This window comes from Halomonas rhizosphaerae, from assembly GCF_030012485.1.
Taxonomy (GTDB): Bacteria; Pseudomonadota; Gammaproteobacteria; order Pseudomonadales; family Halomonadaceae; genus Halomonas; species Halomonas rhizosphaerae.
This window is the reverse complement of record NZ_JASCQQ010000027.1, coordinates 1-356,853: the sequence shown is the minus strand read 5'-3', so window position 1 is coordinate 356,853 and position 356,853 is coordinate 1. Positions and strand designations below refer to the sequence as shown.

The following is a 356,853-nucleotide window of genomic DNA, read 5'->3' as shown; positions in this document are numbered from 1 at the left end:
GCCGCCAGCGTTCAATCTGAGCCATGATCAAACTCTTCAGTTTAAAGTCTGATAGTTCCTAAGGTGGAACCAAACCTGGCTCAAGGTTCAAACGTTCTCAAAAAGACCCGAAGGTCCTTGACGAGTCGCTTGCCTTGAATGTTTCAGTGACTGGTCACCGACATCCCGACAAGCGCCCACATGAATTACCTGATCGATTGTTAAAGAGCGGCTCCGGACTCTCGAAGAGAGGGGAGCGTCTCGCTGTTGCCGTCGTGCCCGGCTGCTTCCGATGGAAGCGGCGGTCTCGCCGGCGCCCTGCGAGGAAGGCGTATTCTACGTGATCGGCTGTCGCTGTCAACCCTGCGAGGCGTTCCGAGGAAGCGTCCGGGGTGATCGACAGGCCATCGAGATGGCGGCCGATAGAGCCCTCAGCGAGCTCTTCAAAGGCCAACAGGCCTCCGTCACGAGTGGCGGACATTCTACCGAAGCCGGCGTCTCCGTCAAGCGGGAATTTCGCGAAACAACCCGAAAAACCCAAACAGAAACAACCACTTCTGCCACTCATTACCGCCTGCAACGTGTGCCCGTCGCCGGCAGCGGATGCGTACTTTACGATCTGACGCCGGAACACGCAACCCCCGTGCGTCAAAAAATATAGCCCAGTATTCACAGCCGCGCCATGCCGCTCGCCGGCTTGTTTCCCACGGGCCCAGGGACGTGCCCGAGGACAGTGGCCCTACCCGTGAGAACACTGCCTGCCGCGCGGCGACAGGACGGCGACGGGACACGCGGACGCTCAGATCACGAAGAGGTCGACGAAGCGGTTCACCGGGGTACGCTCCAGGCGTGCCTGCTCCTCGCACAGCGCCATGATCGTCTCGCATCGGCCTGCCGGGAAACGGGTCGCCAGGTTGCGCCGGAACTTGTCGACCAGCAGCGGAATCCCCTCCGCCCGACGACGACGGTGGCCCACCGGGTATTCGACCTCGACCTTCTCGGTGGCACTGCCGTCCTTGAAGAAGACCTGGATGGCATTGGCGATGGAGCGTTTCTCGGGGTCGTAGTAGTCCCTCGAGTAGGCCTCATCCTCGACCACCTGCATCTTGCCGCGCAACGCATCGATGCGCGGGTTCGCCTCGTGGAACTCGTCCTCGTAGTGCTCGGCGGTCAGGCTGCCGAAGATCAGCGGCACGGCGGTCATGTACTGCAGGCAGTGGTCGCGATCCGCCGGATTGGCCAGATCCCCCTCCTTGGAAATGATGCGTATTGCCGAGTCGTGGGTGGTCAACTCGATGCGGTCGATCTCGTCCAGACGATCCTTGACCTGGGGGTGCAGGGTGACGGCGGCCTCGCAGGCCGTCTGGGCGTGGAACTCGGCCGGGAAGGAGATCTTGAAGAGGATGTTCTCCATCACGTAGCTACCGAACTCGCGCTGGAAAGAGAACGTGCGCTCCGCTTCCGGCTTCAGGGCCAGATCCCGGTTGGTATGGCTGAAGAGGATGTCGTAGAACCCCCACTGCGGGGCGGAGAGCACCCCGGGGATGCCCATCTCGCCACGCATGGCGATATCGGCCAGGCGCACCGCGCGTGACGTGGCATCCCCGGCGGCCCAGCTCTTGCGAGAGCCGGCATTGGGGGCATGACGGTAGGTACGCAGGCTCTGGCCGTCGACCCAGGCGTGGGAAAGCGCCGAGAGCAACTGCTCGCGATCGGCCCCCATCAATTTGGCCACCACGGCGGTCGAGGCCACCTTGACCAGCACCACGTGATCGAGGCCCACGCGGTTGAAGGAGTTGTCCAGCGCCATGACGCCCTGGATCTCATGGGCCATGACCATGGCTTCCAGCACCTCGCGCATGGCCAGCGGCGAATCCCCCTGGGCGAGCCGCTTCTGGGAGAGGTGGTCGGCGATCGCCAGGATCCCCCCCAGGTTGTCGGAGGGGTGCCCCCACTCGGCGGCCAGCCAGGTATCGTTGTAGTCGAGCCAGCGGATGATGGCCCCGATATCCCAGGCCGCCTTGACGGGATCCAGCCGGAACGAGGTCCCCGGTACCCGGGCGCCATAGGGCACCACGGTACCCTCGACCAGCGGCCCGAGGTGCTTGGTGCACTCCGGGAAGCGCAGCGCCAGCAGGCCGCAGCCCAGGGTGTCCATCAGGCAATGGCGGGCGGTGTCCAGCGCCTCGCCGCTCTCGATCGTGAAGCCGAGGACATAGTCGGCGATCTTCTGCAGCTCGACGTCATAGTCCGGCCGCACGTTGGCTTCCACGGTACTCATGAACTTCTCCTGTCACCTTGTCGAGCAAACGCCTTGATGCGTGACCTTCACTATAGAAGACGCCCCGGGTCCTGGGACCCGGGGCGTCTTTATCCTTCAGCAGGACCCTGACCAGGCAGGCCCTAGAAACTGTCGCCGGGGATGCGGACCCAGCCCTCCATCAGCACTCGAGCGCTGCGGCTCATCACTGCCTCATCGATCACCCAGCGGCCATCCACCAGGCTCGCCTCGGCGCCGACCCGCAGGGTGCCGGAGGGGTGGCCGAAGGTCACCGCATTGCGCTTGCCGCCACCGGCGGCCAGGTTGACCAGGGTGCCCTCGATGGCCGCCGCCGAGGCGATGGCCACCGCCGCGGTGCCCATCATGGCATGGTGCAGCTTGCCCATGGAGAGCGCCCTCACCACCAGGTCGACCTCCTTGGCCTTGACCTGCCTGCCGCTGGAGGAGAGATACTCGGCCGGCGACGCCACGAAGGCCACCTTGGGGGTATGCTGGCGGGCCGCGGCCTCGCTGACGTCGGCGATCAGGCCCATCTTCACCGCGCCGTGGGCGCGAATGGTCTCGAACATCTCCAGCGCCCTGGCGTCGCCGTTGATCGCCTCCTGCAGTTCGGTGCCGGTATAGCCGAGTTCGACCGCATTCAGGAAGACGGTCGGGATGCCGGCATTGATCAGGGTCGCCTTGAGGGTGCCCACGCCCGGCACCTCCAGATCATCCACCAGGTTGCCGGTGGGGAAGATGGCGCCCTCGCCGTCCGCCGGGTCCTTGAAGGCCACCGGCACCTCGGCGGCCGGGAAGGTCACCCCGTCCAGCTCGAAGTCACCGGTCTCCTGCACCTCGCCGTCGCTGATCGGCACCCGGGAAACGATGGTCTTGCCGATATTGGCCTGCCAGATGCGCACCTCGGCCTCGCCGTTCTCCGGGATGCGCGCCGGGTCCACCAGGCCATTGCTGATCGCGAAGGGCCCCACCGCCGCGGAGAGGTTGCCGCAGTTGCCGCTCCAGTCGACGAAGGCCTTGTCGATGGAGACCTGGCCGAACAGGTAGTCCACGTCGTGGTCGGGACTCTCGCTCCGGCTCAGGATCACCGTCTTGCTGGTGCTGGAGGTGGCACCGCCCATGCCATCGATCTGCTTCTGGTAGGGGTCGGGACTGCCGATCACCCGCATCAGCAGGCGATCACGAGCCTCGCCGGGTAGCCGCGCGGCCTCCGGCAGGTCGGTGAGCTTGAAGAAGACGCCCTTGCTGGTGCCGCCACGCATATAGGTGGCGGGAATCCTGATCTGGGGTAGCCGGCTCATGCGCTCGCCACCTCCTCACTCCCCACACCTTCCAGGAAGTCCTTGGCGAAGCGCTGCAGCACGCCACCGGCGGAGTAGACCGTCACTTCCTCGGCGGTATCCAGGCGGCAGGTCACCGGTACGCGATCGACCTCGCCGGTCTTGCGGTGGATCACCAGTTCGAGGGTCGCGCCCGGGGCCGGCTTGCCCTCGACATCGTAGGTCTCGGTGCCGTCGAGCTGCAGGGTGTGGCGGGTGGTGCCCTCCTTGAACTGCAGCGGCATCACACCCATGCCGATCAGGTTGGTGCGGTGGATACGCTCGAAGCCCTCGGCGACGATCGCCTCGACCCCGGCCAGGGCCACGCCCTTGGCCGCCCAGTCACGGGAGGAGCCCTGGCCGTAGTCGGCGCCGGCAATGACGATCAGCGGCTGCTTGCGCTCCATGTAGGTCTCGATGGCTTCCCACATGCGGGTCACCTGGCCCTCCGGCTCGATGCGCGCCAGCGAGCCCTGCCTGACCTCACCGTCCTCGTCCCGCACCATCTCGTTGAAGAGCTTGGGGTTGGCCAGGGTGGCCCGCAGGGCGGTGAGGTGGTCGCCGCGATGGGTGGCGTAGGAGTTGAAGTCCTCCTCCGGCAGGCCCATCTTGTGCAGGTACTCCCCCGCCGCGCTGTCCATCATGATGGCGTTCGACGGCGACAGGTGGTCGGTGGTGATGTTGTCCGGCAGGATCGCCAGCGGCCGCATCCCCTTCAGTGCGCGCACGGCCGCCATGTTGCCTTCCCAGTAGGGTGGGCGGCGGATGTAGGTGCTCTGCGGGCGCCAGTCGTAGAGCGGACTCTCGGCCTTCTCCGCGGCGTCCAGGTCGAACATCGGGATATAGACCTGCTTGAACTGCTCCGGCCTGACGAACTCGCCGACGATGGCATCGATCTCCTCGTCGGAGGGCCAGAGGTCCTTGAGCGTCACCGGGTTGCCGTTCTGGTCGGTGCCCAGCACGTCCTTCTCGATGTCGAAGCGCACGGTACCGGCGATGGCGTAGGCCACCACCAGCGCCGGCGACGCCAGGAAGGCCTGCTTGGCATAGGGGTGAATGCGGCCATCAAAGTTGCGGTTGCCGGAGAGCACCGCGGTGGCATAGAGGTCGCGGTCGATGATTTCCTGCTGGATCTCGGGGTCCAGCGCGCCGGACATGCCGTTACAGGTGGTGCAGGCGTAGGCGACGATGCCGAAGCCCAGCTTCTCCAGCTCGGACAGCAGGCCGGCCTCCTCCAGATAGAGGCGCGCGACCTTCGAGCCTGGCGCGAAGGAGGACTTCACCCAGGGCTTGCGCACCAGGCCCAGCTCGTTGGCCTTCTTGGCCAGCAGGGCGGCGCCCACCACGTTGCGTGGGTTGGAGGTGTTGGTGCAGCTGGTGATGGCGGCGATGATCACCGCGCCATCGGGCATCCTGCCCGCCTTCTCTTCCGCCTGGGCCTTGTCGTAGTCCACGGCGATCCCGCGCTCGTGCAGGGCGCTGGTGGGCAGGCGGCGATGCGGGTTGGAGGGCCCGGCCAGGTTGCGCTCCACGCTTGCCAGATCGAAGGTCAGCACGCGCTCGTACTGAGCGTCGACCAGGCTGTCGGCCCACAGGCCGGTCTGCCTGGCGTAGGTCTCGACCAGCGCGACCTGCTCCGGCTCGCGGCCAGTGAGGGTGAGATAGTCGAGGGTCTGGTCATCGATGTAGAACATCGCCGCCGAGGCGCCATACTCCGGCGTCATGTTGGAGATGGTGGCGCGGTCGCCGATGGTCAGGCTGGAAGCCCCCTCGCCGAAGAACTCGAGATAGGCCCCGACCACCCGCTCCTTGCGCAGGAACTCGGTGATCGCCAGCACGATATCGGTGGCGGTGATACCCGGCTTGGGCTTGCCGGTCAGCTCCACACCGACGATATCGGGCAGGCGCATCATGGAGGGGCGACCCAGCATCACGGTCTCTGCCTCGAGGCCGCCGACCCCGATGGCGATCACGCCCAGGCAGTCGATGTGCGGGGTATGGCTGTCGGTGCCCACGCAGGTATCGGGGAAGGCCACGCCGTCGCGCGCCTGCACCACCGGCGACATCTTCTCCAGGTTGATCTGGTGCATGATGCCGTTGCCGGCGGGGATCACGTCGACATTCTCGAAGGCGGTCTTGGTCCACTCGATGAAGTGGAAGCGATCCTCGTTGCGACGATCCTCGACGGCGCGATTCTTGTCGAAGGCGTCCGGGTCGAAGCCGGCGTGCTCCACGGCCAGGGAGTGGTCGACGATCAGCTGGGTGGGCACCACCGGGTTGACCTTGGCAGGGTCGCCGCCCTGCTCGGCGATGGCATCGCGCAGGCCGGCCAGGTCGACGAGCGCCGTCTGACCGAGGATGTCGTGGCACACCACGCGGGCAGGATACCAGGGGAAGTCCAGGTCGCGGCGACGCTCGATCAGCTGCCGGAGCGAGTCGGTGAGCATCTCCGGCTCGCAGCGGCGAACCAGTTGCTCGGCCAGTACCCGCGAGGTATAGGGAAGGGTGTCATAGGCACCGGGCTGGACATCCTCGACGGCGGCACGCACGTCGAAGTAGTCAAGCTCGGTACCGGGGAGCGGCTTACGGTAGTTGGTATTCATGGCGTCGGACGGAGCCTCGTTGGCATCAGGGCGCGGGGTGGTGGAGAGAGGCGGTAGAAGGCGACCTCGCATGGGCCGCCTTGCCGCGGACGCGCGGAATCAGTCGCGCTGCCCGATCGGCACCCACTCGCTCTTCTCCGGACCGACGTAGTCGGCGCTCGGACGGATGATACGGTTGTTGGCGCGCTGCTCGAAGACATGGGCACACCAGCCGCTGACCCGCGAACAGACGAAGATCGGAGTGAACAGCTTGGTGGGAATGTCCATGAAGTAGTAGGCGCTGGCGTGGAAGAAGTCGGCGTTGCAGAACAGCTTCTTCTCGCGCCACATCACTTCCTCGACGCGCTCGGAGACCGGGTAGAGCACGCTGTCGCCCACGTCCTCGGCCAGCTGCTTCGACCAGTGCTTGATGATGGCATTACGCGGATCGGACTCGCGGTAGATCGCGTGGCCGAAGCCCATGATCTTGTCCTTGCGCTCGAGCATGCCGAGGATCTCGCGCTCGGCCTCCTCCGGCGACTGCCAGTCCTCGATCATCGCCATGGCCGCCTCGTTGGCACCGCCATGCAGGGGACCGCGCAGCGAGCCGATGGCGCCGGTCACGCAGGAGTGCATGTCGGAGAGGGTCGAGGCGCAGACGCGAGCCGTGAAGGTCGAGGCGTTGAACTCGTGCTCGGCATAGAGGATGAGCGAGACGTTCATCACCCGGGCATGCAGTTCGGAGGCCGGCTCGTCGCGAAGCAGGTGCAGGAAGTGCCCGCCGACCGACTCGTCATCGGTCTCGGTCTTGATGCGCACGCCATCGTGGCTGAAACGATACCAGTAGCAGATGATCGACGGCAGCACGGCCAGCAGGCGGTCGGAGACGTCCTGCTGCTCATCGAAGCTCTCCTCGGTTTCCAGGTTGCCCAGCATGGAGGCTCCGGTGCGCATCACGTCCATGGGATGGGCGTCCCTGGGGATCTGCTCGAGGACGGTCTTGAGCGCGTCGGGCAGGCCACGCAGGCCCTTGAGCTTGGTGATGTAGGCATCGAGCTCGGCCTGGTTGGGTAACTTGCCCTTGAGCAGCAGGTAGGCCACTTCCTCGAAGCGCGCCTTCTCGGCCAGTTCCTTGACGTCGAAGCCGCGATAGGTGAGGCCCGAGCCGGTCTTGCCGACGGTGCACAGGGCCGTGGTCCCGGCACTCTGGCCGCGCAGGCCGCTGCTGCTGACGGGTTTGTCTGCCATGTGGTGTCTCCTTGTGAGTCGGTTCTTGTCGGATTGACGGGCGGGCAGCGTTACGCCTCGCCGCCCTTCTCCGCGAACAGCGCGTCGAGCTTGCGCTCGAAGTCGTGATAGTTGAGGAAGTCGTAGAGCTCGTCGCGGGTCTGCATCAGCTCCACCACGTCCTTCTGGTGGCCCTTGTCGTGGATGCTCTGGTAGACCTTGAGTGCCGCCGCGTTCATGGCGCGGAAGGCGGACAGCGGGTAAAGCACCATGCGGCAGCCCACCTCGCCCAGCTCCTGCTGGGTGAACAGCGGCGTGGCACCGAACTCGGTGATGTTGGCAAGTATCGGCGCGTCGACGCGCTCGCAGAACGCCTGGTAGTCATCCAGGGTGTGCACGGCCTCGGCGAAGATGGCATCGGCACCGGCGTCGATGCAGGCGTTGGCCCGCTCGATGGCGGCATCCAGGCCGTCCTTCTGGAAGGCATCGGTACGCGCGATCAGGTAGAAGTCCGGGTCGAGGCGCGCATCCGCGGCGGCCTTGACGCGGTCGACCATCTCTTCCTGGGAGACGATCGCCTTGTTGGGGCGATGCCCGCAGCGCTTCTGGGCCACCTGGTCCTCGAGGTGGACGGCGGCCACGCCGGCGCGCTGCATCTCCTTGACGGTGCGGGCGATGTTGAAGGCGCCGCCCCAGCCGGTGTCGATGTCCACCAGCAACGGCACCTCGGTGGCACCGCAGATGCGGTGGGCATCCTCGACCACATCGTTCATGGTGGTCATGCCGAGATCCGGCAGGCCGAAGGAGGCATTGGCCACGCCGCCACCGGAGAGGTAGATGGCCTGGTGGCCTACGCGCTCGGCCATCATGGCGGTGTAGGCGTTGATGGTGCCGACGATAGGCAGCGGGCGGTGGGCCTCGAGGGCGGCGCGGAAGCGCGCACCAGGGGTCTGCTGAGTCATGCTGGATCTCCTAATGTTGGCCGGGTCGGCCTCAGGTGGTCGCCTCGGCTTCCTGCTTGAGCGTCGCGGCGTAGCGGTCGGCCACATTGGCCCGGGATGCGCTGACGTGGCGGCGCATCAGCAGCTCCGCCAGCTCGGCGTCGCCGGCCTCGATGGCATCGACAATGCGGTGGTGTTCGACGAAGGCGCGCTGGGGACGCGTGCCGCTGGCACTGAACTGGGTACGGTAGAGCCGCACCAGATAATAGAGGTCATCGCAGAGCATGCCCGTCAGCATCTTGTTGTGGCTGCCCTGGACGATGCGGAAGTGGAAGTCCAGGTCACCCTCGCGCTGATAGTAGGCCTCGCCGCGGCGCAGGTCGGCCTGACGCTCGTGCATGGCCAGCACCTCACGCAGCCCGGCGATCTCCTTGGGCGTCATGTGCTCGGCAGCGAGCCGGGCGGCCATGCTTTCCAGGGCCTCGCGCACGTCGAAGAGCTCGAGCAGCTCCTTCATGGAGAGCTTGACCACCCGAGCCCCGACATGGGGCACCCGTTGGATCAGGCGGTGCGCTTCGAGGCGGCGCATGGCCTCCCTGAGCGGCCCACGGGAGATCCCGTAGGTCCGGGACAATCCCGGCTCGGTGATCTTGCTGCCCGGTGCCAGCTCTCCCCTGACGATGGCATCCTGCAGCTGCTGAAAGACCCGTTCCGCCAGGGTGCGGACTTCGGGGTTCGTGACCTGTTCCGGCGCGACTGAGTTCATGGCAATTGTCGACAATCGAGTGATGGACGAACTTTAGACACTGCCTCCCCCGTGGTCAACAGGCCGGCAGGGCGGAAGGGCTTAACCTTTGGTTGTAGACAACTCGTGGTCCACCTCCATCAATGTCGACAATAATCGCGCGAGGGATGGAGCGGTCGCATGTCGACAGGGGATGTCGGCGGGAGGGACAAGTCGGCTCTCGACGCCTAGAATGGGACGCCTGTTCCGGGAAGACGCCGTGATGACACCACCGATCGAGATCACACCCCTGCCCTACCACGAGGATCCGCTGGGCTACTTCGCGTCCCTGCGCGACAGGCCCGGTGCCGTGCTGCTGGACAGCGGTCGTCCGACGGCGCCGGGTGGCCGCTACGACATCCTCAGCTGCGACCCCCTCGAACTGCTCGAGGTCGACGCTGCGGGCCATGTCCATGGCGACCCGGCGCTGGCGGGGCTCTCCCCCTTCGCCGCCCAGCAGGCGCTGCTCGACCGTCTGCCCGACAAGGTGCCGGACAGCCGGCTGCCGTTTCTCGGCGGCCTGATCGGCTACTGGAGCTATGACCTCGGACGGCGGCTCGAGCCGGTGGGCGGACAGGCCCGGCAGGCGGTCAGGCTGCCGGCCAGCCGGGTAGGTCTCTATGACTGGGCACTGATCCAGGACCATGACTGCCGGCAGAGCTGGCTGGTGGGCAGCGCCTCACGACGCCGCCAGGTGCTCGAGTGGCTGGAGGGTACGGCGCGTCCGGCAGCGGATTTCCGCCTCACCGCGCCCTTCGCCGCCGAGCTCAGTCGCGATGATTACCTGGCACGCTTCGCCACCGTGCAGGACTACATCCGCGCCGGCGACTGCTACCAGATCAACCTGGCCCAGCGCTTCAGCGCCCCCTTCGAGGGTGACCTCTGGGCGGCTTACTGTCGGCTGCGTGACACCACGCCCACTCCCTTCGCCGGCTACCTGGCCTGGGACGACAAGGCGATCCTCTCGCTCTCTCCGGAACGCTTCCTGCTCTGCCGGGAGGGCCGGGTCGAGACTCGCCCGATCAAGGGCACGCGGCCCCGGGGCGCGACCCCCGAGGAGGACCGTCGGCTGGCCGGGGAACTGGTCGCGAGTCTCAAGGACCGGGCCGAGAACGTGATGATCACCGACCTGCTCCGCAATGACCTGGGGCGGGTCTGCCGGCCCGGCAGCGTGCGGGTACCCCAGCTCTGCGGCCTGGAGAGCTACGCCAACGTGCACCACCTGGTGAGCGTGATCGTCGGCGAACTGGAGGCAGGCCGTCGGCCCATCGACCTGCTGGCCGCCGCCTTTCCCGGCGGCTCCATCACCGGCGCACCGAAGGTGCGGGCCATGCAGATCATCGACGAACTGGAGCCCAGCCGTCGCAGCGCCTATTGCGGCAGCCTCGGTTACGTCGATGTGCGCGGTCAGATGGACACCTCCATCGCCATCCGCACCGTGGTGGCCGAGGGCGGAGCGCTGCACCTGTGGGGCGGAGGCGGCCTGGTCGCCGACTCCCGGGGCGAGGACGAGTACACCGAGACCCTGGACAAGATCCGCCACCTGATGCGGGCCCTGATGTCGGCCGGCCCTGATGCTTTATGGAATAAACAAAGGCATCACTTACTTCAATAAGGAATAGATATCCAATGAATCGGTATTGGGGAAGGTCTCGCCGGCTCTGCTAGGGTAGCCCCAGACTCAAGATCACCTGCCCGGGAGCCCCGCATGGAGCCACAACTCGACGTCATCAAACGGGAGCTCGGCAACGACCCCGAGGCCCTGATCCGCTGGGCGCTGGATCAGGGGCAACGGCCGATCTGCACCACCAACTTCCGCCCCTTCGAGGCCGTGATCCTGCACATGGTCACGCGCCAGCAGCCGGATATCCCGATCGTGTGGATGGACAGTGGCTACAACACCGACGCCACCTACCGGTTCGCCGACGACCTGATCCAGCGCCTGGACCTCAACCTGGTGAGCTACCTGCCACGGCGTTCGCGGGCCCATCGTGAGGCACTGGAAGGCCCCGCACCGGGGATCGAGGATCCGCGCCATGCGGCCTTCACCCGGGAGGTGAAGCTCGAACCCTTCGAGCGCGCCCTGCGGGAGATGGCGCCGGATGTCTGGTTTACCGCCCTGCGTGCCGAGGACACCCCCGAACGTGCCCGCATGGCACCGGTGAGCCGCAACGGGGACGGGCTGCTGAAGGTCTCCCCCCTGCTGCACTGGACGGCCCGCGACCTCTATCAGTACCTGCAGAGCCACGACCTGCCCAACAACTTCGACTACTTCGACCCTACCAAGGTCGAGGAGAAACGCGAGTGCGGCCTGCACCTGCAGCACTGATGAGCGCGGTTGGCGTCGCGGGCGAGACCACCCGCGACAGGCTGGGCCGGGGAAGAGCGCCGCCGCTCAGCGCGAGGGTAGCGCGATATCCTTGAAGAGCGCCTCCTCGTGACGTGGGCCGGCGGCCAGAGCCTCGTCGACCAGGTCCCGAGTCAGATGGCCGGCAAAGCCTTCCAGGAAGTCATACATGTACCCGCGCATAAAGGTGCCACGGCGGATCCCGATCTTGGTGGTGGAACTCGCGAAGAGGTGACCGGCCTCCACCGCCACCAGGTCGGTGTCGTGCTCGGCATCCACGGCCATATGGGCGACGATGCCCACCCCCATCCCCAGCCGCACGTAGGTCTTGATGACATCGGCATCGGCCGCGGTGAGCACCACGTTGGGCGTCAGCCCACGGGCGCGGAAGGCATCGTCGAGCTGGGAGCGCCCGGTGAAGCCGAACACGTAGGTGACCAGCGGGTAGCCCGCCAGGGCCTCCAGCGTCAGGGTCTCCATCTCGGCCAGCGGATGTCCCTGGGGCACCAGGATGCAGCGGTTCCAGCGATAGCAGGGCAGCAACACCAGGTCGTTGAAGAGTTCGAGGGACTCGGTGGCAATGGCGAAGTCGGCCTGGCCATCGCTGACCATCTGGGCGATCTGCTTGGGCGTGCCCTGCTGCATGTGCAGCGCCACGTCGGGATACTTCTGGGTGAAGTCGCGGATCACCGGCGGCAGCGCATAGCGCGCCTGGGTGTGGGTGGTGGCGATCGCCAGGCTGCCACGGCGCTCGTCGCTGTGCTCCTGGGCGACCTCCTTGATGTTCTCGGCAAGCCTCAGTACCTGCCCGGCCAGTTCGATGATCGCCTGCCCCGCGGGGGTCACGCGGGTCAGGTGCTTGCCGCTGCGAGCGAAGATCTCGACACCGAGCTCGTCCTCGAGCAGGCGGATCTGCTTGGAGATGCCCGGCTGGGAGGTAAAGAGGCTCTGGGCAGTAGCCGAGACGTTGAGATTGTGGCGCGACACCTCCCAGATGTAGCGCAGCTGCTGAAGTTTCATGGCCGCCCTCCCTCGCGTGTCGTGGGGCTTTCAAAATACCCGCAAGACATAAGAAAATTACCCATGATCACTTTATAGCATAACCTGGCCGGGCAAGTGCAACCGCTTTCCTGCGCCCTGCCACACGGCGGGGATTTGCCACCACTTCGGTCGACCGCTAACATCGTCCGACCGGGCATGCCCTGCATGTCACCCCATCCGCTCGATGCAGCGCAACGAAACTGGAGAATCACATGGCCAACAACGTCGATGTCACCAATGCCAACTTCGAGCAGGAAGTCCTCAAGGCCGACACGCCGGTCCTGCTGAAGTTCTGGGCCCCCTGGTGTGGTCCCTGCAAGGTGATGGCGCCGGTGGTCGACGAGGTCGCCGAGGAACGCACCGGCAACCTCAAGGTCGTCAGCATCAACGTGGACGATGCCCCCGAGATCGCCGCCGAGCAGGGTGTGCGCGGCGTGCCGACCGTCATGCTGTTCAAGTCCGGCACCAAGGTCGCCTCCCTGGTCGGCGCCCAGTCGAAGTCACAGCTGAGCCAGTTCATCGACCAGAACGCCTGATCCGGCGACCCTCGGTCACTCCATCGCCCCGGCCACGGCCGGGGCGATGTCGTTTCCGGTCGGTTCAGGCAGAATCGTCCAGGCGCTCCAATGGTGGCCGGTCGGCCTTGTCAGGCTTCGGCCCGTCTGCGGGCCCCAGCAGATGAGCGATCCAACGGGTCTCGGGATGGCTGTCCAGGGCGATCTTCAGGGTCATGGTCAACACCACCGAGAGCAGCATCCCCACCGCCCCGAAGATCCAGCCCCACACCACCAGCGACAGGAAGGCCACGAAGGTCGAGAGCCCCAGGGCCCGGCCCATCACCCGCGGTTCGACGATATTTCCCAGCAGGAAGTTGACGGCCAGATACGCCGCCGCCAGCAACATCGCATCGAAGAAACCGCCCTCGGGATTCACCAACAACAGCAGCACCGGGGGAAAGGCGGCGATGGCCGAACCGATGTTGGGGATAAAGTTGAGTGCGAAGGCCATCACCGCCCAGAGCAGGGCAAACTCGACGCCAAGCAGCTTGCAGGCGACCCAGATCAGCGCGCCGGTCACCAGGCTGATCACTGTCTTTACCGCCAGGTAGCGCTTCAGGGTCAGGCTGAACTCGCTGAAACGTCGCAGGCTCGGCGCCGGATCATCCAGGGCGAGGAAAACCTTGGTGCGAAAACTGACGGTCTCGAACAGCAGGAACATCACTAGCAAGGCCACGATGACGCTCTGCATCATCAGGTTACCCACCTCACCGAGCACCGTCGGGATCCAGTTGCCGAACTGCTCGGCATCCAGCAGTTCCGCCAGGCGGTTGGTATCGATGGCAAGCCCCATCCCCGCCAGCCCGTCGAGGAGGCCCAGGTAGTACTGGTAGAGCTTCTGCTCGATCCCCGGCAAGGCATCGACGAAGGTACCGAAACTGTTCACCAGCAGCAGACCGAGCAGCGACAACAATCCACCAAGCACCAGCAGGGTCAGCCATACCGCCAGCCATGGACTCACCCCCAGCCGCGCCAACCATTGCACCGGTGCCGTGCAGACCACGGCAATGAATACCGCCAGCAGCAAGGGCACCAGCAGGCTCGAGCCGGCCTTCATGCCGGTAATGATGATAACCAGCGCGGCCAGTGCCAGGATCAGGTTGAGCGGGATGGTGCTCGAATTGCTGTCTTTGGGATGGGGCATGCCCGGACTCACGACCGTTGAAGGTCCCGTCATGATGCCGGGACGCGAGGCAAATGCAAAGGACGGGAACCATCCCCGACCCGCGGGCTCGAAGCCGGGGTGTCCGCTATGTGACAAGGAGAACGCCATGCCGATTGCCCGCCCCTTCCGCCCGCTGCTCGTGCCGGCCCTGGCCGCGCTGATGGTCGCGGCCTCGCCGCCGATGCTGGCCCACGCCCACGCCGAAGAGACGCCGCGCCGCCTGGAGGTCCAGGCCGAGGCCGACCTGCAGGTGGTGCCGGACCGTGCCACGCTCAACGCTCGCCTTTGGGAACACACGCCGGCCGTCGCCCAGCGCGAGGCTACCGCGAACGACCCGGATCTCCTGCGCGAGGCCCGCGACAAGCTGGAAGCCCGTGCCGCCGACCTGATTCGCGCCCTGGAAGAGGTGGGGCTTGCGCGCGAGGCGATCCGCGCCGGCTCCCTGAACGTGCAACCCGAGCACCTGCCGGGCGAGCGGCACGAGGAGGGCGAGCGCGAGACGCTGGTACGCACCCGCCTGGAGCGCCCGATTCGCCTCCAGCTCGATGACCTCGAGCAACTGCCTGTGCTGCTCGATGCGCTGACCGAGGCCGGCGTGGATGCCCTGGACGGCGTGAGCTATGACCTGGCCGACCGCGATGCCGCGACCGACGAGGCGCTGGTCAAGGCGCTGGAGAAGGCCCGCCACAAGGCCACCCTGATGGCCGAGACCCTGGGCATCGGCCTGGGTGAGGTGGTCTCCGTGAACGAGACCCGCTCGCCGATCTTCCAGCCGCGGATGATGGCCATGAGTGCCGACGCCCGGGAGAGCCTGCCCCAGGCCGAGTACCGCCCCGGCACCATTACCATCGAGGCAGGCGTCAGTGTCAGCTGGGAGATCGCGCAGTAGCGCCGCGGGGCGTCAAGCGTTAATGGTGTCGAGCCCGCCCATGTAGGGGCGCAGCGCCTCGGGGATGCCGATCGAGCCATCGGGGCGCTGGTGGTTTTCCATCACCGCCAGCAGGCAGCGCCCCACCGCCAGCCCGGAGCCGTTGAGGGTGTGCAGCAGCTGCGGCTTCTTCTGCTCGGGGTGGCGGAAGCGCGCCTGCATGCGCCGCGCCTGGAACGCCTCGCAGTTGGAGACCGAGGAGATCTCGCGGTAGGTGTCCTGACTCGGCAGCCACACCTCCAGGTCGTAGGTCTTGGCCGCCCCGAAGCCCATGTCGCCGGTGCAGAGCGTCACCACCCGATAGGGCAACTCCAGCGCCTGGAGGATCGCCTCGGCGTGGCCGCGCATCTCCTCCAGGGCCGCATAGCTGGTGGCCGGGTCGACCAGCTGCACCATCTCGACCTTGTCGAACTGGTGCTGGCGGATCATGCCGCGGGTGTCGCGTCCGTGGGAGCCCGCCTCGCTGCGAAAGCACGGGGTATGGGCGGTGAGCTTCATCGGCAGCGCCCTGTGGTCGAGGATCTCGTCACGGGCAAAGTTGGTCAACGGCACCTCGGCGGTAGGGATCAGGTGGTAGCCGCGCTCGTCGTCGAGGCGAAACAGGTCCTCGCCAAACTTGGGCAGCTGACCGGTGCCGTACAGCGACGCCTCGTTGACCATGTAGGGGACATAGCACTCCTCGTAGCCATGCTCGAGGGTCTGCTTGTCGAGCATGAATTGGGTCAGCGCCCGATGCAGCCGCGCGATGGGGCCGCGCATCACCGCGAAACGGGACCCGGTCAGCTTCGCCGCCAGCTCGAAGTCCAGGTGGCTCCTGAGCGCCCCCAGGTCGACGTGGTCGCGCACCGCGAAATCGAACGCGCGTGGCGTCCCCCAGCGGTGGAGCTCGACGTTGTCCTCCTCGCTCTCGCCCACCGGCACGCTCTCGTGGGGCAGGTTGGGCAAACCGCTGACCACGGCGTCCCACTCGGCCTGCACCTCGGCCAGGAGCACCTTGGCGGCGTCCAGGCGCTCGCCCAGGTCGGAGACCTCGTCGAGCAGCGGCTGGATGTCCTCGCCCTGGGACTTGGCCTTGCCGATCGCCTTGGAGCGGGTGTTGCGCTCGGCCTGCAGGGACTCGGTCTCGGCCTGCAGCTCGCGCCGACGGGACTCCAGCGCCTCGAGACGGTCGGTGTCGAGGACGAAGCCCCGCTTGGCGAGTCGTTGGGCGACAGCGTCGAGGTCGCTGCGCAGCAGTTTGGGGTCGAGCATGGCATCCAGTCCGTTGCAGTCGTGAAGTCGGGAGTCGCCAGGGCCGGGAGCGCCGGCAATGGCATCGGCAGACAGGGCAGCCATTGTAGGCAAAAGGCCACAGCGGCGCCACGCACCACCGCGTTCCGCCACCTGTCCCGGACGATCGCCCGGGGCAGGATGCGCGACACTGCCCTCTCGCGGTAAAGTAGCGCCACTCTCTCCTCCCCAGACAAGAGCGCCATGATCGCACGACTGGATACCGCCGACTCGCGCCGCATCGAGGGCCTCGACAACCGCTACCTGCGCTTCCTGGACGCCCTGCGCGACGCGGGCTTCGAGGGCGAGATCGCCCCGGACTATGCCGCCCGCACCGTGCTGGCCACCGACAACTCCATCTACCAGCGCCTGCCCCAGGCCGTGCTCTACCCCAGGCACGGCGCCGACCTCGAGCGCATCGCCCGGCTGGCCGGCCGTGACGAACACCGCCGGGTGGCGCTGACCCCGCGCGGCGGCGGCACCGGCACCAACGGTCAGTCGCTCACCGACGGCCTGGTGGTGGATGTCTCGCGGCACATGAACGCGATCCTCGAGATCGACGTGGAGCAGCGCCGGGTGCGGGTCCAGGCCGGCGTGGTCAAGGACCAGCTCAACGCGGCGCTCAAGCCCCATGGGCTCTTCTTCGCCCCGGACCTCTCCACCTCCAACCGCGCCACCATCGGCGGCATGATCTCCACCGACGCCAGCGGCCAGGGCAGCTGCGAGTACGGCAAGACCCGCGACCACGTGCTCGAACTCGAGACCCTGCTGCTGGGCGGCGAGCGGCTCATTAGCCGCCCGCTGGAGGACGCCGAGCTCGCCCGCCGGTGCGAGCGCCAGGACGTCACCGGGGCGGCCTACCGCACCGCGCGGGAGATCATCGATACCCAGGGCGAGCTGATCGAGGCCAAGTTCCCGCCGCTCAACCGCTGCCTGACCGGCTACGACCTGGCGCACCTGCGCGACGCCAAGGGTCGCCTCGATATCAACAGCCTGCTGTGCGGCGCCGAGGGGTCGCTGGGCCTGCTCGACGAGGCGGTGCTCAACGTGCTGCCGATCCCCAAGCACTCGACCCTGGTCAACGTGCGCTATGCCGGCTTCATGGACGCCCTGCGCGACGCTCGGGCCCTGATGGGCTCTTCACAAGACCAGCCGCAGGCGCTCGGCGCTTCAACAGCCCAGCCGCAGGCACAGCCCACCTCCATCGAGACGGTGGACGACAAGGTACTGATGCTGGCCATGGAGGACTTCGTCTGGGACAGCGTGGCGGAATTCTTTCCCTCGGGCGAGACGCCGGTGCGCGGCATCAACCTGATCGAATTCAATGACGACGACCCCGACCGGCTGAAGGACCGGGTCGCGGCCTTCTGTCGCCACCTGGAGGCCGATACGAGCGTGCCCCGCCTCGGCTATACGCTGGCCGAGGGGCGCGAGCAGATCCAGCGGGTCTACGGGATGCGCAAGCGTGCCGTTGGCCTGCTGGGCAATGCCAAGGGCGAGAAGCGCCCGATCCCCTTCGTCGAGGACACCGCCGTCCCGCCGGAGCACCTGGCCGACTACATCGCCGAGTTCCGCGCCGCCCTGGACGCCCGGGGCCTCGAGTACGGCATGTTCGGCCACGTGGATGCCGGGGTGCTGCACGTGCGGCCGGCCATCGACATGAAGGACCCGGCCCAGGCCCGGCTGATCCGCGAGGTCTCCGACGAGGTGGCCGCACTGACGAAGAAGTACCACGGCCTGCTGTGGGGCGAACACGGCAAGGGCGTGCGCTCGGAGTATGCCCCCCGCTTCTTCGGCGAACTCTATCCCAGCCTGCAACGGGTCAAGGCGGCCTTCGATCCCCACAACCAGCTCAATCCCGGCAAGATCGCCTCGCCGCTCTCTATCCCGCCCGATGCCGCGGGTAAGGCCTCACAAACCAGCGCCTCTGATCAAGAGGTAACGGTCAAGTGGGTCGATCCCAACCTGCTGACCATCGACGGGGTCCCCACCCGCGGCCAGTTCGACCGCACCATAGACGAGCGGGTCTGGCAGGCCCACGCGGCCACCGTCTACTGCAACGGCAACGGCGCCTGCTACAACTACGACCCCGATGACGCCATGTGCCCCTCCTGGAAGGCCACCCGTGACCGCATCCACTCCCCCAAGGGACGCGCCAGCCTGATCCGCGAATGGCTGCGCCTCCAGGGCGAGGCCGGCACCGACCTGGTCGATGAGTCGAGGAAGAAGAAGGCCGAGGGCGCCTGGGGCTTCGTCAAGGATTTCCCGCTGCGGCTCAGGAACACCCTGGCCAGGCGGCGCGGCGAGAAAGACTTCTCCCACGAGGTGTACGACGCCATGGCGGGGTGTCTCGCCTGCAAGTCCTGCGCCGGCCAGTGCCCGGTGAAGGTCAATGTCCCGGATTCCCGCTCGCGCTTCCTCGAGGTCTACCACGGCCGCTACCTTCGCCCGCTGCGCGACTACCTGGTGGGTGGCATGGAGTTCCTGGTGCCGACGCTGGCCCGGATGGCGCCGCTCTACAACGCCGCCCTGGGCAACCGCCTGGTCGACCGGCTGCTGGCCGGCCCGCTCGGCCTGGTGGACAGCCCGAAGCTCTCCCGCGCCAGCCTGAGGAAGCAGCTCGCCGCCTGGGGCGTGGCGGAGGCGACGCCGACGTCGCTCGGCCTGCTCACCGAGGCGCAGAAGGCGCGCAGCGTGGTGCTCGTCCAGGACGCTTTCACCAGCCACTTCGAGGCCAGGCTGGTGATGGACATCGTCGAGCTGCTCTCGCGTCTGGACGTGCGCGTCTTCGTCGCGCCCTACTCGCCCAACGGCAAGCCGCTCGATGTCCAGGGCTTCCTGGGCGCCTTCGAACGCACCGCCGAGAAGCAGGCCAGACGCCTCAGGACCCTGGCGGCGTTCGGCGTGCCGCTGGTGGGGATCGACCCGGCCATGACCCTGACCTATCGCCAGGAGTACGTGAAGGCGCTGGGACCGGACGCCGTGCCCGAGGTGCTGATGCTGCAGGAGTGGCTGGTGACCCAGGCCGCCCGGCTGGCGCCCCCGGGCCTGAGCCTCGACGATCCGGGCTACCGACTGCTCTCCCACTGCACCGAGAAGACCAACGCGCCCGGCAGCCCCAGGGCGTGGCAGCAGGTCTTCGCCGCCTTCGGCCTGGAGCTCGAGCTGGTCAGTACCGGCTGCTGCGGCATGTCCGGCACCTACGGCCACGAGGCGCGCAATCGCGAGACCTCCAGGACCATCTACGCCCAGTCATGGCAGCCGGTGGTGGAGGATAAGACCAGCGCCGGCCGCCTGCTGGCCACCGGATACTCCTGTCGCAGCCAGGTGAAGCGGTTCTCGGACCAGGGCCTGGCCCACCCGCTTCAGGGGTTGTTGCAGCAGCTGCGCATCGCTCGAGGTTGAGCGGCGAGTATCCCGGCCAATGGGACTCGCTGCCGTTCCTCGGGCCGAACCAGGCGCAGGATACCCCCTTGGCGGCAGGCTGACGCCCGATACTACAAGGAGAACCGTGACCATCATCCGTTCCACGCGCTGCTTCCTCGGCCTGGGCCTGCTGCTCGGACTCCCCGCCCCGCTGCTGGCCCAGGATGCCCTCGTCACCACCGCCCGGGTCGAGGAGCGCGTCATCGTGGAGACGATCGACATCAACGGCAGCGTGACGGCCCCGCGCACCGCACACCTTTCCAGCGATGTCGAGGGGCGCATCACGGCGTTGCCAGTCTCGCTCGGCGACGACGTGCAAACCGGCGACCGGCTGCTGAGCATCGATGCCGAGGAGATCGCGCTCCAGGCACGAAGCGCCGAAGCCGACGTCAGCGAAGCCCTGGCGGCAAGGGACAATGCCCGCCGGCGACTCCGGGAAGCCACCCGCCTGGGCGAAGGGCGCAACATTGCCAGCAGCGAGCTGAGTCAGCGCGAGACCGATATCGCCATTGCCGAGGCAACGCTCGAGCGTCGCCGCGCAGAGCGTGACCGCCTCCAGGTAGGCCTCGAGCGCCACCACCTGCGGGCCCCGTTCGCCGGCAGGCTCACGCACCGCGATGTGGCCATCGGCGAGTGGGCGGCGTCCGGCACGCCGATCCTGACGCTGATCGACCTCGAACGGCTGACGCTCGACTTCGCCGTGCCCATCGACCTGCATCACCGGCTCAGCGACGCCGAGATCGAAGTACGCCTGCCGGGGAGCGACGCCTGGCTAGCCGCCCGGCCCATCGCCGATGTCCCGCTCGAGGACGGCGCCTCGCGCCAGTTCCTGCTACGCGCCACCCTCGATGATCCCCCGCCCATGCTGCCGGGCATGGCTGTGCAGGGTCGGCTGCTGCTCAGCGGCGAACGCCGCCCCGCCGTGCCACGCGACGCCCTGATCCGCCGCCCGGACGGCAGCGTCAGCCTCTGGCTGGCCCGCGAGGAGGACGGCGAATGGCACGCCGACGAGCGACGCGTCACCACCGGGGCCAGCCACGACGGCCAGGTCGCCATCCAGCAGGGCGTCAGGGCCGGTGATCGTGTTGTCCTGAGGGGCAACGAGCGCCTGGAAGAAGGGCAGCGCCTCACCCTGGACGACGAATGAAGGAGCCCTGATTCCATGTTCGCGGCGATTATCCGTCATGGCGTTCTGGTCAGCGTCGTGGTGCTGATCCTGCTGGTGCTGGGCATTGCCGCCATCTGGCGGATTCCGGTGCAGATGATTCCCGACCTCGAGGTCCGCACCATCGGCGTCGAGACCCGCTGGCCCGGCGCCACACCCCAGGACATCGAGAAGGACATCCTCATCGAGCAGGAGGAATACCTGCGCAACGTTCCCAACCTGGTGCGGATGGAATCCACCGCCACCAGCGGCGCGGCGGAGATCGAGCTCGACTTTCCCTTCGGTATCGACCTCACCGAGACGCTGATTCGGGTCAACAACGCCCTGAGCCAGGTGCCCTCCTACCCGACCAACGTCGACCAGCCGCGCATCGTGGCCAACTCCTTCTCGGCCAACGCCTTCATGTATTTCAACGTGGCACCCCGCGAGGGCAACCCCCGCGACCTCGACACGGCGGCGCTGCGCGACTACCTGGAGGACAATGTCCGCCCGCGCATGGAGAGCGTGGCGGGCGTTTCCGAGGTAACCGTGTCGGGCGGCGCCGAACGGCAGATGCAGCTGCTCATCGACCCCGATGCCCTGGCCGACCACTCGCTGGGCATCGGCGACATTCGCGACGCCCTGCAGGCCCGCAACCAGGACGTCTCCGGCGGCGACCTGGAGAGCGGCAAGCGGCGCTACCTGCTGCGTACGGTGGGACGCTTCCAGGACATCCCCGAGCTCGAGTCGCTGATCCTCACGCGCCGCGGGGATACCGTGATCCGGCTCGGGGATGTCGCCGAGGCACGCCTCTCCCACGCCGAACTGAGCGAGCGCTCCTTCGATTCCCGGGGCGACCCGGTGCTCAGCGTCCAGGTGCGTCGCCAGCCCGGCTCCAACGTCATCGACATCAAGCGCGGCATGCTGGCAGAGGTCGAGTCGCTCAATGACGGCCTGCTCGCCGAGCAGGGCCTGCACTTGGCGCTCTCCAGCGACGACGTGCGCTATGTCGAGGCCTCGATCGCCAATGTCTGGACCAATCTCGGTCTGGGGGCACTGTTCGCCACCCTGGTGATGTTCGCCTTCCTGCGCTCGCCGCGCGCCACCCTTGCCGGCGTGATCGGCATCCCCATCTGCACCATCGCCGCCTTCCTGGGGCTGCTGCTGGCCGGCCGCAGCCTCAACGTGATCTCGCTGGCCGGGGTCGCCTTCGCCATCGGCATGACCATCGACAACACCATCGTGGTGCTGGAGAGCATCGAGACCCAGCGCCGCAACGGCCGTCAGCGCTTCGAGGCCGCCCTGGTGGGCGTGCAGCAGGTCTGGCCGGCGGTGCTCGCCTCCACCCTGACCACCGTGCTGGTGTTCGTGCCGATCTTCTTCATCGAGGAGGAGGCCGGCCAGCTCTACTCCGACATCGCCGTGGCCATCGCCACCTCGATCCTCGCCTCGCTGGTCGTGGCGATTACCGTGATACCGACCCTCGGCGCCCACCTCGATTTCCATGGGCGCGGCTCGTCCGCCGGCCACCAGGCGCCACGCTGGATGCGCGGCTGCCTGCGCCTGGTCGATGCGCTGATCGCCTCCACGGCGCGGCGCTGGGCGGCCATGGCCATGGCGCTCGCGGGCGGCCTGGCGATCTTCGCATGGCTGACGCCGCCGGCCGCCTACCTGCCGGAAGGGGAAGAGGCCAAGACCTTCGCCAGCATGAATGCCCCGGCCAGCTACAACCTCTCGACCATGGCGGCCATTGCCGAGGAGGTCCAGGCCGAGCTGCTGCCCCACGTAGGTGCCGACCCGAGCGACTTCGACGAAGGCAGAAGCGAGATTCCCGCCATACGCACCATGGGCACCCAGGTCGGGCCGCAGAGCCTGCGCATCATCGCCGAGACCCGCGACCCGGCGCATATCGAAGCGCTGATGGACGCCCTGACCCAGCGCTTCGAGGCCTATCCCGACATGCGCGCCTTCGCCTCGCGCGGTTCGATCATCTCCAGCAACGACGGCGGCACGCGCAGCATCACCCTGGACATCGCCGGCAACGACCTCGCCGAACTCTACGCGGCGGCCAACCGGCTGTACGCCCGCGCCGAGCAGGTCTTTGCCAGTCCGCGCATCCAGTCGCGTCCCTCGGCGCTGGACCTGGGGCAGCCCCTGATCGAGGTCTATCCCGACTGGGACCGTGCCGCCGAGGTGGGACTGGACGCCGACGACCTGGGCACCACCGTGGCCGCCCTGAGCAACGGCACCTACCTGGACGACGTCTACTTCGAGGGCGAGAAGATCGACCTCTACGGCTATGGCAACGGTGTGGACGCCGCCGCTCTGGACGACCTCGTCGACCTGCCGGTCCACACGCCCCTCGGCGTCACCCTGCCGCTCAGCAGCCTGGCGGAGATACGCGAGACCGTCGCCACCGCCACCCTGCGCCGCGTGGATGGCCGCCGCAGTGTGACCCTCGACATCATCCCGCCGCGCGACGTGCCCCTGGAGGCCGGGATCGAGCGGGTGAACCGCGAGGTGATCGAGCACCTGCGCGAGTCGGGGGCGCTGCCGGGGCATATCGATGTCACCCTCACCGGCGCCAGTGACCAGCTGGATGCCACCCGCGCCTCGCTGATGGACAACGGCCTGATCGCCCTGGTCCTCGTCTACCTGCTGCTGGTGGCGATCTTCGCCCACTGGGGCTATCCGCTGCTGATCCTGGCCACCATCCCGCTGGGTGCGGCCGGCGGCATCGTCGGCCTGGCATTGATGAACCTGGTGGGTGGCTGGCTGCCCCGGCTGGGGCTCGCCGAGATCCGCCAGCCCTTCGACATGATCACCATGCTGGGCTTTCTGATCCTGATGGGCACGGTGGTCAACAACCCCATCCTGGTCGTGCACCAGGCCCGCGTGAATCTGCGCGAGGCCACCGCGGACGTGCGCCAGGCGGTGCACGACGCCGTGGCCAGCCGCCTGCGCCCCATCGCCATGACCACCCTGACCACGATCGGCGGGCTCTCGCCCCTGGTCTTCCTGCCCGGCGAAGGGACCGAGCTCTACCGAGGGGTGGGTGCCATCGTGCTGTTCGGCCTGCTCGGCACCGCCTTCGTGACGCTGACCTTCCTGCCGGCGCTGACCGTCACCCTGCTGTCGCGAACCGGTCACCGCCGACACGGTCCCTTGAACCAGGCATAGGCGTGTCGGCCCGAGGAGGCGCTGCCCCATGAACCGCACCCTGATCCTGATCGGCCTCATCGTCGTCGCCGCGGGTCTGCTCTGGCCCTGGCTCTCCAAGCTGCCCCTGGGCCAGCTCCCCGGCGATATCGTCATCCGCCGCGAGAATGTCTCGTTCTACTTCCCGATCACCACCATGATCCTGGCGAGCCTGGTGGTCTCGGCCATCCTCTGGGTCTTCCAGCGCTGAGTTGAACTCGGCATGTGAGCCACTCCCGATGCCCGAAACCACAGCGGGCAGCCCGAAGGCTGCCCGCTGTCGCTTGCGCAGGACAGGCGATCAGAAGAACAGCCGCCGCAGGGCCTGACCGGGGTCGGCCTCACGCATGAAGGCCTCGCCCACCAGGAAGGCGTTGACGTCATGCTCGCGCATGCGCAGCACGTCGTCGCGGGTATGGATGCCGGACTCGGTGACCACGCTGACGCCGGCGGGAATCCGCGGCAGCAACTCCAGGGTAGTCTCGAGCCGGGTGTCGAAGGAGTGCAGGTCGCGGTTGTTGATGCCCACCAGGGCGAGGTCGAGCTTGAGGGCCCGGTCGAGCTCCAGGGCGTCGTGCACCTCCACCAGCACGTCCATGCCCAGCGCCACGGCCTGGCGATGCAGGTCCGCCATCCGCGCATCGTCCAGGGCGGCGACGATCAACAGGATGCAGTCGGCGCCGAGGGCGCGTGCCTCGCTGACCTGGTAGCCGTGGGTGATGAAGTCCTTGCGGATCACCGGCAGGCCACAGGCCTCGCGCGCCTCGATCAGGTAGTCCTCGTGGCCCTGGAAGAAGTCGGCATCGGTGAGCACCGAGAGGCAGGCCGCTCCGCCCTCGGCATAGCTCGCGGCGATCTCGCCGGGGCGAAAGTCCTCGCGGATCACTCCCTTCGAGGGCGAGGCCTTCTTGATCTCGGCGATCACCGCCGGATCGCCGGCCTGGATGGCGCGGTCGAGGGCGGCGACGAAGCCCCGCGGGGCGGCCTGCTCGGCGGCGAGGCGCAGCAGTTCCTGCTCGGAGACGACACGGCGCCGTGCGGCGACCTCCTCCTCCTTGCGGGCCAGGATGCGCTCGAGGATGGTGGGCAGGGGACGGGGTTCGGTCATGTCGGGCCTCACTGGGTGAACACGCGGGTAAAGTTGGCGAGCTCCCGGAGCTTCTCGAGCGGCAGCTTGGAAGCCTGGGCGTCCTGGGCCATGGCCACGCCCTCCGCGAGGCTGTCGGCCACCCCCGAGGCATAGAGGGCGGCGCCGGCGTTGAGCGCGACGATGTCCGCCGCCGGCCCCTCGCCCACCAGGGCCTGCTCGACCAGTCGCAGGCTGTCCTCGGCGGTCTTCACCCGTAGCGGGTCCAGGGACTGGCGGGCGATGCCGAAGTCCTCGGGGGTGATGGTGTACTCGCGGATCTCGCCCGCCTTCAGCTCGGCGACCAGCGTCGGCTGCGCCAGCGAGATCTCGTCGAGGCCGTCCTCGGCATGCACCACCAGCACGTGCTCGCTGCCCAGGCGCCGCAGCACCTCGGCCATCAGCGGCACCAGCTCGGGGGCATAGACCCCCAGTACCTGGTTGGGGGCGCCGGCGGGGTTGGTCAGCGGCCCCAGGATGTTGAACAGGGTGCGCACCCCCATCTCGCGACGCGGGCCCACGGCATAGCGCATCGCCGGGTGGTGGTTGGGCGCGAACATGAAGCCTACCCCCACCTGCTCGATGCAGCGGCCCACCTGCTCGGCATCCAGGTTCAGGTTGATGCCGGCCACGGCGAAGAGGTCAGCACTGCCCGACGAGGAGGAGACCCCGCGGTTGCCGTGCTTGGCGACATGGGCCCCGCCCGCGGCGACCACGAAGCTTGCCGCCGTGGAGACGTTGAAGAGGTTGGCGCCATCGCCCCCGGTGCCCACGATGTCGACCACGTTGTCGGCCTGCAGCCGGACCGGGTTCATCAGTTCGCGCATCACCTGGGCCGCGGCACTGATCTCCTCGGCGGTCTCGCCCTTCATGGCCATGCCCACCAGGAAGGCGGCGATCTGGGGATCGCTGGCCTCGCCGGTCATGATCTGGCGCATCACCTCATGGGTCTCGGCGAAGTTCAGGTTCTCGCGGCGCATCACCGCACCGATGGCCTCTCGCATCTGCATGACGTTGCTCTCCTCTGGCATGGGCGCGGCTCAGCGACGTTTCAGGAAGTTGGCCAGCAGCTCATGGCCCTGGCGGGTCAGGATCGACTCGGGGTGGAACTGCACCCCTTCGACATCCAGCTCACGGTGGCGCAGCCCCATGATCAGCCCCGGGGTGACATCGTCATCGTCGCACCAGGCGGTGACCTCGAGGCAGTCAGGCAGGCCCTCGCGCTCCACCACCAGCGAATGGTAGCGCGTTACCTCCAGGGGATCCTCGAGGCCCTCGAAGACCCCCTGGCCGAGGTGGCGGATCCGCGAGGTCTTGCCATGCATCACCTGGGGCGCGCGGACCACCTTGCCGCCATAGACCTGGCCGATGGCCTGGTGACCCAGGCAGATGCCCAGCACGGGGATCCGCCCGGCGAAGCGACGGATGGCCGCCATGGAGATGCCGGCCTCGTCGGGCGTGCAGGGCCCCGGCGAGATCACCAGGTGGCTCGGGGCCAGGGCCTCGATCTCCTCCAGGGTAATGGCGTCGTTGCGGTGGGTCACCACCTCGGCGCCCAGCTCCCCCAGGTACTGCACCACGTTGAAGGTGAAGCTGTCATAGTTGTCGATCATCAGCACGGACATGGCAGGCTCTCCGGCACTCGCCCGGCCAGCGCCGGACAACAGGAATCAGGGGTCACTCGAGGTTATCCAGGCCACGCTCGGCCATGGCCACGGCACGGAACAGGGCGCGGCCCTTGTTGAGCGTCTCCTGCCACTCCATCTCGGGCACCGAGTCGGCGACGATGCCCGCGCCGGCCTGGACGTGCAGTTGGCCATCCTTGATCACCGCCGTGCGGATGGCGATGGCGGTGTCCATGTTGCCGTGCCAGGAGAGGTAGCCCACCGCGCCGGAGTAGACGCCGCGCTTGACCGGCTCGACCTCGTCGATGATCTCGAGTGCCCGGATCTTGGGTGCGCCGGACACCGTGCCCGCCGGGAAGGTGGCGCGCAGCACGTCCATGGCGGAAAGCCCCGGCTTCAAGCGCCCGACGACATTGGAGACGATGTGCATCACGTGGGAGTAGCGCTCGACCACCATCCGGTCGGTCACCCTCACCGTGCCGGTCTCGCAGATGCGACCCACGTCGTTGCGCCCCAGGTCGATCAGCATCAGATGCTCGGCGAGCTCCTTGGGATCGGCCAGCAGGTCGGCCTCCAGGGCGCGGTCCTCCTCCTCGCTGTGGCCGCGCTTGCGGGTGCCGGCGATGGGCCGCACCGTCACCTCGCCCTCCTCCAGCCGCGTGAGGATCTCCGGCGAGGAGCCCGCCACCTGATGATCGCCCAGGTTCAGGTAGAACATGTAGGGCGAGGGGTTGAGGCTGCGCAGGGCCCGGTAGAGGTCTAGCGGCGGCGCCTGGTAGGGGATCGACATGCGCTGGGACGGGACGCACTGCATGACATCGCCGGCCAGCACGTACTCCTTGATGGTCTCCACGGCCGCCTTGAATCCCTCCTCGGTGAAGCCCGAGGTGAAGTGCCCCTCCTCCACCGCGGCGCGCCCGGTGCCGGGGCTGATGGTGTTGAGGGTGGCGCTGCGCAGGCGGACCTCCAGGCGTTCCAGCCGGTCCAGGGCGCGGGCGTAGACGTCCGGCTCGGCGGGGTCGGCATGCGTCCAGAGCGCCAGGCGGCCGGAGAGGTTGTCGAACACCACCAGGTCGTTGCAGACCATCAGCAGGATGTCCGGCACGCCGATCGGGTCGGGCTTCTCGACGCCTCGAAGGCGCGGTTCGATATAGCGGATGGTGTCGTAGCCGAAGTACCCCACCAGGCCACCGTCGAAGCGCGGCTGGTCATCGAGACGCGGCACCTTGAAGCGGGCCTGGAACTGCTCGATCCAGGCCAGCGGATCCTCCACCTCGCCGGCGCCCTGGAGCTCGCCATCGACGATATGGCTGACGGTGAAGCCACGGACCTCGAGGCGCTCTCGGCAGGGCAGCCCGATGATCGAGTAGCGCCCCCACTTCTCGCCGCCCTGCACGGACTCCAGCAGGAAGGTCCAGGGCGCGTCGGCCAGCTTGAGATAGGTGGAAAGCGGCGTGTCGAGGTCGGCCAGCACCTCGCGGGTAACCGGAATGCGGTTGTAGCCGGCGTCGGCCAGCTCGTGGAAGCGTTCGGGAGTCATCATGCCCGGGTCCTCGATGTGACGGGTTGGCGATGGCGGGCGCAGGGACGCCGCGGGTCAGGCTCGCGAGGCGAGCGTCACCATCGCCAGCCGCCGCGGGCAGGCGAACGGGGCAGGCGTCGGACGGCGGTCGAGAGGGGGTCCGGCTTCGTGCGGCTGATCATCGAGGGGTTTCCGCGTCTTATAGCAATAACATATTGATTGGGCCGCGCTTATAGCATTAGCCGGACTCACGTTAAACGAGTTCCGCCAGCGATTCAACCACGCCATCCGGGGCGCTATCGCGCACCGGCTCGCCGTGATTGTAGCCGTAGGGCACGGCCAGCGTGCGGAAACCCGCGGCGCGGCCGGCCTCGATGTCATGGCGCGAGTCACCGACCATCAGGCAGGCCGAGGGCGAGACGTCGAAGTGGGCCGCCACATGCAGCAGCGGGGCCGGGTCGGGCTTCTTCTGCGCCAGGCTGTCGCCCCCCAGGCAGAGGCCGAAGTGCGCCTGCAGGCCGAAGGCCTCGAGGATCGGCGCGATGAAGGCGCTGGGCTTGTTGGTCACCAGCGCCAGGGGCAGCCCCCGGTCGTGCAGGGCGTCCAGCGCCTGCCGCACCCCGGGATAGAGCCGGGTGCGGGCGCTGGGGTCGCGACCGTAGTGGTGGAGGAAGCCCTGGTGGGCCCGGGCCAGCAGCCCCGCCTCGGGGTCCCGGCCCAGGGCGTCCCGCAGGGCGCGCTCCATCAGCCTGAGCGAGCCATTGCCCACCCAGTCGCGGACCCGGGGCTCGCCGGGGGGCGCCAGGTCGAGATCCGCGAGGGCGGCGTCCACCGCCGCGGCCAGGTCGGGCACGGAGTCGACGAGGGTCCCGTCCAGGTCGAAGGTCACCAGACGGATGTCGTTCAGTAGGGGGTGCATGATGCCTCTCGCGATGCGGTCGGGCGAACATTATGCCGGACAGGCCATGGGCAGGAAATCGGGCAAGAGCTTATGCTGGAGACCCGTCCCTTATCTGGAGTCGCTGCATGAGTGTGCCAAGAATCGTCGTGGTCGGGGGTGGTGCCGGCGGCCTCGAACTGGTCACGCGCCTAGGCCGCAAGCTCGGCAGGCGCGGGCGAGCCGAGATCGTGCTGGTCGACCGCAATGCGACGCACATCTGGAAGCCGCTGCTGCATGAGGTCGCTACCGGGGCGCTGGATTCGGGGCTCGACGAGATCTCCTATCAGGGGCACTCCGCCGTCCATGGCTACCGCTTCCAGCGCGGCACCCTGTGTGATATCGACCGCGAGGCTCGCACCCTGAACCTGGCCCCCATCCTCGACGAGGACGGCAGCGAAGTGCTGCCCTCCCGCATGCTCGAGTACGACCTCCTGGTGCTGGCGCTGGGCAGCGTCAGTCATGACTTCGACACGCCGGGCGTCGGCGAGCATTGCCACTTCCTCGACAGCCCGCAGCAGGCCGAGGCCTTCCGCCGGGACATGCTCAATACCTTCCTGCGCTACAACAATCCGCGCCGGGACAAGCATGCGCGCATGGTCGTCGGCATCGTCGGCGCCGGCGCCACCGGGGTGGAACTGGCGGCGGAACTCCACGAAGCCTCGCGCATGCTGCAAAGCTACGGCGTCACGGACCTGGACAGTGACCACCTCGAGGTTCACCTGCTCGAGGCCGCCCCCCGCATCCTGCCGGCCCTGCCCGAGCGCATCAGCCAGGCGGTCCACCAGGAACTGGAGGGCCTCGGCGTGCGCCTCCATCCCGCCACCCGCGTGACCCGGGTGGAGGCCGACGCGATCCATACCGCCGATGGCAAGCGCATCGACACGGATCTCGCCGTCTGGGCGGCGGGCATCAAGGCCCCGCCCTTCCTCTCAGAGCTGGGACTGCCGACGGAGTCCAATCACCGACTCAAGGTTCACGCGACCCTGCAGAGCACGGAAGACCCCCTTGTCTTCGCCATGGGAGACTGTGCCAGCTGCCCCCAGCGCGATGGCAGCACGGTGCCCCCGCGCGCCCAGGCCGCCCACCAGCAGGTCGCGACGCTCTATCGCAACCTGCGGGCACAATTGGACGGCAGGCCGCTCAAGCCCTTTGTCTACCGGGACCGGGGATCGCTGATCTCGCTGGCGCACTTCGAGGCCGTCGGCAGCCTGATGCGCGGGGCCTCGGCACGGAGCCTGTTCATCGAGGGCCACCTGGCGAAGTTCTTCTACGCCTCGCTCTACCGCATGCACCAGCGTGCCATCCACGGCACGCTCAAGACGGGCCTCATCGTGGTGGTGGATGGCATCAACCGCTTCCTCAAGCCACGCATGAAGCTACACTGACCCAGCCCCTTCATCCGGACTGACCGTCAGGCCATCGGGACCTCTCCCGGCTCCACCTGCCGCTGTGCCAGCCAGGTGCGCTTGGCCCGCGCGGTCAGGCGCTTCAGGCGTGCCTCCAGGCGCAATGCCTCACCGCGGCTGCCGACGGGTTCCTGGTGACGAAGCACCAGCGGTCCCTTGCCGCGCAGCGCCTTGGCCCCCCGGCCGGCACGGTGTTCGGCCAGGCGCCGGGCCACGTCCGTGGTGATCCCGGTATACAGCGCACCGCCGGCCGTCTCCACCAGGTAGAGATGCCACAGGGGAGCAGGAACCGCCTCCTTCACGGGGCGCCCTATGCCCTGGCCAGCTGGTCGCGGAATTCGCGGATGACGCTGTCGTAGCGGTGCGGGTCGGCCTCGTTGCGCGCCTTGAACACCGCCGAGCCGGCCACGAAGGTATCGGCACCGGCCCGGGCGATCTCGGCGATGTTGTCGACCTTCACCCCGCCATCGATCTCCAGGCGGATCGGGCGACCCGAGGCATCGATGCGGCGGCGCGCCTCGCGCAGCTTGTCCAGGGTCCCAGGGATGAACGACTGGCCCCCGAAGCCGGGATTGACGCTCATCAGCAGGATCATGTCGATCTTGTCCATCACGTGGTCGAGATGGGAGAGCGGCGTGGCCGGGTTGAACACCAGGCCGGTCTGGCAGCCACCGTCACGGATCAGCTGCAGCGAGCGGTCGATGTGATCCGAGGCCTCCGGGTGGAAGGTGATGTAGCTGGCCCCGGCATCGATGAAGTCGCCGATCAGCCGATCCACCGGCTTGACCATCAGGTGGGCGTCGATGGGTGCGCTCACCCCGTGCTTGCGCAGGGCCTCGCAGACCATCGGCCCGATCGTGAGGTTCGGTACATAGTGGTTGTCCATCACGTCGAAGTGGACGATGTCGGCGCCAGAGGCCAGGACATCATCCACTTCCGCGCCCAGCCGGGCGAAATCGGCGGAGAGGATGGAAGGAGCGATGAGGAAGTCGCGGGTCGTGTCGGTCATGGAGTCGTCCGTCATGGGGGTGTGCAGGCGATCACGCGATCCCGGGCATTCTACCAGAGGCCCGCGAGGGTCAGGACCTCGCCCGGCGCCTCATGCGGGCTCCCGCCCTGCACCGCCGACGGTGCCGCGTCTCCGAGCATGGCGCCCCGTGCCGTCAGCGTGACCAGGCCATGAGCGACTCCTGCTCCCCGGTCTCCGGGTCCTCACGCTCATCGACGATGCTGAACCCCAGCCGCCGGTAGAAGGAGACGGCCCTCACGTTGCGCGAATAGACCCACAGGGTGATGCATTGGTGACCCTCCATGGCGTGGGCCATCAGGCCGGAACCATGGCCGAAGCTCTGCACCTCGGGATCCACGAACAGCGCCTCGAGATGATCACCGTGCATGGCGCAGAAGCCGATCACGCGTCGGCCGGCCTCCAGCACCTGCACCTCGCAGGCGGGAAGGCGGCGAAGCGCCATGTCATCGGCACGTGCCTTCCAGCAGGCCTCGGAGATGAAGGGGTGAGCCTGCTGGGAGGCGCGCAGCCAGATGTCGACAAGCTGCGGGAACTCCTCCCGGGTGGCGGGTCGGATCATGTCGCGGCTCCTGTGGCTATCACTGCAGTGTAACCCCTCGCACGGGACGGGTCGCCCCACCGGTTTCGGCCACCAGAGCCGGGGGATATACTCGGAGCCCTGCGATCATCGGGAGACTTTCCATGCAGCGTCGTCACTTCCTGGGTGCCTGTGCCCTGCTCCTCGCCACCGGCTGGCTGGCCGGCTGTGCCAGCCCTCACTATCTGCAGCTCGACCCCAGGCGTACGGCCCAGGTGCCGCAGAGCGGCAGCGGTCAGGAGGTCACCGTGACGGCCGTGGATGGTCGTGACAGCGAGGTGATCGGCACCCGGACCGGCAGTGCCATGTCCACCGCCGTGATCACCGTGAACGCCCACGAACTGGTGCCGCGGCTGCAGGCGGAGGCGGAACGCGCGGTGCGGGAAATGGGCTTCACCCCGACCACCGAGCGCGCCGAGGGACGACCCAGCCTGACGCTGACCCTGGACCACCTGGGCTACGAGCGTGGCGAGAGCCGTCCGGTCATCGACGAGGCACGGCTCGAGGCAGTGCTGGTCGCCGAGGCGATCAACGGCGGCAACACCTATACCGGCACCTATACCTCACGCCGCACCCAGAGCTATGCGGTGCGCCCCGACAAGGAGGCCAACACCCGCATGGTCAACGAGTTGCTCTCCGACAGCCTCGACCGTGCCTTCCGCGACCCCGAGCTGGGACGCCTGCTGGCACGCTGAACGCCTCAGGTCAGCGGGCCCCGGCGCTCCAGCGCCCAGGCACTCTCGCGAAAGCCGTTGGGCTCCGGCTCGCCGTCCTCCAGGTGGGTGATGCGGAAGTTGGGCTCGAACAGCTCGCGCACTTCCTCGGCGGACACGCTGAATGGTGGCCCCCCCGGGCCACGCGTCAGGCTGATCAGCAGCCCTCGAGCACCGGGGGGGATCAGCTGGGCCAGGTGGAAGGCGTAGCGCTGGCGGGTGGCCGCCGGCAGGGCGATCAAGGCGGCGCGGTCGTAGAAGGCCCCGATCTCCGCCGCCTGTTCGATATGGAAGTGGAAGAAGTCGCCGCTCCAGAGCTCCACGCTGCCCTGGCGACAGATGTCGAAACCGGCCTGACGGTAGCGGGTCACCTCCCCCACGCCCTCGGCGACGAACGCCTCGATGGCCTGCCCGGCCAGCTCGATGCCCAGCACCGGATGGTCATGGCGCGCCAGCCAGCGCATGTCCAGGCTCTTGCCGCACAACGGCACCAGCACCTTGGTGCCGGCCCGCACCCCCAGGCCGGGCCAGTAGCGGACCAGTAGCGGATGAGGCCGGTCACGGTGGAAACCGATGCGCCCCTCGCGCCAGCGCTCCAGCCATTCGTTGGCCATCACTCCCCCTGCCGGCCCGGCATCAGAACCAGCGATCTCGCTTGCGGCGACGACGCGGCAGGTGGGGCACGATCAGCCCCACCAGCAGGCCGGCCCCGGCGACCCCGCCACCGTACATGAAGTAGCGCATCAGCAGGTCTTCCTCCTGGGTATCCAGGCGGGCCTGGAGCTCGCGGATGGTGGAGCGCGACTGCTCGGTCTCCCCCTCGAGCGCCGAGTTGTGCGCCTCGAGCTCGGCGATGCGCCGCTCGCGGACCTCGAGGGTCTCGGTCATCGACGCGGTACGGCTCTCCCAGGTGTCGTTGATGCCGGAAAGCTCGTCGGTCAGCTCCTCCACCCGGGCTTCCAGCGCGGGCAGTTGCTGCTGGGCGCTGGGGTCCTCCTGCAGCTCGCTGCTGAGCACCCAGACGTCGTCGCCATCGGCGTCCTCCACCCGGCTGTAGTCGCCGCTGGTCTCGAGGACCGTCACCGGCTCGCCGGCGGTCAGGGTGCCGACGATCCGATAGCCGTCGGTCGGGCCACTGCGCACATAGGTGGTGAGCTCATCCGACACCCAGGCGGTGCCGTCGGCCGCCTCCTGGGCATGCAACATGGGGGGGAGCGTCGCGAGCGCCACGCCCAGTGTCAGAATCTTGAGTCTATGTATCGTCATGCCGTTATCCTGGCTGTCCAAGGCTCGCGTGTCGCGGCTCTGTCGCGTAGGGCGCACCACCTGCGGACGTCCCTGCCGGCCGCGGCGGCGATGCTGTTCGTGGTATCGGGTTACCCACAGCGACTGTGGACAACCATCGGGAAAACCGCTGGAAAGCCACCCGCAGCCGGCATGCCAACCGCCCCTTGCCGCTGCCGGTCACTTTCTGACCAGGGCACGCACCCGTGCCCGCCCCTTGAAGGCGCACAGGGTACCACAGTCGCGCCGGCCGTCAGCTGGCCCCGATGGCGGCCGCCGCGTATAATATGGGGTCTTGTCCGGGTGGCCATTCGGCCATCTGCCAACGTCCATCCACCGGTGCACCGTCGCGCCAGATGCCGCGACCTATTCTTATGGCGAAGAAACTCTTCATCAAGACGCATGGCTGCCAGATGAACGAGTACGACTCCGCGCGCATGGCGGATCTGCTCGGCGAATCCCATCAGCTCGAGCTCACCGACGACGAGCGCGATGCCGACGTCATCCTGCTCAACACCTGCTCCATTCGCGAGAAGGCCCAGGAAAAGGTGTTCCACCAGCTGGGGCGCTGGAAGAAGCTCAAGGAGGCCAACCCCGACCTGGTGATCGGCGTCGGGGGCTGCGTGGCCAGCCAGGAGGGCGAGGCGCTGCGCAAGCGCGCGCCCCATGTCGACATGGTGTTCGGGCCCCAGACCCTGCATCGCGTGCCGTCCATGCTCGACTCGCGGCGCAACGACCAGATCTCGGTGGTCGACGTCACCTTTCCCGAGATCGAGAAGTTCGACCACCTGCCCAAGCCGAGTTCCGACGGCGCCACCGCCTTCGTCTCGGTGATGGAGGGCTGCTCCAAGTACTGCACCTTCTGCGTGGTGCCCTATACCCGCGGCGAGGAGGTCTCGCGCCCCTTCGAGGCAGTGATGGAGGAGGTGATCCACCTGGCCGACCAGGGCGTGCGCGAGATCAACTTGCTGGGGCAGAACGTCAATGCCTACCGCGGCGAGAACCAGCTGGGCGACGAGATCGACCTGGCCGAGCTGATCAGCTGCGTGGCGGCGGTGGAGGGCATCGACCGGATCCGCTTCACCACTTCCCATCCCGTGGAGTTCTCCGACAGCCTGATCGAGGCCTACGGGGAGATCCCCGAGCTGGTCAGCCACCTGCACCTCCCGGTGCAGGCCGGGTCGGATCGCGTGCTCGCCGCCATGAAGCGCGGCCACACCATCGAGGAGTACGTCGAGAAGATGGAGCGCATCCGCGCACTGCGCCCGGACATCAGCTTCTCCTCGGACTTCATCATCGGCTTCCCCGGCGAAACCGAGGCGGACTTCGAGGCCACCATGGACCTGATCCACCGCATCGGCTTCGACCACTCCTTCAGCTTCGTCTACTCGGCACGCCCCGGCACGCCGGCAGCCAGCCTCGAGGACGACACCCCGCAAGGCATCAAGAAGCAGCGCCTGGCGATCCTCCAGGAGCGCATCAACCAGCAGGCGATGCAGATCAGCCGGCGCATGGTGGGCACCACCCAGCGCATCCTGGTCACCGGCTTCTCGCCGAAGGACCCGGGGCAGCTCTCCGGGCGCACCGAGAACAACCGCGTGGTCAACTTCCGTGCCGCCAACCCCTTCGAGCTGATCGGCTACTTCGTCGACGTGGAGATCAGCGAGGCGCTGCCCAACTCGCTGCGCGGCGAGCTGGCCTCCCCTGCTCGCTTCTGAGTGCCACGATTGCCCCGGCCAAGGCCGGGGCAGTAAGCTGACCCCCACATTCCCTTAAACGGATCCCCCTGCCTTGAGCCAGCCATCTTCCACGGCCAATCGCATCGTCACCCTGAACCTCGAGCCCAACGACCCCCGGCGCCTGGCCAACCTCTGCGGCCAGCGGGACGAACATCTCAAGCTGGTCGAGTCGCGGCTCGGCATCACCCTGCGCAACCGCGGTAACATCTTCCAGCTCGCCGGACCGACCCATCGCGTCAAGGCGGCCGCCAACGTGCTGGAACACCTCTATCGCGAGACCGAGGCCAGCGACCTGGAGCCGGACACCGTGCACCTCTTCCTGCAGGAGTCGGGCCTGGAAGCGCTGGACGAGGAGGAAGGTGGCGAGCCGGAGGACGAGGTGCTGCTGCGTACTCCGCGTACGCTGATCAAGCCCCGCGGCCTCAACCAGCAGGGCTACGTGCAGAGCATTCGCGCCCACGACATCAACTTCGGCATCGGCCCGGCGGGTACCGGCAAGACCTACCTGGCCGTGGCGGCGGCGGTGGAGGCGCTCAACCAGCAAGAAGTGCGCCGCATCCTGCTGGTTCGCCCGGCCGTGGAGGCCGGCGAGAAGCTCGGCTTCCTGCCCGGGGACCTGGCCCAGAAGATCGACCCCTACCTGCGCCCGCTCTACGACGCCCTCTACGAGATGATCGGCTTCGAGCAGGTGGCCAAGCTGATCGAGCGCCAGGTGATCGAGATCGCCCCGCTGGCCTACATGCGCGGGCGCACCCTCAACAACGCCTTCATCATCCTCGACGAGAGCCAGAACACCACCCGCGAGCAGATGAAGATGTTCCTGACCCGCATCGGCTTCGGCTCCACCGCGGTGATCACCGGCGACGTCACCCAGGTCGACCTGCCCCGCGGCCAGACCTCGGGGCTGATCCAGGTGCTCGAGGTACTCAAGGGGACCCCCGGCATCGGCGTGACCCACTTCGCCGCCAAGGACGTGGTGCGCCACCCGCTGGTACAGCGCATCATCGAGGCCTATGACCACTTCGAGGCCGAGCAGGAAGCCTCCGAGCGCGCCCAGCGCGAGGAGCGCGAGTCCCTGCGGCAGGAACGCCTGGAGCGCGCCCGGCAGGACAAGCAGCGCCACGACGACCAGGGGCCCGTCGACTCATGAGCGCCCTGCTCATCGACCGCCAGGTCGCGCTCGAGGTCGACGGCCTGCCGTCACAGGCCGAGCTCGAGGCCTGGGTGGCCGTGGTGCTGGCCCGTCATGCCGATGAGCCACGCCACGAGCTCACCATCCGCTTCGTCGATGACGCCGAGAGTCGGGCCCTCAATCGCGACTACCGCGGCAGGGACAGGCCCACCAACGTGCTCTCCTTCCCTTTCGAGAACCCGCCCGGGGTCGATCTGGGGCTGCTCGGTGACCTGGTGGTCTGCCACCCGGTGGTGGTCCGCGAGGCCGCGGAGCAGGACAAGTCGCTGCGCGCTCACTACGCTCACATGGTGGTCCACGGCACCCTGCACCTGCTGGGTCATGACCACCTGGAGGAGACCGAGGCCGAGGCCATGGAGGCCCTCGAGCGTGAGATACTCGCGTCGCTGGGGATCGCCGACCCCTATGCGCCGTCGAATCACGATTCCGATACCGAGGACGAGAGAGCCGACGCATGAGCGAAGACCGATCGAGCAGTCAGGGCAGCAAGTCCTGGCTCGACAAGCTGTTCAGTGCCCTGTCCAGCGACAGCGATGAACCCAGCTCTCGCGACGAACTGCTGGAGTTCCTGCGCCAGGCAGGTTCCCGCCTCAAGCTCGACCAGGACGCCATGATGATCATCGAGGGCGCCCTGAACATCAGCGACCAGCAGGTGCGCGAGGTCCTCATCCCTCGCTCCCAGATCACCGCCATCGCCCTCGACCAGCCCCTCGAGGAATACCTGCCGGTAATACTCGAGACCGGCCACTCCCGCTATCCGGTGATTGGCGAGAACCTCGACGAGGTCAAGGGCATCCTGCTGGCCAAGGACCTGCTCCCGCTGCTGCGTGGCGGCCAGGGGAACGGCATGCCCTTCCAGCTCGACGAGGTGCTGCGACCGGCCATGTTCGTGCCCGAGTCGAAGCGCCTCAACAGCCTGCTCAAGGAGTTCCAGGACACCCGCAACCACATGGCGGTGGTGGTGGACGAGTATGGCGGCACGGCGGGCATCGTCACCATCGAGGACATCCTCGAGGAGATCGTCGGCGAGATCGAGGACGAGCACGACATCGACGAGGAGATCGATATCCGCGAGCTGGGGGACGAGCGCTATGCGATTCGCGCCCTGACCACCATCGAGGACTTCAACGACCGCTTCGGCACCCGCTTCTCGGACGACGAGTTCGACACCCTCGGCGGCCTGGTGATGCAGCGCTTCGGGCACCTGCCGGGACGCGGCGAACACACCGAGATCGGTGGCTGGCGCTTCACGGTACTCAACGCCGACAACCGCCGCATCCGCCTGCTCGAGGCCGAACCCTGCGAGGAGAGCGCCGAGGAGTGACGCGGCCCCATGACCACGGATGGACACCATGGCTGACGCCCGACTGACCCCGGCACTGGGCTGCCTGGCGGCCCTGCTCGCCGGCGGCCTGACCACCCTCAGTGCCGCTCCCTTCGCGCTCTGGTGGCTGGGCCCGGTGGCCGCCGGTCTGGTCTACCTGGGACTGCATGCGTTGACGCCCGCCCAGGCGGCGCTTCGCGGCTGGTGCTACGGGCTGGGCCTGTTCGGCTCCGGGGCCTCCTGGGTCTACGTCTCGATCCATGACTACGGCTACACCGGCGTGCCCCTGGCGCTCTTGCTCACCGCGCTGTTCGTCGCCGGCCTGGCGCTGTTCTTCGCCCTCACCCTCTGGCTCTACCGGCGGCTGTGCGGGCCGCGCCTCGCCGCGCTGAGCTTCGCGGGCGCCTGGGTACTGGGCGAGTGGCTGCGCACCTGGCTGTTCACCGGCTTCCCCTGGCTGCTGCTGGGCAGCGCCCAGGTCGATTCTCCGCTGGCCCCCTGGGCCCCGGTGGGCGGCGTCTACCTGCTGACGCTGATCACCGCCCTCACCGGCAGCCTCGGCGTCGAGCTCCTTCGCCGCCGCGCCTGGGCCGCCGCGCCGCTCGCCGCGCTGTGGCTGGTGCCGCTGGCCCTGCCCGCCCAGTGGACCTCCCCCGCCGGCGAGCCGGTGCGCGTCGCCCTGCTCCAGGGCAACCTCCCCCAGCTGATCAAGTGGACCCCCGAGGGGCAGCGCCGCGCGGTCGACACCTATCTCTCGATGACCCGCGAACTGGAGACGGACGTCGACCTGGTGATCTGGCCCGAGGCCGCCCTGCCCATGTTCGAGGACCAGGCCGCCCCCCACCTCGACCGGGCCCGGGCCGGCCTGCCGAGGGACACCGACCTGCTCACCGGCATCCTGCAGCGTGACGACGAGGGCCGCTACTACAACAGCGTCGTCGGTCGGGGCGACGTGGAGGGCGAGTATCGCAAGGCCCACCTGGTGCCGTTCGGCGAGTACCTGCCGCTGGAGAGCCTGCTGCGCGGGGCCATCGCCTTCTTCGACCTGCCGGCGCCGACCATGGCCCCGGGACCGGCCAACCAGGCGCCGATCCGCGCCGGCGAGCTGACCATCGGCAACGCCATCTGCTACGAGATCATCTATGCCGACCTGGTGGCCTCGCGAGCCCGCGATGCCGGGGTCCTGCTCACCGTCTCCAACGACACCTGGTTCGGGCGCTCCATCGGGCCGCTGCAGCACCTGCAGATGGCCCGCCTGAGGGCCCTGGAGAACGGCCGCCCGGTGGTGCGTGCCACCAGCAACGGCGTGACTGCCCTCATCGACCCGCAGGGCAGGGTCACGGCCCGGGCCCCGCAGTTCGAGGCCACCGTCCTCGAGGGCGAGGTCACGCCCATGCAAGGCCTCACGCCCTTTACCCGCACGGGCAGCTGGCCAGCCTGGCTGCTGGCGGCCCTGCTGGTGCTGCCGGGGATTCAGCGCCGAGCGCCGAGCCAATAGCAGCCAAAATAGCAGCCAAGCAGCCAAGCAGCCAAGCAGCCAAGCAGCCAAGCAGCCAAGCAGCCAAGCAGCCATCAGTGTGTGCTGCTCCCGAAAAAAGCGAACCCCGAGGTCATGGCCTCGGGGTTCGCTTGTAGCTCGGCGCTTGTAGCTCGGCGCTTGTAGCTCGGCGCTTGTAGCTCGGCGCTTACTTCTCGCCCAGCACCTCGGGGATGGTCATGCGCACATAGCGCCCCGGGGCCGGCTCGAGGATATCGAGCTCGCCGTCACCGGGCTGTCGCGCCGGCACCAGCTTCTCGGTGTCCACATAGCCGTTCTCGGTGATCCACGCCTGCCAGTGGGGCCACCAGGAGCCCTCATGGGGCTCGGCGCCCTCCAGCCACTCCTCGGCGGTGCCCGGCAGCTCGTCGTTGGTCCAGTAGCCATACTTGTTCTTGCTGGGCGGATTGACGATCCCGGCGATATGGCCGGAGCCACCCAGCACGAACTTGACCGGCCCCTTGGGCAGCAGGGCGCCGTAGTAGGTGCTGTTCCACTTGGCGATGTGGTCTTCCCGGGTGGAGATGAAGTAGCTCGGCGTGGAGATCTTGCGCAGGTCGATCTTGACCCCGTCGAGCTCGATGCCACCCGGCTGGACCAGACGGTTCTCCAGGTACATGTGCCGCAGGTACCAGGCGTGGGTCCCGGCCGGCAGGTTGGTGCCGTCGGTGTTCCAGTAGAGCAGGTCGAAGGGGGCGGGTGCATCGCCCTTCAGGTAGTTATTGATGTAGAAGGACCAGAAGAGGTCGTTCTCGCGCAGCAGGTTGAAGGAGTAGGCCATGACCCGGCCGTCGAGGTAGCCATCCCGCTCGAGCTTGGCCTCGATGCCCTCGAGAACCGGCTCGGAGAGGAAGACACCGATCTCGCCCGGATCGCGGAAATCCTGCAGGGTCGCCATGTAGGTCACCGACTTGACCTTGCGGCCACGCCGGGTGCTGGTCAGGTAGGCCACGGTCGAGGCGGCGAGGGTCCCGCCGATGCAATAGCTCATCAGGTTGACCGACTTCTCGCCGGTGGCCTGCTCGATGGCCCCCATGGCGGCGATGGGGCCCATCTGCATGTAGTCGGCCCAGGTCAGGTCACGCTGGTCGGGGCCGGGGTTGCGCCAGGAGATCAGGAAGACGGTGTGGCCCTGCTCCACCAGCCAGCGCACCAGGGAGTTGTCCTGACGAAGATCGAGGATGTAGTACTTGTTGATCCAGGGCGGCACCACCAGCAGCGGGGTCTTGTAGACCTGCTCGGTGGCCGGCGTGTACTGGATCAGCTGGATCAGCTCGTTCTCGTAGACCACCGCCCCCGGGGTGACGGCGATGTTCTCGCCGATTTCGAAGGCGCTGCGATCGGTCATGGTGACATTGAGACCCTCGGCGGAGTTGGCCAGGTCCTCGCGCAGCCGGGCCAGGCCCTCGACCAGGTTCTGGCCACGGGTCTCCATGGTCTTGCGCATCACCTCGGGGTTGGTGGTGACGAAGTTGGTCGGCGCCATGGCATTGACCAGCTGGCGTGCATAGAACCCGAGGTTGCGTTTCTGGTCCTCCGAGAGGCCATCCAGGCGCTCGATCAGCTCTTCCACCATGCGCGAGAACAGTAGGTACTGCTGCATGATCGCCAGGTAGTAGGGATCATCGCGCCAGGCATCGTCCCGGAAGCGGCGGTCGCCCTTGTCCGGGGTGATCAGCGGCTCGACCTCCTCGCCGGCGAGGCTGCGCAGCGACTGCTGCCACAGCTGGAACTGGTCCTGGAGCAGCCGGGACTGGGTCTGCCACAGCAGGGGCGGGTTCTGCATCAGCGACTGGGCACCGGCCTGAAAGCACTGGCGCATGTCTTCATGGACCGATTCCGCGGCATCGCTGGGCACCATGCGTGCCAGCAGATCCTGCATCAAGGCCTTGTATTCCTCGCCGATCACGGCGAGCTGGGCATTCCACGCCTCGAGCTCGGCCTGTGTCGGTGCTTGCACCCCTGACTGCATTGACCCCTCCTGTTATTCATCAAGGCCGGTGTTGCTGACGGCCGGACACTGACACCGGCCTAAGGCCTTGTAGTCTGTTACCGCATCACCTTGCGACGGGCAAGGCTTGGCCAACCACGGCAAGGTCCGGCACCCGGGATCCGGGCACCGGACAGGCACGGCTAGCTTATCCTGTTATCAGCGCTTGCGCGACGAGGACTGGCTGGTCGCCTTGGCGGGCTCATCCGATTTCGGTGCCTCGCCCTTGGCGGCCTGGCCCGCCTTCTCGGCCTGCTCGGCGAGCTGCTTGCCCGACTCGGCATAGAGCTTCTCGAGCTCGGCCTTGAACTCCAGGCTCATCTCGCTCATCGCCTTGGCATCCTCGAGCATCTGCTTGGAGAGCTCGTTCATCATCTCGGCCTGGCGGGTGCCGAAGTCGCGCATGCTCTCGGCGTCGGTCACTTCGCCGGCGTCTCGCATGCGCTCGGTGCCCATCTGGCTGTAGCGCTTCATGGACTCCATCTGATACTGGGTCATCTTCTCCATGTTGTTCAGCATCAGGGAGTTGAGCTTGCGCATCGGTTCGAAGAACTGACGGGTCTGCTCGTTGAATGCGTTGATCATCTTGTCTTGGTCTTGCATGTCGAACTCCTCCTGGAGGATCGATAACGAACGGCTTGCTGCACTGCACAAAGCCTAGTCTGCCACCAGCTGTGTTGCAACCGTATTAATGGCGCCCCCCGCGAAGGTCGAATGCGCCCCGTCGGCTTCCGCCGTCAACTCTCGCGCTTGCTGCGGGAGCGGGCACTGGCCGTGGACTTGCGGGAGGTGCTGCCCGCGCTGGACTTCCCGGCTGAGCCACCGGACGACTTACCCGAACTCCCGGACTCCCCCGCGTCCGTCTTCTGGCCTCCCTTCTGGTCTCCGCTCGCTGTCCCGCCGCCGCTGCTCGCGGAACTGGCGGCCTTGGTCAGCATGTCGAGCATCATCTGCTGGTAGTTGCCGAAGCTGGACAGGCCCTGGGAGAGCCCCTGGGAGAGGTTCTGGGACAAGCCGGGCTGCTGCAGGAAGGGTTGCATCAGGCTCATCGGGTCATACCCTTCCGTACCCGACTCCATCTGCTTGTAGATCCGATTCAGCAGGTCCTTCTGGAAGGCCTCCACGTCCGGCAGGCCCAGCGCCCGGCGAAACTCCTCGGGGGTCAGGTCGAACTCGACGTTGATCTTCATGGCGTCACTCTTGTGGATGGTCCACTGAAGTGTAGCAGCCATGCCGGATAGCGCGGCTCAGCGCAATCGGGGCGTCGACACCTGGACCTCGGCATTCTGGCCGCGGTGACGCAGCAGGTGGTCCATAAGCGTCAGCGCCATCATCGCCTCGGCGATGGGCGTGGCACGGATGCCCACGCAGGGGTCGTGGCGCCCCCTGGTAACCACCTCGACCGGGTGGCCATGGACGTCGATGCTGCGCCCCGGCGTGGTGATGCTGGAGGTAGGCTTGAGCGCCAGATGGGCGATGATCGCCTGACCGCTGGAGATGCCGCCGAGCACCCCGCCGGCATGGTTGGAAAGGAAGCCCTCGGGGGTCATCTCGTCGCGATGCTCGCTGCCGCGGCTTGCCACGGCGGCGAACCCGTCGCCGATCTCCACGCCCTTCACCGCGTTGATGCTCATCAGGCCGTGGGCCAGTTCGGCGTCCAGGCGATCGAACACCGGCTCGCCAAGCCCCGGCGGCACGCCCTCTGCCACCACGCTGATCCTTGCCCCCACCGAGTCCTGGTCACGGCGCAGCTGGTCCATGTAGGCCTCGAGCTCCGCCACGCGATCGGGGTCGGGGCAGAAGAAGGGGTTCTCGTCCACCGCGTCCCACTGCTTGAAGTCGATGGCAATCGGGCCGAGCTGGCTCATGTAACCGCGGACGGAGATCCCCTGCGCGGCAAGATACTTCTTGGCGATGGCCCCGGCCGCCACTCGCATGGCGGTCTCCCGGGCACTGGAGCGCCCGCCGCCGCGGTAGTCGCGGATACCGTACTTGTGGTGGTAGCTGTAGTCGGCGTGGGCCGGGCGGAACTGGTCCTTGATCTTCGAGTAGTCCTTGGAGCGCTGGTCGGTGTTCTCGATCATCAGGCCGATGGTCGTGCCGGTGGTCACCCCCTCGAAGACGCCGGAGAGGATCTGTACCCGGTCGGGCTCACGCCGCTGGGTGGTGTGGCGGGAACTGCCGGGGCGACGGCGATCCAGGTCGCGCTGCAGGTCCGCCTCGGTGAGCGGCAGTCCCGGCGGGCAGCCGTCGACGATGGCCCCCAGCGCAGGCCCGTGGCTCTCGCCGAAGGTGGTGACGGTGAACAGCTTGCCGAAGGTGTTGCCGGACATGGGCGCTCCTCCTGGGTCGGGAGATGGAAATCAGGCGAAGGACGCCGCATGGGCGTCGAGTTCTGCAGCGGTCAGGGCAAACACCCCCTGGCCACCGCGTTCGAATTCGAGCCACAGGAAGGGCACCTCGGGGAAGGCAGCCTCCAGGTGATGGTCGGAGTTGCCGACCTCGACGATCAATACGCCCGCGTCGGTGAGGTACTCGCGAGCCTCGCGCAGGATGCGGCGCACGATATCCAGCCCGTCGGCCCCCGCGCCCAGCGCCAATGCCGGCTCGTGGCGGAACTCGGCGGGCATGGTGGTCAGGTCGCGGGTGTCCACATAGGGCGGGTTGCAGACGATCAGGTCATAGCGCTGGCCGGCGAGCCCCGCGAAGAGGTCGGACGCCACGGCACGAACCCGCTCGCCCACCTCGTGGCGGGTGATGTTGATACGGGCCACGGCCAGGGCGTCGGGGCTGATGTCGGCCAGGTCGACCTCGCAGCCGGGCAGGTGCAGCGCCGTGGCGATGCCAATGCAGCCCGATCCGGCGCAGAGGTCGAGCACGCGCCTCGGCGGCTCGACGGGGAACCAGGCGGCGAAGCCATGCTCGATCAGCTCGGCGATGGGCGAGCGGGGAATCAGCACCCGCTCGTCGACGCTGAAGGGGACACCGGCGAAGAAGGCCTCGCCCAACAGGTAGGGCAGCGGGCGGCGGGTCTCGATGCGGGCGCGAACCAGCGACACGATGCGGGCACGCTCCATGGGCAGCAGCCGCGCCTCGAGCACCGCCGGGTCGACGTTCCAGGGCAGGTGCAGGGCGCCCAGCGTCAGCGCCACGGCCTCGTCCCAGGCGGAATCGGTGCCGTGGCCGTAGAAGAGGCTCGCCAGGTGGAACTCGCTGGCGGCCCAGCGCAGGCAGTCGCGCAGGGTGACCAGGCCATCGGCGAGGGCCTCGTCGCTGAGCACGAGGGTGGAGGAAGACGCATCAGGGAGAGATTCAGCCACGGGGCATCCTGGAGTCGGAGGGTTCGGGTCGGGACGAGAGCCGATTGTAACCGGGCCCGCGGTTCACAGCCACGGCAGGGGCGGTATACTGGCGCTTTGCGTCACAAGCCGAATGCCCCATGAGTCGAGACCGCCATCCCTCGGACGAGGACGAGATCAGTGCCTTTCGCCAGGCCCTGAAAGAGGCCGGCGTGCGCCCGATCGCCAGCAACCGGGCCGATCCCGGGCGCCGGCGCCGGGGGGATCCCGCCGCGGCCGAGCGACGGGCCGCGGCGACCTCGGCCCCTGACGACCTCGCCGCGGCCGGTCGCACCTCGGATGGCCGGGTGGAGCCGGTGCGACCCTCCGAGTTCCTCGACTTCGCGCTGCCCGACCTGCCCTGGCGCACCCGCCAGCAGCTCAAGCGCGGGCGCATCGGCTGGGAGGCCGGGCTCGACCTGCATGGCCATACCCTCGAGGAGGCCCGGCAGGAACTGGAGGCCTTCCTGCGCGACGCCGCGAGCCGCCACCGGCGCTGCGTGCTGGTCGTCCACGGCAAGGCCTGGGGCACCACCAGCGACTATCCGGTGATCAAGAGCCACGTGAATGCCTGGCTGCGGGAGTGGCCGAGCGTGCTGGCCTTCTGCTCGGCGACCGCGATCGACGGCGGCACGGGGGCGGTCTACGTGCTGCTCAGGCGGCGCGGCAGTCAGGCCTGACACCGTTCAGGACACCCCCTCCCCTTCCTGGCCTTCCCTGGTCGGCGTTTCCACGACGATGGACGGGCTTCCCCAGCCGGGATGGGCACGTCCCTCGAAGCGGTCCAGCGCCTCCACGGCCAGGTGCCTGCCGAGACTGATCAACGCCTCGGCGCGGTGGAACTCATAGGCACCACAGACCGTCTTGGGTACCTCGATGAGCACATCCGGCGGATAGCCCGCTACCTTGTACTTGGCCAGGGCCGCCTGAGTGATGTCGAAGGAGGCCAGCACCATGTCCAGGCGTCCCCACTCGCGACGGCCGCGCTCCAGGGCCTCGTCCACCTCGCTCCTGCCGCCATTGGTACTGGTAGTGGCGTTGGTATTGCCGAAGCCATCGAACAGCCGACGGGTAGCCCCGCGGACCCCGTCGATCCAGCTGGCAAAGTCGACGCCACCGGCTTCCCGAGACTTCTCGCGCGCCTGCTCCTCGGCGACCTCCTCGGGGGGCAGCAACTCCTCCAGGGTCACCGGGCGCGGGCTATGCGCCGTGGCATTGACTGCCAGCACACAGTCCGCCTGGGCCGACACCGTGGGGATGATCGGCAGCGGGTTGAGCAGCCCGCCATCCACCAGCACCTGGTCGCCGCGATGCACCGGCGTGATCACCCCGGGCACGGCGATCGAGGCGCGGATCGCCTCGAGCAGCGAGCCGCTCTGGAACCACACCTCGCGCTGACGGGTCAGGTCGGTGGCCACGGTGGTCACGGGGATCTCCAGGTCCTCGATGCGGGTATCGCCGATCAGGCTCTCGAGCTTGCCCATCACCTTGTTGGCCCGCATGGCCCCCATGGGGCTCCAGGTGACATCGACCAGCCTGAGCACATCGAAGTAGTCCAGCCGGCAGACCCAGTCGCGGTAGGCGGCCAGCTCCCCTGCCGCGTAGACGCCGCCCACCAGGGCGCCCATGGAGCAGCCGGAGATCGCCACCACCCGATAGCCTCGCGCCTCGAGCTCCTCGATGACCCCGATGTGGGCATAGCCACGGGCGCCCCCGCTGCCGAGCACCAGTGCCACGCTCTTGCGCCCTGTGTTGTCGGCTTCCCGCTGCTGGCTCATGATGCGCCCCCCTTCTCGGCTCCCAGGATCAGCTCTCGTGCCACTCGACGATGGCCTCCACCACCCCTGCTGCGGCCGACGGCTCCAGGTGCAGGTGATGCCCTCCCGGCAGCACGCGGCGCGTCAGCCTCGCCACCGCCGCCCGGGCCTGGCGTGCCCGCGCCCGCTCTCCCAGGATGCCGGTTTCCCCCTCCACCAGCAGCACCGGGCAACGGATCGCTGCCAGCATGGCCCCCACCTGCTCGGGAGAGAGCCGCACCAGGGACGGGCGCAGCAGGCGGGCATCGGTGCGCAACTGCACGTGACCACCGGGCAACGATTCGAGGTTGCGTGACACCAGCGGGCGCGCCGTCTCCGCATCGATGGGCGTCGCCCCGCCGGCCACCCGTGCCGCCACGGCGGTCTCATTATCAGGATAGCGCGGCCCCGTCGAGAGGGGGCGCCGATCGGCGAGCAGGCCCTTGCGCAGCTGGCCAGGTGCCTCGCCGGCCTCGGTGGTCAGCGCCCCCAGGCCGTCGAGCAGCACCAGCGTCTCGACGCGCTCCGGCAGGGCGGCGGCCGTCAGGCAGGCCACCCCGGCCCCCATGGAGTGGGCCAGCAAGGGCACCCGCGCGAGGCCCAGGTGGTCACAGGCATCGAGGAGGTCGTGGCAGTAGTCCCACAGTGCATAGTCGCCACGACGGTGGTAGGACAGGCCATGGCCGGCAAAGTCGATGGCCACCACCCGGATGCCGAGGTCTGCGACCAACCGGGGGGCGAGGCGTGAAAAGCTGGCGGCATTGTCCAGCCAGCCGTGCAGCGCCAGCCAGGTGGGGGCCTGATCATCGCCCCAGGCCAGCGCCGCCAGGCGGCCGCCTGCCAGTCTCAGGGAGCGGGGCTCGCTCATGCCGGCGACTCCAGCAGGTCGTCGAGCAGGGCCAGCAGGGCCGAGCGGGTCTGGTCGGGGAACTCCATGGGGAACATGTGTCCGCCCGGGACCTGGGCCACGCTCACGCCCCGCCGTGCCAGACGGCGACGTCGACGCGGAGTGAGCAGGTCGGACTCGGCACCGGCCAGCACCCCCAGGGGCACCCTGACCCGGCCGGGGAGATCACCCAGGTGGTCCGGCAGGTGGCGGAAGACCTGCACCTCGATGTCGGGGTCGTAGAGCAGCACCACGCGACCGTCGTCCAGCTCCCGTGTACCGCCGTCCACGTAGTCGTGCAGGGCGGCCTCGGTGAAGCGCCGGAAGAATCCCCGCCGGCGCAGGTAGTGGAACATCGCCTGGCGGTCGGGCCAGCTGTCGCGACGGCCCAGGCTCCTGCCCGCGGGGGTCACCCGGTCGGCCAGGCCCAGGCGCTTGGCCGCCTTCATGACCCAGGCCTCCAGGCCCAGCATCAGCGGCGGGTCGAGCATCACCACGCAGCGGAACCTCTCGGGCGCGCGCTCGGCGGCCATGGCCATCAGCACGCCGCCCATGGAGTGGCCCACGCCGACCACCGGGCCCGGGAGGCGGGCCAGGTGCTCGAGCAGCTCGTCGCGCAGGGCCAGCCAGTTATGCCCGACGGGGAAGTCGGGATGATGGCCCAGCCGATCCAGCGGGTGCACGTCGAACCGCTCGGCCAGCGGCGCCAGGAAGCTGCGGTAGCTCTGCCCCGGGAAGCCGTTGGCGTGGGCAAAGACGAGGGGAATGCGCGAGGCGTGGTCGGATCTGCTCATGGACTCTTCCTGCTGGCGGGCGCCCGGCCGGCACCCTTCTGGCGATAGCAGGCTAACGGGATTACCATGATCCGCCAAGTCGCCCGGCGGCGACAGGCCAATCGACAGGAGCCCCTCGTGGAAGACCCCCGCAAGCCCATCCGTGATACCCGCACCCGCAATCGCGTGTTCCTGGTGACCGTGGTGGCCGCCATCGTCGTCGGCTTCTGGCTGACGCGCTAGGCCAGGCCCCATGGAGCTCTCCACCCTCTTCCTGCAGACCCTGGAGATCACCCTGCCGGTGTTCGCCATGGTCTTCATCGGCATTGGCCTGAAGCGCGCCGGCTGGATCGACCGCGCCTTCGTCTCCACCGCCTCGATGCTGGTCTTCAAGGCCACCCTGCCGACGCTGATCTTCCTCAGCATCATCCGTGCCGACCTGACGGCCACCCTGAACCCGGCGCTGCTCGGCTTCTTCGCCCTGGCAACCCTGGGCAGCTTCCTGTTCAGCTGGGGCTGGGCGCTTGTGCGCGTGCCCCGAGAGGAGCGCGGCGTCTATGTCCAGGGCGCCTTTCGCGGCAACTGCGGCATCGTCGGCCTGGCGCTCGCCGCCGGCATGTACGGCGACTACGGGCTGTCCGCCGGTGGCCTGCTGCTGGGGGTGGTGATCATCACCTACAACGCCTTCTCGGTGATCGCCCTGGCCAGCTACCAGGAGGGACGGCACACCGACTGGCGCAGCATCCTCGGGCATATCGCCACCAACCCGTTGATCCTCGCGGTGGTCGCCGCCGTTCCCGTGGCCGCCGTGGGGTTGCCCCTGCCCGGCTGGCTGATGACCTCCGGCGACTACTTCGCTTCCCTGACCCTGCCGCTGGCCCTGATCTGCATCGGCGCCACCCTCTCGCTTGGGGAGATCCGCGACTCGGGCCGGCTGGCGGTCAGCGCCAGCCTGATGAAGATGGTCACCGTCCCGGCACTGGCCACCGGCGCCGCCTGGGGGGCCGGCTTCGAGGGACGCGAGCTCGGGGTGATGTTCCTGTTCTTCGCCAGCCCCACCGCCGCCGCGGCCTTCGTGATGGCCAAGGCGATGGGCGGCAATGCCGCACTCACCGCCAACATCATCGCCCTGACCACGCTGATGGCCAGCCTGACCATCACCCTGGGTGCCTTCGGGCTCAGGGCCGTCGGCCTGATCTAGTCCAGGTCGGCGGGTGCCGTGAAACGCGCCAGCCTGGCGCAACCCGCCGCCCACACCTCGGCTTCCAGCTCGGCCACGGCGGCCGTGGGGAAGCCGGGGCCGCGATCGACCCGCCCTTCCACCAGCAGGCCGGTGAGGGCCGCGACCAGCGGCATATGGCTGACCAGCATCATGGGCCGCCCCTCCGGCTGCTCCAGTAGCCATTCGACCACCGCCTCGGGGGGATCGTCGGGGGTGATGATCGGCAGGGTCTCGACCACGAGCCCCAGAGGCTCGGCGATCCGCTCCGCCGTCTGTCGGGCCCGCACATAGGGACTGACCAGCAGGCGAAGCCGCGTGAGGTCCGGCTCCTCGCGGGCCGCGAGCCAGCACGCCATGCGGGCCGTCTCCCGGTCGCCCTGCCCAGTGAGCTCGCGTGCCGCATCCGGCCGGCCGTGGCCGGCCTCGCCGTGGCGCATGATCAGCAGCCGCTCAGCCAAGGCGTCCGCCCCTGTCGCGACGATCCTGCTGCACGTCCTTGCGGGGCAGCACGAACTCCACATCGCTGCTCTGCTCGCCGAGCATCAGCAGCCGCGCCATGTCGCGGGCCGGCACCCCCTTGAACAGCACCTGATAGAGGCCCTCGGCCAGCGGCATGTAGACGCCGTCCTCGTGGGCCTTGTCGCGCACCAGGCGCACGGTGTTGACCCCTTCGGCGACCTGGCCCAGGGCCTGTACCGCCTCGTCCAGGGTCTTGCCCTCGCCCAGGGCCTGGCCCACCCGATAGTTGCGCGACAGCGCCGAGGAGCAGGTGACGATCAGGTCGCCGACTCCGGCCAGTCCCAGGAAGGTCATGGGGTTGGCTCCCTGGTCGACCGCGAAGCGGCTCATCTCGGCAAGCGCCCGGGTCATCAGCATGCTGCGGGTGTTCTCGCCCATGCCCAGCGCCGCCGCCATGCCGGCGGCGATCGCGTAGATGTTCTTGAGCGCTCCGCCAAGCTCCACGCCGAAGCGGTCGTTGCTGGCATAGACCCGGAAGTAGTCGCAGCCCAGCGCGGTCTGCACGCGGGTACGCGTCTGCGGGTCGTCGCTGGCGATCACCGTGGCGGTGAGCTGCTTGTCGGCGATCTCCGAGGCCAGGTTCGGCCCGGAGATCACGCCGATATGCGCAAAGCCGGTCTCCTCTTCGAGGATCTGGCTCATCAGCTTGAAGCCCTCCTCCTGGATGCCCTTGGTGGTGCTGACCAGGATCTGGTCTTCGTGCAGGAAGGGCCGTGCCTGGCGTACCACCTCGCGGAAGGCCTTGGAGGGAATGGCCACCAGCACCAGTTCGGCGCCCTCGAGCACCTCGGCCATCTCGGTGGAGGCCACCACCGCGGCATTGATGGCGTAGTCGGGCAGGTAGCGGCCGTTGCGGTGCTCGCGAGTGATCTGCGCCGCCAGCTCGGGGTCGCGCAGCCATTGGCGCACCTCGGCACCGTTATCGGCGGCGATGCTGGCCAGGGCGGTGCCGAAGCTGCCGCCGCCGAGCACCGCCACGCGCATGGGTTGGTCTGACATGGTCGCCCCGGGAAGTTGGATGGATGAAGGGCAGTGTAACGAAAAACGCCCCGCGAAGGGGCGTGTCGGGAGGTCGAGGCCCGGGCCGGCGATTCGGCCCGGGCGCGCAAGGGTCAGTCGATCAGGTGCAGCAGCGAGTCGATGCTCGACCTGGCATCGCCGTAGAACATCCGCGTGTTCTCCTTGAAGAACAGCGGGTTCTCGATGCCGGAGTAGCCGGTACCCTGGCCGCGCTTGCAGACGAAGACCTGCTTGGATTCCCAGACCTTGAGCACCGGCATGCCGGCGATCGGGCTGTTGGGATCCTCCTGGGCGGCCGGATTGACGATGTCGTTCGAGCCGATGACGATCACCACGTCGGTGGTGGGGAAGTCGTCGTTGATCTCGTCCATCTCCAGCACGATGTCGTAGGGCACCTTGGCCTCGGCGAGCAGCACGTTCATGTGCCCCGGCAGGCGACCGGCCACAGGGTGGATGCCGAAGCGCACGTTCTTGCCGGCGCTGCGCAGCTTGCGGGTCAGCTCGCTGACCGCATTCTGGGCCTGGGCCACCGCCATGCCGTAGCCCGGCACGATGATCACGCTGTCGGCATCGTTGAGGGCGCTGGCCACGCCGCCGGCGTCGATGGCCACCTGCTCGCCTTCGATCTCCGCCGCCGGCCCCTGAGTGCCGCCGAAGCCGCCGAGGATGACGTTGATGAAGTTGCGGTTCATCGCCTTGCACATGATGTACGACAGGATGGCACCGGAGGAGCCCACCAGGGCGCCGGTGACGATCAGCAGGTCGTTGGAGAGCGTGAAGCCGATGGCGGCCGCGGCCCAGCCGGAGTAGCTGTTGAGCATCGACACCACCACCGGCATGTCGGCGCCGCCGATGCCCATGATCAGGTGGTAGCCGATGAAGAAGGCCAGCGCCGCCAGCACCAGCAGGGTCCAGAAGCCGGCACCGTTGAGATAGAGGATGGCCAGCAGCAGCGACAGGGCCGCCGCACCGGCGTTGAGCATGTGCCCGCCGGGCAACTGCTTCGGCTTGCCGTCGACCTTGCCGGCCAGCTTGCCGAAGGCGATCACCGAGCCGGTGAAGGTCACCGCGCCGATGAAGATGCCCAGCACCACCTCGACCTGCAGGAACAGCAACTCGTCCGGGGCCTTGGTGGCCACCAGGGCGGCGAAGGCCGAGAACTCCTCCATCGAGGCATCCACGGCCCGCGCCGCCATTACCCGGCGCCGCTCCAGGTCCGCGCTCCAGGCCACGAAGACCGCGGCCAGGCCGACGAAGCTGTGCAGTGCCGCGACCAGCTGCGGCATCTCGGTCATGTCGACCTTGCCGGCCACGTAGACGCCGACACCCGCCCCGATGATCATCATCGGGATCATCCACCAATAGCCGCCGATCCCCGGCCCGAAGGCGGTGAAGAACACCGCCACGGCCATGCCGACGATGCCGTACCAGACGGCACGCTTGGCCTTCTCCTGGTTACTCAGCCCACCCAGCGAGAGGATGAACAATACACTTGCCGCGATCGCCGCGGCAGATACGAATCCTTGACCCAACATGTCGTGTCTCCGCCGCTCAGGATTTCTGGAACATGGCCAGCATCCGGCGTGTCACCAGGAAGCCACCCACGATATTGATGGACGCGATCAGCACCGAGATCGCCGCGAGCACGCCGACAACGACGCTGCCGGAGCCGATCTGCAGGATCGCCCCGAGGATGATGATGCCGGAGATCGCGTTGGTCACCGCCATCAGCGGCGTATGCAGCGAATGGCTGACGCCCCAGATCACCTGGAAGCCGACGAAGCAGGCCAGCACGAAGACGATGAAATGCTGCATGAAGGAGGCCGGGGCCACCTGGCCGAGCAGCAGCATCAGCGCGCCGCCCACGGCGAGCAGGGTCACCTGGCGCTTGGTCTGCGCCTTGAAGGCGGCAAGCTCGGTGGCCTTCTTCTCCTCCGGCGTCGGCTCCTTCTCCTTGGGCTTGGGCTTGGCCGCGGCGATGGCCTTGACCTTGGGCGGCGGCGGCGGGAAGGTGACCTCGCCCTGGTGGGTCACAGTGGCGCCGCGGATCACGTCGTCTTCCATGTCATGCACGACCTTCCCGTCCTTCTCGGGCGTGAGGTCGGTGAGCATGTGACGGATGTTGGTGGAATAGAGCAGCGAGGACTGGGTGGCCATGCGCGAGGGGAAGTCGGTGTAGCCGACGACCGTCACGCCATTGTCGGTCACCACCTTCTCGTCCGGCCGGGTCAGGTCGCAGTTGCCGCCCTTCTCGGCCGCCAGGTCGACGATCACCGAGCCGGGCTTCATGGCCTCGACCATGTCCTCCAGCCACAGCTTGGGCGCCGGCTTGCCGGGGATCAGCGCCGTAGTGATGACGATGTCGACGTCCGGGGCCTGCTCGCGGAAGCACTCGAGCTGCTTCTCGCGGAACTCGGGGCTGGAGGGCGCGGCATAGCCGCCGCTCTCCGAGCCGTCCTGGCTCTCGTCGAAGTCGAGGAACAGGAACTCGGCGCCCATGGACTCGATCTGCTCGGCCACCTCGGGACGCACGTCGAAGGCGCGTACCACGGCCCCCAGGCTGGTGGCGGTGCCGATGGCGGAGAGGCCCGCCACGCCGGCGCCGATCACCAGCACCTTGGCCGGCGGCACCTTGCCCGCCGCGGTCACCTGGCCGGTGAAGAAGCGCCCGAAGTTGTTGCCCGCCTCGATCACCGCCCGGTAGCCGGCGATGTTGGCCATCGACGAGAGCGCATCCATCTTCTGCGCCCGCGAGATGCGCGGCACCATGTCCATGGCGACGACGGTGGCCCCCTGGGCCTTGCACAGCTCGAGCAGGGCCTCGTTCTGGGCCGGCCAGAAGAAGGCAATCAGCGTCTGGCCTTCACGCAACCGACGGGCCTCCTCCTCGGAGGGTTCGCGGACCTTGATGACCACCTCGGCCTCGGTCCAGAGCGCCTCTGTCCCGTCGACGACGGTGACCCCGGCCTCGCGGTAGGCGTCATCGTTGAAGCCGGCGGCCACCCCGGCCCCGCCCTCGATCAGGCACTCATGCCCCAGTTTCTGGATCTGCTTCGCGCTCTCGGGGGTCAGCGCAACACGCGCTTCCCCCCGGGCAGTCTCCTTCGGTGCGCCTATCTTCACGTTCCATCTCCTTGCTTCAGGCCGCCCTGGGCGGCCCCACAATGACTGAACCGGTGCCGATGCCCGGTGCCGAGAACCAGAACGCTATAGAGCACCACAACGCAGCCATCGGATCAAGGTGGCCTAGGGCGCCACTCGCCAAAACTCGGGCCCCGCTGCGCCCTCGGCAACGAAAAACCCCGCCGGCAGGGAGGGCCGACGGGGTAGTGGTCACTTACCGCAAGAAAGCGGTAGCGCCGGGGTATCAGGCGCTCAACAGGGCATTGAGACGCTTGACGTAGGTGGCCGGATCATCGAGATGACCGCCCTCGGCGATGATCGCCTGGTCGAGCAGGATGCGCGCCAGGTTCTCGAAGCCCTCGCCCTCGGTGCTCTCGAGGCGCGCCACCAGGGCGTGCTCGGGGTTGAGTTCGAGGATCGGCTTGACCTCGGGCAGCGACTGGCCGGCCGCCTCCATGATGCGTCGCATCTGGAAGCCCATCTCGTGCTCGGGCAGCACCACGCAGGCCGGCGAGTCGGTGAGGCGGTGGGTCACCTTGACCTCCTGGACCTCGTCCCCCAGTGCCGCCTTGACGCGCTTGACCAGGTCTTCCTTGGCCTTGGCGGTCTCCTCCTGGGCCTTCTTCTCCTCCTCGTCCTCGACGTCGCCGAGATCGAGCTCGCCCTTGGCCACGTCGACGAAGCGCTTGCCCTCGAACTCGTCGAGATGGCTCATCAGCCACTCGTCGATGCGGTCGTGCAGCAGCAGTACCTCGATGCCCTTCTTGCGGAAGATCTCAAGGTGCGGGCTCGACTTGGCTGCATTGAAGCCGTCGGCGACGATGTAGTAGATCTTCTCCTGCCCTTCCTTCATGCGCGAGACATAGTCGGCCAGCGACTGGTCCTGGGTAGCGCTGTCGGTGTGGGTGGTGGAGAAGCGCAGCAGGCCGGCGATCTTCTCGCGGTTGGCGAAGTCCTCCGCCGGGCCCTCCTTGAGCACGCTGCCGAAGGTGTTCCAGAAGGTCTGGTAGGCCTCCTTGTCCTTGGCCAGCTTCTTGAGCATGTCCAGGGCGCGCTTGGTCAGGGCGGACTTGATCTTCTCGACCTTGGGATCCTGCTGCAGCAGCTCGCGGGAGACGTTGAGCGACAGGTCGCGGGTATCCAGCACGCCCTTGATGAAGCGCAGGTAGAGCGGCAGGAACTGCTCGGCGTCGTCCATGATGAAGACGCGCTGAACGTAGAGCTTCACGCCCCGGGCCCCGTCGCGCTCGTAGAGGTCGAAGGGCGCGCGGCCCGGCACGTAGAGCAGGCTTGTGTACTCCAGCTTGCCCTCGACCTTGTTGTGGCTCCAGGTCAGCGGATCGCTGAAGTCGTGCGCCACGTGCTTGTAGAAGGCCTTGTATTCATCGTCGGAGATCTCGCTCTTGGGCCGTACCCAGAGGGCGGTGGCCTCGTTGACGGTCTCCCAGGTGGTGGTCTCGCTGCCCTCGATGTCGTTGCCGTCCTCGTCCTTGGCGGTCTCGACCCTGGGCATGCGCACCGGCACCTCGATATGGTCGGAGTACTTGCGCACCAGGCTCTTCAGGCGGAAGTCGTCGGCGAACTCGCGGGCATCCTCCTTGAGGTGCAGCACGATCTCGGTGCCGTGGACCTCGCGCTCGATGTCGGCGACGGTGAACTCACCCTCGCCCTTCGAGTGCCATTCGACGCCTGCGGCCTTGTCGCTGCCCGCCTTGCGGGTGCGCACGGTGATGTCATCGGCGACGATGAAGCCGGAATAGAAGCCCACGCCGAACTGGCCGATCAGCCGGGCATCCTTCTGCTGCTCGCCGGAGAGCTGCTTGAGGAACTCGGCGGTGCCGGAGCGCGCGATGGTACCGAGGTTCTCGATGACCTCGTCACGATTCATGCCGATGCCGTTGTCGCGCACGGTCACGGTGCCCGCCTCGGCGTCGTGGTCGATCTCGATGCGCAGCTCGCTGTCGCCCTCGTAGAGCGCATCGTTGTCCAGCGCCGCGTAGCGCAGCTTGTCGCAGGCATCGGCACCATTGGAAATCAGCTCGCGCAGGAAGATCTCCCGGTTGGAGTACAGGGAGTGGATCATCAGGTGCAGCAGCTGCTTGACCTCGGTCTGGAAGCCGAGGGTTTCCTCATGCGTGGCTGTGGTCATGTGTGTGGGACCCCTCTTTCGACATGCCATGGTGGCAGGAACCACCGGTTCGGAACTGTCGTCGATATGGGGCCCGGTAGCGGTTTTTCAAGCGCCTGGCTTGGCGGGATCACCGAGCACGAAGTGCAGCCTCGCGGTGGCCACCGGCACCGCCTCGCTCTCCTGCCAGGCACAGACATGCACATTGCCCATGCGCCGCCCCTCGCGCAGCAGGCTGCAGCGGGCCAGGGTCGGGGCCACCCGCGCCGTACGCAGATAGTCGATGGAGATGTCGACGATGCGCGGCAGGCGTGGCGCGCGGGTGGCGAGCATCAGGTCCAGGGTCGCCGCGGTCTCCATGAAGGCGGCCACCACGCCGCCATGCAGCGCCGGCAGCAGGACGTTGCCGACATTGCCCTCGCGAGGATCGAGGCGGAACAGCAGGCCCTCGCCCTGCGGGTCCGAAACCGCCGAGACCCCGATGCGCCGGGCATAGGGAATCATGGCCAGCCAGGCCTCGACATCGCCCTCGGCGCGGGTCCTCGCCAGCCACTCGACATTGTCGAAGCCATCACGCATGGTCGTTCTCCTCCGCAAAGAGCGCCTCGGCGAAGCCCTGGGGCGTATTGCGCGGCCCCAGCCGGACGAAATTGCCGATACCCCGCGCCAGCGGCCGGCCTGTCTCCTGCCACAGGGTGCCCTCGGTGAAGACCACCGACTCGGTGACCCGGACCACGCGCGCCTCGGCGAAAATCGCCCGCCCGGCCACTGCCGGCCGGAAATGGTCGACCCGCAGGTCCAGGGTCGGACAGACCTCCGGCGCCGGCAGGGCAGGCAACACCGCCGACCCGCAGACCGTGTCCAGCAGCATGGCCAGCACCCCGCCGTGCACCAGGCCCCGGGCGCTGTCGCCGAGCAGGTCGTCGCACCAGGGCAGGCGCATGGTGGTCCCCTCGGGCATCACCTCGAGCACCTCGAGGCCCAGTTCGCGGGTGTGCGGGATCACCGTGACGAAACGCGTCAGGGCGCGACGCCAGTCGGCGTCGCTCGGGGTCTGGCCGTGGGTCATCCGGGCCTCGCAGGCGGTAGCAGGGAAACGAAGATTTCAAACGATCGTATCAAGGCGGCGGTTCCACGTCGCCTCGACCTTCGCCGGAGGACGGATCACTCCCCTCCCGGCGCTCCCGCCAGGCACGATAGCCCGCCAGGCGCCGGTCGACCCGTGTCAGCAGCCAGCCGACGATCACCACATCGTCCACCAGCCCCAGCAGCACGAGCATGTCGGGTATCAGGTCAAGCGGCGAGACCAGGTACGCCAGGGCCACCAGCATCCACAGGAAGGCGCCCCAGGGCACCGGGCGATAGCGTCGCAGCAGCACATCGCGGGTCATGGGCAGGAACAGCCGCAGGGCGCGGCCCATCTGGCCCAGCACGTGGGCGCGGCGCCGCAGCCGCGCCACCAGGAAACCGCCACCGAATCTGGCCATCTCGAACTCCTTGCCGACCTGCGGGAATACCGCTACACGATAAGGTATCCCCACCATGACGGACAGTCGCTGCCTGTCGGGCAGCGGCGACACTACTCAAGTGCCCTGCCATCGGCCACCATGGCAGCTTGACGACCGCGAACCGCAAGAGGTCACGATATGTCCCTGTCATTCGGCCGCTGCAAGGCCTTGATCGCCGCTACCCTGTGCTGCCTGCCCCTGGCCAGCCAGGCCGATGACCGCGCCATGCGCGAGGCCCTGGAGGCCGCCCGCAACGCCCAGTGGGAAAAGATCGACCGGGACGCCATCGAGGATCATGTCCTCTCCGGCTATGTCGACTACCACCGCCTGCGCCAGCGCCTCCCGGAGGTGGATCCCGACCGGGTGCTGGCCTTCATCGAGCGCCACGAGGACTCCCCGCTCAGCGACTGGATGCGCGGCCAGGCGATCGCCAAGTACGGCCACGCCGGGCGCCCGGCCAGCCTGCTGGCGGTCGCCGACGGCGTGCCCGAGGGCACCGCCCGCCAGTGCTACTACTACACCGCCCTGCTCGATCGCGCGCCGGAAGACGCCGCCCGGGCCGGACGCGACCTCTGGCTCGTCGGCCGCTCCCAGCCGGATGCCTGCGACACCCTCTTCGACACCCTGCGGGCCCGGGGCGAGATCGGCCAGGCTCATGTCTGGGAACGCATGATGCTCGCCTGGCAGGCCGGCGAGACCGGCCTCATGAACTACCTGGGTCGGCAGCTGGATGCCGACTGGCAGTCCGCCAGGGCCAGCCTCGACCGGCTGCGCAAGGACTATGCGGCCGTGACGGAGGTACCGGCCTGCACGGGGCCCGGCTGCCGGGGCAGCGGGCCGCTGTTTGCCGCGGCCATGCACGGCTTCACCCGCGCCGACACCGAGGCGGCCCTGGAGGCCTGGCGCAAGGTATCCCCTCACCTCTCGCTGGAGGCCCGCCACCGCGACGCCATCGAGCGTGACCTGGCCTTCTACGCGATGGTGCGCGACGTCGACCAGCACGGCGCCTGGCGCGACGAGGTCGTGGCACGGCTCGGCGATGCCGAGCTGCTGGAGCTTCGCGTGCGTTCGGCCCTGGCCGAGCGTGACTGGCCGGGGGTCGTCGACTGGGTGCATCGCATGCCCGACGAGACCCGCCGGGAAGCCCGCTGGCAGTATTGGCTGGGCCGCGCCCTGGAACAGCAGGGCGACCCCGCCACCGCGGAGAGCGCCTATGCCGCGGCCGCCGGCGAACGCAACTTCTTCGGCTTCGCCGCTGCCGACCGGCTGGGTCGCCCCTACGCCCTGAACCTGGAGCGCAACGCCCTCGACGCGGCCACCCGCCGGGAAGTCGCCGAGTGGCCGGCGGTGAAGCGCACCGAGGCGCTGCGCCGGATCGACGAACCTGGCCTGGCCAACAGCGAATGGTACCGGGCCGTGGCCCGCGGCACCCCGGAGGAGGCACGGGCCCTGGCCGACTACGCCGCCGAGAAGGGCTGGCTCGCCGAGCTGGTGCAGACCACCATCGTCGGCCAGATGTGGGACGCCCTGGCCTGGCGCTTCCCCGAGGCCTATCGCGATGACTTCCTGCACTGGGGCGGCGAGGCCGGGGTCGACCCCTATCTGCTGATGGGCATCGCCCGGCGGGAGAGCGCCTACAACCCCGAGGCCCTCTCCCCCGCCGGCGCACGGGGCCTGATGCAGCTGATGCCTGCCACCGCGGCCCAGCTCGGCCGGCGCCTGGGGATCGGCGACCCCGGCCCCTATGGCGTCCTCGAGCCCGAGGTGAACATCCGACTTGGCAGCACCTACCTCGGCGAGCTGATCGACCGCTACAGCGGCAACCGGCTGGCCGCCGCGGCCGCCTACAATGCCGGCCCCGGCCGGGTCGATCGCTGGCTGCGCGATGCGCCGGAAGCGTTCGACCTCTTCGTCGAGAGCATTCCCTTCCGTGAGACACGCAGCTATGTGCAGGCCGTGCTCGCCTACCGGGTGATCTTCGAGAGCCTCTCCAGGGGCGGCGAGAGCGAGGGCGTCACGATGCTGAGCCCGACGGAGAAAACGGTGCGCTACGATCGCTCGCTGCTGGCCAGGAACTGAGCCGACGGCGTACAGGCCGCCCGCAGGAGGCCCCGGCAGCACCGGGGCCTCCTGCCTTGCGACACCCTCTCAGCCCGGCTGGCGCGTCAGCGCCAGCTTGATGCCGAAGCCGACCAGCACCGCGCCGGTGACACCATTGAGCCAGCGGGTGAAGGCCGGGCTCGCCAGCCAGCGACCGGCGCTGCCCACCATCACCACGATGCCCACCTGCCACAGGTTGGCGACCACGAAGTGCACCCCGGCCAGCCACAGCGACTTGGCCAGCGCCGGGTCGCCGGGCGCGATGAACTGGGGCAGGAAGGCCATGTAGAAGACCACCGTCTTGGGGTTGAGCACGTTGGAGAGCAGCCCCTCGCGCACCGGGCGCCACAGCGGCACGGCCTGCCGGTCGGCCTGCACGCCACCCACGGGCAGCCCCTGTCCTCGCCGGGCCGAACGCAGGCTGTTCACGCCCAGCCATACCAGGTAGGCGGCACCGGCCAGCTTGAGCAGGCCGAAGGCCCAGGCCGACTGCAGCAGGATCAGCGAGATCCCCAGGGCCGAGACCGTCGCGTGCACGAAGAGCCCGCAGCAGATCGCCAGGCTTGTGAGCACACCGTCGCGCACGCCGCCCCGGGCGGTATTGCGGATCACCAGCAGGGTGTCGACCCCCGGGCTCATGCTGAGCAGGGTGATGGCCACCAGGAAGGGCCAGAACTGTGCATCGAGGTACATGGGGTTAACCGCTGAAGATGCCGCGACGGGCATGGCGCACGGAGATCTGGTCGTTGAGGGTCCAGAAGTCGTAGAGCACCCCGAGGCCGAAGAGCCCGAAGGTCAGCAGGTAGAGGAGCCCGGTCAACCACTTGCCGAGGTAGAAGCGGTGCATGCCGAACACCCCGAGGAAGGTGAGCAACAGCCAGGCCAGGGAGTAGTTGGTGGGTCCGGCCTGGAAGCGCAGGTCCGCCTGGCGGTCCATGGCGGGGATCAGGAAGAGGTCGATCAGCCAGCCGATCCCCAGCAGCCCCAGGGTGAAGAACCAGATCGTGCCGGTGACCGGCTTGCCATAGTAGAAGCGGTGGGCACCGAGGAAACCGAACAGCCACAGCAGGTAGCCGATCAGCTTGCTGTGCGTGTCCCGGGAGGAAATTCGGGTATGGGTCATGGGGCTCTCTTCCATGGGTGAAACGGGCGAGATGGAGGCTGGACGCTCACAGGCTTTGCATCTACAGTGACCTTGCGGGCGCAGCGCCAGTCTCCCTGTGCCACCTTGTTGACGCAACCCTGGCGCTGTTGCACTATCCGCTGCGTTGGTCAGCAAGCAGAAAAGTCGTCAGTTGTACTTCGATTCCTTCGATGCACCCGGTGCGCACTTCCTTCTTGTCTTGCCCACGCATTACGGGTCTGCGGCGAGGATGTTCCCTGCCCGGCCCAGCACCATTATTTAGTTAGTTAAGGAAATCGACGATGGCAACTGGCACTGTCAAGTGGTTCAACGACACCAAGGGCTACGGCTTCATCTCCCCGGACGACGGCGGTGATGACCTGTTCGCTCACTTCTCCGAGATTCAGGCTGAAGGCTTCAAGTCCCTGCAGGACGGCCAGAAGGTCACATTCGAAGTGACCCAGGGCAAGAAAGGCCTTCAGGCCTCCAACATCCGGCCCGCCGACTGATCCTCGGTTGGTCCGGAAGCGACCGGTCGGCTCTGCCGCCCGGTCGCCACAGGGAAAGGCCCACCAGACGGTGGGCCTTTTTCGTCCCGAGCCTCGAGGGACGACGCCTCAGTCACCGGCGCCGTCGGTGTCCTCGAGATCGAGCTCATCGAGTTCCGATGACGCGCCGGGCGCCTGACGCTCCGCCTCCTCGAACTGCTCGTCGATCTGGCGACTCGCCTCCTCGAAGCGCTTCTCGGTCTCCTCGAGGATCGCCTCGATATCCGAGTCGGTGCTCTCCCCGGGCAACGCCTCCTGCTCGTCCAGGTCGCCGCCCGGCGACGCGTCGAGGTCGATGTCGGACTCGAACTCGGACGACTCCATGGGTTCGAGCGCAGGCGACTCCTCCATGGGCTCCAGCTCTGGCGTCCCCTCCTCGGCGCTCTCGAACTGCTCGTCGATGCGACGGCTGGCTTCCTCGAAGCGCCGCTCCGTCTCCTCGATGATGGCATCGACATCGGAGCGGGTCGTCTCGCCGGGCAGGGCCGCATCCTCGTCCAGGGTATCGGCCGGTGACTCGCCCAGGGTCTCGGCCTCTGCGTCTACCTCGCCCTCGGCCTCCAGGTCCACCTCACCCCCGACGTCGGTTTCACCCTCGACACCCGCCTCACCCTCGACGTCGGTCTCGTCAGGCACTTCAGACTGATCCTCCGCGGCCGACTCGGCCCCGTCGGTGACCGGCTCCTGATCGGTCTCCGCGGCCTGCTGAGCGGCCTCTTCCTGCGTCTCCTCGACCTCGGCCGGAGCAGGCTCGTCGTCACCGTTGCCGCAGCCGGCGAGTCCCATGGCCAGCGCCATGGCCGCAACCAGCGGCATCCAGGGTTTCATTGCCATTCTCTTGCTCCTGACGAAAAGGACGACATTGCACCAGAGCGTCCCCGCTCCCGCAAGGCGACGTGGTGTCTCAGGTGGCAAACAGCTGGCCGGCGATGTCGCGAAACGCCTTGAATTCGATGGCATTGCCGCTGGGATCGCGGAAGAACATGGTGGCCTGCTCGCCGGGTTCGCCACGGAAGCGGATATAGGGTTCGATCTCGAAGCGCACCCCCGCCGCGGTGAGGCGGTCGACCAGCGTCTCCCAGTCGGTCATTTCCAGCACTACCCCGAAGTGTGGCACCGGCACGCCGTGGCCATCCACCGGGTTGCGGTGATCATCGATCCCTTTCTCCCCCAGGGCAGGGTTCAGGTGACAGACGAACTGGTGGCCATAGAGATTGAAGTCGACCCAGGTATCGCTGGAGCGCCCTTCCGGGCAGCCCAGCAGTTCCCCATAGAAGCGGCGAGCCTCGGCCAGGTCGCGGACCTGCACGGCCAGGTGAAAGGGAGTCAGCATCACGGAGTCCTCCGGTTGGTGAGCGGGTTCGGCGCCTTCATCTTGCCGTCCCGGCGTCCGCCTGGCCAGCCGAACGCTCCGCGGACGGCAGCGGGCACCCCAGGGTCCAGGCCACGGCACTCAACAGTTCTGCCTCCTCGGGGTCGATCCGGCCATCATGCTCCACGCAACAGCTCATAGCCGTCAGCAAGGGGGCCCGCTCGGCCGGAACCAGGCGTACCAGACGCGCCATGGCCCAGTCGAGGTCGGTGGCAAGTGCCGGTTCACCGACGAAATCCAGGGTCACGCCCAGCACCGCCGAGAGCCGCTCGACGGCGGCCCGTGCCTGCCCCTCGTCCTGCTGGCCGGCCCGCGCCAACGTCGAGAGCAGCAGTGACAGCGGCCCGGCGAGGTCGCCCAGATGGCGATCGCGACGGGCTCGCCGCTCCCCCCGGATGCCCTGGACCACCAGCCGGTGCAGGGCCCACTGAAGGGCACCCGCATGCACCTCCAGCGCCATCAGCCGGCGCAGGCAAGCCTGGAAGCGGGCATGCTGGGCCGCGGAGAGCTGGCGCAGCGCCGGGAGTGCCAGCTCGATCAGCGGCAGGCGCTGTCCGGGCGCCAGCCCCGACAGGGGGGCATCGAGGGCCTCGAGCTCGCTGAGCACCTCGGGCAGCGCCTGGCCGTTCAGGGCCTGACGCTGCGCCTCGCGACTGCGGGGATCGGCGCCCATCAGGATCCCGTAGACCAGCGCCCGGGCGGCGAAGGGCTCGTGGGCGGCCTCGAACAGGCGTTCGTCGATCTCGCCGAGTCGGCGGCGGGCACGGGCGATATCCTCGGCGCTCGGCCGACCCACGCTGGCCACCACCGCGGCGGCCAGCGCCCCCGAGGCCAGGGTGTCGGCACCTCGCGAACCACCGGGAGCGGGAGCGCCGGCCTGGCGAGGTCGAGACGAGCGGATCGCCGGGGCAGGCGGCAGGCTGCCGTCCCAGCGGGGCAGCACACGACGAATCCGCGCCTCCACCGGGGGATGGGTGGCGGTCAGGCGCGACAGGGAGCGGACACCGCTGCCGAAGTAGAGGTGGCTGAACTCCGCGGCATGGGTGGCGAGTAGACGCGAACCGAGGCGGTGAGCGGCCAGTACCTTCAACGCCCCGCCGATGCCTTCGGGGTTACGGGTGTACTGCACGGCGCTGGCATCGGCCAGGAATTCGCGCTGGCGACTCACCGCGGCCTTGATCAGGTTGCCGCACAGGGTACCGGCATAGCCGACCACCATCAGCGCCGCCCCCAGGCCCAGCACCGCGGCTTGTCCCCTGCCCCTTCGGGAGCGCATGCGACGACCGCTGCCCGAGGCATGCAGCAGCATGCGACCGATCAGGCCGATCACCAGGATGCCGTGGAGCAGCGCCACCAGCCGCAGGTTGAGCCGCATGTCGCCGTGGAGGATATGGCTGAACTCATGGGCGATCACCCCCTGCAGCTGGTCGCGGTCGAGGGTCTCGATGGCGCCGCGGGTGACCCCGATGGCCACGTCGTCGAGCTCGTGTCCGGCCGCGAAGGCGTTGATGGCCTGATCCTCCAGCACATAGACCAGCGGGACCGGCATGCCGGAGGCGATGGCCATCTCCTCCACCACGTTGAGCAGTTGGCGCTCGTCCGCATCGCGGGTCTCCAGGTTGAGCGGGCGGCCGCCCAGGGCCTCGGCCACCGCACTGCCCCCAGCCCGCAGTTGCAGGTGCCGGACGAGGCTCCCCAGCCCCACCACCAGGATCACCGCCGTCGCCACCCCGACGAGCAGCCGCGGCTGCAGGGCACGCGCCAGGGGCTCGCCGGTGAAGGGACCGCCATCGAGCAGCACCACCGCGAGGGCCACCACCACGGAGGTGACGACGATCAGCGCCACCACCGCCAGCCCCAGCAGCAGGACCAGCCGCCCGGTCAGGCGCCGGGCGCGATCCTGGGCCGTGAAGAAGTCCATGAGTGCCGGCTCAGAAGCTCACCCGAGGCGCCGTCTGGATCTCGGCACTGTCGGCGAACTCCAGCAGGGCCGCATCCTGCTTGTGGCCGAAGGAGCCGGCCAGCAGCACCGGAGGAAAGCTCTGCCGATAGGCGTTGTACTGCATCACCGCATCGTTGAAGGCCTGGCGGGCGAAGGCCACGCGGTTCTCGGTACTGGTGAGGGTCTCGGAGAGCTGGCGCATGTTGTCGGAGGCCTTCAGTTCGGGGTAGGCCTCCATCACCACGTTGAGGCGTCCCAGGGCCGCGCCCAGCGCCCACTCGGCGCCGGCCAGCTCGGCCATGGCCCCGGGCTCGCCGGGGCGCGCCGCCGCATGCTGCAGGCCGACCTCGGCGTCGTTGCGCGCCTCGGTCACCGCCTGCAGGGTCTCTCGCTCGTGGCTCATGTAGGCGCGGGCGGTCTCCACCAGGTTGGGGATCAGGTCATGGCGACGCTTGAGCTGCACCTCGATCTGGGCGAAGGCATTCTGGTAGCGATTCTTCAGTGTCACCAGGCGGTTGTAGATGGCCACGCCGTAGACCAGCAGGGCGCCCAGCAGCACGACGGGAATGATCAGCGAGAGGTCCATGGTGTCGTGATTCCTTGTCGACAGAGGATGGGGCCGCCAGGGGGCGGTTGCCGTTAACCTTAGGCCTGACCGCGGGACCTTGCCTCATGGCGGGCGCGAGAAAAGCGGGCACGCCGGCGGCGCCGCCAGCATCAGCGCGCCGGGGCTGATGGCCACCTCGAACCCCCGTCGATGCCAGGACTCGCCATCCAGAGTCACCGGTAGTGTCTCCTCTGCCTCGAAGGTGAGCCAGTCCGTGCGGAAGGCATCGACGTAGTTGCCCCGGGCGGGACGCGACGCCAGCTCGCGGCGCATGGCGAACAGCCGTGCCAGGGAAGCGACATCATGCAGCAGCAGCACGTCGAGCTGGCCGTCGTCCAGCGCGGCGTCGGGCGTCAACGCCTGGCCACCACCCGACTGTCGGCCGTTGCCAATGGCCAGCATGAAGACCTCGGCACGGCGCTCGCCGCCCTCCCAGCGCAGCACCCCGGGATAGAGCCGGTAGTCCCAGGCCTTGAAGGCGCCGATCAGCGAGTAGGCGCCGCCACCGAGAAGGCGCTTGAGGGTCTTGGGAGTGGAGGAGGTGATATCGGCACCGAAGCCACAGGTGGCCATGTTGAGGAAGTGCCAGTCGTCCAGTCGCGGCACGTCGATGCGCCGCAGGGGAAGGTGCAGGGCCGAGGCCAGGGCGGACTCGCCGTCCAGCGGCAGGCCCAGCGAGGTGGCCAGGTCGTTGGCGCTGCCCAGAGGCAGGATCCCCAGGCCGGGCCGCTGCTCGGGCGACAGCCCCATCAGGCCATTGACCACCTCGTTGACCGTGCCGTCACCGCCGCCGGCGATCACCCGCCCGACCCCGTCACGGCCGGCCTGCTCCGCCAGGCGGGCGGCATCGCCCTGCTCCCAGGTAACCCTGACCTCGATGTCGTCCCCTGCCTCGCGGCGGGCGAAGACCGCCTCCCTCACCGCCGGCAGCTGCGCCGACTTGCCATTGAGGATCAACCTGGCCATGTGCGTTCCTCTCGCCTGCTTCGTTCCATCCTAATCATGACACCGCCACCGGATGACGGCATGCGCCGAATCATGAATGCCAATCACCTTACGATTTCCCTACACTATCTGTCTGCCGAAGCGTGCTGAACAGGGAGTGTGCATGATCGAACCGGCCTTTCTTGTTGCGGCCTTTCTGGGAGGCCTGACTGCCCTGGGGCTGCGTCTACCACCCATGGTGGGGTTCCTCGCCGGTGGCTTCGTGCTCAACGCCCTGGGCTACGACAAGACGCCGCTGCTCGAGACCCTGTCCGACATCGGGGTCACCCTGCTGCTGTTCACCATCGGCCTGAAGCTCGACGTGCGCACCCTGCTGCGGAGGGATGTCTGGGGGGGCGCCTCCCTGCACATGCTGGGATCGACGCTGCTGATGGTGGCACTGCTTTCCCTGTTCAAGTGGCTGGGACTGGGTCTGCTGGACGGCACGGGCTGGCACACCCTGGGCCTGCTGGGCTTCGCGCTCTCGTTTTCCAGCACCGTCTTCGTGGTCAAGGTGCTGGAGAAGCGCAGCGAGACCCAGACCGCCTACGGTCGCCTGGCCATCGGCGTGCTGATCATGCAGGACATCTTTGCGGTGATCTTCATCACCGCCTCCACCGGGGAGCTGCCCAGTCCCTGGGCCCTGGGCCTGGTACTGCTGATTCCCCTGGCGCCCGCCCTGCGTGCCCTGCTCGACCGGCTCGGCCACGGCGAGATGCAGATGCTGTTCGGCATGCTGCTGGCGCTGGTGCTGGGCTACGCCCTGTTCGAGTCGGTCGGCGTGAAGGGAGACCTGGGGGCGCTGATCATCGGGCTGCTGCTGGCCCCCCACCCCGCGGCGCAGACCCTCGCCCGCTCGATGTTCAGCCTCAAGGAGCTGCTGCTGGTAGGGTTCTTCCTGAGCATCGGGCTGACGGCGATGCCCAGCACCGAGATGCTGGGCATCGCCATGTTGCTGGTACTGATCCTGCCGTTGAAGAGCCTGATCTATCAGCTCGTCTTCATGCGCTTCCGGATGCGGCACCGCACCTCGCTGCTGGCCACTCTCAGCCTGACCAACTATTCGGAGTTCGGCCTGATCGTGGGCGCCATCGCGGTGTCCAGCGAGTGGCTCCCGGCGGAGTGGCTGGTGGTGATTTCGCTGGCGGTGGCACTGAGCTTCGGATTCTCGTCGATACTCAACGGCTTCAGCGAGCGACTCTACCGCTGGCTGGAGCCCCGGCTCCCGCCGGTCCCCGTGGAAGACCTCTCGCCGAGCGACCGACCGATCGAGGTCGGCGACGCCGAGGCCGTGGTGCTGGGCATGGGCCGCATCGGGCGCAGCGTCTACCGTCGCCTGCAGAAGGAATACGGGCTGCGCGTGCTGGGCATCGATAGCAACCCCCAGAGCGTCAAGAAGCTGGGGGCGAGGGGCTTCAATATCCTCGAGGGCGATGCCGTCGACTCGGACTTCTGGGACAAGCTGCTGATGTCCCATGGCGTCCAGATGGTGGTGCTGGCCATGCCGCACCATGCGGGCAACCTCTTCGCGCTGAAGCAGCTGCGCTCCCGGAAGTTCCCGGGCAAGATCACCGCCGTGGTGGAATACCCCGAGGAGATCGACCCGATCCGCGAGCTGGGCGCCAATGCGGTTTTCCACGTCTACGACGAGGCCGGACGGGCACTGGCGGACAGCGCCGCCGAGGAGGCCGGGGTCGTCTCCCGTGCCAGTCAACTGGGGTGACCGACTTGCCACCCCGGGGCGCTTCTCGCGATACTCGGGCCCTGGCGTGACGCCGACCGCCCCTCAGGCTGGCCCTGCGGGGCATGAAACACGACCGCTTCCTCTCAGACTGGAACTCGCCACCCATGGACGACGTCTTCGCCTTCATCGGCAACGCCTTCGGAGAATTCATCCGCTTCATCGTCGATGGCCTCACCGGCTTCTTTGCCAACATCGGCGATGCGGCCCGCAGCTTCATGCAGGGGCTCTCCGAGTCACTGGGCATCGCCCCCACGCTGATTAGCCTGGTGGTGCTGGTGATCGGCCTTTGGCTGCTGTGGAAGGGCGTCGCCGCGCTGATGCGCCGGGCCATCGTCGCCACCCTGATCTGGTGGCTGCTGGGGGTGACGGTACTGAGCTGGCTGATCAACTGACCCCTCCCTAATGCAACATGCTGCCCATTGGGCGGCACGTTTTTGGCATCAGGGAAGGAGGAATTTCCGTTGCGAGCGACGTTAGGCTGGCCGCCGCCGGAGCGCAGCTGCCGGAGTGTAGCCCGCTACATGAGGAGACGACCGGGCCGGCGGCCAGCTTCTTTTATAAGAGCCCGAGCGCAGCAGGAAATTACCCTTTCCTCATCAGGCCAGGGCCTTCTCCACCACCTCATAGACGTTCGGCGAGAGTTCCTCGGCGCGGATTCGCTCGAGCTCACCCTTCATCAGCGCCTGGCGGGTCTCGTCGAAGCGTGCCCAGCGCGTCAGCGGGGTGACCAGCCGGGCCGCGATCTCCGGATTGAGACGGTTGAGCTCGATCACGGTGTCGGCCAGGAGCCGATAGCCTGCCCCGTCGGCCCGGTGGAAGTTCACCGGGTTCTGGTTGGCAAAGGTACCGATCAGCGCCCGGACCTTGTTGGGGTTCTTCAGCGAGAACGCCGGGTGCTCCATCAGGAAGGTGACGCGGTCGAGCACGTCCGACTGCGGGCGGGTGACCTGGATGGCGAACCACTGGTCCATCACCAGCGGGTCGTGGGCCCAGGTCTCGCCGAAGGCCTTGAGGGCCGGGTCGGCGATATCGCCGCGGGAACTGTGCACCAGCAGGGTCAGGGCATGGCGCACGTCGGTCATGTTGTGGTCCGCCTCGAACTGCTCGCGGGCGAACTCCAGCCCCGCCTCGTCCTCGATGGCCATGAGGTAGGAGAGCGCCACGTTCTTCAGGCTGCGTGCGGCGATCTGCTCGGGCTCAGGCGCATAGGGGGCATCGATGCGATGCGCCTCGTAGACCCGCAGGAAGTCGTCACGCAGCGCCAGGGCGAGGCTCTGCTTGACGAAGGTGCGGGCGGCGTGGATGGCATCCACGTCGACCAGCGGCTGCTGCTCGGCGATGTAGGCCTCGGAGGGCAGGGTCAGCATCTGGGCCAGCACCGCCTCGTCGTCGGTCTCCGCCGCCAGCAGCGCACGGAAGGCCTCGACCACCCGCTGATCCATCACCTTCTCGACGCCGTTGCGATGGGCCGCGATCAGGTCGTCCAGGGCCAGCAGGGCCAGGCGCTGGCCGGCGTCCCAGCGGTTGAAGCCGTCGGAGTCGTTGGCCTGCAGGAAGGCCAGGTCCTCGCGAGCATAGGGGAAGTGCAGCTTGACCGGGGCCGAGAAGCCGCGCAGCAGCGAAGGCACCGGGGCCTCGCTGACGTCGGTGAAGAGGAACTCCTGCTCCTCCTCGCGCAGGTGGATCACCGCGTCGGTGCCAAGCGTTTCACCGTCCAGGGTCAGCGGCAGGTCGCGGCCGGACTTGGTGCCCACCAGGCCCAGGCGCACCGGGATATGCAGGGCCTGCTTGTCCGGCTGGCCCGGGGTCGCCGGGGTCCGCTGACGCAGGATGAGGCGGTACTCGGCGTTGGCGTAGTCGTACTCGCCGTGGGCGTCGATCTCGGGGGTCCCCGCCTGGGAGTACCAGCGCATGAACTGGGTGAGGTCCTGCCCCGAAGCCTCGGCCATGCAGCCCACGAAGTCCTCGATGGTCACGGCCTGGCCGTCGAAGCGCGCGAAGTAGAGGTCGCTGCCTCGGCGGAAGGCCTCCTTCCCCACCAGGTTCGAGAGCATGCGCACGATCTCCGCGCCCTTCTCGTAGATGGTCAGGGTGTAGAAGTTGCCGATCTCGATGTAGTGGTCGGGGCGCACCGGGTGAGCGGTGGGACCGGCGTCCTCGGCGAACTGCGCGGTACGGAAGAAGGAGACGTCCTCGATGCGCTTGACCGGCGCCGAGTTGGTCTCCGCCGAGAAGCACTGGTCACGGAACACCGTGAAGCCCTCCTTCAGGGAGAGCTGGAACCAGTCGCGACAGGTGACCCGGTTACCGGACCAGTTGTGGAAGTACTCGTGGGCGACGATGCCCTCGACGCGCTGGAAGGCCGCATCGGTGGCGGTGTGCGGATGGGTCAGCACCGCGGCCGAGTTGAAGATGTTGAGGCCCTTGTTCTCCATGGCGCCCATGTTGAAGTCGTTGACCGCCACGATCATGAAGAGGTCCAGGTCATACTCCCGGCCGTAGGCCTCCTCGTCCCACCGCATGGCGCGCTTGAGCGAGGCCATGGCATGGTCGGTCTTGTCGAGGTTCTCTTCCTCGACCCAGATCTGCAGCGTGACGTCACGCCCGCCGGCGGTGGTGAAGGTATCCTCGACCTTCCTGAGGTCGCCGGCCACCAGGGCGAACAGGTAGCTGGGCTTGGGGTGCGGGTCCTCCCAGGTGACGAAGTGGCGACCGCCGGGAAGCTCGCCGCGCTCCACCGGGTTGCCGTTGGAGAGCAGCACCGGCTCCTGCGCCGTGCGGCCGATCACCGTGGTGGAGAAGGTCGCCATGACATCGGGGCGATCCGGATAGAAGGTGATGCGGCGGAAGCCCTCGGCCTCGCACTGGGTGCAGAACATGCCGCTCGAGCGATAGAGCCCCGACAGGGCCGTGTTTCCGTCGGGGGCGATCTCGACCTCGGTGTCGAGCAGGAAGGCCTCCGGTACCCGATGCACGACCAGTCCGGCCTCGCCGACCAGGTACTCGTCCGGCGCCAGCGGCTGACCGTCGATGGCGATGGCCTTGAGCGCAAGCTGCTCGCCGTCGAGTTCCAGGGGAACCCCGGCCTCGCGCTCCGGATGGCGCTCGACGTGCAGGCGTGCCTTCACCCGAGTGGCGTTCGGGTCGAGGTCGAAGGTCAGTTCGGTACGGGTCACTCGGTAGGCGGGCGGACGGTAGTCACTCAGATAGATCGGCTGCGGTTCTGACATCGAGGATGGCTCCTGTCGGTGATTGCCATCCATTGTACGGCGCCCCGCACCCGGAGCTCAAAGCAATGCGGCAGGCGTCCGCGATCAGCGTACGGCGACCGGCTCGGGGCGCGACAGGATCCAGGCCCCCACCAGGCAGAGCCCGGCAATGAGCGACAGCTTGAGCCACCAGAGGCTCACGGTGAGGGCCAGCACCAGCATCGAGACGGCCAGCATGGCGGAGGCGAGCCACTTGGCGTGACGGGGAATCGCCCGCTCGCACTCCCAGGCCACCACGGCCGGGCCGAAGCGCGGGTGCTCACGGATCCAGGCGGCAAAGCGCGGGGACCCCTTCGAGGCCGCCCAGACCGCCAGCAGCATGAAGCAGGTGGTCGGCAGCAGCGGCAGGAAGGCCCCTACCACGCCCAGCCCGAAGCTGAACCAGGCCAGGGCCAGGTAGGCGACACGACGAACGACTGGCATCAACCGCTCACTCCCGGTAGTGAGTATCCTTCACATTGAAGAGCATACTGCCGCCCCGTGCCAATCGCCAACGCCTATGGACGCCATCGGACTGACCTGGATCAAGGCGCCCTCGGCGGCCGTCAGTCGCGGAAGTTGTCGAACTGCAGTGGCAGGTCGGGGCCGCCCTCCCCGCGCAGCAGGGCCATGACGGCCTGGAGGTCATCGCGCTTCTTGCCGGTGACCCGGACCTTCTCGCCCTGGATCTGGGCCTGGACCTTCAGCTTGCTCTCCTTGATGCGCTTGACGACGTCCTTGGCCTCCTTCTGGTCGAGCCCCTGCTTGAGGGTCACCTCCTGGCGGGCGCGGACCCCGGAGAGCACCGGCTCCTGGACGTCCATGCAGCGGGCGTCGATGCCGCGCGCGATGAGCTTGTTGCGCAGCACGTCGAGCATCTGCTTGAGCTGGAAATCGACCTCGGCCTCGAGGGACACGGTCTCGCCGTTGAGCTCGAAGCTCGCGGTCACCCCCTTGAAATCGAAACGGGTCTGAATCTCCCGGTTGGCCTGATCCACGGCATTGCTGGCTTCGTGCTTGTCGAACTCGGAAACGATGTCGAAGGAGGGCATGGGCATGTCCTGGTGGAGAGTTGGTGGCTGGTGAAGAAGCCGAATGGCGCGATTCTATCAGCCTTCGCGGACCTGCGCGGCCTCCTCAACGGGCAGCAGCGGCTTGGCCATCTGCCAGCCCGCACAGCCGTCCTCGTAGTAGTCGCCCAGCCAGCGCTCCGGGCGAAAGCCCATCCGCTGGTAGAGTCCCAGCGCCACGCGGTTGTCGGCACGCACCTCGAGGCCCAGCACCTCGGCATCCCGCGCCAGCGCCTCCGCTTCCAGGGCCTCCAGCAGCCGCCGGCCCAGCCCACTGCCGCGCGCATCGGGATGCACGCAGAAGGAGTAGAGCCGGGCACGACGGGTGCCGCGACGAAACAGCAGGGTACCGTAGCCCAGCAGCCTCGGGAGACCGCCGTCGGAAGCCCCACGCTCGGCGACCAGCGTCAGGGCATGCGCGCGGTTGAGCAGGTGCCAGAGCTGACGGCGACTGAAGCGGTCGCCGGTGAAGGCCACCTGCTCCAGGCGGTAGAGTGCATCCAGGTCGCGACCGAGGGCCTGGCGCAGGGTGACGGTCATCTCGAATCTCCAGAAATCTCGGCACGATTGTGATCATGGCCAATATCGCTGTCACCGGCGTTGACCATGAAATCTTTTCACCCGAACGCCGACTTGTCCGGGAGCGGGCTCAGGAGCATGCTGGCCGCATTCCGGCGGCACCCCGCCGCCCAGCACGGAAGCCCCACCATGTGCCCGCTGCGCATCGTCGTCGACCGACTGGAAGACTGGCGGCCCTACTATCCCTCCGAGGACCTGATCACCGCGGACGACTTCCTCGCCCAGGACCGGCAACACCGTATCGCCGACGACCAGGATCGCACCACCCATGTGATCAACCTGTGCAGCGAATTCGATTACCTGGGCACGGGCTACTATGTCTCGCTGCTGGCCCAGGCGCGGGGGCAGCGGGTATTGCCCGCGGTCGAGACCCTCAACGCCCTCGGGCGCAAGGCCCTGGTCGACCTTCAGCTCGATGGCCTGGCCCCGCTGCTCGGTGACCTGGCCCGCCAGGGCTCGCTGCCCGGCGACCAGCTGACCCTGCGGGTGCTGTTCGGCGAATGCCGGGAGCCGTGCCTGGCACGGCTGGCGCGCCGGCTCTTCGAGCGACTGCCCTGCCCGTTGCTCGAGGCGCGCCTGGTGCGGCGCCACGAGGTGTGGCGACTGTCGCGCCTGCGGCCACTGCGCCTGCGCGACCTGGCGCCGGAAGAGCAGGACCTGTTCGCCACGGCCCTCAATCGCCACTCCCGCAAGGTATGGCGCACGCCCAAGGCACGCCGCCGCTACCGCTTCGACCTGGCGATCCTGGTCGACCCGCAGGAGGCCCTGCCCCCCAGCAACCGCGGCGCGCTGAAGGCCTTCATCCGCGCCGGGCGCAAGCTCGGCATCGATGTCTCGCTGGTCACCCGCAAGGATGCCGGCCGGCTCGCCGAGTTCGACGCCCTGTTCATCCGCGAGACGACCGCGCTCGACCACCACACCTACCGCATGGCCCGGCGGGCGGAACACGAGGGGCTGGTGGTGATCGATGCTCCCCGGGACATCCTGCGCTGTACCAACAAGGTCTACCTGCACGCCCTGCTGCGGGCCCGCGGCGTTCCGGCGCCGCAGGGGGTCCTGCTCAAGCGCGGCGACCGCCGCCCGCTGGACGAACGGGTCGCCGGCCTCGGCTTCCCGCTGGTGCTGAAGATTCCCGACGGCGCCTTCTCCCGGGGCATCGTCAAGGTCGAATCGACGGAGCAGCTCGAACGCGAGGCCAGCCGGCTGTTCGCCACCTCGGCCCTGCTGCTGCTCCAGGAGTGGCTGCCCACCGAGTACGACTGGCGGATCGGCGTGCTCGACGGCCAGGTGCTCTTCGCCAGCCGCTACTACATGGCCCGCGGCCACTGGCAGATCTACGATCACTCCGGTGCCCGGGTGAAGAGCGGCGGCTTCACCACCCATGACCCCGCCGAGGTCCCGGCGGCAGTGATCAAGGCGGCGCTCAAGGCCACCCGGCTGATCGGCGACGGCTTCTACGGCGTGGATCTCAAGCAGGCCGGTGATCGGGTGGTGGTGATCGAGGTCAACGACAACCCCAACGTGGATGCCGGCATCGAGGACGCCGTGCTCGGTCGCGCGCTCTACGAGCGCATCATGACGGTCTTCCTGGCACGCATGGAGGCCCGGGTGCGCGAACAGGCGTGAGCCACAGGAGGCTGACGCCCGCCCGGTTCTGGCGTATGCTGTCGCTTTCCTTGACAAGCCTTGTACAAACCATGGAGCCCCGATGAGCGATCGCGACACCCGCCACCAGCAGGCCATGCAGAAACTCAAGTCTCGCGTCGACGAGAAGGTCGCCGAGGCCACCGAGCAGCGCGGGCTGCTGCTGGTCTTCACCGGCAACGGCAAGGGCAAGACCACCGCCGCCTGGGGCACCGTGACCCGAGCCCTGGGCTACGGCTACAAGGTCGGCGTGGTCCAGTTCATCAAGGGGCTCTGGGAGTGCGGCGAGCGCGAGCGGCTGGTCGAGGACCCCAACCTCGAGGTCGCCATCATGGCCACCGGCTTCACCTGGGACACCCAGAACCGCGAGGCTGACACCCGGGCCTGCCGCGAGGTATGGGCCGAGGCCGAGCGGATGCTCGCCGACCCGGACGTCTACCTGGTGGTGCTCGACGAGATCACCTACATGCTCAAGTTCGGCTACCTGGATATCGCCACCGTCAAGCAAGCGCTGATGAGTCGCCCCGCCGAGCAGACGGTGATCATCACCGGGCGCAATGCCCACCGGGAGCTGACCGCCACGGCGGATACCGTCACTGAGATGCAGGAGGTTCGCCACGCCTTCAATAGCGGGCTCCAGGCCCGCCGCGGCATCGACTACTAATCCCTTTATTTTCAACAGTTTAGTCAGCTTTCTGCCACGACCGTCGTCGCCAGGCAACACTTAACCGACTGATTTTAAAGGCTTGCCTTCCCCTCCCCGATAACCGTCCCTTGATGGCGACGGTTATCCCTTCCGCTGCCTCGGCCGAACGCGGTGACCTCGCCGCAGGCCGACCATAACCCATTGATCATGAAAACTTAGCCAAGACTGGCATGGACCTTGCTTACTGAATCGACCGAAAAGGAGAAGGTTCGTGGCCGCCCTGGGAGGGCGGCCACTCCGGTCATCGAGCAAGGAGACAGCGATCATGAGAATCACCATCTTCGGTTCCGGCTATGTGGGCCTGGTCACCGGCGCCTGCCTGGCCGATGTCGGCCATGACGTGATGTGCGTCGACGTTGATGCGGACAAGGTGGCCCGGCTCGAGGCCGGCGAGGTGCCGATCTACGAACCCGGGCTGGAGAGCCTGATCCGCCAGAACCGGGCAGCCGGTCGCCTGCACTTCACCACCGATGCCGAGCAGGCGGTGGCCTTCGGCGTGCTGCAGTTCATCGCCGTGGGCACCCCCTCGGACGAGGACGGCAGTGCCGACCTGCGTCACGTGCTCAAGGTCGCCGAGACCATCGGCCGCCACATGGACGGCTACCGCATCATCGTCGACAAGTCGACGGTGCCGGTCGGCACCGCCAGTCGGGTGGAGCGGGCCATCGCCGCCGAACTCGACCGCCGCGGGGCCGCACTGGACTTCGATGTCTGCTCCAACCCCGAATTCCTCAAGGAGGGCGCGGCCATCGAGGACTTCTCCAAGGGCGCGCGGATCGTGGTCGGGACGGACTCGGAGCGGGTCAGGAGCGCCATGCGCGAATGCTATGCCCCCTACAGCCGCCAGAAGGACAAGTTGATGTTCATGGGGGTGCGCAGCGCCGAGCTGACCAAGTATGCCGCCAACGCCATGCTCGCCACCAAGATCAGCTTCATCAACGAGATCGCCAACCTCTCCGAGCGGCTGGGCGCCGACATCGAGGAGGTGCGCCACGGCATCGGCAGCGATCCGCGCATCGGCTACCACTTCATTTATCCGGGCTGTGGCTATGGCGGCTCCTGCTTCCCCAAGGACGTCAAGGCGCTGGCGCATACCGCCGAGGAGATCGGCCATCCCGCCGAGATGATCGCCGCCGTGGAGCGCGTCAACGCGCGTCAGAAGAGCCGCCTGTTCGAGATGCTCTGCCAGGCCTTCAACGGCCAGCTCGCCGGCAAGACCATCGCGCTATGGGGGCTGGCCTTCAAGCCCAACACCGACGACATGCGCGAGGCCCCCAGCCGGGCGCTGATGGAGGCCCTGTGGGAGGCCGGTGCCCGGGTCCAGGCCTTTGATCCCGAAGCCGCCGGGGAGTGTCGCCGGATCTACGGCGAGCGCGACGACCTGAGGCTGGCCAGCCAGCGCAACGAGGCCCTGGAGGGCGCCGATGCCCTGGTGATCTGTACCGAGTGGAAGGCCTTTCGCACCGTGGATTTCGCCCAGCTGCGCGACTCGCTCGCCTCGCCGGTGCTGGTCGACGGCCGCAACCTCTTCCACCCCGAGACCGTCAAGGCCGCGGGCCTCGCCTACTACGCCATCGGCCGGGGGGACTCCGTACGTCCCGTGCTCGCCTGAGGGGAGTCGAGATGTCGAATACACCTGCCGATCGCTCCGTCGCCAGCAAGGTGACGGAGGTCGCGACCTTCATCCTCGGGATCGCCCTGCTGATCGTGGTGATCGACGGGCTGCCGCTGGATGTCTTCTCCACCGAGTCGAAGAGCTTCTTCTTCGCCATCGGTGCGGTGGGCATATGGCGCTACACCTGGTGGCTGATCCAGGCACTACGTTCGGTCTGGTACAACCGTCGGATCTTCCCGCGCCTGCGGGCCGAGGCCGATGCCGCGGGGGAGCAGGGGCTCCCCCCGGAGCTCTATGTGCTCTGCACCTCCTTTCGCATCGAGTCAGAGGTCAGCTTCCAGGTCTACGACGCCCTGGTGCGCGAGGTCGCCGACTATGGCGTGCCCACCACCATCTTCGCCTCGCTGTCGGACCGCACCGATGTGGACGTCATCACCCACGTCATGGACGACAACGGCTGGCCGGAGAACATCGAGCTGCGCTACATGTTCCAGAAGGGTGATGGCAAGCGCTCGGCGATGGCCGAGGTGCTGCGCGCCATCTCGCGGCGCATGCCGGCGCCGGGCGCCCTGCTGGTCTCGATGGATGGTGACATCCGACTGGAGCCGGGCACCCTGTCACGCTCGCTGTCGTTCTTCAGCGTCCAGGAGGACCTGGGCGCCCTGACCACCAACAACAGCGCCATCGTCACCGGGGGCGACGCCACCAAGGAGTGGTACGACATCCGCTATGCCCAGCGCCATCTGGTGATGAGCTCGATGTCGGTCTCCCGGCGCCTGCTGGTGCTGACCGGGCGCTACAGCGCCTTCCGGGCCGACCTGGCCACCCAGCCCGGCTTCATCGAGCTGGTGGAGAACGACCACGTCGACCACTGGCGCTTCGGCACCTTCAAGTTCCTCTCCGGTGACGACAAGTCGACCTGGTACTGGCTGCTGAAGAACGGCTGGCGGATGCTCTACATCCCGGACGTGCACGTCTCGGGCTTCGAGGAGCTGCCCGACCGCAAGCGCTTCTTCAAGTCGACCACCGACCTGATGCGCCGCTGGTACGGCAACATGCTGCGCACCAGCAATCGGGCCATCGCCCTGGGGCCGCGGCCCATGGGCCTGTTCACCTGGTGGAGCCTGGTCGACCAGCGGCTCTCCATGTGGACCACGCTGATCGGCCCCACGGTGGCCATCCTGGTGACCCTGTTCATCCGCCCCTCGTTCATCTTCGCCTACGCCCTGTGGATCCTCTTCACCCGCGGCATCGTCACGTTGATCCTGGCCTGGCAGCACGGGCGATTCAGCCTGCTGTGGGTGCCCCTGATCTACTACAACCAGGTGTGGGGGGCCCTGCTCAAGACCTATGTCAGCTTCCGCTTCAACCGCCAGAAGTGGTCGCGCCAGGGCATCTCCGCGGGCGAACCCAACGACCCGGTGGCCGTGAAGCGCCAGCGGCGCATGGGCCATGTGCTGCACGGCTTCGCCTACGGTGTGCTGCTCTACGTGCTGATACTCGCCACCGGCGTCCTGCAGCCCCCCGACCGGACCTCGCTGTCCATCCTGACCGGTGGCGGCACCACCCAGGAACAGTCGCGGGTGGACGACCGCTGGCTGTCGCTGGCCATCGCCGATGCCCCGGAGGGGGGCAGCGTGCAGCTGCCGGCCGGTGACTTCCGCCTCGACGATGACCTGCTGGACGCGCTCGACAGCCTCGACCGCCCCCGAGCCGGCCACCTGCTGGGCGCCGCCCAGGACACCACCCGCCTGATCGTCACGCCCGAACTGGCCCGCCACCTGCGCGACTCCCGCGGCCGCCCCATCGCCGAGGCGGCGGCCTGCCCGCAGCCCGCCGGCTGCACCCTGGAGCTGGAGCACCACTCGATGCGCTTCAAGGACCTGCAGATCCAGGTGGAAACCGGCAGTTCCGGCGACGCCGTGGCGTCGGTCAAACAACAGAGCAAGGAGAACGCAACGGATGTCTGACCATCATTCCGACATGAACGGCATCGAGCGCAACGAGCCGACCCTGGGCCCGGGCGCCCCCCGCGGCGCGGGCCCTGCCGACGGCCCATCGGGCCATCATCAGGCCCCGGGGGAACGGATCCACCACGAGCGGCGCGACGAGAGGCGTTTCATCCGCGTCTCGCCGCCCTTCCGCGTCCGCTTCGAGGACGGCCAGGAACTCCCCGGTGCCGATGTCTCGGTGGGCGGCTTCGCCGTTCGCACCTCGCGTCCGCTGCGCCCGGGAGAGCGCCTCTCGGCCTCCCTGCTGCTGACCGTCGGGGCCACCGAGCTGATCGTGCCCGTACGCGCCGAGTGTCGCCATGCCACCGCCGATGCCGACGGGCGCCATCACGTCAACGGCTTCGAGATCACCGATATCGATCCCCCCCACCGCGAGCTGCTGCGTCAGGTGGTTCGCAGCTGCCTGACCGGGCGCCAGGCCAGTATCGAGTCGCTGATGGAGGGCGAGGATCCGCAGACGCCGCGCAAGCGCAAGGCGGCCCAGTCCACGCCCCTGCCACCGTCCCGTCCGCCCAAGCCGCGGGGACGCTATGTGCTGCTGTTCACCGCCATCGCGATCCTCGCCATCGCGGCCGCGGCCACGGCCTACCGCAACTTCATGCTGATCGAGCCGAGCTTCGCCGCGGTCACCGCGCCACGGATCGACATCCGCGCCCCGGGACCCGGCATCCTCGAGGCCCACGACCTGCAGGCCGGTGACCGGATCGAGCGCGACCAGGAACTGACCAGCATCGCCAACAGCGACCTGGAGTCGGAGCTGATCCTCTCCGAGGCCTCGCTGAAGTATAACGAGCAGCTCATCGCGAACCTGCAGGAGCATCTCGAGTCGGCGGGTGGCGGTCAGGTCAGCATCGCCAGCTCCGCGCGTCCCGAGAGCGGCGATGCCATGAACTTCGAGACGGTGTCGCCGGAGATTGCCCAGGCCCGCATCGAGCAGTTCGAGACGGCACGCGACCTGGAGAGCTCGCGCATCACCGCCCTTGAGGCCCGCCAGTCCAGCAACGACATCTACAGCCCGTGCGACTGCCTGGTGGCCTGGGCCCTGAGCAGCGCCGACGGCACCTATGTCAACGAGAGCGAGCGGATCATGACCCTGATCCGCACCGGCGAGGACGATGTCATGGTCGAGGCGCTGGTCCACATGGACGACATCGGCCGCATCGAACCCAACCAGACGGCCTATGTCTCGCTGCCCAACGCCTCGACCCCGATCCGTGCCCGGGTGCGCAACGTGGCGCTGGACGTCGAGCGTCAGCCGCGTGCCGGCTTCCCCAGTTGGGTCCGCCAGCAGCAGAACGTGGCCAGCGTGCTGCTGGTGCCCGAGAAGACCCTGCCGGCCGAGAGCGTCGGCAAGCCGGTGGACGTGCGCTTCACGGAGGCCCCGCTGCTGGGCGCCACCGCCGAGTGGGTCTGGCAGGGCATGCGCGGCGTGATCCAGTTCGGTGAGCGCGTCTATCGTGCCGCCACCCAGGAGGACGAGCAACGCGAAGCGGGGTGATCCCCGCCCGCCTCCGCCGCGACGCCACGGCGACGCGGCCCTTCGTCAAGGAGACACCATGAGCATGGAACTATCCCGTACCCGCCGCCACGCCCTTGCCTTTTCGGCCCTGCTGACGGGCCTCGCGTCGACGAGCACCCCGGCGAAGGACGGCCAGGAGCCGACCCTCTCCTATCCGCGGGTGGAGCCCTGCTCGCAGCGCTACTCGCCGGTGGCCACACCACAGCCGGACCTCGCCGCCGAGGATGCCCGGGAGGGCGTCCGCCAGGGCTTCGGCACCACCCGCGACTGGGGCGTCGACGACAACGTCGACCTGCTCGACGCCGGCGCCACGGGCCTCGACGAGCCCGGCCTGCGTGTCCACTACCCCGAGGGCACCTCCTCCCCCGGCGACGCGAAGGAGGGGGGCGCCGGCTTCTATGCCGACCCGGCGGGCCTGGACGGGGCCGAACGGGCCTGCCTGACCTATCAGGTGCGCTTCGAACCGGGGTTCGACTTCGTCAAGGGCGGGAAGCTGCCGGGCCTCTACGGCGGCGAGGCCCCCAGCGGCGGCGACGAGGTCGACGGCGAGAGCGGCTTCTCGATGCGCTTCATGTGGCGCGAGGCCGGCCAGGGCGAGCTCTACGAATACGTGGCCAGCCAGGACGAGAAGTTCGGCGCCTCCGTAGGCCGTGGGCTGTGGAGCTTCCCCACCGGCGAGTGGGTCACCATCGAGCAGGAACTGGTGCTCAACACGCCGGGGGAGGCCGACGGCCTGGCCCGGGTGTGGATCAATGGCGTGCCGGTGCTCGAGCAGAGCGAGATCGTCTACCGCACCACCGAGGAAGTGACCATCGATGGCCTGATGTTCTCGACCTTCTTCGGCGGCAACGGCAAGGAATGGCGCACGCCCGTCGACCAGCATGCCGACTTCGCCGCCTTTCGCTTCTACGCCCCCTCGACCTGAGCCGGGCGCGTCCCGTATCGACAAGGAGTCCCCCTGCCATGCCCCATGCCCGTCCCCGACTGATCCATCGGCCGCTCAACACTGCCCTGGCCCTGCTGCTCGCCGGGCTGTCGAGCGGCGCGGGCGCCCAGGAGATCCTCACCATCGAGGAGCGCGAGGCACTGGACCTCTCGGACTATCGCGTCACCGCCCCCGATGCGGGCTACTTCGACGTGGCGGCACGCATGGAGGAGCTCGCGTCCACCGACAATGCCATCCTGCTCCAGGAGATCGACGACCTCGCCCAGGGACCAAGCTGCCAGCAGATGATGGCGTACGAGCCCATCACTACCCACCTGCGGGTCCCCGGCTACTACCCCAACCCGGAGGCATGGGAGCTCGCCTCGGAGCCGCTGTTCCAGTTCGAGGACAACGTCTCGATGCTGGCCGGCAGCTTCGTCGCCAGCGGCGATGACTATTATGCCGAGTGCCTGGTCCGCTTCCTGGATCACTGGGCACAGCAGGAGGCCCTGACCGACTTCTATTACGACTCCCTCGAGCCCCAGGCCTGGTTCGCCACCGAGTCGATGATCTTCGCCGCCGCCATGGCCTATGCCAACGTGCGCCCCTTCGTCGAGGGCATGGAGGAGGAGCGTGAGCGCGTGGAGGCGTGGCTCAACGGCCTGGCCCACCAGCACGCCGACATCCCCGGCGGCGAGGGCAACAGCTGCTGCAACAACCACTTCTACCGCCGGGCGCTCTACGCCAGCATGGTCGGCGTGCTGACCGAGGATGACGAGCTGTTCCGCTTCGGGGTCAGCGCCATCCATGCCGCCCTGCACGACATGACCCAGGAAGGCGCCTTCCCGCTTGAGGTCTCCCGGGGGCGTCGCGCCACCCACTACCAGAACTATGGCCTGCTCTACCTGATCACCAACATGCAGGTCATCGCGCGGCAGGGCTACGACATCTTCGAGCTGGAGATCGACGGCCACACCATCCATGACGCCATCGACTTCCTGTTCGCGATCCTCGACGATCCGGCCGCCCTCGGCGACTACGCCCCCCTCGAGCAGTACACCGGCTTCCTCAAGGATCCCCAGTACTTCACCTGGATGGAGGTCTATCTCGAACGCTTCGACGATCCCCGCGTCGAGGACTTCATCCGCCGGGTACGCCCTCTCTACAACCGCAGTGCCGGCGGCTACATGACCCTCTACTTCATGGATCCCGAGGCACAGCAGCATGTCGTCCTCGACGAGGAGAAGCAGGAGACCACCGCCTTCAAGGGGCTGGGTCAGGAGTGATGCCCCGATGTCAGCCGTCATTCACCGATCACCGCGAGGCCCGAACACCATGAACACTACCCCTACCGACCTCACTGTCCTCCCGCATGCCAGTGGGCTGCGCCTGATGGCCTCGGCCGGCCTGCTGGTGCTGCTCGCGGGGTGCGCCACGACCGACAGCGCCCCCCAGGCCACCTCGCCCCTGCCCGAGCGCTACCAGGCCTGGTTCGAGGACGGCCAGCCGCGCAACCTCGAGTGGATGCACAAGCAGACCGTCGAGAAGGCCGACGAGGCGGCGGCCGCCGGCAACCCACGAGAGGCGATCCGGCTGCTCACCTCCCTGACCGATCAGGGCTTTCCCCAGGCGCACTACGAACTGGGCAAGCTCTACGACCAGGGCGAGGCCATGGAGCGAGACCCGGCCCGCGCGGCCGAGCACTACGCCCGGGCGGTGCGCACCCCCTCCTACGTTCGCGGCCATGCCGCGCTCAACCTGGCGAAGCTCTATCGCGAGGGAGACGGCGTCGAGCGCAACGACCTGCTAGCCTACCACCTGCTGCGCCTGGCCCTTGAGGAGGAGGTGGACCGCGACGAGCGGGTGATGCTGGCCGAGCTGCTGCGGGAAGGCGGCGACGGGGTGTCGGCCGACCCCGAACAGGCGGCCAGGCTCTATGCCATCGAGGCCGAGCAGGGCCAGGAGGAGGCGCTCAGGGCGCTGGCCGAGGCCCATGCCCCCGGCGGCTGGCTCGACGAGAGGCCCGAACGCGCCATGGACCACGCCCAGCGCTACGCCGAGGCGCTGCAGAAGCGCGCCGCGGCCGGCGAGACCGATGCCATGCGCCGCCTGGCGGGCCTGCATGCCCCCGACGGCCTGCTCGGCGACCAGCCCGAGCAGCGCCTGCACTGGCTGCGCCAGGCGGCCGAGGCCGGTGACGAGGATGCGCTGGGCAATGCCGGGGGCGCCCTGCTGGACGCCGGAGAGACCCGGCAAGGCATCGCGATGCTCGAGGAGGCAGCCAGGAACGGCGATGTCGATGCCATGACCAAGCTGGGCGGGTTCCTGGTCGACCGCCGCCCCGGCGAGGCGCGTCAGTGGCTGACCCGGGCCGCGGAACAGGGCTCCACGGATGCCCGGGTACACCTGGGCCGCCTGCTGATCGAGGGCGAGGATCCCCGCCGCGGCGTGGCCCAGCTCGAGGAGGCAGCGGCGCAGGACCATCCCCTGGCCCTCGCCTCGCTGGGCGACTTCTACATGAATGACGAGCTCTCCCCCAGCCAGCCCTTCATCGCCGTCGACTATCTCGAACGCGCCCATGAACTGGGCCATCCCTGGGCCACCCAGCAGCTGGGCGAGGCCTATCTGAGGGGCCGCGGGGTGACCGCCGATCCCCGGCGGGCCGAGACGCTGCTGCGCCAGGCGGCCGACCAGGGGCAGAGCGGCGCCCTGGGGCTGCTCGGCCAGGCCTATCTGGAGGGCGAGACACTGCCGCTCCACCCCAGCCGTGGCGAGCAGCTGCTGCAGGCGGCGGCAGACGCCGGCGAGACCTCCGCGATGACCGCGCTTGGCGAGGCCTATCTGGAGGGCCCGCTCGAAGCCCGGCCGGAGCGGGGCGTGCAACTGCTGCAGCAGGCCGCGCAGCAGGGCGACGGCTACGCCATGGTGGTGCTCGGCCGTGCCTACCGCAAGGGCGAGGGCGGCCTCCCCCGGGACCTGGACAAGGCCAGCCAATGGCTGACCCGTGCCCGGGAGGCGGGCCACGACGCCGCCGACGAGGCGATGACCCGCGTCAACCGCGACCGCGGGGCCCAGGGCGACATCCGGGCCCTGATCGAGGCCGCCGAGGATGGTCACCCCGGCGCCATGGCCGACCTGGGGCGCGCCTTCCTCGAGGGCCAGGGCGTGCAGCAGAACCGCGAGCACGCCCGGAACTGGCTCACCCGCGCCGCCAATGCCGGCCACAACGGGGCCCGGGCGGAGCTCGGCGAGATGCTCCTCGACAGCGACCCTGAGCGGGCCATGACGCTGCTGCGCACCGCCGCCGATGCCGGGAACCAGGGGGCCCGGCTGACCCTGGGACGCGCCTACCTGGAGGGCGAGCATGTCGCCGCCGACCCCGAGCAGGGCATCGCCTACCTGCGCCCCTCGGCCGAGGCCGGCAACCCCTATGCCGCCCAGCTGCTGGGCCAGGCCTACCTGGCCGGCAATGGCGTCGAGGCCGACCCCCAGAAGGCCGAGCAGTGGCTGAACCGCGCCGTGGAGAGCGGCGACCTCTCCGCCCGCGCCAGTCTGGGCCGCGTGCTGCTGCGCGGCGAGAACGGCGTGCCCCGCGACGGCGAACGCGGCCGGGGCCTGCTCGAGGAGGCCGCCGACCAGGGCCACGCCGGGGCCATGGCCACCCTGGGACGGGAGTACATCCGCGGCGAGAACCTCGAGCAGGATGTCCGCCAGGGGGCCGACTACCTGCTGAAGGCGGCCGAGCAGGGCCACCCCAGCGCCCGCCTGGCGCTGGCCAAGGCCTATCTGGCGGCCAACGGACTGGAGAACGCCAGCCGCGAACAGGCCCTGGTGTGGCTGGATGGCGTGATGGAGGGCGACAGCGGCATGGCGCTGGAGACCCTCCACGAGCTGCTCTCCGACGAGAGTGCCGCCGAGGCCCTGAAGGTGGCCGCGGCCGACTGATCCGCTGTCGCTGCCCGCAACGCGAAGGCCGGCCCCCGAGGGGGCCGGCCTTCGCGTTTTCCGGACATGCGATGCGGCGGTCAGCCGTCGAAGGGGTTTCGCAGCACGATGGTCTCGTTGCGGTCCGGCCCGGTGGAGATGATGTCGATGGAGGTCCCCACCTTCTCCTCCAGGAAGCTGATATAGGCGCGCGCATTGGCCGGCAGATCCTCGACGCGACGCGCCCCCAGGGTGGACTCGCTCCAGCCCGGCAGGTCCTCGTAGAGCGGCTCGATGGCTTCATAGCCCTCGGAGTCCACTGGGGTGTCGAGCACCTCGCCATCCTTGCTGCGATAGCCCACGCAGACGCGGATGTTCTCCAGGCCGTCGAGCACATCGAGCTTGGTCAGGCAGATGCCCGAGACGGAGTTGATCTGCACGGCGTGACGCAGGGCCACGGCATCGAACCAGCCACAGCGCCGCGCGCGACCGGTGGTGGCCCCGAACTCGTGGCCCTTCTCGGCCAGGTGACGGCCGTGGTCATCGAACAGCTCGGTCGGGAAGGGCCCGGAGCCGACACGCGTGGTGTAGGCCTTGGTGATGCCCAGCACATAGTCCAGGTAGAGGGGGCCGACGCCGGAGCCGGTGGCGGTGCCGCCGGCGGTGGTGTTGGAGCTGGTCACGAAGGGATAGGTGCCGTGGTCGATATCGAGCAGCGAGCCCTGGGCCCCCTCGAACAGGATGTTCTCGTCGGCGCGCCGCATCTCGTGGACCAGGCTCACGGTATCGCAGACCATGGGGCGCAGTTCCTCGGCCATGGCCATCGCCTGGTCGAGCACCTGCTGGAAGTCCACCGGCTTCTCGCCGTGGTACTGGGTCAGCACGAAATTATGGTAATCGAGCACCTCGCCGAGCTTGGAGGCGAAGCGCTCGCGGTGGAGCAGGTCGCCGAGGCGCAGGCCACGACGCGCTACCTTGTCCTCGTAGGCCGGGCCGATGCCGCGGCCGGTGGTGCCGATCTTGGCGATGCCGCGGGCCTTCTCGCGGGCCTGGTCAAGGCGCACGTGGTACGGCAGGATCAGCGGGCAGGCCGGCGACAGGCGCAGGCGCTCGCGCACCGGCACGCCCTTGCTCTCGAGCTCGCGGATCTCCTCCATCAGCGCCTCGGGCGACAGCACCACGCCGTTGCCGATCACGCAGATCTTGTCGTTGCGCAGGATGCCCGAGGGGATCAGGTGCAGGACGGTCTTCTCGCCGTCGATGACCAGGGTATGACCGGCGTTGTGCCCACCCTGGAAGCGCACCACCGCCGACGCGGATTCGGTGAGCAGGTCGACCACCTTGCCCTTCCCTTCGTCACCCCACTGGGTGCCCAGTACGACTACATTCTTGCCCATTGTGCTCTCGTCTCTCGTTGCGGCACCGCGCCCGTGGAAAGGCCCAGGGCCGAGGTCATTGACCGCGGGCCCTCAGGCCCGGTCCTGTGAAGTCTCCAGGAGGCGTGGCTCCCAGCGACCATCGATATGTTCCAGCCGGCGATCGCAGCGGTGTTCCGCCGGGCCGGTACGCTGTCCGGGCAGCGCCTGGACGACCCGTTCGCCCCGCTGGCGAAGAGCCTGCAGGACCTCGGCCAGCCCCTCCCCTTCGGCCGGGGCCCAGATGCCGTGCGGTTCGGGCTCCGCGGGGGCCAGGGTGGCCAGCAGCTTGAGGTCCATGGAGAAGCCGGTGGCCGGCCGGGCGCGGCCGAAGGCGCGGCCGGTGTCGTCGTAGCGCCCTCCCTTGGCCAGCGCCTGGCCGTAGTGCGGCACGTAGGCGGCGAACATCATGCCGGTGTGGTACTGGTAGCCCCGCAGCTCGGCCAGGTCGAAGTAGGGTTCGACCCCGGGGTACTCGGCGAGCACCCCGTCGACCATGGCGCGCAGCTGGTCCAGCGCCGCGCCCACGGGCTGCGGGGCCTCCTCGAAGGCCTCACGGGCCGCCTCCAGCACCTCGAGCCCACCGTGCAGGTCGCCCAGGGCGCGAAACATCGCCGCCAGCCCCGGATCGCGCACGCTCTCCTCGACCCGCGCCGCCAGCTCGCCCGGCGACTTGAGGGCCAGGGCGGCGAACATCGCGCGCTCCTGGTCGGCGTCGAGCCCCGCGGCCTGCACCAGGCTACGGTAGATGCCGATATGGCCTAGCGCCAGATGGATCTCCGTCGCTCCGGCGGTCTCGAGGCTCGCCAGGGCCAGGCGCAGGATCTCCAGGTCGGCCTCCAGGCCGGCGTGGCCGAACAGCTCCACGCCGACCTGCACCGGGCTGCGACCGCCCTGATGCTGGTCGGCCTTGGCACGCAGCACGTTGGTGCAGTAGCAGAGCCGCACCGGCCCCTGGCGGCGCAGGGAGTGGGCATCCATGCGCGCCACCTGGGGCGTGACATCGGCGCTCACGCCCATCATGCGGCCGGTCATCTGATCGGTCAGCTTGAAGGTCTGCAGATCGAGGTCGGTACCGGTGCCGGTGAGCAGGGAGTCCAGGAACTCCACCGGCGGGGGCATCACCTGGTCGTAGCCCCAGCGGTGGTAGAGGTCGAGCAACGCACGGCGCAGCTCCTCCATGCGACTGGCCTGGGGCGGCAGTACCTCGTCCATGCCGTCGGGGAGCAGCCAGCGGTCAGCGATGGTCATGTCGTTCATCCTGCAAGACGATGGTTGGCCTGCGGCGATGCCCGAGTCGCGCGAGGTGTGCTGGCGAACGGGAGCGCCGGGAATGGAGAGGCCACAAAAAAACCGGGCCACGCCCGGTTCAAGGATTCTACCACGTTTGCGGACCGGTTGAACCCCGGCCGGCGGGCGGCGCACCGCCCGCCGGGGGGCGTCACTCTTCGCCCGCGCCCTGAGGGCTCTTGAGGTACTGGAAGAAGTCGCTGGAGGGGTCCAGCACAAGCATGTTGTCGTCACCCTCGAAGCTGTCGCGATAGGCGTTGAGGCTGCGCCAGAAGCTGAAGAATTCCTCGTCCTTGCCGTAGGCCTCGGAGAAGATCGCCGCGGCTTCGGCGTCACCCTCACCGCGCAGGGTCTCGGAGCGGGCACGGGCCTGGGCCAGCAGCACCTGGCGGCGGCGGTCGGCGTTGGCGCGGATGCGCTCGGCCTCCTCCTGGCCCTGGGCACGCCATTCACGGGCCTCGCGCTCACGCTCGGAGCGCATGCGCTCGTAGACCGCCGAGGAGACATCCTCGGGCAGGTCGATACGCTTGACCCGGATGTCGCGAACCGCCACGCCAAGCTCCTCGCGCATCAGCTCGTCGAGGTCCTCGGTGGGGCCGGTCATCAGGTCATCGCGGCGTTCGGCGATGATCTGCTGCAGGTTCAGGCGGCCGAACTCGTTACGCAGGCTCTCGTCGACCCGCGGCTGGATCAGTCGACTGGCCATCAGTTCGTCGCCCGCCGTGGCCTCGTAGTAACGGGTCGGATTGACCACCTGCCACTGGACGTAGGAGTCGACGATTACCGCCTTCTGTTCCAGGGTCAGGTAACGGCTGGGGTCGGTATCCAGCGTCAGCAGGCGAGTATCGAAGGTACGCACCGTCTGGGTGATCGGCACCTTGAAGTGCAGCCCGGGCTGGATGTTCTCCTCGATGACCTCGCCGAAGCGCAACTTGACCGCGCGCTCGGTCTCGTCGACCACGTAAAGGCTGTTGCTGGCAAGCCAGGCCACGGCGGCCAGGCCACCGACGATGAGCAGGGAACGATTATTGATCATTTAGCGGCCCTCCCTGCGGATTCCACTGTTGCTGCTGTTGCTGCTGCTCGACGACTGGCTGGAGCGCATGCGCTCGAGCACGCGGGGATCCAGCTCGCCCTCCTCGCCTTCTCTGGCCTCCCTGCCGGCACTGCCGCCGCCGGGGCGCTGATCGAGGGGCAGGTACAACAGCGGGCTGTCGTCGGCCACATCGACCATGACCTTCGAGGTATTGGTAAACACCTCGCTGATGGCGTCGAGGTAGAGGCGCTCGCGCATGATCGACGGGTTATCCTCGTACTGGCCGAGCAGCGCGTTGAAGCGGCTGGCCTGGCCCCCGGCCTCGGCGACCACGGATTCGCGATAGCCCTGGCCCTGCTCGACGAGACGCTGGGCCTGGCCCTGGGCCTCGGGGATGATGGAGTTGGCGTAGGCGATGCCCTGGTTGATGGTGCGCTGGCGGTCCTCGCGGGCCCGGATGACGTCGTCGAAGGCATCCTGCACCGCATCGGGCGGCGCCGTGGACTCGACGTTGAGCGTCTGCAGCAGGATCCCGGTGCCGTAGCTGTCCAGGTAGGACTGCAGGCGACTGGCCACCGAGCTGCCGAGGATCTCGCGACCGGACGTCAGGATGTCGATCATGTCGGTTCCGCCGACCACGTGGCGCAACGCCGAGTCAAGGGCGTTCTCGAGGCTGAGCTCGGGGTCGCGAACGTTGAGCACGTAGCTACGGGGGTCGGCAACCTGATACTGGGCCGACATCTCGACGGAGACGATGTTCTCGTCCTGGGTCAGCATCGACTGGGTCTGGGTGACCGAGCGTACACGGGTCACGTTGACCATCCGCACGTCATCGATCAGCGGAGGGTGCCACTGCAGACCGGGCGTGACGACCTCCTGGAACTCGCCGAAGCGCAGCACCACCCCGCGCTCGGACTGGTCGACCAGATAGAAGCCGGAGGCCGCCCAGATGGCCAGGGCGACCACGATCAGCAGGCCCGGCAGGGTGAAGGCGTTGCGCGGCTTGCCACCGCCGCCCTTGCCGCCGGAGCCGCCCTTCTTGCCCCCACGGCCACCCAGCATGCTGTTGAGCTTGTCCTGAAACTTCTTCAGGGCCTCGTCGAGGTCGGGCGGCCCCTGATTGCCGCCGCCCTTGCCCCCGCCGCCACTGCCACCGCGGCCACCCCCGCTCCAGGGGTCGTGCTGGTTGCCACCACCAGGCTCATTCCAGGCCATACGTCGTCTCCACTATGCGTTGCATCCCGCCACCAGGCGTGCCGGCGACGGACATCGGTTGCGATCCTGCGGGTATCGCCCGGCGCAGCCCGGCGTCCCTGTCATCGTGTTGTGGCTGCTGGCCTGCCCGCCAGCGGACCGGCCTCCTCGCGTCACGCCTCCCATACCGGCGGCGCCTGCAGGGCTGTCGGCAGGTAGTCGTCGGCGCGCTCGCCCAGTCGCGCCATCAGCTGCAGGAAATCGCGCCGTGGCAGGCGCACCTCCAGCAGGGTATGCCCCTCGTCATCGAAGCGCTCCCCGCGCACCGCACCGAGGTCGTGCAGTCCGGCCCGCAGCCTGCCCTGTTCCGGGGCCAGGCAGAGCTCGAAGTCGATGATGTCATCGGCCAGACACTCCGAGAGCGCCTGCGCCAGCAGCTCGAGCCCCTTGCCATCGCGGGCCGAGAGCCAGACCACCTCGGGCCTGCCCTCTCCGTCGCGCTCGATGCGCGGTGCGCTGTCGAGCAGGTCGATCTTGTTCATCACCTTGAGGGTCGGCACCTCGAGGGCACCGATCTCGTCGAGCACCGCCTCGACCTGAGCGACGTTGAGCTCGCGGTCAGGGTCGGCGGCATCGATCACGTGCACCAGCAGCGAGGCCTCGGCGGCCTCCTGCAGGGTGGCGCGGAAGGCCTCGACCAGCTTGTGGGGCAGGTGACGGATGAAGCCCACGGTGTCGGCGAGCACGACCGGCCCCACGTCCTCGATCTCGAGGCGACGCAGCGTCGGGTCGAGGGTAGCGAAGAGCTGGTCGGCCGCATAGACCCTGGCGGACGTCAGGGCGTTGAAGAGCGTGGACTTGCCGGCGTTGGTGTAGCCCACCAGCGAGACGCTGGGGATCTCCGCCCGGGAACGGGCCCGACGATTCTGGCTGCGCTGGCTGCGCACCTTGTCGAGCCGCTTGTGGATCGCCTTGATGCGCGCCCGCAGCAGGCGGCGGTCGGTCTCGAGCTGGGTCTCGCCCGGGCCCCGCAGGCCGATGCCGCCCTTCTGACGCTCCAGGTGGGTCCAGCCGCGCACCAGTCGGGTCGACATGTACTCGAGCTGGGCAAGCTCGACCTGCAGCTTGCCCTCATGGGTCCGGGCGCGCTGGGCGAAGATGTCGAGGATCAGGCCGGTACGGTCGATCACCCGGCACTTGAGCTCGCGCTCCAGGTTGCGCTCCTGGGAGGGGCTCAGGCCATGGTTGAAGATCACCAGCTCGGCGTGATGCACGGCCTTTGCCTCGCGCAGCTCCTCGAGCTTGCCCGACCCCACGAAGGTGCGGGAGTCGGGGCGCTTGCGACTGCCGGTGATCAGGGTGGCCGGCTCCGCGCCGGCCGAGCGCACGAGTTCGAGGAACTCACCCGCGTCCTCGCGCTCCTGCTCGTCCTGGAAATCCACATGGACAAGGATCGCCGTCTCGCCGGCGTCGGGACGTTCAAAAAACAATCAATACCTCACGCATCAGGGTCCGGCTGCGCATCCGGGGCCGGCAGGCGCACGTTGCGCGACGGCACCACGGTGGAGATGGCGTGCTTGTAGACCATCTGGCTGACGGTGTTGCGCAGCAGGATGACGAACTGGTCGAAGGACTCGATCTGGCCCTGCAGCTTGATGCCGTTGACCAGGAAAATCGATACCGGAATGCGCTCCTTGCGCAGGATGTTCAGGTACGGGTCTTGAAGGGACTGCCCTTTGGACATGTTGCTCTCCCTGAAGTGTCTCTGGGGGTTGATGTTATGTCGGTCTTCGTCGCTCCCGCCAGGGGGCAACGCTGGATACCCTGAGGGGCCTGTTCACCCGGCCACCGAAAGGCCCATCTTACGCTAAGTGCCGAATTCGCGCACCAGTTTCAATACCTCGGCCAAGGGGTCGGGGCCCAGGCTGTCGACCCAGTGCAGCCCCGGCCAGCTGCGCATCCAGGTCAGCTGGCGCTTGGCCAGCTGGCGGGTCGCGATGATCCCGCGCCGTGAGAACTCGTCACGCCCGAACTCGCCCTCGAGGCAGGCCCATGCCTGACGATAACCCACGCTCTTCATGGAGGGCAGTGAGGCAGCGAGGTCGCCGCGCGCCCTCAGGGCCGCCACCTCGTCGATGAAACCGGCATCGAGCATCGCCATGAAGCGCTGCGCGATACGCGCATGGAGCACGCCACGATCGGCCGGCGCGAGGCCTATCGACAGCGAGCGCCAGGGAAAGGTTTCACGGCGCTGCTCGCCCCACAGCTCGCTGAGGGAGCGGCCCGCCAGCCGGTAAACCTCCAGCGCCCGTATCAGTCGCTGGGGATCATTGGGATGGATCCGCGCCGCCGAGACCGGATCGACCCGGGCCAGCTCCTCGTGCAGTGCGGCCAGGCCATGACGCGCCACCCTGTGCGCCAGCTCGGCGCGCACCGCCGGGTCCGAGGCGGGCAGGTTGGCCACCCCCTCGAGCAGGTGCTTGAAGTACATCATGGTGCCGCCCACCAGCAGCGGGACCCGGCCGGCGTCGCTGATCCGGCGCATCTCGCGCAGGGCGTCCCCGCGGAAGTCGGCGGCAGAATAGGGCTCGGCCGGGTCGCGGATGTCGATCAGCCGGTGCGGTGCCCGGGCCAGCTCCTCGGGCGAGGGCTTGGCGCTGCCGATGTCCATGCCGCGGTAGACCATGGCCGAATCGACGCTGACCAGCTCGCAGCCCAGCCGCTCGTGGAGAGCAATGGCCAGGTCGGTCTTGCCGGCGGCGGTGGGCCCCATCAGCAGGATGGCGGGGGGACGCGTATCGATCATGGGTCTACTGCCCGCGCAGGAAGAGGCGGTCCAGCTCCTTCATGCTCATCTCGGTCCAGGTGGGGCGGCCGTGGTTGCACTGGCCGCTGCGCTCGGTGCGTTCCATGTCGCGCAGCAGGGCATTCATCTCCTCGAGCCCCAGCTGGCGATTGGCCCTCACGCTGCCGTGACAGGCCATGGTCGCGAGCAGCTCGTTGATGCGCGCCTCGAGACGGTCGGAGCGGCCGTAGCGCTCCAGGTCGGCGAGCATGTCACGCACCAGCGGCTCCACGTCGGCATCGGCGAGAAGCACCGGCACCTGGCGCACCAGCAGGGTCTCGGGGCCGGCCACGTCGAGCTCCACGCCGAGGCGTGCGAAGGCGTCATGCTCGGCTTCGGCGGTGGCCACCTCGGCGGGACTCGCCGCCAGCGACACCGGCACCAGCAGCGGCTGGGCCTGGAGCGCGCCGCCATGCACCTGGGTCTTCATCCGCTCGTAGACGATGCGCTCGTGGGCGGCGTGCATGTCCACCATCACCAGGCCGCGCTCGGTCTGCGAGAGGATGTAGACCCCGTGCAGCTGGGCCACGGCATAGCCCAGCGGCGGCGCGCGGGTCGCGTCCTCCTCGGGCATCGCCGGGCGCGGGGCGCGGCCCGCCTGCGAGGCACGACGCTCCTCGAGGGCCACGTCCGCGGCGCTGCCCCCGGGGGCCGGGGCGGCCGGTTGCGGGGTCAGCAGGCTCTCCTCGTGGTCGGGATGCAGCGCCCGGTAGCCCTCCATGAAGGCCCTGACGCGATTCGGCGTGACGCGTTCGTCCTGCCCTGGCAACGACATCGGCTGCTGCTGCCAGGCCGGCGCCGTCTCGCGCACGCCGTCCGCCGCCTCGGGCGCGTCGTCGCGCTCGCTGCCCTCGCCAGGCCGAGCCTCGCCCAGCGCGCGGTGCAGGCTCGAGAACAGGAAGTCGTGGACCATCCGCCCGTCGCGGAAGCGCACCTCATGCTTGGTGGGATGGACGTTGACGTCCACCACCCTGGGGTCGACCTCGAGGTAGAGCACGAACACCGGGTGGCGGCCGTGGAAGAGGACGTCGCGGTAAGCCTGGCGGATGGCATGCGCGACCAGCCGGTCGCGCACCACACGGCCGTTGACGAAGAAGTACTGCTGGTCGGCCTGGGCCCGGGAGTGGGTCGGCAGCCCGACCCAGCCCCACAGCCGCAGGCCACCCACCTCCAGGTCCAGGTGCAGGGCATTCTCCAGGAAGGCCTTGCCGAGCAGGGACTGGAGACGTCGCTCGCGGGCCACCGGGTCATCGCCCACCGGCAGCTGGTGGAGGGTCTTGTGGTTGTGGCGCAGCACCCAGCCGATGTCGAAGCGCGACAGCGCCTGGCGCCGGAAGGCCTCCTCGACGTGGCCGAACTCGGTCTTCTCGGTGCGCAGGAACTTGCGCCGTGCCGGGGTGTTGAAGAAGAGGTCACGGACCGTCACCGAGGTGCCGCGCGGATGCGGGGCCGGGGTCACGCGGGGTTCCATGCGCCGCCCCTCGGCCACCACGCGCCAGCCGCTGCGCGGGTCCTCGTCGGTATTGGAGACCAGCTCGAGGCGCGCCACCGAGCTGATCGATGCCAGGGCCTCGCCGCGGAAGCCCAGGCTTGCCACGCCCTCGAGCTCCTCCAGGGAGACGATCTTGCTGGTGGCGTGGCGCGACAGCGCCAGCGGCAGGTCGGCCTCGCCGATGCCGCTGCCGTCGTCCCTGACGCGAATCAGTCGGGCCCCGCCGTTCTCCAGCTCGACCTCGATGCGCCGACTGCCGGCATCGATGGCGTTCTCCACCAGTTCCTTGACCACCGAGGCCGGACGCTCGACCACCTCGCCGGCGGCGATCTGGTTGGCCAGGCGGGGATCGAGAATCTGGATGTGTCGCTTCTCTGACATGTCGCTCCGAGGGTTCCGGGTCTGAAGAGGGGGCGCCGACATCACGACCGGGGGATGCGCAGCACCTGTCCGACCCGGATCACATCGCCGTTGAGCTCGTTGGCCTGCTTGAGCTGGGCCACCGGCACGCTGTGGCGGGCCGCGATCTCCGAGAGGGTATCGCCGGGCTGGATGCGATACTCGTTGCCCTCGGGGCTGCGGTTGCGGTCGCGCTGCCAGGCCAGCAGGCTGGCCGGCGGCGGGTTGCGCTGGAAGTGGCCGCGGATGCCGCCGAACAGCGCCTCGACCATCCGCTGCTGATAGCCGCCGTCGCGCAGCCGGCGCTCCTCGTCCGGATTGGAGATGAAGCCGGTCTCGACCAGCAGCGAGGGGATGTCCGGCGACTTGAGCACCATGAAACCGGCCTGCTCGACCCGCGACTTGTGCAGCCGGTTGACCCGCCCCAGCTGGTCGAGCACCTGGCCGCCGATGGTCAGGGAGTCGTTGAGGGTCGCCGTCATGGTCAGGTCGAGCAGCACGCCACGCAGCACCTCGTCCTTGTCGTCCAGCGACAGGTTGCCGTCGACCCCGCCGATCAGGTCGGCCTCGTTCTCGCTGGCGGCCAGCCACTGGGCGGTCTCCGAGGTGGCCCCTCGCTGGGACAGGGCATAGACCGAGCTGCCGTTGGGCCGCGGGCTGTTGAAGGCATCGGCATGGATCGACACGAAGAAGTCGGCCTTCTGCTCCCGGGCGATGCGGGTCCGCTGGCGCAGACCGATGTAGTAGTCGCCGTCGCGGATCATCACCGCCCGGAATCCCTCAGCGGCGTTGACCAGCCGGGCCAGGCGCTTGGCCATCTCCAGCACGACGTCCTTCTCGCGGGTGCCGGACGGCCCGATTGCCCCCGGGTCCTCGCCGCCATGACCGGCGTCGATGGCGATGATGATGTCGCGCTTGGGATGGGGCTTGGCCGGCTCCAGTACCTGGGCGGCGTCGATATCGGCCGGGTCAGCACCCTCCGCCACCGCCTCGCTGCGGGCGCGTTCGGCGGCAATCTCCTGCTCGCGGATCATCGCCTCGATGGGGTCGATGGGGTCCTCCACGGCGCTCTCGCCGGGATACTCCAGGTCCACCACCAGGCGATGTCCGTACTGGTCGTTGGGCGCCAGGCTGAAGTGACGGGGCTCGACCTCCCGCTCGAGTTCCAGCACCACCCGCAGGCCATTGCCGTCGCGCACACCGGTGCGCAGGGTGCTGATGGCACTCCCCTCGAGGTCCAGCCGGTCGACGCTGGCATTGAGCTGGCTGTCGTCCAGGTCGATCACCAGGCGGCGCGGATTGTCGAGGCTGAAGACATTGGCCTGCGCCGGGGAGGAGAGGTCGAAGACCAGGCGGGCATGGTCGGGCGCCGCCCAGAGGCGAAGGTTGTCGACGCTGGCGGCATGGGCCAGGCCACTGGCGAGCCACAGCAGCAGCCCCCCCAGCCCGGCCAGCAGACACCCTGCCGGTCTCATGCGTGTCATCTCGCTGCTTCACCTTCCCTGTCCAGGATCCAGCCGGCCAGCGCCGGCACCGCCGCCAGGCGCTCGAGCACCGCCCGGCCATGTTCGCTGCGGGCCTCGAGCGTCGCCTCGCGCCCGCTGCCGGCCAGCCGCAGGCTCACCTCCAGATCCGGGGCCGGCAGCCAGCCCTCGCCCCGCTCCGGCCACTCGATCACGCAGAGCGCGTCCTCGGCAAGCAGGTCGCGGCCACCGATGAACTCCAGCTCCTCGGGGTCGCCCAGGCGGTAGAGGTCGAAGTGGTGCACACGAATGCCGTCCAGCTCGTAGGGCTCCACCAGGGTGTAGGTGGGGCTCTTGACCGCCCCCCGGTGGCCGCAGGCGCGCAGGATACCACGGGCCAGCGTGGTCTTGCCGGCCCCCAGCTCGCCGGTCAGGTGCACGCGACCCTGGCCGTCCAGGGCCCGCCCCAGGCACTCGCCGAAGGCGACCTGGCGGTCTTCGTCATCGAGTCGCAGCTGCATCGTCCTCGCCCATCGTCGGGTTGACCAGAATTCGTGCACAGGATGCCAGATCGCCGGCCAGCAGGCCACGCTCCCCCCCCTCCCGGGCCGCCATGTCGGCGGCCAGGGCATGTACCAGCACGCCGAGTCGGACTGCCGGCTCGAGGGGCAGCCCCTGGGCCAGCAGCGCGCCCAGGATGCCGGAGAGCGCATCGCCCATGCCGCCGCTGGCCATGCCCGGATTGCCGTAGGGACAGACGGCGAGTCCCTCGGGGCCGGCCACCAGGCTGCCGGCGCCCTTGAGCACCACCACCCCGCCATAGCGCCGCTGCAGGGCCAGGGCCGCCGCGGGCCGGTCGGCCTCGATCTCGCCGGCGGAAAGGCCGAGCAGGCGAGCGGCCTCGCCGGGGTGCGGCGTCAGCACCCAGTCCTCGCGGCGCTGGCCGGTGAAACGGGTCGCCAGCAGGTTGAGGGCGTCGGCATCCACCACCAGCGGCCTCTCGGCCGCCAGGGCCGCCTGCAGCACGCCCTGCCCCCAGCTGCCCTGGCCCAGCCCCGGCCCCACCACCAGCACGTCGGCACGAACCGCGAGCCCGTCGAGGTCCCCGGCACCGCGAATCCCGTGGACCATGACCTCGGGGCGGCGTACCAGGCTCGCGGTCACATGCTCGGGCGCCGTGGCCAGGCTCACCTTGCCGGCGCCCAGCCGTGCGCAGGCCTCGGCGGCGAGCAGCGCCGCCCCGCCGAAGCCCGGGGCCCCGCCCAGCACCAGCGCATGGCCGACGTCTCCCTTGTGCGTGGTGCGGTCGCGGGGCGGCAGCCAGGCCGCGATCAGCCCGGGGCCGAGCAGACGGGCCGCCGGCACGATGTCCGTCTCGCCCTCGGCGTCGACGCCGAGGGCCCGAAAATCCAGTTCGCCCACGCAGGAGGGGGCCGCGCCGGTGTGCAGGCCGAGCTTGTCGCCGATAAAGGTCACGGTTCGACTCGCCCGGACCGCCGTACCGAGGACAGCACCGGTGTCGGCATGCAGCCCCGAGGGAATGTCGATGGCCAGCACCGGCAGGACGCTGGCATTGATGGCCTCGATCGCCTCGCGGGCCTCGCCGCGCACCTCGCCGCCGAGGCCGGTGCCCAGCAGGGCGTCGACGATCAGTTCGCCCTCGAGGGCGAGCTCCGCCCGCCAGGACTCGGCCCCCACCCCGGCCGCGGTGGCCATGTCGGCGGCGCGCCTGGCATCCCCGGACAGCTCGTCGATCGGCTTGAGCAGGATGCGCTGCACGGCGAGCCCCTCGGCGGCGGCCAGCGCCGCCAGCACGTGGCCATCGCCGCCGTTGTTGCCGCCGCCACAGAACACGCTGAGCGAGGGCACCCCGGGCCAGCGGGCCCTCAGGCTCTGCCAGGCGGCCGCGGCCGCGCGCTGCATCAGGGCGAAGCCCTCGATGCCGGCGGCGATGGTACGCCGGTCGAGCTCGCGCACCTGGTCGGCGCGATAGAGCGGCCGTGGGTGCGGCTCGGGATGTACGGCTTTCCGGGCCATCCGATGTCTCCTCGTTCGGGATGCTTTACCATACCGAGTGTAATTTCTCTGCGCCCCACGCCAAGTCATGGGGCCGATCTGCATGGTGTTTTCTCGATCATGACCCCAGTGTCCGCTCCAGGTGACGAACCCGACATGACCGGCCTCGCCGCGAGGATCAAGGCCTGGGGCCGCGAGCTCGGCTTCCAGCAACTGGGCATCACCGACGTCGACCTGGCCGAGGACGAGCAGCGCCTGACACGCTGGCTGGCCGCCGGCCACCATGGCGAGATGGGCTTCATGGCCAAGCACGGCACCAAGCGCACCCGGCCGGCGGAGCTGGTCCCGGGCACGGTGCGGGTGATCAGTGTACGCCTGGACTACCTGCCCGCCGAGGTGGAGACGGCGAAGGTGCTCGGCCAGCCGGAGACCGCCTACATTTCGCGCTATGCCACCGGGCGGGACTACCACAAGCTGATGCGCAAGCGGCTGGCGACACTCGCCAAGTGGATCGAGGCAGAGGTCGGACCCTTCGGCTATCGCGCCTTCGTCGATTCGGCCCCGGTGATGGAACGGGCCCTGGCCCGCAAGGCGGGGCTGGGGTGGTTCGGCAAGAACGCCATGCTGCTAAACCCCAGGGCCGGCTCGCTGTTCTTCCTGGGTGAACTCTACACCGACCTGCCGCTGCCGGTGGACGCGCCCTTCGAGGGCGACCACTGCGGCAGCTGCAGCGCCTGCCGCACCGCCTGCCCGACCGGCGCCATCGTCGAGGACCGGGTGGTCGATGCCCGGGCCTGCATCTCCTATCTGACCATCGAGCTGTTCGGGGCCATTCCCGAGCACTACCGGGAGGCCATGGGCAACCGGGTGTTCGGCTGCGACGACTGCCAGCTGGTCTGCCCCTTCACCCGTTTTACCCGGGTCTCCCGCGAGGCCGACTTCGCCCCCCGCCATGACCTGGACCGTGCGAATCTGGTCGCACTGTTCGCCTGGGGCGAGGAGGAGTTCCTGGAGAAGACCGCCGGCAGCCCGATCCGTCGCATCGGCTACGCGCGCTGGCTGCGCAACCTCGCCGTGGGGCTCGGCAACGCCCCCTGGAGCGAGGCCGTGGAAGCCGCCCTCTGGGCACGCCTGTCCTACCCCTCCGACCTGGTACGCGAACACGTCCGCTGGGCCCTGGCCCGCCAGCGGGACAAGCGCCAGCGGCTGATTGCCAGCGGCTGAGGCTTACGCCTGGAAGCGCGGCTTTACCGGCGACAGGTCTCCGAGGGGGCGCTGTTAATACCTCCCTGTACGCTACCGACGCCATCCATGGCGTAGGCCCCCCTCTATGACCTGTCCCCGGTGCCGCTCGCAACCAACTCGTTGCTTACCTGTTTGGATATCTGCGCTTGCAGCGCGGCGCTATTCTTCCTCGTCGCTCTCGTCCTCCGCCAGGCGCAGGAAGGTACGGCGATAATGCGCCAGCTCGGCGATGGACTCCTTGATGTCGTCCATGGCGAGGTGCACGTTGCGCTTCTGGAAGCCGACCAGCGCCCCCGGGTTCCAGCGCTTGGCCAGCTCCTTCAGGGTCGAGACATCCAGGTTGCGATAGTGGAAGAAGGCCAGCAGCTCGGGCATCTCCCGCTCCAGGAAGCGGCGGTCCTGGTGGATGCTATTGCCGCACATGGGCGAGGAGCCGGGCGCGACATGCGCCTTGAGAAAGGCAAGCGTCTGCCGTTCAGCCTCGGCAGTGTCGACCGGGCTCTCCTTGACCCGTGTCACCAGCCCGGAGCCGCCATGGGTCCGTGTGTTCCACTCGTCCATTGCCTCGAGGAGGGTGTCGGGCTGGTGCACCGCGATCACCGGCCCCTCGGCGACAACATTGAGCTCGCTGTCGGTGACCAGGGTCGCCACCTCGATGATCCGCTCGCGGTTCGGGTCGAGCCCGGTCATCTCCAGGTCGATCCACACCAGGCGCTGGCGGCGCGGGTCCCGGGTGTCGGGGGTTTCGGACGGGGAATGCTCTGCCATTTGGGTTCCTTGCATGGCGCCCGCTGACGACAGCGGACACCTTGGGTGAGTACAATGAGGCCCATTGTAGCGAGCTTCAGGCCCCCATGAGCAAACGCAAGTTGAACCGCCAGCAGCGCTGGCGCATCGAGAAGGTCCAGGCCGAACGCGCCCGACGCGCCGATCGGCGCGACTCCCGGGACGGCGAGAAGCTGGCCGCCGGCGAATACGGGCCCGAACAGGGTGGCCGGGTGATCGCCCACTTCGGCCGCACCCTGGATGTGCGGCCCGGGCAGGGCGGCAAGCCCGTGCGTTGCCACCTGCGCGCCAACCTCGAGGGGCTGGTGACCGGCGACCGGGTGATCTGGCGTGCCGCCCATGACGCCAATGACGGGGTGGTGGTGGCCCGGGGCGAGCGCGACAGCGTCCTGGAGCGCCCCGACGCGCGCGGCCAGCTCAAGCCGGTAGCCGCCAACATCGACCAGATCCTGATCGTCTTCGCAGTGGAGCCGGCGCCTCACGCCAATCTGATCGACCGCTATCTGGTGGCCGCCGAGGCCACCGGCATCGCCCCTGTCCTGGTGCTCAACAAGATCGACCTGCTGCCGGAGCAAGGCGGCGAACTGCGCGACCTGCTGGCCCGTTACGAGGCCCTGGGCTACCCGGTGGTCACCACCACCACCGAGCGCGAGGATGGCCTCTCGGCCCTGCACGCCCGGCTCGCCGGGCGCACCTCGGTGTTCGTGGGCCAGAGCGGCGTGGGCAAGTCCTCGCTGATCGACCGCCTGCTGCCGGACGAGGAACTTCGCATCGGGGCACTGTCCAAGGACTCGCGCAAGGGCACCCATACCACCACCACCGCGCGCCTCTACCGCCTGCCGAGCCCAGCCTCGGGCGCTACCAAGGAGGCCAGCGAGGGCGAGCTGATCGACTCCCCGGGCATCCGCGAGTTCGGCCTTAGCCACCTGGACGAGCAGCAGGTCACGGAGGGTTTCATCGAGTTCCGCGACCTCCTCGGCCACTGTCGCTTCCGCGACTGCCGCCACCGCCACGAGCCGGGTTGCGCCCTGCTCGCGGCCTTGGAGCGCGGCGACATCCATCCCGAACGCTTTGCCAGCTACCGACGCATCCTCGAGAGTCTCGAGGAAACCTGACGCCAGGCGCCTGCCTCAAGCGTGCCTGAATCAAGGAATCGAGTTTAAGGAGCTGAATTTAAGGAGAATGTGCCATGAGTTCCGAAGACAACCTGCTCCCGCTGATCATCGAGCCCGACCAGCTCGCCGCTCACCTGGACGAGCCATCGCTGCTGATCATCGACGTGCCGCTCAGGGCCGAGAGCTATGGCGAGGGGCACGTCCCCGGCGCCGTCTTCCTGGATCATCGCCTGCTGATGCGCGGCGAGGACCCGGCCGGCAGCAGCGTGCCCAACGAGGTGCCCACGGTGGAGGCGCTCTCCCGGCTGTTCTCGTCGCTCGGCCTGACCCGGGACACCCATGTGGTCGCCTACGACGACGAGGGCGGCGGCTGGGCCGGGCGCCTGCTGTGGACCCTGGAACTGATCGGCCACACCCGCTACTCCTACCTCAATGGCGGCATCCACGCCTGGCGGGAGGCCGGCCGGCCCGTCTCCACCGAGGCACGCTCCCCTCGCCCCAGCGACTACGAGGCGGAGATCCTGCATCCCGAGGTCGCCATCGACCGCCTCGAACTCCAGGAGCGCCTGGGCGAGAAGGGCTTCGCGATCTGGGATGCCCGCTCCCGCGCCGAATACGACGGGGAGAAGGGCAACAATGCGCGCCTGGGCCACATCCCCGGCGCGGTGAACATGGAGTGGACCGACGCCATGGACCGGGAGCACGGCCTGCGGATCCGCGACTATGCGGAGCTCATCACCGAGCTCGAGGCCCTGGGCCTGACCCCGGACATGGAAGTGGTCACCCACTGCCAGAGCCACCACCGCAGCGGCTTCACCTGGCTGGTGGGCAAGGCGCTGGGCTTCGAGAAGATTCGCGGTTATGCCGGCTCCTGGAAGGAGTGGGGCAACCGCGACGATACGCCGATCGAGACATAGGACACCCCCTTGCCACTCTCCCGACTCTTTGCCCTGATCCAGTACCCGCTCCCCCACCATCTGCTCTCGCGGCTGGTGGGCGGGCTCGCCGACTGCCGACTGCCCTGGCTGAAAAACGCCCTGATCAAGGCCTTCATCCGTCAATTCAGGGTCGACATGGACGAGGCCGCCGAGCCCGACCCGACGGCCTATGCTACCTTCAACGACTTCTTCACCCGCACCCTGGAGGAGGACGCCCGTCCCGTCGGCGAGGGCCTGGTCTCCCCCGCCGATGGCACCCTCTCGCAGTTCGGCGCCGTCGAGGCCGGCCAGCTGCTCCAGGCCAAGGGCCACCGCTTCTCGATGATGGAGCTGCTCGGCGGCGACGGCGAGGCGGCGCGCCGCTACCTCGGCGGCAGCTTTGCCACCGTCTACCTCTCGCCGAGCGACTACCACCGGGTGCACATGCCCGCCAGCGGCACCCTCACCGAGATGGTCTACGTCCCGGGCCGGCTCTTCTCGGTGAACGCCGCCACCACCGAGCAGGTGCCCAACCTGTTCGCCCGCAACGAGCGGCTGGTGTGCCACTTCGATACCGAGCAGGGGCCCATGGCGGTGGTGCTGGTGGGGGCGATGATCGTCGCCGCCATCGAGACGGTGTGGGCCGGGCAGATCACCCCGTTGCCCCGGGGCGACGTGCAGCGCCTGCGCTTCGACACCCCGGTGCGCCTGGCGAAGGGCGAGGAGCTGGGGCGCTTCAAGCTGGGCTCCACGGTGGTGATGGCGTTCAGTGAGCCGGTCAGCTTCGCCAACACCATCTCGCCCGGCGCCAAGGTGCGGATGGGACAGTCGCTGGGAGCGTCTAGCAGCGCGGCGTGGCGAAGGCCATGACCTCCGCCACGCTCGACTTGCCCAGCGCCAGCTGGATCAGCCGGTCGAGGCCCAGCGCCACCCCGCTGCCCGCCGGCATGCCGTGCGCCAGGGCCGCCAGCAGGCGCTGGTCCGCGTCCACCTCGGGCAGCCCCGCCGCCCGCCGGGCGGCGTTGTCCGCCGCGAAGCGCGCCGCCTGTTCGGCGGCATCGGTGAGCTCGTCGTAGCCGTTGGCCAGCTCCAGCCCTTCCCGATAGAGCTCGAAGCGCGATGCCACCCATTCACCGTCCTCCGGGTCGCGATGCCGACGCGCCAGGGCCGCCTGGCTGGCCGGATAGTCCACCACCACGTCGAGGCCCTCACGTCCGAGATAGGGCTCGATTTCGAAACTCATCAGCAGGTCGAGGCAGCCGTCGCGGTCACCGTCGGCCATGTCCAGGCCGCCCACCGCCCCCGCCAGGCGCCGCAGCTCGCCAAGTGGGGCACTGAAGGGGTCGATGGCCAGGTGCTCGCGGAACAGCTCGCGGTAGCGGCGCCGGCGCGGCGGTACCGGCTTATCCCCCAGTTCCTGGCCCAGCACGGCGTTGACCAGGGCAGCGGTCTCCTCGATCAGCGCATCGAGCGCGAGCCCGGGGCGATACCACTCCAGCATGGTGAACTCGAGGTTGTGGCGCCGCCCCACCTCCCCGTCGCGAAAGCTTCGGGCCAGTTGGAAGATCGGCCCTGAGCCGACGGCCAAGAGCCGCTTCATGGCGAACTCCGGGGAGGTCTGCAGCCAGAGCCGCTCGCGCCCGGCCGGGGTGGTGGCCTCGGCGGACAGGGAGGCCAGGTGCACCTCGGTGCTGCCGCCGTGGCCCAGCACCGGCGTCTCCACCTCCAGCACGCCGCGCCGGGCGAAGAAGGCGCGCACCTCGGCCAGCAGGCGGGCCCGCTCGCGCAGCGTCTCGATCGTCGCCGTAGGGCGCCAGTCGTCCGTCATTTTCCAACCTCCAGAACCGACAAGGCCACGCCGTAAGCGTGGCCTTGAAACCGGTAACAACCTAGCTAAAGCCCTCTCCGAGCGATGCTCAGACAAGGCGAATCCCGAGTGAGGCGGCGGAGTTTAGCAGCGCTAAATGAGCAAGCCGTCTCGGGATTCAACGCCGTATGAGCGAGCGCAGGAAGGGCCGCACCTCATGCGCGGGAGACGTACTCGCCGGAGCGCGTATCCACCTTCAGCACCTCGCCCTCGTTGATGAACAGCGGCACGCGGACCACGGCGCCGGAGGAGAGGGTCGCCGGCTTGGAGCCGCCCTGGGCGGTGTCACCCTTGAGACCCGGATCGGTCTCGGTCACTTCCAGCTCGATGAAGTTCGGCGGGGTGACGTTGATCACGTTGTCGTTCCACAGGGTCACGGTGTAGGGGACCTGCTCCTTGAGCCACTTCTCGGTATCCCCCAGGGCCTTCTTCTCCACGGCATACTGCTCGAAGGAGCCATCGGTCTTCATGAAGTACCACATGTCACCGTCGGTGTAGAGGTACTCCATCTCCAGCTCGAGGACGTCGGCGGCCTCCAGGGAATCACCGGACTTGAAGGTGCGCTCCCAGACGCGGCCGGTCATCAGGTTGCGCAGCTTGACGCGGTTGAAGGCCTGTCCCTTGCCGGGCTTGACCAGCTCGTTCTCGACGATGCTGCACGGGTCACCGTCCAGCATCACCTTCAGACCGCCCTTGAATTCGTTGGTAGAATAATTGGCCATGATGTCTTACCCATATTCGAGCGCGCCACCGGCACTGGCCGGGGGCGCGCGCAAGCAGATGAAGTTCGACGGGGAGCTCGCCCCCGTCCGTATTGACTGGTGTGTCGCATGATAACCCGAAGCAGCGCCCTTTTGCAGCGCCCCGACCGGGAGGCCCGCCCCCTGCCCCTCCAGGCTCGCTGGCAGACCCAGCTGGCCAGGGCGATTCGCGACCCCCACGAGCTGTGCCGCCGCCTGGGACTCGACGAGGCCTTCTGGCCCGGCGCCGAACGTGGCCATGCCCTCTTCGAGGTTCGGGTCCCCGAAGCCTACCTGGCGCGCATCCGCCCCGGCGACCCGTCCGACCCCCTGCTGCGCCAGGTGCTGCCGCTGGCCGAGGAGGCGCTGGTGGCGCCCGGCTATGTGGCCGACCCCCTCGAGGAAGCCGAGCATGCGCCCGCCCCGGGGCTGATCCACAAGTATCCCGGCCGGGTCCTGTTGATCGCGAGCCCCGCCTGCGCGGTGAACTGCCGCTACTGCTTCCGCCGCCACTTCCCCTACGAGGAGAATGCCCCCTCGCGGGCCCAGTGGGAGACCACCCTCGACCACCTGAGGGACGATGCAACGCTCCACGAGGCCATCCTCTCCGGGGGCGACCCCCTGGCCGCCAGCGACCGCCAGCTGGCCTGGCTGGTCGAGCGGCTGGCGGCCATTCCCCACCTCAGGCGCCTGCGCATCCACACCCGGCTGCCGGTGGTCATCCCCGACCGCATCGACGACGTCCTGCTCGGCTGGCTCGGCGCCACCCGCCTGCAGAAGGTGATGGTGCTGCACATCAACCATGCCAACGAGATCGACGAGGCCGTCATCGCGGCGTGCCGCAGGCTGAGTGCCGCCGGCGTGACCCTGCTCAACCAGAGCGTACTGCTGCGAGGGGTCAACGACGGCATCGCGCCTCTCGCCGCGCTCTCCGAGCGGCTGTTCGAGGCCGGCATCCTGCCCTACTACCTCCACGTGCTCGACCCGGTAGCCGGGGCGGCGCACTTCGATGTAGCCGATGACGAGGCCCGCGAACTGGTCGCGGGCCTGCGGGAGGTGCTGCCGGGCTTCCTGATGCCGCGGCTGGTGAGGGAGATTCCCGGCGAGGCCAGCAAGACGCCGCTTTAGCGCCGAGCGCCGAGCTGAAAGCACCAAACCGAGTGGCGCCGGCCTGTCGCCGGATCAGCCACGATGTGGCCACTTATTTTGCAACCTCCAGTGACGCTGCAGTGACGTTGGGCGCCGGGGCCCGGGCGGAGAGGTGGCGGTTGAGGGCGCTCATCACCGCCTTCATGGAGGCACTGGTGATGCTCTCGTCGGTCCCGACGCCGAACACGGCCTCGTCGCCCGCACGCACCTCCACGTAGGCGATCGCCTCGGCGTCGGCCCCCTGGCCCCGGGAGTGCTCGTGGTAGTCGATGATCTCCACGTCATGACCGGCCGCGGCCAGCGCCTTGATGAAGGCGGCCAGCGGGCCATTGCCCTGGCCCGTCACGATGCGGCGCTCGCCGTCCTCCTCGATGGTCGCCTCCAGGTTCACCCTGGGGCTATCGGGCTCGGAGGAGAGGCGGTGACCAACCAGGGTGAAGGGCGAGACCTTGGCCAGGTACTCGTCGACGAAGGCCTGGTAGATCATCTGCGAGGTGATCTCGCGCCCCAGGCGGTCGGCCACCTCCTGCACCACCTGGCTGAACTCCATGGAGAGCCGGCGCGGCAGTTCGATGCCGTGCTCCTGCTCGAGCAGATAGGAGATCCCGCCCTTGCCGGACTGGCTGTTGACGCGGATCACCGCCTCGTAGCTGCGCCCGACATCCAGCGGGTCGATGGGCAGGTAGGGGACCGCCCAGACGGCCTCCGGATGGTCACGCCGCTCGGCCATGCCTTTCTTGATGGCGTCCTGGTGGGAGCCGGAGAAGGCCGTGAACACCAGATCGCCGACATAGGGGTGTCGCGGGTGGACCGGCAGCTGGTTGCAGTGCTCCACCTCGCGCATGATCGGGGTGATGTTGGAGAAGTCGAGTCCCGGGTGCACGCCCTGGGTGTAGAGGTTCATGGCCAGCGTCACGATGTCGACGTTGCCGGTCCGCTCGCCGTTGCCGAACAGGGTGCCCTCGACGCGATCGGCGCCGGCCATCACCGTCAGCTCGGCGGCGGCCACGCCGGTGCCACGATCGTTGTGCGGGTGCACGCTGACGATCAGGGCGTCGCGGTTCTTCACATGGCGGCAGAACCACTCCACCTGGTCAGCATAGTTGTTGGGCGTGGCGACCTCCACCGTGGCCGGCAGGTTGACGATCATCTGGGCCTCCGCGGTGGCCCCGTAGGTCTCCATGACCGCCTCGACCACCTCCTTGGCGAAGTCCATCTCGGTGGTGGTGAACAGTTCCGGCGAGTACTGGAAGGTCCAGTTCGTCTCGGGAGCCTCGCTCATGCGCTGCCGGATGCGGGCGGTGGCGTCCACGGCGATCTGGATGCACTCCTCCTTGCTGACGTGGAAGACCACGCGGCGGAAGACCGGGTCGGTGGCGTTGTAGACGTGGACGATGGCGTTCTTCGCCCCCTTCAGCGCCTCGAAGGTACGATCGATCAGGTGGTCGCGGGCCTGGGTCAGCACCTGGATGGTGACGTCATCGGGCACCTTGTCCTGCTCGATCAGGGCACGCACGAAGTCGAAGTCGGTCTGGGAGGCCGAGGGGAAGCCGACCTCGATCTGCTTGAAGCCGATCTTGACCAGCAGGTCGAAGAAGCGCTGCTTGCGCTCCTGGTCCATGGGGTCGATCAGCGCCTGGTTGCCGTCGCGCAGGTCGACGCTGCACCACTGCGGCGGCGTCTCGATGCGGCGGTTCGGCCACTGGCGGTCGGGCAGGTCGACGGCCACGAAGGGGCGGTACTTGGTAGCGGGGTTGTCGAGCATCATGGTGGCGTTCTCCCTGGACTGGCGATGCGGCACTCTTGCGAATACGGCTCAGAAACGGCAACGCCCCGACGGCCGGGGGCCTGTCGGGGCGTCACGCGAGGTATCGGACACGACCGCACCAGAAATGCGAACGGCAACGCGTTCGCGACGACTCGGTACGGCATGGGCCTTGATGTAAGGACTGCTGGTGGTGGCTGACATGGTACGACCTCGTTTCGACCGGGACCTTCTGGCGAAGGACAGTGGCGATGCAGGCGGCATCGCCCACGCTCTCAGGAGCGGGCTAGTAGTCGTAGGTCGAGGTCGTACGCCGTCATGTTCATGGCTCTAGAGAATCAAGGTTGAGAGGCTTTGTCAACTCCGGCGTTCGAGCAGCGCCTCCATCCGCGAGAGCTGGTCACGCAGCTCTCGCACGTCGCTGCGCAGGCCGTGCAGCTCGGCGGCCTCGCCCTTTCCGCTCTCGATCTCCATCTGCACACTCTCCTTCTGCATCACGTCGAGCACGATGCCGATCATCATGTTGAGGAAGATGAAGGCGGTGAGGAAGATGAACGTCAGGTAATAGATCCAGCTCCAGGCATAGACCTCCTGGGTGGCGTACATCACGTCGGTCCAGTCCTCGAAGGTGGCGATGCGGAACAGGGTCAGCATGGCGATCGAGATGTTGCCCCACAGGAAGTCGTCCACCTCGGCGAACAGGAAGCTGCCTAGGGCCGCATAGATGTAGAAGATGATGAACATCAGCAGGGCCACGTAGCCCATGCGCGGGATCGACTTGACCAGCGCCGCCATCAGCATGCGCAGCTCGGGAATCATCGAGACCAGACGCAGCACGCGAAAGATGCGCAGCAGCCGCGCCAGCAGCACCATCTCCGAGTCGTCCAGGGGGATCAGGCTGGCGGTGACGATCAGGAAGTCGAAGATGTTCCAGCCCTTGCGGAAGAAGTCGCGCAGGCGTTTTTCCGCTGCCATGCGGATCAGGATCTCCACCAGGAAGAACACCGTCACCGCCACGTCCATGACCAGCAGCCACTGCTGGAAGGGGCTGACTTCCTCCTCGTAGGTCTTGGCGCCGATCAGCAGCGCCGAGACGACGATGATGGTGATCACCGTCAGCTCGAAGGCCTTGTGCGCACGCAGCCGTTCGAAGCGGTCACGCCATGTCTCGAAGGTCGTGCTCACTGCCCCGGCTCCTCCAGGTCTCCCTGGCGATAGCCGATCAGGTAGAGCACGGCGTCGAGCCCCAGGGTGGAGATCGACTGACGCGCCTGGGCTCGCACCAGGGGCTTGGCCCGGAAGGCGATGCCGAGCCCGGCGGCGGCCAGCATCTTGAGGTCATTGGCACCGTCGCCCACGGCGATGGTCTGCTCCATGGCCAGGCCCTCGCGGCGAGCGATCTCGTGGAGCAGCTCCGCCTTGCGGTCGGCATCGAGGATCGGCTCGCGCACCTCGCCGGTGACCTTGCCGTTCTCGATCAGCAGCTCGTTGGCATGGACCTCGTCGAAGCCGAGCGTCTCCTGCAGGTGGCGGGCGAAGTAGGTGAAGCCCCCGGAGAGGATCGCCGTGCGATAGCCCAGCCGCTTGAGATGACGCATCAGCCGCTCGAGGCCATCCATCAGCGGCAGGGACTCGGCGATCTCGGCGAGCACCGACTCGTCCAGCCCCCTGAGCTTCGCCATGCGCTCGCGGAAGCTCTGCTGGAAGTCCAGCTCGCCGCGCATGGCCCGCTCGGTGATCTCCGCCACCTCGTCACCCACGCCGTGGCGGCGGGCCAGCTCGTCGATCACCTCGGTCTGGATCAGGGTGGAGTCCATGTCGAAGCAGACCAGGCGGCGATGCCGTCGCCAGATGGAGTCCTCCTGGAGGGCGATGTCCACGCCGTGCATGGCACCCAGCGCCAGGGCCTTCTCGCGCAGGGCGTCGAGGTCGACCTCCTCGCCGCGCAGCCAGCACTCCACGCAGGCACCGTGCTCGGGCATGCCGCCGTCCAGCGGCTCGCGACCGGAGAGGCGGTGGATCAGCTCCACGGTCAGCCCATGCTCGGCGGTCAGCGCCCCCACCTCGGCGAGGATCCCGGCCGGCAGGTGGGGCGCCAGCAGGGTCAGGATCAGCCGAGGCTGACTCGCCTGCACGCTCCAGCGCTGGTAGTCCTCGGCACTCACCTGGATCGCCTGGATGTCCAGGCCCAGGGCGTCTCCCGTCGTGGCCAGAGCGCCTTCCAGGTCGCTCTCCCGGGCGAGCCCCACCAGGGCCTCCAGGGAGAGGATGCCGAAGGTCACGCTCTGGTTGATGTCCAGCAGCCGGGCGCCGCTGGCCGCCAGCGCCTTGCCCAGGCCGGCCAGCTGACCGGGGCGTGCCACCCCGGTGGCGCGGATCAGTACGCGTCGTGTCATTCCGCAATCTCCAGCCGATCCACCTTCTGCAAGCCGCGGGGCAGCTTGCTGCCGCGCCGGCCGCGCTCGCCACGATAGTAGTCCAGGTCGCCGGCCTTCAGTGTCACATGCCGCTTGCCGGCATGCACCACCAGCGCCGCGCCGGCGGGCAGTACCACCAGGTCGCGCACGAACTCCTCGCGGCGGGCGGCCCGGGCACCCGGGATGTCGATCATCTTGTTGCCCTTGCCCTTGGCCATCTCGGGCAGTTGCGAGAGCTCGAAGACCAGCAGCCGTCCCTCGTTGGAGACCGCCGCCACGCAGGCGCCCTCTTCGGCCGGCACCTCCAGCGGCGGCAGCACGTTGCAGCCCTTGGGCACGCTGAGGATCGCCTTGCCCGACTTGTTCTTGCCGATCAGCGCGTCGAGGGGCGCGATGAAGCCGTAGCCGCCGTCGGAGGCCAGCAGGAAGCGCCTGTCCGGCGGTGCCAGCATCAGGCCGGCCATGTGGGCCCCGGCCGCCACGTTGACCCGCCCCGTGACCGGTTCGCCCTGGCCGCGGGCGCTGGGCAGGTTATGGGCCGACAGCGTGTAGGCCCGCCCGGTGTCGTCCAGCAGCACCAGCGGCTGGTTGGTCTTGCCCCGGGCGGCGAGATGGAAGCGATCGCCGGCCTTGTAGGAGAGGCCGGCGGGGTCGATCTCGTGGCCCTTGGCGCTGCGGATCCAGCCCTTCTCGGAGAGCACCACGGTGACCGGGTCGGCGCCGACCAGCTCCACCTCGGAGAGCGCCCGGGCCTCCTCGCGCTCGACCAGCGGCGAGCGACGGGCGTCACCGTGCGCCTCGGCGGCATCGCGCAGCTCCTCCTCGATCAGGTCGGTGAGCGCCGCCTCGCTGCCCAGCAGCTCCTGCAGGCGCTTGCGCTCGGCTTCGAGCTCGTCCTGCTCGCCGCGGATCTTCATCTCCTCGAGCCTGGCCAGGTGGCGCAGCCGCAGTTCGAGGATCGCCTCGGCCTGGCGATCGGAGAGCCCGAAGGCCTCCATCAGCGCGGCCTTGGGCTCGTCCTCCTCGCGGATGATGCGGATCACCTCGTCGATGTTGAGGTAGGCGGCCAGCAGGCCCTCGAGGATATGCAGGCGGTCCTCGACCTTGCCCAGGCGGTGCTCGAGACGACGACGTACCGTGGCGCGGCGGAAGCGCAGCCACTCGCCCAGCAGGTCGGGCAACGCCATGACCCGCGGGCGGCCGTCCAGCCCGATCACGTTCATGTTGACGCGGATGTTCTTCTCGAGGTCGGTGGTGGCGAAGAGGTGCGCCATCAGCGCCTCGATGTCGACGCGGTTGGAGCGCGGCTCGATCACCAGTCGCGTCGGCTCCTCGTGGGTCGACTCGTCGCGCAGGTCCGCGACCATGGGCAGCTTCTTGGCCTGCATCTGGGCGGCGATCTGCTCGAGCACCTTGGCCCCGCTCACCTGGTAGGGCAGCGCGGTGACCACCACGTTGCCCTCCTCGCGCACGTAGCGACCCCTAAGCTTCACCGAGCCGCGCCCGCTCTCGTAGAGCTTTCGCAGGTCGCTGCGCGGGGTGATAATCTCCGCCTCGGTGGGGAAGTCCGGCGCCGGCATGACCTCGAGCAGGTCCGTCGTGGTGGCCTGGGGATGGCGCAGCAGGTGGCAGGTGGCCTCGACCACCTCGCCCACGTTGTGCGGCGGGATGTCGGTGGCCATGCCCACGGCGATGCCGGTGCCGCCGTTGAGCAGCACGTGGGGCAGACGCGCCGGCAACACCACCGGCTCGTTCATGGTGCCGTCGAAGTTGGGGGTCCAGTCCACGGTGCCCTGGCCGAGCTCGGCGAGCAGCACCTCGGCGAACTTCGACAGCCGCGCCTCGGTGTAGCGCATGGCGGCGAAGGACTTGGGATCGTCGGGGCTGCCCCAGTTGCCCTGGCCGTCCACCAGCGGGTAGCGGTAGCTGAACGGCTGGGCCATCAGCACCATCGCCTCGTAGCAGGCGCTGTCGCCGTGGGGGTGGAACTTGCCCAGCACGTCGCCGACGGTACGCGCCGACTTCTTGTACTTGGCGTTGGCACCGAGCGCCAGCTCGCGCATGGCGTAGACGATGCGCCGCTGCACCGGCTTCATGCCGTCGCCGATGTGCGGCAGCGCCCGGTCGAGGATGACGTACATCGAATAGTCGAGGTACGCCTTCTCGGTGTACTCGCGCAGCGAGAGGCGCTCGACGTCGCCCTCCGCCACCTGGATATCCATGGTCATGGGTTCAGGGCCCTATCTGCCATCATGGAAAATTCGCGGGATGTGGCCCGCACGATACGTTGTGGAAGAGCTGTAAGCTTGAAGCCGTAAGCTGTAAGAAAAACCACTTATTCATGGGGTTACTTACAGCTTCAAGCTTACGGCTTATAGCTCCCGGCGAAGCCGGGTCAGACCTCGATATCCGCCAGGTTGCCGTAGTCCTCCAGCCAGCTCTTGCGGTCGCCGGCGCGCTTCTTGGCCAGCAGCATGTCCATCATCTCCATGGTGCCATCGCCGACCTCGCGGGTGAGCTGCACCAGGCGGCGCGTCTCCGGCGCCATGGTGGTCTCGCGCAGCTGCAGCGGGCTCATCTCGCCCAGTCCCTTGAAGCGCTGCACGTTCACCGTGCCTCGCTTGCCCTCGAGCTTGCGCAGGATGGCCGCCTTCTCGCTCTCGTCCAGGGCATAGTGCACCTCCTTGCCCAGGTCGATGCGGTAGAGCGGCGGCATGGCCACGAAGACGTGGCCGGCATCCACCAGCGCCGGGAAGTGGCGCACGAAGAGCGCGCACAGCAGGGTCGCGATATGCAGGCCGTCGGAGTCGGCATCCGCGAGGATGCAGATCTTGTGGTAGCGCAGCTTGGAAAGGTTATCGCTGCCCGGGTCCATGCCCACGGCCACGGCGATGTCGTGGACTTCCTGGGAGCCGTAGATGTCATGGGACTCCACCTCCCAGGTGTTGAGGATCTTGCCGCGCAGCGGCAGGATCGCCTGGGTCTCGCGGTTGCGGGCCTGCTTGGCGCTGCCGCCGGCGCTGTCGCCCTCCACCAGGAAGAGCTCGCTGCCGGCAGGGTCCTGGCCCGAGCAATCGGCGAGCTTGCCGGGCAGTGCCGGACCCGAGGTGACCTTCTTGCGCGCCACCTTCTTCGAGCTCTTCTGGCGGCGCTGGGCGGCACTGATCACCAGCTCGGCCAGCGCCTCGGCCTGGTCGACGTGGTGGTTGAGCCACAGCGAGAAGGCATCCTTGACCACCCCGGAGACGAAACCGGCCACGGTGCGCGACGACAGGCGCTCCTTGGTCTGGCCGGCGAACTGCGGGTCGAGCATCTTCACCGAGAGCACGTAGGAGACCCGCTCCCAGAGGTCCTCCGCGGTGAGCTTGACGCCCCGGGGCAGGAGGCTGCGGTACTCGCAGAACTCGCGCAGGGCCTCGAGCAGGCCGGACCGCAGGCCGTTGACGTGGGTGCCGCCCTGGGTCGTGGGGATCAGGTTGACATAGCTCTCGAGCAGCGGTTCGCCACCCTCGGGCAGCCACTGGATGGCCCAGTCCACGCCGTGCTCGTCATCGGCGAAATGGCCGATGAAGGGAGACGGGGGCAGCACCTCATAGCCGTCGGTGGCCTGGGCCAGGTAGTCGCGCAGGCCATCCGCGTACTGCCAGACGCTCTCGTTGCCGTCGGGCTCGACCAGGGTGACCTTGAGCCCCGGGCAGAGCACCGCCTTGGCGCGCAGCAGGTGCTTGAGCCGCGAGAGCGAGAGCCTGGGGCTGTCGAAGTAGCTCTCCTCGGGCCAGAAGCGCACCACCGTGCCGCGGGCACGCTTGAGGGCACTGCCGATCACCTGCAGCGGGGAGGCCTTGTCGCCGTGCTCGAAGGCCATGCCGTGGCGGCTGCCGTCGCGCAGCACCTCGATCTCCAGGCGCTTCGACAGGGCGTTGACCACCGAGACCCCGACCCCGTGCAGGCCGCCGGAGAAGCGGTAGCTCGACTGGGAGAACTTCCCGCCGGCGTGCAGCCGGGTCATGATCAGCTCGACCCCGGAGACGCCATGCTCGGGATGGATGTCGATGGGCATGCCGCGGCCGTCGTCGGAGACCTCGACGCCACCGTCCTCGAACAGCCGAACGGTGATCTCCCCGGCATGGCCGGCCAGTGCCTCGTCCACGCTGTTGTCGATGACCTCCTGGACCAGGTGGTTGGGCCGCGAGGTGTCGGTATACATGCCGGGGCGCTTGCGCACCGGCTCGAGGCCGGAGAGGACCTCGATGGAGCTGGCACTGTATTGCGTCATGCATCACCCAAAGTGGTTGCGATCGTTCGTGTCGCCCGGGATGCCGGCGCCCTCTGTCCCGGGGGCCTTCCTGCCGGCCCAGCCTGGCGGCAGGCCATGACCGCCGTGGGCGAGAATCGCCGGCAGGTAGTCGGCCAGCGCCGCGAGGCCATGATCCCCCTGGGGGTGCAGGATCGTCCTGGCCCCACGATACAGCGCGAAGGCCTCGGCGGGGTCCAGGGTCTCGTCGGCGGTGCCCAGCAGCAGCAGATAGCGCTCGGCCGTGACCCGTTGGGGCGTCAGTGCCTCGAGCTCCTCGAGGTGCGCGGCCTCGATGGCGAAGCGCTCGCCGGTATAGGCGTTGTCGAAACGCTCGCCGACCCATTCCGCCACCAGCCCCGCCGGGGCCACGGCCGGGTTGATCAGCACCCCTGCCAGGTCGTACCGCTCGGCGACCAGGGTCGCCAGGAAGCCCCCCATGGAGCTGCCCGCCACCAGCGGCCGCGACCCCAGCCTGGCCAGCCGCGACTCGGCCAGCGCCAGTGCCGCGGCCGGCCGGTGCGGCAGCTGCGGCGTCGCACAGGGCAACCCGAGCCACGTGCAGGCATCACGCATCAGCGCCGCCTTGGGCGAGCCACTGCCGCTGTTGAACCCATGGAGGTAGAGGACCCCGCTGGCGACCGGAAGGCGCCGGGCGCCACTCAGCATACCGCAACCCCTGTACATGCAGCCAGTGTCATCGCGAGCCGCGCTCCGCCGCCCAGACGGCCTCGATCAGGCCCCGGGTGGAGGCGTCCATGCCGGCGATGTCCGCCTGGTGCTCGAGGATCCGCTGGGTCTCGCCGGCGATCTTCTTGCCCAGTTCCACGCCCCACTGGTCGAAGGGGTTGATGTCCCAGATGGTCGCCTGGACGAACACCTTGTGCTCGTAGAGCGCGATCAGTGCGCCGAGAGTGGCCGGCGTCAGCCGGTCGAGCAGCAGGGTGCTGGAGGGCTGGTTGCCGCGATAGCGCTTGTGCACCGGACGCGGGCCGTCGTCCTCGATGGCCTCGTCGCCGAGCATCAGCACCCGTGACTGGGCGAAGCAGTTGGCGAGCGTCAGGCGATGCTGGCCCATCAGGTGGTCGCGGGTGCCGGGCTCCTCCACGTCGTCGTAGCGCACCTTGGGGGCGATGAAGTCGCACTCCACGGCCTGGGTCCCCTGATGGAGCAGCTGATAGAAGGCATGCTGGGCATTGGGTCCCAACTGGCCCCAGAGCACCGGGCAGGTGGAGTAGCTGACCTCGCGGCCGTCGTGGGTCACCGACTTGCCGTTGGACTCCATTTCCAGCTGCTCGAGATAGGCCGCGAAGAATTCCAGCCGACCGTCGTAGGGCAGGATCGAGTGGGCCCGGATGTCGAGGAAGTTGACATTCCAGATCCCCGCCAGGGCCAGCAGTACCGGCAGGTTGTCGGACAGCGGCGCCTCGCTGAAGTGGCGATCCATGGCATGGGCCCCGGCGAGCAGCTCGCGGAAGTGCGCCATGCCCACCACCAGGGCGATCGGCAGGCCGATGCCCCCCCACAGCGAGTAGCGGCCCCCCACCCACTCCCAGAACTCCAGCTGGTGCTCCTCGGCGATGCCCCACTCGTTCATCTTCTCGGGGCTCGCCGAGACGCCGATGAAGTGCTGGCGCATCACCAGTTCGGCGTCGACGCCCTCCTCCCGGTTCTCGCCCATCAGCCGGGCCATCAGCCAGTCCCGGGCGGTGCGGGCATTGGAGAGGGTATCGATGGTGGTAAAGGATTTCGACGAGAGCACGAACAGGGTGGTCTCGGGATTGAGCCGGGCCAGGTAGTCGGCCAGCTGGGAGCCATCCATGGTCGAGGCGAAGTGCACGTCGATGGTGTGCACGCCCTCCGGCTGGTAGTCGGCCAGGGCATGGGTCACCATCAGCGGGCCCAGGTCCGAGCCGCCGACCCCCAGGTTGACCACGTCGCGGATCGCCCGGCCGGTGGCGCCGCGCCATTGGCCGGCGTGGAAACGCTCGACCATGGTGGCCATGCGCTCGAGGGTGGCGTGCACCGAGGGCACCAGATCCTCGCCCTCCACCACCAGGCTGGCCTCCGGCGGCAGCCTCAGCGCGGTATGCAGGGCCGGCCTGTCCTCGCTGCGGTTGACCCGCTCCCCGGCAAGCAGGGCACGGATCGCCTCGGGGACCTCGGCCTCCCGGGCCAGGTCGAGCAGCCGGTCCAGGGTCTCGTCGCGCCAGCGCTGCTTGGAGAGATCCAGGGTCAGGCCCGCCGCCCGGCGGGTGAAGGCCGCGTGGCGCCCCGGCGCACCGCGGAACAGCTCGCTCAGGTGGGTGGTACGCATCTCGCGGGCATGTGCTGCCAGGGCCTGCCAGGCATCGTGCTGATCGATCGTGGGGTGTGTCATGGCTTCCTCCTTGACGTCCTGTCGTGCAGCCGGCGTGGGCGAGGCGTAGAATATCGCCCCTTTCCCACGATATCCGGCCAGTTCCATGAGTGACGCATCTTACCGTGACGCGATCTTTTCGACACCCCTGGACCGGGTGGCGCGCTTTTCGTTCGACGAGAAGGTCGTCGCCTGCTTTCCCGACATGATCCGCCGCTCGGTGCCGGGCTACGGCCAGATACTGGGCATGCTGGGCCTGATCGCCGCCCGCCACCTGCGCCACGGTGCCCGGGTCTATGACCTGGGTTGCTCGCTGGGCGCCAGCGCCCTGACGCTGGCCGGGAGGCTCCCGCCGGACGCCTTCCGCTACACCGGGGTGGACCTCTCCCCCGCCATGGTGGCGCGGGCCCGGGAGACCCTGGCCGCGGAGTGCCCCGACCACGTCATGGAGGTGCTCGAAGGCGATATCCGGACCCTGGACTATGCGCCCGCCGGCATGGTCGTGCTCAATTTCACCCTCCAGTTCCTCGCCCCCGAGGACCGCGATGCGGTGATCGAGCGGCTGTTCCAGACCTTGGAGCCCGGCGGCGTGCTGGTGCTCTCGGAGAAGGTCAAGGCCGCCGACGAGCAGGAGAACGCCTGGCTGGTGGAGCGCTACCACGACTTCAAGCGCGCCAACGGCTACAGCGAGATGGAGATCAGCCAGAAGCGCACGGCGCTGGAAAACGTGCTGGTGCCGGACACCCTGGCGGGCCACCACGAGCGCTTGGCCCGGGCCGGCTTCTCCCGCGCCCACACCTGGTTCCAGTTCCTCAACTTCGCCTCGCTGATCGCCTTCAAGGACGCCTGACATGCCGATCGCACCCGAACACCGCGACCTCTATCAGGCCTTCCTCGACCAGGGGCTGGACGCCTGGCTGGCCCGCCTCCCCGACCAGCTGGCCCGCGGCCTGGACCGCCAGCGCTTCGGCGACCTGCCGGCCTGGGAGAAGGCCGTGGCCAAGCTGCCCGCCCTGCCCGGCGACAGGCAGGTGCGCCTGGACGCCGACACCGTCAGCGTCGAGGTCGACCTCACCGACGGCCAACGACGCCAGGTCGAGAACCTGCTGGGCAAGCTCGCGCCCTGGCGCAAGGGACCCTACCGACTCGGCGGCATCGCGATCGACACCGAGTGGCGCTCGGACTGGAAGTGGCAGCGGGTGGCGCCGCACCTGGCGCCGCTGGCCGGCCGCCGCGTGCTGGACGTGGGGGGCGGCAATGGCTATCACGCCTGGCGCATGGCAGGCCATGGGGCGGAATTCGTGCTGGTGATCGACCCCTCGCCACGCTTCTTCTGGCAGTTCCGCGCGGTGCGCCACTTCGTCGGCGACGCCGACGGCGGCCGTACCCACTTCCTGCCGGTGGGCATCGAGGAGGTGCCCGAGGCGCTCGGCGTCTTCGACACGGTGTTCTCCATGGGCGTGCTCTACCACCGCCCCTCGCCGCTGGAACATATCCAGCAGCTCAGGGAGGCCCTGCGCCCTGGCGGCGAGCTGGTGCTGGAGACCCTGGTGGTGGCGGGCGACGAAACCACGGTGCTGCTCCCCGGAGAGCGCTATGCCGCCATGCCCAACGTCTACTTCCTGCCCTCCTCCGCCGCGCTCTGCCAGTGGCTCGAGCGCTGCGGCCTCACCAACGTGCGGGTGGTGGACGAGGCGGTGACCACCACGGACGAGCAGCGCGCCACCGCGTGGATGAGCTTCCAGTCGCTGGCCGACTTCCTCGACCCCGCGGACTCGACTCGCACACGCGAGGGTCACCCCGCCCCGCGCCGGGCGGTGGTCCTCGCCAACCGACCGGTCTGAGCCCTGGACGGATCCGGATCTCACGCGGAATCGTCGGGCGAACCGACCACATCACGGCGCACGGCCGCCAGCCCATGGTCTGAGATGAACCCGCGCGCCTGGGCATGTTCTGCGATCAGCACGCTGTCGGCCGCCAGCAACAGGTCGCAGCGGGTGTGGCGTATCTGGTCGCGCAACCGCTGGATGTCACGCTGCCGATCCACGCGCTGGTCCACGCGACGGATATAGATCGCCTCGATACGCCCGGGATGGGCCTTGACGATTCGGGTGTAGACTTCCGGGTCATGCTGCCCGCTGTCGCCAATCAGGATGCAGGGTACCCCCTCGAACACCGCCAGCATGCGACTGATCAGTCGCTGCTTGTGATCCTCGGCCCGACGCGGCCAGGGACGGCGCGCCGAGATGCCCCACTCGCGCAGGAACAGGATCGGCCCGACCGGAATGCGATTGAGCTGGAAGAAGGCCTCCAGCATCTCGTAGATCGCCCAGGGCCCCCGTGAGACGTAGAGAATGGGCCGCTCGCCCCGGTCATCCGCGCCGCGGTGCAGGGCCTGGTACAACGACGCCACGCCGGGAAAGGCCGTGCGCCGGTGGGGCTTCTCGATGAACAACCGGTAGAGCATCCGCAGCTTGTCGGCCACGCCGGTGTACATCACGGTGTCGTCGATGTCGCTGATCACCAGCAGGTCGGGCTCGTGGGTCGGGATATAGACCTCCACGCTGGCACGCACCGACACCTCGTGGTCGGCCGTCACCCACAGCTCGGCGCGATGCCAGGAACGGTCGAGAGGCAGTGACGAGACGAGCGGCAGGTGGGCCTCGAAGTAGCCATCCTGGTCGGTGGACACGGAGACATGGCTACCACCCAGATGGATATCGACGCGGGCATCGGCCACGCCATGACGGGCGATGCGACGCACCACGTCGGCCAGGTCGCGCAGGAAGCCACGGCGCGGCACCACCCTGGCCAGCGGCGCCTGACGAAAGACGCGGCCCGTAAGGAAGGCTTCGCGCCGCGAGCCATACCCCCGGTAAGGGGTGACCGTCAGGCCGCCGTGGCCGTGATCCCGCTTCATCGGTCTGGCCACGACCCCAGCCAGCCGCTTCACGAACAGGGTGAGGGGACGAAATGCCTTCTTCACCCACGCCACCCTGCCCGGTAACCAGGACGAGACTTGCCGTTCATGGACGGACACTCCTGGCCATGTCGATGATCCTAAGCCTAGTCCCGACCCGGCCGCTCCCGCACGTCCTTCACTGCCCTTGACGATGACCACCGGCAAGGGCGGCGTAGCGTTGTCACCTATGGAACAGGCCTACCGCCTCAGGATCACCAGCCAGCGCCCCAGGTTGAGGATGCTGGCCAATGAGGCCGCCACATAGGTGAAGGCGCAGGCGGTGAGCACGTGGCGGGCACCCGCCAGGTCGCGGGGCGGGATGTACTCCTTGAGCAGCGGGAGGGCGCGCTGGAAGCTGGCATCGAACTCCACCGGCAGGGTCACCAGATGCACCAGGGCCGCGGTGCCGAAGCTGATCACCGCGGCGGCCACCACGATGGCCAGGCCGCCCGGCAGGCGGGTCAACAGGAACAGGAAGGGCGCGGCCATCATCAGCAGCGCGCCGACCTTCTCGGCCTTCTGCGCTACCGCCACCAGTCGCGAGCGCGCCAGCAGCGGCGCATATCCCTGCTGGTGCTGGATGGCATGCCCCACCTCGTGGGCCGCCACCGTCACCGCGGTGAGCGAGCGGCCCTCGTAGTGTTCCCGGGAGAGGCGCACTCGGCGCGCCTCGGGGTCGTAGTGGTCGCCCTGGTCGGTCATCTCGACCTTGACCCCCTCGAGCCCGAGGCGCCGGATCAGGTGGTCCGCCAGCTCCCCCCCGGTCCCAGGATACTCCTCGCGCCCCCGGGCGTGGCGCGCCAGCACCCACTTCGCCCAGAGGTTGGGCAGCAGGAAGAGGGCCAGCAGCAGGGCGATTGCCAGGACGATCATTGGGGGAGGCTCCGGGGTGGGGGCAGGTCATTGGACCTACCCTACCAGAGCCGGTTTCCTCGTCGGTGAACGTCTTGCCCCAAAACAAAACGAGCCCGGAGACGAAATCGCCGGGCTCGTGGACGGCCTATTGAATCGGCCTACTTGAGCAGTTCGCGGATATCCTTCGCTTCCCAGTGGGGGAAGTACTTGCGCACCAGGGCGTTGAGCTCCAGCTCGAAGCCGGCCCAGTCCACCTCGCCCGTCGGTCGGTTACCCGAGCGGGCGACGCCGCGGATCATCCCCGCGCCCACGGTGACGTTGGAGAGCCGGTCGATGACGATGAAGCTGCCGGTGCCCGGACTCGTGCCGTAGTCATCCAGCGGCACCTCGGCGGTCAGCTCGACCCGGCAGCGGGCGATGGCGTTGAGCTCGAGGCGCTCGGCGGGGTGGCGTTCCAGGCTGTTGACGTCCACCTGGTGGAGGATCTCGCCGACCTGCCCCGACACGGAGCGCCCGGCCAGGCGGATGTCGACCTGGCGCCCGGGGGCGAGCACCTCGTCATGCATCCAGACGATGTCGGCCTCGAAGGCATCGGCCATGGCCACCTCGGCGTCGGCGGCAACGATCCAGTCGCCCCGGGAGATGTCGATCTCGTCCTCCAGGGTCACGGTGATCGCCTGCCCCGGCCAGGCGGCTTCCAGGTCGCCGTCGAAGGTGACGATGCGCTCGACCGTGGAGGTCCGTCCGGACGGCAGCACCTTGATCGCCTGTCCCGGGCGCAGGATGCCGGCCTCGAGGGTACCGGCATAGCCCCGGAAATCCAGGTCGGGCCGGTTGACATACTGCACCGGCAGGCGCAGGTCGGTCAGGTTGCGATCGCGGCTGACCTCGATGCCCTCCAGCAGCTCGAGCAGCGGTGGGCCTGCATACCAGGGCATGCGCTCGCTGCGGTTGACCACGTTGTCGCCCTCGAGCGCCGAGAGCGGCACGAAGTGGATGTCGGGCGCAGCCAGTTGCCCGGCGAAGTCGCGATAGTCGGCGACGATCTCCTCGAAGCGCGCCTGGTCGAAGCCCACCAGGTCCATCTTGTTGACCGCGATCACCAGGTGCTGGATGCCCAGCAGGTCGGCGATGAAGCTGTGCCGGCGGGTCTGGGTCTGCACGCCATAGCGGGCATCGATCAGGATGATCGCCAGGCTCGCCGTGGAGGCCCCGGTCGCCATGTTGCGGGTGTACTGCTCGTGCCCCGGGGTGTCGGCAATGATGAACTTGCGCTTATCGGTGGAGAAGAAGCGGTAGGCCACGTCGATGGTGATGCCCTGCTCCCGCTCGGACTGCAGGCCATCGACGAGCAGCGCCAGGTCCACCGCCTCGCCGGTGGTGCCGCTCTTCTTCGAGGCCTGGGTGATCGCCGCCAGCTGGTCGTCGAAGATCATCTTGGAGTCGTGCAGCAGCCGGCCGATCAGGGTCGACTTGCCGTCGTCGACGCTGCCGCAGGTGATGAAGCGCAGCAGGTCCTTGTTCTCGTGCTCGTGCAGGTACTGCTCGATGTTGTCGGCGATCAGGGTCGATTGGTGTGACATCAGAAATAGCCCTCGCGCTTCTTCTTCTCCATGGAGCCGGCCTGGTCGTGGTCGATGGCGCGGCCGCTGCGCTCGCTGGTGCGGGTCAGCAGCATCTCCTGGATGATCTCGGGCAGGGTGTCCGCCCGCGACTCCACGGCGCCGGTCAGCGGGTAGCAGCCCAGGGTGCGGAAGCGCACCCACTTCTCCTCGGGTACCTCACCCTCGGCCAGCGGCATCCGATCGTCGTCGACCATGATCAGCATGCCGTCGCGCTCCACCACCGGACGCGGCGCGGCGTAGTAGAGCGGCACGATGGGAATGCCTTCGAGGTGGATGTACTGCCAGATATCCAGCTCGGTCCAGTTGGAGAGCGGGAAGGCGCGGATCGACTCGCCCTTGTTGACCCGGGCGTTGTAGAGGTTCCACAGTTCCGGGCGCTGGTTCTTGGGATCCCAGCGGTGGTGCCGGTCGCGGAAAGAGAACACCCGCTCCTTGGCGCGGCTGGCCTCCTCGTCACGGCGCGCCCCGCCGAAGGCGGCATCGAAGCCGTACTTGTCCAGCGCCTGCTTCAGGGACTGGGTCTTCATCACGTCGGTATAGCCGCTCGAACCATGATCGAAGGGGTTGATACCGGCGGCACGCCCCTCCTCGTTGATGTGCTCGATCAGCTCCATGCCGGATTCCGCGGCCATGCGATCGCGGAACTCGATCATCTCGCGGAACTTCCAGGTGGTGTTGACGTGCATCAGCGGGAAGGGCGGCGGCCCGGGATAGAAGGCCTTGCGCGCCAGGTGCAGCATTACCGAGGAGTCCTTGCCGATGGAGTAGAGCATCACCGGGTTGGCGAACTCCGCCACCACCTCGCGGATGATGTGGATCGACTCGGCCTCGAGCTGCTGGAGGTGGGTCTGCCGCTGGCGCGACGGGACCAGGCCGGCGGCGGCCTCGATGGCGCTCTCGCGTGACGGTGCGTGAAGACTGCTCATGGCCCGGCTACCTCGCATGACGTTGGGCGGGTGAGATCATGCGAGACAGGGTAACGCCGGGCCAATAATAACCCAAAAGAATTAATAACTATCTTTTTATAGCCAATATGGCTATTTGTCATTCACGGGTCGACGCGCTCAACCCAGGTCGCCAGCTCGCTGTCTCGAAGCTCGATGAGGCGATAGCCCGGGCGCGAGGCCTCATCGAGGGCGAAGGTCGAGGAGCCGGGAAGGAACTGGTCGGAGGTGGCGGGACAGCCGTAGGCCAGCACCTCGCCGTCCGCGAGGACATGGGTGCCGTGGAAGGCCTGGTGGATATGGCCGAAGAACACCGCCCGGACCTGGCGATGGGGGGCGACGACCCGCCAGAAGGCCTCGCCATCGGCCAGGCCGATCTCGTCGAGCCAGGCCGAGCCGACGGGCAGCGGCGGATGATGCATCACCAGCAGGGTCGGCCGGTCGTCGGCCGCGAGACGCTCGTCCAGGGTGGCCAGGGCCGCCTCGCCCAGCTCGCCGCCGGGCCGGCCGCTCACGCGGGTATCCAGCAGCAGCGCCCGCCAGCTTCCCAGGTCCAGCTCGTCGTGCAACGCACGACGCTCGGCCATCAGCGCCGGCTGGTCGTGGTTGCCGGGGAGCCAGAACCAGGGGGCGTCGAGCCGTGACAGCACCTGTTCCGCCAGCCGGTAGGAAGCCGCCGTCTCGTCCTCGCTGACGTCACCGGTGACCAGCACCAGCTCCGGCCGCTCCCGGTTCACCGCCTCGACCACGGCCTCCAGCTGGCGCAGCGGGAAGCCCGCCCGGGCGCGAGCCGCAGGGTCGGCCTGCAGGTGGCAGTCGGTGAGCTGGACCAGTCGCATCAGTGCCGCATTCTCCTCAGGGCAGTTGGGGCAGGTCGAGGGAGTGGCCATGGGCCAGGCCATGGTCCAGCCATTCGCCGAGGAAGCGGTTGAGCTGCAGCTTCTCGTCGGGCTGGTGCATGCGCGAGTTGGGGTAGCGGTAGCGACCGTCGAAGTGACGCTGACGCTGGAAGTCGGTGACCTCGGCCATGCGCACGTCGTGGTAGAGGTGAACGCGCATGCGCGGGGTGTCGATCATCGTGTCGAGCACCCCGCGCTGGGAGACGCGCACGATGCTGGTATAGGGGGCACGCTCCTGGAGCTTGAGGCACAGGGCCCCCAGGCGACGGCCATGGTTGAACAGCTCGACCTCGCGGGTCTCGCCGACCTCCAGGTCGCCCAGCAGCCGGGTCAGCCGGATGAAGTTGGCGGTGCACTCGCCCTGCAGGGTCTTCAGGTCGGTGACATAGGCGTTTCTCGGCACGCTACCTCCTTGCTCGCAACGATGCGCGTTCACCGGCCAGCCAGTGGAAGGCGATCAGGCACATGGCATTGTCGAGTCGCCCGGCCTGCAGGAGTTCCCAGGCCCGGGTAAACGGCAGCACATGCACGCGGATATCCTCGTGCTCCTCGTCGAGCCCGTGCACCCCACCGAGGCCACGGCTGTCGACCAGGCCACAGAACAGGGTCACCCGCTCGTCGCAGGCCCCGGGGCTCGGGTAGTAGGTGTGCAGCTCGACCAGCTCGCCCACCTCGCAACCGGCCTCCTCCATGGCCTCGCGTCGCGCTACCTCGGTGGCACTCTCGCCACGCTCGACCAGCCCGGCCACCACCTCCACCTTCCAGGGGGAATCGGGGTCGTCGAGGGCACCGGCGCGGAACTGCTCGACCAGTACCACGGTGTCGCGTTCCACGTCGTAGAGCAGCACCCCCACCGCATCGTGACGATGGTGCACCTCGCGCACCACCCTGCCGCTCCAGCCGCCCTCGAAGAGGCGGTGGCGCAGGTGGAGCTCCTCCAGCCGGAAGAAGCCCTGGTGCAGGCAGCGACGCTCGGCCAGGTCCACGTCGGCGGCCGTGAAGGGCACCGCGAGGGTCAGGTCCTGATCGTCTGCGGGCGGGCGGGTCTCGCTCATGCCGGTCTCCGGGTCGCGCAAAGGCTCCATTATCGGGACCGGGAGCGGGAATGCCAACCGCCCTGCCCTCCGGTGAGCCTCAGAAACGCTCCAGCAGCGCCCTGGCCTCCTCGCGCAGCACCTCGTCGGAGGCCCGGCGAGCTTCCCTGGCCTGGCCGACCAAAGCGCGACGGGCATGCTCGCGGGCCTCGTCGTGGCGACCCTCGTCGTCGAGGAAGTCGGCATAATAGTAGTTGACGTCGATGCCCTGGGGGCGAATCGACAAGGCGCGGCGGAACATCCTGTCGGCGGTCTCGGCATCGCCGAAGGCCACCGGCCAGCCCGGCGCCCGATGATAGAGGGCTCCCAGGGTCACCCAGGCGGAGCCGTTGTGCCCCTGTGGGTCGAGCTCGACGGCACGCTCCAGCAGCCGACGCGCTTCCTTGGCCGAGCCCATGCCCGCGAGCCCCCCGGCCTCGCGGGCATGGGAGGCGAGGATGATCCCCCGCCAGACCAGCACCCGGCTCTGCTGCGGATGGGACTCGGCGAGGCCCGCGCTCTCCTCCGCCAGCGAGGCGAGCGCGGCCTCGCGGCGCTCCGGGGCCAGCTCGGTGGCGACCCGCTCCCAGCGATGGCGCAGGGAAAAGAGCTCGTCCTCCCATTCCAGGGTCTGGGCCAGGACCTGCGAAAGCGGGGCGGCGGCCAGTGCCAGGCAGAGGGCGGCCGCGAACGGTGGGCGTCGCAGCATGGGGCATCTCCTTGTCACGATGTTGTTATGGTCGGTAGACACCGACAATGTAACGAACGTTTGAATGAACAGCCAGCCGTGTACCGACTTGGCCGCACCGCTCGCGTGGCGTATGTTCGCCGCCAGACACCAGATCGCGAGGAACGCCATGAAAGGCCGCAACATGACGCGCTGGCGGGATCCCGCCAAGGACCCGCGCCAGGAACCCAAGAGCAACCTGATCACCGCCGAGGGGGCCGAGCGGCTGCGCGGCATCCTCGACCACCTCTCGAGGGTCAAACGCCCAGCCCTCTCGGCGAAGGTGGGCGAGGCGGCGGCACTGGGCGACCGCAGCGAGAACGCCGACTACACCTACAACAAGAAGGAGCTCAACCGGGTCATCGCCCGCATCCGCTACCTGACCAAGCGCCTCGACGAACTCACCGTGGTGGACCGCCTGCCGGCGGATACCGACAAGGTCTTCTTCGGCGCCTTCGTCACCCTGGAGGACGAGGAGGGCGAGGAGATGCGCATCCGCCTCGTCGGGCATGACGAGACCGACACCACCAAGCGCTGGATCAGCGTCGACGCCCCGCTGGCGAAGGCCCTGCTCGGCAGGACGCTGGACGACGAGGTGACGGTGACCGCCCCGGGCGGCGAGACCACCTACGTGATCACCGAGATCGCCTATCGCGACCCACGGGCATAGGAGGCTCACTATGCCGGTCGTCTTCCGCTACAAGGGAATCCGGTTTTTTTTCTTCTCCAACCAAGGCAACCCGCTGGAGCCCATCCATATCCATGCCGAGAGTGGTGATGGGGAAGCCAAGATATGGCTCGACCCGCAGGTCGCTATCGCCAGCAGCGCTGGCTACAATCGAAAGCAGTTGTCACAGCTCATGCAACTGGTTGAAGAACATCGTAGTGAAATCGAGAGGGCCTGGAATGAGCATTTCCGCCAAGACCGTCGGCTTTGACGACTACACCATGTGGGTCGAGCTCAACGACGGTAGAACATTGGGCATTCCACTGGCCTGGTTTCCCCGGCTGCTGCACGCAAGTCCAGTCGAAAGGGCCAAGTGTCGTATCAGCTATTCCGGCAAGGGCCTGCACTGGGATGATCTTGACGAAGACATCTCTGTCGAGGGCCTCCTGGCCGGTCGTGGCGACGTGACTCAGCACCATGAGCACGTTGCCTGATCAACCCTTCACCGCCCGATAGACCCGGAAGCGCCGGTCGTCGGCCAGGACCTCGAAGGCGCCTAAGGCACGCTCCAGCAGGTCCGGATAGGGCAGGAAGGCGTTGGCCACCAGGATCAGCTGGCCGCCGGGGTGCAGGTGGTCGGGGGCCTCGAGGATCAACCGCCCCGCGGGGCCATAGTCGATCGCCCGCTCCTGGTGGAAGGGCGGGTTACTGACGATGGCATCGAAGCGTCGCTCCCCCAGCGCCGTGTAGACATCGCTCGCCAGGACCTCGCCCTCGAGGTCGTTGGCTGCCAGGGTGCGTCGGGTCGCCTCCACCGCGAAGTGGCCCACATCCACTGCCGTGACCCGCGCCCCATGCCGGGCCAGCCAGGCCGCCAGGATGCCGTCGCCGCAGCCCACGTCGAGAACATCATGCTGCGTCGCCGGGAGAAAAGCAGGCAACGTCTCCAGCAGCAGCCGGGTACCCTCATCCAGCTTGCCGTGGCCGAACACACCCGGATGGCTAACCAGCCGAATGCTTTCTGCCTCGAAGGTGGTCCAGGCATCGTCCGGGTCGATGCCCACCCGGTCCAGGCGGGTCGCATAGAGCCCGCAGCGCCGTGCGCTGTCCACCTTGCGACAGCCCAGCCCCAGGGCCGCCAGCGCCTTGAGAACCCGCTTGATGCCGCCCTGGTTCTCGCCCACCAGCTGCAGCGGGGTACCCGGCGGCAGGTGGGCACATAGCCACAGCAGCCACCACTCGCCCAGGGCGTGGCTCTTGGGCCAGAACAGCACCGCCCCCGGCGGGGCCGGTATCCCACCCTCGAAGGGCGAATACGCCGCCCTCCCCCGCAACCGCCAGGCCGCGAGAATGCCCTGGTCGGCGGAGAGCAGGCTCCCCTCCCCGGCTTCCAGCCAGGCGTCCCTGGGTGGCGCGACCCACAGCCAGCCGCAGTAGTCTGCATCCTGGCGCTCCAGCAGCTCGCAGACGGGGGTCTCGGCACTCATGCGGTGGTCTCCTCGGGGGATCGTGTCGGTCGCTCCAGGGTATAGAGCAGATAGCGACCCAGACGCCAGTGGGGGTCGACGCGACAATAGCGCTGCTCCAGTGCCAGCAGGCGTTCCCGGTCGGCATCGCTCTCCGGCGGTTGGCGCAGATAGTCGGCGAAGACCCGGATGCCCGCCATCTCACGGATTACCAGGCCACTCTCGGCGCTCCAGGCCTCGACCTGGCCATGAGTCAGCGGCGAGATCGGCGTCAACCGCTTGCGCAGCCCCCTGCCCTCGAGTCGGTCGGCCAGGGCTTTCTCCAGATTGCCCTTGACCACGTTGGAGAGCCTGAGGGCGTCCCGGTTGAACACCATCAGCGAGAGCTGACCGCCTGGCGACAGCAGGCCGGCCAGGGTGGCCAGGGCCCCGCGCGGATCCGCGAGCCACTCCAGCACGGCATGGCAGGCGATCAACGGCCAGGGGCCGGGCGCCAGCTCGGGAAGCGCCTGGAGCGGCGCCTGCAGAACGTTCACCTCCCGGCCCGCCAACTGCTCCCGCGCCTGGGCCAGCATCTCGCCAGAGGGCTCGGCCAAGGTCACCGCATGGCCACGTGCGGCAAACCAGTCGGCCTGCTGGCCCAGGCCGCCACCTACGTCGAGCAGCGGCTGGCCGCGAAGGTCGAGCATCTCGGGCAGCAGGCGGTCGAGCAGCGCCAGACGCAGCTCGCCGCGGGCCCCGCCGTAGAGGCTCGCGGCGAACTTGTCGGCCAGGCCGTCGAAGTGACGGTCACCAGCCGGTGAAAGAGGAGAAACGGGTTCGGACATGCCGGCCACCGGTCGCGGGTTTGCCGTGCATTCTACTCGGGAATCCCGCCGGACTCATGGCCCGCGGCAAGGCCCAGGCCCACTGCGGGTTTATCTCGGCGGTTCAGGCGCTTATAATGCGCCCGGTCGCGCCCCCATAGCTCAGCTGGATAGAGCGTCCCCCTCCTAAGGGGAAGGTCTCAGGTTCGAATCCTGATGGGGGCGCCAGTAATTTCAATGATTTGCGTAAAAACAAGCAATCATTTCCATCGTCAAGATCGCTTTCGCCCCTACATACGCCCCCGCACTCTCCTGAGTAGGCCCCAAGATTCGGGCACCTACGCGACTCCAGCAACTGGGTGTACTGGCGCCTCATCTCCAGCCCGAGGCCCATGGGCGAATCAGGTTCTTCTCCCCAAAGTTGTCGATGGATATTCCCCATCCTCCAGGCAGCGCGTCAGCACGTCGGCGTTTCGCTCGCTGCAGTGGTTCGCTGAACAAGCAGTTGATCGATTCGCTGTCCATCCAAGTCGACGACTTCGATCCGCCAGTCGCCGACAGTCACGTGCTGGCCCACCTTCGGCAGTTCCTCGGCCCGGTGCAGGACGAGGCCGGCCACGGTCTCGTAGTCAGAAGCCTCCTCCAGCGTGATGCCGATGTGGTCGGCGAACTCGTCGACAGGCATCGAGCCGGCGACTAGCAGGGAGCCGTCCGATCGCTCGACCAGCTTGGGTTCGTTCACTTCCGCGTCATCGAATCCCCCTGTGATGGCGCTGAGAATATCCATGGGGGTGATGATGCCCTCGAAATGACCGTACTCATCGTAGACGAGGAGCATTTGCTCGGGGGCTACCTTGAGTTGCTCGATCACCTGCATTGCCGGCAGGGCATCGTTGACCACCGGGGCAGGTCGCAGGAGCGATCCGGGATCGAAGCCTTCTTCCGCCACCTGCAGAAGATCACGACTGTGAAGGATGCCGACGATGTCGTCCTGCCCGCCATCACGCAGCGGGAGGCGTGAGCGGCCGGAGGCGAGAAACCGGGCGAGGATCTCTGTACGGGTATCGCCGATCTCCGCAAGCTCGACCTCGTGCCGCGGGGTCATCAAGCCGCGTGCGCAGCGGTCGGCGATGCGCATGACCCCGGCGATCATCCTGGTTTCCCCCTTCTCGATGGTGCCAGCGCCCTCCGCCTCGGTGATGAGCGTCCGGATCTCTTCGTCGCTGACAACAGCCTTCTGCTTGCCCGAATGTCCGATCAGCATGAGCACGAGCTTGCCCGACCGGTCCAGCAGCCAGACGAGGGGCAGGGCAGCGCGGGAAAGAAGCTGCATCGCCGGCGCAATGCGGGAAGCGACCGACTCTGGGTTGGCCAACGCGATCTGCTTGGGAACGAGCTCGCCGATGATCAGGGAGAGGTAGGTAATGACGACGACGACCATACCGACGCCCAGCGGGTCGGCGAGGCGTGCAGGAATCCCGAGGCCAGGCAGCGCTTCGGCGAGCCGGATACCCAGCGTCGCCCCGGAGAAGGCACCGGAGAGCACACCGACCAGGGTGATCCCGATCTGGACAGTCGAGAGAAACCGCCCCGGGTCCTCGGAGAGAGCGAGGGCGATTCTGGCCCCCCGTGAGCCGCCCGCGGCCCGTGTCTTGAGGCGCGTCGGTCGGGAGGAGACGATCGCCAGCTCCGACATGGCGAGCAGGCCGTTCAGCAGGATCAGGGCCAGGACGATGAGGGTGTCGAGGAGCATAGGACTCGGTAGGGGGACAACGGCAGGTAGCGCTCAGGAGAGTCCGCCACAAGGGGGAGAGCCGTTTGATGATGGCACAGGACCCGTGTGACCGTCACGGTACGACGCGAGTCAAAGCGGCGCTCCCTCGCGGTTTCCACTGTCCCCCACCGCTCCCTTTCGGCCTTGCCGGACCGGGGCGGTGAGACGTTTCCCGGGGGCACTGCATGCACGTCGGCTATCCCTGATACTCACTGACATGCAGCACCTCGGTACGCTCTCTAACGAGCCTAACGAGCGAAGCTGCCGAGGGCCACTTCGTAGGAGCGTTGGATATGGTCATCCATCAGCGCCCTCGCCCCCTTGACGTCCCTGGCCAGCGCCAGTTCCACCAGCTCGCCATGCTGAGCATCAAGCACGTGTCGAACCTCCGGCTCCCCGGGCGCCAGGCGCCGGTAGCGGTCAAACTGGTCGTGCAACTGCTCGATGAAGCGCATCAGCCACGCGGAACCACAGGGCGCCACCAGCGTGCGATGGAAGCGCATGTGCAGCCGCTCCCATTCCTCTTCCATCTCCGGCGCCTCGTCGGCACGTTTCAAGCGATGTGCCGCCGCCAGCAGCTCTGACTCCCATTCGGCGTCGCCTCGCTGAATGGCCCGCTCCAGCGCCATGCCCTCCAGTGCACGCCGCATGTCGGCGATATCATCGAGCTCGTCGCGCGCCAGACGCGGCACCCGGAAGCCACGCTGGTTCTCCTGAATCAGCAGACCATAGGCCGCAAGGCGATTGAGGGCTTCGCGCAGCGGACTCAGGCCCACCCCGTAGCGCTCCTTGAGGGCACTGATCGCCAGCTTCTCGCCGGCGGTGAAGCGTCCATTGACCAGGTCCTGCCGCAGGGTGTCGTAGATCCAACTGGACGCCGTCACCCCCTCCTTGCGTTCGAAGATCCCCATACTGCCTCCCCGTGGCCTCCACACATTGAAGGTTGACGCTGCTTTCTGTTGCAAACTATATTCTAGACCAAATAATCGATTTTTTATCTAAAAGACAATGACAATGACAAAATCAATTCCAGACATTGGGATCGACCGCTCGGGGCCGCGTTCATGACCGACCCGTCTCCCGCTTCGCTGCGCAAGGTCTTCTGGGCCTTCACCCGCATCGGCCTGCTCGGCTTCGGTGGTGGGCCGGCCATGATTCCGCTGGTCCGCGAAGAGGTCGTCACCCGTCATCACTGGCTGGATGACGATGCCTTCGCCGACGTGCTCGCGATCGCCAACACCCTTCCCGGCCCCATCGCCACCAAGATGCCGGGCTACATCGGCTATCGCGTCGGCGGTATCGCCGGCTGCATCATCGCGGTTGCTGCCGTCATCGTCCCCATGATGCTTGCCATGATCCTGCTGCTGGGCCTGTTCAGCCGCTATCGCGACGTCACCTGGATCCGCGGGATGGGCTATGCCGTCGTGCCCGTGGTGATGGTCATGATGGGCCAGCTGACGCTGGACTTCTGGAACAAGTCACGCCTCTCCCTGGGCCCCTGGACGAGCCTCGTCATGGGGGCGGTGGCAGGCGTGCTCATCTACCTGCTCGGCCTCCATCCTGGCTGGATCATCGGTGCCCTGCTGATAACGGCGATGGTCGCGCCAGAGCCGCGCCCGAAGGAGGCCCGTGAATGATCCACTGGGAGCTGTTCCTTGCCTTCTTCATCCCCAACATCATCGGGTACGGCGGCGGCCCGGCGATCATTCCGCTGATCGAGGCGGAAGTCGTCGGCCGCTACGGCTGGATGACGGCCCAGGAATTCGCCGAGACCCTGGCCCTGGGCAACGCCCTGCCCAGCCCCATCGCCACCAAGATGGCCGGCCAGATCGGCTTTGACGTTGCCGGTGCGAGTGGCGCTCTGGTGGCGGTGCTGGCCACGGTGGTGCCTTCCCTCCTGTTGATGCTGGGCGCCCTGGGACTTCTCTATCGATACCGTGACTCACCCCGCGTCAAGCGCATGAGCCAGTGGGTCCGCCCGGTCATCGCCATGATGATGGCCTGGCTCACCTGGAGCTTCTTTAGCGAAGGGTTAGCAACGGCAGGACTCGTCCACACCCTGCTGATTGGCTCACTGGCGGCCCTGACGCTGCTGCGGTTTCGAATCCACCCGGCCTTCATCGTGATGGCCGCCCTGGCCTACGGAGGACTCTTTCTCGGTTGAACGCCCCATAACAAGAACCGACACGGAACACGCGCTCACACCTGGTTCGGGATAGCCCGAACCTCACGACAAAAGCCACAACATCCGAGGTGTACCACCATGATGCGCAACAAGCTGACTCCCATCATTGCCACCCTTGGCCTGAGCATTGCCATCGCCGGCAACGCCCAGGCCGAGTATCCCGAGAAGGATATCCGCCTGATCATCCCCTACGGCCCGGGCGGCGCCACCGACATCATCTTCCGGCTTATCTCGAAGGAGGCCGAGGAGCACCTGGGCGAATCGGTGGTGCCGGTGAACATGGCCGGCGCCGGCGCAACGCTCGGTTCACGCAACGTCAAGGATGCCGATCCCGATGGCTACACCCTGCTGGGCAGCCATGACACCATCGCGCTCTCCAAGCTGGCCGGCACCGTGGACTACTCCTACGATGCCTTCGAGCCCATCACCCTGCTGACCCAGACCATCAACCTGCCGGTTGCCCACGCCAACCATCCCGTCAAGAGCGCCGAGGAGATCGCCGACTACGTCAGCGAGAACCCGGGTGAAGTTCGCTTCAGCATGATCCCGAGCTCCACGGACCACTTCTTCTGGGTCCAGTTCTTCGAAGCCGCCGGCATCGACATGGCCGACGTGCGCCTGGTCGGCTATCCCGATACCGGCGAACAGGTCTCCGCCCTGCTCGCCGAAGAGATCGACTTCGCGATGTTCAACCTGCCTTCCGCCGGGGCCTTCTTCGAGGACGGCAGCTTCACCCCGCTGGGCGTGGCGCACCCCGAGCGGCTCGACAGCCTGCCCGATGTCGCGACGCTGCGCGAGCAGGGGATCGAGATGGACCACTCCACCAGCCGTGGCCTGTTCGCCCCCAAGGGCACCCCGCAGGAGATCCTCGACACCCTGGCGGACGCCTACGGCAAGGCACTGGAAGATGACGAGGTACGCGGTCGCATCGAGAACGATTTCGGCTCGGTGGTGCGCTATCTGCCCGGGGAGGAGTACCAGGCCTTCCTGGAGGAGAATGAGGCGGCCCTCACCGCCGCTGCCGAAGACATCGACTTCCAGAACTGAGACGCGGCGAGCCCCCGGAGACCCAGGTCTCCGGGGCAAGCACGGAGAGCAAGACCATGCTGACCTTGACCAAGGACCGCGCCCTGGCACTTGCCATGCTGGCCCTCACCGGCATCCTGCTGGCAGAGACCCGAAACATCGCTCCGCCTACCAGCTGGCAACCCTATGGTTCGGCCCTTTTTCCGCAGATCCTGCTGGGCATCATCGCCGTCCTGTCCCTGCTGCTGTTGCTGCGCACCTTCTTCGTCTCCCCCGCTGATCGCAAGGACGAACCGGACCGGCCACGTCGCTCCCTGGCGGCCTGGATCCGGCATAACGGTACCGTGCTGTCACTGTTCGGCCTGTTCGGACTCTATGCCCTGCTGCTGCCACTGATCGGCTACCTGCCCGCCACGCTGGCGTTCCTGGTGACATCGCTGGCCCTGCTGCTCGGTATCGATACGCGCCGCAAGTGGATCATCAACCTGACGGTCTCGTGCACGCTCGCCCCGCTGGTCTACGTGATCTTTCGTTTCGTCCTCAACGTCTGGCTACCCTGACGATGGAGTGACCCATGGCTGACTTCTTTCTACAAGCGCTTGCTCAGGTCGGCACGCCGTCGGTGCTGCTGCTGATCCTGATAGGCGTGCTGTTCGGCATCATCGGCGGCAGCATACCCGGCTTCACCGTGACCATGGCCATCCTGGTGGTGTTCCCCTTCACCTTTGCCATGGATCCCGTCAGTGGCGTTTCGCTGATGGTCGGTGTGTTTGTCGGAGGGTACTCGGGCGGTATCGTGTCCGGCGTGATGCTGGGAATCCCCGGCACGCCCTCCTCCATCACCACCGTCTATGACGGCTACCCCATGGCCCAGCGCGGGGAACCCGGGCGCGCACTCGGCATCGGCGTCGCCGCCTCGTTCATCGGCACCCTGATCAGCGTGGCCGTGCTGGTCTATTTCGGTCCACTGCTGGCCAGTTTCAGCATGAACTTCCGGCCCTGGGAGATCACGGCATTGATCATCTTTGCCCTGACGCTGGTCGCCGGTCTCTCGCATGGCGCCCTGCTCAAGGGTCTGCTGGCCGCCGCCCTTGGCCTGCTGATCACCACCGTGGGCTATGACCGCAACAGCAACCTGCGCTTCGACTTCGGTTTCGATGCCCTCGGCGCCGGGTTCGAGATGCTGCCGGTGATGATCGGTATCTTTGCCTTCTCCCAGCTGATGGGGAACCTGGAGAAACTGCGTGATGACCCGCAATCCGCCAAGGGCGCCAATACCAACGTCGCCATACCCTATACCCTGATCCTGCGTGACATGGCCGGCCAGAAGATCAACACGCTACGTTCGTCGCTGATCGGCAGCCTGATCGGCGCCCTGCCGGGTACCGGCGGCACCGTGGCCAACTTCGTCAGCTACGACCAAGCAAAGAAGTTCTCGCGCCACCCCGAGCGCTTCGGCACGGGCATACCGGACGGCATCGTGGCCTCCGAAGCCTCCAACAGCGCCGTGGCGGGCGGGGCCTTCGTGCCGACCCTGGCGCTGGGCATCCCCGGCGACCTGCCCATGGCCATCATGATGGGCGTGCTCATCCTCCACGGCATCACGCCCGGGCCGCTCATGTTCGAGCAGAACCCGGTGCTGGTGGGGGCCATCTACGCCAGCCTGATGATCGGCGCGGTGGTCATGGTGCTGTGTCAGCTGCTGCTGGTGCGCTGGTTCGCCAAGATCTCGCTGATCCCCCAGCAGGTCCTGGTACCGGTCGTGCTGATGCTGTGCGCCATCGGCTCCTATGCCCTCAACAACAACCTGTTCGACGTCTGGGTACTGTTCGCCTTCGGGATCCTCGGCTACCTGCTCTGGAAGGCCTCGGTGCCCCTGACCCCGCTGATCCTCGGCGTGGTGCTGGGTAACAACCTGGAACGTCAGCTGTTCCGCGCCCTGGAACTCGAGAGCAGCTGGCTGACCTTCCTGACGCGACCGCTCTCGGCCCTCTTCCTGGCCCTGGCCGTCGCCTCCGTGATCTTCTCGCTCTACCAGAACCGCAAGATTCAGCGCCTTCAGGCCGATGGGGCCACGTCCCGCAACGCCTGACATCCACAGAGGAACCCCGTATGCAATTCGATGCGCATTATTACCCCAGTCCCTCCCGTCGCATGACGACGTTCGGCCGCCGCGGCATGGTCGCCACCTCACAGGCCCTCGGCGCCGAGGCGGGCATGCAGATCCTGCGCCAGGGGGGCAATGCCGTGGATGCAGCCATCGCCACCGCCGCGGCGCTCACCGTGGTGGAGCCAACCTCCAACGGGCTGGGCAGCGACGCCTTTGCCATCGTCTGGATGAATGGTGAGCTGCATGGCCTGAACGCCAGTGGCCCTGCGCCACAGGCTGCCACCATCGAGGCCGTCAAGGCACTGGGTCACGAGGCGGTGCCCGAGCACGGCCTGATTCCCGTGACCGTTCCCGGCGCCCCTGCCGCCTGGGCCACGCTGTCCGAGCGCTTCGGTCGACTGCCCTTCGCCGACCTGCTGGCCCCGGCCATTACCCTGGCAGAGGAAGGCTTCCCGGTCTCGCCGTTGATCAATCAGCTGTGGGAGGAGGCCTTCGATACCTATAGCCGCTACGATGACGAGGCCTTCCAGCCCTGGTTCGGGACCTTCGCGCCAGGAGGCCATGCGCCACGCCCCGGCGAGATGTGGTCCTCCCCGGATCATGCGCACAGCCTGCGCCTGATCGCTGAGACCCGTGCCGGGGCCTTCTATGACGGCGAGTTGGCCGACCGCATCGATGCCTTCTTCCGAGAGCACGGCGGACTGCTGCGCCGCGAGGATCTGGCTGTCTTCACCCCGGAGTGGGTGGAGCCGATCAGCACCCGCTACCGCGAACACGATATCTGGGAGATCCCGCCCAACGGCTGTGGCCTGATCGCCCTTCAGGCCCTCGGCATGCTGGAACACCTCGGTGAAGAAGCACGGGATCCGGTCGAGACACTCCATCGACGCATCGAAGCCACCAAGCTCGCCTATGTGGACGGGCTGCACCACATCACCGACGGTGATGCCATGCGGCCGAGCGTCGAGCAGATGCTGGCCGACCCGTATCTCAAGGGGCGTGCCGCCATGATCGGCGAGCAGGCGCTGGATCCGGTGCATGGCAACCCCATCACCGGCGGCACCGTCTATCTCGCCACGGCGGACGCGGAGGGCAACATGGTCTCCTTCATCCAGAGCAACTTCAAAGGCTTCGGCTCCGGCATCGTGATCCCCGGCACGGGCATCAGCCTCCAGAACCGCGGCTGGTCGTTCAAGCTAGATGAGAGACACGCCAACGCCCTGGCCCCCGGCAAGCGCACCTATCACACCATCATTCCCGGCTTCATCACCCGCAACGGCCAGGCCGTCGGTCCGTTCGGCGTCATGGGGGGCTTCATGCAACCCCAGGGCCACGTCCAGGTGATCACCGGCATGCTCGACGACGCCCTTAACCCGCAGGCCGCGCTGGACATGCCACGCTGGAAGTGGACGACAGGACGCACCGTCGAGGTCGAGCCCCACTTCCCCGACCACCTGGCCCAGGCGCTTGCACGACGCGGTCATCACATCGTCAAGCTGGCGGATTCCGTGAGTTTCGGTCGTGGGCAGATCATTGTGCGCGACGCGGAAACCGGCGTGCTGTGCGGGGGCACCGAGCCCCGCACCGACGCCGCGGTACTGCCCTGGTAACTCCCCGGGCAGGCTGCCGGCTGGAAGGCGCTTCACGGCCGGCCAAGCCATCACGATGACAAGGAGATGCTCCTCCATCGCCTTCGGTGAGCGCTGCCGGAAGGCCGGTGTTCGGCCCTCGATGGGGTCTGTCGGGGATTGTTACGATGACTCGATGGCCGAGAGCGTCTTTGCCACTCTGGAATGCGAGTTGCTCGACAAAAAATGGTTCGCCACGCCGGCGGAGGCGAAGCGGACGGTCTTCGCGTTCATCGAGGGATGGCACAACCCACATCGCCGACGCTCGGCGATTGGCTATGCCAGTCCCTCCGCTTCAAGCGACACCAGGCGGCAGCCTACGTCCGAAACCGCACAACGTCCGCCGACTCGGGGAACGCCAACGCTCAGTTGGAGGAGTATAACGACATACGAGACTTCCGAAAGCGTCCGGCACCCATCGGCGAGGGAGGACAACGTGGGCAGGAAACGCATCTTCGTCATCCACAAGCACGACGCCAGCCAGCTGCACTACGATTTTCGCCTTCGCATCGGCGATGTCCTGGCTTCCTGGGCCGTGCCGAAGGGGCTCTCCACCGAAGCCAATGACAAGCGACTGGCGATCCGGGTGGAGGACCACCCGCTCGACTACGCCGACTTCGAGGGCGTGATTCCCGAGGGCGAATACGGGGCCGGCACGGTCATGGTCTGGGACCGGGGAACCTACGCGCCGATCCTCGACAAAGACGAGAAGAGCATGGAAGACGCGCGCGAAGGCGGCTCGCTCAAGTTCGAGCTCCACGGCGAGAAACTCAAGGGCGGCTTCGCCATGGCGCGCACAGGAAAGCGCGATGGAAAGGAGCAGTGGGTGATCTTCAAGCTGGACGACGAGCACGCCGACGCACGCCGAAAGCCGACGAGCACCGAGCCGAACTCGGTCAAGACGGGCCGCTCCCTGGAGGAAATCGAAGCGGAGGAGGGTAAGGATGCATGATGCCCTGGCAGCCCTTCCGGAGGAAACGCGCTCGAAGCTGAAGAGGGCACCGCAGCCCGGCTTCGTCGAGCCGATGAAGGCGACGCTGGTGCACGAGCCTTTTTCCGACCCCGACTGGATCTACGAGCGCAAGCTCGACGGCGAGCGCTGCCTACTGCACAAGAAGGGGCGCACAGTGACGCTCTACTCCCGGAACGAGAAGAAGAAAAACAGTACTTACCCCGAGATCGCGGAAGCGGTGGGCACCCTCGACGGGAGTTGCATCCTCGATTCGGAGATCGTGACCTTCGACGGGAAGGTGACCAGTTTCAAGCGACTGCAGAAGCGCATCCACAGAAAGGCGCCCGGTGACGACATCCTCAGGGAATGCCCGGTCTACGCCTACGCCTTCGATATCCTCTACCTAGACGGTTACGACCTGACCGACCTCCCCCTGCGGGAACGCAAGAAGGTCCTGCGAAGGGCGTTCGAGTGGGCGTCGCCCCTGCGCGTTCTGCCGTACCGTAACGCGGAGGGAGTGGCCTATTTCAAGGAGGCGTCGAGGAAGGGCTGGGAAGGCCTGATCGCGAAGGATGCCCGATCCCCCTACGTGCCCAGGCGCTCCAGGCAGTGGTTGAAGTTCAAGTGCGGCCACCGCCAGGAAATGGTGATCGCCGGCTACACGGAGCCGAAAGGCGAGCGGGTCGGCTTCGGCGCGCTGCTGCTCGGTTACTACGAGGATGGCGAGCTTCGCTACGCGGGCCGCGTGGGCACCGGCTTCGACGATGCGTTTCTGACATCCTTTCACAAGACGATGCAGCGCGAGGAGCGCGATACGTCGCCCTATGCCGATGACATGGAGGAGGACGCTGACATCCACTGGATCGAGCCAAGGTTCGTCGGCGAGGTGGGCTTCACGGAATGGACGCAGGATGGCTGTCTCCGGCATCCGCGCTTCCTCGGCCTGCGCGACGACAAGGATCCCCAGGAGGTCAGGAGGGAGCGCGCCCAATGAAACCCAACGAGATCGAGATATCACATCCCGACAAGGTGCTGTTCCCCGGCACGGGCATCACCAAGGACGAACTCGCCGATTATTACGCGCGAATCGCGCAGCGCTTGTTGCCTTATGCGAAGGGACGCCCGCTGACGCTGCGCGCGTTTCCGGAAGGCATCGGCGAGGAGGGATTCTTCAACAAGCATGCGCCCGATCATTTTCCGGACTTCATCAGGCGTATCGAGGTGCCCACCCGCGACGCCGGCAGAGAGGCCGCCCTCATGTCCAGCGCCGACGAGGCGGCAGACCTGGTGTACTTCGCCGGGCAAAACGTGATCGAGATCCATGCGACACTCTCGACGGAGGCGGACCTCGAGAAGCCGGACCAGCTCATCGTCGACTTCGATCCGTCCAACGACGATTTCGACAAGGTGCGGAGGGTGGCCCTGGGGTTCTGCGCCTTGCTGGATGCGTTGGCGCTTAACGCCTTCTGGAAGACGACGGGCTCAAGGGGGTTTCACGCCCATATTCCGATTCGCCCCGAACGGGACTTCAGCACGGTCAAAGGCTGGGCCAAGGCCCTCGCCCGCAAGCTGCACGACGAGATGCCCGCGGAAACCACGCTGGAACAGCGCAAGGACAAGCGGGGCGACAGGGTCTTCATCGACGTGCTGCGCAACGACTACGGGCAGACGGCGGTCCTGCCCTATTCGGTGCGCGCCAGGGAAGGCGCCCCGGTCGCGATGCCGATCCGCGCAGACGAACTGGAAGACGGCGATCTCCTGCCGGACCGTTATACCCTGAAGAACGTCTTCCAGCGCCTCGGCCAGATCGAGGATCCCTGGCGACACTTCAAGCGCCGACGCATCGGGGCGAAGCGGTTGGCGGAGGCTGTCAGCTGAGGAGAAGCGGGGTGGGTGGCCGGCCTCAGGCTTACCAGCCCTCGCGCACATGGAATAGTGAGAGCTGGCCGCGCGTCTCCCAATGGTGGGCCCAGCGCAGGTCGCCCGAAAGCTCCAAACCTATAGAGGGTGACGTCGACATTGCGGTAGACACTGACGCCATTCAACACTCGCGAAAGACATAGTCGTCGACGCAGTCGGCGACGGCCGCTACCTCGAGGCTACCACTGGCCAGACGCCGCTCCAGCCTCAGGTCCAGCTAATGGTGCACCTCGGGGTTGAGATCAGGATTGCCCACCGTCACCCGGTCGAAGCTTTGCAGCGGCGCATAGGCGGTGGGTGGGTCCATGCGGCTGGGACAGCCGCCGAAGACATACCCCACCATCCACCAAGATATTCAGCGCATTGCCTTGCTGGCCGCGCATCACCGGATCGAGGCCGTGACCGCCCATGCCTACCGCCTCGATGCCGTTGATCCGGCGCAGCCAGTCGCCGGCAGGCGACGAAGGATCGGTGTGGTCATGGTCCCGTGCTCTTTAGAATCGCTTTATACGTCACGGGAATATTGAGTCGGGATTAAATGCCCGGGAATAGGGCAGGATGCCGCATAAGGGGGCATCTGCGGCATGGCGACAGGAGACTGCCTGGTAACGACCGTGCCAGGAGCGAGACTCCCTCGCTCAGCGGCGGGTCTCGCCCTGCTCGGCCAGGGCTTCCAGGGCAGGGAGGTCCAGCAGCGTCACCTCGCGCCCCTTTATCTCGAGCAGGCCATGCCGCTGGAAGCGGCTCATCAGGCGGCTGACGGTCTCCAGTGCCAGCCCCAGGAAGCTGCCGATGTCGGCCCGCGACATGGCCAGCTGGAAGCCATAGGGGGAGTAGCCCCGCGCGGCATGGCGCGCTGACATGCCGAGCAGGAAGCTCGCCATGCGCCGCTCCGCGGTGGCGAAAGAGAGCAGGCAGTGCAGGCGCTGGTCACGATGGAGTTCCTGGCTCATGCAGCGGTAGAGCGCCCCGCGCAGGGCCGGCAGCCGGTCACTCAGCGCCTCAAGCGAGGCGAACGGCAGTTCGCAGACGAAGCTGCTCTCCAGCGCGACCACGCTGGTCGGGTGGAGCGCCTCTCCGACCGCGTCCAGCCCTGCCACCTCGCTGGGCAGCAGGAAATGGGTCACGTTCTCGCGATACCCCGTGTCCGCCACCACCTGCTTGAAGCTCCCCGACCGCACCACGTAGAGGCTGGTGAAGGGGTCCCCCTCGCGCACCAGCAGCGCCCCCCGCTTTAGCGGCCGGGGACGGCGGATGATGGCGTCAAACTGCTCCAGATCGTCAGGAGCGAGTCCCAGCGGCAGGCAGTGCGCGCAGAGGCTGCAGCCCTGACAGCGCGACACCTGGCCTGACGGCGTTGCCGCATGGCCAGGGGTATGGTGGGTCATGGTGCACTCCCTGTTCCTTGACGTTCGAGTCGTTCAGGGCTCGGCCCCCTCCGCGGCACCGAAGTTGCCTTGAGTCCCGTCAAGCGTAGTTCAGGAAGCTGTGATGCAAAATGCCGGCTTACCGATCCTGCGCAACCGCCGTGGCGCAAGGACACGTGGGTCCCAACCAAGCTGCCAGGGAGAATGACGCCGAAGGACCTTACAGAAAGATTCCTCATCCTTTTGTCGTAAGTCTGGCTTAGTCGATTGTCAGCCCCGGACGAGGTCGTTATGTTGAGCCCTGGCGCCGAACGTATCTTCGCCATGCGTACAAGTTACGTTGACGTCAAGGTCACTACAATAAACGATCTGCCCTTCTGCAGGGGGCAGTCACGCATCGAAAGGAACCGCAAGTGACAATTCAAAACCGCTTCAAGCAGACCGCCATCTTCTCCGCCAGCGCCCTGGCCCTCGCCGTTGCCAGCGCTTCCCATGCCGTCGATTTCGAGGTGGGCGACACCACCGCCAGCGTCTATGGCTATGCCAAGCTGGACATGATCTACGACGTGGACGACAAGCTGGGCAACTCCCTCAGCCACCGCAACATCAGCCTGGACGACGAAGACGCTCCGGATGGTCACACCGACTTCCACGCCTACCAGAGCCGTATCGGCTTCCAGACCGCCACCCCGGTTTCCGGCAGCGAGCTGAAGACCCAGATCGAGGGTGACTTCTACGGCAGCGGCGGTGGCGAGTTCCGCCTGCGCCACGCCTGGGGTTCCTGGAACGGCATCCTGGCCGGCCAGACATGGACCAACCTGTATGGCTTCGTGGCCGGCACCCCGACCATCGACTTCACCGGCACCCACGGGACCGGTAACCAGGCCCGCCAGGCCCAGCTGCGCTATACCACCGGCAACTTCGCAGTCTCCCTTGAGGATCCGGACTCCCTCGGTGGTTCAGAGACCACACTGCAGGACGCCGTTCAGCTCGATGAAGATGTTGCCAAGAGCGGCCTGCCCGACCTGATCGCCCGCTATACCGATACCTCCGGCCCCTTCAAGTACTCCGCCTCCGGCGTGCTGCGTCAGCTCGAGTACGATGCGGCCGGCCAGGAAGGCGCTACCGTAGACGATGACTCCACCACCGGCTGGGGGATCTCCCTGGAAGCCGCCATGGACGTGACCGAGGCGCTGACCCTGCGCGGTGGCGTGATCCATGGCGAGGGCCTGGGCGGCTATCAGAACGTCAGCCCCCAGACCTCTCCCGCCTATGTGAACGCCGACGGCGATCTGGAGGCCATCGAGGCCACCGGCGGCACCTTCGGCGCCAGCCTCAAGGCCGGCCCAGGCGCCATCAATGCCGCCTACAGCATCTCCACCGTCGACCTCGACGACGAGGAGTTCTATGGCGACGACGCCGATGATACTTTCGAGACCGTGCACCTGAACTATATCTGGTCGCCGGCCGAGCGTATCAGCTACGGCATCGAGACCAGCTGGGTCGGCCGCGAGACTAAGGGTGACGGCGAAGGCGATGCCATCCGCATCCAGGGCATGGCAATGTACAGCTTCTGAATCGACCCGATGGCGGGGCCTGCCCCGCCATCATTGCGATAGCACTTTAGAGTACAAGCAACTGCATATTCGATCCTTGCGCCCCGGCCCCTTGGCCGGGGCTTTTTCGTTCGATCTACAGTACCGTCGACTTCCTCGTGGTAACAGCGCAAGGAAAAATGCACAGCACCATGGTCGCCCTGTAAGCCTCGCCAGGGTGCTGACACCAAGCAGCAGGACCTGACGGCAGGCCCCTCCTCCCACAAGTCAATGAGGTGTCACCATGAAGATGAAGCTGCTGATTGCCGGCCTGCTTGCCAGCCTGATGATGGCCGGCTCTGCCCTGGCCATGGATTCCGAGACCATCGAGAAGCATATGGCCAAGATCAACGACAACTACGTCAAGACCGCCGAGGATGAAGGCAAGGTCAAGGCACTCGAGGAGAAGGTCGAGGAACTCGAGGCCATGATCCAGATGATCATCGACGAGCAGGATTCCTGACGGCCCTCATGCCACTGAGGCCTGACGACGAGAGGCCCCGGTGCATTCGCACCGGGGCCTCGCCGTATCGCGGCACTGGAAAGGTTACCGACGATCAAGCTGCCGCACCTTGAGTTCGTAGTTGTTGACGCCGGAGCCCGATCCCGCGAACTTCTGGCCCTGCACTCGGACGCGATAGCGACCGGGCTCCAGTTCGGTGCGCAGGTCCACATCGCCGTCGAACCCCTCACCCGCATCCTGGGCGACCACACGACCCTGCTCGTCCAGTACCTCGGCCTCGATGCGGTAGGTGCCCTCGTTGCCTGGGAAGGTCGCCGTGGTGATGGCCACGGTGCCTGCCTCCAGCACCTCGAAGGTGAGCACCTCGCCACGGGCGCGGATCTTCACGTCGGTGACGATCTCCTCGAAGCCCTTGGATGGCTCGGCATCGGCGGCGGCCGGGGCAGGCTCGCGCCGGGCAACGCTGCCTTCGCTCTCCGCGGGTGAGTCGGCGTTGGGTGCGACGGGCTCGCTGCGCTCTGCCTGGCCGGTCGCGGCAGAAGGCGCAGCCACCGCGGCCACGGCATCCGAGCGGCGCACGAAGGCGGTACGCCCCCCCTCGCGGCGGTTACCGATGAAGGCGATGCCGTCGCCGGATGACACGTCGTCCTCTACGTCCAGGCCGATCACGGAGATATAGAAGCTGTTGCCATCGCGGCGCACGCTGCCGAACTTGCGGCCCTGCACCTGGAGCACATAGTCGCCTGGCTCCAGGCGCTGGCGCAGCGCCAGGCCGCCGCTCTCGCCCAGCCCCTCGCCGCGGGCCACCACCCTGCCCTCGCCGTCGAGCAGCACCGCCTCGACCCGGTAGCTGTCGGACTCACCGCCCGGCACGCTGCTCTCGAAGCGATAGGTGCCGGCCTCCTTCACGGTGAAGTCGTGCTCGTGCACGCTGCCGTAGAGAAAACTGCGGCTACGGGCGTCATTGTCGGACCTCAGGAAGCGGGTCAGGTCGAGCTGTCGGCCCTCCTCACGGAAGCGCTGCTCCATGGCGCTATCGGCCCATAGCGGCGGTGCGGACAACGCCATGCAAAGCGCCAGCAGGCCGGTAGTAATCTTCTGCTGTTTCATGAAATCTCACCTGGATGCGTTTACGCCCAATGAAAAAAGCCGACCCCGGAGGATCGGCTTTCGGTCTCGAAACCCGTCGGGGCAGGGTCAGACCCTGCGACCAAGGGGTTTAGAACAGGTAGACCGCACCAACGGCGACGCCGTCGTTCTCGTCGTTCTCGCGATCGTACCAGGCACCCTCGATGAAGGTGTACATGGCATCGGAGATGTTGTAGTTGGCACCCAGGACGACCTCGTTGTAGCTCTCGTCCTCGCGCTCGTTCGGCCAGTCACCGCTGGTGAAGGCATCGTCGGCGGTGTCGATGAAGCTCGCACCACCCACGTCGACATACTGATACGCCGCGTAGATGTCGCCCATGCCGTAGCCGTAGCGGGCACCCAGGCCGTAGTAGTTGGTGTCGGCGAGGAAGTCGTTATCGGACTCGAAGCGCTCCAGCTTCAGGGCCACACGCAGGGTATCCATGGTGTACTGGCCGGTGATGCCGTACTGGTCGCCGGCATCGAAATCGCCGCTAATGGGGTTGTCATCAGCGTCGGTTCCTTCATAAGAGCCATCATTGTTACCCAGGTCGTCGTAGACGGCCGCGATGGAGAAGGCGCCGGCAGTGTACTTCACGCCAGCGAAGAAGGAGGCTTCGCTGCTTTCAGCGTCTCCAACCTCAATGTTGTCACCAGCGATAGAGGTAGCGTCAACTGTGCGAGTTTCGAATTCGGCGTCGCCCTCGTACTGGGTACCCACGCCGAACTGGAAGCCGCTGAGCGACGGGGAGAGGTACTGCAGCTTGTCGCCTTCACGGCTCTCGACGCCCACGATGCGGCTGCTGGAATCGGTAACGTCGAAGAACTCGTTGTTGGTGATCGGATCCTGGATCCAGTCGTCGATCAGCGGGTCCCAGGAACCCAGGCGAACGTCACCGAAGTTGCCCTTCAGACCCAGGTAAGCCTGGTCACCGGTGTCCAGGCCGCCGGCGGTCTTGGCCTCGTCGGCGTCATGCTCGAGCTCGGCCTTGAAGTAGCCGGCCAGGCCCTGGCTGATCACGTGCTCGCCGGAGAAGCCGATGGTGGAACCGTTGTCGGCCACGGCGTCCTGGGACTCACCCTCGGCATCATTGGTGTTGTAGTAGGCAATCTGGATGTTGCCGTACAGGTCCAGCTTGGTGCCGTCCTCGTTGTAGACGGTGGCGGCCTGGGCGCCGGAAGCGGCCATGGCACCGGCGATAGCAGTCGCTAACAGTGTCTTTTTCATTGCGATAGTTCCTTATTGACTAGCTTGCTGTTTCGATCGTGGCTGCCCGTTCTTGGTGAGCGGGTCAGCGGGCTTGGCCGGTCTTGGTGCCGGTTCTCGTGCCTGCGGGCTCCCTCCCGGGAGGTGGCAGGTCGCGAGCCAGACCTCGGCAAAGCCTTGTTATAGTCCAATGCTCGCAAGAGGAACTCTATACCGGGATATACGGGAACGCAACAAGAAAAAAACACTGTTTTCCTTCGCTGCGCCCTACCCTGTCCCGGCGCGTCCCCCTGCCCTTGCGATTCGGGCGCCATCCCGGCGTGCCCGGTACCCGTTCCACCAGCCACGGCGATCCGGCATGCGAATCAGGCACCTGGCGCGATGAGCGGGTTCATCATGCCCTGCGAATATGACGAGAGCAAGTCAGCGGATCAACGCTGGTTGTGCTTGGCGAGCAGGGCGGAGAGCTTCTCTTCCAGGGTGGCGGGCTCCTTGCCAGGCGCGGTGCCATGCCCGGCACCCTCGGCCGCGGGGGGAGCCCGGTTCGAGGAGGGGGCGGCTGCCTCGGCCGCGTCATGACGGGTCACATCGGCGGAGGGCTTGCCTCCCTTGGCGGCATCGCCCTTCCTGCCTCGCTGCCGGGCCGGGCGGCCCTTGTGCCGGCGGTCGGCCTGCAGCCGCTCGAGCTTCTTGTGGGCATGCTCGGCGGCCGCGGCGTCCACCCGCCCGGCGGGTTCACCTGACAGGTCGAGGCGCTCGGCGCCCTCGCGCACCGACTTGAGGTAGCGCGGCAGGTTGACGTAGCAGGCCAGCGCCCGGCGCACCAGCTTCTCGGGCCAGGGCTCGCGTGCGGTCAGCTCTTCGTGGATGCCGACCTTGAGTGGCCGGGTGTGGCCCTTGAAGAAGGTCGAGGAGTAGCGCTGGTACCACTGGTCGAGCAGCGCCTGGGGGGATGGTGCCTCCTCGGGGGGCGTCTCGGCCGGGGCCTTGGAATCAGCGGCGGGCTCGGCGGGGGCAGGTGCCGGTGCCGGCGCCGACGGGGTGGCCACCTCCGGGGTGGGGGGGGGCTCGCCAGCGGCCTCGCCGGCGTCAGGCTGCCGGGGGCGATGGCCGATCAGTGCGGAGAGGCCCTGGGCGCGGCGCGCCTGGCGATGGAAGAGCGACGCCGGGGCCTCGGCGGGCTCGCGCTCCAGCAGCCGCCGGTTGTGGGCCTCGAGTTCGCGGTTCTGCTCGTCGAGCTCGCGGTTCTCCTCGGCGAGCTCCAGGCGGGTGGCCTCCAGCTCGGCAAGACGCGCCTCCAACTCGCCGCAGCGATGCACCAGGGCCTCCCGGCCGGCCTGCTCCTCGCGGGCCTCGGCGGCCAGCTCGGCATTGCTCGCCTCCAGCTCGACACGACGGCGTTCCAGCTCGGCCAGCCGGGTGTGCAGGGCATCCTGCTGGACGCGGGATTCCCGCAATACGCCCAGCAATGCCGCGGCGCGTCGCTCCAGCTGTTCCAGCAGGCGGGTTGAGCGTTCCTCGATCACGTCCTGGCCCTCCAATGCGCCTTCCCGGTGACTCCTCGGGCCGCGGCCGACTGTGTCCGGCCACGGCACCTGCTGCTCAGTCTGTGCCAGGCGTGGCGTGGTGACAAATGTCGCCGGCCGGCGACGGCATCAACGTCGCTGCCCTTAGCATCGACGGTACTGCACGAACTGGTAGGCCGGCTGGCCCTCGGCGGGCTCACCGGGCACGCGCTGGACCTCCTCCCACTCGGCCATATCCAGATCGGGGAAGCGGGCCTCGCCCTGCACCTCGATATCGACCTCGGTAAGATAGAGCCGGCTGGCGAAGGGCAGCGCCTGGGCGTAGATCTGCGCGCCACCCATCACCATGATCTCCTCGACGCCGTCGATGGTGGCCTGCTGGTCGGCCAGCTTCAGCGCTGATGCGAGGTCATGGCAGACCCGCACGCCCTCGGCATGGAAGTCGGGGTCGCGGGTCACCACGATATTGAGCCGTCCGGGCAGCGGCCGGCCGATGGACTGATACGTCTTGCGCCCCATCACCAGCGGCTTGGCCTGGGTCATGCGCTTGAAGAATCTGAGGTCCTCCGGCAGGTACCAGGGTAGCTGGTTGTCCACGCCGATCACCCGGTTGCGAGCCAGGGCGGCGATCATGGCCACGGGGACGAGGGTCTCGTCGGTCATGCCAGGGGTCTCGCTCATACGGCCACCTCGGCCTTGATATGGGGAAGCGGGTCGTAGCCCTCGATGGCGATATGCTCATAGCGGAAGGCGAAGAGGTCGGTGACGCCCGGGTCGAGCACCAGGCGCGGTGCCGCGCGAGGCGTGCGCGAGAGCTGCTCCTCGGCCTGCTCGAGGTGATTCAGGTAGAGGTGGGCATCGCCCAGGGTGTGCACGAAGTCACCGGGTTCGAGCCCCGAGACCCGAGCGATCATCTGCGTCAGCAGCGCATAGCTGGCGATATTGAAGGGCACGCCCAGGAAGATGTCGGCGCTGCGCTGATAGAGCTGGCAGGAGAGTCGCCCCTCGGCCACGTAGAACTGGAACAGGCAGTGGCACGGCGGCAGGGCCATCTCGTCCACCAGTGCCGGGTTCCAGGCCGAGACGATCAGCCGCCGCGAGCGCGGGTTCTCGCGGATCTGCTCGAGGAGTTTCGCGATCTGGTCGACGTGCCCGCCGCGAGGATCGGGCCAGCTGCGCCACTGGTAGCCGTAGACCGGGCCGAGGTCGCCGTTGTCGTCGGCCCACTCGTCCCAGATGCGCACCCCGTTCGCCTTGAGGTAGGCGATGTTGGTGTCGCCGGCCAGGAACCACAGCAGCTCATGGATGATCGAGCGCAGGTGCAGCTTCTTGGTAGTGACCAGCGGAAAGCCGCGCGAGAGATCGAAGCGCATCTGGTGACCGAACAGCGAGCGGGTGCCGACGCCGGTGCGGTCGTCGCGCTCCACGCCGCGGTCGAGCACCTGGCGCATCAGGTCGAGGTAGGGCTGCTCCAGGGAGGGCAAGGTTTCGTCGGTCACGGCATTCGTCTGGCTAAGGTGGATAGGAGCAAGGAATTCTACACACCCGGTGGCACTCGCTGAAAGAATTCGGGGCCAACCCGGTAGAATATCACCTGAGGCAGGCGGTTGATGACGCGCACTCCTTGCCCCTTGCCCCTTGCCCCTTGCCCCTTGCCCCTTGCCCCTTGCCCCTCACACTTTCACATCCACCGCCTGGCGACGCGACCAGACGATCAGGGCGAGTCCGACGGCGATCATCGGCAGGGTCAGCAGCATGCCCATGGTCACCCAGCCGAAGGCCAGGTAGCCGATATGGGCATCCGGCAGGCGCACGAATTCCACCAGGAAGCGGAAGGCGCCGTAGAGCACGAGGAACAGCCCCGAGACCAGGCCGCGACGCTGCGGGCGTGCCGAGACCCACCAGAGCACCACGAAGAGCACCACCCCCTCCAGCAGCGCCTCGTAGAGGGACGAGGGATGGCGCGGCTCGGGGCCCATGCCGGGAAAGGGCATGCCCCAGGGCAGCCCGGTGACGCGGCCGGGCAGCTCGTGGTTGATGAAGTTGCCGATGCGCCCCGCCCCCAGGCCGATGGGCACCAGGGGCGCGACGAAGTCGGTCAGGCTGATGAAGGCGAGCCCCTTCTTCCTGGCGAACCACAGGGCCGCGAGCAGGACGCCGACCAGGCCGCCGTGGAAGCTCATGCCGCCGTCCCAGACGCGGAAGATCCAGAGCGGGTCGGCGAACCACTGGGGCAGACCATAGAAGAGCGCATAGCCGAGCCGGCCACCGACCACCACGCCGATGGCGGCATAGAACAGCAGGTCGCCCACGTCGTCCCGGGTCAGGCCGATGCGCTGGGCCCGCTGGCGCCCCAGCCACCAGGCGGCGACGAAGCCGACGACGTACATCAGGCCATACCAGTGGATCTGGAAGGGACCGAGGGAGATGGCCACGGGGTCGATGTCGGGATAACTCAGCATGGAAGGCCTTTGAGTGACTGGAGGATCAGAGAAGGAATTTGAGCCCCACTGCCGTCAGCAGGGCGGCGAAGGAGAGGCGCAGCGTCCGGGCCGAGAGGCGATGGGCCAGCAGGACGCCGAGACGCGCGAAGGGCACGCTGGCCAGCACGATACCGAAGAACGCGGGCAGCATCACGAAACCGATGGCCCCGGCGGGCAGCAGCGGGTTGCCCCACCCCACTACCACGAAGGTGGCCGCGCCGAACAGCGCGATGGGCAGCCCGCAGGCCGAGGAGGTGCCCACGGCCTGGGTCATGGTGGCCCCGCAGCGCGACAGCCAGGGCACGCTGAGGGTGCCGCCGCCGATGCCGAAGAGCGCCGAGACGCCGCCGATCACCGCGCCCGCCAGGCCCATCACGGCACGCTCGGGCGCCACGCTGCCGGGTCGGGGGCCACGCCCCAGCGCCATCTTCAGGGCAACCAGGATCACGAAGAGGCCGAACAGGGTCCCCAGGCGCCCACCGGAGAGGCTGCCGGCGACGAAGACCCCGGCGACCGCGCCAAGCACCAGGCCCGGCAGCAGGGCCAGGAACCAGTCGCGGCGGATGCCGCCGCGACGGTAGTGTCCCCAGGCCGAGGAGGCCCCGGTGACCACGATGGTGGCCAGCGACGTGCCCACCGCCAGGTGCATGATCACCTCCGGCGCCACGCCCTGGAGCCCGAAGGCCAGCGTCAGGGCCGGCACGATGATCAGGCCGCCGCCCACGCCATACAGGCCTGCCATGGTGCCGGCCAGCATGCCCAGGACCAGGTAGCCCGCCAGGCTTGCCAGCAGGCTCATGCCGGGCCGAGCGCCGGGGAGGCGGGCAGCCAGCGCCGCACCAGGTCGACCAGCGCCTGGGGACGATAGGGCTTGGCCAGGTAGTCGTCCATGCCAGCCTGGCGAAAGCGGCGGCGATCCTCGTCGCTGGCATTGGCGGTCAGCGCCACCAGGATGCTGCGCTGGCGGGCTGGCCCGTCGGCCTCCCGGTCCCGCCAGTGTCGGCTGGTCTCCACGCCGTCCATGCCGGGCATGAAGATGTCCATCAGCACCAGGTCGAAGGGGACACCATCCAGCCGGGACAGGGCCTCCTCGCCGCTGGTGGCCGTCTCGACATCGAGCCCCTGGCGCTCCAGCACCTGGCGTGCCAGGGTCAGGTTCACCGGGCCATCATCGACGATCAGCACCCGTCCCTTCCCGGAGGAGAGCGGCTGGGGAGGCGCCGCGGACGTGCCGGTGGACTCGCCGAGGTTCTCCAGCAGCACCACCGCGTCGGCCAGGCGCTCGCGCAGCGCCAGCAGCGCCGCATGGTCACGGTCGCTGCCGCACTGGCGAAGGGCATCGCTCTCGAGCACCTCGGAGAGCGAGCTCATCAGCGGGGCCAGCGACTGCTGCAGGTGGGCGAGATAGCCGGACTTGAGGCGCGACTCCTCGCGGGCCCGCACCCGTCCGGCCTCCAACCGCTCGATCTGGCCGCGGCGGGCCTGGAGGTCGCCGGCCAGGCGACGCTCGGCGGCTCGGCTCTCCTCGAGGTCGCACTGCCAGCCCGCGAGCAGCGCCTCGCAGGTTTCGGAAATGATCGCCAGGCGCCTGGGGAGCGGCTGCTTGTCGCCGGGCTGGGGACGATGATGGCGGGCCAGCCAGGCCTCGATGCCGGCAAGGGCGTCGTTGACCTCGCGCTGGATGCCGCGCAGGCGCTGTCGCAGCAGCGTCAGGAAGACCGCCACGTTCAGGCTGCTGCCCAGCAGCAGCGCCAGCAGCAACCAGAAGGTGGCGCCCCAGGAGGCGTGGGAGGGCATCATCGACCACAGCATGACCCCGACCACCAGGCAGAGCACCACCAGGGTGGCCTGAGCGAGCAGCACCGGCCAGAGGATCGGCCAGACCAGGCGCGACCAGATGCGGTCCAGGCGAATGTCGTCCTGCATTGTCATCCCTGTGCAAGCACGATGGTGAACAGAGTGTACGCGGCCAGGCCGGGACTGTCATGACGGCGCCTTCCCCCCGGCCGGCCGGCCGGCTAAGCTGGCCCCATGTGCCTGATCGCCTTCGACCATCGCCCCGGCAGTGCCTGCCCGCTGCGCCTGGTGGCCAACCGTGACGAATTCCATGCCCGTCCTGCCGCCCCGCTGGACGCCTGGAACGATGCCCCCGACATCCTCGGCGGCCGCGACCTGGAGGCCGGCGGCACCTGGCTGGCGGTGCACCGCTGCGGCCGCTTCGCCGCCGTCACCAATGTGCGCGACCCGCGCCTCAAGGTGCCGCCGGGGGCCCCCAGCCGCGGCGCGCTGGTGCGCGAGGCGCTGGAGCGCGACAACCTGCCGGCCTGGCTGGACCGACTGTCGGGCGGGGCCGCTCGCTACTACGCTGGCTTCAACCTGCTGGTCGGTGACGGGGAGAGGCTCTGGCACCTCCACCGGGGGCTCGACGGCATTTGGCTGAGGCGGGTCCCGCCGGGCCTGCACGGCCTTTCCAACGCCAGCCTGGACACTCCCTGGCCCAAGCTGATCGCCGCCCGCCAGGGGCTTGCCGCCAGCCTGCGCCATGGCCGCTGGCCCGAGGATGCCCTGGCCGTGCTCGGCGACCCCCACCCCGCCGAAGACGACCAGTTGCCGGAAACCGGCGTGGGACTCGAGATGGAGCGCCGGCTCTCGTCCCCCTTCATCGTCGGACGGGACTACGGCACCCGCGCCTCCACCTGGCTGGCCTGGCACGGTGACGGGCGGGTCGAGATCGGTGAGCGACGCTTCGGGCCGGAAGGGGTCAGGCTGGGAGAGACCCAGCTTCGCTTGGAGCCGTAAGCTGGAAGCTGGAAGCTGGAAGCTGGAAGCTGGAAGCTGGAAGCTGGAAAGCAGCCTGACCTTGCCGCCCAAGGTATAAAGCCCTTTCTTCCAGCTCCCGGCGAAGCCGGGTCAATCGCGGGGCGGCAGCAGATGGGCAAGGTCCCAGCCGCCGAGGCGTTCAGCAAGATGGCGGCGCACCTCACCGGGCGAGTCGAGCCTGAGCGTCTCCGCGACCAGTTCGCGGGCGCTGTCGAGGGGCACCCGGCGGATCGCCGCCCTCACCCGCGGCAGGCTGGGGGCGTTCATCGACAGGGCATCGAAGCCCATGCCCATCAGCAGCAGCGCCCCGGCGGGGTCGCCGGCCATCTCGCCGCATACCGAGGTGGGCATGTCCAGACGCCGGGTATCCTCGGCGAGCCGGGCCATGGCCGAGAGGACGGCGGGATGGCAGGCATCGTAGAGTTCGGCGACGCGCGGGTTGTTGCGATCCACCGCCAGCAGGTACTGGGTCAGGTCGTTGCTGCCCACCGAAAAGAAGTCGACCCGCCTGGCCAGGGCATCGAGCTGGTAGAGGGTCGCCGGCACCTCCAGCATCACCCCCACCGGAGGCCGGCTCACCGGCACTCCCTCTTCGCCGAGCTCGAGGATGGCGCGGTCGAGAAGGCGCAGCGCATCGTCGACCTCCTCGACGTTGGTGACCATCGGCAACAGCACCTGCAGGTTGTCCAGCCCCTGGGAGGCGCGCAGCATGGCACGCAACTGCACCATCAGCACCTCGGGATGGTCGAGGGTGACCCGGATGCCGCGCCAGCCCAGGAAGGGGTTGGCCTCCTCGATGGGAAAATAGGGCAGGTCCTTGTCGCCGCCGATGTCCAGGGTGCGCATCACCACCGGCAAGGGGGCGAAGCTCTCGAGCTGGTCACGATAGAGTCGGGTCTGCTCCTGCTCGCCGGGGAAGCGCTCGGTGATCATGAAGGGCACTTCGGTGCGGTAGAGCCCCACCCCGCCGATCCGCGACTTGAGCGAGGCCACGGCATCCACCGCCAGGCCGGTGTTGACCATGAGCGGCATGTCATGGCCATCCGGAGTGCGGCTGGGCAGGTCCTGCTCGTGCTCCAGCACCTCCATCAGCGCCCGCTCCTCGTCGATCAGGCTCTGGTAGTGGCTCTCGAGCTCCGGCGTGGGTCGCACGAAGAGACGCCCGCGGTGGCCATCCAGCACCACCCGGTTGCCGCCGAGACGCGGCAGCGGCAGGTCGACCATCCCCGAGACCGTGGGGATCCCCATGGCCCGGGCGACGATGGCCACGTGGGACGTGCTGGAACCGCGCACCGAGACCAGCCCGGCCAGCTTTTCGCGGGGCACCTCGCCGAGCATCGCCACACTGATCTCGTCGCCCACCAGGATGGTGCTGTCGGGATAGACCGCCGGGGTCTGGGGGGTCTCCTCCTGAAGGTGGGCCAGCACCCGCCGCCCAAGGTCACGGACGTCGGCGGCACGCTCGCGCAGGTAGTTGTCGTCGACCCGCTCCAGGTACTGGACATGGCGACGCACCACGTCGGCCAGGGCGCCAGGCGCCCACTGGCCTTCGCGGATGCGCTTCTCGACCTCCTGGGAGAGCGCCGCCTCGCCGAGCATCTGCTGGTAGACGTCGAACAGCGCCAGCTCCTGGGCAGAGATGCGGCTGGCCAGGCGCTCACCGGCGGCGCGGATCTCGTCGCGCACCCGGCCGATGGCCTCCTTGAGCCGGGCGATCTCGTACTCAACGTCGGTGGGAATCAGGTCCGGCACGCTGTTGAGGTCCGCCGGGGCAGCGATGACCACCGCCTCGCCGATGGCCATGCCGGGCGAGGCCGCCACGCCGGTAAAGCGCGCCTGCCCCCCCGGCATGCTCGGCCGGTTGAGCCCGCCCGTCGCCAGGGCGTGAGCCAGCACGCCCGCCAGTTGGGCGGCCATGGTGACCAGGAAGGCCTCGTCCTCCTCGTCGAAGCGGCGCTTCTCGGACTGCTGCACCACCAGCACCCCCAGCATGCGGCGCTGATGGATGATCGGCACGCCGAGGAAACTCGAGTAGCGCTCCTCGCCGGTGGCCTCGAAGTAGAGGAACTGGGGATGGGCCTGGGCATCTTCCAGGTTCAGTGGCTCCTCGCGCTTGGCCACCAGGCCCACCAGGCCCTCGCCCACCTCCAGGCTGACCCGCCCCACCGCCTGGGCGCGCAGGCCGATGGTCTCCATCAGCACCAGCCGGTCGATCGTCCCGTCGAACAGGTAGAAGGAGCACACGTCGGTGCGCATCGCCTTGCGGATGCGTCGCACCATGGTGGCCAGGGCCGCTTCCAGGTTGCGGGCTCCGTTGACCTCCTGGATGATGCGTCGCAACACCTCGAGCATCGGCGTCTTCTTTTCCATCGTGGTTGTCTCTCACCTCGCTGAGGAATTGCGCGGCCATCAGGCCCTCGGATCATCCGTGGCGCTCATCCCTGCGCTTATCCATGTCCGAGGGCCAGCCGCTGTGCCCGAGGGGACAGCTCGCGCAGGGCACGGCGGTAGACCTCACGCTTGAAGGGCACGACCTGCCCCAGAGGGTACCAGTAACTGACCCATCGCCAGCCGTCGAATTCCGGCTTGCCGGACATGTCCATACAGATCCGGCTCTCCTGGCAGCAAATCCTCAACAGGAACCACTTCTGCTTCTGGCCGATGCATACCGGCCTCGAGTGGGTACGAACCATGCGTCGCGGCAGGCGGTAGCGCAGCCAGCCCCGGGTGCAGGCAAGGATCTCGACGTCGTCGGCGGTAAGGCCGATCTCCTCGTGCAGCTCACGAAAAAGTGCCTGTTGCGGAGTCTCGCTAGCCTTGATGCCTCCCTGGGGAAACTGCCACGCATTCTGTCCTACCCGACGCGCCCAAAGCAGCTGCCCCTGCTCGTTGGCGATGATGATGCCAACATTGGGGCGAAAGCCGTCAGCGTCGATCACGGACTTCACCTTATGAATCCAGTATTGCTGCCATTCTTCCACAAGGCCGCAAAGGGCATCAATACAACCATGCCGTAAGCCGTGAATGCGTCGTCATCGGCGCCGTCCCAGCGCTCGAAGCCCGACGGCGCTTCTGCCATAATCGCCGACCTTGTCACCACCCTGAAATGCTCTTGACCATCAACACCAGAGGGGAATGCAGTGAGCCTGGCCATCTTCGACCTGGACAACACCCTGCTGTCGACCGACAGCGACCATGCCTGGGGCGAGTTCCTGCTGGAGCAGGGCGCCGTGGACCCGGTGGCCTATCGCGAGGCCAACGACCGCTTCCTGGCCGACTACGAGGCCGGCACCCTGGACATCCACGCCTTCCTGGAGGTGGCGCTGCGCCCGCTCGCCGAGCACAGCCCCGAGCAGCTCACCGCCTGGCACCAGCAGTTCATGGCCAGCAAGATCGAGCCGCACATCCTGCCCAGGGGCGAGGAGCTGGTGGCCCGCCACCGCACCCGCGGCGACACCCTGCTGATCGTCACCGCCACCAACCGCTTCATCACCGGCCCCATCGCCGAGCGCCTGGGCATCGACGAGCTGATCGCCGTGGAGCCCGAGGTGGTCGACGGTCGCTACACCGGACGCGCCACCGGCATCCCCAGCTATCGCGAGGGCAAGGTCAAGCGCCTGGAGGCATGGCTCGCCGACCGCGACCTGACCCTGGACGACAGCTGGTTCTACAGCGACTCCCACAACGACCTGGCGCTGCTGGAGCAGGTCGACCATCCGGTGGCGGTGGACCCCGACCCCAGCCTGCGCGAGGTCGCCGAGGCCCGCGGCTGGAAGATCATCAGCCTGAGGGACTGATCCGGCCTTCGTCCGGATCAGAGCTGTAAGCCGTAAGCTGGAAGCGCGTCGCTTCGCTCCTGGAAGAGGCCCTACAAAAAACCCCGCTCAGGGTCATCCCGAGCGGGGTTGCTTTTTCTTACCGCTTATCGCTTACAGCTTACCGCTGGGGTTTAGCCCAGCAGATGCTCGACGGCGGCGCGCTCCTCGCGCAGCTCGTCCTCGGTGGCCTTCATGCGGCCACGGCTGAACTCGTCGACCTCGAGGCCCTGGACGATCTCGTACTTGCCGTTCTTGCAGACGACCGGGTAGGAATACATGATGCCGGGCTCGACGCCGTAGCTGCCGTCGGCGGGAATGCCCATGCTCACCACCTCATCGGTACCCAGCGCCCAGTCGCGCATGTGGTCGATGGCCGCGGAGGCCGCCGAGGCCGCGGAGGAGGCACCACGTGCCTTGATGATCGCGGCACCGCGCTGCTGGACGGTGGGAATGAAGTCGTTCTCGTACCAGTCACGCTCGACCAGGTCGAAGGCCGGGGTGCCGTCCACCTTGCAGTGTGCCAGGTCGGGATACTGGGTCGCGCTGTGGTTGCCCCAGACGATCATCTGCTCGACGTCGGTGACGTGCTTGCCGGTCTTCTGGGCCAGCTGGGTCTTGGCACGGTTGTGGTCCAGACGCATCATCGCGGTGAACTGGCCCGCGTCTAGGTCCGGCGCGTTGCAGGAGGCGATCAGGGCGTTGGTGTTGGCCGGGTTGCCCACCACCAGCACGCGCACGTCGCGGCTGGCGTTGTCGTTGAGCGCCTTGCCCTGCACGGAGAAGATCGCCGCATTGGCTTCCAGCAGGTCCTTGCGCTCCATGCCCGGACCGCGCGGACGGGCGCCGACCAGCAGGGCGAAGTCGGCATCCTTGAAGGCGACATTGGCATCGTCGGTGGCGACGATGTCCTGGAGCAGCGGGAAGGCGCAGTCGTTGAGCTCCATCACCACGCCGTTGAGGGCGTCCATGGCCGGCGGGATCTCCAGCAGCTGCAGGATGACCGGCTGGTCCTTGCCCAGCATGTCGCCGGAGGCGATACGGAAGGCGAGCGAGTAGCTGATCTGGCCGGCAGCGCCGGTGATGGCAATACGGACGGGATCTTTCATGGTGGCTCCTTGGGTTTTCAACGCGCGGGTTGTCGCCGTGAGGATGAGCCGGGCCGGCATGCCGCCTGCCCTGGCCGGAATTCGAACCGCCAAGATGTTATGCCTGCACTGCACAAAACTCAATTCGACCTGCGGCTAGGTCAGGTACCGCCGGCGACACCCCGGCACCCCCTGCGCTATGCTGGCAGCCTGTCGACCCGGGCCGCCAGGCCCCGTTCTCGAACGTCGCGCCGCACCAGGGAAGGTCCGCATGCCTCGTCGTCTCCCCCCGCTCTCCGTCCTGCTCGCCATCGGGCTGGCCTGCCTGCTGCTGATCTGGCTGGCACTCGGGGACATCGAGGGGTTCCGCGATACCCCACCCGAGGGCGACGAGGCCGAGGGGCCGGCGCTGACCCGGGTCGAGGTGGTGGAGCGCCAGGCACGGGCCCACTCGCCGCGGCTGGTGCTACAGGGCCAGCTCGAGGCCCACCGCGAGGTGGAGCTGCGTGCCCGGCAGTCAGGCCGGGTGGAGACGTTGCCCGTCGCCCTGGGCGCGCGGGTCAGCCGGGGCGAGACGCTACTGGCGTTGGCCCGCGAGGAGCTTCCCGCCCGGCTCGAGCAGGCCGAGGCCGAACTGGCCCTGGCGCGGGGCGAGCTGGCCGGCGCCGATTCCCTGCGCCGTCGTGAGCTGATCTCCAATCCCGACTACCTGCGTCTGCAGAGCGGCGTCAGCCGGGCCCTGGCGGAGGTCGCCGCCCTGCGCCGCCAGCTCGACGACACCCGCCCCGAGGCGCCCTTTGACGGGGTGCTCGACCGCCTCGACGTGGAGCTCGGCGACCTGGTCCAGGTCGGCGAGGCCTGGGGCCGGCTGGTCGACGACTCGCGCCTCACGGCCCTCGCCGCGGCCCCCCAGCGGGATGCCCTGTCGCTGGAGCTCGGACTGCCCGCCGAAATCCAGCTGCTCGACGGCACCCGCCTTGCCGGCGAGCTGAGCCACGTCGCCAGCCGCGCCGACGACAGCACCCGCAGCTTCCCCGTCGAGGCGACGGCGGCCAATCCCGAGGGACGCCGCCTGGCCGGTGCCAGCGCCACCCTGGTCATCCGCCTGCCCGAGCGCCGGGTACATCGCCTCTCCCCTGCCCTGCTCGAGCTCGATGGCGACGGGCGGCTGGCGGTGAAGCACCTGGACGACGACGACCGGGTGCGCCTCACCCCGGTCGAGCTGGTCAGCGCGGATGCCGAAACCGCCCGGGTGGCCGGGCTGCCCGAGCGGATCCGGCTGATCACCCTGGGCGGCGGCTTCGTCGAGGCCGGCGAGCGGGTGGAGGCCGTCCCCGTCGCGACGGCTACTCCGCAGGCTGGCACGCAGGCCGGCCCGGACGCGCCCGGGGACGCGCGCTGACATGCGCACCCTGATCGAGGCGGCACTGGATCGCTCGCGCACCACCCTGCTGTTGCTGGTCGCGCTGCTGCTGGCGGGGCTCGCCGCCTGGCAGGCGATCCCCAAGGAGGCCAATCCCGACGTCACCATCCCCATCATCTATGTCTCGATGTCGCTGGAGGGGGTCAGTCCCGAGGACGGCGAACGCCTGCTGGTGCGACCCATGGAGCAGGAACTGCGCAGCATCGAGGGACTGCGCAAGATGACCGCCCAGGCAAGTGAGAGCCATGCCGCGGTCACCCTGGAGTTCGATGCCGGCTTCGATCCCGACCAGGCGCTGACCGACGTGCGCGAGAAGGTCGACATCGCCCGCGCCGAGCTGCCCGCCGAGGCCGACGAACCGCGGGTCACGGAGGTCAACGTGGCGCTCTTTCCGGTGCTTTCCATCGGCCTCTCGGGGCCGCTGGAGGAGAACCGGCGGCTGGCCGTGGCACGCCGCCTTCAGCAGGAGATCGAGGGCATCCCGGAAGTGCTCGAGGTGGACATCGGTGGCGACCGCGAGGACCTGCTGGAGATCGTCGTCGACCCCCTGGTGCTCGACAGCTACGGGGTCGACTTCACCACCCTGTTCAACCTGGTCAGCCGCAACAACCGACTGGTGGCGGCGGGCAGCCTGGACACCGGGACCGGACGCCAGGCGCTCAAGGTGCCGGGCATCATCGAGCGCCTCGAGGACGTCATGGCGATGCCGGTGAAGATCGACGGGGACCGGGTGGTGACCTTCGGCGACGTGGCCTGGATCCGCCCCACCTTCAAGGACCCGGAGGGCTTCGCCCGCATCGACGACCAGCCGGCCCTGGTGCTGGAGATCTCCAAGCGGGCCGGTGCCAACATCATCGCCACCGTGGCGCAAGTGCAGGGGCTGCTCGACGAGGCGGCCGGCCTGATTCCCGACGAGTTGGAGATCACCACCATCCTCGACCAGTCCGAGACCGTGCGCGACATCCTCTCGGAACTGCTCAACAACGTGGTCACCGCCGTGGTGCTGGTGCTGGTGCTAATCCTGGCCGCCATGGGCCTGCGCTCGGCACTGATGGTGGGCCTGACCATCCCCGGGGCCTTCCTGACCGGCATCCTGCTGATCTGGGCCCTCGGCTACACCCTCAACATCGTGGTGATGTTCGCGCTGATCCTGGTCGCCGGCATGCTGGTGGACGGCGCCATCGTGGTCAGCGAGCTGGCCGACCGCCACCTGCGCCAGGGCCAGCCGCCCCGGGAGGCCTGGATCCGGGCCGCCACGCGCATGAGCTGGCCGGTGATCGCCTCCACCGCCACCACCCTGGCGGTCTTCGTGCCGTTGCTGTTCTGGCCGGGCGTGGTGGGCCAGTTCATGAAGTACCTGCCGATCACGGTGATCCTCTGCCTGCTGGCGTCGCTGGCCATGGCGCTGGTGTTCCTGCCGACCCTGGGCGGGGTCTTCGGCGTGCGCAGCGCCGGCGCCACCCGGGATGCCGAGCTGGTCACCGCCGGCGGACGGCTCTACCGGGGCCTGCTGGCCCGCCTGCTCGCCCGGCCCGGCCTCACCCTGCTGGTCACCCTGCTGCTGATGGCGCTGATCTATACCGCCTACGCCCGCTTCAACCATGGCGTCGAGTTCTTCCCCAACGTCGAGCCCGACACCGCCCAGGTGCTGGTGCGCTCGCGGGGCGACTTCTCCGCCGCCGAGACCGATGCGGTGGTGCGACGGGTCGAGGCGCGGCTCGCCGGCATGAGCGAGGTCCAGGCGCTCTATGCGCGCTCCTTCGCCGTGCCCGACCAGCAGCTCGGCGGCGACGTGGTGGGGGTACTGCAGTTCCAGCTGATCGACTGGCAGCGGCGCCGCCCGGCCAGCGCGATCCTGGCCGAGATGGCCGAGCGCACCCGCGACCTGCCGGGTATCCAGCTGGAGTTCCGCGAACAGGAGATGGGGCCGGCCGGCGGCAAGCCCATCGTGCTGGAAATCAGCGCCGAGGAGCCGGGCCTGGCCGACCAGGCCGTCACCGAACTGCGACGGACCATGACCGAGCTGGGCGGCTTCCGCGACATCGAGGACAACCGCAGCCTGCCGGGCGTGGAGTGGCGGGTGAAGGTGGACCGCGAGGCTGCCGCCCGCTTCGGCACCGACGTGGCAAGCGTAGGCAGTGCCGTGCAGCTGATCACCACCGGGCTGCAGGTGGCGAGCTACCGCCCCGCCGGCGTCAACGACGAGGTGGATATCCGGGTGCGCCTGCCGCGGGGGGCCCGCTCGCTGGACCAGCTGGGCCGCCTGAGCATCAATACCCGCCGTGGACAGGTACCGATCTCGCACTTCGTCTCGCTGGAGCCCGCCCCCAAGGTGGGTATCCTGCACCGCATCGACGGGCGCCGGGCCGTCACTCTGGAGGCCGACGTGGAATCGGGCTGGAGCGCCGACGAACGGCTGCGGGCACTGCTCGAGGCGGCCAAGGCGCCTACCGAGGGGGTGATGGTGAACGTGGCCGGCGAGCAGGAGGACCAGCAGGAGGCGATGCGCTTCCTGGCCACGGCCTTCCTGGTGGCGATCTGCCTGATGGCGCTGATCCTGGTCACCCAGTTCAACAGCCTCTACCAGGCGGCGCTGGTGCTCTCCGCCATCGTCTTCTCCACCGCCGGCGTGCTGCTCGGCCTGCTCGCCAATGCCCAGCCCTTCGGCATCGTCATGGTGGGCATGGGCATCATCGCCCTGGCGGGCATCGTGGTGAACAACAACATCGTGCTGATCGACACTTACAACCAGCTGCGCGGTGACGGGCTCGCTCCCGGCGAGGCGGCCCTCGAGGCCGGCGGCCTGCGCCTGCGCCCGGTGCTGCTCACCGCCGTGACCACGGTGCTGGGCCTCGCGCCCATGGTGCTGGGCGTCAACGTCGACCTGATCACCCCGAGCCTGGGGCTGGGCGCCCCCTCGACCCAGTGGTGGACCCAGCTCTCCAGCGCAATCGCCGGCGGCCTGACCTTCGCCACCGGCCTGACCCTGCTGCTCACGCCCTGCATGCTGGTGCTTGGCGCGCGACTGGACCGCCGGCTCTAGGCAGCGCCGTCAGCCTCGCATCAGGTGGACACGGCACCCGCAACGAGAACGCCCCATCGACCTCGGGAGCCGATGGGGCGAATCATGACGATGCGGATCGTGGCTTCGTCTCGAGAGGACGGTGGGCTCAGGCCCGGGAGTCGGCCTCGGCGCGAGTGGCATCCGGCGCATGGGCCGCATGCAGGCGGGCGATCAGCTGGTCCTCGAGGGTGAAGCGTTCGCTGAGCCCCCGGCTCAGGCGGTCGAGCCAGGCGGGGAGTCGACGCATATGGTGCTGGGCACGGGCGGGACTGTCGTAGTCGCGATCGAAGGAGAGCACCAGTTCGGTGGACATCTCCAGGCGCTCGAGCAGGCGGTCGGCGAGCTCCAGGGCCTGGTGGTCGTCGAAGGCCTTGGCCTCCTCCCGCAGCTGGGGATAGACCTCGAAGTGGCCGGCGCTGATGTAGTCCATCAGCAGTTCGCCGAAGGTATCGACGCGCTCCGCGCTCACCGCCTCGAGCTCGGCGTCACAGGCCTGCTTCAGCGCGGCAAAATGGATCAGCAGCTCACGGCGCTCGTGCAGCCAGCGATCGATCAGCTCGTGCACGCCTCCCCAGCGCTCCAGGGCATTCTTGCAGTCTTCCAGCATGGGTGCCTCCCTTGCCCGATGCGGCCAGCCACTCGGGGCCCTCGACCCGCGAGTTGACAGACTCGCGCCTGCCGGGCCCGGTGTCAATCCCGTTGCCGCCTCAGCGCGACGTGGCGCTTGAGTCGCCGCGGCTTGCCCGCGAGGATGGGCAGGCGGAGCGGCCCGTCAGGTAGCGCGAGGGGAGCGTGGAGAGGCCATCCCGTCATTCGTAGTACCGTACGTCAGTACCGTCTAGCGGTACCTTGCGTCGGCGCCAGCCGCCGCCATCACAACGCCACGACATCAGGACTCTGGAGGGGATTCCCATGAACAAGCTGACCCGCGCCGGCCTCGGCCTGCTGATGACGACCGCCGTGGCCACGGCTCAGGCCGAGGAGGTCAGGATCGGCATGATCACCACCCTCTCGGGGGGAGGCTCCCATCTCGGCGTCGATGTCCGCGACGGCTTCATGCTCGCCATCGACCAGGCAGACCGCGGCGACATCGAGGTGCTGATCCAGGACGACGCCCGCCGCCCCGACCTGGCCAAGACGCTCTCGAACGAGTTCATGCAGCGCGACGAGGTCGACATCATGACCGGCATCATCTGGTCCAACCTGGCCATGGCCGTGGTGCCCTCCGTGGTCCGCCAGGGGACCTTCTATCTCTCGCCCAATGCCGGCCCCTCGGCGCTGGCCGGGAAGATGTGCCACGAGAACTACTTCAACGTGGCCTACCAGAACGACAACCTGCACGGCGCGATGGGCGCCTGGATGCGCGAGCAGGGCTACGAGGCCCCCATCCTGATGGCGCCTAACTATCCCGCGGGCACCGATGCTCTGGCCGGCTTCAAGCACCTCTACGAGGGTGAGGTCATCGACGAGATCTACACCCAGTTGGGCCAGACCGACTACGCCGCCGAGATCGCCAGGATCCGCGCCAGCGACGCCGATAGCCTGTTCTTCTTCCTGCCTGGCGGCATGGGCATCTCCTTCATGAAGCAGTGGGAGAACTCGGGGGTGGAGATGCCGGTGTTCGGAGCGGCCTTCTCGTTCGACGAGACGATCATCAAGGCGGTGGGCAGCGCCGCGATCGGCGCCATGAACACCTCACAGTGGGCCTACGACCTGGAGAACGCGGCCAACCAGGCCTTCGTCGAGGGCTTCCGTGAGGCCTACGAGCGGACCCCGACCCTCTATGCGGCCCAGGGCTACGACACCGCCCGCCTGATCCTGAGCGCCCTGGAGAAGGCCCACCCGAGCGACAAGGACGCCTTTCGCGAGGCCCTGCGCGAGGCCGACTTCGACTCGGTGCGCGGCAAGTTCCGTTTCGGTCCGAACCACCACCCGATCCAGGACATCCATGTCCGCGAGGTGGTCGAGGGCGAGGACGGCGAGCCGACCAACCGCCTGGTCGGCCTGGCCGTCGAGGACATCCAGGACGTCTATGCCGAGCAGTGCCGGATGTGATCGTCGCGATGCCGGGCCGGGCGTGGTCCCGGCACCGCCCCTTCCTTCGTTCCACCAAGGATGCCTGACGTGTCCGTTACCCTGCTGATCGAGCAACTGATCAACGGCCTGCAGCTCGGTACCATGCTCTTCCTGATGGCCAGTGGCCTGACCCTGGTGTTCGGGGTCATGGGGCTGATCAACCTGGCCCATGGCTCCTTCTACATGGTCGGGGCCTATGTCACCGCCCTGGCCACCGCCTCGACCGGCTCCTTCCTGCTGGGGCTGGCCGCCGGCGTACTGGCGGCCGCCGCGGCGGGGGCCATCGTCGAGCTGCTGGTGATCCGCCGTCTCTACCGGCGCCAGCACCTCGACCAGGTGCTGGCCACCTTCGCGCTGATCCTGATCTTCTCCGAGGGCACCCGCTGGCTGTTCGGCTCCTCGCCGCTGTGGCTCAGCCCGCCCGAGGCGCTGGCCGGGTCGGTGGCCCTGCCCGGCGGCTCCCGCTATCCCGTCTACCGGCTGGTGATCATCGCCGTGGGCGTGGTCGTTGCTGCCGGCCTCTACCTGCTGATCGCGCATACCCGGCTGGGCATGCGCATCCGCGCCGGCGAGAGCGACCGCGAGATGATCGGCGCCCTGGGGGTCAACATCCGGCGGCTCTATACCCTGGTGTTCGCCCTGGGCGCCGCCCTGGCGGGCCTGGCCGGGTCACTGGTGGGCGCCCTGCAGTCGGTGCAGGTGGGCATGGGCGAGCCGGTGCTGATCCTGGCCTTCGTGGTGATCGTGATCGGCGGCATCGGCTCGATCAAGGGTGCCCTGCTCGGCGCCCTGCTGGTCGGCCTGGTGGATACCCTGGGCCGGGTCTTCCTTCCCGCCCTGTTCGGCCAGTTCATGGCGCCGTCGGACGCCGCCGGGGCCGGGACAGCCCTGGCCGCCATGCTGATCTACATTCTCATGGCGGTAATTCTGGCCTTCAAGCCGAAAGGACTCTTTGCCGCCCATGACTAGGCTCCATCCCACGACCACCCCCGCCGCGGAGCGCCCGGCTGGCACGAACCGCTGGCTGGACCGCGCACACCTGGTGCAAGGCGGTCTTCTGACGCTGATGCTGCTGGCCCCCGTCGCCGCCCACCTGCTGGGGGAGGTCTACTACGTCAATCTCGCCTCGCGCATTGCCCTGGTGGCCATGGCCGCGGTGGGACTCAACCTGGCCATCGGCTACGGCGGCATGATCAGCTTCGGCCATGCCGCCTACTTCGGCCTGGGCGGCTACGTGAGCGGCGTCAGCGCCTACCACGCCTTCGACGGCAGCCTGGTGATGGGCCTGCCCGGCAGCGACGACATGCTGGTGATCTGGCTGGCGGCCGCGCTGCTCTGCGGCCTGCTCGCCCTGGTGATCGGCGCCATCTCGCTGCGCACCAGCGGGGTCTACTTCATCATGATCACCCTGGCCTTCGCCCAGATGGCCTACTACTTTGCCAACTCGTGGCCCGACTACGGGGGCGAGGATGGCCTGCCGATCTATCTGCGCAATTCCCTGCCCGGGCTCGACACCAACCACGCCCTGAGCTTCTTCCTGGTCTGCTTCACGGGCCTGGTGTTCTCCCTGGCGCTCACCTCGCGACTGATGAAGTCCCGCTTCGGGGCCGCCCTGAGCATGGCGCGGCTCAACGAGACCCGCCTGGCCACCGCCGGTATCTCGCCCTTCCCCATCCGCCTGGTAGCCTTCGTCATCTCGGCGATGATCACCGGCCTGGCCGGTGCCCTCTACGCCGACCTGAACGGCTTCGTCAGTCCCTCCATGCTGAGCTGGCACCTTTCCGGCGAACTGATGGTGATCGTGATCCTAGGCGGGGTCGGGCGCCTCTACGGGCCGCTTGCCGGGGCCATCCTCTTCGTGTTGATGGAGACCCTGCTGGGGGGGCTGACCGAATACTGGAAGTTCTTCCTCGGCCTGGTGCTGCTGGGCGTGGTGCTGTTCGCCAGGCAGGGCGTGATCGGCTGGCTGGCCGGGAGGGAGCGCCATGAGTGAGGCCGTGCTGTCGATGTCCGGCCTGCACAAGCGCTTCGGTGCACTGCAGGCCACCCACGACGTGTCGCTGGACCTGAGGGCCGGCGAGATCCATGCCCTGATCGGCCCCAACGGCGCCGGAAAGTCGACGCTGATCGCCCAGATCGCCGGCAGCCTCAGGCCCGATGCGGGGCAGATCCATCTGGGGCAGCGCGACATCACCGCCCTGGGGGTCGCCCGCCGGGCACGCCTCGGCCTGGGACGGAGCTTCCAGGTCTCGTGCCTTGCCGAACCGCTCAGCGTGCTGCGCAACGTGATGATCGGCGCCCAGGCGCTGCAGGGCCACAGCTTCCGCTTCTGGCGGCCGGTCAGCCGCGATCGCAGTTTGCTCGAACCCGCCTATGAGGCACTTGAGCGCATGCACCTCGCCCACCGTGCCGACACGCCGGTAGCGGCGCTCTCCCATGGCGAGCGCCGCCAGGTAGAGGTGGCCTGCGCGCTGGTCCTCGAGCCGCGGGCCCTGCTCCTGGACGAGCCCATGGCGGGTCTCGGCCCCGAGGGGTCGGCGCGGCTCACCGAACTTCTCGAGACGCTGAAACGGGAAGTCCCCATCCTGTTGATCGAACATGACATGGACGCGGTGTTCCGGCTGGCGGATCGCATTTCCGTGCTGGTAGCGGGCAGCGTCATCGCCCATGGCGACAGCGCGGCCATCCGCCGGGACCCGCGCGTCCGCGATGCCTACCTGGGAGACTGAGATGCTCGTCATCGCCGACATCGAGACCTTCTACGGGCCGTCCCAGGCGCTGTTCGGCGTCAGCCTGCAGGTCGAGGCCGGCGAGATGGTGGCGCTCATGGGGCGCAACGGCATGGGCAAGACCACCACCATCCGTTCGCTGTTCGGCCTGACGCCGGCGCGGCGCGGACGCATCGAGTTCGAGTCGCGGGACCTGCGGCGCCTGCCGGCCTACCGCATCGCCCAGTGCGGCCTGGGGCTCGTGCCGGAGGGCCGCCGCTGCTTTCCCAACCTGTCGGTGCACGAGAACCTGATGGTGACCGCCCGCCCCGGTCCCTGGACCCGGGAGCGCGTCGAGAGCCTCTTCCCGCGGCTGGCCGAGCGGCGCCGCCAGATGGCGGCCACCCTCTCCGGCGGCGAGCAGCAGATGCTTGCCATCGGTCGCGCCCTGATGACCAACCCGCGTCTGCTGGTACTCGACGAGGCGACCGAGGGCCTGGCACCGGTCATCCGCCAGGAGATCTGGTCAGCGTTGCGCCTGCTCAAGGCACAGGGCCAGTCGACGCTCATCGTCGACAAGTCGCTCGGCGAACTGCTGCCGGTCGTCGACCGCTGCACCATTCTGGAGAAGGGACGCACGGCGTGGGAGGGGCCGCCAGAGGCGCTGGATACCGGCATCCGCGACCGCTATCTGGGTGTCTAACTGCCCTTCGGGGATCGCAGTTCGACATGACGAGGGGCGCCGGGGACAAGTCGAAGAGGAGGTCCTACGCCAGGGAAGGCGTCGGTAGCGTACAGGGAGGTATTCACAGCGCCTCCTCGATGGTCCGGCATCCCGGGGCTTGTCGACGGATCAGCCCCGAGTGATACCGCTATCTGCGATAGCCCTGGGGATGGAAGGCGGTGATGCCCTCGACGAAGCGCCCGCCGGGGCGATAGTGCTCGAGAAGCGTGAAGTGGTCATCACCGGGCAGCAGCTCGCTCTCGACCGGCCGCCCCTGGGCCTGCAGGTGCGCGGCCTGGGCCTGCATCTGGCGCGCGAACTCGCTGGACTCCTCGCCCCCGGCAACCAGCCGCACCGCGGCCGGGACGCGACAGGGCCGCCGCACGGGACTGTAGTCGCTCACGTCACGCCCGGTGAGCTGCAGCTTGGGCTGCAGCCATGACCAGGGGAAGGGCCCGAGGTCGTAGAGGCCACTGACGCACAGCGCCCCCCTGATCAGGTCGTGGGGCAGACCGTACGTGCCTTCCCAGTCGGTGGCCAGCAGCATGGCGCAGAGGTGCCCGCCGGCGGAGTGGCCCGAGACGCTGAGCTGGCGCGGGTCGACACCCAGTGCCCCCGCATTGCGATGGACCCACGCCAGCGCCGCCCGGCTCTGGCGCACCACCTCGCCGAACGCCACCGCTGGGCAGAGGGCGTAGTTTACCACCGCCACCGTGATGCCCGACGCCACCAGGCCGTCGACGACGAAGCTGAATTCCTTGTGGCTGAGCGAGCGCCAGTAGCCGCCATGGAAGAAGAGGTGGCAGGGAGCAGGCTTGCCCTCCTCTCTCCCCTCCGCGCTCTCCTCCCCCATGCCCTCGGCATGGAAGAGATCCAGGCGCTCGGCAAGCGTCGGCCCGTAGGGCAGATCGAGCGTTACCCGATGGCGCTGGCGGGAGGCCGCGCTACGCGCGCGCCAGTCCTCGAGCAGGGCCGCCGGGTCGCGCCCCCGCATGGGGTCGTAGGCCCGGTCGATCGCCTCCTGGGAGGCCAGGTCTCGATAGAGCATGGCCCGAGCCTAGCCCTGCCAGTGATAGCCGCGACGCGGGCGATTGGCCGCCAGCAGCAGGCCCAGCGGGACCAGCGCGAGCACCAGAAAGCCGGCCAGGGTCCAGCCGGGCAGCGAGATGCCAAGCAGCAGGAAATCGATCTCGGCGCATTCTCCCGAGCCGGAGAGCACCTGGGCCAGCACCTGCTGCAGGGGCAGGATCTCCATCATGTAGTCGAGCCCCGGGCCGCAGCTCGGTACCTCGTCGGCGGGCAGCGACTGCAGCCACAGGTGGCGCCCCGCCACGGCGATGCCGCCGCCCACGGCGACCAGCGACAGCAGGCCGTAGGTCACCGCACCCGCGCGGCCCTCGGGGTCGTGGATCGCGGCGACGAGGAAGACGGCGGCGGCGGCCAGCACGGCCACCCGCTGGAAGATACACAGCGGGCAGGGCTCCAGCCCGACGAGGTGCTCGAGCCCCAGGGCCACGGCCATCATCAGGGCGCAGAAGGCGAGGCCCGCGAGGCTCCACTCGCGGACCGAGAGGCGCCGAAGGTCGTCGATCATGACGTCTCTCCCGTCTGTAGCGGCGTGACGGCCCGCACCTCTCGGGCGCGCTCGAAGTAGCGAGCCAGGAAGGCGTCGAAGTCCTCGGTGTCTGCCGCCTCGAGGTCCTGCTGCTGCGCCAGGGACGTTGCCACCAGTTCGTCGAACATCGACTCCCGGGACGGGTCAATGGAGGTGTCACGGAAGTCTTGGGCCTGTTCCCGGGCGAGGCCCAGCATGGCCTCGACGAAGGATTCCCCGGTCGACTCGAGGCGCGCCAGCAGGCGAGCGGAAGGCGTCAGGGCGGGGTCGTCGAGGCGCGGCGACAGGGCCGCCAGCGCCTCGCCATGGGGCTCTCCCTCTTCCAGGCGGTCGAGCAGCTCCGCCACCGCCACCATCTCGTCGAAGATCTCGCCCCCCCAGTCGGCGATGGAGCGGTGCCGACCATCCTGCAGCAGGCGCAGCTCGGGGTCCCGGCCGCGCTCGACCACCAGGCGGCGGTTGTCGTCCAGCCGGTCGCACTCGTCGTCGGGAATCCAGGGGCTCTCGCTGAGCAGGCACCACATCAGGAAGGTGTCGATGAAGCGGATCTGGGGCTCATCCACCCCCAGCGGCAGGAAGGGGTTGAGGTCCAGGCAGCGCACCTCGATGTACTCCACGCCGCGGGCCTCCAGTGCCTGGCTGGGGGTCTCGTCGTGGCGCGCCACCCGCTTGGGGCGGATGTCGCTGTAGTACTCGTTCTCGATCTGCAGGATGTTGGCATTGAGCTGGCGCCACTCGTCGCCCTCCTTCACGCCCAGCCTCTGGTAGTCCTGCCAGGGCGTGGCGATGGCGTGGCGCAGGGTGTTGACGTAGTTGGAAAGCGAGTTGAAGCAGATCTTCAGCTGCTCCTGGACCTTGTTCTGGTAGCCCAGGTCCGACATGCGCAGGCTGGTGGCGTGGCGCGACACCAGGGTCTCCTCGCCATGCCGCTGGAGCTTCTCGGGCACCTCGCCGCTCGGCAGGAAGCTGTGATCCAGTGCCGGCGAGGCGCCGAACAGGTAGAGCAGCAGCCAGCTGTGGCGACGGAAGTTGCGGATCAGGCCGAAGTAGCGCGCCGAACGGTAGTCGCGAAGGGGGGTGTCGCGGTCACCCTCGAGCTCGCGCAGCAGCTGCCAGAGGTCATCGGGCAGCGAGACGTTGTAGTGCACTCCGGCGATGGACTGCATGATCCGTCCGTAGCGCAGGTCCAGCCCCTTGCGGTAGACGTGCTTCATGGTGCCCACGTTGGAGCGGCCGTAGTCGGCGATGGGGACGCTGTCATTGCCGTCCAGGCGCGCCGGCATGCTGGCCGGCCAGATCAGCTCGTCGTCAAGGTGACGATAGCTGAAGCGGTGCAGGTCGGCGAGGAAGGCCATGGCATCGCCCGGCCGACAATAGACCGGGGTGATGTATTCCAGCAGCGCCTCGGAGTAGTCGGTGGTGATGTGCGGGTGGGTCAGCTTGGAGCCCAGCGCGGCGGGATGCAGGGTGGCGGCGATGCGCCCCTCGCCGTCGACCCGCAACCCCTCCTTCTCGATGCCGCGGCGCAGGCGCCCGACCCGCCCCTGGTCGGCCAGGGACTTGAGTCGATCGACGCGGCTGGTGAGCGATTCGGACAAGATGGTCACCCCATATGTGGAAAGGCGGGCGCCATGGCGCCCGGCAAACGTCAGATTATGGTGCCGCCAGGCGGCGCTTCAAGGTCAGCGGCCCTTCTTTGCCTGCAGCAGGGCCGCCCCCAGGGCGCCCATCTGGTTGGCCGGCTCGGCCACCTTGCCGCCGCGGCCGGCCTTGCCGGCTCCCTGGCCCCGGCCATTGCCACGCCCGCGGCGCGGCGGGTCGGAGGCCTGGTCGCCCCCCCGGTCGTCGGGCTGGTCATCGAGGCGCAGGGTGAGGCCGATGCGCGAGCGCGCGAGGTCCACGCTCATCACCTTGACCCGCACGATGTCGCCGGCCTTGACCACGGTGCGCGGGTCCTCGATGAACTTCTCGGAGAGTGCCGAGATGTGCACCAGGCCATCCTGGTGGACGCCGATGTCGACGAAGGCCCCGAAGTGGGTGACGTTGGTCACGCTGCCCTCGAGGATCATGCCGGGCTCGAGGTCCTTCAGGGTCTCGACGCCCTCGCGGAACTCGGCCGCCTTGAACTCGGGGCGCGGGTCACGGCCCGGCTTGTCGAGCTCGGCGAGGATATCGGTGACCGTGGGCACGCCGAAGCGCTCGTCGGCGAACTCGGCGGGCTTGAGCGACCTGAGGGTGGCGCTGTCGCCGATCAGCCCGGCCAGCGGGCGCCCGCTGCGCTGGGCGATGCGCTCCACCAGCGGATAGGCCTCGGGGTGCACGGCGCTGGCATCCAGCGGATTGTCGCCGTTCATGATGCGCAGGAAGCCGGCGCACTGCTCGAAGGTCTTGGGCCCGAGGCGGCTGACGTCGAGCAGCGCCCGGCGGCTGGTGAAGGCACCCTCGGCGTTGCGACGGGCGACGATGTTGTCGGCCAGGGCCGCATTGAGGCCGGCGACCCGCGAGAGCAGCGCGCTCGACGCCGTGTTGAGGTCCACCCCCACGGCGTTCACGCAGTCCTCGATCACCGCCTCCAGGCTCCGGGAGAGCTGCAGCTGCGAGACGTCATGCTGGTACTGGCCCACGCCGATGGACTTGGGCTCGATCTTGACCAGCTCGGCCAGCGGGTCCTGCAGGCGCCGGGCGATGGAGACCGCGCCGCGGATGGAGACGTCGAGCTCCGGCAGCTCCCGGGACGCATACTCCGAGGCGGAGTAGACCGAGGCCCCCGCCTCGCTGACCATCACCTTGGAAAGCGCTTTCTTTCCGGCGAAGGCCTTGACCAGGTCGCCGGCGAGCCTGTCGGTCTCGCGGCTGGCGGTGCCGTTGCCCACGGCGATCAGCGCCACGTCATGCGTCTCCACCAGCCGGGCCAGCTCGGAAAGCGAAGCCTCCCAGGCATTGCGGGGCGCATGGGGGTAGATCGTGGCGTGCTCGAGGAACTGGCCGGTGGCATCCACCACCGCCACCTTGCAGCCGGTACGCAGGCCCGGGTCGATCGCCAGCGTGGCCTTCTGGCCCGCCGGCGCGGCCAGCAGCAGGTCCTTGAGGTTGGCGGCGAACACCTCGATGGCCTCGAGCTCCGCGCGCTCGCGCAGCCGCCCCATCAGCTCGGTCTCCAGGTGGGTATAGAGCTTGACCCGCCAGGTCCAGCGCACCACCTCGGCCAGCCAGCGGTCGGCGGGCCGGCCCTGGTCGCTGATAGCGAAGTGCCGGGCGATGGCCACCTGGGCCGGATGGAGCGGGGCCTCGTCCTCGCCGGGCAGGCGCAGGGCCAGCGCCAGCACGCCCTCATTGCGGCCGCGGAACATGGCCAGCGCCCGATGCGAGGGCACCCTGGCGAGCCGCTCGTCGTGCTCGAAGTAGTCGGAGAACTTGGCGCCCTCCTGCTCCTTGCCGGCGATCACCCGGGAGGAGAGCTCGCCCTCGCGCCACAACCGTTCGCGTAGCTGGCCGACCAGTTCGGGGTCCTCGGCGAAACGCTCCATGAGGATCTGCTTGGCCCCGTCCAGGGCCGCCTTGGCGTCCTCGATGGCGGGACTCTCGCCCCCGGCGGCGCGAAGGTACTTGGCCGCCTCTGCCTCGGGGACCAGGGCCGGGTCGGCCAGCAGGGTGTCGGCCAGCGGCTCGAGCCCCGCCTCCCGGGCAATCTGCGCCTTGGTGCGCCGCTTCTTCTTGTAGGGCAGGTAGAGGTCCTCGAGGCGCTGCTTGGTGTCCGCGGCACGGAGGCTGGCGGCGAGCGCATCGGTGAGCTTGCCCTGCTCGTCGATGGCGGCGAGCACCGTCTCGCGGCGCTCCTCCAGCTCGCGCAGGTAGGCGAGGCGCTCATGGAGCTGGCGCAGCTGGATATCATCGAGCCCGCCGGTGACTTCCTTGCGATAGCGGGCGATGAAGGGCACGGTGGCCCCGCCGTCGAGCAGTTCCACCGTTGCCTTGACCTGCGGCGGGCGAACGGCGAGTTCCTCGGCGAGGCGGCTGATGATCTTGTCGTGTGCGTCCATGAAATCCTTGGCAATCAAACGTCCAGACGATCGCGACAAGGTATCACAATCGGGATTCAGGCGGGGACGAATCGCAGCGCCAGGCCGTTGTTGCACCAGCGCAGGCCGGTAGGCTCGGGGCCGTCGTCGAAGACGTGGCCCTGGTGACCGCCACACCGCGCGCAGTGGTACTCGGTGCGCGGGAAGACCAGGAAGTAGTCGACGCTGGTCAGCAGGTGTCCCTCGACGTGCTCGAAGAAGCTCGGCCAGCCGGTCCCGGAGTCGTACTTCATGGCGCTGGTGAAGAGCAGCAGGTCACAGCCGGCACAGCGGTATTCGCCCTCGCGGGTCTCCTTGTCCAGCGGGCTCGAGAAGGCCGGCTCGGTCCCCTCCTCGCGCAGGATCTCGAACTGCTCGTCGCTCAGGCGCTCACGCCACTCGGCCTCGGAGAGCTCCAGCACCTCGAGCCCCTCGGCCCGCGTGAGGTCGGGCTTGGGCCGGGCCGCGGCCAACCCCGGCAGCAGCCCGGCGAGGCTGCCGGCTCCCAGCACGCCAAGAAAATGCCGTCGTTTCATGGTCTCTCTCCGCTGATGGGAATGACGAAGTCGCCAGCGTTCCCCTGAGGTGACGCCAGGACGCAAACGGGGGAAGGACATGCGTCCTTCCCCCAGTCAGACCGTCGATGCCATCGACGGTTCGCCGTTCTCTCGCCCTCAGGTCAGGCTGGGGCCCGCCTTGATGATCGCCTCGTTGACGCCCTCGAACTTCTTGAAGTTGTCGACGAACTTGGCGGCAAGCTCGTAGCGCTTGCGGTCGTAGGCGGCCTTGTCTTCCCAGGTCTCGCGCGGATCGAGCAGGCGGGAGTCGACGCCCGGCACGGCGGTGGGCACGGCCAGGTTCAGGCCCTCGACCTGGCGCGTCTCGACGTCGCGCAGCACGCCGGACTGGATGGCGCTGATGATGGCGCGGGTGGTGGGGATCGAGAAGCGCGCGCCACCTTCACCGTAGGCGCCACCGGTCCAGCCGGTGTTGACCAGGTAGACCTGGGCATCCTTCTCGGCCACGCGCTTGATCAACAGGTCGGCGTACTCGCGCGCCGGACGCGGGAAGAAGGGCGCACCAAAGCAGGTGGAGAAGGTCGCCTCGAGCCCGGCGGAAGAGCCCACCTCGGTGGAGCCCACCTTGGCGGTGTAGCCGGAGAGGAAGTGGTAGGCAGCGGCTTCCTTGGAGAGCACGGAGACCGGCGGCAGCACCCCGGACATGTCGCAGGTCAGGAAGACGATGGCATTAGGCTCCCCGGCGCGGTTCTCGGGCACGCGCTTCTCGACATGCTCCAGCGGGTAGGCGGCACGGGAGTTCTGGGTCAGGCTGTCGTCGGCGTAGTCCGGCTCGCGGCGATCGTCGAGGACCACATTCTCCAGCACGGTGCCGAACCTGATGGCCTGCCAGATGATCGGCTCATTCTTCTCGGAGAGGTCGATGCACTTGGCGTAGCAGCCGCCCTCGATGTTGAAGACGGTACCCGGCCCCCAGCCATGCTCGTCGTCGCCGATGAGATAGCGGGCCGGGTCGGCGGAGAGAGTGGTCTTGCCGGTGCCGGAGAGGCCGAAGAACAGCGTGGTCTCGCCATCCTCGCCGACGTTAGCCGAGCAGTGCATGGGCAGCACGTCGGCGGCCGGCAGCAGGAAGTTCTGTACCGAGAACATCGCCTTCTTCATCTCGCCGGCATAGCGCATACCGGCGATCAGCACCTTCTTCTGGGCGAAGTTGAGGATTACGCAGCCATCGGCGTTAGTGCCGTCACGGGCCGGATCGCACTCGAAGAAGGGGGCGTTGAGGATGGTCCACTCGTCCTTCACGGACGGGTTGTAGGCCTCGGGACGCACGAACATGGTGCGGCCGAAGAGGCCGTGCCAGGCGGTCTCGGTGGTGACACGCACCGGCAGGTAGTGGACCGGGTCACTCCCCACGTGGAGCTCGGAAACATAGTGCTCGCCGCCGGCCAGGTACTCATCGACCCGGGCCCAGAGCGCATCGAACTTCTCGGCGTCGAACGGGAGATTGACGCTGCCCCAGTCGATCTGGCCACTGGTGCTCGCCTCGTCGACGATGAAGCGATCCTTGGGCGAACGGCCGGTGCGCACGCCGGTGTTCACCACCAGGGCACCATTGGCGGCCAGACGCCCTTCCCCGTTGGCCACTGCCCGCTCGATCAGCTCGGCGCTGCAGAGGTTGACGTGGGAAATGGCGGCTTGCTGGGGGGCGGCTTGAGTCGTGGTCATGTCGTTTCCTGGGCCTTGCGGCCGCTTCTCTCTCGTGTGCCGGGCGTCGGTGACGCAACGTGGGTCATGCCTTGATCGCCGTGTGCGGGTCATTGCCGTCTTGTAGCCGGGCGATCGGACCGGAAAAAACGGCGCCATTATGGCAAAAACCCGGCCGTCGGGAAACGCCGTTCTTGGGCGAAGTTCATGTAGTTTTACTACTACATCGGCGCCGTTCACTACAGCTCACTTGAAGACACATGCTGCTATGCAGCACCGGAGCATGACGTCCTTAATGCAGGGTCGGAGGAGCTCCCTCCGGGTCGTCGAGCATCGCCTCGATCTCGGGCACCGGGAAGTGGTAGCGGGTATGGCAGAAGTGGCACTGGGTGTCGATGCCGCCCTGCTCGACCAGCACCTCGCGCAGCTCCTGCTCGCCCAGGGTCATCAGGGCGGAGGCGATGCGCTCGCGCGAGCAGGTGCAACCGAAACGTAGTGCCTTGGGGTCGAAGACCCGCACCGTCTCCTCATGGTAGAGCCGACGCAGCACCTCCAGCGGCTCGAGGCCGAGCAGCTCCTCGTCCTTCACGGTGTCGGCCAGGTGCACGGTGCGCTCCCAGGCGTCGGCATCCTGGTTACGGGACTCGTCGGGCAGGCGCTGCAGCAGCAGGCCGGCGGCGCGGCACCCGTCGGCGGCCAGCCACAGCCGCGTCGGCAGCTGCTCGGACTGGGCGAAGTAGGCGGCGAGGCAGCCGGCCAGGCTGTCGTGCTCGAGGGCCACGATGCCCTGATAGCGGTGGCCATCGGTGGGATCCAGAGTGATCATGATCTGTCCCTCCCCCACCAGCTCGCGGAAGCCGGCATCCTCGCCGGGAATCGGCGCATCCTCGGCCAGGCGAGCAATGGCGCGCAGCTCGCCGCCGGGATTGGACTCGGCCATCAGCAGGGCGAGCGCCCCCTGGCCGCGCACCTCGATACTCAGGGTGCCGTCGAGCTTGACGGTATCGGTGAGCAGGGCCACCGCGGCGAGCAACTCGCCGAGCAGGTGGTTCACCGCGGGGGGATAGTCGTGGCGCTCGAGCACCTCGCCGTAGGCGCGCTCGAGGGTGACGATCTCGCCGCGCACGTTGGTGTTGTCGAAGAGGAAACGCTGGATCTGGTCGGTCATTAGGCTCTCTTAGTCATCCTGCTGGCGTTGGAAGCGGTGGATCTCCCGGCGCTGCTTCTTGTCGGGACGCTTGAGCGGGTGCTGCATGACCTGGTTGGTGAGGCGGCGTGCCTCGGCCTCTCGCTCGCGGCGTGCGACACTCTCCTCGGTCTCGCGGTAGAGCGCGCGGGCCTCGGGCGCTCCGCGGCGCTGGTCGGACAGGGCTACCACCTCCACCTCCAGGATGTCCCAGCCCTGGGGCACCCGGATCAACGCTCCCACCTCCACGGTCTTGCTGGTCTTGGCCCGCCCGCCCTCGTAGTGGACCTTGCCGCCCTCGATGGCCTTCTTGGCCAGGGCGCGGGTCTTGAAGAAGCGCGCCGCCCACAGCCACTTGTCGAGCCTGACGCTATCCATGGACACCTCCCTCGCCCGCCGCAGGCGGCAGGTTGTCGGGCAGGATGCTGGCGAAGCGGTCCAGGGCGATGAACTCCTCGAGTTCCCGCTCGGGTCGGCGACTGTCGGGCTGCTTGATGCCCAGCAGGTGACGGATACCGAACTCCCGGGCACTCTCCAGCACCGAGGCATTGTCGTCGATGAACAGGGTGCGCTGCGGGTCGAAGGGCTCGATCTCCTGCAGGGCGAACCAGAAGGCCTGCTCCTCCTTGGGCACGCCGAGATCCGCCGAGGAGACGATGGCATCCAGGTACTCCTCGAGGCCGGTCAGCGGCAGCTTGAGTTCCAGGCTCGCGCGGTCGGCATTGGTGGCCAGCACCACCCGTGGATGGGCCGCCTTGAGCCAGCGGAGGAAGTCCAGGGCGTCGCTGCGCAGGCCGATCAGGTGCTGCACCTCTCGCTTGAGCGCCACCACGTCGACCCCCAGCTCGCGACTCCAGTAGGCCAGGCTGTACCAGTTGAGGGTGCCCTGCTCGCGGATGATTCGGGCGCGCAGCTCCTCCTGGGTCGCCTCGTCGAGGCGATGCAGTTCCACATAGCGCCGCGGCAGGTGCTCGAGCCAGAAGTGGCTGTCGAAATGCAGGTCCAGCAGGGTGCCGTCCATGTCCAGCAGGACGGTATCGATGGCGCGCCAGTCGATCATCGCTACTCCGGGGGTGAGTCGGGGGCCGTTGAGACGTAGTATTGTAACGAATCGCCATGCAGGGCGCACAGCGGCTGTCTGGCCTCCACGCATGCCCCTCTCGCTCGCCCCTTTCGCTCGCCAACAGGGAATCCCGCCCATGTCCGACCAGCACGACGCCTCCCGGCCCTGGCCCGTCAAACCGCACATCCTCGACCGGCGCAGCGTGGCGCGAAGTCGCCTCTTCCACGTCGAGGAGCTGGACCTGCGCTTCTCCAACGGCGCCGAGCGCACCTTCGAGCGGCTTACCGGCACCGGCCAGGGCATCGGTGCGGTGATGATCGTGGCCATGCCCGACCCGGAGCACGTGCTGCTCATCCGCGAGTATGCCGCCGGCTTCGAGGACTATGTGCTGACCCTGCCCAAGGGCCTCGTCGACCCGGGCGAGGATATCGTCACCGCGGCCAATCGCGAGCTGATGGAGGAGTGCGGCTTCGGCGCCAACCGCATCGAGCCCCTGGTGGAGCTGTCGCTCGCCCCCAACTACATGCGCCACCGCATGCAGGTGCTGCTGGCCAGCGACCTCTACCCGAGGCGCCTGCCCGGCGACGAGCCGGAGCCGTTGATCGTGGAGACCCACGCCATCGACGAGCTCTCGGCCCTGCTGGCCCGGGAGGACTTCCACGAGGCCCGCGCCATCGCCGCGTTGTTCATCGCCCGGGACAAGCTGCGCAGCGAGGCGCCCGTCGATGCCGGTCTCTGGTGAGCCCGGCGGCCTCCTCTACCGTGAGTGCAGCCGGCGCAGTGCGCTGTTGCCCTCCTTGAGCTTCACCCAGCGGCCCTGCCGGTAGCTGTCGAGTCCGCTCTCCAGCAGGGTCATCACGTCCAGCGCCGACTCGCTGGTGACCGGCGGGGGCGTGCCGTCGAGCAGGGCTCGAGCGATGCCGGCATAGAAGGCGGGATAGTCTCCCGGCACGACCGGTGCCTCGCGGCTCGTCAGGGCCGTTGATTCGCCCTCCCCCTCGTCGAGGGTCAGGGTACCGGGCGAGGGATCCACGCCCCAGCCCGGCGACGGGGCCTGTCCTTCCTTGAGCCAGGCCTCCTGGGGATCGAGCCCGTACTTCACGAAGCTGCCCCGGGTGCCGTGGACCCGGAAGCGCGGGGTCGGCTCGGCCACCAGGGAACTGGCCTGCAGGCTCACCCGCAGGTGGTCGTACTCCAGCAGCGCCAGGAAGTCGTCGTCCACCTCGGCCCCCTGGCGAGAGGTGGCGAGTTCCAGCAGGATCGCCTTGGGCATGCCGAAGAGCTGCCGGGCCTGGTCGAGCAGGTGCGGCCCCAGGTCGTACCAGATGCCACCGCCAGGCTTGTGATGGTCGCGCCAGCGGTCGGTGACCCGGGGGCGAAAGCGGTCGAAGCGCGACTCCAGCGCCACCACCCGTCCCAGGGTCCCCTCGTCGAGCAGCGCCTTGAGGGTCAGGAAGTCGCTGTCCCAGCGGCGGTTGTGAAAGACGCTCAGCAGACGCTCGGCGCCATCGGCCTGGGCCTTGAGAAGGCGGGCCTCGGAGGCGCTGACGCTGAAGGGCTTGTCGATCACCACGTGCTTGCCGGCATTGAGCGCCGCCTTGGCCAGCGGGAAGTGGGTGTCGTTGGGGGTGGCGATCACCACCAGGTCGATGTCGCGTCGTGCGAACAGCGGCGCCGCCTTGGGCAGCACCTCGACCTCGGGGTGGTCGGCCTCGACCCGCTCGGCATCGCCGCTGACCACGGCGGTCAGCTCCAGGCCGGGGGCGGCCTGGATCAGCGGGGCGTGGAAGGTACGCCCGGCCATGCCGTAGCCGACCAGGCCGACGTTGAGGGTCTGTGTCTTCATCGTGCGGGCTTCCCTGCAGGGGTCATGGGGCCCGGCCCGGGGCCGTGACTCGCGTCGCCAGGCATCCGGCCGGGTCTCGGGCTCAGTCTAGCCGGGTCAGGTCGCGCACCGCGCCCTTGTCGGCGGAGGTCGCCAGCAAGGCATAGGCCTTGAGGGCCGCCGAGACCTTGCGGTCGCGCGTGATGCTCGGCTTCCAGGCCTCTGCGCCCTTCGCCTCCTCCGCCTGACGACGGCGGGCGAGTTCCTCGTCGGTGAGCTTCACGTCGATGCGCCGATTGGGGATGTCGATGCGGATGAGGTCGCCGCTCTCCACCAGGCCGATGGCGCCGCCGGCGGCGGCCTCCGGCGAGGCGTGGCCGATGGAGAGTCCGGAGGTGCCGCCGGAGAAGCGCCCGTCGGTGAGCAGCGCGCAGGCCTTGCCCAGCCCCTTGGACTTGAGGTAGCTGGTCGGGTAGAGCATTTCCTGCATGCCGGGACCGCCCCGCGGGCCTTCGTAGCGGATGACGACCACCTCGCCCTCCTTCACCTGGCCACCGAGGATATGCTCCACCGCCTGGTCCTGGGACTCCACCACATGCGCCGGGCCCTCGAAGACCAGGATCGCGTCGTCGACGCCGGCGGTCTTCACCACGCAGCCGTCCTCGGCGATGTTGCCCTTGAGCACCGCCAGGCCCCCCTCGTGAGAGAAGGCATGTTCGAGGTCACGGATGCAGCCGCCGGCCCGGTCGCCGTCGAGGCTCGGCCAGCGGGCGGCCTGGGAGAAGGCCTCCTGAGTGGGGATGCCCCCGGGGCCGGCCTTGTAGAACTCCACTACCTCGGGACTCGGGGAGCGCATGATGTCCCACTCCTCAAGGGCCCCGGCCAGGCTCTCGCCGTAGACGGTGGGCACCCGGGTATCCAGCACCCCGGCGCGGTCCAGCTCGCCAAGGATGGCCATGATGCCGCCGGCGCGGTGGCAGTCCTCGATATGGTACTGCTGGGTATTGGGCGCCAGCTTGCACAGCTGTGGCACCTCCCGCGACAGACGGTCGATATCGGCCATGGTGAAGTCCACCTCGCCCTCCTGGGCGGCGGCCAGCAGGTGCAGGATGGTGTTGGTGGAGCCGCCCATGGCGATGTCCAGGGTCATGGCGTTGCGGAAGGCCGCCTTCGAGCCGATGGCCCGCGGCAGCAGGTGCGCCTCGTTGCCCTCGTAATAGCGCTTGGCCAGTTCGACGATGCGGCTTCCCGCCTCCTCGAACAGCCGGCGGCGGTCGGCGTGAGTGGCCAGCACCGTGCCGTTGCCCGGGAGCGCCAGGCCCAGGGCCTCCATCAGGCAGTTCATGGAGTTGGCAGTGAACATCCCCGAGCAGCTGCCGCAGGTCGGGCAGGCGCTGCGCTCGATCTCCTCGATCTCCTCGTCGCTGTAGCGATCGTCGGCGGCGGAGATCATCGCATCGATCAGGTCGATGCCGTGGTCGAGCAGCTTGGTCTTGCCCGCCTCCATGGGGCCACCGGAGACGAAGATCACCGGGATGTTCAGGCGCATGGCCGCGTTGAGCATTCCCGGAGTGATCTTGTCGCAGTTGGAGATGCACACCAGGGCATCAGCGCAGTGGGCGTTGACCATGTACTCGACGCTGTCGGCGATCAGGTCGCGGCTCGGCAGCGAGTAGAGCATGCCGTCGTGGCCCATGGCGATGCCGTCGTCCACGGCGATGGTGTTGAACTCCTTGGCCACCCCGCCGGCCCTCTCGATCTCGCGCGCCACCAGCTGCCCCATGTCCTTCAGGTGCACGTGACCCGGCACGAACTGGGTGAAGGAGTTGGCCACGGCGATGATCGGCTTGTGGAAGTCGTCGTCCTTCATGCCGGTGGCGCGCCACAGGGCGCGGGCACCGGCCATGTTGCGGCCGGCAGTGGTGGTGCGGGAACGATACTCGGGCATGGTGTCCTCTTCGTCATGCATGCCGCCCCTCGCCTCCTCGATCGCTCGAGGAGCCTGGGGCGATTCTGGTGTCATTAGGGCCGATTCTGTCACGCGGCCGGTCGTCAGGCCAGTCGCTCAGCCGACGGGCAGCAGCCTGCCGCCCTCCAGCCGGCAGCGCCGGTCGGCCAGCGCCTCGATGTCGTCGCGGTCGTGGCTGACCAGCACCACCGCCGCCCCCGCGGCCTTCTGGCGACGCACCAGGGCCCAGAGCCCGTCGCGGGTCACCTCGTCCAGGCCAGCGAAGGGCTCGTCGAGCAGCAGGACCCTCGAGCCGCGCAGCAGGGCCCGCAGCAGCGCCACCCGCTGTCGCTGGCCGCCCGAGAGCTCCTCGGGCAGGCGGTCCTCGAGCCCCTCGAGTCCCACCTCGGCCAGTCCCGTACGGATCCGGGCCTGCTGCTCATGGGTAAGCTTCATGTCCGGCGCCAGCCCCAGGCCCACGTTGAGCCAGACCGGCAGCTGGTCGAAGAGATTGTGCTCCTGGAAGACAGTGGTAATCCCGCGCTCCCAGGGCGGCAGCGCCAGCAGGTCCTGCCCCTGCCAGGCGAGAGAGCCGCCGGCCGGCTCGAGGAATCCCGCCAGCAGCCCCAGCAGGGTGCTCTTGCCAGTCCCCGACGGCCCCTCCACCGACAGGCACTCGCCCGGGGCGAGCCGGAAGGTGAAATGGAAGTCCGGCGTCTCCCCGGGATCATGGCGGTCATAGTGGAAGGTCAGGTCACGACACTCGAGCATGGCGCTCCTCGCGGGCGTAGCGGGTCCAGGGATAGCGAGGCGGACGACGGGTCAGCCACCCCAGCAGCACGAACACCAGCACCACCAGCATCAGCAGCACCAGCGCCGTGGCGGCGGCGCCCTGCCAGCGATAGCCGCCCAGTTGCTGATAGAGCAGCATCGGCAGAGTCGGGGCCGAGGGGCTGCCGAACAGGGCGATGACGCTGAAATCCCCCAGCGACAGGGTCATGGCATAGGCCAGCGCCAGGGCCAGGGGGCGGCGCAGCCGCGGCCAGATAAGCCACCGCAGCCGGGCCCGTCCGCGGATGCCGAACTGGTCGGCCAGGCGCAGCTCGGGGGCCGACAGCCCCGGCAGGGCCCCGCGCACCACCTGCATGGCGAAGGGCAGCGCCATGAAGGCATTGACCAGCACCACCAGGCCGTAGCCCTGCCAGCCGCTGCCCAGGGTCGGGCGCAGCAGCAGGAAGAGCCCGGTCCCCAGCACCAGGGAGGGGATCACCAGGATCAGCTGACCGCCCCCTTCCATCAGCAGCGCCGACCAGGCATGTTGCCGAGTCCGCAGCCAGCGACTGCCCACCAGCAGGGCCACGGCCAGCGACAGGGCCCCGGCCCCCGCGCCCAGGGCCATCACCAGGCTGCGCGCCGCCGCCGGCCACAGGCTGGCGCTGCGGGGCAGTTCGGGCAGCCCGGTGAGCCCCGCCAGCACCACCGCGAGCAGCGGCGGCAGCAGCAGCGCCGCCAGGGCGGTGAGCCAGACGGCATCGGTGAGCCGGGAAGCGCCGACGGCATCTCGGCGGTGCCAGCGCCCCCCGGCCGGCAGGGCGGCGCTGCCGACCACCAGCGAGGGGGCCCCGCCCCGGGAGAGAGCCAGCAGCCACAGCGACAGACAGATGACCAGCTGGGTCAGGGCCAGCAGGGCCGCCAGGGCCAGGTCATGGTCGAACTTGAGGGCCTGGTAGAGCGCCACCTCCAGGGTCGAGGAGCGCGGTCCGCCGCCCAGCGTCATGACGATGGCGAAGCTGGTGAAGCAGAGGGTGAAGACCAGCGCCGCCAGGCGCGGCAGCAGCGGTGCGAGGCGCGGCCACTCCAGGGTGCGCCAGAGTGCCGTCCGCGTCAGTCCAAGTTGGGAGGCCAGCCGCCAGTGCGCCGCGGGCGCCGTCTCCAGGGCCTGCAGCATCAGCCGGGCCGAGAGCGGCAGGTTGTAGAAGACATGGGCCAGCACGATGCCGGAGAGGCCGTAGAGATAGCCCGACTCCGCGCCGGCCAGCCACTCCCAGAGCGGGGCCGCCCAGCCCCGCCGGCCATGCACCGCCACCAGGCCGAACAGGCCGATCAGCGTCGGCAGCACCAGCGAGAGCTCCATGGCGCGCAGCAGCAGGGTGCGCCCCGGGAAGCGCGGGCGCCTCGCCAGGGCCACGGCCACCGGCACGGCAAGCCCCACCGCCAGCAGGGTCGAGAGGGTGGCCTGCCAGAGGGTGAAGCGCAGCACGGCAGCCAGCCACGGTTCCTGCCAGAGCATGGCCGGATGCAGCTCCCGGGCCTGCCACAGCAGCGCCCCCAGGCTCCCGAGCCCCAACCCTGCCACCGCCGTCAGGGCGGCAAGGCCGAGCCCCGGCGGCCAGCGTGACAGGGTGGCCCAGCGAGAGGGCAGCGACACCTCGCTCAACGCACGCTGGCGTTGAGCCACTCGCGGATCCAGGCGCGGCGGTTCTCGCGCACCTCCTCGGGCGTGAAGGTCAGACTCCGTGGCTGGATCAACCGCTCGAAGACCTCGGGCAGCGCATCGCCCAGATCGATGGCCGGGTTCATGACGTTGCCCAGCGGGATATGGCGCTGGAAGTCCGGCGTCAACATGAAGGCCAGGAAGTCACGGGCGAGCTCGGGCTGCTCGGTATTCGCCAGCATGGCGGCGGTCTCCACCTGCAGATAGTGGCCCTCCTCGAACTCGGCGGCCTGGTAGCGGTCGGTCTCCTCCACCGCCATGTGGTAGGCCGGCGAGGTGGCATAGGAGAGCACCAGGGGCGCCTCGCCGTTCATGAACAGCGAGAAGTAGGCCTGGCTCCAGCCGTTGGTGACGGTCAGCACCCGCTCGTTGAGCCGCGCCCAGACGGCCGGGGCCTCATCGCCATAGACGTGCCTGATCCACAGCAGCAGGCCCTGGCCGGTGACGCTGGTGCGCGGGTCCTGGAGGATCACCTTGACGTCGTCCGGCGCCTCGAGCAGTTCACGAAAGCTGCCCGGCGGCTCACTGAGCTGCTCACTGTCGTAGACGAAGGCGAAGTGGCCCCAGTCGTAGGGCAGGAAGGTGTCGTCGGCCCAATCGATGGGCAGCGCCAGCGGCGCGGTGTCGACCCGGTGGGGGGCCAGCAGGTCAAGCTCGCGGGCCTCGGCCATCAGGTTCATGTCCAGCCCCAGCACCAGGTCCGCCCCGGTGCCCTCCCCCTCCAGGCGCAGGCGCTGGAGGATGTCGACGCCACCGTCCAGCGCCACGAAGCGCAGGTCGCAGTCGCCGCAGCGCTCCTCGAAGGCGGCCTCGATGCCGGGGCCCGGCCCCCACTCGGAGACGAAGGAGTCGTAGGTGTAGACGGTGAGCGTTCGCTCGGTGGCGGATGCCGCGCCCGACGTCGCCAGCCCCAGGACCAGGGCTACCAGATATCTCATGGGGCCTTCCCGTTGTCGGTAATAACCCCGGCACCGGTTCAGGTACCGGATCCGGGGTTCTCTCAAGACTTCCAGCTTACGGCTCCGGTGATGCCGGTCAACCGAACACCACCCTGGCCACGTCACGGTAGCGGCCTGCGAAATGCACCGTCATGCCCTCCTTGAGGTAGTCGGGCAGCTCGTCGTAGTCACGCCGGTTGGCCTCGGGCAGGATCAGCTCGAAGACCTCGCTGCGCCGGGCGGCGATCACCTTCTCGCGTATGCCACCCACCGGCAGCACCTGGCCGGTCAGGGTCAGTTCGCCGGTCATCGCCAGCGGCCGGTCGATGGAGCGGTGCCGGGCCAGCGACAGCAGCGCGGTGGCCATGGTGACCCCGGCGGAGGGGCCATCCTTGGGCGTGGCCCCTTCCGGCACGTGCAGGTGGACGAAGGCCGAGTCGAAGAAGTCCGCATCGGCGCCGTACTCGCCCAGATGGCCGAGCACGTAGCTGTAGGCGATATTGGCCGACTCCTTCATGACGTCGCCGAGCTGGCCGGTGAGCTTGAAGCCGCGGTCCAGGGCGTGCACCTTGCCGGCCTCGACGGAAAGCGTGGCGCCGCCCATGGCGGTCCAGGCCAGGCCGGTGACCACGCCCTCGCCCTTCATCACCTGCTCCTTGCGGAAGATCGGCGGCCCCAGGTACTCCTCGAGATTGTTCACCGAGACCCGTACCGACTGCTGGTCGTTCTCCAGCAGCTTCACGGCCGCCTTGCGCACGATGCGGTGCAGCTGTTTCTCGAGCTGGCGCACCCCGGCCTCGCGGGCGTAGCCCTCGATCACTTGGCGCAGCGCTGCCTCGGTGAGGTTGATGCGCTTCTTGGGCATGCGGTTGCGCTTGAGCAGCTTGGGCCACAGGTGGTGCCTGGCGATGGCCACCTTCTCCTCGGCGATATAGCCGGAGAGGCGGATCTGCTCCATGCGATCCAGCAGCGCCGGGGGGATCGCGTCCAGCGTATTGGCGGTGCACACGAACAGCACCTTGGAGAGGTCCAGGCGCACGTCGAGATAGTGGTCGAGGAAGTCGACGTTCTGCTCCGGGTCGAGCACCTCGAGCAGCGCCGAGGCAGGGTCGCCCTGGAAGGACTGCCCCATCTTGTCGATCTCGTCGAGCATGATCACCGGGTTCTCGACCTCGACCTCCTTGAGGGCCTGGGCGAGCTTGCCGGGCATGGCACCGATGTAGGTGCGACGATGCCCCTTGATCTCGGCCTCGTCGCGCATGCCGCCTACCGAGAAGCGATAGAACTCGCGGCCCAGGGCATCGGCGATGGAGCGTCCCACCGAGGTCTTGCCGACTCCGGGGGGACCGACCAGCAGCAGGATGGAGCCACCCACGTCGCCCTTGAAGGTGCCTTCGGCGAGGAACTCGACGATACGTTCCTTGACGTCCTTGAGGCCGTCGTGGTCGCGGTCGAGCACCGATCGGGCATGGGCCAGGTCGAGCTGGTCCTGGCTGCGCACCCCCCATGGCATGGCGGTGAGCCAGTCCAGGTAGTTGCGCGTGGTGCCGTATTCCGGCGAACCGGTCTCCAGCACCGACAGCTTGTCGAGCTCGTCGTCGATGCGCTCCATGACCCGTTCCGGCACCACGCGCCCCTCGAGGCGGGCACGGAAGGTGTCGACATCGTTCTCGCGGTCATCCTTGGAGATGCCCAACTCGCGCTGGATCACCTTGAGCTGCTCGCGCAGGAAGAACTCCCGCTGGCGCTCCTGCATCTGGGCATTGACCTGGTCGCTGATCTCGCTCTGCAGCTGGGCGACCTCGATTTCCTTGCGCAGCAGCGGCAGTACCTTCTGCATGCGGGCCATCACCGGCAGGGTCTCCAGCACGTCCTGCAGCTCGTGTCCCTTGGCCGAGGTGATGGCCGCGGCGAAGTCGGTCAGCGGGCCCGGCTCGTGGGGGCTGAAGCGGTTCAGGTAGTGCTTGAGCTCCTCGCCGTAGAGCGGGTTGATCGGCAGCAGCTCCTTGATGCCATTGATCAGCGCCATGGCATAGGCGCGGGTCTCGTCATCCTCGGCATCCACCGGCTCGCGGAGGTAGCTCACCTCCACCAGGTAGGGCGGCGTGCGGGAGAGCCAGCGCTGGATGCGAAAGCGGCGCACACCCTGGGCGATGAACTGGATCTGCTGCTCCTCGCCCTGCAGCTTGTGCACCTTCACGGCGGTGCCGATCTCGGGAAAGTCCTCGTCGCCGAGCTCCTCGACCCCGGTCTCGCCGACGAAGGCCAGGCCCACGGTGTGGTGCGGCGTATTGCCGACGCGGCGGATGGTCTCTTCCCAGCGCTCACGATTGACCACCAGCGGCTGGACCTGGGCGGGAAAGAAGGGCCGGTTGTGGATCGGCAGCAGGTAGATGCGCTCGGGCAGGGAGTCGCTGGCGGGCACCACCGCATGGGAGTTGCCATCGCCCGGCCGCTCGTCGTAGAGGGAATCGTCGTTGGCCTGGATCCAGTCCAGGCCATCCTGCGCTTCGTGATCGTCGCTCATGTATTCCTCGTCCTGGATCGTCGGGATGGGTTCCCGGGGCTGCCCTCAGGAATGCGGGCACCGGCGCCCGACTTCAAGTCACTGCAGCCGCTCGAGGACCGGCGGCAGCGGGCGACCGTTGATCCGGACCCGGCCACGTACCACGTCGATCTCGAGGTCCTGGGTATCCAGCGGCAGGCCGAGCCACAGGGCCACCACCTTGGGCACCTGGTGCCAGGTGAGGTCGCCGTAGAGCCGCGCCCGCCAGCGGGCCTGCTCGCGGGCCTGTTCGTGGGGATCACCGAGCGCGATCAGGTTCAGCTCCGCGAACTGGCGCGAATCGAAGAACAGCGCCCCGTCGCCACGCGCCTCCAGCCCCAGCATCGGACTGTCGAGGGCGATGGCATGGATGTCCAGCCGGGGCGAATCCTGGAGCATGGCCAGCAGCTGTGGCTCCAGGCGCGCTAGCAGCTCGCGGCCGCCCTGGGCGGCATCGCCTCGGGCCGCCTCGTCGCGCAGCACGGCCAACACGCTGCGCAGGGCGTCGGCATTGATCCGCGACAGTTCCATGGCAACGCGGCCGGAGAGCAGCACCTGCTCGGCCGTCACCAGCCGGTCCAGGGTCAGCTCGCTCTCGACGCGCAGTTCCTGCTCGTCGAGGACCGTGCGGCTGTGCAGGAGCAGCCCATGGGCATCCAGTTCGAGGTCCGGCTGATGCCAGGCCAGTCGCTCCACCTTGAGCAGGTCCTGCTGGCTGAAGTGGTAGGCGGCCTCGGTATAGGCGTAGCGGCTCTCCAGGGTGGTCGGCCCCGCTTCCAGGGTGGCCGGGCCGTCGCTGAGCCGCCAGGGCTCGAGCCTGGCCTGAAGCCGCCAGTCGCCGTAGACCCCGCCGAAGGTGATCCGCCCGCCGCGGAAGTCGAGTTCGCGCCCTCCCTGGCTGACGATGAAGGGCGCCAGCTCGAGGCGCCCCTCCAGGGTGGCGCCGAGGGTGCGGTAGCGGGCCTGCCAGGTAGGCGGGGGCGAGGGCAGGGCATCGCCGAACAGGCGCCGGTCGCCCGGCCCGAGATGCGGCCTCAGCTCGCCGTCGATGCGCGTGCTGGCCACGCCGTGACGCGCCACGTAGGGCAACTCGAGATGCCAGGCCTGGCCGAAGCGTGGGGTCAGGTGGATGGTGCCGCGGGACTCGAGCCAGCCCCGGTCGACGTCGCTGCGCTTCACCGCAAGCTCCCCCCGGGCGGCGAGGTCCTCTAGGGCCCGGCCGAGTTCGCGTTCGAAGAACACACCGGAGAGATACTGGGCAATGCCCCAGAGCAGCGCCAGCCCCACCACTAGCGGGACGATCAGTCGTTCCTTGCGCATCATGGCGTTCCTTACCCGCGCCTTGTCCGGACCATCCCTGTGTCGCCGAGACGATGGAGAACTTTCAGTGATGCCGGATCAGTGGAGCCAGAACCACAGGTGCATGGTACTCCATGCATAGGCGGCCGCGAGGACATCATCGATCATGATGCCGAAGCCGCCGGCAACGCGCCGATCCGCCCAGCGGATCGGCCAGGGCTTGAAGACATCGAAGATACGGAAGACCACGAACCCCCAGAGGGCGGCTTCCCAGGAGAAGGGCACGGCCGCCATGGTCAGCCAGTAGCCGACGAACTCGTCCCAGACGATGCCCGAGTGATCGTGGACCCCGAGATCGTGGGAGGTCTTGTCGCACAGCCAGATGCCCCAGAAGAAGGTCACCGCCACCAGGCCCAGGTACCAGCCCAGCGGCAACTCGGACATCAACCAGTAGAAGGGAATCGCGGCCAGTGTGCCGAAGGTGCCGGGCGCGAAGGGCACGGTGCCGCTGCCCAGCCCGAAGGCCAGGAAGTGCACGGGGCGTCGCCAGACGCTGGCGGGGGCCTGATTCATGGAGCACCGTCTCCCGCAAAGTGCTGCCAGCCGCGCTCGCCGGTGACCGTCACGCCCTGCAGACCGGGTTCGTCGCTGACGCGGCCGATCACCGTGAGGGGCAGGCCCAGGACGGCCAGCCGGGCACGGGCCTCGTCGAGGTGTTCCGGGGGCAGGCCGAGCAGCAGCTCGTAGTCATCACCGCCGTGGAGCCCCGCCTGCCGGGCCCCCTCCTCGCCCAGCGCCGCCACCAGGCCCTCGGCCAGGGGCAGCGTGTCGGGCATCAGCTCGGCCCCGACGCCCGAGGCCTCGAGGACATGCCCGAGGTCGGCCAGCAGGCCGTCGGAGATGTCGATGGCGGCGCTTGCCAGGCCGCCCAGCGCCAGGCCCGCCTCGAGGCGCGGCAGCGGATGGAGGTAGCGCCTGAGCAGCGGATGGTCGGTGTCCCGCTCGCCGCGCCGCCACAGGGCCAGCCCCCCGGCCCCGCCCCCCAGCGCACCGGTCACCGCCAGCAGGTCGCCCGGACGGGCCCCGCTGCGGGTCAACGCTTGCTCGGCGGGCACCTCGCCCATCACCGTCACGCCGATGGAAAGCGTCCCGCGGGTCACGTCGCCGCCCACCAGGGCCGTGCCGGTGGCGTCGCAGAGGGCATGGAAGCCGCCGGCGAAATCCGCCAGCCAGGCATCGTCATCGGCCGCCGGCAGGGTCAGCGACATCAGGCACCAGCGGGCACGGGCGCCCATGGCGGCGAGGTCGCTGAGGCTGACCGCCAGCGCCCGGTGGCCGACCGCCACGGCCGGGGCATCCACGGGAAAATGGATGCCGGCCACCGAGGTATCGACGCTGACCGCCAGCCGCTGCCCCGGCGTCGGGGCCAGCAGCGTGCAGTCGTCCCCCACACCCAGGGTCACACCGGCCTCCGCCCCCGGCGGGTCGGGGGTAAAGAAGCGGGTGATGAGTTCGAATTCGCTGTGCATCAGGGGCAGGCCTTCAGCGGCGGCGAGCGGTGACCTCGGCGGATCGCAGCCGCCCGGCAAGCTTGTCGAGGATGCCGTTGACGTACTTGTGCCCATCGGTGGCCCCGAAGGACTTGGCCAGCTCGACCCCCTCGTTGATCACCGCGCGATAGGGCACCTCGAGGCGACGGGAGAGTTCATAGGCGCCCAGGCGCAGGATGGCCAGCTCGATGGGATCGAGATCCTCGAGGCGACGGTCGAGCAGCGGCGCGATGGCGGCGTCGAGCTCGCGGCGCTGGTCCGCCACGTTGTGCAGCAGTTCGTGGAAGAGCGCCAGGTCGGCGATCTCCATGACCTTGTGCCAGTTCTCGTGGTCCTCGAGATCGTCGTCGGCCACCTGGCTGCGGAACTCGGCCTCCACGGCGCTGATCGACTTGCCGGTCATCTGCCACTGGTAGAGGCCCTGCACCGCCAGTTCGCGAGCCGCATGGCGGGACTGCTGGGCCTTCGATGGGGCCCGCGGGCGCTCGCCGCTCATGCCTCACCCCCGTCGTCGGCATCGTCGCCGAAGCAGCGCAGCAGCGAGACCATCTCCATCGCCGCCATGGCCGCCTCGGCGCCCTTGTTGCCGGCCTTGGTGCCGGCGCGCTCGATGGCCTGCTCGATGGACTCGACGGTCAGCACGCCGTTGGCCACCGGGGTGTCGAACTCCAGCTGCAGGTTGCCCATGGCGGTGTTGCAGCCGCCGGCGACGTACTCGAAGTGCGGGGTGCCGCCGCGGATCACCGCCCCCAGGGCGATCACCGCATCGGGGCGAGCCACCTGCAGCACGCGCTTGATGGCCAGCGGCAGTTCCCAGGCGCCGGGCACGTGGACGATATCGATGCCCTGCGGGTCGACGCCATGGCGCACCAGGCTGTCCACGGCGCCCTCGACCAGGCTGTCCACCACATGATGATTGAAGCGGCCGACCACGATCACGTAGCGGCCATCGACGTCGACGAAGCTGCCTTCGACTTGGGAAATCGGTTGCATGGTTCTGTGTCCTGAGAGATCCGGTGCTTGAGGGTCCGGAAGGCATGGCCCCGGGGGGCCAGGCCGAGATGTGAAAGGCGGCGGCGCTAGTCGGAGCCCGGCTCGCCGGTCGCCTGCTCGCCGGGTTCCAGTCGCTCCACTACCTCGAGGTCGAAGCCGGAGAGCGCCGAGAACTTCCAGGGCGAGCTCAGCAGGCGCATCCGGCCCACCCCCAGGTGGCGAAGGATCTGCGAGCCGGTGCCGATGGTCAGGTAGTTGCCCGCGCCGTCGGAGTCGCTGGTGCGGGGCGGCCGCCGGCGCTCCAGGAACACCTCGAGCAGGTCATGGAGGTCCTGGCGCGGGCGTCCGTCGTCGAGCAGCACGAAGACCCCGTGCTCGGCCCGTGCCACTTCGGCAACTGCCTGCTGGGCGGTCCAGCTCGGCGTGTCGCCCTTCTGCAGGGCGAGCAGGTCACGCATCGGGTTGGCCAGGTGCACGCGCACCGTGGTCAGCGCCTCGGGGTGCGGATGGCCCTTGACCAGGGCCAGGTGATGGGCGCCCTGGATGCTGTCGCGGAAGACATGCAGGTTGAGTTCGCCGAAGGCGGTCTGCACCGGCGTCGACTCCACCGGCTGCACGGTCTGCTCGTTGTGGATGCGGTAGTGGATCAGGTCGGCGATGGTGCCCATCTTCAGGCCATGCTCGACGGCGAAGCGCTCGAGCTCCGCGCGGCGGGCCATGCTGCCGTCCTCGTTCATGACCTCGCAGATCACGCCGCTGGGGTCGAGACCGGCCAGGGCGGAGAGGTCGCAGGCCGCCTCGGTGTGTCCGGCGCGGCGCAGCACGCCGCCTGGCTCGGCCATCAGCGGGAAGATGTGGCCAGGCTGGACGATGTCGTCGGCAACCGCGTCACGGGCGACCGCGGCGCGCACGGTGCGCGCCCGGTCGGCGGCGGAGATGCCGGTGGTCACGCCCTCGGCGGCCTCGATGGAGAGGGTGAACTTGGTCCCGAAACCGGAGCCATTGTCGCGCACCATCAGCGGCAGCTGGAGACGCTCGCAGCGCTCGCGGGTCATCGGCAGGCAGATCAGGCCCCTGGCGTGGCGCGCCATGAAGTTGATGTGCTCGGCCTCGACCTTCTCGGCGGCCATGATGATGTCGCCTTCGTTCTCGCGATCCTCGTCATCCATCAGGATCACCATTCGGCCCTGACGGATGTCCTCGACCAGTTCTTCGATGGGGGCCAGGCCCCCGGATGAGGCGTGCACCATGGAGTCTCCATTGATTCAGCGTGGTGGCTGTCGTCATCCGACGACGAGCGGGTCGCCATCGGGCGTCGCCACCTCGAAACCGCGTCAGGGTACCGTGGCGCGTCGTCGGGCGCCAGTAAACAGCCGCGTCGTCGGGCGCCGAGCGCCCTAGCGCCGAACAGGATGATGCCGACACGTTCAGCTTTCGGCCACCATGCGCCGCCGGGGCCGGGCGGTGATGCGCCAGTCGCTGCCCACGGCGCGGATGTCGAGGATCTCCAGCCCCTTCTGCTGGGCCATCAGGGTCAGGCCTGGCAGTTCGAAGAGCGGACGCGCCTCGCCGCCGAGCAGGGTCGGCGCCACGAACAGCTGCATCTCGTCGATCAGGCCGGCCTCGAGCATGGCACCGGCCAGCGTCGCCCCGGTCTCCAGCAACACCTCGTTGGCCTGCTCGGCCTCGGCCAGGTGGCGCAGCAGGGCATCGAGGTCGACGCGGCCGTCGGGGCCTGCGGGCATCGCCACCACCTCGGCACCGGCGGCCTGCAGCCGCTCGCGCCGCTCGGGCTCGTGGTCGGTCAGGGTGGCCACCAGGGTGCGGCCGGGTTCGCGCAGGCAGGCCGCGGCCAGGGGCAGGCGCAGCCGGGAGTCCACCACCACGCGCAGCGGCTGGCGGGCGGAGAGGGCCTCGCCTTCGGGCAGCTCGAGCTGCTCGGGGCGCACGGTGAGCCGGGCGTTGTCGAAGATGATCGATTCGACCCCGGTGAGGATGGCGCTGGAGCGAGCGCGCAGGCGCTGCACCTCGCGGCGGGCGTAGGGCCCGGTGATCCACTGCGACTCGCCGGAGCGCATGGCCGTGCGGCCATCGAGGCTCATGGCCATCTTCAGGCGCACGAAGGGCCGGCCGTGGGACATGCGCATCACGAAGCCGGGATTGAGCGCAAGGGCCTCTTCCTCGAGCATGCCCACCGCCACCTCGATGCCGGCCTCGCGCAGCCGGGCGATGCCCCGGCCGGCGACCCGGGGGTTGGGGTCCTGCATGGCCACCACCACCCGCGTCACGCCGGCCTCGGCCAGCGCCAGGGCGCAGGGGCCGGTGCGTCCGTGGTGGGAACAGGGCTCCAGGGTCACGTAGGCGGTGGCGCCGCGCGCCTTCTTCCCCGCCGCCCGCAGGGCGTGGATCTCGGCATGGGGCTCGCCGGCCCGCTGGTGCCAGCCCTCGCCGACCACCCGGTGATCCTTGACCAGCACGCAGCCCACCCGGGGGTTGGGGGCGGTGGTATAGCGCCCGCGACGCGCCAGCGTCAGGGCGCGCGCCATCCAGGCCTCGGGGAAGGCGTGCTCCGCCATCACGGCGCTCCCGACGGGTCCGTGGGGAAGCCGGGCTCCTGGGCCAGGCGGTCGATCTCGGCGCGGAACTCGTCGATGTCCTGGAAGCTGCGATAGACCGAGGCGAAGCGGATGTAGGCCACCTGGTCGAGGCGCTTGAGGGCCTGCATGACCTCCTCGCCGATGTCCCGGGCGTGGATCTCGCGCTCGCCACGGGCGCGCAGATTCTGGCGAATGCGCTCCACCGCCGCCTCGATGGACTCGGCGCTGACCGGACGCTTCTCCAGCGCCCGCAGCATGCCGGCACGCAGCTTGGCCTCGTCGAACACCTCCCGCGTGCCATCGGACTTGATCACTCGCGGCATCACCAGTTCGGCGGTCTCGTAGGTGGTGAAGCGCTCGCCGCAGGCCGCACACTGGCGCCGCCGCCGTACCTGGTCGCCATCCGCCACCAGGCGAGAATCGGTCACGCGCGTGTCGTTGGCGCCACAGAAGGGGCAATGCATAGGGATAACCCGAGGTCGATGGAAAGGCTGTCGCTGCATTGTAACGGTTCGCGAGGAGAGCGCCCAGCCAAGGGGCAAGCGCCCCGGGGCTATCGCGGATTGCCGCATTTCCCGGTGCCGATCCGTCGGCAGGCCTCGCCATGGTCAACTGCAATCGACCTGGCAGCCGTCCTGCAGTGGCACGGGACATGCAAGACACTGGCATCCCAGGCCGACCAACGGATGCCACCATGCCCCTGCCCCGCTCCCTCGCCCCGCCCCTGAACGAGGCCGCCTTCAGCGCACGCGCCCGCGAGCACCTCGACCTGCTCTACGGCCCGCGCCGGGACGAGGTACTGCGACGCCTGCTGACGCTGCTCTCGCACCATCGCGGTGCCATGCCCTCCTCAACGACGCCAGTCGCAGCCCCCTTATGGAGCGAGCGGGACCAGTGGCTGATCGCCTACGGCGACAGCCTGCTCGACGGCGACACCCCGCCCCTGGCGGTGCTGCAGGCCTTCCTCGAGGCACGCCTGCCCGACAGCTTCAGCGGCGTGCATGTGCTGCCCTTCTTTCCCTGGAGCAGCGACGACGGCTTCTCGGTGATCCACTACCGGGAGGTCGACCCGGCGCTGGGCGACTGGCAACACCTGCACCGGCTGGCCGAGCGCAAGGACCTGATCGTCGACCTGGTGCTGAACCACGTCTCCCGGGAGTCGCTGTGGTTCGTCGACTACCTTTCCGGCAGCCTGCCGGGCCGCGACTACTTCATCGAGATGGATCCCGACACCGACCTCTCCGACGTGGTGCGGCCGCGCAGCTCCCCGCTGCTCGTGCCGGTCGCCACCCGCCGTGGCACGCGACACCTCTGGGCGACCTTCTCCGAGGACCAGATCGACCTGAACTTCGCCAACCCCGACGTGCTGCTGGAGTTCATCGGTATCCTGCTCTTCTACCTGGAGCAGGGTGCGCGAGTGATCCGCCTGGACGCCATCGCCTACCTGTGGAAGGAATCAGGCACCCCCTGCATCCACCTGCCCCAGACCCATGAGGTGGTGCGCCTGTTGCGGGCCGTGGTCGACCACATGGCGCCCGGCACCCTGCTGCTGACCGAGACCAACGTGCCGCATCGGGAAAACCTCAGCTACTTCGGTCTGGACCGTCTTCCAGACGGGGGCCTCGAGCGTCTTTCCGGTGCAATGCACGACCCGGTCCCCGACGAGGCGCATCTGGTCTACCAGTTCCCTCTGCCACCGCTGCTGCTGCATACCCTGACCAGCGGCGAGGCGGCCACCCTGGCCCGCTGGCTGGAGAGCCTGCCCGAGCTCCCGCCCGGCTGCAGCTACGTAAATTTCACCGCCAGCCACGACGGCATCGGCGTACGCCCGCTTGAGGGCTGGCTGCCGGCCCACGAGGTCGAGGCCCTGCTGGAGCTGATGCATCGCTTCGGCGGCTTTGTCAGCATGCGCGCCGATCCCCGGGGGCAGGACATCCCGTACGAGATCAACATCACCTGGTTCGAGGCCATGAAGGGGACCCGCCGGGGGGCCGACCCCTGGCAGGTGGAGCGCTTCCTGTGCAGCCAGCACCTGATGCTGGCCCTGCAGGGTATTCCCGCCCTCTACGTGCACTCGCTGACCGCCACCCTCAACGACCTGGAAGGGGTCGAGCGCAGCGGCCGCCTGCGGGCGATCAACCGCCGTCGCTGGCAACGCCGCGAACTCGAGGAGCTGCTCGATAGCCGCAACACGTCGACCCGCGAGGTGTTCCTGGCCCTGACGCGTCGACTGGCGGTGAGGCGCCGGGAGCCCTGCTTCCATCCGGAAGCGCCCCAGCGTGTGATCCCCGCCCCGCCGGCGCTGCTGGTGCTGGAGCGAGGGCCCCTTCCCGATGGCCGGCGCCTGCTGGCGATCCACAACGTTACCGACCGACGCCAGCCGCTCGCCCTGGACGTGCTCGACGCCCCCGGCTGGATCGACCTGCTGGAGGATGTCCCCTGGACGCGGGAAGCGAGCCTGGCCCCCTACCGCAGCCTGTGGCTGCTGGACCCGGGCTGATCAGTGGCCCGCGTGCTCGCCATCGCCCTCCTCCATCGGCTGCACCCGCCTCACCGGGGCCTCGACGGTCAGGGTCTCGCCGTTGTCGAGGGTCAGGGTGAGCGCGACACGCTCGCCCTCGACCGGAGTCCTCGCCAGCTCGAAGAGCATCAGGTGCCAGCCGCCGGGCGCCAGCCGCACGGTCTCGCCGGCCGGGACCGGGATCGTCTCGACCTGGCGCATCTGCATCACGCCATCCACCATCACGTGGTTGTGAAGCTCCAGGCTGCCAGCCAGGGGCGAGCTGCCCCCGACCAGCGCCAGGTCCGTCTCGCCCGGGTTGGACAGCTCCATGAAGGCGGCGGTGGTGGGCGACCCCGGCGGCACCGCCCGCACCCGAGCCTCCTCGACGGTGAGGGACTGGGCCAGGGCAGTGGCGCTGAACAGCGAGAACAGGACCAGCGGCAGGGCAGCGATGCGCATCTCGGTCGACTCCATGGGCTCAAGGGGACGCGTCGAGCTTACCCTGCCTCGCCGTTGACGGGGAGCGGGCTGCGACATCGCGCCCCGCCGGCGGGTGCAGGAATTAATCCACGGCTAATGGGCGCGTGGCAGGATGGGAACTACCGGGCCCCCGGCGGGTCCCCACGACACCCCCTTTCCGACATCCCTTCATGACATCTCTTCATAACAGGACAGCGCGATGCGAACCTTTCCCCTCTCCCTCCTGGCCGGCCTGGTCACGCTCTCGCTGACCTCGACGCTCGCCGCCGACGAGCACTGGCCGGCCCCGGTCCAGGCCCTGGTGGACCAGGGCCTGGAGATCCACGGTGAATTCGCGGCCCCGGGTGGCCTCAGCGGCTACGCCGCCAGCCACCGCGGGCGCGAGATGGCCGTCTACCTCACGTCGGACGGCGACCATGCCGTGGTCGGCACCCTGCTCGATGCCGAGGGCAACGACCTCTCCGCGGCGCCCCTGGACGAGCACGTGCGCAGCGGCCAGGAGGCCGAGGTGTGGCAGCAGCTCGAGGAGAGCCACTGGATCCAGGACGGCGAGTCGCAGGCAGAGCGCGTGATCTACACCTTCACCGACCCCAACTGCCCCTACTGCGCGCGCTTCCACGACCAGAGCCGCCCCTGGGTCGAGGCCGGCGAGGTACAGCTGCGCCACATCATGGTCGGCATCCTGAAGAGCGACAGCCCGGCCAAGGCGGCCGCCCTGCTCGGCGCCGAGGATCCCGCCGCGGCGCTGCAGGCACACCAGAAGAGTGACGGCGGGATCGCCGCCTCTGCCCAGTCCCGCGAGATCGAGGAGCAGGTCTATGCCAACAACCAGCTCTTCGAGGGCCTGGGGCTGATGGCCACCCCCACCACCTACTACCGCAACGACGAGGGCCGCCTGGAGAAGGTCGAGGGGGCTCCCGAAGAAGCGCGCCTCAAGGCGATGATGGGCTCACCGCGCCCCTGAGGCGGCGCGACGCGCCACCAGGACGCAAGCGGGCCCCGCTGCCGATGGCAGCGGGGCCCGCTTCGCTTGTGGCGAAGAGCTTCCTCAGTCCTCCAGGTCCTCGAAGCGCGGCTGTCCGACGTTCCAGGGCTTGACCTCCTCGCCCTTCTCGCCCCAGTTGGCGTGATCGGCGAGGCGGTGGCCGTCCACCTCACGCTCCTGGCCATAGCTGGAGTTCTTGTGGAAGGTGGGGCCGAACTTCTCCAGCACCTCGTCCACGCTGCCGGTGTAGCGCGGATCCTGGGGGCGCTCCTGCTGGGTCATGTAGTAGGCGATGTCCCAGGCCTCCTGGTCGGAGAGCGAGAGCGGCTGGCCCAGCGGCATGTTGTTCTTGATGAACCCGGCCGCGGTGTGGGTGCGCACGATGCCGGCGCCCCAGTTGTTGGAACCGTCACCCCAGGGGGCGGGGAAGACGTACTCGCCCTCCTGATAGAGGCCTGAGCCATCCTCGCCGTGGCAGACCGCGCAGTTCTCCACATAGAGCGCCTCGCCGTTCTCGTAGCTCAGTTCCTCGGGACGATCCGGCGACGGGAAGCCGCGGCCGTAGATGGGCTGGTCCGGATACATGGGCGCCCCCGTGGCCAGCCACTGGTGGTAGGCGGAGAGGGCCAGCATGTCGTCGCTGCCGTACTCCGGCGGCGTGCCGTTCATGGAGTAGGCGAAGCAGCCAGCAATACGCTCTTCGAGGTTGTTGACATGCTGGTTCTTGCCACGGAAGTCCGGCAGGGTCACCGCCGCCGGCCAGACCGGGGCACTGAAGGGCTGGCGGCCCTCACCCAGGTGGCAGCTGGAGCAGTTCATGTCGTTGAAGACATTCTCGCCTCGCAGTTGCTGGGTATTGGTGAAGAGGTCATAGCCACGGCGGATGACCTTCTTCAGTTCGGGGTGGATGTCGGCCTCCTCGAGGTCCGCCATGGTCGGCGGCACATGCACCAGCTCGTCTTCCTTGGGGGCGGGATAGCCCAGCTCGACGAGTTTCTCGTACTCTGCCCAGGCGGCCATGCTGATGCCGGCGGCCAGGGTCGCACTGGCCACGGCCAGGGTTGTCCTGCGAAGTGTCATGTTCTGCTCCCCCTTATTCGGACGCCACGGACTGATTTGCCAGCCAGACCGAGACGGCACGGATGTCCTCGTCGCTCATGCGCTCGGCGATCGCGCCCATCAGGTTCTGGGGGTCATTGCCCCGCTCGCCGGCCTGCCAGGCACGCAGCTGGGCCTCGATGTAGCCGGCATGCTGGCTGGCAATGCCGGGAAAGGTGCCACCGGCCCCTTCGTTACCCGGACCATGGCAGCTCTTGCAGGAGACGATGTACTCATCCCAGTCGCCACGCAGGGCCAGCTGCTCGCCGCGGGCCAGCAGATCCTCGCCGGCATCCTCGCCCCCCTGGGCCTCGGTGACCGGCATCTCGCTGTAGTACGCCGCCACGTCGACGATCTGCTGGTCATCGAGCATGTTGGCGAAGGGCATCATGGTGGCATTCTCGCGACGCCCCTCCTTGAAATCATGCAGCTGCTTGGCGATGTACTCCGCCGGCAGCCCGGCCAGGCGCGGCCAGGACTCTCCCCCCGACACGTTCATTCCGCTGCCGTCGGCCTGGTGGCAAGCCACGCAGGCTCCGGCCGCTTGCTGGCCGCGCTCGGCATCGCCCTCCAGGGCCTGGGCCTGACCGGCGGCCAGGCCCAGGCCCAGCAGCAGGCCGAGCCCGCTCGCGATCCTCATGCTCGTCATTTCGGGTCACCCTCGTCGTTGTCATTGATCCCTTGCGGAGTTCCTTCCCGGGCCGGCCCTGCCGGTCCCGTCGACCTCGGCGTCAGCGGCAGCGTCAGCCGGGCCTCCAGCCCACCCCCCTCGGGGCGGGAAAATGCCAGCCCTCCGCCGAAGCGCTCGGCGATGGCGGCCACGATGGCCAGCCCCAGGCCACTGCCCTGCCGACGGCTGGCCCGCCAGAAGCGGCGCGGCAGTTGCTCGAGCTGGGCATCGTCGACCCCGGGGCCATGGTCCCTCACACCATAGGTCAGCGTCTGGCCATCCGCGTCGAGGCGGGCGGCGACCTCCACGGGGCTCTCCCCGGGGCCGTGGCGAAGGGCGTTGTCCATCAGGTTGCGCAGCGCGGTGATCGCCAGTTCCCGAGGCACCGCCAACTCCACCTCGGGCCAGGCCTCGGGCAGCGCGAAGCGTTGCCGGTCGCTGGCCGAGGCGTCGCGCAGCGCCAGCTCCACCACGTCGGCGGCGCGGCTGGCCTCGCCATCCTCGAAGTGTAGTCGCCCTTCCACCCGCGCCAGCATCAACAGCTGGTCCAGGGTCCGCGACAGACGCGCCACGCCCTCCTCGGCATGATCCAGCGACTGGCGTGCCGCTTCGCCCTCGACCCGGCTGGCCACCTGCAGGTGGGTCTTGATGGCCGTCAGCGGGGTGCGCAGCTCGTGGGCGGCGTCGTTGGTGAAGCGCTGCTCGCGCACGATGGTCTGCTGGATGCGCGCCAGCAGGCCGTTGAGCGTCTCCACCAGCGGGCGGATCTCCACCGGCACGCCATGGGTCGCCACCGGCGCCAGGGCATCCGGGTGGCGACGGGCCAGGGCATCGCGCAGCCGGCCCAGTGGCCTCAGCCCCCTCACCACGCCGAGCCACAGCGCCAGCAGGCTGCCGGCGAGCGCCACCACGAAGGGCACCACCGCCACCTGCAGCACGTTGCGCATCAGCAGGTCGCGCTCGTCCATGCGGTCGGCGGTGGTGATGGTCAACCCGCCACGCTCGTAGGTGAACACCCGCCAGGTCACGCCGCCCTCCTCGCGATAGGCATGACCCGGCTCGCGGGCCTGCAGGATGTCCTCCATGTCGGTATGGGTGCGCGCCATGATCTCGCCGCGGGGCGAATGCACCTGGCAGGCCAGCCCTTCGATGGGCGGGATCGAGAGGGCACGCTGGTCGGCCTGTTCCCAGACGTCCAGCGGCAGCTGGGCCATCAGCCCGGCCACCATGCGGGCCGACTGGGCAAGCCGCTGGTCCAGCGTCTTCTCTACCTGCTGGTGCAGGTCGCGCATCAGCCAGGCGGCGGCCAGGCCCCAGAGCAGCAGCAGGGTCAGCCCCAGCGTCAACACCAGGCGCGTGCGCAGGCTCATGCCCGTCCGGCCCCCTGGCGGCGCGGCACCTCCACCGCGGAGGGCTTGCCCAGCCGGTAGCCCAGGCCGCGCACTGTCTCGATCACCCGGCTGCCGAGCTTGCGGCGCAGGTGATGGATATGCACGTTGAGCGCGTTGCTCTCCACCTCCTCGTTCAAGCCATAGAGGCTGTCCTTGAGCTGTCCGGCGGTCAGCACGCTGCGCGGCGCCTGGAGGAAGGCCTCCAGCAGCACCAGTTCGCGGCGCGAGAGGCTCACCGGCTGCCCGGCGACGCTGACCTCGCGGGAGATCGGATCCAGGCACAGCGGGCCATGCTCGATCAGCGCCCGAGAGCGCCCGGCGGCCCGGCGCAGCAGGGCCTGCAGGCGCGCCACCAGCTCGTCCAGGTCGAAGGGCTTCACCAGGTAGTCATCGGCCCCCACATGCAGCCCCTCGATGCGATCGCTCACCGCGTCGCGGGCGGTGAGGATCAGCACCGGGGTATCGATACCGGCCCTGCGCCACTCCTCGAGGAGCAGCATGCCGTCGCCGTCGGGCAGGCCCCGGTCGAGGATGACCACATCGCTCGACACGGTTTCCATGGCCGAGCGTGCCTCCGCCATGGTGGTCACATGGTCGACGACGAAGTCATAGACGGCGAGTCCGGCCTGGATGCCCGACGCTACCAGGGCATCATCCTCGATGAGCAGTACGTGCATGACTGGCAATCCTCGTGATATGCGACATCGTGTCACCCGGCCATTAAGACGACGTTAAGCCGTCATAAGGCTAGAACGATTCGAACTGGTCCATTGGTCGCAAGCCCAGAATCGCAAAAGCAGGGTCGCAGAAAAGTCCCCCGCCGGCAGGGCCGACGGGGGACGCTATCCGGTGTTCAGGCAGGGTCATCCCCTGGCAGGAATCGCTCGGGCCAGGAACCAGCCGACCACCATGGCCACCAGCATGGCGAGAAGCGGGCCGGTGAGCCCGGCGATGGAGGCGAAGGCCGGACCCGGGCAGTAGCCGGAGAGTCCCCAGCCGATGCCGAACAGCGCGGCACCGCCGATCAGGCGGCCGTCCAGGTCCTGACGGGTGGGCAACTGGAAGCGTTCGCCAAACACCGGGTTGGGGCGACGCAGCACCAGCCGGTAGCCGATGAAGTTGGTGATCACGGCACCGCCCAGCACGAACATCAGCGTCGGGTCCCAGGCACCGGCGACATCCAGGAAGCCGAGCACCCGCGCCGGGTCCGTCATGCCGGAAATGGCCAGGCCGAGGCCGAAGATCAGCCCCGCGATATAGCCCATGAGCGTCTTCAGAGTCTCGCTCTTCATGCGCCACCTCCGATCACGTGCCGGACCACGAAGACGGTGACGATCGCCGCCACCACGAAGGTAATGGTGGCCACCAGCGAGCGCACCGAGAGCCGGGCGAGGCCGCAGACACCGTGGCCGCTGGTGCAGCCGCTGCCCAGGCCCGTGCCCAGGCCCACCAGCAGGCCGGCCAGCAGCATCAGCGGAATCCCCCCCGCGGGCTCGCCGATCACCTCGCCCGGGGCGCCGGCCACGTTGCCGAGCCCGCCCCCGGCGAGCAGCAGCACCACGGGGCCGCTGACCAGACCCAGCACGAAGGCCAGGCGCCAGGCGCTGTCCCCCCTGGGTCGGGTGGTGACCAGGGTGCCGATGATCCCGCTGATGCCGGCGATGCGGCCCAGGGTCGCCATCAGCCAGGTGGCCGAGAGGCCGATCAGCACACCGCCGATCAGCCCCTGAAGGCTTGCCGTCCAATCCACGTGAAATCTCCTCTGGTGTCAGGGTGTCGGTCGTCCGGCAGGGTCAGTTGCCGGCGCCGATGCGGGCTGGCGTGGCGATACGCCCCGCACGCCTCCTCATGGTGGCACGCCCATTGTCAGCGGGAACGGGGCGATGAACGCACCGGCCCTACTTGCTGGCGGCCAGCCCGGCCTCGCCGCAGACCCGGTCCGAGACCGCGTCGACACGGTCGTGCAATGCCTGCCAGGCGTCATAGGTGCTCAGGAAGACCTTGCCGGTCAGCTCGTGGCAGAATTCCGTATGTTGCAGCCGGTCCATCACCGGCCCCTTGACCTCTGCCAGGTGCAGGGTGACGGCGGAGTCCTTGAGCCGCGCATTGATCGCCTCCAGGCTCTCCAGCGCCGAGGCGTCGATGACGTTGACCGCCTGGCAGGCCAGCACGATATGCTCCAGGCCCGGCTGGCGGGCGGCCAGCTCCATCACGGTGTCCTCCAGGTAGCGGGCGTTGGCGAAGTAGAGGCTCTCGTCGACCCGCAGGATCGCCAGCCGGTCGTCGGTTTCCACCGAGTGGCGACGCACATTGCGAAAGTGCTCGCTGCCGGGGACGCGTCCCACCACGGCACTGTGCGGGCGACTGGTGCGATACAGGTGGAGGCCGAGCGACAGTACCACGCCGACCAGGATGCCGCTCTCCACGCCATGGGCCAGGGTCAGCACCAGGGTGGCCAGCATGGCCACGCCATCGGCCCGGGAATAGGCCCAGGTGCGCCGGATGGCGGGCAGATCGATCAAGGTGCCCACCGCGACGATGATCGTGGCGGCAAGCGTCGCCTTGGGCAGAAACGCCAGGGGCGTGGTCAGGGCCAGGGTCGCCACGGCGATGCCCACGGCGGTGAAGGCGCCGGCAAGCGGCGTGGCGGCACCGGCCTCGAAGTTGACCACCGAGCGGGAGAACCCCCCGGACACCGGCGAGCCGCCGCTCGTCCCCGCCCCGATATTGGCCAGCCCCATGGCGATCAGCTCCTGATTGGGATCGATCCGCTGGCGCCGCTTGGCGGCCAGGGTCTGGGCCACCGAGACCGACTCCACGAAGCCCACCAGACTGATCAGCACCGCCGCCGGCAGCAGGCTCGACCACAGCTCGGGGTCCAGGCTCGGCAGGGCCAGGGTCGGCAGGCCGCTGGGCACGTCGCCGACCAGGGCCACGCCCTGCGCCCCGAGTCCCAGCCCCCAGGCCAGCAGGGTGGTGACGATCACCGCCGAGACCGGCGCAGCCTTGGTCAGCAGGTCCGCGACCGTCGCCGACAGCCCCAGGCGCTTCAGGCCACCCTTGAGATGGCGCCGGCACAGCAGCAGGTAACCCCAGACACCGAGACCGATCGCCAGGGTGATGACGTTGGTGTCCTCCAGCCCCGCGACCAGTGCCGAGCCCATCTCCACCAGGTTATGGCCGGACGCCTCCACACCCAGCACGTGACGCAGCTGGCTGGCGGCGATCAGGATGCCCGAGGCGGTGACGAAGCCCGAGATCACCGGGTGACTCAGGAAGTTGGCCAGGAACCCCAGGCGCAGCAGGCCCATGGCGAGCAGCACCAGGCCGGAGAGGGCGGCCAGCACCAGGGCCGCCCCGACGTACTCCTCGCTACCGGGGGTGGCGATGCCGGAAAGGGCCGAGGCGGTCATCAGCGAGGCCACCGCCACTGGTCCCACCGCCAGGGTGGCACTGGTACCGAAGACGGCATAGAGCACCAGCGGCAGCATGCTGGCGTAGAGCCCCACTTCCGGCGGCAGGCCGGCCAGCAGGGCATACGCCAGCGCCTGGGGCACCAGCATCAGGGTGACGATCACCGCCGCCACCAGGTCACGCGCCAGCACATCGCGCCGGTAGCCGTGCAGCCAGCCGATCAGGGGTATCCAGCGTGAAGGGATCATGAGCGTCTCGTCATCTCGGGGACATCCTGCTCAGTGACGTCGCGCCGGCCGGGCGAGCCACTCGTGCCCCTTGAGCATGCCGTTCCAGTAGAGCCAGGGCAGCTGCTTGGCCTTGAGCCACCAGGCCCGGCGAGTCGCCCGGGTGCCCTCGTTGATCCAGCGCGGGAAGGTCGGCTGCAGGGCGCCGCCATAGCCGAACTCGGCCAGCACGATGCGCCCCCGCTCCACGGTCAGCGGGCAGGAGCCGTAGCCCAGATACGCGGCCGACAGCGGCGCCTCGTCCAGGGAAGCCAGCAGGTTCTCGGCCACCACCGGCGCCTGCTTGCGCACCGCCGCCGCGGTCTTGGCGTTGGACGTGCCGCTGGCGTCGCCCAGGCCGAACACCGCCGGGTAACGGACGTGCTGCAGCGTCTCGGGGTCCAGGTCCAGCCAGCCGGCCTCGTTGCCCAGCTGGGATGCCGCGATGAAGGCCGGAGCCTTCTGGGGCGGCACCACATGCAGCATATCGAAGGAGCGTTCCACCGTGCGTTCCCCGTCCTCGCCGGACATGGCGAAGCGTGCCGTGCGCGATGGTCCGTCCACGGCCACCAGGCGCTGCCCGAAAGCCTTCTCGATGCCGTAGCGCTCGATGTAGCCCTCGAGGGCCGGCACATAGTCCGCCACGCCGAACAGCGCCTCACCGGCGTTGCAGAAGCTCACCTCGATCTCGGCCAGGCGCCCCCGGCGGCGCCAGTGGTCGCAAGAGAGGTACATGGCCTTCTGCGGGGCACCGGCGCACTTGATCGGCATGGGCGGCTGAGTGAACAGCGCCTTGCCCTTCTCCAGCGACTGCACCAGCGACCAGGTGTAGGGCGCGAGCTCGAAACGGTAGTTGGAGGTCACGCCGTTTCGGCCCAGCGTCTGCTCCAGTCCCTCGATCGCGCCCCAGTCGATGACCAGCCCCGGCGCCACCACGAGCCGGGAATAGCCGAGGCGGCGGCCATCGCCCAGGACCACCTCGCCGGCCTGCGGGTCGACGCGCTCGGCGCCGACCGCATACCAGCTGGCCCTCTCGGGAATGACATCGGCCATGGGACGGCGGGTGATGGCGGACGAGAAGACCCCGCCGCCCACCAGGGTCCAGCCGGGCTGGTAGCTGTGCATCTCGGCAGGGTCGACGATGGCGATATCCAGGTCGCCGCGGCGCTTCAGCAGGCTCGCGGTGACCGCGATGCCCGCCGCGCCGCCACCGATGACGACGACATCATGATGGCGGGATGAACTCTCGGGGGTCGGGTGGTGCATGGCATGGCTCCTGGGCGTCGTTATCGTTGTCGTAAGGGTCGCCTGTCAGGTCTCGAGCATCTCGCGGATCGGCTGGGGGTCATGGCCGGCATCGTGGGCAGCGGCCAGCAGCGCCGGGATATCGCAGCCGGCTTCACGGGAGCGGGCGTGGGCCCAGAGGTGCACGGCCCGCTTGCCGGTCCTGCAGAAGGCGAGGATGGGGGTGGGCAGCCCGTCCAGGGCCTGGCCGAAGGCCTCGATGTCGGCCTCCGAGTATTCGCCCGGGGTCACCGGGATGCAGCGCCATTCGAGGCCCAGTTCGGCGGCCCGGGCACTCAGGGCGCGGTCGTCGGGGTGGTCCTCGGCCTCGCCGGGGCGGCGGTTGCAGATCACCGAGCGGAAGCCGCGACGGGCGACCTCGTCGAGATCGTCGGGCATCACGGCATCGGTGACGGCGAAGCCGGGTTCGAGCTGATGAATCTGCATATCGACTGACTCCTGAGCCATTCAGAACTTGTTGATCGGCACCTTGAGGTAGACCTGGCCATTGTCCTCGGCCGGCGGCATATGACCGGCGCGCATGTTGACCTGCACCGAGGGCAGGATCAGTCGGGGCATGTCCAGGGTCGCGTCACGTTCGGTGCGCATCTTGACGAACTCGTCCTCGCTGACCCCTTCGTGGACGTGCACGTTGTTGGCGCGCTGCTCCGCCACGCTGGTCTCGTGCTGGTACTCCTCTCGCTCCGGCGCCTTGTAGTCATGGCACAGGAACAGCCGGGTCTCGCTCGGCAGGGCCAGCACCTTCTGGATGGAGCGGTAGAGGGTGCGTGCGTCGCCGCCCGGGAAGTCGCAGCGGGCGGTGCCGTAGTCGGGCATGAACAGGGTATCGCCGACGAAGGCGGCATCGCCGATCACGTAGGTCAGGCAGGCCGGGGTGTGACCCGGGGTGTGCAGCACCCGCCCCTCCAGGTGGCCGATGGTGAAGGTGTCGCCCTCCTCGAAGAGGCGGTCGAACTGGCTGCCGTCGCGGGCGAACTCGGTGCCGGCATTGAAGGCCTTGCCGAAGACGTCCTGCACCACGGTGATGTTGGCGCCGATGCCGGTCTTGCCACCCAGCGTCTCGTGCAGGTAGGGCGCAGCGGAGAGGTGGTCGGCATGGACGTGGGTCTCGAGGACCCATTCCACCTCGAGGCCGTTGTCGCGCACGAAGGCGATGATCTCGTCGGCGGAGCGCACGTCGGTGCGTCCGGCGGCATAGTCGAAGTCGAGCACCGAATCGAGGATCGCGCAGGCGCGGCTGTCGGGATCCTGCACCACGTAGCTGAAGGTGTTGGTGGGCTCGTCGAAGAAGTGGGTGACGACTGGCCGGGGCAGGCTTGGCTGTTGGGACATGGGGAAACGACCTCCATCGAATGTCACTGGCCGGGGAATGAGGTCAGCATAGCTCAAAACAAGTTCTAAGAATAGAATATTTTGCTATAAAAGATCCGCCGAAGATGACGCGCCCCGGCCATCAGCAAGCCCCATCGCCGCGGCGACGGGCTCGTGGCAGCCCCCGGCGACCTACTCCCAGTCCGCGCCTTCCAGGGCGTCCAGCGGGATCTTCAGGTAACGCTTGCCGTTGGCCTCGGGCGACGGCAGGCGCCCTCCCCGGGTATTCACCTGTAGGGAGTGCAGGATCAGCTTGGGCATCGGCAGCTCGCTGTCACGCCCGTCGCGCATCGCCACGTAGTCCGCCTCGTTGACGCCACCCGCCAGATGCTTGTTGGTCTCGCGCTGCTCGCGCACCGTGCTCTCCCACTGCGGTTCGCGGCCATCGGGCATGTAGTCGTGGCCGGTGAACAGCCGGGTCTCCTCGGGCAGCGCCAGGATCGCCTGGATGGAGTTCCACAGCTGGTGGGCGTCGCCGCCGGGAAAGTCGGCCCGGGCGGTGCCGAAGTCGGGCTGGAAGAGGGTGTCGTGGACGAAGGCGGCATCGCCGATCACGTAGGTGATCGAGGCCAGGGTATGGCCCGGCGAGAACATCACCCGCGCCTCCAGCTCACCGATGCGGAAGGTCTCGCCCTCGGCGAACAGGCGGTCCCACTGCGAGCCGTCGGCGGGAAAGTCGGGCCAGTGGTAGAGCTCCTTCCAGAGCTTCTGTACCTCCACCACCTTCTCGCCGATGGCGGTGGGCGCGCCGATCTTCTCGCGCAGGTACTGCGCGGCGGAGAAGTGGTCGGCATGGGGGTGGGTATCGAGGATCCATTGCACCTCGAGCCCCTTCTCCTTCACATAGGCGAGCAGCTCGTCGGCGTGGTGGGTGGCGGTCGCGCCGGACTTCTCGTCGAAGTCATGGACCGGGTCGATGATCGCGCACTGGTGGGTCGCCGGGTCGCTGACCACGTACTGCACGCTGAAGGTACGCGGGTCGAAGAAGCCGGCGACATCGGGCTTGCCGGCACCGCTGCTCGGGGAGAGGGCGAAGGTCTTCACGGGTCACCTCCTGATGGCGCCCGGCCTCGACCGGGCGGTGATTTCCGAATTCTGAATAACCTTAGCACATTATGCTCTATACACCGATTGAGGCCGTGCATGGTCGCGATAGTTCCAGGCCGCCCCGGAAGCGGCCTGCACGCCCCCCAACGCAAGGCGCCCGCGACCCGGAGGTCGCAGGCGCTGCAGGGAAGGTTCTTGGCCAACGCCAGACGGGTTACTGGTTCGGCTTGCGGGTGTTGATGCCCAGCAGTTTCCAGACCGGGCAGAAGTTGAACAGGCCGGTGGCCAACGGCACCACGCCGATCCAGCCCCAGACGCCGATGGTGCCGGTCAGTGCCAGCAGGATCAGCACGGCGCCGACCGCGATACGGGCTATCTTGTCGATACCGCCCACATTGCTCTTCATGGTGGACTCCTTCGGTTCGCTTCGGACACTCAGAAGCTGTAAACGGGGATGGACGGGTCTCGCATCATCTCGGCCATCGGGCCCGGGGCGGCCACGCCGACACCTTCCCGCAGGTCACCCTCCTCGTGGTCGCTGTTGGGCAGGTAGATCGCGCAGACGTCCACCTGGGCGCCATTCTCCATCAGCATGCCCAGGATGCTCTCCGGCTTGACCTGGCCCGCCGGATTGCTGGGTGGCGTGTTGATCGCCTCGGCGCTCGCGTAGCCCTGGACGGCCAGGTCGCCGGCGGCGTCACACAGCAGGATATGCAGGTCGGTGCCCTGCTGCTGCATGGCGTTGGAGAGGATCATCGCCATGCCCTGGGTCTGCAGCGAGCCGCTGGTGAGGATCACCAGGGCCTGGTCCTGCGGCTCCTCGCCACCGTGGCTGTCGGCCATGGCGACCCCGGAACATCCGATGGCAGCAGCGGCGGCGGCCAGGGTCAGTGTCTTCGTGATGGTCATGCGCTCACCTCGTTGGATCGTTGGTGATGACGAGCCCTCACCCGCCAGGCGGGGTCGTCGGGTGGGTGTCACTCGGCCGGACGCCAGGCGACGTCGGGGTCGATCTCGTAGCTCCAGGGCAGGCCGGCGTTGCGCCAGCCATTGACCGCACGCACGCCCCTGGAATCGCCCTCCTCGAGCTTGCCGCCCTCGAAGCCATCGGTCATCGAATAGACCTGGCTGAAGCCCATCTCGGTGATGATGTCGGCGCCCGGGGCGCTGCGGGTGGCGCCAGAGCGGCACATGACGATGATCGGATCGTCGTCGGCCACGTCCAGGGCATCCAGCTCGGCGCGCACCTGGGCCTCGAAGTCGGCATTCCTGACCATCGGCCAGGTCTTTGCCTCCTCGTCGAAGTTCTCCCGATCGGCCAGCACCCAGGGCACATGGATATCGGTGGGCTCGGCGAAGCCGGTGAACTTGATCTCGATGGGGTCGCGCACGTCGATCAGCACGGCCCGCTCGTTCTCCTGCATCAGTTCATAGGCCTCGCTTGCCGTGACATAGAGCCCCAGTTGGGTCTCCCGGTAGGCGGGAACCTCTTCCTCGGCCAGGGCCGGGCCGGCAACCAGGGTCGCCGCCAGCAGGGAACCGGCCAGCAGGTGCATCATCTTCATAACAAATACCTCTAAGCAAATAACTTTTTCACATCACCCAGAGTCTAGTGCATGGCCACATCTCCTGCATGGGACATCTAGACGCACCTTGATACAGGTCAATCCGCCGCACTCACTGGCCGAAGCCAGTGGCGTCATGGCGGATCTGTTCCCGCTGGCACAGCAGCGCCTGTCCCGAATCCCGCGAGGGCTCAAAGAGCCTCGGCGGGTGGCAGGGGGGTCCGACCACAAGGATGTAGATCGGCGGACAGCGCGACACACAGGCCCGCGGGAAATCTGCCATGTCCTGCCGCGGGATCAGGATATGGCAGGCCAGCAGCCGGGCAGGAACGGGCGGAACAACGCCACCGGGGCCACCCGAAGGCTGACCCCATCTCGCCACGTCACGCGGGGTGGCGAGGCCCGCTCAGAGCTCGATACGGTCGCCGTAGGCGGGAATCTCGGCCTCGATGTCGCTGCGGGCGAGGGCCGCCTGCAGCGCCTGCTGGGCGCCGGGCTCGCCATGCACCAGGTAGAAGCGCGGGCGATGGCGGAAGGCCCCGGCCCAGCCCAGCAGCTGGGTCTGGCCGGCATGGGCGGAGAAACCGCCGATGGTGTGGACCTTCGCCTTGACCGCCAGGTCGCGGCCCAGCACGCGGATCCGCTCGGCGCCGTCGACGATCTGGCGCCCCACCGTGCCCGCCGCCTGGAAACCCACGATCACCAGCCGGGTATCGGGCTTCTCCAGGTTGTAGCGGAAGTGGTGGATGATGCGCCCGCCATTGCACATCCCGGCCCCGGCGATGATGATCGCCCCGCCGTGGATGCGGTTGATGGCCATGGACTCCTCCACCGTGCGGGTCATGCGCAGGATCGGCAGGTACTGGCTGGTGTCGCCGCTGGCGGCCACGTTGAGCACCTTGAGGTCCTCGGGATCCAGCGACTTGCGTGCACGGTGATAGAGCTCGGTGACCCGGATCGCCATGGGGCTGTCCAGGAAGACCATCTGCTGGCGCAGGCGCCCTTCATGGTAGAGCACGCTCAGGTGGTAGAGGATCTCCTGGGTGCGCCCCACGGCGAAGGCGGGAATCAGGACGTTGCCGCCGTCGGCATGGGCCTCCTCCAGCACGCGGGCGAACTCCTCGAGAGTCTCCTCCAGGGGGCGGTGGTCACGGTCTCCGTAGGTGCTCTCCATCAGCACCAGGTCGGCGTCATAGAGCTTTTCGGGATCCTTCATCAGCACCGAGCTGGGATTGCCCAGATCGCCGGAAAATACCAGGCGCCGGGTCTGTCCCCCCGAGGGCAGGGCCAGCTCGACGATGGCCGAACCGAGGATGTGGCCGGCGTCACGAAATACCAGGCTGGCCCCGCCCGGCAGTTCGACCAGCTGGCCGTAGGGATGAGACTCGCAGAGTGCCAGGGTCTGCGCCACGTCCTCCAGCTCATAGAGCGGCTCGACCAGCGGCTTGTCGTTGCGCTTGCGCCACTTGTTCTCCCACTCGATGTCCTTGGCCATGATGAAGGCGGCGTCCTGGAGCATGATCTCCAGCAGGTCGCGGGTGCCTCGGGTGCAGTGGATCGGCCCGCGATACCCCTCCCGCACCAGCTTGGGCAGCAGCCCCGAGTGGTCGAGATGGCCATGGGAGAGCACTACCGCTTCGAGCTCCCGGGGCAGCTGGCCGAAGGACTTGGCGTTGGCCTCGTCGGCGTCGCTGCCACCCTGATGCAGGCCACACTCCAGCAGCAGCTTGTGCGAGCGGCCATTGCCGTCCAGTGCAATGAGATAGCGCGAACCGGTGACCTCCTTGACCGCGCCCTGGAAGGTGAGTGTCGACATGGTCTCGCTCCTTGTAGCCGAAGAACGGCTGGTAGCCGAAGAACAGGGCGAAGGCACGGCCCCGGCCTGCCCCCTTTGCCTCAGCATAACGGATTCCCGAACAGCCGGCGTCGTCCACGCCACACCCCTTGACCCGGATCATCCCGCATCGAGCGGGTGGTACATCAGCCCCTCGCGGCGCTGAAAAATGAATGAAGAAATTCCTGGCAACAGCCCGATATTCACTGGCCACTCATGGCTCATTTTCGCTATGATGAATGGCAACCATCTCGCCAACACAATGGAAGAAGACAGATGAAATCCACGCCGACACTCGTGCTGGTCATGGGGGTTTCAGGATCAGGAAAATCTCACGTCGGCAAGTTGCTTGCCGAGGCTATCGATGCCGACTTCATCGATGCCGACGACCACCACAGTGCCGGCAGCATCGCCAAGATGTCGCGTGGCAAACCCCTCAATGATGGTGACCGGGAAGGCTGGCTAGAGACCCTTGCCGACTTCTTTCGTGACCATGCCCGCCGAGGCCGTTCGCTGGTGATCGGCTGTTCGGCACTCAAGCGCCGCTACCGCGACCAGCTGCGCAAGGGAGCGCCGGCGCTGCGAATCCTCTACCTGCATGGCAGCCGCGAGCTATTGTTCGACCGGCTGACCCATCGCCAGGGACACTTCTTCCAGGGAGACCATATGCTGGACAGCCAGCTTCGCGACCTGGAACCCCCGGGCGATGACGAGGCGATTCGCGTGGATATTTCTCTCTCACCGGAGGAAATCGTCTCGACATTTCTCAAGAGAACCGTGGCCTGACACTTATCTCATATGACTCATTAAAGACCGCAATAAAACATCAATATCACATAATAAAGGGAGGCCATCGGCCTCCCTTTTTCATGCTTCTTCCTGCCCCATCTCCACGACTACAGCGGCCAGATGGCCAACTGGGGCCAGGTCAGAAGGGCCGCTAGCACCAGCAGTTGGATCGCCATGAAGGGCAGCACCGATATGTAGATGTCCTTCAAGCTGATGTCCGGTGGCGCCACGCTCTTCAGGTAGAAGGCCGCGGGGCCGAACGGCGGCGAGAGGAACGACACCTGCATGTTCACGGCGAAGAGGATGCCGAACCAGATCGGGTCATAGCCCAACTCAGTGACGATGGGCAGGAAGATCGGCAGGGCCAGCATGGCGATGCCGATCCAGTCCAGGAAGAGCCCCAGCACCAGCATGATCGCCATCATCACCAGGATGATCACGATGGGCGCCACCTCCATGCCCAGGATCATCCCCGACACGAAGCGGTTGCCGCCCATCAGGTTGTAGACCCCCACCAGGGCCGCGGCGCCGATGCCGATCCAGATGATCATGCCGCAGGTGAAGAGCGTCTGGCCCAGGCTATGGTGCAGGATGGCGATGTTGAACTCGCCGCGCAGCACGATGGCCAGCATCACCCCGAACACCCCCATGGCCGCCGCCTCGGTGACCGAGGCGATGCCGCCATAGATGGTGCCCAGCACCAGGAAGGCGATCATCCCCGGCAGCAGGATCGCCTTGACCGCCTCGAGCTTGCTGGCGAAGGGGTTGTCCTGGGTCGCGGCGGTGAGCGGCGGGCCCATCGCCGGGTTCTTCAGGCAGCGCACCAGCACGTAGGCGATGTAGGAGCCCATCAGGATCACCGCCGGGGTGATCGCCGCGGTGAACAGCTCGGCGATGGAGACGCTGGCGATCAGGCCGTAGATGATCAGCACGATCGACGGCGGCATCATGGTGCCCAGCGCCCCGCCGGCGCACACCACGCCGATGGAGAGGCGCTTGTCATAGCCCAGGCGCAGCATCTGCGGCAGCGCCAGGATGCCCAGCAGCACGATCTCGCCGCCGATGATCCCCGACAGCGCGGCGAGGAAGAAGGCCACCACGATGGTCTGCACCGCCACGCCGCCGGGCAGCCGCCCGGCGAACACCCGCATGGCGTTGAACAGGTCCTTGGCGATGCCCGAGCGGTCGAGCAGCGAGGCCATCAGCACGAACATCGGCACCGCCACCAGCGAGTACTCGGTGATGAAGCTGAACACCCGGCTGGTGACCAGCGGCAGCGCCGTCTCGCCGAACCAGCCGAAGGTGAAGACCATCGCCACCAGGCCGGTGATGAAGGCCAGCGGCAGGCCGGTGACCAGCAGGCCGAAGATGGCGGCGATCATCAGGATCGTGGCCGTCCCGATATCCATCAGCGTGTCTCCTCGTCTTGCGGGGCCGGAGCGGCGGGACGGGCGCGAATCGACTGCACCAGGTGCAGCAGCGCCTGCAGGGTCATCAGCGCCAGGGCAAACAGGATCATGCCCTTGACCAGCGCCGGAAAGGGCGGATTCCAGGAGGTGCCGGAGCGTTCCAGCTGCCACTCTCCGAGCGGGTTGTGCGAGGCACGCCAGAACATGTGGAAGGCGGCATAGCTCATGGTCAGGCAGAAGCCCAGGGTCACCAGGTCGTTGAAGCGGTCCATCCAGCACTTGAGCCGCGGGCCGGCGCTGTCATAGAGCACCTTGACGCGGATATGGCTGTTGCGGGCCAGCGCCGCGGGGCCGCCCAGGGCGAAGGTCACGGCGACCAGGAAGACCACGGACTCGTGCACCCAGGAGGTGGGGCTGTTGAAGCCGTAGCGCAGGAACACCTCGACCACGCTGATGCCCATGGCGATCAGCACCAGCCAGGCGGCGCCGCGGGCGCCCCGGGCCACCAGGCGGTCCAGGGCGGTGCGTTCGGGGCCGAGCTCCTCGACCTGCTCGATCAGCTCGGCCGGGTCGCGGTTGTCGGGGGAAGGTTGGGTCATGATGGGTCTCTTCGCACATCGTCCGGGCTCGGCCCGGACGATGGTCGGCTTGCCAGGGGGTGGATGTCGGCCGGCTTACATCAGGTTGCGGGCTTCGAGGAACTCGACCACGGAGTCGTAGATCTTCTGGTTCATCTCGCTCTCCTCGGCCCACTCGGCCCACTCCTCCTTGGCGATGGAACGGAACTTGGCGCGCTCCTCCGGGGCCATGTCGATCAGCTCGATGTCCTCGTCCTGGCGTGCCTCGGCCACGGCCTCGAGGTCCCGCTTCTTGAGCTCGAAGACCATCTCGTAGGCCAGCTTGTCCACCGAGGTCTCGAGGATCGCCTGGAGGTCCTCCGGCAGGCCGTCCCAGATCTCCTTGTTGAGGGAGACGGAGACCATGGGCAGTGAATGGAACCCCGGATAGTTCGGGTAGTTGGCGAAGCTGTGCAGCCCCTGGCTGTGGTTGGTGGAGAACACCGTGTAGTCGGCGGCGTCGATCACGCCCTTCTCCAGCGAGGTGTAGACCTCTGAGCCCGGCAGGTTCACCGGGGCGGCGCCGGCCTTCTCGAAGATGTTGTAGACCATGCCCTCCGGGGCGCGGACCTTGAGGCCCTCGAGATCCTCCACGGTGCGGATCGGGCGCTTGGAGGGGAAGGACTCCAGGCCGGTCGCAGCGGCACCGATCAGCTGCACACCGTAGGGGTTGACCAGCTCGTTGTAGAGCTCCTCGCCGCCACCGTGATTCATGTACTCCAGGAACTCCAGCGGGTCGCCCCAGGCGCCCACCAGGTTGCCGAGCATGCCGAAGGCCTTGTCGCGACCGGAGAAGTAGCTGGGATCGGTGAGATGGCCCTGGAGGATGCCCGACTCCACGGCGTCCAGGGTCTGGTTGGCCTGGACCACGGCGTTGACCGGCAGGATCTCGATCTCGATGCGCCCGTCGGACATGGTGTTGACGTTCTCGGCCCAGGCCTTCTTGAGCTCGAACTGCGGCTCGCCCGAGGTCTCGGAGGTCTGGAAGGTCCACTCGTACTCGGCGGCCTGTGCAGAGAAGGCCAGCGCGCCGAGCACGGCGGCGGTCAGGCCCTTGAGGGCAAAGGAGGGGCGTGGCGTGGTCTGTTTCATGGTGCGTTTCCTTCTGTGGCGCATGACGGTTGTTGTTGTCGGTGCAGGACACCGCGTGCGAGGCGAACCGGTCAACCCGGTTCGGGAACGTCTGCGCCCGGCAGGCGCAGACGTGGCGGACGATGGTCGAACAGGCTCTCGAACCCCAGATCCAGCCCGGTGCGCTCGAGCACGGAGAGGGCCGCCTGCTCTGCCTCCTCGGGCTGGCGCAGGCGGATCGCCTCCATCAGCCGGCGATGGCGCTCCATGCTGTCACTCAGCTCGGCCGCGCTGTGGTTGGAGGTCTCCACCAGCAGGCCGATGGCCGGCTTGAGCATGTGGCTGAGCTGGGCCCACAACAGGTTGTGGGTGGCCGCGAAGATCGCTTCGTGGAAGGCCACGTCGTGCTCGTCGTGGCTGCGCCCCTCGCAGCGCCGATCGGGCGCCTCCAGGGCACGGATCATGTCGCGCCAGGCCGTCTCGATGGCCAGCAGGTCGGCGGCGGTGGCATGCACCGCCGCCAGCCGCGCCATGAAGGGCTCCACGGCCACGCGGAAGGCGAAGATGTCGCGCTGGATGCGCGGGTTGGGCTGGGCGAAGCGGGCCATCCAGTCGCTGACCCGGGGGTCCAGCAGATGCCAGTCGGTGAGTTCGCGCACCCGGCTGCCCTGCCCCGAGATGCGCGTCAGCATGCCCGCCGAGACCAGCTGCTGCAGGGCACTGCGCACGGTGCTGCGGCTGACGCCATAGGTCTCGCAGAGATCCAGCTCTCTGGGCAGGAAGCTGCCCGGCGCATGCTCGCCGGCGAAGATCGCCCGGGCCAGGTCCTCGGCGATATCGGGCTTGTGGGCGAGTTTGCGCCCGGACGGGGGCTGACGCGATGACATGGGGCTCTCGGCGGCTCCTGTACGACTTGATGCAATCTATGTCGGACATAGGGTCGCCCAGATGCCACGGCCTTGCCTTTAGACTTTGGTCACACACCCGGAGCTTGTCGGATTTGACGCTGATCAGCCGCGATATCCGGCGCTTGCGTGACGACCGGTCAATCCATCATGTCTAGACCGCCGCGGCGTTGTCCCGCTCCACCGCCTGGAACATGCGCTCGGGCAGATCGGGAATCGCCGCCCTGACCCGGTTCCAGCTGGGGATGAAGGGGCGCTCGCCGGGGTTGTCGAGAAAGGCGCTGCCGGCCTCGAGCAGGTTGGCGGCGAACAGCTCCACGGCCTGCTCCTCGGCGTGGCGGTCGAGCCGCAGGCCGTTCATCACGGCATCGTGGTCATAGGCCTCGATCAGGTCCAGCGCCAGGCGGTAGTAGGTCGCCTTGAGAGTGCGAAAGCCCTCGGCGCTGAAGGTCACGCCCTGGGTGGCGAGCTTGCGGTAGAGCGCCTTGGCGATATCCAGGCTCATGCGGTTGAGGCCCCCGGAGGCGTCCTCGGCGGACACCGGCTGGTGCTTGTGGTCGTAGGCATCGGCCAGGTCCACCTGGCAGAGCCGCTTGGTGGAGTAGTTGCGATGCACCTCGGAGAGCACTCCGATCTCCAGGCCCCAGTCGGCGGGAATCCGGATGCCGTCGAGCACTTCGCTGCGCATGGAGAACTCGCCGGAGAGCGCATAGCGGTAGCTGTCCAGATACTCCAGGTAGGGCAGCGGCCCGTGCATCTGCTTGAGCGCCCGCAGCAGCGGCGTAACCATCAGCCGCGAGACCCGGCCATTGAGCCTGCCCTCGGCGATGCGCGGGTAGTACCCCTTGCAGAACTCGTAGTTGAAGTGGGGATGGACCACCGGGTAGAAGAGCCGCGCCAGCAGGCCCCGGTCGTAGGTGAGGATATCGCAGTCGTGCAGGGCGACCACCCGGCCGCGGTTCGAGGCCTGCACGTAGCCGGCGCAGTACCAGACATTGCGCCCCTTGCCGGGCTGCTGGGGCGCCAGACCCTGCGCCTCGAGCTCGTTATCCAGCGCCTGGAGCCGAGGGCCGTCGTTCCAAAGGATGCGGTGGTGCTGCGGCAGCCGGGCGAAGAACTCCCGGGCATGCAGGAACTGTTCGCGGTCGGCGCGATCGAGCCCGATCACCACCTCGGCGAGATAGGGCACCCGGCGAAGTTCCTCGACGATATGGGCCAGCGCCGGTCCCTCCAGCTCGGCGAAGAGCGACGGCAGGATCAGGCTCATGGGACGGCGCTCGGAGAACGCGACCAGCTCTTCCTCGAGGGCCGCCAGCGGCCGGCGGGTCAGATTGTGGAAGTCGGTGATGATGCCATTCTGGTGGAAGTCGCTCATGCCGTCGCCCTCCTGGCCCCGTCACTGCTGACGTGCGTCACCGCCGGCGCTGGCCGGCGGTCGCCTCGCCCCCACCAGTGGGCCACCCCCTCGGCCCAGCCGTCGGGGCCGGTGGCCCTGCTGCGATAGAGCGCCGGCTGGCGGGGCGACACCGCCAGGCCATGGCAGCCGCGGATCACCACCGCCTGGTCTACCGTCTCGAGCATGGGAATGTCGTTGGGGCCATCGCCGAACCCCAGGGTCAGCGGCCGCTGGCCACGCAGCGCCTCGAAGCGCTCGATCAGCCAGGCGACGGCACTGCCCTTGTGGCAATCCCCGGTGACGTGCCAGAAGCGCCCGCCGCGCATCAGGCGCAGGCCGTCGCCCTCGAGCCCCTCCCGGAAACGCGCCAGGCTGTCGTCCGAGTCCTCCCAGAGCAGCGGCTCGCTGCCCTCGCGCAGCCGCGCCAGCCGTGCCTGTGGCTCCGACAGGCCGGTGAAGGCCACTAGGTCGTCGAGGGTCATCTCGCTCATGGTGGTGAAGCCCACGCCCAGCCGCGACCGCCACACCGCGAGCCGCTGTCGGATGAAGCCGATGTCGACCCCCAGCGTCCTGATCACCAGGCCATCGGCGGCGGAGCCGCGGTCCAGCCGGGCATGGCACCAGGCCGGCGGCAGCCCGGCCACGGCGCCGTTCTCGGCGATGAAGGGGGCGTCCTCGATGCCGAGCTCGTGGCGCAGCGGCACGATCTCGCTGCGGGTCTTGCTGGTCACCGGGATCACCGGTACCCCTAGCGCCTTCAGCCGGGCGAGCCAGGGGCGGGCCGGGGCCCAGCCGTAGCAGTGGTGGTCGAGCAGCGAGCCATCCAGGTCGGTAAAGAGCAGGCGCGGGCGCCGGGCGGAGTCGGGGGGCGAGGCGGGTATCGAGGGCATGGCGTTTCCGGTTCCGTGTCGTGGACTCGCCATGCCCCATGCAGGGCGCATGCCAGGGCGAGCCAGAGGCCCCGTCTCACAGGGGCCCACGGCGCGTCATGCCCGGGCGTCGGCGCGATTGCACCAGCGCAGGACACGAAAACGCCCCGCCATGGTGCAGCCTGGCGGGGCGCTCGGGATCCCCTGGCCGCAGCCAGAGTCAGTCAGCGACAGGGCGTCTCAGCGATAAACCGGCAGGCGGGCACAGACGGCCTCGACCTTCGCCTTGACCTCGGCCTCGATGGCGGCGGTGTCGTCTCCTGCGGCCATGACGTCGAGGATGTCGCAGATCCAGCCGGCGAGCTCTCGACACTCGGTCTCGCCGAAGTCGCGGGTGGTCACTGCCGGGGTGCCGATGCGCAGGCCCGAGGTGACGAAGGGGCTCTGGGGATCGCCGGGCACGGCGTTCTTGTTGACGGTGATGTGGGCGCGCCCCAGGGCGGCGTCCGCATCCTTGCCGGTCAGGCCCTGCTTGATCAGCGAGAGCAGGAAGAGGTGGTCCTCGGTGCCGCCGGAGACCACCTCGAAGCCGCGCTCGATGAACACCCCGGCCATGGTCTGGGCATTCTTCACCACCTGCTGCTGGTAGGCCTTGAAGCCGGGCTCCATGGCCTCCTTGAAGCAGATCGCCTTGGCGGCGATGACGTGCTCCAGCGGGCCGCCCTGCCCGCCCGGGAAGACCGCAGACTGCAGCTTCTTCTCGATGGCCTCGTCGCCCTCGGCGGAGAGGATCAGGCCGCCACGCGGGCCGCGCAGGGTCTTGTGGGTGGTGGTGGTGACCACGTGGGCGTGGGGCAGCGGGGTCGGGTAGACGCCGGCCGCCACCAGGCCGGCCACGTGGGCCATGTCGACCAGCAGGTAGGCGCCCACCTCGTCGGCGATCTCGCGGAACGTCGCCCAGTCGATGATCTGGGAGTAGGCGGAGAAGCCGGCGATGATCATCTTGGGCCGGTGCTCGCGGGCGAGGCTGGCCACCTCGTCGTAATCGATGCGGCCGTTCTCGTCGATGCCGTACTGCACGGCATGGTAGTGCTTGCCGGAGAAGTTGGGCTTGGCGCCATGGGTCAGGTGCCCCCCCGCATCGAGGCTCATGCCGAGGATGGTATCGCCCGGCTTGACCAGCGCCTGGAACACCGCGCCGTTGGCCTGGGAGCCAGAGTGGGGCTGGACGTTGGCGTAGGTCGCGCCGAACAGCTCCCTGGCGTAGTCGATGGCCAGCTGCTCGACGATGTCCACGTACTCGCAGCCGCCGTAGTAGCGCTTGCCGGGATAGCCTTCCGCGTACTTGTTGGTCAGCTGGCTGCCCTGGGCCTCCAGCACCCGGGGACTGGCGTAGTTCTCGGAGGCGATCAGCTCGATGTGCGCTTCCTGGCGAGCGACTTCCTTCTGCATCGCATCGAACAGGACGTCATCGAAACCGGCAATCTGCATGTCACGGCTGAACATCGGCGGGAAACCTCGCAAAACGGGAGAATCTGGGGGCCACATGATACCCCAGCCCCCGTCGGCTTTCACATGAAAGGCGATCATGGGCAACCGCCGGATCCTTCATGGGCGCGCGACAGCGCGGCAGGCCTGCCGAACGCCTCAGCGGCTCTCCACCCGCATCTCGAGTCGCTCGGGCAGTGCCAGGGGATCGGCAGAGAGTGCGTCCAGTTCGCTGTCGGCGGGCAGGGTCAGCTGGAGGGTGAGCTCGCTCGCCTCGCCCGCCATCATCGCCACCAGGCCGGTGAGGACGGCCTCGATCTCGGGGCCGAGCATCATGCCGAATCCCCGGGCCTGGGTCCGCGCCTGCTCCACGAAGACCGCCTCGCTGATCCCCTGGCTGGCCGCCATGACCGCCGGCAGACGGCCGAAGAGCCCGAGGTCCGAGATAGTGGCGTCGACCCGCCCGCCCAGCAGGGTCACGCCCTCCAGGCTCTCCATCTCGGCCAGGAAGGCGGCCGGCTCTACGCCCTCGGGCAGGCGCACCGGCAGGTCGGCATCCACCGCCCAGCCGAAGGCCTCCTCGGCAGTGATGTCCAGCTCGCCGAGCAGCCGGGTGTCGCCGTCTACCGCCTCCCAGCGTCCGGTGGAGACCGCATCGAGGCGCAGCGTTCCGCTACCGCCGGTGAGCACGTTGCTGGCCATGCGCAGTTGCGTGCGCTCCTCCTCGGGCGCCAGGGCGATCATGCGAGCCAGGTCGAGGTCCAGCGCCTCGAGGCGCACCCCGCCTTCCCCGTCCTGCAGGTCACCATCCACCTCGAGTCCGGCCAGGGTCGCCACCAGCCGGTCGGAGTCGATCGCCAGGTCGCGCAGCTCGAGGCGGTCGAGCTCCCGTTCGTCCTCCTCGCCCTGCAGGCCGCGCAGCCCCTCCACCCGAGCGAACGCCAGGGAGAGGGTGCCGCGGCCGAACTCCCCCTCCCCCTCGGCCTGCCCCTCGAGCCCGCTGAGCTCCAGGCTGTCGATGGCCTCGCGTGACAGGCCGGTGGCCTGCAGGCGCTCGACGCTGACCCGCCCACGCCCTTCGCCGAACCCCTCCCCCAGGTCCTGGCCGGCGAACTCGGCGGCCAGCGCCTCGACGTCGAGCCCGGCGATACGCACACCCTCGGGCCAGCTCTCCTCATGGAGGGGCAGCACCGCTCGGGAGGGGTCATCGAGGACCAGGGCCTCGGCGGTCAGCTGCACCTGCTCGTGGCCGGGAGTCTCCAGGCGGATGCCCTCGATGCGCACCTCGTCGGGCCGGTCGTAGTCGCCACTGACCTCGTAGCGGTCGAGCCACAGCTGCTGCCCCTCGGGGCCGACGAAATGGAGCTCGCGGGCGGTGACGCGGTCTCGGATCAGCGCCGCCGAGACCTCGCCGATCTCGAGGCACCCCTCGGCGGCAAACAGCGACCGCAGGTCGGCCTCCAGGCGCTCTGCCGGGTCGTCGGCCAGGGCCGGCAGGGAAGTCGACAAGGCGAGGGCGGCCAGAGTGGCCGGCAGGTACCGCGTCGGACGCATGGGATCACCTCCGGTGTGAGCATGGTGGATGATCAGCAGTCTACATCAGTGCGGCGAGGCCAGGCGCATCTCCAGCCGCCGATTGACCTCCTCGAGCACGGCGAGGCGCGCCCGGCGCTTGTCGTCGCAGGCGATCAGTGCCCACTCGGCGCCCGGCGCCTGGGTGCGGGCGAACATCTCGTCGATAGCCTGTCGATAGTCGTCCCAGCGCTTGCGGTTGCGCCAGTCCTCGTCGGTGAGCTTGTGGCGCTTGTGGGGCGTGGCGGCTCGGGCCTCGAAACGGCGCAGCTGCTCCTCCTGGCTGATGGCCAGGAACAGCTTGCCGAGCACGGTACCGTGGGCCAGCAGCTGGCGCTCGAACTCGCGGATCTCCGCATAGGCACGCCGCCAGTCCGCCTCGGGGGCCAGCCCCTCGACCCGTTCCACCAGCACCCTGCCGTACCAGCTGCGGTCGAAGATGGCGATGCGACCGTCGGCCGGCAGTCGACGCCAGAAGCGCCAGGCCCAGGGCAATGCCAGCTCCTCGTCGCTGGGGGCCGCGATGCGATGGATCCGGTACTGGCGGGCATCCAGTGCCGCGGTGACCCGATGGATGCCGCCCCCCTTTCCCGCTGCGTCGAGTCCCTCGAAGGCCAGCACCACCGGGATGCGCCGGCGGGCCACCTCCCGGGCGTTGATCGCCAGGCGGCCCTGGGCCTCGGCGAGCCGCGCGGCATAGCTCGCCTTCTTCAGCGAGGCCTCCACCCGGGGCTCGGCACGGCATATCGAGGGCGCCGCCGCCACCTCGCCGGGCACCCCCTCCGGCACGCAGGAGGGCGCCACGGGGGGCGCGGCCAGGGTCTCGTGCAGCAGGGCCCCCACCCGCTGGAGCTGTGCCGCCGGGTCGCGGAAGTCGAGCCGCCGCCAGGGCGCATGATCGGCCGCGGTGGCGTCGCGCATCTCGCGCCCCAGGGCGGCGATGGCGGCATGCTGCAGATGGCGCTGCCAGTCGGTGGCACTCAGCTGCCAGGCACGGGCCGGGTCCTCCTGCAATGCCTGCAGGTGACGGCGCTGTGCGGGACGGTCGATGTCCATCCACAGCTTGAGGACTACCACCCCTTCGGCGGCCAGCTCGGCCTCGAACGCGCGGATCTCCCCCAGCCTGTCGCGGAAGGCGCCCGGCGGGAGACGCCGTTCGGCCCGGGCGAAGAGCGCATCGCCGTACCAGCCATGGATGAAGATGCCGATGCGGCCGCGATCGGGAAGGCGTCGCCAGAAGCGCCACCAGTAGGGTCGCTCGCGCTCCTCGCTGCTGGGGCCCAGGGCATGCACCTCGGTATGGCGGTTGTCCAGCCAGTGGTTGAGCTCGTTGACCAGCCGTCCCTTGTGGGTGACGGCGTGACCGGTCAGCAGCAGGATCACCGCCCGCTCCCGGCGACGGGCGAGGTCGAGCTGTGCCTCCAGCAGGCGGGCGCGCAGGGTGTCGGTCTTCATGGCCGCGCCTCAGGCCTCGCCCAGCAGACCGAGGCTGGCCGCCGGGGCCTGGCGGCGCAGGCCCCGGGAGAGCAGGTGCCCGATGAGGCCGATCAACAGCGCGCCGGCCGGTGGCAGGGTCAGCCACAGCAGCCAGTGGACCCGGGGGGCCAGGTCGAACCAGGCCAGGTAGATCCCGGCGGTTGCCAGCTCCGCCAGCAAGGCACCCATCAGCCCGCTGGCCAGTCCCAGCACGGCGAACTCCGCCGCCTGCATTCGCGACAGCAGCCGATTGCTGGCTCCGAAGACCCGCAGCAGGCCGCTTTCGTGGGCCCGTACCGGCAGGCTGGCGGTCAACGCCGCATAGAGCACGCTGATGCCGGCCAGCAGCACGAAGCCCAGCACCAGCTCTACCGCCCGGGTGACCTGGGTCAGCACCTCGCGCACCTGGCCGAGGATGGCATCCACGTCAAGCAGGGTGACGCCCGGGAAGTCCTGCACCAGGCGGCGCGTCAGGTCGCGGTCGTCGTCGCCGAGATGGAAGGCGGTGATGTAGCTGTGGCCGAAACGCTCCAGGGTCCCCGGGGGGAAGATCACGTAGAAGTTCGGCCGGAAGCTCTCCCAGTCGAGACTGCGCAGGCTGGTCACCTCGCCGGTGACCTCGTCGCTGCCGATGGTGAAGGTCAGGCGGTCGCCCAGGGCGAGGCCGAGTCGCTCGGCCAGGCCATCCTCCATGGAGATCGGCACTGCCGCCTCGCTGTCCGCGGGGCGCGGTTCGGCGACCACCTCGTCCAGCCAGCCGCCCGCCGACGCGGACTGCCCTTCGGCGAACCATTCACCCGCCACCACCCGGTTGCCCTCGGGCAGGGTCTCGCGCCAGGTCAGGTTGAGTTCGCGACGCAGGGCGTTGTCGCCTCGCGACTCGGCGGGCACGGCCTCCTGCGGGGCCTGGTCGTTGATGGCGGTAAGACGTCCGCGGACCATCGGATAGAGGGCGCTGCGGGTATCCGCGGCCCCGGCCAGCGCCGAGGCGAAGGCATCGCGCTCCTGGGGCTGGATATTGAGGGCGAAGTGATTGGGGGTGTCCGCCGGCAGCTGGGCCTGCCAGGTGGTGAGCAGATCGCCGCGCACCAGGGCGATCATCGCCACGGCGAAGAAGGTCACCGAGAAGGCCAGCAGCTGGCCGAGGCTCGCCTGGCGGCGCCGCGCCAGCTGCTGGCCACCCAGCCGCACGGCGGTGACCATGCCATCCGCCGGGCCGCGGCCACGCGGCAGCCGGGCAGTGCCCCGCAGCACCAGGCCCAGCAGTGCCCCGCCGAGCCCCCAGAGCACCACCAGCATCACCAGCCCGCCCAGCAGCAGGCCCGCAGCCAGCCCAGGGTCCCCGGAGTAGAGCCACAGCAGCCCGCCGAAGACCAGTGCCGCCACGCCCACCACCAGCCAGGCCGAGGGCGGCAGCGGGTCCAGTTCACGGCGCAGCACCTTGAGGGCGCTGACCCGCTTGAGGCGCAGCAGGGTCGGCCCGGCGAAGCCGGCCAGTACCGCCAGCGCGGTGAACACCCCGAGCCACAGCGGCAGTATGCCGGGCGCCGGCAGGCTGAACGGCAGGAAGGCCGACAGCAGCCGCACCAGCAACGCCTGCCCGGCCAGCCCCAGCAGGGCCCCCAGCGCCGAGGCCGCCAGCGCCAGCCACAGCAGCTGCAGCACGAACAACCGCAGCAGCTCGCGCTGGGTGGCGCCGAAGCAGCGCAGCAGCGCCGTGGTATCCAGGTGGCGGTCGACGTAGCGGCGGGTGGACATGGCCACGGCGACCCCGGCCAGCAGCACGGCGGCGAGCCCCGCCAGACCGAGATATTTCTCGGCCCGCGCCAGGGCATTGCCCAGCTGGGGGCGGTCGCTGCGCACGTCACGCACCTCCACGCCCTCACGGCGCAGCCGCTGCAGCAGCGGCTCGACGCGGGCCACCGCCTCGGCGCTGCCGGCGGCCAGCAGCTCGAACTCCACCCGCGAGCCGTCCTGGACGAGGCCGGTCGCGTCCAGGTCGTCGTGGTGCATCATCAGGCGCGGATTGAAGCTGCCAAAACCGGCCGACTGGTCGGGCTCGCGCTCGATCACCCCACCCACCTCGAGCTCGGTCTCCCCCAGGCGAATCCGGTCCCCCACCTCGAGCTCCATCAGCAGCGCGAGACGCGGCGCCACCCAGGCCTCGCCCGGCGCCGGGCCATGGGCCAGCGACTCGATGCCGTTGCCGCGGTCCACCCGAGCCGTGCCATAGTGGGGATAGACGGCGTCGACCACCTTGAGGCTGGCCGGCTGGAAGCGGTCACCGCGGCTGACCATGGAGACCATGTCGACCTGGTCGGAGAGCGTCAGGCCGGCGTCCTCGAGGGCCCGGCGGACCGCCTCGTCGAAGGGCCGGCCCTGCTCCAGTACCACGTCGCCGCCCGAGAGCTGGCCGGCCTGGCGGGTCAGGCCGCGGTCGAGGCGATCGAGAAAGAAGCCGATCATGGTCGACGCGGCCACCGCCAGCGCCAGCGCCAGCGCCAGGGCACGCACGTCGGCGGCGCGCAGGTCACGGATCAGGCCCCGGGCCGAGAGGCGCAGCAGGGCCGGCCAGGCGGTGCGGCTCATGCCATCACCTCGTCGCGCGCCATCTCGACCAGCCGGCCACCCTCCAGGCGCAGGCAGCGATCGCAGCGCCGCGCCAGGGCGTGGTCATGGGTCACCAGCACCAGGGTGGTGCCGGCCTCACGGTTGAGCGAGAACAGCGCCTCGATGATGCGCTCTCCGGTGACCGGGTCCAGGTTGCCGGTGGGCTCGTCGGCGAACACCAGCTCGGCCCCGGTGACGAAGGCCCGGGCCAGGGCCACGCGCTGCTGCTCGCCGCCGGAGAGCTGCTTGGGCAGGTGGTCCAGGCGCTCGCCGAGGCCGACGCGGGTCAGCCAGTCGCGGGCCCTGGCCTCGGCCCCGGGGGTCGGCGACAGCTCCAGCGGCAGCAGCACGTTCTCCAGGGCCGTCAGGGTGGGCAGCAGCTGGAAGTTCTGGAACACGAAGCCCACCCGCCCCGCCCGCAGGGAGGCCCGGCCATCCTCGTCGAGCGCGCGCAGCGACTGGCCGAAGAGCGACAGCTCGCCGCCGCTGGGCGCGTCCAGGCCGGCCAGCAGGCCCAGCAGGGTCGACTTGCCGGCCCCGCTCTGGCCGAGAATCGCCACGCTCTCCCCGGGGAACACTGCCAGCGACAGGTCACTCAGAATGCTCAGTCGCCGCTCACCGCTCTCCACCTCCTTGGTGAGACGGTCGGCGTGTAGAATCGGCGAGGCATCCGTTCGAGAGGAGATGGACATGGCAAAGGGCTTCCCTGTAGGTGCGTTGGGCCGGCATGCACCGCGCCGGCTCGCTAGGCGCTGGCTCACGGCGCTCTGGTTGACGCTACTCTTGTCGATGCTGTTGCTGGCCGGCGGGACGGCGCAGGCGGTCCCTCGACCGGTGCTGCTGATCATGGGTGACAGCCTGAGCTCCGCCTACGGCATCGAGCAGGAGGCCGGCTGGGTCAGTCTGCTGCAGGCGCGCCTGGACGGGAAGGCGCAGGTGGTCAACGCCAGCATCAGCGGCGAGACCTCCAGCGGCGCCGCTGCCCGCCTGCCCGACCTTCTCGGACAGCATGAACCCGATATCGTTGTGCTGGAGCTCGGCGGCAACGACGGCCTGCGCGGCCTGCCGCCGGGCCAGTTCGAGGCCAACATGACCGCCATGATCGAGGCCAGCCAGGCGGCGGATGCCGAGGTGCTGCTGCTCGGCATCGACATCCCGCCCAACTACGGCAGGGCCTACCGCGACGCCTTCACCGGGGTCTACACGCGGCTGGCCGACGACTTTGAGCTGCCGCTGGTGCCTTTCCTGCTCGAGGGCGTGGCCCTGGAGGACGACCTGATGCAGTCCGACGGCATCCATCCCACCGCGGCTGCCCAGCCGCGCATCCTGGAGAACGTCTGGCCACGACTCGCGCCACTGCTCGAGGCCAACGGTGCCGTCGTGGCGAAGACGGCTCAGGACTGAGCCACCGGCGCGGGGGTCTTCTGCCACTGCTGCAGCGCGAGGCCCCCGAGGATCAGCACGAGGCCCACCAGGGTGGAGGGCAGGATCGGCTCGCCGACCACCAGGAAGAGCAGCAGCAGCGACACCGGCGGCGAGAGGAAGATCAGGTTGGAGACCTTCGCCGTGCGCGAGACCCGATGGACGGCCAGTTGCCAGAGCACGAAGGCGATGCCCATCTCGAACAGCCCCACGTAGATGCCGGCCCCCAGCGCCGTCCAGCCGTGCCAGGCCATGCCCGGCCCGGCCAGCAGCAGCACGGTGAGCACCGGCACGCCGACGCTGAAGTTCTGCCACTGGGCCACCAGCGGCGGGCGAGGGTCGCGGGCGTTGAGCAGCCAGTAGAGCGCCCAGAGCAGCGTCGAGGCGAGTGCCAGGCCGACACCGAGCGGGTCGGCGAAGGCCACGTCGAACACTGCCCCGCGGGTGGCGATCACCCACACGCCGGCATAGGCGATCAGCCCCGCCAGCACGTCGATGCGGGTGAGCCGCTGGCCCAGCAGCGGCACCGCCAGGAAGGCCATCGCCAGCGCCCAGGTATAGTTGAGGGCCATGGCCTCCTGGCCCGGCAGGCGGTCATAGGCGCCGAACAGCACCAGGTAGTAGGCCACTGGATTCATCAGCCCCGCCCAGGCGGCGGTGCGCCAGCCGTGCCTGAACGCCTGTCGCAGCAGCCCCTGCCGCGCCACCAGCACGCCGATCAGCGCCCAGGAGACCAGCGAGGCCAGCCACATCAGCGCCAGCGGCGACATGTGGGCGAGCGCCACCTTGAAGGCGGTGGCCACCGTGGACCACAGCGCCACCGCCCCCAGCCCGAAGAGCATCGCCTGGCGATCACCGGTCATGGGCCTCGGGCTCACCGGTCGAGGTGTCCCAGGTCACGGCCGGGGGCGAGGCGGTCGCGCACCGCCTGCTTGAGGGCCTTGATGTCGGGGAAGCCGCCGTCGCGCTTGCGCTCCCAGAGCGACGCCTCGTCGCAGAGGATCTCAAAATGGCCGCCATGGGACGGCACCAGGGCCACCTCCTCCAGGTCCTCGCCGAAGGTGGAGAGCAGCTCCTGGGCGTACCAGGCGCTGCGCAGCAACCACTGGCACTGGGTACAGTAGTGGATTCGAATACGTGACATGAAACCTCGAGTGTCGCGACAATGGCCACCCGATGATACCAGCCAGGGAGTTCCGATGGCCGCCCCCGAGATCAGCCAGACCCGCCTCTTCGAGTGGCTCACCGGTGACGAGGACAGCCGGATGTGCCGGGACATCCCGGACGCGGCCTGCGACGAGCAGCCGCGCAATTTCTTCCTGCACCTGTTAGCGGCGCTGGGCAACAAGCTGGCCGACGAACTCTCCAGCGCCCGCCTGGTGCTGCCCTGGCTGCTGGGGGTGATCGGCGCCCCGCTGTGGATGGTCGGCCTCCTGGTGCCGATCCGCGAGTCTGGCGCCCTGCTGCCCCAGCTGTTCGTGGCCGGCTTCATCCGACTCAAGCCAGAGCGCAAGTGGGTCTGGGTGCTGGGCGGTACCCTGCAGGCCTTGGCCGCCGCCCTGCTGGCCCTGCTGGCCCTGTTCGGCAGCGGGGGCATCGGGGGTGGCCTGGTACTCGCCGTACTGGTGGCGCTGTCGCTGGCCCGCGGCCTGTCATCGATCGCCACCAAGGACGTGATGGGCAAGACCATCGCCAAGCAGCGCCGCGGCACCCTGATGGGCTGGAGCGGCAGCGTGGCCGGCGGCGTGACCCTGGCTGCGGGCGGAGTGCTGATGCTGTTCGGCGACCGCCCCGGGGAGCTGGCGTTGGCCGTACTGCTCGGGGCGGCGGCGCTGGGCTGGGCCGTCAATGCCCTGTGCGCGGCGCGCATCAAGGAGACCCCGGGGGCCGTGGAGGGCGGCGAGAATGCCTGGGACAGCATCAAGCTGGGGCTGCGCCTGCTGCGCGACGACCGCGCCTTCCTGCACTTCAACCTCTCCCGCGCCCTGCTGCTGGCCAGCGCCCTGGCCCTGCCCTATGTGGCGCTGCTCGGCCAGCAGCAGAGCGGGGCCGAACTCGGCGGCCTGGGGGTGCTGATCGTGGTCTCCGGCCTGGCCGGCATGCTGGCGAGCCCGGTATGGGGCAAGCGCGCCGATGCCTCGAGCCGCCGGGTGATGCGCGACGGTGGCCTGGGCACCGCGGCCGGCTGCCTGCTAGGGGCGGCCTTCGCCTGGCTGCCCGGCGCCTGGAGCGAAACCGTCTGGCCCTATGCGCTGGTCTATGCGCTGCTGGTGATCGTCCACGCCGGCGTTCGCCTGGGCCGCAAGACCTACATCGTCGACATGGCCGGCGCCGACCGGCGCGCCCTCTATGTGGCGCTCTCCAACACCCTCACCGGCGTGCTCATGCTGGTCGTGGGCGGCCTCGTCGGCCTGCTGGCCCAGTGGCTCGGCAGTGCCGGGCTGCTGGCAGCCCTCGCCCTGATGGGCCTCGGCGCGGCCGTCAGCGCCCAGCGCCTGCCCGAGGTGGAATGACCCACCGGCACGCCGGCGCGTTGAAATCCCGACGCCGGCTGGCCATGATGAGGGCAATATCCCGCTCCTTGCCGCCATGCGCTGCGCCAAGGGCACCGCGACAGGAACCCCCTGCATGAAACGATCCCCCCTGATCAGCCCGGAACTGCTGGAACGCATCATCGATGCCTCTGAGGACGGCATCGTGGTCGCCGAGCAGGAGGGCGACGAGAACATCCTGATCTACGTCAACCAGGGCTTCGAGCGCCTGACCGGCTACAGCGCCGACGAGATCCTCTACCAGGACTGCCGCTTCCTGCAGAACGAGGACCGCGACCAGCCGGGGCTCGATACCATCCGCAAGGCCCTGAAGGCGGGTCGTCCCTGCCGCGAGGTACTGCGCAACTATCGCAAGGACGGCACCCTGTTCTACAACGAGCTCTCCATTACTCCCGTCTACGACGAGGACGACCACCTCACCTACTATGTCGGGGTGCAGAAGGATGTCACCGAGCGGGTCGAGGCACAGTTGGAGCTCGAGCGGCTCAAGGCCGAACACGGCCTGACCTGAGACGCCGTGACGCGGCGGCGAAAAAAGTCTCCCCAGGGGCTTGTCCTCGGCGTTCCTTGAAGCTATATAGCCAGCAGGCAACGGGCGTTGCCTGCTGGCGCTTCAGGTTCCGCACCCGGGACGGGAAGCGATCGAATGATCCGCCGGACCTTGCAGCGTTCGGCCCCGGGCCATGGGAGGACGTCGCATGAGCCATGAACCCCTTCTCGACACCGACGACGATGATCAGGACTACCTGGAAGCGGTCAACGACGACTACGGTCGCGTCCGCCCCAGCAGTCGTGCCGATACCCTGAGGGCCCGCCGACGCGTGGAGGCTCTCATCGAGGAGCGTCGCCTGCGACGCGCCATCGAGGACGACTGGGCCCTCGAGGAAGAGGAAGAGTAACCCCTGCCCGTCTCCCGGGGATGCTGGCCTTTGGCGTCCCCGGGCTCTATCATCGTGGCCACTGACATCCCCCAACGAAGTGGCTTTCCATGGCGCAATACGTCTACACCATGAACCGGGTGGGCAAGGTCGTGCCCCCCAAGAAGCAGATCCTCAAGGACATCTCCCTGTCCTTCTTCCCCGGCGCCAAGATCGGCGTGCTGGGCCTCAATGGCGCGGGCAAGTCGACCCTGCTGCGCATCATGGCCGGCGTCGACACCGAGTTCGAGGGCGAGGCCCGTCCCATGCCGGGCATCAATGTCGGCTACCTGCCCCAGGAACCCCAGCTCGACGATGACAAGAACGTCCGCGAGACCGTGGAAGAGGCCCTGGGCGAGATCAAGGAGGCACAGGAGAAGCTCGACGCCGTCTATGCCGCCTATGCCGAGCCGGACGCCGACTTCGATGCCCTGGCCGCCGAGCAGGCACGCCTGGAGAACATCATCGAGGCCTCCGACGCCCACAATCTGGACCGCAAGCTGGAAGTGGCCGCCGAGGCCCTGCGCCTGCCGCCCTGGGAGGCCCGCGTGGGCCACCTCTCCGGCGGCGAGCGGCGCCGCGTGGCGCTCTGCCGCCTGCTGCTCTCCAGCCCCGACATGCTGCTGCTCGACGAGCCCACCAACCACCTGGACGCCGAGTCCGTGGCCTGGCTGGAGCGCTTCCTGCATGACTACAGCGGCACCGTGGTGGCCATCACACACGACCGCTACTTCCTCGACAACGTGGCTGGCTGGATCCTCGAGCTCGACCGCGGCCAGGGCATCCCCTTCGAGGGCAACTACTCGGGCTGGCTGGAGGCCAAGGAGAAGCGCCTCGAGCAGGAGGCCAAGCAGGAGGCCTCGAAGAACAAGGCGATCAAGCACGAGCTGGAGTGGGTGCGCAGCAACGCCAAGGGCCGCCAGGCCAAGAGCAAGGCGCGCCTCAACCGCTTCGAGGAGATGCAGTCCGGTGACTTCCAGAAGCGCAACGAGACCAACGAGATCTACATTCCGCCCGGCCCACGCCTGGGTGACAAGGTCATCGAGTTCCACGACGTGGCCAAGGCCTTCGATGACAAGCTGCTCTACGAGGACCTGACCTTCACCGTGCCCAAGGGCGCCATCGTCGGCATCGTCGGCGGCAATGGCGCGGGCAAGTCGACGCTGTTCAAGCTGATTACCGGCAAGGAACAGCCCGATGCCGGTGAGGTGGTGGTCGGCGAGACCGTCGATATCGCATACGTCGAGCAGCTGCGCGACGCCCTGGACGACAAGCAGACGGTGTGGGAGGCGGTCTCCGACGGCCAGGACATCCTCAACATCAACGGCTACGAGGTCTCCTCGCGGGCCTACGTGGGGCGTTTCAACTTCAAGGGCAACGACCAGCAGAAACGCCTGAACGAGCTCTCCGGCGGCGAGCGCGGTCGCCTGCAGCTGGCCCAGACCCTCAAGCAGGGCGCCAACGTGCTCTTGCTCGACGAGCCATCCAACGACCTGGACATCGAGACCCTGCGCGCCCTCGAGGAGGCCCTGCTGGCCTTCCCCGGCTGTGCCCTGGTGATCTCCCACGACCGCTGGTTCCTCGACCGCATCGCCACCCATATCCTGGCGTTCGAGGGCGACTCCCACGTGGAATTCTTCGAGGGCAACTACACCGAGTACGAGGCGGACCACAAGAAGCGCGTCGGTGACGACACCCCGCACCGCATGAAGTACAAGCGTATTGACGCCTGATGGCTCGCAGGCCATGCTGATGTATTAGCCCCGTCTGTTGTCTTTACAGGCGGGGCTTTTGCTTGCTGGTTGGTGTTATCCACTCTGTCCACCCTCGCTGGCGTCGCCTTGCAAGGATGTCTCGATGATCGCTCTGCTCCACTACCCGCTGCAGGTCACCAAGGCGTTTCGCCAGAGTATCGCCTACCTGCCCAGCCTGCTGGCGTTGGCCTATTTCCTGGTGGGATTGCTTGCAGTGGTGCCGCACGAAGGATTCATTTCGATGCCCGGCTGGCTCGACTTCGTGCGCTTCAACGACAAAGACACCTTGCGCACGCTGCTCTCGACGCTGATCGCCGGCATGATATCGCTGGTGGTGTTCAGCTTCTCGATGGTGATGTCGGTGCTATCCCAGGCCGGTGGCCAGTTTTCCCACAAGCTGGTCTTCGGCCTGGTGACCGAGCGCCACCATCAATGGGTGCTGGGCAACTATCTGGGTACCATCCTGTTCATCCTTATGCTCCTGATGGTGCCGGAAAACGGCGGCTCTCCCGGCACATGGCGCTCGCTTGCCGCCTATCTGGGAGTGGCCATGGTCATCCACTGCCTGGGCCTGTTCGTCTACTTCATACATAAGGCCTCCCAGACGGTTCAGGTCAACTCGGTGGTCGCCGGCCTGCATCTGGCCACGAGCCGTTCACTGGCCAGCCTGAAGCATCGTCAGCAATCGCCTCGCTACATGCGGATGGCCGACAGGATACCTGCGGCGGCAGCCGCGTCGTGTCACCGTTTCGAGATTCGCTCACGCCAGACCGGATTCATCCAGAACGCCAACTTTGCCGAGCTCGCCAAGCTTGCCGCCAGCTTCGATGGGGTGATTCATCTGAATTTCTCCCCGGGAGACTTCACCCTGGCCGACTTTCCGCTGCTGTACGTCGATGCGCCTGCCGAACCCGACCGCGCCTGTGCTGACGAGGTGCTGGCACATCTGCTGTATGGCGAAGGCGAATCGATCGAGGACATCCACGTGCACGGCCTGACGCAGCTGATGGAAATGGCGGTCAAGGCGCTGTCGCCCGGGATCAACGACCCGGGCACCGCCCGCCTGTGCATCAATCAGCTGACCGACCTGCTGCGGCGTCGGCTAGAATTCGCCCCCTGCAACGCCATGGTGGATCAGCACAACCGGGTACGCGTCACCTGGCCGGTGGAAAGCTTCGAGAGCCTGATCTATCGGGTATACACGCCGATCCTGCATTACGGGCAGGACGATGTGACCATCGGCCTGAGCCTGCTGAAGTCCGTGAAGAGCCTTTCGCTGTATGCACAGGACTCGGACTGGCGACTGTTGCAGGCCTATGCCGACCGAATCATCGGCACCCTGGCCGACGCCGCCGACCATCGCCTGGACCGGGACTTCATCAGCGCGCGCCTGAACAGCGGCGAGCATCGCCTCGAGCTTCCTGACTACCTCGACTATCACGAGTAGAGTCTCGGCTCGCCTTTGGGCCGGGTCTTGAAGCGCCGGTGCAGCCAGAGGTACTGCTCCGGGTGACGACGGATCGCCGCTTCGATCACCGCGTTGATGCGGGTGGCATCGGCCACCTCGTCGCCGCTGGGGAAGTTCTCCAGCGGTGGCAGGTACTCCAAGGTATAGGTGCGGTCGTCGGGGTTGCGGTGGAAGATCAGCGGGATCACCGGGGCGCCGGTCATGCGCGCGATGCGCGAGGTCATCTTGACCGTGGCCGCCGGGATACCGAAGAAGGGGGCGAAGACGCTGGCATCGCGGCCGAAGTCCTGGTCCGGGGAGTACCAGACGCCGTGGCCGGCCTTGATGCGACGCACCACGCCGCGCAGATCGTGACGGTCGAGGACCGCATCGAAGTAGGGTGCCCGAGCGCGACTCATGAAGCGGTCGAAGAGCGGGTTGTCATGGGGGCGCTGCACGGCGTCGGCGCGGAAGTAGAGCGAGTGCAGCGCGGCCCCCAGGTCCAGGGTCGAGAAGTGCACCCCGAGGATCAGCGCCCCCCTCCCCTCGGCCTGCAACCGGGCCCGGTGCTCCTGCCCCAGGAAGGTGACGCGGTGACGCAGGTGCTCGGGATCACGACACCAGCCGGTGGCCGTCTCGACGATGCCGATGCCGTTGGCGACGAAGGTCTCACGCACCAGCCGCGCCTGCTGCGCCTGATCGAGTTCCGGGAAGCAGAGGCCGATATTGGTCTCGGTGATATGGCGACGACGCCCGGCGAGGCGCCAGGCGGCAAGGCCGATCGCCCGGCCGACCCACAGCTTCAGCCGCCAGGGCAGCCAGGCCACGACATGCATGGCCCCGATGGCCAGCCAGGTGGGCCAGTAACGCGGATGGGCGAAGGAGCTCTGGGGGGTATCGTCCCTGGACATGTGGCTTCCCATGGTGCGGTGGTCAGTGCGCGCCATGATAGCGCCTGGGCACCCTCGGCAGCACCCCGGTGAGCAGGGTGTAGCTGATGGTGTCACAATGGCGGGCCACCTCGTCCACCGACAGGAGCACGCCGTTCGCGGCGCGCCCCCAGAGCACCACCTCGCTGCCGATGCCCGCCTCGGGAATGTCGGTGATGTCCACCGTCAGCATGTCCATGGAGACCTTGCCGGCGATGGCCGTGCGTTGACCGTCGACCAGCACCGGGGTGCCGTCGACCGCATGCCGGTCATAGCCATCGCCGTAGCCGCAGGCGACCACGCCGATCCGCGAGGGGCGTGGCGCCTTCCAGCGCCCGGCATAGCCCACCGGCTCACCCGCCGCGAGCTCGCGCACGGCGATGATCGCGGAACGCAGGGTCATCACCGGCGCCAGCCGACGGCTCGCCTCGTTGGAGGCCTCCAGCGGGTCGCTGCCGTAGAGCATCACCCCCGGGCGGTTCCAGGCGCCGTGCGCCTCGGGCCAGGCGAGGGTGGCGGGCGAGTTGGCGAGGCAGGTGGGCGCCTCGAGCCGTATCGCCAGGTCGTCGAGCAGCTCGAGCTGGCGCCGGAAGTAGCCGGTCTCCAGGGCATCGGCGCTGGCGAAGTGGCTCATCAGGTGCAGGTCGCAGGCGTGGTCGGGCGCCGCCGCGAGACGCGCCCAGACCTTCTCGGCCCGTTCCGGCGGGAAGCCCAGGCGGTGCATGCCCGAGTCTACCTTGACCCACACCGGGATGGGGCGCGCGGGGCGATAGGCGAGCAGCGCCTCCAACTGCCAGTCGGCGTGTACCGCGATCCACAGCCCCAGCGCCTCGACCCGCTCGAGCTCGGCGGCCTCGAAGATGCCCTCGAGCAGCACGATCGGCGCCGTGATGCCCCCCTCGCGCAGGGTCTGCGCCTCCTCGAGGCAGGCCACGGCAAAGGCCGGCGCCAGGTCCTCGAGCGCCCGGGCGCAGGCCACGGCACCATGGCCGTAGGCATCGGCCTTGATCACGGCGACGGCGCGGCTGTGGGGGGCCTGGTCACGGGCCAGGCAATAGTTGTGACGCAGGGCGTCGAGGTCGATGTCGGCGATCAGCGGCCGGGCCATGGTCGGGGTCCTCGAGCGGCGATGGGGAACGCCACGATTATCCCCCAAAGGCCAGCCGATTTCACGGCATCACCAACTGGCAAGCGTGCCTGAGGCAGGATAAACATCAGATAAAGGGGCGTGATGACGGTTCGATCATCTGCCCATCATGAAGAAGAGGGACGACGGTGCCGGAGAGGCCTCCGGCACGCGACGTCACTCGAAGATGGCATCCAGCGAGAGGCCCTGCTTGTCGAGCATGCGGCGCAGCTTCTTGAGCGCCTCTACCTGGATCTGGCGAACCCGCTCGCGCGTCAGGCCGATCTCCTCACCGACCTGCTCGAGGGTCGCGGCCTCATGGCCGCGCAGACCAAAGCGGCGCACCACCACCTCCATCTGCTTCTCGGTGAGCTCGGCCAGCCACTCGTCGACATGCTGGCGCACGTCGCCGTCCACCAGGGTGGATTCCGGGCCCTGGTCATTGTCGTCGGCCAGGGTCTCGATCAGCGGCTTGTCGCTCTCGCTGCCCATCGGGTAGTCGACGGAGGAAACCCGCTCGTTGAGGCCCATCATCTTCTTGACGGTCTCCACCGGCTTGTCGAGGTAGTCGGCGACCTCCTCGGCCGTGGCCTCGTGATCCAGCTTCTGGGTCAGCTCGCGGGCCGCCCGCAGGTAGATGTTGAGTTCCTTGACCACATGGATCGGCAGCCGGATGGTGCGGGTCTGGTTCATCAGCGCCCGCTCGATGGTCTGGCGAATCCACCAGGTGGCGTAGGTGGAGAAGCGGAAGCCGCGCTCGGGGTCGAACTTCTCCACCGCGCGGATCAGGCCCAGGTTGCCCTCCTCGATCAGGTCGAGCAGGGTGAGGCCACGGTTGAGATAGCGCCGGGCGATCTTCACCACCAGGCGCAGGTTCGACTCGATCATCCGCGAGCGGCCCAGCGGGTCACCCTTGCGCGCCAGGCGGCCGTAGAAGACCTCTTCCTCCGGCGTCAGCAGCGGCGAGAAACCGATCTCGTTGAGGTAGATCTGGGTGGCATCGAGACTGTGACGGTGATGCCGATCCTCGCGGCTCAGCGCCTTCTCGAAGGCTTCCTCATCGCCGACCACCGCCTCCTCGTCCTCGATGTCCTCCCGCTCCAGCTCATCCTCGGTCTCGACAGCGTCCTCATCCGCCTCGTCGGCGGATACCAGATTCACATCCTGAAGGTCCCGTTCAAGCATGCTCATCGATTGCTACCCCATGGTTGCGACAGGGCGTCGTGGGTCCATGGCCGGACGATCGACGCGCGAAGTTATTATTGTGCGGCACCCCGTCCATCCCGCATCCGATGCTGGCCGACCGTCAGGGTCAGCGGGCAGGCAGGAACTCGAGGGGATCCTGAGGCTGGCCGTCCTTGCGCACCTCGAAATGCAGCCTGACGTCCTCGGCATCGCTGTCGCCCATGGTGGCGATGACCTCACCGGCCTCGACCACATCGTTCTCCTTGACGTTCAGGGTGTCGTTGTGAGCATAGGCACTCAGGAACTGGTCGTTGTGCTTGAGCAGGATCAGGTTGCCATAGCCCCTGACGCCACTGCCCGCGTAGACCACGATTCCCGGGCCGGCTGCCTTGACAGGTTGCCCCTTTTGACCCGCGATATCAATGCCGGCGGTGACGGTTCCCCCCTCGCCGAACTGGCCGACCACGTCGCCCTCGACCGGCCACTGCCAGGGCACCTCGTCCACCGGGGTATAGCTGCGCCCGGCGCGCTGCTCGGACGCCGGTTCACCGGCAACCGAGGTCCCGGCATCGGTGCCGCCGTCGTCCGTCTCAGACGATGCCCGGTCCACCTGGGCCGCCTCGTCCTCGGCCGTGGCGTCGGGCGCGTCGCTCGGTTCGGGGCCGCTCTGTGCCGCCGCCGTGCCGGTGGCCTGCTGTTCCTCCGCATTTTCTTCTTCCGCGCGCGAGGCCAGCTCACGCCGTTCGGCCAGGTCGCGCTCGCTCAGGGTACCGTCCGCTCCCGGGCTGTCGTAGCTGTAGACCGGTCCAGGCCCCTGGTCGGCGCCCGAGACGGCATCGGCGCTCTCCATGGCCGCCTGAGTGGGCCCCTGCGGCGAGTCGCCCGCCGCCTGCCGCTCGGCCGAGAGTCGACGGTTGCGCTCGATGGCACTCTCGTCGGGCATCAGCCAGTCGAGTTCCTCATCGCTCACGGACGCCTCGCCGCCGAGGCCGGTGGCCACGACCCCACGGCCGCCGGACGCGTTCTCGTCGCCGTCCTGGCTGGAGGCCGAGGTGGCGCTGCCCTCGCCGCCCAGCACCAGCCGCTGACCGGGCTCGATGCGGTAGGGGGGGCCGATGCGGTTGAGGCGGGCCAGGTCGCGGTAGTCCATGTCATGGCGCCAGGCGATGCCGTAGAGCGTATCGCCGGCCTCCACCGTGTACTCGCCGGGCGTCGCGTCAGCCCGGCTGGCCGACAGGTCGCGGACCTGGACCGGCCCACTCTCGCCCTGCTGCGCGGCGCAGCCGGCCAGCGCCAGGGCCAGGCCGGAAATCAGAAATACCTTATGCATCGGAGCCTTCCTCCTTGTCAGCACCTTGTCGGGAACCGGGTTTCACCGGCCGATTGGCCCAGCCGATCAGCAGCACCAGGGCCGCGCCGGCCATCATCAGGGCCACCACCGCCGGCAGCCGGGCAGGGTCGCCGGTCAGCTCGGCGAAGTCGGCCGGGGTCAGGTAACGGTAGTCGAGGGGGATCATCTGGCCCTCGGAACCCAGCTGGTAGCGTACCAGTTCGCGCCACGGCCAGAGTACCGGCAGCGAGCCGATGATGAAGCCGACCAGCAGCTGCAGGGTCGCGGTGTGATGGTGGCGCAGCAGCCAGGAGAGCAGCCGCGAGAAGCCGAACAGGCCGATCAGGCAGCCCACCCCGAACAGCCCGATCAACCCCAGGTCGAAGCCGCGAATGCCCTGCATCACCGTGCCGTAGAGGCCCATGGTCAGCAGCAGGAAGCTGCCCGACACGCCGGGCAGCAGCAGGGCACTGATGGCGATGGCCCCGCCCACCACCAGCACCAGGTCGGGGTTGCCGAGCTGGGTGACCAGCGGCATCAGCGACGGCAGGCCATGGGCGAGCAGCAGGCCACCGGCGAGCGGCAGCATGTGCCACCATTTCCAGTCGGCCGGATGGCGGCTGACGACCACCGCCGACGCGGCCACCAGGCCAAAGAAGAAGCCGTTGAGCAGCTGGGGGAAATCGTCCATCAGCCAGACGACGAGGTGGGCCACGCTGACCAGGCTGATGGCGATACCAGCCAGCAGCGGCAGCACGAAGGCCAGGTTGAGATGTACCGCCAGCAGCGGAAGGCCGCCGCGCCGCCAGGCGACGAAGGCGCTGGGGCCGAACTGCTTGATGCTGTGGATCAGCTCCTCGTAGATGCCGGTGACGAAGGCAATGGTGCCGCCGGACACGCCGGGCACCGCATCGGCGGCCCCCATGCCGGCGCCCCTGAGAAAGATACCGAGATGACGCTTCAACAGCGGACTCCTTTCAACGAATGACGCCTTCCAGCAGCGGTACGAACCGCACTGCCTCAAGCCGCTGTGTCTCGAAGCCGTCCGCGCTGCGGCGCACACGGGTCAGCCATTGCCGGCCATCCGGCTCGGCCAGCGGCGTGATCAACACGGCCCCTTCGCCGAGCTGGGCGAGCAGCGGCGCGGGCAACTCGCTGGCACAGGCGGTCAGCAGGATGACATCGAAGGGCGCCTCCTCCGGCCAGCCATGTCCCCCGTCGGCGAGGCGCAGCCGGGTATTGTGGACCTCGAGCAGACGCAGGCGACCGCCGGCACGGCGATGCAGGGCATTGATCCGTTCCACCGACCAGAGTTCCTTCACCAGGCGCGACAGCACCAGGGTCTGGTAGCCGGAACCGGTGCCGACCTCCAGCACCCGGGACGGCGCTTCCTGGATCACCAGCTCGGTCATCCGCGCCACCATCCACGGCTGGGAGAGGGTCTGGCCATGGCCGATGGGCAACGAGGTGTCCTCGTAGGCACGATGCGCCAGGGCCTCGTCGAGGAAGAGATGACGCGGCTCGCGGGCCATCACCTCCAGGACCCGTCGGTCGCGGATCCCCAGGTCGGCCAGGCGGCCGACCATGCGATCCCGGGTACGCTGCGATGTCATGCCGACACCGCGCAGCAGATCAGGTGAGTGCATCCAGCCAGTCCTGCACGTCGTCGCGCGCTGCATGCCGGGTCAGGTCGGTCTGCAGCGGCGTGATGGAAACATAGCCCGCCTCGACGGCGGCGAAGTCGGTGTCCGGACCATCGTCGGCATTCTCGCCCACGGCGGCGATCCAGTAGCGCAGCCGGCCCCGTGGATCCCGGACCTCCAGGGGGCGGGCCGCCGGGCCGCGATAGCCCAACCGGGTGACCCGAAAGCCCTGGATCTCGCTCCATGGCCGGTCCGGCACGTTGACATTGAGCAGGCTGCGCGGCGGCAGCGAGAGCTGGTCGGCCGCACCGACCAGGCTAGCCGCCACCCGTCCGGCGGTCTCGAAGTGGCGCGAGCCGACCAGCGACATGGCGATGGCCGCCATGCCCAGGTTGCGCCCCTCCATGGCGGCGGCCACGGTGCCGGAGTAGAGCACGTCGTCGCCGAGGTTACCACCGTGGTTGATCCCCGAGATCACGAGGTCCGGCCGTTCGTCCCAGACGCCGTTGACCCCCAGGTAGACGCAGTCCGCGGGGGTACCGTCGACGCTGTAGAAGCCGTTGTCGAGCGATGAGAGCGCCAGCGGTCGGGTCAGCGTGAGGGAGTTGCTGGCCCCGCTCTTGTCGCGATCCGGCGCGACCACCCGTAGCCGCGCATGGGGCAGCAGGGCATCGTGGAGGGCACGCAGCCCCGGGGCATGCACCCCGTCGTCATTGGAGAGCAGCAGTCGACGCATCACAGGCTCCTGTCGGAGGGCGGGGCCCCCAGGGTGGGATGAGAGATCAGTTCCCGCAGCACGGCGGTGGCGAAGGCGCCCCGCGGCAGGCTGAAGGCCAGCCAGCGCTCGCCGTCGCCGCGCGTCAGCCGCGCCTCGCCCAGGCGCAGCCGCAAGGCCCGGCGGGCCAGGCGGACACCGGCACGCTCGAGCCCGCCGCACAGGCCTGGATAGCGCGCGACCAGGGCGGCCTCGTGGGCTCTGGCCTCGCCGGCGGCACGCGACTCGCCGACACCCCACAGCACCCCGGCGGGATGCAGGTCGAGGCGTCGGGCCCGTTCGGACAGCTCGGCGAGCTCGGCGGCATCGTCGGGCGCAACGCCGAACTGGCTGGCGCTGCCGTCGAGCATCACCACCTCGCCGGGCAGCGGCGTCGCCCAGCTCTGGTCGCGGACCCGGGCGGCCAGCAGCTCGTTGAACAGGAAGCTGCGGGCCGCCGAGAGCAGCATGCCCTCGCGGTCATCACGCTTGCGCCAGCCGCGGGCCAGCATGGCCCGGGCGCGCTGCAGGTTGCGGCCGTCCGCGCCGAAGCGCTGGGGGCCGACATAGTTGGCGACCCCCGCGTCGCAGAGGCGCTGCCAGCGCGCCTCGAGCGCCGGGTCGGCCACCGCCGCCCCGGTGATCCGCAGGCGGAAGCGGTTGGCCCGGTGCACGCCGCGCTTGAGCTTGCGCGGATGGCGGGCCTGGTCGAGCACCCGGATGCCCCGTTCGGCGAGTCGCGCCGCGAGCCCCTCGGGGGCCTCGCGGCCGGGCAGCTGCACGGAGAGCCATTGGCGGGTCACGGCGACCCGGTCCTTCATGCCCGCATAGCCGACCACCCGCGGCGACACCTCGCAGAGCCGGGCCAGGTCGCGGGCGACCATGGCGGTGGTCAGGTCGCGCTTCTCGATGAACAGCCAGAGGTGCTCGCCCTCCCCCGCCGGGGCGAAGTCGAGGACCTCCTCGACGCGGAAGTCCTCGGGGACGGCGCGGTAGTCTCCGGGCGGCGGCGCACCGAACTCGCCCTCCAGCACTCGCGGCCAGGTCGGCGGCCAGTCGATGGCATCCTCGACACCGGATGAAGCGACCTCACTCACCGGCCATCTCCCCGTCGCGAGGGACCAACAGTGCCACCGCCTCGGCGGCGATGCCCTCGCCGCGGCCGGTGAAACCGAGCCGTTCGGTGGTGGTGGCCTTGACGTTGACCGCCCCCCGGGAAAGGCCGAGGTCCGCGGCGATATGCCCGGCCATGGCGCCGATATGCGGCGCCATCTTCGGCGCCTGGGCGATCAGCGTGGCGTCTAGGTTGCCGACCCGGTAGCCCGCCCCGCCCACCAACCCAGCGACATGGCGCAGCAGGGCGCGGCTGTCGGCGCCGGCCCAGGCCGGGTCGGTGTCGGGAAAGTGGCGGCCGATGTCGCCCAGCGCACAGGCCCCCAGCAGGGCGTCGCAGACCGCATGCAGCAGCACGTCGCCGTCGGAGTGGGCGACGAAGCCGCGGTCGAAGGGGATGGCGACACCGCCGACCATCAGGTGGTCGCCCGCGCCGAAGCGGTGGACATCGAAGCCGTGGCCGATTCGCATCATGCGTTTTTCATGCTCCCTTCATGCTCCCTTCATGCTCCCTTCGTCCCGCGCGGGGACGCCTCGGGGTGGGTCGCCGAGGGCGCCGGGGCGGCCAGTGCCTGGGCTGCCAGCACCAGTTCGGCCAGGGCCAGGTCCTCGGGATGGGTGATCTTGAGGTTGTCGCGACGTCCGCTGACCAGCCGCGGCGAGAGGCCGGCCGCCTCCACCGCCGAGGCCTCGTCGGTGACGGCCACACCCCGCGCCAGCGCATCATTCAGGGCGCGGCGCAGCAGGCCGTGGCGGAAGCCCTGGGGGGTATAGGCGTGCCAGAGCCCCTCGCGGGACTCGGTGGCCCGCACCCGCCCGGCGCCGTCGTCGCGCTTCATGGTATCGGCCACCGGGGCCGCCAGCAGCCCACCCACGGGGTCGTCGGCGATCGCGGCCAGCAGCCGCGACAGGTCGTCGACGGTGACGCAGGGCCTGGCCACGTCGTGGACCAGCACCAGGTCGTCCTCCGCGGCGTCCGGGGCGATGGTCTCCAGGGCGTTGACCACCGAGTCGACCCGCTCGACCCCGCCCGGCGCCCGCCGCCAGTCGTCGAAGGGCACCCAGGCCGGGTCGAAGTGGCCATCGTCGGCGTCCAGGCAGAGGCAGAGCCGGGCCTCGGGGAAGGCCTCGTGTAGGCGCGCCAGGGTGCGGGCCAGCACCGGCCGTCCGGCCAGCTGCAGGTACTGCTTGGGGCGGTCGGCGCCCATGCGCCGACCCTGCCCCGCGGCAGGCACCACCAGCCACAGGCGGCCGCTCACTGGCCTCCCTCCACGCCGGGTGCCGGCGCTCCCAGCAGGCCGGCATTGACCTCGAGGCCGGTGGTCTCCACCGCAACACCGGGCACCCAGAAGAACTGCTCGTCGCTGCGCACCATGCCGATGTCGCTGCGGGCCCGCTCCTCGATGGCGTCGAGGCCGGTCTTGAGGTCCACCACCTCGGCGGCCAGGCGGGCATTGCGGTCGCGCAGCGGCTGGTTCTCCTCCTCCAGCACGGCCACGCGCTGGCGCACCTCGGCGAGCTCGCGCATGCCGCCCTCGCCGAGCCACAGCCGGTACTGCAGCAGCGCGAGCAGGATGATGAGCACGATGGCCAGCCACTTCAGCATGCAGGGAGTCCGTCTCGAGGTGGTCGATGGCGGGCATTATGCCAGTTTCGCCGCCCGCCGGCAGGGCCTCGACGGCAATGGCTCAAGCACCAGGCGGCGATCCGGGGACGGCGCCCCTCCGTCAGCCCTCCCGGAAGGGCAGCGTCGCCTGGGCCGCCCGGCAGTAGGCCTCGACATGGGCCCGCTCCTCGGCACAGAAGCGCGCCACGGCGTCGCGCAGGCGCGGGTCGGCGACATGGTGCAGCGAAGTGAGCCGCTGCGGGGCGAAGCCGCGGGAGAGCTTGTGCTCGCCCTGGGTCCCGGGATCGAAGAGGGTGAGCCCGCGTGCCAGGCAGTGCTCGATGCCCTGGTAGTAGCAGGCCTCGAAGTGCAGGCAGTCGGCCAGCACCTCGCTGCCCCAGTAGCGCCCGTAGAGGGTGCGCGTGCCCTGCAGGCAGAGCGCGGCGGCCACCGGGGTGCCCTCGCGGCGGGCCTGGATCAGCAGCAGCGCCTCGGGCAGGGTGCGGCGCAGGCGCTCGAAGAAGTCGAGGCCGAGGTAGCCGTGGCGGCCGCGCTCCAGGTAGGTGATCTCGTAGCAGCGGAAGAAGTGGGCCATCGCCGCCGCGTCGATGGCCTCGCCCTCCAGGCGATGCAGGGTCAGGCCCTGGTCGGCCACCAGGCGCCGCTCGCGGCGGATCGCCTTGCGCCGCTTTGCGGTCAGGGCGGCCAGGAAGCCCTCGAAGTCGCCGTAGCCGCGATCGCGCCACTGGAACTGCACGCCCTGGCGTGCCAGCAGGGACGGGCAGGCCGCCTGCCAGGCCTCGACCTCGGCCGGCTCGGCGAACAGCAGGTGCCAGCTCGACAGCTCGCTGTCTTCCCAGGCCCGGGCCAGCACCCGGCGGGCGGGCAGGGGGTCGAGGTGCGGCGCCAGGGCCAGGCGCGGCCCGGGTGCCGGGGTGAAGGGGATCGCCGAGAGCCCCTTGGGGTAGTAGTCGCCCCCGGCGCGCTCCCAGGCCTCGGCCCAGCCCCAGTCGAAGACGTATTCACCGAAGGAGTGGTGCTTGTGGTAGTGCGGCATGACGCCGACCAGCGCCTCGCCCTGCCAGAGGGTCAGGTGGCGCGGCACCCAGCCGGTGGCGGGGCTCGCCGCCCCGCTGGCCTCCAGGGCATGCAGGAACTCGTAGCGCAGGAAGGGATGGTCGTCGCCGACCAGCGCATTCCACCGTGCGGCCGGCACCGCCTCGATGGCGGACACTTCGCTCAGGACCAACTCCGACATGGGAACTCCCGGAGTAAAGAGGGGACGGCAGCTGACAAGCCGTTGGCAGAAGGCCTACATTGTGCCCAGTACCCGAGCCCCCTTCCATCCTCATCGACACACGGAGACGTGCATGACCGACGCCCGCGCCCTGCAGGCGCGCCTGGACCAGCAGCGCCACGCCTTCGCCACCGACCCCTTCCCTTCGGCGGCGACCCGTCGCGACCGCCTCGCCCGCCTGGCGAGCATGACCCGTCACCATCGCGACGAGATCAGCCAGGCGATCCGCCAGGACTTCGGCCACCGCCCCGAGGCCGAGACGCGTCTGGCGGAGGTCGTCCCGCTGCTGATGGCCATCCGCCACACCCGCCGCCACCTTAAGCGCTGGATGTCGCCCCGCCGTGCCGCCGTGCCCTGGCGGCTGCTGCCGGGCCGGGCGCGCATCCACCGCCAGCCGCTGGGGGTCGTGGGCATCATCGCACCATCCAACTATCCCTGGAGCCTGGCGCTGATGCCGGCGGTGGATGCCCTGGCCGCCGGCAACCGGGTGATGATCAAGCCCAGCGAACAGACCCCCACCACCAGCGCCCTGTTGGCCCGTCTGGTCGAGCGCTACTTCGCGCCCGACGAACTGTGCGTGGTCACCGGCGATGCCGATATCGGCCGGGCCTTCACCGCCCTGCCCTTCGATCACCTGCTGTTCACCGGGAGTGCCCGGGTCGGCCGCGAGGTGGCCCGGGCCGCGGCCGACCATCTCACTCCCGTCACCCTGGAGCTCGGGGGCAAGGCCCCGGCCATCGTCGCCGATGATGCCGACCTGGCGCATGCCGCCCGGCGCATCGCCTTCGGCAAGTGGCTCAACGCCGGCCGGACCTGCATCGCCCCGGACCATGTGCTGATCGATGCGGCACGGCTGCCGGCCTTCATCGAGGCGATCCGCGAGGTGGTCAAGACCTTCTATCCGCAGGGCACCGCCAGCGACGACTATTCGGCGGTGCCCGGCGACGCCTCCCGCACCCGCCTCGAGGGCCTGCTCGACGAGGCCCGCGACCATGGCTGCCGGGTGATCGAGCTCGGCGAGCGCCTGGAACTCAGCCACGGCGCCAAGCTGCCGCCCACCCTGGTGGTCGACCCCACCGCGAACCTGGCGATCATGCAGGAGGAGGTCTTCGGCCCCTGGCTGCCGGTGATCGGGGTGCGCGACTTCGACGCCGCCCTGGCCCGGGTCGCCGAGGGGCCACGCCCCCTGGCGCTCTACGCCTTCACCGACGACCCGGCCCGCCGTCGCCGCCTGCTGGAGCAGACTCGCTCGGGCGGCATGGTCTTCAACGACACCCTGTGGCACTACGTGGTGCCCGCCCTGCCCTTCGGTGGGATCGGCGAGAGCGGCATGGGGGCCTATCAGGGCGAGACCGGCTTCCTGCGCTTCAGTCACCAGCGCAGCGTCTTCCGCCAGGCACGCCATAATGCCGTGGGGCTGCTCGATCCGCCCTGGCGCCGCTGGTGGCTGCGCCTGCTGGGCCTGTGAGCCGGTCTATCAACCACAAAAATAGCGGTAATAAAACTACAAAAATTGCCGATTACCGGGTAGCATGACCGGATAACCGGACGCTTTATTGGTAAGTTTACAAGACAACCGACACTCGATTCCGAGGTGACCCATGGCCAGCACGACCCCCGCCCTCAACCCCACCGTCGCCGACGTCACCCGCCGCATCCGCCAGCGCTCCGCCGAACGCCGCGCCCTCTACGAGAGTCGCATGGCCGACCAGCACCGCCGCGGCGTGCACCGGGGCGAGCTCTCCTGCGGCAACCTGGCCCACGGCTTCGCGGCCTGCGGCGAGACGGACAAGAATTCGCTGAAGCTGATGAATTCGGCCAACCTCGGCATCATCTCCGCCTACAACGACATGCTCTCGGCCCACCAGCCGCTGGAGACCTTCCCCGAGACCATCAAGGCCGCCGCCCGTGCCATGGGCTCCACCGCCCAGTTCGCCGGCGGCGTGCCGGCCATGTGTGACGGCGTCACCCAGGGCCAGCCGGGCATGGAGCTGTCGCTGTTCTCCCGCGACGTCATCGCCATGGCCACCGCCGTGGGTCTCTCCCACAACATGTTCGACGCCGCGCTCTACCTTGGCGTGTGCGACAAGATCGTCCCGGGGCTGTTCATCGCCGCGGCCCGCTTCGGCCACCTGCCGGCCATGTTCGTGCCGGCAGGCCCGATGCCCAGCGGCCTGCCCAACAAGGAGAAGGCGCGCATCCGCCAGCTCTTCGCCGAGGGCAAGGCGAGCCGCGAGGACCTGCTCGAGGCCGAGTCGGCGTCCTACCACAGCCCGGGCACCTGCACCTTCTACGGCACCGCCAACTCCAACCAGCTGATGATAGAGATGATGGGCCTGCACCTGCCGGGCACCTCCTTCGTCAACCCCGGCACCGAGATGCGCGAGGCGCTGACCCGCTACGCCACCGAGCAGGCGGTCCGCAACACCGAGCCCGGCGGCGACTACCGCCCCTTCTACAAGCAGATCGACGAGCGCGCCATCGTCAACGCCATCGTCGGCCTGCTCGCCTCCGGTGGCTCCACCAACCACACCCTGCACCTGGTGGCCATGGCCGCTGCCGCCGGCCTGACCATCACCTGGGAGGACTTTACCGACCTCTCCGCGGTGACGCCGAGCCTGATGCAGGTCTATCCCAACGGCCAGGCCGACATCAACCACTTCCAGGCCGCCGGCGGGATGAGCTACCTGTTCCGCGAGCTGCTCGGCGCCGGCCTGATCCACGGCGATATCCCCACGGTGTTCGGCACCAACCTGACCGCCTACACCCAAGAACCCTTCCTGGAGGAGGGCAAGCTGACGTGGCGCGAAGGGCCCGAGAAGAGCCTCGACGAGGACGTGCTGCGCGGCGTGAAGGAACCCTTCGCGCCTACCGGCGGGCTCACCGTGGTCGACGGCAACCTGGGCCGCGGGGTGATCAAGGTCTCGGCGGTGAAGCCCGAGCACCGCGTGGTCGAGGCGCCGATCCGCATCTTCGAGGACCAGAACGACCTCAAGGGCGCCTTCGAGGCCGGCGACCTGGACCGCGACGTGATCGCCGTGGTGCGCTTCCAGGGCCCCAAGGCCAACGGCATGCCGGAGCTGCACAAGCTGACCCCCTACCTCGGCGTGCTGCAGGACCGGGGCTACAAGGTGGCGCTGGTCACCGACGGTCGCATGTCCGGCGCCTCCGGCAAGGTGCCGGCGGCCATCCACATCAGCCCCGAGGCGCTGGACGGGGGCCCGCTGGCAAAGCTCAAGAATGGCGATATCGTGCGCCTGGACGCCGACAGCGGCAGCCTCGAGGTCAAGATCGACGCCCATGAATGGGCCGAGCGCGAGCTGCGGGTCGGCGATCTTGACCACTACCACGTGGGGCTGGGGCGCGAGCTGTTCGGCGGCTTCCGCCACCTGGCCATGCGCGGCGAGGAGGGGGCCGGGGTGTTCGGCGGCTTCGAGGCCGACGACCTGGCGCGCCAGGAGGGCCAGATCCACGACGAGGACGCCTGAATGACGCGCCCTGCCCTGATCGGTGGAACCCTCGAGAGCGGTGGCGCCCACGGTGCCGCCCTTACCGCCGCGGCCTGTCCGGAGGCATGCCCATGACGCGCCCTGCCCTGATCGGAGATATCGGTGGCACCAATGCGCGCTTCGCACTGGTGACCCCGGACACCTTCGCGCCCCGCGACATCCTGAGCCTGCCCTGTGCCGACTACCCGGGCCTGGTGGAAGCGGTGCGCGACTACCTCGACCGGGTCGGGCTGACCGGCGACGCCGCCCCCCGCGAGGCCTGCCTGGCCTTCGCCTGCCCGATCCGCGGCGATCGGGTGAGCATGACCAACAACCACTGGACCTTCTCCCGGGAGGAAGTCCAGCAGGAGCTGGGACTCAGCCTCTTCAAGGCCATCAACGACTTCACCGCCCAGGCGCTGGGCGTTCCCCATGTGGCCGACAGCGACCTGGTGGACGTGCAGCGCGGCGAGGCGGTCCCCCACGCTGCCCGGCTGGTGATCGGCCCAGGGACCGGGCTGGGCGTGGCGGGACTCTTTCCCGGGCGACACGCCTGGATCCCGCTGGCCACCGAGGGCGGCCACGTGACCTTCGCGCCCACCGACGAACGCGAGCAGAACCTGCTGCGGCACTTCCGCAACCGCTACGGCCGCGTCTCGGTGGAGCGCATCCTCTGTGGCCAGGGGCTGCTCGACCTCTACCTGGCCCACTGCTCGCTGAAGGGCGCCCCGCCCCGCCATGCCACCCCGGCCGAGGTCACCCGGGCGGCGGCGGGCGGCGACGGGGTGGCCCGTGATACCCTGCTGCGATTCCTGAAGATCCTCGGCGACGTCTGCGGCGATGCCGCCCTGACCATGGGAGCTCGCGGCGGGGTCGCCCTGTGCGGCGGCATCCTCCCGCGATTGCTGGAGTGGCTGCCCGAGAGCCGCTTCCTCGAGGCCTTCACCGCCAAGGGCCGCATGAGTGCCTATACCGGGGCCATCCCGGTCCAGGTGATCACCGCGCCCTGGACGGGCCTGCTGGGCGCCGCCGAGGCCCTGCACAACGAAGAGGTCGAATAACTCGACGCAAGAGGCCGAATGATGATTCCACAGAGTCTGCGAACCCTGATCGACGAGACCCGCGGCCAGCGCCGTGCCGAGTGGGCCGGCCGCGAGGTGTGGCTGGCCAATGAAGCCTGGGGAGAGCTGGCGGTCTCGCTGCAGGGCGCGCAGGTCCTTCACTTCTTGCCTTTCACCGGCGCCCCGGACGGTCCGGAAGACGCGCCAACGCGAGCCAGTGCCTCAAGCCGAGGCGCGAGCCAAGAATCGCTGGTGGCCGGCGGCTGGCTATGGGTGACGCCCACGCCCCAGCCCCTGCCGGGGGCGATCCGCGGCGGCATCCCGCTGTGCTGGCCCTGGTTCGCCGACGAGAACACCGCCGACGAGTCCCCGGATCGCTCTGGCCCAATGCATGGCCCGGCGCGCAAGGCACAGTGGCGGCTGGATGCCGTGGACGAGCACGAGGAGGGCGTCGAGCTGCACCTCTCGCCCGAGGAACGCCTGCATGGCCAGCTGGTGCCGCGCGCCGTGATCCAGGCCAACGCCCGGCGCCTGCACGTGGAACTGATCACCGAGCATGTCGGGGAGACCCCGGTGAAGATCACCGGGGCCCTGCACAGCTACCTGGCCGTCGCCGATGCCTTCGCCTGCCGCATCGAGGGCCTGGCCGGCGCCACCTACCTGGACAAGCTGGCCGACTTCGCCGAGCGCGACCAGCAGGGCGAACTCGCGGTGCGCGGGGCGCTCGATCGCATCTACCGCAGCAATGCCGAGCTGTGTCTCGACGACGGCACCCGCCGCCTGAGGATCGCCCGCCAGGGCAGCGATTCCGCCGTGGTCTGGCATCCCGGCGACGCGCCCCCCGGGGACACCTCGATCGAGGCCGCCCGCCACTTCCTGTGCGTCGAGTCGGCCAACACCCGGCTCGACCCGGTGTGGCTGGTCCCCGGCGCCCAGCACCTGCTGGGCACCACCCTGAGCCGAGAGAAGGGAGCGACCCCATGACCCCCGTGATCAGCTTCGGCGAGGCCCTCGTCGACCTGCTTTCCAGCCGCCTCGGCGACACGCCGGATGGACCAGCGGATGCCCCGGAGACCTTCACCCCCTATGCCGGCGGCGCCCCCGCCAACGTGGCCGTGGCCTGCGCCCGCCTGGGCGTGCCCAGCCGCTTCCTCGGCATGCTCGGCGAGGATCACTTCGGCGACTTCCTGGTCGCCGAGCTGGCCGCCCATGGCGTGGACACCTCCGGCGTGGTGCGCACCCGCGAGGCACGCACGGCACTCGCCTTCGTCTCCCGCGATGCCGAGGGCGAGCGCACCTTCGACTTCTACCGCCCGCCGGCCGCGGACCTCCTCTATCGCCTGGAACACCTGCCCGCCGGCGTCTTCGCCGACCCGGCCATCGTGCACTTCTGCAGCAACAGCCTGACCGAGCCGGAGATCGCCGAGACCACCCTGGCCATGGCCGAGATGGCCCGCCGCGCCGGCTGCCTGGTGAGCGTGGATGCCAACCTGCGCCACAACCTCTGGGCCAGCGGCAGCGCCGACATCAGCCTGGTCACCCGGCTGCTCGATGCCGCCGACCTGCTCAAGCTCTCGACGGACGAGCTCGACGACCTGCGCGCCGACCACCCCCGGGAGGGCTGGCTGGCCGAACGTTTCGCCGCCGGGGTCAAGGTCGCGGTGATCACCGACGGCCCCGGGGAGGTGATGCTGAAGGGCGTCGGCCTGGACGAGCGGGTCACGCCGCCCCGGGTCCAGGCGGTGGATACCACGGCGGGCGGGGACGCCTTCATCGGCGGCCTGCTGGCCGAGCTCGCCGAGTTCACCGCCGACAAGGGCCTCGACGGCGACTGGCACCGCGACACGTCCTTCCTGCGGCGCGCGGTGGAGATCGCCAGTCGCTGCGGCGCCCATGCCGTGACGCGCCCGGGTGCCTATGCCGCCCTGCCGGATCGCGACGACCTGGCGCGTCTGCGCGCCTGAGACTCCTTGACACGCCGCCTTCACCCCGGGCCGGCCTTGCCGGCCCGGGGTCGTTTCATGCGTGCAAGCAAGACCATGAGCCAAAAAAGCCCCGGCGGGGCCGGGGCAAGGGACAGCAACCAGCTGTCGAGAGAGCACAGGGTTACCGAAGCAGGAAACGGGAATCAGTGGTGGAAGCGCTCCGCCGCCTCGCGGGCCAGTGAGCGGATGGCATCCCAGTCCTCGGCGTCGATCAGTGACTTCGGCGTGAGCCAGGAGCCTCCCACGCACATCACGTTCTTGAGCGCCAGGTAGTCCTCGGCGTTGTTGATGCCGATCCCGCCGGTGGGGCAGAAGCGCGCCTCGGGGATCGGGCCGGCGAAGGCCTTGAGGGCCTTGACCCCGCCGCTGGCCTCGGCCGGGAAGAACTTGAAGCGGCGATAGCCATACTGCCAGCCGGTCATCAGCTCGGAGACGGTCGCCACGCCGGGCAGCATCGGCACCGGGCTCGTGACACCGTAGCGATAGAGCGCCTCGGTCGTGCCGGGCGTCACCACAAAATCGGCGCCCACCTCCTCGGCCTGGCGGTACTGGGCCGGCGTCAGCACGGTGCCCACGCCGATGCTGGCCTGGGGCAGCGCCTCCTTGATGCGCTTGATCGCCTCGAGGGCACAGTCGGTGCGCAGGGTGATCTCCAGGACGGTCAGGCCGCCCTCGAAGAGGGCGCGGGCCAGGGGCACGGCATCCTCGATGCGTTGGATGGCCAGCACCGGGATTACCTCGGCCTTGAGGCAGATGCTGTCCAGTTCGGTGGTGCGGGTCGAGGGCAGCTGCTTGTCGATGCTCATGATGGTCTCCAGAGACTCAGGGGGCCCAGTAGGTGGCCAGCGGGCAGGCCAGGAAGGCGCGGATCGGCAGTTCGCGGACGTCGTCGCCGGACAGCGCCCGGGCCAGCACGGCACGCTTGTCGCCACCGGTGATATGCAGCACGTGGCGGCGAGCCTGGTGCAGGCGGTCGGCGCTCAGGGTGATGCGCGGCTGGGGCTGGCTGGGGGTCCGCACCGCCACCGCCGGGGCATCGGTGGTCAGCGCCAGGTCGAGTTCGCGGCTGTCGGGGAACAGCGAGGCGGTGTGGCCGTCACCCCCCATGCCCAGGATCACCACGCTGGCCGGCCAGGCCAGCCCGGCGATCCGATGAGCCACTGTTTCCACGCCCTGCTCGGGGGTGGCATCGGCGGTGGTCAGCGGCACGAAGGTGGCGGCGGCGGCCGGTCCCTGCAGCAGGTGGGCGCGCACCAGGCGGGCATTGCTGTCGACGGCATCCTCGGTCACCCAGCGCTCGTCGGCGAGCGTCACCTGGACGCGTTCCCAGGGCAGGTCGCAGGCCGCCAGGGCCGCGAAGAAGGGCACCGGCGTGGAGCCGCCGGAGACCACCAGCAGGGCGTTGTCCTGATGGGCCAGGTCGACCCGCAGGGCCTCGGCCACGGCCTCGGCCAGCTGCCGGGAAAGCTGCTCACGGGGCGACGGTGTCGTGTCGGTCATCTCAGTAGTCCTCATACCAGCTGCGGCCGTCCTGGGTGATCATGGCGGTCGTGAGAGAGCCGCCACCGGGCCCAGGGGGCCGCTCGGCGTGCCTCAGTAGTCTTCATACCAGCTGCGCCCATCCTGGGTGATCATGGCGATGGAGGCCACGGGCCCCCAGGAACCGGCCGGATAGCGCCGGGGCGGCTCGTCGCGGTCGTCCCAGGCGGCGACCAGGCTGTCGCACCACTGCCAGGCATGCTCGACCTCGTCGCGACGCACGAAGAGGTACTGCTGGCCCTTCATGACCTCGAGCAGCAGTCGCTCGTAGGCGTCCGGGATGCGGGTCTTGGGGAAGGCGCTGTTGAAGTCCAGGTGCAGCGGGCCGCGGCGCAGGCGCATGCCCTTGTCCAGGCCGCTGTCCTTGGTCAGCACCTCCAGCGCGATGCCCTCCTCCGGCTGCAGGCGAATCACCAGCTTGTTGGCGGCCAGCCCCCGCTGGTCGGGGTCGAAGATGTAGTGCGGCTGCTGCCGAAAATGGATGATGATCTGCGAGAGCTTCTCCGGCATCCGCTTGCCGGTGCGCAGATAGAAGGGCACGCCGGCCCAGCGCCAGTTGGCCACACCGGTCTTCATGGCCACGAAGGTCTCGGTGTGGCTCTCGGTATTGGCCCCCTCCTCCTCCAGGTAGCCCGGCACGGCCTGGCCATCCGTGGTACCGGCCATGTACTGGCCACGCACCACGTCGCGACCCAGCATGTCATCGGTGAAGGGCCTGAGTGCCTTGAGCACCTTGACCTTCTCGTCGCGGATGGCATCGGCATCCAGGTTGGCCGGCGGGTCCATGGCGATCAGGCAGACCAGCTGCAGCAGGTGGTTCTGCACCATGTCGCGCAGCTGTCCGGCCTCGTCGAAGTAGCCCCAGCGCCCCTCGATGCCGACCTTCTCGGCCACGGTGATCTCCACGTGGGAGATATGGTTCTGGTTCCACTGGGTGCCGAACAGCGGGTTGGCGAAACGCAGCGCAATGAGGTTCTGTACCGTTTCCTTGCCCAGATAGTGATCGATGCGATAAACCCGGGACTCGGGGAAGACCGCGCCGATGGCATCATTGATCTCGGCGGAGGAGTCGAGGTCGAAGCCGATGGGCTTCTCGACCACCACCCGGCTCTGTTCGTCGAGGCTGCCGCTGGCCTCCAGGTGACGGCAGATATCGCCGTAGATCTTGGCACCCACCGAGAGGTAGACCACCATGGGGCGCAGCAGGCCCTGCTGGCGCCACTCGCGAATGGCGCCATAGCCCTCGGGCCTGGTGAAGTCGAGCTGCAAGTAGTCCAGGCGGGCCAGGAAACGCTTGAGCACGGCCCGATCGAGCTCCTCGGCCTTGACGTGGGTCTTGAGCGACATCTCGACCCTGGCCTGGAAGGCCTCGCGGTCGAGCTCCTGGCGCGCCAATCCCAGCAGGCGAGTATTGGCGTCCAGCAGGCCCTCGCGGTCGAGCTGGTAGAGCGCCGGATAGAGCTTGCGCTGGGCCAGGTCGCCCAGGGCACCGAACAGTGCCAGGTCGATTTCCGTGCTGCCGGCGTCGGTGGGCTTGGCCTCGCCGGCTCGATTGCGTTGTTTCATGTCCGCCCCATCTGGTTAACTTACCTAAAAATAGCGCACGAAGGGCAAGCCTTGCAAACAATTTATGTAAGTTTACAACAAACACAGCGCCCTTAGCGGGCCTGCCCTGAAGGACCTTTGCGCGCGGCTCTGCATAGCCAGCATAATGTAGTTAAATCACCACATCACCCATGTTTCACCCCCGCGCCGCCGATGGCGCCCCGTCGTCAGGGAGACTTCACTGCTCATGGTCCGACACGATCTGCTCGACCGCATCCGACGGCAGCTCGACGAGCTCAATCGATCCGAACGCAAGGTGGCCGACGTCATCCTGGCCGACCCGACATCGGCCACCAGCATGAGCATCGCCACCCTGGCCCAGCTGGCCTCGGTCAGCGAACCCACGGTCAACCGCTTCTGTCGCAGCTTTGCCGCCAAGGGCTACCCGGACTTCAAGATCAAGCTGGCCCAGAGCCTGGCCGGCGGCACCCCCTACGTCAGCCAGGCGGTGGAACCCGGCGACTCCGCTGCCGAATACACCAACAAGATCTTCGGGGCCACCATCGCCGCCCTGGACCTGGCCCGCCGCGAGGTGACCCCGGAGCGCATCGAGCGCGTCGTCGACTACCTGATCCAGGCCAGGCAGCTGCACTTCTTCGGCCTGGGGGCCTCCGGTGCGGTGGCCCAGGATGCCCAGCACAAATTCTTCCGCTTCAACCTGCCGGTCACCGCCTATGTGGACGTGCTGATGCAGCGCATGGTGGCGGCCGCCTGCCACACCGGCGATGTAGTGGTGGTGCTCTCCTGGACCGGACGCACCCGGGATCTGGTGGACATCGCGCGACTGGCGCGGGAGAACGGCGCCGTGGTGCTCGGCATCACCGCACCGGATTCGCCGCTGGCCGCCGAGTGCACCGAGACCCTTGAGGTGGCCACCCCGGAGGACACCGACTACTACATGCCCATGACCTCGCGGATGATCCAGCTGGCGCTGATCGATGTCCTGGCCACCGGGGTGACCCTGCGCCGCGGCGAGGACTTCCTGCCCCACCTCAAGAAGATCAAGGACAGCCTTAAGCCGACACGCTACCCCGCCGGCGGGCGCGACGACCAGCCCTGAGGCGCCACCCGACTTGCCAGGCCGGCGCCGAGCCACAACAATGGCCAGCCTATCGTCCACTCCGGAGACCGAGATGCGCTGGCTCGCCACTTCCACCGTTGCCCTGGCCCTGTTCGCCCAGGGCGTCGCCGCCGACACCTTCCGCTTTACTGCCATTCCCGACGAGGACCAGTCGCGGCTGGTCGAGCGCTTCTCCAAGGTTGCCGACTACCTGGAGGGGCGCCTCGACGTGGAGGTGGAGTACGTCCCGGTCAAGTCCTATGGCGCCACGGTCACCGCCTTCCGCAACGACCAGGTCCAGCTTGCCTGGTTCGGCGGCCTCTCCGGCGTCCAGGCGCGCCGCCTGGTGCCGGGCTCCATCGCCCTGGCCCAGGGCAGCGAGGATGCCGAGTTCAGGAGCTACCTCATCGCCCACCGCTCGACAGGCCTTGAGCGGGCCGACGAGGTGCCCGACACCCTCGAGGGCATGAGCCTGACCTTCGGCTCGCGCACCTCCACCTCGGGGCGCCTGATGCCGGAGCACTTCCTGCGCCAGCGCTTCGGCGAGGCGCCGGACGAGCTGTTCTCGCGGGTCGGCTACTCCGGTGACCACTCGCGCACCATCGCCCTGGTGGAAGCCGGCACCTGGGACCTGGGGGCGGTCAACTTCAGCGTCTGGGAGGCCGCGGTGCAGGACGGTCGGGTGGATACCGACAAGGTCGCGGTGATCTGGGCCACCCCGCCCTACCCGGACTACAACTGGACCCTGCGCGGCGATGTCGATGCGCGGTTCGGCAAGGGCTTCACCGAGCAGGTCCGCGCGGCCCTGCTGGAGATGGACGACCCCGAGCTGCTGGCGAGCTTCCCCCGCGAGGGCTTCATCCCCGCCGACAACGCCCTCTACGCCCCCATCGAGGACGTCGCGGAAGAGCTCGGCCTGCTGCGCTGATGGGCGAGCCGCGCGACCTGCTGCTCTCGCTGACCGGCGTCGACCTGGGCCATGGCGACCGGGTGGTGCTGCCGGGACTGCACCTCGGCCTGCGCCGCGGCGAGCGGGTCGCCCTGCTCGGTCCCAGCGGGGCCGGCAAGTCCACCCTGCTCGGCGCCCTGCGCCGGCAGCTGGGCGACACCGCCGCCTGGTGTCCCCAGCAGCATGGCCTGGTGCCTCAGCTTGCGGTCTATCACAACATCTACATGGGGCGGCTGGCCGAGCACTCGGCGCTGGCCAACCTGTGGAACCTGGTGTGCCCGCTGGCCGGGCCCTGGCGCCAGGTCGCCGAGCTCTGCGATGCCCTGGGCCTGGCCGGGCTGATGCGCCGCCCGGTCGAGCAGCTCTCCGGCGGCCAGCGCCAGCGCGTCGCCATCGCGCGGGCCCTCTACCAGCAGCGGGCGCTGTTCCTCGGGGACGAGCCGGTGGCCAGCGTCGACCCCCACCAGGCGCTGCGCCTGCTGGCGCTGATCGAGGCGCGCCACGCTACCGCGGTGATCGCCCTCCACCAGCGGGAGCTGGCCCTCAGCCACTTCGACCGGGTGTGGGGCCTGCGTGACGGCCGGCTGGTGATCGACGCCCCCGCCCGCGAGCTCAGCCTGGCGGACCTGGACGGCCTCTACCCCGATGCCGATGGCCTGCCCCGCGAGGCCGCCTACCGAGACCGACCATGACCCTGGCCGACCGTCGCACGCGGGAGCCCCGGCCGGGCTGGCTGGCCGGGCAGAGCGGCGGCGTGCGCCTGGCCCGCCACAGCCTGACCCTGGTGGCACTGGCGGTGGTGCTGGTGCCCTTCGCCGACCTCTCGATCCTGACCCGCGACCCCTGGGCAGAGCTGGCGCGCATGGCCCGGGGGCTGGCCTGGCCCGCCTGGGGGGCACTGGAATCACCGCTGGAGGCGCTGGGCCTGACGGTCGCCGTGGCCCTGTGGGGAACGCTGGGCGGGATGGTGCTGGGCTTCCCCCTGGCCCTGCTGTTCGCCCGCTCGCGGCTGGTCCGCGCCGGCTGTGCCTTCGTGCGGGCGATCCACGAGCTGTTCTGGGCACTGCTCTTCCTGCAGGTGTTCGGCCTCTCGGCCGCCACGGCCCTGATGGCCCTGGCGATCCCCTATGCCGGCATCTTCGCCAAGGTCTATGCCGAGACCCTCGAGCAGATACCGGGCGCCCCGCGTGATGCCCTGCCCTCGGGAGTGACCCGGCTGTCGCGCTTCGTCTATGCCGAACTGCCGCTGGCCTGGACCCGGCTTGCCGCCTACACCCGCTATCGCTTCGAGTGCGCGCTGCGCGCCAGCGTGCTGCTGGGCTTCGTCGGCCTGCCGACCCTGGGCTTCCAGCTCGAGACTGCCTTCCGCGAGGGGCGCTACCACGAGGCCGGGGCCCTGCTGTGGCTCTTCTACCTCTTGATCGCCAGCCTGCCCTGGTGGGGCCACCGGCGGCTGATGCCGCTGCTGGCCCTCGGCGGGGCCTTGCTGCTGGGCCCCTGGCCGGCGCTGGAGGGTGGACTGCTGTGGCGCTTCGTTAGCCAGGACATCTGGCCCCCGGCGCTGCTCGAAGGCGACTGGCGAGGACTCATCGACTGGCTGGCCCGCATCCCCGACCTGGGCCCGGCCATCGGCAACACCCTGCTGCTCGGCCTGCTGGGCAGCGTGGGCGCGCTACTGGTCGCCTTGGCACTCTGGCCGCTGGCCTGCCGCCACTTCGGCAACCCGGCGACCCGGCTGGCCGGGCGAGGCCTGTTGATCTTCCTGCGCTCGACGCCCGAGCTGATGCTGGCCTTCTTCTTCCTGCTGCTGCTGGGGCCGTCGCTGCTGCCCGCCTGGCTGGCGCTGGCGCTGCACAATGGCGCGCTGATCGCCTTCCTGGTGGCACGCCATGCCGATGCCATCACCCCGGGCATGCCGGGGGTGAACGCCTCGGGCCGGCTGGCCTACGAACTGCTGCCGCGGCTCTATCCGGGCATGCTGGCGCTGCTCTACTACCGCGCCGAGGTGATCCTGCGCGAGACGGCCATCCTGGGGATGCTGGGGGTAGCCACCCTGGGCTACTACATCGACGCGAACTTCGAGTACCTGCTGTTCGACGTGGCCTTCTTCCTGCTGCTGATCACTGCGGCACTCAACATCGCCGTGGACGCCCTCTCGCGACGGCTGCGCCCAAGGGAGACCGCCATCATCGACGACCCCTGTCAGCGCTAGCCTCCGCTCCGGCTAGCGGCCCGGCACCAGGGCAGTGACGGTGATCTCCACCTTCAACTCGTCGGCGGGCATGGGCGCGCAGACGCAGGTGCGGGCCGGGGCATGACCGGTCGGCACCCAGGCATCCCAGACGGCGTTCATGGCGGCAAAGTCATGGCTGTCCTTGAGGTAGATGGTCGCCGAGAGCAGCTGCTCGCGGTCGGAACCGATCTCGGCGAGCAGGCCATCGAGGCGCTTCAGCATGCTCTCGGTCTGCTCGGTGATGTCGCCGTGGCGAGCCTCGGGTCCCGCGACCTGGCCACATAGCCAGGCCATGCCATTGTGGATCACCGCGCGGCTCATGCGCGCCTTGGTGTCGTGTCGCTCGATGCTCATCGTGGTCGCTCTCCGTTGGTCAGGTTACCGCCGCGTCACGCGCGCGCGTCTCTCGGCGCAATCGATGCACTTCAGCACCAAGGGATCGCCTTCCAGGCGCCTGGCGCCGATCCATTCACCGCACTCGATGCACTCGCCAAACTCGCCCTTCTCGATGCGCGAGAGGGCCCCCGTGATGCGACGCAGGGCCAGCTGGCGACGCTGCTCCTCGGCCTTGGCCATGGCCTGCCCCTGCAGGGCATCCATCCGCGACAGTCGCCCCACCGAGGTCTGGTCCAGCATCACGGTGTCGCGGGATTCGCGGCTGGCATCGCTCTGCTCGAGCAACTCGGCGCGCAGCGCATGCAACCGCCTCACCACGGCGTCCATATCCAGCTCAGGATGATTCATCACCGCCTCCTCTTCCGGGAACGTCGGATCAGCTGGCACGCCATGCGTCAGCGTTCAGCTGTTACCCTAGGACGCTTTCGGCCGCTCGGCCTCGGGGGTTCCATCTTGCCACTGCGGCCCTGCGGCCGCACGTCCGTCAGGCCTGTCACGACACACCGGAGGTCACCATGGGTTACCGCACCCTGCTGCGGGATCATCGCGGGCTGCTGGGCATCGCCTTCCTGGCGATGTTCTCCTCGAGCCTGGGCCAGAGCTTCTTCATCGGCCTCTTCCAGGCGCCGATCTCCGAGCGGCTGGGCCTCACCGCCGGCCAGTTCGGCACCGCCTATGCCCTGGTCACCCTGATGGCCGGCTTCGCCATGCTGCGCTTCGGCCCGGTCATCGACTGGGTGGCGCCGCGGCGCTTCGCGCTGGTGGTGCTCGGCACCCTGTTCGGCGGAGTGGCGCTGCTCACCCTCTCGCCCTGGTGGATCACCGGGCTACTGGGGCTGGGCCTGGTGCGCCTGTGCGGCCAGGGGATGATGACCCACCTGGGCAACACCCTCGCCGGCCGCGAGTTCGTCAGCCTGCGCGGCCGCGCCCTGGGCCTGGTCGGCATGGGCATCATGCTGGGCGAGACACTGTTGCCACCGCTGATGGCGGCCCTGCTGGTCTGGCTGGGCTGGCGGCAGCTGTGGTGGCTGTTCGTGCTGGTGCTGGCGGTCCTCTGGGTGCCGCTGCTGCTGCGCGGCCCCTGGCCGAAGGCCCCGGGCAGGCGACCCGACCGGACCCGGCGCCAGGACGGTCCACGCCCCTTTCGCGAGCGGCGGTTCTGGCAGCTGCTGCCGCTGCTGATGATCCTGCCGGTGACGATGACCGGGCTCTTCATCTACCAGGCACGCATGACCGAGGACCTGGGCAGTACGCTGGGCGTCTATGCCCTGGCCCTGACCGGCATGGGACTGGCCAAGCTGCCCGGCGCCCTGCTGGGTGGGCGCTGGGTCGACCGACTGGGGCCGGTACGCCTGGCCAGGCTCTACCTGCTGCCCTTCGGCCTGGCCCTGATCGTGGCCATCAGCGTCGGCGGCCATACCGGCGTCTGGGCGTTGATGGTAGGCGGGGGGCTCGCCATGGGGGCCCAGGAGTCCATCGCCACCAGCCTGCTGGTGCGCCTGTGGGGCGCCGAGCACCTGGGCACGGTGCGCGCCACCCTGAGCGCCGCCATGGTCTTTTCCACCGGCATCGCCCCGGCGCTGCTGGGCATGGCGCTGGACCTAGGCGCCTCCTTCTCCCTGGTCCTGGTCGGCATGCTGGCGTTGCTGGTCATCGGCTGGGCGCTAGCCCAGGGCGTGCTGGCGAGCCCCGAGGCCCGGGGGGCCTGACGCGACGACGCCGGCCCGGAGGCCGGCGTCGTTTCCCACAGGCGAAGGCGATCAGCGCAGCAGCAGCACCGGGCCCTTGGCCTTGCGCAGCATGGAGGTGGTGGTGCTGCCCACCAGCAGGTGGCGGATGCGAGAGTGGCCGTAGGCCCCCATCACCAGCAGGTCGATGCCCTGCTCCTCCTGGTAGCCGTGAAGGGTGGCCTCCACCTCCCCGGCGCGGATGGCGCCCTCGGCCTCGTGACCTGCATCACGCAGCATCTTCAGCGCCCAGTCGAGCTGGGAGCGGTTGTCACCGGTCTCGGCACCGACGATCACCACGTGCACCGGGATACCGTCGAACAACGGGCTCTTGGCCAGCATCTCCACCCCCTTGCGGGTGGTCTTGCTGCCGTCGAAGGCGAGCATGACCTTCTCGGGCGTCATGAAGGCATCGGGCACCATCAGGATCGGCCGGTGCAGGGTGCGCACTACCCGCTCCAGATTGGAGCCCAGATGGTCGCTGGCCTGATGCGCTCCTTCGCCCCGCTTGCCCATCACCAGCAGGCGGATCTCGTCCTGCAACTCCTCGAGGGTCTCCACCAGGGTACCGTTGCGCTGGCGGCCGGCGGGCTCGGCCACGCCATCCTCGATGGCCCGCTCACGGGCCGCCTTGAGCATCAGCCGGCCCTGCTCCTGAGCCACCTTGGCCCGCTGCTCGTCCAGGTGGGAGAGCTCCTCGAGCAGGTGCTCCCGGGCCCCGAGCCCGATATTGCCGGAAAGGTCCGCCTCCGCGGTCTGGGGGTGGTTGTCCACCACGTGCAGGAAGGTCAGCGGGGCACCCAGCGCCAGGCTGGCCCAGGCGGCGTAGTCGCACACTCCTTCCGAGAACTTCGAGCCGTCGATGGCGGCCATCACCTGTTCTGTCATCGTCTTGTCCTGAAGCTGGCGTGTATGGTCATCTCTTCACGTTCTACATCATCCGTCCGGCGGGTCAATGGCCGCCCATCAGCTTCTCGACGGCCTCGGGGTCGTCATGCACCGCGTAGCGGTCGACGATGGTGGCGCTTGCCTCGTTGAGGCCGATCATTTCCACCTCGGTGCCCTCACGGCGGAACTTGATCACGATGCGGTCCAGCGCCTGGACGGCGGTGATGTCCCAGAAGTGGGCGCGTGACAGGTCGATGGTGACCTTCTCCACCGTCTCCTTGAAGTCGAAGGCATTGCCGAAGCGCTCGGAGGAAGCAAAGAACACCTGGCCCACCACCTTGTAGACCCGCGCGGTGCCCTCGTCGGTTTCCTCGCTGCCGATGTAGAGGATGTTGCCCACCTTGTTGGCGAAGTTCATGGCGGCGAGCAGCACGCCGACGAAGACGCCGATGGCCAGGTTGTGGGTACCCACGGTCACCACCACGGTGGCCACCATCACCATGTTGGTGCTCATCGGGTGCTTCTTGAGGTCCTTGATGGAGCTCCAGCTGAAGGTGCCGATGGAGACCATGATCATCACCGCCACCAGGGCCGCCATGGGGATCTGGGAAACCCAGTCGGCCAGGAACACCACCATCAGCAGCAGCGCCACACCGGCGATCAGGGTCGACATGCGACGGCGACCGCCGGACTTGATGTTGATCACCGACTGACCAATCATCGCGCAGCCCGCCATGCCACCAAGCAGCCCGGCGCCGATGTTGGCGATGCCCTGGCCCTTGCACTCGCGGTTCTTGTCGCTCCGGGTATCGGTCAGGTCATCGATGATGGTGGCGGTCATCATCGACTCCAGCAGGCCGACCACGGTCAGCATCAGCGAGTAGGGCAGGATGATCATCAGCGTCTCGAGGTTGAGCGGTACCTCGGGCCACAGGAAGACCGGCAGGCTGTCGGGCAGCTCGCCCATGTCGCCCACGCTACGGATCTCCATGCCGGTCAGCAGGTAGACGGCGGTGAGCACCACGATGCACACCAGCGGCGAGGGAATGGCCTTGCCGATCACCGGCACATAGGGGAAGCCGTAGATGATCGCCAGGCCGGCCAGGGTCATGGCGTAGACGTGCCAGGTCACGCCGGTCAGTTCCGGCAACTGGGCCATGAAGATCAGGATCGCCAGGGCGTTGACGAAGCCGGTGACCACCGAGCGCGAGACGAAGCGCATGAGGTCGGCGAGCCTGAGATACCCCGCGATGATCTGCAGCACACCGGTGAGCAGGGTGGCGGCCAGCAGATACTCCAGGCCATGCTCCTTGACCAGGGTGATCATCAGCAGCGCCATGGCGCCGGTGGCCGCGGAGATCATGCCGGAGCGCCCGCCGGTGAAGGCGATGATCACGCAGATCGCGAAGGAGGCGTAGAGGCCCACCTTGGGGTCGACGCCGGCGATGATGGAGAAGGCGATGGCCTCGGGGATCAGCGCCAGGGCCACGACGATACCCGCCAAGGTGTCGCCCTTGAGGTTGGAGAACCAACTCAGTTTCATTTTTTCGTACATGCTGCGGTCCAGTCAGGGGGTGTGGAGAGCCGTGAGGCGTCGAGCTCCTGTCGTTTACATGCCCTCCCCGGCACCCTAGTCGGGCGCTGTTGCCGATGGCGGACTCAGGAGAAGGCGGAAATCGCAAGCAGAGTGGCGCACAGGGGCGCCCGGGACATCAGCGTGATGTCGAGCGATGACGCACCGATGACGGTGGGATCGCCGGGAGGTAGGAAGGGGTGCGCTAGGGCGGCGTGGCCAGCCCTGCCAGGGGAGTCATCATGTTCTGCGGGTTCCCTTGCTCTTTATCAAGGATGCACCATCAGACGAAAGTCCAACGGGTGCGTACGACAAGAGCGCTGGATTCTAGCAGAACATATGCTGCGGTGCATTCCGGCGCGCGGTCGCCAAGGGATGCCACGACCGCCAGGCCGTGGCAGGGCGTGATCAGGAGGCGTCGGTATCGTCCGGCGTGGCTCCGCCAGTACGGGCCCTGGCCGCGGGTGAGGCCTTCATCTGCCGGAAGGCTTCCACCAGATCGATAGGCAGCGGCACCACGATAGTCGAGGCGTTCTTGTTGCTCATGTCGCTCATGGTCTGCAGGTAGCGCAACTGCAGCGCGGCGGAGTTCTCTGACATCACGTTGGCCGCCTCGACAAGCTTCTTGGAGGCCTGCAGCTCACCCTCCGCGTGGATCACCTTGGCGCGTCGCTCGCGCTCGGCCTCGGCCTGGCGCGCGATGGCGCGGATCATGCTCTCGTCGAGGTCGACGTGCTTGATCTCCACGTTGGCCACCTTGATGCCCCAGCTCTCGGCGGAACTGTCGATGATCTCCTGGATGTCGTCGTTGAGCTTGTCGCGCTCGGAGAGCATCTCGTCGAGGTCATGCTTGCCGAGCACCGAGCGCAGCGTGGTCTGGGCCAGCTGGCTGGTGGCATTGACGAAGTTCTCCACCTGGATGATCGCCTTCTCCGGGTCCACCACCCGGAAGTAGAGCACCGCATTGACCTTGACGGTGACGTTGTCCTGGGAGATGACGTCCTGCTCGGGCACGTCCATGGTGATCACCCGCAGGTCGACCACCTCCATCTTCTGGATGCCGGGAATGATGATCAACAGGCCCGGCCCCTTTACCGCCTGGAAGCGGCCGAGGAAGAACACCACCCCGCGCTTGTATTCGGGCAGGATACGGATCGACGCTGCCAGCAGCATGAGCAGCAGGACGACCGGAACGAGATAGGAAATCCACATGGCTTGCTCTCCTTCGATGTGTCCGGCGATGGCTGGCGCCGGAGATCTTGCCAGCGTCTCATGACGAGGCGTCGAGCGGCTCCACCTCCAGGGTCAGGCCGTCGACCGCCGTCACGCGTACCGCCTGACCCCGGGTCAGCGGCCGCGTACTGCGGGCATTCCAGCGCTCCCCCATCAGCCGCACATGGCCTTGTCCCGCGAAATCCTCGAGTGCCTTGGCCTCGCTGCCGACGAGCTCTTCCTGACCGGTCCGGGGCACGCGACGGCGCAGCCCGATGAAGCGGGTCATCACCCACAGCATCAGACCCGCCGCCAGCAGGGCGATGCCGCCGATCATCGGCAGCGAGATGTTCAGGTTGTCCGCGTCCATCAGCATCACCGATCCGATCACGAAGGCGACGATGCCGCCTATCCCGAGAATGCCGAAACTGGGCATCAGTGCCTCGCCCACGATCAGCCCCAGCCCCACCAGGATCAGCGCCAGGCCGGCATAGTTGACCGGCAGTACCTGGAAGGCGAACAGCGCCAGCAACAGCGAGATGATGCCGATGGTCCCCGGCACCAGGCTGCCCGGATTGGACAGCTCGAAGATCAGCCCGTAGAAGCCGATGATCATCAGGAAGTAGGCGACATTGGGATTGGTGATCACGGCCAGCAGCTTGGTCCGCCAGTCCGGATCGAAGCGCTCGACGGCAAGATCGGCGGTCGCCAGGGTACGCTCGCCGTCCTCCATCACCACCGTGCGCCCGTCGATCTGGGTCAGTAAATCTTCCAGGCCAGTGGCCACCACGTCGATGACGTTCTGTTCCAGGGCCTCCCGGTCGGTAAGGTTGACCGCCTCGCGCACGGCCTGCTCCGCCCAGTCGGCATTGCGACCGTGGCGCTCGGCGAGCGAGCGGATATAGGCCACCGCGTCCTCCAGCACCTTGCGCTCCATGGCCGTCTCGCCACGCCGTCGGTCGTCGCCGCCGGCCTCTTCGCTGGTCTCGCCTTCGCTGGCGGGCGCTTCGCCATCGGCGTTCCCCTCGTTTCCCGTCGCCGGCTCGTCGGTATCCTCGGCCTCCTGTGCCCGGGCGTCGCCCTCTCCACCGTCATCGTCATCGCCGAGTCCAGGCAGGCCACCGCCGCCGATCTGCACCGGAGTCGCCGAGCCGAGATGGGTGGCCGGCGCCATGGCCGCCACGTGGCTGGCGTAGAGCAGGTAGGTCCCGGCGCTGGCCGCCCGGGCACCCGCCGGCGAGACATAGATGGCCACCGGCACGCTGGAGGTGAGCATGGCGCGGATCATCGAACGCATCGAGGCATCGAGGCCGCCGGGTGTGTCCATCTCCACCACGACCAGCTCGGCATCGCGCTCCTCGGCGAGTTCCAGGCCACGCTGGAAATAGTCGCTGATGGCCGGCCCGATGGCATCGTCGACCGTCATCACCAGAGCGATTCGCTCGCCCTGCTGCGCTTGCACCTGCCAGGCTAGCAGCGCACCGAGCGCCAGACACAGCAGGCTTACCAGCATCAGGATGCGCCCGGCCATGCCCCTGCGATCTGGATTCGTCATCTCGTGCTCGCCCTCCAGTGCCTTTCCCTGAGAACCTCATCGGGGAGCAGTGGTTCAGTCTTTACCGATATCAGCGTAGGCAGTGGACCCGGAGGCGACAACAGCCTGCCTCCAGTCGAAGGGGTTGAGGTGGCTTCATCGCAGTCAGCCGATGTCGGGCCCGCCAGCTGGCGGACCCGGGGACGATGGCAGAGTGCAGAGGGAAGAGATGAGGGCGTTCAGCGCCGCAAGCCGGGCTCAGAGGTCATGCGGTTCGCCGGCAACGCGCTTCTGCACCTCCACCATGTAGGCCGCCAGAGACGTCAGCTCCTCGCTGCCCCACTCGAGAGGCTCGGCCGCCATCGGCGCCACCATGCAGATCTGCACCATCTCGTCGGCGTGCACTTCCGACATCCCGAACTGGTTGGCGGCCATCGCCACCTGATGGGGGAAGGGTTGCTCGAATGTCGAGTTGTAGCCCATGTCCTGACCGTCACTGCCGTGGCAGCTCGCGCAGGCAAGGCCGTTGCTGCTCAGGGAGGTGTCGTAATAGAGCTCCTCGCCGCGAGCCAGCATTTCCTGGGGATTGTCGCCGGTCTCGCTATAGGCCGGCGAATACCCCTCGGGCCTGGCCACTGCGGCGCTGGCGCCGCCCTCGGATTCTCCTTCCGCCTCACCTTCGGCTTCTCCTTCCGCTTCTCCTTCCGCTTCACCCTCTGCCTCGGCCTCGCCTTCTGCCTCGCCCTGGGCGTCTCCCTCGGCTTCGCCCTGCGCCTCGGCGGCCCCCTCTGCATGGTTGCTGGCCAGCACCAGGGACGCATCGGAGGGCGAGGCAACGTCGGCAACGGCCGCGTCATCGCCTGCGGAGGCGTGAAGGACGGCACCCCCCGCCACCAGGGCGAGCAGCGGGGCCGTGTAGGTCAGTTGCCGATTCAGACGGCCCAGGAGCTTGCGGCGTTTATCGTCATGCTGTGACATATTGTTCACCTTCGCTTGTGTCCATCCAGGAGATATCCGGAGCCCTCGCTCCACCGTTACCCCACAACGGTTCCCCTATGTCGATGTCGATGTCCCAGGCTTACAGCCTGCCGACATGCAGCAGGCCATCGGGGGCTGCCGGGGAAGACGCCCCCGGTATGTAAGGAAAACCTTGCGCCGCACGACCATCCATCACCGACCGCCACAACATCACCCGAGGAGCGTCATGCCGGATATTGCTGTTCGCCCCGCTTCGCCACAGGCCCGACCGGACCTCTGCCATCCCCTGGCAGTGGCCCTGCGCCACGGCGGTCATGACGCGGACATTCAGGCCATGTACCCGATGGCCGATACGGGTCTTGCCCATCACCATGTGTGGCTCGAGCGGGAACAGATCGACTGGGTGGCGCGACTACCCAAGCAGAGCCAGATGCGACTCGACCCCGCCGCCAACCTCGACTACCAGGCGGCCTGCTTTGACCGGGCCAGCCAGGGCGGCCATGCCCCCTCCCTTCACGGCATCCTCCCACCCGGCCCGGCGCTGCCCCGTGGCGGGCTGCTGGTCAGTGCCATCCGCGGTCGCCCGGCGAGGCTCCCGGATGACCTTCCCGACATCGCCGAGGCGCTGGCCAGCTTCCATGTACTGGACGTGCCCGATGCCGAGGCACGCCCGCCACTGCTGTCACCCGCCGACCCCTGGGCGGCGATGCTCGAGGAGGTCAGGGATCAGGCCCGCTTCCTCGACCAGGCCGGACTGGATGCCGACGCCCGAGGGCTGATCGAGGCCGAGCTGGCCGCCCTGCCGGAACGCCTGCCTCCCGGGCCTGGCGCCGAGCCCCGACTGATCAGTTTCGATGCCCATCCCGGCAACTTCCTGGTCACCGAGTCCGGACGCGCGGTGCTGGTGGACCTGGAGAAATGCCGCTACGGCCTGGCGGGCTTCGACCTGGCTCACGCCAGCCTCTACACCTCCACCACCTGGGACCTGCAGAGCCGCGCCGAACTGCTCCCCGCCGAGGTGGCCGCCTTCTACCGTCACTGGATCGCCGCCACGGGCTTCGACGGAGAGGCCGCCACGCTGCTGGCAAGCCGGCGGGCCATGTGGCTCTGGTCGCTGACCTGGTGCGCGAAGTGGCGAGCCAGTAACCTTCGCTCCCGGGACGCCCATGCCCGCGGCGAGGACTGGTCCGCCGAGCTGAGCGACGATGCCCTGATCGCCCACGTCCGCGACCGGGTCGACCACTACCTTTCCGGGGCCGTGATCGAACATGTGCGGCAAGAGAGTCGCGTGCTGGCACGCCTGCTCTCTGCCCCTGCTGACGATTGAACCGTGCCCTCTCGACCGACCCTTCACGCTGTCTCCCCAGAAAAGAGGAACCCTGCGATGCGCGCTCCTTTCCCCCGGCTCGCCGCCCTTCTGCCGGCACTGCTGCTCACGTCCACGGGCCTCGCGGCCGCGCCCGACCCGTCGGACTGGGAGGCCGTGCTCGACGAGGCGCGCAGCCAGACGGTCTACTGGTATGCCTGGGCCGGTGAGCAGCGCACCAACGACTATATCGACTGGGTCGCCGGGCGGGTCGAGGAGCAGTTCGATATCGAACTCACCCACGTCAAGGTCGGCGACACCGCGGAGGCGGTTTCCCGGGTGCTGGCGGAAAAGCAGGCCGACAACCATGACGACGGCAATGTCGACCTGATCTGGATCAATGGCGAGAACTTCGCCACCATGAAGGCCAACGACCTGCTGTTCGGTCCCTTCGCCGAGGCGCTGCCGAACTTCGCACTCACCCACCCCGAGCACAATCCCGAAGTGGTCACCGACTTCACCCTGCCCACCGAGGGGTACGAGTCCCCCTGGGGCCGGGCACAGATCACCTTCTACTACGACAGCGACGAGGTCGCGGCGCCCCCGCAGGATATCCAGGCCCTGCTGGAATGGGCCGAGGCCAACCCCGGGCGCTTCACCTACCCGCGGATTCCCGACTTCACTGGCAGCACCTTCCTGAAGCAGGCCCTGATCGCTCTGACCGACGAGGACGACGCGCTCTACGCACCGGTCGACGAGAGCGACTTCGCGGCCATCACTGCCCCGCTGTGGGAGTATCTTGACGCGCTCCACCCCCACCTGTGGCGCAGCGGTCGACAGTTCCCTGCCACCGGGCCCGAGATGCGCAGCCTGATGGGCGACGGTGAACTGGCGATGGCCTTCACCTTCACCCCCTCGGAGCCGGCGGCGGCGGTCGCCGACTTCGAACTGCCGCCCAGCACGCGCAGCTATGTACCCCAGGACGGCACCCTGGGCAACGTGCACTTCGTGGCCATCCCCTTCAACTCGCCCCACAAGGCCGGCGCCATGGTGGTCGCCGACTTCCTCCTCTCGCCCGAGGCCCAGGCACACAAGCAGGACCTTGCCGTCTGGGGGGATCGCACCGTGCTCGACGTGGCCCGCCTCGATGACGACAGCCGGGCCCTGTTCACCCTGGACGAGCGCAACCCGGCGATGCTGCCCGCTGGCGCCCTGCAGCAGACCCTGCCCGAGCCGCACCCCAGCTGGATGACGGCCCTGCAGGATGCCTGGCAGGCCCGCTACATCGGCAACTGATGGCGAGACACCGCGACCCGACTGCTCCCGCGACGAGGCCCGCTCGATGATGCTGCGCCTGGCCCCCGTGCTGCTCGTCGCGCTGCTGGTCGCCCCGATCCTGGCCGGCCTGGGCATGGCCCTGCTGCCGGCCTTCGGCTACCTGCCGGCCCTGGGCGGGGATAGCCTGTCGCTCGCCCCCTGGCGGGCCCTGTTCGCCGAGCCCGGCATCTGGCGCTCGGCCACCATCAGCCTTGCCAGCGGATTGCTCGCTACCGCCATCTCGCTGGCGGTGGTCTTGCTCTACCTGGCCGCCGCGACCGGCAGCCGGCTCGACCGCTGGATCCGGCGACTGGTCTCGCCGCTGCTCTCCATTCCCCATGCCGCCGCGGCCTTCGGCCTGGCCTTCCTGATCGCCCCCTCGGGGCTGGTCGCGCGACTCGCCTCGCCAGGGCTGACCGGCTGGGAGCGTCCACCGGACCTGCTGATCGTCCAGGATCCCTGGGGGCTCTCCCTGATCGCGGGGCTGGTGATCAAGGAGATTCCCTTCCTGCTGCTGATGAGCCTGGCGGCCCTGCCCCAGCTCGACCCCGAACGGCGCGTCGCCATGGCCCGCTCGCTGGGCTACCGCCCGACCCTGGCCTGGTGGAAGGTGGTCGCCCCGTCGCTCTACCCGCTGATCCGCCTGCCGGTCTACGCGGTGATCGCCTACGCCTCGTCGGTGGTGGATGTGGCGATGATCCTCGGCCCCACCCTGCCACCGACGCTGGCCGTCTCGATCCTCGGCTGGTTCAGCGACCCCGACCTCGACAAGCGCTTCCTGGCCTCGGCCGGCGCGATCCTGCAGCTCGGCGTCACCGCCACGGCACTGGCGATCTGGTGGGGACTGGAGCGGCTCGTGGCCAGGCTGATGGGCGGCTGGATCGCCCGCGGCGGACGGCGCCGGGGCGAGACGGGGCTGCATGTCGCCGGCAAGCTGTGGATCCTGCTGGCCACGGTGATCGCCTTCTTCGGCATCGCCGGCCTGGCGATCCACTCCGTGGCGGGCTTCTGGCGCTTCCCCGACGCCCTGCCGGGAAGTTTCACCGCCGCACACTGGGCCCGGGTCCTGCCCTCGCTGGCCGGGCCGGTCGCCTCGACGGCGCTGATCGCCCTGTGCGCGACGCTGCTCGCCATGGTCCTGGCCCTGGCGGCACTGGAAAACGAGCAGCGGACCGGCCGACACCCCTCGCGGGCCCTGTGGCTGCTCTACCTGCCGCTGATCGTCCCGCAGATCGCCTTCCTGTTCGGCCTGGCGGTGGTGATGGAACAGCTCGGCACCCGACCGACCCTCGCCCTGGTCGCCTTCGGCCACCTGCTGTTCGTGCTGCCCTACGTCTTCCTCTCGCTTTCGGAGGCCTATCGGCGCTTCGACCCGCGCTGGTCTCGGCTGGCGCTGACGCTGGGCGCCTCGTGCAACGGTGCCTTCTGGCGCGTGCGTCTGCCGATGCTGCTGGCCCCGATCCTCACCGCCCTGGCCGTGGGGCTGGCGGTCAGCATCGGCCAGTATCTGCCCACCCAGCTGCTGGGGGGAGGACGGGTGACCACCGTCACCACCGAGGCCGTCTCGCTGGCCGCCGGCGGCAACCGCCGGGTGATCGGCGTCTGGGCACTGGTTCAGGCCTGTCTGCCCCTGGCGGGTTTCATCCTCGCCGTCGGCCTGCCCAGGTTGCTATGGTCGAGGCGGCGCGGCATGCAAGGAGCCCCATGAACGCCACCCATCGACTCGAACTTCGTGATATCTGCATCCAGCTGGGCGACCAGGTCCTGGTGGAGCTCGATGCCGAGATCGGCCCCGGCGAGGTCCTCACCGTCATGGGACCCTCCGGCTCGGGCAAGTCGACCCTGCTCGCCTATCTCGCCGGCTTCCTGGCGCCCGAGTTCCGGGCCGGAGGCCAGGTGCTGCTCGACGGCCACGACATCAGCGGCCTGCCGGCCGAGCGGCGCGGCATCGGCCTGCTGTTCCAGGATCCGCTGCTCTTCCCCCACCTCTCGGTAGCCGGCAACCTGCGCTTCGGCATGCCCAGGGACAGTACCGACAAGGCCGCGCGGGTCGACAAGGCCCTGGCAAACATCGGCCTCGCCGGGTTCGGCGACCGGGACCCGGCCACCCTCTCCGGCGGCCAGAAGGCCCGGGTGGCGCTGATGCGCCTGCTGCTGTCGGCCCCCTGTGCGGTGCTGCTCGACGAACCCTTCTCGAAGCTCGACACCCACCTGCGCCATGAGATGCGCCGGCTGGTGTTCGACCGCCTGCGCGAGGCCGGCCTGCCCAGCCTGCTGGTGACTCACGATGGTGAAGACGCCGAGGATGCCGGTGGGCGGGTGATCGAACTGTCCCACTGAGCCTCTTGGCCCCCTGACCCGAGACGGGCTCAGGCCGGTTCCTGCCAGTGCAGCTCGTGGGGGTCGAAGCCCCCTACCAGCCCGGGCTTGACGACCTCGAACCAGGGGGAAAGATCGAAATCGCGGGGGGTGAACAGCGTATGGTGGCGGCGCTGGAACACCCTCGCCTCGCCCGCAACGGTGATCGGTAGGATCGGATAGCGAATCGACTGGAAGGCCTCGGCGATCAGGGTCGAACAGATGGCCCGGGTCGGATCGCCGCTGCCCAGCCCGAGCATGTGCCGTCGCCAGGGCGTGGGCACGGGGGGCAAGGGCAGCAGGTAACGGGCCAGGTCGAGGATGTTGCGCAGGTCGTAGCGGTGACCCACGCGCCCGCAGGCAAAGGCGATCAACCGCTCGAGGTCCTGACGCCCCAGGCCTACCGGCCGGCAGATGCGCAGCGGATAGCCCTCGAACTCATCGAATCCCACCACACGCACCCCCTCCGCCAGGTCGGCCTCGACAAAACCGCCGCCCCGGACCGAGGCTGCCGACCCCGCACAGCCGCCCTCGCCGACATAGAGGGCGGCATGGGACCAGGTGGACTGCGTCAGGTACTTGATCACCGTGCTGATCCTCGAGGAGCCCTCGACCAGCAAAACATCACCGGGCTCGAGACATGCCTGCACGCCCTCGTCGACGGGTAACTGGGGGCTGAGCCAGGGTCTGGGGCAGGAGAGCCAGCACCCGAGGCCATAACCACAGCGTTCAAGCATGTTGGACATCGATGGGGCCCTCCGGCGACTCAGGAGATGGATGACGCCAGGGCGAGCCACCAGGCGTGAAGAAGCCTCATGACCTGCCCTTCTCTTGTCCCCGGCATCGGCGGCTCTGCGTTTCTGTCGTATCGTCGGAAGACGCCTTACAGGAGCGGCAGCCACCGCCATCTTGTAAGGCCGAGGCGGATGATCCGACCCAAGGCATCACAGCACCGATACGCGCATCAGGAGGACCGTCGGCATGCCGGAAACGCCGAGGCTCAGCATCATCATCCCGACACTGGACGAAGCGGCCACCATCGAGGAGTTGCTGACCCGTCTGACGCCCTGGGAGGCCGACGGCGTCGAGATACTGGTCGTGGACGGGGGCAGCCTCGACGATACGGTGAGCCGGGCCTGCCCCCTGGCAACAAGGGTACTGCGTCGAGCGTCTGGCCGAGCCCGACAGATGAATGCCGGGGCTCGCGAGGCCCGCGGACGACACCTGCTGTTCCTGCATGCCGATACGCGACTCCCCCCGCGCGCCGACCTGTCGATCGCGTCGGCCCTGTCAGGCCAGTGCGTGTGGGGCCGCTTCGATGTCCGTCTGGAAGGGAGGCATCCGCTGCTGCCCGTGATCGCCGGCGCCATGAACCTGCGCTCACGCCTGACGGGCATCGCCACCGGCGACCAGGGGCTGTTCATGACCCGGGAGGCCTTCGACGCCGCGGGCGGCTTTCCCGACCAGCCGCTGATGGAGGACATCGAGATGTCGCGGCGACTCAAGCGGCAATCGCCGCCGGCCTGCCTGCGCGCCAGGGTGACGACCTCGGGACGGCGTTGGGCGCGAGAGGGTGTCTGGCGGACCCTGCTGCTGATGTGGCGACTGCGCTGGCGCTACTGGCGGGGGGCGTCGGCGGATGTCCTGGCCCGGGAATATCGCCATGTCCGCTGACACCCGCGGCCAGGCGCCCCTGGCGATACTCGCCAAGGCTCCGATTCCGGGACAGGTGAAGACGCGCCTGATGCCGGCCCTGGGCGCCGAGGGCGCCTGCCGGCTGCACGAGCGGCTGCTGCGGCATGCGGTGGGCACTGCCCTCGCGGCGACCTCGCCGCAACGCATCACCATGTGGACGGCACTGGATCATGCCCACCCCATGTTCCAGGAACTGGCCGACCGGCATGGCATCAGGCTTCGTGCTCAGCCCGAGGGCGACCTGGGAGAGCGTATGTACCACGCCCTTCAGGCCATGGACGCGCCGGGAGTGCTGATCGGCAGCGACTGTCCGGCGCTCACCCCTGCGCTGCTCAAGCGCTGCCAGGCGGCCCTGACGGACGCCGACGCCGTCTTCCTGCCGGTGGAGGATGGCGGCTATGCGCTGGTCGGGGTCCGACGAGCCGACCACCGCCTCTTCGCCGCCATCGACTGGGGCACGAACCGCGTCATGGCACAGACGCGCGATCGCGCCGATGAGCTGGACTGGCGGCTGGTATGTCCCGCCCGCCTCTGGGATGTGGACAGGCCCGAGGACCTCGATCGGCTGGTGAATCATCCCCACCTGATCTCGATGACCGGCGGCCGTTATCGATGACCCGGCATGCCGGACCCATCACCCATGGTCGGGAATAAGCCTGATCATCTCCACATCATCTCCTACGTCGATGGAAGGAAACCTCCTGACATAAGAAACAAAGGACATCGATCACTCAAGGAGTAACGGATCATTCCTGTCAACCACATACTTGCCACCAAGCATCGAAAACCCGACATTCTTTACAAGGAAAATCAGCAGGATTCCTGACGACAGTGACGCCAGTTTTCCTGTCGGAAACCTTGCGATTCCTGTAAGGAAAGCCTGACTTGAACGACTCACCCGGGAGATCCTGTACCCTGGCTGACACCAGCTGCTAGACTTTGCCTGAATCCGGTCCAAGCATCAGCATAGGGAACGAGGGACTCATAGATGAACGAAAAAGAAGATAGGCTACAGAGACTTACAGCTGTCAGGCCACGACTGGTCTCCTTCGCCCTCATGCACTTGCGTGATCGAAGCCAGGCCGAGGACGCCGTACAGGAGGCAATGATGTCGGCCATCGAAAAGAATGAAAGCTTTGCCGGACGATCCGGTTACGAGACCTGGGTCTTCGGCATCCTCAAATACAAGATCCTCGATGCTATGCGCGTACAGAAGCGTCATGGACGCTGGCAGCCCCTCGAGGATGAGGACGACGACGACGCCATCGACCGACAATTCCAGCAGAATGGCCGCTGGCAGGAGAGTGCTCGCCCTTCCAGTTGGGGTGAGCCCGAGGCAGCTTTCGAGACCGAGCACTTCTGGCAGGTCTTCGATGCCTGCATGATCGCCCTGCCGGAAAACGCCGCCAGGGTGTTTTCCCTGCGCGAGCTGATGGGGCTCTCCACCGACGATATCTGCCGGGAGCTGGACATCAAGGAGAACAACTGCTGGGTGATACTGCATCGCGCCCGGCTGCGACTCAGGGCCTGCATCGAAAAGGGCTGGCTTAAGGAGGAAACGGCATGATGATGTGCAAGGAAGCGACCCGCCTGATGTCTCTCAAGCAGGACCGCCCTCTCACCTTCCAGGAACGGGTATCCCTGAGGTTACACCTTTCCATGTGCGGCGCCTGCCGAGAGTGTGACAGACAGTTCACGCTGCTTCATGAGGCCGGCAGGCGATTCGGCCCGGAACTTGACCCCGAGCGGGACGATCACGGGCACTGAGGCCCGTCAATCTTTCACAGTCTGGCCTCACTGGCCTGCGGCAGCGTTTGCCACGCCCTCCAGTACACCGGCGACCTTGTCCAGAGGCAGGTCGCACTCCTCCAGTGAATGGCGCTCGGCCAGGTAGTGTGGCGAATTCCACTCCAGCCTGACGCCCTCGTCGGTCTCCCGCACCACCATCTTTTGGGGCAGGTCCAGCGCCATGCTTCCCTGGCACTGCATCATCGGCGTACCCACCTGCGGATTTCCGAAGATGAAGGTACGGGTCGCCGGCAACGAGAGCCCCACGCCCTCCGCATTGGCGGTGTGATCGACAACGGTCATCAGGGTCAGTCCCTTGTCCTCGATGGCCTCACGAAGCCGCTCCTCGACACGCTCGATATCGTCGCTCGACTGCAGGTGCATCACCCCATGCTCTTCCGCCTGCACCACCAGCGGTACAGCCACGAACATGGCAATGGCCGTCCAGATCAGCGTCTTGCGCATGGAATCTCCTCACTTTCAGCGAATGTCCTCTCAGGATGGCCAAGACCCCCGCACAAGGCAAGAAACCCGGGCCTGAGGGATCAGGTCCGGGGTCAGTTGCTCTAGGGCAGGGGATCAGTTCCACCAGTAGCGCAGGGCTTCTCGCGTCTGCTGCCATTCGTCATCTGACCGGCGATGCTGCCCTTCTCCACGTTGACTCACCTCCCTGTCGCGCCGCTGATCGATGGCATTTTCCGCCTGAATGGCCGAGCTTTTACTTTTCTCTTGCAACGCCTGACGACGCTTCTCCTGATACTCGGAGTCCATCGCCATCAGGGGGCCGGCACTCAGCATCAAGGCCATCATGGCCAATGATACGGTTCGAATTTTCATGGCTACACCTCGTGACTCTCGGCTAGTAAAAGACCTTTAATCAGGTCTTGATACTTGGTGCACTGGAGGCCATCATCCTTACGATACATCCAAAAAAGAGACGCCATTCAAGAAAATAAAGCGGAAGAACCTTATCACTTTATGACGTAACGAGGAGATGAATCCGGCTCTATCACGGTAAGACTTCGCCTTCTCTTCATCACATGACGAAACCCTTTTTCCGTGATGACGTTACACGACATTCGAGACACCACCGATCCGACCCAGGGCGCTTGACATACGTGGAGTGACTTTTCCCATGACCAGATCCTTTTCCCCCTGCTGCCTGCTAACCTTGACGACACTGGTCGCAGGGCCGGTCATCGCAGCAGATGACCTGATCTTCTCGCCGGATGATATTCACTCATGGCCGACACGAAATTTCGAGGGCGAGACCGAGTACCTGGTCATCGAGCGGCAAGGCACTCGGCTCCTCCAGGCCAGCGCCCGGCAGCAGGCCTCGGCGAAATACCTGGAACGCGAGATCGACCTTCGCGAGACGCCTTACCTGCATTGGTGCTGGCAGGTATCAGGAATACATGAGGGGCTCGACGAGACACGAAAGTCGGGTGACGATTACCCGGCCAGGGTCTATGTGGCTCGCAAGACGGGGCTGCTGCCCTGGCAGGTCGAGTCGGTGAACTACGTGTGGGCCTCGAGCCAGCCTGCCGGCACGGACTGGCCCAATGCCTTTACCTCACGCGCCCAGCTGTTGGCCCTGCAGAGTGGTGAAGCGCGCGTGGGCGAATGGGTGGCGGAAGTGAGGGATGTCCGCGAGGACTATCTGCGACTCTTCGGGAGTCGCCCGGACAGCATCGATGGCCTCGCCCTGATGAGCGACGGCGACAATGCCGGGGTGGATGCCACGGCCTGGTTCACGCATCTGGCATTTTCCGCGAGTCCCGAACCGCCCGACTGTCCCTGACCCCGGACGGCGATACCCGACCGGTGGCCGCGTATCGCCACTCATCAGCTACAACGACGACATGCTTCCCAGCTGACCGGGCCCGGGCGTTGCCTGGCCGCATCCAGGGACAGTCGGTCCTCTTCCCGGAAGGCCATCACCACAAGACTAGCGGCAAAGATGATCAGGGAAGGATAGAAGAGGGCATTCGTGCCCTCCAAGCACCATCCCCAGGGATCGATGATCGAGGCACTAACCGCGACCAGCGACGCCGCGTTGAAGATCAGCTGAAGAGGATATACCCAGCGCCTGACCAGGCCGATGACCACCAGCAGGCCGACCAGCATCTGGACGGCACCCGCCAGTGGCAGCAGGGTCTCGCTCGCCATGAGTCCACCATAGAAATTGTCGGCGATGGCGAGGCCATGCTCGACATTGACGATCTTGTCGACTCCCCAGATCAGCAGCAAACCGCCCAGCGAGATCCTCAACAGCAGCAGGCTCAACGTCTTGGTCATCTTTCTTCCTCGATACTCCATGGTGGATTCGACGTTCCTGACATGGCACGCCAGTGAGACGCCGCCACTCGGTCGCCGAGGCCGGCGTGTCCTTACACAAGGAAGTCGGCCGGACCGGGCAAGTGTCCGATCGTCCTGGCTCGGGGGTCGGGAAATGAAGATGCGGTGGCGCAATCACCGCTGCAGGATATGGCCGACCCGCCGTCGTGACCGTCCTGGAGGAGCGGCCGCAGTTGGCCGAACGAGGGAGGGGGTTGCGACGCGTCAGCGCCTCAAGTGCCCGAGGTGACGCTCGATCCGGTCACTCCGATTCCTCGGTGGCACGCTTAGCAATGGCAGCGAACAGGGTGTCGAGTTCGCGACCCACCGTTTCCAGTTCCTCGCCGGCCGCGTCCACGTAGGGTTCGAGCAGATGCGTCGGCGTCTTCCAGGAGAGCGTGGCGCTGCCTTCCTCATTTTCGGTGACATAGAAGCGCATGGGGGCCTCGATCATCGCCGGGACGCTCAGCCGCAGGATCCGAACCGCATAGTCGTTGCGAAACACGCCCACGACCCGGTTGCCGGGGATGGTGACCCCCCGGTTTTCGGCGGCATCGGTAGGCCCGGCCTCGGTGACCACGAACAAGCCCTCGGCCTCGACCGCCTCCCGCAGGGCTTCCAGCAGGTCGTCATAGGCAAGCGAGGTGGGCATCACCTGCCACCCCTGGTCAGGCCAACGGGGTTCGGCGGTGACCGGGGCTGCCAGGATCAGCGCCAGCAGCCATGTTGCCAGTATCGCGCGCTTCATCAGGCACTCCTCCGCGAGAGTGGCGCCTGCTCCTCGGACGCCCGCCGCCAGTGGCGAAGCGTGGAGGGATGCACTCCGAACGACTCGGGCAGATGGATACCCGACTGCTCGGCCAGCAGGGCAATGATCGCCATGTGGTGAATGCTGTGACTGGTCAGGAAGGCAAGCTCGCGGTTCAGGCTTGACGCCAGGGAGAGCCGCTCGTCGTCCATGGGATAGGCCAGGGTGAGCGCGTCCGGTGAAGGCCCGCTGCCCAGCAACGACAGCCGAGCCTCGACGGCGGCCAGATGGCTCGCGGCTTGCTGCGGCCATTGCTCGAGGGCCTCGTCGCGTTGGCGCTGTTCGTAGTCAATGACCTCTGCTCCTCGGTCGAGGCCGTCAAGGAGGGCATCGTAATGATCGATGATGTGACGAACATGCTTGCCCAGGGTGTGACGTCCGTGCTCGCCGAATGCCTCTCGATAGCGTTCAGGGGTAAGGGCCGCGACCATGCCCCTCAGCTGGGCAAGGGTCAGCAGATTCTCCTCGACGAGACGCGCCGTGGCAGGAGAAGGCCGGGAGTGACGTGATGTCATGACAAGAGTCCTGTGAGTTCCACTGTGGGTTACGTCAGGGGATCGCCTGAAGCGGCAGAGGGAAGAAGCCAGGCCGCCACCGTGGTGACGGACCTGGTCTCCCGCTGATGGGGAAGGAAGGGCTCACCCCTCGCCTTCGCCCTCGCCTTCTGCTTCACCTTCGCCTTCTGCTTCGCCTTCCGCTTTGCCCTCGCCCTTTTCCATGTCTTCGTACTCACCTTCTGCCTTGGCTTCACCCTCGGCGCCACCCTCGGCGCCACCCTCGGCGCCACCCTCGGCGTGGGCCTCGGCAAGCATCAGGGGAGCCTCCTGGCCATTGGTATAGCTCAGCTCGGGGGACGTCTCGCTGGCCACGGCCTGGAACGCCGCTCCGCTGGCGACCAGGGCGAGTGCCGGTGCCGTGTAGCCCAGCTGACGGCTGAGGCGACTCAGCAGGCTACGACGCTTCTCGTCTTGCAGTGTCATGATCATGACCTCCTTGATACAGGGTGGGCGACATGCCAGGCATGTCGTCTTGCCGTGACGCCGGCCCGTGACCGGCTTCTTCAACGGCGATGCCGGGGGCATCACCGGTTGCTCATGCCCTTGTTACCCCCTCGCCATGGCGGGAGGGTTGACCGAAGGGGCGATTTCTATCCGGGTGACCAGCCATTCGGCCAGTGACGCGACATCCGGCGCCCCTGGCCCTGCCCTCAACGCGCACACGGCCAGGGAGGAGAGCCAGTCGCCCAGAATCGTCACGCTCTGGGCATCCAGCGCCTGGCCATCACCGGTCAGGCAGTTCGGCAGCAGGGCGCCAAGCGCCTCCAGCATGGCGACCGGGGCGAGGGCCTGGTCGGCAGATGCCTCGGCCGGCAGCAGCATGCCACGAAGGGCCACGCTGTCGGGCAACCCGCTCGGGGTCACGCCGGCGACACCCGGCAGCGGAAAGTCCAGGGGTTCGGCGATGGCCGGATCCGAGAGGTCCAGGCGTACGCCGCGGGTCAGCACGCCACCCGAGGCCTCCAGCAGCCGCTGCAACAGGGCGCGACTCTCCTTCTCGTCGGGGAGCAGGCAGAGCACCCCGTTGCCGTGCGGCGTGACCAGCAGGGCCGCGTCGACCACCGGTCGGCCAGGCATCGCGGCCTGGCGAATCAGATGCGCCGTCAACACCGGGCCCAGCTGCGCCAGCGTCAGCCGCGAGGCCAACAACCGGTCGTCGGTGGCCAGGGCATAGCCGCCGGACTCACGCAGGACCGCCAGCCGCGGCAGCCGGCTCGCCGCCTCATCGGCAAGCGGTGACAGCCGCTCGCCGAACCATGTCGTCAACCGCGCCATGGCGGGGCCGCTGCCCACGTCCAGGGCCCAGTGACGGCCGTCCAGACTGAGCCTCATGGCCCGCCCCGACGGGGATACCGACATCGTCTGCTCATGGAGCTCGCGCGCTTCCGGCAACGCTGCCGGTGCGACGCCCTGCTGGCAGAGCAGGCCGGCACGGCACCAGTCGTGCAGGGTGTTCCACACATCGCGCCGCAGTGCCGAACTCTCCGTCGGTGCCCCCGCCTCGGTAGTGGCGCGTGCCAGCTCATCGGCGATGGCATCGGGGTCCAGCCCCTCGGTCGCCAGCAGCCAGGTCAGGGTCGCCGTGTCGTTGGGCCGGTAGTAGCGACCGCGGCGCGTGTCATAGAGGGCGAGACGCTCCTCGTCGACCAGTTCCGCCACGTGGCGCCGCTGCAGCCGCGGGGGGGGCAGGGAGCGCCCCGTGAGGGCCTCGGCCAGCCGCAGGTCGGCCGAGGTGGGTAGCGTGAAATAGGGCAGGTAGCGCTCGGGGTCGGCGGCCGGGAGCAGCCGCAGGAAGCCACCGGCACGAGCCTGCTCGGCCTCGGCCTCGACGACCAGCTGCGCAGTAACGTCCGACTCCTGCGCCGCAATGCCCGCCTCGGACGGGGCCTGTCCGGGGATATCAACCAGCGAGACCAGGTCATGCACCAGCCCGCCCTTGACGGCCTCCTCGATGCGCCCCCCTGTCTCCGGGGCGGCACAGATGCCAAGCGACGGGCTGAGGTTGCACTCCAGGATCCACGGCTTGAGGGTGTCGTCCACCAGGCAGTCGAGTCCCAGTAGCTCATAGCAGCCACGCGGATCGGCGCCGGCCTCGGCCGTGCGGCGTCGCAGGGCATCCACGGCGGAGATCGCGGTCAGGGTCACCAGGTCCTCGATTCGCGCGAAGAGGGCCTCGTCGTCGTGCCCCTGATCTCTCAACCAGGCCCGGTATCGCTCCAGGTCGATAAACTCCACCGGCACTTCGGCACGGCTGTTCAGGGCGTTGATGTCCGGGTTGGTCAGCTGGCTATAGGGATTGTCGGCATCCTCGGGATCCCAGGGCTCGGAGGCCAGCTTGGCGAAGCCCTGGCGGTAGAGATAGACGCGCAACGGCTCCAGCGAGGTGATCAGCACATAGAGCCGCAGGACATACTTGTGGCCTCGGATGGTATGGGGATTGGCCAGATACTCCTGTACCAGCCAGTCCCGCGCGAGAGGCGCCTCGGCGACATCCTGAAGCACCCGCACGCCCTTGCCCTTGGAGGCATTGGTGGGCTTGAGGATCCAGCGCTGGGCGGGATCGGCCAGGGCGGCCTCCTGCAGCGCATGGTAGTCACCGGGCATCACATAGCCTCGGGGAAAGAACGCCAGCCGCCGGACGAGCTCGTGGTCGGCCCCATGGCTCTCCCGGATGCGCTCGCGAAGGGTGGAGAGGCTGTCATGGAGGCGACTCTTGACGGTGAGTGCCGCATTGCCCGGGAAGTGGTTCATCTTGCGCGTCGGCGAGACCCGCCGGAACTGCGCGGCATCCGGCATGCCGGTGATCCAACCGGCGTCCCAGTCATGCTCGTCCCCGACCTGCCAGCCCAGGGGCTCCAGGGCCTCACGGAAGAACCGGTCCTGCTCGGCAGCGCGCTTGCCGCCCAGCCAGAAGCGTCTTGTCGGCGAATGCTTCTCCGTCATGCTCGGGATCTCCTGTCCGGCCATCATGATCGTGATGCTGGTGATTGTGGTATCTGGCCACTCTGTCGACGCTGCGACACGCTCCTTACATCGATAGCAACCGGAACGTGATCTGTCGCGCCTTGATTTATGGACCGATCGGTACTAAATTGGTCGACATGAGACGAGGACGCCCCATCGCATTCAGCCCGGACGAGGCTGCCAACGCCGCCATGCAGGTCTTCTGGGCACGAGGCTATGACAACGCCTCGACTCGGGACCTGCTCGAGGCCATGCATCTCTCACGAAGCAGTCTCTATCAGGCCTTCGGCAACAAGGAGCAGCTGTTCCTCGAAGCCCTGCGGCGCTATCGCGAGTCCCTGCTGGGACGCTTGGGACGCCGCCTCGAGGCAGCCCCCTCGGCCATGGCCTTCCTGGCGTCCCTGTTTCGCGAGACGGCACAGGAAGCGGGCAGTGATCGCGCTGCCCTGGGATGCCTGATTTTCAACTCCGCGAGCGAGCTCGGCCAACATGATGGCCTCCCCTCGCAGCATGCCCGCCAGAGCATCGCCGCCATCACGGCACTGTTCCAGCTGGCAGTGACGCGGGCCCAGGCGGAGGGTGAGATCGCCCCGGAACGGGATGCAGCAGCCCTGGCCAGCTACCTGACGATGGGCATGGCCGGGCTCAGGACCCTCTTGAAGAGCGGGGCGGATGCCGGGCAGGCCGGCCAGGCGGTAGAGCTGCTTCTGGACGGCCTGCGACGCTGATCCTCCCCTCTTCTCTTTCGCCATTTCTGGAACGATCAGTCCATAAATGGCGCAACGGCAGTACCCACCACGACGAAGGAGACACACCCATGTCCGCCGACTATCAGATGCAACTCGCGCCCCAGACCCTCGACAACGCCGATGCCAAGGCGAAGCCGCTGCTCGAGCAGGCCAACGCCAAGCTGGGGTTCGTGCCCAACATGTACGAGGGCATGGCCAAGGCTCCGGGCGTGCTGAGCACCTACCTGCATGGCTACGAGCTGTTCCGCGAGGACTCCGGTTTCGCGCCGCCCGAGCAGGAAGTGGTCTTCCTGACCGTCAGCCGACTCAATGGCTGCGGCTACTGCATGTCCGCACACAGCATGCTGGCCGACAAGATGTCTCAGGTACCGGCCGACGTGCTGGAGGCGATCCGCAACGACCAGCCGATTCCGGACGAGCGCCTGGCGGCGCTGGCCGAGTTCACCAGGGTGATGTTCGAGACCCGGGGCAAGCCCGGAGAGGCCGACGTCAAGGCGTTCCTGGATGCCGGCTTCGAGGAGCAGCAGGTGCTGCAGATCGTACTGGCCCTGGCGGTCAAGACGCTTTCCAACTATGCCAACCACGTCAACCACCCGGAACTCGACGAGGCCTTCGCCGGCCACGCCTGGCAGGGCTGAAGCCGCCGTCCGAAGGAGGAAAGGGATAAGAAAATTCCTTGATATAACTGGATGAGCTAGATGTGTCAGGAAGCATTCTTGGCGAGGGAGCGCCATCCCATTGCAGCATGAACGCCATGCTCCATCCCTGACGAGGAGAATTCCCCCATGCGTTCCCGACTGCTTATGGCCACTGCCGCCCTGGCCATCGCCGGCCCGGCCCATGCCCTGCACCCTTCCCCCCTGGTCGACGCCGCGTGGCTCGAGGGCCAGCTCGGCAGCGACGATCTGGTCGTGCTGGACGTCCGCTCCGCCATCGATGACGGTGGCGACCGGGAGAGCTTCGAGACCGCCCGCATCCCGGGCAGCCGCTACAGCAGCTACACCGATGCAGGCTGGCGGGAGGACCGCGACGGCGTCGCCGGCCTGATGCCCGATGTGGAGGACCTGGAGAGCCTGATCGGCGACCTGGGCATCGACAACGACGACACCGTGGTCGTGGTCCCGGCCGGCACAGGGCCCACGGACTTCGGCAGTGCCGCCCGCATCTACTGGACCTTCAAGGCCCTGGGCCATGACGAAGTGACGATCCTCAATGGCGGTTTCGCCGGTTGGGAGCAGCAGGGCCGTGAGGTGGCCAGCGGTCCGGTGGAGGCGCCGGATGCCGATTCCTTCACGGGCAGCCTGCGCGAATCACTGCTGGCCTCCACCGAAGAGGTGGAAGCCGCACTCGAGGCGAGCGAAGCGCTGGTGGATGCCCGGCCGCCGGCCTTCTTCACGGGCGAGACCCAGTCCCCCGCCGCCCGCGTGCCGGGCACCATCCCCGGCTCGGTGAACCTGCCCCATGATGGCAGCTTCGAGGAGCGCGACGGGGCCTACTACCTGCAGCCGGACGCCCTGAAGGCCCGCATCGACGAACTCGGTCTCGACCACGAGGCACCCACCGTGGCCTTCTGCAACACCGGCCACTGGGCCGCCAGCGGCTGGTTCCAGCTCAGCGAGATCGGCGGACTGGAGAACGTCACCATGTACGACGGCTCCATGGCCGAGTGGACCGTCAACGACGAGCGCCTGGTTCAGCTGGCCGACCGGGGCACCGTCAGCGTCGGTGAACTGGCCGAGTAGTCTTGCCGCCTGAAAGCCCCTACCACGACGCCCCGCGGCCGAGCACCGGCCGCGGGGCGTCGTCATGTGGTTGCTAGCTGAGCCGTTCGGCGAGGGCATCGAGGTCGGGAACCGTGATATCCGGCTCGATCCCCCAGGGGTCGAAGGGGGCATCCGGGGTACGGCGCACCCAGGCGGCATGCAGGCCGGCATGGCGGGCGCCGATGACGTCGAAGGGGTTGCTGGAGATCAGCCAGGTATCGCCGGGGTCGCTCTCGAGCCGATAGCGGAGATGGGCATACACAGCCGGGTCGGGCTTGAAGCGCTTGATCTCCTCGACGCTGACCACCGTCTCGAAGCGCTCGCGAATCCCGGCCTGCTCCAGCAGCCCCTCGACCGCCTCACGGCTGCCGTTGGAGAAGGCGACACAGCGAATCCCCAGCTCGGCGAGGCGATCCAGCGCGGCCGACGCATCGGGAAATGCCGGCAGCCGGGCGTAGACGCCCATCAGGTGGTCCTTGTCGGTCTCCGAGAAGCGTGTCTGCAGGGCGCGGTCGGTGAACTCCAGCGCCTCGCGCGTGCAGTGGGAAAAATCCACGTAGGCACCCATCAGGCCGCGGCGGAAGCTGTACTCAAGCTGCTTGTCACGCCAGCGACGCGAGAACTCCGGGGCCAGGTCCGAACGGTCCTGCCCGGCGAGGCGCTGCTCGAGTTCGGCAACCACGCCGTGGGGGTCGATCAGGGTTCCGTAGACATCGAAGGCCAGTACCGTTGCCATCCCCTTGCTCCTTCCGTCGGTGAAAGGTCCCAGCCTGCGCCAGGAGGCCCGCCGCGACAAGTCGACCTGCGGCGGAAGGGCTCAGCCGGACAGCAGCCTCGACAGGGCAAAGTTGGCGATGGCGGTATCCTGGACGCCGGTGCCGGTGAGGTCACATACCGTCAGCGTGTCGTCCGTCAGACGCAAGCGCTGCCCCTCGGCGATCACCCGGCCCAGCTCGTGGACCTTGAAGGGCACTTCCCCGCCCTCGAACGCCTTGAGCTCGCCGTTGCCTTCACTCTGGGCACGGGTATCGCAGACGAAGGCGTCGGCGCGGGTCAGCACCGAGGCATCCAGTTCGCGCTTCTCCGGGCTGTCCGAGCCCATGGCGGTGACATGCACGCCCGTGGGCAGGTCCCGGGCATGCAGCAGCGGCGTGCGCGACGGGGTGGCGGTGACGATGATGTCCGCCGCGGCACAGGCCCCGGCGACGTCGTCGTGAACGTTCACCCTGAGCCCCTCGGCCCGGAGACGGTCGGCGTAGGCCTCCGCGCCCGGCCGGCGACGGGCCCAGACATCCAGGGTGTCGAGGTCGCGCACCAGGCGCAGCGCCTGCACCTGGCGCTCGGCCTGCTCACCGGCACCGAGCACGGCCACCCGGCGGCTGTTCTCTCGCGACAGATGCTTGGCGGCGATGGCGCCGGCCAGTGCCGTGCGCACCTGGGTGAGATACCCCTCGTCGAAGAGCACGGCCTCCACCAGCCCGGTCCTGGCCGAGAGGACCAGCATCAGGCCGTTGAGACTCGGCAGGCCGAGCCGGGGATTATCGAAGAAGCCGGGGCTGACCTTGATGGCGAAGCGCTCGGCGCCGCGGATATGGGCGGTCTTGACGTCGACCTCGCCGTTGGCTTCCTCGATGGCCATGGAGAGGATCGGCGGTTGCACCACCTCGCCGCGCCCCAGGGCGGCGAAGCCCGCCTCCACGGCGGAGAGTGCCGCCTGGTCGATGCCGACGGCCCCTTCGATGGCATCGCGATGGTAGAGCTGCATGAACACCTCCAGATGCAAGGAGCAAGGAGCAAGGAGCAAGGTGGAGGATACCTGGGGACAAGCGATGGACAAGGGGGGGGAGCCTTGGCGCTTATCGTCCGGCCAGGGCGCGTGCCCGGTCCAGGGTCGAGAGCGAGACCGCGTTGCCGGAAAGGATCAGCGCCACGCGCTGGCCGCGCACATCCAGGCCATGCTCCTCGATGGCCGCCAGCCCCACGGCGGCGGCGCCCTCCACCAGGCGCTTCTCCTCCTCGAGGATATCGACCATGGCCGCGGCGATGGCACGTTCGGAGACCTGGACGTGGTCGTCCATCACCTCGCGCACCAGACGGAGGGTGCAGCGGTTGTCGCGCCCGATGCCGCCGCCCAGGGAGTCGCCCAGGCTCTCGACCTCCTCGACTTCCACTGGATGGCCGGCCTTGAGGCTCTCCCACATGGCCGCGCCACGGGACAGGCTCACCCCGGTGACCCGGCAGTCGGGACGAATCGCCTTCACGGCCGCGCCGATGCCGCCCAGCAGGCCGCCGCCGGAGAGCCCGACGATGACCCGGTCCAGGTCGGGGCAGTCCTCCATGAGCTCGAGGCCGATGGTGCCCTGCCCGGCCACGACCCGCGGGTCGTCGAAGGGCGGGATCAGGGTCATGCCGCGCTCGCTCACCAGTCGCTCGACCTCGGAGAACGCCTCGTCCTGGCTGGCGCCGACGCGTCGCACCTCGCCACCCAGCGCCTCGATGGCGGCGACCTTGTTGGCCGGCACCAGCCGCGAGAGACAGACCAGCGCCGGCACGCCCAGCCGCGAGGCGGCGTGCGCCACCGCGCGGCCGTGGTTGCCGGTGGAGGCCGTCACCACCCCGGCCGACAGCGCCTCGCGGCCGCGGTCCTCGATCAGCGCGGCGAGCATGTTGACGGCGCCGCGCAGCTTGAAGGCCCCGGTGGGCTGGCAGGTCTCGAGCTTGAGCAGGATGTCGGCATCGAAGCGCGCCGACAGCGACGCCGAGCGCTCCAGCGGCGTGCGCACCGCCTCGCCGGCGATGCGCCGACGCGCCTGGTAGAGCATCTCCAGGCAGACACCGTGATCGTGCATCCTCTCCTCCACGCCAACGGCGTCGCCGCGGGACGGCCCGCGACGACGCGCCTTGCTTACGGCCTCCGGGAGGCCGGGGATCGGGCAGGCCGTCAGGCGACCGTGTCCGCCACCGCCTTGATGGCGCCCTCGCGGACCAGTTCGTCCAGCACCGCGTCCACGGCGCGACGGGCCCGCGCGACGATCTCGTCGACCTCCTCGCGAGTGGTGGTCAGCGGCGGTGCGAAGCCCAGGATATCCCCCTGGGGCATGGCGCGGGCGATCAGGTTCTCCTGCATCGCCGCGGCGGCGATGCGCGGGCCGACCTTCAGCGCCGGGTCGAAGGCCGCGCGACGGCTCGGGTCGGCGGCGAACTCCAGGGCCGCCAGCATGCCCACGCCGCGCACGTTGCCGACGATGGGGTGGTCAGCGAAGGCGGCCTGCATCTGCTGCTGCAGGTAGCCACCGGTCTCGGCGGCATTCTCGGTCAGCCCCTCGCGCTCGATGATCGCCAGGTTGGCCAGGCCCGCGGCGCAGCCCAGGGCATGACCGGAGTAGGTCCAGCCGTGGCCGATCGGGCCGTACTCCCCGGTGCCCTGCTCCAGCACCTGCCACACGCGGTCGCCGACGATCACGCCGGAGAGCGGCTGGTAGGCGCTGGTCAGGCCCTTGGCCACGGTGATCAGGTCGGGCCTGATGCCGTAGAAGTGGCTGCCGAAGTCGGTGCCGATGCGCCCGAAGCCGCACACGACCTCGTCGGCGATCAGCAGCACGTCATACCTGTCCAGCACCGCCTGGATCTCGGCCCAGTAGCCTTCCGGTGGCGGCACGATGCCGCCGGTGCCGAGCACCGGCTCGCCGATGAAGGCGGCCACGGTCTCCGGCCCCTCGGCCAGGATCATCTCCTCGAGCCTGGTCGCGCAGTGCTTCGAGAACTCTCGCTCGGTCATGCCCTCGAGCTCCGCGGCCCGCTGGTAGTAGAACGGCGCCTCGGTGTGGCGGATGGTGTCGATGGGCAAATCGAAGTGGTCATGGAACGCCTTGAGGCCGGTCAGCGAGCCCGAGGCGATGCCGGAGCCGTGGTAGCCGCGCATCCGCGAGATGACCTTCTTCTTCTGCGGCAGCCCGCGCACGTTGTTGTAGTAGCGCACGATCTTGAGCTGGGTCTCGTTGGCATCACTGCCGGACATGCCGTAGTAGACCTTGGACATGCCGGGGCCGGCGAGTTCGAGGATCTTCTCGGAGAGGGCGATCTGCGGCTCGTTGGAGTGCCCCACATAGGTGTGGTAGTAGGACATCTTGAGGGCCTGCTCATAGATGGCCTCGGCCACTTCGGTGCGGCCGTAGCCGATGTTGACGCAGTAGAGGCCGGCAAAGCCGTCGATGAACTCGCGGCCATCCTTGTCGACGACATGGATCCCCTTGCCGCCGGTGATCACGCGCCCCGGCGCATCGCCATGGGCGAAGTCGCGCAGGTGGGTGGAGGCGTGGAAGGTCACCTTGCGGTCGCGGTCGATCAGGTCCTGGTGCTGCTGGTTCATCTGGTGTTCTCGCTTCTCTCGTGCTCCCCGGCATCCCGCCGGGGAGAAGGTTCATCGATGGGGTCGGGGAATCAGCTGCCGGAGACCGAGCCCAGGGCGCCGAGGCAGTAGTACTTGGTCTCCAGGTACTCGTCGATGCCGGTCACCCCGCCCTCGCGGCCGAGGCCGGAGTGCTTGACGCCGCCGAAGGGCACGGGCGGGCCGGTCATCTTCACCGAGTTCACCGAGACCATGCCGAACTCCAGGGCCCGCATGATCTTCCAGATGCGGCGGATGTCGTGGGTGTAGATATAGGCCGCCAGGCCGTACTCGGTATCGTTGGCCATCTCGATGACCTGGTCATCGTCGGCGTAGGCGGTGATGCCGGCCACCGGGGCGAAGCTCTCCTCGTGCCAGATCTTCATGTCGTGGGTCACGCCCGTGAGCAGCACCGGCATGAAGAAGTTCTCGCCCGGCGCCTGGCTCTGATCGCCGGCCACCAGGGTGGCGCCCTTGGAGATGGCGTCGTCGACGATGGCCGCGGCCTTCTCCACCGCCTGGCGATGGATCAGCGGCCCCAGGTCGATCTCGCTCTCCAGGCCGTTGCCCACGGTCAGCGCCGCCATGCGCTCGGCGAAGTGCTCGACGAAGGCGTCGTGGATCGACTCGTGGACCAGGATGCGGTCCGCAGCGAGGCAGTCCTGGCCGGCGGTCTGGAACTTGGCCGCCACCGCGGCGAAGGCCGCCTCCCGGGGATCCATGTCCGGCCCGACGATGAACGGCGCGTTGCCACCGAGTTCCAGGGAGACACGCTTGACGGTGTTGGCACACTGCTCCAGCAGCAGCCGGCCCACCCGGGTGGAGCCGGTGAAGGAGAGCGCCTTGACCCGGTCCTCGGCACACAGGATCCGTGACACCTCGGGCGGGTCGCCCAGCACCACGTTGAACACCCCGGCCGGGATGCCGGCGCGCTCGGCGAGCTCCGCCAGTGCCAGCGCCGAGAACGGCGTCTCGCCGGCCGGCTTGACGATCACCGTGCAGCCGGCCGCCATGGCGGCGGCGGCCTTGCGGGTGATCATCGCCAGCGGGAAGTTCCACGGGGTGATCAGCGCGGCGATGCCCACCGGCTCCTTGATCGTACCCAGCGCCGCGTTGGGGATGTGACTGGGGATGGTCTCGCCGAAAGTGCGCTTGCCCTCCTCGGCGAACCAGCGCACGAAGCTGGCCCCATACTCCACCTCGCCACGGGCGTCGGGCAGCGGCTTGCCCTGCTCCAGGGTCATGAGGGTGGCGAGGTCCTCGCGATGGGCCTGCAGCAGGTCATACCAGGCCAGCAGCCGCTCGCACCGCTCGTCGGCGCGCAGCGCGCGCCAGTGCACGAAGGCGGCCTCGGCGGCATCCACCGCCGCGGTGATCTGGTGGGCCTCCAGCCAGGGAATGTGCCCCAGCGCCTCGCCGGTGGCCGGGTCGAACACGGCCTCCTCACGGCCGCCCTCGCCATGGGTCCACTTGCCGTCGACATAGGCATACTGACGGAACAGGCGCGGATCGCTGAGCTTGCTGGACAGAGTCATGCTGTACCTCTCCTGACGCACCGGCCGCATCGAGATTGTCGGGCCGGTGGGGAATAAAACGGGCGAGCCGCCTGTTCGCAACGTTCCAGGGCGGCTCGATGGTGTCAGGATAGGGGATTCGGCAGGACGGGACTTTTCGTTACAGAGGGCAGACGGCACAGGATTTTTTGTCCTGTGCCGGAAACGTGCGGTTTTTTCTGTGGACCGGCGACGGGCGGGCGCGAGGCGCCGTCACCCCGCCGGCGGGTGGCGCAGTGCCTCCTCGGTGAAGACCAGCAGGCCGAGCTCCGGGCGATAGCCGTGGATCTCGGTGACATCCAGGGCCTGCAGGAAATAGAGGATCTCCTCGCTGACCACCTGCCCCGGGACCAGCACCGGGAAGCCCGGCGGGTAGGGGATCACGAAGCTCGCCGAGACCACGTCGCGGCCGCTGCGCATCTGGGCCTGGAGTTCGCCGTTGTCGAAGCGCAGGTACTCGGTGTTCTCGTCGTCGTAGCTGAGGAAATAGGCTTGACGGATGTCACCCTCCGGGGTGTTGCCGTCGGGGTCGGGGCGGAAGGCCGCGTGGAAGCGGCTGAAGTCGGGCAGCGGCGGCAGTTCCTTGGTCAGCGAGTGAACCCGGTTCTCGATGATCTTGCGCTCCGGCCGGCTGCTCTCCTCCCAGCGATACTCGAACTCCTTGGCCAGCTTGAGCAGCACGTCGAGCAGGTAGGCGATGGAGCCCCGCGTGGTGCCGATGTTGGTCATGAACAGCACGGTGTTGCGCGAGGTCTTGTTGATCTGGATCCCGTACTTGTTCATGAGGTATTCGTTCTTGAAGGTATCGCCGTCGATGCCCGTGGCGCCGATGGCGATGGTGATGCGGCTGGGGTCGACGACGAACTCGTCATTGGCCCAGGCCTCCTCCATCTTGTTCCAGCCGGTGACCGGGTCGTAGAAGGTCTCGACTCCCGACTGCCGATACTCCAGCGGCACCATGTCCTTGTTGACCAGCACCCGGAAGTACTTCTGCAGCAGCGGGTGGGTATAGAGCTGCTCGCGCAGCGACAGTGCGGCCTCCACCTGGGCGTGGACCAGCTCGAAGCCCTCCATCTCGGCCTGCATGCGCCCCACGTCCAGCGAGGCGATGATCTGGTAGTTGGGCGAGGTAGAGGTATGGGTCATGTAGGCCTCGTGGAACGGCGCCTCGACCTTCTGGCGATAGTCCTGGTCCCAGACGTGGATCATCGACCCCTGGCGCAGCGAGGTCAGGGTCTTGTGGGTGGAGTGGGTGGCATAGGCCCGAATGCGCACCGCGTCGGGGTCGGGCAGCAGACGCCGGTCGAGCCAGGTGGCATCGTCATCGGGGTCGAGGGCGTCGAACTCGGCCTTCCAGGCGTCGTACTCCTCGCGATAGGCCTCGCTGCGGTAGCGATCACGCAGGGTGCGGGCGGCATGCATGGCGGTGCGCGGCCGGTAGGTGGGGTTGAAACCGGCGAAGGCGAACCACGCCTCGTCCCACAGGAAGACCAGGTCGGGCTTGATCGCCAGGCACTCCTCCATCACCCGGCGCACGTTGTAGACCACGCCGTCGAAGGTGCAGTTGGTCAGCAGCAGCATCTTGACCTTGTGCAGCTGGCCCGAGCGCTTGTACTCGAGCAGGGTCTTCTTGATCTCCTTGAGCGGCACCGCCCCGTACATCGAGTAGTCGTCGAGCGGGTAGGAATCCAGATAGCTGACGTGGGCGCCGGCCAGCACCATGCCGTAGTGGTGCGACTTGTGGCAGTCGCGGTCGATCAGCACGATGTCGCGCGGCTTGATCAGCGCCTGCACCACGATCTTGTTGGCGGTGGAGGTGCCGTTGGTGACGAAGAAGCTCTGCCGTGCACCGAACGCCCGGGCGGCATACTCCTGGGCCTTCTTGATCGGCCCGTAGGGCTGCAGCAACGAGTCCAGCCCACCGGAGGTGGCCGAGGTCTCGGCGAGGAAGATGTTGATGCCGTAGAAATCGATCATCTGCCCGGCCCAGTGGGAGCGGGTGATCGACTTGCCCCGCGAGATGGGCATGGCATGGAAGACCCCGGTGGGCTTCTTGCTGTACTCGCGCAGGGCATCGAAGAAGGGCGTGCGATAGCGGTTGTCGATGGCACGCAGGATGGTGTGGTGCTGCTCGATGTAGTCCGTCTCGCGGTAGAAGATGCGATTGAAGTGTCGGATATCGCGACTCGCCGTGGCCTCCACGTCACCGCTGGTGACCAGGAACTGGTCGATCTCGGGGCGCAGCTCGTGGATCATGGTGCTCAGCAGGATGCTGCGCTCGGCCTCGGACTGGTGTTCCAGGGACTGCTCGGAGAGCCCCTCGAGGTAGCTGCGCAGGGCGCTGAGGTTGTACTTCGACTTGTAGGGGAACTCGTAGCGGATCAGGCAGGCCTGGATGTTGGGATTGACCAGCACCGCGATCAGCGCATCCTCGAAGCTGCGCACCGTGACCACGTCATAGACGAAGCGGTCCTCGGGACGACGCATGTTGTGGAAGGCCTCGCGAACCACCTCCTCTTCCGGGGCCGAGAGGTTGTCGACGATCAGCAGCTCGAAGTAGGGCTGGGCCGAGCTGTTCGACGCCGGGTGCCCGCGACGCAGCTGCGCCAGGGCATCGAGGGTCTCGAGGTCCTCGGCATCGGCATCGGTCTCGGAGAGATCGACGTGACGCCGCCGGTAGGACTCGCTGATCAGCGCGCGCACCAGGCGCCTGACCACCTTCTCCAGCAACCCGTACTCCTCGCGGTCGAACAGCGACCAGAGATGACGGAAGTCCTCCTTGGAGGGGAAGGCGTGGTAGTCCTCGATGATCTCGAGCCGCGTCAGCTTGACGTCGACCGCCTTGACCAGGTTCTTGGCGCGGCCCTCGTCGTCCAGGCGCACCAGCCGCCCGAGGTCACGTTTCAGCGCATTCCAGGTGTCGGCACGCAGCTGGGAGATCTTGTGGTAGAAGCCCAGGGCGGTATAGGGCGTCTCGGTAGGACTCGTCTCTTGCATGGCAACACCCATCCTTGCTCTTGTTGTCGAGGGGGACCGATCGTTCGGTACGCCGGGTCAGCGGCTGTGCAGCCCGCGGGTGCCGTAGCGCACGGTGATTCGCTCCTCGGGAAAGTCGTCGAAACTCAGGTCCAGGTTCATGCCCGGCCAATGGAACTGGGCTCGCCCCGACCGCGGGCGGTAGACCGCGGTATAGACGGTCCCCAGGCCGCGTCGGTAGTCGTGGCGGAACAGTGGCGGGGCCGAGAAGGCCGCGATCAGCCGCTCCTCGGTAGTGGCCTCGTCATCCACCAGGATCGATAGCTGGCGCTCGCGAATCAGGGTCTCCGAGGCCAGCGCATGGGCATACCACTCGATCTTCTTCTGGTGGTTGGTGGCCACCGGCACGCGGCGGATGCTGGCGCGGCGATCGGGGCCGATCATCGCCGTCACATAGCGTCCGGCAGCATCGGCCACGGTGATGTTGTAGGCCATGTGGGTCGGCACCCGGGCCAGCACCTCGGCCGCCTCGGGCACGCTGTCGCAGAACTCCAGCAGGTAGCGCAGGATGATCGGCGCGCCGAAGCCCTCACCGACCGCCTTGCGTCCGCCGAAGGCCAGAGACACGGCGAGACCGCGGTCATTCATGCCATCAAGCACGCCCCACAGGCAATCGGACATGGCGATCACCCGCCGCTCGTTCCAGTGCGTGTAGAGGATCGTGCCCTCGCACAGTTCCGGCGGGTAATCGTAATTGCGTGCCAGCACCGTAGAGGAGGGACTGGCGAGCACCGCCTGGGAGCAGCCGGTGATATAGGGCGGCGGCTGGAAGAGACTCAGGAAGCGCGCGGCCAGGTCACCGCCACCGGCCAGGTCGCAGAGGGCGCGATAGGTCGGCAGCAGCTCCGGCATGTGCCGGCGCAGGGCGTTGTAGCAGGCGAGATACCCCGGCCGCTCGCGCTCCCCCTCGCTGAGGTACCACTGCTCGTAGGCCGGCCAGTGGTACTCGAACAGCGCCTGCCACCGGGCGCCGGCCTTGGCCTCGTGCACAGTGCGGAAATCGAGCATCTTGTCCATGTCGGCCGCAGGCACCTCCCGGGGCGAAAGGGAAACGGTCCCGGAACTCACAGGATCTTGAAGTTGCCGCCGCCGACGGCATGACTGACGGCGACCTCCTCCACCACCGGGTCCTGCAGCGACTGGCCGGCGTACTGGCCACGGATGCCGTCGATCCAAGCCTTGGCGCGCTCGTTGAGCTGGAAGTCGTCGTCCATCAGCCGCCCACGGGTGATCAGGATACCGAGATCCGCCCCCTCGTAGCGGAAGTCGCCCGCGCCGCTGATGCGCAGGAAGAAGCCCTCGCTGTCGTTCTCGGCGGCATGGGGATGGTAGCTGTAATGGTCATAGCTGACGCTGCCGTCACCGGCCATCTTCCACACGCCGGTGCGTGGTGCCTGGGTGAGCAGATCGACGCTCTCGTCGGTATGCTTGATCACCAGCTGGCTCCAGCTGTCGACACTGTCGGGGTGCGACCAGCGCTCGTTGATCTCGTTGATGTCGAGGTCGAAGTCGACGTCCGAGAACTCCAGCAGATGGAAGAGGAACAGCGGGATGTCGGAGTGGGCGAAGGCCGCCACGTTGGTCAGCGAGCTGGCCCCGGTGACCCGCGGATTGAGCTCGCCGAGATAGACCTCGCCGTTGTCCATGTCGATCAGGAAGTCGAGCTCGAAGTAGCCGCGGTAGCCCTCCTCGCGCAGCGCCTCGCCGAACTTGAAGGTGTACTCCCGGGCCTTGTCGCGGATCTCCTGAGTGAAGGCGCCGGCGAACATCTCGTTGCCGCACCAGCCACCCTTGTAGGGGGTCAGCGACTTGAAGCCCACCAGCTCGGTCATCAGCGGACCGACCACGGTGCCACAGCGGGTCGCACAGGCCTCGATGGCCGAGCCGCGGCAGTTGATGCGCTTCATGATCTTGACCTCGGACTCGGCCTCGATCTCCTCGGCGTGCTTGTAGTAGTCGTCCTCGCTGGCGATGAAGAAGGTGGTGTGGCCGGAGTCACCGAAGGCGGTCTGCACCACCAGGTCGTTACCCAGGTCCTTGCTCACTTCGCAGAGTTCCTGATAGCTGCCGACCCTGGCCAGCACGTTAGGCACGCTGGGCACGCCGGCCTTGTTGCCGATGCGCACCGTCTCGATCTTGTTGTCCATGCGTTGACGCAGCGTCGCCGGGGGAAATGCCACCCGCAGCCCGAGCTGCTGGCAGACCTCCTCGGTGTGCTCGTCGAACATCAGGAAGGCGGCCACGCCGGCGTTCTCGCCATCCGAGCGCGACTGGATGAAGTCGATCACCTCCTTGTGCTCGAGGAGGTAGTTGTTGATGTCCTCGATACTCTCGAAATCGCGGGGGAACTTCTCCTTGGGCACGAAGACGTTGCGCTGCTGCCCCTCGAAGCAGTCGATGTAGTTGATATGTCGGAAATTTCCGACCCAGTCGCCGATCCCCAGCAGGTTGAAATTGGTGGCCGAGATGAAATAGATCGGCTCCTGGTTGTTGAGGAAGTGGCGGCGGACATCGGCAATGGTTGTTATTTTGCTCATCGTGGTCGCTCCATCGGTGACGGGGGAGGCGCCGGGCGCCTGGTGCGCGGCCGGGGCCGCCGGGGAATTGCGGAACAGGCGGCGCAGCAGTCGAATCAGTGGCTCCAGCATGAAGTCTTCCTCTTCACTGCACCACCCGAAGGCAAGGGATCAGTACTCCTCGATGTCGGCGCGCAGCGGCTTCTGCAACGGGCCGAGCGTGTCGAGGAAGGGGGTCGAGCCGCTTTCGCTACGATAAAGCGAGAAGTCGACGGACCGCTCGCGAAAGCTCTTGAGCGGCTGGCCGAGGCCGCGCAGGCCGGTCTCGCGCTCGCGGCGCACGCGGTTCAGGTCGACCTCGATGGGCATGACCTCCTCGCCGGTGCCGGCCTGATGGATGACATCACCGGAGGGGCCGACCACGATGGAGCGGCCGTTGCCGATGGCGCCGGCGCCGTTGATATCGAAGAAGTAGCACTGGTTCACCGCGGCATTGGTGCGGGCAATGGACAGCTCGATATCGCGGTCGATGGTGTCGGTCATGGTCGGGTGAAGGATCACTTCGGCGCCCATGGCGGCCAGGGTACGGGTGGTCTCGGGGAACCACATGTCGTAGCAGATCGAGACACCGAAGCGGGCGACGTTGGGCACATCGAAGGTGACGAACTCGCTGCCGCTCTCCACGCCTGCCTCGTAGGGCCGGAAGGGGAACATCTTGCGGTAGCGCGCCACCACCTGGCCGTGGGGGTTGATCACCGAGAGGGTGTTGAAGACACCGTCGTCGGTCTGCTCGAACATCGAGCCGGGGATCAGCCAGATACGATGCTGCTCGGCGATCTGGCAGAACAGGGCTTCGGCGCTGCTGGGCATCGTCTGGGCATGGTGCGGCGAGGCCCCCATGGGCATCAGTTCGCTGAACAGGACCATCTGCACCTGGGGGAAACGGCTCATCAGCACGTCGATCCGGTGGCGCATGGCCTCGGTGTTGTCTCCATGGTGCAGGGCGTGCATCTGCACCCCGGCAATCGTGAAATAGGACATCTTGGTCTCTCTGCGTCAGGCGATCTCGGAAACTTCCAGGGCGCTGTCGAACACGGACCGGCACCATCGGGAGCATGCCGGCGGGATCGCCCGGCAGGGTGAACCTCGGCTCACCCACCTGTCACCAACTTATGCCACAAGGGCCGCGGTGACATCAACGCTGAACTTTCGCTCGACCGGAAAGACGTCAGGCCAGTTCGTCGGGCGAGAAGCCCGGGGCGGGACGTTTCACCGTCTTGGTGACGATATAGGTGAAGTAGCGTTCGATGCCGGCCTCCCCGGTCAGCCAGGCATCCATCAGCCGCTGGTAGGCATCGATGGAGTCGGTCTCGAACTTGATCAGGTAATCGACGCCTCCGCCCACGGCCACGCACTCGGTGACCTCGGGCGTGGCGTGGACCAGCGCCTCGAAGCGAGAGAAGCTATCGGCGTTATGGGCCTTGAGCTCGACCTGCACCCATACCGGTGTGCGCTTGATCAGCGCCGCGGCATTGATGCGGGCACTGTAGCCCTCGATGATGCCGGCCTTCTCGAGTCGGCGAACTCGCTCCCAGCAGGGGCTGACCGAGAGGTTGATCGCCTCGGCCAGCTTCGACTTGGTAATACGTCCGTCCCGGGAGAGGATCTCGAGGATCTTCAGGTCATAGCGGTCCAGTTTCATCGTGATGCCGGCCGCCTCATCCCAGGGAGTCGACGACATCGGCGATCACCGCGATGGTGTCGCCCATGTTGACCAGCGCCGGATGGCGCCGTGCCGCCAGCACCCCGCTGCGCCCGGCGTGGTACGCCACCGGGGGAGTGCCGCTGCGGGTCATGTCGTAGACCCGGGCCACCACCTCGCCCTTCTCGACCCGCTCGCCCAGCGCGAAGGCCAGCTCCAGCACGCCGGAGTGCTCGCTCTGCACGTAGCAGCTGGCATCGGGCATGTCGAGATAGACCTGGGGCGCGTCGGGCATCTCCACCTCGCCGGCCATCAGGCCGTAGTGGATCAGGAAGTTGCGCACGCCACGCTCGGTGATCGCCATGCTCTCCGGCGTGGAGGTGCCGCCGCCGCCGAGCTCGGTGGCCACGAAGACCTTGCCCTGGCTCTCCACCGCGGTGTCGAACAGCGCCGCGGCATCGAGCTCGAACATCATCATGGCGTAGGGGGCGCCGAAGGCCTTGGCGCCTTCCAGGGCCTGGCGCTGCTGCTCGGCATCCTCCAGCACGTGCGAGGCGCCGAAGGGGATGATGTCCAGGGTGCGCCCACCGGAGTGCAGGTCGAGCACCACGTCGCACATCGGCACCATCACCCGGGTGAAGTAGTCGGCGATCTTCTCGGTCACGCTGCCGTCCGGATCGCCGGGGAAGCTGCGGTTGAGGTTGCCGCCATCGAGGCCCGAGGTGCGCTTGCCGGCCATCACCGCCGGCTGGTTCATGCAGGGCACGATGATCACCCGGCCGCTGACCTCCTCGGCCTTGAGTGAACTCGACAGCTTGAGCAGCGAGGTGATGCCCTCGTACTCGTCGCCGTGGTTGCCGCCGGTCAGCAGCGCCGTGGGGCCCTCGCCGTTCTTGATCACGGTGACGGGGATCATCACCGCCCCCCAGGCGGAGTCGTCCACGGAGATCGGCAGCTTGAGGAAGCCGTGCTGGACGCCGTCGGCGTCGGCGTCGAAGTCGACGGTGGCGCTGATCGGGCTGGGACGCTTGGTCATGGTATGAAACTCCTTGTTCTCGTGTGGCATGGGCATCATGGCTTCCACGCCACTCGGGGCTGATCTGGCGGCAGATTCTTAATTCCCTCTACGATCTGCCCCCAGCGCCCCTCGTTACTTGTTGAAGCAGGCCAACCTTGCTGAAAGTTCAGCGCACGAAGAGCTGGCGCGGGAAGTCGGCCAGGGTCTCGCAGCCGGTCTCGGTGATCAGGATGCTCTCGGTGATCTCCAGCCCCCAGTCGTCCTCCCACAGGCCGGGCATGAAGTGGAAGGTCATGCCGGGCTGCAGGATGGTGTCGTCCGAGGGGCGCAGGCTCATGGTGCGCTCGCCCCAGTCCGGGGGATAGCTGATGCCGATGGGGTAGCCGCAGCGCGCGCCGCCGCGGTCGAAGCCGTACTTGTCCATGGCCGCGCCCAGCGCCATGGCGATGTCCGCGGTGCGGTTGCCGGGCTTGGCCACCGCCAGGCCATTCTCGATGCCCTCGAGCAGCGCCGATTCGGCGCGCACGAACTCCTGGGGCGGCCTGCCCAGGAAGACCGTCCGCGACATCGGCGCATGGTAGCGCTTGAAGACTCCGGCGATCTCGAAGAAGGTGCCCTCCCCCTCGCGGAACGGCGTGTCGTCCCAGGTCAGGTGGGGGGCGGCGGCATCACTGCCGGTGGGCAGCATGGGCACGATGGCGGGATAGTCGCCACCGTAGATCTTGCCCTGCGCGTCCCGCCAGCCCTCAATGCCGACGCGGTAGATCTCCGAGACCAGCTTGCTCTTGGGCAGGCCCGGTTCGATCACCTCGAGGATCCGCGTGTGCATGCCCTCGACGATCTTCGCCGCCACGCGCATGTACTCGATCTCCTGGGGGGACTTGACCGCGCGACACCAGTTGACCAGGGCGTTGGCATCCATGAAGCGCGCATGGGGCAACTCGCGCAGCAGGCACTGGTAGGCCTTGGCCGAGAAGTAGTAGTTGTCCATCTCCATGCCCACCACGCCCTCGTGCCAGCCGCGGTCGGGCAGGATGGTCTGGGCGAGGTAGTCCATGGGATGCATGTCCGGATTCTGCACGTAGTAATCCGGGTAGTAGGTGATGTTGTCCGGATCGATCCAGCAGGTCCGCAGGGCGCCGTTGGCGTCCATGCGTCGGCCGTACCACACCGGTTCACCCTCCAGGCCCACGAGCACGCATTGGTGTACGTAGAAGGACCAGCCGTCGTAGCCGGTCAACCAGGCCATGTTGGAGGGGTCGCTGACGATCAGCACGTCGATACCACGGCTGGCCATCTCGGCACGCACCTTCCACAGGCGGGTCGCATATTCCTCACGAGTGAAGGGCAGGGAAACCTGGATCATGAAGCCACTCGCCATCGCATCATCAAGAAAATCGGCCCTCTCTGCTGCGAGAAGGCCGGGCCGGGGGGCCGCATCACCATCGCAGCACCGGGGCCGCCGCATGGGCGCCGCGGGCATTCCGGCGGTCGCTCGGTTCCCCTGGATGGAGGTTACTGCCAACCCATGGTGGGCGGTCAAGCATTTCCTGGCGACCCGCCACGGAGGCCGCATGACGCTTGTCCGGACAGGGTCGCACTCCCATGATGGACCTGAGTGCAGAGAGAGGAGACAACATGAAGGTTCTCGTACATATCGACGACGCCGAGCAGTGGCGGGAGGCCCTGGCCAGGCGCCTGCCGCAGGCCGAGGTGTTCACCAGCAGCGCCCCGGCCGAGAAGCGTCGCGAGGCGGACTATCTGGCAGCGTGGAAACCCTCCGCCGAGCTGCTCGGCGAGCCCGAGCGGCTCAAGGGCATCGTCAACCTCGGTGCCGGGGTCGACGCCCTGCTGGGCAATCCGGGGCTTCCCGAGGGCGTGCCCATCGTCAAGCTGCGCGACGCCGGCATGGCCGAGCTGATCGGTGACTACGTGCGCTACGGCATCCTGCACTTCCAGCGTGACTTCGACCGCTACCGCCGCCAGCAGGCGCGCCGCGACTGGCGCGAGCATGCGGTGGTCGACAAGGCCGACTGGCCGGTGGGCGTGCTGGGCCTCGGTGCCATCGGGGCGAAGGTCGCCGCCATGGTGGCCGCCGACGGCTTCCCGGTGCATGGCTGGAGCCGCTCGCCCAGGTCGCTCGACGGCATCACCTGTCACCATGGCGACGCGGGACTCGATGAACTGCTCGGCCAGGTCAGAAGCCTGGTGCTGCTGCTGCCGGACACCCCCGCGACGCGCCATGTCATCGACGCGGCCGCCCTGGCGAGGCTCCCCGAGGGCGCCAGCCTGATCAATCCGGGGCGCGGGTCGCTGATCGACGAGGCCGCCCTGCTCGATGCCCTGGGCGAGGGGGAGACGGAGGGCCGGCTGCGCGGGGCACTGCTCGACGCCTTCCCCGAGGAACCGTTGCCCGACGAAAGCCCGCTCTGGTCGCATCCGCGGGTCTGGGTCACCCCCCACATGGCCGGCCCGACCCCATTGGGCGAGGCGCTGGACCAGGTGGCCGAGGCCCTGCTCGCCTTCGAGGCGGGGGAAGCCCTCGACACCGTCGACCCCGAGGCCGGTTATTGAACCGTCCCCCTACAACACGCATCAAGAAGGCCTTACGCTGGTCAGAGAAGACACCCAACGACCTCGAAGGAGGTGCGTGATGACCATGAAGGTGAACTACGGCTCCCACGACGCGCTGCTCGTCGTGGACATGCAGAACGATTTCTGCGAGGGCGGTGCACTGGCCGTCGAGGGCGGCGCGGCTCTGGTGCCCGGCATCAACGCCGAGATCGAGGCGGCCCAAGCGGCCGGCGCCCTGGTGGTCGCCTCCCGGGACTGGCACCCCGTCGACCACATGAGCTTCTCGCATCGCGGTGGCCCCTGGCCGGTGCACTGCGTGCAGGACACCGAGGGCGCCGCCTTCCACCCCGACCTGGCCCTTCCCGATGACGCCATCCGCGTCAGCAAGGCCACCGCCTTCGATGCCGACGCCTATTCCGCCTTCGACGGCACCGGACTCGGCGGCTACCTCAAGGAGAAGGGGATCGCGCGGGTGATCGTCTGCGGCCTGGCGCTGGATGTCTGTGTCCATGCCACGGTACTGGCAGCCAGTCGGGAAGGCTTTACCACCCTATTGCTGGAGGAGCTATCCGCCGCGGTCGACCCCGATGCCATCGAGGCGTGCCACCGTGACTTCGAGGAAGCCGGGATCGAGGTGCGCGCATGAGCGAGCCGATTCCCCTGCAGGTCGAGGAGGGCGAGCTGGCCCTGCTCACCGACCTCTACCAGCTGACCATGACCCAGGCCTACTGGAAAGAATCGATGCAGGAGCGCGCCACCTTCAGCCTCTTCTTCCGCAAGATGCCCCCGGCCCGCCGCTTCATGCTGGCCTGCGGGCAGCAGCATGCCGCGGCGCTGCTCAGCCGGCTGCGCTTCGGCGACACGGCTCTCGAGCGCCTCGCCGGCACCGGCCTGTTCGACCCGGGCTTCCTCGACTGGCTGAGCGACTGGCGCTTCGAGGGCGACATCTGGACCCTGCCCGAGGGCACGCCGGTGTTTGCCAACGAGCCGCTGCTGGAAGTGGACGCGCCCATCGCCCAGGCCCAGCTGCTCGAGAGCCTGGTGATGAACCTGGTGCAGCTGGAAACGGTGCTCGCCTCCAAGGCGGTGCGCATCGTGATGGCCGCCCGGGGCCGCCCGGTGGTGGATTTCGGGATGCGCCGCATGCACGGCGTGGATGCGGCGGTGCGGGGGGTCCGGGCCTACCGCAGCGCGGGGCTGGCCGGGACCAGCAACGTGCTCGGCGGCCTGCGCCACGACCTGGCGATCAATGGCACCATGGCCCACAGCTATATCCTGGCCCACGACAACGAGCAGGAAGCCTTCCGTGCCTTCGCCCGCCACTATCCCGGCACCACCCTGCTGGTGGACACCCATGACACCCTGGAAGGGGTGCGCAAGGTGATCGAGATCATGCGCGAGGAGCCCGAGGTCGGCGTCAAGGCCATCCGGCTCGATTCCGGGGACCTGGGCGAACTGGCGAAGGGCGCACGCGCGCTGCTCGACGAGGCCGGACACGAGGAGATCACCATCGTCGCCAGCAGCGGCCTCGACGAGTACCAGATCGCGGCGCTGCTCGAGGACGGCGCCCCCATCGATGCCTTCGGCGTCGGCACCCAGATGGGCGTCTCGGCGGATGCCCCGGTGATCGACCTCTCCTACAAGCTGGTGGAGTACGCCGGCACCCCGCGGGTCAAGCACTCGCCGGGCAAGATCAACCTGCCCTGCCGCAAGCAGCTCTATCGCCGTCGGGACGATCGAGGCCGCTACGTCGGCGACGTCATCGCCCTGCGTGACGAGACCATCGACGCCGGAGAGCCGCTGCTGCGCCCGCTGGTCCGGGCGGGTCGGCTGGACGATGGCGAGATGGCCAGAGCCGATGAGGCACGCGAGCGGGTCGCGGATGCCCTCGAGCGCTTCCCCGAGGACGTCAGGCGGCTCGCGGAGGGCGAGAGCGACTACCCGGTCACGCTCAGCCCCGAACTCGAGCGCCTGCAGTCGAAGGCATGACGCTCCACCTTGCAGGGGCGGGCAACACGGGAATGCGAGAGGGGCACATCGCAGGCGATGTGCCCCTCTTGCGTCGTGTCGCCAGGTCTTGCCGGTGGCGCCGTCACATCTTGTCCTGGGTCCGGGTCTCGAAGTCGCTGGCCGAGTGGCGCTCGTGCAACTGCTCGGAGCGCTCCCCCCAGGTACGGTTGACCATGCGTCCGCGCTTGACCGCCGGCCGCTCGGCGATGCGCCTCGCCCAGCGCTGCACGTTGGGGTACTCGTCGACGGCCAGGAACTCCCCCGCATCATAGAGCAGCCCCTGGACCAGCAGGCCATACCAGGGATAGATGGCCATGTCGGCGATGGTGTAGTCGTTGCCCGCGATATAGGCCCGCTCGGCCAGCTGGCGGTCGAGCACGTCGAGCTGCCGCTTGGTCTCCATGGTGTAGCGGTCGATGGGGTACTCGAGCGGTTCCGGCGCATAGGCGTAGAAGTGGCCGAACCCGCCACCGACGAAGGGGGCCGCCCCCATCTGCCAGAACAGCCAGTTGAGGGTCTCGGTCCGTCCGGCGTGATCCTCGGGCAGGAAGGCGCCGAACGTCTCGGCCAGGTAGAGCAGGATCGCGCCGGATTCGAACACCCGGATTGGTGGCTCGGTGGTGTGGTCCATCAGCGCCGGGATCTTGGAATTGGGGTTGACCGCAACGAAACCGCTGGAGAACTGCTCGCCCTCGCCGATGCGGATCGGCCAGGCCTCGTACTCGGCACCCTCGTGCCCCAGCGCCAGCAGCTCCTCGAGCATGATGGTCGCCTTCACGCCGTTGGGCGTGGCCAGGGAGTAGAGCTGCAGCGGATGCTGGCCGACGGGCAGTTCCCGGTCGTGGGTCGGTCCGGCCACGGGGCGGTTGATGCTGGCGAACTGGCCGCCGCTCTCGCGTTCCCATCGCCAGACGCGTGGCGGCTGATAGGCGGTATCGTCACTCATGGGCATGCTCCTGTGCCGAAAGGCAATCGGGTGTCCTGACAGGCCCCGGGAGGCACCCGCAGGGCCTCGCCGGGCTTTCCAGCGGCGGGCCGGGCATCGGATCCCGGCCCGCCGGCTGGCCTTGCCGCGAAGGGCGGCGCCTTAGAGCGGCTGCTTGGTCGGGCGGATGATCAGCTCATTGATGTCGACGTCCGCCGGCTGCTCGATGGCGTAGGCGATCGCCCGGGCGATGGCATCGGCATCGATGGCCATCTCGTAGAGCTCGTTCACGCCCTTGGCGGTATCGGGGTCGCTGATGGTGGTGGTCAGCTCGGTGGCCACCGCCCCCGGGGAGATGTTGGTGGAGCGGATCTCTTCGCCGCCCTCCTGGCGAATGCCCTCGGAGAGCGCCTTGACCGCGTACTTGGTGGCGCAGTAGACGGCCGCGGAGGGGAAGACCACGTGGCCGGCCACGGAGGAGAGGTTGATGATATGGCCGGCATGCTGCTCGCGCATGGTCGGCAGCACCGCGGCGATGCCGTACAGAACGCCCTTGATGTTGACGTCGACCATCTGCTCCCACTCGTCGACCTTGAGCTGGTCCAGCGGCGACAGCGGCATCAGGCCGGCATTGTTGACCAGCACGTCGATGCGGCCGTAGGCCTCCCTGGCGGCGGTGGCCAAGGCCTCGACCTGGTCGCGGTCGGTCACATCGGTGACGCGATAGATGGCCTCGCCTCCCTGCTCGACGATGGCATCGCGCAGCGCCACGAGACGCTCCTCGCGGCGGGCGCCAAGCACCAGCTTGGCGCCGGCCTTGGCCAGGCGGTGGGCGGTGGCTTCGCCGAGGCCGCTGCTGGCCCCGGTAATGATGACGACCTTGCCGTTGATCTCGGACATGGGTTCTTCTCCTTGGGAATGCTTCGTGGTGTCGGTCCCCGACCGGCTCGGCCGGGAATTCTCGAAGGTGTCAGGCCGGCTGTTCGGCCAGGCTCGGGTAGTCGGTATAGCCGCGCTCGTCACCGCCGTAGAAGGTGCTGTCGTCCCAGTCATTGAGCGGCGCATCGAGACGGAAACGTTCCGGGAGGTCCGGGTTGGCGATGAAGGGCCGCCCGAAGGAGACCAGGTCCACCTTGCCGGCGGCGATGCGCTGGCGGGCCTCGTCGGCGCTGTAGGCGCCGTTGCCGATGTAGGCGCGCGAGAAGCCCTCGTGGATGGCCTCGATCACCGGCTCGGGACGCCCCTTCTCGTGGTTGCCCTGGAAGGAGTCCTCCACCACCTCGATGAAGGCGACCCCGATGTCGTCCAGGGCCCGGGCGAAGGCGCCGAAGGTGGCGACCGGTTCGTCGTCGACCATGGCATTGAAGCTGCCGGTGGGGCTGACGCGCACGCCGACGCGATCGGGGCCCCAGACATCCACCACGGCCTGGACCACCTCCAGCGGCAGGCGCAGGCGGTTCTCCAGTGAGCCACCGTAGGCATCCGTGCGCCGGTTGCTGCCGCTCTTGAGGAACTGATCGAGCAGGTAGCCATTGGCGGCATGGACCTCCACGCCGTCGAAGCCGGCGCGCCTGGCGTTCTCGGCCCCCCGGCGATACTGCTCGACGATCCCGGGCAGTTCATCGGTCTCGAGTGCGCGCGGCGTGGGTACTTCGACCATCCCGGAATCGGCACTGATGAAGGTCATGGCGCCCTCGGGCTTGATCGCCGAGGGCGCCACGGGTGAGGCACCGTCCGGCTGCAGCACGGGGTGGGAGATCCGCCCTACGTGCCAGAGTTGCAGGATGATGCGCCCGCCGGCCTGGTGCACGACATCGGTCACCCGCTTCCAGCCCTCGACCTGCGCCTCTGAGTGGATCCCCGGGGTGAAGGCGTAGCCCTTGCCCTGGGGGGAGACCTGGGTGGCCTCGGCGATGATCATCCCCGCCCCGGCCCGCTGACGGTAGTATTCGACGTTCATGTCGTTGGGCACGTCGCCGGGTTGCGAGGCCCGCGAGCGGGTCAGCGGCGACATGATCACCCGGTTGGGCAGTTCCAGATCCCCAAGAGTGAAGGACTCGAAGAGGCAGTCGTGTTGTGGGGTCATGCGTGACCTCCTGGGTCGATGTCTGTCTGGATCGCCCCTCTAGACCAGTCTACTAGAAACGAGACGCGAGCGATGTAGGGGTGGCGCTCCGTTCAGGGATCAGCTCGCCACCGGCAGCTCGCGGGCCAGCACCTGGCGAAAGAGGATCGCCTCGAAGCACTCCATGGGGGCCAGGGACTTGACCGTCTTGGCACGCAGGATGGCGCCCTCCCAGCCGGCCATGATGAAGCCCGCCAACGCCTCACTGTCGAGGTCTTCCGGCACCTCTCCGGCACTGCGAGCTTCCTCGAGGCAGGCCACCAGCCGGCGCTCCCAGGCGCGGAACACCTGGTCGAGGCGGGCCCGGAAGACCTCGCTGCGCGCCGAGAGCTCCTGGCCCAGGTTGCCGATCAGGCAGCCGCGGGCATGATCGCAGGAGAGCATGTCCGCCTTGCCGGCGGCGAAGTAGCGGCGCAGGCGCTCCAGCGGGGAGGCATCGCTGGCATCGAAGATCGCCGCCAGCCGGGCGTCGTACTGCTCGGCGAAGGCGTCGATCACGGCCAGGCCGAAATCCTCCTTGCTCGAGAAGTAGTGGTAGAAGGACCCCTTGGGGACCCCGGCCCGGTTGAGCACCGCATTGATGCCGGTGGCGTTGAATCCCTGCTCGGCGATCAGGTCGGCGCCGATCTCGATCAGCTTGTCGCGGGTGGCGTGCGTCTTCATGCCGGCAAGATTAGACCAGTCGTCTAGTCACGTCAAACCGCACATGGCGTGCTCAGTCGAGCATGGCAGCGAAGCGCTTGAGCCAGGCCGGGTGGGCCGGCCAGGCGGGGGCGGTGACCAGCTTGCCGCTGGCCACGGCCTGGTCGACCTCGATCTCGGCATAATCGCCGCCGGCCAGGCGCACTTCCGGAGCACAGGCCGGGTAGGCCGAGACCCGATGTCCCTCGAGGGAGACCGCCGCCGCCAGCAGCTGGGCGCCATGGCAGATGGCGGCCACCGGCTTGTCATGGTCGAAGAAGTGGCGGACCATCTCCAGCACCCGCTCGTCGAGGCGCAGGTACTCCGGCGCACGCCCGCCGGGGACGACCAGCCCATCGTAGTCGGCGACCTCCACCTCGGCGAAGGTGGCATTCAGGGTGAAGTCGTGGCCGGGCTTCTCGGAGTAGGTCTGGTCGCCCTCGAAGTCGTGGATGGCAGTGCGCACCTTGTCGCCCTCGCGCTTTTCGGGACACACCGCATCGACCGAGTGGCCCATGGCCTGCAGCGCCTGGAAGGGCACCATGATCTCGTAGTCCTCGACATAGTCACCGGCGATCAGCAAGAGTCTGGCCATGGGAGTCTCCTCGGTGGTGTGGGGGGCGACGGTAGCGTCGCCCTGCAAGGGCAGCCTAGCAGCCCCTCGGAGGACCCGCCGGGGAAAAGCGCAAGGAGCGTGCAGGCGGGAACCCCCGGGCGTGCGGGGACTCTCACCCCTGCCCCATCGACGGCCATGGAGTCCTCGCATGCCCGCACCGCTGCGCCGTTGCGCCGCCCTCATACTGCTGCTGGCCGCCGGCAGCGCCCTCGCCGCCGAGCCGCGTCCCTTCGATGCCCGCTACCGCCTCGAGGTCGCCGGCTGGCCGAGCACCACCGTCGCGCACCGCCTGAGCCATGACGGAACGCACTGGCAAAGCGACATGCGCGCCGCCCTCTCGGTGGCCCGGGGCCACGAGCGAAGCCGGTTCATCGCCGGCGAGGCCATCCGCTCGCTGCACTATGACAGCGGCTACAGCCTGCTGGGCATCGGCAAGGACTATGAACTGGACCGGGAGGCCCTGGCCGGGCTGCCCGACCGACAGACCGCCCTGTTCGACCTCTCGCGGCGTGCCGTGGCCGACGACTGCGACACGCCCTGCCGGCTGCGCTATCTCGACCACCGCGGCCGCGAGGAGCGAGTCGACTATCGACACCTGGACCGCCGAATGCTCGAGCTGCCCGCCGGGCGCTTCGAGGCGGTCAGGGTGGAGGTCACCGAGCCGGACGCCCCCGGACGCCGCATGGTCTTCAGCTTCCACCCCGACGTGCCGGGCCTGCTGCTGGCCATGGAGTACCACCGCGACGGCGAGCGGCGCAGCCGGCTGGCCCTCACCGACCTGACCCTCGCCCACGCCGAGCTCGCTTCCTCCCCGAAGGGAAATTGACTAGAGTGATCGGCTTTCGGTCGCCGCCGGCGGCCCCTGGACGAGAAGGGAGTCTCGATGCTGAGCGGTCTGGTGATCGTGCTGTTACCGCTGGTGCTGGGGTATCTGGTGCCGGTGCGGGATGCCCGGCTGATGGCCCTGATCAACCGCGGCGTGAACGCCTCGATCTACGTGATCCTGCTGCTGATGGGGGTGAGCCTGGCCGGGCTCGACGACCTGGCCGGCCAACTCTCGCGCCTGGGCAGCCAGGCCCTGGTGTTGTTCGCGGTGATCTCGAGCTGCAACCTGGCGGCCCTCTGGTGGCTGTCCCGCCGACTGGGCCTCACCACCGACCCCTCGACAGTGGTGGCGGGGGCGCCCACCAGCAAGTGGGCCGCCATGGCCGGCTCGCTGGCGCTGGTCGCGGTGGTGGTGGCCGGCGTGGTGTCTGGTCTGCTGCTGGAGTGGCTCACCGGCAGCGGCCTGTTCGCCACGGCCGAGACCGTCGCCGAAGGGGTGCTCTATGCCCTGCTGGCGCTGATCGGCTGCCAGCTGCGCAACTCCGGCATGCCGCTTCGCCAGATCGTGCTCAACCGCTTCGGCCTGGCCATCGCCCTGACCCTGGCCGCCAGCTCGCTGGTCGGCGGCCTGCTCGCGGCGCCGCTGCTGGAGCTGAGATGGAACGAGGGGCTGGCGCTGGCCGCCGGCTTCGGCTGGTACTCGCTCTCGGGCATCCTGGTCGGCGACCAGCTGGGTCCCCTGATGGGCGGGGTGGCCTTCTTCAACGACCTGGCCCGGGAGCTGCTCGCCTTCGTGCTGATCCCGCTGGTGATCCGACGCCATGCCGCCCTGGCGATCGGCTATGGCGGCGCCACCTCCATGGACTTCACCCTGCCGGTGATCCAGCAGCATGGCGGGGTCGCCTGCGTGCCGGTGGCCGTGGTCAGCGGCTTTCTCCTCTCGCTGCTGTCGCCGCCGCTGATCCTCTTCCTGCTCTCGCTGTGACCGCCGCCGCCCTTGCCGGCAGGGACGGCATGGGCGAGGCTGACCTCAACCTGCACATTGCCTGCACAGAACCTGACCGATGGCTGCACGCCGAGCGGCGAGAATGCACCACGCCCTCGCCGACCCTCGCTCCCGGAGCCTGTCCATGCGCTCGCCACGCCTTTCCCGCCCGGCCGTCTCGCGGCTCGGCATCAAGCTGTTCGCGATCATTCTGGTGGTCAACGTGGCCATCTCCGGGCTGGTGTTCCTGGCGGTCTCGCGCAGCCTCGACCAGGGCTTCATCGAGTACCTGGACCAGACCCAGACCCGCCGCGCCGAGACCCTGGCCGAGGGGCTCGCCGAGGAGTGGGCCGGCCGGGGTGACTGGCAGTGGCTGCGCCAGTCGCCCGGCGCCTGGCACCGTCTGGTGCGCCGCCAGCTGTGGCCCGGCGACACCCCGCCGCCGGAGGGCATCGAGCGGCGCCTGGGAGACCCGAAGGACTTCGTGCTCCACGACGCGGCCGGCCTGCCGGTGATTGGCCTGCCCCCGGACAGCGACCAGGAGGCGGCCGAGCTGCGCTGGCTGCCCATCGAGAGCGCTGGGGAACGGGTCGGGATGCTCGGCTATCGGCCGCCCCAGCAGCTGATGGCCCGCATGGACCGCATCTTCCTCGCCCGCCAGCAGCGCAGCCTGGGCATTATCGTCGCCTCCCTGGGCCTGGCCTCGCTGCTGCTGGCCGGCGGCCTCTCCTGGTGGCTGGGGCGGCGCACCCGCGGCATGGCCCGGGCCACGCGTCGCCTCACCGAGGGCGACTACAGCACCCGCCTGGCAGAGCGCGGCCGCGACGAGCTGTCGAGCCTCGCCCACGACTTCAACGTGCTGGCCGCGACCCTGGAGGCCAGTCGCGAGGCGCGCAACCGCTGGGTCTCCGATATCGCCCACGAACTGCGCACGCCGCTGGCGGTGCTGCGTGGCGAGATCGAGGCCATGCAGGACGGCATCCGTTCCCTGGACCAGGACAACCTGCACTCGCTGGCCCAGGAGGTCGGCCAGCTGGAGCGCCTGGTGGCCGACCTGCGCCTGCTCTCCCAGAGCGATGCCGGCGCCCTGGAGGTCCAGCTGGCTCCCCTGGACCTGGCGGAGAGCCTCGCCTCGCGCCTCGACGAGGCCAGCGGGTGGCTCGGCGACAGCGGCATCCAGCTGGAGCACGAGATCGAGGGGCCGGCGTGGATCCGCGGCGACACCCAGCGGCTGCGCCAGCTGTGGAACAACCTGATCGACAACACCTGCGCCTATACCACGGCCCCGGGACGACTGCGCGTGCGCCTGGCAGGCCACCAGGGGCAGGTGCGGGTGACCTGGGAGGACAGCGCCCCCGGCGTGCCCGAGGCCGAGCTGCCGCGGCTCACCGAGCGGCTCTACCGGGTCGAGGGGTCGCGCAGCCGCGCCAGTGGCGGCAGCGGCCTGGGGCTGTCGATCGCCAGCGCACTGGCCCGCGCCCATGGCGCGCGCATGGAGGCCTCCCCCTCATCGCTGGGCGGGTTATGCTGGACCCTGACCTTTCCCGCCATCGAGGACCACCAGCTCAGGGAGGACGCCGCATGAGCACCCCGGACACGGATCAGGACCAGATCCTGATCGTCGAGGACGAACCCAAGATCGCCCGTCTGGTCGCCGACTACCTGCAGGGCAGCGGCTTCACCAGCCACCACCTGGCCCACGGCGATGCCGTGCTGCCCTGGCTGGAGGCCCGCAGCACGCGCCCCGAGCTGGTGCTGCTCGACCTGATGCTGCCGGGCACCGACGGCCTGACCCTGTGCCGGGAGATCCGCCAGCGCTGGCCGGCGGTGGCGATCATCATGCTCACCGCCCGGGTCGAGGAGGTCGACCGCCTGCTGGGCCTGGAACTGGGCGCCGACGACTACATCTGCAAGCCCTTCAGCCCCCGCGAGGTGGTGGCCCGGACCAGGGCCGTGCTGCGCCGCAGCCGGGCCGCCACCTCGCCCGCCACCGGGGGCAGCGACCTGGTCCTCGACGAGGAGGGCTGGCGGGCCCTGGCCGATGGCCACGACCTGGGTCTCACCGCGGTGGAGTTCCAGCTGCTGAAGGTGATGATGCATTCGCCCGGGCGCATCTTTACCCGCGAGCAGCTGATGGACCACATGTACCGCGACCACCGCATCGTCTCCGAGCGCACCGTCGACAGCCATATCAAGAAGCTGCGCCGGAAGATCGCCGAGACCTGGCCCGAGCGCGAGGTGATCCGCTCGGTCTACGGCGTCGGCTACAAGTATCAGCCGGAGGAGTGAGTCCCCGGCAGATGCACGACCTTTGCACCCTCGCTGCATGCCGCTTGCACCCCCGGCGACGAGACTGGCAGCGTCAACCCGAGGCCCGTCGAGGCCCCCAAGGAGAACCGCCATGACACGCTCACTCACTCGCACCCTGCTGGCTCCCGCCCTGCTCGCCATCGCCATCGCCCCCCTGGCGCTTTCCGCCAGCGCCGCCCCCGGTGGCGAGGGCAAGCAACAGGGCTGGAGCGAGGAACATCGCCAGCAGCACGAGCAACGCCGCCAGGCCCTCTTCGAGCGGGCCGGCATCGACGACGAGACCCGCCAGGCCCTGGAAGAGGCTCGCAGCGAGCACCGTGAGGCGGTCCGCGAACTGCGCGAGGAGCACCGCCAGCGCATGGACGAGATCCTCGGCGAAGAGCAGCGCGAGGCGCTGGAGGCCGCCCGCCAGGAAATGCGCGAGGAGCAGCGCGCCGAGCGCCGTGAGGCCATGCAGCAGCGCCTGACCGAACTGGTCGACAGCTGGGAACTCTCCGACGAGGAGCGCGAGGCGTTGCGCGAGGCCCGCGAGGCGATCTACGCCGACATGCAGGCGCTGCGCGAGCGCGACTTCGACTCCCGCCAGGAGCGTCGCGAGGCCATGCATGAACTGCGCGAGGAGCACCAGGAGACGCTCGCCGAGATCCTCAGCGACGAGCAGATCGCGGAGATGCGGTCGGTCCTCTCCCGCCATGGCCGCCAGGGCAAGGGCGGCGATGGGGGCAAGGACAAGGGCGACGGCGCCGCCGACTGACGCCTCGCTCCCCTTATCCTCCCCGTTTCGCCCGGCCTCGTGCCGGGCGTTTTCGTTCGAGTCTCTAAGTTCGTGCCGTGAGGTTCATGCCTTGAAGTTCCGTGGCGGGGGCTGTATTTTATTTGAACGTTCATTCAATAAAATATTCCCCCGACACAGGAGCCCCGCATGTCGCATGCCCCCTCCCTCCCCGAACGACGAGACCGGCTCAACCGCGTCGTCTTCCACGGCAGCGTGGTCGGCATCCTGATCTTCCTGGTGCTGACCATGCTGTTCACCGAGCAGGCCGGCGCCTTCTTCGATGCCGGACTGGCGTGGGTCAACGAGACCTTCGGCTGGTACTACATGCTCGCCGCGGTGGTCTATCTGGTCTTCGTCGTCGTCATCGGCGCCTCCCGGGTGGGCAACATCCGCCTGGGCCCCGACCACGCCAGACCCGAGTTCTCGCTGGTCTCCTGGGCCTCGATGCTGTTCGCGGCCGGCATCGGCATCGACCTGCTGTTCTTCTGCGTGGCCGAGCCGCTCGCCCACTACCTGGCACCGCCGGATCTCGACCCCGAGAGCGCGGCGGCCATGCGTGCCGCCGTGCCCCAGACCTTCCTGCACTGGGGACTGACCGGCTGGGGCATGTACGTATTGATGGGCATGGCCCTCGCCTACTTCAGCTACCGCCATCGCCTGCCGCTGGCGATCCGCAGCGCCCTCTACCCGCTGCTCGGCCAGCGCATCCACGGCCCCATCGGCCACGCCGTGGACATCACCGCGGTCATCTCCACGGTATTCGGCATCGCCACCAGCCTCGGTATCGGGGTGATGCAGCTCAACTACGGGCTGACCTACATGTTCGACGTCCCGGAGAGCCTCTCCGTGCAGGTAGTGCTGATCGCCCTGGTGGTGGTGCTGGCGACCATCTCGGTGGTCAGCGGCGTGGAGAAGGGCATCCGCCGCCTCTCCGAATTCAACATGCTGCTGGCCGCTGCCCTGCTGCTGTTCGTGCTCTTCCAGGGCGACACCCTGCGCCTGCTCGATGCCCTGGTCCTCAATGCCGGGGACTACCTGGGCGGCTTCGTCGGCGCGAGCTTCGACACCTATGCCTTCGCCGGCGAGGAGGCCCAGCAGTGGAAGGGCTGGTGGACCATCTTCTTCTGGGGCTGGTGGATTGCCTGGACACCCTTCGTTGGCCTGTTCCTCGCCCGCATCTCCCGCGGGCGCACCATCCGCGAGTTCGTCACCGGGGCGCTGCTGATCCCGCTCGGGTTCATGATGGCCTGGATGTCGATCTTCGGTAACAGTGGCATCGACCTGGTGGCCAACCAGGGGCTGGTCGAACTCGGCGAACAGGCGCTGAACACCCCCCAGACCACCATCTACACCCTGCTCGAACAGTACCCCTACATCGGCCTCACCGCCTCGGTGGTGACCGTGCTCGGCATCGTCTTCTTCATCACCTCGGCGGACTCCGGCGCCCTGGTGCTGGCGAACTTCACCTCGATCCTGTCCGACGTGAACCACGATGCCCCGATCCGCCTGCGCATCTTCTGGTCGGTGGTCATCGGCCTGATCACCATCGCCCTCCTGATGGCCGGCGGACTGGGCGCCCTGCAGAGCGCCGTAGTGATCACCGCCCTGCCCTTCTCGCTGGTGATCTTCGCCATCATGGCCGGCATGACCCGTGCCCTGAGGCTCGAGAGCAGCAAGGCCGACGCCCGCCGCCAGGTCAGCGGCACCGCCCCGGGAGGCGACTGGCGCGAACGTCTCGACCGCGCCCTGGACACCTCGACCCGGGCCGGTGCGGCGGCTACCGTCGAGCACGCCATCCGCCCGGCCCTGGCCCAGTTCGCCAGCGAGCTCGAGGGCCGCGGACAGCGGGCCTCGGTGAGCGAGGAGCATCTCGAGGACGAGCCCCTGCCGCGCCTGACCCTGCAGGTGGACTTCGACCAGGCCCAGAGCTTCGTCTACCAGGTGTGTGCCAACCGCCTGCGCACGCCGAGCTTCCTGCCGGTGGACGACGACTACTACGTGCGCCTCGATGTCCACCTGGCCGAGGGCGGTACGGGACAGGACCTCAACGGCTACACCCGTGGCCAGGTGATCGGCGACGTGCTCTCGGAGTACGAGCGCCACCTGCACTTCCTGGCGCTCTCGGATGCCGGCGGCGGCGGGCAGGCCATGCCCGGCGCCACGGGCGAACCGCCCGCCAGCGCCTCGCCGGCCTGACGACGACCGGCAGCAACCGACAACGGCGACGCCACTGGCGTCGCCGTTGTCGTTTCCGGCCGACGAAAACGCCTGCGCCTATCTCACGACCGCCTGCCGTCGCCCCTCCTCCCCCTACGCCCCAGCCATACGCCACCCCTGTGCCCCCCAGGGAGGAGGACGCCACCAGCCGGATTGACGAGGCTAGGCGTTATCGCTCCCCGTGCCGCTCGTCCGGGGCGGGGGCCACCCGAGACGTCACAACAATACGAGGTCGCGACCCATGACACGACGCCACGCCTTCCTTACCCCGCTGCTGGCCGCCACCCTGAGCGCCGGGGCCGCCTTGCCTGCCATGGCCTTCGAGGACGACACCCTGACCATCTGGATCGGCGACAACAAGGGCCCCCAGGGCATCCGCGAGGTGGCCGAGCGGTTCACGGCCGACACCGGCATCGCCATCGACATCGTCCACCCCGACGACATGACCAACCGCTTCCAGCAGGCCGCCGGCAGCGGCCAGGGGCCGGACATCGTGATCTTCGCCCACGACCGCATGGGGGAATGGGCCCAGAGCGGGCTGCTCAAGTCCATTGCGCCCTCAGACACCTACCGCGATCACTACTTCGACTTTTCCTGGGACGCCGTCGAGTGGAACGGCGAGACCTACGGCTATCCCATCTCGGTGGAGTCGCTGGGCCTGATCTACAACAAGGCCCTGGTAGAGACACCCCCCGAAAGCTTCGCCGAGCTCGCCAGGCTCGATGCCGAGCTGGTCAAGGAAGGCAAGAAGGCGATCCTTTTCAATTACGGTGAGCCCTACTTCAGCTGGCCCCTATTGGCCGCCAATGGTGGCTATTCGTTCCAGCATACCGACAGCGGCTATGACACCAGCGACATCGGCGTTAACAATGCCGGCGCGGTGGCGGGAGCCGAGCGTCTGCGCGAACTGATCGACAGTGGCGTACTGCCCGAGGGCACCGACTACAGCGTGACGGATACCCGTTTCAACCAGGGCGAGGTGGCGGCCATGATCAGCGGCCCCTGGGCATGGAGCAACCTTGAGAAGAGCGGTATCGACTTCGGCGTGGCCCTCTTGCCAAGGGTCGGTGACGAGCGGGCCAAGCCGATGTTCGGGGTCATGGCGGCGATGATCAACTCGGCTTCGCCCAACGACTTCCTGGCCACCGAGTTCCTCGAGAGCTATCTGCTCGAAGAGGAGGGCCTGCGCACCTTCAACAGCGACGGCTCGCTGGGCGCCATGGCCCACAAGGCCTATCAGCAGGAGCTGGAGTCCGACCCGCGGATCGCCGCCACCTTGGAGAACGCCGAGCTCGGCTCGCCGATGCCCAATATTCCCGAGATGGGTGCCTTCTGGTCGGCCATGGAACCGGCGCTGCAGAACATCGGCAGCGGCCGCCAGTCGCCGCAGGCGGCCCTCGACGCTGCCGCCGAGCGCATCCGCACCGCCATCGAGTAACGCTAGCCTTCCAGTCCCGGCCGGCCATGAACCACCGCCAGGCCGGGGCAGACCGCAGGTGACCCCATGTTTGTGACCAACGCCTCGCGCGGCTTGCCGCGCCATCGATCCCGCTACCCCGCCGAGCGCTATACCCGTTGGGCGCTGCGCGCCCTGACGGTACTGCTGGTGCTCGCCACCCTGTGGCTGGTGGTGGCCTTCCACCTGCGCGGCCAGTGGATGTTCTCGCTGCTGTTCCTGGTGCTGGGCGCCTCACTGGCTATCGTCTTCGGCAAGCGCCAGCTGATGAGCCACCGCTATATCTTCCCGGCGCTGGCCGGGATGGGTGTGTTCGTGATCTTCCCGCTGGTCTATACCATCGGCATCAGCTTCAGCAACTACAGTTCGAGCAACCTGCTCAGCGAAGAGCGGGTGCGTGCCCAGTTCCTCGACCAGACCTATCAGGCCGAGGGCCAGGCCTTCGATTTCGCGCTCTATCGCGACGGCGATCGAGTACGGTTGTACCTCGAGGGGGAGTCCGGTGAGCTGGATGCGGAACTGGAGGGACAGCGCCAGTTGCTGTCCGCGCCTCTCTCGCTCCAGGCCGATGAGCCAACGCGCCGGCTGACAGTCGAGCCAGTGGAGGCGCCGCCCTCGGGGGAGCCCCTGCCGATGCGCGCGCTGATCGCCAATCGCGCGCTCATGCAGGCGCTGACCCTGGAGACCCCCGACGGGACCGAGCTCAGCATGGCAGGGCTGCGCAGCTTCGCACCGATGCTGCCACGCTTTGACGCGAATCCCGACGGCAGCCTGACCGACCTGCGCGACGACACCACCCTGACCCCCGACCAGGAGACCGGCTTCTTCGTCACAGAGGACGGTGAGCGGCTCACGCCGGGCTGGCCGGTGGCGGTGGGACTGGAAAACTACACCAAGATCTTCACCGACCCGGACATCCGCGGTCCCTTCCTGCAGATCTTCTTCTGGACCTTCGCCTTCGCCGGCATGACGGTGGCCTTCACCCTGGCGGTGGGCTTCGTGCTCGCCTCACTGCTGCAGTGGGACCAGCTCAGGGGCAAGGCGATCTATCGCACCCTGCTGATCCTGCCCTATGCGGTGCCGGCCTTCATCTCGATCCTGATCTTCAAGGGCATGTTCAACCAGAACCACGGTGAGATAAACCTGATCCTCCAGAACCTGTTCGGCATCAGTCCCGACTGGTTCACCGACCCGGCGCTGGCGCGCACCATGCTGCTGATCGTCAACACCTGGCTCGGCTACCCCTACATGCTGCTGCTGTGCATGGGCCTGATCCAGTCGATTCCCCGCGATCTCTACGAGGCCTCGGCGGTGGACGGCGGCGGGCCGCTGACCAACATGCTACACATCACCCTGCCGCTGATCCTCAAGCCGCTGACGCCGCTGCTGATTGCCGCCTTTGCCTTCAACTTCAACAACTTCGTGCTGATTGCCCTGCTCACCGGCGGAAAGCCGGACATCCTCGGCGCCAGCACGCCGGCGGGTACCACCGACCTGCTGGTCAGCTACACCTACCGCATCGCCTTCCAGGATGCCGGCCAGCAATTCGGTCTGGCGGCCGCCATCGCCACGCTGATCTTCCTGCTGGTGGTCGGGCTGTCGTGGCTCAATCTGCGCCTGTCCAAGGTCAAGGTCTAAGGAGGAGTCGTCTCATGGCCATGGTTCAACCCCGTTCGATCCGTGCCCGCAAGCTGGGCGCCCATCTCGCCCTGCTGGGCTTCGTCAGCCTGGTGGTGTTCCCGCTGCTGCTGGTGATCTCGATCTCCTTCCGCGAGGGTAACTTCGCCACCGGCAGCCTGATCCCCGAGCGCTTCTCGCTGGAGCACTGGGCGCTGGCCTTCGGCATCCCCTGGGAGCGTGCCGACGGCACCGTCGTCCAGCCGCCGTTCCCGGTGATGCTGTGGCTGTGGAACTCGATCAAGGTGGCGGTGGCGTCGTCGCTGATGATCCTCGCGCTCTCCACCACCAGCGCCTATGCCTTCGCGCGCATGCGCTTCTCGGGCAAGGCACCCATCCTCAAAGGGATGCTGATCTTCCAGATGTTCCCCGCGGTACTCTCACTGGTGGCGCTCTACGCGCTGTTCGATCGCCTCGGCCAGCTGGTGCCCTGGCTGGGCCTCAACACCCACGGCGCGCTGATCCTGGCCTCGCTGGGCGCGGTGGCGCTGCACATCTGGACCATCAAGGGCTACTTCGAGTCCATCGACGGCTCCCTGGAGGAGGCGGCAATGGTCGACGGCGCCAGCACCTGGCAGGCCTTCCGCCATATCCTGCTGCCGCTCTCGGTGCCCATCCTGATGGTGGTGTTCATCCTCGCCTTCATCATGTCGATCATGGAGTACCCCATGGCCTCGGTGCTGCTGCTCGATGAGGACAAGCTGACGCTGGCCGTGGGCGCCCAGCAGTACCTGGCCGAGCACAACCAGCGCTGGGGCGACTTCGCCGCCGCGGCGGTGCTCTCGGGGCTGCCCATTACCCTGGCCTTCCTGCTGTGCCAGCGCTGGATCGCCGGTGGGCTTACCGCCGGCGGCGTGAAGGGCTGAGCCCCCACCCGGACTTCCTCGTCCGACAAGGACGCTTGCTTCCCCGGCCATTCGGTCGGGGTTTTTTATGGTTCATCGCATTTTGGCGTGAAGGAGGCGAAGTCCCCCTGTGGGAGATTCCGTGTTAGGTCATTTCCAACATACAAGCGCATTTTATTGCCGGTTCGACACCTCGACGAATGGCGCCGACAGGCGCCCTGGGCTGACTGCCTATTGCCGGGAAGGCCACCGGCCTTCTTTCGCGATCTAAAGTCGGAGCGCCGAACCATCGCTCCCACTGGATGGTGGCCTACAAACCGCATCCTTTCCTGTCGAACAGCATCACGCCAATGTGCGAAGAACCTTTTTTATGTTCGGCGCCGGGCAGTAGGGTGGAAGTCTCTTTGGCAGGCTGCGGTGTGGGTCAGGTGCCTAGTTCACGTGCCTGGCGATGGTTCTCCAGCGTCAAGGAAGTAATTTTCCAATTTAAAAACTCATGGAACATGGCAACGACAACGCCCCGGACGCAAGGCGCACCGGGGCGAGATGGTCAGGGAAGACAGTCGTTCAGTGGGCGATGCCGGGGATCTCCACCCGACGGGGGCAGGCCTGGCCGTCGGGGCCGAACAGGTGGCAGTGGTCGCCGGCCAACCCCAGGTCGACGACCTGGTGTTCCTCGAGGTGGGCCAGGCCGTCGAGGCGCTGCGTCACGGTGCCCTCGGCGCCCTCGACCTGCAGGTGGGCCAGCGTCTCGTAGCCGAGCTTCTCGGCCACCATCAGCCGGGCCATCAGCCGGGCCTCGCCCTGCTCGGGGGCGACGAAGTCCTCGGCGCGAATCCCCAGGGTGGCGGTGTCACCGGCCCCGAGGCCGCGCCCGTCCACCGCCACGGCCAGCATCTCGCCGGAGGGCAGACGCACGCCAGTGCGCTGCGGCCCTGGGTCGACCACCGTCACCGGCAGGGTATTGATGCGCGGCGAGCCGATGAACTCGGCAACCTCGAGGGACTTCGGGAAGTGGTAGAGCGATAGAGGCGCGCCGACCTGGGCGATGCGCCCGCTCGACAGCAGCACGATGCGGTCGGCGAGAGTCATCGCCTCGACCTGGTCGTGGGTGACGTAGATCATGGTGGCATTGAGCCGCTTGTGCAGCTCGGCGATCTGCACCCGCATCTCGACCCGCAACGAGGCATCGAGGTTTGACAGCGGCTCGTCGAACAGGAATACCGCCGGCTCCTTGACCAGGGTGCGGCCAATCGCCACCCGCTGGCGCTGGCCGCCGGAGAGGTCCTTGGGCTTGCGCTCGAGCAACCGGGTGATCTGCAGGATGTCGGCGGCGTGCTCGACACGGCGGCGGATCTCGGCCTTGTCGGTGCGCGCGAGCTTGAGGCCGAATCCCATGTTCTCGGCAACCGTCATGTGCGGGTAGAGGGCGTAGGACTGGAAGACCATGCCGATGTCACGCTCCTGGGGCGGAATCTCGTTGATCCTCTCACCGTCGAGGCACATCTCGCCGCGGGTGATATCCTCGAGCCCGGCGACCATGCGCAGCAGGGTCGACTTGCCGCAGCCCGAGGGGCCGACGAACACCACGAACTCGCCGTCGTTGATGGTCAGGTCGATGTCCCGCGAGATCTCGACGCCGTCATAGTCCTTGCCGATGCCTTCGAGTGTCAGACGTCCCATGAGGCTTCCTCCGAATCGGTGGTGCAGCGGGCGATGGCGATGCCGTAGGCCGGCAGCCGTAGCGTGCCGTCCTGCCAGCTGCCGTTGACCCACGCCGGGGCCTCCGCGAGGCTCTGCGCCTCTCGAGGCGCCGGCAGCTCGCGTGGCTCACCGGCGAAGTTCAGCGCCACCAGCAGGCGGTTGCCCTGATGGGTGCGCTCGAGGCACAGCACCTCGTCGCGTACCGGGTGGTAGGTGATGTCGCCCTTGACCAGTGCCGGCTGGGTGCGGCGGAAGGCCAGGAAGGCGCGGTAGGCGTTGAGCAGCGAGTCCGGGGCGGCGTCCTGCTGGTCCACGGCCAGACCCAGGTGGGCGTCGGGTACCGGCAGCCAGGGCGCGGCCCGGGAGAAGCCGCCATGGGGGGCGTCGGCCTGCCACGGCATGGGTGTGCGGCAGCCGTCGCGGCCCTTGTAGGCCGGCCAGAAGGTGATGCCGGCGGGGTCGACCAGCTGATCGAAGGTCAGTTCGGCCTCGGTCTGACCCAGCTCCTCGCCCTGGTAGATACAGGCGCTGCCGCGTTGGGTGAGCAGGAAGGCCAGGTAGAGGCGCAGCGCCGCGGTGTCGCCCGCGGCGTCCCAGCGCGAGGCCAGGCGGGTGACGTCGTGGTTGCCCAGTGCCCAGCATGGCCAGCCGTCGCCGATGCGTGTCTCCATGGTGGCAAGCGTCTCGCGCAGGAAGGTCGGGTCATGGCGTTCCCCGAGCAGGTCGAAGGAGTAGGCCATGTGCAGGCGCTTGCCGCCCCGGGAGTACTCGGCCATCACGCCCAGCGAATCGTCGTCGCCGACCTCGCCGACGCTGGTGGTGCCGGGGTACTCGTCGAGCAGGGCGCGCAGCCGTTCCAGGAAGACCAGGTTCTCCGGCTGGGTCTTGTCGTGGATATGCTGCTGGTAGCCGTAGGGGTTGTCGGGGCGCACGCCGATAAAGCCCTCCCGGATATCGTCTCTGGGCGGGTTGTCCTTGAGCTCGCCATGGGTGCAGAAGTTCACCGCATCCAGGCGGAAGCCGTCGACGCCACGCTCCAGCCAGAAGCGCACCTCGCCGAGGATCGCCTCGACCACTGCCGGGTTGCGGAAATTGAGGTCCGGCTGCTCGACCAGGAAGTTATGCAGGTAGTACTGACAGCGCCGGGTATCCCACTGCCAGGCGGAGCCGCCGAAGATCGCCTGCCAGTTGGTGGGCGGGGCGCCATCGGGCCGGGGGTCGGCCCACACGTACCAGTCGGCCCTGGGGCTGTCGCGGCTTTCACGGCTCTCCTGGAACCAGGGGTGCGCATCGGAGGTGTGGGAGAGCACCTGGTCGATGGTGACCTTGAGGCCGCGGGCATGGGCGGCCTCCACCAGGCGGTCGAAGTCGACCAGGGTGCCGAACATCGGATCGACGTCGCGATAGTCGCTGACGTCATAGCCGAAGTCCTTCATCGGCGAGGTGAAGAAGGGCGACAGCCAGATGGCGTCGACATTCAGCGAGGCGATGTAGTCGAGCCGGTCGATCACCCCCTGCAGGTCGCCGATGCCATCGCCGCGGGTGTCCTGAAAGCTGCGGGGATAGATCTGGTAGATCACCGCGCCGCGCCACCAGTCGGCGCCCTGTCGGCCGAGGTACTGGGAAGTGTCTGTGGTCATGTGCCGGATCCTTGTCGTGAATCGCGGGTATCGGCGGGCCGATTCCGCGGAAAAAGTTTCACGCTCATGGTGGCGGCACGGCCGGCGGGAGAAATCCTCCCGCAGGATGGGCGATAGGCGTAGGCGGGGGGAGGAGGCGCCTTCCTACTCCCCCTGGATACGGGCGAGGAGATCACCGGCCAGGGCAATGGCCTCCTCCCGGCGGCGGATGCCCTGCTTCTGGTAGAGGCTGCGGATATGCGTCTTGATGGTGGTCGGCGCCACCGACAGCTGCTCGGCGATCTGCTCGTTGGAGAGTCCGGCATGGATCAGCCCCAGGATCTGCCACTCGCGACGGGTCAGGGGTGAGGTGCGGATCAGCTCCGGCACGTCCGGGCGGGCGACGATATCGGCGATCACCGACTCGTCGAGCATCAGGCGCACGGCACGGCCGAAGTCGCGCTGACGGCCGGCCAGCTCGATCAGCCGCTCGGCGCGACGCCGGGCCAGCTCATCCATTTCCCGGGTCTCGAGCAGCCGTGTGAGCATATCGGAAAGCGGTCGGCCCAGGCGCAGGAAGCTGCCGATGAGTGCCGTTCGCGAGGCCAGCTCCAGGGCTGCGGCCAGGTGATCCAGTGCCGCCGGCTCATGGCCGCACTGCCACTCCAGAACTGCCAGGCACAGCCGGTTGCGATTGGCGTCGGTGACCAGGCCGAAACGCGCCGCCTGGGCCTCCAGGGCCTCCAGCAGCCCCCGGGCCTCGTCGGGCCGGCCGAGCAGCAGCAGCGCCCGGGCGTGATTGCGGACGTTGGCCTGGGCGAAGTGGTTGCTGGCGGTGTCGGGCTCGGCAGGCGGCGCCTCCTGCAGCCAGCGGTCCACCGCATCGCGGTCGTCGTTGGCCTGCCACCAGGCCAGCAGGGTGGCGTGGGCATTGGCCCGCCAGTCGATGTGATAGTCGCCGTCGGCGAGTATCTTGCGGATGCGGCGGATGTGGTCGGCACACTGCGCCTGGTCGCCGCGGCCCTGGGCGACCTTGGCCAGGCTCACATGGCACTGCAGGGTCCAGCGCTCGCCTTGGCGGTCGAGAAGGGCGATGCCGGCCAGGGCCGCCTGCTCGGCCTCGTCCAGTCGGTGCCACTCCCACAGCAGTTGGCTGCGGATGCGATACAGGAACTCGGCGACTGGTAGCCGGTCGAGGCCGCTGTGCTCGATATGCGCGAAGGCCCGCTCCTGGGTGTCAAAGGCGGCTTGCAGCCGGCCCTGGGCGACCAGCGTCTCCGAATGGTGGCACAGCGCCCACAGCAACAGCTGGTCATCGCCGATGCGCTTCGCCTCGCGTTCCACCTCGTGGATCCGCGCCAGCGACTCCTCGAGTCGGCCCTGGACGAAGCGTGCTTCGCAGAGGATCGCACCGGCCGACACCGGCGTGGCGGCCAGGTAGCGGGCCGGTTGTGTCAGCGCCTGTTCGGCCAGTGGTGCGGCCCGTTCGGCGTCACCCTGGTTGATCGCCAACTGGGCGCGCAGGGTGGCGAACTCGGCGGAGAGCTCCTGCCAGGCAGGCTCCTCGAGCTGGGCCTCGATCCAGCCGATGGCCTCGGCGGTACGATCGAACTGGAACTGGGCGTGGGACACCCAGCCATGCAGCAGCGTCAGTTGCGGCGAGGTGCACAGGCATGTCTCACCGAGCGTCGCCAGGGCCCGCGCCAGCAGCGCAAAGTGGCCATGGGCCAGTAGCTGGGGGCCCTGGGACTCCACCAGCGTGATGACCCCCTCGGGATCATCGGCCTCGATGGCCTGGGCCAGGGCCAGGGCGGGGTCGCCCAGCGCCAGCCAGGCCTGGCTGGCACGGCGATGCAGCAGGCGCTGGGATTCCAGGCTCAACGCGTGGCGGCGATGGCGCAGGTAACCGGCGAACAGTGGCTGGAAGCGAAACCACTGGTCATGGGGGTCGGATCGCTCCAGGAACAGGCCGGCCCCCTCCAGGGCCTCGAGCCTCTGTGAGACTCGCTCCCCCTCCAGCAGGCGAGCCACCAGCGCCGGAGAGAAGCGCTCCAGGACCCCGAGCTGCAGCAGCAGCCGGCGGTCGGGTTCGTCGAGACAGGCCTCCAGCAGATCATCGAACCAGGCGACGAAGTCGGGGTGGCTGCCGCCCAGGCGCTCCAGCAGGCTGTCGAAACCGGCCCGGGTGGTGGTGCGCTGGATCAACCAGTCCAGTGCCATCACCCAACCTTCCGTGCGGCGCAGCGCCTGCTCCAGGCTGACCCGGGTGGGCGGAAAGCTGAGCTGCTCGGCACACAGCGTCTGGGCCTCCTCGAGGTCGAAGGCCAGTTCGTCCAGGCCGATCTCCTCCAGTTCACCACGCAGACGCAGCGCCGGCAGGCCCAGGGCCGGGCGGGTGCGAGAGACCAGGGTCAGGGTGAGCCAGCCCGGCTGGTGGCGCAGCCAGTGGCCAAGCGCCTCGAGGATCTCCGGATGGCGGACATGCTCGAACTCGTCGATCACCAGCCTGCCCGGGGCGGCGCTGTCAGGCAGGGCGGTGAGCCAGGCTTCCACCCCTTCGATCAGGGAGCCGCCCTCGACCAGCTCCACCTCGAGACCCAACTCGCGGCACAGGCCACCCAGGGTGGCGCGAAAATAGCCGGCGAAGCGGTCGGGCGCGTCATCGCGTCCATCCAGCCGCAGCCAGGCGGCGGGCTGTTCCAGGGCCGGCAGCCGCTCGGCCAGCAGGGTGCTCTTGCCGTAGCCCGGTGGCGCCTGCACCACCAGCAGCCGGATACGCTCGTCGAGGATGAAGTGGTCGTTGAGGCGCGGGCGGGCTACAACAGTCGACGGCAGCGGGGGAGCGGCGAGCTTTTCCTGGATCAGCGGCATGGGAGACTCCCGCAGGAAAGATGATGGGCAAGTTACCCAGTATGGCTGCCCGGGCGGCCGACGAAAAAGCCCGCGGCCATCACGCCACGAGCAAGCATCGAAACAGCAGACAGGGCCCGGCCGGCGCCGGGCCCGTGCCATCAGAACCAGACTTCGGTCTGCACGCCGAAGGTCCACTGGCTGCCGGTGAACTCGTCGCTGCCGAAGGCATCGTCGGCGCTGTAGTCATTCAGCTCCTCATCCCAGTCGCTCCAGCTGGCGAACAGGCGAATCTCCGGCCGCTGCCAGAAGCCGCCCACCTGGGGCTTGAAGGTCGGGGCGATGGTGAACTTGGTGTAGTCCCCCTCGACGGCGGTGCGACCGTCGAAGCCCTGGGGATCGAGGTCCATCCACTGGTAGCTGGCCTCGTACTGCATCTCGAAGTTCTGCGTCAGCTCGTTGGCCAGGCGCACGTTGAAGGTCGCCCAGTCGTACTGGTCGCCGTCGACATAGCGGTCCTCGCTGGTCTCGGCGAGAAGCGCCGGAGCCACACGCCACCTGGGTGCCACATAGGTGGTGCCGTAGAGGCCGATGCGGGTCGCGGTGGCATCCTCGGTCAGCCGGCCATCGGTGCCGATGCTCTTGGCCTCGGCGCCCAGGCCCTGGCCATGCATCACCGCCGCCTTGAAGTTGCCCTCGCCCAGGCCGAAGAAGCTGTCGCCATGGTAGGCCACCATGGTATGGAAACCGGACTCGGCGGCCTCCTGACCTTCGCCGATATCGCGCTCCTCGTTGTCGGCGGCGGACATGCCGTTGACCATCCACTGCCAGTTGCCGAAGTAGTTGTTGGAGGTCAGGATCAGGTTGTCGGTGTCGCCGCTGTCATCCCCCGGCGACTCGCGTGTCACGGGGAAGTCGCTGAAGCTGCGGCCGTAGAGCGAGACGTTGGACGTCCAGTTGTCGGCCAGCTGCATGTCGTAGATACCGGCGCCGGTACCGGCCAGGAACACGAAGTCGGTATCCATCCAGTGGATATCGAAGTTGTCGCGGTCGAAGCGCTTGCCGGCCCAGATGGAGGCGTTCTCGAAGGCGCCGGTGAAGCTCGGCAGGTCGCTGAACTCGGCATAGACCTGGCGTACGTTGAGGTTGGACTCGTCGGCGGTCCAGTCGTTGCTGGTGGTGGTACCGTCGGCGATCATGGTGCGGTAGTGGGCCTTGGCGCCGTTGTCGAAGCGCATCTTGTAGTTGAAGATCGCCTCGGCGTAGGTGTCCGGCTCGTTGCCCAGGCGACCGACATTACCGCCCAGCGGGCCCGCCGGTGTCACGCCCGGCCCACCGGGGGCACTCTTGCCGTCCTCGCCGATCAGCAGGCCCGAGCGGGCGTAGACATTGAAGGAGAAGCCCTCCTCGCCGCTGGCCTGGCGTTCGACCTTGGCCAGGCGCTCCTCGACCTCGTCCTTTGACAGGCGGCCCTCGGCCTGCTGCTCGGCCAGGTCCGCGCGCTGTTCGGCGGCGTCTGCCCGCTGTTCGGCGGCGGCAATGCGCGCTTCCAGATCGGCGAGGCGCTGCTCGAGGGAGTGTTCGTCGGCGCCGGCCACCCCGGCGAGGCCCAGGCTGGCGGTAGCGATGGCGATGGCGAGCGGCTTCTTGAGCGTGACAGTGTGCATGGTCGTTCTCGTCCTTTGTTGTTGTCGCGACTGATGATCATCACGAAGGATGGGGGGTTCCCCCGGGGGCCGGGGCGTCGCCCCCGGCGCGAGATACCTCCCGGAACTTAATCGATTCAGATAACGACCACAAAAAGTCTTTTGTAATATTACGACCAATGTCTAAGCATGATCGGGAGCTCGGGCGTTTTCAGGTAATAAAACTACAAAAAGGTCCTCGCCATGACATACCCTGCCCCATCGACACCATGACGAGGACCCACGATGACGCCCGTGCACCCTTCCCTCTCCCTGATGCTCGGCATGATGCGCCTGCATGAGCGCCCCGAACTCCAGGCGCCGGCGCGGCTGGCCGACTGGATCGAGGCCCGCCTGGACCAGGGACTCGACTGGTTCGACCACGCCGACATCTATGGCGGCGACGGCCACAACGAGCGCCTGTTCGGCGAGGCCCTGCGCCACCGGCCCAGTCTCGCTGCTCGGGTGAGGGTGGTCACCAAGGCCGGCATCCTGATCCCTTCAGGGAACACCAAGCACTACGACAGTTCACCGGCATGGCTTGCCGGTGCCATCGACCGGGCCCTGGGGCGACTCGGAGTCGAGCGGCTGGACCTCTTCCTGATCCATCGCCCCGACCCGCTGATGGAGGCCGAGGCCACCGCCCGGGTGCTGGACGATGCCGTCCAGGCCGGCAAGGTCGCCGCCCTGGGGGTCTCCAACTTCCTGCCCGAGCAATGGCGCCGCCTGCAGGCGGCACTGTCCCATCCGCTGACCCACCACCAGCTGCAGCTCTCCCTCACTCGGCCGGCACCGCTGTTCGACGGCCAGTTCGATGCCCTGTGTCGAGACGGCCTCTCGGCCCTGGCCTGGTCGCCCCTGGACGGCGGCACCCTGTTCCAGGGCGCCGCCGGCCAGGCCCTGGCGCGTCTCGCCGCCCACCATGGCGTCAGCCCCGCCGGCCTTGCCCTGGCCTGGTTACGCCGGCTGCCGGGTTCGCCGGTGCCGGTGATCGGCACCCTCGACCCGGCACGGATCACGACCCTGCGCGACGAGGCCCGACTCTCCCTGTCGCGCCCGGACTGGTACGCCCTGCTGGAGGCGGCCCGCGGCCAGGAGGTCGACTGACCGCCGGCGGGTTGCGACCAAAGTCGCGGTTGAACTCCGGCGTGAGCGACGGCTAACTGTGGCGGTCACGATCTTAATCGTTTAAGTCGTAAGGGAGCGCTCGCCGGCCCCCGTAGGTGACATGTCGCCGCCGGCCCTCCCTCCCAGTACAGCGACAACAACAAGCGACGAGGAAGCCAGCATGTTCAAGAAGACCCTGATCTCCGCCATCGCCCTGGCCGGCGCCGCCGCCGGCAGCAGCCAGGCCCAGGCGGCGGACCTGACCATCTCCTGTGGCGCCGTCGGCGCCGAGCTCACCCTGTGCGAGGAGGGCGTCGCCCAGTGGGAGGAGAAGACCGGCCACGAGGTCGACATCGTCTCCACCCCCAACTCCTCCACCGAGCGCCTGTCGCTCTACCAGCAGATCCTCTCCGCCCAGTCCAGCGACATCGACGTGATGCAGATCGACGTCGTGTGGCCGGGCCTGCTGGCCAACCACCTGCTCGACCTGAGCGAGACCCTCGGCGAGGACGCAGCCGAGGGCCACTTCGAGGCCATCGTCACCAACAACACCGTCGACGAGCGCCTCGTGGCCATGCCCTGGTTCACCGACGCCGGGGTGCTCTACTACCGCAAGGACCTGCTCGAGGAGCATGGCGTCGAGGCCCCCGAGACCTGGGAGGAGCTGACCGAGATCGCCACCGAGATCCAGGCCGCCGAGCGCGAGGCCGGCAATGACAAGATGTGGGGCTACGTCTTCCAGGGCCGCGCCTACGAGGGGCTGACCTGCAACGCCCTGGAGTGGATCGCCAGCTACGGCGGCGGCACCATCGTCGATGCCGAGGGCGAGATCACCATCGACAACGCGCAGGCCGCCGAGGCGCTGGACCTCGCCGCCAGCTGGATCGGCAACATCTCGCCGGACGGCGTGCTCAACTACACCGAGGAAGAGGCCCGCGGCATCTTCCAGAGCGGCAATGCGGTGTTCATGCGCAACTGGCCCTATGCCTGGTCGCTGGCCCAGAGCGAGGAGAGCGACGTGCGCGACAAGGTCGGCGTGGTCAAGCTGCCCAGCGCCGAGGGCCAGGAGAGCGCCGCCACCCTGGGCGGCTGGAACCTCGCCGTGTCCCGCTACACCGAGAACCCCGAGCTCGCCGCCGACCTGGTGGCCTTCCTGACCGGCGAGGCGGAGCAGAAGCGTCGCGCCATCGAGGGCGCCTACAACCCCACCCTCGCCTCCCTCTACGAGGACGAGGAGGTGCTCGCCGCCGTGCCCTTCTTCGGCACCCTCTACGACACCTTCACCAACGCCGTGGCGCGCCCCTCGGCCGCCACCGGCGACAACTACGGCCGGGTGAGCAACAGCTTCTTCAACGCCGTGCACCAGGTGCTCTCCGGTGACCAGAGCGGCGCCGAGGCCGTCTCCCAGGTGGACAGCGAACTCTCCCGCATCAAGCGTCGCCGCTGGTAACCCAGGAGGTCCCCATGTCGACTCCCGTAACCGAACGCGCCCCCCAGGTGGTGCGCTCCCCCCAGGCGGGCTACCGCGGCACCAAGGTCCGCCGCCAGCGGGTTCGCGCCGCCTGGCTGTTCCTTGCGCCCATGCTGGTGGCGCTGACGCTGGTCGCCGGCTGGCCCCTGCTGCGCACCTTCTACTTCAGCTTCACCGATGCCTCGCTGTCGGATACCGCCGGCGCCGCCTTCATCGGCATCGAGAACTACCTGGTCTATGACGACGGCGCCTGGTACGGCCTGCTCACCGACCCGGTGTGGTGGACCTCGGTGTGGAACACCCTCTACTTCAGCGTCGTCTCGGTGTCGCTGGAGGTGGTGTTCGGCATCATCGTCGCCCTGCTGCTCAACGCCGAGTTCAAGGGTCGCATGCTGGTGCGCGCCGCGGTGCTGATTCCCTGGGCCATCCCCACCATCGTCTCGGCCAAGATGTGGGCCTGGATGCTCAACGACCAGTTCGGGATCATCAACCACCTGCTGATGGCGCTGGGCATCATCGACTCGCCCATCGCCTGGACCGCCAGCGCCACCTACTCCATGTGGGCGGTGATCATGGTCGACGTCTGGAAGACCATTCCCTTCGTCGCGCTGCTGGTGCTCGCCGCCCTGCAGATGCTGCCCAAGGACTGCTACGAGGCGGCCGAGGTCGACGGCATCCACCCGGTCAAGGTGTTCTTCAGGGTTACCCTGCCGCTGATCACCCCGGCCCTGCTGGTGGCGGTGATCTTCCGCCTGCTCGACGCCCTGCGGGTGTTCGACGTCATCTACGTGCTGACCTCCAACTCCACCAGCACCATGACCATGTCGATCTACGCCCGCCAGCAGCTGGTCGAGTTCCAGGACGTCGGCTACGGCAGCGCCGCCTCGACGATGCTGTTCCTGATCATCGCCCTGGCCGTGGTGATCTACCTCTACCTGGGCCGCCGTCAACTGGGAGTCGACCAATGAACCGGTATCAGCTGATCAAGCTCGCCAAGCGGGTCGGGTTCTATGCCCTGATCGCCGTGGTGATGGTCTACGCCATCTTCCCCTTCTACTACGCGGTGATCACCTCGCTGAAGCCCTCCAGCGAACTGTTCCGGGTCGACTTCTGGCTGTCGACGGTGGACTTCGGCAACTACGTGCAGATCTTCACCCAGAAGAGCTTCGTGCGCGCCATCCTCAACTCCATCATTGTCTCGCTGTCCGTGGTCTTCATCGCCCTGCTGCTCGGCATCACCGCCTCCTATGCGCTGGGCCGGGTTCGCTTCCGCGGCCGTGCCACGGTGATGCTGGTGATCCTCGGGGTCTCGATGTTCCCCCAGGTGGCGGTGCTCTCCGGACTGTTCGAGGTGATCCGGGGGCTCGGCCTCTACAACAACCCGGCCGGCCTGATCCTGAGCTACACCATCTTCACGCTGCCCTTCACCGTCTGGGTGCTGACCACCTTCATGAAGCAGTTGCCCATGGAGCTGGAAGAGGCGGCAATCATGGACGGCGCCACCCCCTGGGTGACCATCACCAAGGTGTTCCTGCCGCTGATGTGGCCGGCCATGGCGACCACCGGCCTGCTGGCCTTCATCGCCGCCTGGAACGAATTCCTCTTCGCCCTGACCTTCACCCTCACCGACGACCAGCGCACCGTGCCGGTGGCGATCGCCCTCATCTCCGGCGGTAGCCAGCACGAACTGCCCTGGGGACCGATCATGGCCGCCTCGGTCACCGTCACCGTGCCGCTGGTGATCCTGGTGATGATCTTCCAGAAGCGTATCGTCTCCGGTCTCACCGCCGGTGCGGTCAAGGGCTGACCTCATGACACCCAAGGAACCCGAGATGCAAGACAACCTGACCTGGTGGCGCGGCGGCGTCATCTACCAGATCTACCCGCGCAGCTTCATGGACAGCAACGGTGACGGCATCGGCGACCTAGCGGGCATCACCGCGAAGCTCGACCATGTCGCCAGCCTGAACGTGGACGGTATCTGGCTGTCGCCCTTCTTCACCTCGCCGATGCTCGACTTCGGCTACGACGTCAGCGACTACCGTGACGTCGACCCGATGTTCGGCACCCTGGAGGACTTCAGGGCCCTGCTGGCCAAGGCCCACACGCTGGGCCTGAAGGTGATGATCGACCAGGTGATCAGCCACTCCTCGGACCGCCACCCCTGGTTCCAGGAGAGCCGCGCCGATCGCGCCAACCCCCGCGCCGACTGGTACGTCTGGGCCGACCCCAGACCCGACGGCACGCCACCCAACAACTGGCTGTCGATCTTCGGCGGGCCGGCCTGGACCTTCGATTCGCGCCGCCGCCAGTACTACCTGCACAACTTCCTGACCAGCCAGCCGGACCTGAACTTCCATCACCCCGAGGTCAGACAGGCGCAGCTGGACAACATGCGCTTCTGGCTGGAGCTCGGCGTCGACGGCTTCCGCCTGGACACCGTCAACTTCTATTTCCACGATGCCGAACTGCGCGACAACCCGCCGGTTCCCCAGGGCGAGGCCAAGACCCTCGGCGCCCCGGACGCCAACCCCTATACCTGGCAGCGTCACGTCCACGACATCAGCCGCCCGGAGAACCTGGCGTTCCTGCGCGACCTGCGGGCGTTGATGGACGAGTTCCCGGGCACCACCACGGTAGGCGAGATCGGCGACGACAACCCGCTGGCACGCATGGCCGAATACACCGCCGGCGGCGACAAGCTGCACATGGCCTACACCTTCGACCTGCTCAACGCGCCCCACTCGCCAGCCTATCTCCGCGAGGTGATCGAGCGCTTCCAGCGCCTGGCCGGCGACGCCTGGCCCTGCTGGGCGACCTCCAATCACGACGTGGAGAGAAGCGCCACCCGCTGGGGCAGGGGCGAGGACCCCGTCGCCTACCCCAAGGTGATGCTGGCCATGCTCTTCTCGCTACGCGGCAGCGTCTGTCTCTACCAGGGCGAGGAGCTCGGCCTGCCCGAGGCCGAAGTGCCCTTCGAGCGCATCCAGGACCCCTACGGCAAGGTGCTGTGGCCGGAGTTCAAGGGTCGCGATGGCTGCCGCACGCCGATGCCCTGGCGCCAGGCCCCGCAGGGCGGGTTCTCGAGCGTGGAGCCCTGGCTGCCGGTGGAGGAGCGCCACCTGCCACTGGCCGTCGAGAACCAGCAGGCCGACCCCGACTCGCCCCTCGCCTCGACCCGCACGCTGCTGGCCTTCCGCGCCGCGCATCCGGCGCTGGTCGACGGCGACCTCACCCTGGTCGACGTCGGCGAGGAGCTGCTCGGCTTCGTGCGCGAAAGCGATCGGGAGCGAGTGCTGTGCCTCTTCAACCTCGGCGGCAGAACCCTGAGCACGACGCTGCCCCACTCCGGCACCCCGCTCCAGGGGCACGGCTTCGTCTCGGCACTCGATGGCGACACCCTGACCCTGCCGCCCTATCAGGCGGCCTTCCTGGCCCTCGACCACTGACAACACACAACAAGGGCCGGCCCCGAGGCCGGCTAGGAGTCGCAAGATGGCAAGCGTGACCCTGGAAAGGCTCAACAAGACCTTCGGCAGCACCCATATCATCAAGGATGTCGACCTCAAGGTCGGCGATGGCGAGTTCGTGGTCTTCGTCGGCCCCTCGGGCTGCGGCAAGTCGACCCTGCTGCGCCTGATCGCCGGGCTCGAGTCGATCAGCGACGGCGAGCTCAGGATCGCCGACGACGTGGTCAACGACCTGCCGCCCCGCGAGCGCGGCGTGGGCATGGTGTTCCAGTCCTACGCCCTCTATCCGCACATGACGGTCTACGAGAACATGGCCTTCGGCCTCAAGCTGGCCAAGATGGCCAACGAGACCGTCGATGAGCGGGTGATGGCCACGGCCCGGATCCTGCAGCTCGAGGAGCTGCTGCACCGCAAGCCCAAGGAACTCTCCGGCGGCCAGCGCCAGCGCGTGGCCATGGGGCGCGCCATGGCGCGTGAACCGCGCATCCTGCTGTTCGACGAGCCGCTCTCCAACCTCGACGCCTCGCTGCGTGTGCAGATGCGCAACGAGATTGCCCGCCTGCACCATCGCCTGGGCTCCACCATGATCTACGTCACCCACGACCAGGTGGAGGCGATGACCCTGGCGGACAAGATCGTGGTGCTGCGCGACGGCCGCATCGAGCAGGTCGGCAGCCCCCAGACGCTCTACCAGCAGCCGGCCACCAGGTTCGTCGCCGGCTTCATCGGCTCGCCCACCATGAACTTCATGCCGGCCGAACTGCTCGGCGCAGAGGACGGCTGCCGGGTCCGGGCCCCGGGCCTCGGCGAGCTGTCGCTGCCCCAGGACGCCAGTGGCCAGCCCGCCGGCGCCGAGCTGTCGCTGGGCGTGCGCCCCGAACACCTGCGCCTGGCCGAGGCCGAGGGCGACAACCGCTTCGAGATCGTCAATGTCGAGTACCTGGGCAACGAGGTCTACGTCTATCTCGAGCCCAGGGTCGGCGACACCCTGCTGATCCACCGCAGCGAGGCGCCCAGCCGCTGGGAGATCGGCCAGCGGGTCGCCCTGGTGCCGGAGCTCGAGCATGTGCACCTGTTCGACGCCCAGGACCGGGCCCTGGAGATCGTCAATCGACGCCGGGCGGCCTGACCCGTCCCTCCCCACCCACCGCCATGATCAGGAGACCGGGATGTCGCTCTCTCGACCCCCTCACGATGCACAGCAGGACTGGTGGCGCGGCGCGGTGATCTACCAGATCTACCCGCGCAGCTTCCAGGACACGGGCGCCGACGGCATCGGCGACCTGCAGGGCGTGATCGACCGGCTCGACTACATCGCCTCGCTGAACGTCGATGCCATCTGGCTGTCGCCCTTCTTCACCTCGCCGATGAAGGACTTCGGCTATGACGTCAGCGACTATCGCGACGTCGACCCGATGTTCGGCACGCTCGAGGACTTCGACCGCCTGGTGCAGGCGGTCCACGCCCGCGGCCTCAGGGTCACCATCGACCAGGTGCTCTCCCACACCTCCGATGCCCATCCCTGGTTCCTGGAGAGCCGGTCGAGCCGCGACAACCCCAAGGCCGACTGGTACGTGTGGGCCGACCCCAGGCCCGACGGCGCCCCGCCCACCAACTGGCAGGCGATCTTCGGCGGCAGCGCCTGGCAGTGGGACACCCGGCGCTGCCAGTACTACCTGCACAACTTTCTGGTCGAGCAGCCGGACCTCAATTTCCGCAACCCGGCAGTGGTCGAGGCCATCCTCGGCGAGGTGCGCTTCTGGCTGGAGCGCGGCGTCGACGGCTTCCGCCTGGATGCGGTGAACTTCTGCACCCATGGCGAGCTTAAGGACAACCCGCCCAGAGACGATATCCGGGAGGGCTTTATCGGCGTGCGCGCCGACAACCCCTACGGCTACCAGCAGCATATCCACGACAAGACCCAGCCGGAGAACCTGCTCTTCCTGGAGCGGCTGCGTGCGCTGCTCGACGAGTACCCCGGCACCACCAGCGTCGGCGAGGTCGGCGACGACGACTCGCTGGGGGTGATGGCCGAGTACACCCAGGGGGGCAAGCGCCTGCACATGTGCTACTCGTTCAACCTCTTGACCGAGAATGCCGACCCTGGGCACCTGCTCGCACCGCTGGAGGAGATGGAGGCCCGCATCGGCGATGGCTGGCCCTGCTGGGCACTGGGCAACCACGATATCACCCGCCTGGCCACCCGCTGGAACGCCGCGGGCGACATGGCGAAGCTGCGCCTCTACCTGGCCTTCCTGCTCACCCAGCGCGGCAGCGTCTGCCTCTACCAGGGCGAGGAACTGGGCCTGACCGAGGCCGAACTGACCTTCGATCAGCTGGTCGACCCCGCCGGCATCACCTTCTGGCCCAGCTACAAGGGGCGTGATGGCTGCCGCACGCCCATGCCCTGGCAGGCCGACAGCCCGAATGCCGGCTTCTCGGACTCGGCTCCCTGGCTGCCGATCCCCGCGGAGCACCGGGGGCTGGCGGTGGATCAGCAGGAGCATGACCCCGCTTCGCTGCTCAATGCCACTCGCGCCTTCCTGGCCTTCCGCCGCACCCAGCCGGCGCTGGTCAAGGGGGACATCCGCTATCACCCGCTGCGCGATGACGTCATCTCTCTCGAGCGTCGTCACCTGGGTGAGAGGCTGCTGGTGGCCCTCAATTTCGCCGCAGACCCCCGCGAGTTGGGTGCCCCCCGGGAGGCCCACGCCCTCGACGACGCCCCGGCGATGGTCAACGGCACCTGGCGGGACGGCACGCTGCGGCTACCGGCCCATGGCATCGCCATCGCCCGCGCCACGGACGACACCCCCTGGACACCCCACCCCTGAGACTCGGAGGCCGGGATGAGAGCCCTCCCGGCCAGGCCTGACAGCATGGCACTCTCAACAACGACAAGATGAGGCACCCCATGAAGAGATCGATTCGCCTGCTCCCCGCACACCGTCGCCTGCTCGCTGGACTCCTGCTGGGCGGTTCGGCACTGTCCGCCCAGCATGCACTGGCGGCGGAGATCTCCATCGCCTGTGGCCCCGGCGATGCCGCCGACTACTGCCCGGTGCTCGCCGAGCGCTGGGCGGAGGAGACCGGCCACGAGGTCAATGTCGTCTCCACCCCCAACGACGCCACCGAGAAGCTCTCGCTCTACCAGCAGCTGCTCGGCAGCCAGTCCACGGACATCGACGTGCTGATGATCGACATCGTCTGGCCGGGCCTGCTCGCCGACCATCTGGTGGACCTCTCCGAGTACCTGCCGGCGGATGCCACCGAGGGCATCTTCCCGGCGCTGATCGAGAACAACACCGTCGACGGCAAGTTGATGGCCATCCCCTGGTTCACCGATGCCGGGCTGCTCTACTACCGCAAGGACCTGCTCGAGCAGTACGGTCATGAGGTGCCCGAGACCTGGCAGGAGCTGACCGAGACCGCGCGCGAGGTGCAGGCCGCGGAGCGCGAGGCGGGCAACGACGGCTTCTGGGGCTACACCTTTCAGGGCCGGGCCTACGAGGGCCTGACCACCAATGCCCTGGAGTGGGTGGCGAGCCACGGTGGCGGCACCATCGTCGACGACGAGGGCAAGGTCACCATCAACAACCCCCGCGCCGCCGAGGCCCTGGACCTGGCCGCCTCCTGGATCGACGACATCTCCCCGGAGGGCACCCTCAACCATACCGAGGAGGAGACCCGCGGCATCTTCCAGTCCGGCAATGCGCTGTTCCTGCGCAACTGGCCCTATGTCTGGTCGCTGGCCAACGGTGAGGGCAGCGAGGTGGCCGGCAAGGTGGGCATGGCTCCGCTGCCACGCGGTCCCGAGGGCCCCGGCGACGCGGCTCCGGGCGGCGAAAGTAGGAGCGTGGCCACCCTGGGCGGCTGGAACTGGGCGGTGTCGCGCTATTCGGAACACCCCGACGTCGCGGCCGAGCTGGTCGCCTACCTGACCGCCGAGGCCCAGCAGAAGGAGCATGCCATCGAGATCGGCATGAACCCCACCATCGAGGCGCTTTACGAGGATGAAGAGGTGCTGGCCAGCAACCCCTCCATGGGCGAGCTCTACGAGACCCTGACCAATGGCGTACCGCGACCCGCCACCGTGACCGGCAGCGACTACCCGCGGGTCTCCAACGCCTTCTTCAACCGCGTGCACTCGGTGCTCTCCGGGGACCTCGATGGCCAGGCCGCCGTGCAGCAGCTGGAGGGAGAGCTGCGCCGCCTCAGCCGCCGCTGGTGATCCGGCCCCTTGTCCACACCGCAGACCATGACTCACGGAGGGCCGCCAGGCCCTCCACGATACCTCGAGGCTTGCATGACTCTGTCCCAACACCGCCTGCACGACCGACACGACTGGTGGCGCGGTGCCACCCTCTACCAGATCTACCCGCGCAGCTTCATGGACGCCAATGGCGACGGCATCGGCGACCTGGCGGGAATTTCCGAGAAGCTCGATCATGTAGCGAGCCTCGGCGTCGACGCCATCTGGCTCTCGCCGTTCTTCACCTCGCCGATGGACGACTTCGGCTACGACGTGGCCGACTACCGCGGCGTCGACCCCATGTTCGGCAGCCTCGACGACTTCCGCGCGCTGGTCGAGCGTGCCCATGACCTGGGCCTGCGGGTGATCATCGACCAGGTGCTCTCCCACAGCTCCGACCGGCATGCCTGGTTCCAGGAGAGCCGCCAGGATCGCACCAATGCCAAGGCCGACTGGTACGTCTGGGCAGATCCCCGGCCGGACGGCAACCCGCCCAACAACTGGATGGCGGCCTTCGGCGGTCGCGCCTGGACCTTCGACGCCCGGCGCCGCCAGTACTACCTGCACAACTTCCTGCCCAGCCAGCCGGACCTCAATTTCCACCACCCCGAGGTGCAGCAAGCGCAGCTCGACAACCTGCGCTTCTGGCTGGAGCTCGGCGTCGACGGCTTCCGCTTCGACGTGGTCAACTACTACTTCCACGACCCCGCGCTGACCGACAACCCGCCGATGCCCCGCGAACGGGTACAGCCCGGCAACCCCCAGAGCTACCAGTTCCAGCGCCACAACATCGAGCAGCCCGAGAACCTCGCCTACCTGGAGCGGATCCGCGCGCTGCTCGACGAGTACCCGGGGGCCACCACCGTGGGCGAGATCGCCGGCAACGACCAGCTGCCGACCATGGCCGCCTATACCGCCGGCGAGTCGCGCCTGCATATGGCCTACACCTTCGACCTGCTGGGCTCCACGGGCGACGCCGCCGAGCTTCACGACGTGCTGGCCCGCTTCCGGGAGCTCGGCGAGGACACCTGGCCGTGCTGGGCGCTCTCCAACCACGACGTCGAGCGCAGCGCCACCAGCTGGGGCGAGGAGCGCGCGCTGCTGGCGCTGACCGTGCTCTGCTCGCTGCGTGGCAGCCTCTGCCTCTACCAGGGCGAGGAGCTCGGCCTGCCCGAGGCCGAACTCGCCTATGGGGACCTGCAGGACCCCTTCGGCATCAATCTCTGGCCCGAGGTCAAGGGCCGCGACGGCTGCCGCACGCCGATGGTCTGGGAGGATGCACCGAACGGCGGCTTCTGCCCCGAGGGCACCGCTCCCTGGCTGCCGGTGTTCGAACGACACCTGCCGCTGGCCGTCACGCGCCAGGACCCGATGGCCGACAGCCTGCTGGCCCGGGTCCGCCGGCTGCTTACGCTGCGCGGCGGCAACGCATTGCTGCGCCAGGGTGAACAGACGCTGATCGATCGCGCCATTCTGCCCCACCGAGTGTTCGGCGTGCTGCGTCATGACGGCGAACGGCGCCTGCTGTGCCTGGCGCATCTCGGCCAGGCGACAGGTGACCGGGCGGAGATTTGCCTCGATGCCCTGATGCCGGGCGCCGATGGCTGGTCCAGTCTGGCCCTGCCAGGCATGGCGACGCCGCTGCTGGAAGGCCGACAGCTGGTCATGGAGCCCGGCCAGGCGGCCTGGCTGAGCATTGTCTGACAGCGTCGCGAACGACCGCCCGGGGCTCGCCTCGGGTGGCTACCCTGACCCTGCCGGGCCATGCTAGGCTGCTAACTAAATCGTTCCAGTCCACCCTGACCGTAATGGAGTCAGCCGCCAAGTGCCTCTCCCCCGTCGCATGACCCTCAAGGACCTGGCCCGCGAGCTCGGCGTCTCCACCGCCACCATCTCCAACGCCTTCAACCGGCCCGACCAGCTCTCCCCGAAGCTGCGCGAGCACATCCTCACCGAGGCCCGGCGCCTGGGCTACAGCGGCCCCGACGCCCGGGCCCGCAGCCTGCGCACGGGCCGTTCGCGGATCATCGCCGTGATCCTCGCCGAGAGCCTGACGTACAGCCTCAACGATGCGGTCTCCAGCGAACTGCTCTCGGGCATCGCCGAAGTGCTCGACACCCGCGGCCACACCCTGCTGCTGCTCTCGGGGCGCCAGAACGCCGCCAGCGTGCCCGGTGCCTCGAGCATTGCCGACGGCTTCATCATCTATGGCCTGATGCCGAGCCTGAAGCTGTTCTCCGACCTCCCGCCCGAGCGCCCCCTGGTGGCGGTGGACTTCGATATCGAGGACCACGCCACGGTGCACGTCGACAACGAGCCGGCGTGCTACGCCATCGCCCGCCATGCCCTGAGGGTGCCGACGCGACGCCCCGCGGTGATCAACCTGCGACTGACCGAGCAGCCCTGCAATGGCCGCATCGATGACGACCAGGCGCTGCTCTCGGCCGAGCGCACCATCACCCGGGCCCGCCTCGCCGGCTTCCAGCGGGCCTTCGTCGAGGCCGGCATCGACCCGGCCGAGGTGCCGATGTGGAACATCGAGGAGAATACCTTCGAGGTCTGCACCCCGGTGATCGAGGAGATCCTCGACCTGCCGGACGCCGAGCGGCCCGACCTGCTGCTGTGCATGTCCGACCGCATCGCCCTGACCGTGGTGACGCTCGCCGAGCAGCGCGGCCTGCGCATCCCCGAGGACCTGCGGCTGACCGGCTTCGACGGCATCGCCGAGGGGCAGTATCGTGCTCCCCGGCTGACCACCATCCGCCAGGACAGCACCGAGAAGGGCCGCATCGCCGCGCGCATGATCCTCGGGATGGAACCCGCCGAATCCCGTGTCATGGCAACCGAAATGATGATTGGCGACACCTGCCCCTGACGCCGATCGGCTCATCCGGCCACATGCTTCCTGGCTGATCCCGGGCGCCCCCCTCCCCTCGCCGCTATAGTGAAGGTCAGGCTAGTGCCCGTGATCGGTGTCCTTCGGCGCCCGCACCGCGCACGAGGACCCTCTCATGGCCACGACGGTTGCGGTGATCCAGAAGCCCCCGGTACTGCTCCAGCGAGACGCGACACTGCAACGGATGCTCGACGCCGTCGACGAGGCGGCCGGCGCCGGGGCGACCCTGCTGGTCTTTCCCGAAGCCTATATCCCCGGCTATCCGACCTGGATCTGGCGACTCGCCCCGGGGGGCGACATGGCGCTGACCAGCGAGTTACATGCCAGGCTGCGCGAGAATGCCGTCGACCTCGGCGGCGACACCCTGGCGCCCATCCAGGAGGCGGCCGCCCGGCACGGGGTGACCCTGGTGACGGGCCTCAACGAGATCGACAGCCGCTACAGCGGCACCACCCTGTTCAACAGCGTGGTCGTGATCGGCCCGGATGGGCGGCTGCTGAATCGCCACCGCAAGCTGATGCCGACGAACCCCGAGCGCATGGTCTGGGGCATGGGCGATGCCAGCGGGCTCAAGGTGGTCGAGACCCCCGCCGGACGCCTCGGCACCCTCATCTGCTGGGAAAGCTACATGCCGCTGGCGCGCTATGCCCTCTATGCCCAGGACCTGGAGGTCTTCATCAACCCGACCTGGGATTCCAGCGACATCGCGCTCGCCTCGCTGCGCCATATCGCCAGGGAAGGCGGCTGCTGGGTGATCGGCAGGTCCACCGCCCTCCGGGGAAGCGACATCCCCGCCTCCTTCCCCGAGCGCGACCGGCTCTACACCCCGGAGGAGTGGGTCAACGTCGGCAATGCGGTGGTCATTGCCCCCTCGGGGGAGGTGGTGGCAGGCCCCCTCGATCGCGAGAAGGGCATCCTCTATGCCGAGATCGAGGTCGAGACCGCCCGCCGGGCACGTCGCTCGCTGGATGTCTGCGGCCACTATGCCCGGCCGGACATCTTCTCGCTGTCGGTGAATCGCAACCCTCAGCCCCCGGTGGTGTTCACGGAGGCCTGACAAGCACGCGGGAAGCCATGAGAGCGCGACGCGGATCAGGTCCCGTTCAGGGTGGCAATCAGCCGTCGCGTCCCACCGTGGTCCCGGTGCTCTCCCAGCCAGACCCCCTGCCAGGTGCCGAGCACCAGGCGGCCGTCGCGGACCGCCAGCGTCAGCTGGGTGCCGAGAAGGCTGGCGCAGACATGGGCCGGCATGTCGTCCGGCCCCTCGAGGGTATGGCGAAAGTAGGGCAGGTCGCCGGGGATCCGCTCGCGCAGGAAGGCATCCAGGTCATGGCGCACGTCCGGATCGGCATTCTCGTTGAGGGTCAGCGACGCCGAGGTGTGCAAGAGCTGCAGGTGCAGCAGCCCCATGGAGACCTCCCGCAAGCCGGGCAGGCCGTCGACCACCTCGTCGGTGATCAGGTGAAAGCCGCGCGAGCGCGGCGCGAGACGCAGTGCCTGCTGTTGCCACATCACGGTTCCTCTAGACGGATGAAGGGATACCGCCATGCTAGCGTGACTCCCCGCCGTGACAAGGGCGCCGCACCCCGCGCCGGGGTGCGGCGTCGCGTCGCCTTCCTCAGTTGCGCGGATCCTGGGCCGGATCGAGATACTCGATGCCCCAGGGGCCGGTGCCGTGCAGCTGGAACAGCGTCTCGCCCTCGGCATAACCGAACATGGGGTCGCCCGGCGACATGATGGCGAAGTCGCCTGGCGCCAGGGCCTGGGTCGCGTCGGAATCGTAGCGCTCGCCATGGGCGAAGTGCAGGGTGCCGTCGAGCACCGTGACGCGCTCGTAGGCCGGATGCACATGGGGCTGGATCTCGTAGCCGTCCTCCAGCCGCAGGCGAATGGTGAAGGGCGCCTCCTTGCTCAGGTCACCCTCGATGATGGCGATCTCGGCGCCCTCGCCCATGGAGGCCACCGGCCCCCACTCCAGTTCATCGGCGCTGCCGATCAGATGGCCGTCGCCCTGGTAGGGGGCCGCCTGGGCCGCCACGGCCAGGGCCAGGCCGAGGGCCGTGGCGGAAAGGGTCTGTGTCAGGGTCTTGTGGTTCATGATGCTGCCTCCTCTTGTGCTCGTGCTGTGTCGTGTTGTCGTTGTGTCGTGATCCGCCTGGGCGCACTGCCGGCGGGGAGCGAGCGCACCCTCAGCGCCGGGTGGCCAGCAGCGAGATACTCTTGACGCCATAGGTCCGGCTGGCGCCCTGGGCCGAGTCGGTAAGGAAGCGATATTCCGGGTGCTCGCGGAGCTCCTGCACCTCGAAACCCGCCGCTTCGATGGCGGCCCGGTAGTCGTCCTCCTGACTGGCGCCACCGATGCAGGCGGCCCACAGGGTGGCATTGCAGGAGACCTTCTCCGGCAGTGGCGACTCGGTGACGATGTCGGCCAGCGCCAGGCGCCCGCCGGGGCGCAGGACCCGGGCCGCCTCGGCGAAGACCCGCGGCTTGTCCGCCGACAGGTTGATGACGCCGTTGCTGATCACCACGTCGACGCTGCCATCCGCGAAGGGGGGCGACTCGATATGGCCGGCATGGAACTCGACGTTGCTGAACCCCGCCTCCTCGGCCAGGCGCCGTGCCTTGTGGCGCTGGGCATCGGTCATGTCGAGCCCCAGCACCTTCCCCGTCGGCCCCGTTGCCAGGGCGGCCAGGAAACTGTCCATCCCGGCGCCACTGCCCAGGTCCAGCACCCTCTCGCCAGGGCGGATCGCCGCCAGGTCCAGGAAATGGCCGACGCCGGCGAAGGAGTCGATAGCCGCCGCAGGGATCCGGTCCAGGCCCGCCGGGTCGTAGCCCAGGCGCTCGGCCAGGGCGCGCCCCATCTCGAAGTGGAAATCCGCGTCCGGCGTCTCGGCTACCTCGCGATACATCGCCTTGACCCGTGCTTCGAGCTCATGGCGATCCACCGCGGGTGACGTGGACGGCTCGATGATGGTCATGATGGCTCTCCTCTGTGTTGTCGTCTTCGGTTCACGGCACGCGGGTGCCGCGCCACCCCGAGGACGCAGCCGGTGGCCGCATTGTTCCCGGCCCTGGGTTTTCGATCCTGGCCGGGAACCCTGGCGGCGAAAGCCGCGTCCCTGCAGGTGCCCCCTGCTTGCCGAGCGGCAGCAGGGGTTCCATGCTCGAAGAGGTGAGCCATGATCCTTGCCCATCCAACCACCTGCGCCCCGAGGCCGTGGTCCGACGTGCCACCACGGGTCGCACCGGGGGTGGCCATGACCGAACACCAGCCCGCCGAGCGCCGGCAGTGGTTCGAGCAGCGCCTGGAGCCGCTGACGGACCGGCTCTACGGCACCGCCCTGCGCCTGACCCGCGACCCGGATGACGCCGAGGATATCGTCGCCGAAGCGGTCGGCAAGGCATGGGCACGGCTCGATGAACTGCGCGACCCGCAGCGTTTCGAGGGCTGGCTGTTCCACATCCTCACCAATGCCTTCATCAGCGAGTGGCGCCGCCGGCAGAGTCGCCCCCAGCGCCCGATGGACGACGAGTCGACGTCGCCGGACGAGCTCGACATCGGCCGCTTCACCCTCTTCCAGCAGCTGCATCAGCCCTTCCTGCTGTGGTGGGGCAACCTCGAGGAGCAGTTCTTCCACCAGCTGCTCCAGGAAGACCTGCAACGGGCGCTGGACGCCCTCCCTGATGCCTTCCGGGTGGCGATTGTGCTCGTCGAGGTCCAGGGCTATACGTATGAGGAGGTATCCCGCCTGCTGGGGATTCCGCTGGGTACCGTCCGCTCGCGCCTGAGCCGGGCACGGGGCCTGCTGCAGAAGATGCTGTGGCAACAGGCCAGGGAGGCCGGTGTCATCTCCGGCCCCCGGGCATCCGCCCACCAGGGAAAGGAGGACCAGCAGCCATGAGCGGACGGCCACTGACCTGCGAGGAGGTCATCGAACGACTCTTCGACTACCTCGACCGGGAGCTGGACGGCCAGCAGGCGGCCGCCATCGAGTGGCACCTGGCGAGGTGTCAGGACTGCTTCACGCGGGCCGAATTCGAGAAACGACTACGGGCCAGGGTGGAGGCCACCGGCACGGCAGCGGCCCCGCCGCGACTGCGCCGGCGCATCCGGGACCTGCTCGACCGCTTCGACGACGAGCAGGACGCCACCCCCTGACCCGTGAGGAGCGATCCTCATGGTGGCCATACTCGGCTACTCACGCCGGCAGATCCAGGATGCCGTGCAGGGCATGTACACGGCCGTCGCCGAGACGCCGGAGTCGCCCTTCCATTTCCCGGTGGGTGACGCCGCCTGCCGGCAGCTGGGCTATCCGCCGGCGCTGACGGCCCCCCTGCCGGAAGCGCTGCTCGCCTCCTTCGCCGGTGTCGGCTACCCCTTTCGCGCCGGCGCCATCCACGCCGGCGACCGGGTGCTCGACATCGGCGCGGGAGCCGGGGTCGATGCGCTGATCGCCCGCCGGCTCGCCGGTCCTGACGGGCACGTCATCGCCCTCGACCTCACCGCCGCCATGACCCGCAAGCTCCGCGACGTGACCGAAGCCAGCGGCATCGACCGACTCGACGTGGTCCAGGCCTCGGCGGAACGGCTGCCGTTTGCCGACGCCAGCCTCGATGCCATCACCAGCAATGGTGCCCTCAACCTGGTGCCGGACAAGCGCCGCGCGGTGGCGGAGATGTTCCGCGTGCTGCGCCCCAGTGGCCGCCTGCAACTCGCCGACGTGGTGATCCACCGCCCGGTCTCGGTGGACTGCCACGAGGACCCGCGCCTCTGGGTCGAGTGCGTGGTGGGGGCCACGGTGAAGGAGGAGCTGCTGGCCCTGTTCGAGGAGGCCGGCTTCGAGGCGATCGAAGTGGTGGGCCGCCATGACTACTTCGCCCTGAGTCCCAGTGCCCAGACCCGGGAGGTCGCGGCCGGCTTCGGCGCCCATGCCATCGAGCTCGGCATGCGTCGGGGAGCCGGGGCCCCCTCACGTCTACGACAGGCCTGGCTGAGGCTCGACCCGCGCCGCTGGCTGCGCCTGCTGCAGCGTCGTGGCCTGCTGGGCGTTGTCGCCCTGGGCCTGGCGGTGTTGTCCTGCTACGGCACCCTGGCGCTCGCCGCCCTGCTGCCGCTGCTCGGCATCGGCCTCGCCCTGGACGAGGGAACCTGGGCGCTGACCATCGCCGCCTTCGTGCTGCTGACCCTGGGCACCCTCGCCGCCGGCCATCGACGACACCGCGCCCTGGCGCCGACCCTGCTGGCCGTAACGGGCAGCGCGGCCATCCTCCATGCGCTGTTCATCGACTATCACCCCCTGGTGGAGCTCGCCGGTTTCCTGCTCCTGGCCATCGCCGCCCTCCGGGACCGGCAGGCGCGACGCCGCCAGGAAGCCAGGGTGCTGGGACTGCCCTGAGGCCTCGGCTCAGCGCGTGAAGAGCGCCACCTGGGTCGGCTGGCCGAGGTGGGCGTGCATCTCGCCGATCCCCGAGAAGCGCACCCGGTAGCCATTGCGGCGCGCCACGCCCTGTGCCCAGTCGCGGAAACGCGCCCGGCCCCACTCGAACCTGTGGTCGGGGTCGCGGAACTCGCCCGGCGCCATCTCATAGAGCGGGTTGTATTCGTGGTTGGGGGTGGTCATCACCAGCAGCTGCGGCCGCAGCCCGGCGAAGACCGCGCGCTCGACCCGGGACAGCGCCTCGGGCGGGACATGTTCGATGGTCTCCACCATGGCCGCGGCCTCGAAGCCGACCAGCGCCGGGTGGACATCGGCATAGGAGCCGCAGACCAATTCGAGGTGCCCAGCACGGGCGGCCGGCAGGTCCTCCAGACGCAGCTTGGCCTGGGCCAGCAGTTCGCCGGAAAGCTCCAGGCCCACCACACGCTCGAACTGGGCGTCGCGCAGCAGGTACTGCAGCAGCCCGCCGGAGCCGCACCCCAGGTCGAGCACCCGTCGCGCACCGCTGGCCCTGACCAGCGACACCACGCGCTGCAGCCGCTCCTGGTGGAGGTCGGGGGCTTCGAGGTCGATCATCTCCATGCTGTCTCCGCGGGGTCCGGGCGGGAGATGATGACGCAAAGCGGCCGGGACGTGTAGCAACGAGCCAAAAAAGGCGGCTGCCGGGTGATCGTCAGCATGGCCGCAGTCACGGGCTGGACCTGACGGCCTTCAGCGACGGTGACTGATGCACGGCACCGCCCCCGACTACACTGAAGACCATCCCCCCGCTCACGGAGCAAGAAGACCATGAGTCACCGATTCATAGAGGTCATCACCGACTTCCCCACCACCGAGGAGCAGTACACTCTGTTACTGCACCTCGATCAGATCGCGCAGATCCGGCCCGAGATCGAGGCGGAGAACGAACCGCGCCACGAGCCGGTGGCCGTGATCTCCCTGACCAACGGCGAGATGCTGATCCTCAAGAACAGCTTCAGGAGCGTGGTCAAGCGACTCACCGAGGCGAAGATGGTGATGCGGCCGTGACACATGGCCGACCTTCAAGGCCGGCCATTCGGTTCTCGTATGGGCCCCTGTGAGAGAGAAGCCCTCAGCAGGATGCCCGGGACCAAGGGCAGGGGAAGACGCGACTCGGGTCGCGCCCCGTGGGAGTGACCGTGACGCTTCAATCCCTGTTTCAACCCCTCATGTCGAGGACGACGCGTCCTTCTATCTGGCCATCGATCATGCGCTGGAAGACAGCGTTGATGTTCTCCAGCGAGTCACTTTCCACCGTCGCCTTCACCTTGCCTTCACCGGCGAAGTCCAGTGCCTCCTGAAGGTCGCTGCGGGTGCCGACGATGGAGCCGCGGATGGTGATGCCGTTGAGCACGGTATCGAAGATCGGCAGCGGGAAGTCGCCGGGCGGCAGGCCATTGAGTACCAAGGTTCCTCCTCGACGCAGCATGCGCTGGGCCTGATCGAAAGCCTTCGGCGATACTGCCGTGACCAGTGCCCCATGTGCACCGCCAATCTCCTTCTTGAGGTAGGCGGCGGGATCCGTCTTGAGGGCGTTGACCATGACGGTGGCACCCAGCCGCTCCGCCAGCGCCAGCTTGCCATCGTCGATGTCCACCGCCGCCACGTTCAGGCCCATAGCCCTGGCATATTGCACTGCCATATGCCCAAGGCCACCGATACCCGAGACCACTACCCACTGGCCCGGGCGGGTATCGGTCATCCTCAAGCCCTTGTAGACAGTGACACCCGCACAAAGGATCGGGGCGATCTCGAGGAAGTCGACATTGTCTGGCAGACGTCCAACGAAGCCGGCATCCGCCAGGGTGTAGTCGGCAAAGCCACCATTTACCGAATAGCCCGTATTCTGCTGGGACTCACACAGGGTTTCCCAGCCCCCCAGGCAGTGCTCGCAGTGACCGCAGGCGGAGTAGAGCCAAGGTACGCCGACCCTGTCGCCCTCCTTGACATGCTTTACCCCCTCGCCAACCGCCACGATGTGGCCGACCCCTTCATGGCCCGGAATGAAAGGCGGATTGGGCTTGACTGGCCAGTCACCATGGGCGGCATGCAGGTCGGTATGGCACACACCGGATGCTGCCACCTTGACCAGTATCTCGCCCGCCTGCGGCCGGGGCGTCTCGACCTCCTCGTTTGTCGGACAGCAAGGGGCCATCGCGCCACCTTGCACGATCGCCGGGGGCCACGGGGCGGTGAATCCGCCCACTGATAGGGGTGTTGTGCGCCCGGGGAAACCCGGGCGCCGGAGAGGATTAGAAGAAGCCGAGCGGATTGATGTCGTAGCTGACCAGCAGGTTCTTGGTCTGCTGGTAGTGCTCGAGGGCCACCTTGTGGGTCTCGCGGCCGACGCCGGACTTCTTGTAGCCGCCGAAGGCGGCATGGGCCGGATACTGGTGGTAGCAGTTGGTCCACACGCGGCCGGCCTGGATGCCGCGCCCCATGCGGAAGGCGACGTTCATGTCGCGGCTCCAGACGCCCGCCCCGAGGCCGAACTCGGTGTCGTTGGCGATGGCCAGCGCCTCCTCCTCGTCCTTGAAGGTCGTCACCGCCACCACCGGGCCGAAGATCTCCTCCTGGAAGACACGCATCTTGTTGTGGCCCTTCAGCAGGGTCGGCTGGATATAGAAGCCGTTGTTGATGGCCGGATCCAGCGTTTCCCGTTCGCCGCCGGTGAGGAACTCGGCGCCCTCCTCCCGGGCGACCTCCATGTAGGACATGATCTTGTCGAACTGCTCCTGGGAGGCCTGGGCGCCGACCTGGACGTCGGTGTCCAGCGGATTGCCGCGCTTGATCGACAGGGTACGCTCCATGACCTTGGCCATGAAGGCGTCGTACATGCTCTCCTGGATCAGCGCCCGGGAGGGACAGGTACAGACCTCGCCCTGGTTGAAGAAGGCCAGCACCAGGCCCTCGGCTGCCTTGTCGATGAACGCCGGCTCGGCGTTCATGATGTCGGCGAAGTAGATGTTCGGCGACTTGCCGCCCAGCTCCACCGTCGAGGGGATGATGTTCTCGGCGGCGCACTTGAGGATGTGCGAACCCACCGGGGTGGAGCCGGTGAAGGCGATCTTGGCGATGCGCTTGCTGGTGGCGAGTGCCTGGCCCGCCTCGGCGCCATAGCCGTTGACGATGTTGACCACCCCGGGCGGCAGCAGGTCGCCGACCAGTTCCATCAGCTTGAGGATGGAGGCCGGGGTCTGCTCGGCGGGCTTGAGCACCACGCAGTTGCCCGCGGCCAGCGCCGGCGCCAGCTTCCAGACGGCCATCAGCAGCGGGAAGTTCCAGGGAATGATCTGTCCTACCACACCCAGCGGCTCGTGGAAATGGTAGGCGACGGTGTTGGCATCGATATCCGCGGCGGTACCTTCCTGGGCGCGGATGCAGCCGGCGAAGTAGCGGAAGTGGTCGACGGCCAGCGGCAGGTCGGCGTTGAGGGTCTCGCGTACCGCCTTGCCGTTGTCCCAGGTCTCGGCCACGGCGAGCATCTCGAGGTTCTGCTCCATGCGGTCGGCGATTCTCAGCAGGACATTGGAGCGCTCCGCGGCGGAGGTCCTGCCCCAGGCCGGTGCGGCCTGATGGGCGGCATCCAGCGCCTTGTCGATGTCCTCAGCAGTGGAACGCGGGATCTCGCAGAACACCTCACCGTTGACCGGGCTGACATTGTCGAAGTACTGCCCCCTCACCGGCGATACGAATTCGCCGCCGATGTAGTTGCCGTAGCGTGTCTCGAAACTGACCAGCGAACCGGACTGGCCGGGGTTGGCATAGATCATGGCGTGACTCCTGAAATGTTGTGATTGTGGCGATACACCCTCAGTATTGGTCAGACGCGCCTTCCGCGACATACTCCCGTGGCAGGAAAGGGACTCCTCCTTCGGTAGGAGACGAGACGAGTCCACGAGGAATTGCCCATGCACACCCTGATGGTCGCCGATGACCATCCGCTGTTCCGCGAGGCCATCGCGGCCGTGATCGAGGCGGGACTGCCGGAGAGCCGGCTGCTGGAGGCGGAGAGCCTGGCCGAGGCCCTCCGCCACGCCGGGGACTGCGCGGAGCTGGACCTGGTGCTGCTCGACCTCGGGCTACCCGATGCCAGCGGGCTCGAGGGGCTGCGCGCGCTGCGCGAGGCACATCCCTGGTTGCCGGTGGCGATCCTCTCCGCCGACCAGGAACGGCGCACCATCCTCGACGCCCTCGACCTGGGTGCAGTGGGCTACATCCCCAAGTCGACGCCGCGCCGGGACCTGCTCACGGCGCTGGCCCAATTGCTGGAGGGCCAGGTCTACCTGCCACCGGACATCATGCGACGCCCCGCCGTCCCGCGCTCCTCCCCCGCCGGGGCCGGAACGCCATCGCCGGGCTCGCGCTTCGCCGAACTGACCGACAAGCAGCTCGAGGTGCTGATCCGCCTGAGTCGCGGCGCCTCCAACAAGGTGATCGCCCGGGAACTGGACATCGCCGAGACCACGGTGAAGACCCATGTCTCGGCGATCCTGCGCAAGCTCGGGGTGCCGGGCCGGGTCCAGGCGATCCTCGCCGCCGGCGAGGCCGACCTGGAGACCCTGCTGGCCGAGCGCCACCCTCCGTCACGCTGATTCACCACCCAGCAGGTCGACCAGGGCCATGCGCAGCCGCAACGGCTTCAGGGGCTTGAGCAGGCAGTTATAGCCCAGCTGCCGGGTCAGGCCCTTGATCGTCGCGTCATGGTTGGCCGTGATCACGATCACCGGGAGCCCCGGCTGGCGCTCGCGAAGCCTCGCCGCCACCGCCAGACCATCGGGGTCCTCCTCGCCCAGGTGGAAATCGACGAGCAGCACGTCCGCGCGCTCCCCAACGGCCTTGATGTCCAGGTCGGCCAGCGAGGTCGCGGTCAGCACCCGACACCCCCAGCCCTCGAGCAGCGCGGCCATCCCCTTGCAGATACCGGGATCATTGTCGATGACCCAGACCCTTGCCCGCTCCAGGACGCTGCCCTGCCCCGGCCCCTGACCCAGCCGAGGCGAAACGGTCGGGGGGTGGGCCACCGGCGGCAGTCGGCCCTGGGGGACCAGTACCGAGAAGAGCGAGCCGCGGCCCGGTACGGAAGCCAGACGCAGGGGATGGCCGAGCATCCCCGCGATGCGGTCGACGATGGCCAGGCCCAGCCCCAGGCCGCGATCCTCTGCCCCGCGATTGCCGCCCAGGCGCTGGAACTCCTGGAAGATCGCCTCGCGCTGCGCCTCGGGTATGCCCGGCCCGCTGTCTCCCACCAGGATCTCGACCCCCTCGGGGCGGCGACGGCAGCCCAGCAGGATCTTGCCGCTCCCGGTGTAGAGGATGGCATTGGTCAGGAAGTTGCGCACCACCCGCGCCAGCAGCGCCAGGTCCGAGGCGACCACCGCACCACTGCCCACATAGTGCAACTCGAGCCCCCGGGCCGCGGCCATCTGGCAGTACTCCTCGGCCAGCACGTCGAGCAGCCGGGCGACGGGGAAGGGCGCGATATCCGGCTCGAGCACCCCGGCATCGAGCCGCGAGATGTCCACCAGGGTGCCGAGCAGCGCCTCCACGTCCTTGAGGGAGCGGCCGATATGGCCCACCAGCCGGGTCGAGGGCTCGGGCAGGGGGTGATCCTCCAGGGCGCTGGTGAACAGCCGGGCGGCATTCAGCGGCTGCAGCAGGTCATGGCTCACCGCGGCCAGGAAGCGGGTCTTGGAAAGGTTGGCCGCTTCCGCTTCCGCCTTGGCGGCATGCAGTTCGGCGAGGGTGCGCTGCAGCGTCTCGGTGCGCTCGCGCACCTGCTCGGCGAGCAGCACCGCATGCTCGAAGGCCGCATAGGGGGCGCCGCCCGCCATGCCCGCCGATTCCACGCGCTCCATCAGGGCGCTGGCGATCCGCCGCAGGCGGGCGTTCTCCTCCAGCAGTTCCCGTTCCCGCGGGCCGGCGTCGTCAGGCGTCTCCCGTGACCGGGCGAGATCCAATGGCGACCCCGGTGAAGGTCTGGTTGATGTGCATGCCATGGTGCTGCTCCCCGTAGGTATTGAAGCCGATCACCCGCGAGCGGCCCAGCAGCCGCGAGGCCGGGGCCACCAGTCCCAGGGCCTCCAGCTCGAGCCGGCGCAGGAAGCAGTCGCAGCCGATGATCAGCGCCGGCTCGCCGAGCCGCGCAGTGAGCCCCGCGAAGACCGCTTCGAGGTCCTCCAGCAGGGGGGCCGGCTGCATGGCCGTCAGCACGATGCCGTTCTCCACCGCGCAGTAGAAGCTGAGGCTGCCGTCGTCGTTGACCCGCTGGATGGAGCGCACGAAATGCGCCTCGCCCAGGCGTACCGCCAGCGGATGGCGGGCAAACACCTCAGGCTCAAGGGCCTCGACCGGCAGGCCCACCAGTCGGGCATACTCCTCGGCGGCCGGCAGGGCGTTGAGCTCCAGCACCCGACGGCGCTCGCGGTCGGCGCGGGTGACCACCAGCTTCTCGTCCCGTGGGCGCAGGTGGTGGGTGGTGAAGACCTCGAACGGCAACCGGGTGTTGATCATCACCACCACCGCCGCCTGGCCGTGGAAGCGGCCTTCGGCATGCACATGGGTATGGGCCAGGCGATTGTCGTCGCCGGCGGAGCCGCCGAAGCTGGGGATACGCCCCAGGGCGGCATCCAGGGTCGCCAGCACCTGCTCCTCGCAGCTGGAGAGGCCATCGAGCAGGGTCAGGGCGAAGCTGTGCTCCCCCACCGGGGCCAGGGCCCGGCCGCGACAGTCGTCGAGCAGGCCGTCGACCAGCCGCTGGGCCCGAATCAGGTCAAAGCCCGACAGGTCCTCGACCAGGGCACAGGAGACGGCGAAGTGGCGACGGTCGAGGCCGATGGCGACGATGCAGCCCCGCCCGTAGCCCTCCGGGGTGATCTCCCCGGCGGTGGTGCAGCCCGCCACCGCCACGCCCTCGAAGGCCTCGTTGAGGGCCGTGGAGAGCGCGGCAAGGGGATACTCGGCGCTGCAGAAGAACAGCACGAAGCCGAGCTCGGCATGCCGCAGCGCCCCGGCCAGCTCCCGGGCCGCCCCCCGGGGATCGCGTCGCCGGCTGACCGCCGTGCGCAGCGGCAGCTCCGCCTCGAGCGGACCGGGAACGACGGGCGTAGCGGGGGGGAGATCGAGCATGTCGGCCTGCCTGTGCGGTTTCAGGCAGTGTATGTCGCCGGAGCAAGCGGGGACAACGCCGGCCCGCGGCAGGGCGAGGCGCTCCCGGCGCTGTCATGAGATCCCTGATACTTTTTGCTGATCCAGGGACGAAATTGATCGACATCAGGGGTAGCCCCGAACTGGGACTACTACCTTAATCGGACGGTGCCCGGAAGAGGCCCGGAAGACAATAAAGGAGATATCCATGCCTGCCATCACCCCCGGGGCACAAGCCCGCCCATGCCCCGCGGACGAGCAGTTGCTGCTCGCCCACGAACACGAGTCACGCGAGATGGAGCACTATCGCGGCCTGGCCCTGAGTTTCCTGCCCACTCGGCCCCATGTCAGCCGCCTGATGGCGGCGCTGGGCATCGAGTGCGAACAGCGCATCGGCGCACTGGAGGCCCTCGCCGAGAAGCTGCAGCTGCGTGACCTCCTGATGTACGCCCCCTCCCGTTACCCGTCATGGGCGGAGGTCCGTCGACACCACCTGTTCATCACCGACGATGCCATGGCCTGCCAGGCGCTGAGCCATGCCCTGGCCGTCGCTCACCATTCACGACAGTTCAGCGAGCTGATGGCCCGCTACTGCCACCTGCCGGAGCTCGATGCCCTGCTCGTGCAGTTCATCGAACACAAGCGCGCCGCCTGCCACCTGCTCGAGGAGGCTCAGGCAGGCGCCTACGCCGTCCCTGCCCGGGCCTGATCCCGGGCATCAGACCCGGACCGCCCCACCACTTGATGGCCCCGACACCTTGCCGCTGCGGCCATCCGCACCTTCACCCTTCAACGACCGGTCGAGGCCTTGCGCGTCCTGCGTCGGGGCCTTTCGACCTCGCCCTCGCCACCCGACGGATCGCCGCCCGACGGATCGCCGCCCGACGCGAAGTGTCCGCGCACCAGCGCCAGCAGGCCCTGGGTGGAGGCATCGAAGTCCTGGCTGTGGGCGTCGATGCGCTCGCTGATCTCGCCGGCGATGCGCTTGCCCAGCTGCACCCCCCACTGGTCGAAGGAGTTGATGTTCCAGATCACCCCCTGGACGAACACCTTGTGCTCGTAGAGCGCGATCAACGCGCCGAGGTTCTTCGGCGTCAGCTCGTCGAGCAGCAGCACGCTGGAGGGGCGGTTGCCCGGGCAGCTGTAGGGGTCGAGCCGGCTGCCGGTCTGGCTGCCCTCCATGAAGGCGTTGGCCTGGGCCAGCATGTTGGTGAGCAGCGCGAAGTGGTGCTCCTCCATGCCCGGCTCGGGCCTGAGCGAGGCGATGAAGTCGATGGGCACGTAGCGGGTGCCCTGGTGGAGCAGCTGGAAGAAGGCGTGCTGGCCGTTGGAACCGGTCTGGCCCCAGACGATGGGCCCGGTCTTGTAGTCCACCGGGTGGCCGAAGATGTCCACCGACTTGCCGTTGGACTCCATGTCGAGCTGCTGCAGGAAGGCCGGCAGCTGATGCAGCGCCTGGTCGTAGGGCACGATGGCCTGGGTCTCGGCGCCCTGGAAGTTGATGTGCCAGATGCCGATCAGCGCCATCAGCACCGGCATGTTCTCGGCGAAGGGCGCGGACAGGAAGTGCTGGTCCATCTCATAGGCGCCCTCGAGCAGCTCCATGAACCCTTCGAAGCCGATGGAGAGTGCGATGGGCAGGCCGATGGAGGACCACATCGAGTAGCGCCCGCCGACCCAGGCCCAGAACTCGAAGACGTTCTCCTCGCGGATGCCGAAGGCCATGGCCGCCGCCTTGTTGGTCGAGGCGGCGATGAAGTGCGCCCCCACGTCGGCCTCCGGGCCGGCGTTGTCCAGGAACCAGCGGCGCGCGGTATGGGCGTTGAGCAGCGTCTCCTGGGTGGAGAAGGTCTTGGTGGAGACGATGAACAGGGTGGTGGCCGGGTCGAGGCGGCTGAGCACCTTCTGGATATGGGCGCCGTCGACGTTGGAGACGAAGTGGAAGCCGAGCCCCGGGTGGCGGTGCTTGAGCAGCGCCCGGCAGGCCATGTTAGGGCCGAGGTCCGAGCCGCCGATGCCGATGTTGACCACGTCCTTGATGCGCTGGCCGTCGTACCCCGTCCACTCGCCGCTGCGCACCGCCTCGGAGAAGGCGCGGATCTGCTCGCGGGTGCGCTGGATCTCCGGCATCACGTCCTGGCCGTCGACCTTGAGCGGTCCCTCACCGAGATTGCGCAGGGCCGTATGGAGGACGGGCCGGTCCTCGGTGACGTTGATGATGTCGCCGGAGAACATCTGGGCGCGGCGCTGGACCAGCGCCGAGTGCTCGGCGAGCTCGATCAGCGTGGCCAGCACCGCGTCGGAGACGGGCTGCTTGGAGTAGTCGAGGAAGAGCCCGCCGACGCGCAGGCTCATCTTCTCGAAGCGCTGGGGGTCGGCGGCGAAGTAGTCGCGGATGCGGTCGTTGGCGGTCTGCTGCTGCAGGCCCTGGAGGGCCTGCCAGGTGACGCTGCGGGTGAGCTGGAACATGG

At 68.2% G+C, this 356,853-nt stretch carries 326 protein-coding genes, 1 tRNA gene and 1 pseudogene; 123 read left to right on the top strand and 205 right to left on the bottom strand.

The genetic code is table 11. The features are described from left to right. Nucleotides 1–778: 778 nt before the first annotated feature. The 6 genes from prpD to QLQ86_RS12955 all read right to left on the bottom strand — a co-directional run bounded on the left by prpD (nt 779) and on the right by QLQ86_RS12955 (nt 9,095). A complete protein-coding gene (prpD, locus tag QLQ86_RS12980) occupies nt 779–2,260 on the bottom strand; it encodes a 2-methylcitrate dehydratase (RefSeq protein ID WP_282817216.1) in 1,482 nt (493 codons plus the stop codon). A 122-nt stretch (nt 2,261–2,382) separates the two neighbouring features. Continuing rightward, nucleotides 2,383–3,561 (bottom strand): 2-methylaconitate cis-trans isomerase PrpF, encoded by a 1,179-nt coding sequence (gene prpF / locus QLQ86_RS12975; protein ID WP_282817215.1) that lies wholly within the window; start codon nt 3,559–3,561, stop codon nt 2,383–2,385. After that, nucleotides 3,558–6,182 (bottom strand): Fe/S-dependent 2-methylisocitrate dehydratase AcnD, encoded by a 2,625-nt coding sequence (acnD, locus tag QLQ86_RS12970; RefSeq protein ID WP_282817214.1) that lies wholly within the window; start codon nt 6,180–6,182, stop codon nt 3,558–3,560. Before acnD ends, prpF begins: the two co-directional genes overlap by 4 nt. Nucleotides 6,183–6,281: 99 nt before the next feature. Then, entirely contained in the window at nt 6,282–7,409 is a 1,128-nt protein-coding gene (gene prpC / locus QLQ86_RS12965) for a bifunctional 2-methylcitrate synthase/citrate synthase (protein ID WP_282734705.1), read from the bottom strand. Between the two features lie 50 nt (nt 7,410–7,459). Continuing rightward, nucleotides 7,460–8,350 carry a methylisocitrate lyase gene (gene prpB / locus QLQ86_RS12960; protein ID WP_282817213.1) on the bottom strand — a complete coding sequence of 297 codons (891 nt, stop codon included), beginning with the start codon at nt 8,348–8,350 and terminating at the stop codon, nt 7,460–7,462. Between the two features lie 31 nt (nt 8,351–8,381). Further along, the gene (locus QLQ86_RS12955; RefSeq protein ID WP_282734707.1) at nt 8,382–9,095 is read right to left on the bottom strand and encodes a GntR family transcriptional regulator; all 714 of its coding nucleotides are present in this window, start codon (nt 9,093–9,095) and stop codon (nt 8,382–8,384) included. A gap of 241 nt (nt 9,096–9,336) precedes the next feature. On the opposite strand from QLQ86_RS12955, the gene pabB reads away from it, so the two are divergent. Together pabB and QLQ86_RS12945 are read left to right on the top strand one after the other, a co-directional pair. Continuing rightward, on the top strand, nt 9,337–10,728 hold the full coding sequence (gene pabB, locus QLQ86_RS12950) for an aminodeoxychorismate synthase component I (protein ID WP_282817212.1): 1,392 nt from the start codon (nt 9,337–9,339) through the stop codon (nt 10,726–10,728). Between the two features lie 93 nt (nt 10,729–10,821). Beyond that, nucleotides 10,822–11,442: a phosphoadenosine phosphosulfate reductase domain-containing protein gene (locus tag QLQ86_RS12945; protein ID WP_282817211.1), complete on the top strand. Its 621-nt coding sequence runs from the start codon at nt 10,822–10,824 to the stop codon at nt 11,440–11,442. Between the two features lie 66 nt (nt 11,443–11,508). Here QLQ86_RS12945 and cysB read toward each other — a convergent pair whose 3' ends face one another. Continuing rightward, entirely contained in the window at nt 11,509–12,480 is a 972-nt protein-coding gene (gene cysB, locus QLQ86_RS12940) for an HTH-type transcriptional regulator CysB (protein WP_282734710.1), read from the bottom strand. Nucleotides 12,481–12,713: 233 nt separating this feature from the next. On the opposite strand from cysB, the gene trxA reads away from it, so the two are divergent. Next, on the top strand, nt 12,714–13,037 hold the full coding sequence (gene trxA / locus QLQ86_RS12935; protein ID WP_250060073.1) for a thioredoxin: 324 nt from the start codon (nt 12,714–12,716) through the stop codon (nt 13,035–13,037). Nucleotides 13,038–13,101: 64 nt separating this feature from the next. On the opposite strand, the gene QLQ86_RS12930 is transcribed toward trxA, so the two are convergent. Beyond that, nucleotides 13,102–14,202, bottom strand: coding sequence for an AI-2E family transporter (locus QLQ86_RS12930; RefSeq protein ID WP_282734711.1), 1,101 nt, complete (start codon nt 14,200–14,202; stop codon nt 13,102–13,104). 127 nt (nt 14,203–14,329) lie between these two features. Between QLQ86_RS12930 and QLQ86_RS12925 the strand changes: the two genes are divergently transcribed. Further along, a complete protein-coding gene (locus QLQ86_RS12925) occupies nt 14,330–15,112 on the top strand; it encodes an SIMPL domain-containing protein (RefSeq protein WP_282734712.1) in 783 nt (260 codons plus the stop codon). A 12-nt stretch (nt 15,113–15,124) separates the two neighbouring features. Here the strand turns inward: QLQ86_RS12925 and serS are convergent, their stop codons facing one another. Next, nucleotides 15,125–16,402, bottom strand: coding sequence for a serine--tRNA ligase (serS, locus tag QLQ86_RS12920; RefSeq protein WP_282817210.1), 1,278 nt, complete (start codon nt 16,400–16,402; stop codon nt 15,125–15,127). 222 nt (nt 16,403–16,624) lie between these two features. Between serS and ydiJ the strand changes: the two genes are divergently transcribed. The 4 genes from ydiJ to QLQ86_RS12900 all read left to right on the top strand — a co-directional run bounded on the left by ydiJ (nt 16,625) and on the right by QLQ86_RS12900 (nt 24,399). Next, nucleotides 16,625–19,825, top strand: a complete 3,201-nt coding sequence (gene ydiJ, locus QLQ86_RS12915; protein ID WP_282817209.1) for a D-2-hydroxyglutarate dehydrogenase YdiJ — start codon at nt 16,625–16,627, stop codon at nt 19,823–19,825. A gap of 106 nt (nt 19,826–19,931) precedes the next feature. Next, a complete protein-coding gene (locus QLQ86_RS12910; protein WP_282817208.1) occupies nt 19,932–20,993 on the top strand; it encodes an efflux RND transporter periplasmic adaptor subunit in 1,062 nt (353 codons plus the stop codon). A 15-nt stretch (nt 20,994–21,008) separates the two neighbouring features. Next, on the top strand, nt 21,009–24,170 hold the full coding sequence (locus QLQ86_RS12905) for an efflux RND transporter permease subunit (RefSeq protein WP_282817207.1): 3,162 nt from the start codon (nt 21,009–21,011) through the stop codon (nt 24,168–24,170). Nucleotides 24,171–24,198: 28 nt separating this feature from the next. Further along, nucleotides 24,199–24,399 carry a DUF2905 domain-containing protein gene (locus tag QLQ86_RS12900; RefSeq protein WP_282817206.1) on the top strand — a complete coding sequence of 67 codons (201 nt, stop codon included), beginning with the start codon at nt 24,199–24,201 and terminating at the stop codon, nt 24,397–24,399. Nucleotides 24,400–24,489: 90 nt separating this feature from the next. Here QLQ86_RS12900 and trpC read toward each other — a convergent pair whose 3' ends face one another. The 5 genes from trpC to QLQ86_RS12875 all read right to left on the bottom strand — a co-directional run bounded on the left by trpC (nt 24,490) and on the right by QLQ86_RS12875 (nt 29,380). Beyond that, complete coding sequence (gene trpC / locus QLQ86_RS12895; RefSeq protein WP_282817205.1) at nt 24,490–25,296, bottom strand: indole-3-glycerol phosphate synthase TrpC; 807 nt, start codon at nt 25,294–25,296, stop codon at nt 24,490–24,492. Between the two features lie 8 nt (nt 25,297–25,304). Next, on the bottom strand, nt 25,305–26,324 hold the full coding sequence (gene trpD / locus QLQ86_RS12890) for an anthranilate phosphoribosyltransferase (RefSeq protein WP_282817204.1): 1,020 nt from the start codon (nt 26,322–26,324) through the stop codon (nt 25,305–25,307). Between the two features lie 30 nt (nt 26,325–26,354). Beyond that, nucleotides 26,355–26,939 carry an anthranilate synthase component II gene (locus tag QLQ86_RS12885; RefSeq protein ID WP_278033234.1) on the bottom strand — a complete coding sequence of 195 codons (585 nt, stop codon included), beginning with the start codon at nt 26,937–26,939 and terminating at the stop codon, nt 26,355–26,357. A 52-nt stretch (nt 26,940–26,991) separates the two neighbouring features. After that, nucleotides 26,992–28,479 carry an anthranilate synthase component I gene (gene trpE / locus QLQ86_RS12880; RefSeq protein ID WP_282817230.1) on the bottom strand — a complete coding sequence of 496 codons (1,488 nt, stop codon included), beginning with the start codon at nt 28,477–28,479 and terminating at the stop codon, nt 26,992–26,994. A gap of 235 nt (nt 28,480–28,714) precedes the next feature. After that, nucleotides 28,715–29,380 (bottom strand): phosphoglycolate phosphatase, encoded by a 666-nt coding sequence (locus QLQ86_RS12875; protein WP_282817203.1) that lies wholly within the window; start codon nt 29,378–29,380, stop codon nt 28,715–28,717. Nucleotides 29,381–29,487: 107 nt separating this feature from the next. Between QLQ86_RS12875 and QLQ86_RS12870 the strand changes: the two genes are divergently transcribed. Further along, nucleotides 29,488–30,786, top strand: coding sequence for an NAD(P)/FAD-dependent oxidoreductase (locus QLQ86_RS12870; protein ID WP_282817202.1), 1,299 nt, complete (start codon nt 29,488–29,490; stop codon nt 30,784–30,786). 26 nt (nt 30,787–30,812) lie between these two features. On the opposite strand, the gene QLQ86_RS12865 is transcribed toward QLQ86_RS12870, so the two are convergent. The 3 genes from QLQ86_RS12865 to QLQ86_RS12855 form a co-directional block, all read right to left on the bottom strand. Then, on the bottom strand, nt 30,813–31,109 hold the full coding sequence (locus QLQ86_RS12865) for a GIY-YIG nuclease family protein (RefSeq protein WP_282734723.1): 297 nt from the start codon (nt 31,107–31,109) through the stop codon (nt 30,813–30,815). Nucleotides 31,110–31,117: 8 nt separating this feature from the next. Further along, nucleotides 31,118–31,816 (bottom strand): ribulose-phosphate 3-epimerase, encoded by a 699-nt coding sequence (gene rpe / locus QLQ86_RS12860; protein WP_282817201.1) that lies wholly within the window; start codon nt 31,814–31,816, stop codon nt 31,118–31,120. A 154-nt stretch (nt 31,817–31,970) separates the two neighbouring features. Next, on the bottom strand, nt 31,971–32,396 hold the full coding sequence (locus tag QLQ86_RS12855; protein WP_282734725.1) for a GNAT family N-acetyltransferase: 426 nt from the start codon (nt 32,394–32,396) through the stop codon (nt 31,971–31,973). Between the two features lie 122 nt (nt 32,397–32,518). Here QLQ86_RS12855 and QLQ86_RS12850 point away from each other — a divergent pair, with 122 nt between their 5' ends. Further along, nucleotides 32,519–33,109 (top strand): YajG family lipoprotein, encoded by a 591-nt coding sequence (locus tag QLQ86_RS12850; RefSeq protein ID WP_282817200.1) that lies wholly within the window; start codon nt 32,519–32,521, stop codon nt 33,107–33,109. A 5-nt stretch (nt 33,110–33,114) separates the two neighbouring features. Here QLQ86_RS12850 and QLQ86_RS12845 read toward each other — a convergent pair whose 3' ends face one another. Further along, complete coding sequence (locus QLQ86_RS12845; protein ID WP_282734727.1) at nt 33,115–33,741, bottom strand: class I SAM-dependent methyltransferase; 627 nt, start codon at nt 33,739–33,741, stop codon at nt 33,115–33,117. Between the two features lie 22 nt (nt 33,742–33,763). Further along, complete coding sequence (locus tag QLQ86_RS12840; protein ID WP_282734755.1) at nt 33,764–34,333, bottom strand: TIGR04211 family SH3 domain-containing protein; 570 nt, start codon at nt 34,331–34,333, stop codon at nt 33,764–33,766. Nucleotides 34,334–34,785: 452 nt separating this feature from the next. Between QLQ86_RS12840 and miaB the strand changes: the two genes are divergently transcribed. The 5 genes from miaB to lnt all read left to right on the top strand — a co-directional run bounded on the left by miaB (nt 34,786) and on the right by lnt (nt 40,164). Then, nucleotides 34,786–36,129: a tRNA (N6-isopentenyl adenosine(37)-C2)-methylthiotransferase MiaB gene (miaB, locus tag QLQ86_RS12835; RefSeq protein ID WP_282817199.1), complete on the top strand. Its 1,344-nt coding sequence runs from the start codon at nt 34,786–34,788 to the stop codon at nt 36,127–36,129. Between the two features lie 73 nt (nt 36,130–36,202). Then, nucleotides 36,203–37,300 (top strand): PhoH family protein, encoded by a 1,098-nt coding sequence (locus QLQ86_RS12830; RefSeq protein ID WP_282734729.1) that lies wholly within the window; start codon nt 36,203–36,205, stop codon nt 37,298–37,300. Continuing rightward, nucleotides 37,297–37,800: an rRNA maturation RNase YbeY gene (gene ybeY / locus QLQ86_RS12825; RefSeq protein WP_282734730.1), complete on the top strand. Its 504-nt coding sequence runs from the start codon at nt 37,297–37,299 to the stop codon at nt 37,798–37,800. The genes QLQ86_RS12830 and ybeY overlap by 4 nt, the downstream gene beginning before the upstream one ends. Beyond that, nucleotides 37,797–38,666: an HlyC/CorC family transporter gene (locus QLQ86_RS12820; RefSeq protein WP_282734731.1), complete on the top strand. Its 870-nt coding sequence runs from the start codon at nt 37,797–37,799 to the stop codon at nt 38,664–38,666. Before ybeY ends, QLQ86_RS12820 begins: the two co-directional genes overlap by 4 nt. 28 nt (nt 38,667–38,694) lie before the next feature. Further along, a complete protein-coding gene (gene lnt, locus QLQ86_RS12815; RefSeq protein WP_282817198.1) occupies nt 38,695–40,164 on the top strand; it encodes an apolipoprotein N-acyltransferase in 1,470 nt (489 codons plus the stop codon). Nucleotides 40,165–40,351: 187 nt separating this feature from the next. Here the strand turns inward: lnt and phaC are convergent, their stop codons facing one another. The 5 genes from phaC to prmB form a co-directional block, all read right to left on the bottom strand. Further along, nucleotides 40,352–42,175 carry a class I poly(R)-hydroxyalkanoic acid synthase gene (gene phaC, locus QLQ86_RS12810; protein ID WP_282817197.1) on the bottom strand — a complete coding sequence of 608 codons (1,824 nt, stop codon included), beginning with the start codon at nt 42,173–42,175 and terminating at the stop codon, nt 40,352–40,354. 177 nt (nt 42,176–42,352) lie between these two features. Beyond that, complete coding sequence (locus tag QLQ86_RS12805; RefSeq protein ID WP_282734734.1) at nt 42,353–42,796, bottom strand: phasin family protein; 444 nt, start codon at nt 42,794–42,796, stop codon at nt 42,353–42,355. A gap of 134 nt (nt 42,797–42,930) precedes the next feature. Beyond that, entirely contained in the window at nt 42,931–43,383 is a 453-nt protein-coding gene (locus QLQ86_RS12800) for a DUF6489 family protein (protein ID WP_282734735.1), read from the bottom strand. A 57-nt stretch (nt 43,384–43,440) separates the two neighbouring features. Then, nucleotides 43,441–44,526 carry a chorismate synthase gene (aroC, locus tag QLQ86_RS12795; RefSeq protein ID WP_282734736.1) on the bottom strand — a complete coding sequence of 362 codons (1,086 nt, stop codon included), beginning with the start codon at nt 44,524–44,526 and terminating at the stop codon, nt 43,441–43,443. A gap of 30 nt (nt 44,527–44,556) precedes the next feature. Beyond that, nucleotides 44,557–45,513, bottom strand: a complete 957-nt coding sequence (prmB, locus tag QLQ86_RS12790) for a 50S ribosomal protein L3 N(5)-glutamine methyltransferase (RefSeq protein ID WP_282734737.1) — start codon at nt 45,511–45,513, stop codon at nt 44,557–44,559. A gap of 119 nt (nt 45,514–45,632) precedes the next feature. Here prmB and QLQ86_RS12785 point away from each other — a divergent pair, with 119 nt between their 5' ends. Further along, on the top strand, nt 45,633–46,211 hold the full coding sequence (locus QLQ86_RS12785) for a Smr/MutS family protein (protein WP_282734738.1): 579 nt from the start codon (nt 45,633–45,635) through the stop codon (nt 46,209–46,211). Nucleotides 46,212–46,217: 6 nt separating this feature from the next. Here QLQ86_RS12785 and QLQ86_RS12780 read toward each other — a convergent pair whose 3' ends face one another. The 3 genes from QLQ86_RS12780 to QLQ86_RS12770 are packed head-to-tail and all read right to left on the bottom strand — an operon-like array spanning nt 46,218 to nt 49,007. Then, complete coding sequence (locus tag QLQ86_RS12780; protein WP_282734739.1) at nt 46,218–47,309, bottom strand: patatin-like phospholipase family protein; 1,092 nt, start codon at nt 47,307–47,309, stop codon at nt 46,218–46,220. A gap of 28 nt (nt 47,310–47,337) precedes the next feature. Further along, a complete protein-coding gene (locus tag QLQ86_RS12775; protein ID WP_282817196.1) occupies nt 47,338–48,195 on the bottom strand; it encodes an alpha/beta fold hydrolase in 858 nt (285 codons plus the stop codon). Then, nucleotides 48,192–49,007, bottom strand: coding sequence for an alpha/beta fold hydrolase (locus QLQ86_RS12770; RefSeq protein ID WP_282817195.1), 816 nt, complete (start codon nt 49,005–49,007; stop codon nt 48,192–48,194). Before QLQ86_RS12770 ends, QLQ86_RS12775 begins: the two co-directional genes overlap by 4 nt. A gap of 232 nt (nt 49,008–49,239) precedes the next feature. Here QLQ86_RS12770 and QLQ86_RS12765 point away from each other — a divergent pair, with 232 nt between their 5' ends. Beyond that, complete coding sequence (locus QLQ86_RS12765; RefSeq protein ID WP_282734742.1) at nt 49,240–50,187, top strand: AEC family transporter; 948 nt, start codon at nt 49,240–49,242, stop codon at nt 50,185–50,187. Here the strand turns inward: QLQ86_RS12765 and sixA are convergent. From sixA to QLQ86_RS12725, 8 genes are all read right to left on the bottom strand, one after another. Beyond that, a complete protein-coding gene (gene sixA, locus QLQ86_RS12760; protein WP_282734743.1) occupies nt 50,184–50,666 on the bottom strand; it encodes a phosphohistidine phosphatase SixA in 483 nt (160 codons plus the stop codon). The two genes, QLQ86_RS12765 and sixA, sit on opposite strands and share 4 nt — an antisense overlap. After that, nucleotides 50,659–51,726, bottom strand: coding sequence for an NAD(P)H-dependent glycerol-3-phosphate dehydrogenase (locus QLQ86_RS12755; protein ID WP_282734744.1), 1,068 nt, complete (start codon nt 51,724–51,726; stop codon nt 50,659–50,661). The genes sixA and QLQ86_RS12755 overlap by 8 nt, the downstream gene beginning before the upstream one ends. A gap of 113 nt (nt 51,727–51,839) precedes the next feature. Beyond that, on the bottom strand, nt 51,840–53,282 hold the full coding sequence (locus QLQ86_RS12750; protein WP_282734745.1) for an NAD(P)(+) transhydrogenase (Re/Si-specific) subunit beta: 1,443 nt from the start codon (nt 53,280–53,282) through the stop codon (nt 51,840–51,842). A gap of 16 nt (nt 53,283–53,298) precedes the next feature. Further along, nucleotides 53,299–54,870, bottom strand: coding sequence for a Re/Si-specific NAD(P)(+) transhydrogenase subunit alpha (locus QLQ86_RS12745; protein WP_282817194.1), 1,572 nt, complete (start codon nt 54,868–54,870; stop codon nt 53,299–53,301). 244 nt (nt 54,871–55,114) lie between these two features. Continuing rightward, nucleotides 55,115–57,019: a molecular chaperone HtpG gene (htpG, locus tag QLQ86_RS12740; protein ID WP_282817193.1), complete on the bottom strand. Its 1,905-nt coding sequence runs from the start codon at nt 57,017–57,019 to the stop codon at nt 55,115–55,117. An 87-nt stretch (nt 57,020–57,106) separates the two neighbouring features. Continuing rightward, nucleotides 57,107–57,577 carry a PaaI family thioesterase gene (locus tag QLQ86_RS12735; protein ID WP_282817192.1) on the bottom strand — a complete coding sequence of 157 codons (471 nt, stop codon included), beginning with the start codon at nt 57,575–57,577 and terminating at the stop codon, nt 57,107–57,109. Next, a complete protein-coding gene (locus tag QLQ86_RS12730) occupies nt 57,570–58,067 on the bottom strand; it encodes a PaaI family thioesterase (RefSeq protein ID WP_282817191.1) in 498 nt (165 codons plus the stop codon). The genes QLQ86_RS12735 and QLQ86_RS12730 overlap by 8 nt, the downstream gene beginning before the upstream one ends. A 49-nt stretch (nt 58,068–58,116) precedes the next feature. Then, the gene (locus QLQ86_RS12725) at nt 58,117–58,485 is read right to left on the bottom strand and encodes a YkvA family protein (protein WP_282817190.1); all 369 of its coding nucleotides are present in this window, start codon (nt 58,483–58,485) and stop codon (nt 58,117–58,119) included. A 159-nt stretch (nt 58,486–58,644) separates the two neighbouring features. On the opposite strand from QLQ86_RS12725, the gene QLQ86_RS12720 reads away from it, so the two are divergent. Further along, entirely contained in the window at nt 58,645–60,585 is a 1,941-nt protein-coding gene (locus tag QLQ86_RS12720) for a transglycosylase SLT domain-containing protein (protein WP_282817189.1), read from the top strand. Nucleotides 60,586–60,654: 69 nt separating this feature from the next. On the opposite strand, the gene QLQ86_RS12715 is transcribed toward QLQ86_RS12720, so the two are convergent. Continuing rightward, entirely contained in the window at nt 60,655–61,299 is a 645-nt protein-coding gene (locus QLQ86_RS12715; protein WP_282817188.1) for a LysE family translocator, read from the bottom strand. A 4-nt stretch (nt 61,300–61,303) separates the two neighbouring features. Next, entirely contained in the window at nt 61,304–61,729 is a 426-nt protein-coding gene (locus tag QLQ86_RS12710) for an NINE protein (RefSeq protein WP_282734753.1), read from the bottom strand. Between the two features lie 302 nt (nt 61,730–62,031). Here QLQ86_RS12710 and QLQ86_RS12705 point away from each other — a divergent pair, with 302 nt between their 5' ends. Further along, nucleotides 62,032–62,238 (top strand): cold-shock protein, encoded by a 207-nt coding sequence (locus QLQ86_RS12705; protein ID WP_023005630.1) that lies wholly within the window; start codon nt 62,032–62,034, stop codon nt 62,236–62,238. A 108-nt stretch (nt 62,239–62,346) separates the two neighbouring features. On the opposite strand, the gene QLQ86_RS12700 is transcribed toward QLQ86_RS12705, so the two are convergent. The 5 genes from QLQ86_RS12700 to yegS form a co-directional block, all read right to left on the bottom strand. After that, nucleotides 62,347–63,111, bottom strand: a complete 765-nt coding sequence (locus QLQ86_RS12700) for a hypothetical protein (RefSeq protein ID WP_282817187.1) — start codon at nt 63,109–63,111, stop codon at nt 62,347–62,349. Between the two features lie 70 nt (nt 63,112–63,181). Continuing rightward, complete coding sequence (locus tag QLQ86_RS12695) at nt 63,182–63,610, bottom strand: VOC family protein (protein ID WP_282817186.1); 429 nt, start codon at nt 63,608–63,610, stop codon at nt 63,182–63,184. A gap of 37 nt (nt 63,611–63,647) precedes the next feature. Continuing rightward, nucleotides 63,648–65,570: a M48 family metallopeptidase gene (locus QLQ86_RS12690; protein ID WP_282817185.1), complete on the bottom strand. Its 1,923-nt coding sequence runs from the start codon at nt 65,568–65,570 to the stop codon at nt 63,648–63,650. Nucleotides 65,571–65,580: 10 nt separating this feature from the next. Next, a complete protein-coding gene (locus QLQ86_RS12685) occupies nt 65,581–66,177 on the bottom strand; it encodes a LemA family protein (RefSeq protein WP_282817184.1) in 597 nt (198 codons plus the stop codon). Nucleotides 66,178–66,261: 84 nt separating this feature from the next. Further along, on the bottom strand, nt 66,262–67,164 hold the full coding sequence (gene yegS / locus QLQ86_RS12680) for a lipid kinase YegS (protein WP_282817183.1): 903 nt from the start codon (nt 67,162–67,164) through the stop codon (nt 66,262–66,264). A gap of 142 nt (nt 67,165–67,306) precedes the next feature. Between yegS and QLQ86_RS12675 the strand changes: the two genes are divergently transcribed. Both QLQ86_RS12675 and QLQ86_RS12670 read left to right on the top strand, forming a co-directional pair. Beyond that, entirely contained in the window at nt 67,307–68,905 is a 1,599-nt protein-coding gene (locus QLQ86_RS12675) for a cation:proton antiporter family protein (protein WP_282817182.1), read from the top strand. Between the two features lie 125 nt (nt 68,906–69,030). Next, nucleotides 69,031–69,318, top strand: a complete 288-nt coding sequence (locus tag QLQ86_RS12670) for a hypothetical protein (RefSeq protein ID WP_282734762.1) — start codon at nt 69,031–69,033, stop codon at nt 69,316–69,318. 204 nt (nt 69,319–69,522) lie between these two features. On the opposite strand, the gene pepN is transcribed toward QLQ86_RS12670, so the two are convergent. The 4 genes from pepN to QLQ86_RS12650 form a co-directional block, all read right to left on the bottom strand. Continuing rightward, nucleotides 69,523–72,156, bottom strand: coding sequence for an aminopeptidase N (gene pepN / locus QLQ86_RS12665; protein ID WP_282817181.1), 2,634 nt, complete (start codon nt 72,154–72,156; stop codon nt 69,523–69,525). Nucleotides 72,157–72,240: 84 nt separating this feature from the next. Then, the gene (locus QLQ86_RS12660; protein ID WP_282734764.1) at nt 72,241–72,618 is read right to left on the bottom strand and encodes a YbaN family protein; all 378 of its coding nucleotides are present in this window, start codon (nt 72,616–72,618) and stop codon (nt 72,241–72,243) included. Between the two features lie 122 nt (nt 72,619–72,740). Then, nucleotides 72,741–73,226, bottom strand: coding sequence for a YajQ family cyclic di-GMP-binding protein (locus QLQ86_RS12655; protein WP_282734765.1), 486 nt, complete (start codon nt 73,224–73,226; stop codon nt 72,741–72,743). A gap of 57 nt (nt 73,227–73,283) precedes the next feature. Next, the gene (locus tag QLQ86_RS12650) at nt 73,284–73,784 is read right to left on the bottom strand and encodes a GNAT family N-acetyltransferase (protein ID WP_282817180.1); all 501 of its coding nucleotides are present in this window, start codon (nt 73,782–73,784) and stop codon (nt 73,284–73,286) included. Nucleotides 73,785–73,952: 168 nt separating this feature from the next. Between QLQ86_RS12650 and QLQ86_RS12645 the strand changes: the two genes are divergently transcribed. The 8 genes from QLQ86_RS12645 (at nt 73,953) to QLQ86_RS12610 (ending at nt 86,189) form a co-directional block, all read left to right on the top strand. Further along, complete coding sequence (locus tag QLQ86_RS12645; RefSeq protein ID WP_282734964.1) at nt 73,953–75,449, top strand: RimK family protein; 1,497 nt, start codon at nt 73,953–73,955, stop codon at nt 75,447–75,449. A gap of 82 nt (nt 75,450–75,531) precedes the next feature. Then, the gene (cobO, locus tag QLQ86_RS12640; protein ID WP_282734767.1) at nt 75,532–76,131 is read left to right on the top strand and encodes a cob(I)yrinic acid a,c-diamide adenosyltransferase; all 600 of its coding nucleotides are present in this window, start codon (nt 75,532–75,534) and stop codon (nt 76,129–76,131) included. A 307-nt stretch (nt 76,132–76,438) separates the two neighbouring features. Then, complete coding sequence (locus QLQ86_RS12635; protein WP_282734768.1) at nt 76,439–77,785, top strand: UDP-glucose dehydrogenase family protein; 1,347 nt, start codon at nt 76,439–76,441, stop codon at nt 77,783–77,785. Between the two features lie 11 nt (nt 77,786–77,796). Continuing rightward, complete coding sequence (locus QLQ86_RS12630) at nt 77,797–79,758, top strand: glycosyltransferase (protein WP_282734769.1); 1,962 nt, start codon at nt 77,797–77,799, stop codon at nt 79,756–79,758. Continuing rightward, nucleotides 79,751–81,298, top strand: a complete 1,548-nt coding sequence (locus tag QLQ86_RS12625) for an alginate biosynthesis protein Alg44 (RefSeq protein ID WP_282734770.1) — start codon at nt 79,751–79,753, stop codon at nt 81,296–81,298. Before QLQ86_RS12630 ends, QLQ86_RS12625 begins: the two co-directional genes overlap by 8 nt. 58 nt (nt 81,299–81,356) lie before the next feature. After that, nucleotides 81,357–82,244 carry a polysaccharide lyase gene (locus QLQ86_RS12620; RefSeq protein WP_282734771.1) on the top strand — a complete coding sequence of 296 codons (888 nt, stop codon included), beginning with the start codon at nt 81,357–81,359 and terminating at the stop codon, nt 82,242–82,244. Between the two features lie 38 nt (nt 82,245–82,282). Beyond that, a complete protein-coding gene (locus QLQ86_RS12615; protein ID WP_282817179.1) occupies nt 82,283–83,530 on the top strand; it encodes an alginate lyase family protein in 1,248 nt (415 codons plus the stop codon). A 49-nt stretch (nt 83,531–83,579) separates the two neighbouring features. Then, the gene (locus tag QLQ86_RS12610) at nt 83,580–86,189 is read left to right on the top strand and encodes a tetratricopeptide repeat protein (RefSeq protein ID WP_282817178.1); all 2,610 of its coding nucleotides are present in this window, start codon (nt 83,580–83,582) and stop codon (nt 86,187–86,189) included. A gap of 80 nt (nt 86,190–86,269) precedes the next feature. Here QLQ86_RS12610 and QLQ86_RS12605 read toward each other — a convergent pair whose 3' ends face one another. The 11 genes from QLQ86_RS12605 to QLQ86_RS12555 all read right to left on the bottom strand — a co-directional run bounded on the left by QLQ86_RS12605 (nt 86,270) and on the right by QLQ86_RS12555 (nt 99,339). Next, complete coding sequence (locus QLQ86_RS12605; protein WP_282817177.1) at nt 86,270–87,565, bottom strand: adenylosuccinate synthase; 1,296 nt, start codon at nt 87,563–87,565, stop codon at nt 86,270–86,272. Between the two features lie 72 nt (nt 87,566–87,637). Continuing rightward, nucleotides 87,638–88,834, bottom strand: coding sequence for an ATP phosphoribosyltransferase regulatory subunit (locus QLQ86_RS12600; protein WP_282817176.1), 1,197 nt, complete (start codon nt 88,832–88,834; stop codon nt 87,638–87,640). Between the two features lie 190 nt (nt 88,835–89,024). Next, nucleotides 89,025–89,909 carry a protease modulator HflC gene (gene hflC / locus QLQ86_RS12595; protein WP_282734776.1) on the bottom strand — a complete coding sequence of 295 codons (885 nt, stop codon included), beginning with the start codon at nt 89,907–89,909 and terminating at the stop codon, nt 89,025–89,027. Then, nucleotides 89,910–91,124 (bottom strand): FtsH protease activity modulator HflK, encoded by a 1,215-nt coding sequence (gene hflK / locus QLQ86_RS12590; RefSeq protein ID WP_282734777.1) that lies wholly within the window; start codon nt 91,122–91,124, stop codon nt 89,910–89,912. Nucleotides 91,125–91,276: 152 nt separating this feature from the next. Further along, a complete protein-coding gene (gene hflX / locus QLQ86_RS12585; RefSeq protein WP_282734778.1) occupies nt 91,277–92,593 on the bottom strand; it encodes a ribosome rescue GTPase HflX in 1,317 nt (438 codons plus the stop codon). An 8-nt stretch (nt 92,594–92,601) separates the two neighbouring features. After that, entirely contained in the window at nt 92,602–92,847 is a 246-nt protein-coding gene (hfq, locus tag QLQ86_RS12580) for an RNA chaperone Hfq (protein WP_106229908.1), read from the bottom strand. Between the two features lie 123 nt (nt 92,848–92,970). Then, nucleotides 92,971–93,909, bottom strand: a complete 939-nt coding sequence (miaA, locus tag QLQ86_RS12575; protein WP_282734779.1) for a tRNA (adenosine(37)-N6)-dimethylallyltransferase MiaA — start codon at nt 93,907–93,909, stop codon at nt 92,971–92,973. A 4-nt stretch (nt 93,910–93,913) separates the two neighbouring features. Further along, a complete protein-coding gene (mutL, locus tag QLQ86_RS12570) occupies nt 93,914–95,821 on the bottom strand; it encodes a DNA mismatch repair endonuclease MutL (RefSeq protein WP_282817175.1) in 1,908 nt (635 codons plus the stop codon). A gap of 41 nt (nt 95,822–95,862) precedes the next feature. After that, nucleotides 95,863–97,323 (bottom strand): N-acetylmuramoyl-L-alanine amidase, encoded by a 1,461-nt coding sequence (locus QLQ86_RS12565; protein WP_282734781.1) that lies wholly within the window; start codon nt 97,321–97,323, stop codon nt 95,863–95,865. Further along, on the bottom strand, nt 97,320–97,823 hold the full coding sequence (gene tsaE, locus QLQ86_RS12560; RefSeq protein WP_282817174.1) for a tRNA (adenosine(37)-N6)-threonylcarbamoyltransferase complex ATPase subunit type 1 TsaE: 504 nt from the start codon (nt 97,821–97,823) through the stop codon (nt 97,320–97,322). The genes QLQ86_RS12565 and tsaE overlap by 4 nt, the downstream gene beginning before the upstream one ends. Further along, nucleotides 97,804–99,339 carry an NAD(P)H-hydrate dehydratase gene (locus QLQ86_RS12555; protein ID WP_282817173.1) on the bottom strand — a complete coding sequence of 512 codons (1,536 nt, stop codon included), beginning with the start codon at nt 99,337–99,339 and terminating at the stop codon, nt 97,804–97,806. The genes tsaE and QLQ86_RS12555 overlap by 20 nt, the downstream gene beginning before the upstream one ends. Before the next feature lie 99 nt (nt 99,340–99,438). Between QLQ86_RS12555 and queG the strand changes: the two genes are divergently transcribed. Beyond that, nucleotides 99,439–100,542, top strand: coding sequence for a tRNA epoxyqueuosine(34) reductase QueG (gene queG / locus QLQ86_RS12550; protein WP_282817172.1), 1,104 nt, complete (start codon nt 99,439–99,441; stop codon nt 100,540–100,542). 180 nt (nt 100,543–100,722) lie between these two features. Here queG and orn read toward each other — a convergent pair whose 3' ends face one another. Then, nucleotides 100,723–101,331, bottom strand: a complete 609-nt coding sequence (gene orn / locus QLQ86_RS12545) for an oligoribonuclease (RefSeq protein WP_282734785.1) — start codon at nt 101,329–101,331, stop codon at nt 100,723–100,725. An 86-nt stretch (nt 101,332–101,417) separates the two neighbouring features. Between orn and rsgA the strand changes: the two genes are divergently transcribed. From rsgA to asd, 3 genes are all read left to right on the top strand, one after another. Continuing rightward, nucleotides 101,418–102,464 carry a small ribosomal subunit biogenesis GTPase RsgA gene (gene rsgA / locus QLQ86_RS12540; RefSeq protein ID WP_282817171.1) on the top strand — a complete coding sequence of 349 codons (1,047 nt, stop codon included), beginning with the start codon at nt 101,418–101,420 and terminating at the stop codon, nt 102,462–102,464. A gap of 74 nt (nt 102,465–102,538) precedes the next feature. Next, nucleotides 102,539–103,381 (top strand): sulfurtransferase, encoded by an 843-nt coding sequence (locus QLQ86_RS12535; protein ID WP_282817170.1) that lies wholly within the window; start codon nt 102,539–102,541, stop codon nt 103,379–103,381. Between the two features lie 9 nt (nt 103,382–103,390). Next, nucleotides 103,391–104,251, top strand: a complete 861-nt coding sequence (gene asd, locus QLQ86_RS12530; RefSeq protein ID WP_282734788.1) for an archaetidylserine decarboxylase — start codon at nt 103,391–103,393, stop codon at nt 104,249–104,251. Here the strand turns inward: asd and epmA are convergent. Further along, nucleotides 104,223–105,209: an EF-P lysine aminoacylase EpmA gene (epmA, locus tag QLQ86_RS12525; RefSeq protein ID WP_282817169.1), complete on the bottom strand. Its 987-nt coding sequence runs from the start codon at nt 105,207–105,209 to the stop codon at nt 104,223–104,225. The two genes, asd and epmA, sit on opposite strands and share 29 nt — an antisense overlap. Before the next feature lie 194 nt (nt 105,210–105,403). Beyond that, a complete protein-coding gene (efp, locus tag QLQ86_RS12520; RefSeq protein ID WP_133637396.1) occupies nt 105,404–105,970 on the bottom strand; it encodes an elongation factor P in 567 nt (188 codons plus the stop codon). Nucleotides 105,971–106,078: 108 nt separating this feature from the next. On the opposite strand from efp, the gene epmB reads away from it, so the two are divergent. Next, nucleotides 106,079–107,116: an EF-P beta-lysylation protein EpmB gene (gene epmB / locus QLQ86_RS12515; protein WP_282817168.1), complete on the top strand. Its 1,038-nt coding sequence runs from the start codon at nt 106,079–106,081 to the stop codon at nt 107,114–107,116. A gap of 73 nt (nt 107,117–107,189) precedes the next feature. Here the strand turns inward: epmB and leuA are convergent, their stop codons facing one another. From leuA to pgi (QLQ86_RS12480), 7 genes are all read right to left on the bottom strand, one after another. Further along, nucleotides 107,190–108,905 (bottom strand): 2-isopropylmalate synthase, encoded by a 1,716-nt coding sequence (gene leuA, locus QLQ86_RS12510; protein ID WP_282817167.1) that lies wholly within the window; start codon nt 108,903–108,905, stop codon nt 107,190–107,192. A 354-nt stretch (nt 108,906–109,259) separates the two neighbouring features. Further along, nucleotides 109,260–110,087: an ion transporter gene (locus QLQ86_RS12505; RefSeq protein ID WP_282734792.1), complete on the bottom strand. Its 828-nt coding sequence runs from the start codon at nt 110,085–110,087 to the stop codon at nt 109,260–109,262. Beyond that, nucleotides 110,084–111,298 (bottom strand): phosphoserine phosphatase SerB, encoded by a 1,215-nt coding sequence (serB, locus tag QLQ86_RS12500; protein WP_282817166.1) that lies wholly within the window; start codon nt 111,296–111,298, stop codon nt 110,084–110,086. The genes QLQ86_RS12505 and serB overlap by 4 nt, the downstream gene beginning before the upstream one ends. After that, nucleotides 111,295–113,547 carry a DNA topoisomerase IV subunit A gene (gene parC / locus QLQ86_RS12495; RefSeq protein ID WP_282817165.1) on the bottom strand — a complete coding sequence of 751 codons (2,253 nt, stop codon included), beginning with the start codon at nt 113,545–113,547 and terminating at the stop codon, nt 111,295–111,297. The genes serB and parC overlap by 4 nt, the downstream gene beginning before the upstream one ends. A 167-nt stretch (nt 113,548–113,714) precedes the next feature. Next, a complete protein-coding gene (gene parE / locus QLQ86_RS12490; RefSeq protein WP_282734795.1) occupies nt 113,715–115,595 on the bottom strand; it encodes a DNA topoisomerase IV subunit B in 1,881 nt (626 codons plus the stop codon). 3 nt (nt 115,596–115,598) lie between these two features. Then, nucleotides 115,599–116,282 carry a YqiA/YcfP family alpha/beta fold hydrolase gene (locus QLQ86_RS12485; protein ID WP_282734796.1) on the bottom strand — a complete coding sequence of 228 codons (684 nt, stop codon included), beginning with the start codon at nt 116,280–116,282 and terminating at the stop codon, nt 115,599–115,601. A 28-nt stretch (nt 116,283–116,310) separates the two neighbouring features. Then, the gene (pgi, locus tag QLQ86_RS12480; RefSeq protein ID WP_282817164.1) at nt 116,311–117,993 is read right to left on the bottom strand and encodes a glucose-6-phosphate isomerase; all 1,683 of its coding nucleotides are present in this window, start codon (nt 117,991–117,993) and stop codon (nt 116,311–116,313) included. 85 nt (nt 117,994–118,078) lie between these two features. On the opposite strand from pgi (QLQ86_RS12480), the gene cmoA reads away from it, so the two are divergent. Further along, nucleotides 118,079–118,822: a carboxy-S-adenosyl-L-methionine synthase CmoA gene (gene cmoA / locus QLQ86_RS12475; protein ID WP_282734798.1), complete on the top strand. Its 744-nt coding sequence runs from the start codon at nt 118,079–118,081 to the stop codon at nt 118,820–118,822. Nucleotide 118,823: 1 nt separating this feature from the next. Next, nucleotides 118,824–119,816, top strand: a complete 993-nt coding sequence (gene cmoB, locus QLQ86_RS12470; protein WP_282734799.1) for a tRNA 5-methoxyuridine(34)/uridine 5-oxyacetic acid(34) synthase CmoB — start codon at nt 118,824–118,826, stop codon at nt 119,814–119,816. Between the two features lie 20 nt (nt 119,817–119,836). Here the strand turns inward: cmoB and QLQ86_RS12465 are convergent, their stop codons facing one another. The 8 genes from QLQ86_RS12465 to QLQ86_RS12430 form a co-directional block, all read right to left on the bottom strand. Further along, nucleotides 119,837–120,892 carry an App1 family protein gene (locus QLQ86_RS12465; RefSeq protein ID WP_282817229.1) on the bottom strand — a complete coding sequence of 352 codons (1,056 nt, stop codon included), beginning with the start codon at nt 120,890–120,892 and terminating at the stop codon, nt 119,837–119,839. 240 nt (nt 120,893–121,132) lie between these two features. Continuing rightward, nucleotides 121,133–121,807, bottom strand: a complete 675-nt coding sequence (locus QLQ86_RS12460) for a zinc metallopeptidase (RefSeq protein WP_282817163.1) — start codon at nt 121,805–121,807, stop codon at nt 121,133–121,135. A 140-nt stretch (nt 121,808–121,947) separates the two neighbouring features. Further along, nucleotides 121,948–123,372, bottom strand: coding sequence for a sulfate adenylyltransferase subunit CysN (gene cysN / locus QLQ86_RS12455; protein ID WP_282817162.1), 1,425 nt, complete (start codon nt 123,370–123,372; stop codon nt 121,948–121,950). Next, on the bottom strand, nt 123,372–124,340 hold the full coding sequence (gene cysD / locus QLQ86_RS12450; RefSeq protein WP_282817161.1) for a sulfate adenylyltransferase subunit CysD: 969 nt from the start codon (nt 124,338–124,340) through the stop codon (nt 123,372–123,374). Before cysD ends, cysN begins: the two co-directional genes overlap by 1 nt. A 122-nt stretch (nt 124,341–124,462) precedes the next feature. Further along, nucleotides 124,463–125,197 (bottom strand): phosphodiesterase, encoded by a 735-nt coding sequence (locus QLQ86_RS12445; RefSeq protein WP_282817160.1) that lies wholly within the window; start codon nt 125,195–125,197, stop codon nt 124,463–124,465. A gap of 16 nt (nt 125,198–125,213) precedes the next feature. Beyond that, nucleotides 125,214–125,660: a DUF1249 domain-containing protein gene (locus QLQ86_RS12440; RefSeq protein WP_282734804.1), complete on the bottom strand. Its 447-nt coding sequence runs from the start codon at nt 125,658–125,660 to the stop codon at nt 125,214–125,216. Nucleotide 125,661: 1 nt separating this feature from the next. Continuing rightward, nucleotides 125,662–126,312, bottom strand: a complete 651-nt coding sequence (locus QLQ86_RS12435; protein ID WP_282817159.1) for an NUDIX domain-containing protein — start codon at nt 126,310–126,312, stop codon at nt 125,662–125,664. Nucleotides 126,313–126,391: 79 nt separating this feature from the next. After that, nucleotides 126,392–127,039 (bottom strand): tetratricopeptide repeat protein, encoded by a 648-nt coding sequence (locus tag QLQ86_RS12430; protein WP_282817158.1) that lies wholly within the window; start codon nt 127,037–127,039, stop codon nt 126,392–126,394. A gap of 148 nt (nt 127,040–127,187) precedes the next feature. Between QLQ86_RS12430 and greB the strand changes: the two genes are divergently transcribed. Genes greB through QLQ86_RS12415 form a run of 3 tightly spaced genes read left to right on the top strand, consistent with a single transcriptional unit; the run spans nt 127,188 to nt 128,218 of the window. Next, nucleotides 127,188–127,727 (top strand): transcription elongation factor GreB, encoded by a 540-nt coding sequence (greB, locus tag QLQ86_RS12425; protein WP_282817157.1) that lies wholly within the window; start codon nt 127,188–127,190, stop codon nt 127,725–127,727. Nucleotides 127,728–127,737: 10 nt separating this feature from the next. Next, nucleotides 127,738–127,995, top strand: coding sequence for a DUF4160 domain-containing protein (locus tag QLQ86_RS12420; RefSeq protein WP_282817156.1), 258 nt, complete (start codon nt 127,738–127,740; stop codon nt 127,993–127,995). Next, nucleotides 127,964–128,218, top strand: coding sequence for a DUF2442 domain-containing protein (locus QLQ86_RS12415; RefSeq protein ID WP_282734808.1), 255 nt, complete (start codon nt 127,964–127,966; stop codon nt 128,216–128,218). Before QLQ86_RS12420 ends, QLQ86_RS12415 begins: the two co-directional genes overlap by 32 nt. Here the strand turns inward: QLQ86_RS12415 and QLQ86_RS12410 are convergent, their stop codons facing one another. Together QLQ86_RS12410 and QLQ86_RS12405 are read right to left on the bottom strand one after the other, a co-directional pair. After that, complete coding sequence (locus QLQ86_RS12410; protein ID WP_282817155.1) at nt 128,219–129,211, bottom strand: methyltransferase; 993 nt, start codon at nt 129,209–129,211, stop codon at nt 128,219–128,221. Beyond that, entirely contained in the window at nt 129,208–130,017 is an 810-nt protein-coding gene (locus QLQ86_RS12405; protein WP_282817154.1) for a methyltransferase domain-containing protein, read from the bottom strand. Before QLQ86_RS12405 ends, QLQ86_RS12410 begins: the two co-directional genes overlap by 4 nt. A 130-nt stretch (nt 130,018–130,147) precedes the next feature. Here QLQ86_RS12405 and QLQ86_RS12400 point away from each other — a divergent pair. After that, a tRNA-Arg gene (locus tag QLQ86_RS12400) sits at nt 130,148–130,224 on the top strand. 229 nt (nt 130,225–130,453) lie between these two features. Here QLQ86_RS12400 and QLQ86_RS12395 read toward each other — a convergent pair. Beyond that, nucleotides 130,454–131,749 (bottom strand): hemolysin family protein, encoded by a 1,296-nt coding sequence (locus QLQ86_RS12395; protein WP_282817153.1) that lies wholly within the window; start codon nt 131,747–131,749, stop codon nt 130,454–130,456. A 269-nt stretch (nt 131,750–132,018) separates the two neighbouring features. Beyond that, on the bottom strand, nt 132,019–132,681 hold the full coding sequence (locus QLQ86_RS12390) for a GntR family transcriptional regulator (RefSeq protein WP_282817152.1): 663 nt from the start codon (nt 132,679–132,681) through the stop codon (nt 132,019–132,021). Between the two features lie 153 nt (nt 132,682–132,834). Here QLQ86_RS12390 and QLQ86_RS12385 point away from each other — a divergent pair, with 153 nt between their 5' ends. The 11 genes and pseudogenes from QLQ86_RS12385 (at nt 132,835) to QLQ86_RS12335 (ending at nt 142,118) form a co-directional block, all read left to right on the top strand. Further along, nucleotides 132,835–133,407 (top strand): chromate transporter, encoded by a 573-nt coding sequence (locus tag QLQ86_RS12385; protein WP_282734813.1) that lies wholly within the window; start codon nt 132,835–132,837, stop codon nt 133,405–133,407. Beyond that, a complete protein-coding gene (locus QLQ86_RS12380; protein WP_282817151.1) occupies nt 133,404–133,934 on the top strand; it encodes a chromate transporter in 531 nt (176 codons plus the stop codon). The genes QLQ86_RS12385 and QLQ86_RS12380 overlap by 4 nt, the downstream gene beginning before the upstream one ends. Nucleotides 133,935–134,033: 99 nt before the next feature. Next, complete coding sequence (locus tag QLQ86_RS12375) at nt 134,034–135,002, top strand: Bug family tripartite tricarboxylate transporter substrate binding protein (protein WP_282734815.1); 969 nt, start codon at nt 134,034–134,036, stop codon at nt 135,000–135,002. A 56-nt stretch (nt 135,003–135,058) separates the two neighbouring features. Next, nucleotides 135,059–135,541, top strand: coding sequence for a tripartite tricarboxylate transporter TctB family protein (locus tag QLQ86_RS12370; protein ID WP_282734816.1), 483 nt, complete (start codon nt 135,059–135,061; stop codon nt 135,539–135,541). A gap of 14 nt (nt 135,542–135,555) precedes the next feature. After that, the gene (locus tag QLQ86_RS12365; RefSeq protein WP_282817150.1) at nt 135,556–137,073 is read left to right on the top strand and encodes a tripartite tricarboxylate transporter permease; all 1,518 of its coding nucleotides are present in this window, start codon (nt 135,556–135,558) and stop codon (nt 137,071–137,073) included. Nucleotides 137,074–137,093: 20 nt separating this feature from the next. Further along, nucleotides 137,094–138,701, top strand: a complete 1,608-nt coding sequence (locus tag QLQ86_RS12360) for a gamma-glutamyltransferase family protein (RefSeq protein WP_282817149.1) — start codon at nt 137,094–137,096, stop codon at nt 138,699–138,701. A 70-nt stretch (nt 138,702–138,771) separates the two neighbouring features. Beyond that, nucleotides 138,772–139,008, top strand: a pseudogene (locus tag QLQ86_RS12355) (integrase core domain-containing protein); the annotation flags it as partial. 90 nt (nt 139,009–139,098) lie between these two features. Then, nucleotides 139,099–139,671: a DNA polymerase ligase N-terminal domain-containing protein gene (locus tag QLQ86_RS12350; protein ID WP_456066885.1), complete on the top strand. Its 573-nt coding sequence runs from the start codon at nt 139,099–139,101 to the stop codon at nt 139,669–139,671. Continuing rightward, a complete protein-coding gene (ligD, locus tag QLQ86_RS12345) occupies nt 139,664–140,665 on the top strand; it encodes a non-homologous end-joining DNA ligase (protein WP_282817148.1) in 1,002 nt (333 codons plus the stop codon). The genes QLQ86_RS12350 and ligD (QLQ86_RS12345) overlap by 8 nt, the downstream gene beginning before the upstream one ends. Then, a complete protein-coding gene (gene ligD / locus QLQ86_RS12340; protein ID WP_282817147.1) occupies nt 140,662–141,549 on the top strand; it encodes a non-homologous end-joining DNA ligase in 888 nt (295 codons plus the stop codon). The genes ligD (QLQ86_RS12345) and ligD (QLQ86_RS12340) overlap by 4 nt, the downstream gene beginning before the upstream one ends. A gap of 347 nt (nt 141,550–141,896) precedes the next feature. After that, nucleotides 141,897–142,118 (top strand): hypothetical protein, encoded by a 222-nt coding sequence (locus QLQ86_RS12335; RefSeq protein WP_282817146.1) that lies wholly within the window; start codon nt 141,897–141,899, stop codon nt 142,116–142,118. Between the two features lie 111 nt (nt 142,119–142,229). Here QLQ86_RS12335 and fnr read toward each other — a convergent pair whose 3' ends face one another. Beyond that, nucleotides 142,230–142,979, bottom strand: coding sequence for a fumarate/nitrate reduction transcriptional regulator Fnr (gene fnr / locus QLQ86_RS12330; RefSeq protein WP_282817145.1), 750 nt, complete (start codon nt 142,977–142,979; stop codon nt 142,230–142,232). Nucleotides 142,980–143,371: 392 nt separating this feature from the next. Here fnr and QLQ86_RS12325 point away from each other — a divergent pair, with 392 nt between their 5' ends. Then, a complete protein-coding gene (locus QLQ86_RS12325; RefSeq protein WP_282817144.1) occupies nt 143,372–144,535 on the top strand; it encodes a DcaP family trimeric outer membrane transporter in 1,164 nt (387 codons plus the stop codon). A gap of 262 nt (nt 144,536–144,797) precedes the next feature. After that, nucleotides 144,798–145,016: a hypothetical protein gene (locus QLQ86_RS12320; protein ID WP_282817143.1), complete on the top strand. Its 219-nt coding sequence runs from the start codon at nt 144,798–144,800 to the stop codon at nt 145,014–145,016. An 84-nt stretch (nt 145,017–145,100) separates the two neighbouring features. Here QLQ86_RS12320 and QLQ86_RS12315 read toward each other — a convergent pair whose 3' ends face one another. The 8 genes from QLQ86_RS12315 to QLQ86_RS12280 all read right to left on the bottom strand — a co-directional run bounded on the left by QLQ86_RS12315 (nt 145,101) and on the right by QLQ86_RS12280 (nt 153,286). After that, complete coding sequence (locus QLQ86_RS12315; protein ID WP_282817142.1) at nt 145,101–146,126, bottom strand: hypothetical protein; 1,026 nt, start codon at nt 146,124–146,126, stop codon at nt 145,101–145,103. Nucleotides 146,127–146,235: 109 nt separating this feature from the next. Then, nucleotides 146,236–147,372: a porin gene (locus QLQ86_RS12310; protein WP_282817141.1), complete on the bottom strand. Its 1,137-nt coding sequence runs from the start codon at nt 147,370–147,372 to the stop codon at nt 146,236–146,238. 410 nt (nt 147,373–147,782) lie between these two features. After that, nucleotides 147,783–148,877: a ProQ/FINO family protein gene (locus tag QLQ86_RS12305; RefSeq protein WP_282817140.1), complete on the bottom strand. Its 1,095-nt coding sequence runs from the start codon at nt 148,875–148,877 to the stop codon at nt 147,783–147,785. Between the two features lie 144 nt (nt 148,878–149,021). Then, on the bottom strand, nt 149,022–149,540 hold the full coding sequence (locus QLQ86_RS12300) for a dihydrofolate reductase (protein ID WP_282817227.1): 519 nt from the start codon (nt 149,538–149,540) through the stop codon (nt 149,022–149,024). A gap of 14 nt (nt 149,541–149,554) precedes the next feature. Continuing rightward, nucleotides 149,555–150,328 carry a thymidylate synthase gene (locus QLQ86_RS12295; RefSeq protein ID WP_282817226.1) on the bottom strand — a complete coding sequence of 258 codons (774 nt, stop codon included), beginning with the start codon at nt 150,326–150,328 and terminating at the stop codon, nt 149,555–149,557. Nucleotides 150,329–150,550: 222 nt separating this feature from the next. Then, nucleotides 150,551–151,339: a prolipoprotein diacylglyceryl transferase gene (lgt, locus tag QLQ86_RS12290; RefSeq protein ID WP_282817139.1), complete on the bottom strand. Its 789-nt coding sequence runs from the start codon at nt 151,337–151,339 to the stop codon at nt 150,551–150,553. 25 nt (nt 151,340–151,364) lie between these two features. Beyond that, complete coding sequence (locus QLQ86_RS12285; protein ID WP_282817138.1) at nt 151,365–152,159, bottom strand: sulfite exporter TauE/SafE family protein; 795 nt, start codon at nt 152,157–152,159, stop codon at nt 151,365–151,367. Continuing rightward, nucleotides 152,156–153,286, bottom strand: coding sequence for a response regulator (locus QLQ86_RS12280; RefSeq protein ID WP_282817137.1), 1,131 nt, complete (start codon nt 153,284–153,286; stop codon nt 152,156–152,158). The genes QLQ86_RS12285 and QLQ86_RS12280 overlap by 4 nt, the downstream gene beginning before the upstream one ends. Nucleotides 153,287–153,391: 105 nt before the next feature. Here QLQ86_RS12280 and QLQ86_RS12275 point away from each other — a divergent pair, with 105 nt between their 5' ends. Beyond that, nucleotides 153,392–154,159 carry an NRDE family protein gene (locus QLQ86_RS12275; protein ID WP_282817136.1) on the top strand — a complete coding sequence of 256 codons (768 nt, stop codon included), beginning with the start codon at nt 153,392–153,394 and terminating at the stop codon, nt 154,157–154,159. A 111-nt stretch (nt 154,160–154,270) separates the two neighbouring features. On the opposite strand, the gene ptsP is transcribed toward QLQ86_RS12275, so the two are convergent. The 3 genes from ptsP to QLQ86_RS12260 form a co-directional block, all read right to left on the bottom strand. After that, a complete protein-coding gene (gene ptsP, locus QLQ86_RS12270) occupies nt 154,271–156,532 on the bottom strand; it encodes a phosphoenolpyruvate--protein phosphotransferase (protein ID WP_282817225.1) in 2,262 nt (753 codons plus the stop codon). A 95-nt stretch (nt 156,533–156,627) separates the two neighbouring features. Then, a complete protein-coding gene (locus tag QLQ86_RS12265; protein ID WP_250060191.1) occupies nt 156,628–157,119 on the bottom strand; it encodes an RNA pyrophosphohydrolase in 492 nt (163 codons plus the stop codon). A gap of 5 nt (nt 157,120–157,124) precedes the next feature. Beyond that, entirely contained in the window at nt 157,125–157,334 is a 210-nt protein-coding gene (locus tag QLQ86_RS12260) for a hypothetical protein (RefSeq protein ID WP_282817135.1), read from the bottom strand. Between QLQ86_RS12260 and QLQ86_RS12255 the strand changes: the two genes are divergently transcribed. After that, on the top strand, nt 157,321–157,977 hold the full coding sequence (locus tag QLQ86_RS12255) for a histidinol-phosphatase (RefSeq protein ID WP_282817134.1): 657 nt from the start codon (nt 157,321–157,323) through the stop codon (nt 157,975–157,977). The genes QLQ86_RS12260 and QLQ86_RS12255 overlap by 14 nt on opposite strands. A gap of 152 nt (nt 157,978–158,129) precedes the next feature. On the opposite strand, the gene QLQ86_RS12250 is transcribed toward QLQ86_RS12255, so the two are convergent. After that, the gene (locus QLQ86_RS12250) at nt 158,130–159,104 is read right to left on the bottom strand and encodes a malate dehydrogenase (RefSeq protein ID WP_282817133.1); all 975 of its coding nucleotides are present in this window, start codon (nt 159,102–159,104) and stop codon (nt 158,130–158,132) included. Nucleotides 159,105–159,354: 250 nt separating this feature from the next. Here QLQ86_RS12250 and QLQ86_RS12245 point away from each other — a divergent pair, with 250 nt between their 5' ends. Next, nucleotides 159,355–160,485, top strand: coding sequence for an efflux RND transporter periplasmic adaptor subunit (locus tag QLQ86_RS12245; protein WP_282817132.1), 1,131 nt, complete (start codon nt 159,355–159,357; stop codon nt 160,483–160,485). 1 nt (nt 160,486) lies between these two features. Beyond that, nucleotides 160,487–163,549 carry an efflux RND transporter permease subunit gene (locus QLQ86_RS12240; protein WP_282817131.1) on the top strand — a complete coding sequence of 1,021 codons (3,063 nt, stop codon included), beginning with the start codon at nt 160,487–160,489 and terminating at the stop codon, nt 163,547–163,549. Between the two features lie 127 nt (nt 163,550–163,676). On the opposite strand, the gene rsd is transcribed toward QLQ86_RS12240, so the two are convergent. Further along, nucleotides 163,677–164,177, bottom strand: a complete 501-nt coding sequence (gene rsd, locus QLQ86_RS12235) for a sigma D regulator (protein ID WP_282734838.1) — start codon at nt 164,175–164,177, stop codon at nt 163,677–163,679. A 305-nt stretch (nt 164,178–164,482) separates the two neighbouring features. Here rsd and QLQ86_RS12230 point away from each other — a divergent pair, with 305 nt between their 5' ends. The 5 genes from QLQ86_RS12230 (at nt 164,483) to QLQ86_RS12210 (ending at nt 169,057) form a co-directional block, all read left to right on the top strand. Further along, entirely contained in the window at nt 164,483–165,625 is a 1,143-nt protein-coding gene (locus QLQ86_RS12230; protein ID WP_282817130.1) for an ABC transporter substrate-binding protein, read from the top strand. A 69-nt stretch (nt 165,626–165,694) separates the two neighbouring features. Beyond that, nucleotides 165,695–166,615, top strand: coding sequence for a branched-chain amino acid ABC transporter permease (locus QLQ86_RS12225; protein WP_282734840.1), 921 nt, complete (start codon nt 165,695–165,697; stop codon nt 166,613–166,615). Continuing rightward, a complete protein-coding gene (locus QLQ86_RS12220) occupies nt 166,608–167,639 on the top strand; it encodes a branched-chain amino acid ABC transporter permease (RefSeq protein WP_282734841.1) in 1,032 nt (343 codons plus the stop codon). The genes QLQ86_RS12225 and QLQ86_RS12220 overlap by 8 nt, the downstream gene beginning before the upstream one ends. Beyond that, nucleotides 167,632–168,375 carry an ABC transporter ATP-binding protein gene (locus tag QLQ86_RS12215; protein ID WP_282734842.1) on the top strand — a complete coding sequence of 248 codons (744 nt, stop codon included), beginning with the start codon at nt 167,632–167,634 and terminating at the stop codon, nt 168,373–168,375. Before QLQ86_RS12220 ends, QLQ86_RS12215 begins: the two co-directional genes overlap by 8 nt. Nucleotide 168,376: 1 nt before the next feature. Beyond that, nucleotides 168,377–169,057, top strand: coding sequence for an ABC transporter ATP-binding protein (locus QLQ86_RS12210; RefSeq protein ID WP_282734843.1), 681 nt, complete (start codon nt 168,377–168,379; stop codon nt 169,055–169,057). Nucleotides 169,058–169,226: 169 nt separating this feature from the next. Here the strand turns inward: QLQ86_RS12210 and QLQ86_RS12205 are convergent, their stop codons facing one another. The 9 genes from QLQ86_RS12205 to yrfG form a co-directional block, all read right to left on the bottom strand. Then, nucleotides 169,227–170,126 (bottom strand): alpha/beta hydrolase, encoded by a 900-nt coding sequence (locus QLQ86_RS12205; RefSeq protein WP_282817129.1) that lies wholly within the window; start codon nt 170,124–170,126, stop codon nt 169,227–169,229. 9 nt (nt 170,127–170,135) lie between these two features. Further along, nucleotides 170,136–170,672, bottom strand: a complete 537-nt coding sequence (locus tag QLQ86_RS12200) for a disulfide bond formation protein B (RefSeq protein WP_282734845.1) — start codon at nt 170,670–170,672, stop codon at nt 170,136–170,138. Further along, entirely contained in the window at nt 170,669–172,291 is a 1,623-nt protein-coding gene (gene gshA / locus QLQ86_RS12195; protein WP_282817128.1) for a glutamate--cysteine ligase, read from the bottom strand. Before gshA ends, QLQ86_RS12200 begins: the two co-directional genes overlap by 4 nt. Nucleotides 172,292–172,375: 84 nt before the next feature. Next, a complete protein-coding gene (locus QLQ86_RS12190; protein WP_282817127.1) occupies nt 172,376–174,733 on the bottom strand; it encodes a Tex family protein in 2,358 nt (785 codons plus the stop codon). Between the two features lie 56 nt (nt 174,734–174,789). Next, nucleotides 174,790–175,287: a peptide-methionine (R)-S-oxide reductase MsrB gene (gene msrB / locus QLQ86_RS12185; RefSeq protein WP_282734848.1), complete on the bottom strand. Its 498-nt coding sequence runs from the start codon at nt 175,285–175,287 to the stop codon at nt 174,790–174,792. A gap of 138 nt (nt 175,288–175,425) precedes the next feature. Then, nucleotides 175,426–176,994: a phosphoenolpyruvate carboxykinase gene (locus QLQ86_RS12180; RefSeq protein WP_282734849.1), complete on the bottom strand. Its 1,569-nt coding sequence runs from the start codon at nt 176,992–176,994 to the stop codon at nt 175,426–175,428. Between the two features lie 271 nt (nt 176,995–177,265). Further along, nucleotides 177,266–178,141, bottom strand: coding sequence for an Hsp33 family molecular chaperone HslO (hslO, locus tag QLQ86_RS12175; protein ID WP_282734850.1), 876 nt, complete (start codon nt 178,139–178,141; stop codon nt 177,266–177,268). 9 nt (nt 178,142–178,150) lie between these two features. Beyond that, a complete protein-coding gene (gene hslR / locus QLQ86_RS12170) occupies nt 178,151–178,537 on the bottom strand; it encodes a ribosome-associated heat shock protein Hsp15 (protein WP_282734851.1) in 387 nt (128 codons plus the stop codon). Further along, nucleotides 178,530–179,219: a GMP/IMP nucleotidase gene (gene yrfG / locus QLQ86_RS12165; RefSeq protein ID WP_282734852.1), complete on the bottom strand. Its 690-nt coding sequence runs from the start codon at nt 179,217–179,219 to the stop codon at nt 178,530–178,532. Before yrfG ends, hslR begins: the two co-directional genes overlap by 8 nt. 139 nt (nt 179,220–179,358) lie before the next feature. Here yrfG and nudE point away from each other — a divergent pair, with 139 nt between their 5' ends. Then, nucleotides 179,359–179,964 carry an ADP compounds hydrolase NudE gene (gene nudE, locus QLQ86_RS12160; RefSeq protein ID WP_282734853.1) on the top strand — a complete coding sequence of 202 codons (606 nt, stop codon included), beginning with the start codon at nt 179,359–179,361 and terminating at the stop codon, nt 179,962–179,964. A 15-nt stretch (nt 179,965–179,979) separates the two neighbouring features. Here the strand turns inward: nudE and QLQ86_RS12155 are convergent, their stop codons facing one another. The 14 genes from QLQ86_RS12155 to nrdR all read right to left on the bottom strand — a co-directional run bounded on the left by QLQ86_RS12155 (nt 179,980) and on the right by nrdR (nt 195,875). Then, on the bottom strand, nt 179,980–181,068 hold the full coding sequence (locus tag QLQ86_RS12155; RefSeq protein WP_282817126.1) for an oxidoreductase: 1,089 nt from the start codon (nt 181,066–181,068) through the stop codon (nt 179,980–179,982). 82 nt (nt 181,069–181,150) lie between these two features. Continuing rightward, the gene (gene ilvD / locus QLQ86_RS12150; protein WP_282817224.1) at nt 181,151–182,995 is read right to left on the bottom strand and encodes a dihydroxy-acid dehydratase; all 1,845 of its coding nucleotides are present in this window, start codon (nt 182,993–182,995) and stop codon (nt 181,151–181,153) included. A 117-nt stretch (nt 182,996–183,112) separates the two neighbouring features. After that, nucleotides 183,113–183,766: a thiamine ABC transporter ATP-binding protein gene (locus tag QLQ86_RS12145; RefSeq protein ID WP_282817125.1), complete on the bottom strand. Its 654-nt coding sequence runs from the start codon at nt 183,764–183,766 to the stop codon at nt 183,113–183,115. Further along, nucleotides 183,750–185,453 carry a thiamine/thiamine pyrophosphate ABC transporter permease gene (gene thiP / locus QLQ86_RS12140; RefSeq protein WP_282817124.1) on the bottom strand — a complete coding sequence of 568 codons (1,704 nt, stop codon included), beginning with the start codon at nt 185,451–185,453 and terminating at the stop codon, nt 183,750–183,752. The genes QLQ86_RS12145 and thiP overlap by 17 nt, the downstream gene beginning before the upstream one ends. Beyond that, a complete protein-coding gene (thiB, locus tag QLQ86_RS12135) occupies nt 185,429–186,427 on the bottom strand; it encodes a thiamine ABC transporter substrate binding subunit (protein WP_282817123.1) in 999 nt (332 codons plus the stop codon). Before thiB ends, thiP begins: the two co-directional genes overlap by 25 nt. A 97-nt stretch (nt 186,428–186,524) precedes the next feature. After that, the gene (lon, locus tag QLQ86_RS12130; protein WP_282817122.1) at nt 186,525–188,954 is read right to left on the bottom strand and encodes an endopeptidase La; all 2,430 of its coding nucleotides are present in this window, start codon (nt 188,952–188,954) and stop codon (nt 186,525–186,527) included. Nucleotides 188,955–189,032: 78 nt separating this feature from the next. Next, a complete protein-coding gene (locus tag QLQ86_RS12125; protein WP_282817121.1) occupies nt 189,033–190,292 on the bottom strand; it encodes a DUF945 family protein in 1,260 nt (419 codons plus the stop codon). Nucleotides 190,293–190,370: 78 nt separating this feature from the next. Beyond that, a complete protein-coding gene (locus QLQ86_RS12120) occupies nt 190,371–190,844 on the bottom strand; it encodes a phosphatidylglycerophosphatase A family protein (protein WP_106229826.1) in 474 nt (157 codons plus the stop codon). After that, nucleotides 190,841–191,800, bottom strand: coding sequence for a thiamine-phosphate kinase (gene thiL, locus QLQ86_RS12115; protein ID WP_282817120.1), 960 nt, complete (start codon nt 191,798–191,800; stop codon nt 190,841–190,843). Before thiL ends, QLQ86_RS12120 begins: the two co-directional genes overlap by 4 nt. 13 nt (nt 191,801–191,813) lie before the next feature. After that, complete coding sequence (gene nusB, locus QLQ86_RS12110) at nt 191,814–192,317, bottom strand: transcription antitermination factor NusB (RefSeq protein WP_250060219.1); 504 nt, start codon at nt 192,315–192,317, stop codon at nt 191,814–191,816. Next, a complete protein-coding gene (gene ribH, locus QLQ86_RS12105; RefSeq protein ID WP_133637703.1) occupies nt 192,314–192,814 on the bottom strand; it encodes a 6,7-dimethyl-8-ribityllumazine synthase in 501 nt (166 codons plus the stop codon). Before ribH ends, nusB begins: the two co-directional genes overlap by 4 nt. An 86-nt stretch (nt 192,815–192,900) precedes the next feature. Further along, nucleotides 192,901–194,064, bottom strand: a complete 1,164-nt coding sequence (gene ribBA, locus QLQ86_RS12100) for a bifunctional 3,4-dihydroxy-2-butanone-4-phosphate synthase/GTP cyclohydrolase II (RefSeq protein WP_282734862.1) — start codon at nt 194,062–194,064, stop codon at nt 192,901–192,903. A 177-nt stretch (nt 194,065–194,241) separates the two neighbouring features. After that, nucleotides 194,242–195,390, bottom strand: a complete 1,149-nt coding sequence (ribD, locus tag QLQ86_RS12095) for a bifunctional diaminohydroxyphosphoribosylaminopyrimidine deaminase/5-amino-6-(5-phosphoribosylamino)uracil reductase RibD (protein ID WP_282817119.1) — start codon at nt 195,388–195,390, stop codon at nt 194,242–194,244. Beyond that, entirely contained in the window at nt 195,390–195,875 is a 486-nt protein-coding gene (gene nrdR / locus QLQ86_RS12090; protein WP_282734864.1) for a transcriptional regulator NrdR, read from the bottom strand. The genes ribD and nrdR overlap by 1 nt, the downstream gene beginning before the upstream one ends. 230 nt (nt 195,876–196,105) lie before the next feature. On the opposite strand from nrdR, the gene QLQ86_RS12085 reads away from it, so the two are divergent. Continuing rightward, nucleotides 196,106–197,911, top strand: a complete 1,806-nt coding sequence (locus QLQ86_RS12085; protein WP_282817118.1) for a sugar phosphorylase — start codon at nt 196,106–196,108, stop codon at nt 197,909–197,911. On the opposite strand, the gene QLQ86_RS12080 is transcribed toward QLQ86_RS12085, so the two are convergent. After that, entirely contained in the window at nt 197,912–198,373 is a 462-nt protein-coding gene (locus tag QLQ86_RS12080; RefSeq protein WP_282817117.1) for a copper chaperone PCu(A)C, read from the bottom strand. Between the two features lie 220 nt (nt 198,374–198,593). On the opposite strand from QLQ86_RS12080, the gene dsbG reads away from it, so the two are divergent. Beyond that, a complete protein-coding gene (gene dsbG / locus QLQ86_RS12075; protein WP_282817116.1) occupies nt 198,594–199,358 on the top strand; it encodes a thiol:disulfide interchange protein DsbG in 765 nt (254 codons plus the stop codon). Between the two features lie 84 nt (nt 199,359–199,442). Here the strand turns inward: dsbG and QLQ86_RS12070 are convergent, their stop codons facing one another. The 15 genes from QLQ86_RS12070 to QLQ86_RS12000 form a co-directional block, all read right to left on the bottom strand. Beyond that, a complete protein-coding gene (locus QLQ86_RS12070; protein WP_282817115.1) occupies nt 199,443–200,459 on the bottom strand; it encodes a c-type cytochrome in 1,017 nt (338 codons plus the stop codon). Between the two features lie 13 nt (nt 200,460–200,472). Continuing rightward, nucleotides 200,473–201,117: a c-type cytochrome gene (locus QLQ86_RS12065; protein WP_282817114.1), complete on the bottom strand. Its 645-nt coding sequence runs from the start codon at nt 201,115–201,117 to the stop codon at nt 200,473–200,475. Nucleotides 201,118–201,122: 5 nt separating this feature from the next. Then, entirely contained in the window at nt 201,123–202,517 is a 1,395-nt protein-coding gene (locus QLQ86_RS12060; protein ID WP_282817113.1) for an ATP-binding protein, read from the bottom strand. Then, the gene (locus QLQ86_RS12055) at nt 202,514–203,215 is read right to left on the bottom strand and encodes a response regulator (protein ID WP_282817112.1); all 702 of its coding nucleotides are present in this window, start codon (nt 203,213–203,215) and stop codon (nt 202,514–202,516) included. Before QLQ86_RS12055 ends, QLQ86_RS12060 begins: the two co-directional genes overlap by 4 nt. Nucleotides 203,216–203,401: 186 nt before the next feature. Then, nucleotides 203,402–203,830 (bottom strand): DUF6691 family protein, encoded by a 429-nt coding sequence (locus QLQ86_RS12050; protein ID WP_282734872.1) that lies wholly within the window; start codon nt 203,828–203,830, stop codon nt 203,402–203,404. Continuing rightward, entirely contained in the window at nt 203,827–204,288 is a 462-nt protein-coding gene (locus QLQ86_RS12045) for a YeeE/YedE family protein (RefSeq protein WP_282817111.1), read from the bottom strand. The genes QLQ86_RS12050 and QLQ86_RS12045 overlap by 4 nt, the downstream gene beginning before the upstream one ends. Nucleotides 204,289–204,436: 148 nt before the next feature. Next, on the bottom strand, nt 204,437–206,200 hold the full coding sequence (locus QLQ86_RS12040) for a SulP family inorganic anion transporter (RefSeq protein WP_282817110.1): 1,764 nt from the start codon (nt 206,198–206,200) through the stop codon (nt 204,437–204,439). Nucleotides 206,201–206,230: 30 nt separating this feature from the next. Continuing rightward, nucleotides 206,231–207,484 carry an NAD(P)/FAD-dependent oxidoreductase gene (locus QLQ86_RS12035; RefSeq protein ID WP_282817109.1) on the bottom strand — a complete coding sequence of 418 codons (1,254 nt, stop codon included), beginning with the start codon at nt 207,482–207,484 and terminating at the stop codon, nt 206,231–206,233. 45 nt (nt 207,485–207,529) lie between these two features. Next, nucleotides 207,530–207,949 (bottom strand): TIGR01244 family sulfur transferase, encoded by a 420-nt coding sequence (locus QLQ86_RS12030; RefSeq protein ID WP_282817108.1) that lies wholly within the window; start codon nt 207,947–207,949, stop codon nt 207,530–207,532. 21 nt (nt 207,950–207,970) lie between these two features. Continuing rightward, on the bottom strand, nt 207,971–208,837 hold the full coding sequence (locus QLQ86_RS12025) for an MBL fold metallo-hydrolase (RefSeq protein WP_282817223.1): 867 nt from the start codon (nt 208,835–208,837) through the stop codon (nt 207,971–207,973). Nucleotides 208,838–209,026: 189 nt separating this feature from the next. Continuing rightward, on the bottom strand, nt 209,027–209,938 hold the full coding sequence (locus QLQ86_RS12020) for an MBL fold metallo-hydrolase (protein WP_282817107.1): 912 nt from the start codon (nt 209,936–209,938) through the stop codon (nt 209,027–209,029). A gap of 217 nt (nt 209,939–210,155) precedes the next feature. Next, nucleotides 210,156–210,347, bottom strand: a complete 192-nt coding sequence (locus QLQ86_RS12015) for a YgaP family membrane protein (RefSeq protein ID WP_282817106.1) — start codon at nt 210,345–210,347, stop codon at nt 210,156–210,158. A 29-nt stretch (nt 210,348–210,376) separates the two neighbouring features. After that, entirely contained in the window at nt 210,377–210,850 is a 474-nt protein-coding gene (locus tag QLQ86_RS12010) for a hypothetical protein (RefSeq protein ID WP_407650089.1), read from the bottom strand. Between the two features lie 68 nt (nt 210,851–210,918). Beyond that, nucleotides 210,919–211,506 carry a rhodanese-like domain-containing protein gene (locus QLQ86_RS12005; RefSeq protein WP_282817105.1) on the bottom strand — a complete coding sequence of 196 codons (588 nt, stop codon included), beginning with the start codon at nt 211,504–211,506 and terminating at the stop codon, nt 210,919–210,921. Between the two features lie 406 nt (nt 211,507–211,912). After that, nucleotides 211,913–213,322 carry an MBL fold metallo-hydrolase RNA specificity domain-containing protein gene (locus tag QLQ86_RS12000; RefSeq protein ID WP_282734881.1) on the bottom strand — a complete coding sequence of 470 codons (1,410 nt, stop codon included), beginning with the start codon at nt 213,320–213,322 and terminating at the stop codon, nt 211,913–211,915. A gap of 294 nt (nt 213,323–213,616) precedes the next feature. Here QLQ86_RS12000 and QLQ86_RS11995 point away from each other — a divergent pair, with 294 nt between their 5' ends. Next, a complete protein-coding gene (locus QLQ86_RS11995; RefSeq protein ID WP_282817104.1) occupies nt 213,617–214,126 on the top strand; it encodes a gluconokinase in 510 nt (169 codons plus the stop codon). A gap of 110 nt (nt 214,127–214,236) precedes the next feature. Here the strand turns inward: QLQ86_RS11995 and QLQ86_RS11990 are convergent, their stop codons facing one another. The 11 genes from QLQ86_RS11990 to QLQ86_RS11940 form a co-directional block, all read right to left on the bottom strand. Further along, on the bottom strand, nt 214,237–215,538 hold the full coding sequence (locus tag QLQ86_RS11990) for a TRAP transporter large permease (RefSeq protein ID WP_282817103.1): 1,302 nt from the start codon (nt 215,536–215,538) through the stop codon (nt 214,237–214,239). Further along, nucleotides 215,538–216,137 (bottom strand): TRAP transporter small permease subunit, encoded by a 600-nt coding sequence (locus QLQ86_RS11985; RefSeq protein WP_282734884.1) that lies wholly within the window; start codon nt 216,135–216,137, stop codon nt 215,538–215,540. Before QLQ86_RS11985 ends, QLQ86_RS11990 begins: the two co-directional genes overlap by 1 nt. Nucleotides 216,138–216,212: 75 nt before the next feature. Next, nucleotides 216,213–217,247 carry a TRAP transporter substrate-binding protein gene (locus QLQ86_RS11980; RefSeq protein WP_282734885.1) on the bottom strand — a complete coding sequence of 345 codons (1,035 nt, stop codon included), beginning with the start codon at nt 217,245–217,247 and terminating at the stop codon, nt 216,213–216,215. A gap of 71 nt (nt 217,248–217,318) precedes the next feature. Continuing rightward, nucleotides 217,319–218,113: a FadR/GntR family transcriptional regulator gene (locus QLQ86_RS11975; RefSeq protein WP_282817102.1), complete on the bottom strand. Its 795-nt coding sequence runs from the start codon at nt 218,111–218,113 to the stop codon at nt 217,319–217,321. A 172-nt stretch (nt 218,114–218,285) separates the two neighbouring features. Continuing rightward, nucleotides 218,286–219,506: a glycosyltransferase family protein gene (locus tag QLQ86_RS11970; RefSeq protein WP_282734887.1), complete on the bottom strand. Its 1,221-nt coding sequence runs from the start codon at nt 219,504–219,506 to the stop codon at nt 218,286–218,288. Next, nucleotides 219,503–220,417: an HAD-IIB family hydrolase gene (locus QLQ86_RS11965; RefSeq protein ID WP_282817101.1), complete on the bottom strand. Its 915-nt coding sequence runs from the start codon at nt 220,415–220,417 to the stop codon at nt 219,503–219,505. Before QLQ86_RS11965 ends, QLQ86_RS11970 begins: the two co-directional genes overlap by 4 nt. A 219-nt stretch (nt 220,418–220,636) precedes the next feature. Continuing rightward, entirely contained in the window at nt 220,637–221,902 is a 1,266-nt protein-coding gene (gene glyA, locus QLQ86_RS11960) for a serine hydroxymethyltransferase (protein ID WP_282734889.1), read from the bottom strand. A 141-nt stretch (nt 221,903–222,043) separates the two neighbouring features. Next, nucleotides 222,044–223,438 (bottom strand): hypothetical protein, encoded by a 1,395-nt coding sequence (locus QLQ86_RS11955; protein WP_282817100.1) that lies wholly within the window; start codon nt 223,436–223,438, stop codon nt 222,044–222,046. A gap of 45 nt (nt 223,439–223,483) precedes the next feature. Next, nucleotides 223,484–224,911 carry a polyphosphate kinase gene (locus tag QLQ86_RS11950; RefSeq protein WP_282817099.1) on the bottom strand — a complete coding sequence of 476 codons (1,428 nt, stop codon included), beginning with the start codon at nt 224,909–224,911 and terminating at the stop codon, nt 223,484–223,486. A gap of 9 nt (nt 224,912–224,920) precedes the next feature. Beyond that, nucleotides 224,921–227,521, bottom strand: a complete 2,601-nt coding sequence (locus QLQ86_RS11945; RefSeq protein WP_282817098.1) for an ABC transporter permease — start codon at nt 227,519–227,521, stop codon at nt 224,921–224,923. Continuing rightward, entirely contained in the window at nt 227,518–228,234 is a 717-nt protein-coding gene (locus QLQ86_RS11940; RefSeq protein WP_282817097.1) for an ABC transporter ATP-binding protein, read from the bottom strand. The genes QLQ86_RS11945 and QLQ86_RS11940 overlap by 4 nt, the downstream gene beginning before the upstream one ends. A gap of 97 nt (nt 228,235–228,331) precedes the next feature. Between QLQ86_RS11940 and QLQ86_RS11935 the strand changes: the two genes are divergently transcribed. Further along, the gene (locus QLQ86_RS11935) at nt 228,332–228,946 is read left to right on the top strand and encodes an arylesterase (protein ID WP_282817221.1); all 615 of its coding nucleotides are present in this window, start codon (nt 228,332–228,334) and stop codon (nt 228,944–228,946) included. Here the strand turns inward: QLQ86_RS11935 and QLQ86_RS11930 are convergent. Both QLQ86_RS11930 and QLQ86_RS11925 read right to left on the bottom strand, forming a co-directional pair. Further along, complete coding sequence (locus tag QLQ86_RS11930; RefSeq protein WP_282734894.1) at nt 228,937–229,827, bottom strand: DMT family transporter; 891 nt, start codon at nt 229,825–229,827, stop codon at nt 228,937–228,939. The genes QLQ86_RS11935 and QLQ86_RS11930 overlap by 10 nt on opposite strands. An 11-nt stretch (nt 229,828–229,838) precedes the next feature. Then, nucleotides 229,839–230,108: a SelT/SelW/SelH family protein gene (locus QLQ86_RS11925; RefSeq protein WP_282817096.1), complete on the bottom strand. Its 270-nt coding sequence runs from the start codon at nt 230,106–230,108 to the stop codon at nt 229,839–229,841. Between the two features lie 55 nt (nt 230,109–230,163). Between QLQ86_RS11925 and QLQ86_RS11920 the strand changes: the two genes are divergently transcribed. The 5 genes from QLQ86_RS11920 to QLQ86_RS11900 all read left to right on the top strand — a co-directional run bounded on the left by QLQ86_RS11920 (nt 230,164) and on the right by QLQ86_RS11900 (nt 235,634). Continuing rightward, the gene (locus QLQ86_RS11920) at nt 230,164–231,477 is read left to right on the top strand and encodes an MFS transporter (RefSeq protein ID WP_282817095.1); all 1,314 of its coding nucleotides are present in this window, start codon (nt 230,164–230,166) and stop codon (nt 231,475–231,477) included. A 115-nt stretch (nt 231,478–231,592) separates the two neighbouring features. Beyond that, nucleotides 231,593–232,027: a PAS domain-containing protein gene (locus QLQ86_RS11915; RefSeq protein WP_282734897.1), complete on the top strand. Its 435-nt coding sequence runs from the start codon at nt 231,593–231,595 to the stop codon at nt 232,025–232,027. Nucleotides 232,028–232,214: 187 nt separating this feature from the next. Beyond that, the gene (locus QLQ86_RS11910; protein ID WP_282734898.1) at nt 232,215–232,415 is read left to right on the top strand and encodes a PA3496 family putative envelope integrity protein; all 201 of its coding nucleotides are present in this window, start codon (nt 232,215–232,217) and stop codon (nt 232,413–232,415) included. A gap of 89 nt (nt 232,416–232,504) precedes the next feature. Beyond that, nucleotides 232,505–234,166, top strand: coding sequence for an energy-dependent translational throttle protein EttA (ettA, locus tag QLQ86_RS11905; protein ID WP_282734899.1), 1,662 nt, complete (start codon nt 232,505–232,507; stop codon nt 234,164–234,166). Nucleotides 234,167–234,290: 124 nt separating this feature from the next. After that, on the top strand, nt 234,291–235,634 hold the full coding sequence (locus QLQ86_RS11900) for a DUF2254 domain-containing protein (RefSeq protein WP_282817094.1): 1,344 nt from the start codon (nt 234,291–234,293) through the stop codon (nt 235,632–235,634). Here QLQ86_RS11900 and lpxL read toward each other — a convergent pair. The 12 genes from lpxL to QLQ86_RS11840 all read right to left on the bottom strand — a co-directional run bounded on the left by lpxL (nt 235,625) and on the right by QLQ86_RS11840 (nt 246,578). After that, on the bottom strand, nt 235,625–236,545 hold the full coding sequence (lpxL, locus tag QLQ86_RS11895) for an LpxL/LpxP family Kdo(2)-lipid IV(A) lauroyl/palmitoleoyl acyltransferase (protein ID WP_282817093.1): 921 nt from the start codon (nt 236,543–236,545) through the stop codon (nt 235,625–235,627). The two genes, QLQ86_RS11900 and lpxL, sit on opposite strands and share 10 nt — an antisense overlap. Nucleotides 236,546–236,567: 22 nt before the next feature. Beyond that, nucleotides 236,568–237,671, bottom strand: coding sequence for an alanine racemase (gene alr, locus QLQ86_RS11890; protein WP_282817092.1), 1,104 nt, complete (start codon nt 237,669–237,671; stop codon nt 236,568–236,570). A 195-nt stretch (nt 237,672–237,866) separates the two neighbouring features. Then, the gene (gene rpoS, locus QLQ86_RS11885; protein WP_282734903.1) at nt 237,867–238,880 is read right to left on the bottom strand and encodes an RNA polymerase sigma factor RpoS; all 1,014 of its coding nucleotides are present in this window, start codon (nt 238,878–238,880) and stop codon (nt 237,867–237,869) included. A 121-nt stretch (nt 238,881–239,001) separates the two neighbouring features. Then, a complete protein-coding gene (locus QLQ86_RS11880) occupies nt 239,002–240,204 on the bottom strand; it encodes a peptidoglycan DD-metalloendopeptidase family protein (RefSeq protein WP_282817091.1) in 1,203 nt (400 codons plus the stop codon). After that, entirely contained in the window at nt 240,197–241,171 is a 975-nt protein-coding gene (locus tag QLQ86_RS11875) for a DUF368 domain-containing protein (protein WP_282817220.1), read from the bottom strand. The genes QLQ86_RS11880 and QLQ86_RS11875 overlap by 8 nt, the downstream gene beginning before the upstream one ends. 10 nt (nt 241,172–241,181) lie before the next feature. Then, complete coding sequence (locus tag QLQ86_RS11870; RefSeq protein ID WP_282734905.1) at nt 241,182–241,850, bottom strand: protein-L-isoaspartate(D-aspartate) O-methyltransferase; 669 nt, start codon at nt 241,848–241,850, stop codon at nt 241,182–241,184. Continuing rightward, a complete protein-coding gene (gene surE, locus QLQ86_RS11865) occupies nt 241,837–242,583 on the bottom strand; it encodes a 5'/3'-nucleotidase SurE (protein ID WP_282734906.1) in 747 nt (248 codons plus the stop codon). The genes QLQ86_RS11870 and surE overlap by 14 nt, the downstream gene beginning before the upstream one ends. Then, nucleotides 242,583–243,698, bottom strand: a complete 1,116-nt coding sequence (gene truD, locus QLQ86_RS11860) for a tRNA pseudouridine(13) synthase TruD (protein ID WP_282817090.1) — start codon at nt 243,696–243,698, stop codon at nt 242,583–242,585. Before truD ends, surE begins: the two co-directional genes overlap by 1 nt. After that, nucleotides 243,691–244,185: a 2-C-methyl-D-erythritol 2,4-cyclodiphosphate synthase gene (ispF, locus tag QLQ86_RS11855; RefSeq protein ID WP_282817219.1), complete on the bottom strand. Its 495-nt coding sequence runs from the start codon at nt 244,183–244,185 to the stop codon at nt 243,691–243,693. Before ispF ends, truD begins: the two co-directional genes overlap by 8 nt. A 32-nt stretch (nt 244,186–244,217) precedes the next feature. After that, nucleotides 244,218–244,973, bottom strand: a complete 756-nt coding sequence (gene ispD / locus QLQ86_RS11850; RefSeq protein ID WP_282817089.1) for a 2-C-methyl-D-erythritol 4-phosphate cytidylyltransferase — start codon at nt 244,971–244,973, stop codon at nt 244,218–244,220. Continuing rightward, nucleotides 244,970–245,320: a cell division protein FtsB gene (gene ftsB / locus QLQ86_RS11845; RefSeq protein ID WP_282817088.1), complete on the bottom strand. Its 351-nt coding sequence runs from the start codon at nt 245,318–245,320 to the stop codon at nt 244,970–244,972. Before ftsB ends, ispD begins: the two co-directional genes overlap by 4 nt. A gap of 121 nt (nt 245,321–245,441) precedes the next feature. Then, nucleotides 245,442–246,578 carry a GNAT family N-acetyltransferase gene (locus QLQ86_RS11840; protein WP_282817087.1) on the bottom strand — a complete coding sequence of 379 codons (1,137 nt, stop codon included), beginning with the start codon at nt 246,576–246,578 and terminating at the stop codon, nt 245,442–245,444. Between the two features lie 112 nt (nt 246,579–246,690). On the opposite strand from QLQ86_RS11840, the gene QLQ86_RS11835 reads away from it, so the two are divergent. From QLQ86_RS11835 to QLQ86_RS11815, 5 genes are all read left to right on the top strand, one after another. Continuing rightward, complete coding sequence (locus QLQ86_RS11835; protein ID WP_282817086.1) at nt 246,691–248,085, top strand: coniferyl aldehyde dehydrogenase; 1,395 nt, start codon at nt 246,691–246,693, stop codon at nt 248,083–248,085. 133 nt (nt 248,086–248,218) lie between these two features. Next, nucleotides 248,219–250,105 (top strand): phosphogluconate dehydratase, encoded by a 1,887-nt coding sequence (gene edd, locus QLQ86_RS11830; RefSeq protein WP_282817085.1) that lies wholly within the window; start codon nt 248,219–248,221, stop codon nt 250,103–250,105. A 92-nt stretch (nt 250,106–250,197) separates the two neighbouring features. Further along, on the top strand, nt 250,198–251,166 hold the full coding sequence (gene glk, locus QLQ86_RS11825; protein WP_282817084.1) for a glucokinase: 969 nt from the start codon (nt 250,198–250,200) through the stop codon (nt 251,164–251,166). Between the two features lie 21 nt (nt 251,167–251,187). Beyond that, complete coding sequence (locus QLQ86_RS11820) at nt 251,188–252,150, top strand: aldose epimerase family protein (RefSeq protein WP_282817218.1); 963 nt, start codon at nt 251,188–251,190, stop codon at nt 252,148–252,150. Continuing rightward, nucleotides 252,147–253,130 carry a carbohydrate kinase family protein gene (locus tag QLQ86_RS11815; protein ID WP_282817083.1) on the top strand — a complete coding sequence of 328 codons (984 nt, stop codon included), beginning with the start codon at nt 252,147–252,149 and terminating at the stop codon, nt 253,128–253,130. The genes QLQ86_RS11820 and QLQ86_RS11815 overlap by 4 nt, the downstream gene beginning before the upstream one ends. A gap of 164 nt (nt 253,131–253,294) precedes the next feature. Here the strand turns inward: QLQ86_RS11815 and QLQ86_RS11810 are convergent, their stop codons facing one another. The 3 genes from QLQ86_RS11810 to zwf form a co-directional block, all read right to left on the bottom strand. Then, nucleotides 253,295–253,957: a bifunctional 4-hydroxy-2-oxoglutarate aldolase/2-dehydro-3-deoxy-phosphogluconate aldolase gene (locus QLQ86_RS11810; RefSeq protein WP_282734916.1), complete on the bottom strand. Its 663-nt coding sequence runs from the start codon at nt 253,955–253,957 to the stop codon at nt 253,295–253,297. A gap of 16 nt (nt 253,958–253,973) precedes the next feature. Further along, a complete protein-coding gene (gene pgl / locus QLQ86_RS11805; protein ID WP_282817082.1) occupies nt 253,974–254,651 on the bottom strand; it encodes a 6-phosphogluconolactonase in 678 nt (225 codons plus the stop codon). 93 nt (nt 254,652–254,744) lie between these two features. Beyond that, the gene (gene zwf, locus QLQ86_RS11800) at nt 254,745–256,256 is read right to left on the bottom strand and encodes a glucose-6-phosphate dehydrogenase (RefSeq protein ID WP_282734918.1); all 1,512 of its coding nucleotides are present in this window, start codon (nt 256,254–256,256) and stop codon (nt 254,745–254,747) included. A gap of 226 nt (nt 256,257–256,482) precedes the next feature. Here zwf and QLQ86_RS11795 point away from each other — a divergent pair, with 226 nt between their 5' ends. The 4 genes from QLQ86_RS11795 to QLQ86_RS11780 all read left to right on the top strand — a co-directional run bounded on the left by QLQ86_RS11795 (nt 256,483) and on the right by QLQ86_RS11780 (nt 260,516). Continuing rightward, entirely contained in the window at nt 256,483–257,355 is an 873-nt protein-coding gene (locus tag QLQ86_RS11795; protein ID WP_282817081.1) for a MurR/RpiR family transcriptional regulator, read from the top strand. A 73-nt stretch (nt 257,356–257,428) separates the two neighbouring features. After that, a complete protein-coding gene (locus QLQ86_RS11790; protein WP_282817080.1) occupies nt 257,429–258,283 on the top strand; it encodes a putative selenate ABC transporter substrate-binding protein in 855 nt (284 codons plus the stop codon). After that, nucleotides 258,283–258,996, top strand: coding sequence for an ATP-binding cassette domain-containing protein (locus tag QLQ86_RS11785; RefSeq protein WP_282817079.1), 714 nt, complete (start codon nt 258,283–258,285; stop codon nt 258,994–258,996). The genes QLQ86_RS11790 and QLQ86_RS11785 overlap by 1 nt, the downstream gene beginning before the upstream one ends. Then, nucleotides 258,993–260,516 (top strand): ABC transporter permease subunit, encoded by a 1,524-nt coding sequence (locus QLQ86_RS11780; RefSeq protein ID WP_282817078.1) that lies wholly within the window; start codon nt 258,993–258,995, stop codon nt 260,514–260,516. The genes QLQ86_RS11785 and QLQ86_RS11780 overlap by 4 nt, the downstream gene beginning before the upstream one ends. A 12-nt stretch (nt 260,517–260,528) precedes the next feature. Here the strand turns inward: QLQ86_RS11780 and QLQ86_RS11775 are convergent, their stop codons facing one another. Continuing rightward, the gene (locus QLQ86_RS11775) at nt 260,529–260,891 is read right to left on the bottom strand and encodes a RidA family protein (protein ID WP_282817077.1); all 363 of its coding nucleotides are present in this window, start codon (nt 260,889–260,891) and stop codon (nt 260,529–260,531) included. Nucleotides 260,892–260,915: 24 nt separating this feature from the next. Continuing rightward, complete coding sequence (locus QLQ86_RS11770; protein ID WP_282817076.1) at nt 260,916–261,281, bottom strand: TraR/DksA family transcriptional regulator; 366 nt, start codon at nt 261,279–261,281, stop codon at nt 260,916–260,918. 167 nt (nt 261,282–261,448) lie between these two features. On the opposite strand from QLQ86_RS11770, the gene QLQ86_RS11765 reads away from it, so the two are divergent. Further along, a complete protein-coding gene (locus tag QLQ86_RS11765; RefSeq protein WP_282817075.1) occupies nt 261,449–262,642 on the top strand; it encodes an MFS transporter in 1,194 nt (397 codons plus the stop codon). 51 nt (nt 262,643–262,693) lie between these two features. Here the strand turns inward: QLQ86_RS11765 and QLQ86_RS11760 are convergent, their stop codons facing one another. The 5 genes from QLQ86_RS11760 to QLQ86_RS11740 all read right to left on the bottom strand — a co-directional run bounded on the left by QLQ86_RS11760 (nt 262,694) and on the right by QLQ86_RS11740 (nt 268,845). Then, complete coding sequence (locus QLQ86_RS11760) at nt 262,694–263,548, bottom strand: universal stress protein (protein ID WP_282734926.1); 855 nt, start codon at nt 263,546–263,548, stop codon at nt 262,694–262,696. Between the two features lie 64 nt (nt 263,549–263,612). Then, on the bottom strand, nt 263,613–265,103 hold the full coding sequence (locus tag QLQ86_RS11755) for a SulP family inorganic anion transporter (RefSeq protein ID WP_282734927.1): 1,491 nt from the start codon (nt 265,101–265,103) through the stop codon (nt 263,613–263,615). Between the two features lie 426 nt (nt 265,104–265,529). Further along, complete coding sequence (locus QLQ86_RS11750) at nt 265,530–266,333, bottom strand: slipin family protein (protein ID WP_282734928.1); 804 nt, start codon at nt 266,331–266,333, stop codon at nt 265,530–265,532. Between the two features lie 58 nt (nt 266,334–266,391). Continuing rightward, nucleotides 266,392–267,888 carry an NfeD family protein gene (locus QLQ86_RS11745; protein ID WP_282817074.1) on the bottom strand — a complete coding sequence of 499 codons (1,497 nt, stop codon included), beginning with the start codon at nt 267,886–267,888 and terminating at the stop codon, nt 266,392–266,394. A gap of 237 nt (nt 267,889–268,125) precedes the next feature. Next, nucleotides 268,126–268,845 (bottom strand): hypothetical protein, encoded by a 720-nt coding sequence (locus QLQ86_RS11740; protein ID WP_282817073.1) that lies wholly within the window; start codon nt 268,843–268,845, stop codon nt 268,126–268,128. 226 nt (nt 268,846–269,071) lie between these two features. Here QLQ86_RS11740 and QLQ86_RS11735 point away from each other — a divergent pair, with 226 nt between their 5' ends. From QLQ86_RS11735 to QLQ86_RS11720, 4 genes are read left to right on the top strand one after another with little or no spacing between them, the layout of a single operon-like run. Continuing rightward, complete coding sequence (locus QLQ86_RS11735; RefSeq protein ID WP_282817072.1) at nt 269,072–270,172, top strand: phosphotransferase; 1,101 nt, start codon at nt 269,072–269,074, stop codon at nt 270,170–270,172. A 57-nt stretch (nt 270,173–270,229) separates the two neighbouring features. Then, nucleotides 270,230–271,447: an ABC transporter substrate-binding protein gene (locus QLQ86_RS11730; protein ID WP_282817071.1), complete on the top strand. Its 1,218-nt coding sequence runs from the start codon at nt 270,230–270,232 to the stop codon at nt 271,445–271,447. A 49-nt stretch (nt 271,448–271,496) separates the two neighbouring features. Then, entirely contained in the window at nt 271,497–273,176 is a 1,680-nt protein-coding gene (locus tag QLQ86_RS11725) for an ABC transporter permease (RefSeq protein ID WP_282734974.1), read from the top strand. Continuing rightward, on the top strand, nt 273,173–273,808 hold the full coding sequence (locus QLQ86_RS11720; protein WP_282734933.1) for an ATP-binding cassette domain-containing protein: 636 nt from the start codon (nt 273,173–273,175) through the stop codon (nt 273,806–273,808). The genes QLQ86_RS11725 and QLQ86_RS11720 overlap by 4 nt, the downstream gene beginning before the upstream one ends. Before the next feature lie 29 nt (nt 273,809–273,837). On the opposite strand, the gene QLQ86_RS11715 is transcribed toward QLQ86_RS11720, so the two are convergent. Then, entirely contained in the window at nt 273,838–274,572 is a 735-nt protein-coding gene (locus tag QLQ86_RS11715; RefSeq protein WP_282734934.1) for a C40 family peptidase, read from the bottom strand. Between the two features lie 235 nt (nt 274,573–274,807). On the opposite strand from QLQ86_RS11715, the gene QLQ86_RS11710 reads away from it, so the two are divergent. The 4 genes from QLQ86_RS11710 (at nt 274,808) to QLQ86_RS11695 (ending at nt 277,288) form a co-directional block, all read left to right on the top strand. Beyond that, nucleotides 274,808–275,500 (top strand): TIGR04283 family arsenosugar biosynthesis glycosyltransferase, encoded by a 693-nt coding sequence (locus tag QLQ86_RS11710; RefSeq protein ID WP_282817070.1) that lies wholly within the window; start codon nt 274,808–274,810, stop codon nt 275,498–275,500. Next, complete coding sequence (locus QLQ86_RS11705; protein WP_282817069.1) at nt 275,490–276,137, top strand: TIGR04282 family arsenosugar biosynthesis glycosyltransferase; 648 nt, start codon at nt 275,490–275,492, stop codon at nt 276,135–276,137. The genes QLQ86_RS11710 and QLQ86_RS11705 overlap by 11 nt, the downstream gene beginning before the upstream one ends. A 372-nt stretch (nt 276,138–276,509) precedes the next feature. Further along, complete coding sequence (locus tag QLQ86_RS11700; protein WP_282817068.1) at nt 276,510–277,088, top strand: sigma-70 family RNA polymerase sigma factor; 579 nt, start codon at nt 276,510–276,512, stop codon at nt 277,086–277,088. Beyond that, on the top strand, nt 277,085–277,288 hold the full coding sequence (locus QLQ86_RS11695; protein ID WP_326521282.1) for a zf-HC2 domain-containing protein: 204 nt from the start codon (nt 277,085–277,087) through the stop codon (nt 277,286–277,288). Before QLQ86_RS11700 ends, QLQ86_RS11695 begins: the two co-directional genes overlap by 4 nt. 27 nt (nt 277,289–277,315) lie before the next feature. On the opposite strand, the gene QLQ86_RS11690 is transcribed toward QLQ86_RS11695, so the two are convergent. Beyond that, on the bottom strand, nt 277,316–277,774 hold the full coding sequence (locus tag QLQ86_RS11690; protein ID WP_282734938.1) for a DUF302 domain-containing protein: 459 nt from the start codon (nt 277,772–277,774) through the stop codon (nt 277,316–277,318). A gap of 114 nt (nt 277,775–277,888) precedes the next feature. Further along, nucleotides 277,889–278,146, bottom strand: coding sequence for a hypothetical protein (locus QLQ86_RS11685; protein ID WP_282817067.1), 258 nt, complete (start codon nt 278,144–278,146; stop codon nt 277,889–277,891). Nucleotides 278,147–278,444: 298 nt separating this feature from the next. Here QLQ86_RS11685 and QLQ86_RS11680 point away from each other — a divergent pair, with 298 nt between their 5' ends. Then, nucleotides 278,445–279,110, top strand: a complete 666-nt coding sequence (locus tag QLQ86_RS11680) for a DUF3047 domain-containing protein (RefSeq protein WP_282817066.1) — start codon at nt 278,445–278,447, stop codon at nt 279,108–279,110. A gap of 44 nt (nt 279,111–279,154) precedes the next feature. Here QLQ86_RS11680 and QLQ86_RS11675 read toward each other — a convergent pair whose 3' ends face one another. The 5 genes from QLQ86_RS11675 to QLQ86_RS11655 form a co-directional block, all read right to left on the bottom strand. Continuing rightward, nucleotides 279,155–279,607, bottom strand: a complete 453-nt coding sequence (locus tag QLQ86_RS11675; protein ID WP_282817065.1) for a DoxX family protein — start codon at nt 279,605–279,607, stop codon at nt 279,155–279,157. A gap of 301 nt (nt 279,608–279,908) precedes the next feature. Then, a complete protein-coding gene (locus QLQ86_RS11670) occupies nt 279,909–280,394 on the bottom strand; it encodes a DUF302 domain-containing protein (RefSeq protein WP_282817064.1) in 486 nt (161 codons plus the stop codon). Then, nucleotides 280,394–280,969, bottom strand: a complete 576-nt coding sequence (locus QLQ86_RS11665) for a DinB family protein (RefSeq protein ID WP_282817063.1) — start codon at nt 280,967–280,969, stop codon at nt 280,394–280,396. The genes QLQ86_RS11670 and QLQ86_RS11665 overlap by 1 nt, the downstream gene beginning before the upstream one ends. Before the next feature lie 123 nt (nt 280,970–281,092). Next, on the bottom strand, nt 281,093–281,434 hold the full coding sequence (locus QLQ86_RS11660; protein ID WP_282817062.1) for a hypothetical protein: 342 nt from the start codon (nt 281,432–281,434) through the stop codon (nt 281,093–281,095). A 123-nt stretch (nt 281,435–281,557) separates the two neighbouring features. Further along, nucleotides 281,558–283,954 (bottom strand): PqqD family peptide modification chaperone, encoded by a 2,397-nt coding sequence (locus tag QLQ86_RS11655; RefSeq protein WP_282817061.1) that lies wholly within the window; start codon nt 283,952–283,954, stop codon nt 281,558–281,560. Between the two features lie 158 nt (nt 283,955–284,112). Here QLQ86_RS11655 and QLQ86_RS11650 point away from each other — a divergent pair, with 158 nt between their 5' ends. The 3 genes from QLQ86_RS11650 (at nt 284,113) to QLQ86_RS11640 (ending at nt 286,466) form a co-directional block, all read left to right on the top strand. Further along, a complete protein-coding gene (locus QLQ86_RS11650; RefSeq protein WP_282817060.1) occupies nt 284,113–284,703 on the top strand; it encodes a TetR/AcrR family transcriptional regulator in 591 nt (196 codons plus the stop codon). A gap of 89 nt (nt 284,704–284,792) precedes the next feature. Continuing rightward, on the top strand, nt 284,793–285,362 hold the full coding sequence (locus QLQ86_RS11645) for a carboxymuconolactone decarboxylase family protein (protein WP_282817059.1): 570 nt from the start codon (nt 284,793–284,795) through the stop codon (nt 285,360–285,362). Between the two features lie 147 nt (nt 285,363–285,509). Continuing rightward, complete coding sequence (locus tag QLQ86_RS11640) at nt 285,510–286,466, top strand: sulfurtransferase (RefSeq protein ID WP_282817058.1); 957 nt, start codon at nt 285,510–285,512, stop codon at nt 286,464–286,466. A gap of 73 nt (nt 286,467–286,539) precedes the next feature. On the opposite strand, the gene QLQ86_RS11635 is transcribed toward QLQ86_RS11640, so the two are convergent. From QLQ86_RS11635 to doeA, 12 genes are all read right to left on the bottom strand, one after another. Further along, complete coding sequence (locus QLQ86_RS11635) at nt 286,540–287,223, bottom strand: haloacid dehalogenase type II (RefSeq protein WP_282817057.1); 684 nt, start codon at nt 287,221–287,223, stop codon at nt 286,540–286,542. An 81-nt stretch (nt 287,224–287,304) separates the two neighbouring features. Beyond that, on the bottom strand, nt 287,305–288,252 hold the full coding sequence (locus QLQ86_RS11630) for a cyclodeaminase (RefSeq protein ID WP_282817056.1): 948 nt from the start codon (nt 288,250–288,252) through the stop codon (nt 287,305–287,307). Between the two features lie 91 nt (nt 288,253–288,343). Beyond that, nucleotides 288,344–289,336: a hydroxyectoine utilization dehydratase EutB gene (gene eutB, locus QLQ86_RS11625; RefSeq protein WP_282817055.1), complete on the bottom strand. Its 993-nt coding sequence runs from the start codon at nt 289,334–289,336 to the stop codon at nt 288,344–288,346. A 92-nt stretch (nt 289,337–289,428) separates the two neighbouring features. After that, complete coding sequence (locus QLQ86_RS11620; RefSeq protein ID WP_282817054.1) at nt 289,429–290,856, bottom strand: aspartate aminotransferase family protein; 1,428 nt, start codon at nt 290,854–290,856, stop codon at nt 289,429–289,431. 71 nt (nt 290,857–290,927) lie between these two features. Next, entirely contained in the window at nt 290,928–292,409 is a 1,482-nt protein-coding gene (locus QLQ86_RS11615; protein WP_282817053.1) for an NAD-dependent succinate-semialdehyde dehydrogenase, read from the bottom strand. Nucleotides 292,410–292,640: 231 nt separating this feature from the next. Beyond that, nucleotides 292,641–295,424 carry an aminotransferase class I/II-fold pyridoxal phosphate-dependent enzyme gene (locus QLQ86_RS11610; protein WP_282817052.1) on the bottom strand — a complete coding sequence of 928 codons (2,784 nt, stop codon included), beginning with the start codon at nt 295,422–295,424 and terminating at the stop codon, nt 292,641–292,643. Nucleotides 295,425–295,481: 57 nt separating this feature from the next. After that, on the bottom strand, nt 295,482–296,480 hold the full coding sequence (locus tag QLQ86_RS11605) for a C45 family autoproteolytic acyltransferase/hydolase (protein WP_282734955.1): 999 nt from the start codon (nt 296,478–296,480) through the stop codon (nt 295,482–295,484). A gap of 47 nt (nt 296,481–296,527) precedes the next feature. Beyond that, a complete protein-coding gene (locus QLQ86_RS11600; RefSeq protein WP_282734956.1) occupies nt 296,528–298,111 on the bottom strand; it encodes a biotin carboxylase in 1,584 nt (527 codons plus the stop codon). A 39-nt stretch (nt 298,112–298,150) separates the two neighbouring features. After that, entirely contained in the window at nt 298,151–299,020 is an 870-nt protein-coding gene (locus QLQ86_RS11595; RefSeq protein ID WP_282734957.1) for a carbon-nitrogen hydrolase family protein, read from the bottom strand. Nucleotides 299,021–299,207: 187 nt separating this feature from the next. Next, entirely contained in the window at nt 299,208–299,681 is a 474-nt protein-coding gene (locus QLQ86_RS11590) for an Lrp/AsnC family transcriptional regulator (protein ID WP_282734976.1), read from the bottom strand. A 16-nt stretch (nt 299,682–299,697) separates the two neighbouring features. Continuing rightward, the gene (gene doeB / locus QLQ86_RS11585; RefSeq protein WP_282817051.1) at nt 299,698–300,717 is read right to left on the bottom strand and encodes a N(2)-acetyl-L-2,4-diaminobutanoate deacetylase DoeB; all 1,020 of its coding nucleotides are present in this window, start codon (nt 300,715–300,717) and stop codon (nt 299,698–299,700) included. A gap of 148 nt (nt 300,718–300,865) precedes the next feature. Continuing rightward, nucleotides 300,866–302,065: an ectoine hydrolase DoeA gene (gene doeA / locus QLQ86_RS11580; RefSeq protein ID WP_282734959.1), complete on the bottom strand. Its 1,200-nt coding sequence runs from the start codon at nt 302,063–302,065 to the stop codon at nt 300,866–300,868. Between the two features lie 272 nt (nt 302,066–302,337). Here doeA and QLQ86_RS11575 point away from each other — a divergent pair, with 272 nt between their 5' ends. The 3 genes from QLQ86_RS11575 to QLQ86_RS11565 all read left to right on the top strand — a co-directional run bounded on the left by QLQ86_RS11575 (nt 302,338) and on the right by QLQ86_RS11565 (nt 305,262). Next, nucleotides 302,338–303,273, top strand: coding sequence for a 2-hydroxyacid dehydrogenase (locus QLQ86_RS11575; RefSeq protein ID WP_282817050.1), 936 nt, complete (start codon nt 302,338–302,340; stop codon nt 303,271–303,273). Nucleotides 303,274–303,352: 79 nt separating this feature from the next. Beyond that, complete coding sequence (locus tag QLQ86_RS11570; protein ID WP_282817049.1) at nt 303,353–303,919, top strand: nicotinamidase; 567 nt, start codon at nt 303,353–303,355, stop codon at nt 303,917–303,919. Beyond that, complete coding sequence (locus tag QLQ86_RS11565; RefSeq protein WP_282817048.1) at nt 303,916–305,262, top strand: nicotinate phosphoribosyltransferase; 1,347 nt, start codon at nt 303,916–303,918, stop codon at nt 305,260–305,262. The genes QLQ86_RS11570 and QLQ86_RS11565 overlap by 4 nt, the downstream gene beginning before the upstream one ends. A 103-nt stretch (nt 305,263–305,365) precedes the next feature. Here the strand turns inward: QLQ86_RS11565 and yghU are convergent, their stop codons facing one another. The 5 genes from yghU to QLQ86_RS11540 form a co-directional block, all read right to left on the bottom strand. Continuing rightward, nucleotides 305,366–306,229 (bottom strand): glutathione-dependent disulfide-bond oxidoreductase, encoded by an 864-nt coding sequence (gene yghU, locus QLQ86_RS11560; protein WP_282817047.1) that lies wholly within the window; start codon nt 306,227–306,229, stop codon nt 305,366–305,368. Between the two features lie 141 nt (nt 306,230–306,370). After that, nucleotides 306,371–307,108, bottom strand: a complete 738-nt coding sequence (locus QLQ86_RS11555) for an SDR family oxidoreductase (RefSeq protein WP_282817046.1) — start codon at nt 307,106–307,108, stop codon at nt 306,371–306,373. A 70-nt stretch (nt 307,109–307,178) separates the two neighbouring features. Beyond that, the gene (locus QLQ86_RS11550; RefSeq protein ID WP_282817045.1) at nt 307,179–308,294 is read right to left on the bottom strand and encodes an alkene reductase; all 1,116 of its coding nucleotides are present in this window, start codon (nt 308,292–308,294) and stop codon (nt 307,179–307,181) included. A 99-nt stretch (nt 308,295–308,393) separates the two neighbouring features. Continuing rightward, on the bottom strand, nt 308,394–308,996 hold the full coding sequence (locus tag QLQ86_RS11545; protein ID WP_282817044.1) for a TetR/AcrR family transcriptional regulator: 603 nt from the start codon (nt 308,994–308,996) through the stop codon (nt 308,394–308,396). Nucleotides 308,997–309,048: 52 nt separating this feature from the next. Then, entirely contained in the window at nt 309,049–309,609 is a 561-nt protein-coding gene (locus tag QLQ86_RS11540; RefSeq protein WP_282734980.1) for a DJ-1/PfpI family protein, read from the bottom strand. Nucleotides 309,610–309,778: 169 nt separating this feature from the next. On the opposite strand from QLQ86_RS11540, the gene QLQ86_RS11535 reads away from it, so the two are divergent. The 9 genes from QLQ86_RS11535 (at nt 309,779) to malG (ending at nt 320,741) form a co-directional block, all read left to right on the top strand. Beyond that, a complete protein-coding gene (locus tag QLQ86_RS11535) occupies nt 309,779–310,456 on the top strand; it encodes a hypothetical protein (protein ID WP_282734981.1) in 678 nt (225 codons plus the stop codon). Between the two features lie 57 nt (nt 310,457–310,513). Then, the gene (locus tag QLQ86_RS11530; protein WP_282817043.1) at nt 310,514–311,440 is read left to right on the top strand and encodes a lysine exporter LysO family protein; all 927 of its coding nucleotides are present in this window, start codon (nt 310,514–310,516) and stop codon (nt 311,438–311,440) included. Nucleotides 311,441–311,585: 145 nt separating this feature from the next. Then, nucleotides 311,586–313,025 carry an ATP-binding protein gene (locus QLQ86_RS11525; RefSeq protein WP_282817042.1) on the top strand — a complete coding sequence of 480 codons (1,440 nt, stop codon included), beginning with the start codon at nt 311,586–311,588 and terminating at the stop codon, nt 313,023–313,025. Next, nucleotides 313,022–313,729: a response regulator gene (locus QLQ86_RS11520; protein ID WP_282734984.1), complete on the top strand. Its 708-nt coding sequence runs from the start codon at nt 313,022–313,024 to the stop codon at nt 313,727–313,729. The genes QLQ86_RS11525 and QLQ86_RS11520 overlap by 4 nt, the downstream gene beginning before the upstream one ends. A gap of 112 nt (nt 313,730–313,841) precedes the next feature. Beyond that, nucleotides 313,842–314,504, top strand: coding sequence for a type 2 periplasmic-binding domain-containing protein (locus tag QLQ86_RS11515; protein WP_282817041.1), 663 nt, complete (start codon nt 313,842–313,844; stop codon nt 314,502–314,504). 168 nt (nt 314,505–314,672) lie between these two features. Continuing rightward, nucleotides 314,673–316,721 (top strand): choline BCCT transporter BetT, encoded by a 2,049-nt coding sequence (gene betT / locus QLQ86_RS11510; RefSeq protein WP_282817040.1) that lies wholly within the window; start codon nt 314,673–314,675, stop codon nt 316,719–316,721. A 262-nt stretch (nt 316,722–316,983) separates the two neighbouring features. After that, complete coding sequence (gene malE, locus QLQ86_RS11505) at nt 316,984–318,180, top strand: maltose/maltodextrin ABC transporter substrate-binding protein MalE (RefSeq protein WP_282734987.1); 1,197 nt, start codon at nt 316,984–316,986, stop codon at nt 318,178–318,180. Nucleotides 318,181–318,246: 66 nt separating this feature from the next. Further along, nucleotides 318,247–319,836 carry a maltose ABC transporter permease MalF gene (gene malF / locus QLQ86_RS11500; protein WP_282817039.1) on the top strand — a complete coding sequence of 530 codons (1,590 nt, stop codon included), beginning with the start codon at nt 318,247–318,249 and terminating at the stop codon, nt 319,834–319,836. 14 nt (nt 319,837–319,850) lie between these two features. Then, on the top strand, nt 319,851–320,741 hold the full coding sequence (malG, locus tag QLQ86_RS11495) for a maltose ABC transporter permease MalG (protein ID WP_282734989.1): 891 nt from the start codon (nt 319,851–319,853) through the stop codon (nt 320,739–320,741). A gap of 546 nt (nt 320,742–321,287) precedes the next feature. On the opposite strand, the gene ugpC is transcribed toward malG, so the two are convergent. The 4 genes from ugpC to QLQ86_RS11475 form a co-directional block, all read right to left on the bottom strand. Then, nucleotides 321,288–322,403, bottom strand: a complete 1,116-nt coding sequence (gene ugpC / locus QLQ86_RS11490; protein ID WP_282817038.1) for a sn-glycerol-3-phosphate ABC transporter ATP-binding protein UgpC — start codon at nt 322,401–322,403, stop codon at nt 321,288–321,290. Further along, nucleotides 322,391–324,064 carry an alpha-amylase family glycosyl hydrolase gene (locus QLQ86_RS11485; RefSeq protein WP_282817037.1) on the bottom strand — a complete coding sequence of 558 codons (1,674 nt, stop codon included), beginning with the start codon at nt 324,062–324,064 and terminating at the stop codon, nt 322,391–322,393. The genes ugpC and QLQ86_RS11485 overlap by 13 nt, the downstream gene beginning before the upstream one ends. 144 nt (nt 324,065–324,208) lie before the next feature. Beyond that, on the bottom strand, nt 324,209–326,914 hold the full coding sequence (gene malT, locus QLQ86_RS11480; RefSeq protein WP_282817036.1) for an HTH-type transcriptional regulator MalT: 2,706 nt from the start codon (nt 326,912–326,914) through the stop codon (nt 324,209–324,211). Between the two features lie 140 nt (nt 326,915–327,054). Beyond that, nucleotides 327,055–328,560 carry a carbohydrate porin gene (locus QLQ86_RS11475; RefSeq protein WP_282817035.1) on the bottom strand — a complete coding sequence of 502 codons (1,506 nt, stop codon included), beginning with the start codon at nt 328,558–328,560 and terminating at the stop codon, nt 327,055–327,057. A 264-nt stretch (nt 328,561–328,824) separates the two neighbouring features. Between QLQ86_RS11475 and QLQ86_RS11470 the strand changes: the two genes are divergently transcribed. The 11 genes from QLQ86_RS11470 (at nt 328,825) to QLQ86_RS11420 (ending at nt 342,831) form a co-directional block, all read left to right on the top strand. Further along, complete coding sequence (locus tag QLQ86_RS11470; RefSeq protein ID WP_282817034.1) at nt 328,825–329,685, top strand: aldo/keto reductase; 861 nt, start codon at nt 328,825–328,827, stop codon at nt 329,683–329,685. A 181-nt stretch (nt 329,686–329,866) separates the two neighbouring features. Beyond that, complete coding sequence (locus tag QLQ86_RS11465) at nt 329,867–331,135, top strand: ABC transporter substrate-binding protein (protein ID WP_282817033.1); 1,269 nt, start codon at nt 329,867–329,869, stop codon at nt 331,133–331,135. Between the two features lie 14 nt (nt 331,136–331,149). Continuing rightward, nucleotides 331,150–332,124 (top strand): carbohydrate ABC transporter permease, encoded by a 975-nt coding sequence (locus QLQ86_RS11460; RefSeq protein ID WP_282817032.1) that lies wholly within the window; start codon nt 331,150–331,152, stop codon nt 332,122–332,124. After that, on the top strand, nt 332,121–332,963 hold the full coding sequence (locus QLQ86_RS11455; RefSeq protein WP_282817031.1) for a carbohydrate ABC transporter permease: 843 nt from the start codon (nt 332,121–332,123) through the stop codon (nt 332,961–332,963). Before QLQ86_RS11460 ends, QLQ86_RS11455 begins: the two co-directional genes overlap by 4 nt. Nucleotides 332,964–332,988: 25 nt before the next feature. Next, on the top strand, nt 332,989–334,605 hold the full coding sequence (locus tag QLQ86_RS11450; RefSeq protein ID WP_282817030.1) for an alpha-glucosidase: 1,617 nt from the start codon (nt 332,989–332,991) through the stop codon (nt 334,603–334,605). A gap of 46 nt (nt 334,606–334,651) precedes the next feature. Then, entirely contained in the window at nt 334,652–335,755 is a 1,104-nt protein-coding gene (locus tag QLQ86_RS11445; protein ID WP_282817029.1) for an ABC transporter ATP-binding protein, read from the top strand. 40 nt (nt 335,756–335,795) lie between these two features. Next, nucleotides 335,796–337,460: an alpha-glucosidase gene (locus QLQ86_RS11440; RefSeq protein WP_282817028.1), complete on the top strand. Its 1,665-nt coding sequence runs from the start codon at nt 335,796–335,798 to the stop codon at nt 337,458–337,460. A gap of 80 nt (nt 337,461–337,540) precedes the next feature. Further along, a complete protein-coding gene (locus QLQ86_RS11435) occupies nt 337,541–338,857 on the top strand; it encodes an ABC transporter substrate-binding protein (protein ID WP_282817027.1) in 1,317 nt (438 codons plus the stop codon). Between the two features lie 75 nt (nt 338,858–338,932). Continuing rightward, nucleotides 338,933–340,582, top strand: coding sequence for an alpha-amylase family glycosyl hydrolase (locus tag QLQ86_RS11430; RefSeq protein ID WP_282817026.1), 1,650 nt, complete (start codon nt 338,933–338,935; stop codon nt 340,580–340,582). 121 nt (nt 340,583–340,703) lie between these two features. Further along, the gene (locus QLQ86_RS11425; protein ID WP_282736628.1) at nt 340,704–341,753 is read left to right on the top strand and encodes a LacI family DNA-binding transcriptional regulator; all 1,050 of its coding nucleotides are present in this window, start codon (nt 340,704–340,706) and stop codon (nt 341,751–341,753) included. Between the two features lie 136 nt (nt 341,754–341,889). Continuing rightward, nucleotides 341,890–342,831: a carbon-nitrogen hydrolase family protein gene (locus QLQ86_RS11420; protein WP_282817025.1), complete on the top strand. Its 942-nt coding sequence runs from the start codon at nt 341,890–341,892 to the stop codon at nt 342,829–342,831. A gap of 35 nt (nt 342,832–342,866) precedes the next feature. On the opposite strand, the gene QLQ86_RS11415 is transcribed toward QLQ86_RS11420, so the two are convergent. The 3 genes from QLQ86_RS11415 to QLQ86_RS11405 form a co-directional block, all read right to left on the bottom strand. Beyond that, the gene (locus tag QLQ86_RS11415; RefSeq protein ID WP_282817024.1) at nt 342,867–343,286 is read right to left on the bottom strand and encodes a secondary thiamine-phosphate synthase enzyme YjbQ; all 420 of its coding nucleotides are present in this window, start codon (nt 343,284–343,286) and stop codon (nt 342,867–342,869) included. A 106-nt stretch (nt 343,287–343,392) separates the two neighbouring features. Next, complete coding sequence (locus QLQ86_RS11410) at nt 343,393–343,872, bottom strand: cupin domain-containing protein (RefSeq protein WP_282817023.1); 480 nt, start codon at nt 343,870–343,872, stop codon at nt 343,393–343,395. A 91-nt stretch (nt 343,873–343,963) separates the two neighbouring features. Continuing rightward, nucleotides 343,964–344,755, bottom strand: coding sequence for a methyltransferase domain-containing protein (locus QLQ86_RS11405; RefSeq protein ID WP_282817022.1), 792 nt, complete (start codon nt 344,753–344,755; stop codon nt 343,964–343,966). A 279-nt stretch (nt 344,756–345,034) separates the two neighbouring features. Between QLQ86_RS11405 and QLQ86_RS11400 the strand changes: the two genes are divergently transcribed. From QLQ86_RS11400 to QLQ86_RS11390, 3 genes are read left to right on the top strand one after another with little or no spacing between them, the layout of a single operon-like run. Further along, the gene (locus QLQ86_RS11400; RefSeq protein ID WP_282817021.1) at nt 345,035–345,679 is read left to right on the top strand and encodes an RNA polymerase sigma factor; all 645 of its coding nucleotides are present in this window, start codon (nt 345,035–345,037) and stop codon (nt 345,677–345,679) included. Then, the gene (locus tag QLQ86_RS11395; protein ID WP_282736622.1) at nt 345,676–345,936 is read left to right on the top strand and encodes an anti-sigma factor family protein; all 261 of its coding nucleotides are present in this window, start codon (nt 345,676–345,678) and stop codon (nt 345,934–345,936) included. Before QLQ86_RS11400 ends, QLQ86_RS11395 begins: the two co-directional genes overlap by 4 nt. Before the next feature lie 19 nt (nt 345,937–345,955). Continuing rightward, entirely contained in the window at nt 345,956–347,173 is a 1,218-nt protein-coding gene (locus QLQ86_RS11390; RefSeq protein ID WP_282817020.1) for a MerC family mercury resistance protein, read from the top strand. A gap of 9 nt (nt 347,174–347,182) precedes the next feature. Here QLQ86_RS11390 and QLQ86_RS11385 read toward each other — a convergent pair whose 3' ends face one another. Next, nucleotides 347,183–347,797: a methyltransferase domain-containing protein gene (locus QLQ86_RS11385; RefSeq protein ID WP_282817019.1), complete on the bottom strand. Its 615-nt coding sequence runs from the start codon at nt 347,795–347,797 to the stop codon at nt 347,183–347,185. Between the two features lie 207 nt (nt 347,798–348,004). Here QLQ86_RS11385 and QLQ86_RS11380 point away from each other — a divergent pair, with 207 nt between their 5' ends. Then, entirely contained in the window at nt 348,005–348,244 is a 240-nt protein-coding gene (locus QLQ86_RS11380; RefSeq protein ID WP_282736619.1) for a hypothetical protein, read from the top strand. Nucleotides 348,245–348,395: 151 nt separating this feature from the next. Here QLQ86_RS11380 and adhP read toward each other — a convergent pair whose 3' ends face one another. Together adhP and exaC are read right to left on the bottom strand one after the other, a co-directional pair. Further along, complete coding sequence (gene adhP / locus QLQ86_RS11375; protein ID WP_282817018.1) at nt 348,396–349,391, bottom strand: alcohol dehydrogenase AdhP; 996 nt, start codon at nt 349,389–349,391, stop codon at nt 348,396–348,398. Nucleotides 349,392–349,488: 97 nt separating this feature from the next. Then, nucleotides 349,489–351,009 (bottom strand): acetaldehyde dehydrogenase ExaC, encoded by a 1,521-nt coding sequence (gene exaC / locus QLQ86_RS11370; protein WP_282817017.1) that lies wholly within the window; start codon nt 351,007–351,009, stop codon nt 349,489–349,491. 138 nt (nt 351,010–351,147) lie between these two features. On the opposite strand from exaC, the gene QLQ86_RS11365 reads away from it, so the two are divergent. After that, on the top strand, nt 351,148–351,831 hold the full coding sequence (locus tag QLQ86_RS11365; RefSeq protein WP_282736616.1) for a response regulator: 684 nt from the start codon (nt 351,148–351,150) through the stop codon (nt 351,829–351,831). Here the strand turns inward: QLQ86_RS11365 and QLQ86_RS11360 are convergent. Then, on the bottom strand, nt 351,823–353,196 hold the full coding sequence (locus tag QLQ86_RS11360; protein ID WP_282817016.1) for a hybrid sensor histidine kinase/response regulator: 1,374 nt from the start codon (nt 353,194–353,196) through the stop codon (nt 351,823–351,825). The two genes, QLQ86_RS11365 and QLQ86_RS11360, sit on opposite strands and share 9 nt — an antisense overlap. Next, nucleotides 353,165–354,364 carry a nitric oxide-sensing protein NosP gene (nosP, locus tag QLQ86_RS11355; RefSeq protein ID WP_282736614.1) on the bottom strand — a complete coding sequence of 400 codons (1,200 nt, stop codon included), beginning with the start codon at nt 354,362–354,364 and terminating at the stop codon, nt 353,165–353,167. Before nosP ends, QLQ86_RS11360 begins: the two co-directional genes overlap by 32 nt. 226 nt (nt 354,365–354,590) lie before the next feature. On the opposite strand from nosP, the gene QLQ86_RS11350 reads away from it, so the two are divergent. Continuing rightward, nucleotides 354,591–355,091: a hypothetical protein gene (locus QLQ86_RS11350; protein WP_282817015.1), complete on the top strand. Its 501-nt coding sequence runs from the start codon at nt 354,591–354,593 to the stop codon at nt 355,089–355,091. Nucleotides 355,092–355,171: 80 nt separating this feature from the next. Here the strand turns inward: QLQ86_RS11350 and pgi (QLQ86_RS11345) are convergent, their stop codons facing one another. Beyond that, nucleotides 355,172–356,851, bottom strand: a complete 1,680-nt coding sequence (pgi, locus tag QLQ86_RS11345) for a glucose-6-phosphate isomerase (RefSeq protein WP_282817014.1) — start codon at nt 356,849–356,851, stop codon at nt 355,172–355,174. Nucleotides 356,852–356,853 lie beyond the last annotated feature (2 nt).

Excerpts from the sequence above, each read along its gene's own strand:
- prpD (WP_282817216.1), bottom strand. The coding sequence starts at position 2,260 with ATGAGTACCGTGGAAGCCAACGTGCGGCCGGACTATGACGTCGAGCTG.
- prpF (WP_282817215.1), bottom strand. The coding sequence starts at position 3,561 with ATGAGCCGGCTACCCCAGATCAGGATTCCCGCCACCTATATGCGTGGC.
- acnD (WP_282817214.1), bottom strand. The coding sequence starts at position 6,182 with ATGAATACCAACTACCGTAAGCCGCTCCCCGGTACCGAGCTTGACTAC.
- prpC (WP_282734705.1), bottom strand. The coding sequence starts at position 7,409 with ATGGCAGACAAACCCGTCAGCAGCAGCGGCCTGCGCGGCCAGAGTGCC.
- prpB (WP_282817213.1), bottom strand. The coding sequence starts at position 8,350 with ATGACTCAGCAGACCCCTGGTGCGCGCTTCCGCGCCGCCCTCGAGGCC.
- QLQ86_RS12955 (WP_282734707.1), bottom strand. The coding sequence starts at position 9,095 with ATGAACTCAGTCGCGCCGGAACAGGTCACGAACCCCGAAGTCCGCACC.
- pabB (WP_282817212.1), top strand. The coding sequence starts at position 9,337 with ATGACACCACCGATCGAGATCACACCCCTGCCCTACCACGAGGATCCG.
- QLQ86_RS12945 (WP_282817211.1), top strand. The coding sequence starts at position 10,822 with ATGGAGCCACAACTCGACGTCATCAAACGGGAGCTCGGCAACGACCCC.
- cysB (WP_282734710.1), bottom strand. The coding sequence starts at position 12,480 with ATGAAACTTCAGCAGCTGCGCTACATCTGGGAGGTGTCGCGCCACAAT.
- trxA (WP_250060073.1), top strand. The coding sequence starts at position 12,714 with ATGGCCAACAACGTCGATGTCACCAATGCCAACTTCGAGCAGGAAGTC.
- QLQ86_RS12930 (WP_282734711.1), bottom strand. The coding sequence starts at position 14,202 with ATGCCCCATCCCAAAGACAGCAATTCGAGCACCATCCCGCTCAACCTG.
- QLQ86_RS12925 (WP_282734712.1), top strand. The coding sequence starts at position 14,330 with ATGCCGATTGCCCGCCCCTTCCGCCCGCTGCTCGTGCCGGCCCTGGCC.
- serS (WP_282817210.1), bottom strand. The coding sequence starts at position 16,402 with ATGCTCGACCCCAAACTGCTGCGCAGCGACCTCGACGCTGTCGCCCAA.
- ydiJ (WP_282817209.1), top strand. The coding sequence starts at position 16,625 with ATGATCGCACGACTGGATACCGCCGACTCGCGCCGCATCGAGGGCCTC.
- QLQ86_RS12905 (WP_282817207.1), top strand. The coding sequence starts at position 21,009 with ATGTTCGCGGCGATTATCCGTCATGGCGTTCTGGTCAGCGTCGTGGTG.
- QLQ86_RS12900 (WP_282817206.1), top strand. The coding sequence starts at position 24,199 with ATGAACCGCACCCTGATCCTGATCGGCCTCATCGTCGTCGCCGCGGGT.
- trpC (WP_282817205.1), bottom strand. The coding sequence starts at position 25,296 with ATGACCGAACCCCGTCCCCTGCCCACCATCCTCGAGCGCATCCTGGCC.
- trpD (WP_282817204.1), bottom strand. The coding sequence starts at position 26,324 with ATGCAGATGCGAGAGGCCATCGGTGCGGTGATGCGCCGCGAGAACCTG.
- QLQ86_RS12885 (WP_278033234.1), bottom strand. The coding sequence starts at position 26,939 with ATGTCCGTGCTGATGATCGACAACTATGACAGCTTCACCTTCAACGTG.
- trpE (WP_282817230.1), bottom strand. The coding sequence starts at position 28,479 with ATGACTCCCGAACGCTTCCACGAGCTGGCCGACGCCGGCTACAACCGC.
- QLQ86_RS12875 (WP_282817203.1), bottom strand. The coding sequence starts at position 29,380 with ATGCACCCCCTACTGAACGACATCCGTCTGGTGACCTTCGACCTGGAC.
- QLQ86_RS12870 (WP_282817202.1), top strand. The coding sequence starts at position 29,488 with ATGAGTGTGCCAAGAATCGTCGTGGTCGGGGGTGGTGCCGGCGGCCTC.
- rpe (WP_282817201.1), bottom strand. The coding sequence starts at position 31,816 with ATGACCGACACGACCCGCGACTTCCTCATCGCTCCTTCCATCCTCTCC.
- QLQ86_RS12855 (WP_282734725.1), bottom strand. The coding sequence starts at position 32,396 with ATGATCCGACCCGCCACCCGGGAGGAGTTCCCGCAGCTTGTCGACATC.
- QLQ86_RS12850 (WP_282817200.1), top strand. The coding sequence starts at position 32,519 with ATGCAGCGTCGTCACTTCCTGGGTGCCTGTGCCCTGCTCCTCGCCACC.
- QLQ86_RS12845 (WP_282734727.1), bottom strand. The coding sequence starts at position 33,741 with ATGGCCAACGAATGGCTGGAGCGCTGGCGCGAGGGGCGCATCGGTTTC.
- QLQ86_RS12840 (WP_282734755.1), bottom strand. The coding sequence starts at position 34,333 with ATGTTGCATGCCCAGGAGGCGGCCGACGGCACCGCCTGGGTGTCGGAT.
- miaB (WP_282817199.1), top strand. The coding sequence starts at position 34,786 with ATGGCGAAGAAACTCTTCATCAAGACGCATGGCTGCCAGATGAACGAG.
- ybeY (WP_282734730.1), top strand. The coding sequence starts at position 37,297 with ATGAGCGCCCTGCTCATCGACCGCCAGGTCGCGCTCGAGGTCGACGGC.
- QLQ86_RS12820 (WP_282734731.1), top strand. The coding sequence starts at position 37,797 with ATGAGCGAAGACCGATCGAGCAGTCAGGGCAGCAAGTCCTGGCTCGAC.
- lnt (WP_282817198.1), top strand. The coding sequence starts at position 38,695 with ATGGCTGACGCCCGACTGACCCCGGCACTGGGCTGCCTGGCGGCCCTG.
- phaC (WP_282817197.1), bottom strand. The coding sequence starts at position 42,175 with ATGCAGTCAGGGGTGCAAGCACCGACACAGGCCGAGCTCGAGGCGTGG.
- QLQ86_RS12805 (WP_282734734.1), bottom strand. The coding sequence starts at position 42,796 with ATGCAAGACCAAGACAAGATGATCAACGCATTCAACGAGCAGACCCGT.
- QLQ86_RS12800 (WP_282734735.1), bottom strand. The coding sequence starts at position 43,383 with ATGAAGATCAACGTCGAGTTCGACCTGACCCCCGAGGAGTTTCGCCGG.
- aroC (WP_282734736.1), bottom strand. The coding sequence starts at position 44,526 with ATGTCCGGCAACACCTTCGGCAAGCTGTTCACCGTCACCACCTTCGGC.
- QLQ86_RS12785 (WP_282734738.1), top strand. The coding sequence starts at position 45,633 with ATGAGTCGAGACCGCCATCCCTCGGACGAGGACGAGATCAGTGCCTTT.
- QLQ86_RS12780 (WP_282734739.1), bottom strand. The coding sequence starts at position 47,309 with ATGAGCCAGCAGCGGGAAGCCGACAACACAGGGCGCAAGAGCGTGGCA.
- QLQ86_RS12775 (WP_282817196.1), bottom strand. The coding sequence starts at position 48,195 with ATGAGCGAGCCCCGCTCCCTGAGACTGGCAGGCGGCCGCCTGGCGGCG.
- QLQ86_RS12770 (WP_282817195.1), bottom strand. The coding sequence starts at position 49,007 with ATGAGCAGATCCGACCACGCCTCGCGCATTCCCCTCGTCTTTGCCCAC.
- QLQ86_RS12765 (WP_282734742.1), top strand. The coding sequence starts at position 49,240 with ATGGAGCTCTCCACCCTCTTCCTGCAGACCCTGGAGATCACCCTGCCG.
- QLQ86_RS12755 (WP_282734744.1), bottom strand. The coding sequence starts at position 51,726 with ATGTCAGACCAACCCATGCGCGTGGCGGTGCTCGGCGGCGGCAGCTTC.
- QLQ86_RS12750 (WP_282734745.1), bottom strand. The coding sequence starts at position 53,282 with ATGTTGGGTCAAGGATTCGTATCTGCCGCGGCGATCGCGGCAAGTGTA.
- htpG (WP_282817193.1), bottom strand. The coding sequence starts at position 57,019 with ATGACCACAGCCACGCATGAGGAAACCCTCGGCTTCCAGACCGAGGTC.
- QLQ86_RS12735 (WP_282817192.1), bottom strand. The coding sequence starts at position 57,577 with ATGCGTGATGGCTTCGACAATGTCGAGTGGCTGGCGAGGACCCGCGCC.
- QLQ86_RS12730 (WP_282817191.1), bottom strand. The coding sequence starts at position 58,067 with ATGACCCACGGCCAGACCCCGAGCGACGCCGACTGGCGTCGCGCCCTG.
- QLQ86_RS12725 (WP_282817190.1), bottom strand. The coding sequence starts at position 58,485 with ATGGCCAGATTCGGTGGCGGTTTCCTGGTGGCGCGGCTGCGGCGCCGC.
- QLQ86_RS12720 (WP_282817189.1), top strand. The coding sequence starts at position 58,645 with ATGTCCCTGTCATTCGGCCGCTGCAAGGCCTTGATCGCCGCTACCCTG.
- QLQ86_RS12715 (WP_282817188.1), bottom strand. The coding sequence starts at position 61,299 with ATGTACCTCGATGCACAGTTCTGGCCCTTCCTGGTGGCCATCACCCTG.
- QLQ86_RS12710 (WP_282734753.1), bottom strand. The coding sequence starts at position 61,729 with ATGACCCATACCCGAATTTCCTCCCGGGACACGCACAGCAAGCTGATC.
- QLQ86_RS12705 (WP_023005630.1), top strand. The coding sequence starts at position 62,032 with ATGGCAACTGGCACTGTCAAGTGGTTCAACGACACCAAGGGCTACGGC.
- QLQ86_RS12700 (WP_282817187.1), bottom strand. The coding sequence starts at position 63,111 with ATGGCAATGAAACCCTGGATGCCGCTGGTTGCGGCCATGGCGCTGGCC.
- QLQ86_RS12695 (WP_282817186.1), bottom strand. The coding sequence starts at position 63,610 with ATGCTGACTCCCTTTCACCTGGCCGTGCAGGTCCGCGACCTGGCCGAG.
- QLQ86_RS12690 (WP_282817185.1), bottom strand. The coding sequence starts at position 65,570 with ATGGACTTCTTCACGGCCCAGGATCGCGCCCGGCGCCTGACCGGGCGG.
- QLQ86_RS12685 (WP_282817184.1), bottom strand. The coding sequence starts at position 66,177 with ATGGACCTCTCGCTGATCATTCCCGTCGTGCTGCTGGGCGCCCTGCTG.
- yegS (WP_282817183.1), bottom strand. The coding sequence starts at position 67,164 with ATGGCCAGGTTGATCCTCAATGGCAAGTCGGCGCAGCTGCCGGCGGTG.
- QLQ86_RS12675 (WP_282817182.1), top strand. The coding sequence starts at position 67,307 with ATGATCGAACCGGCCTTTCTTGTTGCGGCCTTTCTGGGAGGCCTGACT.
- QLQ86_RS12670 (WP_282734762.1), top strand. The coding sequence starts at position 69,031 with ATGGACGACGTCTTCGCCTTCATCGGCAACGCCTTCGGAGAATTCATC.
- pepN (WP_282817181.1), bottom strand. The coding sequence starts at position 72,156 with ATGTCAGAACCGCAGCCGATCTATCTGAGTGACTACCGTCCGCCCGCC.
- QLQ86_RS12660 (WP_282734764.1), bottom strand. The coding sequence starts at position 72,618 with ATGCCAGTCGTTCGTCGTGTCGCCTACCTGGCCCTGGCCTGGTTCAGC.
- QLQ86_RS12655 (WP_282734765.1), bottom strand. The coding sequence starts at position 73,226 with ATGCCCTCCTTCGACATCGTTTCCGAGTTCGACAAGCACGAAGCCAGC.
- QLQ86_RS12650 (WP_282817180.1), bottom strand. The coding sequence starts at position 73,784 with ATGACCGTCACCCTGCGCCAGGCCCTCGGTCGCGACCTGGATGCACTC.
- QLQ86_RS12645 (WP_282734964.1), top strand. The coding sequence starts at position 73,953 with ATGTGCCCGCTGCGCATCGTCGTCGACCGACTGGAAGACTGGCGGCCC.
- cobO (WP_282734767.1), top strand. The coding sequence starts at position 75,532 with ATGAGCGATCGCGACACCCGCCACCAGCAGGCCATGCAGAAACTCAAG.
- QLQ86_RS12635 (WP_282734768.1), top strand. The coding sequence starts at position 76,439 with ATGAGAATCACCATCTTCGGTTCCGGCTATGTGGGCCTGGTCACCGGC.
- QLQ86_RS12630 (WP_282734769.1), top strand. The coding sequence starts at position 77,797 with ATGTCGAATACACCTGCCGATCGCTCCGTCGCCAGCAAGGTGACGGAG.
- QLQ86_RS12625 (WP_282734770.1), top strand. The coding sequence starts at position 79,751 with ATGTCTGACCATCATTCCGACATGAACGGCATCGAGCGCAACGAGCCG.
- QLQ86_RS12620 (WP_282734771.1), top strand. The coding sequence starts at position 81,357 with ATGAGCATGGAACTATCCCGTACCCGCCGCCACGCCCTTGCCTTTTCG.
- QLQ86_RS12615 (WP_282817179.1), top strand. The coding sequence starts at position 82,283 with ATGCCCCATGCCCGTCCCCGACTGATCCATCGGCCGCTCAACACTGCC.
- QLQ86_RS12610 (WP_282817178.1), top strand. The coding sequence starts at position 83,580 with ATGAACACTACCCCTACCGACCTCACTGTCCTCCCGCATGCCAGTGGG.
- QLQ86_RS12605 (WP_282817177.1), bottom strand. The coding sequence starts at position 87,565 with ATGGGCAAGAATGTAGTCGTACTGGGCACCCAGTGGGGTGACGAAGGG.
- QLQ86_RS12600 (WP_282817176.1), bottom strand. The coding sequence starts at position 88,834 with ATGACCATCGCTGACCGCTGGCTGCTCCCCGACGGCATGGACGAGGTA.
- hflC (WP_282734776.1), bottom strand. The coding sequence starts at position 89,909 with ATGATCAATAATCGTTCCCTGCTCATCGTCGGTGGCCTGGCCGCCGTG.
- hflK (WP_282734777.1), bottom strand. The coding sequence starts at position 91,124 with ATGGCCTGGAATGAGCCTGGTGGTGGCAACCAGCACGACCCCTGGAGC.
- hfq (WP_106229908.1), bottom strand. The coding sequence starts at position 92,847 with ATGTCCAAAGGGCAGTCCCTTCAAGACCCGTACCTGAACATCCTGCGC.
- miaA (WP_282734779.1), bottom strand. The coding sequence starts at position 93,909 with ATGATCGATACGCGTCCCCCCGCCATCCTGCTGATGGGGCCCACCGCC.
- mutL (WP_282817175.1), bottom strand. The coding sequence starts at position 95,821 with ATGTCAGAGAAGCGACACATCCAGATTCTCGATCCCCGCCTGGCCAAC.
- QLQ86_RS12565 (WP_282734781.1), bottom strand. The coding sequence starts at position 97,323 with ATGACACGCATGAGACCGGCAGGGTGTCTGCTGGCCGGGCTGGGGGGG.
- tsaE (WP_282817174.1), bottom strand. The coding sequence starts at position 97,823 with ATGCAGCTGCGACTCGATGACGAAGACCGCCAGGTCGCCTTCGGCGAG.
- QLQ86_RS12555 (WP_282817173.1), bottom strand. The coding sequence starts at position 99,339 with ATGGCCCGGAAAGCCGTACATCCCGAGCCGCACCCACGGCCGCTCTAT.
- queG (WP_282817172.1), top strand. The coding sequence starts at position 99,439 with ATGACCCCAGTGTCCGCTCCAGGTGACGAACCCGACATGACCGGCCTC.
- orn (WP_282734785.1), bottom strand. The coding sequence starts at position 101,331 with ATGGCAGAGCATTCCCCGTCCGAAACCCCCGACACCCGGGACCCGCGC.
- rsgA (WP_282817171.1), top strand. The coding sequence starts at position 101,418 with ATGAGCAAACGCAAGTTGAACCGCCAGCAGCGCTGGCGCATCGAGAAG.
- QLQ86_RS12535 (WP_282817170.1), top strand. The coding sequence starts at position 102,539 with ATGAGTTCCGAAGACAACCTGCTCCCGCTGATCATCGAGCCCGACCAG.
- epmA (WP_282817169.1), bottom strand. The coding sequence starts at position 105,209 with ATGACGGACGACTGGCGCCCTACGGCGACGATCGAGACGCTGCGCGAG.
- efp (WP_133637396.1), bottom strand. The coding sequence starts at position 105,970 with ATGGCCAATTATTCTACCAACGAATTCAAGGGCGGTCTGAAGGTGATG.
- epmB (WP_282817168.1), top strand. The coding sequence starts at position 106,079 with ATGATAACCCGAAGCAGCGCCCTTTTGCAGCGCCCCGACCGGGAGGCC.
- leuA (WP_282817167.1), bottom strand. The coding sequence starts at position 108,905 with ATGATGCTCGACAACCCCGCTACCAAGTACCGCCCCTTCGTGGCCGTC.
- serB (WP_282817166.1), bottom strand. The coding sequence starts at position 111,298 with ATGACACGACGCGTACTGATCCGCGCCACCGGGGTGGCACGCCCCGGT.
- parC (WP_282817165.1), bottom strand. The coding sequence starts at position 113,547 with ATGACCATGGATATCCAGGTGGCGGAGGGCGACGTCGAGCGCCTCTCG.
- parE (WP_282734795.1), bottom strand. The coding sequence starts at position 115,595 with ATGACGCAATACAGTGCCAGCTCCATCGAGGTCCTCTCCGGCCTCGAG.
- QLQ86_RS12485 (WP_282734796.1), bottom strand. The coding sequence starts at position 116,282 with ATGCTGAGTGGCGCCCGGCGCCTTCCGGTCGCCAGCGGGGTCCTCTAC.
- pgi (WP_282817164.1), bottom strand. The coding sequence starts at position 117,993 with ATGACACACCCCACGATCGATCAGCACGATGCCTGGCAGGCCCTGGCA.
- cmoA (WP_282734798.1), top strand. The coding sequence starts at position 118,079 with ATGAGTGACGCATCTTACCGTGACGCGATCTTTTCGACACCCCTGGAC.
- cmoB (WP_282734799.1), top strand. The coding sequence starts at position 118,824 with ATGCCGATCGCACCCGAACACCGCGACCTCTATCAGGCCTTCCTCGAC.
- QLQ86_RS12465 (WP_282817229.1), bottom strand. The coding sequence starts at position 120,892 with ATGAAGCGGGATCACGGCCACGGCGGCCTGACGGTCACCCCTTACCGG.
- QLQ86_RS12460 (WP_282817163.1), bottom strand. The coding sequence starts at position 121,807 with ATGATCGTCCTGGCAATCGCCCTGCTGCTGGCCCTCTTCCTGCTGCCC.
- cysN (WP_282817162.1), bottom strand. The coding sequence starts at position 123,372 with ATGTCACACCAATCGACCCTGATCGCCGACAACATCGAGCAGTACCTG.
- cysD (WP_282817161.1), bottom strand. The coding sequence starts at position 124,340 with ATGAGCAGTCTTCACGCACCGTCACGCGAGAGCGCCATCGAGGCCGCC.
- QLQ86_RS12445 (WP_282817160.1), bottom strand. The coding sequence starts at position 125,197 with ATGCGACTGGTCCAGCTCACCGACTGCCACCTGCAGGCCGACCCTGCG.
- QLQ86_RS12435 (WP_282817159.1), bottom strand. The coding sequence starts at position 126,312 with ATGAGCGAGACCCGCCCGCCCGCAGACGATCAGGACCTGACCCTCGCG.
- QLQ86_RS12430 (WP_282817158.1), bottom strand. The coding sequence starts at position 127,039 with ATGCTGCGACGCCCACCGTTCGCGGCCGCCCTCTGCCTGGCACTGGCC.
- greB (WP_282817157.1), top strand. The coding sequence starts at position 127,188 with ATGAAAGGCCGCAACATGACGCGCTGGCGGGATCCCGCCAAGGACCCG.
- QLQ86_RS12420 (WP_282817156.1), top strand. The coding sequence starts at position 127,738 with ATGCCGGTCGTCTTCCGCTACAAGGGAATCCGGTTTTTTTTCTTCTCC.
- QLQ86_RS12415 (WP_282734808.1), top strand. The coding sequence starts at position 127,964 with ATGAGCATTTCCGCCAAGACCGTCGGCTTTGACGACTACACCATGTGG.
- QLQ86_RS12410 (WP_282817155.1), bottom strand. The coding sequence starts at position 129,211 with ATGAGTGCCGAGACCCCCGTCTGCGAGCTGCTGGAGCGCCAGGATGCA.
- QLQ86_RS12405 (WP_282817154.1), bottom strand. The coding sequence starts at position 130,017 with ATGTCCGAACCCGTTTCTCCTCTTTCACCGGCTGGTGACCGTCACTTC.
- QLQ86_RS12395 (WP_282817153.1), bottom strand. The coding sequence starts at position 131,749 with ATGCTCCTCGACACCCTCATCGTCCTGGCCCTGATCCTGCTGAACGGC.
- QLQ86_RS12390 (WP_282817152.1), bottom strand. The coding sequence starts at position 132,681 with ATGGGGATCTTCGAACGCAAGGAGGGGGTGACGGCGTCCAGTTGGATC.
- QLQ86_RS12385 (WP_282734813.1), top strand. The coding sequence starts at position 132,835 with ATGACCGACCCGTCTCCCGCTTCGCTGCGCAAGGTCTTCTGGGCCTTC.
- QLQ86_RS12380 (WP_282817151.1), top strand. The coding sequence starts at position 133,404 with ATGATCCACTGGGAGCTGTTCCTTGCCTTCTTCATCCCCAACATCATC.
- QLQ86_RS12375 (WP_282734815.1), top strand. The coding sequence starts at position 134,034 with ATGATGCGCAACAAGCTGACTCCCATCATTGCCACCCTTGGCCTGAGC.
- QLQ86_RS12370 (WP_282734816.1), top strand. The coding sequence starts at position 135,059 with ATGCTGACCTTGACCAAGGACCGCGCCCTGGCACTTGCCATGCTGGCC.
- QLQ86_RS12365 (WP_282817150.1), top strand. The coding sequence starts at position 135,556 with ATGGCTGACTTCTTTCTACAAGCGCTTGCTCAGGTCGGCACGCCGTCG.
- QLQ86_RS12360 (WP_282817149.1), top strand. The coding sequence starts at position 137,094 with ATGCAATTCGATGCGCATTATTACCCCAGTCCCTCCCGTCGCATGACG.
- ligD (WP_282817148.1), top strand. The coding sequence starts at position 139,664 with ATGCATGATGCCCTGGCAGCCCTTCCGGAGGAAACGCGCTCGAAGCTG.
- ligD (WP_282817147.1), top strand. The coding sequence starts at position 140,662 with ATGAAACCCAACGAGATCGAGATATCACATCCCGACAAGGTGCTGTTC.
- QLQ86_RS12335 (WP_282817146.1), top strand. The coding sequence starts at position 141,897 with ATGCGGCTGGGACAGCCGCCGAAGACATACCCCACCATCCACCAAGAT.
- fnr (WP_282817145.1), bottom strand. The coding sequence starts at position 142,979 with ATGACCCACCATACCCCTGGCCATGCGGCAACGCCGTCAGGCCAGGTG.
- QLQ86_RS12320 (WP_282817143.1), top strand. The coding sequence starts at position 144,798 with ATGAAGATGAAGCTGCTGATTGCCGGCCTGCTTGCCAGCCTGATGATG.
- QLQ86_RS12315 (WP_282817142.1), bottom strand. The coding sequence starts at position 146,126 with ATGAAACAGCAGAAGATTACTACCGGCCTGCTGGCGCTTTGCATGGCG.
- QLQ86_RS12310 (WP_282817141.1), bottom strand. The coding sequence starts at position 147,372 with ATGAAAAAGACACTGTTAGCGACTGCTATCGCCGGTGCCATGGCCGCT.
- QLQ86_RS12300 (WP_282817227.1), bottom strand. The coding sequence starts at position 149,540 with ATGACCGACGAGACCCTCGTCCCCGTGGCCATGATCGCCGCCCTGGCT.
- QLQ86_RS12295 (WP_282817226.1), bottom strand. The coding sequence starts at position 150,328 with ATGCGCCAGGTGCTCGACCGCGGCGTGGAGCGCGACGACCGCACCGGC.
- lgt (WP_282817139.1), bottom strand. The coding sequence starts at position 151,339 with ATGCTGAGTTATCCCGACATCGACCCCGTGGCCATCTCCCTCGGTCCC.
- QLQ86_RS12285 (WP_282817138.1), bottom strand. The coding sequence starts at position 152,159 with ATGAGCCTGCTGGCAAGCCTGGCGGGCTACCTGGTCCTGGGCATGCTG.
- QLQ86_RS12280 (WP_282817137.1), bottom strand. The coding sequence starts at position 153,286 with ATGCAGGACGACATTCGCCTGGACCGCATCTGGTCGCGCCTGGTCTGG.
- QLQ86_RS12275 (WP_282817136.1), top strand. The coding sequence starts at position 153,392 with ATGTGCCTGATCGCCTTCGACCATCGCCCCGGCAGTGCCTGCCCGCTG.
- ptsP (WP_282817225.1), bottom strand. The coding sequence starts at position 156,532 with ATGCTCGAGGTGTTGCGACGCATCATCCAGGAGGTCAACGGAGCCCGC.
- QLQ86_RS12260 (WP_282817135.1), bottom strand. The coding sequence starts at position 157,334 with ATGGCCAGGCTCACTGCATTCCCCTCTGGTGTTGATGGTCAAGAGCAT.
- QLQ86_RS12250 (WP_282817133.1), bottom strand. The coding sequence starts at position 159,104 with ATGAAAGATCCCGTCCGTATTGCCATCACCGGCGCTGCCGGCCAGATC.
- QLQ86_RS12245 (WP_282817132.1), top strand. The coding sequence starts at position 159,355 with ATGCCTCGTCGTCTCCCCCCGCTCTCCGTCCTGCTCGCCATCGGGCTG.
- QLQ86_RS12240 (WP_282817131.1), top strand. The coding sequence starts at position 160,487 with ATGCGCACCCTGATCGAGGCGGCACTGGATCGCTCGCGCACCACCCTG.
- rsd (WP_282734838.1), bottom strand. The coding sequence starts at position 164,177 with ATGCTGGAAGACTGCAAGAATGCCCTGGAGCGCTGGGGAGGCGTGCAC.
- QLQ86_RS12230 (WP_282817130.1), top strand. The coding sequence starts at position 164,483 with ATGAACAAGCTGACCCGCGCCGGCCTCGGCCTGCTGATGACGACCGCC.
- QLQ86_RS12220 (WP_282734841.1), top strand. The coding sequence starts at position 166,608 with ATGACTAGGCTCCATCCCACGACCACCCCCGCCGCGGAGCGCCCGGCT.
- QLQ86_RS12215 (WP_282734842.1), top strand. The coding sequence starts at position 167,632 with ATGAGTGAGGCCGTGCTGTCGATGTCCGGCCTGCACAAGCGCTTCGGT.
- QLQ86_RS12210 (WP_282734843.1), top strand. The coding sequence starts at position 168,377 with ATGCTCGTCATCGCCGACATCGAGACCTTCTACGGGCCGTCCCAGGCG.
- QLQ86_RS12205 (WP_282817129.1), bottom strand. The coding sequence starts at position 170,126 with ATGCTCTATCGAGACCTGGCCTCCCAGGAGGCGATCGACCGGGCCTAC.
- QLQ86_RS12200 (WP_282734845.1), bottom strand. The coding sequence starts at position 170,672 with ATGATCGACGACCTTCGGCGCCTCTCGGTCCGCGAGTGGAGCCTCGCG.
- QLQ86_RS12190 (WP_282817127.1), bottom strand. The coding sequence starts at position 174,733 with ATGGACGCACACGACAAGATCATCAGCCGCCTCGCCGAGGAACTCGCC.
- msrB (WP_282734848.1), bottom strand. The coding sequence starts at position 175,287 with ATGAAACGACGGCATTTTCTTGGCGTGCTGGGAGCCGGCAGCCTCGCC.
- QLQ86_RS12180 (WP_282734849.1), bottom strand. The coding sequence starts at position 176,994 with ATGACCACGACTCAAGCCGCCCCCCAGCAAGCCGCCATTTCCCACGTC.
- hslO (WP_282734850.1), bottom strand. The coding sequence starts at position 178,141 with ATGACCGACCAGATCCAGCGTTTCCTCTTCGACAACACCAACGTGCGC.
- hslR (WP_282734851.1), bottom strand. The coding sequence starts at position 178,537 with ATGGATAGCGTCAGGCTCGACAAGTGGCTGTGGGCGGCGCGCTTCTTC.
- yrfG (WP_282734852.1), bottom strand. The coding sequence starts at position 179,219 with ATGATCGACTGGCGCGCCATCGATACCGTCCTGCTGGACATGGACGGC.
- nudE (WP_282734853.1), top strand. The coding sequence starts at position 179,359 with ATGTCCGACCAGCACGACGCCTCCCGGCCCTGGCCCGTCAAACCGCAC.
- QLQ86_RS12155 (WP_282817126.1), bottom strand. The coding sequence starts at position 181,068 with ATGAAGACACAGACCCTCAACGTCGGCCTGGTCGGCTACGGCATGGCC.
- ilvD (WP_282817224.1), bottom strand. The coding sequence starts at position 182,995 with ATGCCCGAGTATCGTTCCCGCACCACCACTGCCGGCCGCAACATGGCC.
- QLQ86_RS12145 (WP_282817125.1), bottom strand. The coding sequence starts at position 183,766 with ATGCTCGAGTGTCGTGACCTGACCTTCCACTATGACCGCCATGATCCC.
- thiB (WP_282817123.1), bottom strand. The coding sequence starts at position 186,427 with ATGAGATATCTGGTAGCCCTGGTCCTGGGGCTGGCGACGTCGGGCGCG.
- lon (WP_282817122.1), bottom strand. The coding sequence starts at position 188,954 with ATGAGCGACGATCACGAAGCGCAGGATGGCCTGGACTGGATCCAGGCC.
- QLQ86_RS12125 (WP_282817121.1), bottom strand. The coding sequence starts at position 190,292 with ATGCGCAAGGAACGACTGATCGTCCCGCTAGTGGTGGGGCTGGCGCTG.
- QLQ86_RS12120 (WP_106229826.1), bottom strand. The coding sequence starts at position 190,844 with ATGAATCAGGCCCCCGCCAGCGTCTGGCGACGCCCCGTGCACTTCCTG.
- thiL (WP_282817120.1), bottom strand. The coding sequence starts at position 191,800 with ATGCACAGCGAATTCGAACTCATCACCCGCTTCTTTACCCCCGACCCG.
- nusB (WP_250060219.1), bottom strand. The coding sequence starts at position 192,317 with ATGAGCGGCGAGCGCCCGCGGGCCCCATCGAAGGCCCAGCAGTCCCGC.
- ribH (WP_133637703.1), bottom strand. The coding sequence starts at position 192,814 with ATGCAACCGATTTCCCAAGTCGAAGGCAGCTTCGTCGACGTCGATGGC.
- ribBA (WP_282734862.1), bottom strand. The coding sequence starts at position 194,064 with ATGGTGCACGCCTCATCCGGGGGCCTGGCCCCCATCGAAGAACTGGTC.
- ribD (WP_282817119.1), bottom strand. The coding sequence starts at position 195,390 with ATGGCGGAGCACGCCTTCCCCGAGGCCTGGATGGCGCGCGCCCTGACG.
- nrdR (WP_282734864.1), bottom strand. The coding sequence starts at position 195,875 with ATGCATTGCCCCTTCTGTGGCGCCAACGACACGCGCGTGACCGATTCT.
- QLQ86_RS12085 (WP_282817118.1), top strand. The coding sequence starts at position 196,106 with ATGCCCCTGCCCCGCTCCCTCGCCCCGCCCCTGAACGAGGCCGCCTTC.
- QLQ86_RS12080 (WP_282817117.1), bottom strand. The coding sequence starts at position 198,373 with ATGCGCATCGCTGCCCTGCCGCTGGTCCTGTTCTCGCTGTTCAGCGCC.
- dsbG (WP_282817116.1), top strand. The coding sequence starts at position 198,594 with ATGCGAACCTTTCCCCTCTCCCTCCTGGCCGGCCTGGTCACGCTCTCG.
- QLQ86_RS12070 (WP_282817115.1), bottom strand. The coding sequence starts at position 200,459 with ATGACACTTCGCAGGACAACCCTGGCCGTGGCCAGTGCGACCCTGGCC.
- QLQ86_RS12065 (WP_282817114.1), bottom strand. The coding sequence starts at position 201,117 with ATGAGGATCGCGAGCGGGCTCGGCCTGCTGCTGGGCCTGGGCCTGGCC.
- QLQ86_RS12060 (WP_282817113.1), bottom strand. The coding sequence starts at position 202,517 with ATGAGCCTGCGCACGCGCCTGGTGTTGACGCTGGGGCTGACCCTGCTG.
- QLQ86_RS12055 (WP_282817112.1), bottom strand. The coding sequence starts at position 203,215 with ATGCACGTACTGCTCATCGAGGATGATGCCCTGGTAGCGTCGGGCATC.
- QLQ86_RS12050 (WP_282734872.1), bottom strand. The coding sequence starts at position 203,830 with ATGAAGAGCGAGACTCTGAAGACGCTCATGGGCTATATCGCGGGGCTG.
- QLQ86_RS12040 (WP_282817110.1), bottom strand. The coding sequence starts at position 206,200 with ATGATCCCTTCACGCTGGATACCCCTGATCGGCTGGCTGCACGGCTAC.
- QLQ86_RS12035 (WP_282817109.1), bottom strand. The coding sequence starts at position 207,484 with ATGCACCACCCGACCCCCGAGAGTTCATCCCGCCATCATGATGTCGTC.
- QLQ86_RS12030 (WP_282817108.1), bottom strand. The coding sequence starts at position 207,949 with ATGCAGATTCATCAGCTCGAACCCGGCTTCGCCGTCACCGATGCCGTG.
- QLQ86_RS12015 (WP_282817106.1), bottom strand. The coding sequence starts at position 210,347 with ATGAAGAGCAATGTGGGCGGTATCGACAAGATAGCCCGTATCGCGGTC.
- QLQ86_RS12010 (WP_407650089.1), bottom strand. The coding sequence starts at position 210,850 with ATGACCATCACGAAGACACTGACCCTGGCCGCCGCCGCTGCTGCCATC.
- QLQ86_RS12005 (WP_282817105.1), bottom strand. The coding sequence starts at position 211,506 with ATGAAGATGATGCACCTGCTGGCCGGTTCCCTGCTGGCGGCGACCCTG.
- QLQ86_RS12000 (WP_282734881.1), bottom strand. The coding sequence starts at position 213,322 with ATGTCGACACTCACCTTCCAGGGCGCGGTCAAGGAGGTCACCGGTTCG.
- QLQ86_RS11995 (WP_282817104.1), top strand. The coding sequence starts at position 213,617 with ATGAAATCCACGCCGACACTCGTGCTGGTCATGGGGGTTTCAGGATCA.
- QLQ86_RS11990 (WP_282817103.1), bottom strand. The coding sequence starts at position 215,538 with ATGGATATCGGGACGGCCACGATCCTGATGATCGCCGCCATCTTCGGC.
- QLQ86_RS11985 (WP_282734884.1), bottom strand. The coding sequence starts at position 216,137 with ATGACCCAACCTTCCCCCGACAACCGCGACCCGGCCGAGCTGATCGAG.
- QLQ86_RS11980 (WP_282734885.1), bottom strand. The coding sequence starts at position 217,247 with ATGAAACAGACCACGCCACGCCCCTCCTTTGCCCTCAAGGGCCTGACC.
- QLQ86_RS11975 (WP_282817102.1), bottom strand. The coding sequence starts at position 218,113 with ATGTCATCGCGTCAGCCCCCGTCCGGGCGCAAACTCGCCCACAAGCCC.
- QLQ86_RS11970 (WP_282734887.1), bottom strand. The coding sequence starts at position 219,506 with ATGAGCGACTTCCACCAGAATGGCATCATCACCGACTTCCACAATCTG.
- QLQ86_RS11965 (WP_282817101.1), bottom strand. The coding sequence starts at position 220,417 with ATGCCCTCGATACCCGCCTCGCCCCCCGACTCCGCCCGGCGCCCGCGC.
- glyA (WP_282734889.1), bottom strand. The coding sequence starts at position 221,902 with ATGTTCAGCCGTGACATGCAGATTGCCGGTTTCGATGACGTCCTGTTC.
- QLQ86_RS11955 (WP_282817100.1), bottom strand. The coding sequence starts at position 223,438 with ATGCGTCCGACGCGGTACCTGCCGGCCACTCTGGCCGCCCTCGCCTTG.
- QLQ86_RS11950 (WP_282817099.1), bottom strand. The coding sequence starts at position 224,911 with ATGAAGACCGACACCCTGCGCGCCCGCCTGCTGGAGGCACAGCTCGAC.
- QLQ86_RS11945 (WP_282817098.1), bottom strand. The coding sequence starts at position 227,521 with ATGAGCCGCACCGCCTGGCCGGCCCTGCTGCGCCTCTCGGCCCGGGGC.
- QLQ86_RS11940 (WP_282817097.1), bottom strand. The coding sequence starts at position 228,234 with ATGTCCATCTCCTCTCGAACGGATGCCTCGCCGATTCTACACGCCGAC.
- QLQ86_RS11935 (WP_282817221.1), top strand. The coding sequence starts at position 228,332 with ATGCTGTTGCTGGCCGGCGGGACGGCGCAGGCGGTCCCTCGACCGGTG.
- QLQ86_RS11930 (WP_282734894.1), bottom strand. The coding sequence starts at position 229,827 with ATGACCGGTGATCGCCAGGCGATGCTCTTCGGGCTGGGGGCGGTGGCG.
- QLQ86_RS11925 (WP_282817096.1), bottom strand. The coding sequence starts at position 230,108 with ATGTCACGTATTCGAATCCACTACTGTACCCAGTGCCAGTGGTTGCTG.
- QLQ86_RS11920 (WP_282817095.1), top strand. The coding sequence starts at position 230,164 with ATGGCCGCCCCCGAGATCAGCCAGACCCGCCTCTTCGAGTGGCTCACC.
- QLQ86_RS11915 (WP_282734897.1), top strand. The coding sequence starts at position 231,593 with ATGAAACGATCCCCCCTGATCAGCCCGGAACTGCTGGAACGCATCATC.
- QLQ86_RS11910 (WP_282734898.1), top strand. The coding sequence starts at position 232,215 with ATGAGCCATGAACCCCTTCTCGACACCGACGACGATGATCAGGACTAC.
- ettA (WP_282734899.1), top strand. The coding sequence starts at position 232,505 with ATGGCGCAATACGTCTACACCATGAACCGGGTGGGCAAGGTCGTGCCC.
- QLQ86_RS11900 (WP_282817094.1), top strand. The coding sequence starts at position 234,291 with ATGATCGCTCTGCTCCACTACCCGCTGCAGGTCACCAAGGCGTTTCGC.
- lpxL (WP_282817093.1), bottom strand. The coding sequence starts at position 236,545 with ATGTCCAGGGACGATACCCCCCAGAGCTCCTTCGCCCATCCGCGTTAC.
- alr (WP_282817092.1), bottom strand. The coding sequence starts at position 237,671 with ATGGCCCGGCCGCTGATCGCCGACATCGACCTCGACGCCCTGCGTCAC.
- rpoS (WP_282734903.1), bottom strand. The coding sequence starts at position 238,880 with ATGAGCATGCTTGAACGGGACCTTCAGGATGTGAATCTGGTATCCGCC.
- QLQ86_RS11880 (WP_282817091.1), bottom strand. The coding sequence starts at position 240,204 with ATGCATAAGGTATTTCTGATTTCCGGCCTGGCCCTGGCGCTGGCCGGC.
- QLQ86_RS11870 (WP_282734905.1), bottom strand. The coding sequence starts at position 241,850 with ATGCACTCACCTGATCTGCTGCGCGGTGTCGGCATGACATCGCAGCGT.
- surE (WP_282734906.1), bottom strand. The coding sequence starts at position 242,583 with ATGCGTCGACTGCTGCTCTCCAATGACGACGGGGTGCATGCCCCGGGG.
- ispF (WP_282817219.1), bottom strand. The coding sequence starts at position 244,185 with ATGCGAATCGGCCACGGCTTCGATGTCCACCGCTTCGGCGCGGGCGAC.
- ftsB (WP_282817088.1), bottom strand. The coding sequence starts at position 245,320 with ATGCTGAAGTGGCTGGCCATCGTGCTCATCATCCTGCTCGCGCTGCTG.
- QLQ86_RS11840 (WP_282817087.1), bottom strand. The coding sequence starts at position 246,578 with ATGTCGGAGTTGGTCCTGAGCGAAGTGTCCGCCATCGAGGCGGTGCCG.
- QLQ86_RS11835 (WP_282817086.1), top strand. The coding sequence starts at position 246,691 with ATGACCGACGCCCGCGCCCTGCAGGCGCGCCTGGACCAGCAGCGCCAC.
- edd (WP_282817085.1), top strand. The coding sequence starts at position 248,219 with ATGGCCAGCACGACCCCCGCCCTCAACCCCACCGTCGCCGACGTCACC.
- glk (WP_282817084.1), top strand. The coding sequence starts at position 250,198 with ATGACGCGCCCTGCCCTGATCGGAGATATCGGTGGCACCAATGCGCGC.
- QLQ86_RS11820 (WP_282817218.1), top strand. The coding sequence starts at position 251,188 with ATGATTCCACAGAGTCTGCGAACCCTGATCGACGAGACCCGCGGCCAG.
- QLQ86_RS11815 (WP_282817083.1), top strand. The coding sequence starts at position 252,147 with ATGACCCCCGTGATCAGCTTCGGCGAGGCCCTCGTCGACCTGCTTTCC.
- QLQ86_RS11810 (WP_282734916.1), bottom strand. The coding sequence starts at position 253,957 with ATGAGCATCGACAAGCAGCTGCCCTCGACCCGCACCACCGAACTGGAC.
- pgl (WP_282817082.1), bottom strand. The coding sequence starts at position 254,651 with ATGACCGACACGACACCGTCGCCCCGTGAGCAGCTTTCCCGGCAGCTG.
- zwf (WP_282734918.1), bottom strand. The coding sequence starts at position 256,256 with ATGAAACAACGCAATCGAGCCGGCGAGGCCAAGCCCACCGACGCCGGC.
- QLQ86_RS11795 (WP_282817081.1), top strand. The coding sequence starts at position 256,483 with ATGGTCCGACACGATCTGCTCGACCGCATCCGACGGCAGCTCGACGAG.
- QLQ86_RS11790 (WP_282817080.1), top strand. The coding sequence starts at position 257,429 with ATGCGCTGGCTCGCCACTTCCACCGTTGCCCTGGCCCTGTTCGCCCAG.
- QLQ86_RS11785 (WP_282817079.1), top strand. The coding sequence starts at position 258,283 with ATGGGCGAGCCGCGCGACCTGCTGCTCTCGCTGACCGGCGTCGACCTG.
- QLQ86_RS11780 (WP_282817078.1), top strand. The coding sequence starts at position 258,993 with ATGACCCTGGCCGACCGTCGCACGCGGGAGCCCCGGCCGGGCTGGCTG.
- QLQ86_RS11775 (WP_282817077.1), bottom strand. The coding sequence starts at position 260,891 with ATGAGCATCGAGCGACACGACACCAAGGCGCGCATGAGCCGCGCGGTG.
- QLQ86_RS11770 (WP_282817076.1), bottom strand. The coding sequence starts at position 261,281 with ATGAATCATCCTGAGCTGGATATGGACGCCGTGGTGAGGCGGTTGCAT.
- QLQ86_RS11765 (WP_282817075.1), top strand. The coding sequence starts at position 261,449 with ATGGGTTACCGCACCCTGCTGCGGGATCATCGCGGGCTGCTGGGCATC.
- QLQ86_RS11760 (WP_282734926.1), bottom strand. The coding sequence starts at position 263,548 with ATGACAGAACAGGTGATGGCCGCCATCGACGGCTCGAAGTTCTCGGAA.
- QLQ86_RS11755 (WP_282734927.1), bottom strand. The coding sequence starts at position 265,103 with ATGTACGAAAAAATGAAACTGAGTTGGTTCTCCAACCTCAAGGGCGAC.
- QLQ86_RS11750 (WP_282734928.1), bottom strand. The coding sequence starts at position 266,333 with ATGTGGATTTCCTATCTCGTTCCGGTCGTCCTGCTGCTCATGCTGCTG.
- QLQ86_RS11745 (WP_282817074.1), bottom strand. The coding sequence starts at position 267,888 with ATGACGAATCCAGATCGCAGGGGCATGGCCGGGCGCATCCTGATGCTG.
- QLQ86_RS11740 (WP_282817073.1), bottom strand. The coding sequence starts at position 268,845 with ATGTCACAGCATGACGATAAACGCCGCAAGCTCCTGGGCCGTCTGAAT.
- QLQ86_RS11735 (WP_282817072.1), top strand. The coding sequence starts at position 269,072 with ATGCCGGATATTGCTGTTCGCCCCGCTTCGCCACAGGCCCGACCGGAC.
- QLQ86_RS11730 (WP_282817071.1), top strand. The coding sequence starts at position 270,230 with ATGCGCGCTCCTTTCCCCCGGCTCGCCGCCCTTCTGCCGGCACTGCTG.
- QLQ86_RS11725 (WP_282734974.1), top strand. The coding sequence starts at position 271,497 with ATGCTGCGCCTGGCCCCCGTGCTGCTCGTCGCGCTGCTGGTCGCCCCG.
- QLQ86_RS11720 (WP_282734933.1), top strand. The coding sequence starts at position 273,173 with ATGAACGCCACCCATCGACTCGAACTTCGTGATATCTGCATCCAGCTG.
- QLQ86_RS11715 (WP_282734934.1), bottom strand. The coding sequence starts at position 274,572 with ATGTCCAACATGCTTGAACGCTGTGGTTATGGCCTCGGGTGCTGGCTC.
- QLQ86_RS11710 (WP_282817070.1), top strand. The coding sequence starts at position 274,808 with ATGCCGGAAACGCCGAGGCTCAGCATCATCATCCCGACACTGGACGAA.
- QLQ86_RS11705 (WP_282817069.1), top strand. The coding sequence starts at position 275,490 with ATGTCCGCTGACACCCGCGGCCAGGCGCCCCTGGCGATACTCGCCAAG.
- QLQ86_RS11700 (WP_282817068.1), top strand. The coding sequence starts at position 276,510 with ATGAACGAAAAAGAAGATAGGCTACAGAGACTTACAGCTGTCAGGCCA.
- QLQ86_RS11695 (WP_326521282.1), top strand. The coding sequence starts at position 277,085 with ATGATGATGTGCAAGGAAGCGACCCGCCTGATGTCTCTCAAGCAGGAC.
- QLQ86_RS11690 (WP_282734938.1), bottom strand. The coding sequence starts at position 277,774 with ATGCGCAAGACGCTGATCTGGACGGCCATTGCCATGTTCGTGGCTGTA.
- QLQ86_RS11685 (WP_282817067.1), bottom strand. The coding sequence starts at position 278,146 with ATGAAAATTCGAACCGTATCATTGGCCATGATGGCCTTGATGCTGAGT.
- QLQ86_RS11680 (WP_282817066.1), top strand. The coding sequence starts at position 278,445 with ATGACCAGATCCTTTTCCCCCTGCTGCCTGCTAACCTTGACGACACTG.
- QLQ86_RS11675 (WP_282817065.1), bottom strand. The coding sequence starts at position 279,607 with ATGACCAAGACGTTGAGCCTGCTGCTGTTGAGGATCTCGCTGGGCGGT.
- QLQ86_RS11670 (WP_282817064.1), bottom strand. The coding sequence starts at position 280,394 with ATGAAGCGCGCGATACTGGCAACATGGCTGCTGGCGCTGATCCTGGCA.
- QLQ86_RS11665 (WP_282817063.1), bottom strand. The coding sequence starts at position 280,969 with ATGACATCACGTCACTCCCGGCCTTCTCCTGCCACGGCGCGTCTCGTC.
- QLQ86_RS11660 (WP_282817062.1), bottom strand. The coding sequence starts at position 281,434 with ATGACACTGCAAGACGAGAAGCGTCGTAGCCTGCTGAGTCGCCTCAGC.
- QLQ86_RS11655 (WP_282817061.1), bottom strand. The coding sequence starts at position 283,954 with ATGACGGAGAAGCATTCGCCGACAAGACGCTTCTGGCTGGGCGGCAAG.
- QLQ86_RS11650 (WP_282817060.1), top strand. The coding sequence starts at position 284,113 with ATGAGACGAGGACGCCCCATCGCATTCAGCCCGGACGAGGCTGCCAAC.
- QLQ86_RS11645 (WP_282817059.1), top strand. The coding sequence starts at position 284,793 with ATGTCCGCCGACTATCAGATGCAACTCGCGCCCCAGACCCTCGACAAC.
- QLQ86_RS11640 (WP_282817058.1), top strand. The coding sequence starts at position 285,510 with ATGCGTTCCCGACTGCTTATGGCCACTGCCGCCCTGGCCATCGCCGGC.
- QLQ86_RS11635 (WP_282817057.1), bottom strand. The coding sequence starts at position 287,223 with ATGGCAACGGTACTGGCCTTCGATGTCTACGGAACCCTGATCGACCCC.
- QLQ86_RS11630 (WP_282817056.1), bottom strand. The coding sequence starts at position 288,252 with ATGCAGCTCTACCATCGCGATGCCATCGAAGGGGCCGTCGGCATCGAC.
- eutB (WP_282817055.1), bottom strand. The coding sequence starts at position 289,336 with ATGCACGATCACGGTGTCTGCCTGGAGATGCTCTACCAGGCGCGTCGG.
- QLQ86_RS11620 (WP_282817054.1), bottom strand. The coding sequence starts at position 290,856 with ATGAACCAGCAGCACCAGGACCTGATCGACCGCGACCGCAAGGTGACC.
- QLQ86_RS11615 (WP_282817053.1), bottom strand. The coding sequence starts at position 292,409 with ATGACTCTGTCCAGCAAGCTCAGCGATCCGCGCCTGTTCCGTCAGTAT.
- QLQ86_RS11610 (WP_282817052.1), bottom strand. The coding sequence starts at position 295,424 with ATGCAAGAGACGAGTCCTACCGAGACGCCCTATACCGCCCTGGGCTTC.
- QLQ86_RS11605 (WP_282734955.1), bottom strand. The coding sequence starts at position 296,480 with ATGGACAAGATGCTCGATTTCCGCACTGTGCACGAGGCCAAGGCCGGC.
- QLQ86_RS11600 (WP_282734956.1), bottom strand. The coding sequence starts at position 298,111 with ATGCTGGAGCCACTGATTCGACTGCTGCGCCGCCTGTTCCGCAATTCC.
- QLQ86_RS11595 (WP_282734957.1), bottom strand. The coding sequence starts at position 299,020 with ATGTCCTATTTCACGATTGCCGGGGTGCAGATGCACGCCCTGCACCAT.
- QLQ86_RS11590 (WP_282734976.1), bottom strand. The coding sequence starts at position 299,681 with ATGAAACTGGACCGCTATGACCTGAAGATCCTCGAGATCCTCTCCCGG.
- doeB (WP_282817051.1), bottom strand. The coding sequence starts at position 300,717 with ATGACCAAGCGTCCCAGCCCGATCAGCGCCACCGTCGACTTCGACGCC.
- doeA (WP_282734959.1), bottom strand. The coding sequence starts at position 302,065 with ATGATCCAGGTTTCCCTGCCCTTCACTCGTGAGGAATATGCGACCCGC.
- QLQ86_RS11575 (WP_282817050.1), top strand. The coding sequence starts at position 302,338 with ATGAAGGTTCTCGTACATATCGACGACGCCGAGCAGTGGCGGGAGGCC.
- QLQ86_RS11570 (WP_282817049.1), top strand. The coding sequence starts at position 303,353 with ATGACCATGAAGGTGAACTACGGCTCCCACGACGCGCTGCTCGTCGTG.
- QLQ86_RS11565 (WP_282817048.1), top strand. The coding sequence starts at position 303,916 with ATGAGCGAGCCGATTCCCCTGCAGGTCGAGGAGGGCGAGCTGGCCCTG.
- yghU (WP_282817047.1), bottom strand. The coding sequence starts at position 306,229 with ATGAGTGACGATACCGCCTATCAGCCGCCACGCGTCTGGCGATGGGAA.
- QLQ86_RS11555 (WP_282817046.1), bottom strand. The coding sequence starts at position 307,108 with ATGTCCGAGATCAACGGCAAGGTCGTCATCATTACCGGGGCCAGCAGC.
- QLQ86_RS11550 (WP_282817045.1), bottom strand. The coding sequence starts at position 308,294 with ATGACCCCACAACACGACTGCCTCTTCGAGTCCTTCACTCTTGGGGAT.
- QLQ86_RS11545 (WP_282817044.1), bottom strand. The coding sequence starts at position 308,996 with ATGAAGACGCACGCCACCCGCGACAAGCTGATCGAGATCGGCGCCGAC.
- QLQ86_RS11540 (WP_282734980.1), bottom strand. The coding sequence starts at position 309,609 with ATGGCCAGACTCTTGCTGATCGCCGGTGACTATGTCGAGGACTACGAG.
- QLQ86_RS11535 (WP_282734981.1), top strand. The coding sequence starts at position 309,779 with ATGCCCGCACCGCTGCGCCGTTGCGCCGCCCTCATACTGCTGCTGGCC.
- QLQ86_RS11530 (WP_282817043.1), top strand. The coding sequence starts at position 310,514 with ATGCTGAGCGGTCTGGTGATCGTGCTGTTACCGCTGGTGCTGGGGTAT.
- QLQ86_RS11525 (WP_282817042.1), top strand. The coding sequence starts at position 311,586 with ATGCGCTCGCCACGCCTTTCCCGCCCGGCCGTCTCGCGGCTCGGCATC.
- QLQ86_RS11520 (WP_282734984.1), top strand. The coding sequence starts at position 313,022 with ATGAGCACCCCGGACACGGATCAGGACCAGATCCTGATCGTCGAGGAC.
- QLQ86_RS11515 (WP_282817041.1), top strand. The coding sequence starts at position 313,842 with ATGACACGCTCACTCACTCGCACCCTGCTGGCTCCCGCCCTGCTCGCC.
- betT (WP_282817040.1), top strand. The coding sequence starts at position 314,673 with ATGTCGCATGCCCCCTCCCTCCCCGAACGACGAGACCGGCTCAACCGC.
- malE (WP_282734987.1), top strand. The coding sequence starts at position 316,984 with ATGACACGACGCCACGCCTTCCTTACCCCGCTGCTGGCCGCCACCCTG.
- malF (WP_282817039.1), top strand. The coding sequence starts at position 318,247 with ATGTTTGTGACCAACGCCTCGCGCGGCTTGCCGCGCCATCGATCCCGC.
- malG (WP_282734989.1), top strand. The coding sequence starts at position 319,851 with ATGGCCATGGTTCAACCCCGTTCGATCCGTGCCCGCAAGCTGGGCGCC.
- ugpC (WP_282817038.1), bottom strand. The coding sequence starts at position 322,403 with ATGGGACGTCTGACACTCGAAGGCATCGGCAAGGACTATGACGGCGTC.
- QLQ86_RS11485 (WP_282817037.1), bottom strand. The coding sequence starts at position 324,064 with ATGACCACAGACACTTCCCAGTACCTCGGCCGACAGGGCGCCGACTGG.
- malT (WP_282817036.1), bottom strand. The coding sequence starts at position 326,914 with ATGCCGCTGATCCAGGAAAAGCTCGCCGCTCCCCCGCTGCCGTCGACT.
- QLQ86_RS11475 (WP_282817035.1), bottom strand. The coding sequence starts at position 328,560 with ATGCACACTGTCACGCTCAAGAAGCCGCTCGCCATCGCCATCGCTACC.
- QLQ86_RS11470 (WP_282817034.1), top strand. The coding sequence starts at position 328,825 with ATGACGCCCGTGCACCCTTCCCTCTCCCTGATGCTCGGCATGATGCGC.
- QLQ86_RS11465 (WP_282817033.1), top strand. The coding sequence starts at position 329,867 with ATGTTCAAGAAGACCCTGATCTCCGCCATCGCCCTGGCCGGCGCCGCC.
- QLQ86_RS11460 (WP_282817032.1), top strand. The coding sequence starts at position 331,150 with ATGTCGACTCCCGTAACCGAACGCGCCCCCCAGGTGGTGCGCTCCCCC.
- QLQ86_RS11455 (WP_282817031.1), top strand. The coding sequence starts at position 332,121 with ATGAACCGGTATCAGCTGATCAAGCTCGCCAAGCGGGTCGGGTTCTAT.
- QLQ86_RS11450 (WP_282817030.1), top strand. The coding sequence starts at position 332,989 with ATGCAAGACAACCTGACCTGGTGGCGCGGCGGCGTCATCTACCAGATC.
- QLQ86_RS11445 (WP_282817029.1), top strand. The coding sequence starts at position 334,652 with ATGGCAAGCGTGACCCTGGAAAGGCTCAACAAGACCTTCGGCAGCACC.
- QLQ86_RS11440 (WP_282817028.1), top strand. The coding sequence starts at position 335,796 with ATGTCGCTCTCTCGACCCCCTCACGATGCACAGCAGGACTGGTGGCGC.
- QLQ86_RS11435 (WP_282817027.1), top strand. The coding sequence starts at position 337,541 with ATGAAGAGATCGATTCGCCTGCTCCCCGCACACCGTCGCCTGCTCGCT.
- QLQ86_RS11430 (WP_282817026.1), top strand. The coding sequence starts at position 338,933 with ATGACTCTGTCCCAACACCGCCTGCACGACCGACACGACTGGTGGCGC.
- QLQ86_RS11420 (WP_282817025.1), top strand. The coding sequence starts at position 341,890 with ATGGCCACGACGGTTGCGGTGATCCAGAAGCCCCCGGTACTGCTCCAG.
- QLQ86_RS11415 (WP_282817024.1), bottom strand. The coding sequence starts at position 343,286 with ATGTGGCAACAGCAGGCACTGCGTCTCGCGCCGCGCTCGCGCGGCTTT.
- QLQ86_RS11410 (WP_282817023.1), bottom strand. The coding sequence starts at position 343,872 with ATGAACCACAAGACCCTGACACAGACCCTTTCCGCCACGGCCCTCGGC.
- QLQ86_RS11405 (WP_282817022.1), bottom strand. The coding sequence starts at position 344,755 with ATGACCATCATCGAGCCGTCCACGTCACCCGCGGTGGATCGCCATGAG.
- QLQ86_RS11400 (WP_282817021.1), top strand. The coding sequence starts at position 345,035 with ATGACCGAACACCAGCCCGCCGAGCGCCGGCAGTGGTTCGAGCAGCGC.
- QLQ86_RS11395 (WP_282736622.1), top strand. The coding sequence starts at position 345,676 with ATGAGCGGACGGCCACTGACCTGCGAGGAGGTCATCGAACGACTCTTC.
- QLQ86_RS11390 (WP_282817020.1), top strand. The coding sequence starts at position 345,956 with ATGGTGGCCATACTCGGCTACTCACGCCGGCAGATCCAGGATGCCGTG.
- QLQ86_RS11385 (WP_282817019.1), bottom strand. The coding sequence starts at position 347,797 with ATGGAGATGATCGACCTCGAAGCCCCCGACCTCCACCAGGAGCGGCTG.
- QLQ86_RS11380 (WP_282736619.1), top strand. The coding sequence starts at position 348,005 with ATGAGTCACCGATTCATAGAGGTCATCACCGACTTCCCCACCACCGAG.
- adhP (WP_282817018.1), bottom strand. The coding sequence starts at position 349,391 with ATGGCCCCTTGCTGTCCGACAAACGAGGAGGTCGAGACGCCCCGGCCG.
- exaC (WP_282817017.1), bottom strand. The coding sequence starts at position 351,009 with ATGATCTATGCCAACCCCGGCCAGTCCGGTTCGCTGGTCAGTTTCGAG.
- QLQ86_RS11365 (WP_282736616.1), top strand. The coding sequence starts at position 351,148 with ATGCACACCCTGATGGTCGCCGATGACCATCCGCTGTTCCGCGAGGCC.
- nosP (WP_282736614.1), bottom strand. The coding sequence starts at position 354,364 with ATGCTCGATCTCCCCCCCGCTACGCCCGTCGTTCCCGGTCCGCTCGAG.
- QLQ86_RS11350 (WP_282817015.1), top strand. The coding sequence starts at position 354,591 with ATGCCTGCCATCACCCCCGGGGCACAAGCCCGCCCATGCCCCGCGGAC.
- pgi (WP_282817014.1), bottom strand. The coding sequence starts at position 356,851 with ATGTTCCAGCTCACCCGCAGCGTCACCTGGCAGGCCCTCCAGGGCCTG.